Raw genomic sequence first — 455,387 nt, 5'->3', positions numbered from 1 at the left:
CTGGTTAAACGATCAACCTGGCAACACAGGCGCCAAAACATTCTCCCTGCTGGTTTGGCAGCCGGCCTGGGTCGAACAGCAGCTGGTTAGAACCGGCCAGATTGATGGCCCGATCATTGGATCGCAGAGCCAAGAGCTCATCCAAGCTGCCCGCCAAGCCGTTACCGAAGGTGATCTACCCCACAGCACACCTCCTCTGGATTCAAGTGTTGCAGCAGTCCTTGCCCAGCGCAAAGGCAATCAACATGGCGAGGATTTACGTGGGCAACATATTGATGCTGCCATCAGTGCCTTAGAACCACGACGCCTGATCACACTGGCACCAACCCTCGAGAAGGGGCATGACCTCGAGACACTCGTGGCTGCCTATTGCCCATTACCAGAAGAAGGAGGAGGAAACAGCGCCTGCGGAGATGTGGTGGTGCTTCGCGGTGACCATCACGCCCTAACAGATGGGCTGGGAATCCTTCAACCTCTACTACCTGCAGAACTGCCCTCCTGGGTCTGGTGGAACGGCAGCCTGGACGAAGCCCCCGAATTGCTCGAGCGGCTGGCTGTGACCCCACGGCGCCTGGTGATCGATACAGCACTAGGAGATCCCCATCGCTGCATTGAGCTGCTCAAGGCCCATGTGGAAGCAGGCCGAGCGGTGAATGATCTGAATTGGTTAAGGCTGCGCACTTGGCGAGAACACCTCGCAATGGTGTTTGACCCACCACACCGCCGCAATGCCCTTAGTCATGTTGATCAGCTCGAAATCGACGTTGAGGGTCATCACCCCGTCCAGGGTCTTTTGTTAGCCGCCTGGATCGCCGATCGACTGGGATGGCAATTACAAGCCACCCAGACAATAAAAGGGGAAGGCATTGCTGCCGAATTCCGCCGAACCGATGGCACCACTATTCAGTTTCGCCTTATGCCTGTACCCATGGGGCAACCGAGCATTCATCCTGGCCAGATCGTGGGGGTCAGGTTGATCTGCAAGCCAGATGCACAACTCGAACATGCCGTTTGCGTGATTCTCTGTGCCGAATCTGGCGGCTGCATGAGACTCGAAGCAGGTGGCATGGCCAGCATGGAGCTGATTGAAGAAGTCGTCCCCATGCAGGTCGCGTCTGTAGAGATGGATGTAGCCAGACTCCTCGCTGGTGGCCATAACACCACCACCCCCCTGCTGGCCGCTGCGGCCCCCCTTGCTGCCAAGCTGCTTAGCTAAGACCCCCCTTTGGCGAAGCCCTTTTTCAGCCGCCACCCGTCATGGCCTGTGTGATTGCTGCCCCAGCCAGTGGCACTGGAAAAACCTTACTAAGCCTCACCCTCACAGCCTGGGCACGCAGCCTTAATCTAAGCGTCCAACCATTCAAGGTGGGGCCCGACTATCTCGACCCGCAACAACTAACAGTTGCTTCCGGTAGACCCTGTCGAAACCTTGACCTACTGCTCTGTGGCCCCGACTGGGTGCAAAACAGCTTTCATGGCTTTGGTGCAGCTGCCGACCTCGCCCTGGTGGAAGGCGTCATGGGCCTATTCGATGGTGTCGGCACATCGCAGCAAGGCAGTACTGCTGCCGTAGCTCGTCATCTGCAACTACCAATCGTGCTTGTCGTGGATGCAAGCGGCCAAGCAGGCTCCCTAGCTGCCCTTGTCAAAGGCTTCCGAGACCACGATCCACAACTGACTCTGGCCGGGGTGGTGTTGAACCGGGTCAATAGCAATCGCCACAAAGAATTACTGAAAGAAGTCCTCAGCGGCATTGAGGTGAAAGTGCTCGGTTGCTTGCCCCGAGATCCTGAACTCAATCTTCCCAGCAGACATCTCGGCCTTGCCCCAGCCCATGAGCTTGAGCGATTGGAAGCTCGACTACAAGCCTGGAGCGCCCTCGCAGAAACTCATCTCGATCTAACGAGCTTCAAAACGTTGCTCCGCGCACCTACCCGGGCAATAGATCCAATTCATGCCCTGCTTGGAGAAAAGAGCATCCAATCACCACAACCACTACGGCCTGTAGCAGTCGCTCAAGATGATGCCTTTCATTTTCGCTATCCAGAAACCAAAGATTGCCTTGAAGCTCTTGGGATGCCAGTCCTGCCCTGGAAACCACTGGAGGATGAACCCCTACCTGCACAAGCGAAAGGTGTGATCCTTCCAGGCGGCTTCCCCGAACAATATGCGGCGAGTCTTAGTCAATGTGATCGCAGCATGGCAGACCTACGAGCCTGGTATGGACGGCGCCCGATTTATGCCGAATGTGGTGGGATGCTGCTGCTTGGACAGACCCTCACTGATCTGGAAGGACAAGCCCATCCGATGACAGGCCTACTTCCTTTTCATGCCAAAAAAGGCTCCCTTCAAGTGGGTTATCGCAGCCTTGATGGCACAAAAGACAGTCTTGTTGTACGTAAAGGTGATCGACTGATGGGCCATGAATTCCACCGCTGGGAACTCCACCCCACGGGCCCTAACGATGGCTTAAACAACCTTCTTGATCGACCACACAAGATCAACAAACCAAGCTCTCTATGGCAAGTTCAAGGGTGGCGGGTTCCGCAACACAAAGAAGGATGGAGCCATCAGACATTGCATGCCAGCTGGGTGCACCTCCACTGGGCGAGCTGCCCAATGATCTCCCGTCGATGGCGAGCCGCACTCGAACCGCAATCAATCCCAGCAACAAGTGATTTCTGAACAGCACAAACCCAGGGAGACATCATTTGACGATGCTCATCAAAATTCAGCCAGCAGCAACCGTCCTGCATGACATCTCGTCAACTTTGGATCATCCGCCATGGGGCTACCGAATGGGCACTCCAAGGCCGCCATACCGGTAGCACCGACCTCCCCTTGCTACCCCAGGGAGAAAAAGAGGCGAAGGCTCTCGCTCCTGTGCTCAAAGGCGTGAGATTTGCCGCTGTGTTGTCATCTCCCCTGCAACGAGCCATGCGCACTTGTGCGCTGGCTGGGCTTGACATGCACGCTGAAATCCTGCCGGAGCTGATCGAGTGGAACTACGGAAACTATGAAGGCATCACCACAGCAGAGATCCGTCAAACCGTTCCTGAGTGGTCTGTTTGGGATCAGGGTTGTCCTGGTGGCGAGAACGCTACTGCCGTGCAAGAGCGTTGTGAACGAATTATTGAACATGCCCTCGGCATCTCAAACAAAGGTGACATCGTTCTCTTCGCCCATGGCCATATCTTGCGTGCCCTGACTGGCACCTGGCTAGGTCTCGGTGCCGCAGCCGGCCGACTGTTCCGACTCGATACCGGCAGCATTTGCATTCTTGGTTTCGAAAGAGAACAGCGCGTAATCACACGCTGGAATGCCCTCTGCACTGGCAAGTTCTAAATCGAACAACGAAAGGTTCTTGCGCCAAGATTGACCATTGATCATGAGCGAATATTGACAAGCTCACCTGATCGCCTCAATGGCTGATACCACCCTATGGGCCGAACTATTGGCCTTTGGCACCGGCTTAGCTCTCTCGCCGATCCATTTAGGTGTCCTACTTCTACTACTGCTAGGTCCTAAACCGATTCAGCGGGGAAGTTGGTTTGTTACTGGCTGGATCGTAACCACTCTGGTCACCGTCATCCTGCTGCTGACTGTGGGCCACAGCTTGGTGTTGGACATGACCCAAGGCTCTCATCATCGAACAGCTCTCGACCTTCTTGGCGGAGGAGCTTTGATCTCGTTGGGATTAAAGGAGCTCTTGCGTTCGTTTGCTGCAGGAGAAGAACAACCAGCCTGGACCCATACGATCGAACGATTTATCAATTTGCCGCTGCCGCTTTTGATCGCCGTTGGTGCACTAACAGAACTCATCAGCCCAGATGACCTCTTCCTATTTGCCAAGACTTCAGCCGTGGTACTAGCCGCAAGCCTCCCCAGCTGGCAAGAAATCGTTGGCTTGGTGTTTTTCACATTTGGCTCGAGCCTGCTGCTACTGATCCCCCTGGTCGCCGTGATCATTGGCAGAGAACGCGTCATTCCCTTGCTGCAATCTGGCAAACAACTTTTATTTGCCAAAGGTGACTTAATCGTTGGTGGGGTGAGTTTTGCTCTAGGTGCCTACCTTGGTTGGCAAGGAATCAGCGGTCTGACAATTGTGATCTGAGTTGATCCAGCCAGCGACCTTGTGAGGCGGCGGCGGCTGTTTTCCCCACAAGCCACACACCTGTACGGGCACGACTAACAGCCACATAAACCAGTTGTCGTCTCAAGCTGAGATCTTGAGGCCAGAAAACATCACCAGCAACAAACACCTCCCCGAAGCTGCTCCCCTGGCTGCGATGGACGGTAAGAACCGCCGCAGGCCCCAATGATGCGAAGGCATCTCGAAGCAGAAAAAAACGCCGCCACAAAGAACGACCATCACTTTTGCCCGCCGCTTTTGCCTCAACCCTGAGCCTTTGCAACGTGGTATCGAGCAAACGTCTGCCCTCAGAACCAACTGGCGGCTGCAAACGCAACTCCAAATCAAGCTCACCTGCTCGAACTTTGGCCGTCAGGGTGTCAACCACAGGCACAGACCAATCGCTTTGTCCTTCTAAACCAAACTCTGCAAGGTCACAGCGTTCCGGAGTGACGTCACGGACAACCACCTCTCGGTTTGATCCAAGCACCATGTCGGGTTCCTCGCCAGTCTCGGCACCACTACGAGAAGCCGGTGCCATGACTGCTTTGCGTGCAATCAAGACCTCTCCGGGGAGTACCGGCAACTGATCGGCCATATCACCATGAATCGCCCGCCTTGCATGGGGAACCAATTGCTCCAAGCTGCGATTCGTGTAGCAAAGAATCCTTGCTGCATCAGGGTTATCCTGAGTCGCCGCGGATTGCAAGGCAACCTGAGCTCGCTTCAACCAGTTGTTTTGATCCAGGCATCCAACCCGGCCCAGCTCATCCTCAATCAAGGGAAAGCATGGCGGGGACTGACAGGGCAAGCTGCCATCGCGAAGACGACTCGCCAATCTCAACACAGGGCCCTGATGACGTACCACCTGCTGCAATGTTGCTGTACAGGCTCTATGCATTGAGAACACAGGACTTTGGGCCTCACCGATAGGAGGCAGTTGAGCAGGATCGCCTACAAAAACGAGACGTGTCCGAAAGGGGTGGGCACACTGCAGAGCAAGACCCAGCAGGGTGCTGTCGATCATCGAAGATTCATCGATCAGAACCAGGCCCAATTGCTCTAGAGACTGGGCCGTTTGCTCTGTCGACTCACACAGCTCAAGATCACCCTGCCGCTTCAATTTCAAGCGAAGCAGCCGATGAATCGTGGAGGGGTACCAGGTGGGCCTGAGGCCTTCAAGGTCCAAAGCCTGACGAAGCACACCAACAGCCTTGTGGGTTGGCGCAACAACTGTCCAACACAGTCCAGCGTCCTCAACCTGACGCAACAATCGCATCGAAAGAAACGTCTTACCACTGCCGGCGAAACCACTCAGAACAAAGGGATTGCCATGATTCGCATCATCCAACCAAGAACTGAACGCTTCGGCAGCCTGCTGCTGATCTGCGGTGAGCTCAACAGTCGCAGGATCTAAAGAAGACTGCGTCACCCCAATGTCATACCCAATAACTGGCTGAGATGGAGTGGAGAACCAACAAAAACCAATCCCGGCAAAGCCACTGCGGGGCCGATCAAACTGCCCACTAACACTTCCAAACGAGTGTGGCCAAGGCTTTCTTTAAGCTGTTTTTCTGGTGGAGTAGGCCAGGTCTCCACTGGCAGCAGATTCACCCGTGCTGCGGTGAATCCAGCAGCACGTCTAATCCCACTAGCGTCATACATCACCACAAAAGCCACAGTGGCTGCCAGAGCAAATCCTGGGTGATCAAAACCCATCTCCCATCCCACACCTGCTGCTGTACCAGTGACCAAGGCCGAATGGCTCGAAGGCATGCCACCTGTTTCCAGAAGCACTGCAGGTCGCCAGCGACGATAAAGAATTAACTCCACAATCAGCTTGGAAAGCTGAGCCAAGCCACAAGCGGCAAGCCCCCAAGCCAAGACAGCATTATCTAAAAGTCCAAGCCACGCTGATGGGGAAGAATCGCTGACAATCATCGATCGCGGCTGGTGATGTAATCGGCTAGTGCCAGCAAAGGCGCAGCAGAAGCTTGCCAAGGCTCTAGTGCTGCCTTGGCTTCGCTCACAAGGAGTTCTGCACGCCGGCGGGATTCCTCTAAACCCAACAATTTGGGATAGGTGGTCTTATCAGCAAGCAGATCCTTGCCAGCAGTTTTGCCAAGAACATCACTGCTCGCCGTTACATCAAGGATGTCATCAATGATCTGAAACGCCAAACCAATGCCTCTGGCATAGATGCGTAGCGCAGCGATCAAATCGTCTTCTGCTCCACCAATCAATGCTCCGCAGATCACACAAGCACTCAGCAAGGCCCCGGTCTTATGGAGATGAATGAACTCCAAAGTCTCCAGATCCACCTCTTTGCCCTCACACTCCAGATCTACAACCTGCCCGCCCACCAAACCAGGAGCACCAGCAACCAGCGAAAGCTCGCCAACAACCTTCAACAGCCGCTCAGGCGCTACACCCTGACTGCGCAAGGCAACCATCTCGAAGGAACGTGTAAGCAACGCATCACCCGCGAGGATGGCAACGGCGTCTCCATACACCTTGTGATTGGTGGGACGACCGCGGCGTAGATCGTCGTTATCCATGGCGGGGAGATCGTCATGAATCAGCGACATCGTGTGAATCATTTCCAAAGCCACTGCTGTCGGCAGAGCCTGTGCCGGTTCACCTCCAGCAAGTTCGCAAGCTGCCAGGCAAAGGATGGGGCGTAAACGCTTACCACCCGCCAAAAGGGAGTAGCGCATGGCCTCCCTGAGTTGCTCAGGGCGCTCAGGGCCAAGCGAATCATCCAAAGCCTCTTCAACGCTGGCTTTGGCCGCAGCCAAATAAGCAGGGAAGTCGAAGAAGGTGCTGACCGCCGCCGCCATGAACCTTGTCTCGTTCATGGGATTCTCTCAGGCCAACCAGTCTCAAACCAGCAAATCTCTCAGGCCGAAGGGCAAACCGCAATGCTGCTGCCATCTAGCCACGGTATTCACCAAGAGCATGGTCACGGTCATCGGGCCTACACCACCAGGAACAGGGGTCAATGCACTTGCTAAAGGTTCAACTTCTTGCGTTCGTACATCTCCACACAACCTGGCCTTGACTTGCGTCCCTTGTGCAGGATCTACGGGAAGGCGATGAATGCCAACATCGACAACCACTGCTCCTCGCCTGACATGCTCTGAGCCAATCATTTGTGGCCGCCCGGCCGCTACCACCAACACATCGGCCTGCTGAGTTAACGAGGCCAGATCACCGGTATGAGAATGGGCCACGCTCACGGTGGCATTTGCAGCCTGAAGCATCAATGCCATTGGTTGGCCTACCAGGATGCTGCGCCCAATCACAACAGCCCTTTTCCGCTGCAAAGAAATCTGATGGCGTGCCAACAAGGCCATCACACCGGCAGGGGTACAACTGCGCGGCCCAGGTTCACCTTTCAACAATCGGCCAAGGTTGAGGGTATGCAGACCATCGGCATCCTTCTCGGGATCAATCGCAGCAAGCAAAGGCCCTTCATCAAGGCCCTTTGGCAAAGGCAATTGCAAAAGAATTCCGTCCACTCGCTCATCGATGTTTAAGGCCTGGATCGTGGCCAAAACCTTTGCAGCTGAAACCGTTTCCGGCAGATGTGACAGATAACTAGCCATGCCGATACGCCCACAAGCTTTCTGCTTGTGGGCCACATACACCCCACTGGCGGGGTCGTCCCCAATACGCAACACAGCCAACCCTGGCGGCCTTCCGGCTTGCACCAAGCCAGCCGCAATTTCAGCTTGGAGATGCTGCTCCAATTCTGCGGCCAGTTGTTTGCCATCAAGCCTAAGGGCCATTCACCGATCCGATGCTTCCCCAAGCATGCACGCAGAAGAGAGCTAGCGTTTAGGACAAGTGCCAGCTTCTGTGGTCCGTCTTCCAACCTTAAACAGGCTCTGGCAGAGCTGGTTACGCAGCGAGTCGCCGCGGCGTCCGGTGCTCCGCTGGTCGATGCCCCACAAGGCTGCGCTCCTGATGAGTTGCTTTGCTGTAGCAATCATCTCTAGCTGGCCCTGGTTGTTTCAACCGAATTTGAGCCCAGGACTTCCAGCTCCATTTGAGGCGCGAGCTCCCAGGGATGCTCGCGTCGTTGACAGTGAAGCTCACGAACAAAGGCGATCTCAGCTCGTACAGAGCACCTTTGTGCAAGTGATCGATCAACAAGAAACAACCCGACTCAAACAACGGCTAGAGCGCAATCTCACTGAGCTGGAAAGTGTTGCACGCAACAGTGATGCAGGACGGATAGGGCCTGTCAATCTCAACGCCGAAGAACAAATCTGGCTCCAAGCGCGCTCGCAACAAGAACGAAAACGCTGGGATATGGCCATCCGCCGTGCCTCAGAACGCATGCTCAGTCAAGGACTGAACAATCTCGCCCTTGAGCAGCTACAAGAGGCGGCCGCAATTCAATTAGCCGACCTAGGGGAGCGGAACGGTCCTGCGAGAAGCCTTAGCAGCAAGCTGCTCGCCAGCACCTATCAAGGCAGTAGCAATCTGCGCACAGATCCAGCCCTCAGCCAACGCCTCATTGAAGAGCTGATCACCAAACAAGACATTCCCATCATTGAAGTCCGCCGCGGCGATCTGATCACGAGCAAAGGAGAACCCATCAGCCCAAGGGCCTATGCCGTTTTAAATCATTTCGGTCTTGTCAGTCGAGGCCCAGCATGGGGTCCTTTGCTCAGCCGATTCAGTACAGCCCTTGCCGGCTGTGGCGTGATGCTGCTGATCATGCGACGGGAACGTCCCTGCCTAGAAGCACGTCATGGCCTACTGGCAGTGGGATTGCTATTGGTCACTCAGGCCAGCAAGCTCTGGTTCGTTCCTACTGTGAGCCCCCTAGCCGTCATCGTTCCGCCGACACTCCTGCTCGCCCAAGGTCTTGGTACAACCTGTGGCTTGGCTTGGATGGCGGTAGAGAGCCTGCTATGGCCTATGCCAGTCAACGGCCTTGGCGAAGGCCGCATGATCATTGCCTGTGCAATCGCTGCAGTGGCAGCTATCTATAGCCGCCGCCTACGGAGCAGAGCACAGCTGCTGCAAATGGCATTTTTGTTGCCCTTAGGAGCCCTACTGGCTGAGTGGCTGCTCCTGAGTGCCGGCGGCAGCGGGGCCTGGGGTCGATTTGCACCCAATGGCGAAGAACTTCTCTCAGAAGCACTGCTAATGGGGATCTTGCTGATGCTAGCGATCCTACTGATCCCAATTTTGGAGACCTCTTTTGGCCTGCTCACCAGAGCCCGCTTGATGGAACTAGCCGATCAAGAGCGTCCCCTTCTGCGCCGCCTCTCCTCAGAAGCTCCAGGGACTTTCGAACACACATTAATGATCTGCGGACTTGCAGAGGAAGGGGCCAGAGCAATCGGTGCCGATGTAGACCTGATCCGAACCGGTGCCTTGTACCACGATGTTGGCAAGCTCCACGCTCCTCAGTGGTTTATCGAGAATCAGGTCGAAGGAGAAAAAAACCCTCACGATCAACTGAACAATCCCTTCGCCAGCGCAGAGGTCCTTCAAGCCCATGTGGATGAGGGATTAAAACTTGCCCGTCGCTACCGCCTACCGCGCCGAGTAGCGGACTTCATCCCTGAGCATCAAGGCACCTTGAAGATGGGGTATTTCCTTCATCGTGCAAGAGAACTGGACCCCTCCGTTGCGGAAAATAACTTCCGCTACCGCGGACCGATACCTCGTTCCCGCGAGACCGGAATTTTAATGCTGGCCGACGGCTGTGAAGCATGCCTTCGATCCTTACCACCGAACACCTCTGATAGCGAGGCACACTCCACCGTGAAGAGGATTGTTGAGGCGCGGCACCGCGATGGCCAACTGCATAAAAGTAGCCTCAGCCGGGCCGAAGTAGAACTCGTTGTGCGAGCTTTCGTACGCGTCTGGCGACGCATGCGCCATCGCCGTATCCCTTACCCGATACCTGCACAAAAGGCTTTCCCCGATTAAAGGCGCTGTCTAACTTGCTGGACATTCATCTATTTCAGCAACAACCAAGAAAGACCTATCTACATTTTTGAAGCTGTACTTTTCTCTTACTTAATTTTCCTGAGCAGGAAGGAATGGAGCCCTACTTCGTAGGCGAAGCCTCAGACCTGTAAAAGGATGTCGAAAGCTCAATGCTGTCGCATGTAGATACATCCTTTCAAAGAAAACTTCTTTGCCATAAATCGGATCACCCAAAATCGGATGTCCAACACTTGCTAAATGTGCGCGCAATTGATGGGATCGACCTGTCAAGGGCCAAAGCCATAACGTTGAGCCGTTTGCGTGGCAGCTTCTAACCCTCCATTGGGATCGGCTTTCTTTCCCTTGCGGGTTCTTGCCATATAGAGGCGGATTCTTCTGTAGCCGAGCTATCGGGAAGCTGATCGTTCCAGCATTGCGATTCATCCGGCCAACCACCACTGCCAAATAAAGCTTGCGCACTCGACGCGCTGAAAAAAGCATGCTGCAACGCCGCAAGCTCTCTGCCCCTCGCGCCAACAACAACAACCCTGAGGTATCTCGATCAAGGCGATGCACCAATCGCAGCTCAGGGTCAATAAACTGCATGCGACCAATCAGAGAATCCTGCTGATCAACACCAAGACCAGGCTGACTCAATAAGCCTGGTGGCTTCTCCACAGCTATTAGCCAGGAATCCTGAAATAAAATCCTCATTCATTAAGCCCACGCGAGCTCAATGAACAGGCAATGAAAACTGATCAGACAATCATCAACGACTGAGATCAAAGTCGACCTCCTTGACGATGAATCGGACGACACCAATAAAGCAGCGCCAACAGATTCAAAACGAACATCAGCAGGGACAAGCCACCAAGAGCCTGAGAGTCAGGCACCATCAATGCCTTATCCAAAACCAGGCGGACAATTCCGTAAGGCAACGACCCTGCTAAGGCCATCGATAAAGCAACAATGGCAACGATGACGCCCCATCGCCGCTCAGCCAAAAGGCCAGCAGATGCCACGATGCCAACGATGGCAGCCGGCCAGGCGAGGCTAAAGGCGAGGCTGATATTGGTTATTTGCAGAGCCTGATTAGTAAATGCAACCACTCCAATAATGGGGAGGGCCGCCACGTTGGCTAGCAAGCCGATCCAGGCCATCAACCAATAACCACGAACCACAGCACTCATCACAAAGACCCTGACTAGTGCCAACGTAAGCAGGTCTACAAGACGCTTCTAAAAGAAATCAGGTTGATTCAGGAATTGGACTGAGCTCGCGGATCGACAAGAATGCCACCTTGAGAAGACTTTTCGGCAGCGACGCCATTGTTTGCGGCCTCATTGCTAGAGACTTCTCCTGCACTCTCAAGCTCAGTCTCAAGAGTGGAAAACAGCATAGCTATTGCTTCTTTACAGCCTAGAGGAGAGGCCATGACCCACTCAATTGAGCCTAAGCAAAGGCTTTCAATCTCCTAGATCAGCGGGCTTAGTTAGCGAAGAGCTTTCGTTACTTGGGCAGAACGTTGCAGACCAAGATCACCGCCATCAAACGCCAACACCACATAACGGCACCAATCTTCGCCCGGGTAAATGAGCAGACTTTCGCTATCAATCATTGGCCCTGTTAGAGAGGTGGTCCAATCATCTGCCATGACCATCTATGGCGCGGTGGACCACTCTGAATGAGCTAAGGCTCTAGGCGATCGGCACAGTACTGCAAAAAAAGACTTTTCACTTCCTCAAAAGGAAGGGCCTACACAAGGCGTGCCTCAACCTCCTCACGTTGTTGACTCTGGTGATAGAGGCGAAGCTCCCTCACTACCTCTGGAGAGCTCCGTTGCACAGTTAAAAGTGCTTTGCCTAGCTGATGATCTGCCAACAAGGGACCGTCCTTGCAAGCTTGCATCACATGGGCCGACTCATGGGCAAGCACTGTCCAAACCTCTGTCGGATCATCCTCAAGGTTGTTGGCACAAAGCAGCACTGCATTCCTACCAACATGAAAAGCACCCATCAATCCTGATGGACAGTCACCCGCTACCAGAGTATTCGTACCAGCCTGCTGCAAAAGGTTTTGATAACGACCAAACTGCTCCCAACTACTGGCATTGCAAACATCAAGCCAAGCCAAACCAGACACGGAAACCAACAAACATCCCAACCATCGCAATAACACCACAGCCAATCGGGCAATCCTCTGTTCTTATTGGATACAGATCGACCGCGTTGGTTGCTTCAATGCACCGAACTTCTCCGGTTTTCATTCAAGCTCCTCAGAGCAAACGCCCCCAGGGATCCTCAAAGCAATGAGCGATTCAGCATGAGGTTGACCAAATGCGCTGAGCAGAGCCCTCATCAGCCCGAGGAAGGGGCGGGAGGGTCCCCACATTAAACCAAGACGAGTCACGAGTTAGTCGTTCAAGACCTGATCAGAAAGCCTTGCCAATCAGGATCACAAGAATCCCAACGATTAAATCATTTCTTAGGCCAATCCCTCCAGGAATCTCTTCAAGAAAAACCCTGCAAATCCCTAAATACTATCCGCCTAAAACTTCTGCAGAAATCAAAGAAAAAAGCCTTGCCGATACAAGTCAGATGAAATCAAAATCTCCGCAAACTAAATCTTGAAGCCAAAAGAGCCCATCACCAATTCAAACCCTTCATTTCATCCTATCCTTGCAGTACATGTCGACAAGCCCCTTGAGAAAAAGCTACAAAGAATCACCAAAAGGCCAAGGCAAGTATTCTTGACTATTTAAAGATAAAGCCAACTTTTGCTTGAATCAAGCTTCAAACCCTGCTTTCAAAAGCATCAATACAGAAAACTTATAACTAGACCATTGCCAAGCTTTTCATGCATTCTTCTTGCCTAAGATAGAAAATCTATTAAAATTATAATAGGGCCTCTTAGCACTCGCTCACTTTTACAAGTCAATGCACTGCCAACCCGAGCGTCCAATAGCCCCTATAGTTTTCCAATCAGAAAGGCTGGCCATTTGTTAAAAAGACATTTCAGCACTGTCGCCAAGGTGTCACAAAAGAACCAACCACAAAGCCATCGCGCGCAGCTGCGCAATCAGCTCAGCCTGATGATTAGGGCGTTCACCGCACTCACAGGAGCTCTTTTGATTCTGCTACCAATGCAACCAAGCTGGGCTGCCTTGGACTATGCCAAGCAGGATGACATCCTTAGCAACACCAACATGCCTGAGGAAACCTTCGATTCGGCAATGTTTGACGACCTTCCTTTCGCACAACGCCGCCAAGCGCTCAGGGAGGAATCTGGGATCAGGCGTCGTGACGCCTCTACACCTCTAATCCCTTAAGGATGAGCATTTCACTCATCCAAATGTTGTAAAACTGGCTCATCAAATAGCGTCTAGTCAACCAAGCCAATGCATAGCCGCTGGACTGACAACCGGACTCAAGATCAGGCAATCAACAGTTAATCAGGTCCACGACATCCTTAGCAGCAATAGGAATAACGCCTCTTCTATTTGAACGTATATTTGTACATCATCGCCAAGGCCCTAACTGTATATTTAGCCACTCGAGTCTCAAATTGGCACAATCGGTCAGCCTCAATTTCTGGGATAGCCCACAGTTCGGCAAAACCCTCTACGCGTCATCACTTCAACACCAATAGCCCTTTGACTGATTGAGCAGTTAAGCCCCTGTCCATCACGCCAATTCTTTGCAGCAGCAAGAGCTGCTTCATCTGAGTCATATAGAAAATCCAGCACAGGGAGTGGAGTTCCATCAAGAGCAACCAACCTGTAAAGCAGTCGTTGGGGCGCCATATTTCTTCCTTTGCTCAACACACCCATAATCTCACGATTGTGGAAAAACTTGCAAAACCAGAAAACGATCTCTCTAGAAGTGTTCTTCCCTGCCAAAAACCCATCTCTCTACTGAGCCTGCCATAACTTGATCAACCAGACTACAGCACAAACTCTTTTTCAATGAAAAATACACTTCTATACATCCAGAAGGCCAGTGAAGATAAAGCAACTACAAGCTGTTCATATTTCAACCTCCAGCCTTTGAGCGATTGTTTCTTGCAGCAACAATCGCAGGTCGAGTTTTAGGATTTACCACGAGAAATTTACGGGGCAAATCCTGTTATTGCCATAACATAACTACTGTATTTGTCTCTAAAAGTATGTATGCAATCATCAATGATTCAAAGTCATGTTGAATTAATAGCCAGTCAATCGAAAAGGCCAAAGTCGAATTTATGGCGTCACATTAACTTTAGGCAGCCAGCACACAAACTCCTATGGAGTCGTCTTGCTTAGACGCCATCCTCATCAATCTTGTCAGCCTTGGATGAAGTGACGCAAACGACGAGACTCTTCAGCCATGCGGCGTTGCAATTCCTCAGCAGGAAGAGAACCCTCATCGCGTTGTTGAGCAGCAAAAAGATCAGCTTCCGTCACATCAAGCCCACGGTCCTGCGCTAACTCCAGGAACTGCTCAACCTCGATAGCGTCCTCAAGTTGCTTATCGAGCAATGGATCCTCCTTCCTTAAAGCCAACAGACGGTCTAGGTCCTTAATCGACACGACCCCAATGCGAGAGTGATCGGTCTACATCAGCCAGCCGCAAATTGGCAGATGATGCGTTCAAGCATGCCTGAATTTGTAGCTGCATAGATGCAAAGTCAACACAGAACCGCTACACCCATAAAGTCTTCTTAACGACGGCATGAAGAACTGGAAAGGCTTGCGGCTGATTGGTGCCGGAGGGATGAGCATGCTGACAGTGCTTTTTATCGTGATTTGGCAAGCGGTTGCCAAGCAGACCAACACTCTTAACCAGGTTATGGAACGGCTGAGTGAGCTTGAACAAAAACCACAAACAAGCAGCAGCCGTTTGCTGGGCGAGCAACTACACAGCCTTCAGATCCGGCTCAATAATCAAGGGGAAAGGCTTAACGCACTCATCGAACAACAACGACAGATCACCAAGCCGCAACAAGAGTCCATCCACAGTCAATCTGACCCATGGCAAATGCAACCTGAACCTCCAGCCACACCATCAGCTCCAGGGCTGTCACCACAACCTTGAGCTTCATAGAACCCTGAAAGTCTTGACAAGAGCCTGGGATTGATTCTTGGCGATCAAAAACCTATCCCTTCACCGCATCACCACTTGCACTAGGGAGAATAAAACGCTGCAAAAGAATGAAGAGTGCCAGCACCGGCAAAATCGACACCACCGACCCAGCCGCCACAATTCTCCAGTCAAGAGAGAAGCTGCTGGCGAGCTGCTGTAGGCCGAGTGGAAGGGTGTAAAGGCTGGGGTCATCCAAGATCACCAAAGGCCAGAGGAAATCGCTCCAAGTGCCGATAAACACAAACATGGCCAGGGTGATTAGATCAGCACGAGCAGCCGGAATCATCACGTTCCACCATTCACCCAATCGACTACAACCATCGATTCGCGCAGCCTCTTCAAGTTCCACGGGCACCGTCAAAAAACTCTGTCGCAAGAGATAGAGCCCAAAGGCTGTTGCGGCCTGTGGAATCACCAAGGCCATCAGAGAGTTACGCAATCCCAACTGCACCATCAAAAGATACAAAGGGATCATCACCACCTGAAAAGGAATGAGGATGGTTGCCACCACAAGGGCCAAGACCAGACCTCTTCCGGCAAAGCGCATCCGAGCGAGTGGATAGGCCGCCAGGGAGCAGAAAAGCAGATTGGCTACCACCGCCAAACAGCTCACTACTGTGCTGTTGAGCAAATAAATCCCTAGCGGATTGTCGGCGAATAGTCGCCAATACGCCATCAGGCTCGGTTCGACAGGTAGTAAGGCTGGAGGACTAGTAAAAATCTCTTCAGCGGGCCCTTTCAAGGACGTGCTTACCAGCCAAAGCAATGGAAGGAGAATGACAAGCGCCAACACGATAAGGACCCCTAACTGAAAACCTTTCAGCAGTGGCGAAGCCAAGCTCTTACGCCTCATCTCCACATAGGGAAAACGCCCCATTGTTTAGATGCCTGACCGTAGATCAGCTAGCACAGCATCATGTTGGGGATGAAGAGACTGGCGACCGCAACCTGCCACCAGCCGATTAAGCGCATTCACAAATGCTTGAGCTGCAGCAACAACCACATCAGTGTCAGCGGAATGACCTGAGAAAAGCTGCCCATCTCGACGTAGCCGAATCGTGACTTCACCCATCGCATCAATCCCTTCCGTTACCGACTTCACCGAGAACTCGATCAGCTCATTAGGTTCGCCAGCTAGAGCATTCAATGCACGACAGACAGCATCTACTGGACCGGTGCCCACTGCAGCGGCAGTCTGCTCCTGTCCATCCTCTTGCGCAAGAATGACAGTAGCCGTAGGCCTAAGACTGCTACCGCAACTGACTTGCACCAGTCGTAACTGAAAACGAGCTTCAGACTGCTGAACCTGTTCGCTGACAATGGCCTCAAGATCTCGATCGGTTATATCGCGCTTGCGATCGGCCAGATCCTTAAATCGTGCAAAGGCCTCGTCAAGATCCTCCCGAGTCAAGTCGTAACCGAGCTCCTCAAGGCGAGCTCGGACGGCACTGCGGCCACTTAGCTTGCCCAGCGAGATCCGATTGTCGCTCAGCCCAACCGTACGGGCATCAACAATTTCATAAGTCAGACGATTTTTAAGCACACCATCTTGATGAATACCTGACTCATGGGCGAAAGCATTGCTGCCTACAATCGCCTTATTGGGCTGCACCACCATGCCGGTGAGATTTGAGACCAATCGAGAGGTCTTGGTGATTTCCTCCATGCGAACGGCTGTTAGAGGAGTAGGGCTATCAGGTTCACGCCCAAAGAAGGGATTGAAATAACGCCGCCTCACATACAAAGCCATCACCAACTCCTCAAGCGCAGCATTCCCTGCCCGCTCTCCAATGCCGTTGATTGTGCATTCAAACTGCCGGGCTCCACTCTTCACAGCTTCTAAAAAATTGGCTACAGCCAGTCCGAGGTCGTTGTGACCATGAACAGAAATAACCGCCTCATTCATGTTTGGAACATGGCAATCGATACCAGCAATCAACGCCCCGAACTCCGAGGGAGTTGTAAAACCAACTGTGTCGGGGATATTGATGGTGCCCGCCCCCGCAGCAATCGCAGCCTCGATCACCTCATAAAGAAACTCAGGATCGCTTCGAGCAGCGTCCTCACAAGAGAACTCAACATCATCAACAAGTGAGCGGGCGTAAGCAACCATCTCTGGAACAATCGCCAGAACCTCCGCCCGAGATTTACGCAGCTTGTGCTCCAAGTGAATATCACTCGTGGCAATGAATGTGTGAATTCGTCGTCGAGGTGCTGGGGCAACGGCATCAGCACAAGCCTTGATATCAGCACGCGAAGCCCTAGCCAAGCCACAAATGATTGGCCCTTCATCCCCACCAACCTGCTGGGCAATACGTTGCACGGCAGCAAAATCGCCCTGGCTGGCAAAAGGAAAGCCAGCTTCAATCACATCCACACCCAAACGAGCGAGTTGCTGGGCAATAGCCAGCTTTTCCTCAAGATTGAGACTTGCCCCAGGGGACTGCTCTCCATCCCTGAGGGTGGTGTCAAAAATCAAAACGCGGCCTGGATCCTTGGCCATGACAGCACCCTTCAGGGAGTTAGTCGAAATGACTATGAGTTAAGCGAGTCTAAGGGGGGACTGCCTACTGCGAAGCGACAACTCAGCAAACCAAGGTCGGCTTTATCAACAAAGTCGTTCTAAATTCAACTCCACTGAAATCAGAACGTGGGCAAAGGTGCTCTGGCCCTGGTTCTCCATGCCCATCTCCCATATGTGCGATCGGCAGAGCCCGGTTCATTGGAAGAAGACTGGTTTTTTCAAGCCCTGATTGAGTGCTATTTACCTCTTCTCCAGATTCTGGAAGAAGCTGCCGCAGCACCCAACCAACACCCCAGGCTCACGATCAGCCTTTCTCCGACCCTGCTCTCCCTACTCAGTGACGACGATCTAAAACACCGATTCCCCGCCTGGCTCGCTGTTCGTCTGGACCTCCTAGCCCAAACCTCCTCAGACCTACAACCTGCAGCGGACCACCTCGCTGAGATCATCCAACGACATCTGCATCAGTGGTTGGCATGCGAAGGCGATCTCATTGGTCGCTTTGCCCAACTTCAAAGGTTAAAGGTTGTCGACCTGCTCACCTGCGGAGCCACCCATGGCTACATGCCATTACTGAGGGAACATCCTGAGGCAGTGCGTGGTCAGTTGCGCACTGCCGTAAGCGAGCACCACCGCCTACTAGGAGAGCAGCCCCTGGGAATCTGGCTGCCGGAATGTGCCTACTACGAAGGGCTGGACCGTTGGATACTCGATGCTGGACTGCGCTACACCGTGCTCGACGGGCATGGCCTCCTGCATGCCACTCCTCGTCCGCGTTATGGCGTATATGCCCCAATCTGCAGCCGAAATGGCGTGGCCTTCTTCGGCAGAGACAGTGATGCCACGCTTCCTGTCTGGTCAGCAGAGCAAGGGTATCCAGGCGACCCTTTTTACCGTGAATTTCATAGGGATCTTGGTTGGGACCTACCAATCGAACAACTCCATGGGATCGGGCTAAAGGAACCCAGACCCTTAGGGCTGAAACTGCATCGAGTGACAGACCAAACGTCACCCCTTGATGCCAAAGCAGTTTATGAGCCCGCCATAGCTTGCGCACTTACCAAAGAACACGCTCAGCTCTACCTAAAGGGTCGCCGAATCCAACTCGATCAATTAGCTAACACCATGGCCATCGAGCCATTGTTAGTGGCTCCCTTCGACGCAGAGCTCTTTGGACACTGGTGGTTTGAGGGGCCAACTTTCCTTGCCGAAATCTTCCGCCAGGCCAACAAGGAGCAGGTGTATTTCACCAGGCTTCGAGACGTCCTCACATCAAACCCCCAACTCCAACTTTGTGAACCATGTCCCTCAAGCTGGGGGCAAGGTGGCTACCACGACTATTGGCTCAATGACAGCAATGCATGGGTGGTTCCTGAGTGGAGCCGAGCCGGAAAAGCAATGGTGGAGAGATGCAGCCTAGGAGTGGCTCGAGAATCGGACCTACGGCTGCTGCAACAGGCTGCTCGAGAACTTCTCCTGGCCCAGTCCTCCGACTGGAGTTTCATTCTGCGAGCAGGCACAACCACGGAGCTTGCGAAGGAACGTATCCATCGCCACCTCAACCGTTTCTGGCAATTAATGCAGGCCATCAATGACAAGCAACATCTGCCCGAAGACTGGCTGATCCGACTCGAATCGGAAGATGGCCTCTTCCCATTCATTCAAGCGACGGACTGGGCTCGCATTCGTGACTAGGTCGAAGAGGCCCCAAAAAGCATCCCTAACCGAATCTCCCAGGAGGAAAGCAAGAACAACCGCAGCATCACCATCAGAAGACGAGGTAGTGGCAGCGTGTTGGCCAGAAAACCTGCCCAATCCTCACGTGGCAACCGAAAGAAAGTGGCAAAGAAGCTGCGCAAGCGAGCTTCGTCAAAGCTCATCAGTCGCCGCAAACCAAACTGATAAAGGCGATGACGCTGCACAAGCTCCGGCGACCAAAGCACCTGCCACCCTTCCCGAGCAAGAGCGGAAGAATCCAGAGGAGGCTCCACAGCCAAAGCCATTGCCAAATGCTTTGCCAATGCCGGAGCTCGACGTAAAAGAGCTCCAACCATGTAGCCCGAAGCAGGATGGACCATGCTTGCTGCACCACCAAAGGCGAGCAAAGGTTGACGACGATCAGGCAAAGGCAAGTTCATCGGGAACAGGCAATATTCCTCATGGATCACTTCTTTAATCTCCACCCCGCGGTGAGACAAGCGTGCATGCAGCCTTTCCCTTAATTCACTCCAAGACAATGGAGGCGCGCAGGCAAGCGAAGTCTCCTCAACAAAAAAGATTCCCTCACCAAAATCCATGGCATAGAGAAAGCTGGGGGGTTTCTCTCGTTGTTCATCACTGAGATGGTCGGGACGAAAATCCATTAATACGAACTGACCAGACTCCACTGGTGATGAACTGAAGCGTCCCACGACGCCATAGGCCGCCTGCTCCGCTACGGGCCCATTATCAGGGCGACGGATAAATCGACTGCGATGACCACTGGCATCAATGACAACCCGTGCTCGATAAGCGTTGCCAGAGTGACAGAGAACTTCCGTATCTCTCCCCAACACCTTAATGCTCACAGCGGTTTCAACATTCCAACTCAATTCACCACAACGACTCAGCAATGAATCTTGTAATGCGGCTGGATCGAAAAGGCCGTAGTCGAAATGATGTTGAATTGGAGCAAGACCCTCCTCGTTATCACCATCACCGAAATAGCTAACTGTGTTGGTCCAACGCTGGCCCAATAAAGAAGCCATCCCAAGAGACTCAAGCTCCTCAGCCCAGATTCCATAAGTATTGGGCCATGGCTGCTCAGGTGTGTGCGAGGCGAGGGCAGTCACTGCCAAGCCTTGCTCGACTAACTCAGCAACGATACAGAGAGCCGCCGGACCAGCTCCCATCACTAAAACATCCGTACGACTGGTCAATGTCAGCTGGAAGGAGCGTCGTCAACCCCAGCCACTTCACTGGGATCAGATCGATCATCTGGCTGGTCCTGATCCTCAGAATCAGGCGGCACAAGCACCACCTCAGAGAGGCGATCACCTGCATCCAAGCGCTGAAGCCGAACACCAGTAGCAGCCCTTGACTGCTGAGGAATTTTATCGGCACTGGTACGCACAATCACTCCACGCTCGCTTACCAACAAAAGCTCTTCTCCGTAGCCAAGCACCCTTAAACCCACCAACTCGTCTCCTTCGCGCCTGAACTTGATGGCACGCAGACCCATGCCTGCACGTTTCTGCAAACGGAACTGATTGACCGGTACCCGCTTACCCAGTCCACTAGCGGAAGCAACAAGCACCCATGGTCCATCACTAACGACAACGGTCTCGCCGCTTTCATCCTGATCATCCTCAAGACTCTTAGCGACCTGATCGGCAAGCTCGACAGGCAATACATCCATGCTCACCAACGAATCGCCGCCTCGTAAATTCATGGCACGCACGCCACGAGCAGTTCGTCCTAAGGGTCGTAACTCCTCATCACAGAGTCGGAAATGAATGGTCATTCCAGCCCTAGAAGCAATCAAAACACTGTCACCAGGAACTGCCAACCTCACCCAAGTAAGAGCATCACCCTCCTCCAGACCAATGGCAATCAAACCATTGGAACGAATCTTGCTGAAAGCTGATAGAGAGGTGCGCTTGATAAAGCCACCCTTCGTCAACATCAACAAGTGGGTGTCGTCATCGAAGGATATAACTGACAGAAGGGAGGTAATTGCCTCTTCACGGGGAATGGGCAAGAGCTGTACGACAGGTGTTCCCTTCGCTGTGCGGCTGCACTGAGGCACACGATAAGCAGGAAGGGCATAGGAGACACCACGATCACTGAACAACAGCAACGTGTCATGGTCATTGCAGCTGATAAACAGCTTCACCGCCTCCTCACCTTGACTGCGAGTGCCTGCCTTGCCTCGTGTCCCACGACTCGTGGCCTCAAACTCGCTTACCGGCATGCGCTTGAGATAACCGGTCTCAGTGAGCAACACCACAGATCGCTCGTTGGCAATCAAGTCGATGTCTTCGAGCCCCCCTCCTAAATCGAGGATCTCGGTGCGCCGAGGCAAGCAATGCTTCTCGCGCAGCTTGGTCAATTCGTCCTCAATTAGACCGAAAACACGCTCACGTCGGCCAAGGATGTCCTTGTAATTGGCGATCTTGGTAACAAGATCCTCGTGTTCCAAACGAATCTTGTCAGCCTCTAAAGCGGTCAAACGCCGCAACTGCATCTGCAGGATGGCATCCGCCTGAATCTCCGTGAGACCATGATGCTCCTGCAACTGTTGACGAGCTGTAGCCGTATCAGAGGCAGCACGAATCAACGCGATGATTGGATCAAGCTGATCGAGAGCAAGCAAAAGACCCAACAGGATGTGGTCGCGTTCCTCAGCTTTACGAAGGAAATAGCGGGTCCGACGTTCAACAGTATCAACGCGAAAATCGAGGAATACCTGCAGCATCTTGCGCAGGGTGAGCAGCACCGGCTCGCCATTGACTAGCGCCAACATATGGGCACTAAAGTTGCTCTGAAGAGGAGTGAGCTTGAAAAGATTATTGAGCACTACCTGAGGGTAGGCATCACGTCGCAGCTCCACGACAATACGCATGCCATCGCGATCGCTTTCGTCGCGAATATCAGAAATACCCTCCAGCTTCTTATCATTAACCATCTCTGCAATCCGCTCAATCAGCGCTGCTTTATTGGTCTGATAGGGCAATTCAGTAATGATCACTGCATCCCGGTCTGCTCGACCGGGATGTTCAATCGTCTCAATATTTGCCACGCCGCGCATCGTTACCGAACCACGACCGGTGAGATAGGTTTCACGAATACCACTACGACCAAGAATCTGACCACCAGTTGGAAAGTCCGGCCCAGGGATAAGCGTCATCAACTCAGAATCACTTAGCTCGGGATTACTGATCAGAGCCTGCAGACCATCGATTAATTCACTGAGATTGTGCGGTGGAATATTGGTAGCCATGCCAACGGCGATCCCTGAGGAGCCATTCAGCAGCAACTGAGGAATACGTGCTGGCAATACCATTGGCTCCTGTTGGGAGCCATCAAAGTTGTCCGCGTAGTCAACTGTCTCTGCTTCGATATCCTCAAGCAGACTGTCTGTCGTAAGCGACTGAAGACGCGATTCGGTGTATCGCATGGCCGCAGGTGGATCGTTATCGACCGAACCAAAATTGCCGTGACCATCAATCAACGGCATTTGCATGGAAAAATCCTGAGCCATGCGAACCAGCGCGTCGTAGACGGCTGTATCCCCATGGGGATGGTATTTACCCAGAACCTCACCAACAACTCGGGCACACTTTCGATAAGGCCGATCGCTGGTCAGGCCCAACTCATACATCGCATAAAGGATGCGCCTATGCACAGGCTTGAGACCATCACGAGCGTCGGGCAACGCACGCCCAACGATCACACTCATCGCGTACTCCAGATAGGAGCGCGACATTTCAATGCGCAGGTCCGTCTGGATTATCCGATCGTCGGACTCGCCGGGACCGCCGTCACTGGGTCCCAATGGATCCGCCATAAAAGAGCTGGTTGCCAATAATCAGGTTATCTCGGAAGCTGATGAATTGAGCCACCAGCATCAACAAAAACCAGCCTCTGCACTGTTAGGGCTTAATACAGCTAAAGGCTCAGTATTAAAGAGGCCTCTTAAACTATTTAGAGTGTGATATTTGGACCATGAGCTCGGCTGAGGAATCCAAAGCAGAAGGAACCTCCGAAGCAACGGAAGGCACCGAGTCCTCATCTGAACCCGCTGAGTCCTCAGCTGCTGCAAAAGACCTCAAAGTGAGTGCAGCAGCTCAAGCTGCTCCCTCACAAGCCAACCCTGCTGTCCCTAAGACACCAGCTCAACAACAACCTGCTCCAGTTCAAGACAGCCCTGCTATCTCCAAGCCAAGCACCATCCCCTCAAGCCCAACACCAACTCCCAAACCCTCAGACGCTTCAGATGACCTCAAAGTGAGTGCAGCAGCTCAAGCTGCTCCCTCACAAGCCAACCCTGCTGTCCCTAAGACACCAGCTCAACAACAACCTGCTCCAGTTCAAGACAGCCCTGCTATCTCCAAGCCAAGCACCATCCCCTCAAGCCCAACACCAACTCCCAAACCCTCAGACGCTTCAGATGACCTCAAAGTGAGTGCAGCAGCTCAAGCTGCTCCCTCACAAGCCAACCCTGCTGTCCCTAAGACACCAGCTCAACAACAACCTGCTCCAGTTCAAGACAGCCCTGCTATCTCCAAGCCAAGCACCATCCCCTCAAGCCCAACACCAACTCCCAAACCCTCAGACGCTTCAGATGACCTCAAAGTGAGTGCAGCAGCTCAAGCTGCTCCCTCACAAGCCAACCCTGCTGTCCCTAAGACACCAGCTCAACAACAACCTGCTCCAGTTCAAGACAGCCCTGCTATCTCCAAGCCAAGCACCATCCCCTCAAGCCCAACACCAACTCCCACATCCTCAGACGGGCCCGAAGGTCTTGATCAAGGAGAGGAGTTGAAGCTGCTTTTGGAGAGACTGCGCAACTTCTTCAAGTTGAGCAACTGGATTAAGCAAGACGATCAGACAAGCCCATGGCAACAACTGAGACGACCCGTTCTTCTCATTGCTGCATTGATCATCCTTGTGATTTTTGTTCGTATCTACGGCGGTATTTTGTCCACGATTGAGAGCGTTCCTCTGGCTCCATCTCTCTTCGAACTGGCCGGCATCCTCTGGCTGACATGGTTTTCAATCACCCGCCTGATCCGCAGCGAAGATCGACAGGATGTGATCTCCAAAGTGCGCACCCGATGGGAAGCCTTCCGAGGAACAACTGACAACAAGCCATAGATAAGGATCCTTTCCCTCAAGGCAAAATTTGAATCACCCCAGTTGGTAACTTGGCGTGACTTTATTCGGTCTGTGGTGAACATTCAGCTCGGACGCACCAAGGTCGTTCGCCGGGCCTATGGCATCGACGAAACCGCCCTTGTCCCGGGTGGACGAACCGTAGACCCGGAGATCACTGACACCTGCTGGAACCTCGCAGGCATCGAACGTGAGATACCGATCATTGCGAGCGCTATGGATAGCGTTGTCAATGTTGATATGGCTGTTGCCCTATCTCGCCTTGGAGCCCTCGGCGTAATCAATCTGGAAGGAGTCCAAACCCGCTACAAAGACCCCAACCCAGTACTGGATCGGATCTCCTCAATCGGAAAGGACGCCTTCGTGCCACTGATGCAGGAGATCTACAGCAAACCTGTGCAAGAAGCCCTGATCTATCAACGCATTAAAGAGATCAAAAATCAGGGGGGCATTGCTGCTGTGAGTGGCACACCCGTGGCAGCAATGCGATTTAGCAAAACCATTGCAGAAGCGGGCGCTGACCTCTTTTTTGTGCAGGCGACAGTGGTCTCAACCGAACACATTGGTCCTGAAGGTCAACAAAGTCTCGACCTCGAAGCCCTTTGTCAAGGCATGGGGGTCCCTGTGGTGATGGGTAATTGCGTCACCTACGAGGTCGCTCTTCAACTCATGCGTGCAGGTGCCGCAGGGGTGATGGTTGGCATCGGCCCTGGTGCTGCTTGCACCTCTCGTGGGGTTCTTGGCGTGGGCATCCCCCAAGCCACCGCCGTAGCGGACTGCGCTGCCGCCCGTGAGGACTACGAGCGAGAGAGTGGTCGCTACGTTCCGATCGTCGCAGATGGCGGCATCATCACAGGAGGGGACGTCTGTAAATGCATTGCCTGCGGTGCCGATGCGGTCATGATCGGCTCTCCGATCGCCCGAGCAGTGGAGGCTCCTGGTCGTGGCTTCCACTGGGGCATGGCCACTCCCAGTCCAGTACTGCCAAGGGGCACAAGAATCAAGGTAGGCAGCACAGGCAGCCTGGAACGCATCCTTAGAGGGCCTGCTCTGCTAGACGATGGCACCCATAACCTTCTAGGAGCTCTCAAAACGTCCATGGGCACTCTTGGGGCCCGTACGATCAAAGAGATGCAACAGGTTGAGGTCGTCATCGCCCCATCTCTGCTGACCGAAGGGAAGGTTTATCAGAAAGCCCAGCAACTAGGCATGGGCAAGTAAACATTCCGATCGCAGACGAAAACCAATTGGATCCGAGAGAAGCCATGGCTAGTATGAATTCGTGAGGGCTACGGCCCACACACTCCTCACACACACCGGCCCGACGAGCTCGGGCTTTTCGTCTTCTGTGCAAGAGACCGTCACAGTTCCTACCTGTGGAGGCTCTTAAGCCTGAATAAAATACAAACGATTGCTAAATTTCCGCAAAATCAACGACCTAAGGAATGTCCAATGCCGCCGCAGTTACCGACGCCTCCTTCGAGCAGGACGTCCTTCAAAGCGACGTGCCTGTGCTAGTTGATTTTTGGGCGCCTTGGTGTGGCCCATGTCGCATGGTTGCTCCGATCGTCGATGAGATTGCCAAGGAATTCGAGAGCAAGATCAAAGTCTTCAAGCTCAACACTGACGAAAACCCCAACGTCGCCAGCCAATACGGTATTCGCAGTATCCCCACCCTGATGGTGTTCAAAGGAGGTCAAAAAGTCGACACAGTTGTAGGTGCAGTGCCCAAAGCCACGCTTTCTGGAACCATTTCAAAGTACCTCTGAAGCTTGATCCAACTTCGATTCCAGCCCTCCTAGATCACCATTGGCCTGATTCAATGCCTCACATGGCTAAAAGGCCAGATTGCGGAGGGTTTCTTTGATTACACGTCTAGGCTTAATTGATTACGGCATGGGCAATCTGCGCTCTGTGCAGATTGCCTTTGAAAGGCTCCACAAGGCTCTTCACATAGTGAGGCAGCCCGCCGACCTCAGCGGCTGTGATGCCTTGATCTTGCCTGGAGTCGGTGCCTTTGATCCCGCCATGGTGCACCTTGAGCAGACCAGATTGGTTCCAGACCTCAAGAGTTGGGTGAAAGGAGGACGACCTCTGCTAGGCATCTGTCTGGGCCTGCAGCTGTTGTTCGAATCGAGTGACGAAGGAAATGCCACCGGCCTAGGGTTGCTTAAGGGCCACGTTCAACGACTGCCCTCCAATCAAGGCGAACGCATTCCCCACATGGGCTGGGCTGCTCTAGAACATCGAAACGACTGCCCGCTGCTTGACAAGGAAGATCCAGACAGCTGGATGTATTTCGTGCATTCCTATGCTGCAGTCCCCAGCCAAAACAGTGATCTTGCGGCCATAGCGCCGTTTGGCCGAGACAACATCACAGCGATGGTCTGGAAAGGCCGACTAGGGGCCTGTCAGTTTCACCCAGAGAAATCCGCCGCAGCCGGCGAGCGCATGCTGCGGCGTTGGCTGAATTGGCTGGAAACCGGCGCAAAACCTGTGCCATGAGTAGCCAGCTAAGGCTTTCCGGAGGGCGCAAGCTTCAGAGTCCCGCTGGCCAAGGCACTAGACCCACGACGAGTCGTGTTCGTGAAGCAGTGATGAACGTGCTAGCCCCACGCTTGCATGACTGCCACTGGCTTGACCTATTTAGCGGTAGTGGAGTAATGGGCTGTGAGGCGTTGCAAAGCGGCGCACGACGTGTAGTAGCTGTTGAACGAAACGCGAAGACAGCCAAAGTCTGTCAGGCCAACCTAATTGCCACCGCATCTGGCCTCTCCCAGCAGAGCAACATTGAAGTGATCCGCCATGACGTTCTGACCTGGCTGAAGAGAGGTTGCCATGCCGCCAAGTTCAATCAACCTTGGGCAGGGGAGAACCCTGGTTTCAACCTGGTCTACCTCGATCCACCTTATTCTTCAAAACTCTATTCAGAAGTCTTCAAAGCCCTGCTTTCAGGCCATTGGCTGCAGAGAGATGCCCTAGTGATCTGTGAGCATGCCACGAACAACAGCGTGGAAACCCCAATGCAGTGGCTTGAACAAGATCGCCGTATCTATGGCAGCAGCGCCTTACTGTTCACCAATCCCCCAGAACAGTATCGCGACGATACTGATTCCAAGCATCCACAAACAATCCAAGCAAAGTGACCGGAATTAAACCCAGAACGATGCCGCAGAGAAGTGGTTCGATCATGGCCTCGCGCCCAGTTGAAAGATTAAGCACAATTGTTTCATGCTCCTGAACTCACCGTGACGGGCCCGTCATCAAACAATCAAAGCAAAAACGGGTTCATTGGAGCCCTAGTGGTACTGGCAGCAGCTGTCTGCATTGCAATTTTGTTATGGGTACTAGGGCACTCACAACGAGACCCCTACGTCAACGCCACCCTTGATTTGGAGGGATCTTTGGAGCAAGGAGGTCGGCTATTCCGCATCAACTGCGCTGGCTGCCACGGGATTACTGCCCAAGGAAACTTAGGCCCGAATCTCCTTGACGTGAGCGAACGCCGCAACGATGCCCAGCTGATCAGGCAAGTGGTAAGCGGCAATACGCCGCCCATGCCCAGATTCCAGCTTGAGCCTCAAGAAATGGCCGACCTACTGGCTTATTTAAATTCCCTGAATTGAACAAGGACATCCGCTCAATCCAAACAACTGTTGTTCTGGTTGAGCCAATTGGTCCACTGAATCTGGGCAGTGTGGCCAGACTCTGCGCCAACTTCGGAGTACAAGAACTACGCCTGGTCTCGCCCCGCTGCGACCCTGCTGATCCCGAGGCAAGACGCATGGCTGTCCATGGCGTAGCAATGCTAGAGCAGGCAAAACAATTCTCATGCTTGCTCGATGCCGTAGCTGACTGTCACAGAGTTGTAGCCAGCTGCGGCCGATTGGATCATGGCAACATCCCCCTGCAAACCCCCGAACAAGCAGTGCCATGGTTACTAGAGAGCATGAGTGCAGCACCTGTGGCACTGGTATTTGGCCGTGAAGACAGGGGCCTAACCAACAAGGAACTTCAACTCGCCCAACGTGTACTCACTCTGCACAGCTCCCACGGATATCCATCCCTCAACCTCTCGCATGCAGTAGCGATCGTGCTGCATGAGCTACAACGCTGCCAAGAGCAAGGGACGCTCAGGGAAGGGCAATCGGCATGGCCCGACCCAGCATCACCTCGTCAACTCGACGCATGCTTAACAGACGCACAGGATCTCCTGTTAGAGGTGGGATTTCTTTTGAGCCATACGGCCCAAGCCCGCATGGCCAAAGTCCGTGGTTTACTTCAACGCGCTGCCGTCCGTCCCGAGGAAGTAGCCCTGCTGAGAGGGATGGTGAGGCAACTGCGCTGGGCCATCCATTCTCGTCACTCTTAACCTCAGCCGAACTCACTGATCTTCACTTCCTTGTCAAGCAGTCGCCCTTACCGCAACCGCTCAAACGGGGCTGGACCCCTACGGCTTTTGTTGCGTCTGATCTTGATGGGCATCGGCCTCGGCGTGATTACAGGTTCAGCGCTTAAGATGCTCGGACCACAGGTGAAGCAGGGCAAACTGGACTTGCCGGAGTGGCTTCCTGGGCGAAATTGGATTTCCGTGAAGGGCCTCCCCAGTCGCTTCAACATCGTTGAGGAAGCCACAAACCCCATGCTCAGCAATGGGAATAGTTTGCAACTGGGCAATTTCCAGACCAAGCAAGAACTCACAACGTTGAGCAACCGCTGGAGAGAACTGGCCAAGCAACAAAAAGATTTACAAGCAAGCGCATTCTTGCTAGTGCTTGACGATGGACGCTATGCCGAGCTCTCGCCCGAGACAGCACTGCCTGCAGCTAGCTCAATCAAAACAGCAATCCTGCTGGTAGCTCTCGAACTCATCGATTCCGGTCAGCTCAGCTGGAATGAACCCCTGAAGCTCACCAAAGAGATTATTGGTGGTGGTGCTGGCTGGATGGCCAGCAAGCCGCTTGGCAGCCAATTCCCTGCCCACGAAGTTGCCACCGAGATGATTCGGGTGAGCGATAACACCGCCACCAATCTGCTGATTCAACGCATTGGTGGCAAGGACGTCCTCAATGCACGCTTCAATGCTCTCGGCCTGAGCTCCACGGTGGTGAATAACTGGTTGCCGGATCTACAAGGCACCAATACCACCAGCAGCCACGATCTAGCACGGGCCATCGCACTTGTCGATACTGGGAAAGCCCTTAGCCCACGCACACGGGATCTATTCAGGGAGGCAATGAGCACCTCCGTCAGCAACCGCCTGTTACCTGGTGGATTTCTTAAGGGACTGGGCGGCAAGCAAGGAGAGCCTGACAACAGCCTCCTGGCAAAGGGCTACCGCATCTACAACAAAACCGGCGACATCGGCATCGCTTATGCGGATGCTGGCCTGATCGAACTACCTGATGGCAGTCGTGCAGTGGCAGGGTTCATGGTGAAAGGCCCCTTCAACGACCCCCGCTCCACAGAACTGATCCGCGACATGGCAGCCGCTATGGCTCCAGTACTCAAGCCAAAGCCATCGACACCTCGAACGGAATCAACAAAAAGCAATCAGCCATGAAGATCCCCGCCCTTTTGTCAGTTGCACTTTTCAACTTATCCGGAGCAGTGCTTGACACCCCCGCTCTGATTGCTGCCCCAACCGTCAAACAAAGACAGCAACAGGTCAGACCCCTACCAGGCGGGCTTGACAAGGTGCTGATGGTTAATGACAACAATCCCGAACTCATTACAGGCGAAGGGATTCTGATCTCCACCTTCCCTACCAAAAACACACAAAGCTCAAGAGCAAAAGCTGACAAAAGCAACCTGGCCGTGCCACTCGATGGTCGTTTCGATCTATTCAGTCACCACGTGTATGCCGGCCTTCCTGATCATCTCGAATCCACCCTCTGGCTAGCAGTGCTGGCTCAGCCACGGGGTGACGAGCCTGTGCAACTGACCCTATTGAGAGGCAGCACCTCCCTATCGCAAGCCACCGAAGCAGGACAGACAGCTGCACCATTTCTGCCTCTGCCGAAAATGATTGCCGAAACCACGACCCCTATTGCCGCTGGCCCAGGCAGCAGGGTAGCTGGCGATCTACTGCGGGGGGAGCGAGCTCAAGAGCTGCCAGAGCGCTGGGAACTCCTGCCAGGCAGCCCCAGCCTCCTATTGGTGCTCCCCATCCCCGTAGCAGGTCTCGATCCACTGCTCAACGGTCGCAACCTTCAGATGCGGCTTCATAGCTCCGGCCCCATCTCACTAGCAACCTTGGCTGCATACGGCAATCCCAAAGCAGCCCCTCCACTCTCTCGCTGGATTGAGCTGCTTGAAAGCGGCGAACTCAGCCCCAAGGAACATCACCCCACGCCTCGGGGTAGCAGCGGCAAGATCGTGTATTCGCGCGTCAGCGGAATCCAATTGGGCAGCACATGGAAGACAACCCTGACTGATCCTGATAGCACCGTGCTAAGCGCAATCAACACTCCCATCTCCTGGCCTATCAGCAGCCTCGAGAGGGGCAGCCTCGGCACAGATCAGGTCCAAACTGCTGAATTACAAGCGCACTACGACAACACTGCATGGGCTGCCCATGGCAACTACGGAGTTGAATATGACCTCACCCTGCCGCTACACAACCGATCAAAGCAGGAAAAATCCTTCTTGCTGACCCTTGAGTCCCCCTTAAAGAAGGACAACAACAACACAAGCCTGGACTTTCGCGTTTCAGCCAGCGGACCTGTGATGTATCGAGGGCTAATCGAGGTCAGTGGACTCGATAGCGAGTCCAGTCGACCCATGGGCCGTCGCCGCTTCCACCTAGTCCTGCGGCAGGGGCAGATGGGGCCAGACCTTGGTCGCATCAGCTTGACGCCAGGAGAAACTAGAGATGTCCGAATTCGACTGATCTACCCCGCTGATGCCACCCCACCGCAAGTGCTCACACTCCTGCCTGTGAAACAATCCAAAACAACTCCAGACATCAACCCGTGAGTTCAACCCGCAAGCGCAGGGTCTTTCCCTTTACCGCCGTGATTGGCCAGGAAGAGATGAAACTGGCTCTGCTGCTCAACGTGATCGACCCGCGAATCGGCGGAGTCATGATCATGGGAGATCGAGGCACGGGCAAGTCCACCGCGATCCGAGCCCTAGCAGATCTCCTTCCAGGGATTGATGTAGTCGCTGGCGACCCTTACAACAGCTCACCCACTGATCCTGATCTTCAGAGTAGTGACGTGCGCCAACGCATTGAACATGGTGAAAGCCTTGCCACTGAGGAGCGGCAGGTCCCGATGGTGGATTTGCCTCTCGGTGCCACTGAAGATCGTCTTTGCGGCACCATCGACATCGAGAAGGCCCTCAGCGAAGGAGTTCGTGCATTCGAACCAGGCCTGCTGGCCAAGGCCAACCGCGGCTTGCTCTACGTCGATGAGGTCAATCTGCTTGACGACCATCTTGTCGATGTGCTGCTGGATTCAGCGGCATCAGGATGGAACACGGTGGAACGTGAAGGGGTATCAGTGCGACACCCTGCCCGATTCGTACTGATCGGCTCCGGCAACCCCGAGGAGGGCGAGCTACGACCCCAACTCCTTGATCGCTTTGGCATGAGTGTTGAGGTGCGCACTGTCCGCGATCCAGACCTACGGGTGCAGGTGGTTGATCAGCGCACCGCCTTTGATAGCGATCCCGACACCTTTGCCACATCGGTGCAAGCCAACCAAGATGCCTTACAAAAGCGCGTTATTGAGGCCCAGCAACGTCTTGAACAGGTGAGCCTCGACAACGATTTGCGCCTACGAATCTCGGCTGTCTGTGGCGAACTAGATGTAGATGGACTACGTGGCGATATCGTCACCAACCGTGCCGCCAGGGCTCTAGCAGCCTTTGCAGGACGAACAGAGGTTTCGGAAGAAGACGTGGCACGCGTGATCTCTTGCTCTCTTCGTCATCGATTGCGAAAAGACCCCCTCGAGCAGATTGATTCAGGGGATCGGGTCGTCAAAATTTTCTGCAAAGTGTTCGAACGCAGCGAGAACAGCGATCAGGCTGACTTCGAGCTAACAACTCAAGCAGGCTGAACGCTTGCGCATCCTTGGCATCGACCCTGGCATTGCCAGGGTGGGCTACGGGGTCATCGACACCAGCAACGGACACCAGCAGATGCTCGATTGCGGCATCATCCGCACCAATCCCGGCATTGACGATGGTGAACGGATGGTGGAAATCGCCGGCGATCTACGCCAGCTCATCCGTCGTTGGAAGCCCCAACTGGCCGCTGTGGAGAAATTCTTCTTCTACCGCTCCAGCACGACGATCAGCGTGGTCCAGGCACGTGGAGTCATCATCATGACCCTGGCACGCTTTCGAGTGCCAGTGATGGAATTCCCACCGATGCAGATCAAGCTTGCTCTGGCGGGCTCAGGCCATGCTGAAAAAGATGAAGTGCTCGATGCGGTGATGCGTGAATTGAATCTTGATCAGCCGCCCCGACCCGATGATGCCGCCGACGCCCTGGCCATAGCACTCACGGGTTGGTTCCAGCGCTAAAACCACTGATGGACTCCTCCTGCTCACCAAAACACGGCTGGTTTGACAGCGTGGCTGAGTCCTACGCCCAACAGCGCCCCTATTACCCGGAATCCCTGTTTGCCTGGATCAGCAGCAAAGCCGCCAGCCACCAACGTTGCTGGGACGTTGCCTGTGGTAGCGGCCAGGCCTCTCTAGGGCTTGCAAGGCACTTTGATCGCGTCGATGCAACCGATCTCAGCCCAGCTCAGGTTGCTGCCGCACCAGCTCACTCAAACATTCATTACCAAGTAGCAGCAGCTGAAGATTCCGGATTTCCCAACGCATGCATGGACGCAATTGTGGTGGCCGCCGCCATTCACTGGCTAGATGTACCCCGATTCAACGAGGAAGCATTCAAGGTTGCACGCCCAGGTGGACTGATGGTCTGGGTGGGCTATGACCCCCCGCAAGGGGCACCCCCTTCGCTGCAGTTGTGGCTAGACCAACTTTACGGCGAAAGGCTATCGAGCTGGTGGCCTCCCCAGCTTCAGCATGTTGACAACCACTATCAGAACCTGCCATTCCCCACCATCAGCAAATCGTTGCCCCAAGAGCTCTGCATCTCCCTCAAATGGAGCTGTGATCAGCTAATCGGTTACATAGGAACCTGGTCGGCTTTGAGGAAAGCAACGCAGGAAGGCCATAACTTGCTGCCAAAACTCAGCATGGAACTGCAGAGACTCTGGCCAGCAGATCAAACAACAATCCCCCTGAACTTTCCACTCATGGGCCGCTGGGGTTATCTAACGCGATGAATCAAGCCATCGCCAAAGCCAAGCTTCGTCGTCAATTCAAGGCCCTGCGCGCTCAACAATTACCTGCGGTTCACGACACAATCATTCAGCAGGTTGTCAACACTATTCAGGGTTACTTAAAAGCTGGGAACTTGCGAGGGCACATTGGTATTTATTGGCCGCTTAGCGGAGAAGTAGATCTCCGCGAACTGAAACTCAACTTGAAGTTGCCCTTGGCACTACCAGTCAGTGGGGAGGACGGAAGCCTCAATTACCACCCTTGGACTCTTACTCCACTGCGAAAAGATGCCTGCATGATTCCCGCACCGCTGGATGAGGCCGCCCTTGAACCTGATGCAATAGGCCTCTTGCTCATACCTGCTCTGGCGATGGATCAACGAGGGATCAGACTCGGCTATGGAGGTGGTTTCTTCGACCGTCTCCGAAGTGACCTGACATGGCGAAAGATTCCAGCCTTTGCGGTCGTTCCACAAGCCTGCATATCAACAGAGTTACTGCCTCGCGACAGTTGGGATGTGCCCCTTGATGGCTGGATTAGTGAAACAGGAGTTTCCAGAGTAAAATAGAAACTTAAAATCAGCTCCCAAATTACGAATAACGACTACATCAAGTCAGTCCTGTTATTACAAAGCGACAAGGTTTAAATTCAACACTTTCTTGACACTTGGCAATCATTCCATTAACTTATTTTAAAGCCTAAACTATCAAGCGCAATGACAGCACTAGCACTTTATTCTTACGCAAAAGTTCAGTCCATAGAGATAGACGGCAAAGAAGACGTCATCACCCTTAGACCAGTTATTGAATCTAATTTGTTCAATTCATTGGACGAGGGTCATGATTATACATTCCAGACTACTATTAACGGGAAATCCTTTACCTTTGAAGCAGCTCCTGACAATCAAGGAGCAAACATAACCCTGGGACTAGAAAATGATGATGCAGCTGCAATCATTGAAACTCTCGACCAAAACAATGACCATAAGATTAGCGATCAGGAATTCGAGGAAGGCATGGAGAATGCCGTGGTATCACATGAGGAAGATATTAGGCTTCACGAAAATCATTCCTTAGACTCAGAAGTGAAATTAATACTAGAAGCAGAGGATGTTGTTTTTCAATACGATCCTATAGGTGGCAATTCTGGAGAACTGTTATTTGGGCAATCAATTGTTTCCGTTGGTGCGGACAAGCAAGGCAATATCCTTTCGTTTATTTGCCCTCAAAGGTCATTTGAAACAGAATTTGCAGGCTACAAACTCACCCTTAAAGGAGAAGTCGAAGTCGGCCAAGTTGGAGGAGCGATCGACACTGTTACAGGAGAGGGAAATATCTATGGTGATGAACTCAAATGGCTATTTTGGGGAAACATCACCACTCCAAATGGTGGTTCATATGGATTCACCAAAGACGAAGCTGCATTCATCCCCATCAGGGATACAGATAATAACAGTGGTTTACTAACACTTTCAAGCATCGAAAGATCTGCCCATGGCAGCGGGAATATAGAAAATGTTTTCAGCTCTTATTTTGTCAGCGGACTGCAAGGCTCTGCGACTCAAGATAGTTTTTTAAAAGACCTCATGCTTCAAGGAATTAATCTACTTCATCCAGGTCTTGCAACTGAAGGCACTGCACTTCAATGGAATATCGATTTACAACATCCAACTCCTATTTCAGGCAGTGATTACGAAGACATTGCTCATTCATTGCACATGGGTCATTGAACAATTGAAAGCCAAATGAATTGAATCCGAATAAAATCTACTCCTAACAATTGGAATCAAAAAGTTTTCAACACGCCATTGCTGCCATTTTTCAGCAGCCAAATATTCGCCTCTGGCAAATATTTCGTACGACAATCATCTCAACCGTCTCAAAGGCTGCCACGCAGGCACTAGTCAATCCTGCAAGAATCTCTCAAAATGATTTTCAGAGTTTTCAGAAATCATTCAATGCGGACCCTGATCCAGCCTTTGTTTCTATTGATCGCAACAGCATCTCTTGGTCTCGTGCAAGGTCAGGCAGCGAAAGCCCATGCCATTGAAAGCACTCTCAACTACCTCGATGGAAGTCTGGAGCTTCAAAGCCATTTCTCAACGGGAACACCTGTTGAGGGAGCAGTGGTACGCGTCTTAGAGGCCAACGGAGCACCAGGCCGAGAGCTGGGTCGAATGGATCAACAAGGAAAACTGAGCTTGAGCCTGCCAGACATGCAAGAAGGAACCCTCGACCTGCAGGTGGATGCTGGCCCAGGTCACCGTGACTATCTGATGCTGCCAATCCGCTCAGGCAAGGTGAAGCTCGATGCGGTGGTCAGCCAACCCAAAACTCCACAAACACCATGGTTCCTCGCCAGCACTGGCTCGCCTCTCCTGCTTGGTCTTGCAGGTGTTTTGTTTAGCGTGCGTGAGCAGCGCCTCAAATTCTGATCCTTCGCCATGGCTGAGCCCACCGCCGCACCCTCAAGCTTTGGCAGTGAAGCCCTTGACAGCATGGTCGAGCGACTTAAAGGCACCTCTGATCCCCGCCGCCGCTACGAATATGTTCTATGGCTGGCCAAAAAGCTGCCACCAATGTCCCCGGAATTACAAACCGACGCCATCAAAGTGAAGGGATGCGTTTCCCAGGTCCATGTGCTTGGTGAACTCGTGGAAGGACAGCTTCACTGGCAGGGAGACTCCGACGCGCTGATTACACGAGGCTTGCTGGCAATGCTGATTCAAGGCCTCAACAATCTCACACCTGAGCAAGTCATGGCCGTGGATCCAAGCTTCATTGAAGCCACAGGCCTTCAAGGCAGCCTTACTCCATCAAGAGCTAACGGATTCCTCAATATCCTCCTCAACATGAAGGCCCAGGCCCAGCAACTTGCCAGGGTTTCGTCTTCAACAACTTCTTAGAGTCCGGCCAGCAATTACACGACTGGACACAGCTGCCATGGGCACGAAATTAGGAATCGGTCTCCTGGGGCTTGGAACAGTAGGCGCCGGTGTAGCAGGCATCCTCCAAGCCCCTGAAGGGCGGCATCCACTGGTGGCTGAGCTTGAACTGGTCCGTGTAGCGGTTCGAGATCTGCAACGACCTCGCCCGATTGAGCTCCGCCCATCCTTACTGACCAACAACCCACAGGCCGTTGTTGATGATCCCTCTGTTCACGTGGTTGTTGAAGTCATGGGAGGGATCGAACCAGCCCGAACCCTGATCATGCGAGCCATTGCCGCCGGCAAAGCGGTCGTTACAGCTAACAAAGCGGTGATTGCAAGACATGGCGAAGAGATTGCCTCTGCTGCAGCTGCTGCTGGGGTCTACGTCCTGATCGAAGCTGCCGTCGGCGGTGGCATCCCGATCATCGAGCCACTTAAGCAATCACTAGGTGGCAACCGGATCGAACGCGTGAGCGGCATCATCAACGGCACCACCAACTACATCCTCAGCCGCATGGCACAGGAAGGGGTGGCCTATGAAGACGTGCTCAAGACCGCCCAAGATCTTGGCTACGCAGAGGCAGATCCAGCGGCCGACGTTGAGGGGTTCGATGCGGCCGACAAGATTGCCATCCTCACTGGGCTCGCCTTCGGTGGACCTGTCGACCGTGACTCAATTCCCACCCAAGGCATCAACAACCTTCAAAGCCGCGATGTGGACTACGCCACACAGCTTGGCTACAGGGTGAAACTATTGGCTATCGCCGAACGTCTCAACTCAGACGCTCAGACCAGTCAGTCCTTGCCCTTAGCTGTAAGGGTGCAGCCAACCATGATTCCTCTCGACCACCCGCTTGCTGGCGTGAATGGCGTGAACAACGCCATCCTGGTTGAGGGCGATCCGATCGGCCGCGTGATGTTTTATGGCCCAGGAGCAGGCTCTGGACCCACCGCCTCAGCTGTGGTGGCGGACATCCTCAACATCGCTGGCATAAGCCAATTAGGGGAAATCAACGGCAGCCTCGACCCCCTTCTTGCCGCAAGCAGTTGGCGTTCCTGTCACCTAGTTGATCCAAGCGCCATCCGTCAGCGCAACTATGTTCGCTTCAATGCAGAAGACACCCCAGGAGTGATCGGTCGGATCGGTAGCTGCTTCGGCGATCGTGGCATCTCGATTCAATCAATCGTGCAATTCGATGCCTCAGAGACCGGCGCCGAAATCGTTGTGATTACCCATGAAATAAGCCAAGGCCAGATGCAAGATGCCCTGACTGCAATCACCTCTATGGCTGAGGTCAAAGGAGTTGCCGCCCATCTCAGCTGCCTTTAACTTCCAGCCCCCATGACGATGAGCCCCCTGCTTAAGTAAGAGTTATAAAACAAGTTGAGAGGCAAGTCTGCAGACGCTGACCTGTGCCCCCAAAGGTTCATGTCTACCGCTTCGATGATGTCAAGAGTCCAACTCTTTTCCAAGCCGGACTTCCGACCCATCATGGATCTCCATCAAGGCGACTGTGTTCAACTCCTCAATGGTAAAGAGCAATTCCAGGTAATCGGAATCGACGATGACCACAATCGCTGTTGGGTGAGACGTTGGCCACTACTGCCCAATGGATCCCCGGTGTTTGAAGTGTCGATGCAACACATCACCTGCTCTTCCCACAAAACACAACGACACTCACTAGCAAATCTTTGAATCAAGGCCATCCGATCCGCACGCGTTGTGCCCAGCTCCGGTCGTCGTAATTCTCTACGCTGGGCCGCTGCTCTCTTTGGTTTCTCCCTAGCGCTGAGCCAAATTGCCTGTCAGCCTGCTCGCCATAGTCAGCGACTCATCGTGGCTAGTGCTGGCAAGATCACATCCCTCGATCCTGCCCAGGCCAGTACTTTTGATGCTCTGCAATTGCTGAGTGCCCTGGGGGAGCCCCTCTACCGGCTTAATCACAAAGGGGACCTAGAGCCACGTCTGGCATCCGCTCCACCTCAGATCAGTGATGGCGGCCTCACCATCTCGATCCCTCTGCGGAAGGATGTGCTGTTTCACGATGGCACCCACTTCAATGCCGCCGCGATGGCGTTCAGTCTGCGGCGATTTCTGCGTATCGGCACCCTCAACTACGTGATAGGGGGACGTATTGCCACCGTGGAGACAGCCAGTCCCTACCTGCTACGCCTTCGATTAACGCGGCCCTCAAGTTCTCTAGAGGGACTACTCACCTCAATCAATCTGACGCCGATATCACCAACTGCGTACGCCAAGCACAAAGATCAGTTCCTCAATAAGCAATTCATTGGAACCGGCCCTTACCGACTCACTAGCTTTCAAACCCAGCAACAACGCCTTGAGCCTTTTCTGCAGTACTGGAGTACCCAGGCCAGTAATGCTGGAATCGATTTCATTAATCTGAGCAACTCCACTGCCCTATTTGGTGCTCTACGAAGCGGTGAAGTGGATGTACTCCTCTCCAATTCACTGGACGAAGACCAACGCCTTGAGCTCCATCACCTTGCCAAGCAAGGGAAGCTCCGCGAAGGAGAGGGGCCAGCACTTGAGATCGCCTACATCACTCTCCTCAGTAATGCCCCTCCACTCAATCAACCCCTCTTACGTCAGGCCCTCGCCTACAGCCTCGACCGTCAGCTGATGGTGAAGCGCGTGAGCTATGGACTAAGACGCCCGCTGCGGTCTTTAGTGCCGCCAAACTTGCAGGCTGAACCACTCACACCTTGGCCAAGCTACAACCCTCAACGAGCCAAGCAGCTGCTGAAAAAGGCAGGCTATTGCGGAACTCAAAAGCTGACACTCCCTTTTACTTTCCGTTCCAACGTGCCAGCAGACAAGTTATTGGCGCTTACATGGCAGGCACAGGTGGAACGTGATCTTTCGGATTGCCTGACACTGAAGCTCAATAGCGTCGAATCGACCACCGTTTACCGCCAACTGGGGGAAGGCGCATTCCAGGCCGTCATCCTTGAGTGGCGAGGCGCCTATCCCGACCCGGAAGCCTATTTAGCTCCATTATTAAGCTGCAGCCAAGCCAATGGATCTGTATGCGAAGAAGGGGAAGCGGCAATTAGCGGCAGCTTCTGGACCACAGATGGGCTGGAAACGAGCCTTCGCCACAGCGATGAACTTCGCGGACCCGATCGTCTCCACCAGCTCAGAGAGATCGAACGCTCCGCCGCCGGCGGAGCGGCCTATCTACCAATCTGGCTGGTAGCTCCACGAGCTTGGGCCCAGCGGCGCTTATCCAAGCCAGAGTTTGACGGGAGCGGCCATTTAATGCTCCAGCGTCTACGGGAGCTGCACTGATGGGCCGCGGGAGAGAACTACTGCGCTACAGCTCGACCCGCTTGGCCCTGGCACCGGTGATGCTCTGGCTCATTGCCAGCATGGTTTTTCTCCTCCTACGAGTGGCACCAGGAGACCCAGTCGATGCCGTATTAGGCAATCGTGCGCCGGCTGCAGCCCGCGCTGCTCTGCGCACCAAGCTTGGACTGGATCAACCGCTTTTGCATCAATACCTGCACTTCATCAAAGACTTAATTCATGGCGATCTAGGCCAAGCTCTTCTCAACCAGGAACCAGTGAGCAAGATCATTGCCAGAGCCCTACCAGCCAGCTTGGAACTAAGCCTGACGGCACTATTGATTGCAGCAGTGGTTGGTCTGGTCGTTGGTTTTAGTGGTATTGCCCGCCCGGAAGGCAAGCTAGATCTCGCAGGCCGCCTCTACGGCATTGGCACCTATGCCCTGCCACCGTTCTGGGCCGCGATGATCGTTCAACTGCTGTTTGCAGTCATTCTCGGTTGGCTACCAATTGGAGGACGTTTTCCCCCGAGCTTGCTACCACCAGAGGGGAGCGGCTTCCTGATCCTCGACAGTCTACGGAGCAGCGACTGGATATCTCTTCAAGGAGCAGTGCGACACCTGGTGTTACCGGCAGGGACCCTAGGCCTTCTCCTTAGTGGGATTTTCACCCGTACCCTCCGACTCAATCTAGGCCGCACACTGCAATCTGATTACGTTGAAGCTGCCCGTAGCCGGGGGCTGAATGAGCAACAGGTGGTGCTCAACCATGCCCTCCCTAATGCTCTTCTGCCAGTACTCACCATTGCTGGGATCACAGTGGCATCGCTGATTGGCGGCGCACTGTTAATTGAAGTCACCTTCTCCTGGCCAGGCATCGCCCTACGGCTCCAAGAAGCAATCAACCAACGCGACTACCCAGTTGTTCAAGGAATTGTGGTTGTCGTGGCTGCCCTGATGGTGCTGGTAAGCGTGAGCGTGGATCTGCTCGTTGCTCTGATTGATCCCCGCGTCCGCTACTGAGATTTGCGAAGTCTCTCTGCTGCGTGGCGATCCAAACGATGAAGCCGCAAATCCCCGACGTGCTGATGTGTGGAGCCCTGAAGGGCTTCGCCAGCCTCAACCTGCTCCAAAAAGATTTGAATCTCCACTGCCAACAATCGCTGCACAGCTAGCGGCTCACGCCCTACCAGCTCTTCGCCTAGTTGAAAGAGATCATCGCCACGACCCTCACCCATCTGACCTTCAACCCGCACCGGTGAAAAATGGCTAGCGCCCTCCACAAGCACGACTCGACTAGCGGGATGGGGTGAGATTGCCAAAAGCAAATCGAGCTGCTCACTCAGCGGAGGAGTAATCAAATCAAGGGTGCCGCCAGTCAGTAACACTGGAACCGACAAAGGCACAGCCCCATCACGAGGCCACAGCAAGCTACCAAAACTGTTGAGAGCCACGATTGCCTCTAGCTGGGGGATTGATTGCAGTTTTGGCATTTGCACATCAACCAACTGACATTGCAATAAGCGCGAGAGATTGGTGAGAGGAAGATCGTCTAGAGCCTTACGACAACGGGTATACAAACCAGGCTCCGGGGTCATACCAGCAGCCAATACAGCCGTCAGTGCCCCGAGGGAGTGACCCATCAGCACCAACTTCTGACCAGGCAATACCAACGTGCCTTGCTCTCGTGCCTGCAGGACAGCCTGAAGATCCGCCAAGCGGTCAGGTAACACCTCTGCTCCAGGTGCAAGTCGTTGCCCCTTCAGCAGGGCATGCACCGCTTTGTCATCACTACCTGGATGCTCAAGCACCACAACCGGCCAGCCCTTACGTTGAAGGCTGAGAGCCAACCAACGAAAATGATCCTGGCTTCCACCCAAGCCTGGCATGAGCACCACCCAGCTCGACCGCAACGGAGTGCCATCAGGTGGGCGCCACAGCTCTAGCTGGAGGGGCTTGGTGCGATGAGCCACTGGCAAAGATTTGAACTCAGGTCCTGCGGCAAAAACTTCCTTACCTGCCAGCTCTTGCAAAACTGGAACTTGTGTGGCGGGAAACCTCCCGAGCGCTAACACCAACTGCTGCTGCTGTTGCAACTGACGCCGCCAGCGACTTGCTACCTGAAGTAGAGCATCAAGATCGAGGCGTACATTTTCAGCAGGGAGCTCCTCAAGCAAGTCCAGAGCGGTCACCTCTGACTGACTGTTCAAGAGCAGTTCCAGAGTGTTGAACAAGACAATGCCACTACTGTCGGCATCTACCCTCACCAAATCACTAACGGCATCAAGCAGCTGACGTCCTGCCCAACTACGCAGCATCTGTCGAGCCATGCTCTGATCTGTAAGCAAAGATGCCTGAAGCAGCTCAAAGAGATCGAAGCGGCTATCGGCATCGAGCAAATTCAGCCAGGTGATGAGTTCAGAACTACTGCTGCCCCCAGGCCGCCCCAAATCGACCAACTCCCTAATCCAAACCGGTATCACCATCCCCTCAAGCTGCACCTCCAATCGCTCCGCAGCTCTCAACGGCGATACTTCAGCAAGTCCGAAAAGCAAAGCGCCGAATAGCCCAATCACAATTCGCTGTCCAATTGGGCGTGTTAATGCCAACGCCAAATACCGCTAACGAGTCAAACCATTTTCACTCAAGCCTTGAAGGGCTTAGATCGGTTCAGTGAATGGTGCTCCTGGGTGCCATCGACTGATCAGATGCCGCCATTGAACTTCCAACTTCTTCTCAAGCCAGGCGAGAAACGACTTATCAGCAGTGTCCGCCATTTGCAAAGCGAACCAATTAGCCGAGAAAGATCTACCAAAGAACAATCTCGTCAACACCTATACCTGAATAATCAACACAGCGAATAACAACAATCATTCCCCCAAAACACCTCGCATACGATCTTTAGCCGAAAGCCATCAGGCTATATCATTGTTCAAATTAAAGCGGCTCTCTTGCTAGAGCACCAGACAGGCCAGCAGAAGAGACGAATCAAACAATGAAGGGCGATCCAAGCAACAAGCAAGCATTAAAGGGTAAGAAGAGTGGCACAAGGAAATATTTGCGCACGCAAATGCATGGATCATTCATCAAGCCTATAATAGGCAATAAATTTATAAAATATATTATGATTGCCAGCAATTTCCACCCCTATAAAAGACAACGTCCAAGCAACATGAGAATGCTATTAGGCGCAACAACTGCTATGGCACTTCTGATTACATCCGCAGCCTCCGCCAATGAAACCAACCTTCAAATCAAAAACGCCAGCAAACAACTTGCGGTGAGCATTCGCGCCTTTGTAACTGGGACATCTGCCGCTAGCGAATGTCTCGTCAAAAGCGGGCAACTGAGCAAGAGGATTGCAAAAGAGACATTACCCTTATCACTTCTCGAAGTTGGCATTAGCCCTGAAGTCCTTGACAATCCTCAGGTCATCAAAGCAACCTCAATCTTGAGCCCTACACTTAATGCTGACTGCACATCGACAAAGATGAGCATCGAAGCAATCAATCGTCTGGTCAAGGATGAGCTATAGAAATACTTCCAACCGGAAAACAAATCAATAAAAGAAAAAATCTATGAATAAGTCTCTCCCAAAAAAGCATATGAACTAGACCGTTCAGCCTGGCCAAGGGATACAAAAAACGTAGACAATAGATAAAATACTTACTCGAAGCAAGAAATGCGATTCAGCTGACAAAGATAAGATAAGTAATTAAGACCTGTAAGCCGGCTCTAGAGCAGCCTATGATTAGTGATGTTTGCCTAAACACCAAAGATGGCTTACCCCGAGTCTCAAGTCGTAATGGGCGGTTTGGTGCATATCCCCATTATTATTGGTGTTTTTTGGGCGCTAAACAACCTAACCACAGGCGGCAGTAAAGCCAAGAAAGCCGCAGAAGCTCAGGCCAAACAGGCGGCTGAGGAAGCAGCTGCCAAAGCCGCTGCGGAAGCTGCAGCCAAACAGGCTGCTGAGCAAGCTGCTGCCAAAGCAGCAGCGGAAGCTGCAGCCGCCAAAAAGGCTGCTGAGGCCGCAGCCGCAGCTCCAGCGACAACAGTAGTGACTCCAGCCAGCGGCGAAGCTGAAGCGGCACAAGCTTCTAAGAACGACACTCAAGCCACTCCTGCCCCAGACCAAGAAGTGCTCTAGGTATATAGAGCAGATCCTAAAAAGCCATAAACATCAATCGATATAGATACACGTTCCAAAAAGTTGTTTGCAATCATAAAAGCCTTGAGAAAGGCCAAATTTGGAATGAATTCAACTTTAAATGAATAGCCTCAGGAAAAAATTAATAGCAAAATAGAATCAAGAGAGAGCCAGCTTGACCTAAAACTTATCAAAGACATAGTTCATCAATAAGTTGATATCAACCTAATCAATACACAGGCACCTAGAGCTAGGATGTTCAAAGCGAAAGCAAACCATCAAATATGCAAGAAGACGAATAATAATTAGCCACCAGCCAATAATCGTCATTTACATTCAATTCACCTATGCACAACATTCCCTAAGAAGATATGGGCAGATAAGGAAATAGCATCAGCAAATCATCTCATGCTCACGAATGAAGTGCTAAATTCGAAGAACCAAAACAAACCATAAGGAAGAATTCGGTTGCAATAAAAAATGACTACTAAACAATGTTCGCCAGAAAAGCCGATACTTATTCACGAGCAAGCAAAATGAGAGCTTTGACTAACCACACATATTTCTCTTGAACATCTAATAACTAAACTTGAAAATTAATTCTAGAAATAAATTCACGAAACTCTAAACACTGCAGGCCTAATTTCCACGCCAAGATGTGTTTAAGGAGAAGTTAATGACCAATATTCAATTGGCGCATTGCGCCTATCTGTGTGAGGAACCAAATGAAACTCTTCCAGCAATTGCTGGTGGCACCTGCTGCCTTGGGCCTGATGGCCCCTATGGCTGCTAATGCCGCAGACCTAGATATCAAAGGTGTGTCCGATTATTCGGCCTCCAGCGAGCAGGTCACCAGCATCTCCCAATTCCAAGATGTTTGCCCAACCGACTGGGCTTATCAGGCTCTGAGCAACCTGATTGAGCGTTACGGCTGTGTAGCTGGCTATCCAAGTGGTAGCTACCTGGGCAACAGAGCAATGACCCGCTTTGAAGCGGCTGCTCTATTGAATGCCTGCCTCGATCGCATTACTGAAGTCACCGACGAACTGCGTCGTCTTCTCAACGAATTCGAGCAGGAGCTCGCCATCCTCAAGGGCCGTGTTGATGGCCTAGAAGCCCGCGTTGGTGAACTCGAAGCCACTCAGTTCTCCACCACCACCAAGCTTGTGCTCAGACATTCATAATAAGTCGACGTCTCAACGAAGCCTGGATCAAATGCGTTGATCAATACAAATACTGCTTTAACTTTTAAAAAGATGATATCGGCTTACAACAATCATCAGTAAAAAGCTAGCTCAATCAGGCCAAGCAAAAGAGATCTTCTAAACGTCTATACATATAAGGTTAGTTCAATAACGAACCATCAGCATTACAATCGCGTAGATCATTCCACTTGGCCAAATTTTCTTCTAAGTTGTCAAACTCATTTTCTGAGTCATTGATTTGTTGGGCTTTAATTAATGCTTGAAATGCCTCGACGCCATACTTGCTTGCGATTCTTTGCTTGATACAGGCTTTATACTTAGAGCCAGCCTTTAATTCCTCCTCCGCTTCTCTTAAATTATCCTGAGCCAACTCACTCTTTTCTCTCCATTCCAGCATGTGGTTCGTGAATTCTTCTTGTGCCCCATCAGCGAAAGCAGATTCACTATGAACTACAAGCAAGAGCAATAACACTAATCCTGCTAAGAAATGACGCATTCCTCGTCCCTAGAGGCCTCATGATTATCCCATAAAAGTTTATAGAACCATTTCTCTTTCGGCGAATACCTAACTCTTTCGACACCTTTCTTTGTTAAAATAAAGATTGGCTCACCTGATTCTGAGACCTGCTTGATGTCTACATTACCTAGCATCCACATGCGCATAAATACTTGATTGTCCGTCATGGTCCCAAGATATTCCTTGCAACTTTTACCAACATCAATAAACCAGAGAGAAAGTAGATCTGCCTTCTCTCTATCTCCCTTACAAAGCTGAAGCGTAGTCCGAGAAATAGCCGTTGCATCGCCTTGCTTAAGAGCAAAACGAATCAGGGCATTTCCAAGGCTAATCCGTTCGCGATCTACACTCATGGCGCCATTTCTGCTGGGCATATATAAGTAGTCGAAAATCGTACGCAAAGTTATAAAATTGACTCTAGCCAAGAAAGCAGCTTGCACTCCGGCCTAAATGCTCGCAAGTTATGGAATGAAGATGCGCGGCAAGATGGCTTAGTTTTGAAGGATTTACAAGCTGAACCTATCAAGCTAACATTCTGTTAAATAGAATCTAAAAGGTCTAAAAAGGTTATTGAAAGCCTAACATTCAAAACCATTTTCTATCCAATTGGATTAGTAACCTCTCTGGTATAACGCAAGCCAAGCCTGAAAAAGGTTTATTTAAGAGCAATCAGAGCTGAGTTAGCACAATCAATCCCACCTCAGCAGCCATTGCAAGGGTAATACAAACTCATCAAAGCAACGAGCTTCTCTTGAAGAAACCTCCAAGAAGATTGGATACCGTTAATGAAAAAGGTAAGTAACAACCAAGCCTTGAATTGATCGTCTAAACAAAACTATCAATACATACTCAACAGACTATCCTTAATAGCTAGAGGCCCTAGTCCAAAGAAGAGGAGCGGCCTCTAGCTAAAAAGAATTTTTCAAAAGATGCCCGGAATAATCCAGCCAGTCAGTGCATAATCATAGCGATTAGACCTTTTAACAAGCCTTTTCGTGAATTTCTTGAGAGAGTTAAGGGGATTGAATTCCATAATAAGTAAGAAGAGATTATTAATGCCCTAAAGTTTTCACTTAAGGGCATTAATGTCTATAAATTGCTTAAAATAATCCAGGGATAATCTGCCCTGTAGCAGCATAACTGGCGAGTGCTCCAATAAAGCCAATCATTGCCCAGCGCCCGTTTTGTAGCTCTGCATTTTCATTCATGATGATTGAGAGGTAGAGGAATTGTGTAAGGAAAAGTCAGGAAAGGCAAAAAGTCTTCATGCCAATTGGCAATCAGACAAGAAGGACAGTCAATGGCATATTCTCCGCTAATCCACTGTTTAAAAAAGATGATTAGCCTGAATAATGATCATTAAAATCAAAAAATGCCGGGTAAGATTTGCCCTGTGAACAAATAAGCCACGACAGCAGATAAGAAGCCAATCATTGCCCAACGTCCGTTGGCCAGTTCTGCTTCTTTACTAAAAGCGGTGTATTCAGGATCAATTTGCATGCGAGGTTCGCTTGCATACATGTTCTGACGTCCACCGTCTTCAGTGATGACATTTGTAGAAGAAGTCATGATCTTTCTGCTTAAACCACACCAGGAATAATTTGGCCTGTCGTTAGATAGGCTCCGACCGCAGCCCAAAATCCCATCATTGCGGCCATTCCATTAACACGCTCAGCGGTTAACTTCTGATTTTCGACCCTATTGGTCTTGGGTGTTTTTTTCATAAGAAGGAATTTGAGTTCAGGTCCCTTTGATCACGAAGACCAGCGCTCCGGCCTTCGTTACAAAAGCTTAACACAAAAGGTTGCGAAGTGTGACGATCCTGTTTGCAGGGGCAGGTTCACCGGCTTAAAGCTCTCAAAACTCCCTTTAGATCAGGGTATTTACATGCCTATATCTTATCACCAAGCTCTCAAATTAATGCATTAAAAGAAGAAAATTTTAGAAATATGCGCGAATTTATATTACTAAGATGTTTTTTTTGGACGCCTTGGCTCATATGATCTCAATCATTCATGGCAGTCTCAATGACTCCTTATCAACATTTAGTGATGTAAACATCACCAAGCCTATTGGATTTGAATTCTTCTCACTATTCTTGTAAGAGAGTTTAGAAACTTAAGCCTCTATCATTTCTCTATCTAACTCAATATAGAGGCAGGCGACTAATGAATGCTCAAAAGAGCACTCCGTCCATGCTTGCTCAACCGCTCTCTCAATTTTAGAACTTGCATCAAAGCCTCAAAAGGCTTGGACTGCACAAGCCTGAATCAAGCAAAATCCCACGGCCTCCAAAGCTTTAGGTGTAAACACCTAGGCGCCGCTTGATATGGGCCGTAATTGGAAGAATTTATTTCAAAGCCCTCCCTAGTCTCTTGAAAGAGCTATTCCATAGATACTGGCATTTGGCTGATGGCGACAGGCTCATCACATTCAACAAACTGGCAAGAAGCGTTTATTGGTGCTCTTACCACCTGTTCAAGTCTTTTAAATTACCGTTTGCCAGGTAGATCATCTATGCGAGTTCAGCTTAGTGAATTCAGAACTCAAGGTGAACTGAATAGAAATTAGATTGACTTGATCAATCAACAAACCAAGAGTTTTGCTTACCTTCAGGGCTATGGTTTGGTTTGCTTTTTTTGGTCGAATAGAAAGTATGCCCCAGAAAAATAAAAACTAGACGTTAAAGAGAAACTCCATAACATCACCCTCCTCTACGACGTAGTCCTTACCCTCACTACGCAGCCAGCCCTTGTTGCGTGCTTCAGCAAAGGAACCGGCCTCAAGCAACTTCTGGTAAGCAATGGTTTGAGCACGTATGAAACCACGCTCGAAGTCAGTATGAATCACACCAGCTGTCTGCGGCGCCGTCATGCCGGCCTTAAACGTCCAAGCACGGGTTTCCTTCTCCCCTGTGGTGAAGTAAGTACGAAGACCTAGAAGCCGATAGGTCGCCTTGATCAAACTCTTCAACCCCCCCTCACTCACTCCGAGGCCTTCAAGGTAATCAATACGCTCTGCTTCGCCGAGTTCAATTAACTCAGCCTCCACCTGGGCTGAAATCCGCACGCATTCAGCATCCTCACGCGTCGCCAAGGTCGTCACCTCCTCACAGAAGGCATTGCCGTCGGAAAGATCATCTTCGCTCACATTGGTGGCGTAAATGATTGGCTTAGCCGTTAGCAGGCCAAGCGGTTTAATCATCTTTGCTTCTTCATCACTGAGCTCTACAGCACGAGCAGCACCACCTTGCTCAAGCACAGATTGAATCCGCTCAAGCGCAGCATCTTCGAGCTGGGCGTCATTGCTTGTGCGCGTCTGTTTTTTCAAGCGCAAGCGCCGTTTCTCGATCTGACTGAGATCGGCAAAGCCGAGTTCAAGGTTGATGACCTCAGCATCCCTAGAAGGGCCAACTGATCCAGAGACATGGATCACATCCTCGTCTTCAAAGCAACGCACCACATGCACGATGGCGTCAACCTCGCGAATATTGGCAAGAAATTTGTTGCCCAACCCCTCTCCCTCACTAGCCCCCTTGACCAAACCAGCGATATCAACAAACTCCATGCGCGTTGGAATCAGCTCCTTGCTCTTGCTTAGATCGCAAAGCAGCTGCAACCGCTCATCAGGTACCGCAACACTGCCCACATTCGGTTCAATGGTGCAGAAGGGAAAGTTGGCAGCTTGAGCCTGCGCGTTGGCCACAAGTGCATTGAAAAGCGTGGACTTACCCACATTTGGCAGTCCAACAATTCCGGCTTTAAGCATGGGGGCAAATCTAGCTGTGCCAATGCCAGAAACCATTACAAAAGCAAGATGGCACTGCACAACAACGATAAAGACGCTTGGCAGAGACGTAATCGTGCCTTGCTGCAGTCAGGCACGCTGACCAGCGAGACTGCTTGACATCGTTGGTGGGTTGATGGCCAGTACAAAGGCCTCGCCCATATCGGAACATCAGGAGCAGAGATTGGTCCATCTCACACAACTCAAAGGTGCTTTAGGGCAACGCAAACGCTTGATCAGCCTCAGTGCAGCTGTGGTGCTAATCACCGCAGGGGGTATGGCATGGAGGTTCAGCCCCCAGCAGCGCTTGGGTCGCGATCTCAGCAATTACACCGTAGAAACCGAGAGGGGCACCCTTCCTGGGATCGTGAGCGCCAACGGCGAATTGCAGGCAAAGCGGAGCGTGAATGTCAGTCCCAAAAAAGCAGGTTTGCTGAAAGAGCTCTATGTCGATCAAGGCGACGAGGTCAAAAAGGGAGAGGTGCTCGCTCGCATGGATAGTGGCGACTACAACGACCGCTTAGATGAAGCGAAGGCCCTTGAAAGAAAAGAGCAAGCTGAATACGAAACGAGAAAAGCAGACCATGAGCGGCGCGACAACCTCTACCAACAAGGAGCCATCTCAGCCGACGACGCGAGCAAATATCGCCGCCTCTACCTGACCAGCCGCGCCAACCTTGCCGCCGCACAAGAGCGTGTTCAACAACGCATTACTGAAGGGAGCGAACTGCTGATCAGAGCACCCTTCAGTGGTGTGATCACAGCCCGTTATGCGGAGCCAGGAGCCTTTGTGACCCCAACAACAGCAGCCTCTGCAACTGCCGGCGCCAGCAGCTCCTCCCTGGTTGAACTCTCAGAAGGAATGGAGGTGAACGCCAAAGTGCCCGAAAGCGACATCGGCCGCATCCGCATCGGCCAAAATGCCAGCGTGCGTGTTGACGCCTTCCCAGAACAACGTTTTATGGCCCGCGTCAGCGAGATCGCCCCGAGGGCAGCAAAAACTGAGAATGTCATCTCTTTCGCAGTCAAGCTCAACCTGATCAAGCCTTCGCCCCAACTGCTGATAGGCATGTCCGCAGACGTGGATTTTCAAACGGGCAAGACTGCACCCAGCACGTTGGTTCCCACCGTGGCGATTGTGACTGAAAAGGGCAAACCTGGAGTGCTTCTGGTGGGCCAAAAAAATCAACCACGCTTTCAAGCGGTGGAACTAGGCACCAGTAGTGGCAGCAAAACAGCCATCCTGAGCGGGCTCAAGCCCGGCACACGCATCTTTATCGATCTGCCCCCTTGGGCCAAACCAAAACGCGACTGATGCCAACCCCCATCAAACCGCCCCATGCCTGAGGCTGCTAACAAGCCACTGTTGCTGCTGGTGGATGGCCATTCGCTGGCCTTCCGCAGCTTTTATGCCTTCAGCAAAGGTGGCGAAGGGGGATTGGCCACAAAAGACGGTACCCCTACCAGCGTTACCTATGGCTTCCTAAAAGCCCTGCTGGACAACTGCAAGGGTCTTAGCCCGCAAGGGATTGTGATCGCCTTTGATACAGCTGAGCCAACCTTCCGCCATCAAGCAGACGTCAACTACAAAGCCAATCGTGATGTTGCGCCAGACATTTTTTTCCAGGACCTCAAACAACTGCAAGAGATCCTTGAAAACAACCTGCAACTTCCCCTTTGCCTTGCCCCTGGATATGAAGCCGATGATGTGCTCGGCACCCTCGCCAACCAAGCGAGCAGAGATGGTTGGGGTGTACGCATCCTCTCCGGCGACCGTGACCTCTTTCAGCTGGTTGATGATCAGCGCGACATTGCCGTGCTCTATATGGGTGGTGGACCGTACGCCAAAAGCAGTGGTCCCAGCCTGATCGATGAAGCTGGGGTGCTCAGCAAACTTGGAGTCGTCCCAAGCAAGGTGGTTGAGCTCAAGGCCCTCACTGGCGACAGCTCTGACAACATCCCCGGGGTCAAAGGTGTGGGTCCTAAAACAGCCATCACCCTTCTTAAGGAGAATGGCGATCTCGATGGCATCTACAACGCGCTGGCTGAAGTGGAAGCAGAAGGCGAGAAAGCCAGCCGCGGTGCCATTAAAGGAGCACTCAAAAGCAAGCTCAGCAACGATCGTGATAACGCCTATCTGTCGCTCCATCTCGCAGAGATCCTGGTCGATATCCCCCTACCAAAAGCGCCACGCCTAGAGCTAGGCAGCGTTGACAACGATGGACTCGCTGACCGCCTGAGCGCCCTGGAACTCAACAGCCTGGTGCGCCAAGTACCAAGTTTCGTGGCCACCTTCTCCAGCGGGGGATTCAAAGCCAATCGCCACGAACTTGAACCATCCAAATCGACAACAAGCGCAGCAGAACCTGAATCTTCAACAGAAACAAAGGCTTCAAACGACAACGAACAACCGGAGCTACAACCACAACTGATTACCAATCCAGAAGAGCTGCAAGAGCTTGTCAAACGGCTGATGGGCAGTCGAGATCGCCTCAAACCAGTGGCAATCGACACAGAAACAACCGCCCTCAACCCCTTTTGCGCCGAACTGGTGGGCTTAGGCGTCTGTTGGGGTGAGGGGCTGCAAGACCTGGCCTACATCCCGATCGGGCACCATCCGCCTGCCGCACTACTGGATGCAGACGCTGCATGCCAACTCCCCCTAGAGGCTGTGCTCAAAGCGATAGCTCCTTGGTTGGCGAGTAACGACCACCCCAAAGCACTGCAGAACGCCAAATACGACAGGCTCATCCTTTTGCGCCATGGACTCGCCCTCGAGGGGGTCGTGATGGACACGTTGCTGGCCGACTACCTCCGTGATGCCGCCGCCAAACACGGCCTGGAAGTGATGGCAGAACGTGAATTCAAGATCACGCCAACCGGCTTCAGCGAGCTGGTTGGCAAGGGCCAAACCTTTGCTGATGTCGCAATCCCAACGGCCAGCCTCTACTGCGGCATGGACGTGCATCTCACCCGACGACTTGCCATCCGACTGAGAGCGCAACTTGAGAACATGGGAACCAAGCTGCTTCCCCTACTGGAGCAAGTTGAGCAACCCCTAGAACCGGTTTTGGCGCTGATGGAAGCCACCGGTATCCGCATCGACCTCCCTTATTTAAAGGAACTCTCGGTTGAACTTGGCAACACCCTCGAGAAACTTGAGCAACAAGCCCAAGAGGCTGCAGGGGTGAACTTCAATCTGGCCTCCCCCAAGCAATTGGGAGAACTGCTATTCGAAACACTTCGGCTCAATCGCAAAAAATCCAGGCGCACCAAAACGGGCTGGAGCACCGATGCCAACGTGCTGGAAAAACTCGAAGCTGATCATCCCGTGGTGCCGTTGGTGCTGGAGCACAGGATCCTGAGCAAATTACGCAGCACCTACGTGGATGCCCTGCCGCAGCTAGTTGAATCAGAGACCGGCAGGGTTCACACCGACTTCAACCAAGCCGTTACCGCAACAGGCCGGCTGAGCAGTAGCAACCCCAACCTGCAAAACATCCCAATCCGCACAGAATTCAGCCGGCGTATCCGCAAAGCCTTCCTGCCTCAGCAGGGCTGGCAGCTGCTCAGTGCTGACTACTCACAGATTGAGTTGCGCATCCTCACCCACCTCTCTGGAGAGGAGGTTTTGCAAGAAGCCTTCCGCAATGGCGATGACGTGCACGCTCTCACCGCAAGGCTGCTGCTGGACAAAGCTGAAGTCAGCTCTGATGAACGTCGACTCGGCAAAACCATCAACTTCGGCGTGATCTATGGCATGGGCGCCCAACGCTTTTCACGTTCAACCGGCCTTAGCCAAGCGGAGGCCAAAGACTTCCTTAGCCGTTACAAACAGCGCTACGCGAAAGTGTTTACCTTCCTCGAACTGCAAGAGCGGCTTGCACTCAGCAAAGGCTATGTAGAAACCCTGTTAGGGCGGCGGCGGCCCTTCCATTTCGATCGCAACGGATTAGGCCGATTGCTGGGCAAAGATCCAATGGACATTGATCTCGACGTAGCCCGCCGCGGTGGCATGGAAGCCCAACAGCTCAGGGCGGCAGCCAATGCACCAATCCAGGGTTCCAGTGCCGACATCATCAAAGTGGCGATGGTGCAGTTGCAACAACAGCTAACGGCAGCAGATCTACCGGCACGCCTGCTGCTGCAGGTGCACGACGAACTGGTGTTAGAAGTAGACCCCACCGCACTTGAAGATGTTCAGCAGTTGGTGATGCAAACGATGGAAAAGGCTGTTGAGCTGAGCGTGCCACTCGTGGTGGAAACAGGCATTGGAGATAACTGGATGGACGCGAAATAAAAACCTCAACAGACAAAAAACTAGACGGCAGTTGACCTCCATCAACAAGGCCAAGCAAACACTTGTTTGTATCAATTCAGAGCATGCGTTTAAGCAATAAAAAGGCCCGCTAAGCGAGCCTTGCAATAGATCTAAATCTGTGGATCTACTAAATCTGTGGATCTAAATTGATGGTTCATCCAAACAATAAAATCGCAAGCCTGAGAGAGAAAGTCTTGGGTACTACAAGCCAAAAAGGCAGCCCAGCAATAGTTTTAGAGTTGACTAGATATTCTTAAATTGAACGAAGAATAGATTTGTTAGAATCAACTCTTCCATAATCCTCATCCAATATGCCTGAAAAGAACTAGCCATATTCCCTGATTCAATAAAACCCTCCACAAGGCAATCCTGCTGATGAATCTCAACCTGCGCAAACGACTGCAAAACCTAAAGCTTGTAGCCGGTCTGGCCAACTTTTTAAAAGATCCTGGCCTGGACAGCGTGTTTGCAGTTGCAGGCAGTCTTCAAGACAGCCCCCTGGCCGAGAAGATGGAACGCCACCTGATGGCGAATGTACGCTTTAAGGCCATCGTTGACGAGGGTTGGCGGCCAAAACCGATAGACCTCAACGATCTGCAGAAGCTTCCGAAAGGAAGCCTTGGCCGCAGCTACGCCGATCAACTCCTCAGCCAAGGCATCGATCCAAATGCGCTGATTGATCCAACACCTGTGACTTCCCCCAAGGAGTTCATCGTGCATCGCCTCAAGGAAACGCACGACATCGTTCACGTGCTAACAGGCTTCGGTATCGATGGGGTCAGTGAGCTTGGCCTGCAAGGGTTCAACCTTGCTCAGAACCATTCACCCCTGGCCGTGATGTTGATCTTTGGCGGCATGCTCAACGCACTGCAAGACGATGAGCCGCTTGGCCCGCTGCTTCAGGCTCTAAGCCAAGGCTTCCAGATGGGACTGGATGCTGATTTAGTTATTGCTCACAAACTTGAAGAAGGCTGGGAGCGGCCACTTGTGCAATGGCGCGAAGAACTAAGGCTGCCTTATGCCAACGCGAGCTAAGAATCAGACTGCGCCGAACACCACAAAGGCAACACATTCACGCAATCGACCGTACGTCAAGGTTGCTATTGCTATCGCTTTCTTTCCTGAGTTGGTGATGTAACCCTACTCATCTTCCAATCTCAATGAGCCAACATCCATTTTCAGCAAGGATCAAAGGCTAAATCTAAGCAATAAAAAAGGCCCGATTAGCGAGCCTTTCAAGAGATCTAATCAGTAGATTTAAATAATTAGGTGTTGTTACTGCATCAATTGCTGGATTAGCCACAACAGCAACAGTTGCAGTTGTGGCTGTACCTGTAGTTTTAGCTGTACTTGGAATTTAGATTACATTTGGGAAACATTAAAACTAGTAGTAAGATTAATACCTAAAGTTTTCAGAACAGGATCTGAAAGGCCTGCCTTAGCATCGTCACTAACGAATTCCGCTAGACCAGAATTAGCCAAAGTATTTAATTGATTATTAGTCATGTTACCTATGGTAACAGAATTTAACGCCCGAACCGTATCGGTTTCCAGACCTTTTATTACTCCATCTGAGAGTGATTCCAACTTATCTCCAATACCTTCCATGAATGCTGCAGTCACACCTTCTGCTTGATCCGCATCAATCGCTTCAATAAAACCGTCGTCTAGGTTTTCAAGATTGTCAGCTTCACCTAAGCCAGTCAATTGGTCAACATCAAGACGTCCTGCGAAATCAGCATCTAAAGCCTCAACAAGATTATCGTTCAGATCCTTGAATACATCACCAGAAAGATTCTCAACTTTATCTCCGATAGCATCGATGAAGTCCATCGTTAAACCTCTTGCTTGATCCTCACCAATCCCTGAGACCGCATCTTTAGATAATAAAGCAACAGTCTCTACATCCATCTTTCTAAGTTGCCCCTTCTTCAAGCCACTCATATTCTCAGCAGTGATGCCTTCAATAATTGAATCATCAAGTTTGTCAAGTACTTTCCCGATGCCTCTAAATGCATCCTCCCCTTCTCCAAGTGCATCCAATGCATCTTCACTTAAGTCGTTAATGAAATCAGCGCCAAACACCGACTTAATTTGATCACCCCTCAGGCCTTTGGCAGCTTCTTCACTATTTTTAATGAGCTCAATCTTATCATCATCTAAACCCTTAAGAGCATTTACCTTTAATCCACCGAGCTGGTCAGCGTCGATATTTTCAAACACCTCTTCTCCCAATAGATCAAGGGTTTTATATTTAAATCCCTCAACTCCCTCCCCTGTCATTTCTTCGAACTCTTCCACACCTATCTCAGCAATTAGCTCTGGATCTAACTGCTCAACTTGATCGCCAATAAAACCTGCGAAAGCATCAGCAGCTAGTTCCTTGAACTGATCTTCAGTGAAGGCAGCAATCACTTTTGGATCGATTGCAGCTAGCCCTTCCGGCTTAAATCCGGCAAATGCTTCCTTTGCCATCTCTTTCATCTGATCCTTATCAATTCCAGCAAAAGCCAGTGGAGCCATCTCTTTCATCTGATCTGCATCAAAAGCAGCAAATACTTCAGGAGCCATCTTCGCCATCTGAGCTGGCTTGAATCCAGCAAAGGCTGCTGGAAGCATCTCCTTCATCTGCTCTGGCTTGAATCCAGCGCACGCGTCAGGAGCCATCATCATCATCTGCTCTGGCTTGAATCCAGCAAAGGCTGCTGGAAGCATCTCCTTCATCTGCTCTGGCTTGAATCCAGCAAAGGCCCCTGGATCCATCTGAATCATCTGCTCTGGCTTGAATCCAGCAAATGCTCCTGGATCCATCTCCTTCATCTGCTCTGGCTTGAATCCAGCAAATGCTCCTGGATCCATCTCCTTCATCTGCTCTGGCTTGAATCCAGCAAATGCTCCTGGATCCATCTCCTTCATCTGCTCTGGCTTGAATCCAGCAAATGCTCCTGGATCCATCTGAGCCATCTGATCTGACTTGAATCCAGCAAATGCTCCTGGATCCATCTGAGCCATCTGATCTGGCTTGAATCCAGCAAATGCTCCTGGATCCATCTGAGCCATCTGATCAGCCTTGAATCCACCAACTGCATCAGGGGTAAACGCCGCAGCCTGGTTGGCATCGAATCCACCAAAGGCCGTCGGGGCCATGTCCTTCATCTGATCAGCCTTCAATCCACCAACTGCGTCAGGGGTAAACGCCGCAGCCTGGTTGGCATCGAATCCCTTAACCACATCAGCACCAAAATTCCCCATTTGGGCACCACCAACTTGCGCTGCAGCTACGCCGCCAACAGCCCCTGCTTTTGATGCATCTCCTGTTGTCCTCGAAATGGGGGCTCCAGGATTTGGAGTTGGATTAGGTGTCCCAGGATTTGGAGTTGGATTGGGTGTCCCAGGATTTGGAGTTGGATTGGGTGTCCCAGGATTTGGAGTTGGATTGGGTGTCCCAGGAGTTGGATTGGGTGTCCCAGGAGTTGGATTGGGTGTCCCAGGAGTTGGAGATGGACCTGGATCTGGAGATGGACCTGGATTTGGATTTGGAGATGGAGATGGATCTGGATTTGGAGATGGAGATGGGTCTGGATTTGGAGATGGAGCTGGACCTGGAGCTGGACCTGGTGATCCGTGGTCTCCTCCGTGGGCAGCAGTACGTCTCCAGTCTTCAGCTGCCTGCCTTATTTGCGCTAAATGCAGACGGAAAGCAGCTGTGTCTCTCATTCGAAAAAAAATTATCTATTTCCGTTTTTAGCCACCTACAGCAATCGTGTCAATAAAGAATTAACCAAAATCAGCAAGACTATTTTTAGACTTTCTTTAACTTTGTCGATTTACTTGCCGCCAAAGGGCTTTCAACTGTAATTAGCCATAGAGTTCATGCAAAATGAATGGCGGATTCACACTTATAATTAATAGCTTCAGCAAAAAATCCAAAGCAAGCTGATTTTGCTCTCTCAATCAAAACAATAGAAACACTTTGAACTCTTAGCCAGGAGTCAATTCAGCTGCGATTAAACCAAGAAAAGTATTTATTATCAGCAGCATGAGCATGCTCCTTGAGCCTCACAGCGAGCCACTCGAGCTAAAAAAAGCGTTAGCAGCAATTGAATCGAAGCGATATCAGGGCAAGTGGAGAACGTATGGCCCTAGCCTCAAAACAAACTCCAGCCCTACCAGTGTCACTGCGGCTCACAAACACCCTCACCCGCCGCACGGAACCCTTCACTCCGCTCAAGGACGGGCACGTCAGCATTTACTGCTGCGGCGTCACGGTCTACGACCTCTGCCATCTCGGTCATGCCCGCAGCTACATCGCCTGGGATGTGCTGCGGCGCTATTTGATCTGGCGTGGCTACGCAGTCACCTTCGTGCAGAACTTCACGGATATCGACGACAAAATCCTCAAGCGTGCCGCTGAAAAGAAATGCTCCATGGAGCAGATCAGCGCACAAAACATCAAAGCCTTCCATCAAGACATGGATGCCCTAGGCATCCTGCGGCCCGATCGCATGCCCCGTGCCACACAATGCCTAGACGGGATACGCACCTTGATCGGAGAATTAGAAGCCAGTGGGGCTGCCTACTCCGTCGATGGCGATGTCTACTTCGCCGTGATGAAACATCACGACTATGGCAAGCTCAGTGGTCGTGATCTCAATGAGCAGCAGCAAAACGCCGATGGTCGTGTGGCCGATGCCGAAGAGGCGCGCAAGCAACACTCCTTTGATTTCGCACTATGGAAGGGAGCTAAAAGCGGAGAGCCAAGCTTTCCCTCACCCTGGGGAGCAGGGCGCCCGGGCTGGCATATCGAGTGCTCCGCCATGGTGCGCGAGGAATTGGGCGAAACAATCGACATCCACCTGGGGGGAGCTGACCTGATCTTCCCTCATCACGAAAACGAGATTGCTCAATCTGAAGCAGCTACCGGCAAGCAGCTTGCTCGCTATTGGCTACACAACGGCATGGTGAATGTCGGCGGTCAGAAAATGAGCAAGTCACTCGGCAACTTCACCACGATCAGAGCCCTACTAGAAAGCGGCGTCTCCCCAATGACGCTACGCCTGTTCATCCTGCAGGCCCATTACCGCAAACCGCTCGACTTCACAGCCGATGCCATCAACGCTGCCGCCACCGGATGGAAAGGTCTCAACGCAGCCCTTGGCCTCGGGAACATCTATGGCGAAACCCTGAACTGGCCTGAATGCAAACCCCTGCCACAAGGAGTCATTCAACCCGCCCATTCCTCCAATCAGGAGCAATGCAACGAAATACGTCAACACTTCATCGATGCACTGGACGATGACCTCAATAGCTCAGGGGCCATCGCCGTGCTGTTCGATCTTGCCCGCCCCCTGCGTGCCCTAGCGAACCGCTTGGAGCGTGGTGACACAAAGGCAATTCAAGAAACAGCGCAGCTGAACTTGCTCCCACGTTGGCAACTGCTGGTGGAGCTGGCCAATGTGCTCGGGCTTGAGGCCGAAAAAGCCGCGCAACCAGCCCCCGAGAGAAACAACAGGGTTGATGAAAACCATATCCAACGCGCCATTGCAGCTCGCAAAGAGGCCAAAGCTGCCCGTGATTTCGCCAAAGCCGATCGCATCCGCGACGAGCTGCGCGCCCAAGGGATCGAACTGATCGATAAACCAGGAGGCCTCACAGACTGGATCAGCAGCTGATCATCATCCGCGGAACGTTCTAGTTTTCAACCATCAGCGCCTCGATGAGCGACTTCGACTTCGCCAGCTCTAGGGATACAAACGCTTCAGCCAAATCGACAATGCCACCTCTGCTTTAGAGAACTAAGTCCATGAGCCCCAACCGTGAACGCTTGATCAGGTCCCAGTCCATGTCTGCAGCAGATCCACGACGCTCACGATCAAACCAAAAGCCACAACAGGTGGTGACACCCAACGCAGCATGAACAGCAACAAGCGACTTAACCCAAATGGTGTCTCACAACCAGCGAGATCCTCCTTGAAGCGACGGGGCACCACCCAACCCAACAAAAGAGCCAGCAGTAATCCGCCAAGAATTAACAATAGATTCAGCAAAGAATCCATCCAGCCGAGAACATCCGTTGATGTAGCCGCCGGCAGACCGAGCACAAAAATCACTGCTACAGAAAGCCATACCGCCCGAATACGGCTGCAACCAAAGCGATCGATCAGGCAAGCCACTGGCACCTCAAGCAAAGACACCGCAGAGGTGATCGCAGCGATGTAAGCAAGCGCGAAAAAAAGCACAGCCACAACACGACCAGTGTCTCCGAGAGAAGCCAACCCCGTAGGGATAGAAATGAATAAGGCTCCAACGGTGGAATCGCTGATCACATCCTTGAGAGCAAACGTCATCACCACTGGGAAGGTGATCATCCCTGCCAACAAACCCACGGCTGTATCCATGCTCACCACTGCTACCGCTTCGCGAGGCAGGTGATTGCGGCGATCCAAATAGGCTGCATAGGCAAGGATGCAGCCAATACCAGTGCCAATTGAAAAGAAGGCTTGGTTAAAGGCGTTGCGCACCGTCGTGGTATTGAACAACTGATCAGCGTCCCAGCGGAACAGGAAGGTGTGATAGCCCTGCAAGGCTCCCTCGAGAGTGGACGCCCAACACGCCAGTGCAATCAGCAACAAAAAAAGCAAAGGCAGCCCCCAGCGAGAGAGGCGCTCAATACCACCACGAACACCGGCTGCCACAACCAAAGCAGTAAGCACCAAGCTGACCATCTGACCCCATAGGGCGTTGCTGCCCTTGCTCACGACGCCGAAGAAGCTCTCCGCCTCCGTCATGTCAGCGGGCAAACCCACCAACAGGGCATGAAACAGGGTGTGACCGGTCCAACCCATCAACACGGCATAAAAAGCCAAAATTCCGCAAGGGGCAATCACAAACAGCCAGCCCATCGGTTGCCAGCGGGCCCCAGCTGCTGCAACCGGTGCTAGCAGAGGACTTTTGCCCGTACTGCGGCCAAGCACCATCTCGGCAATCAACACCGGCAGGCAAACCACCAACACAATCACGACATAGAGGAGCAGAAAAGCCGCCCCACCCCCCTGAGAGGATCGATAGGCGAAGCCCCAGAGATTGCCAAGCCCCACTGCACTGCCTGCAGCGGCAAGCACAAAGCCCAAGCCCGATCGCCAATGTTCCCGAACTGCCATGACTGGAGCTCCTTGTTAAGACAAGCTTGCCAGTGTCTGGCCATCTAGTGGGAGACTGGCTTCAACTGCCAGAACAGTGTGAAAGCCATCAGCGTGCTGGGCTCCACAGGTTCGATCGGTACTCAAACCCTCGAGATTGCCGAAGAATTCCCTGAGCGCTTCCGGGTGGTTGCACTCACGGCCGGCACAAACGTCTCTCTTGTCGTGGAGCAGATCCAACGACATCATCCCGAGGTTGTAGCGCTGGCCGACGCGTCGCTACTGCCAGAGCTGAAGCAGCAACTCAACGCACTGCCTAGCGAGCAACAACCACCTCGCTTACCTCAGTTGTTAGCGGGCCCAGAAGGGCTCAATGTGGCCGCCTCATGGGATAGCGCTGATCTCGTGGTAAGCGGCATCGTCGGCTGTGCTGGGCTACTGCCAACACTGGCAGCAATCAAAGCCGGCAAGGATCTTGCCCTCGCCAACAAAGAAACCCTGATCGCTGCAGCACCTGTCGTGCTGCCGGAATTAAAACGCAGCGGCAGCAGGCTGCTTCCAGCAGATTCCGAACACTCGGCCATTTTCCAGTGTCTGCAAGGAACACCCTGGGCGGAAAACGCCCGTCTTTCCACAGGAGTTCCTACCCCTGGACTGCGCCACATCCAGCTCACAGCATCTGGAGGTGCCTTCCGCGACTGGTCAGCAAAAGACCTTGAGAAAGCCACCATTGCCGATGCAACCAGCCACCCCAACTGGAGCATGGGACGCAAAATCACCGTAGATTCAGCCACCTTGATGAATAAAGGGCTAGAGGTCATCGAAGCCCATTACCTCTTTGGCATCGATTACGACCAAATCGAGATCGTGATCCACCCTCAAAGCATCATCCACTCGATGATCGAGCTGGCTGATTCCTCCGTGCTGGCGCAGCTCGGCTGGCCAGACATGAAACTACCTATCCTCTACTGCCTGAGCTGGCCGGAGCGGCTCGAAACTCCTTGGCGGCGACTGAATCTCGCCGAAGTAGGCGAACTCACCTTCCGCGCCCCTGATACCAAAAAATACCCCTGCATGAAACTTGCCTACGCCGCAGGACTTGCCGGCGGAACCATGCCAGCCGTCCTTAATGCTGCCAATGAAGAAGCAGTGGCACAGTTCCTTGAGGAGCGCATCCATTTTCTTGACATCCCGGAAGTGATCGAGGCTGCCTGTGAACGCCACAAGCCCGACCTGCAGACACAACCCCAGCTTGATGACGTGCTTGCCGTCGATGCATGGGCACGCAAGGCAGTACAAGAGCAGGTGAAACGGGGCACCCGTCGCCTACCACTGCCAGCCTTGACAGCATGAATTTCAAGGTGAGTCATCACCTACTTCTTTGCGCCACAGCCACCAAGGCGGCCTGTTGCAGTGCAGATGTCGGCAACGCCAGCTGGGCCAACCTCAAAAAACAAATCAAACATCATGACCTCGAAAACATCGATCGTCCAGAAGGTGTGGTTCTGCGTAGCAAGGTTGACTGTCTTCGCATCTGCAACGACGGACCAATCCTGCTGATCTGGCCAGACGGGATCTGGTATGGCGGAGTGACACCAGAACGAATCGAATCAATCGTGAAAGAGCATGTGCTTGGCGGCCAACCAATTGAAGCCTGGATCATCCGCCGGACCCCTCAGCAGCAGAGACATCCCTGAGTTTTTACTGGGTTTTTAGTCAAGCTCCAAACTTTGACAGCCAACGGGCCACCACCTGATCCCCCCAGCAGCCTCCGATGGCATGGAAACCATTGTGGCCACCGTGAGCTGTCAACAACACTTCGATTCGCTGCTCACTGGATGGAGACATGTTCTCTGCCAACTGTTGAGCGGCTTCTGCTGGCACCCAGGGATCATCTAGCGCTTGGAGGAGCAGTGTTGGCGGCAGGCGGCTGGGGTTCTCAAGCAAGGCGATCAACGGTGAGGCGCCAGCGTAGTAAGCATCAACATCGCCATAACCCCAGCGCGGTGCTGTGATGGCAGCATCAAACTCTCGAATCGTTGCTGGCGGGCTCTTACCGTTCTCCCCATTGAGAACTTCCCTTTCCTGCACAGTCACGCCGAAGGGATCCGCCAAGGTTTGACGAATCAATCGCTGCAGCAACCAACGCTGATAAACCCTATTGCGAGGACGCTCGATTGAGGCACTGCAAGCCGCTAAATCAAGGGGACTACTGGTACAAACCAATCCATCCAAAACCGCTTGGCCAGGCGCGCGCGCGTGGCTTGGCTCAAGACAGGCATTGAGAAGCATCGTGCCCCCAAGGGAAATACCGGCCCCAAGCAGAGGGACTGCCCCTCTCGAAGCAACACCCTCGCGCCCCAGCTGATCACAGAGCTGCCTGGCCCGTAACAACACCGGGCCAAGATCGCTGTTGCAGTCAGCGGCATAGGTCCCTGCTGAGAGATGCCGGCCAGGGTCTGCACCACGCAAATTCAAACGCAGCACAGCGAAACCAGCCGTCTGAAGAGCGCAGGCCATGCGTCGTAGACCTTCACGTCGACTAGAGCCCCCCAATCCATGCAGCAGCAAAACCAAGCCACGCGCCTGGCGGGTGCTTTGAGGGCGATCAAACAAAGCCAATAAATGACCCGAACCCGCCATACCGCTCGGCAAGGCAGGTACTGCAATTTCAATCGCTTCGCCTCGATCACTCGGCAAGCGCATCGGTCTCAGGGTGTCCCTGAGGGTCTGCAAATCACCGCCAAGCCAAGGCAATCTCTGTCTAAAAGAAGGCATCCCGAGCTGCTTCAGCAGCTCGGGATGGGGTTCACCCCTTCTTGCCAACACCAAGCTCCTTTAGTTCAACCAAAAGATCACCCAAAACTTTCTTGGCATCACCAAACACCATGGAAGTGTTGGCAAGTTCAAACAGATCATTCTTAATCCCTGAGTAGCCCGCACTCATGCCCCGCTTCACCACGAACACCGTGCGAGCTTCCTGCACATCAAGCACAGGCATGCCATAAAGAGGTGAACTTGTATCGGTCTTGGCCTGAGGATTCACAACATCGTTCGCCCCTAGCACCAGCACCACGTCAGTGGCTGGGAACTCAGGATTAATCACATCCATCTCCTTGAGCTGCTCATAAGGAACATCAGCCTCAGCCAAGAGAACGTTCATATGACCAGGCATCCGACCAGCAACCGGATGGATGGCATAGGTGACCTCAATTCCAGCTGCCTCCAAAGCACGGGTGACTTCCCTAAGCGTGTGCTGGGCCTGTGCTACAGCCAGGCCGTAACCGGGAACGATGACAACCCGCTCTGCTGCCTCAAGGGTGAGCGCACACTCTTCAGCGCTGCAACTGGTGATGTTTTTATATTCGCCACCGCCGCCAGAAGCAGCGCTTGCTCCTAACGCTCCACCAAACAACACGGATACCAACGAGCGATTCATGCCGTTGCACATCACCTGAGTAAGGATCAGACCAGCAGCTCCAACCATGGCGCCAGCCACAATCAGCAACTGACTACCAACAACGAAACCTGCCGCCGCCGCCGCAACACCCGAATAACTGTTCAAAAGTGAGATCACCACTGGCATATCAGCGCCGCCAATCGGTAGCGTTACGCCGATTCCCAACAAACCAGACCCGATCACCAGCAACCAAAGCGCACTGACGTTGTCGCCACGGCGGCCAAGTTCGATGGCAGCCACTAAAGACATCACAGCAAGCGCAATGTTCACGGCATGCCGAACCCTGCTCTGCATCCAAGGGGGTGTTGACAGCCAGCCCTGCAGCTTTGCCATCGCCACGATGGATCCTGAAAAGGTGATCGAGCCAACAAAAACAGACACCACAATCGAGATGTCTTCAACCACTGCGCTGCCTGCTTCGCCAGCACCAGCGGCTGTCGGGAAGATTGCAACGCCGAGAGCCACCAACAACGACGACATGCCTCCGCAGCCGTTAAACAGAGCAACGGTCTCCGGCATGGAGGTCATCGGCACACGCTGGGCTGTGATCGCACCGAGACATCCACCGACCACCGTGCCGAAGATGATCCAAATCCAGGCTTCAGCAGCGATACCGCTGGTGCCGAGATAGTTCACGATCAAGCCCACCACGGCAAGCGCCATGGCAAAAGCTGCAAGGAGATTGGCCTCACGAGCAGAGCGCACCTTCGAAAGGCCCTTGATCCCAAGGGCAAGGAGTAAAACCGCGACCAGATCAATCGCGAACTTGAGGATCTCAGCAATATTCATCAGTGGTTGTCCTTACGGCGAGCGGACTTGCGGCTGAACATGGCCAGCATCCGATCAGTAACGAGAAATCCGCCAATCACGTTGAACAAGGCGAAACCAAGAGCAACAGCACCCATCGCCAGCAGAGGGATGTTGTTACCGGCCTTGATGATCAGGGTGAGAGCGGCCAACATCGTGATCCCCGAGATCGCATTGGCACCACTCATCAAAGGCGTATGCAAAGTGGGGGGCACCTTGCCGATCAGTTCAAGGCCAAGCAAGCTGCCAAGCAGCAGCACCCAAAGGGCCTCACTCAAGAACGACATCAGTTGGACCCTCCCATGTTGAACACATTGTTATTGCGAATCTCACCGTTGTGACTGATCAGGCATCCGGCAATTAACTCATCCTCAATGTTGAGACTGAGCTGGCCGTCCTTCAAAACGGGCTCCAACAGAGCCACCAAATTGCGGGAGTAAAGAGCACTAGCGTGATTGGGCACACTGCAAGGGAGATCGGAGGCACCGATCAACTTCACGCCGTTGCGATCGACTGTTTCACCAGGAAGCGTATTCGCACAATTTCCACCCTGTTCAACGGCAAGATCGACCACCACAGCTCCTGGGCGCATGCGATCGAGCATGAGATCACTGATCAATCTGGGAGCTTTTCTTCCAGGCACCTGAGCAGTACAGATCACCACATCGGCCTCCGCTAACTGATTGGAGAGCTGCTCACGCTGAGCCGCCAGGAAAGCCTCAGAAGCCTGCTTGGCATAGCCACCAGACTCATCTGGCCTCTGCTCAATCTCAGGGGGATCGATAAAGCGTGCTCCAAGTGACTCCACCTGCTCCTTCACGGCAGAGCGAACATCACTGACGTAGACCACCGCACCCAGCCGCTTTGCCGTAGCAACTGCCTGCAATCCAGCCACACCAGCACCCAATACCACGACCCGTGCTGGCTGCACTGTGCCAGCTGCCGTCATCAACATCGGGAAGTAACGATCAAGGGCAGCTGCAGCCAACAGCACCGCCTTGTAGCCAGCAATATTGGCCTGAGAGGAAAGAGCATCCGCAGACTGTGCCCGACTAATTCTCGGCAGCAGCTCTAGGGCCATCGCTGAGAGCTTTGCTGTCTTCAGAGACGCTGCTAAAGAACTGTTGGAATAGGGCGCCAACAAACCAACAACAAGGGCCCCAGATCGCATCCTTGCCAAAGCACTAGCAGAGGGAGATTGAACGCATAGGACGACATCGGCCTCGCTCCAGGCCTGTGAATCTCCCGGAGCAACCAGCTCCGCACCAATGGTGTTGAAATCACCATCAACAAAACCTGCGGCAAGGCCGGCACCCCGCTCAATGGCAACCTTGCTGCCCAGAGAAAGAAACTTTTTCACCGTGTCCGGCGAAGCCGCAACACGGGTTTCTCCCATCGCCGATTCCAGCTGAATTAAGAGTCTGGGCAAGAGAGAAGACTGGTTTAACCAGGCGAGATTACGGGGTCGACCTCCCGATACCGGGAGCTTTCCTGAAGAAAAGTTTTTTTAGCTGAACTTTTAGCTATGAAGGAGTGTTGACTCCAACTGCCTCAATGGGCCTAACCGCAATCGAATGTCCAGATGGTGTTTGCCATAGCCATCACGGAGGCCATGCCGTGGAGCGCTCCACAATGCAGAACAACCTCCAGGGACACGGGAGAGAATGGTGTGAGCGCCTGGCAGAACGGATCTACGAGATTTCGGTGGATACCTTCTCCCAAACAGTGATGCCGAGCCTCCATTCCGCAGGATGGCAGCGACGCCATTTGGATTGGGAATTCAAGCTCGACAAACAGGAGTCGGAGCCTGACAAGGCTTTGGTAGACGGGATTATCAACGCCACCGAGAGTTTCCTCCGCAGCAGTGAAGTCCACCGACTGTTCATTCAAGAACTGGTTCAGGGAACCTTTGCTGAAGCCGGTTCAGACACCCTGAGGGCATCAGCCGTTCAAAAGCTGATCGAAAACGAATTGCTAACGATGCTCAAGGAGAAAAAGGAGCAATTGCTCGATCGCTTAGCTGGTCAACTCATGGATGAGGCTCAGGGCAACTTCGAGATCGCACACACTGCCGCAAGCGAAGGCCTCAATGAAGTTGAGCACCTGCTCGTAAACCACACCGAAGCGCTCTGAACTCAGTCAGACAATTGGTAACAACTCCTGTTCCATAGCCAAGGCCTCAAGCTTCAACCCTTGGCTATGGAGCCAGCGTGCTCTCAGGATCAGCGGATCAATGTCAAATTCATGGAGCCAGCACTGCGCCAGGCTGCGGCGTTGCTGAAAAATAAACTGTGATGAATGGCGGCGCTTGGCCATGGTGCCAGGGGGCCGAAAACCCCAGAAGCTCTTGGCCAGAAGCTAAAGATGCCAGCAGCGAAATAAATGGTTAGAAAGACCTATCTTCTCGTGCAATGTCATCTCCAAGCCTTCCTTTGAACTGCTGGGAGAGTCCTGCCAGCCCAAAATCCGACCCCGGATTTGGCAGCAACAGCTGATTCAGCTGCTTCGTCGCAGACTGTCTCCACAGGCAATCCAAGGGCGAGATGTGCTTGTGCATGCGGGCCCAGGTGCAGGCAAAACCCTCGGCGCCCTCCTCAGCTTCGAGGCCATGCAGCGAGGGGGTGGCTTAACGCGATTCATAGTTTTTTGCCACCGCAACTCGATCCTGAATCAATGGCACCAAGCATCTAAACAACTAGGACTCAACTTGCAGGACTGGGAAGCCTGCCCAGCACAACCCGAGATCCTCCAACAAGCAGACGGCTGGGCAGTGACCTATCAAGGTGCCGGTCTTCAGTTAGAGACCCTGATAGCAGAACTAAAAGACTGGGCCGGTGACGGCTTACTCGCTATTGCCGATGAAGCCCACCACCTCGGGATGAATCCAGATGAACCTCAGGGGCCAGCCTGGGGACGCACCTTTGTTGCTCTCACTGGCAGCAGCAAAATACGGCTTGGTCTGACTGGCACGCCCTTCCGCGCCGACAATCTGGCCTTCTGTGCAGCCCGAAGAGTGCGCGTAGAAGCCGAGGGAGCTCTGGTGGAGCAGATCAGCCCAGATCTCTGCGTGGAACCCAGTGAGCTGATTCATGCTGGAGATGTGCGCCCCCTCGAATTCCGCTTCCAGGATGGCTGGGTGGAACACAGCCGTCCTGGACAGCCCGATCGAGATGTCTCACCCCTCTCTGCTGAAGTGCGTGAAAGCTGGCGAGCACGCAATCTACGTAGGGCTATTCGGATCTCAGACTCAAGCAGTATTGCCTTGCAACTGTTACTACGTGCACGACGTCAACTTGAGAAGGTACGTCGCCACCATCACGATGCAGCAGGCCTTGTGATCGCTAGAGATATCGAACACGCTGGTGGCATCGCCCAGCTCCTGCAAGAGGAAGGCGATCGTGTCGAGCTGGTGCACTCCCAAGACCGTGATGCCAGTGCTCGCCTGGCAGCCTTCCAAACAAGCAAAGCCGACTGGTTAGTCAGCATCGACATGTGTGCCGAGGGATTCGATGCCCCAAGACTTCGCGTGGTTGCTTATCTCACAACGGTGGTAACGCGCAGCAGATTCATCCAGGGAATCACTCGCGCGGTAAGGATCTCCACAGCAAGAGCATCGTTAGAGCCGGTACCTCGTCACCCTTCCTATGTCTTTGCACCTGCAGATCCCTTACTGATGGGCCATGCCCGAAGCTGGTCGAAGACAGAGCCATATCTCATCAGAGACAGCAAAGCGAAAGCAGAGGAAAACACAACGATGGGTCACTGGCGAGGCCCAAGCCTGCCACTCGAAGCAGTCAACGATGGAGCAGGTGCTGTCATCCGACTACGCACACCAAATCTGCCCAGTTTTTTGCAGCGTTGACGACAACTTTTCCAAAAGAAAAATGCGACGTTCTATAAAATCAAACCAAATACAGACCACTTACATGCAATTCTCTGGCCAATGGGGACCAATCATGAACACAGCTATTCGACGACGTATAAGCGTTTCAACGTGTTGGGCATCCGCCAGAATCGCTTTACTAGACAGCAAAGAGAGCTACGAAGACAGTTACGCCATCACCCAAGAATTCCGCGAGTGGATCACATGTCCAGGTGGACATCACGAACTACTTGAGGCCTCAGTTCTTGCGGTGCCGAACCTTTCCAGCAAAAACCATTCCTACGACAAAACAAGCGACGCAGACGAGGCCCTAGAGATCTAGGCAAATTTAACCAGGGATTTCTGCTGACTTGAAATATTTTACGCGCAGAAGTCAAGCTGTCAGAGAAGCAATGAAAGCCTCAACTCATGAGAGCAAAATTATCACTTCTCAGAGATTATTACCAGAGTTGTTGTCACCAATAATATCATCACCTAGGCTATTTAATTGATCAACGCAACAACAATTCTTTAGTACAAAATTGGAATCAAGCAACAAAGATTTGTCTACCAGTAAAAAACAGCTTTTATCATTATCACATGAAAGCTTAAGTGGCAAAACCTAACAAGCAGCACTGTCAATCCTTATAAGGATTCAAGTCCAGCCCATCTATTCTTATGAAGCTGATTAACGTCGTCGTGGGCCACCAGGGCGATTTCCACCCGGGCGCCCCCCTGGGGCTCCAGCATTTCGCTCTCGATAAGTGATTCTGCCTCGAGTGAGGTCATAGGGACTGATCTCCACCAGCACCTTGTCACCAGCGAGCAATTTGATGCGGAACTTGGTGAGCTTGCCGGCGGCACGACATAAACACTGATGACCGGCGGGCTGCTCAAGGGTGACCAGATAGAACCCGTTGCCTTGTTCCTTCTCAATCACACCCGAGGTTTCGATCATGCGGTTGTGCCGTGGCTCATTGGTTCAATCGGAGTTTAGGTTGCGGCCCCTGCAAACACGGCAGAGTCAAAAAGTCTCTAGGGCCGATTGTCATTTCGCCACGCTCCATGATGGTCAACCGTTAAGACTCAGGCTTAAACGATGACTCATTTCTATTGAAGCAATCAAGCGCTGACGATCCCTACAACGATTTATCTATGCTGATACTGCTCGCGTCTACTGACTGATCAGCTGACCACCCAAGCAGACGACTTCACGACCCTTCTGTTGAATAAGCCCTACGGCTTCCTAAGCCAGTTCACCCCAGAACAGGGCAGCCAGTGGAGGTGCTTAGCAGACTTGATCCCAATACCCAGGGTGTATGCGGCAGGCCGCCTAGATGCTGACAGCGAAGGCCTCTTGGTTCTCACTGCCCATGGGCGCCTGCAGCATCGACTCACCAATCCCCATTTGAGCCACTGGCGGGTTTATTGGGTACAAGTAGAAGGTTCTCCTAGTGAAAGTCAACTACAAAAACTTGCTTCAGGAGTGATCATCAAGGGAAAGAGAACCCGTCCTGCCCTAGTGAGCTGGCTGAAGGGAAAAGCTGCTCCGATCGTGAGAGAGCGTGAACCACCCATCCGTGTGAGGAAAAGCATCCCCACTAGCTGGCTTGAATTGAAGTTAAAAGAAGGGAGAAACAGACAGGTTCGACGGATGACAGCAGCCGTAGGGCTGCCAACCCTTCGCTTGATCCGTCATCGCATCGAGCTTATTGATGGTGAGCCACCCCTCAGCATTGAAGGGATGGATCCTGGCCAATGGAGGCAGGTCTCATCAGGAGAGGCCAACCTCCTGCTGTCCCTCCTCAATCGTCCGGCAGCTGACCCACAAGCGTGACGGCGCGAAATTCAATGTCTTCAACCACCTGCCAGGGTTGATCAGAACGATCGGCATAGCTCACCTTCTCAAAGCCCAAAGCACGAAAATCCTGCAGGAAGGCCTCTTCCTGCCAGGCACCACTAATGCAGCCACTCCAGAGTTCCGGATCCTGCTGAAGAGCAAGGGGTACTGGCTTATCACAGACGATATCGCTAACAGCAAGCCGTCCACCTGGCCGCAAAACCCTGCGAATGTTGGCCAGCAGATTCTGACGATCTGCAGGATTCACCAAATTGAGCACACAGTTGCTCAACACCACATCAATCGACCGATCGGCAATAAGCGGAGCTCCATCAACCTGAGGGGCTTCAAGCGCTTCGATAGCGCCCTCGACAAAGCGCACATTGGTAAAGCCAATCCGCTCCGCCACAACTGGTGCGGCCTGACGAGCCAGGTTGAGCATCTCAACATTGCGATCCACCCCAATCACGGCACCTGCCGAACCGATCAGCTGGGCACAAATGAAAGCGTTCTTGCCACTGCCACTGCCAAGATCAAGCACAGTGTCACCAGGCTTAACCCAGCGAGTTGGGTCACCGCAGCCGTAATCGCGCTCTACAACTTCACGAGGGATGGCCTTAAGCAGGCTGAGATCGAAAGCCACAGGGGTACACAAACAAGCTTCCTGGGCATGCGCTGCAGCTCCATAGCGCTCCTCTACAGCCTGCGTCTGATCTAACTCATCAGCTCCAGGGCCTGAAGCAGAGGGACTACAGCAGCTACTGCTCATGAAAAAGACCTTCAAGAAAGATCAATCCATTGTGGTCGGTAGGGAAAGAATCGATGGCTAAACCTGCATGACCCAAGGGCATTAGCCCAAGGCCTCCAACAACTCATTCACTGTCTGCAACTGGCCGTAGTAGTAATTGGCCCTAGCTCGGCGCTCAGCATCCTCGAGGCCGTCAAAGGCATCGAAGCCAAGGTTGCGCCAAAGCTCATGCCCACAAGCCCGATCGAGCTCCTGAATAGCCTCACAAGACAAATTGTCTAGTCGGCGCTGCAGGTTTTTAACTTGAACAACAGACATGTCAGCAGGAGCAAAACAGACATGCAAATAGTACAAATAAACCATCCTCGCGCCAGTGCTGGATGGAGGATTCCTTAAAAAGGCAGCTTTTTCCTGCTTTCCTCGTCGAGATCTGCCTCCATCTCACGCAGACGCTTGAGGATCGTGTCGTAGTACTCGGAGATATAACTCTCAAGAGGGGTGGTTTCCGACGGATCCAAGCCAAAGCAGGAATAGGTGTCATCCATCGGTGCATCCAAAGCAATTCCCCCTCCAGTGACCTCTGCAAAAGCAAGCCTTTCAGCCATATTCACTGACTGTTCAAAGAATGAGACCACTCTCTGGCTCAATCCGATCAGAAAAGGTGACACACGAATCACCTTGGCTGTTTTACTACTGGACTTTTCGCAAAATTGCACAATTTCTTCAGAGGTCCAAGCCTTCGGACCCACGACAGGAAAGCTGCGGCGGATCGTTTCAGGACGCTCCAAAGCAGCCACAGCAAAACGTGCGACGTCTTGGGTATTCATGTATGCAACTGCTGTAGGCGTTTCACTCACCCAAACCGTCTGGTTTTCAAGAACAGGTATGGCGATTTGACCGATCAACCCCTGCATAAAGGCCACACCCTGCAAAATCGTGTAATCGAATAACGAATCTGCCAACAGCCTCTCGGTGCAGAATTTGATGTCCATCAGTGGCACGTTGAGATGCTTCTCAGCTGCCAACAAAGAAAGAAAGACGTAGCGCTTCACTCCTGCTTTCTCGCAAGCCCTCAGCAGATTGAGCTTTCCATCCCAATCGGTTGTGTAGACACTCGCAGAATCATCGGGACGGCTCGTGGCCGCATCAATGACCGCATCCACGCCATCAAGAGCGTAATCAATAGTCTCCGGATCAAGCAGATCGCCGCAGGTGAGCTCGCAACCCCACTCCTGCAGGAAAGCCCCTTTACGAGGTTTACGGACCATGCAGCGGACCTGATGGCCAGCATCAATGGCACGGCGAGCTATCTGCCGCCCAAGGGTGCCAGTTCCACCAACCACCAGAACCTGCATAGGGCCCTTCAATACAAGCAAGGAGCCTATATCGAGCGACTCCAGTCTGCGAACTTCAGTCCCCCTGAAGCTTCAACAAGAGAGCACCACCTGCAAGACCAACTGGGATCAACACCCAGAAGACGGCAGCAATCCCGAAAATCTCCGAAGCCATGAATGGGCATGTGAATCACGCACACCATTTAACGCCTTTCCTGACACATCTCGTGGCAAATCCGCAAAAGCTCGGTCACTGTCGCATCGGTTCGTAGTTGTCCTGCCATCACGCCACTGCCGCAAGCCTCATGGCCAGCAAAACGCAAAGCCTTGACCAATGCCAAAACAGACGGCGGGCCAGACAAAGCCAGACGCTTGGCCAGTTCAGCTGTGGACCAGCAATAGACCGGCAAACCGATATCAGACTGCAAGCGATGCAACAGCCGAAGTGTGGCGGATGCGATCGGAACGATCGACTGTTCTGCTAACACCAACAAATCGGCCAACACAACTGGCGACTGAAGGGGACCCAGCCAAAGAGGACCGCTCACCGCCCAACGGCCACCTCCTTGAGAACACATACACCCTGACCATCCCTGCAGGGACAGCAGTGGTTGAGCAAGCTGAGCACCACAAGCCTCACAGCGAGCTAAAAGCCCAAGCTGACTCTCCTCACCAGCAGCAATTCGACGCTTGATCCTTGCCGCAACACGAAAAGTACGACCTTCACTAAAGCTGACCAGGGGCTCCAAACCACGCCCTAGCAGCCATGCATGTCGTGCAAGAACCCCAAGCTGCAGCCTCAAAGCGATCTCCCAGCTGGCTGGATGTACACGAGCCGCAGCAGCCAAACTGCGAATTGCCCCTGGCCGGTCATGACCTGTGGGAGAGCGACCATCACTGCTTGCAAGCAGCAACAACCCCTCAGAAGCGAGAACCTGCAACACAGGTTGCAGAAACGCATTCGGACAACCAAAACAATCGAGATCAATCAGATCAAAACGACACTGATCGAGGTAGGCACGGCTCAGCAGGACCTCAGCGGGCTGATGAAAAAGCTTTAGCGAGATTTGCTCTTGGCGCAGAGGGGCCAAATTCCTCTCCAAAAGAGAAGCGCGCTCAAGATCGGCATCATTCACCCACAGCTCTGGCAGCTGCTCTACTCCTGACGCCAACAATGAGGGTTTAACAGCCTCCAACCCCCAGCGCAAAGCTCGTATACCGCAACCAGCCATAAGGTCCAACCAGCGCAAAGCAGGCGAAAACTTCTCTCTCCTCTGCTGCTGAAAAGCAGCCAATAAAACCGAAAGATCACGGGAAGGACGAGACTCTGGGCGGAAGAAACCACCTCCTGGCTCCAAAACGACTGAGCCTTCGCGATAGTGGGTGGTGGGTTGGTTCAAGCCGCTTTGTTTGCAACTGACTTCCAGACTGCCGAGCGGGCCATTCAAGAGACAGGTGCTGACTGGGGCGAATCCCATGATTGGTATTGGCAAGGCCTACGTTGTCACTGGCGTGTACTGGGAGCAGAGGATGCACGGCCACTCGTGCTCATCCACGGATTCGGTGCCAGCAGCGCTCATTGGCGCCACAATGCTGAACCCCTAAAAGCGGCAGGATTCCGCGTCTACAGCCTTGATCTGATCGGTTTTGGAGCTTCAGCCCAGCCAGGACTTAAACAATTTCGACGCCTCGACAATCGAATGTGGGGCAAACAATTAGCAGCCTTTCTTGAGCAAATTGTCCAGGCCAGCCCCTCTCAACAAGCAGTACTAATAGGCAATTCTCTTGGAGCACTAACGGCTCTCACCACAGCCGCATTCCGCCCAGACCTTGTTGGAGCTGTGGTAGCAGCTCCATTACCAGATCCTGCATTGGTTGAACCATTGAGCTTCCACCCCACCCGCTGGTGGCGCCGGTTGAAGCACAAGTTGATCGCAATCATCTTCCGCCTCTTGCCTCTGGAACTGATTGTTCCTCTCATCGCACGAACGCCACTCCTTAAAGCAGCTCTTCAGATGGCCTACCACCACTCCATCCAGTTAGACCATGAGCTACAACACCTGATCGCCCAACCTGCAAGGCGACCCTCGGCAGCTCGGGCCCTACGAGCGATGTGCGTTGGCATGACACTGCGGCCAGTTGGCTGCACAGCTCCTCGATTACTAAAACGCCTGGCTAGCAGGCCCGATCGCCCCCCCATATTGCTTCTCTGGGGACGAGAGGACCGTTTTGTGCCATTAAAAATTGGCCATCGACTGCAGCATCAATACCCATGGATAACGCTTTCAGTGCTTGATGAAACTGGCCATTGCCCCCATGACGAATCCACTCAGGCTTTTGATCAAGCCGTATTCAGCTGGCTGAACCTTAATTTAGGGAATGATCAACAAAGGGCATGAAGCACACCCTTTCAGTGCTAGTCGAAGACGAATCCGGAGCTCTAAGCCGGATCGCAGGACTTTTTGCACGCCGTGGTTTCAACATCGACAGCCTTGCGGTGGGCCCAGCCGAAACGCCTGGACAATCCCGACTGACGATGGTTGTAGAGGGAGACGATCATGCCCTTCAACAGATGAGCAAACAGCTCGACAAACTCGTGAACGTCCTGCAGGTGCTTGATCTAACCAGGCAACCTGCAGTCGAACGAGAACTGATGCTGCTCAAAGTTTCCGCACCCGCTCACCAGCGCAGCTCCATTTTCGATCTCGTTCAGGTCTTCCGAGCGAAAGTGGTTGATGTGGCCGATGGCGCGCTTACCCTTGAGGTGGTGGGTGACCCAGGCAAGCTGGTGGCGCTCGAAAGCTTGCTGACGCCTTACGGGATCATCGAAATCGCCCGCACCGGCAAAGTCGCTCTGGTAAGGGCCTCAGGGGTAAACACCGAACTCTTAAAGGTCTCTCCGAGCGGGAGCCGAATACCGGCCTAAGTGATTGGCAATGTCTTAAGGGTTTTTATTTCGCCATTACCAGGCTGGCTTTAAAAATACGATCACCCTGCTGAATCGAATCCACCACCGCAAACCCCTTGATCACCCTGCCAAAAACGGCATAACGGCCATCAAGTTCGGGCAAAGGGCGCAAAGCAATGTAAAACTGAGCACTAGCTGAATCCGGCGCCGGAGAACGAGCCATAGCCAGAGCCCCTTTCTTATGAGTCAATTGCAATTGCAGCAACTCTCTGGGGTTGGTGATCAACTTTCCATAGCGAGGCTGGTCATCTGTTTTCAACTTCACTTCAAAGGGAATGAAGCGGGCCTGAGCACTGGCGGGATCGATGAAACTACCCTTCCCGTAATTGATCTTGAGCGTTTTAGGATCCTTTGAAGCAGGATCACCGCCCTGAATAACAAAGGGAACGGGCTCTTTCACGACCCGATGAAAAACAGTGCCGTTATAGACACCACGTTTAACAAGATCGACGAAATTACCTGCGGTAACAGGAGCAGCATCACCATCCACCTCAAGGGTGATTGCGCCTCGATTCGTACTCATCAGCACATTGGCTTTGCCTTGCAAGCAGGGGCTAGTCAGCGAGGAACAAACCGCCTTGATCGATGCCGTAGTGGACTTGCTGCAGCCAACCAATAAGGGCACACAAAGCAGAATTCCCCAGATGTTTTGACGCCGAATCAAACGCGCAAGGGATGCGAGCAACAAAATTCAGAGCCCTTCAAGATTCACGTCAAGAAAACGCGCTAGCTCAGCACCATCCTGTTCTAACTGTGCGAGGGGGAGAGGCTGACCGACGCGGGTAAGAGTGATGTCTCGCCGACCTTGAACCCGCAAGGACAAGCGGCGAAGGGGATTGAAACCATCACGTACCTCAACCTTGACGGCTTTGACATCCTTGAGGGGGAACTCCGCGCTGATCAGCTTGAAATATCCGCGACGGCAAATTTTCACCATCCCGGAAGCCTTGTCAAAGTTGTTGCTACCTGCACCCAAATTGATGTTGATCATCGCCCAGAGGTAACTCGCCAGCAGCAAACCTGCTATGCCATAGAGACCCATCACCAAGCCCTGAGGCACGAATAGAAGAGTCGAAGGACTGCCGATGGGAAGAAGATCTCGCCCCAAATAACTAGACAGACAAGTCAGTGTGAAGCCAAGGCCGCCGATTGTGACGATTACGGCCAAGAGCTGATTGGAGAGACGTCGAAAACCGAGAACCGATTGCTCAAGCCGCTCCAGAGAAGCATCTCCGGCCTTAGGGGTTTCCTGGAGATCAGCTGACATGACTACCCAATATGAATCTCCATTCTGGACTGCTACAGCCCACAACGGGCAGATTTGAAGCAAGCCAAAGGAGCAACACCACTACAAGGGGTTTCAGCTCATGGCAACTCTCTCCCAAAGGCCCCTTGGGGATTGTTAAAGTCTTCGGGTATCCCACAGCTTGCGGCAGAACCGCACCGTTTTTTTTTCCCATGACGATCGCTGTAGGACGCGCGCCTCAGCGGGGATGGTTTGACGTCCTCGATGATTGGCTCAAGCGCGACCGCTTCGTTTTTGTTGGCTGGTCTGGCCTCCTCTTGTTCCCTACGGCCTACTTGGCCCTAGGAGGCTGGTTTACCGGCACCACCTTCGTTACCTCCTGGTACACCCACGGCATTGCAAGTTCCTATCTGGAAGGCTGCAATTTCCTTAGCGCCGCTGTAAGCACCCCCGCAGATGCGATGGGTCATAGCTTGCTGCTGCTATGGGGCCCTGAAGCTCAGGGTGATTTCGTGCGCTGGTGTCAGCTTGGTGGCCTCTGGACCTTCGTAGCCCTTCACGGCTCCTTCTCTCTGATCGGCTTCATGCTGAGACAGTTCGAGATTGCCCGTTTGGTTGGCATCCGCCCCTACAACGCACTTGCCTTCTCAGGCCCAGTCGTTGTCTTCTTGGCGTGTTTCCTCATTTACCCCCTAGGACAACACAGCTGGTTCTTTGCTCCCTCGTTTGGGGTTGCAGCAATCTTCCGCTTCATTCTCTTCCTCCAGGGCTTCCATAACTGGACTCTGAATCCCTTCCACATGATGGGAGTAGCAGGAATCCTCGGTGGTGCCTTGCTCTGTGGCATCCATGGCGCAACGGTGCAGAACACCTTGTTCGAAGATGGCGCTATGTCAAACACCTTTAAAGGGTTTGATCCCACCCAGGAAGAAGAGACCTATTCAATGGTCACCGCCAACCGTTTCTGGAGCCAGATTTTCGGAATCGCCTTCTCAAACAAACGCTGGCTGCACTTCTTCATGCTGTTCGTGCCTGTCATGGGCATGTGGACGCCTTCTGTTGGCATCGTTGGCTTAGCAGTCAACCTGCGTGCCTACGACTTCGTCTCGCAGGAAGTCCGCGCCGCTGAAGACCCCGAATTCGAGACCTTCTACACCAAGAACGTTCTTCTTAACGAAGGTATCCGAGCCTGGATGTCCGTTGCGGACCAACCTCACGAAAACTTTGTATTCCCTGAAGAGGTAATGCCACGTGGAAACGCCCTTTAAATCTTCCATACTGCAGAATGCCGGGGGGTACAGCCTTGAATCCACCGGTTACGCATGGTGGGCAGGTAATGCCCGGTTCATCAACCTTTCTGGACGCCTACTTGGCGCCCACGTTGCCCATGCAGGTCTGATGACTTTCTGGGCAGGAGCCATGCTCCTGTTCGAAGTCAGTCACTTCACCTTCGACAAGCCAATTTTCGAGCAAGGCCTGATCTTGATGCCACATGTGGCAGCGCTTGGTTATGGCGTTGGTACAGGTGGCGAAATCGTAGACATCTACCCGTTCTTCCATTGCGGGGTGATGCACTTAATCATCTCTGCTGTGTTCGGCTTGGGTGGGGTCTATCACTCCTTGGCCGGCCCTGAAAAACTTCAGGATTACAGCTCTCCATTTTTCAGGCTTGATTGGAAAGACAAAAATCAGATGACCAACATTCTTGGTTACAACCTGATTTTTCTAGGCTGGGGAGCTCTTGCTCTGATCCTCAAGGCCTGCTTCTTTGGCGGCATCTATGACACCTGGGCTCCAGGTGGTGGCGACGTGAGATTAATCACCAGCCCCACACTTGATCCAGGCGTGATCTTTGGATACGTGTTCAGTTCTCCCTGGGGAGGTACCGGTTGGATCACTGGTGTCAACTCAATGGAAGACCTCATTGGCGGCCACATTTACGTTGCTGCTCTTCTATTCGTTGGCGGCCATTTCCACATTGCCACCAAGCCATGGGGATGGGTTCGTAGAGCCTTCATCTGGAACGGAGAGGCCTACCTCAGCTACGCCCTTGCTGGCCTGAGCTGTTGTGGTTTCATTGCCACGGCCTACATATGGTTCAACGTTACCGCCTATCCATCAGAGTTCTACGGTCCATCGAACGCCGAAGCCTCTCAAGCCCAGAGCTTCACCTTCCTAGTTCGTGACCAACGCCTTGGAGCAAATATTGGTACTGCCATGGGGCCAACAGGCCTTGGTAAATACCTGATGCGTTCTCCTACTGGTGAAATCATCTTTGGTGGAGAAACGATGCGCTTCTGGGACTTCCGTGGTCCTTGGTTAGAACCACTGCGTGGACCTAACGGCCTGAGCCTTGACAAGCTTCAGAACGATGTTCAGCCATGGCAAGTTCGCCGTGCTGCTGAATACATGACCCACGCCCCCAACGCCTCCATCAATTCAGTAGGTGGAATCATCACCGAGCCCAACTCGGTTAACTTCGTGAACCTTCGCCAGTGGTTAGCTGGTCATGCGTTCTTCCTAGCTTGGTTCACCATCGTGGGGCACTGGTTCCACGCTGGTCGCGCCAGGGCTGTTGCAGCAGGGTTTGAAAAAGGCATCGATCGTAAGACCGAACCAGCCTTGTCAATGCCTGATCTGGACTGATTCTCAACATCAAGCATCGATCTTGTTAATCGGGAAAACCTTCAACCCTCGCCATTGCGGCGAGGGTTTTTTTTTCATGAAGCCAAAGGACATCAAAAAAAAACACAGCGCAACAATCACATGCTCAATAGAACCTGAAGAACAACAACTTGCCTCAAAAAACCACAGCAATGATCAACCTTAACAATGGAAAAATCAATGCCAAGCTTTCAATAACTCACTATCAGTTAATCCAAATTATTCATTAATAACTAGCAACCAGCGCCGCAACAGGGGCAAACTCAAGCCAATCACATTGCTAAAACAACCCTCAAGGCGCTCCACCATCAAGCCACCCTGACCCTCAAGAGCAAAGCCACCCGCGCATAACAATGGTTCACCAGTTGCCACATAAGCCTCGATCTCAGAATCACTCAAGGCAGCAAACAGCACACGTGTCGTTACTGTTTCGCTGAGGCGCTCACCATTAACACTGAGCAAACAGTGACCGGTATGCAAAAGCCCCCACGCCCCAGCCATTCGCTGCCAACGGCTACTGGCTTCCACCGCCGTGGCAGGCTTGCCAAACACTGTGCCATCAAACTCCAACACTGAATCGCAGCCAAGCACCGGCAAAGCCGCCTTAATTTGTTGATGCACCACCCCAGCCTTCGCCTCCGCTAAATGCTGGACAAGTCGCACTGGATCAACATGGTGGATAGTCTCTTCATCAACCCCACTCACCATCACTTGATGGGGAATCGCGGCCTGTTGAAGCAGTCGACGGCGGGCTGGAGAAGCCGAGGCAAGCATCAACACAATTACAGCAGCGAGAACAAGTTCTTAGGCTGCCATTAATGGTCGACCTTGCCTCCGTTGCCATGACAAGCGAGATGGAATTGCTTGACATGCGCAGCAAAAAACGTGCTGCCCAAGCCATGCGTTGTCTTCGGTTTGACAGCAGGTTTTATACCGATGCCCAATCAACAGGGCTCAATGCTGAGAGCGTTTGGCAGCAAGCCCGGCAATACTGCTTGCCTGGATGCAGCTGGTTTCAGCGTGCTGATGCTGTTGAAGCCGATTTTCGCTGGTTGATTACCGTTGGTGTGTTGCGCCGTGAAGTCGATGGGCAGGGGTTGACAGCGAAAATACGTCTCACCCCCTTGGGCCGCCAGCTACTTGAACAGTCACCAGGGTTACCAACACAACGAGCTGGGATTTTCGAACGACTGCAACACAATCTGCGTCGACTTTGGCCCAGACAATGAGCACCGATGGGATGTCGACCCCCCTGATGGTGTTAGGCACATCCAGTGGAGCTGGTAAATCATTAATGTCTGCCGCTCTCTGCAGGCTGCTGCTTCGTCGAGGCGAAACTCCCATACCCTTCAAAGGGCAAAACATGAGCAACAACGCCTGGGTTGATGAGAGCGGCGGAGAGATGGCCTATTCACAAGCCCTGCAAGCTTGGGCGGCAGGACTCAAGCCCCAATGCGCCATGAACCCTGTGCTGCTCAAACCCCAGGGAGACAGCACCAGTGAAGTCATCCATCTTGGTCAAAGCGTTGGCACGGCGCGTGCCGAGACCTACTACGAGCAATGGTTCCGTCCTGGATGGAGCGTCATCCGTGAGGCGCTAAAAGACCTTCAATGCTCTTACATCCATGGCCGGCTTGTCTTGGAAGGTGCAGGCAGCCCAGTGGAAGTCAACCTGCAACGGCGAGACCTCACCAACCTGCGATTGGCTCAGTTCCTGCGTGCCCGCTGTTTGCTCGTTGCCGATATCGAACGCGGTGGTGTTTTTGCCCAGATCATGGGAACCCTGTCTTTACTGAAGCCGGTAGAAAAGCAGTTGATACGCGGGCTACTCATCAATCGTTTCCGTGGCCGACGCGAACTTTTTGATGAAGGGCGCGATTGGTTAGAAGCCGAAACCGGAATTCCCGTCATCGGTGTAATGCCATGGCTGGAAGAGCTCTTCCCGCCCGAAGACTCCCTTGATCTACTGGAGAGAAGAGGCAAAAAAAATGATGCCGAGATCGAAATCGCTGTCTTGAAATTGCCATCCCTAAGTAATTTTTCCGATCTCGATCCATTAGAAGCAGAACCCACAGTTGAGCTGCGATGGGTTGAACCCGGCACATTCCTCGGGATACCAGATGCTGTCATCATTCCCGGCAGCAAGCAGACACTGCGCGATCTAAATTCGCTAAACCGCAGTGGTTTAGGACGTCAGTTGCAAACCTACGCCCAAAGCGGCGGGCATGTGTTTGGCATCTGTGGCGGCATGCAAATGCTTGGGCGAACTCTGGCAGATCCCCTAGGTCTGGAAGGCGTCATAACAACAGAACCATCAAGCAGCATGGCAGGACTCAATCTGCTGCCTCTAGATACCGTTTTCAAACGCAGCAAGGCTCTAAGACAATGCCAAAGGATTACCCAGTGGCCAGACAATGCCAAGGTGAAGGGATTTGAATTACACCATGGCAATAGCCAACTCATTCAAGGGAGCCATGAGTCTGTCCTCCCTATGGCTGACGATCCCTCAATGGGTTGGGTCAGTAAAAATGAGAGCTGCGGCCAAGTCGCGGGAACTTACCTGCACGGGATTTTCGAGAATGGTCGCTGGCGAAGGCTGTGGCTCAATCTGATCCGGAAGCAAAAGGGCTTAGCAGACTTGCCGACCGATATATCCAACCATGAGCAACAAAGAGAACAACTACTCAATCGTCTCGCCGATGTTTTCGAAGAACATGTCAACATCAACCCACTGCTGGGAACATGACGATCTCTAAGATTGAGATTCAATGGCCCAATGGCACAAGCTCCCTTACAGAACCAGGGATTGATTGGCTCCAGGTTGCTCGAGACGCAGGAATCATCATTCCCACAGGTTGCTTACAAGGGAGCTGTGGTGCTTGTGAGATTGAAGTGAATGGAGAAGTGGTGAGAGCCTGCATCGCCATCGTTCCCAGAACGAAGTCATGCCAACTCAAGGTGGAGTTCGCCGATGATCCTTTCTGGTGATCTATCGCAGAGCTATCAATCCTTTTTAAACAGCATTTGCCTTACAGCTTTTGCAGGAAGCAACGGGGGGGGGGTAGCACTGATGACTTTCTACCGAGAGAAATAAATGCAGCGACTAATAGTCAGCAAGCAGCAATTAATGCCTGCTCTACTGATTATTTCTGATGCAAGCCCATTCCTACTCATGGGTTTTTTCATAGAGACAGCCTGGCTTGGTGGCCACTTTGAAAGCAATTCTCTCTAGTTGTGACATCGGCATTGCCTACATCGACTCCTGCCATGTCTAGGCCTCCAAGCTTGCTGGCATGGCGACGTTGTAGGAGGCAGCCCCTCAAGCCTGCTTAAGCCACCTCTTGTCGGATTGAATCCTTGGCAAACACCTTTACAAGGGCATCCAGCAGCCGCTCTACTTTTGAGCCTGCTAATCAGCAAGCTGCGCTGTCCATAGCTTCTCCTTCCTCAAGCATCTCTTGATGACTCTGATGCCATGAAAGATCAACAGCTCGCTAAAGTGATTACAACAAATAAAAGAACTTGCTTCCTGGAGTAGACGCCTCAGCGCATGTGGTTAATTGCTTTAGGGCAAAATATACCAACATTAGCCTCGACAACTTTGCACATTTATGGGTCACCAAACCAGCTGAGAAGCTTGCGAATCGATACCTTAAGGAGGTAGGTGAATCCGAAGATATTGCCCACTGCCTCAGACATCGATTTTTTCTAGAAAGGCTTCGAGAGTTCCACATTCAAACAACAAATGGAGTGTTTATCAATATTGGCGCCGGGTTCACCAATTACCCCTATCCAATCAACACTCCCATAGCATCCTGCGAAGTAGACAAGCCCAACCTGATCAAGTCAAAGCAGCAAAGAATACAGAAGCTTCAATCCTCTCAGCAGTTCCCAGAAAGAGACATTCTATTCCTCTGTACAACAGACCTCAATAACAGCAGCGAAAACAAAAAACTATTCGACTCATTAAGCCAATGGATAGGGTCACGCCAATCATTTATTCTCATGGAAGGGCTTTTATACTGTCTTTCGCAAGACTCAGTCAATTCACTTTTTAAACATCTACAGCAAACACAAATAGCCGGAAGCCTTCTCGCACTGAATGCATTCAAGCCAAGCGAAACTTCTAAGGCAATGTTTCAAAGGCTAAGGAAATTCAGCTAGAAAGGCTACGGGATAGGACACTTTTCTCCCAATACACTCAGCGAAACATTCCACGAGAATCTCTTAGGCTACAAATTGATCGATCAAGCAAATTACATCAGCCTCTCAAAGCAACTTGACGAAGTCAAAGAGCTTGTCGACAAAGACTCAGTCCTAGAAGAGGATTGCTATTTGTTACGTAAGCTATAGAGTGAAGCAGGAAAAGATAATCAGTTTTATATGTAATAAACAGGCAAGAGTGTGAGAAGTGAAGGGTTTAACCCTCAAACTCACGGCGCGGGGAACTAACACCAGCTGATTGCACACCCTTCATGTAAGCGAGCATCGTATCAGCATCCGAAACCTCAAACGGGTCACCATCAGCATTATCACTAAAGCCAGGCTCAACAAACATCTTTTCAATATTGCAATCATTCACTAGCATCGAATAGCGCCAGGAACGCAAACCAAAGCCTAGGTTGGATTTCTCAACAAGCATGCCCATTTTACGAGTGAACTCTCCATTCCCATCAGGGAGCATAAAGATATTCTTGGTACCCAAATGCTTGCTCCACTGGAACATTACAAAAGCATCATTCACTGAAAGACAGACAATCTGATCAACACCTTGGGCAACAAGTTCTGCATGCAACTCCTCATAACGTGGCAAATGATTGGATGAGCACGTAGGTGTAAAAGCTCCTGGCAGGGCTAACACCACCACCTTGCGCCCCTTAAAGATTTCAGCACTAGTCAGGTCTTGCCAGCGGAATGGATTAGACCCGGGCACAGATTCATCGCGCACGCGAGTCTTGAAGGTGACATCTGGAACGCTTTGAGGGAAAGGCATTGCAAGGCTGATGTTGATGCAAACAAAATCTCATACACCTCATCTAATCTTGTCAAATAATCAAATTGTTGAAACCTATCGCCGACGGCGTGAATCGATCTGCAGCAGATCTCTCACACGCCGAACCTGACTAGCCAACTGAGGATCACTGGACAACCTTTTCTCCACTTGCTCGATGGCATACATCACTGTGGTGTGGTCCTTTCCCCCAAAAGTCTCACCGATGCGAGGCAAGCTCAAATCAGTGCCCTGACGCATCAGGTACATGCCCACCTGCCGAGCATGGCTAACGGCCCGCCTTCGACTGCTGCTAAGCATGTCTTGAGGAGTCACGTCAAAAACCTCAGAGACCTTATCAATCACTTGTTGTGGGGTAACGTCCACACCTTGACCATTAGGGTCAAGCATTGGCGCTACCGATTCAACTGTCATTGGCAGCCCCGTGATCGAAGCAAAGGCAACTGCCCTGGTCAAAGCCCCCTCAAGTTCACGGATATTGGAGGTGAAGCGCCCAGCGATGTACTGAATTAAATCGCGAGGCAGCATCATGCGTTCCTGTTCCGCCTTCTTCTGCAAAATTGCCATGCGAGTCTCAAGGTCAGGCGACTGAATATCAGCGATCAAGCCCATAGAGAATCGAGAGATTAGGCGTTCTTGAAGCTTTGGAATCTGACTTGGAGGTCTATCACTAGCGATCACAATCTGCCTACCTGCTTCATGGAGAGCATTAAAGGTATGAAAGAACTCTTCCTGGGTGTATTCCTTGCCTTCAATAAACTGAATATCGTCAACCAAAATCAAATCAGTGGCCCGATATCGATCTCGGAAAGCTTGCATACCATCCTTGCGAATAGCTTGAATTAAGTCATTCGTGAAGGTCTCTGTAGAAACATAAGCCACCTTTGCTTCAGGATTGATCTCAAGCCTGTAGTGACCAATAGCCTGCATCAGATGAGTCTTGCCCAGGCCAACACCGCCGCAAATGAACAAAGGATTGAACTCTCGCCCAGGAGCTTCTGCAACGGCTAGCGCAGCAGCATGGGCCATGCGACTATTAGGCCCCACGACGAACCGATTGAAGACATAGCGCAGGTTCAGGCCTGGAAGAATCCGCCGAGGGCCACTAGAAGGGGCTACAGAGGCAGTGGTTGTTTCTGCAGTAGGCAAAGGTGAAGGGATGGGCGCCGATGTCATTGGTGGCAACACCCTCTCAGCAGAGTCTTCCTCCTGAGCCTGAACGGACACCCTCACTGACTGGCCGTAAATCTTGGCCGCAGCCGCCTCGATTGTCTGAACGTAATTCTTGCGAAGCCAGTTACTTGCAAAGCTATTTGGAGCAATCAGAGTCAACTCCCCGTCCCGAAAACCACTACAAATGGCAGGACGAATCCATGTCTCAAACGTAGGTTTGCTGAGATTGTGCTGAAGGGCCTGCTGCACCTTGGACCACAGCTCATTGCCCGTTAGCACCACATCCTTTCCTCTTCGATGGCTGAATCTACGCAACTTCTATCGAGCAAGCCGTCTTTAATAAGACCCTGATGTTCTCGTTCCCTGGCACCTGCGTTTGTCATGACCCTTGCCCTATCTGCCCACAGGCTGCATCCGCTCAGATGGCTTGGCTTGATCCTCATCAGCATCAACCTAAGTGGCTGCAACGAAGGGTTACGTCAACGTATCGGCATTGGTTCTAAGACAAGCCCAGACAACACCCCTGTCGTCAGTGATCCACCCAAGTCAGCGCCTCTGCAGCCTGGCACCAATGTGATCGTGATTGCGGTGGAACAAGTTGGTCCGGCAGTGGTGCGCATCGACACGGTGAAACGGATCGCAAACCCCCTTGGCAACTTTTTCGGCGGCGGACCTCCCATCCAACGGCAAGCCGGCCAAGGGTCAGGTTTCATCACACGCTCTGACGGGCTGATCTTCACCAATGCTCATGTGGTTGATGGGGCAGAACAGGTATCAGTAACCCTTCCAGATGGACGCAATTACAGCGGCAAAGTGCTTGGTGGTGATCCCCTTACAGATGTAGCCGTGGTCAAAGTCGTAGCGAAGAAACTTCCCGTAGCCCCCCTCGGCAATTCCAACAACATCAAGCCTGGGCAATGGGCAATCGCGATCGGCAATCCTCTTGGACTCAACAACACCGTTACTGCAGGCATCATCAGCTCCGTCGACCGCACCAACGCCTTAGGGGGGGGGCAACGAGTTCCTTACATCCAAACGGACGCCGCCGTAAACCCTGGCAATAGCGGAGGACCACTCATCAATGCCTCAGGACAGGTGATCGGAATCAATACTGCCATCAAAGTTGCGCCGGGAGGCGGGCTGAGTTTTGCAGTACCGATCAACCTGGCCAAACGAATTGCCCAACAAATCGTGGGGAGAGGGCAAGCTTCTCATCCCTATATCGGGGTAAGGCTGCAGAGCCTTACCCCCCAGCTAGCCAAAGAAATCAACGCAACAGGAGGGGCATGCCAAGTGCCTGAAGTTAATGCTGTTCTCGTTGTTGAAGTGATGTCTCGCAGCCCTGCAGACAAAGCCGGCGTGCGCCAATGCGACTTAATTCGTGAAGTCAATGGTGAGGTCGTCCGCGACCCTTCACAAGTACAACTTGCCGTTGATCGTGGAGAGGTTGGCAAGCCCATGCCGCTCACCCTTGAACGAAACAACAAGACGATCGAATTAATCGTGAAACCAGCAGAGCTACCCCGGCAGGGGTGAATTGAAATGGCAAAACCTGCACTGGTGGTGATGGCCCGCTGGCCGGCAGCAGGCAGATGCAAACGAAGACTGGCCGACACTCTTGGAATAGTGCGTGCAGCATCAATCCAGGCCAGGCTTACCAAACACACTCTGAGCGTGGCCAATCATCTGGCCAATAGAGGCCTGGTCGAGCTGCAATTCGGGATCACTGGCCTCGCTCCCAAGGCAGCCAAGCGCTGGGCACACGATCAAGGTGTGAACACAGTGGAGCTTCAAGGCAAGGGAAGCCTGGGTGAACGGATGCGTCGACAGGTTTTGCGAGTGCAGCAACGACACCATCCACAAATCACAATGGGCCGCACCACATTGCTGATCGGCACGGACCTGCCAAATCTCTGTGATCGTGATCTGCTTCAGGCCCTAGAAGCTTTGCAAGAGCATGAGTTCGTACTTGGACCCGCTACTGATGGGGGCTATTGGTTACTTGGACTCTCAGGGCGCTTGGTAAAGCCCGTGACACGCTGGCCCTTCTGCGGCATTCCTTGGGGTAGCAATCAAGTGAAGCAAGTCACACTGCAGAAAGCAGCGGATGCAGGAGTAAGCCCTTGCTTACTTGGTCAACAAAACGATCTCGATTGCCTTGAAGATCTTTCACCATGGCAAGCATGCGAGGAAGGATTGATATGACAAGGATATGAACCAGGGAACAACTCGTTTAAGGCAAGAAAAACGGGTCGAGAAAGAACAAGATGACCTCTTTCAAAAGGGAAGCAATGCCGCTCAAAACTTCTCATCAATGAGCAACATCTCAGCTCTAAGTGAGGTGGGACATCACCTCAGCGTGATTGTGCCGAGCCTCAATGAAGCCAGCCGTCTACCACTGCTGTTGGCCGATCTCCAACGCTGGCCGACACCCCTTGACCTTTGGATCGTTGATGCTGGCAGCTGTGATGACACAGAACTCGCTGCCCAACTCACAGGAGCTCAAGTACTGAGAGTAGCCAATCCCAATCGGGGTGCTCAGCTCAGCCATGGAGCATGCCATGCCAAAGGAACTTGGCTGATGTTCCTGCATGCCGACAGCCGACTCCCCCCCCAATGGCCCGCTGTCGTTGAAGCAGTGATTACTCAGTCAGCAGGAGAGCTGAATGCTTGGTTTTTCGACTACAAAATCCAAGGGCAGGGAACAAAACTGCGTCTATTGGAACTAGCTGTGGCCCTTCGCAGTCATTGGCTGCAAAGGCCCTATGGCGATCAAGGCTTGCTCATCAGCAAAAGGCTCTACCAACACATCGGGGGATACAAACCCATCCCTTTGATGGAAGATCTCGATTTGGTGCAGCGACTCTCTTGCCAAGTCAAGTTGCTAAGCCTGAGATTACCCCTTTACACCGATGGCCGCCGTTTGCAACGGCTAGGTCTACTGAATCAAGCCTGGCAAAACGCCCAATTGCGTAGACGCTGGCGCAGAGGAGAGGCCGCCAAGCAGCTGTCAAAAGACTATTACCGATAATCCTTAGGCATACCAGAAAGCACATTTGTGGCCATCAGGCTCCAGTGTCCAACCCTGTCGCTCATAGAAATCGACAACACCTGGATCAGCAAAGAGCGTGACTCGTTTAACACCCATCTCCTTAAGAGATTCAAGGGTGTAATCCATTAGATGCTTACCCAATCCCACCCCCTGATAAATGGGATGAATCGCTACATCCCACACTGTGGCTTCAAGAACTCCATCACCTGTACAGCGAGCAAAACCAACCAAACGAGGCAAAAGGGGATCATGGCGCCAAAGACCCACTTTCAAGAGCGTGTGATCAAGTGCAAGACGCACTCGACGCATCGGCCGGCGACTCCAACCCACAGCCTCCAGCAATTGTTCAAGCTCAACAAGATCGAATGAACGGTCTTGACTGAAAACAAGGTTGATCTGCTCATTCGAAGACGGGCACTCTCGTGCTCCATGCCCATAGGCTTGCTCAAGCACCTCCGGCGTTAGCGAACAGGAGCTGATCACACAGCAGTGCTCAACTGTCTTGATCCTGCCTCACCAGCGCCCATAGCCATTAAGCGTGAAGCTGAAATCAAGATCCAATCGCTGAAAGCAAATACTAAATTCAAAGTTTCGCCAGTCCCCTTTCCTGTAGTTCCGCTAACTGAGAATAAAGGCCTCCCTTGGCACGAAGCTCAAGGTGGGTTCCCTGCTCAATCAGCTTGCCCCGCCGAAGCACCATGATTCGATCGGCTGCTTCCACAGTGGCCAGGCGATGGGCGATAACAACCGCGGTGCGACGTTCAAGCAAGCGATCTAGATCCCTTTGCAATGTCGCTTCCGTAGAAGGGTCCATGAAAGCGGTCGCCTCATCCATCACCAGCACAGTGGGGTTGCGAATGGCCACCCTTGCAACCGCTAAGAGCTGTCTCTCTCCCGATGACAAATTGCCGCCACGCTCCCTGAGCTCAGTCTCCAAGCCGTTGGGTAGCCGATTGAGCAAAGGATCAAGGCCAAGATCTCTACAGATCGCCCGCAAACGGTCATCCTCAATCGAGGAATCCAATCGGAGGTTATCTGCCACATTGCCGCTAAATAGAAAGGTGTCCTGAAGCACAACCCCCAGTTGTTTGCGTAGCCGCCAAAGAGGGATTGTTTTGATGTCAACACCATCAAGCATGATCCGCCCAACTTGAGGCTCGTAAAGGCGACAAAGCAAGCGGATCAGGGTCGTCTTGCCTGAACCGGTTGGTCCTACCAGGGCAACATGTTCCCCAGCAGAAATGCGAAAACTAAGGTCCTGGAGAATCGGCTCGTCTGGCCGATAGCCAAAGCTCACCCCCTCAAAGACCACCTCACCGCAAGCAGCAGAAGCCGAGGGCCTAACAACGCTGGGTTCGTCGTTAACAGGCTTTGCATCAACAATGTCAAGTGGCTGCTCTAGCAACTCGCCAATCCGTTCAACAGCAGTCAATCCCCCCTGAATCTGAGTGAAGCGATCAGCAAGTTGACGCAAGGGATCAAACAAACGCTGGGAATAAAGGATGAACGTTGTCAAGGTGCCAAGGCCCATGGTCTCGGCAGTGACCATCCATCCCCCAAGCGCCAGCACCACAGCCACGGCTGCCAGGGCCACCCATTCGATAAAAGCTGAAATGCTGCTGTCATAAAAGATCGTTCCATTCACGGCTTGCCTGTAGGCCGAGCCAGTGCGATCAAATAGCTGCCCATTAACCGTTTCTCGACGAAACATCTGGACAACCTCAAGCCCCTGAAGGTTTTCCTGAAAATCGGCATTGAGCTGAGAGAGTTCCTCCCTCACTCGGTAATTGGCTTTCCGGTATCGGCGTTGCAACCAAAGGATCACCAAGGTGACTGGTACCTGCGTCACCAGCAGCACCCCCCCCAGGCGCCAATCAATCAAAATCATGGTGACTGCAATCACCACAAGGCTGACGAGATCCCCCAAAACTCCTACTGCCCCACTGCCAAAAACCTCCGATAGTGCATTCACATCACTGGTCAGCCGAGTCAACAACTTGCCCACAGGCATTCGATCGTGAAAGCGCAGCGAAAGGGCCATGGCGTGGCCAAACAGATCGTTACGAATACGGGCCGTTAGCCGTTGCCCTAAGGCCTCGATATTGAAAGACTGAAAGCCCTGCAGACCCAAGCGCAGAAGCACAGAAATCAGCAGAATCCCCACCAAAACTCTTATTGCTGAGCTCACTGGCAGATCACTGAGCCAAGGGAAGGTTGACTCTTGCTTCAAAACACTGATTGCCTGGCCAACCAAGAAGGGTTGAATCGCACCAGCAAGAGCTACCGGCACCAAGAGGACAAGCACCATCCATAGACGCCGGCGGTCCTCACGGAGATAACGCCCCAGACGCCGAACCCGCTGAAAATCAGTAACAGACATCAAGCTGGATTTTTAGGTAATGATTCCTGAATGCGCATAGCCTCCACAATCAACTGAAGATCTCCACGGTCCAACCTCAAGGCCAATGGATGGCCGATCAAGCGAGCCGAAGACTGAAATAGCTCCTCAATGGCCACTAAGCCATTGTCGCGAAGGGTACGGCCTGTCGCGACCAGATCGACAATCGCTTCAGCAATGCCTGTTAAAGGGCCAAGTTCCACCGAACCAGTCAGGTGAACAAGCTCTACAGGCAGATCGAGAGCATCGAAAAATTCTCGAGCACAATGGGTAAACTTGCTAGCAACTCGACAATGGGGAGGCAGATCAGCTGCGTGCTGATAGCCACTCCTGGCCTTCACTGCCACAGCCATACGGCAGCCCCCGAAGCCAAGATCAACCAACTGAGCAACGGGCATCTGATGCTCCCGCAGCACGTCGTAACCAACAACTCCCAACTGGGCCTGACCATAGGCAACATAAACGGGCACATCCCCGTTGCGCACCAACAGTGCCCGAGCCCGGCCACAATGGGAAGGCACCATTAACTGACGATTACCTGGATCAAGTACAGCTGAAAAATCCAACCCAGCAGATTGAAAACGAGCAACCGAATCATTCAGCAAAGCTCCTTTTGCAAGCGCGACAGTGATCATGGAGCGATGCGTCGACCTGGACTTTAACGATGGAGGCAACCTCAACAGCTGCGACTAGCGATAAACAACGTTCATCGATCCATGCCCTTCCTGTTCTTCAAGACAACATCATCTGGATCTGGATTAAAGGCAACCAGGCTGTCGTTGTGGATCCAGCAATCGCAGAACCAGTAAAGACATGGCTGCAAACTCGAAAGCTCTCACTCGCAGCAGTACTTCAGACCCATCACCATGCTGATCACATTGGTGGCACCCTTGAGCTGCTTAGGGACTGGCCTAACGCAGCCGTGGTAGCAGCCGCTGAAGACCGTGATCGCATTCCCTTCCAGACGATCTCCGTTCGCGATAGGGACAAGGTTTCTCTTCTCAACAACAGTGTTGAAGTGCTCGCTGTTGCGGGTCATACCAGAGCACACATTGCTTATTACCTGCCCACAAACAAGGAAGATCTTGAAGATCCAGCAGTGTTCTGTGGTGACACCCTTTTCGGAGCTGGCTGTGGCCGACTGTTTGAAGGAACTGCCGAAGACATGTTCAAGGCTCTTCAACGTCTCTGTTGCCTGCCAGCGAAGACCCGTGTGTATTGCGCTCACGAATACACCGAAGCAAATCTGCGCTGGGCCTCCACCCTGCATCCAGAAGATGTTGCTATCAGCGAACGACTGGCAGACGTTTCAAGTCGCCGCCAGAGGGGTGCCCTAAGCCTGCCTAGCAGCATTTCAGAAGAACAACGTACCAACCTCTTCGTGCGTGCTCAGAACAGCAAAGAGCTAGCAGAACTTCGCCAGCACAAGGATCAATGGCGAAACTAAGCACAAACACCTGACTCAGCAAGATCCAAATGGCCTGCCCTGGCAAAACTGCTCAGCAACAAGGCAGTCCTGTTGCAATGGAACAGGACCAACAGCCAGTGAGATTGCAATCCATTGAGATCAAGGCCGCTGGAACATGAACGAAGCGGCCTCACACCCAGAGGATTTTCAACAGAAACAAAAGCTGACAGCGATGATGCAACATTCATGCTCAGAGCAGACCATGAACGCCCCTTCTGTGCAAGCAATCACCACAGCATCAGCTCCAGCACCAGTCGGGCCCTATAACCAGGCTGTACTAGCAGGAGGATGGCTGTACTGCTCTGGTCAAATTGCCCTTGATCCAACCAACGGGGTGATGGTTGGGCAAGGTGATGTGGAAGCTGAAACCCGCCAAGTCCTTAGCAATCTGATGGCTGTGCTCACAGCAGCCGGTGCTGAGCCAAGGCAAGTGATTCGTACCACGGTTTACCTCACGGATCTGGCGGACTTTCAAAGGGTTAATGCTCTCTATGGCGAGATCTTCGGGGATGGCATCAGCCCAGCAAGAGCATGTGTTCAAGTAGCCGCCCTTCCAAAAGGTGGGCGAGTGGAAATCGATTGCGTTGCTTGGCTCGGCTGAAAACAACCAGTGGAAACGCGAAGCGCTTTGATCAAGCGTGAAGCGACTCAAGAAAAAAATCTTGTCCCTGAGCTAGCAGGAGTTCTGAGATCCGATCATCCCTAATCATTTTGATTTACGGCTGAAGAGGGGTTACTGCTAACTCCTGTGACTTTCCCTAACGTTGAAAGGATCAAAAACGATTGGCCGAACCAGAAAGCAAAAGCCGAATCCGCCAAGACGGACAGTCCGCTGAGTAGTCTAAAGATTGCATAGGTTTAGAGGCGTACTGCGAGAAACCATGGCCGAAGCCAAGTTGACCATTGGCGAACTCGAGGCGGGTTATCCCCTTTACTGCAAGGCCCTAAGGCGACTGCTGCAGGAAGGTCGTAGCACCCAAGAGATAGAGCGCACAGTTTGTTGGAGCCATCTTGAGACCCTCAATCGTTGCCTCCCCAGCCGTTACAAGGCACCGTCTTATTTGCTTGTGCTGATCAAACGGGATCTGGAACAACCAAAGTAGAGAAAGGTTTTCATCCAAAAATCCATCTTCAATCCTCATTCAGACGATTCCATCAGGGGTTGAGTCGGATGCCGACCTTCCACCTCCCCTTGGAATACACGACTCGCCAAGATATCAGCAGGTTCGATCGTCATCAGTTCATCACGACTGAGCGGTTCTCCCATGCGTGCAAACAATCGGTTCGCCTGCCTCAAACGGGTACGGTCCAGAGCATTGCGAATTGAGCGAGCATTAGCAAAGAAAGGAAGCTGACGGCGACGTTCGATGTAATCCTCGAAAATGCCCTCAGCTTGATCGCCAAAGTAATAGTTCTGCTGGACCAGGAATAACTGAGCGATAGCCAACAACTCCTGATTGCTGTAATCCGGGAAATCAATATGGTGTGCAACCCTCGAAGAAAGGCCCGGATTAGATTGATAGAAAGCATCCATCTTATCTTTATAACCAGCAAAAATAACAACAAAATCACCTCGCCGGCTCTCCATATCCTGTAGCAATATTTCGATTGCTTCTGCTCCATAATCTCTTTCATTACCTGGTTTATAAAGGTAATATGCCTCATCTATAAACAACACACCTCCCTGTGCACGTTTAATCATCTCCCTAGTTTTTGGTGCCGTGTGGCCAACGTACTGACCAACTAAGTCGTCACGGGTGACAGTTACAACATGTCCTTTGCGCAGGTATCCAAGGCGATGAAGAATCTGAGAAATTCTGATTGCAACAGTCGTCTTTCCAGTGCCAGGTCGCCCAGTAAAAGACATATGAAGGCTTGGCATCGTGCTAGCAAGATCGAGATCTTTCCTGGCCCGATCAACTAACAACAAAGCGGCAATTTCTCGAATCCTCGTCTTCACCGGCTTCAAGCCAATCAGCTCACAATCCAACTGGTCTAGTACCTCTCCAACTCCGGAATCGGCATAAGCCAAAGAGAGATCAATTGAGGAGTCCATCTATCTCAGCTGCAAATTTATAATCATCATCATTTAACTCAACCTCTTCTTCTTCATCCTCCGGCCGCAAAGTGATATTGACATAGGTACGTCCAAAACTTATATCAGGGAAGCGCTTTGCGGCTTCAGTGTGCTCGCCAAGACGGTCTAAAAAATCCCTGGTTTCTGCATAGGTTTCGAATTCAAATCGCCGTTCGAGTCGTATTGGACGAGAGCGCTTCTGCCATTGATTCATCACAACAGTGGGGAGATGGATTGTTCGAAGTTAAAGAATAACCTTAATGCTTGTCATCAAAGTTGATCAAACCAGATTTCCGAATAACTTCGCCACAGAAGAAACCCGCAAATTAGAAAGCTAAAAATTAGGGTGTACCCAACTTAGCTGCGACGCTTTGCATGAGTGGGTCTTAATGCTGGCTCAACTTCCTGATGAGGACGAGCAATAATATGGGCTGCAACAAGGCCATCACCAACCCGTTCACAGGCATCTGCACCAGCACGAACGGCTGCATTCACAGCTCCTGTTTCGCCACGCACCATCACAGTGACATAACCACCACCAACATATTCCCTAGAGATGAGATTAACCTCAGCAGCTTTTGTCATTGCATCAGCCGCTTCAATGGCAGGAACCATGCCACGTGTTTCAATCATTCCGAGTGCAATCCCCTGAACAAAAGAAGGCACGTAGGAAGAGGCGGGTGGCTTGATAGCACCACCAGACGCAGAACCACTGCCACTGGAACCCGCAGCACTCTTACCGCCCCTTGATGCAGGCGTCGCAGCCGTTGCTCGGCTGGCGGATGTACGCCCTGTGGCAGCGCTTCTGCTCGTAGTCGACTTTGAACTTGATGAGGACGATGTTGAAGCAGAAACATCAACAGTTTGTGTTGCCTTGGCAGGAAGAACTTTTTTGGCAACTTCAGAGCCAGCAGGTTTCGCTGTCGTCAACGAGGGGCTGTCTGAAGAACTAGAGGAAGAAGGTTTTGGCATGGATAAAAGGTTTAAGAAGAAGAGAATAAATGGATCGAATCCGAATCATTTATTAGCTATCCATCAGGCAGCCAGTAATCAATAATTCCTCCAATTGTCAGATCTGTTTGAGTGTTGGGATCTGGACATGCAAAACGTGCAGCTGATCCACTGGAGGTGAACACCCAATTGCCCTCTCGAGCACCAACAGGATCAACAGCCACCAACTGCTTACCAGCGTTATTACGCAGGATACGCAGATGCATATGACCAAGACCGTCAACCCTTTGCGTACAAACCAAACGGCCCATCACCTGCATGATTTCCATCAAGCTGAGCCCCCTGAAACTGGCTTCGGGGCGCCTGGATCCCAATGGTCAATAATGCCTACAATCGTAAGATCACTAGGATAGGATTTACTTCCTGCAGCCTCTCTCGCTGCTGAGCTGCCAACACAAATTACCCAGTCATCTGGCTTACAACCCACAGCATCGACTGCAACCTTCTTGGAACTTCCATCAAGAACAACTTGAAGGTGTTTGTGTTCGAATCCAGGGATTCGATTGGTGGAAACAAGCGGCTTAAGAACCTTGCAGATCAACATGTCAGTGTGCCTCCTGATGAACAGGCTCCAAGGAGGAACCGACTACCTCTGAAGTGTCTTTTTTATCACGATCACGAATGGTCAAGAATGTATGAAGAAGACCCTGATCGAAAAGATCTGAATAACGCTCAGCAATAGCTTGATTTACGCGATAGCAATCAGTGACAGCCCGATCCCTTGCCCCTGGGACTTGGCCAGAATAATCAAAACGAACAACAACAGGAATTGGTAGATCTCGAGAAACATTCAACCCTTTAAAAATTTTCACTCCTACATCTAAATCTGGGGCACCTACTTCGACAGTATCCAAATGGGCGAAATAAGTTAGGTTGCGAAGATGCACTTCCTTAAAACCTATTCCAACTCCAATAAAACGCTCTGCATGCCCAGCATCTGGGTAGGGTCCAGCATGTGATTGCTTCACGTAGTCAATCTGAGAAAAGTTGTTTGCAATCAATTTCACAATGAATGCCACCATCCCCTCGTCGGGTTTCTTAGGCGCACTGGCTTGAACACGTTCAGCAATATGTTGCATCGCCTCATCTGAAGTTAGAGAAAGCGTCTCCTTATAAAGATCTTCCGCTGAAAGCCACTCGTCTAAAACAATTGAACCATCTGCCGCAGGAACATGAACGCGAATGGCATCAGTATCGGTATCAAGCCCGATCAAAAGAAGGTCTACTGATGCTCCACAACAGAAACTATTTTCGACGGATTCACGAAAATCAAGCAGGCGCTGTTGACCAGCAGAAGCTGCCAAGGCATCATCACTCCCATGAGCCGCACATCCTTGATGAGATGGATCAAGGGAACTAAAATGATAGGTGACAACCTTGAGATAACGCGTTGGAGAGTCGGCTGAATTTGGAACACCTTCTCGATAACGTCTATGTTCTGTCTTAATCCAACGGTTGACAGTTTTCTCAACATCAAATAGAGCGCCTGCATGAGAGCGACGTCTTACTGAACTAAATGGAATCCGTAAGGCATAAGCAATCGTATGTGCCAAGCGTCCATCAGCGCAGGGGGATACATCAAGGAGATGAAAACCACAATCAACAAGGAATGATTGGAAATGCTTTGCTTGAATGCTGCCTTCTCCTCCTTGCAGAGGGTCTTCTTGAAAAAAGCGGTCACTCACCTGCTGATGAGACTGAAACACACACCAAGCAAATAAGGCCCTCATATCTAATGCTCGTACCCAAGCCTGTTCCAAAAGGTGGCTAGGCAAATCAAAACCAAGTTCAGAGCGAGAAAGACTTTGAGACTTTGAGACAAAATCCTGATCATGCTGAAGTGCTGAGATCCTTTTAAGCAAAGGAACAATCAGCTCAAAAGAGCCTTTGACATTGGCTTCATAAGTCTGCAGATGCTGATTTGCAGCTCTGTCTGTGAGAGGGTGGCAAGGTCCTGAACCAACATTGGCAAACCCTCTTAGCCTTGAGCGATCAGAGATCTGAGGTGTTACCACAGGCCTCCTCCTTGGAGCAGTCGGCGCCAAGGGTCTTTGCGTTTGAGAGGCCAAATTGCGATTGCGATAGGCCATCAATCAATCAACCCCTTGCGCCGCCAGAGACTGTGATCAAGGAGCCTTGATCAGTGTTACCACTTGACCCTGTTACTCGACTCATTGGTTGAGAAAGTTCCTCATTACGCTTTAAATCAGCGGCAGGCATCGCAGACATCGGGCCAGGCCGAGTTGGATTACGGCGACGGGCAGAAGCTCCTTCGGTACCAGTCACCCTTTCACTGCGATCCCAATCATCACCAGTGATATTGAGGCCGGCAGATTGGCCTTCTCCTGTAACTCGTGATTCTGGGCGTGTTTGACTTACATCATTGGGGGTTGCTTCAACAGGAACTGACTTGAAATGACGTTGTTTGCGGTCAAAACGGAACTGCTCAGTGCCAGTAATTTTATCAACCGCCATATTAAAAGGACCCGTAATCTGAGAGCCCTGCTCATAACTTGTTCCCGTCACACCAGAGCGAGGATCTCGCTGTAGCTGCATCGCTCTCGCAGGAGACTGAACACTAAAGTGAGTCCAAGGAGATGATTCTGATGAACCCTGGTGATCATTACTACCAGCGGGAGCATCACTTCCACATGCTTGAACAAGTTGATCTCCACCTACATATGGGGTGCCAGTTAAAGGTTCACAAGCACCTTTCTCTGCTCCTGTCATCACTCCACCTACTCCAGGCTGAAGACCTGTCATCACAGCGCCAGGTGTACCCAACAATTTTGGAGTTCGATCCTGAATTTCTCTTACAGAATTTGTATCACACCAACCTGAAGCCTGTTCAACACCGCTATAGGGAGTTCCAGTTACCGCTTTACAAGTTCCAGGCTCATCTCCTGTTACAAGTTCCGAGCGACCTGTAAGAGTTCCACTAACAGTTTGAGATTTATTTGTGAGGCTTAAACCGACCTTTGCGGCCTCAGGATTTGGCTTGCCACCGCAAAATGTTTTGTATTGCTGAGTACCAACATATTCATCACCGGTCACTCTTTTACAACTACCTGGTTCATTGCCTGTAACGTACTCAGAGCGAGCAACATTGGTACCAGTTACACCTGCTCCACGCAGAGTATGAAATGAACCAACTTTTTCAGCAGGTCTTCCTTCAGGGAGTGGGTCAGCTCCAAGATACTGATCACCAGTCAGTTGCCGATTGGAACCAGCTTCGTCTCCAGTAACCCTCTCGGAACGTCCCACCATCACACCGCTAACCTTGCGACCATCTTCTGTAATGCTCTGGCCAACTTTTCTTGGGGAAGGTTGGCTAACTCCACAATATTGATTGGCCTGATTAGCTGAAATATATTCAGTGCCGGTCAAATTCTTACAAGTCCCAGGTTCATCACCAGTCACTTTTTCGGAGCGACCAACTTCATTACCGGTCACCCGATTTCCATGGCTAGTGTTTGTAACTGCAACTTTTAAAGGCTGACCTGGTTGCGGAGATGACTGACAAAAAGCATCAAACACCTCTGAACCTAAATATTGAGTACCTGTAATTGAACGACAAGTACTCGCTTCGTTGCCAGTGGTTTTAGAAGAGCGATTTGCTTGAGTTCCAGTAACAAACTGGCCTGTATTTGTTTCACTTAAACCAACTTTCCAATGAGCATCTGCCGCAACAGCCTGCTTGGAACCATTACGATTAGGGCCACAGGGACGACAAGCACCTGAACGCTTTTTATCGGTAGATCCACTTTTACTACGCAATTCACGCACTCTCTGTGAAATCTCTCTACTTGACAAGTCAGGGTCTCCCTGACGCGCCACTGATGCGGCAGAGGTCGGTTGATTGGCTGCTGTTTTTCCGTGTTTCGATTGTGCTTCACGGCGTGCAAGAACCAATGCTCGACTTGGATTTTGTATTGAGCGGCGTTTCGAAGTAGGGCGGCTTGAAGATGAGTGTTTAGGACTTAATCTTGAGATGGCATCAGAAGTCCTCAAAGAATTAGCAGCAGATTCATCAAAACTTTTTTGATTAGAGGCTAAATCCTTAACCTCATTCTTTGCAGCAACTTGCTGGCTAAGCTTTGAAGATAGTTTCTCAACTTCTGCACGGGTTCTATCTTTACTTTTTGCCGCTGGCTGACCACGGCGAGAAAGCTGATCACGACGAGCCAAAACTAACTCTCGACTAGGATTAGCTATGGATTTGACTTGACGACGGGAAGCGCCAGAGGATTCTCTTGAAGCAACAAAAGACGTATCTAATAGCTCTTTCTTAGGAGCGGTTATCTGCGGAGATGTTTTTCCAGTCTTGAGGAAAGATTGATCAGTCCTAGTTACACGTGCATCAGAAGCATTGCGGGTGCGATTAGGGCTTGATCCATTTAATGAAGTGGATTTCTTGCCTGAGTTGCTCTGGGCCCTACGGCGTTCAAGCGCTAGCTCTCGACTGGATTGTTTTGCCATGTCCAACCAATAAAAACGTCGTAAGGAGGAATGAGGCTCGTCGCCTCTGATGAGAATTAATAGCCCCGAAAAAACTCGAGGCTATTAAGGAATAGATGCTGAAACTAAATCAACGGCCTTCAAATACTACGAATGCAGTTCCTTGGCTTTGGGTGTAAGCGTCGTAACCGACCATGCGCACATGGTGGTCTGGGTATGCACGATGACAAGCCTCAAGCTCACTAACGACCGCATTCAGATCCTTCTCGCCAAAGAAAGGTAACTTCCAATAGGACCAATAGGTCTGCATGGAACCGCTTGGATGAACGTGCTCAATAACAGGGCTCCATCCCTGAGCAATGATGTAGGCAATTTGATCGTAAATTTCGTCCTGGGTCATCGGCGGTAAAAAGCCGAAGGTTTCCAGGGTGGCGACTGTTTGATAGTCACCAACTGTGCTCTGGAAAGGCATGGTGAACCTTGGAATGTGGATATTGGGGGGCCAATACAATTAAGTGTTGGCCTAACTAAATCTGAGAACAAGTTTTGAGGAGACAGGTGTCTCCTCGATTAAGCCGATCTACTGAACGTCGAGCTTGTCGACAGTATCGAACTCGAACTTGATTTCTTTCCAAGTCTCAAGTGCGATGGCCAGCTCAGGGCTATGCTTCGCCGCTTCCATAAGGATGTCGCGACTTTCCTTCTCGATCTCACGACCGGCATTGCGTGCTTTCACACAGGCTTCAAGTGCGACTCGGTTAGCAGCAGCACCTGCAGCAGACCCCCATGGATGACCATGAGTACCACCACCAAACTGTAGACAGGAGTCGTCTCCAAAAATTGCCAACAATGCTGGCATGTGCCAAACGTGGATACCACCAGAGGCAACAGCAAAGACTCCAGGCATGGAACCCCAGTCTTGGTCAAAGAAGTTACCGCGATTGCGGTCTTCTGGAACAAAAGACTCACGCAGATTGTCGATGAAGCCGAGGGTGGTCTGACGATCACCTTCTAGCTTGCCAACCACAGTTCCTGTATGGAGTTGGTCACCACCGGAAAGGCGCAGGCACTTAGCAAGCACACGGAAGTGAATTCCGTGCTTGGGATGACGGTCAATCACCGCATGCATGGCGCGGTGGATATGCAACAGCATGCCGTTTTTACGGCACCAATTCGCCAAACCTGTGTTGGCGGTAAATCCACCAGTGATGTAGTCATGCATGATGATTGGCATGTCGAGTTCTTTGGCGAACTCAGCACGCTCATACATCTCTTCAGGAGTTGTCGCAGTGCAATTGAGATAATGACCTTTGACTTCTCCAGTTTCTTGTTGTGCAAGCTTGACAGCCTCAGCAACAAATTCAAAACGCTCGCGCCAACGCTGGAAAGGCTGAGAGTTGATGTTTTCGTCGTCTTTGGTTAAGTCAAGACCACCACGCAGACACTCATAAACAACCCGTCCATAGTTTTTACCAGAAAGGCCAAGCTTTGGCTTAATGGTGCAACCAAGCAAGGGGCGACCGTACTTATTCAAACGATCGCGTTCTACGACAATGCCATTAGGAGGACCACCGCATGTCTTGATGAAGGCCATCGGGAAGCGGATATCTTCTAAACGCAGATGGCGTAATGCTTTGAAGCCAAAAACATTACCGACCAAAGAGGTCAGAACGTTAGTGATTGAACCTTCTTCAAAAAGGTCTAGAGGGTAAGCAATAAAAGCGTAAAAGGATTCCTTGTCTCCAGGGACATCCTCGATGCGATAGCAACGGCCCTTGTAAAACTCAAGGTCAGTTAATAGCTCTGACCAAACTGTGGACCAAGTACCTGTTGAAGATTCAGCAGCTACAGCCGCAGCAACTTCCTCTCTGGGTACTCCTTCCTGGCCAGTGACCTTGAAGCAGGCCAGCAGGTCAGTGTCTAGGGGTACATAATCGGGAGTCCAGTAGGTGTCTCTGTACTCCTTAACCCCTGCGTCATACTTCTTGCTCATGGAATAGCTCCTTTTAAGTCGGTATAGAAGGTTGAGATAGCGCGGCTCTTAGAGCCATCGCAGAAGGCCTCAGTCCTTCTGACCTAAGAAATTGCCGTTGCCTAGCGCAGGCTCAACTTCACGATGAGGGCGAGCAATGATGTGCGCTGCCACAAGGCCGTCACCAACACGCTCACAAGCATCAGCGCCAGCACGAACGGCGGCGTTCACAGCACCTGTTTCGCCACGCACGAGCACGGTGACATATCCACCACCGACAAACTCACGACCAATCAGGCGCACTTCAGCTGCCTTTGTCATGGCGTCAGCAGCTTCAATTGCTGGCACGAGGCCGCGGGTTTCGATCATGCCTAGGGCGATGCCCATGGTTTCGCTAGCCATTGCTTACCTGTAGTAGGAGATTGAATGTTCGGGAAGGAGAATGCTCTGCGCAGGCAACTTCCGTCAAGCAAATTCAGCCGAAACGGAGATCACCATCCGTAGCCCCTTCCATAAGCTCGGCTAATCACCCTTGCTACGACTGTTTTAAACGACTGTTCGTTTTTCTGTCAGCGCTTGGCCACATTTGGTTGCCAAGCCGTGCGAAAGTCTCAATTGATCGGCTCCAGGAGTTTCTATCGCTTGCCCAAGGGGAGCAGAAACAATCAAAAATCATGCCTCAGGTCTTCCCAAGAGAGAACTTCCTCCCCCTAAAGCAGAATAAGAGCGATAGTTTTTTTGATTTTGGCTAAACCACTGCTAACCATTGCGAGTGGAAACCCTCGCAAGGTCGCCGAGATCGAAGCAATGCTTGGTCCACTCCCAATCAATGTGCAGAGGCAACCAAAAGATCTAGATGTCGAGGAAACGGGCTCCACTTATCTAGACAATGCCCTACTCAAAGCTCGAGCAGTCGCAAAACGAGTTGGAAACTGGACCATTGCTGACGACTCCGGATTAGAAGTTGATGCCCTGGATGGAGCCCCGGGGCTTTATTCGGCCCGCTTTGCTGCCAACAATCAAGAAAAAATCAAGAAAATCCTTGCGGCCCTTGAAAACAACCCATATCGGAGTGCTCGCTTCCGCAGTGTGATGGTTCTATGCAATTCCAAGGGGAAGCTTCTTAAAGCAGCAGAGGGGATTTGCTGGGGAGAACTACTTAGATCGCCTGCCTATGAAGGAGGCGAGTTCGAATCGCTCTTTTGGGTTCGCGAAGCGAACTGCACCTACGGAGAACTCAACAATCAACAGCTTTCAAGGCTTGGTAGTCGAGGAAAAGCAGCTAGAGCACTAGCCCCCTGCCTGCGAGAACAACTAGGACTTGATCAGATTGTTTAGCTAGCGATTGATTTGATCGATGGCTCGCATTGCAGCAGCAGCAGCCTCCTCTACATCACCTTCTTTCCCAGCCAAAGTGAGCCTGCCAAAGGCTCCCACGCCTTTCACGTCAACGATGGTGATATTGGATGCCTTCTCAGCTTCATTGGCAGCAATTAATACATAACCAGCCGGTTCGGTTTCAAGAATGAACATGCTCATTCCAGCTTCAATCATCGAACCACGACGATTTTGGCGATTAATCAAAACAGCGTGATCTGGGGTTATCGCACGGATCACCTCGGTCCAGCTCACATCACAAGAACTTCTCTGGCTAACAGTGCTGCCAATGGCATCCAAAACAACATCACCGGAATGGAGCACCGTGCTCTGATCACGGTGGTATAAGGCCAAAGAACCAAAAGCCCTTTCAACGACCATCTGGCCTAATCGCACATTGCTGGCCTTAAGGGCAATATCAGTCACTCGATGGACAGCCATGCCTGGTGAGACCTCCATCCACAGGCAAGCATCACCAGGAATCGGTAAAAAGCCTTGACTCACCGTGCCCATGTAGGCAGCTAGCTGAGGCTGAAGTGAATCGAGGAAAACATACGTGCGCAATTCAATTTGCTGCACATGACTATTTTGACGGCCAACCCTTGCTGTCTCCGAATCAGTCGTAATGACGCAGCTTGCCCCTGAGGCCTGAGGCAAAACCTCAGTTCCTGTCACCAGCGAGCTTCCACCTTGACGCCGCTCCCGAATTTCTAAACCCGCAAATCGCTGCATGGCGGGGATAATACCTTGTGATTGAACATATCTTTCAAATGCACTGCTCTTGCAAGTGGCCTTAGAGCCGATACCGTCCAAATCAATGATTGGGATGGACTATGGCCACCATGCAAGAAAAAAAATCTGAATCTACAAACCTTCCAACAGACCTAAAAGCAGAGCAAGCACTGGGTTTAATTGGTTTGGGCCTGATGCAAAAAATGCGGGAAGGTGCAAGTGAATGGACATGGTCTCAAGCTGAGACTGGCGGACAAGCCGATCTTTTAGCTCTGCGACAACGCCTCGAGCTCACATCTTTGGCCATTCAAACTGGTGCTCCACTGAGCACAGCCGAGGTGTCAAAACTTCTTGGCGCTAGACCCGGCTCAAAGGAAGTCAGACGAGGAGGGCTAATCGCAAGGCGAGTCAGCAGAAACGTTTGGAAGCTCAGCAGTTCCGACAAAACTCCAGAGCGCAATGTTGATGGCTTCAGCGGCGATGGATTCCGTCGCCGCCTGTGAATCCATCAAAAATTAATCATCAAACTGATCAATCTCCAGAAGAGATTGTCTTTAATCATTCATCTTCTGACTCGTCTTCATCGTCTGACTCTCCTTTAGCCGACTGTTCAAAATCTATGCAGACCGTGGTTGCCATCAATTGTTCTCTGGCCGCAATCACAGGAGCCACTTTGCCCTTGAGCTGATCAGCAGCTTCAGCAAGAGTCAGATCCTTCTACTCACGTATCTCCTCGACAGCGTCGCGGAAGATCTTCACCTGGTCACGATACTCACTGAATTCAGCCTGGGCAATCGTGGGTTAAGGAGTCAGCGCATTGACCACCGCTACAGCCTGATCAACTTGATTTCGAGCAGAGCAAGCCAGCTCAGAACCCTCAGCCACTTGGATTTCATCATTGGTTTCTTTCTGGCTAGATGACTCACAAGAAGCAAGCGTAAGAGATCAAGCCAGAACTGCCGGCAAAAAGCGAACTGCAGCCATCAATCCAAAAAATCGATTCTCGTAAATTTAGTCATGTTTAGTCTGCACTTAAAAAGATCTAAGTGCAGACACATTGCATTGTGATAGAAAAACCTAGGATTGAAGGTCAGCTCCTACCTAACCAGGACGGAGCTCCGCCAAACCATTCGCCAAGGTCTTCATCCTCCGAGCAGTAGTCATCATCTGGTTCGGACGACCCAAGCTGAAGAGCATCGAGCAACTGATCGATACCATCTCGAGGTTGCAATTTCTGTTGTTCTCTCCTCGCTCTATGCAACCAGGTTGCAACAGTCTGGTTTCGGTCAGCAAACTTATGAATATAAATCCGTTCACTTAAGCTAACGGGCTGATCGCTTGCGACTCGAGCAAGAATCTCTTGCAAACGCAGGCGAGTATCTCTTGACAACATCCAGATAACGCCGGTAACATTGTTCTACTGGCAGGAAGGGGAGAAGTCATTGAAAAACCCACTTTATTTTAAAAACTTATATTTAGATTCATATGAGATATTTTAATTATTTCTTTCCTTGCAAGTTGGAATCATTGCATTCAGGCATGACTTGGTTGCCAGAAAGAGAATAGGTGCTCTCAAATCAATCAAGCTAACTTCAAAGAAAAAGTTACCCCTCTAGCTTGAGGAAAAAACTTAAACCTTTAAGACGGCATAACTTGCGGCTACTAATAAGCAGCACAAAACCAATATCGTTATTATTTATCTTTTCAAAAGATTGTCAGAGTGGAGAAGCCTCCGCGACATAAGCTACACCACCATAATAATCAAGTATGGGGTTTATCGATACACGCAACTTCTCAAGAACTTCTATCTCGCAAAAGACAATCACATGAGCATTTGCCCCAAGGCCACTAAAATCCATGCCCTCTGTCACATAAGTATCAGGCCCCCTACCAGTTACAGGCCTAATAACTGAATAGCCAGGTGCCCCAGCTTCATCAAGAGCTTTAATCACTGACTCAAGCTCTCTCTCGCTTACGATCAAATCCAGGCGCTTCATGATTTTAAATTGATGCAGGGATTAACTTGTAAACCAAACCCATATATAGTGGAATCCCAATCGTATGATTAAAAGGGAAAGTTAATCCCAAGGCGCTAGAAATGTAATACCTTGGGTTAGCCTCTGGAACTGTCATTCTCATTGCCGTAGGTACGGCAATATATGAGGCACTAGAGCACAAAATAATAAACAAGAGTGCATTGCCATACCCTAAACCAAGTGCCCTAGCAACAAAGCCTCCGATTAACGCATTGAACATTGGCATCAGAATGGCAAAAAAGATAAGAAACGCTCCTGCTTTTTTGAGGTCTTTAAAACGCTGCGCCGCAACGATTCCCATGTCCAGCAAGAAGAAGCACAAGACTCCATAGAAAAACTTATAAACGAATGGTTCCATCTTCTCTACACCAGCAGGGCTATAGATAGAAGCAATTAAACCAATTACAAGGCTACCTGCAATCAAATAGACATAGCCATTCAGCATCGATTCATGCAGAACCTTGCGCCAATTCATTCCTTCAGAACCAGGACGTGCCTGACGGGAAGCAAGCCGAACTAGGACCAAGCCAACGATGATTGCCGGTGATTCCATTAACGCCAGTGGGGCCACCATAAATCCGTCATAAGAAATATTTTGAGCCTGAAGAAAACTCTCAGCAGCGATAAAGGTCACTGCGCTAATTGAGCCGTATGTCGCTGATATTGCTGCTGCATTAAAGACATCAAACCTCAATCTCAAAATACAGAAGCAAATTAGCGGGATGACCGCCGCCATTAAAATAGAAACAGTAATGGTTGGGATAACTTGGCCACCGAGACCATCTTTCGCCAAAGCCATGCCACCCCTAAAGCCAACGGCCATCAACAGATAAAGCGAAAATAATTTCGGCAGCGGCGCAGGAATCTCAAGGTCAGCATTCAAGAAAACCGCAATCGCACCCAAGAAAAAAAATAAAACCTTTGGTGATAAAACATTGGCCAGTACGAGCCCTGCGTCAAGTGCCGTTGCGGTTGCTGTGATCATATAAGGAAGTTACAGAGAAATCTGGTCTTTTTTAGATAATGTACGCCAACGGCGTACTTAAAAGAAACGTAGACAATTTTTCAAACCATTCAAAAGCTGTAGATTTTACAAGATAGATTATATCATTGTTTTTATCAAAGATCCCAACCCAATGAAGGTGGTCTCCTGAAGCTGAGATCTCTAATAAGTTGTCACTTGCTCTTATAAGTCAGCCAGGGCAGCTTCAAGAGCTTGAGTTCGATTAGCCATCAAACCTTGCACATCAAACTTCTCAAGTCTGTTGCGGACCCTCTCGTTTGCAGCCACAACATAAGCTTTCCTTGAATGGTTTTTTGCCTCTTGAACCATCTGTTCAATGGCCAAAGTTGCAGTAATGCCAAGCCGAGGAACTTCAGTAATGTCAAGGATCAAAACCTTGTAATTACGTACCAGAGCCATTCGTTCTGTGATCCCAGAAGCAGCTCCAAAGCTCAATGGCCCGCGCAGGCGAAATAACATCACCTGCCCGCCACAACGATCAAGCAATGCTTGCTCTGAAGGGGGCAGTGATGGCTCTTCAGTATTAGCAGCAGCACCAGTTGATTTGTTGTCAAAATCACCATCCATCAAACGATTATCGGCATCCATTCCTTCCAATTGAGCCTGTGTCAACGAATCAATTGTTAATAGGTTTGCAACAAACACACCAACCAAAACTGCTGAGATTAAATCCCAGAAAACTGTCATCAGCAAGACGCCATACATGACAACAGCTGTCTTAATCGAGAGGCGATGAGCTCTAAGCAAGAAGCCCCAATCAATGATATCGAGACCTACCTTGACCAATATTCCTGCAAGCAAAGCAGTTGGAATTAAAGCCGCGAACTGACCTGCTCCATACAAAACAATCAACAGCACAATGGAATGCACCATTCCAGAGAGTGGCGTGCTGCCTCCAGATTTGACATTGATCACCGTCCGCATCGTTGCACCGGCGCCAGGCAATCCGTTAAACAGCCCAGCAAGAGAGTTGCCAATTCCTTGGCCAATCAGCTCTCGGTCTGAGTTATGACGAGTCTGGGTAATGTTGTCTGCAACAAGGGATGTCAACAGCGAATCGATTGCTCCCAACACTGCAAGCACTAAGCCTGATTTGATAATCAAAGGAAGAAATGCTGGGTCCCAGCTGGGCAAAGAAAAGCTCAGGCCACCTTCAGGGATCGTGCCGATACGCGGCAGCTCATCGATGCCTCGGGCTGAAAGGTTCGCGTCATTGAACAGCACAACCGAGAGAGGCGTAACGATCAACAAAGCCAACAACGGTGAAGGCACCCACTCGGTGAGTCGCCGAGGTGCCAAAAAGACAATGGCCAAGGTCATCACAGCCACTGCTACCGCGCCCCAGTTGGGTTGAAAGTTTGCCGATAACTGCGTAAGGCAAGCAATCACACCGCCCTTGGTTGAGATGCCAAAGAGAGGTCCAATCTGAAGAATGAGGATGATCACCCCAATCCCAGACATGAAGCCAGACACCACTGAATAGGGCACAAGCGTGATGTAACGACCCAGTCGTAAGACCCCAAAAAGAATTTGGAAGAGACCTCCAACAACAACTGCGGCCATCACCAGGGGCAAAAGCTCTCCAGGCCCATCCACAGTTGGCAGCGCTGTGGAAATACCAACAGCAGCAAGGGCGGCTACAACTCCTGCCACAGTGACGCTCATCGGTCCTGTAGGACCGCTGACCTGAGATGGAGTGCCGCCAAACAGCGCTGCGAAGAAGCCAACAATCACCGCTCCGTAGAGACCGTAGATCGCGCCTCCATCGCCAAGGGCAGCATTGCCAAATGCGAGAGCTAAAGGCAGCGCCACCACCGCAGCGGTCAATCCGCCTAATAGATCTCCGCGAACATTGCGCAGATGAAATCCATGGATCAATGCCAAAACGTAGTGCTCCTTCCCACTTGAGTTGAACAAAACAATATCTGGCTGTGGGCCCCTCCTCTATGGCAAGAGAAGCAATTTGTCCGGCCTCTATAACAAAAAGCTTTTCTCGATCCCGAAGAGTTTATTAACTCCCGCAGATTTGTTCATTCATCAAGCAAATTGTTATAGCGATTTTGGAGCAGCCCATGGGCAGCACGACGCTGCTAAAGGAAAGCGGACCTCGGGAGGTTTTCTGTGGCTTGACGTCAATTGTTTGGCTGCATCGACGAATGCCCGACGCCTTCTTCCTCGTGGTGGGCTCACGCACCTGTGCACATCTGATCCAAAGCGCCGCAGGCGTGATGATCTTTGCCGAGCCGCGTTTTGGCACTGCCATCCTGGGAGAGCGAGACCTCGCTGGACTCGCAGACGCTCATGAAGAGCTCGATCGGGTGATAAACGACTTGTTGGCGAGACGTCCTGAAATTCGCACCCTCTTTCTGGTGGGTTCCTGCCCCAGCGAAGTGATCAAGTTAGATCTGGCAAGAGTTGCCGAGCGACTCAATGGACAGCTTCAAGGCGGCGTACGCGTGCTGAATTACTCAGGCAGCGGCATTGAAACCACCTTTACTCAGGGAGAGGACGGCGCGCTCAAAGCCATGGTGCCTTTGATGCCTAATAGCAACGAAGCGCAGCTACTGCTTGTTGGCACCATGGCCAACGCAGTTGAAGATCGTCTCAAACATCTCTTCGAGCGCCTCGGCATCCCCTCAGTGTCCAGCTTGCCGCCAAGGCAGTCGACTGATCTGCCATCCGTAGGGCCTGGCACCCGTGTTTTGCTAACCCAGCCCTACTTAACTGACACGGCTAGGGAACTCAAAGACAGAGGCGCCGAGATCCTTCAAGCGCCTTTCCCTCTGGGAGCTGAGGGAAGCCGACTCTGGATGGAAGCGGCAGCCCACGCTTTTGATATCAATGGCAGTCACGTTGCAACCATCCTTGAACCTTTGATGGTGCGCGCCCAAAAGGCTTTATCGCCCTACAAAGAGCAACTGGCTGGAAAGCGAATTTTCCTGATGCCTGAATCCCAGTTGGAAATTCCACTAGCACGTTTCCTTCACAGAGAATGTGGAATGGAACTTATAGAAGTTGGAGTTCCTTATCTCAATCGAGAGATGATGCAGTCTGAATTGGAACTGCTGCCGCACAACACGCAGGTCATGGAGGGCCAACATGTGGAGAAGCAGCTCGACAGGGTTAGGGAGCAGCGTCCTGATCTAGTTGTCTGCGGTATGGGTTTGGCAAATCCCCTTGAAGCGGAAGAGATTGCAACGAAATGGTCAATCGAATTGATCTTTAGCCCCATCCACGGCATTGATCAAGCCGCAGACCTCGCCGAACTGTTTGCAAGGCCACTGCATCGGCGCAACCTTCTCAACAACCAACTCCTCGTAAGCGTCTAAAAAGCCAATGGAACTCACTCTCTGGACCTATGAAGGGCCTCCTCACGTAGGAGCCATGCGCATCGCCTCCTCGATGGAAGGAGTTCATTATGTGTTGCATGCCCCGCAAGGAGACACATACGCGGATCTGCTGTTCACGATGATCGAGCGGCGCGGGCGCAGACCCCCCGTGACCTACACCACCTTTCAAGCCAGGGATCTAGGAGGAGATACGGCGGAATTGGTCAAAGGTCATCTGCGTGAAGCCGTGGAGCGCTTTAACCCCGAAGCGCTCTTGGTGGGTGAAAGTTGCACCGCTGAACTCATTCAAGACCAACCCGGCTCACTTGCTTCAGGCATGGGTTTTAACATGCCTGTTGTGGGTATAGAACTGCCGGCCTACAGCAAGAAAGAAAATTGGGGAGCCTCAGAAACGTTCTATCAACTCGTGCGAGGCATCCTCAGCAAGCAGCCTTCTGAGCAATCTGGCGTCAGTCATAGCCCTGCTGCATGGAAAAACGAAGGACGCCGGCCCAGAGTGAATCTCTTGGGGCCAACCCTGCTCGGCTTCCGCTGTAGAGACGACATTCTCGAATTGGAAAAACTGCTCAATCAACACGGCATTGATGTACATGTTGTGGCTCCACTTGAAGCAAGGCCAGCTGATCTAATGCGGCTGCCCAATGCTGATCTGAATGTCTGTCTTTACCCTGAAATCGCAGAAGCAACTTGTCTCTGGCTTGAGCGCAATTACGGCATGCCGTTCTCCAAAACAGTGCCGATCGGAGTGGGTGCTACCAAAGACTTTTTAGAGGAACTCCATCAATTGTTAGAGATGCCTGCACCTAATCCAGGCGAAGGTACAGAGCAATCGAGACTGCCTTGGTATTCACAGTCTGTGGATTCCAACTACCTCACCGGCAAGCGCGTGTTCATTTTCGGCGATGGCACCCATGCCCTTGCCGCAGCAAGGATTGCTGATCAAGAGCTGGGTTTCAAAGTGGTAGGGCTTGGCACCTACAGCCGCGAAATGGCCAGACCGGTGCGAGCCGCAGCGAAGGAACTAGGACTTGAAGCACTCATCAGCGATGACTACCTTGCCGTTGAAGCTGCCATGGCAGAGGCAGCTCCCGAACTTGTGCTTGGCACACAGATGGAGCGGCACAGTGCCAAACGACTGGGTATTCCCTGTGCAGTCATCAGCACACCGATGCACGTGCAAGACGTCCCTGCCAGATACAGCCCACAAATGGGATGGGAAGGTGCAAACGTCATTTTCGATAGCTGGGTGCATCCATTGATGATGGGCCTTGAGGAGCATCTAATCGGTATGTTCCGCCATGACTTTGAATTTGTGGATGGTCATCAAAGCCACCTAGGACACCTAGGCGGACATCAGAGCCAAACGGAACAACAACAAAGCCAAGCAGCAACCAATCCATCAACGCGATCAAATGCAGATTCCTCATCTGAGGAATCACCTCTCTGGACCCCAGAGGGAGAAGCAGAGCTCGCAAAGATCCCCTTCTTTGTACGCGGAAAGGTTCGTCGCAATACGGAAAAGTATGCGCGCCAGGCTGGTTGTAGACGTATCGACAGCGAAACCGTTTACGACGCAAAAGTCCACTTTCGGGCTTGACTATCAGAAAAAAATAGAGAAGCTTTTAGTCATTACAAGGAGAAAAGAGGATGAGTGTTTACACTCATCTTTCTCTAATGGTCAATCCCTTTGTCTCGAAAAGCAAGCAAACCTTGAAAAAAGTTGTATCGAATTTGTTAGGAACCAGCAGAGATAGATCCCTTGGCCTTGAATAACAATACGAACTTGAGCAAGATCACTCAATGACCACGACCCTGACACGACCAGCCGATGGTGAAGGCAGTGTGCAAGTTCAACAGGATGCTTCTGTTCGCATTCAGGAAGGGGCCCTGGTAATCGCGGTTTATGGGAAAGGCGGAATTGGTAAATCCACCACCTCCTCCAACCTTTCAGCCGCATTCTCCAAACTCGGCAAACGAGTGCTGCAAATTGGTTGTGATCCCAAGCACGACAGTACTTTCACGCTTACGCATCGCATGGTGCCTACGGTGATCGACATCCTTGAAGAGGTTGATTTCCATAGCGAAGAGTTACGACCAGATGACTTCATGTTTGAAGGCTTCAATGGAGTCAAGTGTGTCGAGAGTGGTGGGCCTCCAGCCGGCACCGGTTGCGGTGGTTACGTGACTGGACAGACCGTAAAGCTGCTTAAAGAGCATCACCTGCTGGAAGACACCGATGTGGTGATCTTCGATGTCCTTGGAGACGTGGTCTGTGGCGGCTTCGCTGCACCCTTGCAACATGCCAACTACTGCCTCATCGTCACCGCCAACGACTTTGATTCGATTTTTGCGATGAATCGCATTGTCGCTGCAATTAACGCTAAAGCTAAGAACTACAAAGTTCGCCTTGGCGGAGTTATTGCGAATCGTTCTGCCGAATTAGATCAAATAGAAAAATTCAATCAACAGACAGGGCTGAAAACTATGGCTCATTTTAAAAACGTTGATGCAATACGTAGATCAAGACTTAAAAAATGCACAATTTTCGAGATGGACTCATCAGACGAGGGGGTAATGGAATGTCAAAATGAATATCTTGCACTCGCACAAAAAATGATCGATAAGGTTGAGCCTCTTGAAGCGGAACCTCTCAAAGATCGTGAAATTTTTGACCTGCTTGGCTTTGACTAACCTCTAAAAGGAGCAAAGCCCTTGATCATTTAAGTCAAGCCAACCAATTTCATCGACAATTCCCAGACCCGTTTTGCGGTGATGGGATCTGTTGCCCTTTCCGATAGTTCCTGTCGGAAACTTTCGCGGTTCTTCTTCTGACGATTGCCCCAACTCCAATGCACGCCTGATACACCAAACTCTGGATTAGTCACAACCTGTGCAACCCGTTGGCCAGCCTTGGCCTGGGTGACATATCCACCAGTAATCAGCCTCTGGAATATAGGAAACAAAAACCGGAAGATTTTTGGTGTGTAGCGGAATAACGGTGTATCAGCCACACAACCAGGATAAAGAGAGGTAAATAAAATGCCTGATTGTTCATGTAGACGCCGATGAAGCTCCTGCGTTGTGATCATGTTGCAGAGCTTGCTGTCTTTATAGGCCTTGCCAGGCTTGAAGCTTTTGCCACTCGCCATACTGATAGGCGCATGAAATCCTTGCTCAAAACCTGAAAGATTACCCAGATCAGCCGGTGCAGGAATGGGGATCTTGCCGCCAAGCTCCTTATAATTTGCAGTGACTGTGCCAAGAATGACCACTCGGGCAGCAGACAAATAAGAGCCACGCGCTGATTGAAATACTTTTGCTTTGCCGAGGTTCTCAAGCAAAAGTTGAATCAGCAAGAAATGGCCGAAATGATTGGTTGCCATCGAGAGCTCATAGCCCTGAGCTGAGCGTTTCGGCTTGCTCAATCTGGGCTGATAGACCGCAGCATTACAAACAAGCGCATCCAACGGTTGTTCGAGCGAGCCGAGAAGGGTCTCGACTCCATCGCGAACGCTCTGGAGATCACTCAAATCCATCCTTAGATGCTGAAGTTGAGCGGCTGGGATACCCACCCTCTCAGCAGCGGCAACAGCTCGCAATGGATGTCGATTTGCAGTGATCACCTGCCAGCCTCGATAGACGAGTGCCTTGCAGGCATACAACCCGACGCCAGAGGTCGTGCCCGTGATTAAGACGGTGCCTGGAGAAGCTTGAGAAGAAGCCATCGACGCAGCCTTGAGAGCAGCAGGTTGGTATAGATATAAAACTAAGCGCTGAGCTTCTCTCTCGACGCAAGCAAAACAAAACTCAGCGCCAGATGACCCTCAAACGATTCGGGGCGATCCACTGATCATGCTCGTCCATCAGACGAATGCCGCCTCCAAGGGTGAACAAACGATCAAAACGTTGCTGAAGGGTATTCAGCTGAGCAGATTCAAGGTTCAAGACGGCGACAAGTTCACCATGACGATCAAGACGTTCCTGATAAGCGATTGAGAGCTTGACCAGAGTCACAACACAAAGGGAAACCAACCCCAGCTTCATGGTCAATGCCAAAAGGCTGAAATTAATCTCTCTGCGCTGCTCTTGCAGCTGCAAAGTAGACGCCATAGTGACTGCATCCATCACCTCAGGATGAATCTGCTTACGGCGTCGCCGAGCTGTGCTTTTCTGTTTTGACCTGGGTCTAGCCAGGGAGGAGCCCAAGTTTATTCAACGGTTGACCGCTTGTAGCGCAGCAAACCTCAACTGCCAAGGGGCTAGACCCAATTAGATCAAGGCCTCAATCAAGCCTCATGAAGGGTTACGCCAAGGCGAAGAGCTAGCACACCGCAATGAAAGACAACCACGAGGCACAAACCGGCCAAGTCGACATTTGCAATATCAGTGATGCCCATGATGGAAGGGGAACGCTAGAAGCATCCATATTCTCCTAGCAAAACGGTACCTAAGACCAGTCTTCGCAAAGGCCTGTCACACCTATCAATGGCAACTCCTCCGTCGAATGGCATTGATCGATCAATCTCCCCACCATCAACTGACTAGAAAGACGCCTCTCAAAGCCCATTGAGAGCAAGCTCTCACAGCGACTTTCTCGGAGGGAAAGGGTTCCTGAGATCAACTCATCAATAACGCCTTGCAGCAAAAAACATGGGCTCTTGAAACGCGGGGCTTAGCACTGAAACTTGCACGAGGAATAGTTAATGCCCCATCGCAAGGATCAGGGCCTGACGGCCAGTGCCAAAAGCAAGCAACAGCACAAGTGTTCTCAACATCCAAGCCAAACTCTTGCCAGAAACCCTTGCAAGCCGAGACGCTGACCAATAAGCGGCCAGAGCCGCCACGCCACCGAGCAACAGCCCAATCCCTACAGAGCCCCGACCCTCGCTAAGAAACTGTAAAGATGCCGCAGTCGCTGAACATGTCACAGCCAGGGTGCTTAAACGGATCGCCAAGTGAATAGGAACAGCCAAACCATTCACCATCAAAGGCACCATCAACAAACCACCCCCCAAACCAAGCAAGCCTGCGGAAAATCCTGCGACACCACCAACGACTGCAAGACCCGGCAAAAAAAGAGTGGATTTGAGCTGCTTACCTGCTTGCTGAGGCTCTGAACGAATCGTGGCAGCCACCACGAGATAGAGCCCCACCTGAAGCGTCAGCAAAAGCCAGCCAGAAACATCTAAACCAATCTTGCTGAACAGCAGTGAAGACAAAAATGCGGCCACTGCGATGCTCAATCCAGCCCGAAGCTGAAATCCTCCAGCGAAGAGGTGGGTCAGCGTGCCACTCAACGCAGTGGGAACAATGGCGAAAGTACTGGTGGCCAAAGCCTGATGAGGGCTAAGCCCCATCCACAGCAGGAGGGGCGCAAAGATAAGACCACCGCCAATGCCCAGCAGACCCGCCAGACCACCAGCCAACAGCCCCAAAGGCACAAACACCAGCCAATCCCACAACACCATCACTGCTCTATGCCGACAGCCGCATCCTGCCTACCCATCTCGCCAGGTCGCGGCCGCTTGATCTCTCCTTTGCAATTGTCTGGCCCAGAACAGATGGCCCTCGATGAAGTGCTGCTCGAGGCTTACGAAGCAGATGCGAAACCACTGCCAACACTGCGCTTCTATCAATGGAACGGTCCATGGCTTTCCCTTGGTCGCAACCAAAGCCACTGGCCCGAGCACTGGAACGCCCTAGCCAAACGAGGAGATCTACAGCTGGTTCGGCGACCCAGTGGCGGTAGTGCAGTCCTGCATGCAGGAGGGCTCACTTATGCATTGATCTGGCCCTCTCCTCCCCGCCAGAGACAACAAGCCTATAAACAAGCTTGTCAATGGCTCATAAGGGGCTTTAAAGAGCTCGAATTACCTTTGCAATATGGCGATCACCCAGCCAGGGGGGCCAGCGAGAGTAACTGCTTCGCCACAGCCACAGCCGCTGATCTTGTGGATTCTCAGGGTCACAAACGCATCGGCAGTGCCCAACTCTGGCGTCAGGGTCATCTCCTTCAACATGGCGAAATCATCCTGAATCCCCCTCAAAGACTCTGGCGAGAAGTCTTCGATTGCGAACCACCTAGCGACGCACCAGCATCAATCCCCAGGCAAGAGCTGAGCCATCTCCTGCAAACAACGTTTTGCTCCTGTTGGCCAGAGGTGAACTGGCAAGAGAGCCCTATCACTAACGCTGAATGGAGCTCAGTTGCCAATAAAGCACCGAACTATGAAGTACTGCTGGATGCCTCAGGCTGCTCAACCAATCCGCCCGAGACCATCGACTCAACAACTTTAGGCAGTGCCATACCCAGGGGATAGGTGTTCTGACGGCGAGCAGCTTCGAGAAACTGAGCAGGAAGCCTTACACCAAGACGCTTAAGCACAGCTTCGGAGAGATCAATTCGATCTAATGTTCCGCAAGGAAGACCAGCAACATTAAATACAAGAAGCCTGCCCTCCTCAGCCTGTTCTAGTGCCATCACCGCCTGCCATAACGGGGCTTTCTCGCCAATGGAAGGCAACTCAGATATCGGCTTCATGTGATCCGCCAGGCATTGCCTATCCCATTGCTGCACAGGCAATTCTTTTAAGGGTTGGTCCGTCATGTAACCAACCCATCGACCAGAGCGACAAACCAAAACCCACTCCTGAGGAGACTGCTCCTCGCTGCCAGACAAACGCAACTGACTAAGCCTGCGCAGCGACTGGTCATCTTCAAGCACACGGAAGTTGCGCCCAGCCGCCTGGCCTACGTTGAGCTCACGCAAGACCTTCTGCAAGGCAAGCAGCTGGGTTTGAGAGCGAGATGCACCCAGGCCAAACCAACCGAGCATCAACAGCCAAAGCCCACCAATCCCACCACCTTTAAAGAAGAGCAACCACCCCCCCAACACCATTGCCGAGAGAGAAAGGGCACGGCCAGTTGCTGTCGCGACCTGAACACCCTTCCTCTGACTGCCAGTCCACTGCCAGACCAAAGCCTTAAGGATCAAGCCTCCATCAAGAGGCAACCCAGGCAGCAAATTAAAAAGGGCGAGCAACAAATTGAGCCCACCCAACTGACCAACGAGATTGGCAAGCAGCGGATTGACGTGATCAGCTGCATACACCCCTCCCGTCAGCAAGGCAACAGCCAAGACCAAGCTCACCAATGGTCCGGCTGCAGCAACCCTTAAAGAGGCCATCGGTGTCGAGCACTCCCTCTCAACGCTGGCAACACCTCCCAGGAAAAAAAGCGTGATGCTGCGAACCTTGACCCCCTCACGCAGTGCAACCAAAGAGTGGCCTAGCTCATGCAGGAGAACAGACAAAAACAACAGCAGGGCCGTGATCAACCCCAGACCCCAGCTGATCCAAGCTGGAAGCGAAGATTCAGCTGCAGCGGACACCTGGTTTTGTGAAATCCAAGTAAAAAGCAACAGGATCACAAACCAGCTGGGATGAACCCTTAAAGGGATACCCCGAATCTTCATCAGCTCCCAGCCTTCGCCCACCCTTTCATCTCCATCGAGCCGGATCAGCGGCCAGTAGCAAATCAATCTTAGAAAAGTCTCGAGCCAATGGTCTTGCCTATGGGGTCTCCAACATCCACCGCAGTGAAGATCTGCGGTCTTACCAACATTGACCAAGCCAAATCGATTGCAGCGCTGGGTGTCGAAGCAATTGGCGTAATCGGCGTAGCAAGCTCACCCCGCTTTGTTGCAGAACAGCAACGACGAGACCTTTTCGCTCAACTCAACAGCTTCAAGCCAGAACTCCAACGGATCTGGGTGGTCGCTGATCCAGATGACACCGACCTATCCGAAGCCCTGCAAGGAGAAGGTGCACCTTCGGCAATCCAGCTTCACGGCCAAGAAACTCCAGAACACTGCGCAAACCTGCGCATCCAACACCCGAACACGCAGTGGTGGAAAGCCCTGCGCATCCGTAGCCATGAGGATCTCTCCCTTGCTCATACCTATACTGGCCAGGTCGACGCACTCCTTCTCGATGCATGGAGGCCTGGACAACTTGGTGGCACAGGCCATCGACTTCCCCTGAACTGGCTGCATCAAGCCTCTTTTGAACTGCCCTGGTGGTTAGCGGGTGGTGTCTCCGCAGAGTGGATTCCAGAACTTTTGAGCCAGGTGAATCCATGGGGCTTGGACGCCTCAAGCCGTCTCGAGATTTCGCCAGGGATTAAGGATCTAAAACTGGTTGAGGCCCTGGTTGAAGCGGTACGTCAGCAGCAAAAATAGATTCAATGATGCAATCAAAGCTCTTAAACAATTTGAGCTGCAACAGATTTCTTCACTTGAAATAAAATTATATTTTGGCGATAAATAGAAAGTAGGGTGATAAGAATTTCAATCAAATCAATAAAATATGCCTAGCTAAAACTTTGGTCAATGAGACGAGCAAGACCCCAACTGAAGGTTGCTGCTAATTATTTTTTAGCTTGATCGTTAAGCTGTTCCTGTCTTTGTTGAATTCCAAAAAAAACATTCGCGCCTAACACCAAGACAGTTGCAACTACAATCACTCCAATCGCTAATGGGCTCAGATTAAGAGCCATTGCAAACAAAGGTGAATACATTAACCTCTAAGTTGTAAATACAAGAATTAGCTTGGCAGAGCTTCATCGACTTGGCTAGCAACAAGCGAAGTTGATACACACATGTTAATCAGACCTGGCCATCATTAAGCCTTATACCTCTATAAGACCTAGAAAGAACTTTTAAGTTACTAGCTAGAAAGAACTTTTAAGTTACTAGCGTGGACTCCTGCTGGCGAACAAGCTCGAAAAATTCCTGCTTAAGGCTAGGATCATGACGAAAAACGCCTCTAACAACAGAATTGACCATGCTGGTACTTGGCTCTTTCACTCCTCGCCATTTCATACAATAATGTTGTGCTTTTACTATTATCCCTAAACCCTTAGGCTCACATAAACGCTCTATTTCATCAGCAAGAATCATCACAGCCTCTTCCTGAATATGAGGTCTTGAAAATACCCAATCGGCAACTCTTGCGAACTTTGAGAGCCCAATTACACGGCTGCCAGGCTTAATGCCAATCCAACAGTTACCAAGAATAGGAACCAAATGATGAGAGCACGCCGAGCGAACAGTTATGGGGCCAACAGTATAAATTTCATCTAAATCTTTTGTATTTGGAAAGCTAGTAACATCTGGCTGCTTATAGAATCGGCCTTTAAATACTTCATTTAAATACATGCGAGCAACCCGCTCGGCAGTCTCTTGTGTGTTGTGGTCATTATCAATATCAATCACTAAGCTTTGGAGCAGTTCTCGCACACGATCGGCAACTTCTACTTCAAGTTCCTTCAACTCTCCAGGTTGAATATGTTCTGCAATATTGTCGTTGGCGAGGAAGGAAACATCTTCTGCAACTAGGCGGGCACGTATACGTTCAGAGATCTTGTTTTCATTTTTTGGCTGACCATTCCCAGGCAAGCCATTGCGATGCTGACCTAGGTCTTTAGATGATGCTGGGATGATGGAAGTCATTAAAGGCTTGTTCAAAAGGCGCCAGTGGCTGGCATCAGAGTTAGATCTTCAATCACCTGTGATGGTGGCTGCTGAGCCAAGTGTAGAAGGGCGGCGGCTGCCTGCTCAACAGACAGCATGGCATCACGGTCGAAGCTGCTTTGGACGGTTTCAGTATCCCAAAGAGGGGTATTGACCGCTCCAAGAGTGAGGGTGCAAGCACGTATCCCATGATTGCGCTCCTCCGCCGCCAAGCAACTAGTAAAAGTAGCCAATGCTGCTTTGGTAGTGCAGTACGAACCCCACTGTGGGAAAGCATTGCGAGAGGCATGACTGCTCACATTGATCACCAATCCACCGCTGGTACGCATCGCAGGCACCACAACAGAACACAACTGGAAGACGCTAGTGAGATTCATCTGAAGCAACCATTGCCAACGCTTCAAAGGCATGGATAGAAGATCCCCTGTCCAAGCCGCCCCAGCATTGTTGATCAACACCGATGGGCAATGGCCCCGTCCAAGCAAATCCTCGATACCAGGAGCAATGGCTCCTGGATCAGCCAAATCGATTGATTTAAAAAGAACATTCTGGCCTGTACTTTTTAGCTCTTGGGAAAGTGCCTGAAGTGCATCTTGGCTGCGGGCTACCAACATCAAATCCCAACCGGAATTGACAAACAACCGCGCAGCTGCTTCCCCAATACCGCGAGATGCTCCAGTAATCAGGGCAGTAGGCAAGGAGCGAATGCAACCCCAATAACCCTAGGCAGGCAAGCCGGTTTCCGACGAGCTTGGATCGAGAACACGACCCATCGCCCGGAATTTTCGATACCGCGCTTCGCGAAGCTGATTAACCTTTAAACCAAGAAGCTCATCGAGGTGCCGCTCGATAGCCTCTCTGAGCACCTCTCCCGCCTGAAGAGGGGCCCAGTTGTTGCCTCCAGCTGGTTCTGGAAGCACTTCATCCACCACTCCTAAGTTAAGGAGGTCTGGACCAGTGATCTTCAAAGCAGCAGCTGCCTCAGGAGCTTTGGCGGCATCTCTCCAAAGAATCGAAGCACAGGCTTCCGGACTGGCCACGGTGTATACGCTGTGCTCAAACATGAGCAAACGATCAGCTACGCCAATTCCAAGAGCGCCACCCGAGCCTCCTTCACCAATCACCGTGGCAATCACTGGCACGCGCAAACGGAACATTTCACGCAAGTTGACTGCAATGGCTTCCCCTTGCCCCTGCTCCTCGGCAAGCAGGCCTGCATATGCACCTGGCGTATCGATGAAAGTGAGGATGGGTAAACGAAAACGATCGGCATGATCCATCAGACGAAGAGCCTTGCGGTAACCACCAGGCGTAGCCATCCCAAAGTTTCTAGCCACATTTTCTTTTGTATCCCTGCCCTTTTGATGTCCGATCAGCAGCACAGAGCGCTTACCAATACGGCCCACACCACCAACCAACGCCTGGTCGTCGCTACCACGACGGTCACCGTGCAACTCAACCCAGTCGTCGCAAAACATTTGGATAAAATCCAAGGTGCTCGGCCGGTGAGGATGTCGCGCGACTTGTATTTTTTCGGCCGGTGTAAGAGCTTGAAAAATTTCCTCCCGTCTACGAGCCGCCAAAGTTTCTAACTGGAGCAACTGCTGACTGACATCGACTTCGGAATCGCGTGCAAGCTCTCGGATCTGCTCAATCTGCTGCTCTAGTTCTACCAATGGCTTTTCGAACTCAAACAGATAACGACGAGCCATAACAAGAGAAGATCCGGAAACAAGGTTCAGGCTGCAGCAGCCTGAAGTTGGTGATTGAGATTGAGGCTTGAAAAACCATGACGCAAAGACGCCATGCCGATAAAATCCATTTTCTCAAGGGTGATCTGGTTACGCCCCCAACTGAAGTTTGTGTGGCAATTCTCAAACTCCAACAGCATTGCTTCTGCAAAACAGGCAAACATTTGCCTCGCAGGCTTATCCATTTCTGCAATCCAGCCAACATCCCAGCTGATGTCATTGCAGAACTCAACGATTCCTCCTTTGAGCACATGCACCCCACTACCAGCAAACTTTGCATCTAGGTTCTTCGGATAGCCCCCATCAATCATCAAGCAAGGCTTGCGCAAACTCTCCATATCGATTTCCAGGGTTCTAGGCATGCTGGCAACCCAAACCACAACATCAGCTTCAGGCAAGGCCTCTTCAAGACTCAGTATTCTGCCGCCAGCCAATTCAGTTTGAAGATCTATAAGAGGTTGTTGCTGTCTAGCCACCAAAAGAAGTTCAGCGACACCCGTTCGAGAGGAAAGCCAACGGCAAACAGCACTACCTATATCGCCAGTGGCACCAACTACCGCTACACGCGCCTTGCTTAAATCAATGCCCAAAAGTGGTGCATTGTTCTCAAGCTGACGACAAATAACCCAAGCAGTATGAGTGTTGCCGGTTGTGAATCGCTCCCATTCAAGAGTGGTGTTTCGTACATGTTGATGCTTAAGAAGATTGAAGTTCTCAAAAATAATTGAGGTAAATCCGCCTAGGGCACTGATCTGAATGCCTCTCTTCTGCGCCATTTCCATGGCATTGAGAACTTTGCGACGGGCAGTTTTGAACCGACTCAACATTTCTGGCACAAAACATGAATCGATATAAGCCCCTTCTATTTTCTTTCCTGTAAGGCTTTCTACCTCAATCTGTTCCAAAAACTGCGGAGGAGCACTGCACCAAACATCTAGGTCTCCATCTAGATGGTCATAGCCAATCTGAAGTGCCGTCTTCCTGGCATCTTCAAAACTGGTGGAATGACCGATCAGACCAAACATGTAGTGCTGACGTACGGCAAAGCTGAGCCCACCCTATAAGCCCTGGAGAGGTCCAAGTCAACCATGATCCCATGAATGCTGATCTTTACGGTCAATTGCTTGACCTTCAACCGGGCTGCTCACAACTGAACATAAGCAAAAAGGAAGCTCAAAGGCAGCAGTTCAGCTCACAAGAGCTGCCGCTGCCATACGGGTAATTTCACGAGTGTTAAAGCCAATCTCAGTGAGAGATTCCTGGTAGGCGATTAAGAAATCCTCAATCAGATCTTCCTTGTCCATCTGCAGCACAGCAGCATCACCGGCCACCTGATCAAGCATCCTGCGAATCAGAGGCAGGTTCTCGCGATTGGCCTCAAGCAACTCCTCACGGCAACTCTCCAAATTGGCCTTGAGCCAAGCCTCGCCATAATTGAGGTGTGTGTACTCGTCCTTCACGACACCTTCAGTAATCTTGCGAGCAAAGGGGTCAGAAACAGGGATATAGGTGTGATAAGCCGAAATAGCAAAGGCTTCAATCAAGAGCGCCTGGATCAGCAAGCATGTAGGTGTTTTCCCTTGTTCTAAGGCTGTCTGGAAGTTGTCACGCAAAGGAGCAAAAAACTCCCTTGCGAAGTCCATGTCAGCCTCAACGCCAAGGTTCTTGCCGCAAGCTGTAAAGCCCTTCTTGTGCCTCATCTCCATCTTGGCAAGCCGCTTGAGCTCTTCGACATGATCGGGAAGCAGCGTGCCAATCGCGATGTAATTGTCATGGGCTTCCTGTTCGCCCTCAATGACTATTGCGTTGATTCTGCTGTATGCATCCTTATACCTATCTGAAGTGAAGTCTGGCAGGGCTTCTGAAGATCCAACATTGCTGTCAAGAACAGCTGCCACAGGCATCTCTAGCGTAGGCATGGATCTTTTAAAAGTCGTAAGTCGAGAGACTTTAACCCTCTACTAGGGAAAATTGACTCAAGCCGCCCTTTAAATCACAAGCCTTCTGGTTCTCTCACCGGAGGCCATTGGCTTCCCATCAGGCTGATCAGCAAATTAACCCAGTGATCAACCAAAGCCTGCTCCAATGCTTTCCCTAGCGCAGCATTAGCCTCTCGACTATCACCGATCACCCCGGACTTACTGAAATCGTCCGTAAGCCAAGCACATGGAGCATGCCCCTCAAGGCTCCAACCCATCGGCGGAGTGGTGGATAGGCCAGGGGTGTAGTGGTCACCATCGACAGGGCGCTCAAGCCCTACCAACTCAGGGGCCATGGACAGCATCAGGCTGGTTTCAGCCAGACCAGCATGCAGCCCTACCTCACGCTCACTTTCAGGGAGCAAATCCTTTAATGCCCCCACACCACTCCAGAGAAAACAGGGCAATACAGCCATCGCAGGGCATTGAGCACGAAGCTGCCGAGCCGCCACATGCAATAAGCCAATCTGGCCTCCATGTGCATTGAAAAGCAGCAAACGACGAACTCCCATGGCCGCCAATTGCTGACCAACTTCGATGACCAGCTGAAACATCAGGTTCGCTGAAAGGGAAAGAGTTCCTGGGAATGCCTCATGTTCCGGAGAAAATCCCAATGACTGGGCTGGCAACATCCAGATCGGCAGGTCAGCAGGCAAGCGTTCAAGAACCTCTACCAACATCCGCTCTGCGAAAAAAGCGTCCGTTATCAGAGGCAAATGCGGACCATGCTGTTCACAGGCCCCGAATGGCCAAACCAAGGTGGATCCCTCCAGACCAACCGCCTCTGCAGCCTCTGGCCAGCTGAGATGGTCAAAACGCCTGCAAGAAATAGACATCAGCCCCAATCTGCGAACAGAACCCCACCCTGCCTGTCAGAATGCTTGATCGACGACCCCAAGGCCCCCATGGCCGGATCAGGCAGTCCGCAGCCCAATAAACCAAAGCCCCCTAAACCCGCAGCGGAAGCCCCTCGCAAGCCCCTGCAGGTCATGCACATCAGCAGACGTGGGGAACAAGAAAAGCTAGTGCGAGAAGCCGCCGAAACAACTTCACCTGGCAGCGAAGCAACTGCAGCATCAGGCCAGCTCAGCAACGCCCCCAATCGATCCGTCTCAGCTGATGCAGCCTCAGATGCGAGTCGTTTTGATCTCGGCGAGCTGCAAAACATGACGATGGCCGATCTACTTGGTCCGGCCGATCAGTCACGCCGAAGCGCTTCGGCCCCGAAGGGCATCGATCATCGCAACGAAGAAGGGCAATCCAATCCAGCACGCAGTGTCGACGATTTCGACTTCGATGAAGACGCCTTCTTGGCTGCTCTAGATGAAAACGAACCAATTGGAACCACAGGGGAAGTGGCTACAGGCAAGGTCATCGCTTTGGAAAGTGATGGTGTTTACGTCGACATCGGCGGCAAAGCACCAGGCTTTATGCCCAAAAATGAATGCGGCCTTGGCGTGATTACCAACCTCAAAGAGCGCTTCCCAAAGGGTTTAGAGGTCGAAGTACTCGTCACTCGAGAGCAAAATGCCGATGGGATGGTCACAATCAGCTGTCGAGCTCTAGAGCTGCGTAAGAGCTGGAGCAAGGTGCAGCAGATGGAGAAGGAAGGCAAGGTCGCCCAGGTCAAGGTCAATGGATTCAACCGTGGTGGAGTGACCTGCGACCTTGAAGGCCTGAGAGGATTTATCCCCCGCTCTCAGCTCCAAAATGGAGAGAATCACGAAGCGCTTGTCGGGAAAACCCTTGGTGTGGCATTCCTGGAAGTCAATCCAGAAACCCGCAAGCTGGTGCTTTCAGAGAAGCGGGCCGCTACCGCCGCCCGCTTCTCTGAACTTGAAGTAGGACAGCTCGTGGAAGGTCAAGTCGTAGCAGTGAAGCCCTACGGTTTCTTCATAGACCTAGGCGGTGTGAGTGGCCTCCTTCACCAATCCATGATCACCGGTGGCAGTCTTAGATCCCTGCGGGAGGTATTCAACCAAGGCGATCGAGTCAAAGCCTTGATCACCGAAATGGACCCTGGTCGCGGACGCATTGCCCTGAACACAGCCCTACTGGAAGGACAACCGGGCGAACTCCTAATCGAAAAAGATAAGGTTATGGCTGAAGCGACTGATCGAGCCAACAAAGCTCGTAACGTCCTTAGGCAGCAGGAACAGTCAGCAGGATGATTGCTGCCAATACGCCCAACATCACAGACCAACACCCTAAGACTGACTGGGAGCTCGACTTCTACTCGCGACCAATCCTTGAATCTGACGGCAAAAAACGTTGGGAGTTGTTAATTAGCAGCTCCCAGGACCCGTCAGGAACTGCACCATTCCGCTGGGTAAAACGCTGCCCTGCAGGAGAAGTCAATTCACTGTGGCTGACCGATGCCCTGAGAGAGGCCCTGAAAGACTCTCAGGAACAAGGCTGGGAGGCCCCTCTCAGGCTTCGCTGTTGGCGTATATCGATGCGAACCATGGTGCAACGGGCTGCCGCAGAGCTTGGCATCGAAGTCATTCCAAGCCGCAGAACCTATGCCCTACTCGACTGGCTCGCCGAGCGAGAACGGGATGTCTACCCCCTTGAGGAGGGCTACATGGCTGGTCCACTGGCTCCTCCCCCAACTCCGATACCAACACCCCCAGTGCCTCTACCTGAGGCTGTAAGGGGAGACGCCTGGAGCTGGGCCTCCCTACCCTTAGGTTTGCTACGCGAAGCCCAAGAGTGGCCAATCGGCTTCGGCGGCCTACTACCAGTTGGAGCAAACGACAACGACAACATCCCCGTACCAGGTGTACGGATGTTCAGTCAAACCCGTGCTTTGGCTCTAGCAGGCTGGCTTGGAGGCCTGGAACCAGTTTGCTTGGCCGTCGATGGCACGCAGCTGATGCTTGAAGCAGGTCAAGACGATCGCTGGCTGGTGACGGATTTGGATGACAAAACAGCCACGGCAGTTCAACAGAGCCTCCTAGAAGCAAGAGAGCAAGCCGGCGGACTGCAATTCATCTCTGTGCAGACCTCCCCAGAGGAAAAACGGTTTGCTGGTTTCTGGATGCTGCGTGACCTGCCGCAACCATGACATCGCTGGGGCCGGCAGCGGAAACTGACAACCAAGACCCGCTTGCTACTCCAGATACCCTTTTCAACCAACTCAAAGGATGGACCTGGGTCGGTTGCTATGGGGGCTACTACCTGCAGGCCGACCTTCTACAAAAGGCTGGTTTCGAACATGGATTCTTCACGCGACGCTGGCAAGATCGAGGCCCAGATCAACTAGCTGGTTACCTAAGCGCAGGCATTAGCGTTCATAGACCCCAACAAGTTCATGGCGGCAAGGTGCTCCAAGCCTCACAAGCCAACCGCCCACCCTGGCCGGAGGCTGATGGCCTCGTCAGCGACAGGGGTGGACAAAGTCTCTGGGTCTGCACTGCCGACTGCACTCCAATACTGATTGCCGACCAGTCCACGGGGCATGCAGCCGCATGTCATGTGGGCTGGCGAGGCGTAGCCGCCAAAATCCTGCAGGAAGTTCTAGCAAAGTTGGAATCTCGAGGAGCAAAAATCGAGACTCTGCTTGTTGCTCTAGGACCAGCTGTAAGCGGTTCCAACTATCAGATTCAAGTTGATGTTGCAGAAGCTGTGGCCAAAAGCCTCGAAGCAGATCCAAACAACCCAGCAATCCAGCTGGAGAAACGGCTCTCTGCACTCAAAGAACGAGGCATTCTCGATGCAGACAAACAGCCACAGCGATTGCGTCTCGACATTCGCTTGGCTGCTGCTGAACAACTAAAACGAGCTGGGTTAAGCAGCGAGCAGATCAGCAGTTGCCCGCTATGCACAGTGGCAGAGCCCAGCCTCTTTTACTCATGGCGCAGGGACCACATCAAAGCTGTGCAGTGGAGTGGAATCGTTGCTCAAGCTGAAGACTGAGCAACCACAAGCTGTTTCGCCAGGGCTTCTGCAGCCCTAATCCCATCAATGCCAGCCGAAAGGATGCCTCCGGCATAACCAGCCCCTTCTCCAGCAGGAATCAGCCCAGTGGTGTTAAGCGACTCAAAGGAGTTATCCCTGGGAATACGCACAGGCGATGAGGTTCGGGTCTCAACCCCAGTGAGTACAGCATCAGGATGCTCATAGCCTGGTAAACGCCTAGCGAAGGCCGGCAAGGCCTCTCTTAAAGCCTCAATCAACGGAGCCGGCAACATCTGATTCAGGTCAACCAACGTGATCCCTGGCAGATAAGAGGGAATCACCTCACCAAGGCAAGTTGTAGGCCTGCCCGCCTGGAAATCCTCCTGGCGCTGAGCAGGGGCGCAATATCCACCCCCTCCAAGCTGAAAAGCCCTTCGTTCCAAGTCCCACTGCAAGGCCACTCCTGCCAAAGGATCTCCTGGCCAACGCTCATAACTGCACAAATCCTGATGCTCCAAATTCACAACCAAGGCACTGTTGGCATTGCGTTCATTGCGCGTGTGTTGACTCATGCCATTGGTAACCACGCAATCTGCTTGCGATGTAGCACCCACCACAACTCCCCCCGGACACATGCAGAAGCTATAGACAGAGCGGCCATTACGAGCGTGATGAACCAACTTGTATTCCGCATGGCCGAGTTGTGGATGACCCACCATTGGACCCCAGCGCGCGCGATCGATCAGAGGCTGGGGGTGTTCGATGCGGAGTCCTACAGAAAAGGGCTTGGCCTCAAGCTTCACGCCAACCCTTTCCAACATGGCGAAGCTGTCCCGGGCTGAATGACCCAGGGCAAATAACACATGCCGACTGCAAATTGTGCTGCCATCGGCAAGCTTCAGCCCTACCACCTGCAAAGGCTTGCCAGTGCGTGAATGATCTAAATCTCGCCGCAGCAGCAATTCATCAACTCGAGTCTCAAATCGAATCTCACCACCAAGCTCCTCAATTCTGGCGCGCATTCCACGCACCACCGTGGCCAATTTGTAGGTGCCAATGTGAGGTCGGTGCACCGTAAGGATCTCTGGATTGGCTCCACTGGCCACCAATTCTTCAAGCACCTTGCGCCCATAGTGTTCAGGGTCACTCACCTGGCTATAAAGCTTTCCGTCTGAGAAAGTCCCCGCCCCACCTTCACCGAATTGGGCATTGGAATCAGGATTGAAAGGCCGCTGTCCCCTCCAGAAAGCAAAGGTTTCTAGCGTGCGCTTTTTGATCGACTGACCGCGCTCCAACAGCAAAGGCTTGAAACCCATCTGTGCCAGAAGCAGAGCTGCAAAGTAACCACAAGGGCCTGCACCCACCACAACCGGCCGCTGCGTTTCTACTTGAGGGAAATCTGTTGGCGCCTGCGCAACTGGGTAATAGCGGGTGTCTGGAGCCTTACGAATCTTTTGATTGCCTGCGTGGCGTTTCAACAGAGCAGCTTCCCCTCGAACCTTCACATCCGCGCTGTAGATGAACTGGATCCGCTCATGACGTCGAGCGTCAATACTTCGTTTCACCAGCCTGTGATTGATGAGCTGGGAAGGCGGAATACGCAACCGCTTAAGGATGACTGCTTCGATCGCCTCTGGCGAATGATCAAGGGGAAGCTTCAACTCACTCAACCGCAACACGTCATCACCTCACACGTAAAGCGCATCAGCTCCATCCAATCCTGATTCAATCCCAGCAGATTCGAGTTCTGCCTCAGTCAGGCCCCAAAGCAGAAACTCGTGTAAAAACTGTTGTCCCAGAAGGTGTATGTCCTGCTCGCAAAGCAAAACTGCTAGCGGCGCCCTCCAAACGCACTTGTTTGCCTTCGAGCCGCAAGCGCAAAGCTTTGCAAAGAGGCTGGGGTTCACTTTCTGCATCAACCCATCCAAGAGGATCAGCGCTTCCCTCTGCAGAAGCTTTAGAAGCAGACATCGTTGACAGCGCAATTATTCGAGCAGTATCAAAGCCAGCAGCGGCCAACAAATCGGGCGCCTGCCCCCAATGCTGCTCAAACGATTCAGAAAATTTCTGCCAACCAGGCCCCCGTGAGGATTGCTTCAACAAGAGCTGCTCCCAGGCTTCTGGACCGATATCACTCGCCAAATCCGATGATGCAAGCCATACCCAGGCTGGATGTTGTGGTCCCCGCCCAAGCGATCCATCCATCTGCGCATTTTTCAAAGCCTGCGCAAGAGGACCTGATGGGCGAGACGCCAAGACAAGAGCATCAGGTCCTAGCCAGACCAGGTCCTGCTGCAAACGCTTAAGTCGTTCGCCATCGTCAGGATTCACGCTCTGCACCAACTCGGGCTCGTAGCTCTCCACCCTCCCCCCAAGGATTTCAAAGGCTTCAATAAAAGATTTCGCTGCAGCAACACCAAGCTCAGATGGATCTCGCACCACCATGACGCGGCGCCAACCCTGCTCCATCACTCGCTGAGCCATGGCCTGATGATCATCGCGAACAGGTGCCACCAAGAACCACAGGCGTGAACGTGCATCCAGCTCACCAAGACTTCGTAACGAAGCGCCCCGCTGATAAGGCAACACCACACTGAAATTGCGCTTAGACGCCAGAGCAGAAAAAGCACGAAGATCCGCAGCAGGAGGCGCCACGACCAACTTCAACCGCGGGTTACCTGATAAAGCCACAGCAGGATCATCATCCAGATTGAGAAGACGCAACTTCACAGACGCCAGCGAAAGACCGCAACCTCTTACCTTCTCCTCTCCCAACTGGAAGCCCTTGAGGAAGATCTCATTGGCACCTTCTACAGCAGAGTCCTTTGGCAACAGAACCACCACAGATGGAGACAGCAGCCCACTTGCCGAAACCGCCTGACAGCCAAGGAGGCTGGCAAAAATCATCAACCAGCTCCGCCAGGGAGCCTTAAAGAACCTTTGCCTCCAAGACCCACTTGCAATGGAATCTGCAGCCAAAGACGAACCACTTGAAGGGGCCGCTTGGGAGGGGGCCATGATCCTGAAGACCCAACGTCATCAGAGTAGGGCTGATGGATCAGACACCTCTGGCTTTATCACAAGATCTTTCTAGAGAAACAATTTGATCCTGCAGAGCCACTCCTATCTCAAGTCTGAGGCGAATCGCAAGTTAAACGACCTAAACCAGAAGCCGCTAGCCCTGCACTGAGATCTACATCGCTGCCGATGGATGTCACCCGCGCCAAAAGCACCCCTTCGCTAGAACCTTCTGGGCGCAGATTGACCCGCCGGCGCCTGGGTAGCTCTGACTTCAACCAAGCCATCGCTTCCGCCTCATCAGATGGATCCACCTGCAAACAAGCAAGACGAACGGTATAGGTTCGGTTGTGGTCACCAACCAGTAGCAACGAGGAGCTACTCACACGCAGCACTTCCGCCGCCATGACAGGCAATGGTGCGATGAACAAAACAAGCAGAATGCTTAGAAGAACAAACTGCAGTCGTTGCATCACAGAGAAACCCCAGAAAGTTCAGGGTGGTTAGATAAACCCACCATTTGAGCGTTGCTCTTGCCAGGAGGAACCATCGGATAGCAATTTTCATCACGTCGCACATGCACGTCGATGAGCATCGGACCTGGAGTCGCAAGGGCCTGCTTCAAACTTGACCTGAGATCCTTTCGCTCAGTAATCAACACCCCACCAACCCTGAAGGCCTTCGCCAATGCCACGAAATCAGGCATGCCCGGAAGCATGTCAGTGGCTGAATAACGATCTTCGTAGAAGCTTTGCTGCCACTGACGAACCATCCCTTGCCATTGGTTGTTCACAATCACAATCTTGGCTGGGATGTTGTACTCAATCAGTGTTCCCAACTCCTGAATATTCATCAGGATGCTGGAATCACCAGCGATACAAACAACCTGTTCATCTGGCAAAGCAATTTGAACACCAATAGCAGCTGGCATCCCGAAACCCATCGTTCCCAATCCCGCGCTACTGATCCACTGACGAGGCCCATTCCGTAAATATTGAGCCGCCCACATCTGATGCTGGCCCACATCAGTTGTTATGTAGGCCTCAGGAGCCAAGTCCCTTATCGCCAAGAGCACCTCCTGAGGATAAATTGGACCCTCCTCAGGCGGAGTCATCAAGGGGTAAAGGTTCTTCCAACTCTCAATACGAGTTAGCCATGCTGAAGTCCTCAACTCAACAGACTTTTGCTTACTCAAGTCCAATAACTTCACCAAGCTGACACCAACATCACCCAATACCGCAACATCAGGACGTCGGTTCTTAGCTACTTCTGCTGGATCAATTTCAAAATGAATCACTCTTGCGCGGGGCGCAAAAGTATCAAGCTTGCCTGTAACACGGTCATCGAAACGTGCACCAACAGCGATCAACAAATCACATTCAGTAACTGCAAAGTTTGCATAGGCAGTGCCATGCATTCCCAACATCCCCAAAGCCAAAGGATGTCGCTCATCAAACGCCCCCTTACCCATCAATGTGGTGGTGACAGGTATCTGGTGACGTTCTGCAAAACCCTTAAGACTCTCGTGAGCTCCGGCAGAAATAACTCCTCCGCCAACGTAAAGGAGAGGCCTCTGAGCATCATCAATTAAATCGAGAGCCGCCTCAATTGAGGAAAGTTCTGGAGCCGGGAATCGGTGAAATCCTGCAGGCACGACCGATCCATGTTCAACTGGCTGATAGTCGAATTCCTCCTGGCCCACATCCTTAGGGATATCAATCAACACCGGACCAGGTCTCCCAGAAGCTGCAATAAAAAATGCTTGAGCAACAACCGAAGCCAAATCACCCGGATCGCGAACAACCCAGGAGTGTTTCACGATAGGCAGAGTGATCCCGAAAATATCAGTTTCCTGAAAAGCATCTGTACCAATGCATGGTCGAGGGACCTGTCCTGTAATCACCACCATTGGAACAGAATCCATCTGAGCCGTGGCGATACCAGTAACCAGATTGGTTGCGCCTGGCCCAGAGGTTCCAAAGCAAACTCCAACACGACCTGTAGCCCTTGCATAGCCATCAGCCGCATGGGCGCCCCCCTGCTCATGGCGAACAAGGATGTGCTTCAACCATCCCTGCTGCTCAGCCTTATAAACGGCGTCGTAAATCGGAAGGATTGCACCACCTGGATAACCAAAGATGATCTCCACACCGTTGCGGCGAAGAGCATCCATCAGGGCATCGGCGCCCGTCATACGCTTTTGCACTTGTTGTGATGAACCACCGAGAGCCGTGGTTGAAGAAGTCAAAGTCACGGCAGTGGCAAAGCATGGTCTGCTTCTAAAGATTAAGGGCCTGCCGTACAGATTGCCTATTGGTTCTTCACCATCACCAGCAAAATCAATCCGTCAGTGAGCCTGCTGCCTGAGGGCGAATGCCCCAATACAAATGGACTCCGTTGAGAACAGTCATCCCAAAGACGAACCAACAAGAAGAGTGAGACGACCCTTAACGAGCCAACACTCAGAGCAGACCGATCGCGTGCAAAGGGCCATGGCCACTGATCAGCTCCAACAAAAAAGCCGCAAACCCAAGCATGGCTATGCGTCCATTCCATGCTTCAGAACTGGTATTCAAGCCCCATTGCCATCTCTCCTGGGGATAGAACTTCACTCGACCGGCCAGCTTGGCAGCCTCATCGAGATTGATCTCTGGCCCCTCAAGACTGGATCCAACCAGATCGGCCAAACCCTCAATGAATGTGGGGTAAGTATCAAGAGCAGGCACCCGCCTGAAATGAACAATCCCTGCTTCGGTCGCCAGCTCGCGGTATTCGATATCAAGCTCGGCGAGAGTTTCGATGTGTTCGCTCACAAAGCTGATCGGCACAACCACTAAATCCCGTGTACCAGCCTCACCAAGCTGCTCAATAACTTGATCGGTATAGGGCTGAATCCATTCCTCTGGACCCACTCGGCTTTGATAGGCAAGGGAATGAGGATTGCCATAGCCAAGAAGGTTTTCCAGCTCAGCCATGATCAAAGTTGTACAAGCCTCGATCTCCTTCTGATATGGATCACCTGCTTGTTCGACATAGCTCTTGGGCACTCCATGAGCACTAAAAAACACTTGAGCTTCTTCAGGTACATCACTCAGCCGAACCTGCTCAGCGATCAACTCCGCCATGGCACAAACATATCCAGGGTGGTCGTACCAGCTGCGGATACAACGTATTGGCAGCTTGCGGAAAGATTCATCCGTCTGTCGCAAGCGCTGCAACTCTCGAAAACTCGAGCCACTGGTACTAATCGAAAAATGAGGGTAGAGGGGAAGCACCACCACCTGATCAATCCCATCAGCTTTGATATCTGCGACAGCGGATTCTGTGAATGGATGCCAATAACGCATCGCCACATAGCTCGTGGCATCGATACCGCGTTGCCGAAGCAAGCTCTGCAACTCCCGAGCCTGTTGTTCAGTGATCCGCCGCAGAGGTGAACCGCCCCCGATTGAGCGGTAAGCCTGCTCGGATTTACTGCTGCGCAGCGTGCTGATCAACCAGGCCAGAGGCCTCTGAAGAGCGGGGTTAGGCAGCCGAATGATCTCCGGATCGGCAAAAATATTAAAGAGAAAAGGCCCTACATCCTGGATACGTTCAGGCCCCCCTAGGTTCATCAAGAGGACACCGACCCGGGCCATATAGAAGAGAGTTCTTTAGAGGGACTTGAGGGTAGCTGCCATCAACGCCAAGGTGGCACCATCCCTACAAGGCCATGGAGCTGAGCAACGAGCTAATCAACATCAACCGTGCCCTGGCTGACAGCGGCATCAACCTGAGAATTGAACAGCGAGGCCAGTGGCTCAATTTACGCGGAGCACTGCCCTGCCGGAATGGAACTGGATTGATCAAAACTCAACGAATCAGTTTGCAGCTTTTGGCAGAACAAAAAGGATTGAAAGAGGCTGAGCGAATTGTGCAACTTGTGCACTACCAACTGCAACGCAAACAATTCGACTGGTCTCAGTGGACGACCAAATCAACACGGAAACAACCTGAACAGATAACGACAGGGCTTAGAGAAGCTTTGGTCAGCTTTGAAGAAGCATTCTTTACTGATCCATATCGCCGACGGTCACCGGCCGGTAGCCGCAGCACATGGACGTCCGCTTACCTTCCTTACTTACGACGACTCAAAGCCCTAGCTGTTAACAAGCAGAGCTGTTTTAATTCTGACCTTTTAAAAGACACTCTGGCCAGTTATGCAGATGGCAGCCGAAGCCGACAGCAATGCGCCACGGCCCTAGCTGCATTGGCACGCCACCTGGAAATGGCACTGCCGGAAGATTGGCGAGCAGAAGCGGATGGATATGGACTACATCAGGCGCGCTTTCGTCAACTACCCAGCGACAAGCAGATCATCGAGGCGGTGGAGCGCATCCCCAACCCAGGATGGCGACTTGCCTATGGACTGATGGCCACTTACGGCCTGCGCAATCACGAGGTGTTCTTCTGCGACCTTGCTGCTTTAGCGAAGGGGGAAGATCAGGTGCTGCGGGTCCTACCAAACACAAAAACCGGCGAGCATCAGGTTTGGCCGTTTCATCCAGACTGGGTCGAGCATTTTGAACTTGGACAACTAGCAAACAATGCCCAGGCCCTGCCGCCGGTGAATGTCGATCTGCGTCACACCACACTCCAACAGGTGGGGAGAAGAGTGTCGGAACAATTCCGGCGCTATCAACTGCCCCTCACCCCCTACAACCTGCGGCATGCCTGGGCGGTACGCACAATCCACATCGGCCTTCCAGACACAGTTGCAGCAAGAATGATGGGCCATTCAGTGGCTATTCATACCCGCACCTATCACCACTGGATCACCCGACGTGACCAACAACAAGCGGTAGATGCAGCCCTAGCTAGACAGCTCAGCCCATGACCTCACCACTAAGAACCTTTGCCTACGAGCATCGCTGGTTTTATGACCTAGTGACAACCATTTCGGGGCTCAGCGTAGGGGGTGTAAAGCGGTTGAGGTCCTTAGGGCTGACTGCTCTTCAAGACAAGATTTCTAAAGGAGCACCAGTTTTGGATCTTTGCTGTGGGTCTGGCGAGACAGCAGCACCATGGATCGAGGCTGGTTTCGCTGTAACAGGTTTAGATCTTTCACCAAAGGCACTGGCACTCGCAGCTGAACGAACCCCCCAACTACAATGCATCGAGGGCATGGCAGAAAAGCCACCGCTGAACACCAGCCAATTTGCGGCCATCCAAATCAGCCTGGCCTTGCACGAATTCAGCTCAGAAGAACGACAACAAGTGCTCAAAGCCTGCATGCGCCTATTGCAACCGGGGGGTTGGCTAGTGCTGATAGACCTCCATCCAGCAGGCCCCTGCCTCAAACTGCCCCAACAGTTGTTTTGTGCCCTGTTCGAAACTGAAACCGCTCTCAAAATGCTTCAAGCAGACTTGCCCAAGCAACTTCGGGAGATGGGTTACAGCACTATTGAGCAAGAACTATTAGCAGGCCGAGCACTACAACGAATCACAGCCCGCCTTCCATAAGCAGCCCAACTCAAAGCATGCTCAAGACCTTGCCAACACTTTGATGACCAACCCGCCAGCTCCGCATTCGCCCTCTTCAACCGAACTCGATCACAGCGCAGAAGTTCTCGGCATAGGCGGGCATTTAGCCCCCGAAACCGACCAACAGAGCTACCGCAAACGCATGCAGCGCCGACAAGACATTCAGCGTCAACGTGTAGGAGAACGAGACAAAGAGAAAGGCCTAATCCTTGTGTTCACAGGACATGGCAAAGGCAAAACCACAGCAGCGCTAGGGCTAGCCTTACGCACCCTTGGCCATGGTGAGCATGTTGCAGTCGTGCAATTCATTAAAGGGAGTTGGCAGCCAGGCGAAGCAAAAGCGTTAAAAGTTTTTGGTGACGCATTGAGCTGGCATGCGTTTGGAGAGGGCTTCACCTGGACAACCCAAGACCGGGAAAGAGATCAGCAATTGGTATCAAAAGCCTGGCAACAGGCTCTGATTTACCTCCACAGCAACACCCACAAACTTGTAGTGCTTGATGAGGTCAATGTGGCAATGAAACTGGGATATCTCAAGGTAGAAGAAGTACTAGGGGGGATCACGGAAAGGCCACCCCTAACCCACGTAGCACTCACTGGCCGGGGCGCACCAAAGGAGCTCATTGAACGGGCAGATCTGGTCACAGAAATGACCTTGGTGCACCACCCCTTCAAGGAACAAGGCGTCAAAGCACAAGCAGGCATTGAGTTTTGAAGCAATCAATCATCTCACCTCTAAATGCACATCCAATAGCTGATCTGTAGCAACAAAAACCGTCAGACCGTTCAACAGCAAAGCTCTATGCACAATGAGCTCGCTCCAACAAGAAGGATCCTGTCTGATGCCTTCAAGCGCTCAACAGCTCAGACGGGCCATCACATCGCTGCGACAAAGCACGTTCTCTCGCATCGATCAGGAATGATGACTTCATCCAAGCGAATCTGAGAATCGACAACCCTTCAGACCATCCAGCTCAAGGACGATTCGGAGAAGGCTTGCTACTCTCTTCGGGATCTGGACGATGAATGGCCTACGCGCGAGTCCTTCTAAAACTCAGCGGCGAAGCGCTGATGGGCGATCAGAGTTATGGCATCGATCCAGCAATTGTTCAATCCATCGCAGAGGATGTAGCCAAAGTGGTGGCCAAGGGCACCCAATTGGCGATCGTGGTGGGCGGTGGCAACATTTTTCGAGGTCTAAAGGGTTCTGCCGCGGGCATGGATCGGGCCACGGCCGACTACGTCGGCATGTTGGCCACAGTGATGAATGCCATCACATTGCAGGACGGCTTAGAGCGAGCGGGGGTACCAACCCGAGTACAAACTGCAATCGAAATGCAAGAGGTGGCGGAGCCTTACATCCGTCGGCGAGCCATTCGTCATCTAGAGAAAGGCCGAGTGGTTGTGTTTGGTGGAGGCTGCGGTAATCCATTCTTCACAACTGACACCACAGCCTCACTTCGGGCTGCGGAAATCAACGCTGATGTGGTGTTCAAAGCCACGAAGGTGGATGGGGTTTATGACCGTGATCCCAAACGCTTCCCTGATGCAAAACGCTACGAGTCACTCACCTTCCAGCAAGTGCTAAGCGGCGAGCTGGCGGTGATGGACAGCACTGCCATTGCCCTATGCAAAGACAACAATATCCCGATCGTTGTATTTGACCTCTTTGAACCTGGCAACATCGGCAAAGCAGTGGCTGGCGAAGCAATCGGCTCCCGTATCAGCAATGCAACCTAAACAGGCCATCCCAACTCATCCCTTCACCCAGCCTTCGCCTCTCTGAAGCCATGTCGAACCAGGAACTCAAAGACAACATGCACAAATCAGTGGAGGCCACACAGCGCAACTTCGCCACCATCCGTACTGGACGCGCCAACCCGTCACTACTTGATCGAATCAACGTTGAGTATTACGGCACAGAAACGCCCCTGAAATCTCTAGCAACAATATCCACCCCTGATTCACAGACGATTGCCATACAGCCCTTTGACAATGGATCAATGGGCCTGATTGAAAAAGCCATTGCCACTAGTGATTTGGGCTTGACACCCAACAATGACGGCAAGATCATTCGCATCAATGTGCCGCCGCTAACTGAAGAGCGCCGCAAAGAGTTCTGCAAGCTGGCAGCAAAATATGCAGAAGAAGGCAAAGTAGCCCTGCGCAACATCCGTCGCGATGCAATTGATAAAGTGAAAAAGCTAGAAAAAGATGCTGAGCTCTCTAAAGATCAGAGCCATGATGAACAGGATGGGATACAAAAACTCACCGACACATTCATCACTGAAATCGAAAAATACCTCGCCGAAAAAGAAGCCGACATTCTCAAGGTTTGAGCACTCGCGATGTGCTGGTCATCGGAGCAGGCGCCGCTGGATCTGCGGCAGCTTTCCATCTGGCTGCAGCTGGCCAAAGCGTCACAGTGCTCGAACAGAATGCACACCAAACGATCAAACCCTGTGGCGGAGGCATGGCAGCTGCAGTGCAGGAGTGGTTTCCATTTGATTTGCAATCGGTCGTTGATGAAGTCATTGAAAGGGTTGAGTTCAGCTGGCAGCTCAGTGATCCCGTCGTGGCCGACCTGCAAGATTCCGCCCCGTTTTGGATTGTGCGGCGAGAAAAGCTTGATGCCCTCCTAACAAGCCAGGCGATTGATGCAGGCGCCGAACTGCTCCGGCCCTTTACGGTCAAAAGCTTGCAAAGACAAAAAGAACGATGGCAAGTCACAGCCGATGACGGCAGACAACTTGAAGCAAGAGCGGTCGTACTAGCGAATGGCTCCCAGTCAGCTTGGCCTGCAGCCTTGGGATTGGGACCAAAAACCCTGCATCACGCGAGCACCATGTCTGTGCGCCTGGAGGGTCGAGGCAACCTCAAAACTGGTTCAGCCCGATTTGAATTTGGGCTGGTTCATCATGGTTTTGCCTGGGCTTTCCCCTTGGCAGGAGGCGTGAATGTAGGCGTAGGTACGTTCATCGGCCGCAATGCCGCCGATAGTGATGCCGTCTTGGAACAACTGCTACCGAACCTGGGATTTGACCCGCAAGCAGGCAAACGACAAGAAGCATCTTTACGGGTATGGAACGGCCATCAAGCACTGCATGGCGATGGTGTCGTCGCCGTGGGAGATGCGGCATCACTATGCGATCCGTTCCTGGCAGAAGGTCTGCGCCCAGCGTTGATGAGTGGATATGAAGCAGCCCGCTGCCTGAATCATTGGTTGAACGGTGATACCAACAACCTGGCTGATTACAGCCAAACCATGCGACAACGGTGGGGAGACTCCATGGCCTGGGGCAAGAGGATTGCTCAGGTGTTTTATCGATTCCCCAAGGTGGGATATCAGCTTGGGATCAAAAGGCCAACAGCTCCACAACGGATTGCTCAGATCCTTTCTGGAGAGATGGGATATGGCGACATTGCCCAGCGCGTGATGAAACGGTTGCTATTACAACGTTAATTACCTCAAAGGATAAAGATTAGCCGAACGAAGTTCGATAACTAGCATTCAAGCATTTCTAATTTAGAATAAATTTCAGCGTGAGCAGTGAAGCGCTCTCGAGTGATTACGAAGAACGCAAAATTACAGGCCAAAAGCAACGTCAATCACTACTTCACCAAACCAATTTTTACCAAGGAAGAATCTCCCCATTGGCATGCCAAAAAGTTCCTGAGTTTTCCAAATTGAGATTGTCAATACGGGCCAACAAGCCATCAACCGATTCTTCTGGAGTAATGCCTTGATCAGTGAATCCTGTCATGCGAGTACGCACAAGCCCTGGATGAAGAAGCGCCACAGCAATGCCTTGAGATTTAAGGTCGATAGCTAATGACTTTCCTGCCATACACAAAGCCACCTTCGACATCCTGTAGCCATAAGAACCGCCGGAACTGTTGTCATCGATCGAGCCCATGCGGCTAGTCATCAAAATGACTTTTGCGCCAGGAAGTAGATGATCCATAAGAGCATGTGTGACACGTAATGGCCCAATGGCGTTGACCTCGAACTGACGACGAAGGCTCTCGGGATCAAAATCTTTCAAAGTTGTGCTTTCCAAAATGCCGGCATTGTGGATCAGCACATCGATCGGCAAGCTGCGAAGCCGTTGCTTCAAGCGCGCAATCGATCCATCTGAAGTGATCTCGACTCCGGCCTCAATACGCACGCCTAAGCCTTCCAATTGCTGCGAAGGCTTACGGCATGCAGCCACAACCACGTCACCACGAGCATGAAGCTGACGACAATATTCATAGCCAATGCCGCGATTCGTTCCTGTGATCAGATAGGTCGCCAAGAGCAGAGAAAGCAGAAGCCTATTTAGAAAATAACTTTTTAGCGAGAGAGTATCTTTGCACGCATGCCAGTTGGATTGGCAAGATTGCCAATCCTGATCTCTCTCATGCTCTGATCAAACGCTACCGATCTTGGGATTCAGAGCATTAGTCCTTTATAGATGGCAGAAAAAAACTCTCCAGCTTCAACTCAGGCAAAGCAGAGTATTTTTCAACATTATAAGGAATGATGACAAATACTCATCACCTTATTAACTTATTAAGCAAGACTTCAAGCTGTTGTTAGTGCCAAAGCAGCACCCAGCCCGGAACGAACATCTTCTTGAAGAAGTCGGCCATCATGGTCATGATCTAAGGCATCAAATACCGCATCACTACCGAGCCATTCTTCTCTAGTAATACAACCATCACCATCGAGATCATTGAGCATGAAAATCTCCTGAACAACATGGCAGAAGGCCGCTCCTCCCTCCAAAACAGCTAATCGATGCGCCAACTGAGCCTCAAGAGTTTCAATCGCCTTGCTAAAGCCGCGAATCCCTTCATCCAACTTCTCAAAAGCCATGCGATCAGCCCTCATCATTGACTCAAAACTCTCCTTATCGACATGGACCTGAGACTCTGCAGAGACAGGATTGACCGCATCCAACTTACGCATCAGCGGAGCCTCTGTACCACCCAGCTGATCCAAAAGCTTTGGTGAGATGGTCAACAAATCACATCCAGCCAATTCAATAATTTCGTCAAGATTGCGGAAACTCGCACCCATGATCTCAGTCTTATAACCATAGGTTTTGAAGTAATTAAAGATCTTGGTCACCGAGATCACACCAGGATCTTCTGGACCTGCATAAGAATCCCGACCAGTAGTCGCTTTGTACCAATCAAGGATTCGCCCAACAAAAGGAGAGATCAAAGTGACTCCTGCTTCTGCACAAGCGACAGCCTGAGAAAAGCCAAATAGCAGAGTTAAGTTGCAATGAATTCCATCCTTCTCCAAAACCTCAGCCGCTTTTATACCCTCCCAAGTAGAAGCTATCTTGATCAAAACGCGATCATTAGTAATGCCAGCGTCGTTATATAGGCCAATGAGTTTGTGAGCCTTAGCGATTGTGGCTTCAGTATTGAAACTGAGGCGAGCATCCACTTCAGTGGAAACACGGCCAGGAACAATCTTGAGAATTTCCTTTCCAAAGATTACACAAATCTCATCGAGAGCCTCATGGACCACCTCCTCCACAGCTGCAGAGTTGCCCAATAACTGACGGGAGGAGTGAAGAGCCTCATCGATCAAACTCTGATAAGCAGGAATCTGAGCCGCCGCAAGGATCAATGAAGGGTTGGTCGTGGCATCCCTGGGGGTGAACTTTCTAATCGCGTCCAAATCACCGGTATCCGCCACGACCACGGTCATGGTGGAAAGCTGCTTAAGGAGTGTGGCCATGAAGCAGAACGTCTCGCAAGATCTTTAAGCTAGCGGCGTTTTTTTTGCTGACAGCCCAGGTTCAGAACTCACCATCGAAGATTTGCCAAGACTTAGCCTTTGGCCGGCTGAGAATGGTTCTGCTCAGTGCTAGGTGGGATTTTTTCAAGCACCAGCAACGCATCAATGATCTGCTTCGCCACAGGCACCGCCACCGTGGACCCATAAGCATTGCCTCCCTGGGGTTCATCCACCACAACGACCACCACATAGCGAGGATTGTCAACCGGCAGATGGGCAACAAAGCTGCAAATCTTTGCTCCTGGCAAATAAACCCCATTCAGTGCTTTCTGAGCAGTGCCGGTCTTGCCACCAATGCGATAACCAGGTGTTTTCGCCCCTTCCCCACTCCCTGTCTCTACAACCGATTCCATCCAGTCCCGGACAATCCTGGTGACATCTGGGCGCAGTAGTTGATGTCCAGTTGTTGCGGCGGCGCGTGGAGCCAACGCTTCTCCCGCCCGCAATCCCCTGGTGATGTGGGGACTCACCAGTCGGCCACCATTGGCAATCAAGGCATGCAACTGAGCCAGCTTCAGTGGCGTGAGCGACAGTCCCTGTCCAAATGCCGCCGTGGCCGGCTCAATTGGCTGAGCCACGAATTGCTCCTTCGTCTTTAACTGACCTGCAATAGCCCCCGGCAGATCGGTATCGGGCTTGACATCAAGTCCTAGCCGTCGCAACCAATCCCAGTACAGCGAGGGTTTGAGCTGACGCATGATCTTCACCATGCCGACGTTGCTAGAAACCTGCAGCACCTTGGCGTAGTCGATCACCCCATGGCTCTTACGATCATGGTTGGAGATTGGCCATCCACCGATCTTCAGTGATCCGTTGTCATTCACCATTCCCCCCGGCTCAATCACACCTTCCTGAAGAGCAAGGGCAAGGTTGATCGGCTTGAAGGTAGAACCAGGTTCATAAAGGTCCTGAACGGACCACTCGCGAAAGAGAGAGGGCGAATATTTCCAATACTTGTTTGGGTCATATGTGGGTGTGGACGCCAGCGCCAGCAACTCTCCATTGGTGACATCAATCACGATGGCCACTCCCTTCTTTGCCTTCCACTCTTTGACCTGAGCCACAAGTGCCTGCCCCGCCAGCTCCTGCAAACGAGCATCCAAAGTGAGCTGCAGGCTTAGATGATCGCCATAAAACACTCCCGGAGCCAGATCGTCAGGAAGGGGGGTGCCATCCGCTCCTCGGCGCATGCTGCGAACCTGTTCATGACGCAACAAATCCTCGTGGCGACTTTGCTCCAATCCCGCCTGTGGGACGCGATCCAAATTAAGAAAACCCACCACGTTGGCAAACAGAGAGCCCTGCGGATAGAGCCGCTGTGGATAAGCCTCAAGATCTAAACCACTGATACCAAGGTTGCGGATTTCATTGACGATGTCCTGATCCAATCCCTCAGCAAGCTTCACACCAGAAGGACGGTCGCCAAATCGCTGTACCAATTCGGCAACAGGAATCGCCAACACCCCGGAGAGCTTGCGAGCAACATCCAGTGGCTTACGAATCAAACCGGGATCATCCCCGGGGAAATTAAAATAACGAGGATGAGCCCAAAGCCGAAAGCGTTCCTCATCGAGAGCCACCAGCCGTCCATTGCGGTCCACAATTGAACGCCGTGTCCCAATCGGTTGGGTTCGCTGGGTCTGCAAAGCCCTTGCACGGGCTTCCAGTTCCGGTGCTTGCAGAACCTGCAGCCAAGCCATCCGGCCCACAAGTCCAATCAGCCCAACGCAGAGGATGGAAAACACCCATCGCATCCGATGAGCAGGAACTGATTCCAACGCAATCACGTCCTGGGCACGCCTCCTGGAGCTTCGTGAGCGACGAGCCTTTGAGGCAGGCATCAGTAGCCGTGATTAATGGGTTGGCCCATCAATTGGCTAAGCAGTTGCGACTCTCCAGAAACAACAACACCAGACGGATTCGCAGAGCGATCGAGGTAAAGAAGGTTGGCAACCTTTGTGGGAACCATCGACTGAGGCAACCTGGTTTCAACCAACAAGTGACGCTCAATCATCGCGGTTGACTCCGTAAGACGATGAGCCAATGAGCGAGTGGTCTCCAGCCTGTTGAAAGCCATCGTCCAACGATGCTGCCAATGCAGCGTGAGAGCGGACATCAATGCCGCAGCAACCAAAACACCGATCAATGCACCATCAGCAGCCCGATGCAGTCCTGCCAGGACTGGCGACTGGCGAGCCACCTTCCTTGAAGACAAGGATCCCTGGATCAGCTCAAGTGTGCGGACAGAACGTGCCCGAGAAACAGCACGGTTAGCCGTTACCGAACGCTGTTGAAGTGCGGCAACCACCTAATAATCCACTCTAATAAATCAGTGAACCACCCTCAATAAGCCTCCGCAAGGCTAAGTCGCTGACAATCACATGCTGATTGAAGAGTTCAGTTATCCGCCAAGCAGCAAAAGATTGATGAAAGTAACCCCATTCCAGAGGGCATGCATCAGCACGCAAGGCAAAAGACGACCTGAACTAAGCCTTAATAGACCGAGTCCCAAGCCCAACACAAACAGCGGTGGTAATTCACCAACACTCAGGTGAGCCACACCAAACACCAATGCGCTAGTTATCACACCCCATAGCGGACCAAAAGATTTCGCCAATACAGGCAGAAGCGCACCACGAAAAACCAACTCCTCAAAGAGAGGCGCCAGAATCACAGCGGTGGTGGCTAGCAACATCAAGGCCAATGGATCCTTGCTGCGCAGTACCAGTTCCAATAAGGGGTTACTTCCCCCTTGATCCCCCAACAGCAATCCCATCAGCCATCCAGTCAAGAGAACCAACGGCATCACCATCAACCAGCCTCGACCTGCCTTCAGTAACGCTGAACCCCAAGGCTGCAGACGCCACTGCAACCATCCATCAACGGGCCGATCAGTTGCCTGCAGACTGCGCAGCTGCTGACGCAGAATCAACAATGGCGGTAGTGCCAAAGCGCCGTAGCCAATCACCACTGTCAACGCTTTGCTCAAGGGGCTGTCCATCCCCCTCGTCATCAAGGCACTCAGCGGAGCCACGAAAGCGGGAGCAATCACCTCACCCAAGACCACAAATCCACAGGCAATCAGGAGCACCATGTCCGTTAAGGAAAGTGGTAAGGCCTGAAGCGGTGGCCAGGGAGCAACAGACTTGCGCAACAACATCCACAGATGACGCAACAAAAGCGCAGTACCGGCAAGTAGAGCCGCCGCCGGTAACACCACGCTCAAGACCAGCCGCAAAGCCATGCTCGATGCGACACGGGGATTCACGCAGTCATCGCGATCCCCGCCAAGAGCAAAGCAACCAACCTGCTGAAGCAAAGGGTCCCCGCTTAATGAGCCAAGCGCCTCACGATCAGCAAGTGACAAGCCCCCTTCTTGCGTACTAGCCAGTAGCGCCTGCTCTAGAGGGATCAGTAACGGTGACTGCACTGAAGCAGCCAGGAGCTCACGACGTTCTGCCCCTGAAGATTGGAGTCCGGCGAGCAACAGCCTCTGGCGGTCATTCATCTGACTGAGAGGGATCTCACCGAGAGCTTCTTGCAAAGCCAATGTTGGATCCTCACCCACCAGCAGAGGCCTAATGGCTGCAGGGACGGCCTGATCAGCAAGCAAAGCCATCTCCTGTTGCTGCATGGAGATGGTTGGGGTCACTGACGGCCTGCTGAAGCTGTCTTGCAACCCCACAAACCAAATCAAAACCGCAAACATCAGTGATACGAAAGCCAGTCCGACTTTCCAAAGCGGCTCACGGGTGTATCGCCTGATCAGGCTGAACAGGGGATCAAAGCTCAACGACCAGGCATCAATTGAAGCTGATTCTCGCTGGCCGCAGCACAGCGCGCTGACAGCTGTTCAACACTCCCTCAAGGGCATCGCCGACGACCATCCCATACTGCGCTGGCAGGGGGCCCCATACGATGGCCGCGTCAAAACATCTTTGCCGGTGCCCCTGCGTCTTCTCCTCGTCCGTCATGGGCTGAGCAGCTTCAACCGCGAGCGACGGATTCAGGGTCGCAGTGATCTTTCCACGCTCACCTCGCAAGGCCAAGAACAGGCCCGTCAAACTGGACAAGCCCTGAAAGAAATCCAAATCAATGCTGTTTACAGCTCCCCTCTGAAGCGTGCCGCATCCACAACAACAAACCTACTAGCAAGCAAAGGCAGTGATCTCAGGCCTTGCTTCGATGATGGGTTACTGGAAATCGACCTAGCTCCATGGAGTGGTCTCTGCAGCGATGAGGTAAAGCGCACGTTCCCAGATGCCTATCGCACCTGGAAGCAACAACCACAGGAATTGGTTCTCAAGCGAGAAGACGGCAATCCCTATAAACCCATTAGCGAGCTGATGGAACAGGCTCGTGAATTCCTAAGGAAACTCATTCAACGTCACCCACTGGAGGGTGACGAAACAGTTCTGGTTGTTTCGCACAATTGCATCCTGCGCTGCTTAATCCTTGTTCTCCTTGGTGAGCCAGACCAAGGCTTGCGACGACTGCGCCTCGATAACGCCTCACTCTCGGTGTTCAACCTGATACCCCTCTCAGAGCAATCCCATCAAGCACAAGTCGAATGCCTCAACAGCACCGTTCACTTGCATCAGCAACTACCCAGTAAAGGGAACGGTCCGAGACTGATCCTTGTGCGCCATGGTGAAACCGACTGGAACCAACAAGGCCGGTTCCAAGGCCAAATCGACATCCCGCTGAATAAAAATGGCTTCGCGCAAGCCGCCTCAGCCGGTGCATTCCTAAGCGATGTGTTGATCGATCAGGCCTACAGCAGTTCGATGACACGACCAAGACAAACGGCGGAAGCCATCCTCAAGCACCATCCAGATGTCCAACTCGAAGTCACCCAGGGGCTGGTGGAAATCGGCCATGGCCTTTGGGAAGGGAAGCTGGAATCAGACATTGAAGCCGGCTGGCCTGAACTGCTAGACGCCTGGAAACAAGCTCCGCAGACGGTGCAGATGCCCGAAGGCGAAACCATCCAGGATGTATGGAAGCGTTCAGTGGCCTGCTGGAACAAGATCGCCAACAGCCTGGCTCCAGAAGCAACAGCGCTCGTGGTGGCTCATGACGCTGTCAACAAAACGATTCTCTGCCATCTACTCGGAATGACCCCGTCTGATATCTGGGCAGTCAAACAAGGGAATGGAGGTGTCACGGTGGTCGACATCGCTACAGATCCCGGCCAACCTGCAGTGGTGACCTCTCTCAACCTCACCTCTCACCTCGGTGGTGTGCTCGACCGCACAGCTGCTGGGGCGCTCTAACGTGATGCCCGAGGCACAACTTCTAGACCCCATAAGGATCCTGCACGGGTCGGATCAACCTGTCGTTGAAGATGCTGTGCTGATCAGAGACAACCATCTGATCGCCTTTGGAGCGAAGGCACGTATACAGGCTCAACAGCTGGGGCTGCCCCCCCAATCAGCCAGCCAACAACTACTCGCCCCCTGTCTTGTAGACCCCCATTCCATCCTTGAAGATCCAATCAGTGGTCATTGCGAAACCCTTGCAAGCCTGAGACATGCAGCTGCTGCTGCCGGTTATGGCCAACTAGCTCTGCTACCCCGCAGTTCCTCCTGGCGTGATCGCCCCGAAAGATTGCAGGGATTTTTAAATCCAAATAGCGATGTCGGCATTCACTTGTGGGGCAGCTTTAGCAGAGATGGTGCCGCCAGCGAACTATCCCCCCACGCGGATTTAGTGCAACACGGAGCCGTAGGACTGGCAAACGATGATCTAATCCTGCCGATCGCTCTCCTACAGCGAGGACTGGTGCTAGGCGAAATGGGGTCGGCCCCTGTGTTAATCGCCCCCAGAGATGAAAAAATTCAAGGTGGCGGGATGGTGCGCGAAGGCGTTGAAACACTACGAGCGGGCTGGGCACCTGACCCCTTCGCCAGCGAAACCCTCCCCCTGGGACAACTTCTCGAACTTCATCGGCAGCACCCTGAACGTTCCCTAAGACTGATGAACCTGGCCACTGCCCCTGGAGTCGCCATCTTGGAGTCCTGTCCCTCCCGGCCTATGGCCAGCGTGTGCTGGTGGCATCTGGTGACTGACCAAAGCAAACTTGATCCCACAGAGCTTGGATGGAGGGTCAGCCCATCTCTTGGCAGTCCTAGAGATCGAGCCGCCTTGATCAAGGCCCTCGCCAATGGCACCCTCACGGCCGTAGCTGTCCATGCCATACCCCTGGATGAGGAAGATACCCAACTGCCTCCCAATCAGCTTGAGCCTGGCCTAGCAGGCCATCAACTCGTGCTGCCTGCGCTTTGGCAAGAGCTTGTGGTCAAAGCTGGTTGGTCTTTAGAGCAGCTTTGGCATGCTCTGAGTTTTGGACCGTCAAAAATGCTCAACCTGCCCGAAGAACGCTTGACCGTTGGCAGCCGGCGCTGGCTGATGTTCGACCCTGATCAGCTCTGGATCCAAGATCGGCACAGTGATGATGCCCCCAAAGCCGCTAATCAACCCTGGCAGGGCTGTCAACTGCAAGGCCGTGTCGTGGCATGTGGACTCAGGGAATAAGTGAGCCGAAACGATCAAGAGGCCAAAAACGCCATAAGGCACGCCCTAGGATCTCTTTCTCAGGCAGAAATCCCCAAATTCGTCCATCAGAGCTACTGCTTCGATTGTCACCTAACACCAAGACATGATCCCTAGGAACAGTCGCGATAAATGCTTTACATGAACCCCTTCCCTGCATTGCAATAGGGCAATAGTTAGTCACATAGGGCTCCTCAATCTTCTTTCCATTCACGCTCACTTCTCCTCTTAGATTAATGGAAAACTGATCTCCACCCACAGCCACAACACGCTTGATATAGGCATCACAGCTAGGATTATTTAGTCCAATCCAGTTCATAAAGGGAAGGTTGACTAGCAAGCAAGGAATTGCGATCTCACCATCACGCAAACGACGCCTCACGAGCTGCTTAATTAATTTTAAATTAAAAGAAGAAGGAGTATTGAAAACCACAATCTCGCCTCGACGTGGAGATCGACTGCGAAGGCTGACTTTCTCAACCAGCAAACGATCCTGGACTTGCAGCCCTGGAATCATCGATTCAGAGGGAATGTATCTCGCCTCAGCGACGTAATGACGAATGCCGAAATACAGGCCCAAAGTGAAGAAGACTGGTCCCCAGAAATCCCAAAATGGATGAGGTTTAGAGGTTGATGCTCCCCGGGGAGCAGACGCCTTATCGTTTGTGGGATGGTCCTGCTGCTGCGCGTCAGACAACTCAGCCCTGTTATGAATTCGATGCTTAACGATAAGGCCAGCCTGTCCGGCCCCTTAGCGTGATCAAAGCAACCTCAGCCCATGGTGCGTCCCCGCTGGCAAGGGTTGAAACCCTCCCCCTCGCGTAAGTTCTGGCGGCGCTGGGATCAGGTTTTGGCGCTAATCGCTGCCACCAACTTGAGTTGGATCCTCTTCGACGTTACCTATATTCCGCTACGCAATTTCTGGTTACACCGCAATCTCTATCTCCTGCCCTCGACATCGTTGATGGTGCCGTTGCCATGGGTGCCGAACGTGACGCCTTTCTATGACGTTGTTAAAGGCATCAAACCGCATAGAGATACCCAGATTTATATCAAACGTTTCAGCCAACTCGATCAAACCGCAGCAAAGCAAGGAATCAATAGTCCTGCTTCACAACAACTACGCCTTAATCAAGTCGAGCTCACGACTCAACTGATCGATGAGAATCCGTTCGTCAGCTCTGGCAACGTCGGGACCCTTGAAAAACTAAAAAGCCTATTGCGTGCAAGGGCTGGGATGGATTCCTCCAAGCAGGCAGCCGCCCATCTCTTGGGAAACAAATACCTCAACAACCTCGATTGGCAGCAAGAAAGACTGTTCTGGACCGAGAAGATTCTTCCCCTGATCGCCACCAACTATTGGCGATCGATCAACGAAAACGGGCAGCCTGTTGACAATGCCTGGCGCCTCGACACTCCCTTCCAACTTCTCTTTCTCCTCGACATCCTGCTAAGGGCTATGCGCCTGAAGCGTCGCTTCCCCGGCATTAGCTGGCGAGAGGCCCTGCTGCGACGCTGGATCGACCTGCCTCTACTGCTGCCATTCTGGAGACTCTTGCGGGTAGTGCCCGTTACCGAGCGCCTATCCAGCGCTGGGCTCATTCAGCTGGAACCTTTGCGCGCTGTCATCAGCAGGGGCGTCGTAGCCCTATTAGCCCTGGAGCTGTTTGAAGTTCTCACCTTACGCATCGTGGATGCGATGCAAGAAATCATTCGCTCACCACATCTGCCGCAACGAATCCGCAGTCTTTGTAGTCATCAATCAGTGGACAAGAACGAAGAACGTGAACTAGCCGAATTGCTTCGGCTCTGGCTACCGCTAATCCTCAGTGAGGTAGGGCCAAGCATGCGCCCCCAACTTTTGGCACTCTTTAGTCACGCCTTGCAGCGAAGTATGGATGGCGTGATCGTGCCCGCTCCACTCAAAGGGCTTGCCGTCATTGAAAAGGCCGAATCCGAACTAAGCCGGCAACTCGCAGCCGGAATGATCGATACATTTCTGCAGCTCTCTCGCAATGCCGGCGACCAACTTGGCCGCAAAGATATGGTGCTAGAGCAACTAGGAGTCGATACGATTGATCGCTTCTGGGAAGAGCTCGCTCGCACCCTCGAGCAGGGCCCCGTTCTCGAACGTAGTCAAGAACTAATGGTGGCCTTCCTTGAAGAGTTCAAGCGCTCCAGCTTCCGCCAGCTCAGAGAACAAGGTGGGGTTAATGAATTGATCAGTGAGCTCGATGGTCTTAACTTCAGCGAGGCGAAAGCGACAAGCTAAAAGCAAGAATCTAGCAATAAAATAACACTATAAGATATCATGCAAGCTACCATTAGAAGAAATCCAAAGACAGCGAGAGCCTGAAATACGTAAACAAAAGAAAACAAAATAGCGACAAGATAAACGGCGACAAAGATTAAAATTGCCTCCGCATTTAATATTGCATAGCGAGCCCTCAGCGACTTTAATCTCTTGACTTTTTGGGCCTGATCCGGATCCACTTAATTGAACTTCTTTGAAAAAACTTGCTGCTTTATCTAGAAAATATCCAATACAAACCTTCTCCTTCCACCAGTATGAATAGACAACAAGCCCTATCCTTTACAGGCTGCCATCAGCTTGCAGATAAAGTAGATAAATACTTAGGCAAGGCCATTATATTCGCGCACAGGGATGACTCATGGCTCGTCATACACCTGCTATCGCCATGGCAGTCAATCCCCCAGGAAAAAACAATATACGAATCATCCTTCAGGCTATTGATTACTGGCTTTTACAAATTACGAATAGCAATAATCGCACGCCCATCGTTCGCGATCTGTTTTTGTCATTTTCCCTTTAGCAGCCCTACAAAAAATTCATCGCATCAAAACAACATTTATTTTTGCCGAAATATACTCCTATTTCTAAGGGTTTACTCTTCAAGGCAGCAACGCCTCAGCCCAGGCATCCGGCTTAAAGCCCACCAATACACTGCCATTTTCAGTGATCAAGAAAGGACGTTTAATCAACTTGCCATCGGAGGCAAGTGCATCGAGCGCCTCGTCATCGCTCATGGCCTTGACTGCATCCGCGCCAAGCGCGCGATAACTTACACCACTTGTGTTGAAGAGAAGTTTGCGGCTTGCTAACTGCTTACTGGCGCCACTAAGCATCTCTCGACTAGGAGGTGTCTCAACGATGTCGAAAAGATCATGCACAATTTGATGCTCCTGCAGCCAAGCCAAGGCCTTCCGACAAGTAGCACAGCGCGAATAGCTATAAATCCTTATTGAGTTGAGCATGATTTAACTGGCCAGCAAAGAATGAACTCGTTCAATCAAGCGATTAGGGTTCATAGTTACTTTTTCAGCTTAACCTGCGCAGCTTTGGCGCAGGTCTCCAACAGAGGCTCAACAGCTTCTGAATCTCTCCAGCCACCGATATCAACAACTCGCCCCTCAAGATTTTTGTAAGTGCGGAAGAATTCAGCCACATCCTCCAGTTGACTGGCTGAAATCTGCCGAATGCTGCTGATCGACCGTTGACGGGGATCAGCAACGGGAACACACAACAACTTGCCGTCATAAGCCCCGGAATCGTGCATATCAAGCACCCCGATTGGTCGTGCCCTAATCAGACAGCCAGCAAATGTGGGTTCCTCCATGATCACCATTGCATCAAGAGGTGCACCATCTTCAGCAAGGGTGTTGGGGATGAAGCCGTAATCAAACGGGTAGCGAACCGAGGAATGAAGAACCCTATCGAGGGCCATCACACCAGCCTCATCGAAATATTCGTACTTGTTCCGGCTTCCCGCCGGAATCTCCACCAACAGGTTGACCAACCCGGGTGAAGGAGATGGGAGTAGAGAGCTTAGATCCATCTTTCTCCAAGGCTGTGGGAACCATGCTTTCCCTCCCCGCAGAGCGATCTGTCAAAACTGCCGCGAGGGGTACTCCAACGGTTGCGATGGCAATAGTCAAACCCAGCAACGCAATCGAAGGCGCACTCAAACTGAAAGGATCTTCAGGATCTGGTCCAATGAGACCAGAATCATGATGTGATCTGGACGGCTCCTCACCCTTAGACGAGGGGCTTGAAACTGAGGCTGGGTCAGGATCCATGCAGGGGTGGTTTAGAACGACCCGGTGTAGGGGATAGCATCAGCCACCTTCATCGGGGCGATTTCAGGGTCTGGGCAAGCCATTGCCGGAAACCGCTACAAAATATTCTGTCACCGAAAGAGACGTTATGCAGCAGGACGATCCTGCCGCTCTCGATGGGCGGCCAAATCTGACGGTGCATCATTCAATCCATCAAGCTGTGACCTAATCGCACGCAGCTCCTCAAGGATTGATCCAAGAACCTGTTGCGTTGCTGTTGAGGGGGAATTAAGAACCTCAACAGTGACTTCTTTGATCCTTAAAACATCCTTTGCGAAACGGGCGACTTCATTTGGATGAAAAAGAAGGGGATCTTTCTGATCGCTTCGATACTCAGGATTGAGCTTGCGAGGATTAAACGAAGGATTGAGGTTGCGTGGATCTGTATTTGTGTAGCGATACACCGAAGCCCTTGAACGATTCAAAGACTTCTGAACGTCATCGATCCCAACAAGCGCATCAGATTGAGCCATCACAGCATTAATATCTTTGCTCAAATCTGAAGAAGGGCTGGGCAGAGGAGAATCAGAATTGACCGAGCCATCAGACATGAGATCGACTAACCGCTTCTTGATGTTGCGAGACATTAGCAGGTGAGACTCATCTCGTACAGGTCGATTCGGCGCCTTGAGACAGTTTCGTGATCGGCTTTTTTGGACAGTGGATGGTAGCTTCCCCCATCCACTGAGGTCCGATTCATGCGCGTCTCCCGCCTGATGCTGGTGACGTTGCGCGACATACCGGCTGACGCGGAAATCGCCTCCCATCAATTGCTGCTCAGAGGGGGATATATCCGTCGTGTGACTTCAGGCATTTATGCCTACCTACCACTGATGTGGCGGGTCCTGCGCAAAATCACAGCGATTGTGCAGGAGGAAATGGATGCCACTGGTGCTCTGGAGACCTTGTTACCTCAATTGCAGCCTGCAGAGCTCTGGCGGCTTAGTGGCCGATGGCAGGGGTACACGGCCGGTGAAGGCCTGATGTTCCACCTTGAAGACCGCCAAGGACGAGAACTCGGACTCGGCCCCACCCATGAAGAGGTGATCACAAGTCTTGCCGGAGACCTGCTGCGCTCATATCGACAGCTTCCTGTAACGCTCTATCAGATCCAAAGCAAATTCCGCGATGAGATCCGCCCACGTTTTGGCCTGATGCGCGGCCGCGAATTCATCATGAAGGACGCCTATTCCTTCCATTCCTGCGAAGCAGACCTCGCCAGGACCTACAGAGCCATGGATGAGGCCTATCAACGAATCTTCTCCCGTTGCGGACTCGAAACCGTCGCCGTGGAAGCCGACAGCGGAGCCATCGGCGGAGCCTCGTCTCAAGAATTTATGGTCACAGCGGATGCTGGCGAAGACCTGATCCTGATCAGTGGTGATGGCCTCTACGCCGCCAACCAAGAAAAGGCCGTCTCTCATCCACCAAAAGCCATCCCCCTGCCTGCTTCAAAAGTTGCCTTGCTTGATACACCCGAACAGAGAACGATCGAGACACTGTGTACCGCCCAGGGCCTTGTTCCGTCTCAAGTGGTGAAGGTGCTGGTCATGCTGGCCCGCATCGAAGATGGTGAACTTCAACCAGTCCTTGTAAGCATCCGAGGAGACCAGCAACTCAATGAGGTAAAGCTGATCAACGCCCTAAGCAGGGAACTAAACAAGGGGGTGCTCGATGTGGCCCCCATCAGCGCCGATCAAATCACTGCGCAAAAGCTTGAAGCCTGGCCCTTTGGGGCGATAGGGCCTGACCTAGACGATGCCCTGTTAAGCGGAGCCACAAGCTGGACAAAACATTTCCTACGCCTAGCTGACCCGACAGCTACTGAGCTGAACTGTTTTGTCTGCGGTGCCAATCAAAACAATCAGCATCGAACTGGCATGACCTGGTCAAAACTCGGGGGAGTGCCCAAAAGCGTCGATCTACGCAAATCGCAGGCTGGCGATCGCTGTATCCATGACTCCAGCCAGATTCTAGAGGAGAGAAGAGGCATTGAGGTAGGACACATTTTCCAATTAGGTCGCAAGTACTCAGAAGCCCTAGAGGCCTGTTTCACCAATGACCAGGGCACTCAGGAGCCTTTCTGGATGGGGTGTTACGGCATCGGGATTTCCAGACTGGCCCAGGCCGCTGTGGAACAACACCATGACGAAGCTGGCATGAATTGGCCTCTGGCTATAGCCCCATTTGAGGTCATCATCGTGGTAGCCAACATCCAGGATGAGGTTCAGCAAAAGCTGGCCGAAAAGCTTTACAGCGAACTACAAGCAGCTGATATCGAAGCGCTACTTGATGACAGGACTGAACGCGCCGGCGTGAAATTCAAAGATGCTGACCTGATAGGTATCCCTTGGCGAGTCGTGGTTGGCAGAGATGCCGCCAAGGGGCAGGTGGAACTGATTCAAAGATCCAGCCGCAAGGTTCAAATACTTTCTGCAAAACAGGCCTTTACAGCACTGGTTAAAGAGATAGCAGCGAACCAAAACACAAGGGTCTGACCAGCCATTTAAAATTCTTGGGAATGGAATGAACCGGATGACTACTGCCTTGCATCACATGGCCAAGCAATTGATGCGGGCAGGATTGGCAATCTGCCTTATCCTTTGCCTGATGCTCACTGCCAACGGAAGCGCCAATGCAGCCGAGATCCAATTGTCCGGAAACTATGTAGACGACACAGTCAACGTGGCTCACAACCTGCAAGACGCAATCGCCCTGTCCTCGGACGACGAAGGCTTTTCAGCAGCGCAAGAGGAGGCTCGTGACCTCAGCTACAACTACATCGCCCGATATCGGCCTCGCTCCAAGGTGAATAACCTGCAGTCCTTCACCACCATGCAGACAGCCCTCAATTCCCTAGCTGGTCATTACAACAACTTCGCCAACCGCCCCCTACCGGAAGAACTTCAAAATCGGATCACTAAAGAACTTGCCAAGGCAGAACAAACTGTATTAAGAGGCAGATAAATCAACTGCTAGGTAATCACTGTTTGACTTAAGGCAGGGATATCTGGGAAGATCCCCGTTTGTGAATAACGGCGGCTTCGGGCCGCAGTGTCCTTGGCCAATGTTGTCGTCATCGGTGCGCAGTGGGGTGACGAAGGAAAAGGCAAGATCACCGATCTCCTAAGCCGTTCAGCTGATGTTGTCGTCCGCTATCAAGGTGGCGTCAATGCCGGCCACACAATCGTTGTGGATGACCAGGTGCTCAAACTGCACCTCATTCCCTCAGGAATCCTTTACCCAGAAACAATCTGCCTCATCGGCTCTGGCACAGTCATCGATCCCAAAGTGATGCTCAAGGAGCTAGACATGCTTCTTGAGAACAGAATTGATATCTCAGGTCTTCAACTGGCGTCGACTGCCCACGTAACGATGCCGTATCACCGCCTCTTGGATGAGGCGATGGAGCAACAACGTGGCGATCAACGTATCGGCACTACTGGACGGGGCATCGGTCCCACCTATGCCGATAAATCCCAACGCAACGGCATTCGCGTACTTGATCTTTTAGATAGCCAACGACTACGAGAACGACTGCGTGGCCCTCTGCAAGAAAAGAATCGTCTACTCGAACAAATTTATGGAGTAGCACCACTTGACTCAGAGCAGGTCATCGAGGAATACCTCGGCTATGGCAAAAGGCTTGCTCCACACGTTGTCGACTGTATTCAAACCATTCATCAAGCTGCCCGCAGCCGCAAAAACATTCTTTTTGAAGGAGCTCAAGGGACCCTTTTAGACCTTGATCACGGCACCTATCCCTATGTCACCTCCTCCAATCCAATCTCAGGCGGTGCATGCATCGGAGCTGGAGTCGGACCCACGCTGATCGATCGAGTGATCGGTGTTGCCAAGGCTTACACCACCCGTGTAGGTGAAGGTCCTTTTCCTACAGAACTGGAAGGAAGCATCAATGAACAGCTCTGTGACCGGGGAGGTGAATTCGGCACCACCACAGGTCGCCGCAGACGCTGCGGCTGGTTCGATGGAGTCATTGGTCGTTACGCAGTAGCAGTGAATGGCCTGGATTGCCTGGCGATTACCAAACTCGATGTGCTTGATGAGCTCGACGAAATCCGAGTGTGCGTGGCCTACGAACTCAATGGTGAACGAATTGAACACTTCCCTAGCAGCGCAGAAGACTTTGCCCGCTGTCATCCAATCTTCGAGACCCTGCCAGGCTGGCAATGCTCCACTGCAGACTGCCGCCGTCTTGAAGACCTACCAACCACAGCGATGGACTATCTGCGCTTCCTCGCCGACCTGATGGAAGTGCCGATTGCCATCGTCTCCCTAGGTGCCAACCGTGATCAAACAATCGTTGTAGAAGATCCGATCCACGGTCCCAAACGGGCTCTCCTAAGCGCCTAAGCCCTTTCTCAAAACAGATGGTGGACGGGGATCGATACTTCTGAGGTTTCCCATGCATCCCTCCATGGCTATCCCCAGGTTCAGTGATCGTCCTCTCGATGTGGTTGGAATAGGCAATGCCATCGTGGACGTGCTGGTGCAGGCGGACGATGCCTTCCTTGATGCGCACAGTCTGAGTAAAGGCAATATGGCCTTGGTGGATGAAGCCCAAGCAGAAGCGCTTTACTCCATCAGTGGACCAGGTCTAGAGACTTCAGGTGGATCCGCCGCCAACACCCTGGTAGGTCTGGCGCAGCTCGGCGGGAAGGCAGGCTTCATCGGTCGTGTCAAAAATGATCAACTAGGCAGCATTTTTAGCCACGACATCCGTTCAGTAGGCGCTCGATTCGAGACTCCACCAGCAAGTGATGGTCCTTCTACGGCTCGCTGTCTGATCCTGGTCACCCCTGATGCGCAACGCACCATGTGTACCTATCTAGGAGCTTCGGTACAGCTGGACCCTGAAGATTTAGACCTGTCAATGGTTCGCCAAGCCAAGGTGCTCTACCTCGAGGGGTATCTATGGGACAGTCCGGCAGCCAAAAAAGCCTTCATCGCTGCCGCACAAGTCTGTCGTGATTCAGGAGGCCAAGTAGCCCTATCTCTTTCCGATGGCTTCTGCGTTGATCGGCATCGCGACAGCTTCCTCGAGCTGGTTGATAGCCACGTAGATCTGCTGTTTGCTAACGACAGCGAAATCACCTCTCTTTACAAGAGTGTCAGCTTCGAGGCTGCATTGGAAGAAGTGAAAGGCCGCTGCAAGGTTGCAGCCCTCACCCGCAGCGAGCACGGATCTGTCGTGCTCGCTGGTGATCAACGCTGGGATATTCCTGCCTACAAACTTGGCAACGTGGTTGACACCACAGGTGCAGGTGATCTCTTCGCCGGTGGCTTCCTACACGGTTACACCCAGGGAACCCCTTTGGAAACCTGTGGACAAATTGGATCCATCTGCGCCGGCCAGGTGATCACTCAACTCGGTCCTCGCTCAAAGGTGTCTCTTCCGGAATTAGTAGCGAAGCATCTGAACTAATTAAAGGGCTGTTTCACCCTTCAACAGGTTCCACAGCGGCTGCCACCCAAGCAGCGTAAGGATCACTTGCAGTGGCTGACCAGTAAATCCACTCTGGGGTCTCATAGCTGTGTAACTCTTTAATCGTCTGATGCAGTGCATCCAGCTGATCCTGACTGGTCTTGATCAGCAATTGCACTTCCTGCGCTCGTTCCAGCTTCCCCTGCCAACGGTAGTGGGATTGAATCTGCTGCAAACTCACGCAGGCCGCCAACCTGCGAGCCAAGAGCTCATTGGCCAATCCCTCGGCCAGGTTTGCGTTTGCCTCTGTGGTCAACACCAAAACCAGTGTCGATGAGGATCCTCGATCAACCATGAAGACCTTTGCGAAGAATGTCAGCACAGTGGAGCTACTGGATTGGTTGAGAGCCGATTGAGCAGGCTCTCAACGCTACCGATGGCTTCTACTGCATCGCAGGGCTGTGGCCGGGAGATCAACCAAAGGCCAAGCCCCTGCTGCCGACAGATCTTGTGCCAGAGCTGCTCCGTCACCCCCCCCGACTGCCTGCAAACCACTGCTGTAATCGACCAGCGCCGACACAAGGCTGACTCCAGTTCGCCATGAGATTGCCCCTGCAGCGGACGCACCACAGCTAGATGGTGCTCGGGCAAGCCAGTCGCCAAAGCATGTCGAAGACTTTCCGGCGAAGGAAGCACACGGGCAAACACTTGAGCTCCAGCCTGACGAGCTGCCCTGACAGCCTGGCCAAGATGCCTTGCCCCAAGAGCCATCAACAATCGACTTCCTTGCAATGTTTGCCTTGCCAAATCAGCCGAGCTCGCGATCAGGGATGCTTCTCCACAACCCTCCATGGGACGCTCAAAGCGCAACAAAGGCTGAGCGAATTCCTGACAAGCACGCTGCAGATCCGTACTGATCTTGACTGCAAAGGGATGGGTCGCATCCACCACCCAATCAAAACCTTGATGGCGATGACGAGCCTGATCAAGCACCCCGAGTATCCCTTCCACTCCGTCGAGGGGGCCCGTCCAAAGATCTTCCAAGGAAAGACCTGCGTAGGCCCTTGCGGCGCTAGCACTGACGACACTGACACTGACTCGCCATCCCTGAGCCACCAAAGCGGCCACCAAAACAGGCCCTTCACCAGTCCCAGATAGCAACCAGACATGCGGCTGGTCATTCCTGCAAGCTTGCATCAAAATGACTTTCACTCCAAGGGAAGGACATGAACCACTGCGTACTTGAAGTGGAAGTGATCCAGGCACCAACCATTCGTTATACCCAAGACAACCAAACACCGATCGCCGAAATGGAGGTGCGCTTCGATGCACTTCGTGTCGACACTGCCCCTGGTCAACTCAAGGTGGTGGGATGGGGCAACCTTGCCCAGGATCTACAAAACCGCGTCCAAGTTGGGCAAAGGCTTGTGATTGAAGGTCGACTACGAATGAACACAGTTCCCCGCCAAGATGGCACCAAGGAAAAGCGCGCCGAATTCACGCTCGCGCGTCTTCATTCCCTCTCCGGCCAAGCTGGTCAAACTGCTAGTAGCCCAGAACGACCTACTAGCACTACAACCAACCAGACCTCACGACCTATACCGATAGCCGAGACGCCAACACCCAAACCGGTAACAACTGCAGAACCAGAAGCTGCCAGCTGGAATAGTGCCCCACTGGTTCCAGACACCGATGACATTCCCTTCTGAACGCATTCATTACCCGAAGCTGTTCTCGTCTTCAAGGCCCTCAGCAGCTCGAGTCAACAGCTGGCCCAATTCCCTCTCCAGAGCAGCCAAGTCAAGGCGCAACTCAACCCAACGACCACGATCAATCTGCTCCAGCAACCAAGCTCGATCAGCATCCAACTGAGTGATCAACTCAGATAAGTCGCTATCAGAGGGATGAGCTGAAGCCATTGCAACGGATCCTTACCCTCAGCCTGGAGGCTAAAGCGTCAGAATAAACGCCATGAATGATCTGTTCTCTCCAGGCAGCCTCGTCACCGTGGCAGGTGGTGTACTTGCAGTTGTTGGTGCGGTGGCCTACACAAATGGCGATGCCAACCTCAGCCTGCCAACCATCTTCTATGGAGTGCCCATCCTCATAGGAGGACTAGCACTAAAATCCTCTGAACTTCCCCCTGCTAAACGCGTCACTCCAGCCGCAGTTCTGCGTCAAGCCAGGGAGAAGGGAGCACCGGAACTGGGCAAACTCGTCTGGGATGTAACCCGCTGGCGTTATGGACAGAAAGCCCATCTTGAGACATCCTTAGAAGCGCTCAAACTCTGGGATAAAGACAACCCCCCTCAGCTCCAAGAGATTGAAGAACTAGAAACTGCAGCGGGGTACGGCGTACGGTTGAGATTCAATCTGGGTGCTGTGCCACTCGATCTCTGGCAGGAACGCCAGGAACGATTGGGCCGCTTCTTTGCCAAAGGCCTGCACGCCGAACTGAAATCTCCAAGCGCGGGGGTTCTGGATCTCATCCTGCTGCCAATCAACAAGGATGATGAACTAGCAGGTCAAGATGGAGTCAGCTAAAACTGCTGCAGCGCTGGTTGAGCCCTGCCAAACCAACTCCGCGAGAAGGCTTACAGAGGATGACTCCCTCAGGGTTTCTGTGCTTAGCGAAGCCCTCCCTTACATCCAACGTTTTAGCGGACGGCGCATTGTTATCAAATACGGCGGAGCCGCCATGGCCCACGCCAATTTGCAGGAAGCGGTTTTTCGCGACCTTGCCCTACTCGTCAGCGTGGGCGTAGAGCCCGTTGTGGTTCATGGCGGCGGACCAGAGATCAATCAATGGCTGGAAAGGCTTGAGATTCCAGCCCAATTCCGCGACGGCCTTCGCGTTACCGATGCAGACACCATGGACGTGGTGGAAATGGTCTTAGTTGGACGCGTTAACAAGCAAATCGTTAATGGCCTCAACCAACTGGGGGCCAAGGCTGTTGGCCTTAGTGGCAGTGACGGGAGTCTGGTTGAAGCCCGACCCTGGGGCGACGGCAGCCATGGCCTCGTCGGAGATGTAGCCCGAGTCAACATCGATGTACTTGAACCAATTCTCACAAAGGGTTATGTACCAGTGATCTCAAGCGTGGCCGCCACTGTTGAGGGCTGCTCACACAACATCAATGCAGACACGGTCGCCGGTGAGATCGCCGCCGCTCTTGAAGCAGAGAAACTAATCCTGCTAACCGACACCCCAGGCATCTTGCTAGATCGGGATGATCCAAGTTCCCTTGTTCATCAGTTGCGTCTCTCTGAAGCACGCCAACTCATCACTGAAGGGGTGGTGGCTGGCGGCATGACCCCAAAAACCGAATGCTGCATCAGAGCTTTAGCTCAAGGGGTCGGCGCTGCCCATATCATCGATGGACGTGTTCCACACGCCCTGCTTCTCGAGGTGTTCACCGACGCCGGCATCGGCACAATGTTAGTTGGTCGCAGCTGAGCGATGCACGCGAATCTGGCCGAGGCTGAAGCCGCCCTCGCCCGCGGAGACTATGGCCAAAGCCTTGCTCTATTAGAGCCTTTGGCAGCAAACCATCCACTGCCCCATGCGGAGGGGGCCAGGATCAGAATGCTGATGGTTACTGCTTGGATGGGGCAAGGTGACGAGCGCAAGGCCCTCGCAACCTGTCGTCTTCTCACCCGCTGCAAAGACCTCGAACTTCGCCAGAACGCGAAACAGCTACTGATCGTGTTGGAAGCACCAAGCTTGCAACGACCTGCCAACTGGTCGATACGCTTGCCGAACTTAAACATGACAGCCACAACGGCTGCACGCCCTGTTTCAGCCCGTCGACCTTCACTGCGGTCAGCGCCGCCGCCACCGCCAGCCACCGGACCAACAAAAGCCCCCAATCTGGGCTTCTTAATCTTGGTCTTGCTCGTTCTCATCGGGTTAACCATGCTGCTCAGTGGCTTGGCCATACCACCGAGATAAGCCTCTTAAGGCCAAACGAGTGAACCCAGTAACCAGCCAAAGACTCACCAACAACCCTGACGGGGATCTGAGTTGGCCTCTACAGCAAGGCGACCCTCAGCAGCTAGACCTTGATCGCAAACGCTCCAGCCGACTCGAGGTTGGCAACCCTTGGGTCATGGAGCTGTTGAAAACCAGCCTGATCCTGCAAAACGTTCAGCTCAGACTCGGCTTCGGCGTGCTCAAAATGCCCCTCGAACGGACCTCCAACAACATCAACCATTGAAGAAGATGGCCTAATCAAAGCTGAATTGGATCTGGGTCCACCGCTAAGGAAACCCCACGGGGCAATCCATTCCAAAGAGTCGATCCTGATGGCAGCGGCAAAGGACTCTCCTCCGGACCATGCAATAGCAGTTGCCAACGACTTCGACCAGCGACCCGTGCAATCGGAGCTGGCGCTGGTCCTACAAGACACCAACCCTGAGCCTCACAAAGGGGTTTGATCTGTTCAGCGAGAACCGCAGCAGCTGTGGCTGTCACGGCAGCTGAATCACCTGACAAACGCAACAAACAGGCCCGGCTATAAGGGACCAAACCAGCCTCATGACGAAGACAGGCCTCTTCTTTCAGAAACTCGCCATAGCGACCATCCACCAAATGGTGAATCACAGGATGATCAGGGCAATAGGTCTGAACAAGCACATGACCTGGCCGCTCGCCACGTCCTGCACGACCAGCCAATTGCATCAATAGCTGCAAGCTCTGCTCTCCAGCTTGTAAATCAGGGCGATGCAGCAAACCATCTGCAGCCAACACCGCCGCAAGAGTGACCCGAGGCAAATCCATACCCTTGGCCAACATCTGGGTGCCAACCAGCACATCTGCCTCCCCTGCTGCAAATTGTTCCAGTAAACGGCGATGCCCATCACGCCCAGCGGTGCTGTCACGATCGAAACGCAACAACCTCAGACCCTTGAGCTCCTCAACGAGATGCTCCATCACGCGCTGCGTGCCTGCACCGAAGGGTTTGAAAGCCTTCGATCCACATTTATGGCAACTGGACTCAACCTCAGCGCGATGGTCACACCAATGGCAACGCAACCACTGGTGCCCTTGACGACTGCGATGCACCGTAAGCGCCACATCGCAGTTAGGACACTGCACGACCTCTCCACAGCTACGACAACTCAAAAAGCTGCTGTAGCCGCGTCGTGGCACCAACACCACCGCCTGTTCACCGGCCTCAGGCAATGCCGAAAGACGTTCCATCAATGGACGGCTGATCAAGCGACGATGGCCATCAGCCAATTCCTGTCGCATATCAACCACATGCACAGGCGGTAAGGGCTGATCGGAAATGCGACGGGTCAGTCGAGCCAAGACAAGCTGGCCTTGAGGAGCGAGGTTCTTCCAGCTGACAAGCGAAGGCGTAGCGCTTCCCAGCACCACCCTGGCGCCAGTTCGCCTGGCCCTATCCATGGCCATATCACGGGCGTGGTAGCAAGGCATGGGTGACTCCTGCTTGTAAGAACTGTCGTGTTCCTCATCAAGCACGATCAAACCCAATGGTGCCAATGGCAAAAAGACTGCTGAACGAGTACCAACCACCACCAATGGAGTGGCAGCAGTAAGCCCCTGCCGCCAGGTGCTCACCCGTTCACGATCGGAACAGCCACTGTGATATTCCAGAACCTTGGTTCCGAAACGGCGACGGAAACGATCGACCAACTGAGGGATCAAACCAATCTCCGGCGTGAGAATCAAGCAATGACGACCGGCTTGCAGTTCTCTTGCCGCAAGCTGCAAGTAAACCTCTGTCTTGCCCGAGCCTGTCACCCCCCAAAGCAGCATCCCAGTACCAAGAGGCTGGGATTGGAAAGCCTCCACAACCTCCTGCTGTTCAACAGTCAGAGACTGAGGCACCTCCAAATCCTGATCACAAACATCTGAGCAGGAAAGCCCGTTGGAGGCATCAGTAGGTTGACGCTTTTCCCTACGAATGAGACCTCGCTTGATGAGGCCATTGACAAGACCAGACCCGAAGCCAGCAGCCTGAAGATCCCTCTGCCATGCACCACCACCACCTGCAGCCAAAGCCGCCAGCAAATCAGCCTGACGCTGAGGAAGATTCTGGGGATTGATCGCAGAAGATTCGAGTTGAATCCACCAGAGTCGACGGGGCTCCGCCTGATGAGACTGCCGCTGACCGAGCCAACCAGGCGGCAAAGCTGCTTTAAGCATGCGAAATGAACTGATATGGCAATGAACAGCCATCGCTTCAATCCAGCCAAACCAGAGAGGATCTACCGCCGCAGACTGCACAAGAGCCTCGATGGCCTCTAAGTGACGCGGCGGTGCTTCACTCCCAGAGTCCTGGCCACGATCAACAGGAGACGAGATCCGCCGATCCATCACGAGGCCGTGCATCCTTCGTCCCCGCAGGCGAACGACTACGAGATCCCCTAAATCCACCCCTAACCGTCTGCTGTCCACATAGGTGAAACACCGCCCTTCACGGCCTGCCTCCAACCAGACGTCCACCTCTGCGCAGCGTTCGGGAGGGCAGTGGGGCAGTTCAGCCGGATCAGGACTTGCAGGCGTCACAAGTTTTTTTTAGAATGTCAATGTTGGACAGTCCAAAGGCTGTCGTCGGAACCAAGCAGAGTTCCGTCCAGTGGGAAGACACGCAATTCGAGCCTCTATAGGGAACCCTCTATAAAAGTTCAGTCGGTCTGAGAAAGCCCCTGACAGCCCTGCTTTGGTCCATAAAAACATTCCCTGTTCCTTTCGCTCCAAATCAGAGCATCCCAAGTCTCAACCTGGACAACAGGATCGTCAGGCTACTTCTAGCTCAGATGATCACTTGTTTACGAGGTTCTGATCTGATGCTTTGAGCCGTCGGTGCTGCAGTGGCCACTTTTGCATGGTTTTGCATAAGCCTGGGTTCTGCTCCCTCATTCCCACTTTCCTCTTTCATTCCCTCCCCTGCCATGAGTCCTGCAGCCACCCAAGCAGCAGCTGCAAAGGCCCAGCCAAAAGCCTCTGCAAAGACTGCCAAACCCCAAGTGGCCAAAGGCACGGTTAAAGCCAAAGCCAAGAAAGTCAAGGCAACAGCAGCCAAGGCAAAGACTGCTGCCAAGCCGGTTAGCTCTGCTGCAAAAGCGTCCAGCCCCAAAGCAAAAAAAGCAAAAGCCACCCCTACCCCTACTGTCAGCAAAAACCTTGATTTAACGGCTGACCAACTTCTTGCTACAGCAGCGACAAGCGCCCCTAAGGCCAGCGCTGAAACTGAAAGCAGCCAAGCTGCTGCTAAAGCAACCAGCGAAGCAGACGCGAAGGCCAGAGCTCTAGCCAATATCAAGATCGGTCCTAAAGGCGTCTACACCGAAGATTCCATAAGGGTTTATCTCCAGGAGATCGGCCGTATCCGCCTGCTGCGTCCGGACGAGGAGATTGAACTAGCCCGCAAAATTGCTGACCTCCTGCATCTAGAGGAACTGGCAGAGCAGTTCAATAGTGATCACGGTCACTACCCCAACAACAAGGAATGGGCTTCCCTTGTTGAAATGCCCAACATCAAATTCCGCCGTCGCCTGATGCTGGGGCGCCGAGCCAAGGAAAAGATGGTGCAATCCAACCTGCGGCTGGTTGTTTCGATCGCCAAAAAATACATGAATCGAGGCCTGTCCTTCCAGGATCTAATCCAAGAAGGCAGCCTGGGATTAATTCGTGCTGCCGAAAAATTCGACCACGAGAAAGGGTACAAATTCTCCACCTATGCCACCTGGTGGATCCGTCAAGCCATCACCCGAGCAATTGCGGATCAGAGCCGCACAATCCGTCTTCCTGTTCACCTCTACGAAACAATCTCACGCATCAAAAAAACAACCAAAGTGCTGAGCCAGGAGTTTGGCCGTAAACCAACAGAAGAGGAAATTGCCGAAAGCATGGAAATGACAATCGAAAAACTTCGATTTATCGCAAAAAGTGCTCAACTACCCATCTCCCTCGAGACACCGATTGGCAAAGAGGAAGACTCCAGACTTGGTGATTTCATCGAATCTGATACTGAGAATCCAGAACAAGATGTTGCCAAAAATCTCTTGCGAGAAGATCTAGAAGGTGTTCTCGCAACCCTCAGCCCCCGCGAACGTGATGTTCTGCGTCTGCGCTATGGCCTTGACGATGGCCGCATGAAAACCCTCGAGGAAATTGGACAGATCTTTGAGGTCACACGAGAGCGCATCCGTCAGATTGAAGCCAAAGCCCTACGCAAACTTCGTCACCCGAATCGCAATGGTGTTTTAAAGGAATACATCAAGTAATCAATGTAAAAGTCAATCCAGAAAGGGGGCTTAAGCCCCCTTTCTCAGTGCAGGAGATCAAGAGCTGTCAGCCACTGATATCTTTAATTCCTAATATCAATAAAGCAGAAAAGCTATTTATGCCAAGGCCGCGAAAAAGCAACTCTCAATCTGATCAAAGGCACTCCAAATACTTTAACTACTATGACCATTCATATTAGATATAAAATACCTCCATCCTTCTGACAAAAGCCAAAACCTTTCCATCAAGCTAGCGCCTCCGCATTCAATACAATCAAGCCACTCATTAGGAAAAATTTTATTTTTTAGCATGCAATCTGGAGACAAGTTAAATATATTCCTGATCCCTTTTTCAATAGTTGGGAAGTGATATTTGCTTCCCAAAAGGGAGCTCTTGCATCTCTTGCTGGTCTTGGGATAGGAAATGAACAAGACCTATTGATTGAACAGACAACCGAAAAACCTCCCTTCCCTCAGAGCATTAACGGATTAGCAGCCCATCGCGAAGATCGTGGGGTCGACTGCTTAATCTGGAGGGCTGGAGTTCTGAACACATGGTCCTCACCCAACTGCGCATCGCCTCACGCCGAAGCCAGCTGGCCATGGTGCAAACCAATTGGGTGCAAGCGGAACTGGAGCAAGCACACCCTGGCCTTTCCATCTCGGTAGAAGCGATGGCAACCCAGGGAGACAAAATTCTCGATGTCGCCCTTGCCAAGATCGGCGACAAAGGCCTGTTCACGAAAGAGCTTGAAGCTCAGATGCTGGTAGGGCGTGCTGATATCGCTGTTCATTCCCTCAAAGATCTACCCACCAATCTTCCCGAAGGGCTCATGCTTGGGTGCGTGACTGAGCGAGAAGACCCAGCCGACGCTCTGGTAGTGAATCAAAAGAATGCCGAGCATCAACTCGACACCCTGCCTGAAGGGGCAATCGTTGGCACAAGCTCGCTACGGCGTCTCGCCCAATTACGGCATCACTACCCCCATCTGGTGTTTAAGGATGTGCGAGGCAATGTGATCACCCGCCTTGAAAAACTGGATGCCGGCAACTATGACTGCCTGATCCTTGCAGCAGCAGGTCTGACAAGGCTTGGCTTTGGAGATCGCATTCATCAGTTGATTCCCAGCGAGATCTCCCTGCATGCCGTTGGCCAGGGAGCCCTAGGCATTGAATGCGTGGAGGGTCACCCCGAAGTCCTCGAGGCCATCAAGGCACTGGAACACATACCAACAGCGCAGCGCTGCCTTGCTGAGCGGGCCTTACTAAGAGAACTAGAAGGGGGCTGCCAGGTCCCCATCGGTGTCAATAGCCGCATCGAAGCCAACGAATTACTGCTCACAGGCATGGTTGCCAGCTTAGATGGCAAACGCTTGATACGTGATCAGCAGCGCGGCCCAATTGATCGCTGTGAAGCCATCGGCAAGGAACTCGCTGAAACCCTGAAATCTCAAGGCGCCGGAGAGATCCTTGCGGAGATCTTCGCTGCTGTCAGACCAGAAGCCTGACTCCTCTCAATCTCTATTGAGCCAGCTAGCGAGATCACTCAAGCACTCGTCAGTCTGTTGGCTGCGCTAACAAGGATCAGCGCAGGATTTCCACAGTTGTTCCCACCTCGACGACGTCAAACAACTGACGTACATGCGCATGAAGCATGCGCACACAGCCATTGGTGACGGCAGCTTTTGCATTGACCCAGTAGGGCCATGGGGTGCCATGAATGCCGAATTGGTTCTGACCACTTTGCAGAAAGCCAATCCAGCGATCGCCAAGGGGACTAGCAACCCCAATCGCAGGATTCACTCGCCCAGATTTGGTGCTCTGATATTGCGGATTGATCACTTTGTTCTCCACCTTGAAGACACCTGTAGGAGTAGGCGTACGAGGATCACCAATAGCAACCGGCCAGGGGCCAAGCTTCTCGCCATCGCGGATCACACTGATTTCACGACGACCTAGCAGCAAGACAACTTTCGTACTGATCTCAGGCGATGCAGACACTTCAGAGTTATCCGCTGATTCCTCAGGCGATGCAGACGATTCAGATTTTTCCGCTGAGACTTCAGGCGATACAGATGCTTCAGTGTTTTCCGCTGGGATCTCAGCAGATACTTGAACGATGCCTGGCAAAGCAACAGCTCCCGCCAGGATCAATGAAACAGGCAACAGCGAAAACGGACGGCGCAACAGGCTTGACACGGGCCAGCAAAGACTGATCAGTCTCAAGATAAACAGCGAGCAACAAAACCGTTCAGGCAATGTTCATTCGCTGCCAACGACCATGGCCGCAAGGATCAATCAACCAGTTTTGGATCGATCTCAGCGAGATAACGGGCTTCGCAGGCCTTGATAATCTCGACAGCCTTTTGCACCCCTAAGAAGCCGTTCACCCTGCAGGTACCAGGCTTTTTAAGGTCCTTGTAGTGCTCCCAGTAGTACTGGGTCTCCTTCAGCCATTGCTCTCCGAGCTGTTCAAAGCTGGTGATGTGGTCCATGCGCTTGTCATCAGCCAGCACAGCGATCACTTTGTCGTCGACTTCACCACCATCATCAAAGGTCATGATGCCAATGATCCTTGCCTCAACAATCGAGCCAGGCACCAGCGGCTCTGTGACACTGACGATTTCGATGTCGAGTGGATCACCGTCTTCGTCCCATGTACGAGGAATGCAACCGTAGGCAAAGGGATAAGCCAGGGAGGAGTAGCCGACACGATCAAGCTTGAGGTGGCCTGTTTCCGTGATCAACTCATATTTGTTGATCGTGTTGGAGTTGAGCTCCACGATCGTGTTGAGCCGCAATTCCGATTCATCTGCAAAGGCAGGCAACACATGCAAGAGGTTGGGAGTGCTGCGGCTTGGAGCCTGATCGATGTTGGCCATAAGTAGCGAAGTCGCCAGCGGCGCATCCTACGGGGGCGCCGCGATCAAGCTCATCGCTGCAACGAATCCAAAGTGATTGATTCAATAAAAGATGCTTAACACTATCCAAAACCAAGAGTGAACCAAACCAACAGCTGGCAGAGCAGTTGGTTTGGTTAAAAGAACAAATAAAAAGATTAATGATTAACCATCTAAACATCAATCAATAACTCCTCGTTAAAAGGGAAGCCTTTGGCCAATCTTCTTCTCTGCTTACATGAGACAAGTCAGAAGATTTTAGGCTTAACAGAAGCACCCACATTCCCTTCCACATTAACCTTGCCATCAATATTAACTCTACCTTGCACTTTTAGCGGAGATGAATTTACCACATCCACCGGTGTTCGAATTTCATCCACACTCACACTTCCTTTAATCTCTTCTACCAACACTTGGCCGAGGATCGGCAGAGCCTTATTCGAGTTAATCGTCACGCCATTCTTCACAGCCACATCACCTTTAACAGAGAGTGGCTGTTCGGCGTTGATGTCAACGGTGGGCAGATCAATCTGATCCACTTGCAATCCACCAACGATGCGAATTGGAATCGGCCGGCTGAGCAACTGCAGCGCTGTTGCCGAAAGCATGCCGATCGAAATCAGCAGAGCGAAGGGCCATCTACCGACGATGAACACTTGAAGCCACAACGGCGTGTCTTCTTTTTGAGTGAATGGCTTGCTCTGCATTGGACAAGATCTACTGCCCTATTGATACAAGACCAGCACCTCATGCGCTCATTACCCACCAGCTAAAACTGCGCAACCGAGACACCGATCCTGCTGTTCGTTTTGGCGAAACAGATGTGGGCAGGTCGAAAAGCCACATCTTGCCGTCATGCTGTTGGCAGCATTGAACAGCTCAATCCCAGTGCAGCGTTCGCGTCGCCTCGCCTTATCGCTCACTGGTGCTAAGGCTCTTGCACTAGCCAACACTCCCATCCAGCCTGTTGCTACTCAAGAAGAAGAAGGCAGTGCAGAAGATCTAGGCGTGATGGAGATCAAGCTTAAAGACGCTGTGTGGTTCAACTGGGGTTTCCAAGGAACACTGCAAGGAGCAGGAGCCCCCAATCAAGCAGGCATAGGGGCATTTCTTCCCATTGCTGTTGGTGAGATCAGCGTCTTCTTTATCGATGCCTTCGATGCCTTCGATGCCTTTATTTACAGCACAGCCAGTTGTCGCCAGCTTTGATACAACTAGCTTCCCAAATCTCAAAACTATCTATTGCTATTTCTGTGCAGACGCTGTGAATTAATCAAGTCATAATAGATGCAACTATCTTATGCTACTAACCTAATCATTATAGTAGCGCAAAAGATTCTTTAATCACGGCAATTAAGCACCATCCCTCCAGCCCAACAATTCTTCTCGCCCGGACTGCCCGTATCAGCAACATCAAGCATCTTAAACAATCCAGGCACACATAAAATGCCATCGCCTGTCTCTACCCAGCCAGGCGCACATTTAGAGCCCGGCTGTTCAACAACGATCTCATCTGTTGATACTTGATCATTCGGCACTGGCTGACTGGTTACTGAATTAACTTGCACTCGCTGAATAACTAGAGGATTAGTGGCTGTTGGATTCATGACCACTTGATTATTCTTCAATTGATCACTAGCTACGCCCCTAGCATCAAGCTGACTTTCAGCAACTTGCTTAGTGAGAACATTACCTCCAGGGATTATCCCCATAGTGATAACAATAAACACCAAAAGCATTACTCCAATGGCAGCCAATATGCCGTTAACACCTTTCATTTGCGACGTTCTGCTGTATCAAGCATAACGGGCCCTGGAGAAATCCCAGAAGAAAGAAAATAATTAGTAAGAACATCTAACAGCAAAGAAAGATGCCATTCACCCAATGCCCTTCCCTTCAATGCAATTGATTTGATCTAGTAACGGCAGCAGACGTTTTCAACATAGCGCCAAATCTAGGCCAGGAGTATCTATTAAAGTTCTTGTAGATGCTCAAGCTTGTCTTCTAAGTAATCAAGGAAAGGCTTGCTCGATAAAGGTTTTCCGGTTACATGCTCCACCAATTGCTCAGCATTCATCATCCGGCCAATCGGGTGAACATGTTCTCGCAACCAAGCCAACAGCTGATGCTCATTACCATGAGAAACATGTTCCTCAAGTGGTCCAATCGCCTGCTGCATGGCTTCTGATAGCTGGGCACTAATCAGATGCCCCATCAGATAAGAAGGGAAATAGCCAAATAAACCTTCACTCCAATGCACATCTTGCAGACAGCCCTCGCCATCATTTTCGGGAATCACACCAAGCAAATTGCTATAGCGCTGGTTCCATTGATCAGGTAAACCCTCCACCGGCAAGCCTTCTTCTAGCAGCGCAATTTCAAGATCTGTTCGAATTAAAACATGCAAGCCATAACTGAGTTCATCGGCTTCCACGCGATTCAATCCTGGTGTTAATGGGTTCATCGCCAGCCAAAGCTCATCAGCAGAGCTGAGTGGCGCGCCTACAGAGGCAAAATGAGGCCACCAGCATTCGCAAAAAGCCCTACTGCGAGCAATTCTGTTCTCCCAAAACAGAGACTGACTCTCATGCACCGCCATCGACGTGGCCTGGCCCAACGGCCAGGCAAACCATTGATGACTTTGAGCAGGTAGACCCTGTTCATAGAGGGAGTGTCCCCATTCATGGGCGGTGGCCAAAAAACAAGACAAGGGCTGCCCAGGCACCACTCTTGTCGTAAGTCGAAAATCCTTAGGTCCAAGGGTGATTGAAAACGGATGGGGTGATCGCGCCACGCAAGTGATGCTCAGATCCCGACCCCATCCCTGCAGCAAGCGCTCACAAAGATCCTGCTGAGTGGTGTCAGGCAAATCCCATCCCAATGACACCGCACGAGAACGAGCCCAAGCGCGTGCCTTCTCAACTAAATCAGGCAATCGTTGACGTAATGGAGCAAACAGCTCCTTTAAACGCGCCAAGGTCAGATCCGGCTCAAAAGGTTGGGCCAAACTTTCCCAGCAGCTGCGTTGTTCTGCCAGCTGCTGCGCCTGCTCCTGCCGCAAGCTGATCAGATGCTGCAAAGCCGGCGCGAAGCAGGAAAAATCAGCCGTTGATTTGGCTTGCTGCCATCGGGCATATCCCTTTGCCTTCGCAGTCGCGAGCGCTCCCACCAAAGCAGGATCTAGGCGCTGCTGTCGCCTGAGGTCTTGCTCAAGCAGCTCCAGGTTGCGAGCTCGCTCAACAACTTGGATTGGCTCCAACTCCCCCGCCAAACGAGCTTGCTCAAATTCGGCTCGAACCTCCACCAACAGCCCCTCAAATTGCGAACTGCTTTGACGAGCATGCAATTGCTTGGCCAGAAGGCTGAGTTGCTCACCGCGCCAAGCTGCGCCGGCAACAGGCATGCGAGTGTTCTGATCCCAATAGAGGGTGCTTTGAATCGAGCCCAAAAGCTGGGTCTCGTGCAGATATTCACCAAGTCGTTGCCAAGCCAGCGCAGGCAAGGGCTGGATCCATGACTGCATCAACCTTAAACAGACGAGCGCCCTCAGGCCAAAAGTTCGTCGTTCTTGACTCCCCCTTACCCCTTAAAAGAGAGACAGAAGAGAGGTAAAAAACTAAAACCGCTTCATGCGGCAGCGACATAGCTGATCAAGGGATTCGCGGCCAGTGAGCCGCAGGCGCAATCGAGCCCAGATCTTGTAGACCCCATCCACAACACGAGCAACACCAGGCCAGGCCGTGGGTGCATAGAGCCATCCCCAATCCACCAATTGATAAGCCTCGCGAAAGACCGCGACATCTCGCACGACTTCACCATTGCGACGCAACGCATGCATGCGCCCCATCGCCTGCCGATAACTGATGCCAGCAAAGGCCTCAGGGTCATAGTTAGGGGAATCAATATCAACAAAATCCAAGCGGCCGTGACGATCATGAGCGCGTAAAAAGCTCACTTCACGGCAACAAAAAGGACAAGCCCCGTCAAACAAGAGGGTGAGCTCAGGTTCAACATTGACGGTGATCTCCTGTTCCAGGTGCATTCCTTGCGGCATCAGTCATCAGTCAATGTCATCCAACCACAAAGGAATTCCTCACCATTGCTGGCCATCAAGGCATAGGTCATCCATTGGCGAGTGTTGTCTTTGCCAGCGAAAGGTTTCGAGACAAGCCATCGGGTAGATATTTTTCAGCTGCTTCAGCCCCCGCTGCACATGGAGAGAGGCAGAGCCACTCGCAAGCGCAGCAAGCAAAGCAATGATCGCCAGCAGGCCCTTTCAGCGAAACAGCACGCCCCATTTCTGCCAGCTCAACTATGTAGACCAAACTTAGGCAGCCAGTCACTCCCCCCAACAGCGATGTCTCTTCAGCAAGCGTTACACCAGCTGGAGATCGTCACGACAGGAGAAGGCTTCACAGACCTCACTGCCCAACTCAATCATTGGATTGCCTCCTCGAGAATTAAGCGTGGCGTTCTCCACCTCACGGCATTACACACAAGCTGCAGCCTCACCATCAACGAAAACGCAGACCCACGAGTGCTCACAGATCTCTCGGCTTATCTCAAGGCTCTCGTGCCAGAAGAGGGCTTCCGGCCGATCAACGGCCTAGGCGAGCGGCGTTCCTATCTCCATGACGATGAAGGGCCAGACGATATGCCCGCGCATATCCGCACAGCTCTCACCTGCAGCACTCTTAGCCTCAGCATTGATCAAGGCAGACTGCTACTAGGCATCTGGCAGGCGATTTATCTCTGGGAACATCGCCGGCATGGAAGCCACAGGCGGGTGGCGATCCACGCGATTGGCGAAATGAACAGCCATGAATGATCTGCCTGATGAATTGTTAAAGCGACTTGATCGTTATGCCGCGATGCACGGCATGGATCAAAAACAAGCCATCGAGCATCTACTACGAGGTGCCCTCAATCTCGCCATTCCTGATCTCTCGAAATCCAAAACAGACAAGCCAACTGCTAGCCAAAAAGAAGCAGCACCAAGCAGCACAGCCAACTTATTCGCACGCCGCAATGGTTTCAAACTCAACCAGTTGGTGCAGCAACGCCACAACCCTGATGCCTGGGCTGAAGATGGTGGTACTGAGACCGACGTGGATCTGCTCGTTGATCGTCTCCACGATCTAGCTGAGTCACCAGATCAAGAGCAATCGATGCCAACAGATCCAACATGATCCACACAAATGCACTGCCCAATGTGCATCGTTGATCGATGCTCTGACAAGACAACCCCTCGACAACGCACCACAGCGCTCAATCACTACTGGTTCAAAGAAAAATTGTTTAGCAGTATCCGACCAGCTCGGACATGGGACAACAGCATTGGATTCAACTGCCGCAATCACTCATGGGGGACAACATCAAATCACCCTTCAGCCATTGCATCATTAGAGCAACACAACACAACCTCATGACGGCAACCCTGCTTACTGCTGAACAGCTCTCTTCCGTAGCTGAAAAGCTGCCGGGGTGGACCCTGGCGGATCAACGGCTGCGAAGGCAATGGCGCTTTCGCAACTTTGTGGAAGCCTTCGGTTTTATGACCCGTGTGGCACTGCTAGCTGAAGCCATGAACCATCACCCGGAATGGAGCAACGTCTATGCCACTGTGACGATCGAGTTGACGACCCATGACGTCAACGGACTGAGCGATCGTGATTTGAAGCTCGCCGAAGCAATCAATTTGCTGGAACCGGGCTAATCAAAACTCACTCAGACGAAACTGCTGCCAGCATGGAATCAACGAGCGGCTGTGGTTCCAGCACCCTCCCGCTCCCCTGACGGCAAGCCCATGAACGACGCAATCGCATCCGAAGCAACCACTCAACCTGATCATGGCGAAGCGCTCGAGCAAGACCGATGCGTACCGGTAACAATCCTCACTGGCTTCCTAGGCGCCGGCAAAACCACCCTGCTCAACCACATCCTCAGCAATCAGAAGAGCCTAAAAACCGCCGTATTGGTGAATGAATTCGGTGAGATTGGAATCGACAACGAGTTGATCGTCAGCACCAGCGAGGACATGGTTGAACTCAGCAATGGCTGCATCTGCTGCTCGATCAATGGGGAGCTGCTCGAAGCGGTTGATCGGATTCTCGAACGTCCAGACCCAATCGATTACCTCGTTGTGGAAACCACAGGCCTGGCAGATCCGTTACCCGTTGCCATGACCTTTCTTGGCAGTGAACTGCGAGATCAAACCCGCTTGGATTCGATCATTACCTTGATCGACGCGGAAAACTTTAACGACCAACTCCTGGAAAGCGAAGTCGGCAGAGCCCAGGTGATCTATGGCGACATCCTGCTGCTCAACAAAACAGATCTCGTCGCTGAAGAGCGATTAAAAGAGGTTGAATCCAAGTTGGCAGACCTCAAACAAAATCCCCGCATCCTTCGATCAATCAAAGGAGATGTGCCCTTACCGCTGCTACTAAGCGTGGGCCTGTTTGAAACCGATCGCGTACAACCAGCAGACGTTGCAGAGAGCCACGGTCACAGCGACTGTGATCATGAACACGGACACTCCAGCCATGTCCACGACGACGATCACAGTCATCACAGTCATCACAGTCATCACCACGACGATCACAGTCATCACCACGATGACCACCCTGATCACCTAGCAATCGAAGGCTTCACATCCCTATCCTTCAGCAGCGATGACCCTTTTGCGCTGCGGAAGTTCCAAAATTTCTTAGACAATCAACTTCCTGCAGAAGTCTTTCGTGCCAAAGGGATTCTCTGGTTCAACGAGAGCGAACGCCGCCACATCTTTCATTTAGCCGGCAAGCGCTTCTCCATTGATGACAGCGACTGGCCCGCTGAGCGCAAGAACCAACTGGTGTTGATTGGACGCCAACTCGATCACGACACCCTGCGACGCCAACTTCAGGCCTGCGTAGCCAAGGACGCCGGCAAAGGGTTCAGCTGAATCCAACCAACAGGCAAACAGATCGACAACTTCGCCCACTGCTTGCTACTCAACAGCTGCATCAATGGCAGTTGCTCAACCCGCGCCAGGAGGAGAACCTGAACAACAGCTTGATCAACAGCGCACTCAATTCTGAGGCAATCAAAACGACTGCACACTCGCTGGTTGTGTTTGCTGTGCTGAATTGATACTTCAGTATGAACAAAATCAAGCTTCTGATACCTCCTTATTGAGATCTACCTGGCTAAAGTGTTTCTTCAACGGAGAGGGCCATGCTTGAACTGCTGACCGCCATCACCGCCCTGGCCCTCGTGATGCTGGCCTTTTGGTTATTGGCCGATTCCGATGACGACAACAGCGGCGGCGGACTGATGGAACCCTCACTTGTGCCTATTCCGGTACGCGAGCGACGCCCCTAGAAAACCACCCCTCAATCAACAAGCTGGAAGGGAACTCGAGCACAACAAGAAGCTGCAGGCCAGCTTTCAAAGTCATCGCAGAGCAAAAAGAATGTCGTGACTCACAAAGCTGTTGAACGCAGTTGAGGTCATGCTGAGAAAAGTCTTCACCGCTGCAGAACTCTGCCAATTCCACCCAACTTCACTTGCTCAACATCAAAACCTTCTCCCTGATGGCCTCTAACGGTTGAGATTGATCGCCTGATGACCCAAGACGCCGTCCCCTCAAACTACGGCTCGAACCGCCTGCGCAAACGCCATTGGCAACCAGACCGCCTGCTTCTCAACAGCATGGCCATTCTGCTTGCTGTGCTTGCTCTCTGGCCTCTGATTGGTCTGATCCGTGAAGCACTGCAGGGATTCATCAATGGATCGGCCAGCCTTGGAGTCGATGGCCCACAACAGATTCAAGGGACCTTAACTCTGCTGATCGGGACATCTTTATTGGGTGGCCTACTGGGAACTGCAAACGGCTGGTTATTAGCAAACTGCCGCTTCCCAGGACGTCGAGCCCTACGAGTGGCTCAGCTATTGCCCCTCGCAACACCCGCCTACCTACTCTCGGCCATCCTGATCGACCTTGGCAGTCGCAATGCCATCCGAATTCATGGCATGGGCTGGGGGATTTTGATCATGGCGCTGACAACCTATCCCTACGTTTTTCTCCTCAGCACTGAAAGCTTTTCAATCTGCGGACGCCGCCAACTGGAAGCCTGTCGCAGTCTTGGGGTTGGACCGTGGAACAGTTTTCGACGCATTGCTCTGCCCATGGCTTTGCCAGCGATTGGTGCCGGGATTGCCCTGATGGGCATGGAAGTCGTCAATGAACTCGGGGCTGTAGCACTACTCGCCATCCCAAGCCTGTCAGCTGGCATCGTTGAGACCTGGCAAATGGAAGGCAATCCTGCCGGTGCAATTGGACTAGCAATGATCGCGCTGATCATCGTGATGTCACTGGTGGGGTATGAACGCAGACTGAGACGACGCAGCCGCCGCTGGACAGAGGGTGTCGCTGGTGGCGATTCTCCAGCCTGGCAGCTTCACGGTGTACGCGCTCTGTGCGCTCAGTGCCTAGGCCTCATTCCTCCCACGATCACTTTGGGCGTGCCCCTGCTGTGGGCCATCCTCAATCTCGATCAACTCGAACAAGGGATAGATCCTGATCTAATCCCACTGACAGAACGCAGTCTTGGACTTGGGCTGGCAGCAGCAAGCCTTGCCGTGGTAGCAGGTCTGACCCTTGCAATCGCCAAGCGTTGGTCATCAACTCGCTGGATGGGCAACCTCTCATTTATGGCAGGGATTGGTTATGCCATTCCAGGAGCTGTAATGGCCATTGCGCTGATGCCATTCAACGGTGCTCCATGGAACCTCGCATGGATTCTGCTGCTGCTGTGGGGCTATAGCGATCGCTTCTTGGCAGTTGCAAAAGGAGGACTCGACGCTGCCTTCGAGCGCCTCTCCCCAAACCTGGATGAGGCCGCTACTGGACTTGGCTGTCAATGGCAGGAGGTGCTTCGACGCGTTCATCTGCCTTTGCTGAAAGGTCCACTAGCGGTAGGAGCACTTTTGGTTTTTGTCGACACGGTTAAAGAACTACCTCTCACATTTGTTCTGAGACCCTTTGATTTCGACACCCTTTCTGTACGGCTGTACCAATACGCCGCAGATGAACGCATGGCGGAATCGATCTTGCCAGCACTGATTATCATCGCTCTGGGATTAATCGCTTCGCTGGCATTGGTCCCAGGGCTCGATCAAGGGGAACAAAAAAAGCCTCCTTTAAGCAAAGAACCACTCACTTAGTTTTCAATACTTCAAATGATCTTCAACAAGAGCTTTGGGTCGGATTCAGAAAGGCAGACTTCATTCAAAACCACAGACTCATAACAAGCGAAAATTGCGAAGAGAGACTCGACAGACAAAAAAGTCTCTCCTCCAAAACACTTGCTACAGACAAATCACTTATTTGATACGAGATTAGCAGCATGAGAAGACTAAGGTATTGGCATCTTTTGATTGACTACCAAATCATGGAAAAATACCATAATGTGCTTCTAATACGCCTATTTCTTGGCCTTGCCGCTTTCCTTGCTCTGCGATTAGTCGGGGTTACAGTTGAAATGGATTCGCCAATTTGGTATACAACTAATGCGCCACTTGGCTAAACACACAATCAAGCAAACTCTCTCTTAGGCCTATACATTGAACGTGGCTCAAGTTGCTTCGAGACTATTAATACATGGAGTCTCTGATGCTTACACTTGCTGCTATTGGCCCTGATATCAGGCAACGACTAAGCGTCTTTTCTTTTAGCAAAGTTGCAGGGGATGAGTTCATTCTGTCCAGACGATTGGAGCTGTTCATGACCAAGGTGAAGCATTGATTTTTCAACCACAAAATTAGCTAAAACCCTTTCGCCTCAGCTCTCTGGGATGAAAGGGACACGTTTCGATTGAACTGAGAGGTGGTGGGCTGATCTTGTGGATTGGGCTGATCCTTTGTCTTAGGCAAAGCCAAAACATTAAAAGCCAATGACCAGCGCTCTCCTTCACCTCGAAAAGGCATCACAGAATGAGGTTGCCATGCCGGGAAAACATAAAACTCACCTGGCACTGGCAAAACATAGTGCGCCATTCCCGTGCGAAAACTTTGGATGTGCCATTCCTCAGGGCCATGAAAACAAAGCTGACCATCAAAACTCTCTGACCTGATTTGAGATGGCACTTGCAGGAATGCAACACCCGAAAAACTTCCACCATGGGTATGGGTCGGGTTGTAATCACCAGCACGTTGGCTGTTCAACCAAACATCCACCATCTGCAGCCGATAGCGGCCTGGTGTCCATGGGCCACGTCCTTGCAGAGGTTGCCGATCAATCACATGACGAATCCAACGTTCACAACCAGGCAAGACAGCTTGATTGCAAAAATTCTGAACTTCTAGTTGCTTGAGAGCAAGCTCTCTTTGTTGGTTGAGTTGCCCAGCCAGCTTCGCCGATGCATCAGGGCTGTTTTCTGGATTCGCGAGCACCTGAGCCGCAAGACTCTGCAGGCTGCTGAGCACTGAGGGTTCAAGCTCCCCCTTGAGGATGGACCTTGGGAAAAGGTCAAGAACATCCATGGTCAGTTTCTTTGCTAGCAACAGTGTGATGCATGCGATACACATTTATGTTCACAATGAACCGGTGCTTAGCGAAATTTACGAGCATAAGAAGATTTCAGAGAACTTCTTGCGGTGCAAACTAATACAAGTAAATTAAAAATTTTCACCAGAAGCGATGATGAGCAAAGTGTAAAAGCCACTGCATGAAAGAGAATTAGCAAGTTGCTATTCTTTGAGCTCAAAGGGAAATTTTTAGCTCAGAAGCCTCTCTTCTCAGGCTTTAGCCTCCAGCCATGATTTCATAGATTGACAGTCATCAAGCGAAATTCTACCCCTAGAATGCCCCAAGAAACCAGAGCCTCTCCAACACTCTCTAAGGCAAGGCTCAAGCAACTTCGCAACAAGAAGTGCCATTGATTCCGATAATTGACTCAGCCTTTTCAGCCATGCAGAAAGGCTAAAGACCAAACCATGTCGAGCAACAAGGCAGCCCGATTGGTCTCGACTCAACAACACAGAGAATGTGCTACTTAGAGTCGCAAGATTTATTAATTCTGCACCCAATCTTAACTCGTTAATACGGGTTTCAGTCTTTTATAGACAATTTAATTTTTGAAAGCTGAGACATCTCATCACCTCATTTCATTCGCCGTCTGCCTCGCTAATGCACCTTCTGTCGCTTCAATAACGCACGATCCCCAGCAACCGCAGCAGCGGCAAGCCCATCGGCAATCGTTGCGATCACCCTGTAGCAGAGCACCACCGCTAACAAGTGAGCTTCCGGTACCTCAGAGCCCACTCGCAACAAAAGAGTGGCTTCAAAAACCCCTAGCCCTCCAGGCGCTGCAGGAACGACCAAGCCCACAGTCCAAGCCAAGGCAAACGCTGCCAACCATTCCCCCATCGACAAGCTGGTGCTCAGCGAAAACGCCATCACACAACACCAAAATCCAGCAAAGCGAAACGCCACGAAGAGCATCTCCATCACCAGCGAACCCCAGGGGTAGTCGTCTCGTCCACTGCCCAATGATTCTGCTGAGACACCACCAACCAGACCCGCATCAACCCGATCGAGCTGCTTGGCTTTGGCACGTTCTAAGCGTCTGAGCAGGGGCTCTCTCCAGCGAGGTATCAACAACATTGCTGGCAAGCAACAGGCCATCGCAAGGCCTGACTGCCAACCTCCGAAGGGAACCCAAAGCAGGGCCGCTACGGCCATGAGCAAGGGCTCGAGCAACACAGAAGCCAATGCAGGCCCGGCCCCCAAATGGGGCCTTAACACCCGCATTCGCTCAACCAAATGCCAGATCCCGCCAGGCAGATACTTGAGCAGATTGCTACTCAGGAAAAGGGGAATCAGTGATATTTGCCTGGGTCGATGGCCCAACCAACCCACCAACACTCGCCAAGCGAGTGCATTCACAACGAGGCTCGACCAGCTGATGCCCACGCCAAGCACCAGCCACCAGCAGGCCAGGCCACTCAGGGAAAGCTGACGCAACTGTGCCCCATGGCTGACCAATGCCACCGCCACAAAGGCAAGACTTGCGAGCGTGATCAAGAGTCGAAACCCACCCTGGAGAGCCACCTTGCCCAGCCAAAACCTCAACCCCCGTCCATGGCGAATCAAGCCTGAGATCACCATGTCCAATCCTCATCTGCAACAAAATCCTCCGAAGCCAACAACACTTCACGGCGTAACTGCTCCAGAGAATGGCCCGTCTCAACACTGAGGCGAAGGAGATCGTCATGCTCCGGCTTGACAGTGAGGATCCCTTGAGGTCGCCGTACCTGCTTGACACGCACTGAGCCCCATGGCGTGGGACAGGATCCCCCACGACGAGGCAGCAACCACCGCCCATGAGAGTGCTCCCGCAACCCCAGAGTCGTTCCCTGAGAGAACCAAACCACTCGCAACCCAGGAGCCTGTTCAGCAGTCACCAATGCCTTCACACTGACCCCCTGGCGACCTTTTTTCATCTGCACTTGCTCAGAAACAACATCCAACGCTCCGGCATCCCTCAACTGATCACTGAAAACGGCAACGTCCTCAGGTGTGGCGTCATCAATCCAGGCTTCCTGCACAACCACCGGCTGCCATCTCAAACCAGCCATCTCTTCTTCAGATCGCTCTCTTGCGAAACCATCGAGCTCACAGATGCGCAGGATGTTTGGGCGATCAAGGGTGCGGTGTCCCAAACCCACGCCAATCGCGTTGATTCTTAGCGAGGGAGGCTGACCAAAGCGCTCTGCCAGCACAGCCATCAAGGCAAGCCCCGTCGGTGTGGTGAGCTCACAAGCCGGGAGGTCATCACCAACCTCGAGGCAGATTTGATGTCTTCGGGCTAGTTCCAAAACGGCCGGGACCGGAACCGGCAAGAAGCCATGAGCTGTTGCCGTCTTGCCTCGCCCCGCCGGAGGTACGGCGCAGACAATCTGTTCGGGAGCCAAGTGCTCAACAGCCGCACAAACGCCCACCACATCAACCAAAGCATCGATCATGCCCACTTCATGAAAATGCACCTGCTCGATGGGGTGACCATGAACCGCAGCCTCTGCTTCCGCCAAAGCTTTGAACACCGTCAACACCCTGGCGCGCAAAGGTTCTGACCAATCAGCCTCCATGATCAGCGCTCTGATGTCATGCCAAAGCCGATGAGGAGGCTCCAAGTCGAGCCCTTCAACGGATAACCTCAGGCCCCTCAAGCCAGCGCTGCGGTCCTCTGCGACCGTAAGGGCATAACCCTGCTCAAGGCCAAGTCCTGCAAGGGGAGCCTCAATCACGGCCCGAGGCACACCCAGATCCAAAAATGCGGCCAGGAGCATGTCACCAGCCAGACCAGTTGGGCAGTCAACAAACAGGGCCGTCATTGCCCCTGGGGGAGTCCCTTGGGAAACTGACCAAACCAAACATGAACAGAGCGCCAATACAGCTTGTCGACAGCCAAACCAATAGCAATCACGACGCCTAGATAGACAGCCAATGCAGCGAAGGATCTAACACCAAAGCTTAAGCAGAAAGGTTGGATCAACGACATTCAGTTATTGGGCTGGCTACCGCGTCCATCCCTTCGAACCAGGGAACCTCTTCCACCTCGCCCCTTGCCACCGCGAGTAGGCATCGGCCCCATCACTTCATAGTCTTCAAGGTGAAGCTGCTGCCCACGACGTCGCACCTCCAAACTCACAAAATGACGCAGGTTACTGAGGGGCACATCCCCTTTTAATTGCAATTTGAACGGCAATGGTCTACTGCCATCAGCCCTAGGCTTCTGGCGAACCTTCAAAACCAGGTCACCGGTTTCAGGCCTGGTATAAATCAATTCACCACGAATAGAAAAGTAGTCGTCCCCTTGAGGAAGCTGATCTTCAAGTTCCAAGCTGGAATCACTCGAACACTCTGAATCACTTTCATCAAGCAAGGTTTGTTTCAGGGTGCTGGGCTCCCAGATTCCAGAGATCTGTAGATGGAGATGATCCGCTTCGCGGCAGCGTGGATAGACGACCCATAGATGAGGTTGATCCATTGCTAGATGACGACGCATCAAGGTGAGCACCCGGCCTAGGACAACAGCCTCAATCTCAACCCCTTCAGAATCCACCAGGAAACCTCGAGTGAACTGCTCAGAATCTTGAGGCCGATAAGTGCCTCTTACGACACCGATGGCCCTGTACTGCAACGGCTCAGTGGCCGCAGGAATCGGATGGTCGCGCATCGAAAAAAAGGGCATCCACTGGCCCAATTGGAAATCTAGCCAGCATTCGTGAACCGTCCCAGACTGACCAGGTAATTTTCTGCTCGCTGAAGTGCTTAAGCCCGAAAGGATTTTGCCCTCCCGCGGGATGATCCTTCTGATCACTGGGCTCATGACCGCCTCAGCACTGGCCTGGTTTGGAGCGCAATTGATCGCACCTGAGTCAAGAGCTCTAGGCAATCGGGAGATCCTCAATCGGCAGGTGAAAGATCTGCTAGATCAACAAAATAATGGTGATCTGAACACAGAAGAACAGCAGAAGCTGCTGGAGCGATTGCTGGTCCTAGGTCGCAACGAGGAAGCAATGACCCAAATTGAACTGCTAATGGCCAGGCAGCCAAAAACCTGGTTATGGAAGTTGATGCTCGCGGAACTCAAGCGCGAACAGGGAGATCGCGATGGAGCCCGGAAGGACATCAACCAGCTAATGACCATCCAGCCTCACAACCTCGAGGTCCTGCAACTAAAGATCTTGCTTGACCTAGAGGCCGGGAGAGAAAAAGCCGCCGTTGCTGAACTCAAAAAGAGATTTGAGTCCAAAACGAAAGGCAAGCGCATACCCATAGGGCTTCTCCTGGCAGATTTGCAGCGCCAGACAGGACAAACCAAGGCTGCCGCTGAGCTCTATCGCGTTCTATCGAATGAATCACCAACAGATGCACGTCCCTTGCTCGCTCTTGCTCTCATGCGGCAGGAGCAAGGCCAAGACCAGCAAGCACAAACTCTGCTTCAAGAAGCTAGAGAACGCCGCAAAAAACCAGGCGAAGCCGATCCCCTGATTGATGGCCTGGCGAGTCAGTGGAGGCTTAACTCAATCCGCACAAAAGGTTCAAACAGTGTCCTCAGGGCTGAGTCGCCGAAGCCTCAGAACTCTCCAATTCCAGGGCCTTGAGGGCTGCATCGATTGCATCAGAAGGAACTGTGGCATCGTCCATTGCTGTGGACCTTCGCAAACGATTCATAAGGTCCATCGGATTGGTGGCATCGAGAATTGTTCCTTTGTCGTTGTTCCCCGGAACGGTGTTGTAAAGATCACGCTCCTGAGGTGTCTGATAGTCACCTGAAAGCTGTGCTTCAGCACGATCGACAACTGTTGTCAGGCTGAGCAAGGCAATTGGCAGTGCAGCCAAGCCAAGCTTGCGCAAGGTATGAAGACCTAAGGGGGCTCTGTTGATCAATGACGCATCCCCAAGTTAAGTAAGGCTAATGCTAATTGTCATGGTCAGATTTCCATGACCTGTGCAGATCGCTACCTGGAACGTCAACTCAATTCGCACCCGCCTCGATCAGGTGCAAGCTTGGCTACAGGATGCCCAACCCGATCTGCTTTGCCTCCAGGAGACCAAAGTGGATGATCCGCTGTTCCCTCACGAGGTCTTTGAAGCTCAGGGCTATCAAGTGCACTTTCACGGACAGAAGGCCTATAACGGCGTTGCAATCGTTAGCCGCCAACCTCTCGAAGATGTGCGCCGGGGCTTCACTGGTGAGCTCCCAGAGGATGCCGAAGCCTTGCAACTGGGAGAGCAAAAGCGCGTCATCAGCGCGCTCGTTAACAACATTCGTATCGTCAATGTCTACGTTCCCAACGGTTCCGCTCTGAAATCAGAGAAATATCCCTACAAACTCGAATGGCTGAGCTGCCTAAACCGCTATCTGAGTGCACAAGCGAAACGGGATGAACCCCTCTGCCTCGTTGGGGATTTCAATATCGCATTGGAAGCAAGAGACATTCATCATCCCGAACGACTAACGGGAGGGATTATGGCTAGCGAGCTTGAAAGAGAGGCTCTTCTAAAGGTTTTAGGAGACCGGCTCCACGACGTGTTCCGCGTGTTCGAACCAGATGCCAACCATTGGAGCTGGTGGGACTATCGAAGTGGTGCCTGGGACCGTGATCAGGGTTGGCGTATTGATCACATCTACCTATGCGATGAGCTTCTCAGTCAGGCCAGAAGCTGTGTGATTCACAAGCATCTAAGGGGCCATGAAAAGCCTAGTGATCATGCCCCGGTAACCGTAGATCTCAACTGGCCTCCAACTGATGACGATGAGGAGATGTCGGAACTGTTCAGCAATTGAAGGACATGGCTATTTAAGGCAATAGTCGCAGTCAAGGATTCACCTCCGGAGCAGTCAAAATGCCTTGGCTTCTGAAGGCATCTCAAGACCTTCTGAAGTCAAGATGACCTGGCGCCGAGCAGACTCACCACAGCTTTTTGGAGTGGGGAAAATTTTGTCAGGATTGGCCCGTCCATCTGGATCGAAGGCTCTTCGTAGCAGTTTCATTGTGGACAGATCATCCGCTGCAAACATCCAATCGAGATAACAGCGCTTATCAGCCCCAACCCCATGTTCACCAGTGATGCTGCCGCCAACATCAAGACACTCACGCAGAATGGCTGACCCCAGATCCCGAACACGAGACTCCACATCAGGCGTGTCTGCGTTGTAGAGAATTAAAGGATGCAAATTGCCATCGCCAGCATGAAAAACATTGGCCACCGGCAACTCATACTCTCGACTAAGCCTCTCTATTGCCGTCAGCACCCTCGGCAAAGTGCTGCGTGGCACGACACCGTCCTGCACGTAATAGGTGGGTGAAATCTGCCCAACCGCAGCAAATGCTGACTTGCGTCCCTTCCAAAGCAAGGCACGGTCAGCAGCCTCTTCTGCACGACGAATGGTCCTCGCTCCTGCCTTGCTACAAAGTCCACTGGCCTGGTCTGCGGCCACAGTGACTTCCGCCGACTGACCATCGAGCTCAATCAGCAGCACAGCCGCGGCATCACGAGGGTATTCGTCGAAGCCAAACAGATCATTGACTGCATTAATCATGAAGTTGTCCATGATCTCCATACCCGCAGGTAAAACTCCGGCGGCTGTGACCTGGCAGACCGCCTCGCCAGCAGACTCCATGGTGGGGAAATCTGCGAGCAGCACAGTCACATGTTGCGGCGCCCGCAAGAGCCGCAGAGTGATCGCTGTGGCGATCCCCAGGGTGCCTTCGCTGCCAATAAATGCCCCACGCAGGTCGAGCTCCGCATGCTCCGACAATCCACCACCGAGGAGGGTCACCGTGCCATCAGCAAGCACTACTTCAAGCCCCAGAACATGATTACTGGTGACGCCATATTTGAGACAGTGCACACCACCTGAGTTCTCGGCCACATTGCCGCCGATGCTGCACACCACCTGACTGGAAGGATCAGGGGCGTAATAAAACCCTTCGCCAGCGACCGCCCGAGTCACCCAACTATTGATCACTCCTGGCTGCACCGTAATGGTGTGGTTATCAAGGTCCATCGAAAGGATCCTGCGCATGCGACTGGTCACCACCAACAGCGCCTCTTGCTCCACTAATGCACCTCCCGAGAGCCCCGTACCACTACCCCTAGCGACAAAAGGGATGCCATGGCGATGACAACAAGCCAAGATCTGAGATACCTCCTCAGTGGTCTCGGGCAACACTGCCAAAGGAGGACAATGACGATCGATGGTTAACCCGTCACAGTCGTAAACGAGCAACTCTTGCCGCTTGGAGACCACCGACTTCTTCGGCAAAAATCGCCTTAAGTCCCTGTCTAGAGCAGTCCAGTCGTGGGACACCATGCCCGCGCATCTATCCAATAACCTAGGCAGCAAAACCAGAAGTAAACGGATGGCCTGACACAGTTCATCCGCTTCTGACCGTTTTGGGTCAAGATGGCGAACGGTTCATATCAGCCACTTGGCTTCGGTCCCTGTGACAGCTTCAGCCTTGAACACCAGCCGCTCCCAGGCGATTTTCAGCGCCGCCCAGCGCTTAATGCCTGGTGGCGTTAGTTCTCCAGTGCGAGCATTCCGCTCCGTAGGCGGTCAACCGATCGTGTTTGACCGCGTAAAGGGTGCCTACGCCTGGGACGTCGATGGCAATCGCTTCATTGACTACATCGGCAGCTGGGGGCCCGCAATCTGCGGCCATGCCCACCCAGAAGTCATCGCTGCTCTACAAGATGCGCTTGAAAAGGGCACAAGCTTTGGTGCCCCATGTGAGCTAGAGAATCAACTGGCTGAAATGGTGATCGACGCCGTGCCCAGCGTCGAGATGGTCCGTTTTGTGAATAGCGGCACTGAGGCCTGCATGTCTGTACTGCGCCTCATGCGCGCATTCACTGGCCGCGACAAGCTCATCAAATTCGAAGGCTGCTATCACGGCCACGCCGACATGTTTTTGGTGAAAGCTGGATCCGGGGTGGCAACTCTCGGTCTACCCGACTCACCAGGGGTGCCCCGCAGCACCACCAGTAACACCCTCACTGCGCCCTACAACGATCTCGAGGCAGTCAAAGAGCTGTTTGCCGAGAATCCTGACGCAATCAGCGGGGTGATCCTTGAGCCGGTCGTAGGAAATGCCGGATTCATTACTCCAGAGCCTGGTTTCCTGGAAGGTTTACGAGAACTCACCCGTGAACACGGAGCCTTGCTTGTGTTTGATGAAGTCATGAGCGGGTTCCGCATCAGCTACGGAGGTGCTCAGGCCCGCTTTGGCGTCACGCCTGATCTAACCACCATGGGGAAAGTGATCGGTGGTGGGCTCCCCGTTGGTGCTTATGGCGGCAGAGCTGAGATCATGGAGATGGTGGCCCCCGCAGGCCCCATGTACCAAGCCGGCACGCTGAGTGGCAACCCGCTGGCCATGACTGCTGGCATCAAGACCCTTGAGCTACTCAAGCAAGAAGGCACCTATGAGCGCCTAGAAAGCACAACGGAGCGCTTAATTAACGGCATTCTCGAAGCAGCCAAAGCAGCAGAAGTCCCCATTAGGGGCAACAGCATCGGTGCGATGTTCGGCTTCTTCCTTTGCGAAGGCCCAGTACGGAATTTCGAAGATGCCAAAGCAACCGATGCCGAACTCTTCGGCAAGCTGCATCGGGCCATGCTCGAAAGGGGCATCTACCTAGCCCCAAGTGCCTTCGAAGCAGGCTTCACATCCCTTGCCCATTCCGAAGCAGACATCGAAACCACCCTGAAGGCATTCCGCGAGAGTTTTGCCGCAGTGGCTTGAACAGACAACGAGAATAGAGAGCTGTTCTTACAGCTCTCCTGCGTAAATACAAACGAGCCGAAGCCAAGGTGCTACATCTAGAACTAAAAGTTGAGAAGCGAGAGTTAATTCAATTCTCGTTTTATAGCAAGCCCTAATTCTGCCTGTGTTCGCGGAGCAGAAGCCTCTCAAGAAAAGGAAAAAGCTGGATAAGTAGAGCAGTTATTCACAAGCTTGGACAGACTGTTGATTTGCCTGAGCGAATTTTTGCGTTTGCTGATCAAAAAACCTTTGATAAGCAGCTGGCTCAATATTCTGACCATTAGCATCCTTTAGGAACTGCTTATAACTATGCCAACCAGCCTGAGTAATAAAGTAATTGATTCCTTGAACACAAATATCCTCGAAAGGAGAATCATTATTACCTGCGTTCACTTCAGGCAAAGGCCTGTCTGGAAGACCAGAAGAATAAGCCTGCGCAAGGCCGATCAAATCCCCCTCTCCATATTGAAAACCAATCAACTCAAAGCCGATCGGCATTACTGGAGTTGCCGATGTCCAACCAGCAATTAAAGCAATTGCCGGCAATCCGGAGTTTGATGCAACCGGCGATTCCGTTGTGGATGTGCGATACATATCATCGTAATAGCTTGGGGGTTGCCAAGAACTAAGTGGCATTAGCAAAGCATCAATACTATCTTCTCGCATCAATCCCTCTACATAGTTTCTATTCTTCTCAAAAGTCTTTAAGGCAGAATCATATCGATCGCTATACTTTGGCGCAATACTTTCCATATACCCTATGCAGGCTTTCTCGCCTAGCCGTGTGCGACCAGACAAGCATATGTCCTGAAGGCTCCTTCTGGTCGACGCAAAAGAACCTAGGTATTGATCAATATCTTCCGCCTCGCCCGCCATATTATTGTCTCTGTTCGTGTCGAATAAGGGCAGATTGATTGCAACAAGCGATGCACCCTTTCTCTCAAGCCTGGCTTTGACCTGATTGAATAGAGCCATTGAAGTCTTGTCGGTGGCGTCAAAGACCTCATTGCCTGCAACACTGCGAATCACGCCAATTCGCCTTCCATCAAGGGAAGCAGTTTTTAAATTATTTGCATAAGAATCTGTGCGCGGTACTTGTTTCGTAAAATGATCATCAGGATCAGATGTGCTTGCTATCGCAGCAAGGCCAACAGCAAGATCAGGAATCGACCTTGCCATCACTCCTGCTACTCCATCCAGGTTGCCTCTCGGGAGAATTCCTGAATGACTAATCAGCCCCGTGCTTGGGCGAATGGCATAAACCCCGTTGAAGACTGCAGGCACTCTGACCGAGCCACTGTTGTCCGTGCCGATCCCCAACACAGCAAAGTTCGCACTCACCGCAACCGCAGAGCCTCCACTTGAGCCACCGGAATTTTGATTAGGGTCATAAGCATTGCCAATTCTTCCGCTACGACCACTAATTCCTTCCCCACCAGAAGCAAATTCATCCATAGCGGCTTTACCAATAATGATGCCGCCAGCGGCTCTTAATTTATTAACCAAAAAAGCATTACTGATTGGCTGAGAGCCAAGCAAAGCCAACGACCCAGAAGTGGAAGGAGTGTCAACGGTATCAATATTATCTTTAACAGCAATCGGGATGCAATGCAAAGGGCCAATCAATTTATTGCTTTGTTTAAAATGCCTATCCAAAGCCTTTGCCTGCCTGACTGCATTCGGATTAAGTGCAACAAATGCATTAAGCGGAGCTCCTCTTTCGAGGCTGAAATTATACTTCTTGATTCGATATAAATACCTCTGAATTAATTGCTCACAATCAATCTCTCTCTCTTTAAAAGCATCATGGATGGATTCAATTGTAGACTCCTTAATCCCAAATTTCTGACTACCAAACTGGTTGGCCATAGACTTCTCAGCCATAAGACAAGTCATGCTCAGAGCAAGCGCAAGCCTTATGCCTTGATTAAATATTTTCGGCCCCTTCGAATGATTCATGTCTAATACTTAAGCAAAGAATTTTACTGCCCCTACTATACACACAGCAACATTCTCAAGAGCATTTCGTTATCGATAATTTTCAAATTGAAGCGGCACATCTAAATCATCTTCCTTGCTTTTGACTAACTGAATCGCGGCTTGCAGATCATCCTTGTTTTTACCGGTGATCCGCAAACTCTCTCCTTGAATCGCCACGGTCACCTTCTTGAGCTCATCGCGCACGGACTTACTCAACTTCTTGGCGATCTCCTGGCTTAAACCCTTGCGCAGCTTCACTGCCTGCTTCACCCGGCTGCCACCAACCGCCTCCGGCGTCTGAAAATCGAAGATTTTGAGCGAGAGGTTTCGTTTGGTGGCCTTAGCTCGCAGCACGTCCTCCACCGCCTTCAACGTCATATCGCTGGCAGTGGTGATCAACACTTCGCTCTCTGTTAACTCGATCTCAGTATTTGAATCCTTAAGGTCGTAGCGCTGTCCAACATCCCGACGGACCTGATCCAACGCATTCACCAACTCCTGACGATCAAAATCCGAGACAACATCAAAGGAATAGGTCGCCATATCTAGAAACGGTTCTGAGCTCAACCTACCCAACATCTCAGCAAGATCAGGCCAACTTGGGCCTGATCTTGCTGAGATGGGCGAAAGGCTCAGGATTCTTTGCGGTTTGCCCCGATAGCGAAGCCTGCAACCAAGCCAATTCCAGCGCCACCCATCCCAGTCATCAACGCAAAACGATGCTGATCGGTCACCTAGCCAACGAAATGAGCACCAGCTGCAATCACTCCAAGTCCGCAGGCAACCATGAGAACCACATCCAAATTCGCGGGCTTCTTGATCAAAGATGAGCCTCTTTCGCTGACCCTGCGGACCTTGGCCTGCGCTTCATCAATCTCCTGCTGGAATTTTTCCAAGTCTCTCTTTGGGTCGTCCATCTCAAATCAAGCGAAGGAGGCGTTGGCGGTGCGGAGTTCCGATCGACCCAGGCGTTGCAAGAAGTGGATCAATCCCTTCACCACTGCCTGATAAACGGTCCGCTTCTAAACAGAAAGTTCTCTACCATCAACCCATTAACGGTATTGACACAGCCTAGAGAACCTTTGTTTTGAGGAACTAAGCATTTTTAGGCCCTAATTAGCGAAACTCCCTTCTCATGGTTCACCCGGTCGTTGTCGGTTGCTTGGCCAACTTCCAGGCGAAGCGCATTACTGCTGAGAGCGATATTTAAAATATCTGCCAGAGACAAGAAAGCCTGCGAACTAAGCCCAACAAAACAGCTTTGCATCCTTCAGCCAACCAATTGAAGCGCTAGTGAATCCCCCAGTGATCAGCCTGAGGTTTCCATTCTCCTGGAACCGATTGATCCCCATCACCCGGCCACGCAGAGAGTAGTGAATATTTAGGGATCTGTCATGCGCAGAAACACTGCTCATGGCGCTTCTTTTGCCACTAAGGCAAGTAACAACTACTACATATGGAGATGGCGGGAACTCTCGAACAGGCAGGGTTGAATGGCCCCTCACGATCCAATGACGAGAAAAAGTCCCATCAGCAAGGCCCGGCGTCATCAGCAAGGGCTTTTTTGTTGCTTCTCATGATTTAGATCCTGCAGCAAAGTTCCCTAGCCAACCCTGCTGCAGGATCTAAATCCAGCGCAAGGGATGGCTTCTCTGCTTAAAACTCAAGGCAACCAGTACGAACACTCACAAAACAGAACCCTTTGAAACGAATGACCAACAACCCTGAGCTAGCCGAGTGCTTGAGAGCTAAACCAGCTAGCGAACAGCCATAACAAACTCAGCCATCTGATTTCTGAAAAGCCTTGAGTGCCGAAAGCAAAGCAGCTGGGCTTTGAGGATCAACCATCAAGACACTTCCTGCTGGTGCAGCAGCCATCTGCTCGCCCATAGCCATCCATTCTTTAGCCAACAAAAGCCTCAAAGCCTCCTCTGCTCTGGGGCTGGCCTCCAAAGCCCGAGCAATCTCCAGGGCGGCTTCCGCCTTGGCGCGAGCAAGGGTTGACTGCTGCTTTGCCTGGGCGTCAGCTTCTAGCAACAGGGCTTCCTGCTGAGCGCGAGCATCTAATACCAAGGCTTCAGCATGACCACGAGCCTCATTGAGCTGAGCCTCTTTCTCGCCCTCAGAACGAAGAATGGCAGCACGTTTTTCCCGCTCTGCTGTCATCTGCTGTTCCATCGCTTGCTGCACCCCTCGCGATGGAACAATGTCTCGCATTTCCACTCGCGTGACTTTGACCCCCCAGGGATCTGTGGCCTCATCCAACTCCCTAAGAAGGCATTCGTTCACTTCTGTACGGGTGGTAAATGTCTGGTCAAGATCAAGCTTGCCCATCTCGGCTCGGATCTGAGTGAGAACGAGATTCACCATCGCCGCCTGCAGATTATCCACCGAGTAATAAGCACGAGAGTGTTCAAGTAGCTGCCAATACACCACCGCATCCACCTCGATCGAAACGTTGTCACGAGTGATGCATTGCTGAGGAGGAATATCCAAAACTCTCTCCTTCAACGACTCGTAACTGACCACCTTCTCAACCATGGGGAGAACAAAAGAAAGGCCAGGCTGCAGTTCACGATCGAACTTGCCGAGCCGCTCCACCAAGCGCGAGCGTCCACCACTCGTAATTTTGACACTGCCACTTCCCAACAAGGCAACTAGCAAGAGAGCTGGCAAACCAAGAAACGCTTCCACAATGTTCTTCCTGTGTAGGCAAAACATAGGTCCGTAAACGAACCACGGCAAAGCCCTTCCAAACAGCTTTCTCTTCTCCAAAGTAGATAGAGAAAGCCCTGCACCCTATCCCTTGCCTTCGCCCACCTGGATTCCTCTGATCTGGCTCGCCGTAGCTGGCCTACTCCTAGCCATTGAGCTAGCTCAACCCAGCTTCGATGGCCTGATGTTCGCAGCGCTTGGGGCCTTAGTGGTATCGATTTTGACTGCAATCACTCCCATGCCACTGATTTTGCAGATGATCTTCTTCCTGCTGATCACGGTTTTAGGGACTCTCTGGCTGACTCGTTGGTCAGCCCGCCGCAACCCCAGTCCAGATGGGCTTCGCCAACGCGAGGATATCGCCGAAGTTCTGACGCCAATCAAAGCTGGAGGAAATGGGCGTGTGCGTTGGCATGGGCAAAGCTGGGCCGCCAGTTCGATCGACCTGGAGACTCCAATAAACGCCGGTGATCAGGTCGTGGTGATGGGCCGTGAAGGCACACAACTACAGGTTCTGCCACTGCCGCGTCGCTGAACTCAATCAAAGAACAAAAGACTCACAACCTTGCCCATATCCTCAGCAGTGCGACAACTAGTCAATAACGTCTCACTGTCATGGAAAGCAAAGCAGATCAATTGGTCACAGCGACTGATGATCTCCTGATTGCAAAGACTGCTAGCCATCGGTAACGACAGCTCATCGTGCTCAGGTTTTTCGATGAGATGAAGCACAGAGTCGAGCTGATCGCGAATCTCAGGGGCTTGACGATCAAGGCTCTGGGGAAGCAACACAGTGAGGCAAGAGGCATCCGCCTCCAATACCCCACGGATCACCGCCGCATTCACCCCCTGTGAACCTGAGGTAATCAGAGAATGACCCTCTTGCGCAAGGGAGCGTGCCATCAATTCAACAAGATGTATCGCGACCACCGGCACATGGCGACTGCCAAGCATGGCAATGCGGCGCTTGCCCTTGTCCTGCAAGAGGGCCAGCTCTTGGGCAAGGGTATCGACCCGATCAAGGTCAGGGAGATCCAGAGACTGACTCAAGGACATCCCCATGACGATGGATCGAAGCTAGCAGTGGTCATCGACCCTGCATAGGCAACCCCAGAACATCAAACAAACGGTCCAAGTCACAGTGTTCATCCACCAATCGGAAGGAATAGGTTGCTTTAACGGCCTCATGCAGTCGCACATGACCAAAGGCCTGCTCAATCACTTCCACGGTAGACAGTGTGTCGTGATCCACCTTGAGTAAAGGAACCTCAAGTTCTTCTGCCCTACTAATCAACTGCGGCAAAGGTTGCCCTGCACCAGTGAGGATCAAGCACTGAGTCGAAGCCTCAAGGGCCGCCAACTGAATATCAGTACGGTCAGCACCAGTCACCACAGCCATGTTGCGACGACAACGGAAAAAGTCCATGGCGGAATTCACATTCATGGCTCCGATACTGAGAGTCTCAACCAGAAGCTCAAGTCGCTCAGAGCAACAGATCACCCGGGCTCCTAGGCGCCTAACCAACTCACCCACAGTCACGCTGCGCAAGAGTGGCGAATGGGGCATCACTCCAAACACCGCCAATCCAAGGGCCTCCAGGGCAGGCACCACATTGGTTTCTAGATCATCAATTTCATCTGGTTTTACCGCATTCAAAACGATGCCCACCAGATGATCTCCAAGCTGCTCCTTCGCCGCTAACAAAGCATCTACGCTGCGGCTGTCCTGCCAGAGATGCACCAGCACGACGCGGGCATCCAAGCCATGGGCCAGCTGACCAAGACTAAGACCGTAAAGCAGGCCTTCATGCAAACTACCGGCTGCTTCAAGAATGGTGAGGCCCTGAGCATGAAGATCGAGCTGTTTGCATAGGTCCTCAAATCCTTTGCCAGCATCGATTTGAGACATGGCCAAACGGTGATCAGCCGTTGCCTTTGCCAGGAGATGCAAAGAGGGAATCAGCTGATGCTCAGACAAACCCAGGGTTGCACCAACAAAACGAACATCATCATCAATTAAAGGTTCTGGCAGAGGGGAAACTGCGGGATCCCATTCCACACTCGTGGCCAAAGGCTTCCCAAAGCGAATGGGCTGATTCGCCGCTATCAACTGGCGAGCGAGACCAAGAACCAATGCCGATTTACCACTGAATGGCTCACAAGAGCCAATCAGCAAGGTCTTGCCCATCAGTGGACTCCCTGTTCCTATAGCTGAGCAATTTAGGCGTCACCCACAGACTCTTCAGAACCCAACAGCAGCCACTTCCAGAATCGATTGGGCAGGTCTCCCTGCCCCCCAAACTCAGGCCAGTCCATCAACCAATCCACAAGTTGATGAGTAGACACATCAAAGGTGTATGTCAAAGCTTGGATGTCTGGGAAACACAACTGACAAGAACACAGCTCCAGTGGCGACCTAGCTCCCTGCCAACGAAGAGTGAAGCGATGAACACGACCACCTTGAAGAGGTCGCTCTCCTTTCAATGAGCTCTGAGCCAAGAGCCGCAGGGCTCGCTGCAAATCAGCCTGCCTGGAAAGGCCACCGCAATAGGGTGCAAACAAGGCCAATTGGGCCGCTTCGGAGGGAATTGGCAACGTCAACTTGAAGCTCACACCAAAGGATGCCCCAAGCTGAAGAAATGGGACAGATCACAACTCTCAACAACCATTGGTCAAACTGCCGCATCGGCATCACTGGAGCCAGTGGAAGTCTTGGCAGGGCCCTAACCCAAAAGTTGCGCTCTCGGGGAGCTGTTGTGATCGGATTGACCCATGGACCGATTCCCTCCGCAGAGCCATCAGACGATGCACCCCAGGAATGGGTGCAATGGAAATGCAGCCAAGAAGCATCCCTCAAAAGCACCCTTATGAGCCTTGACGTGCTCGTGCTCAATCACGGCATCAACCCGCAGGGACGTCAGACACAGAAAGACATCAAAGCGGCATTAGAAGTGAATGCTCTGAGCAGCTGGCGCTTAATGGAACTCTTTGAAAGCCTCGCCCTCAACGCAGAACCTTCCACACGCCCCCGCGAGCTATGGGTGAACACATCAGAAGCTGAAATCCAACCAGCCCTCAGCCCCACATATGAAATCAGCAAGCGGTTGATCGGTCAGCTGGTCAGCCTGCGCTGGAACAACCTCACCTCGAATCAACGCAAAGTCTTCAAAATCCGCAAGCTTGTACTTGGCCCCTTCCGCTCAGAGCTCAATCCAATCGGATTAATGTCTGCTGATCTAGTAGCCAGCCAAATTGTTCAACAAGCCGACCTTGGCCTCAATCTGATCATCGTCACCCCCAACCCTCTCACGTATCTACTGATGCCCCTGACCGAACTAGGGCGAATGATTTACTCCCGATTGTTAGGTAGTGGATCCACAGTCAATCAATAACAAGTCGACTCCAGCATTAGTCGCCCCGGTCAGTGAGAATGTCGCAGCCATCTGAGGTGACCACGATGGTGTGCTCCCACTGAGCCGAAAGACTGCCGTCTTGAGTCACAACAGTCCAGCGATCTTTAAGTGTGCGGCAAGCCTTACTGCCAGCATTGAGTATCGGCTCGACGGCCAAAGTCATCCCTGAACGCAAAGTGATATTGGGCAGGTCATCCGTGCGGAAGTTGAAAACGGAAGGCTCTTCATGCAAGTTGCGACCCACACCGTGGCCGGTGTAATCCTCCACCACGCTGTAGCCATGAGCCTTGACATGATCCTCAACAGCTCCTGCGATATCAAGAAGAGTGTTGCCGGCTCGAATTTTAGAGAGCCCTGCCATCAAGGATTCTTGGGCCACGCGACTAAGTTTCTGCCCAGATTCAGGCACCTCCCCAACGCAAATGGTGATGCAACTGTCACCGTGATATCCCTCGTAGTAAGCCCCGGTGTCGACTTTGAGAAGATCCCCGGACTTGATCACTCGCTTAGGGCCTGGAATGCCATGCACAACTTCATTGTTGATGCTCGCGCAGATCGAGGCAGGGAAGCCGTGATAGCCCTTGAAACTAGGGGTTGCGCCCATCTCACGAATCCTGCGCTCGGCATAAACGTCAAGATCAGCAGTCGTCTGGCCAGGCTCGGCCATCTCCATGATCTCGCGCAGAACCGTGGCCACGATGTGGCTTGCCTTGCGCATGATCGCCAACTCCCTTGAAGACTTGATTTCCACTCCTCGACGCTGTTGTATTCGAGGCCCTGTAGCCGTTGCGCGCGCCTCTGAAGTTGAGGCCAGCAGATCAGCGAAGAGGTTCATAGGGCTGAAGAAAAACTGATATGAAAAAATCAAATGAACGGTTATCGGCTCTGCCCGACTTCCATCTTTCCATTCGTCACGCTATCAATCTTTGTCCTAGGAACGGCGCGAATGAACCTCTTCAAGCAACCCTGCTAGACGCATCGCTGGCGTGCTGGGTCCATGAGTGGTGATTTCTTTGCTGATCTCAAGATGACTGCATGAGGCACATATCCCCTGTTGCGTCACTGACAAAAAATGTCCGATAAACAAAGTCATTGGCTAAGAATGACCACCGTGCATGAAGGTGAATGGCCTGCTCCCAAGCTGAGCTAAAGGAGGTTCTACGCCATGCCCTTTAACTACTATGGATACTGATCACAGGCGCAAGAATGCTGCCGAAGGCTCCCTGACTAAATGAAATTCCCAGAAAGCTTGTGAGCTGACCCCTCGCAATGGCCAAGGATCGACTAAGGAGCTTTCACCGCAAAGCAATGGCAAAACTACTCAAGGCAAGAATGATCAGCAGGTAGAGTTGTCGTTTGGCTAGTTAACCCGGAGCTGGGATGACGGCGGATTCGAAAGACACCTCCATGAGCGAAGACAACACTGAAACGGCAACAGCAATTGAGAACAGCTCAGCCATGGTGACTGATGTAACAAGCAAAAGTGCCCCAAACGTCAGGCTCAGCCCTGACGCCCTGATCAAAGAGTTCGAGGCCACACAGCAGAAAAGTGATTTAAATGACATCTACGTGGGAGACACCGTCCGAGTAGGAGTACGCATCAGTGAAGGCAATAAGGAACGGATCCAACCCTATGAGGGTGTTGTTATTGCAAAGCGCCACGGCGGAATTCATGAAACCATCACCGTGCGCAGGATCTTCCAAGGCATCGGTGTCGAGCGTGTTTTCATGCTGCATAGCCCTCAGGTGGCCTCCATCAAGGTGGAGCGGCGAGGTAAAGTGCGAAGAGCGAAGCTTTTCTATCTGCGGGAACGGGTGGGTAAGGCCACCCGCGTGAAGCAGCGCTTCGACCGCTGAGGTTTCGGCCTCGTTCAATCCAAATGCCATCACCTCTGTGATGGTCGACGGGTCCATCGCCTTGCGCCGTTAGTTCAGTTGGTAGAACGCAGGTCTCCAAAACCTGATGTCGGGGGTTCAAGTCCTCCACGGCGCGTCCGATGGCCCATCCTGCAGTTTCCTCGTTCCGAGAATGGAGTTAGATCTTCAACCTGGTGATGTCGTCAAAGTGCTCGAGTCAGCCGCTCTTGGTTGGGTTCGTGCACGCGTCATTCGAGTCAAATCTGGTGGTCGTGTGGTCGTGCAAAGCGATCAGGGACGCGAATTCACAGCCCGCGGGAACCAAGTACGCCTAATCGAACCCGCAGGATTCCGTCCCTAATCAGAGGGACAGTGATTCCAACTTTTCGACTTGCTCTCTATCTGAGTTCACTACCTAAAACACCACTAGGGATGTCTTTATTTCGTCATCTAGAACAAGCGTCCCAAAAAGCAGATCCGAAGTCTTCAATTTCATTCGAATCGATCCATCCTCAAAAGGATCACAAGACCACCGCCAACGAGTTGACGGCAGGCAGGGCAGAGGCTGATACTTTCTTGGTCGCATAAGCGACACAGGTCAGCTTCCATGCGGCGAGCTCCCGACTGGACCTGAACTCATCTGGGACCGTAGTTCAATTGGTTAGAGCACCGCCCTGTCACGGCGGAAGTTGCGGGTTCGAACCCCGTCGGTCCCGTTCTTATTCCTAATCCTGAGAGTCATTGTGAAGGTGCGCGTTCGGCTGGCCCCGAGTCCAACAGGCACACTTCACATCGGCACGGCAAGAACGGCAGTTTTCAACTGGCTCTTTGCACGCCATCAGGGAGGACAATTCCTCTTGCGCATCGAGGACACCGACAAAGAACGATCCAAGCCTGAATTCACCACCAACATCCTCGAAGGTCTGAAGTGGCTTGGCCTCAACTGGGATGAACAGCCCATCATTCAAAGCCAGCATGTGGATGACCATCGCTCAGCAATCCAAAAGCTGCTCGATCGTGACCTGGCCTACCGCTGCTACGCCAGCGAGACTGAACTGGAGGCCATGCGAGAAACACAAAAGGCCCAGGGCAAGGCCCCTCGCTACGACAACCGTCACCGAGATCTCAATCCCGAGCAAGAAGCCGCCTTCCAATCTGAAGGTAGAACTGCCGTGGTGCGCTTCCGTATCAATGATGATGCTGCCATCAGTTGGAATGACCTGGTGCGCGGTCCAATGCACTGGAAGGGGTCAGATTTGGGCGGCGACATGGTGATCTCACGTCGGGCTCCAGCCAAGGAAATTGGCGACCCGCTCTATAACCTTGTTGTGGTGGTTGATGACGCCGCCATGAGTATCTCGCATGTGATCCGCGGCGAAGATCACATCGCAAACACGGCCAAACAACTGCTGATCTATGAGGCCCTTGGATTACCAATACCTCAATTCGCCCATACCCCGCTCATTCTCAATTCCGAAGGACGCAAACTCTCCAAGCGGGATGGAGTGACCTCGATCAGTGACTTCCAAGCCATGGGATACACAGCCGAAGCTATGGCTAACTACATGACCCTGCTGGGTTGGTCAGTCCCCGAAGGGACTGACGAACGGTTCACTCTTCAGCAAGCTGCAACCGTCTTCAGTTTTGACCGAGTCAATAAAGCAGGAGCAAAGTTTGACTGGGACAAACTCAACTGGCTCAACTCTCAAGTGCTACATGACTTGCCTAAAGATCAACTGTTGCATGAACTCAAACCCTTGTGGTCTAAGGCTGGCTGGGCTCTGCCAGAAGAAAACTGGTGTTTGGATCTAGCCGAGCTGCTTGGACCATCGCTGACACTGCTCAAGGATGGTGTCGATCAAGCTCGCCCTTTTTTCGAAGAACCAACGCTGCATGCTGATGGCCTGGAACAACTTGCCGTGGACGGAGCCAAGGCAGGCCTTAGCAATCTTCTCGATCAGCTGGATCGCACGTCCTGGGACGGTTTTGATGTCAAGCAAGCACAACAACTGCTAACGAATGCTGCTCAGGCTGCCAACGTCAAAAAAGGTGTGATCATGAAAAGCCTCAGAGCTGCGCTTCTAGGCCGCCTACAAGGGCCAGACCTAATCACAACATGGGGATTACTGGCCAGGATCGGGCAAGACTTGAACAGACTGCGTCGTTGTCTCTGAGCAGTCGTCTTCGTTTGAATCTTCAGGAGCGATTAAGCCCAGAGCCTTGGCCAGCGGCTGGGCCGTGAGTCCTTGAATGCCAACCGTCATCAGGATGGTGAGAAAGACCAAACCTTGCAACCGACCGGCTCCTAAAATCCCAGCCTGCTCAAGGCGAATCGCAAACAAAGAGGCCACGGCGGCCGTAACAATCCCACGTGGTGCAAGCCAACCAAGAAACAATCGCTGCCTGAAATCAAGAGGCAAGCCAATCGTCGCCAGGCTTACAGAAACAGGACGCACAACCAACATCAGTACGAGCACACAACTGACCCCCCCCCAGCCAAGCGGACTTAGCTCACCCCAAGAGACATCAGCAGCCAAAAGTGGAAATAACATTGTGATAGCAAGACGGGCCAGCTCCCGGATCAACTCATCGAGCTGATCGGACTGGGTAACAGGCCTGCGACCGACCATCACCCCCGCTGCTACAGAAGCCGGCAATCCCGACTCCGGCAACAACCATTCACAAACTGCGTACAAGAGGAACAACACACCCAAGGTGAGCTGCAACCTCAGCCCTACCGAAGGGTCCGGTTTTAAACGCCGCAATCCCTCTGACAAAAGCCAACCAGCAGCAGCCCCCATCAACACGCCTCCACCCAGGCGGGCCAGCAACCCGAAGGCAACCTCCCGCCAACCATGCAAATCGCCCAGCAATAACTCCAGCAAAAGCAAGGCCAGCACAGCACCCACTGGCTCAAGCACCAATCCCTCTGCCTCAAGGACATCCCCTAGAGGAGAAGCTAAACGGATCTGCTGCACCAATGGGGTCACAACAGTCGGACCAGTAGCCAGCACGATGGCGCTGTAAACCGCTGCCACTGACCAACCCAAACCAGCCAGCCAATGCGCCGCCAACAGACCCGCGGCCAGTGAAATCACTAGTCGGATCAGCAAGATGCGCAGCACCGTTGACTTGATGGTGTCGCCAGGGAGGCGCAGATTGAGACCACCGTCAAAGAGCACAAGGCTCACCAGCAGACCAACGATCGTCTCAAGTCCTTGACCAAGATCTAGCGGTTCAACCAAACCAAGGCCCGATCGACCAATCAGCAGGCCAGATAGCAACAACAGCACCACACCAGGAAGGCCAGAGAGAGCAGACAAAATCCGAGCTCCGGCACCTGCAAAGACGGTGATCCCCCAAAGCAGGCCTAACCGCTCAGGTGTCATCGAGGGCTGCGAACTGAGGTTCCACTCTCACACCGATCACAGCCTCTGGACGCACCACCAGATACTCTCCATCGAGCTCGCTAAGCGGTACGTTCACGAACCCCCCACTGCCTGAGACGTTGACGATTCCCTGATACCACTGCTGAAACGTCTCAAGAGTAGGGAAATGAACCTCTTCGGTCTGCCCCCCGGAGAGATGGAGGTACACCGCATAGCGGCGTGGGGTGCGTGTCATCAGTGAACCGTAATGCCAAGGTCCATCAACTCAGGATGGCCGATAGTTGCCCCACTTGCCCAATTGAATGGTCGAAGGACCTCTTTGCCAGGCATGTAAAGGGGATGGCAGGGGTGTCCCTCACGCGTCAAACCAAGCGAGAGAGGGCCGCGAGCATCAGGAATATTCCTGATGCGGTTCTGGCGATGACGCTCCAACAAAGCCTGGACGGCAAGATCACGTCGAAGCAAAGTTCCACCGCACCCCCAACCAAACCAAAGGTCCCAATTAGGGCTCTCAGACCACTGGCGTGCCCGAGTCAAAAGCTGATCATCATTTGCATCACCAATCGGATCAGCACAGTGCCTAAGCAGCGCTGGGGATTGACTGATCCGCGCAAATAGATTCACAACAAGAAGGTGTCCATAACCCCAGGAGCGGCAAAACCCCAGCAACCTCCGCAAGGTTGGATCATCCTCTGACGCTGTAGCGGTGGAGGGATTCAAGCCAATGAAAAGCAACGTGCGTTCGCATTGCCCAAGGCTGCGCTTCAACCACCAGCGGTAGTGACCACAAGAACTAAAGGCAGCCTCATACGCCCAGGAATGCACAACTTGCCTCAAGAATGCGACGGCTGGCCTGACCGTCGCCGAAGGGATTGACAGCACGTGCCATCGCCTCGTAGGCGCTTGAGTCATCAAGCAAGGAAGCTGTCTCAGTCACGATCATCTCCGGATCGGTACCAACCAGCCTGGCCGTACCCGCTTCAACAGCCTCTGGTCGTTCGGTGGTCCGTCTCAAAACCAAAACTGGCTTACCCAGTGCAGGAGCTTCTTCTTGGAGCCCACCAGAATCAGTGAGCAGAAGAGTGCAGGCCCTCATCGCAGCAACCAAACGGTCGTAATCGAGAGGTTCGGTGAGTACCACCCTCGGATGGGTCCCCAAAAGGGCCTGCATTGGTTCTCGAACGGTTGGATTGCGATGCAAAGGCAGAAGTAAAGCCGTGTCGGGATGGAGGTCAAGAACCCTTCTGATGCCCTCGGCAATGTCTTGAAGCCGATCTCCCCAATTCTCCCGTCGATGCACGGTGGCCAAAATGACGCGCTGATGCGCCCAGTCGAGACCATCAAATTCGATAGGCGGCGCCTGCTCTGCCATCAACAAAAGAGCATCAATCACTGTGTTGCCCGTAACAAAGATCTGACCAACAACCCCTGAACTGGTCAGATTGGCCTGAGAGCGAGGCGTTGGAGCGAAATGAAGCTGGGAGATCTGAGAAATCAGGCGCCGGTTTGCCTCTTCAGGAAACGGATCTAACAGGTTGTCTGTGCGCAAACCAGCCTCAACATGACCAACCGGAATCTGCTCATAAAAAGCAGCAAGGGCAGCTGCAAATGCTGTCGTGGTATCTCCCTGGACAAGCACCAGCTGGGGAGGGTAGGCCTTGAATTCATCCTTGAGGCCTTGCAATGCTGCACAGGTGACGTGAGTGAGGGTCTGCAGAGGGGCCATCAGATCGAGATCATGATTGGCTGAAAGACCAAATAGATCCATGACCTGAGCAACCATCTCGCGGTGCTGGCCAGTAAGCACAACTCGAGTCGTCAAAGCGTCACAGGCCTGAAACGCCTGGATCACCGGTGCCAACTTGATCGCCTCTGGACGGGTGCCCAGCACGATCGTGACGCGGGGTAAACCAGCCATAACAGAAGCAATCTTGAAAGGATCCTAAGAGTGCTTGCTGATCACCAAAAGTACGCACGGACTTGCCAAGAGCTTCGCCATGACGAACCTGAAGAGAGCGGCCACAATCCCCTCGTGAGTCAACCGGTCTTTCCGCCCAACTTCCCCCCTCAAGCACCAAAGTCCCCCTCTGAGTCGGCGGAGCCGATATCAAGATCATCTACAGAGGGATTAACCCCATTCGCTGGAGCAACGCCTGGGGTCTCTCCCAACTTGGAGGAGATCGTACGAATCGCCTATCAAGAAGGACATTCCGATGTACACCTAGGCGTTGGCGAAGTGCCCCGTTTCCGAGACCGCGGCGAAATGCAAAGCACAGATTGGCCTGTAACCGATCCAGAAAGATTTCAAAGCTGGTTGCAAGAGATCCTCTCCGCGAATCAGATCGATGAATTCTTTAGAAGCAAAGAATTCGACGGCTCCCATGCCTTTCCCTTCGCAAGAGTCCGGATCAACCTGCTGGATTCCCTCACGGGACCAGCGATGGTGCTTCGCATCATTCCCCAAACAATTCTCACCCTTGAGCAACTGCAACTCCCTGATGTCCTGAAGGGCCTCTCATCCAAGCCGAAAGGACTTGTCTTGGTGACCGGCTCAACCGGGTCAGGGAAAAGCACCACCCTGGCGGCCATGATCGACTGGATCAATAGAAATCAACCCCGCCACATCCTCACCATCGAGGATCCTGTGGAGTTTGTACACAAGAGCAAGCAATCCCTTGTCAAACATCGAGAACTGGGGAAACACACCCTGAAGTTCCACAACGCCCTGAAAGCAGCCCTACGAGAAGACCCAGATGTGATCCTGATCGGTGAGATCCGTGATCAAGAAACCCTGGCCACAGCGATTGAGGCCTCCCAAACGGGGCACCTGGTGTTTGGCACTCTGCATACCAACTCGGCAGTCAAGACCATTGAGCGAGTCCTGGGCATGTATGCCCCAGAAGATCAAGAGAGCATGCGTCGCTCCCTTTCAGAATCACTGCTGGGGGTGATTGCCCAAGGATTGATCCGAACAACCGACAACAAGCGAGCTGCCTACCACGACATCCTGATTAATACCGATGCTTGCAAGGACTACATCCAAAGAGGAGCACTTAAGGAGGTTGAAGAGATCATGGAACGCAGCAGCTTTGATGGCATGATCACAGCCAATCAATCATTGCTGAATCTTGTCGATAGTGGCCGGGTAGAACCAGAGATGGCAGTCGCCGCAAGCTTTAAGCCCAACGAACTAGCCCAAAGCATTCGTGGGCGGAATTGAACCACACCTAATTCAGCCAGGCTCTGCAGTCAGCAGGTATCAGTAGACGCAACAACAACAACACGCTGATCCCAATAATCAATCCCGCCATTGCCATACGACCATTCCAGATCTCGGCCTGTGGAGTGAACCCTCGTCGCCAAGCGTTTAGCTCTTCACTACTGACAGGTTCCGCAGAGGTATTGGAATCAAGTGGAGATTCAGAAGCCATCGCTGCACAGCAGACAAGGTCAAGCTAATTCGCTTCTTCAAAATGGGGGAGTTGAATGGTACAAATCCTCGGTTTTGTCCAATGGCCATCGGGCTGCCACTCCCAACTCAAGAGAGCTGCCATCATCCCCAGACACCAATCGCTGCAAGGCCGCTGCTCCAATCATGGCGGCATTATCCGTGCAGTATCGAAGCGGTGCCGTATGCACTTCAATCCCCTGTTCTTGTCCACGTTTGCTCATCAGTTCTCTTAGGCGGCGGTTAGCAGCGACTCCTCCAACCATCACCACAGTTTTTAGGCCTTGGTCATTAGCGCAGAACAAGCTGCGCTCGACCAAAACATCTGCAACCACTTGCTCAAAACTGGCAGCAAGATCTGCGCGGGGCAGGTCTTCACCAGCCTCTGAAAGAGCCTGAACCAGGCGCAGCATGGCGGTCTTCAGTCCGCTGAAAGAGAAATCGTAGGGATGAAATCCACCACCAGGCTTAGAAACCCGTCCTTTGGGCAAAGAAAATCTGCCAGAGTCTCCAGTCGCGGCCAACGCCTGAATAGCGGGGCCACCTGGATAGGCCAAACCGAGCAAACGGCCAACTTTGTCAAAAGCCTCTCCAGCAGCATCATCATGGCTACGTCCAAGACGCACCATCTCACTCTCTGCCCCGACCCGAATCAACTCAGTGTGTCCCCCGCTCACAAGTAGCACCAGATATGGAGGGCGTGGAGGATGTTCCGCCAAGCGCACTGAAGCCAAATGCCCCTCCAGGTGATGAATGCCAAAAAAAGGCAGCGCATGGAGAGCAGCCAAACATCGGCCTGTCACCGATCCCACCATCAGTGCTCCGGCCAGCCCAGGGGTCACCGTTGCAGCTACAGCATCAAAGCGAGCCATCGACTGTCCCGCCTCCTGCAAAACCTCCTCTACAAGATGAGGCAGAGCCTCCACATGCAAGCGAGAGGCCACTTCCGGTACCACGCCCCCCCACTGGGCATGTTTCTCAACCTGAGAAGCAATTCGGCTAGCGATAACCTGCAAACACCCGTTATTTAGACGTAGAACTGCGGCAGCCGACTCGTCACAACTTGTTTCGAGGGCAAGCACCGTCGGCATGGTTGTGGGAAGCCTCATTTACATTTTACTTGTGACATCCTGCCGTTCCGGAGCAGGTCTTACAGGAATCGAAACCGATGCGTCGTCTCTTCGCCGTTGTGCTCTCGGCTCTGCTGGTTCTCGGCTTTGCACCCGTTGCTAAAGCTGACATAGCTGGCCTAACCCCTTGCGCTGAGAATGCCCGTTTTCAGCAGCGAGCCAGTGCTGCAGACACTCCACAGGCCATTGCCCGCTTTGACCGCTACAGCAAATCCTTGTGCGGTGATGACGGACTCCCACACGCTCTAATCCCAGCGCCAGTTGAGCCGTTTGCGATGTCCTTTATTCGCGGCCATGAAGGCGAAATCATGATCCCAGGCGTGATTTTCATCTACATCGCTGGAATCATTGGTTGGGCTGGTCGTTCTTATCTCCAGGCAATCAAAGCCAAAGGCCACAAAGCAGCCTTAGACAATGAGATCCATCTTGATATAACCCTGGCTTTCAATTGCATGCTGAGAGCTTCTGCCTGGCCGTGGCTCGCTCATATTGAAGGCCAAAATGGCAGCCTCCGTGAGAGCGACGACAAGATCACAGTTTCACCACGCTGAGCAATATTCTCCTCTTAACAACCACCCCATTTCCCCTTTATCAAGATGAGAAAATTCTTCGAAAGCTGGCCAATGGCTGCCGTTCTCTGGGTATGGCTCACAGCGGGAATCATTGTTGAATTCAACCGCTTCTACCCAGATCTTCTCTTCCACCCAATGGGTCTTTGAAGAGCTGAAGAGCATCAACAACTACAGCCAAGAAACAAATTAGCTTCTTGGCTAACCCCCTTCAGAAAGCCCTCTAAAGGGGCTTTTTTTATTGGCCTATGTTGTCAAATAACGCTTTAAGGTCAGGAAAAAGTCTTCGCATCAACAGCTCAGACCCATCAAAGACTCCAGCTCAATCACAGCAACCTGCAGGTTGTCATTAATCACCACTGCATCAAACTCCTGCTGAGCCATCAGTTCCTCCCTAGCCCTAGCTAAACGTCGCTGAATTGCTTCTTCAGGATCAGTGGCGCGTCCGCGAATGCGTCGTTCAAGCTCCTCAAAACTGGGCGGCGCTAAAAAAATCTGAAAAGCTTCAGGGAAACTGCGCCGCACCTGTCGAGCCCCTTCCAGTTCAATCTCAAGCAAAACCGGACGGCCTAATGAAAGCTGCTGCTCAACAGGTTGGCGTGGGGTGCCATAGCGATTGCCTGCAAATTCAGCCCATTCAAGACAACCGCCAGCTTGAACCAGTTCTGCAAAGCGATCACGGTTCAAGAAGAAGTAATGATCACCCTCAATCTCGCCTTGCCTGGCTTCACGCGTTGTCGCCGAAATAGACAGCCAGATCTCTGGATGGAGCTCTAGGAGTTGCTTCACCAAAGAACCCTTGCCAACGCCACTGGGCCCAGTAATCACAGTGAGCTTTCCTTCAGCGGCGGATGAAGCCATTGATTGCATTGCATTGAATCGGATCGCAGAGTAGGAAGGCTGCGTGCAATCCAGGTCCCGACTGAATCGATGGCCCCTGCTGCCCTCCAGGTCATGGACCTCTCAAGCTTGCGCGCTGTACTGAGCGAGCTCCGCAAGGAGGTGCTGCCAAGCCGCTTCGAAAAGGTCCAACAACCAGAACCTCATACCCTCCAACTGGGGCTGCGCACACTCAAAGGTCTTGTGTGGCTGGAACTCAGTTGGCGTGCTGATTGTCCCCGACTGGTCAAGATCACCCCTCCTCCCCGCCTAGGCAGCGGCAGCACTTTGGCCCAGCAGATTCAACATGGCCTTCGACAGATGGCCCTCATTGAACTGAAACAGAAAGGATTTGATCGCGTGGTGGAGTGCGGCCTCGCCCACCGCCCCGGCGAACCTATCGAGCGCACTCTTGTGCTGGAACTGATGGGACGCCACAGCAACCTGCTTCTGCTTGATCGTCAACGCCAGGTGATCACCCTTGGACGCCAGGTACGCAACCATCAATCAAGAGTGAGACCAATCGGAACTGCAGACATCTATGTAGCTCCACCACCGATGCAAGGCAGAGAACCAAGCTCAAAGGAATCCCTAAAACGCTGGAAAGACATTCTCTGCCTTGTGCCAACCAAGCTACGTAGCGCTCTGCAGCAGTGTTACCAAGGCATCAGTCCTGCACTCGCTTTGCAGCTGGTTGACGACGATGCAAAAAAAGCACATGCCCTGCTGGAGCTTTCAGTACTTGAGATCACCAACGAGCAATGGCAACACCTTTACCACCGCTGGAGTCGATGGCTGGACTGCCTTGAGAAAGAGCGCTTTACGATGAGGTTTGACGGTCCAAGCAGCTACCGCGTCTGGGACTGTGACACCTCAACCTCCTCCTCCTCCTTCACCGATGGGCTCAGCCTCACTCTCGGGAGTTATTACCGAAGGCATCTTGAAACCCAATCTCTCAATCAACTAGCCGAAGACCTCCAGAAAAGACTTTTTCAGTGGCGACAACGAGAGGAGCAGGCCCTTGGCGAACAACAGGGTCGACTCAACGAAACCAGTCAAAGCAATTCTCTTCAACAACAAGCCGACGCCATGCTTTGCCTGCCTTCGCCGAGCAAGGATCTGATCAACCAAACCCAAAAGCTCTACCGAAAAGCTCAAAAATTCCGCCGCTCAGTGCCCGTGCTGAAAACACGGATTGAACATCACCAGCAAAGGCTGCAGCTAATCCAAGGCAGTGAAATGTTTCTGGAAGATCTGCTTGGAACCAGCTGGGAAGGACGGCGAGAACGGTCGATAAGGCTGCAGGAGTTGCGGCAGGAGCTGGACGAGTTGCTGATCTCTCAATCCCGCAATCGCCAGAAGCGGGGCCGTCGCAATCAACAACCCCCAAGCCCCCTCGAACTGACCACTCCTGGTGGACTCATCGTTCAGGTTGGTCGCAACCACCGCCAAAACGATTGGATCAGCCTTCGCCAAGCTCGCCCTGGTGATCTTTGGTTTCATGCCCAGGAATGTCCAGGCAGCCATGTCGTTCTCAAGGCCTCCAATGGCCATGCTGAGGAGGCCGACCTGCAACTAGCAGCAGACCTGGCCGCTCACTTCAGTCGTGCTAGAGGCAATCAACGCGTACCCGTGGTGATGGTGCCCACAAGCAACCTGCAGCGAATCCCAGGAGCAGGCCCAGGGACCGTGCGATACCGGGACGGAAACCTTTGCTGGGCTGAACCAGACCGAGGGCTTCAACACCTCTCTGCCTCAGAACTCTTAGTCTGATGAAAACCAAGCGACGCCTGTTCTGACCAGTCCCGATCAGCCCACAGGTTCGGTTCTTCCACCCCCTACCCCGATTCACGTCGAGCAGGGAATCAAGCACACCGAACTACCCCACGACGTGGAAATGCCTCTGGTTGATCACCTGGAGGAATTACGGCAACGGGTGCTGCGCAGTCTGCTTGCTGTTGTTTTAGCGGCAGGTGCCTGCCTGCTCATGGTGAAGCCGCTCGTACGGCTGTTGGAAGCTCCGGCTGGATCCATTCACTTTCTTCAGCTGGCCCCAGGAGAGTTTCTATTCGTCTCAATCAAGGTGGCAGGCTACGCAGGCTTAACACTTGCACTGCCCTATGTGCTCTACCAAGGGCTTGGATTTGTATTGCCTGGCCTCACTCAACGGGAACGACGTCTGATAGCGCCAGCAGTAGCTGGATCAGCGATCTTGTTTCTAGCCGGCCTTGCCTTCGCCTGGTGGGCCCTAGCACCAGCAGCTCTGAAGTTTCTGGTGAGTTATGGCGCCGATGTAGTCGAGCCACTGTGGTCAATTGAACGGTATCTCGATTTTGTGCTTCTGCTGATGCTGGCTACCGGCCTGGCCTTTCAGCTACCTGTGCTCCAGTTGATATTAGGAATTCTGGGGTTATTGCACTGGCAACCCATGTTGAGTGCCTGGCGATGGGTCGTGCTTGGTGCCGCCTTGGCTGGAGCTGTATTGACCCCATCCACTGATCCAATCACCATGCTGCTGCTGGCTGGAGCCATTACAGCCCTTTTCCTGATTGGAGTAGGCCTAGTGGCGCTAACTGATCAATTCAGGCCAGACATGCCTGCAAGCGAAAGCGACCAGCCTCCTACAGCCACAAATTGAGAAGCTTGATCTTTCTGTTGTGCGCGCCAGCAATTCCGAGACGACATCTGCCAAGCCCAGTCGAATGACCGCCTAAAGCACCTCGCCGAGATGATTGCGATAAGCCTGTTGATCCAGAACATAAAGATTGCTGCTCAAATACGCCCAGATCTCCTGCAAGTACAGACTCTGGCGGCACACCAACAAGTGCATGGCTTAGAAAGTTTGCCGACAATTCTTTAAGCAAGGAATTCCCTCTACTAGCTCTAGAGGCAACAGAGCATCGTCAAGGATTAGCCAAAGCACAGAATGATGCGACGATTGCACTGAAAAGCCCAGTCTTTGCAAAGCGTGACGGGCCCTTCACAGTCCATAATGGTCTCCATTCTGCGCAGATCGAACATCCGTCATGACACAAATGACCTCGAGTGATGTGCCCGGGATGGGTCGTCGGCAGTTCATGAACCTGCTCACTTTCGGGTCAGTGACTGGCGTTGCGCTTGGATCCCTCTATCCAGTGGTGAAGTACTTCATTCCACCTCGTGCCTCCGGGAGCGGAGGTGGCACGAGCGCCAAGGATGAACTTGGCAATTCGGTCACAGCAAGCGGCTGGCTTGCGAACCATTCAGATGGTGACCGCAGCCTTGTCCAAGGGCTGAAAGGTGATCCCACCTACCTGATTGTTGAAGGTGATGATGCCATTGGCAGTTACGGAATCAATGCGATCTGCACCCACCTCGGCTGCGTGGTGCCTTGGAACAGCGGGGTTAATAAATTCGTCTGCCCGTGTCACGGCAGCCAATACAACTCCACTGGAAAGGTCGTAAGGGGGCCGGCACCCCTCTCTCTCGCATTGGCCAACATCGCTGTCGAGAACGACAACGTCTTTGTAAGCCAATGGACCGAGACAGACTTCCGCACGGGCGAGAAGCCCTGGTGGACCTGAATCTGACAACCAAACGCACCATCGTCGTTCCAGCTCTCCTATCCCCTCGCATCATGCGTCGCCTCATCCCCATCCTTCTCGGCTCACTGGTTCTTAGTTTGTCGATTCTTGTTGCTCCAGCTGCCAGCTGGGCCTATCCCTTCTGGGCTCAACAGAACTACGACAACCCCCGAGAAGCTACTGGCAAGATCGTCTGTGCGAACTGTCATCTGGCCCAAAAAACCACTCAGGCAGAAGTACCTCAATCAGTACTACCCGACAGCGTCTTCAAAGCAGTGGTGAAAATCCCCTACAAGAAAGACACAACAGAGATCAGCTCCGATGGCAGTGATGTGCCCCTCCAAGTGGGTGCCGTTGTCATGCTTCCTGATGGATTCAAGCTGGCCCCACAGGATCGCTGGAGCGAAGAGATAAAAGAAGAAACCAAAGGAGTCTTCTTCACTCAATACAGCGAAGAAAAGGAGAACATCCTCCTTGTTGGCCCGCTTCCTGGTGACAACAACAAAGAGATTGTTTTCCCAATACTTTCACCTGATCCTGCGACTGACAGCAGTATTCAATTCGGCAAATATTCCATCCACGTTGGAGGCAACCGTGGACGAGGCCAAATATTGCCTACTGGTGAAAAAACCAATAACAACGCGTTCACAGCAACTGAAGCTGGCACGATTACATCTATTAAGTCTGGTAAGAATGGGGAAAGCGACATCAAGCTCAAAACTGACAGTGGAAAAGTTATCAGTGAAACCATTCCAGCTGGTCCAAGCCTGTTGGTAAAAGTAGATGACAAAGTAGAGGCTGGCGCCCCCTTAACTAGCGACCCCAATAGTGGTGGCTTCGGACAACTCGATACCGAGGTTGTGCTCCAGAATCCAATTCGAATCTATGGACTCTTGGCATTCTTTGTAGCAGTTTCTCTCGCTCAGATCTTACTTGTATTGAAGAAGAAGCAAGTCGAAAAAGTTCAGGCAGCCGAGGGGATCTGATCCCCATTCATCTCAACTCAATGGACGCATTCATCGCGACCTTTACCTCTCCAGGGCCCGAGCTTTTTCAGCTCGGGCCCTTTGCCTTGCGATGGTATGGATTGCTGATTGCCATCGCCGTACTGATCGGCCTCAATCTGTCCAGTAGCCTGGCCCGTAAACGAGGCCTTGAGCATGGCTTGATCAGTGATCTGCTGCCCATTCTCGTATTAACTTCCGTTGTTGGAGCACGCATCTACTACGTCGCATTTGAGTGGAGGAACTACAGCGGAAATAATTTTTGGAGCTCGATCAATATCTTTGGACTCGCCATCCCAATCCCAAGTGCCGTGGAAATTTGGGGTGGAGGAATCGCTATTCATGGGGCCCTGCTTGCTGGCACCCTTGCAGTATTGATCTTCTGCCGTTGGCGTCGCCAAGCCTTATGGGATGTTCTTGATGTGCTTGTCCCATCCATTGCCCTTGGCCAGGCAATCGGACGCTGGGGAAATTTTTTCAATAACGAAGCCTTCGGTGTTCCAATCAAGGGCAACCTTGCTTGGAAATTGTTCATCCCATTCGTGAATCGTCCACTTAATTATGCCAATAACGAGTTTTTCCATCCGACATTCCTCTACGAATCAATTTGGAACCTTCTAGTCTTCACGCTGCTAATTGTTCTTTTTCAACGCAGCAGCAAAGGACTACTGAAGCTTCCCGCCGGAGCGTTGAGCTGCATCTACCTGATCACTTACAGCCTAGGCAGAGTCTGGATCGAAGCACTTCGAACTGATCCCCTCTGCCTAGGCGCCTTACCACCTTCCTGTGAAGGGGGCCTGCGTATTGCCCAGCTGATGAGTTTGGCGATGATGGCAGTAGGAGGTTTTGGGCTCTGGTGGCTCTATGGTCGCAAACGAAAGCTACCGGACCCTGGTAGGCCTAGGTCATTCGCTTGATGAGCAGAATCTCCATCGTTGGTGCAGGTCCAGGCGCGACTGATCTGCTAACCCTGCGTGCCGCAGAACATCTCAAGCAGGCTGAGGTCCTTGTATGGACCGATTCACTGGTTTCACCAGATATTGCAGCATTGGCACCTGAATCCTGTGAACGAATCCGCACCAGCTCAATGACCCTCGAGGAAGTTCTTCCGCTTCTGGTGAACAGGGCACAAGCAGGCAAGCGGGTGGTCCGTCTTCACGACGGAGACCCCTGCCTTTATGGGGCCCTGTCTGAACAGATCTGTGGCCTTGCTGACGCAGGCATTGAAGTAGAGGTTGTGCCAGGTCTGAGTGCTTACCAAGCGACAGCCGCAGCCCTAAAAGCTGAACTCACCATCCCTGGCCTTGTCCAAACCATAGTTCTCAGCAGAGCAGGAGGACGCACCGGTGTTCCCGAGCGCGAAAACCTCCAACATCTGGCATCACTTGGAGCCTCTCTATGCCTCTACCTCAGTGCACGCCATGTGGAAGAAGTACAAGCCACACTGCTGCAGCACTATTCAGCTGAAACACCAGTAGCTATCGGCTACAGGGTGAGCTGGCCCGATCAATGGTTAAGCGTGGTGCCTTTGAAGCAAATGGCTACGACCTCCCGTGAACACGAGCTGATTCGCACCACCCTTTATGTCGTTAGTCCGGCCCTAGCTGCAGGACGCCAACGTTCGAAGCTGTATTCTCCAAGCCACCAACATCTCTTTCGCCAAAAGGGCTAAAGAGAGTATTTTAAAAGCCAGTAGTGCGGGCGATTAGCACAGTGGTAGCGCACTTCCTTCACACGGAAGGGGTCGTGGGTTCGAATCCCGCATCGCCCATAAGTTTTTATGCCAAGCATTTGCTTGATCTGCTCATCATCAAAACCAGGTGATCCCATATACATGGGAACAAATGATGCCTGACAAGCTCAGTGCTTCCAACTAAGGTCAAATGCATGCAGGTCAACACTCCTCTTCCTTAATGCCGGAGCACCCTCAGGACTTCTTGAGTGACCAATCCCACTCAGAGCAACTCTCCACACCATTGATTCAAGTTGGCGCGTTGCTTAGAGAAGCCCGCGAAAAACGGGGGTTCTCAATAGCAGAAATTGCGGGAAGTCTTCGAATAGGCAAAGAGCAACTAATAGCCCTGGAGAATGGAAACAAAGACCTACTACCTGAGCCGGTTTTTATTAGAGCCATGGTGCGCCGGGTCGCCGAGCGACTCAACCTCGATGCGACTGCCCTTGTGCAGCAAATTCAGGTCATCATTCCATCAAACTCCGAAGCCCTACGCCAATCAAAGAGCAAAGAGTCTCGTCCAAACCTAAAAGTAATACCTGCATTGGCCTTTTTGGGAGGGTTGATTGGATTGACTGCAGCAGGACTAGGCATCACCTATTACAGCAACCCCAACACCTTTACCCACATCCAAACAAGCATCAACAACGCAATCATTTCAATCAACGACACCGCCGAAGACATGATCTTTGGGTCTTCAACTCGTTCAAATGGTATAAAAGATGAGCCTAAGGACACCGACCTAATCTCTCAGCCTGCAGATGCAGCACCTAGCCAAAATTTGCCATCAACATCTCCATCAGGGCTAAAAAAACCAAATAATAATAATCAACCAACTTCAACTGAACAGCCAAAAACACAGCCAGGTAGCAACCCCAACCCCCAACAGTGAAGCTGAGATTATTCTTGAAGGCGCCCTTAGCAAGCCGTTCAGCTATCCACTAGAGCAAGACCTAGAAATCTATGCAGGGCATCCTGATCTGATTCATATAACTCATAATCGAAAACCGCCTACTGCTCTGGGCACAATCAGAAAGATCCGCTGACATCAATTAACCAACAACAACCTAATACTGAACTAAGTTCACTCCTTAACGACAACTTTCATGGTTACGCCGCTTGCTTCTTTCACAACCGAAGCACAGCTCTTCAAGCTCCATTGTTCAAGGCTGAGATTCTGATTCAACCCTTCCGGCACTAGTTCAAAGACAATCTGATCATCATCAGCGGACTTCACTCTTATTGCAGCCACCACTGGCTCAGGACGGCGATCAATGGCTGCTGCTAATCGCAGCAACAAAGCCATCTCGGCAACGAGACGACGATGCTCCCGGGTGGCTAAAGCCTGCCATTCCAGATGACGCTTCTTGGGAAGACTGCGGCGGTGATAGCGCGCAATAGCCGCAACCATCAAATGCTCCGCTTCCGAATAGCCGAGCAACTCGCCATGACGAATGAGATACCAGGAATGCTTGTGATAAGCACTGAGATTGATGTGCTGACCACAGGCATGCAACATTGCCGATGCCCAAAGCAGATCCCGACCACCTCCATCATCTTGATGAAGAACACCATGTGTGTGGTCGTAAAGGCTGAGTGCATGGCTGGCTACACGCTCTGCACGGCGGTGATTCACTGCAAAACGCTGCACCTGATGAATCACGGTGCGCTGACGAATACTGCTCTGAAAACTAAAGCGATCCTCCAATAGGCCATGTCGCAGCATCCAGTCAACGATCAACCCCTCCCTCAGAGCCCTTTCACTAAGCACCAGCTCATCAGCAGAGAGCATCTGCATGGTGGTTTGAAGAATCAGCACACCCGGAACGATGATTTCGGCACGGCGATCATTAATCGACGTCTGGATGCGACGCTGCTCAGGCGTCATCGCTATCAGCTTCTCAACCAGGCCATCAAGCCGCTGCCGTGTGATTCGATAGCCATGCAATCTCAACGGAGGGCGATCGTCTTCGCTAGCCAACAAAGCACCGATGGCCATGGCGGTTCCACTTGTAGCAACCATCACAGGGCTCTCCCCAGGCTTGATGCGACGGCAGACCTTATCAACAGCTGGCTCTAAAGAACCCTGAATAAATGTCTGCAAAAAGGAACGCCGTTGAGGGGGGATTGGTTCATGCTTGACAAAATCCCTCTGTAGCCGAACTGCACCAACCCGCGTGCTTGTCAGAGCCCGAGCATCGCGACCATCCGCGAGGATGAGTTCTGTGGAACCGCCACCGATATCGAGCAAAAGATGGGGACACTCCCCAAAAGGCATGCCAGACAAAACACCCAAATAGATCAGTCGTGCTTCCTCAGCACCGCTCAACAGATCCACCTCAAGGCCAAGCTGATCCTGAATCCGTTGCAAAAAATCCCGCCCATTTGATGCTTCACGTACTGCGCTAGTCGCCGACGCAACCACCTGCTCCACCTGATGGCTGGCGGCTAGCTCCTTAAAACGTTTGAGTGTTTCAAATACCCGCTCCATAGCAGGACCCGTGAGCTCTCCAGAGTCAGGGTCTCGCTCACCAAGCCTGGTGGTTGATTTCTCTGCAAGATCAATGCTGAAGGTGTGCAGAGAAGGATCAACCGACGCCACCAAGAGATGGGTGGAATTGGTTCCAATATCAATCGCGGCAACGTTGCGGAGCTCTCGCTCAGAACGGAGCTGACCAGCACTGACGTACCTAGCCTCCTCCTGCTCGACATCAACCACACCGAAAGGCAATGGCTCGACACCTGGCATGAAGTACAGGAGCCTGGAACGAGACCACTTTGCCATCAGCCAACGATGTCTGGAGGTCCCTCCCTAGGGTTCTTCAAACCCAGAAACCCGTGACCAGCAGATCCGTCTCCAATGGCTTAAGGCAATGGCTAGAGCTGCTGCGATGGCACAAACCCAGTGGTCGGCTCATCCTTCTTGTGCCAGCAGGTTGGAGCCTTTGGCTCACTCCAGATGCACCTCCTTTAGCAGGGCTTGTGAGTCTGATCGTCGCTGGAGGTCTGATGGTGAGCGGCGCTGGTTGCATTGCCAATGATCTCTGGGATCGACGCATTGATCGCCAGGTGGAGCGCACCAGGGAACGGCCACTAGCGAAGGGCAGCATTCGAATTTCCACTGCTGTGGGCTTATTGATTGTGTTCTTGCTGCTCAGTCTTTTGGTCGTGGCCTCCCTGCCAACGCCAAGCCAGCGCCTATGCCTTGCTCTAGCCATCCTGGCCTTGCCACCGATCCTGCTCTACCCCTCGGCCAAGCGCTGGTTTGCCTATCCACAAGCGGTGCTTGCCCTCTGCTGGGGGTTTGCCGTACTAATCCCCTGGGCAGCAAGCCAGGCCAATCTCAACGGAGGCTGGCCACTGCTGGGCTGCTGGTTGGCCACTCTGATGTGGACATTCGGCTTTGACACGGTTTACGCCATGGCGGATCGTCGTGACGACGCCAACCTGGCCTTAAAAAGCAGTGCTTTGAGCTTGGGGAGCCATGCACTTAAAACTGTCGCGTTTAGTTATGCACTGGCCTGCACCTTTTTGGCTAGTGCAGCAGTGAGCGCAGGAGTGGGCTGGGCCTTTTGGCCCTTCTGGCTCATCGCCAGCATCGGCATGCAAAAAGAAACGTGGACCCTGCGAGGTTCCAATCAACCAATGACGACCTACGGGCAGCACTTTCAACATCAAGTTCTGCTAGGCGCAATGTTGATGCTCGGCTTGATCCTGGGGCGCATCAGCTGAATCATGGTGCAGCTCCGATCTGACCTGCTCACACCAGCGCTTCAAAGTGGCGACGAGGTGGTCACAGTGGCTGCGAGTTCAGCGCTGGAGGATGAACAATCACTGCTCGAAGGCCTCAAAGTCCTTGAAGGGTGGGGATTAGTCTGCCGGCCTCAGCAAGTGAGTGAACGCCGCTGGGGCTACCTAGCGGGCAAAGATGCCAGCCGCCAGCGCGATCTAAATCCTGAGTCCCCTGCTGCTCTGCTGGCTTGCGCTCGTGGCGGCTGGGGAGCTGCACGTTTACTGGAACACAAGCAAACCTGGCGACCAGGCTGGCTAATGGGATTTTCAGATGTCACCGCCCTGCTCTGGGCACGCTTGGCGGCCGGGTTCGACGGCTGCGTGCATGGCCCCTTGCTCACCACACTTGCCAAGGAACCAGCCTGGAGCCAAGCCCGGCTGCATGATCTTCTCTTCGGCAAACCCATCCCAGATCTTGAAGGGCAGCCCTGGATGGGTGGAGTAGCTAGCGGGCCCTTGGTGGTCGCCAATCTCACTGTGGCCTCCCATTTGCTAGGCAGTAGCCATGTGCCCGATCTCAAGGGTGCAATCTTGATCCTGGAAGATGTTGAGGAAGCGCCCTATCGCATCGACCGCATGCTGACCCACTGGCGCCTCACAGGCCTACTACAAAGACTGGCCGGCCTCGGATTCGGCAGCTTTGAAGGGTGTGAAGTACCTGAACAGATTCCTGGGGATCAAACCTTCCAACTGGAGGAAATATTAAAAGAACGCAGTACTGATCTCGGAATTCCTGTCGTCGGACAACTCCCGGTTGGGCATTGCTGCGGCAATGCTGCCTTACCGCTTGGACGACAAGCCCAGCTTGACGGCAACCATGGCCGACTCAGCTTGCTGCCATAAATGAGGCAATTGCAGTAAGGCGATCAATGTAAAAACCTCAAAACGCAAAGGGCCAAGGAACGGAAGTCGTCAAAAGATTTTCGTCATGGCGATCCGCTGTTTGTGAAGAGCTTGCTGATGATTTAGCGCTGATGCCGTCAGATCATGGCCAGGGCAACACGCTTATTGCCATCCGGGTGCTTCCTATCACACTTCGCTGCAACAGCCGGCAGTTCTTGAGTGCTAAAGGGTTAGGTGTGATGTGTTGTTGGCGGTACTTAAAAAGGCCCAGCAGACGTTTGCCATGAAGGTTTATTGGCTGTAATTGATGGCAAGCCACCTTCACTTTCTTGTTAAGCGAGAGGATGCCAAAGACTTGCCAAGATTGATGCACTGGTTCGATTGGTATTCAACCATGGCGCTGAACAGGCTGAGGGGGAGTTGCGGGCACTTCTAAGAAGCAAGGCATTTCTCAACACCGACCAGTCTCCAAGACCGAAAGAAGAGTTCTCAATACCTTGAGACATATCCATGCCAATCCCAAAGCAGCAGAATTCACAGAAGAATTTTATGTCCAATATTCCAACTATGGGCAATAGGGTAGGCTCGCATTTGATAAAATCAGCGAAAAACAATGAACTGTATACACGAAATCATGCAATGATTCAAAAGACTTCTGACAGCTTTCTATGCATTGCTCACTGAACTCATTAGCAAGAGGCAGCTTTGCTCTTTTAGCTTCGGCTCTATGTGTTGGATGTGGAGAGAATGAAATGCTCATCAGCTCTACCGAATCTCCTGTTCGAAGAATCTACTGCTCTGCAAATTCTATCGGATTTGACCTTCACTTTAACTCTGAAACTGGTGATATTTATAGTTACAATAAGAGAAAGAATGCACTTATTCCTTTTAACTTAAAAGAAGAACTTCCATTTTCCGACTTTTATCCACAGCAAGAGTTCTCACAAGCTCTTGCAGCTTTGGTCTTGATTGATGTGGACACAAGCATCAATCAAGGTGAGCTTCAGGTATCTCTCAAGCCAGTTATTGACTCTGGCCAGTCTGGTTTCATCAATATTGGGCTCGGCCTGAAAAGCTTAGAAATCAGCTTTGAAGCGGAAGTGCCAGATTCACCTTTCCCGCCAGCTCTTGCTGTTCCCTTAATCAATGATCAAGTATCCTGTGAATATATTAGCCCAGAGTCAATAGACATTCAATAACGCGAACAGCCCAGGCAAAAGGTAGAAGCTATTTTGGCGAAATCCTTGTTTTCCTGAAATCCGAGATATCCGTACCTAGAGCAATCTTTGACATTTATATCTACGGGCTAGAAGCATTCATTTGACAAAAGAAGTTGATTGATGCATTTGAAATGCTAAGCATTTAAACAAAGCCTAGAGGCAAACACTTGCATTCTTACCAGAGCATTTTAACCTCATTTATACAGCAATCCCTGAACGACGTAATTTCAGAATTTTAACCGACAAAGACTAACTGCATATAAGCAAGTCCCTGCCTTAGCAGTTGATTAAACCTGGCAATTTTCGACTTGATGGCTATTTATTTTTTATCGAAACCGAAAACTTCAATCCAGAATTCTGTCCAGCCATTAGTATGCCGTCCAGGATAACCATCCCCACCTTAACACTCTGCTAGTTCCTCAAAATTCAGCTCTTGATCGAGCAGTTCAGCGTTGATGTAGTTAGTGTTGACAGTAGCCATAATTTTGAAGTTATAAGTGTACACAATAACGAAGACTTGATTGCCTCCGATGCACATACCATCGCTTTTCTCAACTGCCAAAGTGTTGATCTAGAGCAATCAGATATGCGATCTTTCTCACAACGGCCTTACACCTAGAGACAACAACGTCACTGAACCATGGAATGCCTAAAAACCCAACTATCTACCAATAATTACCCTCCAAAATGTTTGTGTTTGTTTAGAAAATCAAGAAGCTTTTGTGTTTGCCCTAAGTGCAAGCACTGCCTCGGCCACAGTGAGGTCAAACGGTGTAGTCACCTTGATATTTGCAGGACCTGCCTCAAGTACCTGCACCGGCCATCCCAAGCGTTCATAAAGCGAGGCATCGTCAGTCACTTTCCAACCCTTGGCCTGAGCCTCAGCATGACCTTGCTTGAGCTGCTCCACAGCAAAGCCCTGTGGAGTCTGGGCCGCCCATAGTTCCGCACGATCTGGTGTGCCCGTAATGATGCCTTGACCATCAACGCGCTTGATCGTGTCGGTAACCGGAGTTGCCGCAATCACCGCTTCGCCAGCCACCACCGCCTCAGCGCAGCGATTGATCAAAGTCGCTTCAGCTAAACATCTAGCCCCGTCATGAATAAGAACATGCTGCGCAACTGAAGGCAACGCCTGTAATCCACGCTCTACGGATTCCTGCCTTGTGCTGCCCCCATCAATCCAAACAACGGGTTTGGCTGCCTCCGTTAACAACTCCATGATCATTGCTCGGTCCACATGTTGGCCAACAATGCCAACCCAAGTGATCGAATAGGCTTCCATCACCGCATCAATCGTCCAAGCAAGAACAGGACGTCCTGCCAGAGGCAAAAGCAATTTGTTGCGATCCGCTCCCATACGGCTTCCGCTTCCTGCCGCGACAATCAACAGATGCATATGCGCCTCCTGCCGCAAGCAGGCTGAAACCTCCTCCATACAATCAGCTCGCAACGCCTCTGCCTCTGGATCGATGCGTGTTCTCGCCCTTAGTCCGGGTCCTTTAATCCAACAGCTTCAGAGGCTTCCAGCCCTAGCAGCCGCAGCCAACCAGCTGCAAGGCAAACTGCAGCTGGCCTGCGATCCCACCCATCAAGCTTTTTGGAGTCTGTTGCCAGCGATAGAAAAGGTAATCCCAATCGCCTTTGACTCCAGCCCATCCCTCGCCGACTGGACCAATCTGCTCGGATCTGTAAGAGAAGGGGATTTTCAAGTTTGCTTCAATTTCGCCCAAGGGCAACAAGTGAATTTGATGCTCTCCATGAGCCACATCCCCATCAGGATTGCGGAACAGGGCTTTGCACGCACAGCCCTCGTTGAGCCCAGCAAAGGTTGGCCTGCCCAACAATTGGACTGCTACCTCCAAGCGATTGGCCTCACTCTTGACGCCGACAGCTTCCGGCTGTTCCTGCCAGACGAGAGCCTTCAGAAGGTTCGTGATCAACACCCCACTGGAGAAGGCCCCCTCCTACTGCTGGCTCCAAATGGCAACGATGGAGACTGGCCAACTCAGCAATGGTTAAGCCTGCCAAAGGCAATCAAAGGAAAATTACCCAATCTCAGAAGCATCACGCTGCCTTTAAAAGCACCCCTAATCCATCGCGCTGCCGAAGTGGCCTGCGCTGATGTCGTACTCAGCAGCTGTCCAATCACCCAACTGCTTGCCGTTTATACAGGCGTTCCTTTGGTTGCCCTAGGCACTCCGGCCGAAGACTTACCTAAACGAGATGAAATCCGTTGCCTGGGTGCCATTCATGCAGACATCAACTCAATCAACCAGCAGGAGGTTCTCAACGCACTGGGCTTCCAATGAAAAGTTGGTGGTACCCATTCAAACGAGGTCCGCTTGCAAACCTGCCGTTGCGAGTGCTCGCCAAACCCTGGCTAGGGCCAATCCTGGCCCTAGCCGTGGTGATCTTGGTAGGAGCCTTGGGCTATCGCCTCACCGAAGGATGGGACTGGGGAGATTGTCTCTGGATGGTGCTCATCACCATCAGCACCATCGGTTATGGGGAGGTGGAGCCGCTCTCGCAAGCTGGGCGACTCGTCACTGTGCTGATCATTGCCGGGGGGGTGGTCGTGGTTCAGCTCACGATTCAACGGGCACTACGGCTGACAGAATCCGGCTACTTCCGCCAGCTGCGGGAGCTGAGGTTTCGCAGGGTCTTGCGGCGTATGCGTGATCACGTCATCGTCTGCGGCTACGGCCGCATCGGCCAAGAAATCGCCTCAAAGCTGCAACTCGAGCAGGTCCCAGTGCTTGTCGTGGAAATAGATCCAGCCAACAAACAAGCAGCAGAAGAACAAGGCCTAAACGTTTTACAAGCTGATGCCACCTTGGATGAGACGTTGCTTGAAGCTGGCTTAGACCATTGCCGCAGCCTGGTAGCTGCTTTACCCAGCAATGCAGCAAACCTCTATGTGGTCTTAAGTGCCAAAAGCATGCAACCCCACTGTCGACTGATCTCACGGGCCGATAGTGAAGAAGCTGCCGTCAAGCTGAAGCTGGCAGGTGCCAGCGTGGTGGTGAGCCCCTATGTCGCCGCAGGCCGCACCATGGCTGCCACAGCACTGCGCCCCCTAGCTGTGGACTTCATGGATCTGTTGGCTGGATCGGATTATGAAATCGAAGAATTCCAACTCAGCCAAGACCCACTGAAGTTCAACAAACTGAGCCACCGCAGCCTGGCAAAACTTCAACTGGGCCGACGCAGTGGAGCAATGGTGCTGGCCATCCGAGACGGGTCTTCCCTGATGGCCAACCCCAGTAGCGAAGTCGAACTAGCCCCAGGTCAGTTACTTGTCGTCCTAGGCAGCAAAGCTCAACTCATCCGCTTACGTGAATTACTCGGCGAAGCATTGGACACCATCGAAAGGATGGCTAGTTGAGAAGAACTGCAATGGGTCCGTACGATCCTGCGAGAACGAATCACGCCATGACCTCTTCTTCTCCCCTAACTGGCCAAACCGCCCTAATCACAGGAGCCAGTCGCGGGATCGGTCGTGCTGTAGCCCTTGCCCTCGCAGAGGCAGGCGCAGAAGTAGTCGTGAACTACTCAAGCTCAGCTGATGCAGCAGAAGAAGTTGTTCAAGCGATCATCAGCAACGGTGGCTCTGCCTATGCCATCAAAGCCAATGTGGCAGAAGAAGACGCCGTAGACCAACTGATCAAAACCGTGCTTGAACGCAGCAGCAGCCTGGATATTTTGATCAACAATGCAGGCATAACTCGCGATGGCCTGTTGATGCGAATGAAAACAGAAGACTGGCAAGCCGTCGTCAATCTCAACCTCACAGGTGTGTTTCTATGCACTCGGGCTGTTGCTCGCACGATGCTTAAGCAAAAAAGCGGCAGAATTATCAATATCACCTCCGTGGTGGGCCTGATGGGCAATGCAGGCCAAGCCAATTACGCAGCAGCCAAAGCAGGAGTGGTGGGCCTCACGAAAAGTACAGCCAAGGAAGTTGCCAGCCGGGGAATCACTGTCAATGCAGTAGCCCCAGGCTTCATCACAACAGACATGACAAAAGAGTTGGATTCAGAACCGATTCTTGCCGCTATCCCCTTGGGATCCTTTGGCACCCCAGAGCAAGTCGCTGGAGCTGTGCGCTTCTTGGCAGCCGACCCTGCAGCGGCTTACATCACTGGACAAGTGCTACAAGTTGATGGCGGCATGCTGATGGGCTGAGAAGCTACTGCTGGATCAGACGTTCAGGATTCCAGCGGCTGTCCCAGTTCATCTCTCAAGCGCCGGATGCGCTGAAGAAGTCTTAACCGTCTGCTCCTGGCAGTGGCTGTCAGGAAGAGACGCAAGGGCACATACACCAAAGCCATGATTCCGGCCAGGCCGGCCATGATCACAAAAAACAGCGCCCCAGTGTCATTCATAGCTGGACCATACCCAGCCAATCCCCTGCAAGCACACTCATAACAGCAAGGATTCGGCTTTCCCCACTTATGCCCCCTCGCCCGCAGTGAACGTCCTATGGGACATTGACGAGCGGGTACCAGCAGACCATGGCCAAACTCCTCAGTTTTTCGGATGACTCCCGCAGTGCGCTTGAGCGCGGTGTTAATTCCCTAGCCGATGCCGTGCGCGTCACCATCGGCCCCCGTGGCCGCAACGTGGTGCTTGAGAAAAAATTTGGCGCCCCAGACATCGTTAATGACGGCGTCACCATCGCCAAAGAGATCGAACTTGACGATCCATTTGAAAACCTTGGTGCCAAGCTGATTCAACAGGTCGCATCCAAGACAAAAGACAAGGCAGGGGATGGCACCACAACTGCCACCGTGCTTGCCCAAGCGATGGTGCATGAAGGCTTACGCAATGTGGCCGCTGGCGCGAGTCCAATCGAACTGCGGCGTGGCATGGAAAAGGCCGTGGCCCAATTGGTAGAAGAGCTTGCCCAGCTCAGTCAAGCTGTTGGAGGTAATGCCATCCATCAGGTCGCCACAGTTAGCTCAGGGGGAGACCAGGAAGTGGGCCGGATGGTGTCTGAAGCCATGGACAAAGTAAGCGCCGATGGTGTGATCACCGTTGAGGAATCCAAATCTCTCGCCACCGAGCTAGAAGTCACTGAAGGCATGGCCTTCGACCGCGGTTACAGCTCCCCTTACTTTGTTACCGATGCAGACCGTCAGATCTGCGAATTTGAGAATGCCCTGCTGTTGCTCACAGACCGCAAGATCAGTTCAGTTTCCGATCTTGTGCCCATCTTGGAAAGCCTGCAGAAAAGTGGCTCCCCTCTCGTCATCATTGCGGAGGAAGTAGAGGGTGAGGCCCTTGCCACCCTGGTCGTCAACAAAAACCGAGGTGTCTTGCAGGTAGCAGCTGTTCGTGCACCATCCTTCGGAGATCGCCGCAAAGCTGCCCTGGCCGACATCGCAGTTCTAACTGGGGGAACTGTCATTAGTGAAGACCGCGCCATGACCCTTGAGAAAGTCAGCCAAGACGATCTAGGGCAGGTCCGACGAATCACAATCAGCAAAGACAACACAACCATTGTCGCCAAGGATGAGAACCGCGATGCCGTTAACGCCCGCGTGGCCTCTATCAAAAGAGAATTAGATGAAACTGACTCCGAATACGACCGCGAGAAACTCAATGAACGCATTGCCAAGCTGGCCGGTGGTGTAGCCGTCATCAAGGTTGGGGCCCCTACCGAAACGGAACTCAAAAACCGCAAGCTGCGCATTGAGGATGCGCTCAACGCCACCCGTGCTGCAGTGGAAGAGGGGATTGTGGCCGGTGGTGGCACCACGCTCCTGCACTTAAGCAAAGGGCTGAGCAAACTGGCCGAACAGCTCAACGGCGATCAACGCACCGGCGTACAAATTGTGCAGCGAGCACTCTCAGCACCTACACGCCAGATTGCCATCAATGCTGGCGAGAATGGTGATGTAGTGATCTCTGAGATCCAACGCCTTAACAAGGGCTTTAACGCCATCTCCAGCACCTACGAAGACCTTTTGGAAGCAGGCATTCTCGATGCCACCAAGGTGGTGCGCCTGGCACTTCAGGACGCAGTCTCAATCGCTTCGATGATGGTGACCACAGAGCTCGTGATTGCAGACAAACCCGAGCCTCCTGCTCCCGCCGGCGATGGCGGTGGAGACCCGATGGGTGGCATGGGTGGCATGGGTGGCATGGGTGGCATGGGTGGCATGGGTGGCATGGGTGGCATGGGTGGCATGGGTGGCATGGGTGGCATGGGTGGCATGGGAATGCCAGGCATGATGTAGTCCGGCCCAAAGCTTTCCCTTGGGCTACAAAAAGAACGCCGCCACAACGCATGGACAAGTCTCATGCGTTGTGGCTCTACCTGGACAAGTCACGACCCAAAGCACGTCCCACAGTTCGGTTGATGCCAAATAGCTTTGGAAGTTAAGCCGCCAATGTTCGGCAATAGTTTTCCACCTGCAGGTCGACACCGGTAATCGCTGTACCGACTACCACCATGTCTGCACCTGAAGAAAGTGCTTCTAGTGCTATCTGAGGAGAATCAAGCCCGCCTTCGCAGATGAGCTTGACATCTGAATCAAGTTGCTGCCGCAACGGCCCCAACAAACACAAACCTGGAGGCCGCTTAACAGCAGTTACTTCGGTATAGCCATAAAGAGTGGTGCCTACCAGGCTGCAACCAAGCTCTGCTGCACGTAAACCATTCTCGATCGTATCGACATCTGCCATCAGAGGAGCCCCCAAATCTTCCCGAACCCGACTCACCAGCTGCTCAAGAGTGCTCCCCCCTGGCCGATGACGCTGCGTAGCATCGAGAGCTACGACATCTGCTCCCGCCGACCAGACAGCCTGAACCTCCTCCCATCCTGGCGTGATGTAGACAGCACTATCAGGGAAGGAACGCTTCCAAAGCCCAATAATCAAGGCGTCCGGACAACGGCGTCGAACGGCACCAATGTGTTCCGGACTTTCCAACCGCACCCCAACCGCGCCATTGCAAAGACTGGCTTCAGCCATGGCCGCAATCACCTGAGGATGACGCATCGGTGAACCCTCAGGCGCCTGAACAGAGACAATCAACCCCCGTCTGAGAGTTTCAAAAGCAGGCAAAGACATACTCAGGATGCCTTTGACAGCTCTGCATTCGTGATTGGCGAGCAATGATGTGGCAAATGGTTTAGAGCAAAAGCAGGAGAAGGTAGGACTAACAACGAGTTCAGGACCGTCGGGACTTGCTCCGACAGAGGCTCCTGCCCTTGAACGAAAACCTCTAAACAGTCCTGAAAATCAAAGAACCCTTGCATCTGCAAAAGGCTCAGCAATGTCGTGACGCAATAGCGATACACCTGCTGGACGTCAAGCATGGCAAGCAGTGGAGTGGTGCACTAAATCAGGCGAGTTTACGGTTCAACAAAGGACGAATCATCAGGAACAAGCCAACGGTGACCACCATCAACACGGTCAAACATCCATAACCACTCACAGTCCCGTAAGGAGCATCAAGCAGAACGGCACCAAGATCAAGCGGACCGGCATAGGCAGCTCGTATGGGCTCAATCGCAAAAGTAAGAGGATTTAGGGCCGCAAGCCAGCCAAGCCAACCAGGCATAAAAGAAAGCGGCGCCAGAGCCGTGCTCGCAAACAACAAAGGCAAATTGGCCACAAAGATCACCGCAATCAATTCAATGTGACCTGGCAGAGCAAAAGCCAGGCCAAGGCTCAAGGCAGTGAACGCAAAAACCAGCAACAACAAGGTGAACAACACCAAGACCAGTCCCGAAACACCTGGCCAGCCGTAACCCAGCAAGGCAGCCGTTGCCATGATCGCCAGGCTCTGCAGAAGACTTAGAGATGTGATGTAGATCACAGAAGCAAGCACGATCGAGCTGCGACTGCGCAGCGGAGCCACCAGAAGACGGTTTAAAAAACCAAATTCACGATCAAACATCACTGGCAATCCAGCATTGAGTGCACCACTGAACGCGGTGAACACAATCACACCAGCCCCTAAGAACCGCCCGTAGCTCATGCCTCCTGGCAACAAACCATCCGGAGCATTAGAGAACAAAGCACCAAACAACACCAACCAGATCAAGGGCTGAAGGATGCCAGCAATCAAGGTCGAAGGGCGTCGCAACAGCTGCAAGAAAAGTCTGCGAGTGAGGGCCAAAGTTTCCTGCACAAGATCAACCAATGGCCCCTGCTCTGCAGCACGGGTAGTAACAGCGGCAACAGGGCTAGTCATGGAGTGACTGTCAGCAGAACGAATGAGAAAAGGGTGGATTAAGGCAGATCCAACTCAACAAAACGAACGAAAGGGATCAACGCATCGCTTTTTTACGCTCCAGCTTTGAGTCTCGTTGACCAGCTACAGCTAACTCAGCGTCCATCAGGGTTCGGCCAGTGGCCTGCAAATAAACATCATCCAAGCTCGGGCGACTGTGAGCGAGGGCAAAGACAGGCAGCTGAGCACCATCAAGTTGCTCACGCAAACGAGGCACAACCTGTTCATTCTCTACAACAAGGTTGAGGGAAAAACCCTGTACCCGATTGACCACCACCTGGCGCACACCATCCACACCTTGGAGAAGCTGCCTGACCTGCTCGGCCTCACGATCATCGCTGAATTCCTTCACACGCAGAGTCACCCGATCACCTCCAAGTTGCTGCTTGAGCTGATCAGGAGTTCCCTCTGCGATCACTCGCCCGTCATCAATGATCGCCATCCGATCAGCAAGGGCCTCAACCTCCTCAAGGTAATGACTACTAAGGAGCACGGTGGTGCCTTGGGCCCTCAACTCACGCAACAATTGCCAAATCGCTGAACGACTCTCGATGTCCAAACCAACGGTGGGCTCATCCAACACCAGCAACTGTGGTTGATGCAACAAACCTGAGGCCAGGTCTATCCGGCGACGCATGCCACCCGAATAGGTGCCGCAACGTCGATCAATCCAATCCTGCATGCCAAGGCAATCAATCAATTCAGCAATGCGTCCATCCCTATCGCTAGAGCGCAAGTGATACAAATCCCCCTGCAACTGCAACAACTCCCGACCTGTGAGGATCTTGTCGATAGCAACCTCTTGTGCCACATAGCCCAATTCGAGCCGCACAGCACGAGGATCACTTAAAGCATTGAGGCCAGCCACGCTGACCGTGCCTGAATCAGGAGCCAGAAGGGTGCAAAGAATCCTGAGAGTGGTTGTTTTGCCTGCACCATTTGGACCAAGCAAACCATAAAGACATCCCCGAGGCACCTTGAGGCTGAGACCTTTTAGGGCTTGAACCGTTCCATAGGACTTCTCAAGCTGCTTCAGTTCAATCATCGGCATCAAGAGGGAACGTAGTACAAGTCTTAAAAATCTAGGCAGCTGTATAGAGCTACCAGACCCTCCAGGGGGTCTCTAGTGACTTCTGTTTAGATGAACTTCCCGCTGCTCGCCATCTGCTGAAGCAAAGACCAGGCCTGAAGATCAAAATTAGCCGCCATGGGCAAACGACTAACCACCAGAAGAAGGCAGATACCAAACATATAGAAGATCGACCAACGGAAGAGCCCCTTGGCTCGATCAACATTCTCCGGAGCAGCACCTAACTGATGAACCATTTGCAGCAAACGAGCATTGAAAGGGATCAACAAAAGTCCGTAGAGCAAGCCCCCCTCCGGCAAGGCCAAGACACCAAAACCGCTGAGTAGAACCGTGGCCCAGCCATAACGAGAAATAGCTCTGACGGTGACCACAGGGCCCTGAACAACAGGAAGCATTGGTATCCCAACAGCCCTGTAGTCGTCTCGCAGCAACAGGGCCAGTGCCCAAAAATGCGCTGGGGTCCAAAGCATGACCAGCGAGAACAACCACCATCCACTAAGGCCCACATGCCCGCTGGCCGCAGCCGCACCCACGAGAGGGGGGATCGCTCCAGCAACCCCTCCGATGACAATGTTTTGGGGCGTGCGGGGCTTCAAGATCGCCGTGTAAAGCAGCACGTAACTGCACAGACCAAGCAAAGACAGGCCAGCCGCAAGACAGTTCACACCACTCACTAACAGAGCCGCTGCCGCCAAGGTGCAAGAGATGGCACCGATGAACGCCGCAGTTGGAGACAAGCGTCCTGAAGGCAAAGCCCTACCACTTGTGCGTTGCATGCGCCCATCAAGATCCTGTTCCCAAATGCAGTTGAGAACACCAGCAGCAGCAGCAGCCAGAGCCCCTCCTCCTAGGGTGCATGCCAACCTGAGAGAAGGTAGGGGCCAACCTTCGGATAGCGCCATCCCACCAAGGGTTGTGGCCAAAAGCAGTGGAATTAAGCGTGGTTTGGCAATCTCCAACCAAGCGGGTAGCTTGATCCGCTTGCGAGAAGGCACGATCTGCTCCCGGGTCACCCCCCCGTGGAGCATCTCTGGCGTTGAACTAACCATGAGAATGGTCTATCGAGAATGAATCACCAACGGCAGACACCGGCAAAGGTGATCCTTCCGGATTACGGAAGGTAAGGGCGGCAAGCAAGGCCACAAGCAGAGTTGCAACCAGCTGATGGCAAACCGTCACTGCAGGCTGGGATAGTCCAAGCTGCAAGGTAAGAAATCCAAGGCCTACCTGGGTCACAACAAGTCCTAAAGCAGATATCAAAAAAGGCCACTGGCGTCGAGGCCAGCCACCGACCAAGAGAGCAGTGCCAACAAAGATCCCTATGCATGCTGCAACGGGTGTGGCAGACATACGGTGCCAATCCAGCCATTGACAGGCCTGTCCGCCATTCAGACAACGCTGGGCCGCCCAGGCCGTTGCGATACGACCACCAAGAAGACATTGACCTATCACTGCCAACAAGGAGGCTCCACCCATCAAGCGCCACCACAAAGGCGGTGACTCAACAGAAGAGGACAACAAGCCCTGAGCTAGAGCACTCACCGCTGCCACAAGTGTGAGCGCAAATGCCAGATGCGCCGTCACCACACCAGAAGGCAAAAGCTGCAAGACAGTCAGGGCTCCAAGAGCTCCCTGGACTAAAACTAAAACCACCAGGCCACCGCAGACCCAGGGAAGCCAAGCGGGCAACTGAGAACGCCAAAAAATAGCAGCCCCTAATTGCACTAACAGGGCAAGGCCCACCACAAAGGCATCAAGGCGATGAAACCACTCAAGAAAAACCTGGACATTCATCTGACGCCCAGGCAGAAGAGAGCCATAACAGAGCGGCCAATCCGGACAAGCCAAACCTGCCTCCATCACACGCGTTGCGCCTCCGATCACAACCAGCGCAATCAGGGCAACGACAAGATGAACAGCCAACTGGGCAAGACGCCAGCGAACCCGAGGCAGAAATGGCATCATACTACTATGCTACAGTGAAATAATGTAAATCGATGGAGCGGCTTTAATTGCAAAGGTCAGGGTTTTTATCTCTGAGAATGGAGCGATTGAATCATCAGATTCACCTTGTCTAGACGACTGCAACATCACCACTGGTCGCCAAATCACCCATCCCTGACAGAAGCGCTCAAGCAAAAAAAACTAACCTCATCAGACACCTTGCAAAATAAGGATTTCTTGCAAAATTTGCGACGACTTAATAATCACTGCATGTTGCTTTGGAGCGATCTCCATAGCCTTAAAAGATCCAAATAGATTCCGTGCGGACTCCCTTTGCCATCCTGACGCTGGCGTTGGTCATTGCCCTTGTACTTGGAGGTCTATGGATTGGCCAGAACGTCAATCTGCTCCCTGTTGATGCAAGTGCGAATGCACCCGTATACGACGAACTCTTCCGAGTCCTTTTCAGCATCGGAGCAATCCTTTTTCTCGGCATTGTCGGGTTGGTTGTATTCAGCCTGATTAAGTTCCGCAGACGTCCTGGTCAATTGGAGGACGGCCTCGCCATTGAAGGCAATCTCCCGCTTGAAATCTTTTGGACAGCTGTACCTGCTGTGGTCGTGTTGTTTGTTGGGCTTTACAGCTTCGACATCTACGACCGCATGGGCGGAATGGTTCCATTAGCCCATGACGCCCATGACCATCAGATGATGGACATGAAGGAACAAATCTGGGGAGGGATCGGTTCTGTCGCCAATGCCTCCAGTGCTGACAACAGCCTTGCCTCATTAGCGGTGGAAGTCACCGCAATGCAGTATGCCTTCCTCTTCCACTATCCCCAAGGCGACATCATTTCTGGCGAGTTGCACGTGCCTCTAGGCCAACCTGTGACACTGCGCATGGAATCCAAGGATGTCATCCATGCCTTCTGGGTTCCCGAATTCCGCATCAAGCAAGACATCATTCCTGGTCAGCCAACTCTCTTGACCTTCACCGCAACGAAACCAGGACGCTATCCAATCATCTGCGCCGAACTCTGCGGTCCATACCACGGGAACATGCATACGAAAGTGATTGTCGAAGCGCCCGGTGACTACTACACCTGGTTCAGCAACAACGCCAAAACAACGGTTTCAGAAGCATGACGGTTGCCATCTCCCCTCCCAGCAAAAAGCAATCAGATGGTCTTCAACCAACTGGCTGGTTGCGTTACTTCAGCTTCAGCCTTGACCACAAGGTCATTGGTCTGCAGTACTTGGTTTGCGGATTCATCTTCTACCTAATCGGCGGAGTTCTTGGTGGCGCCATCCGCATCGAACTCGCCAGCCCCATCTCCGACTTCATGGCCAGGGATGTCTACAACCAGGTGCTAACGCTGCACGGCACAGTGATGATCTTCCTGTGGATCGTGCCGGTCGTGAACGGTGCCTTCGGCAACTATCTCATTCCGTTTTATGTGGGAGCCCGTGATATGGCCTTCCCTCGACTCAATGCCGTGGCGTTCTGGATGATCCCTCCAGCTGGCCTGTTGCTGATCAGTAGCTACTTCATTACCGGTGCGGCTCAATCCGGCTGGACGGCCTATCCACCGCTGAGTATCACCACCCCCGCCGCAGGACAGATCTTATGGATTCTCAGTGTGCTCTTGCTTGGCGGTAGCTCAATCTTTGGTGGCATCAACTTCATCGCCACCATCCTCAAGCTGCGGCAGCCCGGACTCAAGCTAATGCAACTACCCATGTACTGCTGGGCGATGCTCGGCACAAGCATCCTGGTGGTGCTCTCCACGCCAGTACTGGCTGGAACACTGGTTCTTTTAAGTTTCGACATCGTTGCCCATACAGGATTCTTCAACCCCAGCCTGGGTGGAAACGCAGTCGTCTACCAACATCTTTTCTGGTTTTATTCCCACCCAGCTGTATACATCATGGTGCTGCCAGCCTTCGGATTGGTCAGCGAAATCCTTCCTGTTCACTGCCGCAAACCACTTTTTGGCTACACCTCAATGGTGTATTCAATTATGACCATCGTGATCCTTGGCCTAGTGGTTTGGGCACATCACATGTTCACCAGTGGAACACCTCCTTGGATGCGCCTCTTTTTCACCATTGCCACATCCTTCATTGCCGTACCTACAGGAATTAAGTTCTTCAACTGGCTGGCAACACTCTGGGGAGGGCGCATCTCTCTAAACAGTGCTGTACTTTTCTCCTGTGGCTTCATTGTCAACTTTGTGCTTGGCGGTATTACTGGCGTAGCACTTGCACAAGTTCCATTCGACATTCACGTGCATGATACCTACTTTGTTGTTGCCCATTTTCACTACATCGTCTATGGAGGTTCGGTGTTTGTGATCTTTGCCTCTATTTATCACTGGTATCCAAAATTCACTGGGCGCATGCTCAATGAGTCTCTGGGGCGGTTTCATTTTTTAATCACTTTCATCGGCTTCAATCTCTGCTTTGCCCCACAGCATTGGCTAGGCCTCAACGGCATGCCCCGCCGTGTGGCTGAATACGACCCGCAATTCACCGTAATCAATCAAATCAGCAGTGTTGGGGCCTTGCTGATGGCCATCAGCACGCTGCCCTTTCTCTGGAACGTCGTGCAGAGTGCATTGAGCGGCGCCATTGCCGGAGACAACCCCTGGAGGGCGCTTACTCCAGAATGGCTCACAAGCTCCCCACCACCAGTGGAAAACTGGAGCGGCAAAGCCCCTCTGGTAACAGAGCCCTATGGCTATGGCGTACCTGAGGAGCCGCTCAACCTAGAAAAAACCAGCAACAGTGATAGTGATCTAGGGAGCAAAAGCCAATGACATCCCTTCCAGCGATCGACCATGACGATGAGGTGCAGGCTGACCTAGAAGATGAACATGCTGAGCTTGGAGAGGAACATGCTGATCACCGCATGTTCGGCCTAGCCACCTTCCTAGTGGCTGATGGCATGACCTTCGCGGGCTTTTTTGTCGCCTATCTCACATTTCGGGCTGTCAATCCCCTGCTGCCTGATGCGGTTTATGAATTAGAGCTGCCCCTCCCCACCTTGAATACGGTGTTACTCCTCGTGAGCAGCGCCACTTTCCATCGAGCTGGACAAGCTCTGAAGCGCAACCAATCAGGCCAGTGTCAACGTTGGCTGTTCATCACTGCTGGCCTTGGGCTGGCCTTTCTAGCCAGCCAAATGGTCGAGTACTTCACACTGCCATTTGGCCTCACAGACAACCTTTACGCCAGCACCTTCTATGCCGTTACAGGCTTTCACGGACTACACGTCACCCTAGGGACGATCATGATATTGATCGTCTGGTGGCAGGCGCGTTCACCAGGCGGTCGTGTCACCAGTGAAAACCATTTCCCCCTCGAAGCCGCTGAGCTCTATTGGCACTTCGTAGACGGCATCTGGGTGATCTTATTCATCATCTTCTACCTTCTCTAAAGCCAAGGCCCTACATCTCAATCAAGAGAAGTTCGATCAATAACTTGCCACGGTCGGAAGAATTCGTCAGAATCAACACGAATAAACCTGGCGAAATGCTCGTCGGAAAAGAACTTCTAGACAAGGCCAGGTCACTCAGCAACCGTCCTGAGGATGAGATTGCTCGTGGCTGCGGATACGTGGGGCCAAGTGGACGTGTCTTGCGCAAGAGTTTCTATCGAGCTCTCGTGGAAGCCAAGGGTTACAAGCTTCCCTCCAGCAGTGGAGGGCCAGCGGCTTCCCGCGGTCGTCAGGCCGAGTTTCGCACTCGGGTCCACGGAAATGGCAACCTGCTTATTGGGCACGCCTATACACGCAGACTCGGCCTAGAACCTGGCCAAGAGTTTCGCATCGAAATCCACCGAGAATCAGGTGCTATCTGGTTGCTACCACTAGAAAATGAGGGTGACAAGAAGTAATTTGCACCCTCCTTAATGCTTTGGTCTCTCCATTATCAACATCGGCTTAGAGACACCCGAAAATTAGCAATTGGCACAACTGAATAGATCTTTTTTAGCCATTTCAGGTTAGAGCAGGGGGCTGATTGTCGTCGTGCAGGGTTGAGCTAAAGGCAATCAAGTCAATGCCACTAAACAGAAAGCTGATTCCCACCAATACTCCGAGGACCCACGACAACTGCCAAAACTTCATTGTCACAATCACCAAGCCAAGAAGAAAAGTGATCACCCCATTGGCAATTGCCCAGCCAGACCCAGCGCGTTTTGCGTGCGCCAGTCCAGTAAAGAAAGCCACGACACCCTCTGCCAAAAACACGATGCCAATCGCCAAGGCAAATGTCGCCACCTGAACAGCTGCTTCAGCAGGGTTCTTCATATTGGAGATCATCGATGCGCCTGCTACCAAGAACAGTGTTGATACCACTAGACGACAAAAACAAACCCAACGAGCCATCCGGGAAGAGCGAGCAAGGTTGCTAATCCAGCCAACGATGCCGCCCACCAGAAACAACACAGCAATCAAACCGATCGTCCAACTTGCAGCGACCACCGGAAAGATCAAAGCCAACACACCAAGCACGATCAACACAATGCCTTCAGCAATCGCAAAGGCCTTGAAAGTGACCAAAGAATCCTGACGTTCATCAACGGTCATGAGATGTTCACAATGAACAGCATCTGAACGCTATTGAGGGTCTCCTGATCCGGCCATGCTTTGTAAGATCCCTGTGCAAATGCCGTAGCGACTCAGCTCCACCCATGGCTGGCAAGCCAGTCCGTTGAGATCTCTTGGGCATTCCTGTTGCTTGCCATTGGTAAATGAGGTGCCCCTGCCAAAAGACGCTCGGTGTATTTGGCCAACAGATCGGCCTCCAGATTCACCACAGCTCCAACCTGCAACTGTTGTAAAGACGTGCTCGTCCAGGTATGAGCTATCACCGCTATCCAGAAGCGGCTGCCGTCTTCAACGCATCCCGCAACAGTGAGACTGATGCCATCTAAAGCAATGCTGGCTTTTTCGCAGACATAGCGTCCGAAGGCAGGATCTTGCCAGCAGACCTCCAGATACCAGGACGTTGAGCGAGCATCCAGAGCCACCACCTCTCCAGATCCATCAACATGGCCACTGACCAGATGGCCTCCGAGACGGTCGCAGAGGCGAAGAGCTGGTTCAAGGTTCACAACCCCACCGCGATCCGCCTTGGCCCCAAGGCTGGTTCGACAAAGCGTCTCCTCACTGACATCAGCACGAAAACCATCCGCTATCAATTCAGCCACCGTCAGGCAGACCCCATCAACAGCCACACTGTCTCCCTCGGCCAGAGGTGCTAATGGGGAACAGCCTTGCACCAACAAGCCCGTCGCTCGACGCTGCACCCGTCCCACCGCCTGAACTAGCCCCGTAAACATGGCAGGCCGTATGTGGCAACATCACTGGCCATAATCGGACAAAAGGGGGATGGGGGGTCAGTGGTCGAGATGAGCGTTGCCGGTCTCGCACTCGACGCGTCAAGCCGCAGCCCAATCGTGCTGCTCAGGGATCCATCCGGACGAAGACAGGTGCCGATCTGGATCGATCAAGCCCAGGCGCACAACATCATGGCCGGGATTCAGGACTCACCTATACCAAGACCACTGAGCCACGACCTCATGGTGGCCCTGCTCAAAGCAGGAAATCTTCAACTTGAGAGGGTCATCATCCACGCGATTGAAGACAACACATTCCAGGCTGTACTCAAACTTCGTCTCAAGGCATCAGAGGAAGAGCCGGAGGAAGAGAAGACTCCTGAGGAATCAACACTGCTGCTTGAAATTGATGCTCGTCCTAGTGATGCCATCGCCCTTGCAGTCCGCACCAAAAGCAGCATCTGGATGCTCGAGGAGGTCGTAGCAGAAGCCTCAATTCCTGTAGATGCCGAGGCTGACGCAGAAGATCAGAACGAATTCCGCCGCTTCCTTGATGAAGTGAGTCCTGCAGCTCTGGTCCGTCACCTCCAAACCCGTGAAAGTGAAACAGAGGAACCCTTCAATTCTCCAGATCCCGATCCCGACCACCAGGAATGATGCCAATACGACGCCCCTTTGGTCGGGGACCGGCAGTGAGCCTGTTCACCCTTGGGACGATGAGGGCAATCGGCTCAGCCGAGCAAATGTATGGCGTTGTTAAAGCTGCCCAGGCCGCTGGCATTAACCACATCGAAACATCCCCGGCCTATGGCCCGGCAGAAAGTTTTCTTGGCACTGCTCTGCGACAGCTGCAACAAAACCAAGCTGAACCTTCTGGAGGCTGGGTCATCACCAGCAAACTTCTGCCAGGGCTAAGCCTGAAAGAAGGGCAGTGCGAATTGCACAACCTTTTGACGCGACTTGGACGACCCAAGCTTGAAAACCTTGCAGTGCATGGCCTCAATCGCCCTGAACACCTGGAGTGGGCCCTAAGGGGAGACGGCGCAGCGCTACTGCGTTGGGCTGAGGAAGAGGATCTTGTTGTTCAAGTGGGATTCACTAGCCATGGCTCCTTTCCCCTCATCAAGGAAGCCTTAGCAAGCGGTCGTTTTCAATTCTGCAGCCTGCATCTGCACCTACTAGACCCCGAACGTATTCCCCTGGCACGGGAGGCCCTTGCATCAGGCATGGGTGTCATGGCAATCTCCCCTGCTGACAAAGGAGGACGGCTTCAGGACCCAAGCCCAACCCTGGTTGAGGACTGTTGTCCGCTCTCGCCTCTCCAACTTGCCTATCGCTTCCTGCTAGCTGCAAAGATCAGCACCCTCAGCCTTGGTGCTGCTCAGCCAGAGGACCTGACACTTGCTGCGCAGTTGGCCAACGCCGATGGGCCACTCAATCAACGCGAGCAAAGAGCCCTCAACCAACTCCGCCAACAAGGTGAGCGCCGCCTAGGTGAAAACCGATGCGGCCAGTGCAAAGCCTGCCTACCCTGCCCAAAATCTGTACCCATACCAGATCTACTACGACTACGAAATCTGGCCGTAGGCCATAACCTTCAAGCCTTTGCAGAAGAGCGTTACAACCTGATCGGACGAGCAGGACACTGGTGGGAAGGTATTGATGGCAGCGCCTGCGAGCGCTGTGGCGAATGCTTACCCCGCTGCCCCCATCACCTGCCGATCCCGGATCTCCTCGCTGACACGCACCAACGCCTAGCGGCAGCTCCAAGGCGCAGGCTATGGGGTTGATTGGCTCCAACGCTGATCCAGCTCCATCTGCTGAACAGCTGTCAGCACTGGTAAGGACCAACAACGCGACCAGACCTCCTTGGATGGCAACACAATGGAGCGATAGGCCTTAGGAATTGCTCTTAAAGCAAGACGCAACTCTGCACGTGGCAACGGAGGGATCCAACCACCGGCAAGCAATTGTCCCAGCAGAGGCTCCTGCCAAGACTGCTCGACCCATTGCTGTGGCAATGGCTCCCGAGTCAAGGCAGACCGTACAAGAACAGTCCAGTTCAATGGTGCTCCACTGTTGGGGAGTACCACACTGAGCCTTGGGTCACGACGCAAGCTCGGCAAGCAGCGCTGTAGCGGCAATACCGCGACCCGAGCTTTCCCTTGAATTAACCAGTTGAGGCCCTGCCGATCATCAAAGGTGTAGGCCTGAGCACGCAGCTGCCGCAATCCATCAGCAACCTGCATCCTCTCAGCCAGAGACATCACAAGACGGGGGCTCTGGGGTAACACCACCCGCCCCTTAAGCGCCGGGTCTAACAAAACCTGCCAGCCAGACCTTGCCTGTAATGCCCAAGGATCACCCTGACGAAAGAGCAACACCCAAGGGCTGACCCCAACAGGCAGAACTCGAGACTGAAGGGCTGGTCCCAGGCTGGCTTCAAAGGCCCTCGCCTGACCATCGAGCCGGTCTTGAAGCCCAGGCGCTTCAATCCGCTGCAAGGTTTTTGCGGGCAAACTCGTCAGCCAACCATCACCAAGAGCCAACAGGTCATTGCCCTGCTCGAGTACGGCGATGAAAGGATTACTACCTGCATCAACTTCAATCGGTTGATAGCTCCAAGGCACGGGCAAACTGCGCCGCCATTTCTTTGGCAACGTTTCCGGAGTTGCTCTCAACAAAGGGGCTGCTGAGGCACGTCCACAGCTAGCCAAGCCCATCAGCCCAGCCATCAAGCCCAGTTTTAGCAGCTCTCTTCGTCCAAGCTGCCTTTGTTCAAGCATGGCGCCACTCATCGATCAGACCCTAAGGGGCGGAGAAAATCTCATGAGCAAGACGTCCCCAACAATTGGTTCATAGCTTGATCACACGCCTCCAACAGCTGCTCACAGGAAGCCCCTTGAAGCTGAGCCAATAGCGCCAGGGCTCCAGCACCAACACCTTCTTTGACATATCCAAGCTCATAATCCTGAAGAGCCCGATGCTGACTGTTATGGAAACGCAGCCCTGTGGCCAAACCCAAAAGGCGAACACCGAAAAACTCCCCTACGCAATCGATCAGACACTCAAGTGCACCTGTCCTGCCATCTGAACGCTTAGCCTCCTCTGCCAGCCAAGACGTGGTACCGAGCACTATCCCATCAACCATGTTCTGGCGATGGGATGGTTCCATAGCTGCCAAGGCCAGAGCCAGCACAGCCACCATCTGACTTCCACCGCCAAGCATGACAGGCTGACCCGCCTCTCTTGCGCCAAGTAGCAGCCCAACAGCTACAGGCTGAAAAGGATCACCTAAGGCCGCAATCACTCGCTGAGGTGGAGGGTTACACCCCAAGGCCGCTTGACTCAATCCACGATCAACCAACTCCTGTTTCAAGACCATCGGTGCCTGACGAGCACTACCACTGATCAGATCAGCAACCTGCAAGCCAAGTCCGGTGAGTACAGCCTGAGCCGTGGTCGTGCCTCCAGGGACACATTCGGCCAATACCAAAGGACGACGAAGACCTCGCCCAAGGCAAAAGCCACGCTGCCAGAGAGCATGCACACGCGACAGACCCATGGCCTCACCAGTACTCAAACAAGCAGCCGGACCCATTCCCGGCGCCTCCAGACGCAAATGGGGGAATGGTGGCGACAGGGTTAAGCCCACCGCCGCCACCAATGGGTCTACGCCAATCCAACGAGCGGCAACATAACTAATCAGGGCCGGTGAGATCCCTGCAGGAAGAGGTGGAAGCGAGCACAGCCTTGGCCTATCAGGGCCCTTAAGCAGCAGTTCCGCATCTGCCACAGCTGTGTAGCGACGGGCAGCTGAGGTAGCACCTGCCGCCGAAATGCCCTCCACCTCGGCAGTACGCGTGCCAGCCAACACCAACAGTAAAGAAAACCCCAGGCCCCCATCCCGCCAAGGCATTATCCATCTCTCCTGCGCGGCTGGAGATGCACCTGCACCAAAGGCTTTACAAGCTAAAGGTAGACCTCTAAGAGGCAAACCCGGCTTGAAATTAGAGGGGGTCCAGGGCAACGAGGCCATGCAGAAGTCTGGGGGGCTCGGGAATTGGTCCCTGCAGCCGAGGAAAAATCCAGAAGGCCAGCGCATGAAGAACAAGCACGTAGACCAACTCTTGAAAAACCACCAAAGCAAAAGCCATCAGCTGCACATGATTGAGATCTGGCGCCAGAGGGAGATTGAGCAGGTCCACCAATCGATCAAGCAGACCTGATCCTGCTCGGGTGATCACCACCCAAAGGTTCTCACCCACCAAAAGCGACAGCACCACAACCCTTACCAGAAAACCCGCTGTTCCAATCACAACTCCACACCCCCAACTCACCCACCAGCTCAGCCCACGATGCCAACTCCAGCCAAGCCAGAGCGCTAGAAAGCCATAAGGGAACAGCACCAAGGGACCACGAACAGGCCCCATCAAGGCAATCAACAAAAGCACCGCCAGGGCAACGCCCTCTAGCCCTGCCTTAGAACCGCGACGCACATGCAGCAGGGCTAAAGGCAACGGCAACGCCAGCCGAAATAGGGCTCCACCAACAGGGAGGTAATAGAGCGCCACCCAGATCAGAGCTGAAGCAGCCGCAAGGTAAGAAGTCTCCATCATTCTCAGGGCCTGGCGACGGCTTATGGGTTGAGCAGCTCTCGAACTCTTGCGCAAGCCACCAAACCAGATCAAGGCTGGGCTCCCATACCTGAAGGCGGCACTCTGATCAAAGACTGATCCTTGACCCGTTCAATCGTCTCAACCTCAAAAGTCACTCCAGCCATTCGTAAGGCCTGAGTGACGACTTCTGCCGGCGCCGATGGATCGGCACCGGACAACTTGATGGTGATGCGATAAGGCTGCGGGGTAACAGGGTTACTAGCCAACTCTGGCTTCTGCTCAACCTGTCTCGACGTCTGAGGATTAGCAGCTTCCGGATTGCTCACGTCCTGATCAGGAACTCTTGAGTCAGATGAAGAGTTCGTGGGTTCTGGATCACTGGAAACAGGTGCGACAGGCACAGGCTCCTGCGTGGGAGCATCAAAACTGTTCGCAAGTTCCTGACCAAACGGCGTATTGGCGCAGGACTGCAACATCAACATAAGCAGCGGAACACACAGGCTTAACCCATCAGCAAGTAAGCCCCTAGCACTCACCTTGAGCATCAAACCTCACCAGGCTTGATGACCCGAACAGCACTGGCTCGCAGCCGACCTGTCTTTGTAGTCGCAGGAGGTTTACGAGTTTTTGGTTTGCTTGCGGCGGTTTTTTTACTGGTTGTTGAAGTGCTCTTTTTGCGTCGACTTGTCTTCTTACTTAAAGCCTTGGCAGCCAATAGCTCCACTGCTACATCAAGAGAAATGTCGTCGACGCCCTTCCCTTCAGGTAACGAGGCATTGAGCTTGCCCTGCTTGACATACAAGCCATAGGGACCGTCAAAAACCTGCACCTTCTCCTCACTCCCATCCGGGATGCCAAGGTCTTTCAACGCAGTCCGGCCGCCCCTGCCCCGCTTGGGCATAGCCAAAAGCTCTAGTGCTCGGCTCAGCCCCACCGCCAACACGTCATCCTCCGCCTTAAGGGAGCGATAGTCCTTCTCTCCCTTGCTCTTATCCCAGACCACATAGGGTCCGAAGCGACCCAAACCCGCCTGAATTCGTCCACCATCGGGATGCTCTCCCAGTAAGCGCGGCAGACGCAATAAGCCCAGTGCCTCATCAAGGCTGAGCTCATCAGGCTTCTTGCCTTTGGGCAAGGATGCCCGCTTCGGCTTGGGGTTGTCCTCACCCACCTGGCCTCGCTGCACATAAGGCCCGTACTGACCAAAAAGGAGGTAAACCTGATCACCGGTTTCCGGGTCTTCCCCAATCGATTCCGGGCCATCAGCTTTCTGCTTGAGAATCAGCTCGGCTTTCTCTGCATCAAGATCAGCAGGGGTGATCTCTTGAGGGAGGGTGGCCTTAAGCGATTCCTCCTCGCCGTCATCACCCACTCGTTTGGCTTCCAGATAGGCCCCAAAACGACCGATGCGCACCACACAGGGCAATCCCTCCAGATCCACAGTGCGAGACACACTGGAGTCGATGTCACCTTCACGCTGCTGAACCTGACTCTCAAGGCCCTTTTCGCCCTTGTAGAACCCTTCGAGATAAGGCAACCACTGCACCTTGCCCGTGGAAATCTCATCAAGCGTGAATTCCATCCGAGCCGTAAAGCTGGTATCGACAAGATCGGGGAAATGCTCCTCTAGAAGAGCGGTTACAGCAAAAGCAGTGAAACTGGGAGTAAGAGAGTTGTTTTGCAATGCTGCATAACCCCGATCAACGATGGTGCCGATGATGCTGGCGTAGGTGGAAGGCCTGCCAATGCCCTCCTTCTCGAGCATCTTCACCAGTGAAGCCTCGCTATAGCGAGCCGGCGGCTGAGTCTGGTGACCGAGGGCCTCCACATCCTGCAGCGTGGGCGAATCGTCAACCGCTAAATTAGGCAGCAAAACTTCCTGGCCTTCCAAGGCAGCGTCTGGATCATCACTGCCCTCCACGTAAGCGCGAAAGAAACCTGGGAAATCAATGCGCTTACCCGTGGCCCGAAACTTGGCATCAGCCACACGAAGATCAACAGCCAGCATGGTGAGTCGAGCCTCGGCCATCTGGCTGGCCACTGTTCGCTTCCAAATCAACTCATATAGGGCCATGTCGCGCCCTTCAAGTCCAGATTCACTTGGGGAACGGAAGCTTTCACCCGCTGGTCGTATCGCTTCGTGAGCCTCCTGGGCATTGCGTGACTTAGTGCTGAACTGACGTGGAGTTTTGCTCAGATAATCATCGCCATAGCGTGACCCCACGCAGCTCCGAGCAGCCTGAATAGCCTGCTCGGATAGATGCACAGAGTCAGTTCGCATATAGGTGATGAAGCCACGCTCATAAAGCCCCTGGGCACACCGCATCGTTTCCCTGGCCGAAAACCGCAACTTGCGATTTGCCTCCTGCTGCAAAGTGCTTGTCGTGAAAGGAGGCACTGGTTTACGTACCGTTGGCTTCTCTTCCACCGCCTCAACCCGCCACTGACTGCTGCGCACGGACTCGGAAAGAGTGAGCGCATCTGATTCGCCAAGCAGTCGAACATTTCTGCCAGCCTTTAAATCGCCTGTCGTTTCATCGAAATCACTGCCTGTAGCAATCTTCTGGCCAGCCAGACTGGTGAGCTTTGCCTCAAATTGACCACCACCCTTTTCAAGTTTGGCCTTTAGGTCCCAGTAGCTGCCGCTACGGAAAGCCCTACGGGCACGTTCACGCTGCACAAGTAACCTCACTGCTACGGACTGCACCCGACCGGCGGAGAGTCCCCATGCAACCTTCTTCCACAACAGAGGCGAAAGCGTGTAGCCCACCAAACGGTCAAGAATCCGTCGCGTTTCCTGGGCATGGACCAGCTCCATGTCGAGATCTCTGGGCTGATCAAGAGCCTTAGCAATGGCTTCTTTGGTGATCTCGTGAAACACCATCCGCTTGACAGGCACTTTGGGAGCCAACAGCTGCAGCAAATGCCAGCTGATGCTTTCGCCCTCTCGATCTTCGTCAGTTGCCAACAACAGCTGATCAGCCTCCTTCAAAGCTGCCTTCAGCTCCTTGACCACCTTCTTTTTCTCCTTCGGAACCACATAAAGAGGTTCGAAATCCGCGGTGGTGTTCACGCCAAGGTTGGCCCATTTCTGCCCCTTCTGGGCCGCAGGGATCTCACTGGCGTTGTTGGGCAAGTCGCGCACATGGCCCATGGAGGCCTCCACACGGAAGTCCTTGGGCAGAAACCCTCGAATGGTTCTCGCCTTGGTAGGGCTTTCGACAATGACCAGAGTGTTCGCCACAGACGAGATGTAACCGTTCCAATCTTTATCGCACCGACAAGCGAGCTGCATGATGCGATGTTCTCAATAAGGTATAGCAAGGCAGCACAGCTACAGTCACGCAAATTGGTCTGATCGTGCACGCGTCATGCCCGAAATGGGTGTATTTCTTCTCGCCACCCAGGCCGTGGCCGCTCCAGGGGAGCTGCTCAACCTTGCACTGAATGCTGGTGCGATTGCCCCTGAAGGGGCTGTTCTCGTCGCAATGCTGGCGACCCTACTTGTGGACTTGGCCGGCGAGCAGGCTGCAGCCCGCTGGGTACCCCCCATTTGTTATGCCGGCCTTGGCACAGCACTCGTGCTCCTCGCCCAGCAATGGAATGCCCCTCTGGAACCCGCGTTCCTTGGAGCTTTTCTGGCTGACAACCTGGCCATTGCCTTTCGGGCCGTGGTGGCGCTCTCTACCTTGCTGTCACTACTGATCAGCTGGCGCTACGCGGAACAGAGCGGCACGCCAATTGGTGAATATGCCGCCATCCTTCTGGCCGCAACCCTCGGGGCAATGCTCCTTTGCGGCTCAACTGATCTTGTGAGCGTATTCGTCTCCCTCGAGACTCTCTCCGTGGCGAGCTACCTACTGGCTGGCTACATGAAACGAGATGCCCGCAGTTCCGAAGCAGCACTCAAATATCTGCTGGTGGGCTCCGCCGCGGCAGCAGTCTTTCTCTACGGCGCCTCCCTTCTCTACGGGCTCAGCGGCACCACCAGCTTGCAGGCTATTGGCCTTGCTTTACTCACCAGTCCTACTCCACTGGCCGCACTATCACTGGTCTTCGTACTTGCCACGGTGGCCTTCAAAATTGCTGCGGTGCCTTTCCACCAATGGACCCCGGATGTCTATGAAGGATCGCCAACTCCAGTGGTCGCATTCCTCTCAGTGGGGTCTAAAGCTGCTGGCTTTGCTCTTGCACTGAGGTTGCTGGTTGGTTGCTTCGGTGCCTTCGACAACCAATGGAAATTGCTTTTCACCGTGCTTGCTGTGTTGAGCATGACCCTTGGCAACGTCGTCGCGCTGGCGCAGACATCAATGAAGCGAATGCTGGCTTACAGCTCCATCGGCCAGGCAGGATTCGTGATGATTGGCCTGGTGTGCGGAACCGAAGACGGCTTCGCTGCAATGGTTCTCTATATGGCGGCCTATCTATTCATGAACCTGGGAGCCTTTGCCTGCATCATCCTCTTTTCCATCCGCACGGGAAGTGATCGAATTTCTGACTATGCAGGTCTCTATCAAAAGGATCCGTTGATAACGCTGGGACTCAGCCTCTGCCTTCTTTCCTTGGGTGGCATACCTCCGATGCTCGGATTTTTTGGCAAGATCTATCTTTTCTTTGCTGGCTGGGCCGACCATCAATACCTCCTCGTCGTTGTTGGCCTAGTGACCTCAGTAGTGTCGATTTATTACTACATCTCTGTCATCAAAATGATGGTGGTCAAAGAACCAAAAGAAGCTTCCGATGTCGTTAAGTCCTATCCATCGATTCAGTGGTCAACAATTGGCATGCCTCCACTTCGAATAGCACTAGTGGGTTGCGTTGTTGTAACAGCCGTTGGGGGGATTCTTTCAAATCCTTTCTTTCAATGGGCTAATAATGCCGTAGCCGGCACGCCGCTTCTCCAGGAAGCCATAGCTCTAGGCAGCCAACGATCCATTGGCTAATCCAACGGCAAGCAGCACACCCGTCGCCGTGCTGAGCGATGTCAGCAAGCTCTACGGACAAGGAGCTGGAACAGTAAAAGCTCTGGACCATCTCAATCTGATCGTGTATCAAGGAGATTATTTAGCCGTGATGGGTGCGAGCGGCTCTGGCAAGAGCACAGCCATGAACATTCTCGGTTGCCTGGATCGTCCCACCAGCGGCAGCTATCGGCTCAACGGGGTAGCGGTCGAAGATCTCGATGATGACGCTCTGGCGAATCTGCGCAATCAAGAACTGGGCTTTGTTTTTCAGCAGTTTCACCTACTCCCTCAGGCCACAGCCCTGGAGAATGTAATGCTGCCAATGATCTATGCCGGGGTGCCTGCTGCCCAGCGAAGAGAGCAAGCTAAACAAGCTCTTGAGCGAGTAGGTCTCAGCAAACAAATGGGAAACCGCCCCAATCAACTCTCGGGAGGTCAGCAGCAGCGTGTTGCAATTGCCCGAGCCATTATCAACCAACCAGCTTTGTTGCTAGCTGATGAACCTACGGGTGCTCTCGACTCAAGAACCACAGAAGATGTTCTCAACCTTTTCGATGAGTTGCATCATCAGGGGATCACTCTGGTCTTGGTCACCCACGAAAACGATGTTTCCGAAAGGGCCGACCGAATGGCGCGCTTCCACGATGGTCAAGTCGTTCGGGACTGGAGCGCTGAGCTGGCTGCTACTGATATCAGATCAATAAAAGAATGAACCAAACCGATTCCCCTAATCGCATCGAAAATTCTGGTAAGACCCAAGCTCTTACCGTGGCCATAGTGGATGACGATCCCAGAGTTCGTGAGTTGCTCAAGGAGGAAATTCAAGACGAAGGTCATCACGTCTTGAGCTTTGAATCGGCCGAAACCTTTCTTGACAACAGCTCTTTGGAGAGCATTGATTTAGTTCTGCTGGACCTGATGATGCCAGGCATGAATGGGCTTGAATGCCTGCACCAACTGCATCATCTACAAGCTTGTCATGACAAATTGCCGAGGATTGTTGTTGTATCCGCCCTCAGTGACCCAAGCAAACAGCGCCAGGTCCTCGAGGCCGGTGCTGAAAGCTATGTCATCAAACCAGACCTCTTCGAGAGACTTCCTACCCTCCTAAATGGATCCACACCCTGAAGGAGGGGCCCACGCATAACCATTGATTGCACAAGGTCTGGATTCAGACAAACTGCTTAAGTAGAAACCAGGTTGATTGCATGAATGACTAACGCATCATCACCGAGAACCAGAGTCCTATTGGTGGATGATGAACCGAGGCTGACAGAACTTCTACGCCTAGAGCTTGATGTTGAGGGTTATGAGGTCAGCGTGGCGGAGGACGGCGCCTCAGGGTTGATCAAAGCTCGCAGTGATCCATCACCAAACCTCATCATTCTTGATTGGAACCTTCCTGATTTCACAGGTGTCGATATCTGTCAACGTATTCGTTCTAGTGGCATTAAGACACCGATCTTGATGCTCACAGGTCATGACGATGTCACCGATCGCGTCAAGGCACTGGATGCTGGAGTTGATGACTATCTAACCAAACCCTTCTCCATTGAAGAGCTCATGGCCAGATTACGAGCCATGCAACGCAGAGCAGAGCAATTCTCAGGAGACTCTGGCATCGAGCATCAACCAGAGACCATACAAGTGGCGGACTTAAAGATGAACACCAGCACAAGGGATGTAACGCGCGCCAATCGCACGATTCAACTTTCCGTAAAAGAATATGAGTTACTATATTTTCTAATGGTTGGTGCAGGAAAAGTTCACGAACGTGACGCCATTATGAAAGCTGTATGGGGAGAGGACTTCTTTGGAGATGACAATCTTCTAGACGTTTACATCCGCTATCTGCGCCAAAAGATTGAACAAAAAGATGCTGCTACTTTGATTCACACAGTTCGCGGGGTTGGCTTCATCCTTCGAGAAGAATAATACATACAAATCACCTTCAGCTTTTATAATGAAAATGTCTTAAGCCATATTCTTACGAAGAAGGGCTTCATTCCCTCATTGCCTTTTCACAAAGGCCTTTTTCTTTATAGAAGACTTAGGCATTGTATCCGTAGAACAAATCTTCCTGCTTCCAGCCATTATTCTCTAAAACCGATTAGCATGGACAACTTTCAATCGTTCGCATTAGAAATGCACCTCTTAAGAGGAGCATAAAGATCAATCTTATCCTTTATTAAAGCGTGTTGAATATCAAATTATCGAGCTTCATTTAGAGACGGAATCGCAGACCAGCTTCAACTCCTAACGCTCCCGAAGCATCAGTATTAATATTATCAATTGTTTGAGGTGGAGCCCAACCATCAACAACTTGGCCAAAGACATCAATTCATTCAGAAGCTTCGTAAGCAACACCAATACCTCCACCGAAAGCCCACGCTGCATCGTGAGCCTTCCATGCCCAAGTTGGACCACCACCAGCGCGAAGGCAAGGCCTCCAATTCGAATTAGCGGGAATATCTAGAGCCAAACCTATACCGACTCTCTAAAAATAGTTATTCATACTAGAGTCATATTTATGGCACCTAAGCTGAAGCTGCCTATATCAGGCCACTATAGGCAGACATGTCAGCCCGGATAGACCCAAAATCTTATCCAATTCCTATGCCACCAACCAAGACATTACGTTCAGCAGCAGATACACTTTGACCATGAAGATCTCCATCCACTGTTTTACCTAAGCCTGCTCCAATCCCTATTTGGATGCAAGAACCTAATTGGGATTCGCTTGCCTGTTCTTCCTGTGTAATAACAGGTCGAACTGAGTCTGTAAGAAGAGAGATAGCGCAATTGCCGATAATGGCACTGAAGCTTTGATTATATTTTCAATTTAGAATAAATGAATTTTCAATCACAAGAGCTCATCTTGCACTTGTCTCATTTCTATAATTTATTATATAAAAGCATGACCTATGCGGCCTCTTGAATGGCATTTGACTGTTGGGTTTTGCGCAAATTGCATTCTCAATACTCAATATTCTTCCATTGGGAGAGATCAAAAGATTTCTTTGTCCTTCACGAAGCAAGGTGTTAATTGATTAAGGCCGTTCGAGGCTCTCGATCAACTGACCGACCAACAGCGAAACCGGGTCGACACCTGAAGCTGTGAGTGGATTGAGATCCAACTCACCGGGATCCATCGCAACCCAACCGCCACCCTGAGGGCGTCTCAATTCGAAATGGAGATGTGGACCAGTGCTTAAGCCAGTACTACCAACCCGACCAATCACCTCCCCTTGACGAACCCGCTGGCCCGGCCGCAGATAAATCTCTGAAAGGTGCCCATAAAGCGTGCGCCTGCGAGGAGCATCATGTTCCAGTTCAACAGCAATGCCATAGCCCCCAGCTAGGCCGCTACTGACAACAGTTCCCGTTAATGCAGCCACCACCGGAGCACCTTCTGGTGCGGCTAGGTCTTTACCCGCATGCATCAACCAACGGCCAATCACAGGATGCAAACGCATGCCGAATTCACTACTGGTAAAAGCCCCACCAATGATCGGGAAAAGAAGCTGACGATCTCCATTCCCTCGCAGGGGCTTGGGCCTCGGAGTCACCGCAAACACTGAAGCCAAGCTGAAGCCACTCCCAGAGCCTGCCAACAATGCCGAAACAGGCACCGTAAGCGGCGGCAATGGCCGACCGCCAGGACCACGGCGCAGCAAGCTGAACTGGGAACGACCTCGACGCCCCCTAGACCGCAGAGCAACGCCACTGGCACATTCCTTGGCTGACAGAGCACCACTACGACAGGCCTGCTGCATCCGAGGCACATCGATCGTCAAACCCACCCCATGCCCCTCCAACTGTCGGCGTTCCGCTGAAGTGATCACCTTGTTGCGCTCCAGCTCTTCAAGAGATTGATCAAACCTTTGCGGCCGCTCAAGCTGACTAGCCTCACGCGCAGGCAACAACGGTGCTTGCCGAACCGCTTGAGCAACAGGATCCATTGGCTTGGCAAGGATAGGCACTGAAAGCAGCCATGCAGCAGCGAACCAGCGAAACGGCACCCGATCGGATCCTCAGACGAGAAAAACTATAGAAAAAGTCCAACTCAGTTATCACCAACGTGTCCAGCGCATGGTCCGAGAACCCTGGCTCAGCAAAAGCGACCCATCCAGTCCCAGTCCGATCACGTCCCAGAGTTCACCACCCTTCGGATCACGAACCTGCTTTGTCCAGAGGCGTCGCTCAGCTTCGGCGCAAACCCAATCGGCTCGACCAGCCAAATCCATGGTTCGATCAAGAGCGCATAACACTTCTGCCATCCAGACCAGAGGCTGACACTGGCCGGATCGAAGCAACTCATCTAAGGCAATCCCTTCTCTGGGCACACGGTTGCAAACATTCAAGCCAAGACCAATACGTGCCAGCCTGACGCGACTGCCACGGTGCACCAATCGCGGCAAGAGACCAGCCAATTTACGGTCCCCCACCATCAAATCATTAGGCCACTTGATACTCACGGGCACTCCCCGCCGCTCGAGCCTTTCAGCCAGCGCCACAGCCACCGCTACTCCAAAAATACCGGCAGAGCACTGAGCATCAAACCAGGGCAAAGCGGCACTGATCCAAACCCCACCGATCGGTGACTGCCAGACCCGACCACGCTGTCCCCTCCCATGGGTCTGGCGATCAGCAAACAAGGCCCGAGGCTGCTGAGCTGAAAAAGGCTGCTGCTTCAGCCAACCAGACAACATCAACTCAGTACTCGCACAGACCGGCTGCCATCGCAACTGCCATGGCCTAGCGCCACAAGACTGCTTACGCCACAAACGGGCAACCGCAGCAGCACCAGTCCATGACTCAGATGTGCGCATGCCACCAAGGCCACATCCGGGCAACTGCCGCCTCCAAATCTTCCACCGGATGGACCAGGGCCAGGCGCAGCCAACCATCCCCGCCAGAACCAAAACCTGATCCAGGCGTCAAGGCAACTCCAGTCTGATCCAAAAGATCTGCTGCCAAAGTCTCATCGTTGTAGTTCTGCTGCTTTGCCCAGGCTGGAATCGGCAACCAAAGATAAAGCGCCATTGATGGACAAGGAGCATGCCAACCCAATACATGGAGAGCTGCCAGGGTTCTGTCTCTGCGCTCCCGGTACACCCCAAGAATCTCTTGAGGCCAATCTTGGGCATCGGTAAGGGCCGCTATGGCGCCTCTCTGTAAAGCCAAGGATTGGTTGAAATCCACGACACCCTTGAGCTCACGTAGGGCTGTAATCAAATGCTCAGCACCAATCGCAAAGGCCAATCGGAACCCACCCAAGCACCAGGCCTTAGAGAAGGAGAAAAACTCAATCCCGCATTCCCTCCAACCAGGACAACGCAACAGAGCTGGCGCCTCACCGTCCAGTGCCAAATCCACATAAGGATTGTCGTGAGCAACCACCACTTGATGACGGATGCCCCGATCCATGGCTTCCGCCAACCAGCTCTGTTCTCCTACCTGGGCTGTGGGGTTATGAGGAAACCCAAAAACCATCATCCGCAGCTGGTCCCACTGACTGTTGCTTAAAGCCTTGAAGTCAGGTCGCCATTCCTGCTCCGGTCGTAGCAGCAGTCGTTCAATACGGGCATCGGCCAAAATCAAGCCACCCCGATGTGAAGGATAAGCAGGGTCCAAAATCAAGGCAGAATCCCCAGGATCCAAAACTGCCAAAGGCAGGTGGGCCGTTCCCTCCTGTGAACCGACCAACAACAACACTTCCCGGTCTGGATCAACGCTGACACCAAAGCGCCTCTGACTCCACGCAGCGACCGCCTCCCGAAAGGGCCTCGTCGAAGCATGCAAGCAATAGGAAGAGCTCTCAGGTGCCCTTAGAGCTACTGCAATAGCCTCAAGTGCCACCGCTGGAGGTGATAAGTCTGTGGACCCCAGTGACAAATCCAGCAGAGGCAAACGTTGAGGGTCTGAGTTAGCGAGGCGATAAGCCTGCTTACGGCGGTCATTGCGGTCAAAAACGCCACGACCCAATCTGCCTAGACGCCTTGAAGTCGCCATCAACGGAAAGCTAAAACTGTGTTTTGGTGATCGGTTACTACATCAAATAAGCAGCCGTTAAGAACTCCGCAAATGAGGCAAGAAATCTTGCAGCGCAATGCTCTGCCGATCAAATCCATCCCCTTTCAGAGCTTGTCGATGGCGCGCTTCAGTTCCTCCAACTCAGCATCCACCTCAGCCACCTTGACAGCCTCCACCTCTGGGCCATTGGCATCCTTACTCTCCTCAAGTGAAGACGTCTCCGCGGCGGGCAAAGCCACTGCCTCAGCCCCCCCCTCAAGACGCTGGCGAAGAGCAGATAGTTCATCATCGACATCGTTCCCACCTTCCAGAGCAGCAAACTGACTCTCAAGATCAGCACCGGCGAGCTCCGCGGCAGCCTGGCTACTGGCTTCCAAGGCCTGGACCTTGTCTTCCATGCGATCAAAGGCCGCCATTGCAGAGTTAGTGCCGAGATTGCCCACAGCGCTCTGTAATTGCTGCTGGGCCTTTGCCGCCTGTGCTCGGGCCTTGAGCATGTCCTTCTTGGTTCTGGCCTCGGCGATCTTGCCCTCAAGAGCCACTAGGCTGCGCTTGAGAGTCTCCACCTGCCCTTCCTGCCCCTTGAGCTGGTTGGTTAGCGCCGTAGAAGATTCCTGGAAACCCTTACGACGAGTAAGGGCTTCCTTCGCGAGATCTTCCTCACCCTTCTTAAGAGCCAGTTCAGCACGTTCATACCAGGTTCTAACTTGACCCTCAGCCTGATCAGCCTGATTGCGAAGCCGCTTCTGACTGGCGATGGCCATAGCAACAGCCTGTCGCAACTTGACCAAATCAGCTTGCATGTCTGCAACCGATTGATCAAGGATCTTGACGGGATCCTCGGCCTTACTCACAAGATCGTTGAGATTGGCACGTAATAAGCGGCTTAACCGGTCAAAGAAGCCCATCGAGGCATTGAAAAGACCTCTCGGAGGCTAGCGAGCTGGAGCCAAGACTCCACTTAGGCTTTTGAGATGGCCATAGCTCCTGATCAGCAACGCAAACGGCTTGGTCGAGGAGAAGTGCTGCAAGAAGCGCCTCCTGCCCCAGTCACAGCCCTCTGCAACTGCCTTGAATCCATTAAGCGTGACTGGAAGCAACAAGGCTCCATGGCTAGTCTCTGGCAAGAATGGCCCCGACTGGCAGGCCCCCTGCTTGCTCCTCACTGCCGCCCACTCAACATTCGCCAAGGGGTTTTGATCATCGGCGCCAGCCATCCTCAGTGGAGGCAGGCCCTGCTCTATAACCGCCCCCAACTCTTGGCAGCCCTGCGTGCCGCGGGCCATGACATCAAAGATCTACGCATTCAACAACACCACCCCGGAAGCACCCCAAAGCTGGAAAGTGAAGCCAGCATCTGGGCACGACATCCAAGCAGAATTGATGTTCATGGCATGGCCGCATGTCAGGCCTGCGGTAGTCCTGCCCCAGCTGGAGAAATGGCCCTCTGGGGACGCTGTGGTTTCTGTAGAAGACTGCAACTTGCTGACCCGCCCCAATCGGAGAGCAACGCTTAAATCCTGCTCACGCACCATCCAAGACGTCTTGCTCGCATGGTGGTCCAAAAGCAAATGACAAGAGCAGGGCGAAGCAGCCACTTCATCCTGCAATTAAGACAACCAAAACATCAGAAACGCTCAGGTCGTGGTTGCCGCCAATCAGTTTGGAAACCTTCAGCTTTGAGCTGATTCGCTCGCTTCTCAAGAGTCCGGCGATCCAACCGCCAAACCCTATAGACCCCGAACTTGCCAAGCAGCTCAGGCTGAAGGTCCTGCCAATGCCTCCTCTGCGTTGTGCCCTGATCAATCACCACGAGAGCGGTTGAAGATCCCATGGGCCCCTCAATAGGCAGACCTGACCATCCCCTGCGCTCTTCGTCTCGTAATCGATCATCCAGGTTCACTAACGCCCCCGCAGAGCGCCCCTCATAAACCACCACCTGATCGGTATAGAAGTGAAGGGAAGGTTTGATTGCCCCAACCATCACCAAGGGTTCGCGAGACTTCTGAGAAGCGACCAACAGTTGAGCAACTTTCCTTACAGGCAACTGGCGCACCTTGTCACCCAACGCCCACATCGGTAAGAACGAAAACAATTGGAAAGCAACCAATGGCCCTTGAAGGGCCAGCAATCGCCCAGGCCGTGGCCGCCAAGCCAACCAGATCCCAAGTAGCACCGAAAGGCTGAAAAAAACTGCTGCCTTGAGTACAAGACGACTAGCCAGCAGTTCTGCCGCAAGGGTGGGCATCTCCGGGTCATCAATCCATTCAACCCAGAACGGTGAAGCCCAAAGCCCTGCCGCTAACAATCCCGCCAAAACAACTGATCCGCCCCATGCCCAAACAAGGCCTGGTCGCTGTTGAGGGGAAACACTTGCGGCCAATCCAATCAATAACGCGGCCGCCGGTGTCGCAGGCAACCAATAACTGGGCAATTTTGTGGCTGCGCAAGTGAATAGCAGCAACACAGCTAGCAGCCAACAGGCTGCAAAACTCTGCAGAGATCCCTCAGGCTCTGTCTGGCAAAGGGCACCACCCTTCCTGACTGGAACGAAGGCCTGCAACAGCCCAAGGATCAGCAAGGGGGTAAATGGCAGGGATGCAACCACCAAGACAGGCCCGAAAAACCACCAGGGCTGCAGGTGACTATTGACTACTGATGTGAAGCGTTGAAGGTTGTGATAGCCGAAGAAGCTATCCCAAAAAGGTTGTCCCTCCACAAGCAATTCCGCCACATACCAAGGCAGGCTGATCAGGGCAGTAATCAACAAACCAGGCAGAGGGCGCAACCGCTGCCAAAGGCTGGCCAGATTCCACTGCAGCAAAGCAAATAGAACAAGCACCATTCCAGTCAGCACGACAGCCGCTGGTCCTTTGGTCAGCACTGCTAAACCCAAAACAAGCCAGGCCAACCACCATGGCTGGGTACTCGGGGCAGCAAAGCGGCGCCACTGCAGAAGCAAACTCACCCCCAAGGTGCTGCAAAACAAGGCATCGCTAACAGCGACCCGACTCCAGACCATGACCAGTGGCGAAAGAGCAAAGGCCAAGGCCACCGCAACAGCTGTTCGGCGTGGACAAGCGTCATTCTTCTGGGGCCAACACATCACAGTGTCACCAAGGGCCAGCATCATCAAGACAGATGCAAGCGCAGAAGGAAGACGTGCCGCCCATGTCCCTAATGGGTCCCAAACCTCATGGCCGGGCAAGGCATAAATCAACCCCATTAGCCAATAAACCAGAGGAGGCTTGTCGAAGCGAGGCAGACCATTAACCCTCGGCGTCAGCCAATCTCCTGTCGTACTCATGGCACGACCTGCCGCGGCAAAGAGAGGCGGGGTTTCATCAACCAAACCAGAGTCTCCTAACTGCCAAAGGCAGAGAGCTAACCCAAAAGCCAGGATCAGCAGCAGACCTCGACGCCGTTGAAGAGGAGACAGCAACACCTTCGCAGCAAACGTCAGCACCATCTAGTGATGGTGGCATCCCTGGCGATGTTCCTGAGCAGACTCAATATCTTCTGAAGTGCCATAGGGGCAGGCAGGCCAGCAGAGCGGACCATCTCCATCCAAGCCCAAGGAACGAAATAACATCAGCCGATTTCCCTCGGCAACACATCCGAGTCAACTTCAACCGGTTCCCATAGTCGACGACGCTGACTCACAACAAGCACCGAAAGTAGGACCAAAGCCACCCCGAACCATTGCAGAGGCTGAAGCCGTTCTCCTAGCCAAACGCCACCAGCAGCAAGGGCAAACACCGGTGTAAGGAATGCCAGGGTGCTAAAGCTTGTGAGCTCCTCCCGATTGACGAGCCAAAAGAACAATCCATAGGCCAGGGCACTGCCAAACAAGCTGGCGTAGGCCATCAATCCCCAATCAAAGCCAGTCCAATCAGGCCACAAAGGCCATGTGCGATCAAAACTGTGCCAGAGCAGTAACGGCAAGCTGCCTAAGACCATGTGCCAACCAGTGACCGCAACGGGATCACTGCTCCGGCAGGCATACCTGCTCAGCACTGTGCCTAAGGCCATGGCAATGGCTGCTGCGAGCATCCAGCCTTCCCCTTGCTCCAACAAACTGGAACCAGACGCCTGTTCGCCTAGCAACCACCAATGGCGCAACAAATCCGGCGGGGCCCCAAGGAAGATAATCCCTACCAAACCGAACATCAAACCCATCCAGCCAACTGGGTTGATGGACTCTCCAAAGAGGCTGCGTGCCAGCAGAGCTACCAGCAATGGCTGGGAGTCAATCAGCACCGATCCCATCCCTGCTCCGGTGTAGGCCAAGCCCTTGACCAGGAACATTTGGAAAAGACATGCATCAACAACCGTAAAGACCAGGAACCAAATCCTGTCAGTTGAGGCGATTGCCCAGTGACGACCCAACGACGGCAAGGCCAGCAGGATGACAACTCCTGCTGGCAAAAGGCGCAGACAAGCGACGAGAAGCGGTCCGCCCGAAATCACCAGAGGTGTCATCGCAGCCATGGCCGTACCCCAAAGGGCAAAGGGCAGGACCATCAACAGCCAGTGCCGTATTGACAACATGAAGGCAACAAGCAGGTTCCTTTTTAAGATCCAATCCTCTACGAAGAAATTGAATGGGCTGGCTCTGGCGACGCAAATCTCGCCGAAGGATCGCACACATCACCATTGACGGAGCAATCAGCGGTGCAACGCGTGAGCGGGTGCTGAAAGCGATCAAGGAAGTTGAAGATAGAGAGTTTCCCGCTCTTCTGTTGCGCATCGACAGCCCAGGAGGAACTGTTGGTGACAGTCAGGAAATCCATGCGGCCCTGCTCAGGCTTAGAGAAAAGGGTTGTCATGTCGTAGCGAGCTTCGGCAATGTATCCGCCTCCGGCGGTGTTTATGTCGGGGTGGCTGCAGAAAAAATTGTTGCCAATCCCGGCACAATCACTGGCTCAATCGGGGTCATCTTGCGGGGCAACAACCTCTCCAAATTGCTGGAGCGAATCGGCATCCGCTTCGAGACAGTAAAAAGCGGCACCTACAAGGACATTCTCTCGCCTGATCGCGCACTCACAACAGAGGAGCGTCAGCTCCTGCAATCACTGATCGATAGCAGCTATGAGCAATTTGTGAACGCGGTAGCAGAAGGCCGCCATCTCAGTGCCGAAGAGGTTCGCAACTTCGCCGACGGCCGCGTGTTCAGCGGAGCTCAGGCCCATGAACTCGGACTCGTCGATGAGCTGGGAGATGAAGAACATGCTCGAAAACTTGCGGCCAAGCTGGCGGACCTTGATGAAGCCAACACCCAAACGCTCAAACTTGGGCGGCCCAAAAAACGGCTGGCGGGATTTCTACCAGGCAGCAAACTCCTATCCAAACTTGCGGAGCTTCTCAACCTTGAGCTTGGCAACAATGGTCAGGTGCTCTGGCTCTTTCTGCCATGACCACTGCCATCCCTTATGGAGGCCTCCACTTACACGGGCTCAGAGGTGCCACAACAAGCTCTGCCAACACGACCCAAGCCATCGAGGCAGCCGTCAGCGAGCTCGTGGAAGCGCTAATGCAACGCAATCAACTCAACCCTGCAGACATCGTGTCCATCACGTTCTCTGTCACGGCAGACCTAAACGCCTGTTTCCCTGCAGCGATCGCGCGCCGACAAGCAGGATGGGAGTCGATAGCACTGCTGGACTGCCAGCAAATGTATGTCGAGGGAGATCTCAAACGCTGCATCCGCATGCTTGCCCATGCCTGGCTGCCCTCAGATCAGCCCCCCCAACATCCCTACCTTGGCGAAACCTCGATACTACGTCCAGATCGATGCTGAATCACTTGCCGCACCAAAAGCTGCCAACTACTAGGCCGTCCTAGTCGTTGTGATTCATCGAGGAGAGCAAAGGAGAATCCATATACTTTTTAGTGCTGGTGGTTACCAACACACCCGCTTTGATCTCATGGTTAAGCAGCTCTTCAGGCTTTGTATTCCAGGCACCCTTGCGTTAGGAGGCCTCACTGCGGGTTTGATCGGTTCCAGTGTGATGCTTGAAAGCATCACACCACCAAAGGCTCGAGCCCAGGCAACACCAGCGCTACTTGAATTTCGCTGGGAGAACTCTAAAGACTATAAAAAGCTCTATTACTGGCAAAGCTCAACAATCAGGCGTGACAGAGCAACCTATTACCTGATGCTGAAACCCAAGGACCGCAAAACTGCGATCCTCAAGCTAAGCATCTCTGTACCTGATTATTTCGATGCAAAGATCAAACCAAACAAGCTGAACCTTTGCCTTGTCCATCTAGGGGGTGTGCTGTCACGCACCCGCTGCAAAGAAGAGGTTCCTGCAATTTTCGAAATCTCTGAAGACCAAACAAGCATTGAAGTCTTCCCGGACACCCCCATCCCTACAGAAGGCACCTATGCGGTGGTCATGAAAATCTTTAATCCCAATCAACGTGGAATGTTCCAGTTCAATGCCCTTGCCCAAGCTCCTGGAGATGTTCCAATGGGCGGGTACCTTGGCAGCTGGCTAATTGACATCAACTGAACTGATAAGTTGGTCGACTGACAAAAGGCTGTACGCCGTTCTCCTTCAATGACAAAAAGAACCTTTGGTGGAACCAGCCGCAAACGAAAACGCGTCTCAGGATTTCGTGTGCGCATGCGAACTCACACTGGTCGAAGAGTGATCCGCAGTCGCCGAAAACGTGGTCGCACGCGTCTCGCGGTCTAATCCATAACCCTGCGTGCGGGTCAATCACTCAAATCACGCCACTTGCTCAGGAAGCCAACCTCCAATGGTGCTGCCAGCATCAATGCGATTAAGGGGAAGTCGATGTTTTGAGCGCCTTCAGAAGTGGGGCTATCGCTTTTATGGAACTTCAATGGTGCTCCGTGTCATCGAAGCAGATCCCCAACTGCTCAAAGCACCCCATCGGCACCACAACTCCACGGCATGCCGTTGTGCCGTTGTGATCAGCAGCAAAGTGAGTAAACGGGCCGTCATTCGCAACCGTCTGCGTCGACTTCTGCACGATCACCTAAGAAGCAGGCTTGAGGTGGCACCCGAGCATTGCAATCTCTGGGTGCTGATCAGCCTCAAGCCAGTCGCCTCCGCAATAGAATCGTCACCATTGCTAGAAGAATGCGACAGATTGCTCCATCAAGCAGGTTTGTTGTCATGATCACAACCTCAGAAGAGGTCTTCTATGAAGGAGGCCCCGCTCAAAGCGATCTCATCATCAACCTATTGATGGGGCTAACACTGATTGGCCTTCCTTTCACCATTGGGGCAGTGATTCGAGCGTTGTGGCTGCGCTTTCGCATTACCAATCGACGCGTTTCGGTGACTGGGGGATGGCTGGGACGCGATAAGACCCAAGTCGTGTATAGCCAAATCAAGGAGGTGCGCTCAGTGCCCCGTGGCCTGGGCTCCTGGGGCGACATGGTACTGGTACTCAACGATGGTTCAAGACTTGAGATGCGCTCATTACCTAGCTTCAGAGAAACCGAGAAATACATCAATGCACGGATTAGCGCCCGCAGGGCCAAAGGTTCACCCCAGGATCTAAAGGGCTTTGCGGCTTAAATAACTCCCAGCGTGTAACCCAGCCATATAGGTGCTGATGCACACTGGCATCACAGTTCCATCCACCCTCAGCAATCGATCGTGATCGGGTACATCTCCGACAACATTCTGCTCCCGATCCTGGATTTCTTCTACGGATTAGTGCCGAGCTATGGCCTCGCCATCGTCGCCCTCACAGTGGTCATCCGATTAGCACTGTTCCCCTTAAGTGCTGGATCCATTCGTAGCGCTCGTCGCATGCGGATCGCCCAGCCGGCGATGAAGAAGCGCCAGGATGAAATCAAGAGCCGTTATGCCAAAGACCCTCAGAAGCAACAGGAGGAACTAGGGAAAGTCATGAAGGAGTTCGGCAACCCCCTCTCAGGGTGCCTACCCCTATTGGTACAGATGCCAATTCTCTTCGCCCTGTTTGCAACCCTTAGAGGATCACCGTTTGCTGATGTGCCTTACATGGTGAACCTCAAGGTGCTGCCTAGCGACCAAATTGCAGCCATTGAACCCAAGCCATTTACCAGTAGCAAGCATTCGATTTTCATCAGTGAAACCAAACATTTCCCAGTCATTGCGTCTCTGCCAAGCGGCACAAAATTAGGAGTTGGAGACAAGGCCCAAATCAAGCTGCAAACGCTCACTGGCGAAAGCTTCACAAGCAGGCTTTCTGGCGTAGAAGGTGGAACCAAGTTCACGCCAACCTGGAGCGTCACCAAGGGGGATGATCTTGTCAAGGTGTCGGCCGATGGCACTGTCCAGGCTTTGGCTGAAGGCGATGCCACCGTTCAAGGCAAAATTCCTGGCCTTGCTGCCCAAAGTGGCTTTCTATTCATTAAGGCCCTTGGTCAAGTTGGTTTCTACGTCGATGGGGAAATCAACTGGGATATTGCAATTCTGGTTGGTGGTTTCGGCTTGACGCTTTTGGTCTCGCAGATCCTCTCCGGCAGAGGGCTACCTGCGAACCCTCAACAATCAACAGCCAACAAGATCACGCCAGTGATGATCACTGGCATGTTTTTGTTCTTTCCACTACCAGCAGGTGTATTGCTGTATATGGTGATCGCAAACATCTTTCAAGCAGGTCAAACTTTTCTGCTTAGTCGTGAAGCCCTACCTGAGAACCTGCAGAAAATCCTCAATGACCAGCTAGCCAAACCTGCTTTAGCAACAGAAGCCATCGGTGGATCAGATCGTCTTCCCTTTGAACCTAAAAAACGTAGTAAATGATCCCAGGGCTCCAACCCATTTCATTGCAAGACCTAAAAGCCTTGGCTGCTCCTCGACACTGGTCTATCGAGGGACATCTGGACGAGATGGCCTCTCTCACCCCATTGAGAGGCAGCATCAGTGCCGAGCATCAAGGCAGCATTCTTGAAGTGAAAGGAAAATTCCAAACCATCGTCACCCTCTGCTGTGATCGATGCCTAAGCGAATTCAATCAAACTCTCGCCTGTAATACCGAAGAACTGATCTGGCTGAAGGGCAATGGTCCAAAACCAAACGAACTCAATGGCTCGAGCCATTCCGAGGATATGGATGCACTGATGGAGTGCCTTGACCCTCTTGGCAGCTTTGACCCAGAACGTTGGGTTTTCGAACAACTGAGTCTGCAGATGCCTTTAGTCAAGCGTTGTGGGGCCGATTGTCCCGGTCCAGCTCAACTGCAGCCCTCAGCCCAAACCACTGCCGTGAAACCTGAGGGAACTGATCTCGATCCACGCTGGGCAGCATTACACAAACTCACCTCGCCATGACGAGCTGGGATAACCACCTGGATCTGCTGATCAGAGCCAGAACACCTCTCCTTTGGATTCGCAGCAGCGAAGAGGAGCGTGTTGAAGTGCTGCTTGAGCAAGCCGCAAAACGACTACAGCCCCGTCGCCTTGCCAGCTGGGATTTTATTGGCGGCCTTAAAGGCGTGCTTAACGAAGAAGGGCTTGGGGCACGTCAACCGATGGCTGTCCTGCAATGGCTGCAACAACTTGATGCCAGTAGTCCAACCCTATTGCTAGTCAAAGATTTTTATCACTTCTGCGAAGACGCTGGTATCGCACGCATGTTGCGCAACTTATCGGTTCACTTGCGCCATCAACCCCACACTGTGGTGCTCTGCTCAGGGCCATGGACTCCGCCCAGCGATCTTGATGATTCCCTGACCATTCTCGATCTCCCGCTACCTCAGGAACCAGAACTACGAACACTGCTGGAGAACATTGCCCAGGCAAGCGGCTCCCCCCTTTCAGCAGACGTTTTAGAAGAGCTCACCCACGCTTGCAGCGGCCTCAGCGAAATGAGGGTGCGTCAGGTGGCAGCCCGTGCCCTAGCCCAGCGAGGCAAACTAGGTTGGGCAGATCTCGCCGAAGTCCTTGAGGAAAAGCGTCAGACCGTAGCCCGCAGTGAGGTTCTGGAGTACTGCGTTACAGAAGCCTCGCTTGCCGACATAGGCGGCCTCGATAGCCTTAAGGGTTGGCTAGAGCAACGCCATCAGGCATTCTCCGACGAAGCTCGTCACTTTGGCTTGCCACTGCCCCGCGGCGTTCTACTGATCGGCCCCCAAGGCACAGGCAAATCGCTCACCGCCAAGGCCATCGCCCACAACTGGTCGATGCCACTGCTGCGCCTCGATGTAGGCCGCCTATTTGCCGGGCTAGTGGGTGCTAGCGAGGCACGTACCAGAGAGACGATCCAGCGGGCAGAAGCAATGTCTCCTTGCGTTCTCTGGATTGATGAGATCGACAAAGGCTTTGGTGGTGATGCCCGAAGTGATGGCGGCACCAGTCAACGTGTCCTTGCCAACGTACTCACCTGGATGGCGGAGAAAACCTCCGCGGTCTTTGTCGTCGCTACCGCTAATGGCGTAGAACGCTTACCTGGAGAGCTTCTGCGCAAAGGTCGTTTCGACGAAATCTTTTTGCTTGACCTGCCATTCAGCGAGGAACGCCGCAACATCCTTGAGCTCCATATACAGCGACGAAGACCGAACTTAAACCTTCCCCTAGCTGCGGTCATCGATCGAAGCGAAGGCTTCTCAGGTGCCGAACTCGAACAGACTGTGATTGAGGCCATGCACTTGGCCTTCGCCGAACGCCGAGAACTTGGAGAGACCGACCTAATTCTTGCTGCCAGCCAACTGGTGCCGCTCTCCCGCACAGCCCGAGAACAGCTCAACGCCCTTAAGGAATGGGCCGCTAGCGGAAGAGCCCGAGCAGCATCTTCTGTTGCTTCCAATCTCCAGGCTGAATAGGAGTAACCAAACAGAATTCATTTGCTGGGCCAACAACACTTAGGCTGCCCGCGCTGACTTCAAAACCCTCGTGCTTGACCAGCGCCTGGTGCGGGACAACCCCGACCTGATTGCCAACGAACTGGGCCGAAGGGGCATGACGTTAGATCTAACGGGCCTACAACTGATCGCCCAGCAACAAAGAAATCTCGAGGAACAGCGCAGCAGCCTCCAGGCAGAAGGGAATCGGATCGGCAAGGAAGTCGGTCAACGGATCCAGCAGGGAAGCGACCCAAAAGCCAGCGACGTGGCAGAACTAAGACAGCAAGGCAACCTAATCAAGCAAAAGGTAGCCGTTTTAGAAGACGAGGAGAAACAACTATCAGCCCGATTGCGAGAGCAACTGCTGAGCTTGCCAAACCTGCCCTCCCCTGATTGTCCTGAAGGACGCGACGAGAACGACAACCAAGAAAGACACTGTTGGGGCAAGCCACGTGAAGAGAAAGGCCTTCTGGAGCACTGGTCAATTGCCGAGCGGCTCAAACTTTTCGAAACAGAACGCTCTGTACGGATTGCCCAAAGTCGCTTCGTCACCCTTATGGGTCAGGGTGCGCGACTGGAACGAGCACTCATCAACTTCATGCTCGACCTTCACACCTCAAAGGGATATCGAGAAGTGATGCCTCCGGTACTGGTGAATACCGCCAGCCTTACGGGCTCTGGTCAGCTGCCAAAATTCGCCGAAGAAAGCTTCCGCTGCGCTGAAGACGACCTCTGGCTAACACCAACTGCAGAGGTGCCGGTGACATCTCTGCACCGCGATGAAATCATCCCCGCTGAGCAACTTCCACTGCGATACGCCGCTTACAGTCCATGTTTTCGCCGCGAAGCTGGCAGCTATGGAAGAGACACCCGTGGCCTGATCCGGCTGCATCAATTCAACAAGGTGGAGCTCTATTGGTTCGTCCATCCAGACCATTCGCAGGCTGCCCACGCTCAGATCACAGCCGATGCCGAAGCCGTGCTGCAGGCCTTGGAATTGCCCTACCGCGTGATTGAACTTTGCACAGGTGATCTAGGGTTTTCTTCCTCACGCACCTACGACCTCGAAGTCTGGCTACCAGGAGCAGGCGCCTTCAGGGAAATTTCAAGTTGCAGTATCTGTGGAGACTTCCAAGCACGGCGATCTGCTATTCGCACCAAAGACGAAAAAGGTACCCGACTCATCCACACCCTCAATGGTAGTGGCCTAGCGGTAGGACGCACCATGGCTGCCCTTCTCGAAACAGGCCAGCAATCTGATGGGAGTGTCCTCCTCCCCAAGGCACTTGTGCCTTATTTCGGCAACGATCGCCTAGAGCCAGAATGAACCCATTACTAGAAGCTGAATGAACGTTTTTGCGGCGCTGACGGTTCTAGCCCTGCTGATCATCATTCATGAAGCTGGGCACTTTCTGGCTGCCACTGCTCAGGGAATCCGTGTGAATGGATTTTCGATCGGGTTTGGACCGGCGCTGATCAAACGACAACGAAGGGGTGTCACATATGCGCTGCGAGTTTTGCCTTTAGGGGGCTTCGTTTCATTTCCGGATGACGACGAAAACAGCGAAATCCCCCCTGATGATCCCGACCTACTACGCAACCGGCCGATCAGACAACGAGCCCTGGTGATCTGTGCAGGGGTCATGGCCAATCTTCTGCTGGCATGGCTGGTGCTAATGGGCCAAGCGGTCATGATCGGGCTGCCAAGCCAACCTGATCCAGGTGTCATCGTTGTAGCCGTTCAACCCGGAGAAGCCGCTGCTGCTGCAGGGCTAGCCGCTGGCGATCGAATCCTCAGCGTGGATGGCAACGAGCTAGGGCGAGGTCAAGAAGCGATCCAGACCCTGGTGAGTCAAATCAAAGAGTCACCAGGCAGCAAAATTCACCTGGACAGAGTCCGTTCGGGTCAACGCAGCAAGATTGTGCTCATCCCCGCTGAGCAACAGGGCAATGGCAGGGTGGGCGCCCAATTGCAGGCCAACGTCACAGGCAAAACCCGCCGGGCCCAGGGCCCCGGAGAGGTTCTGAACCATGTTGACAGCCAATTCATTTCCCTACTCAGTCGAACCGTTAAGGGCTATTCAGGACTCATCACCGATTTCGCAACCACAGCCCAACAAGTCAGTGGCCCTGTGAAGATTGTCGAAATGGGCGCCCAGCTAACCAGCCAGGGAAGTTCTGGCCTAGTGCTCTTCGCGGCATTGCTTTCGATCAATCTCGCCGTACTCAATGCCATTCCGCTACCCCTACTTGATGGCGGCCAACTGTTGCTACTGCTATTAGAAGGCGTGCGTGGGCGACCAATTCCGGAGCGCATCCAAATGGCTTTCATGCAATCAGGCTTTTTTTTATTAGTAGGTCTCAGTGTGGTGCTGATCGTTCGCGACACCACTCAACTATCTGTAGTGCAACAGCTGATCGGTCACTGATCTGCCCTATTTGCAAGAGCCTGAGCAGCTGAAAACTGGGCAAGCAAAACAATTGCAGCAGTTGGAAGGTAAAGTTCGTTATCGACCCTCGCGCTTCAAAACTGCCGCATGGCTAAAAAGTCAATGATCGCCCGTGATGTAAAGCGCAAGAAGATTGTTGAGCGCTACGCAGCCAAGAGAGCGGCTCTAATGGCAGCATTCAATGCAGCCAAGGATCCAATGCAACGTCTTGAGATCCACCGCAAGATTCAAGCTCTCCCGCGCAACAGTGCTCCAAACCGCATCCGCAATCGTTGCTGGGCCACAGGAAAGCCAAGAGGCGTCTATCGCGACTTCGGGCTATGCCGCAACCAGCTGAGAGAACGAGCTCACAAGGGCGAACTTCCTGGAGTCGTCAAGTCCAGCTGGTAACTCTCAAACCATTTCTGCATCTATTAGGAGTAGAGAGCTCTTACTCATTCGCAAGAGGGATTGAAGTCATCCATCCCTCTTTTTTGTTGCTTAGCAACTGAACCAACAGGAATCAATTCCAAAATTCCACGAAAGTTGACTCGGCAAAGTGCCAGTATGGTGCTTGACAAAAAAAACATAAGAGAACGTGCAAGGTCAGACACAGTCGATCTCCTTTGATGGTCGGGAGATTCGGCTGACCACAGGGCGATATGCCCCCCAGGCCGGTGGTTCCGTGATGATGGAATGCGGCGACACCGCCGTCCTGGTAACCGCCACCAGATCAACAGGCCGCGAAGGCATCGATTTTCTTCCCCTGATTTGCGACTACGAGGAGCGGCTCTATGCAGCTGGCCGCATTCCTGGCAGTTTCATGCGACGTGAAGGACGCCCGCCAGAAAGAGCCACACTGATCGCTCGTCTAATCGACCGCCCCATGAGGCCCTTATTCCCTTGCTGGATGAGGGACGACCTTCAGATCGTGGCAACATGCCTCTCTCTCGATGAACGGGTTCCAGCAGATGTGCTTGCCGTTACGGGAGCTTCCATGGCCACCTTGCTAGCAGGCATCCCCTTCCAGGGGCCAATGGCTGCAGTAAGGGTAGGGCTTCTCGGTGACGATTTCGTTCTGAATCCCAGCTATCGAGAAATCGAACGTGGCGATCTCGATCTCGTGGTAGCTGGCACTCCAGATGGGGTTGTCATGGTTGAAGCCGGTGCAAACCAGCTGCCAGAAGGGGACGTCATCGAAGCCATCGACTTTGGCTATGAAGCCGTCTGCGAATTAATCAAGGCACAGCAAACCATCCTCAAGGATGCAGGGATTAAGCAGGTACAGCCCGAACCCCCTACTCAAGACACCAAGCTGTCGACTTATCTAGAAAAAAATTGCAGCAAGAGCATCGGGGAAGTGCTTAAGCAATTTGAACAGACCAAAGCTGAACGCGATAGCAAGTTGGATGCCATCAAAGCGAAAACAGCTGAAGCCATTGACAGCCTCAAAGAAGACGATGCCGTTCGCAAGTCAGTGCATGCCAACAGCAAAGTCTTGAGCAACAACTTCAAGGCGCTCACCAAAAAATTGATGCGTGAGCAGATCATCAAACAAGGCAAACGCGTCGATGGTCGCAAGCTCGATGAGGTTCGCCCGATCAGTTCCGCCGCAGGCGTGCTGCCAAAACGCGTGCACGGATCCGGACTCTTCCAACGCGGCCTCACCCAGGTGCTGTCCACCGCCACCCTGGGCACACCCAGCGATGCCCAGGAGATGGATGACCTCAACCCTGGACCTGAGAAGACCTATCTACACCACTACAACTTCCCCCCCTATTCCGTTGGCGAGACACGTCCAATGCGATCGCCCGGGCGCCGTGAGGTAGGCCATGGTTCCCTCGCTGAACGCGCCATCATTCCAGTCCTGCCTCCTAAGGACACCTTCCCTTACGTGCTCAGGGTGGTGAGCGAAGTCCTCAGCTCCAATGGGTCCACCTCGATGGGCTCGGTCTGCGGCAGCACCCTGGCCCTCATGGATGCTGGTGTGCCACTAAAGGCTCCAGTTAGCGGAGCCGCCATGGGCTTGATCAAGGAAGATGCTGAGATTCGCATCCTCACTGACATCCAGGGAATCGAGGACTTCCTCGGTGATATGGACTTCAAGGTGGCTGGGACAAAAGATGGCATCACGGCCCTGCAGATGGACATGAAGATCACCGGCCTTCCGGTCAAAACCATTGCAGAAGCTGTCAATCAGGCCCGCCCTGCCAGGATCCACATCCTCGAGAAGATGCTGGAAGCCATCGACGCTCCCAGAACTACCCTCTCTCCCCATGCCCCGCGCCTGCTGAGCTTCAGAATCGATCCAGAACTGATCGGCACAGTGATTGGCCCTGGAGGTCGCACAATCAAGGGCATCACAGAACGCACGAACACCAAGATCGACATTGAAGACGGTGGCATCGTCACGATTGCTTCTCATGACGGGGCTGCTGCAGAGGCAGCCCAACGCATCATCGAAGGACTCACCCGCAAAGTAAACGAGGGGGAGGTGTTCACCGGAACCATCACAAGGATCATTCCGATCGGGGCTTTCGTAGAGATCCTGCCCGGCAAAGAGGGCATGATCCACATTTCCCAGCTGTCAGAGGCTCGCGTGGAGAAGGTCGACGACGTCGTAAAAGTAGGTGATGAGGTGACAGTACGGATCCGAGAGATTGACAATCGTGGCCGTATCAACCTCACACTCAGAGGCGTGCCTCAGAACGGCGAAGAGACTCACTCAGAGCCAGCTCCAACTCCTGTAGCACCTCTCAACTGAGGGGCTACAGGTCAATTCAAACCTGAAAGCCGGGATCAATCTCTTGCATCGCCCGCGCCGCTGCTTCACAAAGCTGGGCGTGGGCGAGGCCATGGCTGGCGATCAAACATCCGGCCTGACGCACATCACCGCTGTTGTAAGCAAGCTGGCGTCCATCAGCATGAGTGAAACATCCCCCTGCCGCCATCAGCACCGCCTCTGGAGCCGCCATATCCCAATCTTTTGGAGCACTACGACCTGAAAGAGAGATATACAAATCTGTTTCTCCGCGCAAAATCGTGGTCACCTTGCAACCCACACTGCCCACAGCCTTGCTACCACCAAGAGCAAGACTCTCTAGCAGCTGTTCAAGCCTGTTGTCGCGGTGGTTGCGACTCGCTACCAGCATCAACTCACCAACAGCCTGGCGCTGACTAAAACGCACCGGCGAACGTTGTCCCTGCCGGTCTTCGCACCAAGCCCCAGAACCAATCACACCGAACCAAAGCTCCTCGGCTTCTGGCAGGAGTACCACGCCAAGCACTGGGCGTTGACCACGCACCAAAGCGAGATGCACGGCGTATTCACCTGTGCCCTGCAAGAAGTCCTTTGTGCCATCCAAGGGATCCAGGATCCACAACCATTCCGCCGCTAAGGGTTCGCCCGCAGTGAGTTGCTCCTTGGCCGTCTCCTCACTCAATAGAGTCCAATCTGCCAAGGGGAAATTCGCTTCTAAGCCATCCAGAAGCCAACGGTTCACCGCAAGGTCAGCGGCAGAAACAGGCCCCTCTCCACCATCGTCAACACTCAGAGCCTTAGAAAATCCATGCGGTGGCTGTTCTCCCCTGGCATAGGCCAGCAGGATGTCTGCAGCACCCCAGCTCAATCGCCTCAAGTGCTGCAACAAAACCTCCAGATCCACACCAACAGGGAGAAGAGGTGCGTTCGGCATCATGAATAGACACGTGCAAGCCTCATTTTGAGCCAGCGAGAGGAACCAGCACCAGGGGTGCTCTATGTGGTTGGGACGCCCATTGGTCACCTCGGAGATCTCTCCCCCAGAGCACGCTCTGTGCTCACGAATGTCTCTGCCATCGCCTGTGAAGACACACGCCATAGCGGCCATCTACTCAACAGCTTGGGCGCGCAGAATCAACGTTTCAGCTTCCACCAACACAACACCAAAGCTCGCCTCCCCCAACTACTTCAACTGCTCAACGAAGGCCAAAGCCTGGCTTTAATCAGTGATGCCGGGCTGCCAGGCATCAGCGATCCCGGCGAACAACTCGTCGCAGCCGCTAGGGCAGCTGGGCACCAGGTGATCTGTATCCCCGGCCCCTGTGCAGCAACAACCGCCTTAGTGAGCAGCGGACTTCCATCTGGCCGCTTTTGTTTTGAAGGTTTTCTAGCCTCCAGAGGCAAGGAACGGCGGCAGCAGCTGGCAGCGGTCGCCAGCGAGACCCGAACAACCATTCTTTACGAAGCGCCACACCGTCTGGTGCAACTGCTGAAAGAATTGGCGCAACTTTGCGGGGATGAGCGGCCCTTGCAGGTAGCCAGGGAACTCACCAAACGCCATGAACAACAAGTAGGGCCAACGATCGCAGCAGCCCTACAGCATTTTCTTGAAAACAAGCCTCTAGGGGAATGCACTCTTGTTCTAGGAGGTGCTCCAATTTCAGGACCAGATCAGCAAAGTGACGCGCATTGGCGAGCGGAATTGGCAGCGTTGATGGCCAGTGGAGCAAGTGCAAGCGATGCCGCTCGACAACTCGCTCAACAATCAGGACAATCCAGAAGGGCTCTCTATGCCCTTGTACACCAAATGGTAGAAAACGAGATTGAGTGAACTCCTAGAAAGGGCAAACTAAGGGGAACCATCGAAAACACATCATGCGGCTGCGGCTGCTAACAACCAGTCTTGTCAGCGGCGGATTGCTCCTGGTCGTGCTCTGCTTGGGAGCCCAAAATCTCAATGATCGCCACAGTCTCAGGCTGGGTGATGCCAAAAGCGCAGAGCTCCCCACAGGTTTTCTGGTAGGGATTTCAATCGTCGCAGGTGTCATTAGTGGCGGCAGTACAGCCGCTCTGCTGCTGCCCAAGCCAAGAGCCTGAACGACTCTGACTCTGAAGCGACGAATCAAGAACCGTTCAGATCGATGGGGCTTGAGAATCAAGGGCAATCAGTGAACCCTCCAGCACCAAACGAGTGATTCCGCGAGCCAACAGATAGGAGGTGGTGAGCTCAAAAACGCTTGTATCAGGTACCTTGATCACCCTTTGACTACGTCCACACTGACGTTTGGCAGAACGGGGATTCGCAAACAAACAAAGAGCCCGTCTGTCTTGATCATCATCGGCTAGCAAGCCCAACTCTGAGAACTCCTTCAGCGGGCGTGCATCAAGTTCAACTGTCTTGTCGACAAGCATATAAACACTGCTAGGTAACAAGCCAGGCAAGAGAGGCTGACATTGAACTGTTGGACGATCATTGAAAGCAACAGAATCTGCGACTAAAGGAACCAGCTCACGAAACACCTCGGACTCAGGGAGATCCCCCATGTCCGCCTCGAGAGGATCATCTTCGCTCGAGTCTTCTTCCAGATCATCACCAAAGTCATCGGCATCATCGAGAGCAAGAACACCTGCAGCTTCGTCGTCCAACGCGAGCTCATCCAACTTCCCCTCTTCAAGCTTCACCTCATCAAGCGAATTCAGCGTCGATGAGCTCGACTCTGATGGATCCTTAACGGGTGCTTCTTCAACAACAGAGAGAGTTTTAGAGATGGCACCACGCTGGGCACGAGAAGCCTTCACCGCGGCATAGTCCGTCTCTGAAAGCAGCGTTTTAACGGTGCGCGTGACAGTATTAGGACTGCAGCCGTAAGCCTTGGCAAGGCTTGCTGTGGCATCACCTGCCCTGTAACGCTCCACAAGCTCAGATTTCTGACTATTGCTGAGCCGGCTGGCCGCCATCGGATGCAAGTTCGCAGCCTCTAACCATAGGAGGCCAACTCGATGTTGACTGCCAAAATGCTGTAGTGCTCCCTTAGCTCAGCTGGATAGAGCAACTGCCTTCTAAGCAGTCGGTCGATGGTTCGAATCCATCAGGGGGCGTTGAGATCTCAGCGATTGGGGTTCCTAGCTGGAAGCCTCTCTGCGTCTCAGCCTCATCCGCCACTCGACAACGGTCGATGTGCAGAGGGCGATCGATCTCATCACTGTTGCAGTCGCTGACGTGCGTCCTTGAAGCCTCTAACGTCCGATCGATCGTCTCGATGAGGTTCCATGACCGACGCCCCATCCAGTCCGCGTCTTTACGTTGGTCTCGCGATCCGGGAAGGCTGGCAGACCTTCCGTCGCGCTCCCTGGCCGTTTGTCTTCTTCGCTCTTGCGGCTTTCATCCTCTCCACTTTGGTGGATCTGATTCCAGGCCTAGCAGGCTTCATCGCCACAACCTTGGTGAGCCTCTGGGCCACCATCGGATTCATACGTGGAGCATGGATCGGCCTGAATGGCAATTCTCCGCAGTTCGGTGACTTCATCGCCATCAATCCGGCCGCGATCTGGAGACTGTTCAGCCGCCAGTTCATCCTGGTAATGCTGCTGCTGGCCATCGGCACTGCCGTTCTAAGGCTCGCTCTGATCGCCGCTGATGCAAACGAGATGTTCAGTGAGCTTTGCAGGCTCATTATGGCGACAGATCCGTCCGATCCCGACCAGATCACCGCCTTAATTCCTGTCATCCAGGATCTGGCCATGACCGTAATACCGAGCCCCAGCGCTATTGCCGTTCTGCTAGTCGGATCCCTGGTGGGTGCCTACCTCCAGGTGAATCAGGCCTTTCTCGGCTATCTCGCCGTTATCAAGGGCCTGGGGCCGATCGCCACGATCCAACGAGGGATCACCACCGTTCAAGGCCAGTGGTGGCAGGTTCTTGGGCTTCTGGTGATACAGGTTGTGATCCTGCTCCTTGGGGTCTGCGCCTGTGGTTTTGGTCTGCTGGCCGCGGTTCCAGTGGTCTTCGGAATCACAGCTTCGGCCTATCGGCAACTGTTTGGAGGAGACGATACGGCCGGATTACTCAACGGCCGCTGAGCGGCACAAAACCCCCGATTCCCAGAACCACCAGGAGCAGCTGCGCCACCTAACTGACCAGGAGACCGACCACCATCACCAGGCCCACCCGAGCCGATTGAATGCCTCGCTGAGTCCAGCTGAATTCAGGTGATCGCTGACGCAGGCTCCAGTCCTTCATCACAGCCACACTCAACCACGGCGTGAAACAGTCCGCGCTCTCTGGCGAAGACGCCGATCAGCACACCTGCTTCCGCCCCAAGCGCAGACATGGCAGAAGGCAATGGGGTCTGCTCAAGAAGTTGGATAGAGCAACTGCCTTCTAAACAGTCGGTCGATGGTTCGAATCCATCAGGGGGCGTACAGCCAGAAGAAACGAGTTGAAGAATTCTCCAACCGCACCTCAGCTTTTTTGCAATGAGCGCGCTTAATTTTTACTTTAGTGAAAAGCCATTCATCATTGAGCGGATAACATCTTCTATCTCAGCTCGACACTAGTGAGCCCCACAGTGGTGTAATTTGAAGACATTCTGTACTTCAGCGGATGATTGCCAGAGTAGTTGTTCTTTTGAGTTAGCAAAAGCCTTGAGCGCATGTTCCTTTATTGTGTTCGCAGCACTTAAAATTACCTAGCAAACAAGATCATTCATCTACTCACCCTCGCCAGGGATATTAACCATCAATCCAAGAGTAAAAATCAATAATAAGTCAAGCAAACATATTCCGGCAAGTGAATTCAAAGGCAGAAGGTGTCGCAAAAAAGACAAAGATCCACCAATGCAAGCTCAAGGCATTTCTGGAGATCAACATGGAATGGTTACGAGTTGATTAAAGAATGACGGCACGATAATGAGCAAGGATTGCAATCTATATACAAATAGAGATCTATTCTTAAACCGATTGACTTGCCTGTCCAGAACTAAAACGTATCATTATTGACTTTCTCTGCAAAAATGCATTCTTGAATGGCCGCTTCATCAGCTTCGCAGACTAATGCAACAGAAGTCAAATCTTCAGCTTTTGCGGCTTCATCAATTCCATCTAGTTCACGCTGAGTTAGCTCTATAACAAATGCCTCAAGAAGATTATATAATCTTACAAATCTAACGAAAAGGTCTTTAAGGTCAATCCACATGCCCTCAAGGAGGGTTTTTATCTCCTCAGCCTTTTCACCTTTCTTGAGCAGAAGGATTAGAGCCCCAACTCATAAAATAATGCCCCAAAAAAAAAGAAGAGTAAGCCCAAAAACAACTAGAGCAGCAATGGACCCCCTTTTGGCGCACTTAGACGATCACGCACATATCCATTTACGACAAGCATCCTTCAATAAAATCCAGAAATCAAAAGCGCTCATCTTTAATCGAGAAATGACTATTCCATTCGATTGACTCGGCTTGGGTGCTGAATGATGGGATGGCTAAAAGAACAGTCCTCCAAGCTGTGTCCATCTTTCAGAAGCTAGAGGTAGTTGCAAAGACTGACTTACATAGGAACCAATTTTCAGCGACAAAATAGCAATGCAGCTAATTTCATCACTGACAAGGTTTGCCCCCATGCCTACTGATGAGATCAACACTCTCGAGCGGAATAAGGGTCTGATCACGGTGATGACCGAAGGGCCATTGGCCTTTCATCGCATCAGTGAACCCCTACAGCAACTCATCGAGCAACACGGTTTCAGGGAGGGTGCTGTGGTGCTGGCCGGTCTGCACACCACCACAGCCCTGATCGTGAACGAATGGGAAGAACGCCTACTTGAAGACATCAAGCATTGGCTCAATCAATTGGCCCCAGCGGATTTGACCTGGAAACACAACGACCTTCATCTTCGCCCCAATATCCCTGAGGATGAACCGCGAAATGCCCATGCACACTTACAGGCGTTGCTGCTCGGGAATCACCTCACGGTTTCTGTCCAGGATGCCCAACTCGTGCTAGGTCAATATCAAGACGTCATCCTGGTGGAGTTAGACGGTCCACGACGACGACAGGTTGGCGTGAGCTTTCTGGGTGCTTAAAACGATCCCTCAAAATCAACCAGCCCCCAAAGTCTTTACAACCATCTTAATCAACACCAACGCGATGAGCTAAGAGCCAAGCGTTGCTCCTGACCAGTGCAAAACGAATGCAAGAAAAAGCATCTCAACAGGCCAATCACCTAGCCAAGACAAAAGATCAAATAGGTGCACCAATGAAAGCTCTGCTGGAATGCCACCACAATTTTTTTTATCGAGGTCATTAACACTCATCACTCAGAATAATTCTGAACGCCCTTGGTATCCAGAAGCTGAACAACTTGGCACACTTGATTGAGCAGATTTCCCCTATGCATGAATTGGTTAGCACTTAAAGCCAAATACGCCGGCATACAGACCTATCAACCAAAAGGTGTCCTAAAAACAAATCGCTGCTCTTGACGACTGCTCAGCCAATACTGCTAGAGGGTGATCATTCGATTTTTGAGCAATTCAATGAACATTGTAAAAATATATTCGCCATTGTGAGTCTCCTATCTACTATCACGAATCGACTTGGTCGGGTGATCATGACGCTCAACAACTTCCTAATGATTGGGGAAAGAAGCCCTCACCGGCAAGGCTAGGAGCCTGCATCCCTCTTGAGGGTCTTGCTAACGCGAGTATCCCATCACTGGCAATAGAGTTTGATATCCCTGCCAAAAATGGGTACTTAGGAAGTATCCCCCCCTGCGCGAGGTGTCACCTGTATTCCTATAGCAAATAGGTTTAAATTGTTTCACTACTACCATGAAAAGTTTCATATCTAAGGAATATTGGTTATCTAGGCCGCCATCTGATTGGGAGCAGCCTTGCTAACTCAACCCAGGAAAATAAACACAACTGAACTGTATCCCAGAGGATATTTGCTCTAATGTCTTTTTACTGTCAACACTAATGATGAACTTGCTCGCCACTGCAGGGCCTTTCGGCATCTCGCCTTCAGCTGATCAACTCATGGTGATCAACCTTTCCGCAATCCTTGTGGGCATCACATTCAATGCTCCTCAGAAGGTCATCAAATGGGGCGGACTGGTCATCGCTGTTGTGACTGCAACCTGTGCACTCTGGTGCGGACACTAAGAACTCGGCAGCTTTCAGCTTGGGGGCAATATTGACCTCTTTAAAAAGCTAGCCATCAGGCAATCCACCAAGCTCATGAAAGGTCTCAATGTGCTCGTCCATCACGCTTACCCATCGCAGCAGCAACGATGGCAAGAAGAACAACTGCTTTGTGTGACCACATCAATACCACCCTGCTTAATCAGAACGGCCAAGACTGTGAATGCGCTTGGTGATCCCTAAAGGTTCGTTTGATCTAATAATGCTGATAGCGCACCTGCTATTGAAGCCCCAGATGTCACTGACATCAGCCTGAAGACAGTGAAAGCACTAGAAGCATGCTTAAGCAATCAGCCATGTGATCAAACTCACCAGTGGTATACAGCCAGCCCACTGCCTCTCAAATGAAGATGAAGATGCAAGAACCTGCCAAAAGCGGTGGATCACGAAAACAAAAAGTCGAAAACGCTATAGGGGAAAAACAATAAAAAAAGTCCAGCTTTAAAAGCTGGGCTTTTTAGTGATATCAACGCTAATTAAATCCAGTGATGATACTTCTGAGAGATTGGTTGATCCAATCAGTATCAATGAAAAGTGCCTATCAATTTAGATCTAACTGCTCATGCGAGCACCAAGAAGAAAATTGGCGAGCAATCAACCACCAGACCTAGAGAGTTGCCGCCCCAACTGGTCGAGGACAAGCAATCCAAGGATCAGCATAAATAGGCCAACAGCCAAGGAGGGGCCAACCAGACCGCGAGCCACCTCTACCACCGTCACAACGCTAGCCAGCAGCACAATGCCGACCAGCCATGGAGTCCCTGTGCCCCAACCTCTCAGAGAGCCATACACGCCGGAAGAGGGCAAGATATAACCAGTGAGGATAAGGCCAACGATCACGAAGACACATACCAAATAGAACTGCCAACCGAGAGTCCCGGTAAGGACGATGACAGGGGAGCCGAAACTGCCAAGAACTGGAGGCATAATTTTTTAGCAGCCTTTACTTGAAGACGCCGAACCTTACCACATTTAGAAAAAATGAAGCTGGGCTCCGCTAAAAATTACAACAGGCGCCATTCCTGACGGAATTCACGATCGGACAATCTGATCAGTTTGATGTGATAGCAATAGATCTACCCAGATTTTTGTTCGCCATCTCTACATCAAAGCAAAAGCCTGCAAATGCTTGACTTCGAATTTAGCATGCATTTTATATCATCATTTCACAAGATTTACAGATCAAAAGATACCTCTAAACAACCAAGAGAATGAAGCTAGATCTGCGGTATTCTAGGGAGAATAGATGAATTGAGCAAGCGCAATAAATCAAACAATCATCACAATTCCAAGCCAATCTCTACTGGCTTATTAATACTTTTTTTATTTTCCAGCCACCTTAAAAGGCTCTTAATGAGTCGCCTAAATATTCGACTTCCGAAGCAGATGTCTCGCCAATCGATTAAGTTGGGATGGTCGTCTTTACTTGTGAGGGCAGGCGTTATCAATGGATGAAAGTTCATTGAGAAAGAGGCCTGCACCAAAATTTGATTGTTCTAAGGCAGAGCTCGCATGCCTAGCTCTATCAACGACAGATCACGACTCAACAGCATGCGACTTGGACATGATCGCCATGCAGAGCATGATCTCTTTAAAAGGAGATGGCAGCTGCCAGTTAAAAGAATTCCTACCTGCAAGACGGGTGCATCCAACAATCGATACCAGATCCCCGATAGGGTCAGATCTCAGAGCCTGAGCAGATCATGAACCTGGCAGCGACCTATTTTGGTGCCAACGGTTGGTTGCTGGAGTTTGGTGCCTGCAGGGTATTAGTGGATCCCTGGCTCACCGGCCAACTCTCCTTCCCACCAGGCCCCTGGTTGCTGAATGGCCGGCTGCCCCGCGACTGGGCTGTGCCTGACAACCTTGATCTGCTGCTTTTAAGCCAGGGTTTACCAGATCATGCCCACCCAGAAACACTGCAACTTCTTCCCAGAGATCTCAAGATCGTTGGCTCCCCCTCGGCCGCAAAACTAGTTGGGCGCTTGGGGTTTACACAAGTAACGCCATTGCATCCTGGAGAGAGCACCAACATCGCTGGACTCACCATCCGCGCGACCGCTGGAGCCATGGTGCCCTCGATCGAAAACGGTTATTTCATCAGCCATGCTGACGGCAAGATCTACCTTGAACCTCATGGTTTTCTCGACAGCAAAATCGAATCACAATCCGTTGATGCGGTGATCACCCCGGTGGTTGATCTTGGTCTGCCTCTTGCAGGTGCTTTTGTGAAAGGCCGTCAAGTCCTGCCTGAATTGCTCAAAAGATTTGAGCCAAGCACCGTCCTTGCTAGCACTGCTGGAGGGAATGTTCGCTTCGAGGGGCTGCTGAGCAGCTTTATGCAGATGGAGGGATCAGCAAAAGACGTTGCCGAAATGATGCCTGCTCAGGTCAATTTCATTGACCCAGAACCCGGCAAACGCTACGCCCTTACCTCCAAGCAATCTCTGGTTTAACCATCTAGCTGATGAGCCCCGTCAGCAAGCTCAAGAGAATCTCAAACTGACGAGATTGAGGCCATGACAAAGACAAAAGAAGGTGATGTTGGCAATCAATCGTTCTTTCAGGCCAGAGGCTTCTGAAAGCTGTCTCGACTCCAGCTAAGCAAAGCAGGAATCTCTGGAGCGTGTCTTGAAAACGAAGGGGTTATTTTGATCTGAGCTTTAACGCTGCGAAAACTGGCTGAAGCTGAGACTGTGCCTCTACACAGGGATAGACATGATTCATCTCATGCAAATTTCCTTGCTCTGAAGAGCACAATCCACATCAGGATTATGGTGTTAATAGCAAACTATTTTCTAAAAGGATCATCTGCTGTTCCTTGAACGTCAACGCAATTTTGATAGCCCATTTTGATTTTTTGCCCGCACAAAAAAAGACCCGGATCAAAAATCCGGGTCTTTGAATACAAATTGACTATTCAAACTAGAGACTCAGCCACCGTGGCAGGAGAAGGCACCCATCAAGAAGTTGTGAACGCCTGGTACTGTGCGATCCAAGCCATAAATGAAGAGAGTCGACGCAAACAGAGTGGCCAATGTCTTCTGAGCCCAGTTGAGGCCTGAACTTCTTGAGAGTGCAGAATTCATTGATCGCAAAAGCAAACGTCTATTAAGACTAGCGCCTTTTCATGCTTTCGCTGTTGCAAACATGAATTGAAGTACAAGCCTCATTGATGAGCCCAGCCCCGCAAAGCGCCAAGAAAGCACAAGGGAACAGAACAGCTCGACTCAAGCCATGCAAAGCATGGTTGGCGCGATTAGCAAGCAGCGAAGGATCACAAGGCTTAAACGGCGACAGACTCAGCACTTGCATGGAAATACAACACCTGTGGCTTGTTCAAGCGGATTGAAAAACAAGTGTTTTCTCCGCAAACCTCTATCCATAAGGGGGGGATTGAGCTGCTTGCTATTCCGAAAAATTCCAGCTAATCAGCCCAATCGCTGTTAAGAACCAAAGCGCTACTACAAATGCACCAAAAGCCCAACTACCTCCTCTGCCAACGGCCCACAGCCAAACAAATAGGCCGATAAACGCCAACACAATTTGAATCAAAATGTCTTGCTCAACAGGCAACGCAAGGAGCAGATCTCTGAACATGGATCAACAAGTAGATCACAGCTTCCATCATTAACAAGTGTCGACGGTGGAAGGAGGCAGGAAAAGAGCTTTAACCCTTAAAAACCATTATAGCATCAGCTCACCAGACTTGAAAGGGCAGAACATTAAGGAGGCCCATGATTATCAGCGACCCGAGTATGCAAATACCCTGGATTTTGCAGGCATGCTTTAAGTCATTAATCAACAAAGTTATAGTTTTTCATAGAGCTAATCGCGGGCAAGAAGCTCAATACTGAAAGTCAATAGACAAGCAGGAAAGGTTCTTTAGGGCCACTGGCAAACTAGATTAGACGCTGCGAGCCATTGCATTGTCTTGATACAGATCCATTACAATTCACAAACTTAGAGATTGGTCAAGCAGCAACAAAAGATGTGATTACTCCAAAAGCTGTGTATGAACTGCTTCCTATCTGCAACGAAATAAAAAACAAAGTCTTCTCAGCTGTAGCTCCAAGAATAGGAATCCTAATGTTTCTATGGCCAGCTTTGCCAAGCCCTGCTGCAAGGATCAGTGAGCAAGGCTTGTGCTGCATCCACCCTGGGCTATCAAGAAGCGCACGAGAGTCAAGACAATATTTACGCTGACGGTCAGGGTTAACTGGTTAACAATAAAGACGATTAAAAGCAATTCAAGAGATCACTAGTTCTGCTCTCTTAGATCACAAGCCTCGACAACTGTTCCTGACCTCCTCCAGCATGATCACAGCATCATCACCACGTCCAGCTCGAAGTTGACTCATGATCACATCGGCTTGCAAGCCAAGCAGCAAGGTCTGACAGGAATAGTTGCTCTGAGCTCCTGCTCGTCTCTGCAGGGCTTCGGCCCGCAGTAAAGCGGCTTGGCATGCGTTGAGCTGACCAGATTGAAAGCATGCGAGTGCTAGCGGCGTGAGGCCTGGAAGCTGAGCCGCTCTTACAGGAATCATCCCTAGTAGTGGAAGAAAGCAACAGAGCAGGAGCTGAGGGCGAGAAATTAACGCCTTACTCATTTCGTCATCGCTATAGCGCAGCAGGACATGCCAGAGGTTTACAACCAAAGCAAATGGCAGATGCGATGGGCCATAGCTGGGAAGTGCATATGGGCAGCTATGCCAGGTTTATGACTCGCGATCTGGCTGATGCTTTTGATGCGGTGAATGGCTCGAGTGCAAAGGTGCAGAAAGAGAAAAAAGAAACTCTTAGGGAGTGACTACCCTTTCCACGAATTTTCTCGCCACCACTAATTCAGTTTAATTTATTGGAAAGTGTCGAAAGGGGTAGACGAATGGTGAAGCACTATTCGTACAATTCCAGGCTTTGGCTGCCAAAAGGTCCATGTTTTTTCTGGCATTGCTACTTCACCATTGGAATCTGTTAGTTTTACAAAACCCATAGTATTAGCAGTATCGCCCATTAGCTGAATGGTATCATTCATAATTTCACACTTCTTCCAGTTCCTGTATGTTGCGAAGCCCTGCTTAGGCCCGAAGCGATCGATATCTGGATCAGGACCCACAAAATACGCTATTGCTCCATCCCGGGTGTGGCGGAATGTAGAATCGCCAACTGCATAAGTAGGCTTGAATGCGACAGGCCCGTACTGATAAGCATAGGCTCCATCAATAACAGCTACAGCTCTGTCTTTTGCAAGTTCATAGCCACCCTTCTGATAGGCTTTGCTGATTGCTAAAAGAGCACTACACCATCCTCTTTGTGCCGCCTTTACCTCTTCGAGAGTGATGTTGGTGTCGAACACTTGCAAAGTTTCATTTGCTTTGGCAGCAATATTTGCAAAGCCAAAAAACGAAAGAAGGAGAGATACCCCCGCGATATGCAAAGGCTTAAATTGAATTGTCATACCCTAGAAACGAATTGACTTAATCATATATATAGATGCCTGCTTGAATTGAAGCATTTGACACACAAGTTAATCCGTTCACATAAGAACATTCTGATTCCATTGGCTTTTCTAAATCTCACTGCAAGTTGATGCCAATCCTCAGGAATTTGATTGAGCCTTACATCCCAAGCCCAAGGCAGTCGTTGTTGGCCTGGTGAGAACTTTTTTTCTTGCTTCTAGATCTTCTTGCACTGCTCACCAGTCGCTTGAGCATGCGGCTACCCCAATGGCACTTTGGAGCAGCTTTACTGTGATGGCGATAGCGCTGGCAGAAACGCTCATAGCGCTTGGAACATCAATCCAATATTGACGAAAGATTTAAGAAGACTGAGCAACATTAACTGATTCTATCTGTTTTCAGCCTGACGCATCAGCTTTATTCAATTCAGTCGATTCTTAAACTCATCAGCTTTAGATTGAACTATAAAAGATTTTTTAATCAAAATATGATGACAAAGAACGAACACTCTTCACACACTCACTTTTTCGTTGATTAAGAGCCCAATAGAGGAGTAGCATCGAAACACGACACTCCTCACACAAGTTTGTCGGTATGGGCGCTGCTCGATGAGGGCGCCTTTTTCATGGTTTTGACGTGCCTAGCGATGAGCCTTAGACGATGGAGTGACGTCAGCTGTTTGTTTAGTCTTGCTCTTCCTCGACAGCATCAAGTACACGCGATGCCCATATCGCATCAATGATCGCTAGCAGGGAACCGGATGCATAGAACACACGCCAGAACTGTTCATCAGACATAACCGAGAGGGTGAGCATGAGCACGCACAGCACGACATCGATCACAACCGCACGCCAGATCATCCTTGGTTCCCAAAAGGGCTTTTTGTCCACTTAGTTCCTGTATTTGTTATCTGGGCTTACGGGGTTAACCACCTTGGTATCACAGGTGAAACCTCCATCTGCGTTGGCAGTGCAGTTCTCTGCATCAATACTGGTCTGTTCATTCACCAGCGGCTGGTTGCTCTTGCGCCGGAAGTACACGTCACTCTCTTGAGAATGTGAAACCAATTGCTCAGACTGATTGCTGCATGCCATCGCAGGGGTGCACATCAGAACTGCTGCCGCTGCAGCGGTTGTCAACGAGCGAACCATGTCTTGGTGATTGCGTCAGGCGCAGCCTAGTGACGATTCAACGGAGACGGAAAGGGGTCACAGTGTCAATTTTGGTCAGACAAAAGAACCAAAATCCTGTTAGAGGTCGTGATCCAACAGGCTGGCCCCTTGCTAACGGTGGAGTGCACCCCCCTAATCGCTCCGCATCTCAGGGAAACAGCTGGTAATTCGGATCAGTTCCCTTACTTGCTCTTGATCGTATGAAGACAAGGTTGTCCCAGGTACCCCACTGCCTTCTACTAGCCCTGCCGCTTTCATTTTTTTCCTGATCAGAGCTTTCCTCTCAGAGCTCGTCATCGCTTTGAAGCGTGCTCTTCTCTCTTGTTTACCCATAGGGTGTAGACCTCAGCAGTGATGGGAGACAGGTCTTCTCTCTGTATACGGTGGCATTCAAATCAAAAGGCTTCTCCTTCAGGCATCCCACACCAAACCAGTACCCCCGATAACGAATCGAGCGGGTAAGGGCTGGATTCAGCAGCCAGGATGGCATTGCATTGCTATATCTAGAAGTGCTGTTTAAGCATGGGTGAGCTGGATGATTCTCCACTACCTTCTTTTTGATATCCCTCCTTTCTTTTGGAACGTTCTTCTTGCAGGCTCAATAGTGTTATTTGGTGCAACGTGTTCCCGCATCCTTTATGTGAAGACAGCACACCTCTACCCACCAAAAAAACAAAGGGCTTAAAGCCATTAGAAGAGTAATCGTTGAATACTAAGGTGGGTTGATGCCTAGATCAGGCTTAGCAGCCCACTGCAGCAAAAAGAATTTCAAGAAAACACACTAGAGAAGTTCCTTAGACTCAACGTTTTTGCTTATACGCTAATGTTCAAAATACATAGAGGACCGTTGGCGAACCTTCTAAGTCACTTTTAACAAGAATGTCGTATCCATCTGAATCATCTGCTTCTCGCTGGGTAACGACAGTCGATGAGTTTGAGAAGCTGGCGGATTATTCTCTGATGGATAGCTTAAATACTGACCCTGATTCCACGGTAGATGGTGATGATCACCTTGCCCGACAAGTTTTTTCTGGTCATTTCGTACCTGTAACACCCACGCCGCTTAAAAACCCAGAATATGTAACTCATAGCAGCACATTTTTTAATGAACTTGGCTTGAGCAACGAGCTGGCATTTAATGAAAAATTTTGCAAGTTATTTTCAGGTGATCTCTCTGCTACGCGTGAGCCTATGCGACAGGTTGGCTGGGCAACTGGTTATGCACTATCGATTTATGGCAGAGAATACACCCAACAATGTCCATTTGGTACTGGTAATGGATATGGCGATGGCAGAGCGATATCTGTATTTGAAGGGATCATTAATGGCCAACGCTGGGAAATGCAATTAAAAGGTGGTGGTCCAACGCCTTACTGCCGTGGTGCCGACGGACGCGCAGTACTACGTTCAAGTGTGCGTGAATTTCTAGCGCAAGAATATATGCAGGCTTTAGGTGTTCCAACATCGCGTTCGTTAACACTCTATGTTTCTAAATCTGAGACAATCACCCGCCCTTGGTATTCTCAAAACTCTCAATCCACCGACCCTGATATTTTGGTGGAGAATCCTGTAGCAATTTCAACTCGCGTCGCACCATCCTTTTTGCGAGTTGGTCAACTAGAATTATTTGCGCGTCGCGCTCGCAGCAATACTCATCCAAGAGCATTAGAAGAGTTGCGCATGATTGTGTCGCATTTAATTGAACGAGAATACAAAAATGACATTAATCAAACCCTTTCTTTTACAGTTCAATTGGTGGAGTTGGCGCGGCTATTTCGTGATCGCCTTACTTTATTGGTAGCAAATTGGCTCCGCATTGGCTACTGCCAAGGCAATTTCAACAGTGACAATTGCGCCGCGGGTGGCTTCACCCTCGACTATGGACCATTTGGATTTTGTGAACTCTTTGATCCTAAATTTCAGCCTTGGACTGGCGGCGGCAAACACTTTTCATACTTCAATCAACCAATCGCGGCGGAAGCAAATTATCATATGTTTTGGAAAGCTTTAAGGCCGCTACTTGAAGAAGATGCTAAAGCCCTAAAAGAGTTTGTCCAGGTGCGTGATGGCTTTGAACAAGCCATGGATAAACAAATCCAAAAAATGTGGGCAGCTAAACTTGGCTTGAAAGAATACAACTCCAATCTATTTGAGGAATTGTTGCAATTAATGATCAATTCAAAAGTGGATTACACCATCTTCTTTCGCGAGCTATCTCATATACCAAATGATTTATCAACATTAAAAAAGAGCTTCTACATCCAAACTTCAAAACAAATCGATGAGCGATGGAAATCTTGGCTGCAAAGCTGGCGCGACCTCGTGCTTAACAAAGGCAATTCAACGGAAACATCAAAAACCATGAAACTGACTAATCCAAAATATACTTGGCGAGAGTGGTTAATTGCCCCTGTTTATCAGCAAGCCGAAGAGGGCAACTATTCCCTAGTGAAAGAGCTGCAAGAAGTGCTAAGCCATCCTTATGATGAGCAATCAAAAGAAATAGAAGATAAATATTATCGCCTAAAACCTAAGGTATTCTTTAATGCTGGTGGCATATCGCACTATAGCTGTTCATCTTGAGGCCAAATAAAAACTAAACCATTGGAATCATAAATTTCATGCGAGAAAAAGCTTTAGCCATTGACTCAAAAAAAAGCAGTGACTTCATTATCAGTGCGCTGATGGATCTCGGCCAGAATTGAAAGTCTATTCAAGTCATTGATAGGCAGCCGCCCAAGCAGAAAATGAAATCTCCTGATCAGCTGAATCATCTAGCAGTAATGGGGCCAATCACATTGCTATTAGTTCGATTCACATTCCCATCACTTGTAGAAACAGTCAGGACGGCCATCAGAGAACGTCCTAGATCGTCGCTTCCAAGCTGATAGGTGGTTTCAGAAGCGTTCGCTACAAGCTGCCAATGTCCGTTACCTTTGCGGCGATACCAGTGAATGTGAACCGATTCAATGGCGTCACCATCCAGTATCAGGTCCGCCTTCAGCAGTTCTCCTTCAAGAGCATCTCCTTCCAAAACAAAACGACTTAAACCCTCGATGTTTTGTTCGACCTGCTCTTCAGACTTTTGATCCTCTGAAATGCGGCCTTCTAAAACATGAATCTGTTCCTGCGGAGAAGCAGTTAGCCCAGGAATGCACTGAAGACTGCCATTCTCAAGTCGGCATCCGGGCAACATGCCCTGTGCCTGAGCTCCCTGCCATCCCAGGCTTAAAGCCACCAAAGACATAAGGGAAACGCACTTTATGCGAGAGGTGGGGCTCATTGATTCCAACTGAATGTCACTTCACGTTGGCAGCCCCAAGCCGATGGTCAATGCCTTCTCATCAACTGATGCCAGATGATTGCCCCGCAACCACATCACACCAACCAGCGCCCTCTGATTGAGCGAAGATCGAGAATCCAATGCCATCGCGACTCACCTGGCGAGGCACTCTTCTTCTTGCTTCTAGTTCTTTCTTGCAGTTGCTCACAAGCGTTTTGAAAATCCGGCCATCCTAGTGGCAATTAGAAACACCCTTGGCGTGCATAGAGATACCACTGGCGAAAGCGTTTAAAGCGCTTGATCGCGCCACTGAGCGTTGCCAATAACATCAAGAAACTAGAGCTCAATTGACTGAAGCTCTCAACTCATACTTGTCTTAATGCACAACATTGATGTATTGATCAACCTTCCCCTTTCTTAAGGGAGCTGCATAGTCTTAATCGCTTGCAAAAGCTTAAATAATCTCGATCAGCTCACCACAGGAGCAGCAATAGGAGTCTTGATCGTCTGTTCTGCTTGAAGATCTCCACCTGGAGACTGCAGCGCGTAACCAGTGTTCAGCTCTTCTATGACGCTCCCCTGGCCAAGACAGTCCAAGCAGGTACGAAACCTCAGGTGACTGATGCGTTGAATGCCACTACCTCCGCAGTTAGGGCAGATCGACATTGATTGTGTGCATTAAGTGGCTATTTATTTTCATACATTTTTGCGCTTGTGATCCCGAAGGCTTCGTTAAGAATTAGAGCCGTTGTGCCTTTAAGGTTTCAGCACGCTTTTCAGAACCCCCTCCTTCTTCTTCAACTCACTCAATAACTCCCCTGCCGTGAGTTCAGCACCAAAAGGGACAAGGCTCTGGCTAGCAGCAAGCAAGCCCACCACATGAGAAGGCCCCAGTCCCTCGGAACGCAGGCTGTCCAAACCAGCATGTCCCTCGCGCTTGGCCAACTTTCGGCCTTGGTCATCACACAACAAGGGCACGTGGCGATAGATCACAGGCCGCTCTGAAATCGCATTGATCAAAGCAAGCTGAGCATTCATGGCGTCAAGCAAATCTTCACCGCGCACCACCTCGCTAATCCCGAGCGTCAGTTCATCAACAACCGTCGCCAAGTGATAAGCGATAAAGCCATCAGCGCGCCGCAAAATCACGTCCCCACTGGTATGGGAGAACTCTTTGCTCACCCTTAAACGCCAACTGGGCAGCCTGCCCTCATGCCACCCCCAAAACAGCTCCAGATCTCGACACGTGCCTGGGTAAACCAAGTGCCGCCCAGCTGGTGCTGAGATATCAGCCAACATTCGCCGGCTACATCGACAGGCATACAACTTGCCCTGACGCCGCAGAGCCGAGAGGAAAGAGTTGTAAAGCCCACGGCGGCGGCTCTGAAACACCACGGGGCCATCCCAATCAAGGCCTAACCAGTGCAAATCCTGCTGCAGGCTCTCAACCGCTCCCACACGATTGCGAGGCTGATCCAGGTCATCCACCCGCAACAGCCAAGCCCCATTAGCCAAGCGCGCTTGCAACCAAGACACCAGAGCAGTGCACAGATTGCCCAGGTGTAATGGTCCCGTCGGAGACGGGGCAAACCTGCCCCGATAGCCCTGATTCCTAAGGCGCTGCCCCGCTTCCATCTGCTCATACAGATGATCAGGCAGTTCAGAGGACGTGGCCATTGAATCAATGGAAGGAGCCCTGACTCAGTAGGCCCACAAATAAAAGGCGGCCGTGACGACCGCCCGTCTGCAAACAAGGGCTAAACAATCAGCCCTGAACGCGATCTTTGAACATCTTTCCTGCGGTAAAAGCAGGCACACGCTTGGCAGGGATTTTGATCTTCTGCCCTGTCTTGGGGTTCAGACCCTGACGAGCGGAACGATCACGAGGCTCGAAGGATCCGAAGCCAAGGATCGAGACCTTCTTCCCCTCCACTACGGAATCGATGATGGTATCGATGGCAGCATCCACCACCAAGGAGACATCTGTTTTCGTTAGCTCAGTACGGGCTGCGACGAGGTTGACCAGGTCAGCTTTGTTCATAGGAAAGGGGTGATGGTACGGAAACTGTTCAGTGACAGAGCAGAAGACGAAATCCGTCCCTGCTATCCCGATTCGCGCTAATCGTATGGACTCAAGCCGCTGCCGGCAACCGAAAGGGACCGTGGCGCAACGCTTTATACGAAAATTGAACAATTTGATTCACTGATTTGCCTGCGATTTCCAGGCATCCCATGGGGCCAATTTCTCTCCTCGGAGGGGCCCAAGGGGAGCACCAGAAGCCAGTACAGGCCTTGAATCTGAAGGAATCCATTGGCGCAATTTTTGCAAGCTTCTGAGCTGGCGAGGCCAATGAAAAGTCCGCCGATGCGCCAATGGAGCCAATTGAACAAACGCGACAGGAATCAACAAACGTCCACAGAAAAGTACGTTCCAAGGATCAGGAGCAAAAACCACGCAGCTCCCTGGTGTTGGCCCAGGCGTCCAAAGCAGCCGCAGCCCCGCAGCGGTGGTGTGTTGATCAGCAAAGCTGTCCAGCGAAGTCAGCCCGGGCAGGAGATAAGCCTCCTGCTCCTGCACCAAGACAGGCCATCCGAGTGCATCCTGAAACGCACGCACCCTGCAATGCCCTTCTCGACTGGTCAGCAAGATCCGGGCCGTGCGCCCCGAGGCGAGCTGTTTTAGAGCCTCAAGAGTGGTTGTCGTTAAAGGCGGACAGTCGATTAAGACGGGTTCGGGGTCACATCCCAGCCACCATGCTGTCCCCCCGTCACAGTCTCGATTGGGTGGGAAAACCCATAGGGGCCCGCTCAGCTGCTCTGGAGGATTGCCCGACTCCAATGCTTGGGACAACGTCATGACATTGTGAAACGGGCTGAACTTCTTCGCTTGTGCCCAATGCTTTCTGCCTCGCCGCAGACACAGCTGTAAGCAAGATGCATCTCGGCACTCCTTGGCCCCTGGGCAGCACGATCACAACACGAGGCGTCAATTTCTCTGTGGCCGCCCCAACTGCAAAGCGCGTGGAGCTGCTGCTGTTTGCCGATGCAAATGACACGCAACCAGAACACATCCTCGAGCTCCAGCCTTGCCATCGATCCGGCGACTACTGGCATGTTGAGGTGGAAGGATTGCAAACTGGCTGCTGTTATGGCTATCGGATCTTCGGCCCCCACAACCCTGGCAGCGATAGCTTTCACCCCTCCAAGGTGCTGCTTGATCCCTGCACAAGAGCCATCAGTGGCTGGGACATCTATCAAAGAGAACAGGCCAAGGGATCGTCGCCCAATATCCAATCCTGCCTAAAGGGAGTGGTGTGCGAACGAGAACATTTTGACTTCGCATCCCATCCACGCCCCAGGACCCCATGGAACCGCAGCGTGATCTACGAACTGCATGTAGGAGGGTTCAGCAGCGGCCCGAAGTCAGAAGTAACACCTCAGCGTCAAGGCACCTTCCTGGGACTCATTGACAAACTTCCCTATCTGCGACAACTGGGTATCACGGCCATAGAGCTGCTACCTATTTTTGCTTTCGATCCCTCTGATGCGCCAACGGGGCGGGACAACTACTGGGGCTACAGCCCTCTGAACTGGTTCACTCCCCATCCCAAATATGTTCATGGTGACGATCCATTGCAGGCTCGCCAACAAGTTCGCGAGCTGGTTGCGGCCTGTCATGACGAGGGTATTGAAGTCATCCTTGACGTGGTCTACAACCACACCACAGAAGGCAGCCTTGATGGCCCCACACTCAGCTGGCGAGGCTTCAGCGATGCTCTCTATTACCACCAAAACGACAGTGGCGAATACCTGGATGTAAGTGGTTGCGGCAACAGCATCGCCGCAAATCGTCCAATCGTGAGGCAGCTGATTCTCGAATCGATGCGTTGCTGGGCCATCGAACTAGGAGTCGATGGCTTCCGCTTCGATCTAGGGATCGCCCTGAGCCGAGGCGAAGGCCTAAAGCCGCTCGAAGACCCTCCCCTATTTGAAGAGATTGAAGCTGATCCAGAGCTCAGCGATTTAAAACTGTTTAGCGAACCATGGGATTGCGGTGGCCTCTATCGACTTAGCGATTTCCCAGCACAACGAATCGGAACATGGAATGGCCATTACCGAGATGACCTACGTGCCTTCTGGAAAGGAGACGAAGACAGCGCCTGGAGGATGGGACAACGCCTAAGCGGAAGTGCTGATCTCTACAAAGGTGAACCAGCTCCGCTGGGACGTTCCCTGAACTTCATCACAGCACACGATGGCTTCACCCTCAATGACCTGGTGAGTTTCAACCGCAAACACAATCTCGCCAATGGAGAGAGCAACCGCGACGGTGAAAATCACAACAACAGCTGGAACAACGGCATTGAAGGCCCCTGCAGTGACCATGCCGTGCAGGCCCTCCGCCATCGCCAGATGCGCAATCTGATCGCCACCCTGCTGCTTTCAAGAGGAGTGCCAATGCTTTTGATGGGAGATGAAGTGGCCCGCAGCCAGGGGGGGAACAACAACAGCTGGTGTCAGGACAACCCGCTCGGCTGGATGCTCTGGAACCCTGAACAATGCGATATGGATTTGCACCTCTTCGTCAGCAGGCTGCTCATGATTCGCCACCAACTTTCGGAACTCTTCTCTCCCATCAATCACCCCCCTGAAGAAATGCCCGTACGTCTTCAGCAGAGTCCAGACGATCTCTGGCTGCAATGGCATGGTGTTGAGATCGACAAGCCCGATTGGGGCAGCTGGTCCCATACCATCTGCTACAGCCTGAATCGAGGCTTCAGCGGTGCGGTGATGTGGATGGGCTTCAACGCCTACAGCAAAGCCATGCACTTTGATCTGCCGGAACCGACTTCTGCCTGGCACCGCATCCTGGACACAGCACGTCCTAGCCCTGATGATCTACCCGCAAGACCTCATGCATGGACTTCAGAGGACATTGATCTGCAGAACCGCAGCATGTTGATCTTGCTGGCAGAGGAATACGCCTCAAAACTCAAGCTCTAAAAGGCAAAATCAAAAAAGCGGGCGGCGGGAATCGAACCCGCGTCATCAGCTTGGAAGGCTGAGGTCTTACCACTACACAACGCCCGCACTAGTACTGCAGAACCATCACGATAGACGAAGTGGATCTGCGGTTCAGTGCCCCTGCATTATGACCTTGCGCATCCCCCTTTTTGCAGCTTGACGATTTCCACAGCGCTTCAAGAGGGATCACGCCGCCGGCTGATGATCTCCTATGGCCTTGGCGATGCAGGCACCGGGCTGGCAGCAACTCTGCTCGGCTTCTACCTCTTCGTGTTTTTTACCGGGACCGCCGGGCTGCCTGCCATTGTTGCCGGCTCACTGCTGATGGTGATCAAGCTCTGGGATGGGATCAATGACCCAATGATCGGCTGGCTGAGCGATCACACCCAAACTCGTTGGGGCCCAAGGATTCCCTGGATGCTTGGCGCAGCACTCCCCCTAGGCATCAGCCTGGCTGCCATGTGGTGGGTTCCTCCCGGAGACGTTGCCCAGAAAACGATGTATTACATCGTGATGGCGATTCTGCTGATGACCGCCTACACCAGCGTCAATCTGCCTTACTCCGCCCTCTCCACAGAGCTCACAGAAGACACATCTGTGCGCAACCGTCTCAACGCAGCCAGATTCACCGGATCAATCATCGCTGGTGCAAGCGGCTTGATTGTGACGCCTTTACTGCTGGTCAACGGTGCCAACGGTTACTTGGCCATGGGCCGCATCACCGGCACAATCGCAGCTTTAGCCACCCTCGCCTGCTGCTGGGGGTTGGCCCCTTTCACAAAAACCGCCAGGCGCCCCCGATGCCATCACGAGCCCCTACGTCGACAGCTTGTGAGGATCATCAGCAACAGACGCTTCCTCAAAGTTCTGGGGCTTTACCTGTTGCTCTGGTGCGCTTTGCAGTTGATGCAGCCAGTTGCTCTGATTTACCTGGTTCAGTTGATGCGCGTACCCGCAGAACTGGCCACCTGGATGTTGCTGCCCTTCCAGCTCTGCGCCCTGATCGGCCTTCAGGTCTGGAGCATGTATGCCAATCGCCATGGGCGCATCAGGGCCCTGTGCTGGGGTGGGTGTCTATGGATCGCTGCTTGTGTTGTTTCGATGCTGCTCCCCCCTCTCTCCGCTGATGCATCCCTCGCCAACCTCTGGCCTACAGCCGGCACTGATGGTCTGAGATTGATGGCTTTGTTGGCCACCATTGGCATGGTGGGGTTTGGAGCCGCAAATGCTTATCTGATCCCTTGGTGTCTGCTACCAGATGCAATTGATGCTGACCCTGACAAACCAGCAGGCCTCTACACCGCCTGGATGGTGCTAGTTCAGAAAATCGGTATTGGTGTGAGCATCCAACTACTCGGCATTCTGCTTTCACTGTCTGGCTATCGCTCAGTGGTAGAAGCAGGCGGAGCACTGAGCTACTCGGATCAACCCGAATCCGCTCTGATCACCATTCGCATGTGCATGGGATTGATTCCCGCAGTACTTGTGGCGTTGGGTCTTGTGGTGATGCGAGGCTGGCCCGAAAGGAACTCTCACAACCAGGCAGCCATGTCATGACGACTCCTCGCTGGCTGAAGCGACTGGGCAGCAGCCTCATCATCGGAGGCCAGGCAGTGGCAGCCACCGCCCGAGGTCGTATCAACAAGATCGACCTGTTTGATCAGCTGATGGAGGCCGGTCCAGGCAGCTTCCTGATTGTGCTGATCACAGGCTTAGCCGCAGGAACGGTCTTCAACATCCAGGTCGCCGCAGAGCTGAGCAGACAAGGTGCTGGATCCACGGTAGGAGGGATTCTCGCCATTGGAATGGCAAGGGAAATCGCCCCTCTGCTCACCGCCACGCTGCTCACTGGCAAGGTAGCCACGGCCTATGCAGCTCAGCTGGGGACCATGAAGGTCACTGAACAGATCGATGCCATCACCATGTTGCGAACCGAACCGGTTGAGTACTTGGTGGTTCCAAGAGTGATCGCCATGGTGGTCATGGCACCAGTGCAATGCATTCTGTTCTTCGGCATAGCCCTCTGGAGCGGCCAGGTCAGCAGCACCAATCTTTATCAAATTCCACCAGAGGTCTTCTGGAATTCCGTGCGCACTTGGCTGACTCCGGACGACCTGCCATTCATGCTGATCAAATCATTGGTGTTCGGCCTTCAGATTGCTGTTCTGGCTTGCGGGTGGGGCCTCACAACGCGTGGTGGTCCAAAAGAAGTTGGCACCAGCACCACTGGCGCTGTTGTGATGACCCTGGTCACAGTGTCTTTGATGGATGTGTTGCTCACCCAGATTCTTTTCAGCTGATGTCATCAAGGCCCACAAGCAAACGCACAGCTATTGACAAATCCTGCTTGCCCCCATATCGCCCCCAAATCAGTGATGGGTTCAGATCGGCCCTCTCTCATTAACTCCCCAAACAGACCCAACATCTCTCCTGAGAGCAAGACCACCACTGCCTGCCTGGTTCATGCCTGAAGCCGACCTCCCCCTCCGCAAACAGCCTCCCCCTGGGCAGACTTCTCCTGAACAGCTATCGCCTCAACAGCCTTCTCCTCAACAGCTTGCGTCTGAACAGCCCTCGCAGAACTCAGCAGACTCTCAATCCAATCTCCTAGCTGCTCCTCAAGACAAACCAGATCTTGCTCCTCTCCTGCAAGTGGCCTTGACGGAGCTGCAGCAACATCGCGATCAACTCGAAGCAGAAATCAAAGACCTCTCCAACCGCAAATCCCAACTGGAAAAGGAGCTCAGCAGTTCCTTCGCTGGCCAGTCCGATGCTATTGCCAGGCGGGTCAAAGGCTTCCAGGACTACCTCACAGGCGCTCTGCAAGACCTGGCCCAATCAGTGGAGCAACTTGAACTGGTTGTGCAGCCTGTTGTGGTCCAACCTTCTCCCCTAGACCAACCCAAATCAACGCCCGAAGCAGTCGCTCAGGACAACGCCCTAGCTGTTGCTGACACCTTTAAACCAGACGAAAGCCTGATCCGTGAATGTCTGGAGCAATTTCTAAGTCAACCAGACTTCTACGCCGATCCTTGGAAATTGCGACGCAGCCTTGATCCCAGGGACAAAGAACTTCTAGAAGACTGGTTTTTCAATCAGGGTGGGCGAGGAGCACAGCCAAGCAGGAACAGCCGAACACGCAACATCCTTGTGGCTGCAGCCCTGATTGCCATCCTCGGTGAACTCTATGGCGACCGATTCCAAAGCCTGGTGCTTGCCGGCGAACCAGAGCGGCTTGGCGAATGGCGACGTGGCCTTCAAGATGCTCTAGGCCTCGCTCGAGAAGACTTCGGCCCTAGCAGCGGCATTGTTCTTTTTGAACGCAGCGAAGCTCTTGTAGAACGCGCCGACCGACTTGAGGAACGAGGGGAAGTTCCCCTCATCCTGATTGATGCAGCCCAACGAAGCGTAGAGATCCCCGTGCTTCAGTTCCCTCTCTGGCTAGCCTTTGCAGCTGGGCCGCAAGAACGGTTCGAAGACGAAGAACTGCTCTGATGATGTTCAACTCTCTATTTGGGAGTCTTCTCTCCCTAATCATGGGATATCTGCTCGGTTCAATACCCAGCGGATATCTTGCAGCCCAATGGCTGGCAGGAATTGACCTGCGTGAGAAGGGTTCTGGATCAACCGGGGCCACCAATGTGCTGCGCCAGGTAGGTAAAGGTCCTGCCCTGGCCGTTTTCCTTATCGATGTTGGTAAAGGCACAATCGCCGTACTTGTTGCTAGGGCACTTGAGCTGGATGATGGCTGGCAAGTTGCGGCAGGCCTAGCAGCCTTGGCAGGTCACATCTGGCCTGTGTGGCTGGGATGGAAAGGTGGCAAAGCTGTCGCAACAGGTCTGGGGATGCTGCTAGGCATCTCCTGGCCTGTAGGGCTGGCCTGTTTCGGCATCTTCCTCACTGTGCTGAGCTTCAGCAAGATCGTGTCGTTATCGAGCATAATCGCCGCCCTCAGCTTGCCGTTGCTGATGATCTTGCGCTTTCAAGGCAACTCACCGCCGGCGTACCTGGCGGTGGCCTTTGCCGCCATGGCATTGGTGGTGTGGCGACACCGCTCCAATCTGCAACGCTTACTGGCGGGCACCGAACCTCGCCTCGGTCAGTCCAGCTGACGCTGTTCAATCTCAAAGCAGCAGCGTGCAAACGCCTCTGCCGGATCAACAGCACGGGTAATCGGCCTGCCAATCACCAAACGTGAAGCTCCTGCATTCAGCGCCGCTGCAGGACTCATGACCCTGACCTGATCCGCCAATTCAGCCCCCGAGGGGCGAATACCAGGAGTCACCAACTCAAATGGCGAGGGATGAAGTCGGCGTAAGCCGCTGACTTCCCAGGGAGAACACACGCAGCCGCCCAACCCTGACTCCGCTGCCAACTCAGCCAACCACTCCACCCTGGCCTGAAGAGACTGAGGAATGCACAGCTCATTCGCTAGACGCTTCTGATCCCAACTGGTGAGCACAGTGACGGCCAACAGCCGGGGTGCTGACAAGCCAACCTCCGCAGCCCCCTCGCAAGCAGCCCTCTGAGCTTCAGCAAGGGCAGCACGGCCAGCACAGGCATGCACCGTGATTAACTCAGCGCCAAAGCTCGCCGCTCGGCGACAAGCTCCTGCCATGGTGGCAGGGATATCGTGAAACTTGAGATCAAGAAAAATCCGCAACCCTTGCTCACGTAGATCAGCCAAAACCTCTGGCCCCGCACTAACAAACAGTTCCAGGCCCACCTTGACCCAACTGACCTCTGGCAACTTTGAGCTGAATGCAAGGGCCTCAGCCCGCTCCATGCCATCAAGAGCAATGATCAGTTGATCGGCAGGAGTCAATGGCGAGGTCATCACAGCAGGGGTTGGTCCTTCACTCAACGCGTCAAACGACGAAAGGTTTTCTTGCCCACTTGCAGCACCTTGCCCATCAGCAGGCTGGAGTCAGTGAATTCCAAATTGGGATCGGTAATTTTTTCGCCATCCAGGCGTACCGCACCACCCTTGATTTGACGCCGAGCCTCGCTACTGCTCGCACAAAGGCCAATCGCACTTAGCAGATAAAAGGCCTTGGCCGGAAAATTCACATCCGAAAGCAACGCTTCTGGCACAGATGCAGCGTCATCTTGAGAGCCGGAAACCAATCTGGCTGCATCATTCTGGGCTGCTTCAGCCGCCGCGATGCCATGACGGCTGGCCGTGACCGCAAGAGCCATGGCCTTCTGCCGTTCACGCGGATTGACAGGTAAAGCTTCAGGGTCGAGATCGGTAAGCAAAACCACGTAACTGCTGACAAGGGCATCAGGAACCTTCTCCAACTTGGAATACATGGAAAGGGGGTCCTCATTCAGTCCCACAGTGTTAGAGAGACTCTTGCTCATCTTCTGCACCCCATCCAGGCCAGCCAAGATTGGGAGTAGGAGCCCAAACTGAGGGCGCTGATCGAAATGACGCTGAAGATCCCGCCCCATGGCGACATTGAATTTCTGATCAGTCCCCCCAAGTTCAACATCTGCCTGCACCGCTACCGAGTCGTAACCCTGCAAGAGGGGATACAGAAACTCATGCAGAGCTATCGGAACACCTGAGCCATACCGATTGCCAAAGTCTTCTTTAGCCAGCATTTGCCCAACCGTGGCAGTGCCCAACAAACCAATCACCTCGGGCAAATCCAAGTCAGCCAACCACTCAGTATTACGTCGCACTTCCAGGCGCCCAGGGGTTGTGAAATCGAGCAGCGCTCTTTCCGCTGACTGCCCCTGACCCAGCTGGGCAAGATAGGTTGTCGCATTGGCCTCAATCTGCTCAGAGGTGAGCTGCACTCTGGTGCTGCTCTTGCCGGTTGGGTCACCGATTCGTGCAGTGAAATCGCCAATAATCAAAACTGCTGTATGGCCCGCATCCTGAAAAGCTCTGAGTTTGCGAAACAGGATGCTGTGTCCCAGATGGATATCACGACCAGTGGGATCAATACCAAGCTTGACCCTTAGGGGCCGGTTTTGTTCTCGAGCCTCATCAAGACGAGTCGCAAGTTGCTGATCAGCATCCCCCCATTGGCCTGAAGGGAACAAGTCAACCATGCCCCGCTCCAACCAGGCCGGCATGGTGATCGGCGTCTCCGGCATCGTTAGAGGATCTCTAGCTGAGCGGATCGTACGGGTAGCGAGTCAGCCAGTCATCACTTTCAGCCAGAGTCCTGCTCAAGCTCTGTCTTCATCCGGGTCAAGGTTTGATTCATCTGCTCAAACATCTGTTCAGGCGTAATCCCGAACTGGCCCAACTGAGTGCGCAGCTGTTCAACAGTCATCTTTGCTTGAAAATCCTCGGAGAGCTCAAAACGCTTCATAAACACGCGATAGCGCTGCATCAACTCCTCCATGGTGTCGATGAACTTTTTTTTACCCTCCCGATCAAACTTTCCATATTCAGAACCGAGTTGCATCAGCTGTTGATAGTCGGTGAACAGCCGCTTGGCCTCCTCCTGAACAATCTCCGATTCAAAGAAGGCCATGAACGCCCTGGGCTTGTTGGTTGGAATTGTGCAAAATTCTCGCCGTCAGAAACAGTGCGGATCAACGTAATCTCCACAATGAGGCTCTAACTGCTCCTGTTACCTGGTTGCAACCAGTGGACATCACTCCCCGGATCTCTTCTCTCCAAAAAACAAGTCAACAAAGCCATCCCCTACTACGTCGCAGTCGCACTGTTGTCGCCACAGCCGATCGCGTCTTAATCACAAGTTGGGTGGGCTGGTTTGATTGTCTGGGTCCCGTAGTGGGCGCTGCAACCGGTGAGGACGAGACCCTCAGTTGCCTGAAAAGCTCTAATGCAGATCTCCTGATCTGCACCGATCTACTGGAGAGCGGGAATGGCCCAAGCCTGGTCCGTAAAGCAAAACAGCTCAAGCCTGATCTCAAGGCCCTGATGCTGATTCAACGACCTGTATTACGCACCCTGCTGGATGCAATCGAAGCCCATTGCGATGGCCTCTGTGCCCATGAGCTCGTCGGCAGTGGCACCCTGCTAGCAGCTCTAAGCGCAATCGAAAGCGATGGAACCTACTTAGACAGTGTGGTTGCAGGAGTTTTACGTCACGGTCGTCTCGGCAATGGCAAGAGCAGCAGCCAAATCGACAACCTCAGCTTGCGCGAGGGAGATGTGCTTCGAGGAATCTGTAAAGGGATGAGCAATCAGAACATTGCCGATGAGCTCTATCTCTCGATCGATACGGTCAAGAGCCATGTGCACAACCTGCTGCAAAAATTGCCTGCACGAGATCGCACCCATGCTGTGGTGGTGGCTTTTCGTGATGGGCTGGTGGAGTTACCTCAAAGACTGCCACGTTGGCAATAACGCTGCCTTCACTGACTCGGTAACGTCCGCCTGAATGAGCGATCCCAAAAGGTTGATTGGCATCTTGCACTTTGAGCCAACAAGCGCAGCTCCAAAGCTTCCGCAAAGGTGATCAATCGATGGAAACCGCGCGTGGTCAGGGACACCTATTCCCAAACCAAGTTCTATCCGCAGGGCTCGCCCCCCGCCAGGAGCTCATTCTTAGCCGCGACCTTTTACAAAACTGGCAGAGGCGCATTCAAGGCCATCAAGCCGATCTCTTCCAAGGAGAGCCAGACATCGCTCGGCAGAGCTCGCTGTTTGGTAGCGATCACGAAACAGTCATCGAACAATTAAAGCCCCTGCAGCTCACCCCTCTCCCCCTGAGCTTCTGGCGCTGGCCTAACAGCCCTCACCATGGCCCAGCCGTTTATCTGGTGATGGACCGCCCAGCAGACCTCAACACTCCTTTATTGCTTTATGTGGGCGAAACGATTGCTGCAGATCGCCGCTGGAAGGGTGAGCATGATTGCAAGGCCTACCTGGCGGCCTATGCCGAAGCCCTTGCCAAGGCAGGACTAACAAGCCAGCTCAGCATCCGTTTTTGGAGCGATGTTCCCGAGAGCACCAAAGCCCGTCGACAGCTCGAGCAACAACTGATCCAGCGCTGGCTGCCACCGTTCAACAAAGAAACAAGAGCTCGCTGGAGCACCCCGTTCACAGCTGAATGCAGCTAAACGGCACGGCTAACATCGCGCCACCTCATCAACATCCCATGGAGATTTGCCTTTTTCCAGCAACCTTGCAGAGCTGGACTGGCGATGTGCTCATGGTGGGCATGTTTGAGGGAAAGATGGAGGAACGTTTACAAGAGCTGGAAACAGTCTGCAAAGGCTCTCTGATGCAGAGCCTTGAGAAGCAGATGTTCAAAGGCAAATCCGGAGAAATCGCCACCGTTCAACTGCTCCAAAACAAGCCAAGCCTGCTGGTGCTCGTAGGGCTCGGAGAACCCCAGAAGATGAGGCTTGACGACCTTCGCAAGGCGGCTGCCCTGGGAGCGAAAGCAAGCCTCGGATGCAATGGAACCCTTGGGATGATGCTCCCCTGGGAGCCCTTGGATGGGGCATCTGCCGCAAGGGCCGTCGCAGAAGCCGTTCGCCTTTCCCTCTATAAAGACCTCCGCTTTCGCAGTGCTCCTGAGCCCCGCTCTACGCCCACAAAACTGGAGCTCATTGGTCTGCCCGACTCAGCCGGCAAAGATCTTCAAGCCGTTCACCCCACCTGTGCGGGAGTGGAGCTAGCAAGGCAACTGGTTGCGGCTCCTGCCAACAGTCTTACCCCTGCGGCCCTCGCCCAAACAGCGATTCAACTTGCCCACGAACACGGCCTCGAGTGCACTGTGCTGGAGCGGTCTGACTGCGCCGAACGGGAAATGGGTGCCTACCTAGCAGTCTCTCAAGGTTCTGATCTGGAGCCAAAATTCATTCACCTCATCTATCGCCCTCAAGGACCAGTTCAACGACGACTGGCCCTTGTAGGCAAGGGACTGACCTTCGATTCCGGTGGATACAACCTCAAGGTTGGAGCTGCCCAGATCGATCTGATGAAGTTCGACATGGGCGGCAGCGCAGCTGTACTTGGGGCCGCCCGAGCGATTGCAGAACTGCGACCCAAGGGAGTGGAAGTGCATGTGATCGTGGCAGCCTGCGAAAACATGGTGAATGGATCCGCTGTCCATCCAGGAGACATCGTGCGGGCCTCAAACGGCACGACCATCGAGATCAACAACACCGATGCCGAAGGCCGTCTGACCCTTGCCGATGCACTGGTATACACCTGCGGACTCGAACCAGACGCAATCGTGGATTTAGCAACCCTTACAGGGGCTTGCGTTATTGCACTTGGCGACGAGATCGCTGGCCTTTGGACAAGTCATGATCCCCTGGCTGAGGGCCTAACTGCTGCCGCCGAGGCGGCCGGCGAAGGCCTTTGGCGCATGCCATTGCCAAGCTCCTATCGAGAGGGTCTCAAATCCAACCTCGCTGACCTCAAGAACACGGGACCTCGTCCTGGCGGATCCATTACCGCGGCTCTTTTCCTCAAAGAGTTTGTTGAGGCCTCCATCCCATGGGCCCACATCGACATCGCCGGAACGGTCTGGTCTGAAAAAGGCCGTGGCCTCAATCCATCTGGTGCCACTGGCTACGGGGTTCGCACTTTGGTGAATTGGATTTGTAGTCAGTCTTGAGTCAAGAGGCTTTGCATTCAACTCAGCGAAAAAGGAGCTGAAGAAGGAATCACAACACGAGTACAACGTTGATCGCTCAAGGTCGCGAGGGTTGGCAATGCTCATGCCTGGAGCTAGCAACCTATGCAAAAAATTGATCAGCAAAGAGTTTTCGCTTGCTTGATCAGAATCGGGGCCCTGAATTTTGATGCGGGATATTGAACTGGCTTGAATGACGACAGACCTTGACCTGGTATTCAATAGCGATCTCATCAAAGAAGCTTTGAGCATCAAAGCCAGAGGGAGAGGGAAAGACCGCCTAACTCATGAGGCTGCAACATTCATCGCCCCATTCCTGGCATGAATCCGCTCTGAAAGCGAAAGGGTCTTGGGGCATTCCAAGGCATGAATCTGCCAACGTGCCCGTTCAGAAAAAGACTCCAAAACCCTTTCCAAGTCATCGGAAGCCTGCTGCGGAGAAGGATACGGGCCTACATGCCGAGTCACCAGTCCATCCTTAACGGTCAGCAGATACATACATCTCCTACTTAAATCTCCAGTAGATGGTAAGCAGGTTTTTCAGCAGGAGGGATGGGTGGAAACCCGCATCTTCACTGCAAACTGCACGATTCCAAAGGTCATCCTGATTTTATTTTTTCCTTAGATTTGCTTGATCTGGGCGCTGCCAGGGCAAGCCGGTTCGTGCTTTGTCACCCCATAGCTGATCTAGCCGACGGTCGCGGCCACAGCTGTAACGATAGAAATTGTATTTGATGCTATTGAGCTCCGCGTAATTCTGGTGGTAATCCTCAGCAAGCCAGAATTCGCTTAAAGGTTTGATCTCAACTCTCAAATTGCTCATGGGCTGGGCCAGTTCCAAAGCCGCAGAATCAGCACTCTCACGAGCCTCGCTGGCCTGCTGGTCATCTCGGGTGAAGATCACAGGTCGATAGGAGTCACCTTGATCACAAAATTGGCCATCACCATCAAGAGGGTCAACATTGCGCCAATAGCTGCGTAATAGCTCTGCATAGCTGATTTGAGCGGCATCAAATCGCACCTGTACGGCCTCTTGATGACCTGTGGTCTTAGAGCTCACCTGGCGATAGGTGGGGCGAGGCAAATCACCACCTGTATAACCACTCTCAGCAGAAATCACACCGGTTAATCCCTCCAGATCATGCTCAAGACACCAGAAGCAGCCCCCGGCAAAAACGGCTTCCTCGACTGACGCCAAAACTTGAAGCGGCAAGCCAAGTAAGGCAACACAGAGAAAGATGGCAATCCACCCTCTCCTCAAAGGTCGAAACGTTGTCTTCATGTCTTGGTTAAATCAAGGATTTCCTTGGCTGCCCTATCGGTAACACCTGGAACACCAAGCGTCTGCCGCAATCGCCGATAGCCCTCGAGCATCTCATGACGCTGGGCAGGATCCTCCAATAAAGGAATAGCTGCCTGCACAAGTGCTTCTGCAGTGAACTCATCCTGTAGTAATTCCGGCACAAGCCGTTCCTTCAGCAACAGATTCACCGGCGAGATATGGTCCACCCGAAAGCGCAAAAAGTGTCGAGCCACAAATGCTGTAATCCGACTCACCTTGTAGCCCACCACCTGGGGAACGCCACGCAAGGCCAGCTCCATATTGACGGTGCCTGATTTGCCGAGGGCAAGATCCGCCGCCGCATAAAGCATTGGCTTGAGTTCATCGGCCTGCTGAGCCGAAAGGACTCGCCCTCGAACTGCCGCTGCCTCAAGAGCCTCCTGCAAAGACGTCTCAAAACTTGCTAATCCTGCAGGAACAATCACCTCAAGGGATGGGTCACGCTGCTGAAGCAAAGCTGCTGCCTTGGCGAGAGTGGGCATCAAGTAACGAAGTTCCTGTTGCCGGGAAGCCGGTAAAAGCAACAACAATCTTTGGCCAGGCTGCAAGCCAAGCCGCTCACGCGCCTGCTGACGATCAGGCAGCACACTCACCGTATCGAGTAATGGATGACCGACCCAAGTCACCTTGGCCCCCCGCTGGGAATAGAACTCAGCTTCAACCGGAAAGATCGCCAAAATTCTGTCGGTGAAACTCAGCAACTGAGTGGTGCCTCCATCGCCAAAACGCCAAGCCCATTCCTGAGGAGCGATGTAGTAAATGATCGGCACCCTGGGAAACCAGCGCCGTAACTTGTGCCCCAAGCGCACGTTGGCCCCCATGTAATCGATCAGCACCACGGCATCGGGTGGTCGCTGCTTGAGAACGTGATCCACCCGAGACTGAAGTCGCAAAGTGGGGAGCACCAGAGGCAGGGCCTCCCAAAGTCCAATCGCACCCATCGGAGCCGTATTAGCAAGCAGTTCTGCACCAGAAGCCTGCATGCGGGGACCTCCAAGGGCCATCAACTCAAGCGGTAAGGATCGCCGTTCAACCTCCCTTTGGAGAGCTTGAATCAAGAGACTTCCCTGCAAATCACCAGAGACCTCGCCAGTGCTGATCAGCAGGCGCACCATCAGCGACTCAAAGACATCGCAGGCATAGGACCGCGACGTCCCTTCTCAATCGAGGCCTCCAGAAAGGCACAGAGGTGTGCAGCCGCTGGCATCAACTGCTCTTGTCGAGCAAGCCGCAACCCCTCAACAAAGACATGATCAGATCGAAACAGCAGATTCCAAATCTCCTGCAACTGGCCAAGCTCTCCTCCCTCTTGAGTCTGCAGACCACTGCGCCGCAGGCCAACGCGATTAAGCCCCCTCAATCGACCTGGATGCCCTTCGGCGAGGCAGTACGGGGGGACATCGCGATCAACCCTTGTCATGCCTCCAACCATGGCAAGACTGCCAATGTGAACGAATTGGTGAATTCCTAAGCAGCCGCCGATCACGGCCCGGTCTTCGACCACGACATGACCAGCCACTTGAATTCCATTCGACATCACAATCCCATTGCCCAGCTCACAGTTGTGACCAAGGTGGCAATAGGCCATCAACAAGTTGTGATCACCGATCTTGGTCTGTTCACCTTCCTCCGTGGCCCGGTTGATGGTGACGTATTCCCTAATTGTGTTGGCATCGCCAATCACCACCTCTGTGGGTGCGCCGCGATACTTGAGGTCCTGTGGCTCAAGACCAAGGCAGGCACCGGGGAAGACCCGGTTCTTGGCGCCAAGGGTCAAACGGCCATCGAGCACCACATGGGGACCAATCCAGGTATCAGGACCAATCTTCACGTCAGGTCCAATCACTGCTCCCGGCCCAACAATGACACCGGAAGCGAGCTCAGCACGAGGATCCACAACAGCCGAAGGGTGAACCTGAGCCTTTTTTTCGGCAGTGATCGCTGAGAGTTTGCTCACCTCGCTCATGATCCTCAGTCCACCAAGGAAAACATCAACTCACCAGAGCAAACCAGCTGGCCCTCCACCCTGGCTTCGCCCCTGACCTTGCCAAAGCGCTGCCGCTTCAAGCTAAGCAGCTCGCAGCTAATCGTGAGCTGATCTCCTGGCACCACCGGACGGCGAAAACGAACTGCATCAATACCTGCAAACACGAATAACCCCTTGGGCAGATCTGGCATCTGGGCCACGATCAAACCACCCACCTGGGCCATCGCCTCAACAATCAAGACCCCAGGCATCAAAGGACGACCAGGGAAATGACCCTGGAACTGAGGTTCATTAAGGGTCACATTTTTGATCGCAATAGCCCGCTGGCCAGGTTCATGGAGCACAACACGATCAACCAGTGCAAACGGATAACGATGAGGCAGCAGCCCCATGATCTGCTCACTAGTCAACACAGCAGTATTAGGAGAGGGATCGGTCAAGAGACAGTCACAGGACAGACGGCAAGGAGAGCATTCGCCAGATCGTTATGGAGTCCATGGGAGCCCCGATAGACGAGAACCTGAGCCTGAGGGAATCCCACAAGTGCAAGGTCTCCGATCAAGTCCAAGAGCTTATGGCGCACTGGTTCATCAGCAAATCGCAGTGGCGGGTTCAACCAGTGATCACCATCACAAACCAAGGCATTGTCGAGAGCACCTCCCTGGATAAGGCCCGCCGCCAAGAGCTGATCCACCTGTTCGCGAAACCCAAATGTTCTCGCCGGAGCAATCTGTTCCGTAAACCCCTCTGGAGTGAGCTCAAGCGCCATCATCTGATGACCAATAGCAGCTTGTGGGAAATCAATCACACCAACAACATTGAAGCGCTCGGCAGGTGTCGCTGTGATCACACTGCTACCGCGATGACACACCAAAGCACGCTCAAGCACGAGCGGATCGGCACGAGGGGTTGCAGCAGGAGTAAGGCCCACCTCTGCTATCGCCTCCACCCAGCCCAGAGCTGAACCATCAAGAAGCGGTATTTCCTCACCACCAACCTGGATCTCCACATGGGTCAAGCCACAGCCAGCCAAGGCCGCAAGTAGATGTTCCACCGTGCCTAAATGGCGGTCGCCCAGTTCCAAAGTGGTGCAAAGCTGACTATCGCGAACCTGATGTGGCCCCAAAGTGACTGGTGGGTCGCTGTTGTCCAGCCAGGAGACATGGAAGCCAACTTGCGCCGAAGGCTGTAAACGCACTTCGGCGACCTCCCCACCATGAAGCCCAATACCTCGTCTTGAGACAGCTCCGCCTAGGGTCCAAGCACGGTCATAACTCGTGGGCCAAAAAGCCACTAGAACTTCCAGCCAACCCCGAGATTAAAGCGCCACTCATCGGTGAAATCCTGCGTTGCCACCTCAAGGCGCAATGGCCCTACTGGAGTGGTAACAATCAGACCAGAACCGATCGAGAATCCAGAACCAGGCTTGTCGAGAAGTTTGCCTGGCTTACCAGGAACATTCTCTTGAGAACCTAAATCAGTACCGCCATCAACGAAAACCTCACCAGAGACGATATTCCAAATCGGGAATCGATATTCAATCGTCGCTTCAACAAAGCTTCGTCCCACAGACAAATCACAATCACTCCAACCTCTTACAGAATTAGATCCACCAAGACAGAAGGCTTCATAAGGAGGCAGATCGCCTAAAACTGTGCCTGCCTTAACCTGAAAAGCAAGGGCCTGAGGACAATTTTCCGGTTCCCCTGGCTTAGGACGGCAGCCCTTGGCAAGTTTCAACCAATTAACTGGAATGAAATGTGTATAGCTAGTCCGAAGACGATTAAAAGTCGGTGAATGCTCCCCAACAGATACAAATTGCTCAGTGCCAAAACTAAAGAAGTTGCCAGAAGTTGGATTACGAGGATCATTCAAATTGTTATAAGTAGCCGCAACTCTTACACCAAGAAGATTGTTTTCATCTGCACAATCAAAGGCGATACAAACTACATCCTCATCAGGCACTTGGCCATGCTTAATGTCATCACTTGCGACACCATAAGGGCGACTATCACCAGAGAAGTTAATCGGGCGAACCTTTTGAATGTTCAAACCAGCCAAGACATTCCATGGGGCCTTCTTGTAAGGGTCACCTCCATTTAGAGGCCTTGCAAAAATTATATTGCCGCCAATTCTTTGCAAGGCAACAGAGTTACCCTCATAGTCAAACCAGCTGTACTGTGGATATTCACTCTCAGCCTTTGAAACGGAATCAAATTTTCGACCAGCAGGGTTATCAGTCTTATTAATTTGATAAGCGTAATTTGAATTGCCATCATAGTAATCTTTAAGGGTGCGAATATTGCCATTATTTTGGCTCTGAAAAACTTGCGGCACCTCACGACTGAGGAATAAAGAGGTACGGAATGATGTGCGGTGGGCATCACCCTTAATCCATGGATCGGTAAATGTAATGCTTCCCAAGCCTCCATACTGACCATAAGTAATGTTCAATGCCATATTCCAGGCACGACCAAAAAGATTGCTGTCCTGAAGTTGTATCTGGCCAAAGACACCCTGACTCTGGCTATAACCCAGACCACCTGACAACGAACCGGTGGACTGCTCAACAATGCCAAGAATGATTGTCACATTGCCAGGTTCACCAGCAACCGGTTTCAAGGTGACTTTGACATCACTGAAAAGAGATGTGCCATAGAGACGCTTAATATCAGCCTCAAGCTGATTTCGATTAAACACTTCGCCAGGCTTGATTGATATTTCTCGTGTAATCACCCAGGGCTTGGTCTTGCCATTAATCGGCTCACCCTTCTCATCGATGGAATCACCTTCCTTATTGAGGAACTGCACTTCCACCCCTGCCACCGTGCCCTGGGTCACCTTGAGCTGCACCACTCCCTCTGGAGAAACGCGCGTAGGACCGGTGACCCGAGCCAGGGAATAGCCCTCGTTTGCGTACCACTGCTGCAACTCCTTCATACGAGCCTGCAGTTCATTGAGATTGAGAGTCCTGCCGTAGTCGGGGCTGAATGTTTCCTCAATCACAGATTCAGTAAGCTCAACATCAGGTGGATCAAGTTCCACTTTGGTGAGCAATGGATTGGGCTGCACCTGCACCACGAGCTGAACCCCTAAAGGGCCGTCACTCGGCTCAATACGCACATCAGAAAACCAGCCCGTGGCGTAAATCGCATCGAGATCACGTTTGAGCTCATCTCGAGTCACACGACTACCGGGACGCACAACCATGGCGTCATAAGCGGCGAGTTCTACACGCTCTTGCTCCGGATGGCCTGCAATCCCTTCGATGATCACCTCGGTGATCAAGACACGAGGCTCCTCAGGCAACTGTTCAGATGCGTTGAGAGGCAGCTCTTGCTGCTCAGCAGGGGTGACCTGAATCTGCTCGACCTCGAGGCTTTCCTCGACGACGCCTTCAGGAGTGGCCACCTCCTCCACCTGGACATCATCGTTAACCAAGATCTCCGTAGCTGGGGGCTGAGTGTCCTGCTCGGGTGTCTGAGCGCGCGCAGGAGCAGCAAGAAGCGGCAAGGTCAGAACCAGGCCAAATGCACCTCGCCGCAAGGCATCCGAGGGTCCGCTAGATAGGAAGCTGGCCATGGGTGATAAGAATCCGGCTACAAAGCCGCCAAATGTGCGCTGACATTACCTGCAGTTGAAGGGATTAGCTCATACCCCTTGGACCCGTTTGAGGATCTCCCCGTAGGCTTCAATCACTCCACCAAGGTCCTGACGGAAGCGATCCTTATCCAGGATGCGGGCCTGGGGGTCGCTATTTCGATGGTCCCAAAGCCTGCAGGTATCAGGACTTATTTCATCCGCCACCAGCAGAGTGCCTGCACTGTTGAGTCCAAGTTCGAGCTTGAAGTCCACCAACAACAGGTCCAAGCTCTCAAAAAATGACAGCAACAGCTGATTCACCCGACGGGCCAACTGTTCGATCTCTAAACGCTGCTGCGAACTGATTAATCCAAGCAGCTGCAGCCTTGATTCGCTCAGCAAGGGATCTCCCAAATTGTCGTCCTTGTAGTAGAGGTCCAACAAAGCGGGCGAAAGCTCAGTACCAGCCGCAATCGGCGTTTGTTGACAAAGCGATCCAGTCGCCACGTTGCGAATAACAACCTCTAGGGGAATCACATCAACATGCTGAACAAGCATCCAGGTTTCGGCGGCTAGGCCGAGGTAGTGGGTAGGCACCCTCTCGCGCTCAAGCATCTCGAACAGTCGTGCCGAGATCTGACAGTTCAGTCGCCCCTTGCCCTCGAGTTCAGCCCGTTTAAGTGCATTAAACGCCGTGGCGTCATTCTTGAACTCCACCAACACACGATCAGGCTGATCCGCAGCGAAGACCCTTTTGGCCTTGCCCTCATAGAGCAGAGGGCCGTGATCTGGCGTCATTTGAATTCTGATGGAACTGAAACAGGAGGCGCACTTTGATGCGCTTCAACAGCAGCATGGCCGCCAGGCTGACGCGGCGAGCGCAGCTCTTGCTCTAGCAGAGTTGCAGCATCCTGCTGATCTAGATCCCCCCGAACCAACTCCCACAGGGTGTAGCGGTCATCGAGGCGATTAGCGAGACGCTCTAGACGTTGTCGGGGCCTTAAGCCGTCACCACCCGCTGCTAAATCGAACTTCAATTGCAATCGCAGCAAGTCTTCTGCCAGCCCCCAAGCTTGATCTGCAGCCGCCTGGTCAAGGGCTGATTCCAACAGTGTTGAGTGCTGATCGTTGCCTAGAGCTTGAAGCAACTCAGCGGCCAGCGCAAGACGGCGGGCCCCCAATGCGCCACGCTCACGGCCAGCCAACAGCACCATGACCGCCTCAGCCGAACGATCCAGGGAAAGCTCATGTTCCACCAAGAGATCAAGAGCAGCGCGAGTCAGAGGCAGGCCATCGTCTCCATAGCCAACGATGAGCTGCTCAAAATTCAATGACGTGAGATCACCATTTGCCAGGCGTCGCAGAGCGAGGGCCGCCTGAGCATGATCCAAAGATGCGTTGGCCGCCTGCCAGGAGAGCAGCAACCAAGCGCGACGCTGACTGCCTGGCGCTGGGCTGATACGACTGAGCACCGTCTGCGTGCTAGCTGGAGCCTTGCAGACCATCAGTGCTTCAGCATTGGCAATCACAACCTCAAAGGGTTGAGGTGCAGGAGCAATGTCAATCAGGCGATTACGAAGTTCCTGCAGACGCAAGTTGAAGCCAAACAGGGCTGCGTCAGCACAAGCTGTTTTGAGCTCTGGTATCGCCCCATCAAGCAACACTTGCCGATAAACCAGTTCAGCCATGGGCTCCGTAGCGGGAGCACGGGGATCAGGCGCTGAATGAAGAGGCGCAGCCTGACTAACGGAAGCCAGCAACAGCACAGTCAGCGGCAGCGAATGAATCCCCATGGAGTTGAGTCGTTCAACAAAGATGGAAGAGGGCAACGGATTCCTCTGACGAGATCCGACCTGCTCAAACCTAGGGGGCTTCCCCGTCCCTGCTTGTTCCTATGGCCATGTCCAGCACCCGTCCCCATCCTCTCCCCCCTTTAGAGCGGCTGCTTGTTGTTGGCAGTGGTGGGCGTGAAAACGCCCTTGCATGGGCACTACGACGCTGTTCCGGTATAGAAGACGTCTGGGTCACACCAGGGAATGGGGGCACAAAAGAGCACAGGGGCTGTGGGTGCCTGACGATCGCAGAAACCGACGTCAATGGCCTGATTGATGCCTGCCAATCGCTTCAGATCGATCTAGTGGTAATAGGGCCGGAAGCTCCACTGGCCGCTGGCGTGGCTGACGGACTGCGCAAGGCCGGGCTAGCTGTATTTGGGCCAGGGGCCGAGGGTGCCCAGCTGGAAGCCAGCAAAGCCTGGTCCAAAACCCTGATGGCTCAAGCCGGCGTGCCAACAGCAAAACACTGGACAGTGAGCACAGCAGCAGACGCTCTGAGCGTGCTGAATCAAGTGCAACAACCCTTGGTTGTTAAGGCCGATGGTTTAGCAGCAGGCAAAGGGGTCTGCGTGGCCGACAGCATCGAAGCAACAGCTGAAGCGATCCAGGAGGTCTTCAGCGGCCGATTCGGAGCTGCCGGTTGCCAATTGGTGCTTGAAGAGCGACTAGAGGGGCCAGAAGTATCCGTCTTCGCACTCTGCGATGGCGAGCAATTGTTATTGCTGCCCCCTGCACAGGATCACAAACGTCTAGAGGACGGCGACAGGGGCCCTAACACCGGGGGCATGGGGGCTTATGCCCCGGCTCCCCTGCTCGATGCAGCAGGACTCGACCTTGTGCGCAGGGTTGTCCTTGAGCCAACCCTTGCGACCCTGAAGCAGCGAGGCATCGACTATCGAGGTGTCATCTATGCCGGATTGATGCTCACCCCCTCTGGGCCGCAGGTGATTGAATTCAACTGTCGCTTCGGCGATCCCGAATGCCAGACCCTCATGCCACTGATGGGTCCAGAGCTGGCAAAAGTTCTGCAGGCTTGTGCACTTGGTTGCCTCGATCAAGCACCAGAGCTATTGATCGAGGACTGCTGCAGTGCATGTGTCGTGGCAGCAGCAGCGGGCTACCCCAATGCACCCCGCAAGGGTGACCGCCTCAACATTCAGCTGCAGCCAGGCCCATCCCTACAGCTTTTCCATGCTGGCACCCGCTGCACTGAAGAGGGAGATCAACTGACCAATGGCGGCAGAGTGTTGGCGGTTGTAGCTCAAGCAAACGATTTTGATCAGGCCTTCTCAAACGCCTACCAAGGTCTTGATCAGGTGCATTTCGAAGGGATCACTTACCGCCGGGACATCGGTCACCAAGTGCGCCAGTCCTAGGGTGAAGAGACGCTGAATGGGTTGATGGCCAGCAGTACTTCGCAAGCCATCGCAGAGTGGGCTCCCCCAGGAGATGGCCAACCCCCACCAGAGCCACCCGGCTGGGGGGAACGCATCTATCTCTGGTGGGCAGAATTCAGCCTGCAAACCAAGTTGTTGGCAATCGCCACACTGGTGGTAAGCCTGCTGATGACAGGCGTCACCTTCTTCGTCCTCAACGGCATCCAAAGGGATGCAGGGATGAATGACACGCGTTACGCCAGGGATCTAGGACTCCTCCTTTCCGGAAACGTCACTGAACTTGTCGCCCAAGGACGTGACAGGGAACTGGCAACTGTTGCCGAACAATTCTGGCGCTCGCGCAGCCTTCGTTACATCTTCTTCGCCGACCCAGATGGCTTGATCTATCTGGGAATCCCCATTAGCGCTTCCCCTGTCAGCGGTGATAACGATCTGCAACTCAACCATCGCTTGGAACTGCCAGCAGAGCTGCCATCACGACCAGAAAACGCACTGATTCGCCAGCACCTCACCCCTCAAGGTCAACTCACCGATGTCTTCGTTCCACTGGTGTGGAAAGGTGATTATCTGGGAACACTGGCTCTGGGGGTCAACCCCAACGACACAGCTCTTGCCAGCGCGGCTCTCACGCGACAGGTGACGATTGCCGTCTTCATCTCCATCTGGGTGCTTGTAATTCTCGGCGCCGTTTTCAATGCTCTAACGATCACGCAGCCTGTGAAGGAGCTGCTGCGGGGTGTAAGGGCCATTGCTTCCGGCAATTTCGAAGCTCGAATCGCTCTACCGATGGGAGGAGAACTGGGAGAACTCCTGAATGGCTTCAACGCCATGGCCTCCCAACTGGAGGCCTATGACGCCGCCAATATTGAAGAGCTCACTGCCGCCCAAGTGAAGCAGCAATCGCTGATTGCCACGATGGCCGATGGCGCTTTACTGCTCGATGAAGTTGGACAAATCGTGCTGGCCAACCCAACAGCACGGCGGCTATTTCGCTGGGAAGGTCGAAATCTTGAGGGCCAGGAACTGCTCAATGAGTTACCAGAGATCATCGCAAACGAACTGCATGATCCACTTCAATCTCTGCTGCGCAATATCGGTGAAAGTAACGATCTGCGTTGCAGTCTTGAAGAACCATCACGCACACTTCGCATCGTGTTGCAGTCAGTACGTGATCAAAGCGGTGAAACCCTTAAAGGCATCGCAATCACAGTGCAGGACCTCACAAGAGAAGTGGAGCTCAATGCAGCCCAAAGCCGCTTCATTAGCAACGTTTCACATGAACTTAGAACACCACTGTTCAATATCAAAAGCTATGTAGAAACACTGCATGATCTCGGTGATCAACTCAGCGAAGAAGAAAAGAAAGAATTCTTAGGTGTTGCTAATTCCGAAACCGATAGGCTGGCTCGACTCGTTAATGATGTACTCGACCTTTCGCGATTGGAATCCGGACGGACCGTGCAGTTCGAGCCCATGGATCTTCGCCCTGCCATCGAGCAAACCCTACGCAACTATCGGCTTAATGCAGATGACAAGCAGATTCATATTGAGTTCAATACAGATGATGAGCTACCAACAATCCTGGGAAATTGGGATCTATTACTCCAAGTGCTCGACAATTTAGTCGGCAATGGGCTCAAGTTTAGTCGTGCTGGTGGAAGCCTGATGGTGCGAGCCTACACATGGCCTGATAGCTGCAAAATGTCTCCAATCGAGAGCAGCAAATCAGCACCACATTGCGAATTTTTCTCACCACTCCCCAAGCTCCGCGTAGAAGTTTCGGACACAGGCCATGGCATCAATCAGGATGACCAACAACATATTTTTGACCGCTTCTATCGTGTGGAAAATGCCGTGCATACAGAAGCCGGCACCGGTCTTGGACTATCAATCGTGCGCGGCATCATCGAAAAGCATGGCGGCCAAATCCGAATGGCCAGTGAGGTTGAGCTGGGCACAACCTTTTGGTTTGATCTACCTCTTGAGCAAACAGATGCCGACGAGCTTATCGTGCAATCAGTACGAACAACTCGGCAACAAGAACAGGGTTTAGAACTCTAATTCAGCAAATAAACTGAATCAACCATTGGCTTTAAGGCCATTACATCGAAGGAGCATTAAGCGCGTTCGTCGTCAGCAATACGATGAGGAGCACCACTGAAGATCCGTTCGAAGTTAGAGAATGAGTCTTTAATCTGTGGGCCATTATCAGTAATAACATACTCACGAATTCTCTTGTCGTGCCAGGAGCCACGCATCTTGAATACATTCACAGCTCTGGCCATCTCGCCGCGGATCTCCACATACTGAAGCAGCAGAATAGTATCTGTGATTGTGGAGATATGGGAGTCAGTAATCGAATGACTTCCCATAAACTCTTCAGCAGTATTGGTAAAGAATCCCGCTATTTCCTCCTGCTTTGCATAACCTGTTACTCCGATCACAAACTGCCTAAAGGCGTTGAGGCTCACGCCACGTGCAAGGGCCGAAAGTGAATCAATCGCCATCCTCGATGGTTTGAATTGTCCAATCTCCGTTTTAATAATCTCCAGATGATCTTCCAGACCAGTCGACTCTGGATAAGCACAAATAATCTTCAACAGGCCTTCACTTTCCATCTCTTCAAAATCAATCCCCCAACTGGTGGCATTACGCAGCAGTTGGGCTCGCGACTCCTCATAGGCAAACAAAACCGCGCGTTCCTTATTTCGGAAAGCATCCTCAATAAACTTCGACACCAAAAGGGTTTTACCAGTGCCCGTTGCACCAGTAACAAGAATGATCGAATCCTTGAAGAAACCTCCACCACACATCTCATCAAGATGAGGAACACCAGAACTAATCCGCACGTTGGAGGAACGCTGCGTAAGCCGCATTGCGCCTAAAGGAAAGACGCTGACGCCTTGGGTGCCCATGGTGAATGGAAACTCACCCTTCATGTGAGTTGTGCCACGTAACTTGAGAATCTCAACGGTACGTCGACGCTTCTCAGTCTCAAGAACATTGCGTAGGATGACGACGTTGTCGGAGACAAACTCCTCTACCCCATAGCGTGCAATTGGGCCATATTCATCAATCCGTTCTGTGGTCATTACGGTGGTAACGCCAATCACCTTAAGACGTGCAATCAAGCGAAAGATTTCCCTACGCACCACAGAAATTGCGTCGTACTGTTGGAAAACGGCTGTCATTGAATCGATTGCCACCCGTTTCGCTTTATATTTAACAATGGCATAATTAATCCTTTCAATTAACCCTGAAAGATCAAAGCTGCCTGCAACATCCTGACCATCAGGATCCGGTGAAGCATCGAGTATGAATAATTTATCCTGCTCCACCATCTCTTGAAGATTCCAACCAAAGCTGACGGAATTTCGCAAAATATCTGATGGAGACTCTTCAAAGGTCACGAAGATTCCAGGCTCATCGAACTGGGTAATGCCGTTGTGTAAAAAATGAAGTGAAAAAACTGTCTTGCCTGTACCCGACGTGCCACTGATCAGCGTGCTACGCCCCGTCGGCAAGCCGCCATGACAGATGTCATCAAAACCTTCGATCCCAGTAGGCAGCTTCTGCACCTGCATCTGGGAGGAGCCACCGGCACTAAAAGACTGCATAGCTAGGACGTTCTACTCAAACGCTAGAGAGAATCAGCCCTGGAACAAAGCGCTGCACCGCGAGCCTTAAGAATCTGGCGACGCAATGTCATCGTCTGCCAACGTATCGAGCTCCGCTGAGCCGAGCATCTCCTCAGGAATCTCGTCATAGATCTCGTCATAGAGGAGGTCAAGACCAATCAAAACCCGTTCGCGATCTGAGAGGTCACCAATGATCCTGCGCACCGGTGGCGGCAGGATCTTGGCCAAGGTTGGTGTCGCCAGAATTTTGTCTTCCTCTGCAAGCTGAGGATTCTTGAGCACATCGATCACCTTGAGCGCATACACGCCACGGAACTCGTTCTCGAGAATGTCGCGCAGAGTTTTAAGCGCCCGCATCGAATTAGGGGTATTCCCTGCGACGTACAACTTGAGGATGTAGGTTTTTCTTGGGCTCATAATTGCATCTCAGAAGCATCTTCTAAATCGGAACTGATTGATATCAACAAAAGGGGTACTTCTGCGGAAAGCGAGTGTTGAAGCATCACTCAAAGGTGTTTTGCTAGATCGAGCAATGCGAACAGAACGCCCGGCGATGACTCTCTCTCATGCAACTCAAGTCTGAACTCTTGCCAGAAAGCGTCAATGAGATCCATATGTATCTCCACAACCTAGGTGATCGATCAAACAGCAAACAATGCCGATCAACTCGCGATCTAGGGCCAGGGGAACAGCGCAAGAATCTCGAAAATCACTCATGCTTCGATCTCTGCATCAACGAAAACCTCTCCTCAAGACAACTGAGGCTGCAACAAGCTGATCAGAGACTCTCTAGGCCTGCGAGCACAACATCCTCAGGCAGAGCAGGGCTGGCAAAACACCAATCACAGCAAACATCAAAGAATGCTGGTGTGTTGCGCCGCAAGAGAAGCAATGATCAAAGTCGGCTTCGCTCCGAGGTTTTGACGCTCAGGGATCAGCGTTCAATCTTGACTAAAGGCGCCTAAACGCGGGAAAATATTTGTTTGACCCTCGATTGCGAGTCAGGCCAAATCGGTCAAAGTGGTGCGGCGCTTATCAGCCCAGCTCTGCAGATTCCGAGCCTGAACGCGTCTTAAACCACCCATGGCCGAGAAACCCGCTGCAAAGCAAAAAGCCGCTGCAGCCAAAGCTGAAGCTAAAGACCAAAGTGATTCATACGCCATCGTTGAGGCCTCTGGCCAGCAGTTTTGGTTGCAACCCAACCGTTACTACGACCTAGACCGTCTGCAAGCGGCTGTTGATGACACCGTCACCCTTGAGAAGGTACTGCTGATCAAGGATGGCAAGAATGACGCCACAGTTGGCCAGCCTTACGTGAAGGGCGCCAGCGTGGAACTGAAGGTGATGGACCACCGCCGTGGCCCCAAGATCATCGTCTACAAAATGCGCCCCAAGAAGAAGACAAGACGCAAAAATGGACACCGCCAAGAACTCACGCGAGTGATGGTTCAATCCATTTCAATAGACGGCAAAGCACTCAGCTAACCACCCCCTCCATACACTGCTCTCAATACCGCTTAAATCACCATGGCTCATAAGAAAGGCACAGGCTCCACACGCAACGGCCGCGATTCAAATTCCAAGCGTCTTGGCGTGAAGGCCTATGGCGGCGAAACCGTTACAGCAGGGTCGATCCTGATTCGCCAACGCGGCACCTCAGTGTTGCCAGGGGTGAACGTTGGCCAGGGCAAAGACGACACCCTCTTCGCTCTAACAGATGGTGTGGTGACCTTCGAAAGCATTCGCCGCAGCCTGCGCAACCGCAAGCGCATCAGTGTGGTTGCCTCCAGCTGAGCAATCTCAGCCTTTGCAGACAATGCGGGCAGCAGCAGTCACAAACTGAACGCTGCTGATCAGGTGACTGTTCCCTTCGGCTTTGTGGTGATCGACAAGCCTGCTGGGCTCACCTCCCACGACTGTGTGAGCCGAATGCGGCGCGTGTTTGGCCTCAAGCGCGTGGGCCACGGCGGCACGCTTGATCCTGCCGTAACAGGAGTTTTGCCCATCGCCCTAGGGCATGCCACCAGGCTGCTGCCCTATCTACCCGGCGCCAAGAGCTATCGCGGCAGCATCCAACTGGGCCAACGCACCAGTAGCGACGATCAACAAGGGGATCTGATCTCCAAGCAAGCCTGGCCTGAATTGAACACAGCAGAGATCGAGACCTATCTCGAGCCGTTTCGCGGCAGGATTCAGCAACGGCCACCGCAAGTTTCAGCCGTGCATGTGCAAGGGGAACGCGCCCATGCACGTGCCCGCAGGGGAGAAACGATGGAAATTCCAGCGCGAACGATCACGATTGATCGCTTGCAGCTACTCAGCTGGAACCAACAACTGGGCCAAATCGACTTCAACGTGCATTGCTCATCAGGCACATACATTCGCTCTCTCGCACGAGATCTAGGCGAATTAATTGGCTGCGGCGCTTGTCTGGGGTGGTTAAAGCGAACCAAGGCACTGGGGTTTCACGAGCAACAAGCCGTACCACTACCCGATCGAGACAATCCAGCCCTAACGACTCCGCCTGCTGTGTTGGCGCCACTCACGGCCCTTGCACACCTGCCAAGACTGCAACTCAACGAAGAAGAACAGGAGAGCTGGAGCTGCGGGCGACGCATTACCGCCCATCCAGATCAATGCCAACCAGCACCCAAACCTCTGGCCTCTGATCAGCAAGAATCTGATCCAAACCAAACTGAGCCAAGCGCAAACAAGCCCATGCTCGTGGTGCTCGACTGCAGAGGCGAAGTTTCCGGCATGGCCTACTGGGAAGACAACACAACACTTAAGCCCAAAGTTGTGTTCAACGCACGGGGATGATCGCAACACTGTCGTTCAACGCGAACGTCCCTAGCGTTGATGGTCAAGCAACGACCTCATCAGCCTCCGCCATGGCCGGCCATAGCAAATGGTCTCAAATCAAACGCAGCAAAGCGGTGGTGGATGCCAAGCGAGGTGCTGTGTTCACCCGCCTAGCACGCGAGATCACTGTGGCAGCGAGATCCAGCGGAGACCCAAACGGTAATTTTCAACTGCGTACCGCAATCAACAAAGCCAAAGCCGCAAGAATGCCTGCGGCCAATATTGAGCGCGCGATTGCAAAAGGCTCCGGCCACGACCAAAACGGCGCATGCCAACTGGAAGCCATCCGTTATGAAGGCTATGGCCCTGGAGGCGTCGCGGTGCTGGTCGAAGCGCTCACCGACAACCGCAATCGCACGGCCGCAGACCTACGCCTCACCTTCAGTAAACACGGCGGCAATCTGGGCGAAAGCGGCTGCGTGGCCTACTTGTTTGAGCAACGCAGCGAAGTGTATTTGAGTGCGCAGTCTGCACAAGATGGGGGCAAGGTTTCAGAAGATGCACTGCTGGAAAACCTGCTGGAGCTTGAAGCTGATGGCTATCAATTGATCGACGATGGCGCTGTGGTGTATGGCCCGTTTCATGCTCTAGAAGGCCTGCAGGCTGGGCTCAAGGATCAAGGCTGGATTGTTGAGGGATGGGAACACTGCTGGAGACCACTCACCACGATCAGCCAAGCAGATAAAAAAAGCGAAGACCAATGCCTGCAATTGCTGGATGCACTAGATGAGCTCGACGATGTGCATCAGATCAGCTCAAACCTAGAGAGCTGGCAAGACACAATGGCGAGATAACTAGGCAGCAGCACCACCACCACGACGACTGTAACGACATGAGAAGGGGATAAGACGGCCAAAAAAAACCGCTGATGCCGTGATCACGACACCCAGCGGTTTCAGTTGAATGCTGAACAGTGATTCTTAGAACTGGAAGGTGACACCACCGGAGGCACGCCAATCAGTGCCGCGGTTTGAATCCCAGAACTCAAGACCGCCACGGCCATACAACTTAAATATAGATACTCTCATTTATTAACTTTACGAGAAATATTATGTACCAGAGTCAACATTGACCCAATAAATTATCTATGGCCTAATGCCTCACTGGCATTAAATCAAATGCCAATCATCTGCTTTTACTGTTTTCTCTCTTTAGCTCTTCCCTAAACAAGGATTTACGCTCCTTCTTGGAAAACAAGATCATTATCTTCAATCCAGCTTTAGCTGAAATTCGCTTCAGGAGCTATCTCTCCAATAAGAGCTGCTTGATCTGCCCAAAGTGAAACCCGAGGATGATTGCGCAACCAACTTGCTGGCAACTGTTCAGTACATGGCGAATTAATTAACGCCTTGAGAATCTCTGCCTTGGCTTCACCCGTCACGATCAGATGAATCTCATCAGCCGCGAGTATTTCTTTTAATCCAAGCGTGAGTGCTTGAGATGGCACCTGGCTGGGATCACCACCAAAAGCAGCAGCATTCTGTTGCCGGGTGGACTGCGATAACGCCACCACACGGCAAGCCGCCGCTGGGCCACAAGGCGGCTCATTGAAGCCCACATGGCCATTCCTGCCTAAGCCCAGCAATTGCACACCAACACCACCAAAACTCTGCAATTGAGCGGCATAACTGCCAGCCTGCTGCTCTGGATTGATCGCCTCGCCATCGGGAAGATGCAACTGCTGCGGGCTCAATTGCAACGGCTTGCCTAAATGACGCGCCATATAGGCCGCAAAGCTGCGCCGATCAGCTGCCCCCAAACCCACATACTCATCGAGATTGAAGCTGCACCAGCTGCGCCGCAGATGCTCCAGCTCATCAGCTGGCCAACGCTGTAAACGGGCCACCAATTCGGCATAGATCGGCACCATCGTGCGGCCAGTGGCCAAGCCAAGCGGTTTCGGCCTCTGCTCCCCCAGCCGCTGCCTTAGATGCCCCTCAAGTGCATCAACAACCGCTTCCACAAGGCTTGGCAGGTTCTCTCGCACCGTGATCGTGCTCGCGAACCCTTGCTCAGAGGCGACAGAAGGCCGCAAGAGGTTCAATTAGGCGTCTCCCATTCTCTCAACTATTCCAGGCTGGCGAGAGCGCCACAGGAAGGCCAAAGAGGAATTCTGTAGCTGGCGATAGGGAACAATCTCTACGCCTCGGTAGTAGTGATTGAGGATTTGGCGGAAATCTGCACCCCGTTGCGCCAGGCCATGGGCACCCCACTGACTCATGCCCACGCCATGGCCAAAACCTTGCCCCATCGCCAGCAACATCAGCGGCTGATGGCGCGAACGGCGTGTTGAGCGAACCGGCAGCGATGGCAAAGGCGGCGGCGGAGTCAAGCCGATGAAACTGGCATTGGCATCAACGCTGGGTGCAAACAAGCTCTTGCCTGTTGCGCCATCACGCCAAGACCCCATCAACACCGTGCCAGCCCCAGCAGAGTTGCGTTTTCCAAGGCTGTGCACAAAGCGCTGACGGCCAACGCCTGCGCCAGGCTTTGCTGACTTCGAGGCAAGCATTTCAAAGCGCACCAAGGTGCTCTTCAACCCCAAACGCTGGCGCAGCTGCTTGCCGCTCAGCAGCAAATCACCACGAGGCCCCTGCACACGAGCCTGGCGAATTCTGCCCGTGCCCGTGGTGCCCAACACATCAATGCTGCTCACACCACCGGTTTCGCGGAACGCTCTTCGCAACTGATGCGGCTCAAACCACACGTCCCACTGATGCACAGGGCTGTGTTGATCGTGGTCCGGCACGCTGACCAGATAAGGCAGCTGCTTGCTCCATACCGCCCCGCTGGCTTCTGTTGCCCCGCCAGAGCTGCTGTGAAAAACAGCATCGATCAACTTGCCGCCATGCACTAAAACCAGCGAATGGGTGCTTTCCACCGCCTTCAGGGTGTTGGCGGTTTCAGATTCCACACCGCGATATACCTGACTGGCAACGGTGGCCTTGAGATCAAAACCACCTGCTTTGCCTTGTTGAGCGAGGGCATAGGTGCGAGCGGCCACCGCCTGGGCCTGCAGTGCAGCCAGAGGCCAGGATTCCGGCATCTCACTGCCCACCACACTGGCCAGATAGTCCTCCACGCGCAGGTGGTTCACCACCTGCAAGCCTGCATCAACAGATCGAACCCTCAACTCACCGCGATAGCGACGCTTGCCCAGCCATATCCCGCGTGGGTCTGCACTGCGAACCCTGAGCTCACGCTGCAAAGCAAGCGATAGCGATCGCCGCGACCGCCCCTCAAGGGTGAGCCGCAGCTGACCGCGCTGCTTGCGAACAGAAAGCGCCCTCAGCCTCTGCTCCCTCGAACCCAGGCCTGCCACAAGCAAAGGCTGCTCAGCATCAGCCCGCAGACGCAGAGCTGATGCTTCCAGCACCAGCACCCGCATCACTGGCTCCTGCACAGCAATCACCTCGGCAGCAGGGCTTACGGCCGTGAGTGTGACCCCGCCGACCAATCCCATAGCCCATAGCGGCGCTGGCAAAGCCAATCAACATGTTCAACAAGGACATTCAGTGTGCCCCGATCACAACAACCAGGCCAGGCCCCAAGCCATGGCAGCATGGTCTTTGGGGTGTGCAAGGCCTTGCAGGTCACCTTTCTCGGCACCAGCTCGGGCGTACCGACACGAGCCCGCAATGTTTCTTCCGTGGCTCTGCGGCTGCCCCAACGTGCTGAGTTGTGGCTGTTTGATTGCGGAGAAGGCACTCAGCATCAGTTCCTGCGCAGCGATCTGCGTCTGTCTCAACTCAGACGAGTGTTTGTTAGCCACATGCATGGCGACCATGTGTTTGGCCTGCCGGGTCTGTTGGCCAGCCTCGGCCTATCCGGCAACAGCAACGGAGTGGATCTCTACGGCCCCGATCCACTGGAAAGCTATCTGCAAGGCGTGCTGCGCAATAGCTCCACCAGGATCGGATACCCCCTCAAGGTTCATCGCGTGCGAGACGCAGCAGAGCAGAACCTGATTCTATTTGAAGACAAAGACATCCTGGTGCGCTGCACCCCGCTGACTCATCGCGTGCCGGCCTACGCCTATCGCGTGGAGCAAAAACCCAAGCCAGGCCATTTCAACCTTGAACGAGCCCAAAGCCTCGGCATCCCGCCAGGCCCCGTCTATGCCGCCTTAAAGCGTGGGGAACAGGTCAGCCTCAATGATGGTCGCGTGGTGGATGGCCGGGACTTCTGCGGACCAGATCGCCCAGGCGCCAGCATCGTGTTCTGCACCGATACGGTGTTTTCAGAAGCTGCTGTCTCGCTAGCCGCAGGCGCAGACCTGCTGATCCACGAAGCAACCTTCGCCCATAGCGAAGCAGAAATGGCTTATCAGAAGCAGCACTCCACCAGCACCATGGCGGCCCAAACAGCTGCCGAAGCCGGCGTCGGGAAACTCGTATTGACCCACCTCAGTCCCCGCTATGCGCCAGGCAATCCGGTCACCCCAAATGACCTGCTACGAGAAGCTCAAGCGATCTTTTCGAACACCATCCTCGCCAAGGATTTCCTCAGTTTTGAAGTCGCTCCGCGCTGCAACAGTTCTTGATTACGGCCCTTAGAGCTCCCGCCCCGTGATACAAGGTGTTGTCGCTTCTGTCAGTAACTGGCGTATTCCATGGCCTCTCTCTTTGCATCCCTGGGACGGTCCCTGATCAAACTATTGATCGTGTTGCCCGTAATAATTGGCTTGAGCATTAGCTCTCCGGCCATGGCTGCCCAATGGGATGCCGAGACCCTCACCGTTCCCGCAGGCACAGGCGGACAGCAGGTGACCTTCACCGAGTCAGAAATCAAGAGCGCTAGCAAGCTCTTCAAAAGCAACTGCGCCACCTGCCATAACCAAGGCGTCACCAAGACCAATCAAAACGTTGGTCTCGACCTTGAGGCTCTCTCACTGGCATCACCTGCTCGTGACAACGTGGACGGCCTGGTCGAATTCCTGAAAAATCCCATGTCATATGACGGGGAATACAGCATTGCTGACACCCACCCAGGCATCAGCAGCAGCGATGTCTACGTGCAGATGCGCACGCTCAACGATGAAGACCTGCGCCTAATCGCCGGTTACATCCTCACGGCTGAGAAAGTACAGGGCGACCAATGGGGTGGTGGCAAGATCTACTTCTGATCGCTTAAGAAGCAAAAACAATCATGGGATCTCAGCCAAAGCTGGGGTCCTTTTTTTTGCCTAAAAAATTGGCAGTGATCACGCTCGCCAGAGTCTTGTCTTCAATCGCAATTTAAAATCAATAGCGATCTAAAACTCCAGTGTTTGTTCCTGTCGTGATCGCTGATTGAACAAGCTGATTGAGAGATATCTCTTCTAGGAGACAAGGCTTGTCAGCTGTGCACTCTCAACCTCCCAGGGGAACTAGCAAATCGCCCTAGATCAAATGAGCAGGTTGCAGGCGAGGGTCTGCCTCAAGACTGATGCAGCCTGCCCTGTGGCTCTCGAGCGGGGTGGAATGATTGGCTTGAAGGCTTGGCCTGAATCAGGCGCCGATCTTCAGAACAATCGCCTCTGAGAGGCTTCGCCTGCGCTCTAAACAAAGATCTGCTGCTCATAGCTCAAGGATTGCCGCAAAAGACAAGCCTTAAAGCAATCAAGCCTTCTCAACAGCTTGCTCAAGAACCACACCTTGCTTAAGCATTTGGATTGCAGAACTGAAAGCAAAGGTGAGCCATTCAAGAGGGCTCTCTTTAACCTCTAATTGAAGCGACTAATCAGCTAGCCAGCATCACTTCTAGCAGAAACATGGCCTGCAGTTATCAACAAAATTCTTTGGTATCTATAACCAGGAAAAACAAAAATGAGCCATCCATCGAAAGGCGAAGCATGGCGCAATAATACCTCCAGCCGCCAACTGACTGCACATCAATAGATGAACGAACTTCCACATTTCTGACTGTACTTGCAACCGCTAGGGTTGAGAGATGGAGACAAATAAATATCATCCCACTCCCATTCAATCTAAGCATATGAAAGCTATAAGGCAAGTGATCTCATTCCTTCTTGTGTTTAACAGAAAAGCTTCTTGAGATCCAAGCTGTAACTTTTAGAAGAGAATCGAAGTTTGGCTTTGCTCATAACCTAATCATGTTTCAAAAAGGCTTTTACGCAGCCTGTTCAGCACAATCAATAGCAGTTTCCAGGCTCATAATTTTATCAATACGTCCCTTCCTAACAAATCATTTGCTGCTTCTATCCGCATAACTTCGTTCAAAGAAAACTGCTTTGGCTTCTTGTTGATGTGATCCGAAGCTGACAAATGCTCTATCAATAACTTCGATCAGCTTTCCAAGCGAATCGCACTCATGACAAGCTCTCCGTTGATCGAAATGCCAAGCCAGTAGCCAATCAGCCCTTAGCCGATCAACACGATGGGGCCTCTTCGCTTGCATTCAGCATCGAAGCTGGCAGCAGATTTGCGGGGTCCTTTGAGAGCTGCCCACGGCTATACCACCATTCCTGCAAACCCGGCGTCAAGCGCTGAGAAAACAACGTCAGCACTGTGACTGTGGGCTTTGAACCAGGCTGCAATAGCTCGACGACATAAGACGGACAACGACGAGCCGCTAGATCAGCAACAAAGCGCCGGCCCACACGCCGCCAACTGGGCTCCTTGCTCCGCCAGGCAAGGCGACAGCAAGGCCATGGCAGTTCCTCGCGATCAAACAGCCGGCAACAAGAACCGATCACACGAAAACTGTATTGCCCACCAGGACTGGTGTGAATGCTGCCGTGCGCCAACACAACATCGACATCCGCTCTAGCAGGGGCAACAGACGTCACATCTAAAACAGAGTCATCAGCACCACCTTGAAGCAAAAAGCCACCCGCTGAGGGTGGCTGATGGGATCCCGATTCGCAAGCACTGATCGGGAACAGAGACAACTGCCCTGAGCTCAATAGAGCTCTTCCTCAGCATGGGTCTTGATGGTGCAATCAGAGGTTGGATAAGCAACGCAGGTCAACACGAAACCAGCCTCAAGCTGATCGTCGTCGAGGAAACTCTGATCAGACTGATCAACAGAACCACCTGTGAGCTTGCCTGCACATGTGGAGCAGGCCCCGGCACGACAGGAGTAGGGCAGGTCGATGCCCTGCTCTTCAGCAGCATCAAGGATGTACTGATCATCGGGAACCTCAATGGTCTTGTTCAGGCCCTCGCTCTCGCTGATCAAGGTGACTTTGTAGGAAGCCATGGAATGGATGGAAACGCATAGAAATCCAGAAGTAAAACGCCCCTGGACCGCTCCTTCTAACACCCTCCCGGCAAAAATTCAGTCTGATCGTGCAATCTGCCCGGCCAAGGCCAATCAAAGAACGAGTACTGATAACTCTGGCTTATATATAAATTTGCGCAGAATTACCGCTTAGACACATCTAAAAGCCCCCAGCAGCCCTGCTCAGTCAGGCTATTCACCCGCCATCCCAGCGCCTCCAAAACCATCTGAAGCCTTGGCGCTTGCTTCACCAGCAAACCACTGAGCAAACCTCGACCATTGGCACTCAACAACTGATCAAAGCTTGGAGCCAAAACCTCAATCACAGGCGCCAGGATGTTGCAGAGCAGCAGATCGGCGGCCTCTCCCTCTAGCTGCGCTGACAAAGCCTCCACAGAACCATGAACAACCCTTAAACGATCTAAATCGAGCTGATTGAGCTCTGTATTAGCTCTAGAGGCGCAGACAGCCTGGCAATCCGTATCAGCGGCCAGCACCTGTCTAGCTCCAAAAGCAAGTGCGGCGAAACCCAACACCCCACTGCCACAGCCGAGATCTGCAACCCTCAAGCCCAGCGGTGGGTTCCTCTCCAGCGCCTCCAGGCAAAGGCGAGTGCTTGGGTGGCTGCCAGTACCAAAAGCACTGCCAGGGTCTAGTCGCACAACAAGCCGATCTGCATACTCCTGCGGCAGATCCAACCAAGCCGGCAAGATCAACAGACGCTGCCCCACCGGATCGGGTTGCCAATCTTCCTTCCAGTTCAAACTCCAGTCTTCATCGGCCACCTCGCACCAAGTGGGGTTGGCTAATTTCAGGCCAAACGGTTCTGCCAGAGGACGCAGGTTGTCCATCAGCTGATCTCTGTCCGACTCGGACCACTCAGACGATGGCAACCATGCCAAAAGAGTGCGCTCAGAGTTCTCAGGCGCATGTTGAACAGCAAGTCGGCAGAGACCCAGATCTGTCAGCTTCCAGATGAGCGACTCTTCCAGCTCAACTGCAATGGGCAGAGAAAGACGCCACCAGCGCAGAGCAGCAGCAGAATTCATCTCATCAGCCCTGATCAGAGGGTGACCGGATGGGCTTCCTTAATGCCATTGATCGCATGGATGGTGACCAGCAAGCTGGGCGGAATTGGATCATCAATGCTCAGCACCATCACCGCATCACCGCGCACAATGCGACGCCCCACCTGCATCGATGCAATGTTGACGTTGTGTTCACCAAGCACGGAGCCCAACTGACCGATGATCCCAGGCATATCGCGGTGCCTGGTCAACAGCATGTGTCGACTAGGCGACACGTTGACCGGGAATTCATCAATGGTGGTGATGCGCAGATCGCCATTGGCAAACACCGCACCCGTCACGCTGTGACCGCCCTGGTCACCACGAGTCGTCAGTTGCAAGGACCCCCCGGCAAAATCCTTACTTGTCTCGTCCTTGACCTCCAAGACACGAATGCCACGGCCCTTGGCTTCTAAGGACGCATTCACGTAATTGATCCGATCGCCAAGGGCACTGGTCAGCACGCCCTTGAGAGCAGCAATCACCAGAGGCTGAGAGGGATGCTGAGCGAACTCCCCCTGAAGACGAACTTCAAGCTCCTGCAACTGTCCTCCGGAGAGCTGGCTCACCAACAGCCCCAGGGTCTCGGCTAATTGCAAATGAGGCTTGAGCCGCTCCATGATCTCTGCACTGAGGCCAGGGATGTTCACGGCACTACGGGCAGGGAGGCCAAGCAGGACGTCTCGGATCTGTTCCGCAACATCCACAGCCACGTTCTCCTGCGCCTCCGTCGTCGAAGCTCCAAGGTGGGGCGTAAGGATCAAGCGATCCTGCACAGAGCGCAGCGGCGAATCGCTAGCCAATGGCTCCTGGGCATAAACATCCAAGGCAGCCCCGCCAATCACTCCAGCCGTCAAGGCATCAGCCAGAGCCGACTCATCGATGATGCCACCGCGAGCACAGTTCACGAGCCTTGCTGTGGACTTCATCTTGCCCAGCAATTCCGCATTGACCAAATTCTCGGTATCGGGAGTACGAGGGAGATGCAAGGTGATGTAGTCGGCCTGCTCAAAAAGATTCTCCAAGCTTGAGAGTCGCACCTGCATCTGTTGAGCACGGTCCGCAGAGATGAAGGGGTCGTAAGCGATGACCTCCATACCCATGGCATTGCAGACCCGGGCCACATGGGAGCCGATCTTGCCGAGCCCAACCACGCCAAGAACTTTCTTATAGAGCTCGTTCCCTACATATTTCTTGCGATCCCAACCCCCAGCCATCGTGCTGGCGTGAGCCTGAGGCACATGCCGAGAGAGCGAAAGCATTAAAGCCAACGCTTGTTCGGCAGCAGCAATAGTGTTGCCTTCCGGCGAATTCACCACCAGAACACCCTGTTGGGTGGCCGTCGGCACATCAACATTATCGACGCCAACACCTGCCCGACCAATGATGCGCAAACGTGCGCCGGCTTTGATCACATCCGCCGTGACCTGCGTGCCAGAACGAATCATCAGAGCGTCGTAGTCGCCGATCATCGCCTTGAGGTCATCCTCTGACAGGCCCACACGCTGATCCACCTGTGCAACCTGAGCGAGGATGTCAATTCCCGCTTGGTCGATAGGGTCTGAAACCAGAACTTTCGTCATCAACCGTCGCAAGACTGCAGCAGGGCACTGTAGAGATCTACATGCTCCAAGCCCTGCAGATCACAAAACAGGGTTCAGAATTCAAACGATTGAGGTGTGTTGTATGGCTATTTGCGTTCTTGTTCTCGCCGAAAGAGACCACGCAGATCAATTGAATGAACAACTCAAGGCAGCAGAGACCCCGCTAACCCGTTGTGAGCTGATTCAGCCGGCAACCAACTCAGAAACACAACCTGAGAGAACGGCCTCAGAGCCCAAGGGAAATGGCAACCCACTCCAATCGATGGACATTGATTCAATCGAGAGGCTGAGCCCCAAGCTGACCCGTAGCCGTCGTCAAAAACTGATGGCCGTCTGGTTGCTGCCGTTTGGCTTCATCTTCGGCATCTTCATCACGCTCAGTACAGACATGGATACCTTTGCCAGTTACGGCAACCTGGGTGCATCAATCATCGGAGGACTGCTGGGCCTCGTCTCAGGTTGGATGGGTAGTTATGCAGCCGCAATCAGCGTCAAAATTCCAAACGCTGAAGACGTTCGCATCCTGCGCAATCGCCATGACCAAGGCCAGTGGCTGCTGCTGCTAGAGACCCCAATGGGCATCGATTTGCCCTGGAAAGTGCTACGAGACGCAAATCCCCTCGCATTAACGAGCCTCAGCGAACTGTGATCTTGCCGCGGCAAGAGCTGCTCAAAGGTTGCCTGGATCCACAAGGCATGGAAGCCCTGCTGGTCCAGGCAGAAACTGTGTTACGGACCTGGCAGCCCAGCTGGAGTGCGTTTGTTTCTGCTCCCTTGCGGGAGCAAGCCCTGCATCGGTTTTCCACCCTCACTGATCTGCACTGGCACGCCGACGGTGGTCACCCTGGCGCTGAACGCCAGCGGCTGTGTTGCTGGCGCAGCGAGGATCACCATCACCCCACTCCCTCACAAGCAGCCCCGATTCATGGTCTGCTGCTGCATGGCAACTTTTTATTTGATTCCCCCAGCCCCACAGATCTCCGCCAAGCCCTAGAGGCGATCGACGCTCAACCAGAACAACTTGGAGATCTGTGGATTCGTGGTGATCGCGGTGCACAAGCCCTTTGCACTCCTGAGTTAGCCGTCAATCTCGACGGCCGCAGCAGCAGGGTGCGAGAGGTAGAGATCACCTGTGAAGCCGTGGCAGTAGCTCAACTGCAGCCACCAGCTCATCGCCTGACCCGCCGATTGAACAGTGTTGAGGCCTCTTGCAGGATCGATGCAATCGCCTCGGCCGGCTTTGGTCTATCGCGGGCCAAGGTGGTCAATCAAATCAAGCAAGGTCATCTGCGCCTGAACTGGGAACCAGTCCGACAAACAAGTCGAGAACTTGTAGTGGGCGATCGCCTGCAACTTCAGGGTCGAGGCACGCTCAAAGTGCTGGCGCTGGAAATGACCAAGCGTCAGCGCTGGCGGGTGGAAATGCTGCGGCACTGAAGATTCGTATCGCCAGGCTGCTAGCTTCGCTTCTTGAAAAGCCACCGGTCACCACTCACTCTGATCGAAGGGCCCCGCGGGCGATTAGCTCAGAGGTAGAGCACTACCTTGACACGGTAGGAGTCACTGGTTCGATTCCAGTATCGCCCACTCCCCTTACAAACACAGGACTCATCGATGGCACGCACTGTGGTCGTGGGGCTTGGACGCTCCGGCATCGGTGCGGCACGACTTCTGCAAGCAGAGGGACATCAAGTCACAGTGCTTGAGCGCAGCATCGAGCCCCATCTCCAAAGCTTGGCAGCTGATCTACGTCTGCAGGGAATTGCTGTCGAGCTAGGCAAACCTCTAGAGCTGAACAGCTTCATCCCTTTGCTTGATCAACTTGATGCCGTGGTCATCAGCCCTGGCATCGCCTGGGACCACCCAACACTGACTGCACTGCGTCAACGCGGCATCGACATCGATGGAGAGATGGCAGTGGCCTGGCGAAGCCTGAGCCATCTGCCATGGATCGCCATTACCGGCACGAATGGCAAAACAACAGTGACCCACCTGCTCAATCATGTGCTTGAAAGCAATGGCCTCAGAGCCCCAATGGGCGGCAATGTTGGCCATGCCGCGGCTGAAGTCGCACTCAAATGGCGGCAACCAAACGCACAACGCCCCGACTGGCTGGTCATGGAACTCAGCAGTTACCAGATCGAAGCCGCCCCTGAGATTGCCCCTCGCATTGGCATTTGGACCAACCTCACCCCCGACCACCTCGAACGCCACGGCACCCTTGATACTTACCGAACGATCAAGCGTGGCCTACTGGAGCGCTCAGAGATCCGCATCTTCAATGGCGATGATCCAGATCTGCGCAGCCAAAGATCCAGCTGGGATAAGGGGCTGTGGGTGAGCAGCGAAGGGCCTGGTACTGCAAACCATCGCGCCGACTTTTGGATTGATGCGGAGGGGCTGGTTAGAGAACCGCAAGGAGCGCTTTTTGCCGCTTCGGCTTTGGCCATGCCTGGACAACACAATCTTCAAAACCTGCTGCTAGTGACAGCCGCAGCCCGGCAAACGGGGTTGCCAGCAAAGGCCATCGAAGACAGCCTGCGCTCATTCCCAGGCGTGCCTCACAGACTCGAACAGCTTGGGCATATCCAGCAAATGAGCGTCTACAACGACAGCAAGGCCACGAACTATGACGCCTCCTGTGTGGGCCTCAAGGCCGTCCCTGCTCCTGCCGTTGTGCTGGCAGGTGGGCAAACCAAACAGGGCGAGGCTTCTGGATGGCTCAAGCAATTGGATCAGAAAGCCTGCGCTGTAATCCTGTTTGGTGCAGGCGCTTCAGAACTGCAAGAGCTGATCAAAACGTCTGGCTTCAGTGGTGAGTTGCATTGCTGCAGCAACCTCAACGCTGCTGTGACTTTGGCCATTCCACTGGGCGTAGAGCGACAAGCCGCTTGCCTGTTGCTTTCACCTGCCTGCGCAAGTTTTGATCAGTACCAAGATTTCGAAGCCCGCGGCGAACATTTCCGCAATCTAATTGCACCACATTTAACGGCCTAATCTGCGGCTAACTGATCACTAGCTTTAACTTCATAACTCATTCCTCTGTTCGACAATGATGGAGATTACGCTCTATTTGCAACGTCAATCCTACTGGTTTATCGATTACTAATAGCTAGTACAACATTAAACCTTCATGAGCTGATTGATTTAGCCCTTGAGCCAAAGCGCGAGGGCGCCCCACGGCCTCTAGCCACAAGCCACTCTCCGTTCAAGGCCATTGAGATCAGAGCAAAGAAAGGCCTTTCTTTCTCTTCAGCTCATCAATCTGGCGGCACCATAAAACCATTAAAGCAAAGCCAAGTGTGATTCAATTAAGGAAGAAAGACAGTAGAGAATTCCTTCCCTTGAGCTCACCTCGAAGTAATAAATAGAAACATACTGATCCATTACCGCATCCAACTAGACGATTTAAATTTGGTTTAATTGAGAGATCATTCTATTGACTTGATTGATCGGACTATCCCCACAGCATTCATTTAAAAAAGATGGCTGTTAATTCCTGGCAACAAATCCTCATTGAATTTCGGGCTCTTGGTGGAGTAGCAGAAAATATCGACCTCAGAAAAGGGGCCTATGGGAGAGGAATATTCCCTTTGGATCCAGAACTTCCATCAAAAATTCAAGTTCCAGAAGACTTGCTGATTAATGCTAAATACCTACACATTGACTCCAAAGAAATAAAAATCAATCGCGACTCTCCTTATACACCTGAAACAAAAATATTCATAGATAGTTACCTTAAATCTATTGCCTTTGAAACTTGTATATGGGACGAGATCAATGAGTTCGAGGATGGCCTTAGAGAATTACCATTAGAGGTTATTAAACTGCTTGAAAACTTAGGGGCTTTAGACTTAAAGGCTAGGCATAAAGGAAATTGGCAAGAAGTTATATTTAACAATTTTATCCAGTCTAGATTTATAGATTACAAAAACGAGAAATGCTTAGCTCCTATTTTTGAACTCGTCAATCACAATCATAATTTTCAGACATTCTCAACCAATGCCAATTCAGGAATTTCCACTGAAAAGGGAAAAGGGGATCATGAGTTCCTACATAGTTATTCTAAAGGCAATGATCCAATAAGGATATTTTTTGGCTATGGCTTTAGCAGCAAAGAGCCTTTTGCATTTTCTTTCCCTATCATAATCAATGTCTCCACAACTAAGAAACCAGTTCGAATTCAAGGAGGATCAGGAATAGAAGGTTTAATCCACTTGGAAAATCAAGACAATGAGTTGTTGCTTGATTATTTACCCATTGGCAATAAATTTGACCCTACTTTCCCAATCAGACAACTAACTGCAACTCTAAAGCCATTCCCAGAATACAAACCTCGGGAAATATTAAACAAAGCATTCACTTCCAACCAAGAAGAGATCTGCAACCTGCTATTAAAATTAGATCAATCAAATAGCAAAATAACTTCTTTACTTAAAGAAACTCTTTACTATCAATTATCAGCCATTGCCTATTACTGGTGAGAAGCCTGAAAGCTGCTCTAGAGGTTCAGCATTGTAGTGGAGGTCATCGAAGCAATCCTCCAGCTTTGGGGCAAGTGAAAGCCTTATAAAAGATACAATTGTGAATCAGCATTTATCTCTTACTAACCCTGATTAAATTGCTACTTACAACAAACATGAAAAGCCCTTGTGCAAATCATGCTCCCAAGAGCCATTGACAATGGCATCAGAGATATTGTCAAATTTTCCTAGGCAAAATTTTCTCTGCCAAATCTACATAACATCCTTCTAGTTCTCGTGGTGAGTTGCTTTGCTGCAGCAACCTCAACGCTGCTGTGACTTTGGCCATTCCACTGGGTCTAGAGCGACAAGTCGCTTGCCTGTTGCTTTCACCAGCCTGCGCAAGTTTTGATCAATACCAAGACTTCGAAGCCCGCGGCGAACATTTCAGTAGCCTGGTTTCATCACATTTAACGTCCTAATCAACGGCTAACTGATCACTAGCTTCAACTTCATGCTCATTCCTCTGTTTAACAATGATGCTACTGGTGCTCTATTTTTAACGGCAATCCTACTTCCTTTTCGATTACTAATAGCCAGGGCAGTATTAAACCTTAATGGGCTGCTTGATTGATTTAGCCCTTGAGCCAAAGCGCAAGGCCGCCACCACGGCCTCTAGCCGCCAGCCACTCTCCATTCGAGGCCATTGAGATCAGAGCAAAGAAAGGCCTTTCTTTCTCTTCGGGAACATCAAGCGAGCGGCTCCATAAAACCCTTGAAGCAAAACTAACAGTGATTCGATCAAAAAAGAAAGACAGTAGAGGCTGCGATCCCTTGAGCTCTCCTCGACCCGTGAATTCAAGCTTTAGCAAGCCAATGCAAACAGAGTTAGCAATCACCAAAGGCAAGCATTCATGACTCCCATTCTCTTGTCTGAGCTCTAGGCTCGCAGAAAAAAATCGAAGCATCAAAGAAGAGAAGAAGTCTTTTTTCTCTTTGCCTTGCTTCCAAACAGATACAAACTTCCAAAGTCCATTGAGTGAATTAATCTCAATCCCGCTGCCTTGCTTTCTCGCCGAGGCTTCAAGCTTTAAAAGCTCATGTGAAGCAGGAAGACTTGTCAATCTGCTTTCATGCTTGGCTTCGCGGCTAGACAAAGAACAATCACCCTCATACTAATCAATTTAATCACACCAACGTCTAGAGCAATAGTCAAATCAAAATCTATTGACGAATATAAGTGTCTATTTGATAACAACTCTCGGCCTAGAGGTAGCTAGCAAAAGGTTAACGAGCGACAAATGGCTTATCAAAGATATCGCACTTATGCAGTCTGAATCAGCTGAAGAAAAACTCAATCTCCTTTGACTTCAAGCCTTCCCATCCAGCGGCGATAAGACGTTGATTGAGGGTCTCTTGATCGAAATGCTTGGCTCCTGAACGGACAATTCGATTACGCATTGACTTCTTAACACCACTTCTCTTTCTCGCACCTTCTTGATCCATGACTTCCTTGTAGAGTTTGAGCATCTCCACAGGAATGGGGCTGCCATCAAGATCTATCCCTGCCTCAATCGCTTGATCAATTGCACCCGGACCAGAAAAATCCATCGGTAAGATTTGCAGACTGCTCGTGCTCATCATAGTGCGTTTAGAACTTGCAAGAGCGCAGAAGTTAGCAATTAAAAGCCCAGAGGGAGATACCTCATTGAGGCTCTACTCAAGCACTGCAATTGCTGAGACAACTTAACATCGTTGATATAAACTCATTTTTGATAATCTCTAGGCCTAGATCTTATCACTGCTACCACAATTAGCATTCTATAAAACTCATCGAGAAATGCTTTCAAAACACACCTTAGCAGCAGCACGAACATCAATTCCTCAAATCTGCCCCATGGCCAAAACAAGACAGACCGTCAACGAGTAACCAGTGAAAACTTCCTGTTGAAAGAGAGCCAAGATACTTCGGTAATCAAAAATCTTTAGCCAACTCAGGCAATTCATTAACAAGAAGTCGCCTCTATGATTTTTTGAGAATAAATTCAATTCTTGAATCAATTAATCGATTGAAGAACTAAATAGCAAATAGGGATTGTCGCCAATGAGATCAAAGTACTCCAAGCCACTAAAGAAGCCGCAACGTGTTGCTCCTGACCACTTGCTTCCGCTAACAACAAAACTGATATAGCTGTGGGTGTAGCCGCCTGCAAGACAAGGGCATTAGACATCAAAGTTGACAAACCAAAAACCTTGGCAAGAGTCAACATTAAGGCAGGAAGGAACATCAGCTTTATCAGCAAGCTAGGCCCAACTAATGAGAACAAGTTACCAATTCCTGGATTATTAACAGACCCAAAAGAGCCCAAACGGATCCCAACAATCATTAGAGCTAGAACAATCAAAATTCTGGATGGGGCCCAAAGAGCAGAGGTGATTTGATCATTCCATGGAGTCAACTGAACAAAAAATGCCCCAACCAATCCCTTCGTCGCAGGACTACTAGTCAGAACACCTAAAAGATTAGTCCAAGCAGCTCTGCCCTTCAATTCGGATGAGGAGTTTGCGAAAAGTATGGGTCCTAAACTCCATACAAGTAACGTGGAGGCAAGGTCATAACCAATACTAAAACTGAGTGCTTGACTTGGCAGAAGAGCCAATGAAACAGGAATCCCTAAATGGCCTGAATTCCCAAAGACACTACCCAAAAGCAAACTTCGATTACCAATAATAGTTCTGATTTTTGGGAAAGTTCTAATGACAACTATCAGCAATCCAATCGTAAGCAATGACATCGCAAGGGCCTCAAAAAGGCGCCAATCCATCCCACTCTTGAGCAGAAGACCCATCAGGCTTACTGGTATACCAAAGTTGATAAGAGGTGGCGCTATTTGAGATGCAAGTTCTGCTTTAAAGCGACCAATCAAATAGCCGATTGCCAGCAAAGGCAACAATTCACTAAAGAGTCGCAGAATCAACATTTAACGAACTCAGTGTAAAAAATTTATGAATCTTGGGCTGAGAATTTGCTTTTGAAAAAAAAGTTTCAAGAGGCTGCCAAACGTGAAAGATAAGAGTCTCTACTGCCTGCATTAATCCAGCCTGTAGCAATCGTTTTAGTGCTTTTATGATTCACTCGGCCACGATGAATATGAGATGGGCCTGCAGGGAAAATGACTAGCTTTCCTCGCTCTGCAGGTTCATGATGTTGCTGCCAATAAAACTCAGTACCAGCCGAATCAAGATTATTGCAATAAAGGATCCAAGCAAGCATTCTATGAACAGGCTCTGTTGCCTCATCGCTGATAGTCCAATCACAATGCCAGCGTTTGAAACCTTCCCCAGGACCATAACGTTGGATATTAAAAATCGGGATAACAAACAGAGACTGTTCTGGAGAGCAGTCTCTAAATAACGGACGATCCTTAAGATATTGATCGAGAGCAGCAGTAACACCTCGAACAATCACATCTGAAAGAGCAAATGCCTCTGGATCTGAGCTATCAATTGCAACAAGGCTGATATCGGTTGAAACTTTGGCTGGTTCTGCCTCGGATGAAGATGAGTTATTGCCGAATGCGACTCCACTATGTTGAAGATCAAGGCGCCGATCAAAGAATGACATCACCCCATCAGCAACAGCCTCGAAACCAGTGTTGCGATAGCAAGCAATCAGATCCAAAGACACAGATTTTCAATAGGGATTGGCATCAAGTTAATTACCTTTTCAAAGGAATGACTCTATAGCTAGATTAGCTAGAAAGGTTCATAACGAATAAGACCCCAAGGAAGGGGGCTAGCAAAACTTTATCCAAACCACCACTTTCTTTTGAGATCCCATGGCAAAACAAGACCCTAACTACTGGTTGATGAAAAGCGAGCCCGATGCCTACGGCATCGACCACCTCCAAAAAGAAGGCAACACCCTCTGGGATGGGATTCGCAACTACCAAGCACGCAATTTTATGCGTTCGATGCTCATAGGAGACAAGGCATTCTTTTATCACTCAAACTGCAAGCCTCCTGGAATCGTAGGGCTCATGGAGGTCATTGAAACCGGCCTGGTGGACCCCACACAATTTGATCCAAAAGCCAAGTACTACGACCCGAAGTCATCACCAGACAAGCCGCGCTGGGATTGCGTTCGACTGCATTATCTCGGACGCTTTAGCGAACTCCTAAGTCTAGAAAGTCTGCGGGACAAATACAGCGCTGAGCAACTACCAGTGCTTCGCAAGGGCAATCGCCTCTCAATCTTGCCGATTCCCAAAAGCACTGCCAATGATCTGCTGCAATGGCTTGGACCACTCCACTAAGCCTTCCTAAAAAACAAACACTAAAGAGCTGCTCTTGTCGTCAGACCAGATACCAAGAACATGTCTGGTGCTCGAACCACAAGCAAACTAACGACGCTTCAGCCAAGTAAGGCGCACCCTGCTGCCACTAACGAATAAGCCAGCAGCAGCATTCAAAATCCCTGCATCAGAGAATCGCTGCGAAACATGTTTGCCACGTAAAGACGGGTGATCTCTCTTGAATCCACCCCGTTCTGCACAAGGAAGCCAGCCAAAGCTGCTTTGATCAACCGATACTGATCCCAATTGGGACATGTCTCGATAAAGCCTGCCATGGCCTCTTGCAGAGGCAGAGGCAGTTCGGCCTGGAAGCTGACCACGCCATCCAGCCTGGCATCCTCTACAACCTCCTGGGATTGCACCTTCTGAGATTGCACCATCGGTTGTCTCACAGTTTCTTCTGCGATCTCTTGGACATCCCTCAAGTGCATCTTGACTCCAGAACACGACACCAGTTCTCCACACCTGAACCACTCCCGTCAAGACCTAACCAAAGGCCTCATCTCAATCAATCTCATGGCGAGAACAACGCCCTGACAGCCTTCCTCAGCAAGGCTGTCAGCATGCAGTCTCGATGGGAAGCAAGAACGATCCACGTCAAGGGGGCAAGCACCTAAGCAGACCTTTTTCCACATGCTTGAGCCGAGAGGGCGATTCAAGCCTGCAAGCTGTGGAGAAACTGTGAATTACCTTGTGCAGGCTCGGGGAAAGATCAATGATCCCGCTATCGATCAGCCTCTCTAATCATTGATCAAAGTCCCAGGTGGTTCTCATCGCAGTGGCCATCGCTTGCGCAGCAGGTACCGACCAACATCCTTCAGCGCCACGGGACTTCTCGCCATCGCCCTGCAAAATCACCTGCAAGCTCCAGCTGTGACGATCCCCATCCAGACACGCCCACCACGGCTGACGTTCCATCTCCAGGCAGACAGATTCCTCTGCCAGCAGCTGATCAACAAGCTGCTGATGTTGATCAGTGAGCTCAACAACCAGAGACTGCAAACAGTGCCACTCATCTTGAGTGAGCTCGATAGCCCAGCCGTCCCCTCCAATCAACACCGGAAAGGCTGTCCTAGCAGGGTCCCTGGCAAGTCGCCAGCCAGGGCCCTCCTGTTGAATCATCACCTCAGCCAGGCAGTAGATCCGGTTGGTCCTGCTCGTCGCTTAGTTCCACGATGGCTCGCTGAACCGGCTTCACACTCGATTCCTCCAAAAGGCCATCAAAATCATCGAAACGGCGCTGCTTCGCCCGAAACGCAATTCGAACCGTAGTGAGGTAGCGGTTGCTCGACTGACGGATGAGACTCTCCCCACGCTTGGCAAGGTCTTTGGGTTCCACTCCCGATGTGATCACAGAAACTTCTTATCTCTCAAGGTCACTGTAGGCGAGCGCTGCTCAGCATTAGGCCAATAGATCACTATGAAAGGGCACATGCATGGGATAGCTCCTTTGTAAAGAACCCGGCACCCGCAAAACAATCTGCCTGCCAAGTCCCAAGGCCGCCAAGGGAAGCCTCAGATGGCTCAGCAAGGCGCTGACTTCCTCCAAGTGCTCTGCATCCACACACTCAATCCGGATGCTCCCCCAACTGCGGGTCATGCGGCAATCGAGCAGCGGTTCGAGCTCTGCCTCAATGCAAGGGTCCTCTCGATAAAAAGAGAGCACCAGGCGCTGCAACCGATCCATCGCCATTGTCTCTTAGCCTAGTAATGACTACAACCTGGCCATGGCCATGGACATGCCCCCAGAGGGCGAAGAAAAGCTTCAGGTTTTCCAACAAGTTGGCACCCTTGCCATTGACCTTGGGAACACCACCACGGTTGTGGCCTTCCAGGCTGAACGTGCTGCCAGCCCTCAACTCCTCGATCTCCCACCAATCAGCCGTCGCCCAGGAGAAGTCCCAAGTTTGATCTGGGCCGGCCAAGGCAATGACCCCAACCCTCTAGTGGGGCAGCAAGTGGACGAAGCAGGCCTGGTGGGGCAGGGTCACACAAGCTTGAGCAGAGACTTCAAGCGCTGGATCGGTGCACCTCATCCAAGCAAAAGCGATGGCTCTTGCCTCTCGCCAGAACAGGCCGGAGAAATCTTGCTGCAGCAGATCTGGCGCCGACTCCCTCCCCATATCGAGGTGCGACGTCTTGTGCTCACTGCGCCAGTGGAGAGCTATCGCGCCTATAGAACCTGGCTGAATCAGGTCTGCACAACACTGCCGGTTGAAGAGATCGCCCTGGTTGATGAACCCACCGCTGCTGCAATGGGTGCCGGCCTACCCCCAGGCTCCAAGCTGTTGGTGATGGACATCGGTGGCAGCACCATTGATCTATCCCTCGTGGCCCTCGAAGGTGGTGAAGGACGGGCAGCTCCAATCGCCCAATTACTTCGATTTGCTGGCCAAGATCTTGAGGACAGCAGCAAACAAGCCCTGCGCTGCGCACGCGTGCTTGGCAAGGCTGGACTGAAGCTGGGTGGACGGGACCTCGATCATTGGATTGCCAATCATCTTTATCCCGACGTTCCGCTCTCAGAAACACTCCTCAATGCTGCAGAGAGGCTCAAATGCCGCCTTAGCCAGGTGGATCTTCGCGCTGAGGCCACCCAGCTGGAGATTGCCGCCGATTCAGAAGGCAATGAAGTCCTGCCTCTACGTCTCTGCCGCAGGGAGCTGGAAGAGCTGCTCATCGCCAGAGGCTTGCTTAACAGCCTGGCCAGCCTGCTCAATGAAACCCTGGCAAGGGGGCGTGGCAACGGTTGCGAACTCAAAGACCTACAGGGGGTCGTAGCCGTCGGCGGCGGCGCACAAATCCCCCTCGTTCGCAGTTGGTTGCAGCAGCAAACTCAACCAGCCCCACTCCTCACACCTCCCCCCATAGAGGCCGTTGCTGTTGGAGCCCTGCAACTCACACCGGGGGTCAAAGTTCAGGATGTACTGCACCGCGGAGTCTCTCTGCGCTGCTGGGATCAGCGAGGTGGACAACATCATTGGCATCCGCTGTTCCTCGCTGGTCAGCCCTGGCCAACAACCGCCCCCCTTGAGCTTGTGCTGGCCGCCAGCCGGATCGATCAACTGGAGCTAGAGGTGGTGCTTGCTGAGCCAGACATCAACGAGAGCCATGAGGTCATCTACATCGATGGAATGCCAACCCTGCAATCAAAGCCAGCAGAACGCAAACTGCATCCCTGGCCAGGAACCTGCCCTACAGCTTCGCTTGCACTACAACCACCCGGTCAGCCGGGGCAAGACTGCCTGAGGTTGCAATTCTCGATCGATGACGATGCCCAGCTGCAGATGGAGGGGCTAGATCTACGCAGTGGTGAGCGGCTAGGCAAGCAAAAGCTTGGCACCGTGCAGTAACTGATTCATCCACACCAACCTCAACGCAATCCAAAGGCAAGACGACCATGGGCTGAACTGACCTCTGTCATCAAGACGAACAACGCCGATGCATGAACACAAAGTTCACCAGCTCAGCGTGTTGTCCTCATCAAGGCAACTGGCGCAAGTAAACCCCCTCTTCTCCATCCACATCAGAGAGGCGCAATTCGATGCTTTCCGTGCGACGAGTCGGAACTTTGCGACCACAGAAATCTGGTTGAATCGGCACTTCCCGATGCCCGCGATCCACCATCACCAACAGCATCACCCGCTGAGGCCTGCCCCAGGCCTGAAGAGCTTCAAGGGCAGCGCGCACTGTGCGTCCGGTAAAAATCACATCATCCACCAACACAACCTCTCGCCCCTCAACGCTGTTGGGGAGATCGGTGGGTTGCACCATCCGAGTACCGACTCGACCCAGATCATCACGATGAAAGGTGGGGTCCAAACTTCCCTGATCAATGCGATGGCCAGCAATGGGTTCCAACTCTTTGGCCAACACACGAGAGAGATGCACCCCTCGCGTAGGAATTCCCAGGAACAAAAGCTCCCGGCTATCAGCAACAGACTCGAGTACTTGAGAAGCAAGGCGCGAAAGGGTGCGACCGAGCTCCTGGTCAGAGAGGATCTCCACCCGTTCATCACTACCTTTGTCGATCATGGTCGTGACGATTAAGACGTGAGTTTATGCCGATCTTCTCTTGCCTCCAACAACAATCAATGCGTAAAAGCTGACGGAAGTCAGCACAAATGCAGACCAAGACCAAAGGAAGAAGTAACTTCAATCTGAAGAAGTCCTTAATAAGCAATAGCCGCGTGTGAACATGCCCAGCAGCAGTTCCGGAAATTCAAGGCATTTCAGCCGAGTTGCACCTGTAGTGCTGGCGATCCTTGATGGCTGGGGACATCGTGAGGAAGTTGAGCACAACTCAATCCGTAGTGCTGAGACTCCAATCATGGATGCCCTATGGCATGCCTACCCCCACACCCTGATCGAAGCCAGTGGTGCCGCTGTCGGGCTGCCAGACAACCAGATGGGCAACTCTGAGGTCGGTCATCTCACCATCGGTGCTGGCCGGGTGATCCGTCAGGAACTCGTTCGCATCAGTGAAACCGTACAAGCCGGAAGGCTGGGGCAAACTCCTGCCCTGATTACCCTAGCCGAACGGTTGCGCAAGTCTGACGGCACGCTTCACCTGTTGGGACTCTGCTCCGATGGTGGTGTTCATAGCCATATCAATCATCTCTGCGGTCTTTTGCACTGGGCTGCCGCCGCTGGGCTCAACAAAGTGGCAGTGCATCTCATCACCGATGGACGAGACACCCCGATTCAAAGCGCGAGCAAATACCTACACCAAATCGAAGACACCATCAAAGCCAGTGGAGTCGGTGAGTTAGCCAGCCTCTGCGGCCGCTATTGGGCCATGGACCGTGACCACCGCTGGGAGCGCACGATCAGGGCCTATGAGGTACTCACCGACCCAAATCAATCGATCAGCAGAGTCACTGCCGAAGACGTTCTCAGAGCAAGTTATGCCAACGGAACCACCGACGAATTCCTAGAACCCACACGTCTTAGCAATAACTACTTCAAAGACGGGGATGGCCTCGTGATGTTCAACTTCCGTCCTGACCGCGCCAGGCAATTGGTGCAAGCCCTCACTCTTCCAGACTTCGATGGTTTCCCTCGAGCCAATCAGCCCAGCCTCGATGTCGTTACCTTCACCCAGTACGAACACGATCTCCCTGTAGGAGTAGCATTCCCCGCCGAATCACTCGACGATCTGCTCGGTCAGGTGGTCTCTGAACACGGCCTACGCCAATACCGCACCGCAGAAACAGAGAAGTATCCCCACGTCACATATTTCATGAATGGTGGCATCGAACAGCCACTAGCAGGCGAGGAGCGTCATCTTGTGCCATCCCCCCGCGTGGCTACCTACGACCTGGCTCCAGCGATGGCTGCTGACACGCTGACCGAGAGTTGTGTGAACGCGATTGAGAGTGGTGTGTATTCATTGGTCGTCATCAACTACGCCAATCCAGATATGGTCGGGCACACCGGTGTGATGGGAGCCGCTCAGGAAGCCATCAGCACCGTGGACCGCTGCATCGGCCGATTACTGGATTCGACCGGACGAATGGGAGGCACTCTGTTGATCACGGCAGACCATGGCAATGCCGAACTGATGCAAGGTTCAGATGGTCAGGCTTGGACGGCTCACACCACGAATCCCGTACCTGTGATCTTGGTAGAAGGAGAGAAACGCAAGCTGGCTGGCTACGGCAATTACATCCAGCTGCGTGAAGGTGGTGGCCTGGCTGACATCGCACCTACGCTGCTGCAACTGCTGGATTTACCTAAGCCCGATGCCATGTCAGGCTTATCGTTGATTCAAGCCATTGATTCACCAACGCCCTCTGCACGACTCCCTCAACCCGTTTGAGGCGAACGATCGCGAGCTGAAGTCAGAGCATGATCAACACATCCCTAGACTGAGGCCATGATTACCTCTGTTCTCTCCTGGGTCTGGGTCGCTTCTGGCGTTCTCTTGATGTTGTTGGTCCTGTTGCATAGCCCCAAGGGTGGTGGCATGGGAGGGATATCCGCTAGCGGCAGCTCCAGTTTCACAAGCACCAGCAGCGCCGAGGCAACCTTGGACAGGATCACCTGGACATGCCTAGCCATCTTCCTCACTCTTGCAGTGATCCTTAGCGCTGGCTGGCTCACTTGAGCTGAGCTTTGATTCCTCCGTAGGCAAGCAAGATCATTGCCAAAAGGATTGAACAAACATGTGATGAACCTCGCCAATCGAGATCGAACTCATCACCATGTTTTTGCATGCCAAACTGCAACTTAACCACTCCTGCACAACTCAGAAGCAAGGCAGCCAATGGAATACACCTCAAAGCAAAAAAGAAAGCTGAGCATGGCGACAGGAAGGGAAGCAGGCCTATCCAAACTCACCGCGATTTAGCATAGACATATGTTTATTCAAAAGATTGCCTGCCTTAAGTTATTATTTAAAATAGGCAATTGCCATCGATCAGCAACATACGTTGACCTAAAGCAGCAGCAGGAACGCAAGGGCCATCTTAAGCACAAGAGGGAACTCATCACTGAGCCAACAAAGAAATTTTAGTGATGATTAAGTAAGCACAGACCTCTCAAATCACACATCAAGTTATGGTTTATACAATAAGCAGCAAAGACAATGAAGAGAGAATCTGTGATGCATAGTCGGAGAATTAAAATCTGCTTCTGCGGCTTACAATGAATACAACAACAAAACGAAGGGAAGAGAAGTCAAGCATCAAAGCTTCTGGCGCCCAAAAGCAAGTCAAAGCTCCTTTGCTAAAATCAAGAGGCTAAACACTATGCTCCAAATGGAATTCAAGCTATAATCAAAGTGTCGGCGATGGCGACTTGCTCTACTGATTTCTTATCGAAAAGACATTTATCGGAAACCCAAAATGGCAAAGGCACCAGAGGAGAAAACATCAAAGGCGCCAGAAGAAAAGATCACAACCGATACAATCATCTTACTTCTTATCAGGATTACTTTTATTGTTTTTGACTCATTGAAAAGACTTGTCTCTCTGCTTAATGCTGGGGTAACGAAAGACACACAAACGGATGAAAAGCAAATAGTTCCCGCCAAGGAGTCAAATGATAAGCTAAAAGGATTGCTCAAGAAAGAATTGGTCGACCTAGTCATTGCCTATGAGAAAGAAACAGGTATTGACCATCAAAACGTCAAGTAATTAGCCAGTCTGCATCTCAGCGAGAAGTTGCCAGCCCATTCAGTGTCATTCTTGCCAACAAATTAGTGCTCCATAAAAAATCATTTACTCTGAAAAGCAAATGCCTCCCAAAGGAAAAGAACTTGCAACAATCATAGAGAAGGCTTCTCCTTTATATGATTACTGGAAATCACAACAAAATGAAGAAGCTGAAAAGGCGAGATTATCAAAGGCAAGCTCAAGCAGTCGGGCTGCATATCTATTTAAAGAAGAGCCATACAAATGGGAGAATCTCTATCAAAGTATTACCAGGGAGATTGCAAGAGGTGACCGAGACTCAATCAGAGGCCTAAGGATCATCCTCGATACGATCAACAGTTCAGAGAAAGAAAAGATGCTGAAAGCATTTGGCGACAACAAAATTATTGCCAGAGAGATGCTGTTACTGGTCAAACAGGAAGACACAAGCAAAACGTCAACAAAGAAGAATCTATTTAGATTTGCACGCATACTATTTGCGATCTTCACTAATCCATATGGCATCGAAATGAAGCGCCCAAAAGCGCACATTTACGAACGCACTGGTGCCGCTATCTATGCATTAAGGAAAGCGATATTATTAACATTTATAGAGTAAGTTTAGCTTCAAATCGATCTTGCTATGCAAGCATCAAGACAGCAATGATCATGCCTCTTGATCAGCACAACTCGCTCATCGTTGCTACCAGTGATCGTCTCCATGTCGAAAAAAAGCACCCAGAAGGGTGCTTTTGATCTGTTCTTGATGACATGTGACTTGTGGGACTCCGAAGAGTCCCGGCTTTGATCAGTAGTCGAAGTCACCACCCATGCCGCCACCGCCGGCAGGAGCTGCCTCCTTCTTCTCGGGCAAATCAGCAACGATGCACTCAGTGGTCAGCACCATGCCAGCAATCGAGGCCGCATTCTGCAAACCAGAACGAGTGACTTTGGCAGGGTCAACAATGCCTGCAGCAAGCATGTCGATGTAATCCCCAGTAGCAGCGTTATAGCCGTCACTGATAGGCCTGCTCTTGACGTTCTCGGCCACGACAGCACCATTGGCGCCTGCATTCTCAGCAATGCGCATCAAGGGAGCAGCCAGGGAAGCCTCCACGATGTTGGCACCGATCAGCTCCTCACCGCTGAGGTTGCTATTGGCCCACTTCTGCAGATCAGAAGCGAGATGAGTCAGTGTGGTGCCGCCACCTGGGACGATGCCTTCCTCAACTGCTGCCTTGGTGGCGTTGATGGCGTCTTCAAGACGAAGCTTCTTGTCCTTCATCTCGGTTTCGGTGGCAGCACCAACCTTCACAACAGCAACGCCACCGGCCAGCTTGGCAAGTCGTTCCTGCAGCTTCTCCTTGTCGTAGGTCGAGTCAGTCTCGTCCATCTGCTTTTTGATCTGCTCGCAACGCCCGTTCACCGCCGTCTCATTGCCTTCGGCAACGATCGTTGTGGTGTCCTTATTGATGGTCACACGGCGGGCTGTACCAAGCATTTCCAGCTTGGCATTGTCCAATTTAAGACCGGCGTCTTCGGTGATCAACTGACCATTGGTCAGCACTGCCATGTCTTCGAGCATGGCCTTACGGCGATCACCAAACCCAGGCGCCTTCACGGCAGCCACATTCAGCACACCACGAAGACGATTGACCACCAAGGTTGCGAGAGCTTCCTTCTCAATATCCTCAGCAATGATCAGCAGGGGCTTGCCAGTGCGGGCAATCTGTTCGAGCACAGGCACAAGATCCTGTACCAAGCCAATCTTCTTATCAGTGAGGAGAATGTAGGGCTCATCCAGCACAGCCTCCATCCGCTCAGTGTCAGTGGCGAAGTAAGGGGAGATGTAGCCCTTATCGAAACGCATCCCCTCGGTGACCTCCAGTTCAGTGGTCATCGACTTGCCCTCTTCAAGAGAGATCACTCCCTCCTTGCCAACTTTGTCCATGGCGTCAGCAATCATCTGACCCACTTCCTCGTCGTTGCCGGCAGCAATGGTTCCACACTGAGCAATGGCGTTGCTGTCACTGATCGGCTTGGCGAGCTCCTCAATCTTGCTCACGAGGAAGTCGGAAGCCTTGTCGATCCCCTTCTTCAAGGAGATTGCATTGGCACCAGCAGCCACATTGCGCAAGCCGGCCTTCACCATGGCATGAGCCAAAACAGTGGCTGTGGTCGTGCCATCACCTGCAGCGTCATTGGTCTTCGAAGCTGCCTGCCGGATCAGAGCAACACCGGTGTTCTCAATGTGATCTTCAAGCTCAATCTCTTTGGCGATGGTGACGCCATCGTTGATGATTTGGGGTGCACCAAACTTTTTCTCAAGCACCACATTGCGGCCTTTGGGCCCCAGTGTGACGGCCACGGATTCGGCCAGGATGTCAATGCCGCGCTCGAGGGCACGTCGAGCTTGCTCGTTGTAAATAATGCGCTTAGCCATGGGAGGCGTTGTCCTTTAAAAATGATGGATTTGGTCAGTTGAAAGCCGGTGTCAGCTGAAAGTTCAAAGTCAGCCGCAAAGCTCAGTTGACGACAGCAAGGATGTCCTTCTCGGACAACAGCACGTACTCATCTGTGCTGAGCTTGATGTCTGTACCTGCGTACTTGCTGTAAAGAACCTTGTCTCCAACTCCCACTTCGGGAGCCTGGCGGGAGCCATCGTCATTGCGCTTTCCAGGGCCAACTTGAACCACCTCGCCAACCTGGGGCTTTTCCTTAGCGGTGTCAGGCAAAAGGATGCCGCCCGCAGTTTTCTCCTCTGATTCAGAGACTTTCACAAAAACGCGATCTCCGAGAGGCTTAACGGTGGAGACGCTGAGAGAAACAGCTGCCATGGGTGTATTGAAAGAGCAAGAACAGGGCGACAAAGCACCACATAACGACCTGGAGTAGCACTCGTGGCCATTGAGTGCCAACCCTATGTGTGTTGATGCTTTGCCGACTAGTCGATACCTGTGCGGGTCACCGAACCCTGAGAAGTTCTCACCATGCAGTGGTAATGTTGCGCCGCTCTGTAAGGGCATGCGTTAGACACGCAACCCCTGCAAAACTCTATTTTCTTATGGCCGCTGCAGCTACCGCCACCGCCGGCACCAAGGGCGTCATCCGCCAGGTGATTGGCCCGGTTCTGGATGTGGAATTCCCTGCCGGCAAGCTGCCCAAGATCCTCAATGCCCTTCGCATTGAGGGCAAGAACCCATCAGGTCAGGATGTTGCCATTACTGCCGAAGTGCAGCAACTCCTCGGCGATCATCGAGTGCGTGCGGTCTCCATGAGCAGCACGGATGGTCTGGTTCGTGGCATGGAAGCCCTCGACACCGGCGCTGCAATTTCCGTGCCCGTTGGTGAAGCCACTCTGGGCAGGATCTTCAACGTGCTCGGCGAACCAGTTGATGAGCAGGGTCCTGTTACAACCGATGCAACTGCCCCGATTCACAGGCCATCACCAAAACTCACTGAGCTAGAGACCAAACCAACAGTTTTTGAAACTGGCATCAAGGTGATTGATCTCCTGGCTCCTTACCGTCAAGGCGGCAAGGTTGGCCTCTTCGGTGGCGCCGGTGTGGGCAAGACCGTGCTGATTCAGGAACTGATCAATAACATCGCCAAAGAACACGGTGGTGTGTCTGTCTTTGGTGGTGTGGGCGAGCGCACTCGTGAAGGAAACGACCTCTACGAGGAATTCAAAGAATCCGGAGTGATCAACTCCGACGACCTTTCGAAGTCGAAGGTAGCTCTTTGCTTCGGGCAGATGAATGAGCCCCCTGGCGCCCGGATGCGCGTGGGTCTTTCAGCTCTCACCATGGCTGAGCACTTCCGCGACGTGAACAAGCAAGACGTGCTGCTGTTCATCGACAACATCTTCCGTTTTGTGCAGGCCGGATCAGAAGTCTCTGCTTTATTGGGTCGCATGCCTTCCGCCGTGGGTTACCAGCCCACCCTTGGCACCGACGTTGGTGCACTTCAAGAGCGCATCACATCAACCCTAGAGGGATCGATTACCTCGATTCAGGCCGTCTACGTTCCCGCAGATGACCTCACCGACCCCGCACCAGCCACAACATTTGCCCACTTAGACGCCACAACTGTGCTGGCTCGTGCATTGGCCGCCAAGGGCATTTACCCGGCTGTGGATCCTTTGGATTCCACCAGCACCATGCTTCAGCCATCAGTAGTTGGCGATGAGCATTACCGCACAGCACGAAGCGTGCAGGCCACACTGCAGCGCTACAAGGAACTGCAAGACATCATTGCCATCCTTGGTCTCGACGAACTCTCAGAAGATGATCGCCGCACAGTAGATCGTGCCCGCAAGATTGAGAAGTTCCTTTCCCAGCCTTTCTTTGTCGCCGAGATTTTTACCGGCATGTCCGGCAAGTACGTCAAGCTGGAAGAAACCATCGCCGGCTTCAATATGATCATGTCCGGTGAACTAGACCATCTCCCTGAGCAAGCCTTCTACCTGGTTGGCAACATCGACGAGGTCAAAGCCAAGGCCGAGAAGATGGCTTCAGAAGCAAAGGGTTGAAGCCCAGCGGGGAGTGAGACATCTCCCCGCTAATCACTTTCATCCCCATTCAGTTTCTCCACGTCAAACCCAAGCCTCCGAACCATGTCTCTCACCCTCCGCGTTCTGGCACCTGACCAGAGTGTGTTCGACGGCACTGCTGAAGAGGTGATTCTTCCTAGCACCACAGGCCTGATTGGCATCCTGCCAGGCCACATATCGCTTGTCACGGCCCTGGATATCGGTGTGATGAGGGTTCGAACCAATGGGGCCTGGAACTCCATTGCCCTGATGGGTGGATTCGCCGAAGTTGAAGCAGACGATGTCACCGTGTTGGTGAATGGTGCCGAACTCGGCAAGAGCATTGATGCAACAACGGCTGAAGCAGAGCTGGAACAAGCCAAGGCCAAAGTGAGCCAAATGGAAGGCCAGGAACCCTCAACCGAAAAAATAAAGGCACAACAGAACTTCAATCGCGCCCGAGCACGAGTTCAAGCCACTAAATAAGCAAATCCATAGGCAGCTGCTGAGGACATTGAGTTGACGCTGCAGCTCTTACTCGACAGCGCAGACCCAAGCAAATGGGAAGCATGGCTTCCAACAGGTCTCTTTAGTGGCATCACAACCAACCCAACACTGCTGAGACGAGCCCAACAACCCTGCCAATTTGATCATCTCAAGAGCTTGGCTGCTGCAGCCGAACGACTGGGTTGTTTAGAACTGCATCTTCAAGCATGGGGAAAGCATGCCATCGAGCTAGCAGAATGCGGCGCTGCCTTGGCCCAATTAACGACTCCAGCTCTCACTGTTCACGTCAAACTGCCGATTACCCAAGCAGGAAGCCAAGCAGCAAGCACCCTTATCGCCGCAGAAATCCCCATCACATTCACGGCCTGTTTTGAAGCCTCCCAGGTCTTGATCGCTGCGGCCTTGGGCGCTCAACACATCGCCCCCTACCTCGGACGGATTAACGATCAAGGCCGTGATGGCTACACCGAATTGATAGCGATGCAACGAGCCCTAGAAGGAGTTGGCAGCAGCTGCAAACTCCTGGTGGCTAGTTTGCGCAGTCGTCGTGATCTCAGCCATTTGGCGGCAGCAGGAATCGACACCTTCACGATCAGTGCTGAGCTGGCTGAGGAGCTGTTTGAGGTCAAGGCCACCTTGGATTCTGCTGCTGCGTTTGAGCAAGACGCATGCTCTGGAGGCTGAACTGCACGCTCGCCCATGCAACCTCCGCTTCAGTCTTGCCATTAAAAAACTCCGCCTTAGAGGCGGAGCGGGTCTGCAGAATTCATTCGTTCGGCTGGCTTGATTAAGCCGTACCGCAAAAGGTGACGTCTGGAAACTTGAGCTTGGCTTCTTCGAGATTCTTACCCTTGCCCTCTTCCTGCCAGTAGTTGATCACTTCCGTGGCCTTATTGAGCACCTCAACGCGCTCGTTATCGGTGATCCAGCTCTTGCCTTCTAGCTCACCTTTAAGTGTTTCCCATGCATCTTCGCGAGGCCAGAAAAAGTAAGCCGTAAGAGGGCTGGGGCCACCGCCAACGATTTGATCAACAGCCAGAGCCACGTTGTCTGGCAGCCACAGAATCTTCAGCAAGAAGCGACCTTCATCGGCCTTTGGGGTATATCCAGAAGGCACACCATCAGCATCGATCGTTGCAGTCGCTAGAGCAGCACTGCCACCACGCATCACAGGACGGCCTTCCTGGGGCTCCTCCTTGGGTTGCGCATGATCCTCAACGACCTCCTTCGTGGCCTGAGGATGTGCCTCAGCCACCGCAGCGGCCGTGCTCGCGACCTCTTGATCAGCGGCAGCGCCTTCGGAAACCGTCATGCTCTCTGCGCTCAAGGAATCTGAACAAACAACTAACCTAGCAGTCGCTCAACACTCTCTATCCACTGAACCTGCAAGGCCTGCTGCTGTTTGACATCGACGGCGTGATCCGCGATGTAGCAGCCAGCTACCGCCGTGCCATCCAGGAAACAGTGCACCATTACAGCGGCTGGCGTCCCAGCGTCGCCGTGATCGACGCGCTCAAAACAGAAGGCATCTGGAATAACGACTGGGACGCCAGCCTGGAACTGCTCAGACGTGATCAGAAAAGCCGTAACCAAGCCTTAGAGCTACCGAGCCGCGAGCAGCTCATAGACGTGTTTAGTCGTTTTTATTTTGGCGGTGATCCCAATGGCGACCCCAGCAATTGGCAGGGCTTTATCCGCAATGAGCCACTGCTGGTTAATCAAAGATTCTTTGAGGAGCTGAGTTCGCTCGGCTTCGCCTGGGGGTTTGTTAGCGGTGCTGAGCCTCCTTCTGCCCGATTTGTATTGGAACAACGCTTGGGGCTCAAGCATCCGGCTTTGATCGCCATGGGCGAAGCACCTGATAAACCAGATCCCACGGGCCTGCTTCAACTAGCCAGCCAACTTGCTGGTAGGAGATTGGGTCAAGGCGTTCCAACAGTCGCCTACCTAGGCGACACGGTGGCCGATGTGCGCACAGTGATCCATGCCCGCCAGCAACAACCCGAGCAGCAATGGATGAGCCTGGCAGTCGCGCCACCCCATTTGCATGGGGTCGAGCAACAAGAAGCACGCAACGTCTATGAAGATCGACTGAAGCAGGCCGGGGCCGATCACATTCTGAGCTGTACAACCGATGCGATCGAAACCCTCAAAAACTAGTGAAGATGTCGTCTGGCCAGGTTCGGCCATCTCCTTGATCTCGCGTAGAGCTGCTAAGGAACTTGGTTGAAAGCATGGCTAATGCTTGAGCGCTGACGCCGTCATCAGCACATGGCTCGAGCAAAACGCTTACTACCGTCTGGCTGCAGTTTTCATATCACGCTGCGTTGCAATAGCAGGCAGTTCTTGATTACCAAAGCCCTTAGGCGGGATGTCCTACTGGCAGTACTTAAAAAGGCCAAGCAGAAATTTGCCGTGAAGGTTTAGAGGCTCTGCCTGATGGCTAACCACCTTCACTTGCTCATCAAGCCAACCAATGCCAAGGATTTGCCGAGGTTGATGCATTTGGTTCGCTTGGTATTCCGCCATGGCACTCAACCGCTTGAGCGAGCGTTGCTGGCACTTCTGGGAGGCAAGGGATTTCTCAACGCCAATCCACCCCAAAGATCACCGGCGAATGCTGAATAACTTGAGGTATATCCATGCCAATCCCAAAGCGACTGGGGTCAGGGAAGGCTTTTATGACCCCTATAGCAACTATGGCCACTACATCAGGCTGCAATCAGACGGCATCAGTGAATGGCATCCAGCCTTTTTAAATCTACCGGCAACGCTGGATGGATGTGCCAGGCGCTATGAGCGTTTCTGCCAGCGTTATCGCCATCACGCCAAAGCTGCTCCTAAATGCCACTGGGGTAGTCGCATGCTGAAACGACTAGTCAGTCATTCAAGAACTAGAAGTAAGAAGAAGAGGATTTCACCAGGCCAACAACGATTGCCATGGGATTGGGATGTTCTCCTCAATCAAATTCCAGACGAATGGCATCAGATTGTGGTGAGATTTAGAAAAACCAATGGAATCAGAGATGGAGATAAAACTCTCAAATTGTGGTGATTAAGCTAGGCAATATAAGTAGTTTTCTGGCAGATAAAGTTGAGGTTAGATTTGTCATGAATGCGAAAAACTATTGCTGATTGATGCCTGCTAAAGAAGACATCAATGCAACTTTCTGCAAGTCAATGGCGCCAGGTATCGGATGGCGTTTTAAGCGAATAGTGAGGTGGTTAATGAAACAAAAAGCCCCTATAATCACACGGAGTTTCAATCAAAAATCGCAATAGCAAAAATCGGCAACTAGACATGTGGCCATTTGTGGCCACTAAAAAAAGGGGCCGCCACAGTCTCCGTGCGTAGTCGTGGTGTGGCCACTCAAAAGAGTGTGACAGTCATCGTGAACCCTCAGATCTCGATTGGCTGGTGTTGCAGATAACGCTTCTATAGCAGGAGTCTTCCATTTTTTCTTGCTTGGTGCTCCATAGCCATTGCTGCCAAAGCGATATTTAATATCTGCCGTAAAGCGAGTATCAAAGGCTTCATCGTAAGAAAGATTGGTGCCAAGCGTTAAACCATTGCTGATGCTGTATGCGAGTCTTCCTTTAACACCAGAACCATCAGCATCATCGAGATCTCCTTGCTGATAGTAATAACCAACAGAGGCATTGAGATCAGGTGCGATGCTGTAGCCAATATCTAAGCAGTAGGTATCAAGAGCACCACCGTCGTAATGTCTGTTCAGCCTGTGTTAGTCATCACCAATGGGAACCAGTGCATAGGCATTGAAGTTCCAAGTGTCTGAGACTGCTTCTAAGCCTGCAGCAACCTGAGAGAAGAAGACCTCACGCTTATCAAAGATATTCACGTTGGTATCAGCATCACCTGTATTCATCGGCCGGCTCTCATAGCCAGCATTCACTCCATACATCCAGCTGCGGTCACCATTCAGCCAGCGATAACCCAAACGGGTTGATGTGCTGATCGAGGTACCAGCAACCTCTGTATTGATGATGCTGCTTTAGCCATCAAAATCAGAGAAGTTGGCATTGGCTAAAGCATCAATAAACCAAACGCTGTTCTCACCAACAGCAATCGGAAGAAAGGCTCCAATGCCGGCTTGATTGGGTGTGCCTGCTCCTTGAAGTGCTCCTTGAAAACCCCAGTTGAACTGCACAGCATCTTTGAGGTTGATCTCCATCACGCCAAGATCTGCTGCACTGCCTTCTTCTTGAGCAGCGATTGGTTGGATAGGAAAACTAGCTAAAGCGAATGCAGCGGCACCAGCAAGCGAGAAGGAGAGGCGAACAGAATGGTGCACTGGGATTGATACTTAAAAGGTCAATTATTATCTGGTTAATTTCTTGTTGCATCAACTAGACCAAATCAACTGCAGTAATGGATGTCGCCAGAGCAACAGTGATTCCCTGATCGCTTATCGCTGCATTGCTTCAACACTTTTCTCCGCTAACAATGTGAGCACCTCATTCCCCTGCTCACTTACCAACACATCATCTTCAATACGAATGCCGATCCCCTTCCAACGATCAGAAATCGCAGGTTGCCCGTCTGGCACTGGCAAACGGTCACTGACATACAAACCCGGTTCCACTGTTAACACCATGCCGGGCTCAAGATCCACCGGATGCTCACCAAGGCGATAGGCGCCTACATCATGAACATCAAGGCCAAGCCAATGGCCAGTTCGATGCATATAAAGGTGTCGGTAGGCCCCTTGCTCAATCAGTCCATCAACACTGCCAAGCAATAAACCCAATTCCACAAGCCCTTCGACAAGCACCCGCACCGCAAGATCATGCACGCGATCAGCAGTACCACCTGGTCTTACCTCAGCGATCGCTGCCTGCTGCGCTGCTAAAACCAGCTCATACAAAGCGCGTTGCTCTGCGCTAAAGCTTCCGTTAACAGGGAATGTACGAGTGATATCTCCGTTGTAGTAATCAACGAGCGAACAGCCTGCATCGATCAACACCAGCTCACCATCAACAAGCGGAGCATTGTTAGCGGTGTAGTGCAACACGCAGGCGTTATCGCCGCCGGCCACGATCGATCCATAGGCAGGGCCGCGCGCGCCTTGCTCAAGAAAATGCTGCTCGATTACAGCCTGCAGCTGTCGCTCATTCATGCCCGGACGCGCCGTATTCCTAGCCAGCTGATGAGCTTGCGCAGAAATCCGAGCTGTCTCACGCATACGCTCGATTTCCTCTGCCCCCTTGCGCAACCTCAACTGATGGATGAAAGGGCAAGGGGCGACAAGACCAAGCGCCGATACGCCGCTGCGTGGGGCCTGCTCGAGTTGCTTAGCCCACGCCTCAAGAACCAGCGGCTCCACCTTTGGGTGCTTCCCCACCCTGAAGCCAATCGCTTCGGCGCCTTTGAGGTAATCGCCCAACAGCTGAGGTAATTCAGCTATTGGATGAGCACGATCAGCCCCGAACTGCGCCACTGCTCCCTCGACACCCCAACGGAAGCCATTCCATACTTCAGTAGTGGGCTCTTTGGGTTGCACAAACAGCACAAAACGCTCACCTTCGGGCCGATAGGGCAAAAGCAAAGCCACCGCATCAGGCTCATCCAGACCCGTGAGATACCAGAAGTCACTGTTTTGACGAAACGGATACTCGCAATCGGCGTGATGCGTCACGAACGAAGCCGCTGGAATGACCGCTGCCACACCCCCCAATTGCGCCATCAAGCAAGTGCGACGCTGATGGAAGATACACAGATCGGTCACGGCAAGAGACACAACAGCATTTGGACGTCAGGATGGCAGCAGAACACCATGCAGGGGGAACCCTCCATGCCATCGTCCGCCATTAGCGGATCACCACTAATCCTGATGCCTAAGACGGTCACACTGCGTGGCCATGATCAGGACTGGCCAAAGCATTTACGACTTGTCGTGATCAACCACGACATCCTTACTCCCCCCCGCCAGGCATGAGCAACGACCTGCTGGTCTTAACGCTATTGGTCGTTGTCGTTATCACCGGTTCTGCCTTGTGCTCAGGTGTGGAGGCAGCACTGCTCACAGTAAATCCTGTGCAAGTGCATGAGCTGGCCGCACGGCCCCAACCAATCGCTGGCGCCAGACACTTAGCCCAACTACGTCAACGGCTGGGACGCACTCTGTCTGTACTGGTGATCGCCAACAACGGCTTCAACATTTTCGGCAGCCTGATGCTTGGCGCCTTTGCGGCTTATGTCTTTGAGAAGCACAACATCAGTGATGTGGCCTTGCCGTTGTTTTCGGTAGGTCTCACATTGCTCGTGATCGTGCTGGGCGAGATCCTGCCGAAATCCCTCGGCAGCCGCCTGGCCCTCTCGGTTTCCCTCTCCAGTGCCCCAGTGCTGCACCTGCTGGGCCTGCTGATGCGTCCTGTAGTGGTGTTGCTCGAGCGGTTATTGCCAGCAATTACCGCCGAGAACGAACTGAGCACGAATGAGAATGAAATCAGGCTGCTGGCAAGGCTGGGGTCGCAAAAAGGGCAGATCGAAGCCGATGAAGCTGCCATGATCGCCAAGGTGTTCCAACTCAACGACCTCACAGCCCGCGACCTGATGATCCCCCGGGTGGCAGCTCCCACCCTCGATGCTGCTGCCAACCTTGAAACACTTCGGCCTGAACTGCTCACCCACAACGCCGAGTGGTGGGTCGTGCTTGGCAAAGAAGTCGATAAAGTTCTGGGCGTGGCCAGCCGCGAAAGGCTGCTCACCGCCCTTCTGCAGGGTCAGGGTCACCTCACCCCTGCAGACCTCAGTGAAACGGTGGAATTTGTACCTGAAATGATTCGCGCCGATCGACTACTCACTGGCTTCCGTCGTGACAACAGCGGCGTGAGAGTGGTGGTTGATGAGTTCGGCGGTTTCGTGGGCGTGATCGGTGCCGAAGCTGTCTTGGCCGTACTGGCCGGCTGGTGGAGGAAGTCAAGCTGATGACGCAAGCCCCCCCCTCCACACCCGAGCGCTGTCACCTTTTACTCAGCCAGTGGGTCAAACAACTATCGCTGAGTAACCGCGAATACAACCAATTCGCTGGGGAGCTGATCGCACTCAATCGCCAACTCAAGCGATTGGAGCAGCGTCGCTTGCGCATCGCAGTGTTTGGTCGAGTAGGAGTCGGCAAATCAAGCCTGCTCAATGCACTGCTGGGCCAGAACATCTTTGCCACCGATGTAGCCCATGGCTGCACCCGTCACCAACAAGCGGTGGATTGGTGCCAACCGATTAATAATCTTGATTCTGTAGAGCTGGTCGACACTCCCGGCATCGATGAGATCGCTGCTGCCGGCAGGGCACGGCTAGCGGCGAGGGTAGCTCTGCAGGCCGATCTGGTGCTGCTGGTTCTTGACAGCGACCTCACCAGCGTCGAAGCAACTGCCCTCAAGACCCTGCTCAAAAGTGGCAGGCCGATCGTGCTTGTGCTCAACCGTTGCGATTGCTGGTCGCCTGAGCAGCGCAATGCACTTTTGGCAAGTATTCGCAGCCGCCTGCCCGCTGCAGCTCTCCAACTACAACTCCATGCTGTGGCCGCCGCGCCACGCGAGCCCCAGCTTCGTGCTGATGGCCTTGTGCGTAGCAAGATCTGCCCCCCTCAAGTGGAGCCGCTGCGCAAAGCCCTGATTCAGCTGCTGATGGAGCAGGGTGAGTTGCTGTTGGCTCTCAATGCCTTACGCCAGGCCGATCGTTTTTACCAGGTCCTCAAGCGAGGACGGTTGCAGCGCAGCAAGGCTGCAGCCCAAGGCTTAATCGGCCGTTTTGCCGCCATCAAAGCTTCCGGTGTGGCGGCCAATCCTCTAGTGCTGCTGGATCTAGCCGGAGGTATGGCTTGTGACACTGCTCTGGTCGTCAAGCTTTGCCAGCTCTATGGCCTGCAGATCGGCGGCCCTGCAGCCCGGCAACTACTCGGCCGACTCTCAAGCCACAATGCCCTTCTAGGAGGTGCTCAGTTGGGCATTCAACTGGCGCTCAGCGCAGTGCGTCAGTTGCTGCTGCTGGCAGTCCCCTTCACCGGCGGTTTAAGCCTGGCGCCAGCAGCCCCAGTTGCCCTCGCTCAAGCAGCCCTCGCCGTGCACACAACACGACGCACCGGCCGCCTCGCAGCACGAGAACTACTGCTTGGCAGCCAACGACGCGAGGCCCAACCAGCTGCACTGCTAAGGCGCCTGGCTGCCAACGACCCTCAAGTCCGGCGCTGGCTGATCGATTGGCCAGAGCTGGCGGCCAACGAAGCGTGCCAACTTCAGACCCTGCTTCCATGAGCAAGCATCAGGGCACCATCGCCCTGTTTGGCACCAGCGCCGACCCCCCAACCTGCGGCCACCAAGCACTGTTGGAAGGCTTGGTGGCGATGTTCCCAAAGGTCGCCACCTGGGCTAGCGACAACCCGATGAAACGCCACTGCGCCCCATTGGAGAAGCGAAAAGCTCTGTTGGCTACTTTGGTGAAGGCGATCGCTAATCCGCAGCTAGAGCTGATGCAAGAACTCAGCAGTCCATGGGCGATCACGACTCTGAAACGTGCAAACACTCGCTGGCCTAGCAGCGAATTGGTGTTTGTGGTTGGCAGTGATCTGGCCGGCCAAATCCCCCACTGGAAAGATGCTCGAGCTGTCTTGCAACTCGCCCGCCTCGCCATTGCTCCTCGTCAAGGTTGGCCACTACAGCTACAGCAACTCGAAGCCCTCGAATGCTTGGGTGGTCGTATCGAGCTGCTACCAATGCAAATCCCCGCCACCTCAAGTTCTGAGGTGCGCAGTCAACCCAAGCCGGCCCAGATCCCTGCAGCATTGTGGCCATTGGTTCTGGAACACAACCTCTACGGCCTCGCCACCAGTCCCTGATGCGCCTTGCTCTAGCCCAGCTCAATCCACTTGTAGGCGATCTGGCTGGCAACGGCGAAAAGATTCTGACTGCCTGCCGTGAGGCTGCTGATCTCGGCGCAGATCTGATACTCACGCCTGAGCTTTCCCTGTGGGGATATCCACCCCGAGATCTGTTACTTAGCCACAACCATCTCGTTCAACAAAGCGATGTGCTCAACCAGATGGCGAGCATCCTGGCCCGCGAAGCCCCTGATCTGGCAGTGGTCGTGGGCCTAGCTGAGCAAGCCCATGACCCTCAACTACCCCAGCTCTTCAATGCTCTAGCCCTGATCAAAAGCTCCCAATGGCAGGTGGTAGCTCGCAAGCAACTGCTACCCACCTATGACGTCTTCGATGAAAAACGCTATTTCCGCCCGGCAGGAACTCCGGCTGTGTTGGAGTTTGAACGCGATGGGCGTCGCTGGCGTCTTGGGCTCACAATCTGCGAAGACCTCTGGGTGGAAGAAGCACTGCAGGACAAGCGCATTGCCGGCCCTGACCCCATCGCATCGCTGCTACCACAAAACATCGACCTACTGCTTAATCTCTCAGCTTCGCCATTCAGCCAATCCAAAGAACTTCTGCGCCAGCGCTTGGCCGCTAGGGCTGCGCAGAGACTGAGCGCTCCGGTGATCTATGTGAATCAAGTGGGCGGCAACGACGAGCTGGTCTTTGATGGCGCCAGTTTCGTCGTCGATGAACATGCTGAGCTTGCCCTGCAATTGCCCACTTGTCGCGAAGCACTAGCCATCTGGGATGCAACCTCTACAGCCACCCATCTCGACATTCCTACGATCGAACCACTGGAGAAATTATTCCAGGCATTGGTTCTAGGTGTGCGTGACTACGCTGGCAAATGTGGCTTTAAACGTGCCCTGCTTGGCCTCAGCGGTGGTATCGATTCGGCCCTGGTGGCCGTGATCGCTGCAGCGGCCATAGGTGCCGATCAGGTGACATCCCTACTGATGCCTTCACCCTGGAGTTCAGCTGGTTCAATTGATGATGCCCTAGCCCTCGCCAAACGACTAGGGATGGCTACCCACACTGTGTCGATTGCGACCTTGATGACGAATTTTGAGGCCGCCCTCATCCCTCCTCTCGGCAAGCCACCCGAGGGCGTGACTGCAGAGAACCTCCAATCCCGCATCCGCGGCACCTTACTGATGGCATTGGCCAACCAACAAGACCAGCTGCTGCTATCCACTGGCAACAAATCCGAACTAGCAGTGGGCTACTGCACCCTCTATGGCGATATGAACGGCGGCCTAGCCGTGATTGGAGATGTCTACAAAACCAACGTCTTTAGACTCTGTGATTGGCTTGACAGCCCTGCTGCCGAAAAATGCCGCCAAGAGGTAGGACTACCAACTAAAGGCGAACTGATCGGTACGACAATCCGCCAAAAGCCTCCCAGCGCCGAATTGCGACCGAACCAACGCGATAGCGATTCACTACCCGACTACGCCCTCCTCGACCCTCTGCTTAAAGCTCTGATTGAAGAACGCCTCAGTACGGAGCAACTTGTCAGCAGAGGACATGACCCTGCCCTCATCGAGCGGGTGCAGCAATTACTGCGACGGGCCGAATTCAAACGGCGACAGGCCCCGCCCCTGCTGAAGGTGAGTTCACAGGCCTTTGGCAGCGGCTGGCGGCTACCGATCGCCGCCGAATAATCACCACAAAACCTGGTCAGGCTGTCCTGATGTCGCCAACCTAAAAGAAGTCATTGGCGTCCATGGACTCCTCTCTTCTTTCGGCCCCAATAGCCAGCATCGGGGTACCGACCGAAATTAAAGCCGATGAGCTGAGAGTGGCTCTTACTCCTGACGGGGTGAAAGAACTGGTCACCAAGGGGCTAGAAGTAAGGGTTCAGGCTGGCGCCGGGGCTGGAGCAGGCATTGGTGATGAGGCCTTCGCTGATGCTGGTGCCAAGCTTGTTAACCGCGAGGAGGCCTGGGCAGCCCATCTCGTCGTGAAAGTGAAGGAGCCTCAGGAAGAGGAATTCGGTCTGCTCAGGGAAGACATGGTGCTCTTCACTTACCTACACCTAGCCGCCTACCCGAAGGTGGGTGAAGCGCTACTCAATGCAGGCACCACCGGCGTGGGTTACGAAACGGTGCAACTAGAAAACGGCAGCCTGCCGCTACTGGCACCAATGAGCGAAATCGCTGGCCGTCTAGCCGCACAAGTGGGCGCCCATTTGCTCGAACGACCTCATGGCGGACGCGGCTTGCTAATCGGAGGCTGCACCGGCGTGCAACCAGCCCGGGTGGTCGTGTTGGGCGCTGGCACCGTGGGCTGGAATGCAGCCAGGCTGGCCGCCGCCATGGATGCCGAAGTGATGCTGCTAGACCGCTCACCTGAACGGTTGCGCAGCCTTGAGGCAAGGCGACGCGGCAGGCTGATTAGCGTTGTCAACAGCCGTGGCCTGCTGGAGCGACTCATCCCCACTGCAGACCTTTTGATCGGTGCCGTCCTGACGCCTGGAGGTCGCGCACCCACCCTCGTCGATGAAGAGATGGTGAAACAAATGAAGTCCAATTCAGTAATCGTGGATGTAGCGATCGATCAGGGAGGTTGTGTAGCCACCAGCCAAGAAACCACCCATACCCATCCCACCGTGACCATCCACGGCGTCCAGCACTACGCCGTCGGCAACATGCCAGGTGCGGTGCCTTTTACCTCCACTGAAGCTCTGGTGAGCGTGACTCTGCCCTACATCCTTGGCATTGCCGGGCGGGGCCTTGAGGAGGCCGTCACCGAACGTCCCGAACTTCTTTCCGGGCTCAACACAATTCAAGGCTCCGTTTGTCATCCGGGTGTCGCCAAGGCCCTAGGGCTACCACCAAGGCACCCAATGGCATGCTTACGCTAAACAGCCTGCCCCACAAGACCAGCTCTCAAAAACACCGTTTCGCGACGCTTTTAATCAGCATCACGACATTGGCATATCAGGGCTGGATGAGATCTCACTCAACCGATCCAAAGGCCTCTGCAGGGAGTCCTTCGCAATCCCCTCCCTGAGAGCCAATAGCAATCCTGCCGCTTCCGCATAACTACGAGCTCTCTGCACTCCGGATGTGATTCCCAGCGCCTCTGGCGTCACCTTCAACACGCTCGGGTTGGTCACGGTGATCAAAGGGACACCCCGCTCCAAGCAAGCCAACACCGCTTCACCGCCAAGAGCACCCTCCGGGGCCACCACTGCACCAAGCTGCTCAGCTCGCAACAGCTCTGCTCCTGCAGGCAATGCCTCTTCAGTTATGAGTGGCACAAGATCCGGTGCGCGGCTTAACCCCACCAACACACAGGCCAAAAATGTATAGCCCAACTCCTCACCAGCAGCACGTGGATCCAAAAATGGATCGCATGGCAGTGGAGACAAAGCCGGCGCATGAGCGCAAGGCAAGCCGAGCTCACGCACCAGCAAATGGCTAATCACCGCCTCGGCACCAGCAAGCTCATCAACACCACTGCCCTGGCGATAGGCCCTCAGAGCCTCGCTTTGAGGATCCTCCGGGAAACGGGCAACCACAGCGATTGCGCTGGCACCGGCATCACGAAGCTGCTCGCCAGCCCGCAGCAGCGCATCGGGCTGGCCTAATTCACCCCAGCTAGCCCCACTACTCCCCTCGCGTAAGCGCACCTCCAAGGGAACGGCTGTGGTAACCACTGGCCCGAGATTCAAGCCAAGACTGGCGCGACAACCCTCAGCGACCTGCCATTGCCTCTGCCGCAACTCCGGTTCGATGCCAGCATCCAACAACAGACCAATCCGTTGCTGACGCACAGGTCGCAAGCCAAGCTCACCAGCAGCAAAACGATCCAAGCTGTAGCCCTCGACGTATTGAATACGCGGGTCGCTCCAATAAAGCGCCGCTCCATTGATCACATTCGGATGGGTGATCAAGCAACCGCTAGCTGCTGCTAACAGCCGAGCACTAGGCAAAGCATCACCGGCATAGCCACCAATCTCACAGCCAATCCCGGTAGGCACCACCAGCAAGGTAGGCAATGGAGGCGGGATCGATACGCTTGCAGAGAGAAGAAAAGAAGGGATCAAAACGTCATCCCCTTACGTGTCAGAACTAACCACAACCGCCTCAATCTTCAACTTGCGAGAGTGGTCACCAGTGGATTCCACTGCTGTGATCGCCCATCGCAAGGGCTCGCCATATGCAGCGAGCTGTTCTCGTAACCAGGGCCGCAACTGATGCAAAGGCAACTGCGCAGACCAGACCAGCTCAAGCTGCATCACACACAAATTCAAGCTCACTTCAGATGCTCACCAAGCTGGGCTTCATTGAAGACATCCTGCCACCACAAAACTGGCAAAAAACGCTTTGCTCCGAGCCATCAATCTCATTGGTGTAAGCAAAGCTACGTCAAAAGCTGTGACAGTGATCCAGATCAAAATGCATCATGCTGCTCAAGCCTCTCAGGAGAAAGGCTCAACACTCAGGCCACCGTTGAAGTCACTCTCGAAAAACACCGCCAAGATCACCGCTCACTCGTTCTGCATCGCAAAAACTCAAACCATCAAAAAGCCGGTCTCAAAAGACCGGCTAACTAAAGTTAAATCAAGCGTAAGGCTAGGTACAAGACCCACCTACAACTTCCAGAATCTCCTGAGTAATTGCTGCCTGACGTGCCTTGTTGTAGTCAAGCGTGAGGGTCTTAGCTAAGGCCTTGGCGTTGTCGCTGGCATTGTTCATCGCCGTCATCCGACTGGCCAACTCGGAAGCCGCCGATTCCTGAAGGGCACGCAGCATCTGATTTTGCAGATAGAGAGGCAACAAAGCATTGAGCAGTTGCTCAGGACTCTGTTCAAAAATGATGTCCGAAGGCAGCGGAGGCTGCTCATTAGCAGGTCCAACACCTTTCTCAACTGTGAGACGACTATCTTTCGTCGTCAGCCGGAAGATCTCATCATCGGCTTCGGCGATGCCCTGGGGATCAAGCGGCAAGAGGGTTTGCACCACAGGATTGCAGCTCACAAGGTTAATGAACTTGGTGTAAATCACCTCGATTCGATCTGTGCTTTGAGAAAGGAATTCGGCTAAAACCTCAGTGGTGATCGACTCTGCATCGTCAGAGGTTGGAACTTGCTCAAGGCCAGTAAAGGTAGCCCGAATCGTGTACTGGCTTGATCGATTGCTGAAATAGGTGATTGCCTTGCGACCAATTAAGACAAGATCAACCTTGTATCCCTGGCCATTCAACTCGGCATAGCGCTGCTCAGTGCGCTTAATGATGTTGGAGTTGTAGCCTCCGCAAAGGCCACGATCACCTGTAACAGCAAGCAGGGTAATGGTTTTGAGATCGCTGGTCTTCAAGAGAGGCGCATCTGCCATCTCAAAACTCATTCGCGATTGAATGTTCTCCAACACGCGAGCCAAACGGTCGGCGAAAGGGCGACTTCGCAACACCTGTTCCTGTGCTCGACGCACTTTCGCAGCCGCTACGAGACGCATCGCCTCAGTAATCTTTCTGGTGTTCTTAACGGAAACGATCCGGTCGCGGATGTCCTTGAGGTTCGCCATGGATAGGGTTCTCCGGGTTTACCTTCAGGGTCAGGCCGAGGCCAGCATCGACGACTTCACCTCGTTGATGGCGGCCTTGAGAATGGTCTCAGCATCCTCGTTGAGCACCTTCTCAGTCTGAACTTTGGTGATGTACTCGGGCTTGTTGGTCTTGAGGTAATCACGCAATTCACGTGAAAACTGAGTGACCTGATCCTCAGGCACCTCATCAATCAAGCCTTTCACTCCTGCATAAACGATCGCAACCTGCTCAGCCAAATTCAGCGGTGCAAACTGAGGCTGCTTAAGCAGCTCGCGCAGTCGCTTACCACGCCCCAACTGCTTCTGAGTTGCTTCATCTAAATCAGAGGCGAACTGAGAGAAAGCAGCCAATTCATCAAACTGAGCCAACTCAAGCTTCAAAGTGCCGGCAATCTTTTTGATCGCTTTGGTTTGAGCAGCACCACCAACCCGGCTCACTGAAATGCCAACGTTGATGGCAGGACGCAATCCTGAGTTGAAAAGATCTGAACTCAAGAAAATCTGACCATCCGTGATCGAAATCACATTGGTAGGGATATAAGCCGACACGTCTCCTGCTTGGGTTTCAATGATCGGCAGTGCCGTCATCGAACCGCTACCCATCGCATCAGAAAGCTTTGCTGCCCTCTCAAGAAGGCGGCTGTGAAGATAGAAGACATCTCCTGGATAGGCTTCACGACCGGGAGGACGACGCAGCAGCAGTGACATCTGACGATAGGCCTGGGCCTGCTTGGTTAGATCGTCGTAGATGACCAAAGTCGCCTTGCCCTTGTACATGAACGACTCAGCAATAGCTGCGCCCGTGTAAGGAGCCAGGTACTGCAAAGCAGCAGGGTCGGAAGCGCTAGCTGCCACAATCACGGTGTAATCGAGAGCGCCCTTCTCGCGAAGCACCTCAACCACGTTGGCCACAGAGGCAGCCTTCTGGCCGACAGCTACATAAACACAGACAACATCCTCTCCCTTCTGGTTGATGATCGTGTCGATGGCGATCGCGGTCTTACCTGTCTGACGGTCACCAATGATCAACTCACGCTGACCCCTACCGATAGGAATCATCGAATCGATTGATGTAATTCCTGTCTGCAGCGGCTCATGCACCGACTTACGTTTGATGATGCCTGGAGCTATCGACTCAATCAAGCGACTCTCAGTGCTGGGGATGTCGCCTTTGCCATCCATCGGTTGACCCAAAGGAGTCACCACTCTGCCCAGCATCTCATCGCTGACGGGCACTGAGGCAATCTTGCCAGTGGCTTTGACGGTACTGCCTTCCTGAATACCAACACCCTCACCCATCAACACCGCACCAACGTTGTCGTCCTCCAAATTGAGGGCGATCCCTTCAGTGCCATCCTCAAATTCCACCAGTTCGCCAGCCATGACCTGCTCAAGGCCATAGACACGAGCGATACCGTCACCAATCTGCAGAACAGTGCCGACGTTGCTGACGGAAACCGACTTGTCATAGTCGGAGATCTGCTGCTTGAGAATCGCGCTGATCTCGTCGGGGCGGATGGAAACCATGGGAGGCGTTGGTGTTGAGGAAGAGGGTGAGAAAGAGAAAAAGGTAGGGAGCTAGCTCACCTTGGCCAGTGCCAGGCCAAGACGTCGAACCTGTCCAGCAACGCTGGCGTCGATCACCTTGGAGCCGACGTTGACAACGAAACCACCGATTAAATCTGGATCAATTTTGAGGTTGATCTCCAACTTGTCGGTATTGGCCACAGCCTGCACTTTCTTTTGCAGCGCAGCCTGTTGCTGCTCACTGAGTTCAGCAGCAGAGGTCACTGTGGCGAGAGCGATGTTGCGTTGCTCGCGATAGAGCTCAATCAAGCGCTCAAGCACCGCATCCAAAACGCCGATTCGCTGACGATCAGCGAGCAGCTTCAGCAGGTTGAGGAAAGAAGGTGTGACCTGATTAGCAAAAAGCTTTTGCAAGGCAGCCTTCTTGGCCTCCACTTCCAAAACGGGTGAGGCCATTGCCCCACTTAGCTCAGGACAGTCGTTCCACAAGGCCAGAACTGCCTTTGCCTGATCAACCACCTGATCGACTTCCTTGCGGCTTTCAGCCACTTGAAGAAAGGCCTCGGCATAGGGGGTGGTGATGGTGTTAAGCAGTGGCATCAGGTTTCCCCAAGGTTTTTGATGGACTGACTCACCAACTTGGATTGAGCCTCTGCATTGAGTTTCCCAGGCAAAGCAGATAGTGCATTCTCGATCGCCATACGGGCAGCTTCTCGACGCAATTGAGCGCTAGCACGACTGGCTTCAGCATTGAGATCTGCTGTAGCACCCTGCTTAACACGTGCCATCTCCTCAACCGTGCGTTTTTCACTGTCAAGACGAATGGCTTCCGCACGAAGCTTGCAATCCTCGCGGATCTGTTCTGCTTTCTGATGGGCAGCTGCCAAATCCTTTTTGGCAGCTGCCAAAGCCTCGGTGGCCTTAAGCAGACGATCTTCAGCATCCTGAAGATCAGCCATAATGGCGACACGGCGGCGCTCAAGGATCCCCCCTATAAAAGGAGGAAGGAATTTGTAGAGACCGAAAATAACAATCGCCAGATTGACAATGTTGGCGTCAAACAAGTCGAGGTTCAGGCCGAAACCACCCTCACTGGCAAAGAACAAAGGACTAATCATTTGGCTGCCAGCAGGCGGTTAACGATGAGATCACCAAGCTTTTCTGCATCACCCTTAAGTTGACTCAGGGCCGAATCCCTCTGAGCATCAATCTCACGGCGAGCCTTCTCCCGAGCTGCATTCGCATCAGCATTTGCAATAGCGAGGGCTTCTCGGTAGAGCTGTTCAGAATCCTTTTCAGCTTCTTGAATTAACTGCTGGGCAGCGATACGGGCTGACTTGAGCTGTTCCTTAAGCTCTAACTCCAGCTTCTCCGCCTCCGCAAGCTTTTGCTTCGCCTCAGCGCGACTGGTTGTGACATAGACCTCTCGTTCCTCAACGACCCGACCAACGGGCCTGAAGAAGAGAGCATTGAGGATGAAGGTGAGGAGCACCACCTGCAACGCCATGAGCGGCAGAGTGGCATCGAAGTCAAATAGACCTCCAGCACCGAACAGAAGCAAGCTGGTCATGAGGCGAGAGTGACAGCAGTTGAAGCAGGACTCAGAACGGAGTGAAGGCTGGAGGGCGATGAATGCCCCTGGGAAGAGTTCCGATCAACTCACAACCATGGCCGTGAGGTGATGAGAGCAGCCAGCGAGCGACTCCGGTCTGGATCAACCAGCGAAGGGATTGGCGAACAGCAACACCAAGGCGACCACAAGGCCATAGATGGTGAGAGATTCCATAAAGGCAAAAGAGAGCAGCAGGGTGCCGCGAATCTTGCCTTCAGCTTCAGGCTGGCGGGCAATGCCCTCAACAGCGCCGCCTGCAGCGGTGCCCTGACCGATACCTGGGCCTATGGCCCCGAGGCCTACAGCTAGACCAGCGGCAACAACAGACGCGGCGGTGGTAATGGAATCCATGGTTGAACTAAAGGTGTGGGGCGCTAAAACAGCGCGTATGGGGACCGAGAGGTTGATACCAGCGCCAGGGACATCTCGGAGATTGTGAGATGGGCCCGAACAAGCCGGACCTGCGCGCATGGAGTTTGCCAGACCGAGGGGTTAGGCCTGGCTAGATCAGAGTTTGATCAATGGTGCTCTTCTACCGCTTCACCGATGTAATAGGCGGCGAGGGTGGCGAAGATTAGAGCCTGAATGGCACTGGTGAACAGGCCAAGGAACATGACCGGGACTGGCAGGAAGAGGGGAACAAGGAAAACCAAAACCGCAACAACCAATTCATCAGCAAGGATGTTTCCAAACAGACGAAAGGAGAGTGATAAAGGCTTGGTGAAATCCTCAACGATCTTGAAGGGGATCATGATCGGAGTTGGATGGACGTAGTACTCGAAGTACCGCAATCCCTTCCGACTCAAACCGGCATAGAAGTAAGAGAGCGACACAAGTAGAGCAAGTGCCACGGTGGTATTGATGTCAGCCGTAGGAGCACCCAACTCCCCACTGGGGAGATGGATTAATTTCCATGGGACCAAAGACCCGCCCCAATTGCTTACAAAGATGAACAAGAACAAGGTGCCAATGAACGGCATCCAATCGCGATAAGCCTTCTCACCAATCTGGGTGCGAGCTAAATCACGGATGTAATCCCAGAGGAACTCGAGAAGATTTTGAACACCGTGTGGATCACGCTCCATCTTGCGTGTGCCCACAACAACAAGGGCAAGAATGGCGCCAATCACAATCCAGGATGTCATGAACACCTGGCCATGGAGCTGAAGATTGCCAATCTGCCAGTAAAGGTGTTGACCCACCTCCAGTTCGGCAAAGGGAAGAGCAATTGGCAAGAAACCCATCAGGCTGGAAATTCGGTGTCGAGAAAACGACGGTTTGAGGAGAAGCCGGCAAACCGGCAATTCAGTTGATCCAGGTTTGGTTCAAGTTCATGACTCAAGCAAAACCTGCAGGATCATGGCGGGCTTATAGAGCAGAAAACCGAGCAGGGCCGGCAGAAGCTCAAGCTGAGGCAAACGAGAGACCGCAAGTACAAGCAAAACGGGAACGAGAAGCTGAAACTTGCTCACACTCTTCGATCCGTTGCCCAGCTTGCCAACGCTGCGAGCTAAAAGCCGCAGGTAGAGAACTCCAGACAAAGCACCGATTAGCACACTGCTAGCGATGTGAAGATCGAAGAAAAGTGCGGTGACGGCCACCGCAAAAGCGGAGACGGTCAACGTTGCCAGGATGTAGCGCCGCTGTAGCTGCGCATAGTCGTCAGATGAAGCCGTAGAAACCACAGCTGACAACTCAGGATCCAGAGAGAGCTCAGTGTTAGGGCTAGCCTCCACAGCTGTTTCCAGTCCACCCTGTCCCTCCTTTGGAGGGTCAATTTCAGGCTGGAGCAGCGGGGATGCCAGCAAGGGCGCCGAGGCTCTTGGATAAAGGCCCGCGGAATCTATCATGTAGATGCAACATTTCCAGGCGAAAGCAAGAGCACCTGCCGCCGTTGCAAATCCCTGGCCAAAGAGCTGATCCGCTTCGAATCCCAGCCAAGCGGCAAACATCCGAGAGCTGTATCAGGCGCCGCCTCGATTGCCTTAAGCAACTCAACTTGCTCAACACTTAGCTCTAGAGGAGCCATCTCGAAATCCAGCAAAGACTGGCCAGGCCAGCCCCAGAGACAGATAGAAAGCTTTCCCGTAGCAGCAAGCAACTCATTATCATCTGTCCAACCCAGGGAGGCCTGTGGCCCCTTGGAGAGGAAGAACTCGAAATGACTGATGTCTGGATCTAGCTGTTCCATCAGTTGCCATTGCTGACGCTGCGGTAACGCCAAAGCCATCTCAAGCAATTCACCCTGCAACAGCCTTACTGGATCCCAAACCTTGGGATTAGAAAAACCCACAAACTCCAAATCAGCTGAAGCGACAAAAGCAAAAAGTCGTTCAAGGTTGTAACTCGTCTCCTGGGGATGGAGATACATATCTGCAAAGTTCACGTCTGCTACGCAGTCGATAGCCCAGCGCTGTTCATGATTAAGCCTGAGGCGGTTGTGCTCAGGCAAGATTTCAAACAGCTGCCGGGCCAATCTCAGGCCCTGCTCATCAGTGCCCACTCCCAGGGACGAAAGAAACCGCTGAATGCGATGAATTTCCCATCGACCAGCTTCGGCATAAAGGAAAAGGTGCAGCAAAGCCCCTGGCTTTAAACGGGATGCCAGAGCTTTGAGTCCAGCTTCCGGCTGTCGCAAGTGGTGAAGCGCACCAATGGAATTGATGTAGTCAAATTGCCCCTCATCTTCAAGCTCGAGCAAGCTTTGGTTCTCGATACGAACATGCGCCTGATCGTTGCCTCCGGAACGCTGCAAACGCTCTCGAGCCACCTCCAGCGCGCCGCGGGAAATGTCCACAGCCAGGATCTCCGCGCCGGGATTGAGATGGGCTAGGTAATCGGTACTAACACCCGTACCGCATCCGGCATCAAGGATTTTTAGAGGCTCACTACCAGCACATTTTCGGACAACAGAACCGGTACAGACCGCATAGGCCATATCCACACACCAACGCCAGTTGTATCCAGGCGGCGGCCCGTCCTGCAAAGGATCTCCTGGGTAAGGGAAGCGGTCATAAAAAGCACTGACAACAGGTGTGGCCTCATCGCACGGCTGAGCAGCAGAGGGCATCGAAAGGGAGCTGGCAACAACGCGAGCATTTCATGGCCTCCCCCGAGGGGAGTCAGGACATCCCCTACAGCACATATCCCAAAGCGAAGAAAGCTGAATCGACAAAATCAAACTCGTTTCTAGAAAGAAGATTGTGAAGAGCAAAAATCGAACCTATGACATCTCCTGAATACCCTTGAACTTCTCTTGTCCAATAATGTTTTAAGCAGTTTTTTGTTGTCAATTAAGACTTGGCAAAGTGCTATTAACACGTCTCAATAGGTCAACTTGACTAAGACCTCCCCTCTTGAGCAGCTCCTCCGTCCTATCCCGCCGGAGTCAAAAACAACGGCAAGGGGCATTACGGCTTAGCCGTAATGATGGAAGCGATCAGTTGTCTTTCTGGCAAAAACGTCTCCCCCTCCCCTGGGCACTCTGGCCCGCTGAAGGCCGTTTACTACTTACCCTTTTTGCCTTCTGGAGCCTGGCAGGGCTGATGTTGCTTGGCTCGGCTAGTTGGTGGGTAGCCACTCGAGAAATGGGAGAAGGTGCTTATTACCTCAAACGACAACTGATATGGATGGCTGCCAGCTGGAGCCTGCTTGGCCTGGCTGTCTCTACCAGTCTGCGCCGTTGGCTAAAACTTGCAGGACCAGCCCTCTGGCTCAGTTGCTTCCTCGTCGCAGCGACCCTAGTCATCGGTAGCACCGTCAATGGGGCCAGTCGCTGGTTAGTGATTGGCCCTCTCCAGATCCAGCCATCAGAACTAGTCAAACCCTTTGTGGTGCTGCAAGCCGCCAACCTGTTTGCCCACTGGCAGCGCATCAGATCAGATGAGAAATTGCTCTGGCTTGGCATCTTCGGGGCCCTACTTCTACTGATTCTCAAACAGCCCAACCTCAGCACTGCCGCACTGACGGGCATGTTGTTATGGCTGATGGCACTGGCCGCTGGTCTGAGGTTGCGCACTTTGCTGGCAACCGCCATGGCAGGCGGCCTGCTTGGCACAACCAGCATTCTGATCAATGAGTATCAGCGCATACGCGTGATCTCCTTCCTCGACCCATGGCAAGACCCACAAGGGAGTGGTTATCAGCTCGTACAAAGCCTGCTTGCCATCGGCTCCGGGGGGTGGTTTGGCGAGGGCTTCGGCCTCTCGACCCAAAAACTGCAATACCTGCCCATACAAAGCACTGATTTCATCTATGCCGTTTTTGCCGAGGAATTTGGTTTCGTGGGCTCGGTGATGATGTTGCTCTTCCTGATGTTGGTTGCTTTCCTCGGCCTACGGGTAGCTCTGAGTTGCAGAACCAACCAGTCGCGATTGGTTGCTATCGGCTGCACAACGATCCTGGTGGGTCAAGCCGTGATCAATGTGGCCGTGGCCTCCGGCGTGATGCCCACAACCGGCTTGCCCTTGCCAATGGTGAGTTATGGAGGCAATTCACTGCTCTCAAGCGTCATGATTGCCGGTCTGTTGATCCGTTGTTCCCTTGAATCAACAGGGCTCCTTGGTGGCAGATCCCCTCGACAGCGACGTCAGTCGATAGGGTAAATACCGTAATTTGATCCGGCTGAACCGGCTCTACCCATCCCTGCTCTGGACCTGGTTCTCTCAGATCTAGCCCGCAACGGTGAGCAAATGCTCAGCCACGGGCTAAGCAATCAAGGTCCGCTCACCCTGGCCCTCGTTTTTGCTGCCGGCTTTCTAACCAGCCTAGGCCCCTGCTCCCTTTCCCTACTACCCGTCACCCTGGCCTATCTGGCAGGTTTTGATAGCAATCAGGCCCCCTGGCGCCGCAGTATCGCATTCTGTGGCGGCATTGTGGGTTCCCTGGTACTGCTTGGCAGCCTTAGTGGTCTGATCGGACGGATTTACGGCCAAGTGCCTGGAGTGGTGCCCACCTTGGTAGCACTGCTGGCGGTAGTCATGGGACTGAATCTGCTAGGCCTCCTAAAACTGCCCCTGCCTGCAGGACCAGATCCAGATCTTTGGCGGCAACGCGTTCCAGCTCCACTTGCCCCAGTGGCCGCCGGGTTGGCCTTCGGCCTAGCCGCCTCCCCCTGTACGACACCTGTGCTGGCTGTACTACTGGGATGGATCGCCCAGAGTGGTCAACCTTTGGTAGGAATCGTGCTACTCACCTGCTTTGGCATTGGGCAGGTCCTACCACTGCTACTAGCAGGAAGCGCAGCTGCCATCCTGCCGAAATTACTGGCACTGCGACCATTAGGCCGCTGGATCCCCCCCATGAGCGGAGCCGTTCTACTCACGACGGGCGTTCTCACTCTCTTGGCCCGCTGGAGCTGAACCTATGGCCACCTTTAAACGCCTTCTTGCCTGGATCTCCGACCTACGAATAGCCATAGGCTTACTACTCGTTATCGCACTCGCAAGTGCCCTAGGTACTGCGATCCCCCAGGGAGAACTCCGAGAGAGCTACCTGGAAGGCTATAGGGACAAACCCTGGCTGGGCTTTGTCAACGGTTCGATGATTCTGCGCCTGCAGTTGGATCACGTTTACACCAGCAGCTGGTTTTTAGCGCTGTTGGCCTGGCTTGGGCTTGCACTGATCCTCTGCAGCTGGCGAAGACAATGGCCTGCTCTGCAAGCAGCTCTGCAATGGATCGACTACCAGGAGCCGCGTCAATTAAGCAAACTGGCCATCGCCGAAACAATCTCAAGCCCACCCAAAAACGAAAGTATCGACAAACTGGCAGCCCATCTCCATCAACAGGGATGGCAAGTCCAACAACAGCCTGGCAGGCTTGCCGCTCGGCGCGGGATTATCGGCCGAGCAGGGCCAATGCTTGTGCATCTGGGCCTAGTGCTGCTGATGCTAGGGGCCGTCTGGGGTTCCTTGGGTGGAAATCGTTTGGAGCAATTCCTCGCCCCGGGGCGTTCCCTCGACTTGTTAAACCGTGATGGGAACAGCCATCTCAAACTCACCCTGACAAACTTTGGAATTGAAAGAGACCCAGCGGGTCGACCTGAACAGTTTCGCTCACAACTAGAGCTGCTTGAGCCTGGTCAAGACACTGCCAAGCTGCACGAAGTCAGTGTCAACCATCCACTGCGCTTCAATGGCTTAACTGTCTATCAAGCAGACTGGTCTCTAGCTGCCATCACACTGCAACTTGGCCGCAGCCCTCAGCTGCAGCTGCCTCTGCGCACTTTCCCAGAACTGGGTGAACAGGTCTGGGGGCTCGTACTACCGACCAATCCTGATGGCAGCGACCCAGTCCTTCTGAGCCTCACCAGCGAAGCAGGGCCAGTACAAGTGTTCGATGCCACCGGTGAGCGATTGGCCAGCCTGCGACCAGCAGGTCCAACCGCAGAAGTGAAGGGAATACCAATCCGCGTCGTCGATGTTCTACCCGCCAGCGGCCTGCTTCTCAAGCGCGATCCGGGCGTGCCTCTGGTCTACATCGGTTTCTTGATCACCCTGGTGGGTGGGGGGCTGAGCATGATTGCCACACGCCAACTCTGGGCGGTAGGCGACCCTGAGAATGAATGCCTACACGTTGGCGGTCTCTGCAACCGCAATCTGACCGGCTTCGCTAATGAGCTGCCCAGCCTGCTTGCAGCAGCAATACCACAGCAATAAGAATCAATATTTACAATATTGCCAATATTTTTTCAATCCTCTGGCCTTAGATCAACCAGCACAAGGAAAGCCAAATAAACCTAGATTACTGTAAACAGTTTTCATTTAAATGGTTATTCCAAAACCATTTAAATCTTGGCCTTACCCTTTCTTTAAGCATGCCTTAAAGGAGCATTCTTCTTGGTTGATGATTTTCAAATCACACTCTTGCATTCAAAAGCGCCTCCGCACCAATCTTATTTTCTATCAATCCATTATCACCTTTCTTACCATCACCATAGTGATTCAAGGTGCAAATATTATGAAGTTCTGCATTGTAGTCTTTATTAGTTGCACCGTCATTGACCAACAAGGGATTGCTAATGCTTGAGAATAGTTATTCTGCTGCCTGAGTGTTCTATTGTTGCATGATTTACATAGCAATCATCAATGCAATAAGCATTTTTGACTGAGACACTTGGATCAGTATTAATTGTACTGCCAGCATGATTTGGATGAGGTGCAAGTGGCTTGCTCGCCATCATCAAGCCATAAGACTCTTTAGCAAAATTACGCTATCAATCTGACTGGGCATAAAACCAGCCATCTCTATTGCTTAAGCGACTAACAGGGCTGACGACTGCCATAGCTAACCCGCACCACCGTATGCACATTGCCGCGCGGATTGAAATCTGCTTCTAATTGCATCCAGACCGGATTACAGGCGACAACCAAATCATCAAGGATCTTGTTTGCGGCCTCCTCATGTGAAATCGTGCAATTCCGATAGCTATTCACATAGAGCTTGATCGCTTTGAGCTCAATCACTCTCGGGCCTGGCTGATAAAGCAGACGTAGCACAGCAAAGTCGGGATACCCAGAGAACGGACATTGACAGGTGAACTCAGGCAACTCAATTGAGATCTCATAGGGCCGCTCAGGCCTCGGATTGTCAAAGCAGATCAGCTCACCCTCAGCAATCACCCGTTCGCCATAGAGGGGTTTAGATGCCTGCGCTTGAGTACTGCTCACGGGGATGGAACGATGCCTAAAACGGACCCTAGATCTCGACTCCTAGCTTGGCCTTAGAGAAGAAAGAATCTGCTTTGGAGTCAACGGAAACCGCAGCAACGCTCATCAAAGCCCCAATTTAAGGAACTCTTCAGATAACAAAGTCGAAAATGTTCACCATGAACAGCGTGATCGCTGTAAAAAGGAATTGAAGGACAAAACGTTGAGCTAGGTCATCGCATCGTCGTTGATCCATAAGCCGGAAGTAGCCCTCCGCAAGGCGAAGCAACGCTCCTTTCCACGAAGCGGCACCTCTGCCATCAAGGCAAGAAACCCCATCCCTTCGAGGCTCATCCCATGACCACTCAAGAACGCACCTATCGCGGCGTCACCTACAAGACTGCTGACCACGAGCAGCTCAGTAACAGCGCCGTGAAGCATGTCTACCGCGGACAGCGCTATGAGGCTCCCCTCAAGCATGACGCACGACCTGCTGATACCGAGGTGGAGCTCAATTATCGCGGCCAGGTCTACCATCACCGCCAAAATGACGCCGCAACAAGCTGCAACAGCTAAATCGGTAACAACAGCCACAACCCAGGCCCGTTGAAAAAGCCCTAATGGGTTCACTCACGGGCCCAGTTCATGGACATCTGGTTAATCGGTACTGGTGACAGCATCCAGATCCGCCCTGCCAGCATCCACGGAATGCTCTGGCTACAGACCCATTTTGAAGATGCCCACTGGGATGCGCTTGCTTCAAGCCAAGTCAGACTTCCTCAATTGGACGCGGAGGCCCTTTCCCAGGATGCAAAGAACGCAGGAATGAGCCTCGGACATCTATCTGCCCTATCAGTTCCAGGCCGTTTCTGACACACTTCCTTTATCTCTGAACGAGCAACATCAAGCCGTCATGAAGAAAGTCGAGGCGATTGTCCGTCCCTTCAAGCTTGAGGACGTCAAGCTTGCATTAGTCAATGCCGAGATCATCGGCATGACTGTGAGTGAAGTGAGAGGCTTCGGACGCCAGAAAGGCCAAGTTGAGCGCTATCGGGGCTCGGAATTCACCGTTGAATTCCTGCAGAAGTTAAAGGTCGAAGTGGTCGTCGACGACGACAAGGTGGAAGCTGTCGTGAACGCCATTGCAGAAGCTGCCAAAACAGGCGAAATCGGTGACGGCAAGATTTTCATCTCTCCAGTGGATTCCGTAGTACGTATCCGTACCGGCGAGCGTGACAGCAAGGCCCTCTAGGCCAACGTCTGAGCCACAAGTCTCTCAAGAACTGGAAGATCTACGAGGGTCTCGTCACCCAGCCAGAGCAGGTATTCATGATTACCCGCCGGTCCAGTGATCGGAGAGGCGATAAGTCCCTTGGGCCACCAACCCAAGGACCTTGATGTATCGATCACGCTCTTCAAGGCATCCACATGGGCCAAGGCATCCCTGACCACTCCACCTTTACCCACCCGCTCACGCCCAACCTCAAACTGGGGCTTCACCAGCAGCACTGCCTCCGAGTGGTCTGGCTTAAGTAGTTTCTTGATGGCAGGCAGCACAAGCCGCAAGGAGATGAAGGCAAGATCAGCAACAGCAAGGCTCGGTAAAGGCTCCTCAGCCCCGTAGAGCTGATCAGGGCTGAGGGTGCGCAGGTTGGTGCGCTCTCTGAGCACCACACGAGGATCGTTGCGCAAATCCCAGGCCGTCTGGCCATAGCCCACATCGATTCCATAAACCCGAGCGGCACCATGCTGCAACAGGCAATCGGTGAAACCTCCTGTCGAGATGCCGCCATCCAGGCACACTCTTCCCTCAACATTGAGAGGAAACTCCCGCAGAGCGCCCAGCAACTTTTCCCCGCCACGAGACACGAATCTCGGTGGCTGCTCAACCTGAAGCTCAAGCTCCTGCGACACCTCATGACCAGGCTTATCAAGCAGCTGGCCATTACCATCTCGCACCTTGCCGGCGCGGATCAGCTGCTGAGCTTGATGGCGAGAACTCGCCAAGCCCTTCATCAGCAGCTGCAGATCAAGACGCTGTTTGTGGGACATTTCGTCATAAAAGCAGACTTGAAAACGAAACAAAAACCTCTTAACTACCGCAAAAAGCGAAAGCTTCCGAGAAGATCACCGCAACTCGCCCGCAAGGACGTGTCTCAAGGCCAACCTCCACAACCCATAGCTCTCCATCGGTACCAAAGCCGCAGCAATCACCATGTTGTTCCTCAAAAGCAACTCGCCACAGTGCTGGAGCTACTTCCGCCGGGCAGCTTTGTGACCCTTGAAAATCAACCCAACGATCTACCGCCATTCCAATTGATCCAATGCAAAGGTGGCCGTTGCTGGGTACGGCAACAGGCCTGGGGGCAACATGTTCATTGGGAAGTTGAACACCGCCGACTCAAGTCAGCCTGAATCCAAAGACTTAAGTTCAAGAATCAACCGCCCATCTGTGAGCCCTTGATCGAGCGCTACACACTGCCCGAAATGGGCGAGATTTGGACCGAAAGGGCCAAGTATCAAAGCTGGCTAGATGTAGAGATCGCCGCTTGTGAGGCCAACTGTCAACTGGGGAAGATCCCAGCGGCTGAAATGCAGCAGATTCGTGAACGCGCAACCTTCGACCCACAGCGCATCTTGGAGATTGAGGCAGAGGTTCGCCACGACGTCATCGCCTTCCTGACCAACGTTAATGAACACGTAGGAGATGCCGGCCGCTACATCCACGTCGGCATGACCAGCAGCGATGTGCTGGATACGGGTCTGGCCCTGCAGTTAAAAAACTCTGTGGCATTGCTACAACAAGAACTGGGCAGCCTTCAAGAGGCGATCCGCAGCTTGGCAGTGAAGCACAAGGGCACAGTCATGATCGGCCGCTCCCATGCCATCCATGGCGAACCCATCACCTTCGGTTTCAAACTGGCCGGTTGGCTAGCAGAAACAATGCGCAATGCCGAGCGACTGGAAAGGCTGGAGAGGGATGTGGCTGTAGGCCAGATCAGTGGCGCCATGGGCACCTACGCCAATACCGATCCAAAGGTTGAGCAGCTCACATGCGAGCGCCTTTGCCTCATCCCAGACACCGCTAGTACCCAGGTCATCTCTCGCGATCGTCATGCGGACTATGTACAGACCCTGGCATTAGTGGGGGCGTCTCTAGATCGATTCGCGACAGAGATCCGCAACTTGCAGCGAACCGATGTACTGGAAGTGGAGGAGAGCTTTGCTAAAGGACAAAAGGGAAGTTCGGCGATGCCACATAAACGCAACCCGATTCGGGCTGAGCGGATTAGTGGTCTTGCAAGGGTCCTACGCAGCTATGTCGTCGCAGCACTCGAAAACGTGGCCCTCTGGCATGAGCGTGATATCAGTCACAGCTCCACTGAGCGAATGATGCTGCCGGATTGCTCCGTCACACTCCACTTCATGTTGCGAGAGATGACCCAAGTCGTGCAGGGCCTTGGTATCTACCCAGCAAACATGCGTCGCAACATGAATATCTATGGCGGCGTGGTGTTCAGTCAGCGGGTGCTATTGGCGCTTGTTGAGAACGGCATGAGCAGAGAAGATGCCTACAGTGTTGTCCAGCGCAACGCCCATGCTGCGTGGAATACCGAAGGGGGTAACTTCCGCGCCAATCTTGAGGCCGATCCTGAAGTATCGACCCTTCTCAATGCCAAGGCGCTAGCCGAATGCTTCAGCACAGAGCTACACCAAGCCAACCTGGACGTGATCTGGCAACGACTCGGACTCTGAATCCGATGTTCTGGACGTCTAAACCGATTGGAATGGTTCGAGTCGTTTAAGTCTCGCCAGACTTTTTAGCATCATTGAATGGGTTCTACCGCGCTCTCAAACCCCACAAAACAAGTGAAGGTCAATGTGATCTGCTTCTACCCCTTGCCGACAACATGATGGCTGACCTGATGCGTATCGAACACGACAGCATGGGCACTGTTGAGGTGCCCGCTGGGGTTCTCTGGGGTGCACAAACCCAGCGATCGCTCATTAACTTCGCCATCAGCACAGACCGCATGCCAGTCGAACTGATCCATGCATTGGCATTAATCAAACAGGCTGCCGCCAGCGTGAACTGTCGCCTGGGTGTGCTCGATGAAATCCAGCGGGATCAAATTATCAAGGCCGCCTCTGCTGTTGCATCCGGTCTTCACGACGATCAGTTTCCACTGAGGGTGTGGCAGACCGGTAGCGGTACCCACACAAACATGAATGTCAACGAGGTAATTAGCAACCTGGCGTCTCAGGCAAACGACGAACCCCTAGGTAGCCATAGGCCGGTGCATCCAAACGATCATGTCAATCGATCCCAGTCCACCAATGACGCCTTCCCTACAGCTATACATATCGCCGCAGTCCAGGGGATCACCAAAAACTTGCTGCCTGAACTGGAGCGATTGATCGCAGCCTTTGCCCGAAAAAGCGATGCCTGGAGTGACATCATCAAAATCGGTCGCACTCATCTACAGGATGCCGTACCTCTCACCCTTGGTCAGGAGGCCTCTGCGTGGCGGGATCAAATTGCCTCAGCCCATAGTCGTATTCAGTCAAGCCTGATAGAGCTCTACCCCCTGCCGCTTGGAGGCACCGCCGTGGGGACTGGCCTCAACGCCCCAGCTCGCTTCGGTCAAGAAACAGCTGCGCAACTTGCCAGCATCACAGGCCTGCCATTCAGCTCAGCGAAAAACAAGTTCGCCGTGATGGCGAGCCATGACGGGTTAGTGAATGCAATGGCTCAGTTGCGCATGTTGGCGGTTGCCCTATTCAAGATCTCCAATGATCTGCGCCTACTGGCCTGTGGTCCAAGGGCCGGCCTGGCAGAGCTGCATCTACCTGAGAATGAGCCGGGAAGCTCGATCATGCCTGGGAAAGTCAACCCCTCTCAATGCGAGGCCATGGCCATGGTCTGTTTACAGGTCATCGGGCTTGATTCAGCCGTGACCATGGCAGGAGGGAGTGGTCATCTCCAAATGAACGTCTACAAACCCCTGATTGGCTTCAACCTGCTTCACAGCATTGAATTGCTACATGACGCCTGCCGCAATTACCGGCTGGCAATGGTGCAAGGGATTCAACCAAACCGAATCAAGATCCAGCATGATCTAGAGCAATCGCTGATGCTAGTGACAGCTTTAGCCCCAGAAATCGGTTACGACAAAGCCAGTGAGATTGCCCACCTCGCCCATGAGAAGGGATTCAGCCTGCGTGAAGCAGCACTAAAACTCGGCTATGTGAGCAAAGAAGACTTCGATCGCATTGTTAATCCGGCATTGATGACATCTGCTCGGCTGTGACCCCCCGATGACATCAAATTCTGGCGAATCAAGAAGCATCCAGAGCCAGAGTTCCGCACAGCAACGAATCAGCAATCTTCATGGTCAAGCCCAGCGCGCCCGCCGGGGTTGGCGACCCTGGATGCTCTTTCTAGTTTGCTCCCTTTTCTATTTCTACGAGTTCTTCGCACGAGTCGCACCAGGCGTCCTACAACCCGAATTGATGCGGGTCACCGGCTCGAGCCAAGGAGAGTTTGGTCTCGCCATGGGAATGTATTTTCTCGCATACGCTCCTTCACAGCTTCTTGTAGGCCGCCTTCTCGATCGCTTCGGAGTCCGTGCCGTCGTTGCCCCAGCGGCACTTGTCGTAGCCCTGGGTTGTCTGCTCTTTGCCAGCACCAACAATGTGGTGGTGCTGGGACTAGGGCGCTTGATGCAGGGATTGGGCAGTTCAGTTGCTTATCTCGGCGTCATCTATCTCGCCATGATCTGGTTCCCGCCAAAACGCCATGGGATGGTCCCGGGTTTAACCGTAGCGATGGGCACTCTGGGCGCATCTTTCGCTCAATACCCACTTCTGATTCTGACGAAGTCATGGGGTTGGCGCGTCCCTTTGCTGGTTTGTACAGGGGCGGGTCTGATCATCGCTCTCATGCTGTGGAAACTCCTACCCAAGCGCCCCAATTGGTTCGTGGAGTTGATGCGAGAAGACGGGTTTGATCCAAAGAGTCCGCAGCCACTCGCGAGTCTGATCAAGGAAATCATGCGCGACCGGAATATCTGGTGTCTTTCTCTCGCCGCAGCAGGTTTATATCTCCCGATTTCAGTGATTGGCGATCTTTGGGGAGTGACCTTCCTGAACATCCACTCAGGTTTGTCGTCAGGGCTATCGAGTTTGCTCACCACTCTCATCTTCATTGGTTTCGCCGCCGGAGGAATTGCAACTGGGCACTTATCCGATCGCTTGAAGCGCCGCAAGATTCTTTTTGTCACTGGAGCAATCTTGTCGTCCGTGATCGCCGTTGCGATTGCCTTGACGAACTCAGCCCCGCTTTGGTTGACCGCGATGTTGATGATCGCGCTCGGATTGACAACAGGTTCCCAGCTGCTGGCTTTCGTGATGACGGCCGACGTGGCAAAACGTCATAACCGTGCGGTCAAACTAGCTTTCGTGAACTTCGTTGTCATGGTGCTGCCAGTCTTCATTCAGCCCGCTGTTGGCTTCCTTGCTCAAGCAGGGGTTGCTAAGGGCTTGGTCCCATCCCCGGGCCAGGAGCTCCAAGGCTATGGTCTCGTTGTGGTGCTGATGTTCATATCAACAGGGCTCTCCCTCTGCGTGAAAGATACGAAACCGCGCAAGGAGAAATTTGTCATGGCCCACTAACTAACCAACCAGAACTCGCCTGATCAAGCCACCCGCTCTGTAGCAGGATTGAGTTCTTCGTCAACTGCAGCCGCATTTAACAGATCCTCTGCCTCACACACAGGGAAGCGATTGATCGCTTTCAGTGCCAAACGTGCATTACGACGCAACTGCTCACTGATCGCCTCGCAGTAAGGCACCTGTGCGAGCAGGTCCACCGTGCGGCGGAGGATCCGCACGACATCGCCCTCATCCAGTGACGTATTAGCAATCAGATCACACCAGGCTGTACCACGGGCCCAGGCATCGACCAAACCCATCAGCTCAGGCTCCCACCAAGCGGGAACAACCACTTGGCAGCGCTCCTGTGCCCGCAAGAGCTCTCGGCGAATACCTGCTAGATCATGGAGGGCCTCCTCCGCACTCGCCGGTGGTGGGTAGCCACTCCAAAGATCAGGACGATTGACCTCCGTGCTGATCGCCTCGAACACCGCCGCCAGATTGGCAGGGTGCAAGTCATCCAAATGGCCACTCATCAATGAAAGGCCCAGCCAAAGTTCGTTGTCGCCCCGCATCGCCGCCACAGTGCGTCCAATCTCCGTGGGTTCCAAATCATCAAGACAACCAAAGTGCTGCAAGATCTCGATCAAACTCAAAAAGGTCTCCCAATGACTGTTGGCCCTCTGGTGCAGCAACTGCTGACGTTCGCAGATCTCAAGCTCAAGCTCCTCCATACGACGGCGATGTTTCTTGAGCTGTTTGCGATCCCCCCAACGATGAGCCGGTTGCTGCTCTAACTCTTCCTCAAGACCACGAACCCGCTGCGCCTGGGCCAACACCTCACCGGCCAGGTCGTACTGGGGAGTCGTCATGTCGTGACGCTTGGCCATATGGGCGACAGCAAGAGCAAGACTTCCACTGTGCTGATCCCCATGGCGAAGTTCGCCAGAGCGCTGCAGATCCGGCTCATTCATTTCAGTCACTTGCAAGCAGCTCAATTCCGCATGCAGACTGACAACCGCCGGACAGGGCAGCAGTAGCCAAACGTTCTCATCGGTTAGGCAAAGCAGAAGCGGAAACTGACCTGGGCCCTCAAGCTTGTCGACGATCACAGCTGGAGTGACACGTCCCCGCAACTGGGGAGCCTTCAGGCTCACCAACGTGCCAACACTGGCAAACTGCAAAGCCAGGGTGAGCTCATTGGCCAAGGTCTCCTCAGCCTGTTGCTGCAAAATCCGCAACAAACGCCGCTCCTCACGCAATCGACTGCGTCGCTTTTCATAATCCTCAAAGTCTTGCCAGGGAACATCACCAGCAACTCCCTGCAGTTGCCCCAGCTGTAGCCGCAGTTGTTCCAGCGATTCCTCCTCGTAAACCAAATCCAGGCTGGCTAAATAGCGACCAAAACTGCGTTCTACAAGTTCCCTTGCCTTCTTGAGGTCATGGCGCTGCAACAAGTTCAGCACCATGCCGTAGCTAGGGGTGAACTGACTCACAAGAGGATCTGCTGGGCTGGTGGCCAGCTGGCCTGCCTCACGCACGCCCTCGAAACGACTTTGCACTGTGACCACATAACCCTGAGAATCCAACCCGCGCCGCCCGGCACGGCCCGCCATCTGTAAAAATTCACTTCCCATCAGTGGTCGGTGGCCACGCTCAGTGCGCTTCGACAACGCTGAAATCACAGTGCTACGTGCCGGCATGTTGATCCCTGCCGCAAGCGTTTCAGTAGCAAACACCACCTTCACAAGCCCCTGCTGAAACAACTCCTCGATCAGTTCCTTCCACGCAGGCAGCACACCAGCATGATGAGCAGCAATGCCCCGCAGCAGGGCATCAGCATGGATGCCATCACGAACAGCCTCTGGATTGGTCTCGCTATAGGTTCGAAGACGCTGGCGAATCTGCTCTTGCTGAGTCGGTGAGACCAGACACTGAGAGCCAAGATCCTTAACGGATTTATCACAACCACGACGGCTGAAGATGAAATAAATCGCCGGCAACATTTCGCGCTCCGCCATCTGCGCAATTACAAATTTGATGGGCGGTGGTTCTGGCTGAGGGGGCTTAGGGGAACGCCCCTTGCGCTTGTGCCCCTTAGGAGCACGCCACACCTTGCTGTTGGGATGAAGTCCTGTGCCCGCATCGTTGAGCAAAGGATGCAATCCCTTAGCACTGCAGAAGCTGAACTGCAGTGGTACCGGCCGATAATCGCTGAACACCAACTGTGTAGGGCCATGCACCCGCTCAATCCAGTCGGTGAGCTGTCCAGCATTGGCCACCGTTGCAGAAAGCGCCACCAATTGCACAGACGCTGGACAGTGAATGATCGACTCTTCCCACACCGTGCCCCGTTGAGAATCATTCATGTAGTGGCACTCATCGAGCACCACCGCTTCCACGTCAGCCAAAGGATCGTCAGCCTGGTCTGCTTCCGCATAAAGCATGTTGCGGAAGATCTCGGTGGTCATCACCACAATCGAAGCCTCACGATTGACGCTCAGATCACCGGTCATCAACCCCACATTCTGCGAACCAAACTGTTCACGGAAATCGCGCAACTTCTGATTTGAAAGAGCCTTCAGGGGCGTGGTGTAAAAAACCTTCTGCCCATGGGCAATCGCCCTATGGATGGCATATTCGCCCACCAATGTCTTACCGGATCCCGTAGGAGCACTAACAACCACAGAATGTCCATGGTTAAGTGCGGCAATGGCCTCAAGCTGGAATTCATCCAGCGGAAAAGAAAAGATCGCAAATGGATCCGGTTCAAGCTTGGCGACGTCGGGAGCAGTCGTGACGTGCGCCACTGAACTCATGGTTTCAATCCTAAAGAGCCCTGCAATCCACTTCTGGCCATCGTTGGCATTGGCCCCAGCCAGCATGCCAACAAGGCAAAATCAAGCCAAAGAAGCCATCCTGAACTGCGCAGGGCTTGCAGACTGGACCCATGCAAAGCCAGCCCACATCACGTCGCCGCCAGCTGCGCACCTGGCGGCCAGGGCCAGGGCCAGCTGAGTTCAAACCAGTGTCACCTCAGGGGAAATCAAAACCTCTACTAGATCTGGCAAGCAACGATTACCTAGGCCTATGTCGGCATCCTGATCTGATCGAAGCCGCCGAAGCGGCCTTGCATTCAGAAGGTGTTGGAGCAGGTGGATCCAGGCTAGTCACTGGTAGCCGGCCAGTGCATGTTGCACTGGAAGAAGCACTCGCCGACTGGCTAGGTCGCGAGCGGGTCTTACTTTTCCCAAGCGGGTTCCAAGCAAACCTGGCCGCAGTGATCGCACTGGCCAACCGCAATACCCCAGTACTGGCTGATCGCCTAGCTCACCATTCTCTATTGATGGGTGTCAAAGCAAGTGGCGCCAGGCTGCAGCGTTATGGCCACAATGACCTGGAAGACCTTGAGCGGCGCCTCAAGCTCTGCCGGCATCATCAACCGCATCAACGGCCGCTTGTAGTCACCGAAAGCCTATTCAGCATGGAGGGCACCAGTCCACCGCTCTCAACAATGGCCGAACTCTGCGAAGTGCATGGTGCCAAGCTGCTCGTGGATGAAGCCCATGCCCTGGGTGTCATCGGTCCTCAAGGGCGAGGTCTTTGCCATGGGCTCTCTGCACCAGTTTCAATCATCAGCGGCACCTTCGGGAAAGCATTCGGTAGCGGTGGTGCCTTCCTGGCTGGTGATTGCGCCATGGGCGATCACCTTCTGCAAACCAGTGGCGCCTTTCGTTACACCACAGCACTGGCACCGCCTTTAGCAGCGGCAGCTCTCACTGCCCTAAACCTGATCCAATCTCACCCTCAATGGGGCAAGCAACTGAAAGAGCGTGCCGAGCAATGGCGTGGTCAATTGACAGCTAGAGGATGGGCTCGCCCGCCTGGATATGGACCCATCCTCTCTCTGGTGATCGGTTCCGACCAACAAGCTCTGAATCGCCAAAGTCAACTCGAGGAAGCCGGCATCCTTAGCGTGGCCATCCGTCCTCCCACTGTTCCAGAAGGCACGGCGCGCCTTCGGCTTGTGCTGCGCAGGGGGCTTCCCGATGAGACATTGGAACGGCTAATGAGCGCCCTTGAAACTGGATGAAAGAGGTAATCGCCATGCACGGATGGTGTGGCGATAGCAACACCTGGCAGCTTTGGGCCCGCCATTTTCAAGCCGATGGCTGGTTGTGGCAAAGCCAAGAACAGGGCTACGCAACACTGCCGCCGCTTCAACCCCAATGGAATAACGCTCCTGAACCACAACCAGAACAAAGGCGGGTGGTGGTTGGCCATTCTTTAGGCCCACACCTGCTCGCCAGCGAAGTGCTTGCGCAGGCCACCGATCTGGTGCTGCTGGCAAGCTTCGGGGGTTTCTTGCCCAAAGGGCCAGCAAACCGTGCCCTACGCACTGGCCTAAAGGGCATGCAAGAACGCCTCGGCACAGCAACTGAAAGCGCCATGCTCCACACTTTCCTAGCGAGGGCCGCCCAGCCAATGCCCGTTAGCGCCTTGCCAGCGGGACCCATCCAGCAAGGCCTCTCAGTAAACGGCCGCAAGCAACTGCAGGCGGATCTCGAGTTACTCATCAAAACTGATGGTTTACCAGCAGGACTTCCTGCCAAGGCCAGGGTGCTGGTGGTGGAAGCGACGCAAGACGCAATCGTGGCCCCCGCTGCACGAATCGCCTTGAAAGAAGCCCTGCTCAACCATCTACAAACCCCCCCTTGCCATTGGATCTTGCCTGAAGCGGGGCATGCCTTGCTGATACCCGGACTCATTGAACGCGTGCACAAGTGGCTGGAGTCAGCCCCTTGAGCAATCGCTGGTCAAAACAAGTGTTGAGCAACTTTGAGCAAGCTGCAAGCACTTACAACAGCCAGGCGCAATTACAGCGTGCCGTTGCCTGGAGGCTCGCCAGACAGTGTGCTCTGCAGCCCATTCCAGCAGGGTTCTGGGTAGACCTCGGTTCAGGTACAGGGCTAATGGCAGATGCTCTGGAGGCCTGCAATCCCCACCAAGCTGTCCTCCGCGTGGATGGCTGTCCCGAGATGCTGAAACATCATCACCACTCCAGCCAAACATTGCTGTGGGATCTCAATCTGGGCGTTCCCTCATGGCCCCAACTACCTAGTTTGCTGGCCTCGAGTTTTGCCCTTCACTGGCTGATTAACCCTTTAGAACGACTACATGAATGGATGGCCGCTCTCACTCCTGAAGGCTGGCTGGCATTGGCTCTGCCAGTCGAGGGAAGCTTCCCCCAGTGGCACCAAGCAGCAGCAACAGCAGGCGTGAGCTGCACAGCTCTGCCATTCCCCTCCCAAGCGTCATTGCTTGATGTGCTGTCCAGCAATAACATCCGCCATCAAAAGCTACACCAGTTCACCCAACAGAGTCCTGAAGTCTTTCAGCTCTTGAAACCAATGCGCCAAATTGGTGCCCAGGCCAGCCCTTGCCCAACCATGGGGGTTGGCAACTGGCGCCATCTCAAACAAGCCTGGCCACGTTGCCAGAACAGTGGAGATGCACAACTCACATGGCTGATCCAACTGCTTTTAATCCAGCGATGACTGAGGCAACGACTCCTCTAATCGTCTGCGGCACAGACACCAACGTCGGCAAGACCGTGGTGAGTGCATTGCTAGTGCAAGGATTAGTTGCCACCTACTGGAAGCCAATACAGAGCGGCCTTGAGGAAGACGGTGGAGACCGCAATAGGGTTTGTCGGCTCCTTAATCTTCCCGCCGAACGTTGGCACCCAGAGGTCTATAACCTCCAGGCCGCAGTATCACCCCACTGGGCCGCAGAACAAGAGAACTGCTACATCAACCCCGATCAACTTGTATTGCCTGATGTATCTGGTCCTGTAGTGATCGAAACTGCTGGCGGCCTAATGGTGCCACTCAACCGTCAATGGCTACAACTCGATCAACTTGTGCGTTGGCAACTACCGCTAATCCTCGTTGCACGCAGTGGCCTAGGTACCCTCAACCACACCCTGCTCAGCCTTGAAGCACTGCGCTTACGCAATCTGAAGGTCTTAGGTTTAGTGCTCAATGGTCCACCCCACCCCGACAATCCAAAAACCCTGGAACAATTTGGTGGTGTTCCAGTCATCGCTCAGTTGCCTCACTTACCCAATCTCACGGCGGCAACACTCGCAGAGCAGTGGCATCTGCAAGACCTGAGCCTTACCTTCAAACGGCTACTGAAATCCTGGAGTCAAATTCAATGAACAAGCGTCAGTCATGGGCCACCGTTGGAGTTGTTCTTCTCTGTGGAGGAATCCTTGTGCTATTCACCGACATAGAAGTCGGCATTGTGCGCTGGGTCAACTGCGGCCCCCTCGCTACAGAAGGGGAACAACAAAGCGAGGTCTGCCGCTGAATCAACCCCATCTCATCAATGCAACAACCTGAAGCAAGCCAAAGGGATGGATGAATTGAATTCAAACGCAAAAATCTCCGCATCTACAACGACAAGCCTTAGCGAATTCAGATTCCTTCTTGCTGAGTCAGCACATGTCCAAACGTGTCCTAAAAGCGATAAAACCAAATCAGCAGAATAGATCAACTACAAAGCAAATCATAATTATCTACAGCAGAATGGCTCCAATACCTTTCACGATATCATAAAAAGAAGCTTGAGGAAAGCCTTGCAATAGCTTAAAGAGCAAGCAAAATAAAACATAGCTACCAAAGCTGCTCATTCTACAAAGGCAACTCACGCTGCGGTGCTTTTTAATGCTTGATTTAGATAAAAGCTAGGCTTGATCTGAAATTATTTTTTCTAGTAATTTTAATGATGATTTGCTAATCTTTAAAAGGTCGGATCTAAAGCCAATGAAAGTACTATTTACGCTTGTTACAACCGCAGCTGCGACGACGCTCCCCATTTCTGTCGAAGCCAGTCCAGGAATGCCCAAAGGCTTTGAAACTGTTGATTATCTCTGGAGGCAATACAATAATTCATGCAAACAGGGAGAGACGAACGACTGTGAATTAAGAGATCATTTTGAACAGTTTATAAAAAATAATTATCCCAATGCGGTGCCTGCATATTGCCCGACAGGCATTGAAAGAGACTGGTTTGAGACTGGTCGAGATGGCATGCGCCTAGGATGTCAAATGCTATAATTAGGCTAATACATTTACCTATATAGGTATTGCTAAACTTTTCATAGATGATAAACACTATGGCTAACCCAAGCGAAGCCAACAAAGATATCAACTTGTCAGAATGCTTGGACGAATCAAAGCAACCATTAAACGATATTAGCTTGGACGGTGTTGATGATCGTTTCAAGTTACAACAGCATAAATCCAAGCCAACTCAAGTTCCTGCAAACGATGATTAAATCTCTTAGTCTAATAATTACAGCGTCTGCAGTTCTTGTTAATCCTTTAGCTGCTGTAGCTGAAGTTAAGCCTATGACACCTACAAAATACCAAGTCGCAGCATGTAAAAGCATTCTGGAACACCTGCTTTTGAGGCCAGCATCTTTGCAAGTTTTAGTCTATGAACCAAGCGATGGATACATTCTAATTGATTATAAAGCCAAGAACATGGAAGGTAATTTCATCCAAGAACGTGCATTCTGTGAAATAACTAACAGGGCCACAGTGTCAATGATGACTGCTAATAGAAGATATTCATCGCACCTTAATTATTAGTCTCAATGCAACTACCTGCCTGCTTATTACTTCTAACATTGCTCACATGACTACCTTCAATCGCTGAAGAGGAACAAAAGAAACCAAAGAAGCAACCAGAACTAACACCAGTTTTACGGGCTATGTTCTCAAGTCCACGTAATCGAGATGTAAGGGTTCATGATGGCTGGTCATATTATGGGCATCCTGCTGCTGACAACGGGAACCCATGTCCTAACAGGCGAGCCTGTTAATACTGAGCTTAGATAAAAGCCAGGCATGTGATTTGGTAACCAACCAATCCTCACGTTATTTAACCAGTCCAGCATCTCCTTTCTTTGCTTTCTGAGTTCTGCTAACGAAGGCTTGCCAGGTGTAGTCGGAGTGGCTTTTCAATAGGGAGCCTCCAATCGGCTAGCTACTTTTTTATGTGTTGGTTTAGCAGTTGGTTTTAGAGCCTGCTTTGTTATCTGCTTGAAAGGATTGCAAAGAGCCATCGTGATCGGTTCAGTCCGCAACATCACGATCCAAGATGGCAACACAATCCCATCGGATCATGGATAGCTTCGATCCACTCGCCGCCCCAAACGCCAAAAACTGGCATCCCCATCTCTGGCCTCCCTTCACTCAGATCGCATCGGCATCACCACCGCAACGTGTCATCTCGGCGGATGGAGCGCTATTGATGCTGGATGGTGCACCTCCCCTGATTGATGCAATCAGCAGCTGGTGGGTCACCCTGCATGGCCATGCCAATCCCAGCATCGCCGCTGCCATCGCAACCCAGGCACAGCAACTGGAGCAGGTGATCTTTGCTGACTTCATTCATCCCCAAGCAGAACAACTGGCAGCGCGCCTCAGTGCCGTAACAGGCCTTCAACGCCTGTTCTTCTCCGACAACGGCTCTACCGCCGTGGAGGTTGCGCTCAAGATCGCTTGTCAGTGCTGGCACAACCGCGGCGAGCCTAGGCAACAACTCATCGCTTTCAACGGGGCCTACCACGGCGACACGTTCGGGGCGATGGCAGTAGGGGAGCGCAACCTATTCAGTGCCCCCTTTGAGGAGATGTTGTTTCCAGTAGCACGGGTGCCCTGGCCCGCTACTTGGTGGGGCGATGAAGAGGTTGAAACACGTGAACGGATTGCTCTAACTGAACTGGAACGATGCCTTCAAACCCCAACAGCAGCAGTCATCTTGGAGCCATTAGTCCAAGGAGCAGGCGGCATGGCCATGGTGCGAGCGGAATTCCTACAAGGAGTCGAGCAACGCGTACGTGCTGCGGGAGCCTTGCTGATTGCTGATGAGGTTCTGACTGGTTTCGGACGCTGTGGAGCCCTATTCGCCTTCAAGCGTGCAGGGCTTGTTCCCGATTTGATCGCTTTATCGAAAGGACTCACCGGGGGATTTTTGCCCATGGGCGTCACCATGGCCCGCGAAGAGGTGTTTGAGGCCTTCTTAGGAGATGATCCATCTCTCACCCTCTGGCACGGTCATAGCTTCACTGCTAATCCCCTAGGTTGCGCAGCCGCAAACGCAAGCCTCGATCTACTGGAGGCCAACCCAGAAAGCTACGAAAACTTTGAGGCTAGGCATCTACCTCATCTCGAAGCCCTAGCTGAACATCCAAAGGTGCAGCAACCAAGACTGACCGGCACCATCGCCGCCTTCGACCTCGCGATAGACGGAACCCATGGCTACCTCAATCCAGCAGGACGAATCGTCAAACAACAAGCCATCAACAATGGTGTCTTCCTGCGGCCTCTAGGTCAGGTCGTTTATCTGCTGCCTCCGCTCTGCCTCAATGACGCTCAACTTGAGCAATGCTATGCAGCCATCCATTTAGGCTTGGAAGCCCTCTGAGTTCAAGCGCTCAAGCGCTCAACAGAAGCAACACCATCGTTCTTAAGGGCCTTCTGAAAGAGCAGCCTCCACATCGGAGCGGGGTAGACCATAAGGGAAACAGCACTGACTGCGCTGACCACCTTGCTCCCAGGCAACCCTCAATTCTTCCTGCTCCAGAACGATCTCAGCTGACCATTCAGGCATGAGCCAAATCCATCGACAGGGATCCTCACAACTGCGCTCAGCACCTAGCCGCTGCAGCCAACTCTCAAGAGAAACGAGGGAATGCCGATCCAAAGGCGTCTGTTCGGGAGGCAACGACGACATTGATGGCACCTGTGATTGAAATCCTGCCAGTAGTCTGTTCACTATTGAGCCAACTAGGCAAAACTTGCAGCTCACGTCCATGAGCCCAAGCCACTCCAAAGCCAATCAACAGGCTGAACATTAAAGTCAGCCCCAGAAGAAGCAGAGAAAACAACTCCCCCCCGGAAAGAGGACGGCGCACGCCAACCCCCTTCGTAGCACTAGAAGACATTGAAGGCAGCGCATCAGTGCCAACACTGGAGCTCGCAGCCAACAACCCTTCTGCCATCAGGCTGGCGTCATACGCCTGGCGTCGCACAGGGTCGGTGAGAAGCTCATAGGCCTCACACAACAACTGAAACTGCTTGGCAGCCTGTTCAGCAGGAAGAGGAGCCGTATCCGGATGCAGAACCTTGCTGCGACGGCGGAAGGCTAGATGAATGGTTTCAACATCTGCAGAGCGCGCAACTCCCAGACGCTCGTAATGGCTCTTCGCAAGAGTCAAAACCAGAAGTTGATCGGCAACTCGCAGAACATCATCTCCTTTCCCCGTGAACAATTCCATCCTAGAGAGAACTATGTTCTGATTTCCCATGTCAAATCAGGCCTGCTTTAGCAACCCAGGCCCGGAGCTCTGGAATGCCCTGGGATGGCATCCCTCCAGTGAACAACTGGAGCAAATGATCGCCCTACAAGCCCTCCTACGCCAATGGAATGCCCGGGTCAACCTCACCCGCCTGGTCGAAGGTGGTGACTACTGGATTATGCAGGTGTTCGACAGCCTCTGGCCTCTGCAGAGCGAATTGCAGAACGCCCAACAACCACGTCGTTGCATCGATATCGGCAGCGGCGGTGGCTTTCCCGGTCTGGTACTAGCCATCGCACTACCAGGCGCAAGGATCACCTTGGTGGATTCGGTAGGCCGCAAGACAGCTGCCCTCAAGGCAATGGCGGCAAAGCTAGGCCTAACATCCCGAGTCACGGTACGTAGCGAACGTGCAGAACTCACCGGGCAGGATCACTGCTGCCGCGGCTTATTTGATCTCGCGATGGCTCGCGCAGTGAGCACAGCACCGGTTGTAGCCGAATACCTCGTCCCCCTTCTCAAGCCAAGCGGCGAAGCCCTGCTCTTTCGTGGCCATTGGAGCCCCAACGATGCAAAGGATCTCGCTAAGGCTCTCAGATTGCTACAAGCCGATCTAATCAAGATGGAACGTCGCGAACTTCCTGACAATCGCGGGGTGCGTCACCAATTACGCCTGCGCGCAACGCTCCCCTGCCCAGCGACCTTTCCACGTCCAATCGGTGTACCTGCCAAGAAGCCGCTCGGGTCTTAAACACTGGTCAGTCGCTGCTGAGGATGACCACCAAGACGGTTGCGCAACCTACGCAGCAAGCCTGGGATCTGATCACACCAGGGGCTGTTCACCAACACCTCCCTGAGGGCCGTCTCACTCACATCTGCATCCAGTGCTTCGGCATTCGCTCCAGGGAACCAGTGGCTGCCACTGCCAAGTAAGCCGTAGCGGGCTTTTGCATAACCCTCCATTCCCCAAGCCTCTACAAGATTATGAAGCCAAAGCAAGATCGGAAGATTGATCTCGCCTGGAGACTCCTGCCAGGGCGGCAAGCCCCTCTGCCAACTGGTCCACCAAGCCTCACCTAAAGCCAACTGTGCCGCATCAACGAGTCGCTGCTGAACTGGTGGCAGCAACTCAGCGGCACTCTGCAAGAGATCCACCGCCTCGAGATGCCGATCGAGATCACTGGGTCGCGCTGCGCCAACGCTGATCGTATGAACCCTTGGGTCTTGCAAGCAAAACAGATCGTTGAACACAATTGGATGAAGTGGAGCACAGAGTTCCAGAAGTTGAGACGAGGGACTATGCAGATGGCCACCCTTATCTGTCGGGCTAATGATGAAAACGCCTAGGTCATGACGAGCAGCTGCATCCAGTGCAGGATCATTGTCTTGATAAATGAAATACCAGTGCAGGTTCACATAATCAAAGGCATCCGTCTCGATCGCCTGCACGATTAGGTCTGTGGGGCCATGGGTGGAAAAACCCACATGACCGATGCGTCCATCACCCTGCCAACGACGCAACACATCCATGCAACCTCCTGGTCGCAAGGTCTGGTCCAGATGCTCCGAAAGGTTGAGGCCATGGATGGCAACTAGATCCAATCGTTCACATCCCAATCGTTCAAAACTGAGTGCCAACTCAGCCTCAAAGACTTTGGGATCCTCACGAGGAGGGACTTTGCTCTGCAACAGCCGCTGTGGATCCAAGACATCACGCAGCGCCCATCCCAACTGCCGCTCAGAGCTGCCGTAATGGCGTGCCGTCTCCACATGATGAAAGCCACAGGCCACCGCTCGCTCCAAAATGTCCTGCAGCAGTTGCTGCGACTCAGAGGTAATGACCTCCGCCTCCAAATCTGTCCAGCTCTGCTGAAAGCGCATCCCCCCTAAAGACAACACAGGCATTGATAAACCGGTGCGGCCAAAGCGGCGGCAAGGCAGAGAGCTCTGCTCCAAAGACGCCTTCATTAACTCTTAGGAGCCATGATTACGCCGCTTACGAGAAGTCCTTTGAAATCCAAGAGGAAGCAATTCCAGAGCTGCTAATTGAGCTCGCAATTCATCTAGCTGCTCAAACTGCACCCATTTGATGCAGTTCACAGGGCAGGTCGCAATGGCTTCCTGAATGCGTTCCGTACTATCCCCGTCCTGCCGGATGGCCCGGGAGCGCCCCATTGTTGGCTCGATAACAAAGGTGTTAGTCGCTACATGAGCGCAGTACCGACAACCAATGCAGACAGCCTCATCAACCCAGACAGCCTTCTCACGCAATTGTCCACCAAGCAGCGGCTCCGATCCATTCGCCCGCTCATCAAGCTGGGCGGAAACTTGAAAAGCTGCCGATGGATCAATCAATGGTCAAAGTTGGATATCAGGAATCCCAGCGAGTTACCACCAGTTCGATAGCGCCGTCATCAGTATTGCGCTGCTCTGCCACCTCAAAGCCTTCCTGCGCTGTTGATGCCAACACCGTATTAAGGGCGTAGCGCTGGGTGAGCTGAGCAAGAAAACGTTCCACCGGAACAGATTGCCGCCAGAGGTCGAGGTCGGTCACCAATTCATAGGCCCCGGTAGTCGAATTCAAACGAAAACCAATATCACCACCTTCAGGCATGATCACAGCCAATTCAGCTGTGACTGTTTGTCCGCGATAGCCGCGAACAGAACGCTCTCCTTCTTGGGGGACATAACCAAGATCCTTGAGCGCCTGTAACAGGGGCTCTCGTTTGCGCAGGTGTGTCTTAACGGTGCTGAAGTGCGACATCAAAGAAGCTCGGCTGGAATGGACTGGGATTGATCCTGTGGACGGAGAAACGCCTCGGCTGTAGGTGTGCTTTGTTCCACGACACCAATGGATTCTTCAATCCGCTCGGTGAGAAGACGGCAGGCTTCACCAACAACCCCCTCAACACTCTCTTCAACACGTCCGTCTTGACGGATCCGGAATCGCACAGTCTGTTGAGGCATCCACTTCATCAGAAGGGTTCCAAATAATATCCTCCATCTTCAAGAGCTGACGTGTTGATTGTCACAAGACCCAAGTAAATCAAGGATCCAATCTGAGCCTTCAGGTCAAGCGTCCTTCATCTACAAGAGTTTGAAGCCGCTGAATCACCTCAGAGTTCTCCAACTGTTCAAGTGCGATGCGAGCCTCATCACGTACCGAGAGCTCTGCATCATTGAGCAGGGAATCAACAAAAGCCTCCACCAACTCCTGCCGACGAGGTTCAACCAAAGTGTCGTAAAGACGTCCGAGGGCCCAGATGCAGTTACTTCGCACAACAGGTTCTCCATCGATCTGCAAACTCATCAGTAGTTGACTTGCAGCGATATCAGCATTGGCAGGAGAGGTGCCACCGGCTTCTGCCAATGAGCCGGTGGCCCATAGCCTTACCGCAGCAACATCATTTTGGAGAACATGAATGAGGGGTTTAAGGACGCGGGCATCGGCGTAATTCCCCAGGCTCCAGGCAGTTGCCTTACGCACATAGGCATTGCAGTCAGCCTGTAGCAACTGCAAAAGGGGCTCTAAAGCTGGCGGGGAAGGATTTCGACCTAATGCATAAACAGCACTCATCCGTTCCACTGGACAAGGCTCCTTCAACAAGGGCAACAGCAAAGCCACTGCCCTGGGATCCCGATGTTCACAAAACACCCTTAGCCCCTGCAGACGCTCCTCATGGCCCAGCTTCAGCCAGTTAAGACCTGCGTCACACACATCCGCCACGTCTGAATAATCAGGATTGATCTCGTCAAGCGGATCAACGAACTGTTCAGCCGCCAACTCCTTGGCCAAGACATCAGGATCAATGGCCAAGTTGGCCAGACCTTCCTCTAGCTGTCTAGTAGCTTCACTCATGACCTTGATCGTAGAGGCATTAGGCCGACTGATCTCACCCGATTGGAGCCGGCGCGAGCATGTCCCCAGGCAACCAGATACGAGCAGTCACTGCCACCAGAGCCACCCCAAATAAAGCCACAATCAGAGCAGGCAACACGGTGGAACGTATGAAATTCAATGCTTGCGAAGACTTTCGCTCATTCTGCCTCCCAAGCCAAGACCTTGTTGGAGATCATGCGACGCCTATCCGACTGCGCAGCCAACCACGGGTTAAAGGCAGCACACAGATCATGGTGACCACCAAACCGATCCAACCGCCTAGCTGCTGATGTAACAAAAACGCGCCAGTGCCGAGCAGGCCGCCAAACAGAACACCGACACTAAGAATGAAGCGCAAACACAAACTTACGAGGGAATCCACCGGTGTTATATCCAGGCGTTGACGCAAGCGACTCCAGCCTGGGCCTGGTGGCTGCACCTGGTTCACAAATCGCTCGAGCACTTGCGGCGATTCAGGCGGAGTCACCAGCATCACTACAACCCAGACCACAGCAGTAATCGCTGTAGTGATCATCAACCTGGTGCCGTAATCAGGAATTGTCACCAAGGGCATAACGGATGTACAAAGGCCCACCACAAAACCACAAACCATCGCCGCCAATTCGGCAGCAGCATTGATCCGCCACCAGAACCAACGCAGCACAAGCACCACTCCGGGCCCGGTACCAATAGCAATCACCAGACGAAACACTGTGCCGATGCTGTCGCTAATTAATGCGGTGATCACCCCGACAACTAGCAGCAAAACACTGGTGAATTGACCAACCAGCAACAGCTCTCTCTGATCAGCATCCGGCCTTATAAAACGCTGGTAAAGATCGTGGGTGAGATAGCTAGCACCCCAGTTCACTGCGGTACTGACCGTACTCATGAAAGCCGCCACCAGAGAGACCACTACAAGACCAAGCACCACTGGTGGTAGGTAGGTCACAGCCAAGGTTGGGTAACTGAGTTCCCAGTCGGCCTGAGCTGGCAAGAGCACTAAAGCGGCAAGAGCAACCAAAACCCACAACCAACTGCGCACCAGATAGTTGACCACCAGAAACACCCAGCCAGCCAGTTGAGCCTGACGCTCGTCCCGCGTGGCCAACATTCGCTGAATGAACTCACCACCACCGTCACTGCGACGGAAACTCCACCATTGGACAGTGAGATAAGACAGGAATGTGGCCACACTGATCTCGGCGCCACCAATCCAATCAAAGCCATCACCATTCCATTGCCAAGGCACAATCGCCAGCAGTTCAGGTCGCTCTAACCCCCTCAGTTGATCGAGCATGGCGTCCATCCCTCCGGCTGCATGAACGGCGGCCCACGCCACCGCCACCGCTCCCAAAAGAGCCAACAGCAACTGCACGAAATCGGTGATCACGACAGCCCAGAGGCCCCCAGCAACGGTGTAAACAAGCACCATCACAGCCACGACTGCCAACAGCACAACAGTGTCAGGGGTGCCTCCAAGCACTTCCACAGGGCTGCCAGACACGATGCCCAGGGCTTCTACGACCTTGCGCATGGCCAGGAAGGCATAGCCGATACCGATGCAATTCACCGGCAGTGCGAGCAAAAATGCTTTGATCCCACGCAGCCAGGCAGCAGGCGCTCCGCCATAACGCAGCTCGGTGAATGCAGCATCGGTCAGCACCCCGCTCCGTCGCCAGAGCGGAGCAAAGACAACTGCCATGGCGACATGCGCCAGGCCGAAGCTCCACCATTCCCAATTGCCGGCCAATCCTCGTGTGCCAACCAGACCGGCTACATAAAGAGGGGTATCAATCGAAAATGTCGTTGCGGCCATCGAAGCCCCAGCCAACCAACCACTGAGTCGACGTCCCGCAACAAAGTAATCATCCTCACTTCGATTGCGACGAGACAACCAAAGTCCAATCACGAGAGTGATGGCGAGATAACCAACGAGGATCATCCAATCAATGGCAGCCATATCCTTAGGCGGTTGATCGCAGTGTGACTCAGCTAGTCCATCTCAGCCGGTGGCTGCGTGCTGGCGGCGGAGCTGACCACAGGCGGCATTCTGATCCAGCCCTCGACTTGCACGCAAACTCACTGCCACCCCACACTGCTCCAATACACGCCGAAAGGCCTCAATCGTCTCTGGATTAGGACGTTGAAAACCCTCATCGTCGATGGGGTTGTAGGCAATCAGATTCACATGACTCTGGAAGCCCCTAACCCGATCCGCTAGTTCTTCTGCATGCTGAGGCTGATCATTAAGTGCTCCAAGCAGGATGTACTCAAAAGTCACCCGTCGACCAGTCACTGCCAAATAATGGCGACAGTCTTGAAGCAGAGTCTCGAAGGGGTAAGCGCAAGCGGTAGGTATCAAACGTTCACGCAACTCTTGATTGGGAGCATGCAGACTCACGGCCAGGGTGAACTGGGCGCGACCTAGACGTTTCATCGCCAGCTCTGCCAGCTGGGGCAGCGTATGGGGGACACCCACGGTGCTCACAGTGATACGACGCTGAGCAATACCTAGATCAATATTCAGGCAACGAATCGCCGCCAAGACCGCTTCAATGTTGAGCAAAGGCTCACCCATACCCATGAAGACAACGTGGGAAGGACGGCGATCCATCGCCTCGCGCAAGCTCAACACCTGATCAACAATCTCATGTGTGGCCAGCGATCGTTGCAGCCCTCCCTTCCCGCTAGCGCAGAAGCGACAAGCCATTGGACAGCCCACCTGACTGGATAGGCACACTGTGAGACGTTGCTGGGTTGGGATGCCTACACTCTCAATGGTTTCGCCATCAACCGTTGCCAGCAGCAACTTGGTCGTGTCATCCACCGCAACAGCCCGGTTCACCTCCAACAACCGCCCAATCGTGATGCCTCGCTGTTGCAACGAGAGGCGCCATGACTTTGGCAACACTGTGATCGCCTCAAAACTTCTGGCTCCCTTGGCATAGAGCCATTCATGCAACTGACGGCCCCGGAAGGCTGGCTGGCCTTCTGCCACAGCCCAGCCCTCTAGTTCAGTAGCACTACAACCCAGTAACGCCTGATTGCCGCCAGGCAGATGGGTAGAACTCACCAGATCAACAAACCATGCCCGAGTGTTGCCTCCACCACCATTAAGGCAATAAAGCCAAGCATCGCCATACGTCCATTGAGCTTCTCGTTATGGCTGTGAAAGCCATAACGAGGCTTTCGCCGTTGCGGAATGATGGTGGGCTCAAGCATGGATGAAGGCCTCAATCAAGCGTTTACAAAGCAGAAACGAACATTCAGGAGAGGTTTGCTCACTCCTCAGTGAGCAGCCCCTCCTGCTGAAGACCCTCGAGAGCGGATGGATCTGGCAGCTGTTCCTCCTCGAGTTCATTCTCACCAGTAGGACGAACAAAAGCAGCGAAGTTGCTAGCCGCTGGATCAATCCCATGACGACTGCGTGTGGCCTCCAAATCAGCGTCACTGGGATCAGCCAACACAGCAGTCGAACTGGCCGCAGGAGCTGCAGGCATGTCCACGGTGTAATCCGGACGCAAGTTCTGCATTCGGCGATAACCAGCAGGGTCCTCGGCCAGGATGTCCGGATGAGGCCCCGCCTCGGCTCGCAACTCTTCCTGGAAGCCACTGAAGCCAGTGCCGGCGGGAATCAACCGACCGATGATCACATTCTCTTTGAGACCACGTAGCCAATCGCTCTTACCCTCGATTGCGGCTTCAGTGAGCACTCGTGTGGTCTCTTGGAAAGAAGCCGCCGAGATGAAGCTGTCGGTGTTCAGAGACGCCTTCGTAATTCCCAGCAGAACAGGTGTGAACTCAGAAGGGGCTCCACCAGTGATCGCCATAGCCTGATTGGTGTCCTCCACCTGACGCAATTCGATCAACTCCCCTGGCAGCAAAGTGGTATCACCAGCATCCTCAATCCGCACCTTGCTAGTCATCTGGCGGACAATCACCTCAATATGTTTGTCGTCAATCGAGACACCCTGTGACTTGTAGACATTCTGAACCTCTGTGACCAAACGGTGCTGGAGTTTGGCGATCGCCTCTTGTGCAGCATCCATCAACGGCTTGCGCCCACGTAAATCCTCGAAAAAGCAATCGAGTAGCTCGTGAGGGTTAATCGGACCATCAGTGAGCAGTTCTCCAGCATGGACCTGCTGCCCATTGCTGACCATGACGTTACGACCTAGAAGAATCGGGTATTCGCCAATAGCATCATCTGCCTCAATCACAGTCACCGTGATTGATTCATCGTCTTCTCCTTGCTTGATCTCCACAGTGCCTGGCTTCTTACAGAGCACAGCAGATTCCCTTGGGCGACGAGCTTCGAGCAACTCCTCAATCCGCGGCAAACCCTGAACAATGTCTCCTGTCTTCTGACGTTCAAACACCAACAACGCCAAACCATCACCCCGCTGCACCAAATCGCCATCGCGAACATGCAATACAGAATCTGGAGACACCATGTAAGGGCGTCCGAGGCGCAAGGTGATTGCTTTTCCATCAACCTCCTCTACCTCTCCGCAACAACTAGACGGCTCATCTTTTGCTAGCGAGTCGCCATCGACCAATCGCTGGCCTACCTCCACGAGCGGACTGCCATTGGTCGTCACCGTAATGGTGTCTTCATCACGCTCAACAATCAAACGCCGCACAGGGTCACCCTCCTGGACAACAGGCAACTGGGCGATCCCCTCTTGTTTACAAAGGATCTGAGTTGTCGCAACCACATCACTCGCCTTAACCGACTGGCCGTCTTCAATCTGCAACTCGGTGTGAGTGGAGCCATGGCTTGAATCGGAGATTGTGTCGCGACGCACAAGGATGCTCTCGAGAATCACCAAACGCAATCTTTCGATGGTCTTAGCTCGCTTATCACGCACAGCCTCTACATCCACAGTCATCTGAGGAGTGGTGTCAAACGTCTCAAGAATGAGTTGAGTTTTGAGTAGCTCTACGCCCTCAACCGATTTGATCAGCTCTCCATCCTTAAAGGCGAGTCGCTGGGTGGCCTTAATCCCCAGATGAGGGCCCTTCGGCTGCTTGACATGAGTCAAGTCAGGGAGTTGTGCCTCATTTGGGATGGTGTATTCCTCCATAGGTCTTAGCAACAGACCAGTCCCCTCAGGTGTGTCCACGGTCTGCACAAAGACCATGGCTTCAGAATTGATGCCCTTGGCAATCGTCTCGCCTGGGTTCACGATCTGGCCATCACCTGTGAAACGCTCTAAGGCCTTGGTTTCAGTACAAAGGTGGAAGCTGCCACTGCGAACGATGATTTCGCGCAGGATGTCGTTCTTCTGAGTCACCGTTACGATCCCGGCAGTCTGGCTGAAGATGTCCTTGACAACCTCAGTCCCGGCCTCAATCCACTGGCCGTCCTCGATCATCAACAAGGAAATGTCCTTGTTGATCTCATGTGTCTCCTGAGGGATCCAAAGCAAGGTGCCACCCTTATTCACCTCAAAGCCATTCTTGGCTGAGCGAGCCTTCTTGATCGCCAGACCAGGGGCAAAGCGCACCAGACCACCGGTCTGAGTGCGGAAGCGGTCATCAGCCAACTCAGCCACCACTTCACCATTGCCAATCTTGCTTCCAGGAATGGTATTTAAGCGATAACGGGTACCGTCTTTTGCCTCCAGATGCCAAAGTTCCCCTGAATGCGTGGACTCTCCGAGCAGCTTGAAGTCCTTCATCGTCATCGAGGTGGTCACGATCTGCACCTCGCGAGAATCCCCGATCGAATCGCGCAGACGCACCTCACCTCCAAACTCGCTGGCCTGGCTGGCCTCCGCCAACACCTGACCACGTTCGACTTTGACATTGCCCTGGACTACAGGCTCGGCATTGGGGGGAAGGTTGTAGACATCCCCAGCAAGCACCCAAAGTCTCCCTAAACGCTGCGCCTTCAGAGTGATATTTCCCTGACGGTCTTTAACTTCCCTGGGCTGAATAACCTGCTCATAACGAACCTGACCAGCCAGGTCACAAATTACGTCTTTAGTGGCCTTCTCCACGCTCTTTTTCACCGCAACAGCCGCGATCTGAACAACAGTCACGTCTGCCTCGATCTCCTGACCATCACTAACGAACAGCAAAGATCCGGTGGTGATATCGATCCTCTGTGCACGACCCTTGCCTGAAGGCTTCACAGTGAGAGTGAAGTCCACTTCAGACTGCTGAGCCTCTAGACCATGGGGTGTGCGGTAACCACGCACACGAGCCTTGGGACCAAACTCAACTGTGCCAGCAATAGTGGAGCGAACCACGCCAGTCTCAGCGGTAGACACACCACCGGTATGGAAAGTTCGCATGGTGAGCTGCGTCCCCGGTTCACCGATGGACTGAGCAGCAATAATGCCGACGGCTTCGCCGAGATCGGCTAATTCGTTATGAGCCAATGCCCACCCATAACACTGCCTACATACGGAACGATTGGCCTCACAAGTAAGCGGTGAGCGCACCATCACCTCAGTGATGGCTGCCTTTTCGAAACGCTTAGAAAGCGGTGGATCGATTTCTGTATTGCGTTCAGCAAGAATTTCGCCGTCAACATTGACGACTTGCTCTGCAGTGAGGCGACCAACAAGACGGCTACCAAAACCACCGTCTTCCGCCTTCACAATGATGCCCCTAGTGGTGCCGCAATCATCCTCACGAACGATCACATCCTGAGCAACATCCACCAGACGCCGCGTGAGATAACCGGAATCGGCTGTTCGCAACGCTGTATCGACCAGACCCTTACGTGCGCCGTAAGAGGAGATCACGTACTCAGTAACCGTTAGACCCTCACGGAAATTGGTGCGAATCGGCAAATCAATAATCTCCCCCTGCGGATTGGCCATCAGGCCACGCATACCAACAAGCTGGCGAACCTGAGACATGTTTCCACGAGCCCCAGAGTTGGCCATCATCCAGACCGAGTTCAGCGGGTCGTTCTGATTGAAATTCTTCTTGACCGCATCAACCAAACGCTCATTGGTTTCTGTCCAGGTATCAATCACCTTGGTATGACGCTCAACCTCTGTGATTTCACCAAGGCGATAACACTCCTCGGTGGCCGTGATCTGAGCCTCTGCCTGGCCAAGCAAGTCTTGCTTGGCCTCAGGCACCTTGAGGTCTTCCACGGAAATCGACACGGCAGCCTGAGTGGCGTAGCGAAAGCCAAGGTCCTTGAGATTGTCCGCCATGGAAGCGGTTACAGCGGTGCCGTGTGTCTTGTAAGCCCATGCCACCAGTTGCTTTAGGGCCTTCTTATCGATAACCCGGTTACGAAACTGCGGTGGGGTCCTCGCTAGTGCTGGCGAAGTGCTTGCCGCTGCAGCCTTTGCGGCCTTGGACTTGGACTTCGACTTGGACTTGGACCTGGTGGTCTTGGTCGAAGGCTTGCGGGATTTCGGGGAGGTTGAGGTCATGGCTACACGTGAATCAGGTCAGGGAAGAAAGCTGGTATTGGAGTGACTCAGGCGACGGCCACCGCATCGATAATTGTGTAATTCATCACCACGCGGCCCACTGTTGTAAGGATGTAGCGACTGATCAATGCTCCTTCTTCGTCGAAACGATCTCGGCGATAAGTCCACTGCTCAATGCGAGTTCCATCGCTGAGCAGTTCAGCTTTGATGGGCTCTTCTATCTCATCTTCGTCCTCAACCTCACCGTTAAAACGAACCCAAACCCAGTCATGTAGCAAGATCCTTTTATCTTCAAACGCATGAATGACGTCCTCTAAACCTGAATAGGTTCTGGATTGATCGCCAAACTCAGGCACAGAAGCTCCAGGCTTGAGCGCCGTGAGGTAATAAGAACCAAGCACCATGTCCTGCGAGGGAGTGATGATCGGATCACCGGTGGCAGGCGAAAGGATGTTGTTACTGGCCAACATCAACATGCGTGCCTCTGTTTGAGACTCAATCGCGAGCGGCACATGAACCGCCATCTGGTCACCATCGAAGTCGGCATTAAAAGCAGGACAGACCAACGGGTGTAACTGAATCGCACGACCATCGACCAGCTTTGGCTCGAAAGCCTGAATACCAAGACGATGAAGAGTTGGAGCGCGGTTTAACAGAATCGGATGCCCCTCGATGACCTCTTGCAGCACCTGCATCACCTCATCATCAGCACGCTGAATCAACTTCTTTGCAGCCTTGATGTTGTTGACAATGTTCTGACGAATCAGACGGTGGATCACGAACGGTTGAAACAACTCGATCGCCATCTCTTTAGGCAAGCCGCACTGATGCATCTTCAGCTTTGGGCCCACCACGATCACGGAACGACCTGAGTAATCAACCCTCTTACCAAGCAAGTTCTGACGGAAGCGACCCTGCTTGCCCTCAATGATGTCGCTGAGGGACTTCAACGGACGATTGTTAGCACCAACAACTGTTCTGCCGCGACGACCGTTATCGATCAGAGCATCCACTGCCTCCTGAAGCATCCGCTTCTCATTTCTGACGATAATTTCAGGGGCCAGAATTTCCTGAAGTCGAGCAAGACGGTTGTTGCGATTAATCACCCGACGGTAAAGGTCGTTCAGGTCGGAGGTCGCGAAACGTCCGCCATCCAATTGGACCATTGGACGAAGATCCGGGGGAATGACTGGAATCGCATCCAGCACCATCCACTCAGGTCTTGCATTGGTAGCAATGAAATTATCAATCACACGCAAACGCTTAATTAACTTGGCCCGCTTTTGACCCTTGCTAGATGAGATTTCCTCTCGCAACTGTTCAGCTACATCAGGCAAATCTAAATCTTCTAGCAATTGCTTTAGAGCTTCAGCACCGATGCCAACCATCGGCTCATTCTCAATCGTGGAATCTTCTGCATAGATCTCATCTTCAATCTCTAACCACTCATCCTCAGTAAGTAACTGCTTATACTTGAGTTCCTTATGATCGCCAGGATCAAGCACGACATAACAGTTGAAGTAAACAATCTGCTCAACATCACGTAGTGGCATATCTAACAAGATCGCCACATAACTAGGTATCCCTTTCAAATACCAAACGTGGGAGACAGGAGCTGCCAACTTGATGAAGCCCATGCGATGACGCCGAACCCGACTTTCAGTGACCTCCACGCCACAACGCTCACAGACAATGCCACGGTGTCGAACCCGCTTATATTTCCCGCAATGACACTCCCAATCCTTTGAAGGGCCGAAGATCTTCTCGCAAAAGAGCCCATCCATCTCAGGCTTAAGGGTGCGGTAATTGATCGTCTCCGGCTTCGTCACTTCACCCACTACCTGCCCATTAGGAAGTGTCCGCTGACCCCACTCCATCACCCGATCTGGTGAAGCAAGTGTGATCTTGACGTAGTCGAAGTGGTTCTCTGTACGGAGGTTGCTGTTAGTCATGAACGAATCGCAAACAGTTTGGGAAACGAAAAGCAGTTAGGTAAGGCCGTTAATCTTCGTCGTAATCCGCTACTCCAAGGGATTCGTAAGTGGGTCGACTAGGAGTACTACGGCGGGGATTCACATCCTGCATCAGATCCACTTCTTTGCCTTCATCGGTATAAACAGCGATATCAAGCCCTAGAGACTGAAGCTCACGCATCAAGACCTTGAAAGACTCGGGTGTCCCCGGCCTGGGGATAGGCTTGCCCTTGACGATTGCATTGAGGGCTTCATTCCGACCCTGCATATCGTCTGATTTAACAGTAAGCAGCTCCTGCAGGGTGTAAGCGGCGCCATAGGCCTCCAGAGCCCACACCTCCATCTCCCCTAAACGTTGGCCACCTTGTTGAGCCTTACCGCCAAGAGGTTGCTGGGTTACCAGTGAATAGGGACCTGTTGAACGAGCATGGATCTTGTCATCAACCAAATGAACAAGCTTCAGAATCTGTGCATAACCAACGGTCACCGGCTGGTCGAAAGGTTCACCCGAACGCCCATCAATCAATTGAAGCTTGCCAGGATTGTCAGGGTTGTAGACCCACTCCTTACCTGGCTGTTTGGCAGCTTCCTTGAGATAAGCCTCCACTGTCTGCTGGGACTTTTCAGCTCCATACATTTCATCAAAAGGCACCACCTTGACCCGACAGTCGAGATTGGCTGCTGCCCATCCCATTAAGCACTCAAACACCTGACCCACATTCATCCGGCTGGGCACGCCCAAAGGATTCAAAACGATGTCAACTGGAGTGCCATCGGGCAGAAAAGGCATGTCTTCGCGGGGCAGAATGCGACTGATGATGCCTTTATTGCCGTGGCGACCGGCCATCTTGTCGCCAACCTGGATCTTGCGACGCTGAGCCACATACACTCGAGCGACCATATTGGCGCCAGGGGGAAGCTCATCACCCTGTTCACGAGTGTAAATACGAACGTCCACAACTCGTCCTCGCTCAGTACTGGGAACGCGTAGAGAGTTATCACGCACATCGCGCGCTTTTTCACCAAAAATGGCACGCAAAAGCTTCTCTTCCGGAGGCTGATCTGACTCACCTTTAGGTGTCACTTTGCCCACCAGAATGTCGCCACTCTCTACAAAAGCACCGATGCGAATGATGCCCATTTCATCAAGATTGCCAAGGCTTTCCTCGGCAACATTGGGTATCTCCCTGGTGATCTCCTCGGGGCCAAGCTTTGTCTGTCGTGCCTCGATCTCATACTTCTCGATATGCACCGAGGTGTAGAGGTCGTCCTTAACTAATCGTTCGCTGACAAGAATAGCGTCCTCATAGTTGTAACCCTCCCAAGGCATATAAGCGACCAAAACGTTCTGACCTAGAGCAATTTCACCGCCTTCACAAGCCGAACCATCCGCGAGAACCTGACCCACGATCACCGCATCACCCTGGCAGACAATCGGACGCTGATTAAGGCAGGTGTCCTGATTTGAACGCTGATACTTCTGCAGGTAGTGGGTGTGATCAACCCCATCCTCATCCCGGACGATGATCGCAGTGGCATCCACGAATGTGACCATGCCATTCACGCGGGAGATGGGCACCATCCCGGAATCACGAGCTACCTGAGTTTCGAGGCCCGTCCCCACCAAAGGCCGCTCAGGCCGCAACAGTGGTACGGCCTGCCGTTGCATATTTGATCCCATCAGAGCCCTATTGGCGTCATCGTGCTCGAGGAAAGGAATCAAGGAGGTGGCGACAGAGATCACCTGCACCGGCGAGAGCTGCACATAATCCACTTGCTCAGGTGGAACTTTTTCGAAGTCCTGGCGATAACGCACTGGAATTAATTCAGCGAGAATCTGTCCATCGGCATCCGTGGCCACATCACCAGGAGCTACACGACACTCATCCTCAAGATCGGCTGATAAATAGATGGGGTCTCCCTCCTTGATCAGGCGACCGTTCTCAACCTTCCAGAAGGGAGTCTCAATGAAACCATACTGATTGACCCGAGCGTGGGTAGCCAGTGAATTGATCAAACCTGCATTCGGGCCTTCCGGTGTCTCAATTGGGCAGAGACGGCCATAATGGGAGGGGTGAATATCACGCACCGCGAAGCCAGCACGCTCCCTAGTGAGGCCCCCTGGCCCCAGAGCTGAGATACGACGTTTGTGGGTGAGCTCAGCCAATGGATTCGTCTGATCCATGAACTGACTCAGCTGACTGGAACCGAAGAACTCCTTAACAGCTGCAACGAGAGGCTTGGGGTTCACCAACTGAGCTGGCGTGAGCGAATCGGTCTCCCCCACCGTCATCCGTTCTTTGATGATCCTCTCCAGGCGATTGAGACCAACCCGGACCTGGTTCTGCAAAAGTTCACCCACTGAACGCACTCGACGATTGCCCAGGTGATCAATGTCATCAAGGCTGGCACCACCCACATCGAGTTCTAAATTGATCAGATAATCAAGGGTTGAGAGCACATCCTCATGGGTGAGGGTCCGCACCGTATCCGGGATTGTTAGACGCAGCTTTTTATTAATCTTGTAACGGCCAACTCGGCCAAGGTCGTAACGCTTGGGATCAAAAAATCGGGTCTGCAGAAGCTGTTGTCCACCGCTTACTGAAGGAGGCTCACCAGGACGAAGCTTTTTATAAAGCTCAAGCAAAGCCTGATCCTCTGAACTAATTCCTTCCTCATTTGCAGCCTCAATAGACTTCTTGTAATACTCGGGGTGACGAAGCTTATCGATTACATCGTTATCTGATAGCCCCATGGCCCGCATTAAAACATGGGCATTAATTTTGCGTGTTTTATCAACACGCACATGCAGAAGGTCGTTTTTATCTGTTTCGAACTTTAGCCAGGCACCACGGTTAGGGATAACACTGGCATTATATGTTCGTCGTCCATTCTTATCCTGTTCATCCTTAAAATATACCCCTGGGCTGCGCACAATCTGATTAACAATAACCCTCTCTGCACCATTGATAATGAACGTACCTCGCTCAGTCATCAGAGGAAGCTCGCCAATAAACACCTCCTGCTCCTTAATCTCACCTGTTTCCTTATTCACTAAGCGACAGGTCACATACATCTGCGAGGCGAAAGTCGCATCACGGCGCTTGGCCTCTTCAACATCGTGGCGAGGCCGCTTCAATCGGTATTCATTGCCAACAAAATGGAGTTCAAGCTTGCCTGTGTAGTCAGTGATCGGAGAAAAGCTATCCAATTCCTCGATCAAGCCCTCATCAAGAAACCACTTGAAGCTCGCCCGCTGAACTTCAACGAGATCAGGCAGGTAGGTGGCGGTCTTGGCGACCTGAATCGCGCTGCTGCTCATGCGGAGACCTGCAGTTGAGAAGTGAAATTGGAAGACCTGAACAATCGACGGGCCTAGATCCGAGTCGGCAGCACAAAAGGCAGCGGCAGCAGCTCCCTGTACCAAGGAGCTGCTGCCGTACTCATGGGCTCAGAGATCTCGAGTCAAAAAGACTGACGTCAACAATGCACCAGAAGACAATGGGCGCTTCGGGCGGCAGGGACGCAGAAGAACTGCATCATGGCCAGACCAGTCAATAATTTTACACTTGTAGACCGCCAAACGCCTGTCCAATGTCTTGAGATCAGGGCAAAGAAAACAATCGTCTTGCATTAGCCGTGCTACTGCTTGCAACGAAGGCCAAAGACTCCCCTCGAAGCTCAGCCACCCGAGAAGCCACAGCTTCGACGTAGGCAGGCTCATTGCGCTTACCCCTACGAGGCACTGGAGCCAGAAACGGACAATCCGTCTCGACTAGAAAACGATTCTGCGGAACTTCGCGCGCGCAGGCGTGAATGGCCTCAGCCTTCGGGAAGGTGACTGTGCCACTGAAACTGATGTAAAGACCAAGATCCAAGCAGACCTCCATATCCTCTGGTGTGCCGCCCCAGCAATGCATCACCCCCCTAGGGCAACGACCCTCCTTCTGACGCTGACGCAACTCCAACGTCATGGGATCAAATGCATCACGACAATGAATGATCACGGGTAGATCTAACTCCGTGGCCAAGTCCAACTGCGGTCTCAGCACAGCCAACTGCTGTTCAAGGTTTGAATCCCGGTAAAGATCAAGCCCGAGTTCACCAATAGCCACCACCCTTGGATCTTCAAGAGCTGCATCTCGCAACAGCGACTGCGTCTGAGGATTCCAGTGCTGCGTGTCGAGGGGATGAACCCCCACTGAATAGCGCAGTTCAGGGAAACGATCCGCCAAAGCACGAATCGCAGGAATCTCTGCGGGTTCCACGCACGCATGCAGCAGACTCGCTACGCCCGCCTGTCGCCAGCGTGCAGCTACCTCATCGAGATCATCATCGAAATTGCGAAAGACGATGTGACAATGACTATCGATAAGAATCGGAGACGACACCAGAACCCAAAACGCATCTTTGGCCCCATTGTGCAGGCACTTTCCTCATCAAGGGAAAGAACAAGCCCTTTCACAAGGGCCCATGCCAAATCACCCCTAAGTGCTTGACGCCGGTTCAATCGCCTGCTTTACCGCTGCACTAAGAAGAGACTTCTGATGGGCAGCGGTGTTGCGATGCAGAACTCCACGTTTCACCGCCTTATCAATTTTGCTGAAAGCCGAATCAATGCTGGCCTTCACATTCGCTTTAGCTGTCTCACCAGGCTGCTGAGAATAATGACTGCAAGCGCTGAAGCAACGCTTCATTAATGTGCGCATGGCCGATTTATACGACTTGTTTTCAAGACGGTTGCGCTCGGCAATCTGAACACGCTTCTTTGAAGACTTGTTATTGGCCACAGATGCTTGCGCTGATTCAATAATCCATCACCTTAACCCAGCACCAATTTTTGAGATTCCATTACAAGCGCTTTTAGACAAGCCAGAAGAGCAAGCCCTAACTTGATTTCAGATATTCAGGTTGCAGACTTTGACACAAAGCGGCCAGGCCGAGTCAGAGACTCCCTCAACCCTGATTCATTGTGTTCGGGATCGGCAACAAGCCAAGCGTGAACTAGAGCGGCTGGCCAACCGCTCTACCGGCAATTCTCAAAAGCAAGCCATGGCGACGGTGGAGGACATCCTCGACACCGTTCGCAGCCAAGGGGACCAAGCCCTGATCACCTTGACCGAGCGCTTTGACGGTTTTCGTCCAGAGCCATTGACCGTAGCTCCAGAAGAGTTGGAAGACGCCTGGCGAAAAACTCCCCAAAAACTTCAATCTGCTCTGGAGCTGGCCTATCGCCGTATCCAGAATTTCCATCAGCATCAGCGACCGAATGACCTGATGGTGCAAGGCATCCACGGCGAACAATTGGGCCGCCGCTGGCGCCCTGTAGAAAAAGCCGGGATCTACATCCCAGGAGGCCGAGCTGCTTATCCGAGCACAGTGCTAATGAATGCAGTCCCAGCCCAAGTAGCCGGTGTGGAGCAGCTGGTGATGACTTCACCCGCGGGAAGGGATGGTCAGATCAACAGAACCGTTCTAGCCGCCGCACACCTAGCAGGCATTCGTGAGGTCTTGCGTCTCGGTGGTGCCCAGGCCATCGCAGCCCTGGCCTTTGGCACTGAAACCGTGCCAAAGGTCGATGTGATCAGCGGACCCGGCAATCTCTACGTCACCCTTGCGAAAAAGGCCGTCTACGGGCAAGTGGGCATTGATTCGCTCGCCGGCCCAAGTGAGGTTTTAGTCATCGCCGACCAGAGTGCTCGTGTTGAGCAGGTGGCCGCCGACCTACTGGCCCAATCAGAACACGATCCACTTGCTGCTGCAGTACTACTCACCACCGAAGCAAGCCTCGCCGAACAGCTCCCATCCCATTTGGAGGCTCAGCTTAAGGGGCACCCTCGCGAGCAGATCTGCCGAGCCTCTTTAAGCAACTGGGGGCTGGTCGTGATCTGTGAAAGCCTGGAAAGATGCGCTCAACTCAGCGATCACTTCGCACCTGAGCACTTGGAGTTGTTGGTCGAGCACCCGCACGCCATTGCCGACTGCATCAAAAATGCCGGCGCCATCTTCATCGGCCCCTGGACCCCTGAAGCGGTAGGCGACTATCTAGCCGGACCAAACCACACACTACCGACATGCGGAACGGCCCGCTTCAGCGGCGCCCTGAGCGTGGAAACATTTCTGCGGCACACCTCTCTAATCGAATTCAATCGATCTGCCCTTGAGGCCACTGCTAACGCCGTAAGGGAATTGGCCAGCAGCGAAGGCTTGCACAGCCATGCTGAATCCGTGCGTATCCGCTTCGAATAACCCCTCTACTCACGGCGCTGTAGACGACGCACTCCCGCAACACCATCACTAATCTGGCCAACCAAAACTTCATCGGTGAGATTGACGAACAAACCGTTCTCTAAGACACCCGGAAGATTGTTAATTCGACACTCCAGATCTTCAGGGTCACCAATACCTCCGGCGATGCTTACATCCAAAACGAGATTGCCCTGATCGGTAACCACAGGACCGGCCTTGCACTGAGCCATACGCAAATCAGCAATACCGCCCAACTCAGCCAAGCGACCCTGCACCTGTCGCCAAGCACCAGGCAAGACCTCAACCGGAAGTAAAAAACCAAGGTTGAGCCGATCAACAATCTTTGTGGAATCAACAACAACCACAAAGCGATCCGCTCTACTGGCGACAAGCTTCTCCTGCACATGGCAGGCCCCGCCACCTTTAATTAACTGAAAAGAGGGATCAACTTCATCAGCTCCATCGATCGCCAAGTCGATGCGATCCACGGCCGTGAGGTTGCGCAAGGGAATCCCCAACTCCGCAGCCATCACTTCGCCTTGGAAAGAGGTGGTAACGCCAACAATGTCCCGAAGCTCACCACTGGCCAGCTTGGCACCAAGAGCCTGGATCATCAGAGCTGCCGTCGAGCCTGAACCCAAACCAAGAACCATGCCATCTTTGATCTGCTCCACAGCGGCTGCCGCCACCGCTTGCTTCATCTGAGTTTGAAGGTCCGCCATCGTTTCTGAATCATCGGCGCGACGGTAGCAAGGGCAAGGGTTTCAACTAAGGCCAGGTAATGCGGCTGGATTAACCGAAAGGCTCATCTCTTGACCATTGCGCATGATCCTTAATGAGAAGGGGACACCGATCTCAGCCTGATCAACCTGTTTAAGCAGAGTTTGTGGATCAGAGACTGATGTTTCAGCTGCCGCAATCACAAGATCACCACGCCGCAAACCAGCGCGTTCCGCCGGGCTATCCGGCAAAACACTCTGCACAAGCGCCCCAAAGCGTTCGGGTAATTCCACCAGCGAATTCGGATCACGATTGTGCTCCCTGGCAATACGAGCTGTCAGCGGCACCAATTGGACACCCAAATAAGGATGCACCACCTCCCCACTGGTCAAAAGCTGCTCAGAAACATGCCGAGCCAAATTGATCGGGATAGCAAATCCCAAACCAGCGCCTGGACCAGAACGAACCAGTGTGTTGATACCGATCACCTCACCACGACCATTCACGAGTGGACCACCGGAATTGCCAGGGTTAATCGCGGCATCGGTCTGAATCAAATCCAAACGTTTATCAGAGAAGCCAAGGCTGCTGATATTGCGATGCAGGCTGCTAACAATGCCAAGGGTGACGGTGCGTTCAAGGCCATAGGGGGTACCAAGAGCGATCGCCCAATCGCCTACCTCAAGCGCATCAGAATCTCCGAGAGGGGCGGCCTCAGGACGTGTGCCCCCATCCAGTCTCACAAGAGCAAGATCAGTAACAGGATCCGTCCCGACAACCGAACCATCGTGTTGATCTCCATCGGCAAGGGTGACGCTGACCGCATCCACCCTTTCAACCACGTGGGCATTGGTCAGCACCAACCCCTGGTCATCGATCACGACACCCGAACCCTGACCGCGCTCACGCTCTGGCCCAATTCCTGGCTCGCCCAAGAGATCTCTGAGCAAGGGATCAATCAGGGTGGGATCAAAAGGCTGACGTTGCACAGTGCGTTCCGTATCAATGCGAACCACTGCAGGCGCCACCTGACTTACCGCATCAGCAACGAAGTTATGGCTAGTCGTCCCATCTAAACCAGACAAAGCCCAAACAGGCTGAACCCCTGCAGCAAGAGGGAACAGCACGGACATCAAAAACAATCCCCAAAAGCGCTTCAAAACAATGCAACCCTGTTGCAGCAACAATCTGAAAGAGATCATGACCGCGAGGCTAAGCCGAAACAGAGGAGCAAGGCAAAGCTGCGCAACCGATCTGCCAGAAGAATGCTGAAATCAATACTTTGCGTGCCTATGAGGTGGCTAATGATTTGAGGCCAAAAAACGATCAGACCGGCTCCAACAAGAAATGATCAGCAAAGACACTCCAGAAATTCAATGCTATATCAATAAAATCACAAATAATCGCCAGCACAAAACCACCTAAAGACAAACGCATTCGTTCTTCGATGGCAGAAGAAAATTGGCATCAAACCTTGCCGTACTATCCACAGTATAAACAGTAGAAGATCATACAAATCACTCCCACTAATCAAGGCAAGTTGACTTTGCTCAAAACGCAAGGATTAGAAGGCCTGGTAAAACTTAAGAAGGGATAACACATAGCAACCGTGATGCATAAAGGAGAAAAACTCGCATTAGTTTCCCACTAATATCAATCTCTATACATCAAGAGATATCGATACAAACAACTGATAGAGACAAGACATCGAAAGCCGAATAGGAGCAACTAAAGACCATTAAGGGAAAAACCATCTCAAGCCAAGGTTGACACCATTCTGATAATTGCTATAGCTATTATCAGTATTATAACCAGCGTACTCAAGGCCAAAGTACTTCCAAGAAAGAGTTAATTGCGCTGAATTACCCACTGTATAAGCAAGTCCTGCCTGAGCAGTTCCAGAAAGATCCTTCTTGCCAGAAAGACCAAATCCTCCCGCATCCAACCTCATAAAAGCCTGCCATTCTGGACTCATCGCATAAGTCACCTGCATGCCAAGTAATGGTTGAGCCCAGGTGTGATCAATCGATCCGCTCGCGCTCTTCTCCAACTCTGGCATTTCCTTCTTTGTTAACGTCCTGCCATTCACTTTGACATCCGCTGCTAAAGACATATCCATGTCCATGCCTGCATCAATGATTCGTGCACCAACAAAACCTATAAAAGTGGAGTCTCCTGTTTTCATGACTGGCTGTTCAAAGGCACCAGCGCGATAGCGCACGGCAAGATCAATGATAGACTGATTAAAATTTGTAGTCGATTGACTATTAAGCTTCAGGCCATCAATTGGAGGATTAAGCTCTTCCCCATTAAAGCTATTTGTACCACTCTGATCCTCAGATGACGTGCCATAAATAATCCCAGCCATGAAGCCCAGTCGCCCATATTCAACAGAAGCCCTTCCTGTAAAAAGTCCTGTAACCGTAGCCAAAACATCGGCAAGGCTCGAGTCTATAGGCACAGTATTTCCATTGATTGTGATGTCTCCAGTGGTCGATAATGGCAGGAATCCATAAAGGTCCAAATACACTCTCCAATCATCCTCTTCCAATACATCCTCATTCTCTTCGACCACCTCATCATCTTCAAGCTGATCTGGTTCAATCGAAACTAAAACCTGCCCCTGCCCAGGATTGCGCTCATACAAAGATTGCTCTGCAAAGGCCTCAGAAGACAACATTGAAAAAGTAGAAATTGCAATCAGTGCTATTAGAGGTCGTGAAGGTGTCATGTTTTTATATTAGTGGGGAGAGTAATAAAAAGAATACTTTTCAGCTACCTTTTGGGAAAAGGAACTGAATCTGAGTGCGGATCGTAAAGTCACCTTGAAGTTTTTCTCCAAAAATTTCCGGCCTTACAGCATTCCAATAGGCACTGAGCGAAGCATTAACAGGTTGATCACCAATTTTAAAGACTCTACCTATCCCAGCTCCAACAGGAACCATCCAACCCTTGCCATCATCTACATTCCAGTCATTCGTGATAATTGGTGAACTCGTAAAGTACCAACCATTCGGCATGTTGTAGTTAAGAAATGGCTGGATCAAAAGCTTATTCACATCTTTGCCTCCACGTCCTGAAAAGGACCAAACATTATTAGCAAGACCTCCTAGCACCCATGGGCCTTTGCTATAGACGAAGACTGCGGAAGGCCCAGCACTCCAACGCTGGGAACTAATGCGAATATCGGTCGCCGATGGCATAATCAAAGTTGGCCCAAGCCCAACCGTAAGATTCCCCTTAAGAGTTGGTACAAAGAAAACACTCGGATTGATATCTCCTATAGCTGTAAAGTCCACTCCGTCAGCCCATGGCTGATTGACAATTGGCACAATCGTCCGCGTGACCAAGGTGAGGTCATTGCTGACCTTGAATGGGACAACAGGCTGCACATTGACAACATTTTGCGTGCGATTATCACGTGCCGATGGGTCAATTAATGAAGGTGCCCATTGAGTTCCAGGCGTAGCATTCCACTGAATCGGGAAGCTGATCATGCTCGCAATTGGATTCTGGGCCTGCTTGGCCAAATCTTCCGTGTTGCCTTGATCTGCTCCAGCCTCTAGGTTCGCTTGTGAGCTCGATTCAGGGTCTGCAGAATCTGCTTGAGCGATCTCCTCTTGAATGGTTAACTCCGAGAAATCAAATGGCTGCTCAGTATCAATATCATGCTGCTCAGCAAAAGACGGTTGCATGACCATGGCACTGAGTGCAGCTCCTGCAGCCAGCACAGATAGTCTTAGTGGTAATGCTACTGGAGCAATTCTGACCATTGGTTAAAAAGATTTTGCGAATGTTATCCCCTCTTTCAAAAGAAAATTCCTATTAAGCGTTAAGAAAAAGTGATGGATCAAACCAGCAATTCAGAACCCATCATTGATCACCTCCCCAGGATGCTCCCGTCAATAAATAGAGAAGAGCAAATGGCTCTTAAACTTCGTTTTTGATAGCAAATAAGACGAAGCAAATCAGCGCGTCAAGGCATCATTGGAAAGTGATATTATCCTAGTACTGTTCAGGCATGAATAGGCAATGGGCCAGTCTCATCAACGATTGATGAGATCATCAAACAAGTTGCATACCCTTGTCTCTTCAATAACTTGAGAACGACTTCTTTCGATCAAATCCTTGCATTTTTTTGAAATTTAGCAACAAGTCGGCCTGGATCCACAAACAGCTATGGACTCATCACTGTTAAATGGTGATTACTAATAACAAATCCACCACTCCAAAGCAAACATGAAATTCAGAATACTTCTTTGGCTTGCATGTATCATAAGTTTCACAGCAACGTCTGCCGCCAACGCAGAAGAGATTAATCGTCGGCGACTTCCGATCGCAGATCCACATCCTCAGAAAGTTGACGAGCGCTTGCCAAGTCAAGTAAAAATGCCACGACAACATGTCGTCCAGGCACCCAAAGGAGCACCCAATGTTGTTGTCATCTTGTTGGATGATGTTGGCTTTGGTGCTCCTTCCCCCTTTGGCGGAGTGGTGCAAATGCCGGCTCTGCAGGAACTGGCAAACAATGGCCTGAGTTATAACCGATTTCACACTTCAGCCCTATGTGCACCTACACGAGCTGCTCTTAAAGCAGGCCGTAATCACCATGTGATGAACATGGGTTCAATCCCTGAAATTGCGACTGGATATGCGGGCAATACCACATTTGTGCCTAACTATGCCGAACCTGTAGCCGAGATACTAAGGCTCAATGGCTACAACACAGGCGCTTTTGGTAAATGGCATGAAACCCCTGGCCGTGAGACCACTGCTGCGGGCCCACAAACCCGCTGGCCAACCAGACAGGGATTTGAAAAATTTTATGGCTTCATCGGCGCAGAAGAAAATATGTATGAGCCATCACTTCACGATGGGGTCACAATCATTGATTACCCAGATCGAGAGGATTACCACTTCCTTGAAGACATGACAGATCAGGCTATTGCCTGGATGCGACAACAACAGGGACTGCGCCCAGACAAGCCTTTCTTTATCTATTATGCATCTGCTGGCTCACATGCACCACACCATGTAAGACCGGAATGGATTAAAAAGTACAAGGGAAAGTTTGATAAGGGATGGGATGTTATTCGAGAAGAAACGCTCGCAAATCAGATCGCAAAAGGTGTTGTACCCCCAAACACAAAACTGGCAAAAAAACCAGCAAGTGTGCCGAACTGGGATGATCTTAGTGATATACAAAAACGCATGTTTGCACGACAAGCAGAGGTGTTCGCAGCTTTCACAGAATACACAGACTATCAAGCTGGGCGACTCATCCAGGCCATTGATGAGCTTGGTGAACTTGACAACACGCTGGTTATTTATATCAGTGGTGATAACGGCACAAGTTCAGAAGGAAACCAAACCGGCAACTGGAACTGGGGGCACATGTTTAACGGCATCCCTGAAACACTTGAGGCTCAGTTAGAACATTATGACAATTGGGGTGATCAAAACACCTATCCACATATGGCAGTCGGCTGGGCGATTGCCTTTGATACTCCATTTGCATTTACCAAACAAATTGCCGGAGATTTTGGCGGTACACGCAATGGCACTGTGATTCATTGGCCTGAGGCCATCAAATCAAAAGGAGAGATACGCGATCAATTCTCCCATGTAATTGATGTTGCGCCAACGATCCTTGAAGCTGCTGGCTTACCCATGCCTGAACAGATCAATGGGATTGCACAAATCCCGATGCAAGGAACCAGCCTTATTTATTCTTTCGACAACGCTGATGCACCTGAGCGACACAAGGTTCAATATTTCGAAGTTGTTGGTAATCGTGGAATCTATCAAGATGGCTGGATGGCAAGAGCCACCGTTGGCCTGCCATGGGAAGCACCCAAGAAGATGCATAGCGTCGCCAAAGATGATGGATGGGAATTATACGATACGCGCAATGATTTCAGCCTAGCTAACAACCTGGCAACTCAGTATCCAGAACGGCTCGAGGCAATGAAACGACTCTTCTTGAAAGAAGCAATCGCCAATCAAGTGCTGCCCTTAGATGATCGTCTGTTGCAACGTTTAGTGCCTTCTGTTGCAGGCCGGCCAACGATAATGGGCTCGTCGAGGACACAACTTGATCTCTACCCAGGCTCCTGGGATCTTGTTGAGGATGCCATCCTCAATGTCAAGAATGTTTCCAACAGCATTACAGCCAAGGTAGACATTGACTCAAGCCAAGATGCCAACGGCGTGATTATGGCCCAAGGGAGCCGCTTTGGCGGATGGTCACTTTATATAGAAGATGGTTATCCGGCCTATGCCTATAATTACCTGGGCAATCTTCATACCTTCCGCAGCAACAAGAAAATCTCTTCTGGCAACAGAAAAATTCGCTTTGAGATGGATTACGACGGGGGAGGAGCTGGTAAGGGTGCAGATGTACGCTTACTAGTTGATGACAAAGTCATATCAACTGGCAGGGTTGATGCAACTGTTGGCACACGTTTTTCGATTGATGAAGGTGCTGATGTTGGCATGGATCGTGGATCACCTGTTACTCAACGAGTGATTGGGGATCAGCGCTTCAGTGCCTTCAATGGGACCATCAACAAAGTGACATTGGAGATCTATCCATAGTGACATTGGTTAGGCACTCTGACGGTGCTCACACTTAGCCATCTTGGCTTTTAGGCAACAATAAAGATGGACACATTTCCACCTGCAGACTTTCATTGTGACCACATCTTTGCCAGTAGAGATGGTAACCATCCCTTCAGGGCTCTATCGAGTTGGCTGTGATCGCTGCTATCCGGATGGTTCAGTCCGCTGCTATCCGGAGGAAACACCCGCGCGAGAAGTGCAGCTTGACTCATTCCAGATCGACATAGGGCCAGTCACCAATGCCCAGTTCCGAGCTTTCGTCAACGCCACGCAACATCTCACAGTCTCGGAGCTGCCACCTGATCCAACGCTCTATCCCGATCTAGCGCCCGAGGAACGCATCCCTGAATCAGTTGTCTTTCAACCGCCTCCAGCAACGGTGGATCGCAGCAAACCCTTGAGCTGGTGGTCGCTCGTGGCTGGGGCTGACTGGCGTCATCCCCAAGGACCCGAAAGCACGATCGATGGCCTTGATGATCACCCTGTCGTGCATGTCGCCTACGCCGACGCCATCGCCTATGCCCATTGGGCTGGCAAGCGTCTCCCTTCTGCTGAAGAGTGGGAAGTCGCCGCCCGCGGAGGTCTTGTCGATGCCCAATACGCCTGGGGGAATGAACTCACTCCCAATAACCGATGGATGGCGAACATCTGGCAAGGTTCTTTCCCTTGGCACAACGAAGAGCTAGACGGCTGGTTCTGGACCTCGCCCGTTGGCAGCTTTCCTGCTAACGGCTATGGACTGTTGGATGTTTGCGGCAATGTGTGGGAATGGACCAACTCTATTTATCCCGTGGCGACAGATCAACAGGAACGGAGAATTATCAAAGGCGGATCGTTTCTCTGCGCAGATAATTACTGCGTACGTTATCGACCCTCTGCACTACAAGGTCAAACAATAGACACTGCAACGTGTCATATGGGCTTTCGCTGTGCAAAAGGAGGGCCTTGATTGCTGACTCACAAAAAAAAATCAACCCCATCACTAGGAGAAATTTCAACTGCAATCGTACGCAGTTCGCAACAATAGATGAATCCAAGTCAGTCAGTTTTCATAACAATATTCCATAGGCTCACTCTTGTTTGTCCTTGCAAAGTAAAATTCAATGATCTACTAATCGGCATTTTAATGAAGACACGAGGTATCGCGTTTTTGGGCTCTTTATTCGCACTAGCTGCCTTAACAGCCCAGCCAGCCTCAGCAGAGACCTCCATGGAGTCGGTTGTACGCAGTGGCAAGCTAAACGCGGTAGTTATCGGTGACGAACTTCCGTTTGCTAGCAAAAGCGACACAGGCTTCAAGGGCCTAGCAATCGATGTTGTTGCAGCTGTCAAAAATGAACTTCAGGCCTTTGCAGGCAAGGCGATCAGGCTTAATCCCTTACAGGTGAAATCAGTACAAGACGCAAAAGATGCTCTGCTGAGCGGCAAAGCAGACATCGCCTGTGGTGTTGCCTACTCCTGGGAAAGGGCAATGCTTGTGGACTACACCATCCCGTTTGCCTTGGGCGGGGTGAGGGTACTAGCTCCTAGAGGCAATGATGGCACTCCCGCATCTCTTGCAGGCAAGACTGTTGGGGTCATTAAAGACACCGTTGCTGCTCAAACTCTCGAAACAGCAGCACCACAGGCGAATTACGTCTCCTACGCCTCTCCAGCAGCAGCTCTTGCCGCCGTGCGCTCTGGCTCTGTTGACATACTCGGTGGAGACAGTCTCTGGCTCAAAGCCAATCAAGCCAGGGTTGCAGCAAACGCCGATCTCGTGCCAATCGTTCCATACGGCCGTTCAGGTATCGCCTGCATCATTCCAGAAAACAACTCCACAATGCTGAATTACAGCAACATCGCCATCGGCAAGATCTTGCAAGGCTATGTGAATGATGTTGCCCCTGTTCAAGCCATGGTCAATCGCTGGATTGGTCCAGGAAGTGCCGTTAATCTCAAGCAAGAGTTGATCAAGGCCTACTACGCCACAGTCTTATCTACCGCTGCGCAACTATCTTTGCGTTGATCGTTAGAAAATTCAAATTCCAATCCTTCACATCCTCTTTTCTACAAACCCATGACACCTCGCTCTCTACTCGGCATATATGTACTTCTCGCTTCATCAGCCGTTGTCGTGCAGTCTGCTGAAGCTGCCGTTTACAATAAGCCTAACCTTGCAAATCCAATCGAAGCGAAAATTCAAACCGTTCGAACTGGCACCTGGAAAGTATTACTTAACGAGAGACACTCAAATTCAAATGAAAGAAGTGTTGCTCGCGCATGGGGGAATGGTGGTGGCCGCGCGTGGGGGAATGGTGGCGGCAGGGTTGTTCGCCGAGGTTGGGGCAATGGCGGAGGATGGGGCAACGGAGGAGGCGGCTGGTTGAATGGCGGCTACGGCGGCCGTGGCTTTGCTAATTGGTAACGAATAATTAGCAGCAATTAATACAACCCAGGCAAGCAATATCGGCCAAAACAATGACCCTCATCAATGCTTTGGCCGATGCATTGATCACCATTAGTACTGAATGAAACTGCACGACTAATGCAGTCATTACACCATGGCAACTCGCTCTCTAATCAGCCTATATGCGCTACTAGCAACGTCTGCTGTAATCACGCAATCTGCAGAGGCTACGGTTTACGGCCAACCAAATACTTCTAACCCAATTGAAGCGAGTAGTATCCAAGGCATTCGCAACAATAGATGGAGCTTATTTCTCAGATCTAATAAAATAATATTTGGAGAGAATGATCAGGCACGCTCCTGGAAAAATGGTAGTGGGGGGTTTCTTGAACTGGTGAACAGACAACATTCATCTCAATGACAACAACAAGTCCTGACATCAGTCGCTTCGGTCCAATCGGGCTGGTAGTTGTTCAGTCCACCTCTCTATGCAATCTGGACTGCTCATACTGCTATCTGCCAGATCGTAAGAGCCGCAAGATCTTTGATCTTGAGCTTTTGCCTTTACTAATGCAAAGGATATTCGAAAGCCCCTTCTTTGGTGAAGAGCTAAGCCTGGTGTGGCATGCAGGGGAGCCACTGACCTTACCCTGCAGCTACTACGATAGAGCCACGGAATTAATCAACGAAGCTATAGAAAAATGGACTAATGGAACAGTTCATATTGAACAGCATGTACAAACCAATGCCACACTGATTAACGATGCATGGTGTGAATGCTTTCGCAGGAATAAGATCATTGTTGGCATCAGCGTGGATGGCCCCAAAGACATACACGATGCCAACCGTTGCTTCCGCAATGGGGAAGGCTCTCATATCCACTCAATGAGAGGTATCGAAGCACTAAAGCGAAACAAAATCCCATTTCATGCCATTGCCGTTGTAACTGCAACAGCAATGGATGATCCAAACGGAATGTATCAATTCTTTCGTGACAATGAAATTCATTCTGTTGGCTTCAATGTTGAAGAACAAGAAGGTGAACATACAAGTTCATCGATGCAAGGCTTCGAACGCGAGGAACAATACCGTCAGTTCCTACAAAGCTTTTGGCAGTTAAGTGAGCAGGATGGCTTCCCTGTTGTACTGAGGGAGTTTGATCAAGTGATCAGTCTGATTCGTGAAAATCGGCGACTTAATCAAAATGAACTCAATCGACCTTATTCAATTCTGAGTGTCGATTGGCAGGGTAATTTTTCAACCTTTGACCCTGAACTTCTTTCAGTCTCATCAAATCTTTATGGCACATTTGATCTTGGTAACATCCGCAAGATTTCGCTAATGGAAGCAGCTAAGAGCGAGCGATTTCAAAAATTATGGAAGGATATGCTGTCTGGTGTGCAACGCTGTGAGAAAGAATGCAACTACTTCGGCTTCTGCGGAGGTGGCATGGGAAGCAATAAGTTCTGGGAACATGGAAGTCTCAACTGTAGCGAAACAAATGCTTGTCGCTTCAACAATAAGATACCTGTAGATGTGCTATTAGATCGCTTCAAATCTAGCCCTCCAATAGACCACGAAACTCCTTTTTAACTCAAGCAATATTCGAGCAGCAAGAGTTGCTTTTTATGCTGGTCAGAGAGACGCCCAAGCCATCGCGAAAGATTTATCAGTACAATAAATAGATATGAAGAGCGATTTAATCATGATTAATCCATTCTCGCAGGTGATCTGTAATCGCAGAGCCTCTTCGGTGATCGTGGGGATAGTAATGAGCACATTAGTGAATGGATTGTCAAGCCCAATGGGATTTGCAGAGACAACTGCATTAAAAAAAGCATCCCAGAATTTCACGGCTCCAATACCCTCAGGAATTCTCACTCCAGACACCGTAAAGACGAGTGCTGGAACATTCAGATTTTTTGACGGCATGCCTGATGGAGAGACGGTACGGAAAAGTTTTGAAAATCTCAAGTTCATTCGTGGCTATGAGACATTTCTAACCTTGATGCCAGCAGCAAGCATTGAAATGCTTCGCCATGGTCATGCAGAAGTAGGAGTCGATAACCACACCAAGGTGGCATTGATGGCCCCCTTGAACTCAAATCCTCTGTTCCTGACAGGTAATACCGACACGGTCTACGGATCGACGTTCTTCAACCTGAAAAAGACAGGGCCTCTGGTAATCGAGATCCCTGCTGGTCTTGGTCCAGGAACTATTAATGATGCCTTTTTCCGCTTTGTTGCTGATACTGGAGCTCCTGGGCCAGACAAGGGAAAAGGAGGAAAGTATCTCATCCTGGGGCCAGATGATTCTGAGCCAAGTCATGCTGGCGGCTATTTTGTTTTTCGTTCTCCTACGTATTCAAATTGGTTAATTCTTAGGGCTTTTCTTGATTCCAACGGTAAACCTGATCAAGCAATCGCTAATTATGAAAATGGTTTGCGTCTTTATCCCTATTCCCAAAGGGATAACCCGGCTCAGATGATCTTTATTCAAGCTGGTGAAAAGGTTTTCAATACAGTTCATGCCAATAATTTTAAGTTCTTTAATGAACTCAATACCGTCATTCAGCGTGAGCCCATTGCTTTCCTTGATCCTGAGCTAAGGGGATTGGCATCTGCTATCGGATTGGAAAAAGGAAAATCTTTTTCTCCATCTCCAGAAGATAAAAAGATCCTAGAAGAAGCAATCCAAGTTGGTGTTGCCTACGTACGCTCCGACATGGGTCAACCCCGCAATAAGGATGTTTACTTCTATCAAGACAAACAGTGGTTTACACCTTTTGGAGGTGGAAGTCATGAATGGCTTGTTGATGATGGTGCAGGTGGTCGAAATTTAGATGCACGCAATAATTTCTTTTGGGGCTACACAGTAAATACACCAGCGATGGTGTTGCAAATGATTGGAGCTGGATCGCAATATGGCGTTGTGGCCACTGATGCTAACGGTCGTTATCTCGATGGAAGCAAAACTTACAAGTTCACGATTGACAAAGGTGTGCCTGCGAAAGACTTTTGGTCGATGGTCGTTTACGACCCGCAGACACGGTCTGAGCTGCAGACTGGCCAGCTCTTGCCGAGCAAAAACAGTGTACGAAATCAGGATTTAGACGTTAACACTGATGGCAGTATTGACCTCTATTTTGGCCCCAAACCCCCAACAGGGAAAGAAGCCAATTGGATCGAAACTGTTCCTGGTAAGGGCTGGTTTGCTGTGTTTCGTCTCTACGGACCGCTGCAGCCTTGGTTCGATAAAATTTGGCAGCTCAATGATATTCAGCCGATGGGATGATACCAGGCAAATTTTACTAATTTATTCTAATTAAATCCATGAAACTTTTTAAAACTTCTCTCGCTTCGGCTCTTCTTTTGGCTAGTACTTGTCTGGCTATTCAAGCCCAAGATCTTAAAGCGAATGGATATAACACGCCAATCCCTGAGGATGTTCTGACTCCCAATCGTGTGAGAACAAGACTTGGCTTATTTAATTACTTTGATGGTTTTCCTGATGACGCAACCATGAGACTTGCTCGCCGGCAGGTTGATTTAGGCCGTGGTGTGCAGACATTCCTCAATTTCATACCAGCAGCGTCGCTCGAGATGCTCTACATGGGGCATCGTGATGGCTATGGCATGAAACCAAATCAGGACATCGGCATCTTTGATGAGCTGATGAGTTCCAAGTCTCTTTGGCTCACTGGAAATACCGATACGGTTTACGCCTCTACTTTTCTCGATCTCAGTGCTGGTCCGATCGTTGTGGAAGTCCCACCCGGAACCGGGCCAGGAACAGTGAATGATGCCTTCTTCCGCTTTGTGGTTGATATGGGAGGCCCCGGCCCCGACAAGGGCAAGGGCGGTAAATATCTGATTCTTGGGCCAGGTCAAGAGGCTCCTGCGACGACCGATGGTTTTTTTGTGGCAAAGACCCCGAGCTACATCAACTGGTTGATTCTTCGTGGTTTTCTCGATGAGGAAGGCAAGACTGATACAGCACGAGACAGCTTCAAAAATGGCTTAAAGGTGTACCCCTATGCCATGCGAACAAATCCTCAAGCCAACAATTTCAAGAACCTTACCGACTGGACGGTGAATACCATTCATGCCAATAATTTCAAATTTTACGAGGAACTCAATGAGGTGATCCAACGTGAACCTTCGGAGATGTTCTCCCCAGAGCTGCTGGGCATGGCGTCAGCCATTGGCATTCAGAAAGGCAAGCCTTTTGCCCCGGATGCTGAACAGAAAGCGCTGCTCACTGAAGCTGTAGCCATTGGCAATGCCACTGCCCGTTCGATCCTGTTTTCCCCTCAGGATCCAAAGGCTTATATCTACCCAAATAGGTCTGGTTACTGGCAAACCGGCTTTCCCGGAGGTAGTCACAAGTACCTCGTGAACAAGGGAAATGGTGGACGCGATATGGACGGACGTACCCTTTTCTTCTATCTCGCTACGGTGAATACTCCAGCGATGGCGCTTGAGCTTCCTAGCGTGGGGTCTCAGTACGCCTTCTCCTCGCGAGACAGCAACGGCGCATACCTCGATGGAGCTAACACATACAAACTCACAGTTCCGGCTAATGCTCCGGCCAATCGCTTCTGGTCCTTTGTGGTTTACGACCCCCAGACCCGTTCAATGCTGCAAAGCAAGGAGTCGCCTTATCCAAGCAAAAACAACAAACGCAACCAAGACATGCTGGTGAATGATGATGGTTCCGTAGATCTTTACTTCGGGCCCAAAGCACCCGAAGGGAAAAAGGCAAACTGGATCAAAACCATCCCCAGCAAAGGTTGGTTCGGGATCCTGCGGCTCTATGGTCCACTTGATCCCTGGTTCAATCAAACCTGGAAGCTGGGAGCCATTAAAAAGATGAACTGATTGCCAAGACGTTGATCGTTCAGGCAACCGACGTTGATTTGAATAGGGCATAGTAATGGTTAGCATTAATAGCAAGTTACTGATCAAGAGAACTGAACTTTGGCCCCAATATCTTCATGCAACGTGAGCAAAGCTCCTGAGATCGCATCAGAATGCCACTAGCGATAATCATTGGAGGTGTCTCGCGCAGCGGCTTAACCATCACCAGCGATCAAAACAGGTTGTGCACTGATTTATACGCTCAGTATTGCAAGCACACTACTGGACTTGACTAAACAACCCATTAACTCAAATCATGAGCCACTTGCAGCAATCCCTAGGCTTCAAAGATACCTGCTGGTGTTTAGCTACGTGCTTAGGGCTAACTAGAATTACAATTGCGCTGCAAAATTCCAAGCCCGCCATCATTATGGATGTGAATAGTCCTTTCCTATGTATCAATCACGCTTTGTGGCCGCAGGCCTGGTGATGGCCTCAGTTCTTACCCCTCAGTCAGCCATCGCCAAATGTGAATTCCTAATGCCTATTGGCGGGGATGGCAACAAGATCGTCAAAAAGAGAGTAGAGCGACCAAAGGGTTTGATGGGAAGTGCCTTTGGCCGCACAAACTGGAATACAGACTTTGCTGTTAATCAGCCCTATCGCAATTACAAACTATTCTTCACTGCAGATTCAACCGATTCTGCCAGCTACCCAATTCAGGCCTTCCTCAAGTTCAGCGATGGCAGCAACCTTCAAGTTGTCAACGAATCCATGCGGCCGCCAATGGGTACCGGTAAAATGTTTGGCCCTGTCCAAGCAATTCCTGGTAAAGCGGTGAGTCAAGTGAATTTCAAGGTAGGAACAGCAAAGGATCCAGGCGCTACTGGGTTCAGCTACCGAATTTCTGTTCAAGGCTGCCAGTAATCCAGTCGAAGCATTAGAAATTGACAAGAAAATTGGGGAGGGTCAAGTTGCATCTTCTCCCGATTCTTGATTAATTCCTATCAAAGGGTTCATCGTTTGCGGTTTTTGATTCGAGCCTGAATGAATCAAAGTGCGGGTGGGGAATGGCATGCTTGCACCATGCACTTCAACCACATCACCAATCTTGAGAAGCAACCTCTGCTGCAAGGCCCAAGCATCGCTTAGATTTCCACTAGAGGAATAACAAACCAAGCCTAGATTCAGACTCGAATCGCCATAGACTGTGAAATTCACGGCCATTTTCTTGCTCTGATCTACATCTGAATGATTAACTAAAACCTGCTGAAGATCACTCACGATCGACTCAATCTTTCTACGATCGCCATAATTAACACCAAATTCAATCCAAATCCTGCGGTTGTCTATATCAGCAATATTAACAACCGGCTTACTTGTAAAGATGTTGTTTGGTATGTACATTGGCTGGCGATCAGAGGAGCGCAATTTGGCATAAAACCAACCGATATGTTCTACATTTCCAGAAAGATTTTCGGAGGGAATATCGATGAAGTCACTTACAACAAAGGGACGGTTAACGTAAAGGCTAAGGCCGCTTAAGGAATTCGAGACAATCCCCTTGGCCCCGAAACCCAATGCAACGGCACCAACCCCACCGGCGGTAACCAGTACAGCCGGCGAAATGCCATCAAATGCATCAGCTCCAGGCATAAAATGAGCATGGCTGCAATACCTATGGTCTTTTGAACAACCTCGAATAGGAATAGCCTGTCTTTTTCACCAAAGCCCTGCAGCATCTGAGTGGCATAACTGTCTTGGTTTTGCTTGAGCTCCTTCTTCCAAGACAGCAGCGTCCATGAAAGACCTATGACCACAAGAATTCCAAACGCCTTAACACCATCACGCGGGAATTGAATCAATGACAGATCCAACAAATCCAATAGCCAACAAATCACTCCTACAAGTGCGCAACTCAGAGAAATGCTTTGCCTGCTACTGAGCAGCAATCCACGCCGCAACGAACCTGAGCGGAACCTCCTGCCAAAAGTGTCTAGCAACAACCAACTGACAATGGCTAAAACAAGGCCGGCAATCGGCACCTGAAGATTGAAGAGAAGGGGTGTCATCAGAGGCATAAGCAAGATGCATCCGCACAGATTTGAATTGTCTGCGAAGCGTTAGTTCTGCGAAGCCCATCGGTGCCAAACGGCCGGCCGGCGCTGATTAGCGAATTCTCCAGATTCTCGATGGCTTGATGGCCTTCTCTGCATCAGTTGAACACAGCATGAAGAGGCCATCACCTAGATTGTGTTGATGCCTGGCGGGTACCTTCTTCGGGAGGCAGGTCACTTCTGAAGCCGGTCGGGCCAGAAGTCCAACCTTACCCCCTGCTTTTGCCTCATCCTTTGCTCCCGGACCTGGAAACCCTCGCCTCGGCGACGGCTGCAGGAAAAGGCTACAAACTTTGCTGTGTTCAGGTATTCACCCATCTGATTCCTATGACCATCCAGGTGCAGATCCGTCGCAAGGATGGCAGTGATGTCTCCCTCGACGACTGTGCTCATTTCAGCGCTTCTATGGCTGAAACCCTGGAGACTTCCCAACTTTTTACTGAAGCGTATGTTCTGGAAATCAGCAGCCCAGGGATCGGAGATCAGCTCCACAGTGATCAGGACTTCCTGACTTTCAGAGGCTTCCCTGTGGAGATCAGCTTCCGCGACGACGATTCAGACCTTCATCAAACCGGTCTCTTGCACAAACGATCCGACGAACATGTGCACATCAACATCAAGGGACGCATTCAACGCATACCACGTAAGGCTGTGACCTGCGTGCGCCTTACCAACCCCACGGGATAAATCACCTTAACGATCAGCTCAGCTTCAGCACCGTTCCACTCTTTCCATCGTCGATGGCTCTCGTTCTACTCCCCGGCCTCAACAACCTGATCGAAGACATCAGCGAGGAGAAGAAACTCCCTACCCAAGTGGTGGAAGCAGCCCTGCGTGAGGCCCTCCTCAAAGGATATGAACGTTACCGACGCACTCTTTATCTAGGTATCAGTGAGGACCCTTTCGAAGAAGAATATTTCAGCAACTTCGATGTTGGACTAGAGCTGGATGATGAAGGTTATCGGGTCCTGGCCAGCAAAATCATCGTTGAAGAGGTGGAGAGCGAAGACCACCAGATTGCTCTTCAAGAAGTGATGCAAGTCGCTGAAGACGCCCAGATCGGTGACACCGTGGTGCTCGACGTTACCCCCGAGAAGGAAGACTTCGGCCGGATGGCTGCCGCCACAACCAAGCAGGTACTAGCACAAAAGCTACGCGACCAGCAGCGCCGCATGATTCAAGAGGAATTTGCCGATCTAGAAGATCCCGTACTCACAGCTCGTGTGATCCGTTTTGAACGTCATTCGGTGATCATGGCCGTGAGTTCTGGTCTTGGGCGCCCTGAAGTGGAGGCCGAGCTCCCACGCCGCGACCAGCTCCCCAATGACAATTATCGCGCCAACGCCACCTTTAAAGTCTTTCTGAAGGAAGTCAGCGAAGTGCCCCGACGAGGGCCTCAGCTGTTCGTTAGCCGCTCCAACGCCGGACTAGTGGTTTACCTATTTGAGAACGAGGTGCCCGAAATCCAAGAAGGCTCAGTGCGCATTGTGGCCGTAGCCCGTGAAGCCAATCCTCCGTCTCGTTCCGTGGGCCCACGCACCAAGGTCGCAGTTGACAGCATTGAACGTGAAGTGGACCCTGTCGGCGCCTGCATCGGTGCCCGCGGCTCACGCATTCAGCAAGTGGTTAATGAACTACGCGGCGAAAAAATCGATGTGATCCGCTGGTCACCTGACCCGAGTCAATACATTGCCAATTCCCTTAGCCCTGCTCGGGTTGAGATGGTGCGACTGGTGGATCCAGAAGGGCAGCATGCCCACGTCCTAGTCCCCCCAGATCAACTAAGCCTGGCCATCGGACGAGAAGGACAAAATGTACGCCTAGCAGCTCGTCTAACCGGATGGAAAATCGACATCAAAAACTCCCAGGAATATGACCAGGCCAGTGAGGACACCACCGTCGCCGAGCTGATTTCTCAGCGAGAGGAAGAAGAGGCTCTCCAACGCGATGCTGAAGCCCGTTTGGCTGCTGAACAAGCCACCCGAGCAGAAGAGGATGCACGCCTAAGAGAGCTTTACCCCCTACCGGAAGATGAAGAAGAGTACGACCAAGAAGAACCTGCTAAGACGATGGCTGAAGACGAAAATGCATCTGACGGCCAATCTGACGACTTGAACAGCCAACCTGACGCCTCAAGCGAACAACTCTCAAATGAAAAATCAGTAGAAGAAGAGGACAGAGCTCGGTGAACCAACGCCCCGTCCTGCGTCGCTGCGTGACCTGTCGTCAACTGCTGGATCGCCAGCAGCTTTGGCGGGTGATACGCGACCATCAGGAGGGTGTAGTCCTCGATGAAGGGATGGGTCGTTCGGCCTATATCTGTCCAAGCGAGGCCTGCCTAGAGGAGGCACTCCGCCGCAAACGTCTACAGAAAGCCCTGCGTTGCCAGGTGCCCAACAGCGTTGTGGAGGTGCTGCAAAAGCGGCTGAATCACTCCTTTGATTCCGCCGCTGAGGCAAAATAAACAATGGCCCCGACTTGCTTGGAGCCCCGAGGCACTTCGTGCCCGGACCGACAGGAGCTTTTAATGACCAGCAGCGGCAAAATCAGAATTTATGAGCTGTCCAAGGACCTAGGCCTTGAGAACAAGGACGTGCTCCATGCCGCTGAGAAACTCTCAATTGCGGCCAAGAGCCATAGCAGTTCCATCAGTGACGATGAAGCAAAGCGCATCCGTGGCCTGTTGCGCCAAGGCTCCGCTGCTAATTCAGCTCCACCAAGCAAGTCGGAACCTGGAAAGACAATTCTGTCGGTGAAAAAAGTAGCGCCCACTGCCATTAAGGACGTTGCGCCACCTATTCGAAAAGCTACAAGCAGCTCAGAGATCAGCCACGTCAAGCCATCCGCGCCTGCAAACCCCATACCAACAAGCCCTGCACGACCCTCAACGGAATCGGTGGCTCATCCTGCTCCACCGTCTCGCCCAGCAAACCCCACTCCAACCCCGACAAGCTCGCCACCTAAAACAGTAGCTCGACCGGTCAACGCCCCTATCAGTCGTCCAGCAACCCCCAGCCGACCTACCGCTCCTACACCAAGATCAGCAAACAAACCCTCCTCCCCCGTGCCTCCAAGCACTGGGGACAAAGACCCACGTGCCGGTCAGACCTCTACTGCGAGTAAAGCAACCACCGTTAGTGGAGGAGGCCCTCGTCCCAAAATCGTCTCTAGGCCACAATCGCCAACAGCGCCAGGACGCAGCGCACCCCCGGCCAAGCCATCAATCCCATCTGATCGCAAAGCTCCAAAGCCAGAACTGGTGGGACGCCCTAAGCCAAAGCGTCCTGTCGTAGCCCCTCCGAGCCGACCAGATCCAGAGGGACAACGCCCTGACAAAAAACGACCCGGAATTAGTCCACGACCGATCGGCGGACCAAATCAGCGCACTAACACGTCGCAGCGCCCCGGCGCCCCCATACGGCAAGGCAAAAACAGACCAGGACAGCCTCGTTCTGCCGGCAACACCCTCGAATTAGTGGGCAAGCCCATTCGGCGTGATCGATCCGACGCTGGCTCCGCAGGACGGGATAGCAACAACCGCCCAGGAGCCCCCACCCGCCCAGGCATGCCTGCCGGCATGCGCAAACCGGTGGCCCCTGGAGAGCTGATGCAGCTACAAAAGCCCACCGGTCGACCTGGCACACCACCGCCACGACGACCGGACGGAACCAGCGTCGGAACCCGCGGAGGATCCGAGGGGGCCACTCCACCAGTGGAACGCACTGCGACCGCACCCACAGCACCCAAAAGGCCTGGTCACCGCCCCGCTCAAGCCCCTGCCGGAGCCCCAAGGAGACCCGGTAGACCGGAGTGGGACGACAGCGCCAAGCTGGAAGCCCTACGCAACAAGTCTCCCCAGAAGCAGCGCCAGAAGGTGCACATCATTGGGGAAAATGATGATGCCCTAACCGCAGAAACCAGCGGCTACGCAGGAGAACAACAGGCCGTCGTTCTGACGGCAAGCCTGGCCCGGCCCGCCAAACCAAAATCGCAGAAAAAGCCCGCCTCCAAACCCGTGGCGGCATTACGCAAGCGCAAAAAAGAAACCACCCGACAAAGGCAACGCCGACGGGCAATGGAGCTGCGTGCAGCCCGCGAAGCGAAGCAAGTCAGGCCAGAAATGCTGATTGTTCCGGAGGCCAACCTCACAGTGCAGGAGCTGGCAGACATGCTCAGCATTGAAAGCTCTGAGATCATCAAATCCCTTTTCTTCAAAGGGATTACCGCCACAGTCACCCAGTCACTAGATCTTCCCACGATCGAAGCAGTGGCCGAGGAGTTCGGGGTGCCTGTCCTCCAGGACGACATCGAGGAGGCAGCCAAAAAGACAACCGAGATGATTGAGGAGACTGATCTAGCCCACCTGATCCGCCGTCCACCTGTGGTGACCGTGATGGGTCATGTCGATCACGGCAAAACCAGCCTGCTGGATGCAATCCGCAAAGCCAGGGTTGCCGCGGTTGAAGCCGGAGGCATCACCCAGCACATCGGCGCCTATCAGGTGGAGATCGATCATGGCGGTCAGCCCCGCAAGATCACATTCCTTGACACCCCAGGCCACCAGGCTTTCACTGCCATGCGCGCCCGCGGCACCAAGGTCACGGACATAGCAGTACTAGTGGTTGCTGCTGACGATGGTGTACGCCCTCAGACCCTGGAGGCCATCAGCCACGCACGCGCTGCCAAGGTTCCGATCATTGTGGCGATCAACAAAACGGACAAGGAGGGAGCCTCTCCAGAACGGGTCAAGCAGGAACTTTCTGATCAGAACCTGCTCTCCGAAGAGTGGGGAGGTGATGTGGTGATGGTTCCCGTAAGTGCCATCAAGGGCGAGAACATCGACAAACTTCTCGAGATGATTCTGCTGGTCACCGAAGTTGAGGATTTGCAGGCCAACCCTGACCGTCTGGCCAAAGGCACCGTTATCGAGGCTCACCTCGACAAGGCCAAAGGGCCTGTTGCCACATTGCTAATCCAGAACGGCACCCTCAAAACCGGAGATGTACTCGCCGCCGGCCCAGTGCTTGGCAAGGTGCGAGCCATGGTCGACGACAGCGGAGCCCGACTCAAACAAGCTGGTCCGTCTGGTGCCGTAGAGGCCCTCGGCTTCAGCGAAGTGCCAACAGCCGGAGATGAATTTGAGGTCTACCCAGATGAGAAGTCAGCAAGAGCCGTTGTGGGAGAACGCGCCTCCGATGCCCGTGCCACCAGGCTGGCCCAACAGATGGCCTCAAGGAGGGTGTCCCTCGCAGCCATGTCTGGCCAAGCAAGCGATGGCGAACTCAAGGAACTGAACCTGATTCTCAAAGCCGACGTTCAAGGAAGTGTGGAAGCCATCTTGGGATCCTTGGAACAATTGCCGAAGGATGAGGTACAGGTTCGCGTGTTGCTCTCCGCGCCGGGTGAAATCACCGAAACTGATGTGGATCTTGCTGCTGCATCCGGGGCTGTGATTGTGGGCTTTAACACATCCATGGCCTCTGGAGCCAAGCGGGCCGCGGATGCCACGGGTGTAGACGTTCGTGATTACGACGTGATCTACAAGCTTTTGGAAGACATCCAGATGGCTATGGAAGGTCTACTAGAGCCAGAACTGGTGGAAGAATCGCTTGGAGAAGCAGAAGTGCGTGCCGTCTTTACCATCGGCAAGAGCGCCGTGGCGGGCTGTTACATCACCGCAGGCAAGCTGCAGCGCAACTGCAGAGTGCGTGTACGGCGTGCCAAACAGGTGGTATTCGAAGGCGATCTCGACTCCCTACGCCGCAATAAAGACGACGTCAAGGAGGTGGCCACAGGCTTCGAGTGCGGCATCGGCTGTGATCGCTTTGCCAACTGGGAAGAACGCGACATCATTGAAGCTCACAAACTAGTGACCAAGCGACGCACGCTGAGTAGCTCATGAGGTTTCGCCCCACCTACAACTTGTTGTGATTGCCCAACGCGAACCACTGCTCTGGCTTCAGCTCATCGCTATTGGGGCGATCCCGATAGAATTGCTTTTACTGAGACTGGTTTTAGCCGGGGCAGATCTGGGGCCTGTTCCAGTCTTCGAACGACTACTCACCTGGGCTGTAGCGGTGTTAACGCCAACCCTCGTCCTCTGGAAACGCCCTGCCGACTGGGGATCACTACTGCTACTGCGGCGCCCACTGAGTCAACGCTCAGAGGCCCAGCGCCAGCTCAGTGGTCTTCAGCAGAGCTTGATCCCTCGCTTGAGCCTCTTGGTTGGATCAACAGCCCTACTCGCGATGTTCTGGTGGATCGATCAATCCTCCATTTTGGTGATGGACCTCTCGCCATTACAAGGCAGCTCTCGACTGGTCACACTGCTTACGGCCATCCCCCTACTTGCTCTCGTTCTTTGGCAGTGGCAACAGCTCACCCAGAGCCTCTGGCTTCTAACCCGCTCCGACCAGGAACTTGCCCAGGCCCCCTCTCTAAGCGAAGAACAACTTCAGCATGAACGACTTTGCCTGGGGTTGAGTCTGCTCACCATGCCGGCACTCCAAACCACTCCTTCAAGTTCCGCGACGGCGATCAATCCAAAGCAACCCACCAGTAAGGAGAAGCGCTCCGATCTGAATGGAGACATCAGAGAGGGGAACAATGCTCCCGGAGGAGGCACGCAAGCCCATCGTCAACAGACCGATACAGGCGGAAGCGAAGAAAGCGAACCAGAACACCCGCCGGAAACCCCGCCAAGGGCTGAGTGACTCTTGGATCAGTCGTTCTCTTAGCTGGGGATCCAACTTTGAGCCAGGACCAGAAGAATCGCCCAACAGTTCAAAAGCGCAATGCTTGAATGTTAAGTTCCGCTCACTGCCGGTGTAGCTCAGGGGTAGAGCAACTGATTCGTAATCAGTAGGTCGCAGGTTCAATTCCCGTCACCGGCATCACTCTTTGCAATCTTTCCCAGAGACCTTGGAGCAACATGCCTTTTAAAACCCAAAGGTATATACAATCCCTATAGCCAAAAGCCAACCATGAGCAAAATACTAAAAAAGGCATATTTAGACCTGATTGCTCCTCAAGCAGCAGCCAGCTTTTAACGTATCTGAGCCACAATTAGCCAAATCATCGCTTATTCACTAGACAGAATGCCTTCAAATCTTTCATCTGGCCCAGAAAAGGTTTAAGTAATTATAGCACTATTCCCAAAGGATTATCCAAGATTTTCATCGCCTAACCCTTAGCAAGTTGATCACTAAAAAAGAGCGCAAAAGGGCAAACTTCATATGTTATTCCACTTAATAATGGCCTAAAAGATGAAATACGAGAAGAAATCTAGAATCATCCAAAGAGGTTCAGTAAACACTTTTGCCAAACGAAACCAAAAACAGCCGTATACGACTTCTGCTCTGCCCAGGCTATCGATCTAGAATGCACCATAAATCAAAGCAGATCATCAAAGGTCGCTATAAAGAATCAACAGACCTTCCAAAAGATCATTGCTGATCAAAGAAAGGAAATTGAATTATAACCAGGTTTCTGAACTGATTGTCAGAGCTATTCAGCCTAGCTCTCGAGCAAAACTTTGCTGACATGATCCTGTCTCAAAACCATTAAAGCAGTTCCAGTTTGTGTAATCACTGAATCCAACAAGATCGCTGTTAAAGCACCAATGATTGTCGCTACAAAAATGGCAATCATTCCTTTGCCAAGCTCAGTAGATTGCTTCATCTTTTGCATGTTGTGACTCTAATCGCTGCAAACAATCTCTTCCATATCTGCCGTCTAAGCATTGTTCTGAGTCAAACCCGATTGTGAGATTGATCACATATCAGGAGATCAGCCCTGCCGGAGAAAGCAGGCATTGGCCCCACAGCCCTCTGGAAATCAATTGGTTTTGCTACCCATTAAGCAGACCTACCCTCCAGCAGTGGCCTTTATATGCCTAAATAAGCTCAGCGAGCAACAGCAAAGAGAGTTCAACTGCCCCAATAGCAATCTCTTGAATTAAGGCATAAATCTTGCGAAATTAGCCTAACAAGACTAATCGCCTGTACTCATCTTTAATACTATTAAAAAGCAGCCATTTACATCATCGTATTCTCGCATACCTAGACCTGCCATAGGCACAAGAAATTTCCAAGGATCACTAAAAAATGCACCATTCTTTATTGAACATCATACTACTCAATAATTTCGACAGGGTGAACACCCTCAAAGACGAGTGCTGAGCAAATTTTGCAATCTTGATTTGCTATAGCTGTCAATTCAAAGGCAATCATTAATCCTTGCCATAGAAGTTAATCCAATTCAGTATTCTGCATAAGTGTTAGAAGATCTCCTCCAATTACAACTATCAACATCTGGGACAATAGTCCAACAAACTAGAAGTTCACCTAGGCGAGGTCATTAGAGGCATGGAATCCACTCGCTTGAAGCGAATGCACGACAGTTACAAAAAGGACGCCCAGATCGATGAAGTGTTTGTCGTCCTGACGATCGGCGCCAGCATGATTGCCACCTTGGGCCTACAGGCCAACAGTGCTGCGGTGGTGATTGGAGCGATGGTTGTCGCCCCATGGATCGAGCCCCTACGAGCAAGTGCCTTCGCCGTGTTAATTGGCGACATAAGACTTTTGATGGATGCCCTCCTAAGCCTCTTCGTAGGAGTGTTCATTACCATCTTGCTCTCCGCCTTGCTGGGAGAAGTCGCGAACCTCCCCAAATTGGGTTCGGAAGTCTGGGACCGCACAAGTCCAAACCTGCTCGATCTAGGCATCGCCTTAGTCGCAGGTGCAATGGCCATATACGCAAAGTTGCGCAGAGACGCCGTGAGTTCCCTCGCAGGCACAGCCATTGCCGTGGCTCTCGTTCCACCGGTCTGTGTGATGGGTCTATTAATTTCTCATCAAAACTGGGCCGATGCCTTTGGGGCCGGATTGCTATTCGCTACCAACCTGCTCGGCATTCTTAGCGGTGGGCTTGTGATGATGGCCTGGAAAGAGCCCTCCTTTCTTCAGCGACTACGAGAAAACAATCTCAGCGCCGCCAAATTTTTAGTGACGTTTGGCCTAACAGCACTACTGCTGATCCCCCTAACCAAACAGTTTGTGAGCCTTGTTGGCGAAAAGGATAGGGAGGAGACGCGCGACGAGATTCAACGCACGATTAAGACCTTCCTGAAGCGAGAGACCCTGACCTTCGGTGGCAAGGAGGCGAAGGCAAAAGTGGCAAGCCTTGAGATCGCCTGGGAAAAGAACCCACCAGAGATTCTTCTTGTGGTATTAGTCACCAACCCTGCACAGCCCAGCCTCAAGCAGGTTTCAGCTGTACAGAAAGAAATCAACAAACGCCAAGAGCTGGATTACCAACTCATTGTTCAACGCGTTGTTGTTGTAGAAGGTCCTCCAGAGGAACCCAATCTGATCACAGGGAAAGAAGGGAAACTGATCAAAGATCCCACTCCACAACTCACCACAAATACCATTAAAGACACAGAAGAACAATTTCAAACACAAGAACTAGGCCAAGATCAGGAGCAAAAAAATATGCAACAAAGAACTCATGAAGCGACAACTCAACCAGCTGAGGCCAAGACTCCCTGAAGACCTAAGACTTTGACTTTAAACCTGATTGGAACATTGTTGTTTTGATTCGTTCAGCAGCTCCCTGAGTTCAATGATCTGAGCTAATACACAAGAACAATCATAAAAAAAAAACCCCCTCTTGAGAGGGGGTTTTGAGGTTCAGCTGTTGCCAAACCTTTATTGGGGATGATCGGATCAGCCAATCGCAGGAGCAATCAGAGCCACAGGTGTGGACTCAGCAGCTGCCAGGTCGAGAGGGAAGTTATGAGCATTACGCTCGTGCATCACTTCCATACCGAGGTTGCTGCGGTTGAGCACATCAGCCCAGGTTGGTACAACTCTGCCTTGGGCATCGAGAACCGACTGGTTGAAGTTAAAGCCGTTCAAGTTGAAGGCCATGGTGCTAATACCCAGTGAGGTGATCCAGATGCAGATCACCGGCCAGGCGGCCAGGAAGAAGTGCAGACTGCGGCTGTTATTGAAGCTGGCGTACTGGAAGATCAGACGACCGAAATAACCGTGGGCAGCCACGATGTTGTAGGTCTCTTCCTCTTGGCCGAACTTATAGCCGTAGTTCTGAGACTCGGTTTCGGTGGTTTCACGAATCAACGATGAGGTCACCAGTGAACCGTGCATGGCGGAGAACAAACTGCCGCCAAACATGCCCGCCACACCAATCATGTGGAAGGGATGCATGAGGATGTTGTGCTCTGCCTGGAATACCAACATGAAGTTGAAGGTTCCAGAGATGCCTAAAGGCATGCCATCAGAGAAGGAACCCTGACCAACGGGATAGATCAGGAAAACAGCAAAGGCTGCCGACAGCGGTGCGCTGTAGGCCACACAGATCCAAGGGCGCATGCCCAAGCGGTAGGAGAGTTCCCATTGGCGACCCAACCAGCAACAAATGCCGATCAGGAAGTGGAACACAACAAGCTGGTAAGGACCGCCGTTGTAAAGCCACTCATCAACAGAAGCAGCTTCCCAAATGGGATAAAAGTGCAGGCCGATGGCGTTGCTGGAAGGAACAACAGCACCAGAAATGATGTTATTGCCGTAGAGGAAAGAGCCAGCAACAGGCTCACGGATACCGTCGATATCAACCGGCGGTGCCGCAATAAAGGCAATGGTGAAGCAGATGGCAGCTGCCAACAGCGTGGGAACCATCAGGACACCGAACCAACCCACATAAATGCGGTTATTGGTGGAGGTGACCCAATTGCAGAAGGATTCCCAGCCACTGAGGCGACCACTGCGAATGGTGGTGGTCATTGAGTTAAGTAAGAAAAAGAGCCCCCGAAGGGACAGCTAAAAAAGCAGGCAAAACCTGCCAGAGCTAATTGTAAAGGAACATTGCGCAATCTGTAAATGGATTGCGCTGGAAAAGATGTAGTCCTTGGCATCCACAAGAAAACCCCAGGAAAACTTAAGTTTTTTGGCCATGGATCCCTGCAGCAGCTCTTGGCTCTGATCCGCTGGCAAACATGAAAGGCGTCGCCTTAAAGGGATTGCAACAACTCTCCATGGTGCATCCTCGACGCAACAGGCTTGAGGCTCAAGCTGAGCTCAACAACTGGAGCAAAGCCTGGCGCAGGCAAGCTGAACCCACTAGTAGTGGTTTACAACTCCTAATTGCATGCCGAGAATTGCGCCTGCTCTTTTTTCGACCCTCATGATGGTGGCTGGACTAATGGCCATCACAGGATGTCGAAAAAATCAGCCCTCATGGACGACAAGCCAAGCTGAAGCGATCAATCGTCTTGAACTCAGACTCGATCAGCTCGAGCATCGACTAGGGCAAACGACCCCCTCCGCTACCGACACCAACAGCAAGACCCCCGCCGGGCCGGTGAAGTCACTCACCTTTCGCATGGAATCAACTGATGGCCGCCTAAGGGTTTACTGGGCCGACGGCAGTGACAGCGACCTCCTTTGCACGAAAGAACAATCGACGCGGATTCAATGGGCATGTGGCTGATTTCAGGCACAACCGATCACACCTCTAAACCAACACTGATAAACCTTTGATGGGTTTAGGAAACAACATGCAGATGATGAGATGTTTTCCTCGCGCTTAAGGGCTGCTGCCCCTCTTGCAGCTGCCGTGATAGTCGTCGGGTCATCTGGTCTATCCCATGCACAGAACAGCCTGCCGCTAGCCCAACCAAGAGCAGCAAACCTGGCGCGAATGCGCGCCGAATTCCTCAATGGCGGCCTGGGTGCCTATCGAGCCGATCAGTGCATGTATGTCACCGGAGCCGAAGAATGTCTTGTCTCAACAACCAATGAAGGGTTCCGATTTCAATTCCGAGGGGGGACTCCAGGCTGGCAACAGCTCAGCCCAGCAGAGCCAACCCTTGAAACCGAGGTGATCATCTCTCGTGATGGTGATCGCATCCTCTCCGTGCCCTACAACGGCCCATTGCGTCACCCTCGCCAACCATAGAAACCTTCGGTTTTTGAGCAGACCAAGCGACGCGTTCTTGCTATTAGATGGGTTGAGCCTTCGAGCAAAGCGATGACTCTTCGCACAATCTCACTCGTCATAGCCCTTAGTGGAACTGCCTGCTTAGCCGATCTAGCGACACCGACCCACGCCCAAGACCAGCTTCCTTCCTCCCAGATCCGCGCCCTCAACCTGGCCCGTGGCACCGCGGTCAAAGAAAACGGCGGTCTTTCGGTTTACCAACCGGCGCCTTGCATGTTTGACACCAGCAATGGTGGTAACGATTGCCTGATCAGAGACACCATCAATGGCTACACCTATAGCTTCTTAGGTGGGGCCCCAGGCTGGTCGGAATATGGCAATGAACCGACCAAAGAAACCGTCATTCAAATTGCCCCCGACGGAAGGTCTGTCAATCAGATCATCTACAACGGTCCCCCTCGTTAACAGTCGACTAACTGCTGCAGGGCCCCTTGCCATTGCTCAGGCAGGGGGCAGACCTCTCGACAGGTCAGGCTCATGGCGATGTGCTTTTCAACGTAGGCCGCCTCGTTGATAAAAACGGGGATAGGAGAATCTCGACCTTCAAATCTGAGCACCTCTCCATCTGGCCAGAGAAACAAGGGGGCACCCATCTGCAAAGGCTGCCAATCACGGCCCTGAAGATATGGATGCACACATGCAGCAGGCTGGCCCAAGGCATCACGGGGCAGGTCCAGACTCCCCAGATGAGAGTGCACCACAAACTGATCTGGGTAGGTCGGCGATCCAGATGCAACGCTGCTCAGAGCCTCGAGACAGGCCTGAACAGCAAGTCGTGTCTGTTCAATAATGCAGGCCTTTAACAGACCCTGGGGAACAGGACCGATTTCAATCACTAAGCCACAGGGCCAGCGCTCCACCAAAAACCCCTGCTGGTCATCATCCCCATCATGCAGATAGATAGGCAAACCCAAGCGAGCCTGAATCAATGCTGCTAAAGCCAGGTCAACCGGCCGTCGGCCATAAACCACAAGAGTGCTTCCCATTGCTGAAGTGGTGCTATGCAAATCAATAACGATCTGGCAAGGGGTTGATCCCTCTGGACCAAAAAAACTAAGCAGCTGCTTGGCACGAACAACCTCTCGATCCAAGATGCTGGGAGATCTGAGCAAGTCGAGCCGAAAGCTGCGGTTGAGATCGCAATCCAAATAACGCCGGCCCAACGCAAGAGCCTCTGGATTACCGATCACCGGCACCACACCAACACCATGGGTGTTGATCAGCTCAGGGGTCTGAGACCATTGATCGAGAAGCCAGGGACCGTTGACTTCATTGCCATGAGTACCCGCCACCAGAAGCACCTGAAGGCCAGACATCAAGATTCGATCGCAATCCTCAGCCTGACCGAAAATGGCTGCAAAGGGAACAACCATGTCGATCCCCCCCGCAATCGTTGCCGCCGCCCGAATGGGCTGGCACTGGCAATGGATTCAATTAATGAACGGTCTTGCTCCAGCAGATGCCCAGGGAAACTATCGGCGCCCCCCCAGCCAGCATCAGCAAGCAACATTGCCCGCAGAGCAAGAGCTGAGCAAAAGATCAGCAGACCAATACCCACGCCTCATCATTGGTCGCAGTTGTCCTTGGGCACATCGCACCTGGCTGGTGCTTCAGCTGCGCAACCTTCATAGCAGCCTCACCCTGCACCTGGCACGCGCCGACCATAAGGCCGGCCGTTGGCAATTAGATCCAGCCTGGTTGGGCTGCAATTCTCTACTTGCCCTTTACCAACGCTGTGGCTCCCCACCCAGCCATCGCGCCACTGTTCCGGCCCTGGTCGATCCAGGCAGCATGAAATCCCAATCACCGCAGCTACTCGGTAACGAAAGTGCCCAACTCGTGGAAGTTTTGAACCTTTGGCCGGCGGCTAAAGATGCTCCCGACCTAGCCCCCTCCCATCTTCAAGGTGAGATAAATGGCTGGCAACAGCTTCTTCAGCCCGCTGTTAACGATGGTGTCTATCGATGTGGTTTTGCACGCAACCAAGCGGCTTACGACAAGGCCTGCAATGAACTATTCAACACCCTTGCGCAAGTGGACCACAGCCTCTCCCAGAAGGGTCCATGGCTTTGTGGAGACCAACTCACCCTGGCTGACGTGAGGCTGTTCCCGACCTTGATCCGCTGGGAGATGGTCTATGCACCACTGTTTGGCTGCAGTCAACAGCCCCTTTGGGCCTTCCCTCATCTCTGGCATTGGCGCCAAAGGCTTCTAGCCCTCCCAGGTGTAGCCAAAACCTGTGATTCGCAGGCCTGGCGTCAGGACTATTTCGGCGCACTCTTTCCCCTAAATCCGAGCAATATTGTTCCGGCCGGTCCTGATCTGGCCAAACTGGTAAATGCATCAGCCCCTGATCAGCGATGACCGGCAACACACAATCCTTGACTTCAGACATCGCCGCTATGGCAGAGAAAGAGTTTGAGGGTGTTTATGGCCGCTACAGGATCACCAGCACTGACGAATTGGAAGTGCAGCGCTACCGCCTTGCTTTACTGCTCTGTGGCCTGGCCTTCACAGCAGGACTGGGACAGTGGCTGATGATTGGGCCAACATGGGCATGGCTATGGCTACTACCGATGTCAATCGGCCTGGGCTTAGCTCTGAATTGGATTCACATCTACCTCCGCCCACTACACCAGGCACTTAAGTTGTTATGGGCCTTGGGCTGCCTAGGTGCCGTCGTGATGGCATGGAGTGTCGGTACTGACACGATGCTCTCAACGCTGACAGCAGAGCCTGCTTGGACCTGGGCGATTGGCCCTTTATTTGCAGCACTCACTGGGGTTGGATTCAAAGAATTCTTCTGCTTCGGCCGACCAGAGGCAATTGGTCTCACCCTGCTCATCCCAATAGCCCTCTTGGGTCATCTCAGCGGGTTAATGAGTGGCTCTATCGTGATGGGATTACTGGGTTCTGCCTCTCTGCTGCTGCTGGTATTAGCCCTACGAAAGTTCGGCATGGACGCCGCTGCTGACGTAGGTGATAAGAGTGTGTTTGCTTACCTCAGCAATCAGCAAGCTAACGAAGCTCTGTGAGCCTGATCAGCCTGATAGAGGCCTCAAAAGACTTTGGCATCAACACTCTGTTTGCCAACCTCACCCTGCACATCAACGAAAGAGAACGTCTAGGGCTGATCGGACCGAATGGAGCCGGGAAATCGACGCTACTGAAGGTGCTCGCCGGAGAGGAACCCCTAGGAGAGGGTGAAAGGAGATGCTCAGCGCGATTAAGGGTAGAGCTCGTGGGACAGGAGAGCTCTGTAAACCCTGGCCATACGGTGCTGCAAGAAGTCTTGGCCGGGTGCGGTGAAAAGAGAGAGCTGCTACTGCGTTTCAACGAACTCAGCAATTCGATGGCCCGCAACCCCAACGATGCAACGCTTTTGGCTGAGTTAGGACAAGTCAGCCAGCGGATGGATGACGCCCAGGCCTGGAGCTTGGAACAGCAATGTCAAGAGGTCCTTCAACGTCTTGGTATCACCGATCTAGAGCGGCCGGTTGAAGAACTCTCTGGTGGGTATCGCAAGCGCGTCGGCCTTGCCTCCGCCTTGGTTGCCAGACCCGACGTTTTGCTGCTCGATGAGCCCACCAACCATCTCGATGCGGCAGCAGTGGAGTGGCTACAAAGTTGGCTCGATCGTTTTCCAGGCGCTTTGGTGCTTGTCACCCACGATCGCTACGTGCTCGATCGGGTGACACACCGCATGGTGGAAGTAGACCGAGGTAAAGCCCATACCTATGCCGGCAACTACAGCACTTTTCTACAACAAAAGGCCGAACTTGAAGCTTCAGAAGCCTCCACTGCTCACAAGTTCAAAGGGGTTTTAAGACGAGAGCTGGCCTGGTTGCGACAGGGGCCCAAAGCACGCAGTACCAAGCAGAAAGCACGCCTGCAGCGAATTGAGGAGATGCGCGCAGAACCATTGCCACAACTGCGGGGTTCCTTGAAGATGGCGAACGCAAGCAGGCGCATCGGCAAGCTAGTGATTGAGGCGGAAGCCCTGCAAGTCACGGCCAATGGCAAGCCCGACAGTCCTCTCCTTCTAGACAACTTCACCTACAGCTTTAGTCCAGAAGACCGCGTTGGCATCATCGGCCCCAATGGCAGTGGCAAATCCACATTGCTTGATTTAATCGCCGGCAGACGTCAACCAAACGGCGGAACACTGCGATTAGGTGAAACAGTGCACCTGGGATATCTCGACCAGCACACCGAGGACATCACCAAAGGCAAGGGCCTAGATCGCAAAGTGATCGACTTTGTCGAAGAAGCTGCCTCTCAAATCTTTCTGGGAGAAGAACAAATTACGGCCTCCCAACTACTGGAACGCTTCCTATTTTCACCGGCTCAGCAGCACAGCCCGCTGGGGAAGCTCTCTGGGGGCGAAAGACGCCGACTCACACTCTGCCGGATGCTGATCCAAGCACCGAATGTGCTGCTGCTTGATGAACCCACCAACGACCTCGATGTCCAGACACTAAGCGTGCTGGAAGATTTCCTTGAGGATTTCCGCGGCTGCGTTGTCGTGGTCTCCCATGACCGCTATTTCCTCGATCGCACAGTTGATCGTCTTTTCAACTTTGAGAATGGACAATTGAAACGTTTTGAGGGCAATTACAGCGCCTTTCTTGAACAACAACAACGACGACAAGAGAGAGAGCTCAACGAAGCAAATGAGCCCAAATCGAGCAGACTTTTGAAGGATTCTGGACCATCTAGAATATCCAAAAGATCCTCTCAAGAGGCAGAAGGCTCTTCATCCCAAGCCACAGAAAACAGCAAGCCAAGACGTCGAAGCTTCAAGGAATCACGTGAACTAGAAGCTCTAAACATTGAAATCCCACTACTTGAAGCCAAGCGCTCTAACCTTGAGGCTAATCTGACAAATGGAGACGAAGACTTGACTCTGCTCAGTCAACAATTAGCCGAGCTAGTCGAAACATTGAACAGAGCTGAAGAACGCTGGCTCGAACTCAGCGAACTGACTGCATAAGACGGCGCCAACGTCGATGGGTCTGGCGCAATTCTGCATCAGATAATGTCCTGGCTAATAAAACTGTGTTAGTCGGAGAATCAGAACATTGACAACTGGTTGCCATCTCTGACTCAAGGGAAGTCGCTCTTAAGTGCACTGCTCCAAGAAACAAGTTTTATCCGTCATCCCTCAACCTCAGCCAAATTCATGGCCATTGGGCGGCAATCATCTACCGCACCATGCTGGACCATCTGACCCCCTTGGGCCTCAGATCTAGATCTTAAGAGCAAGCCACATGGGTTCTGCTCGAAAATATCGCAAGCTTCAACGATGGGCCGAAAGCGTTGACGGACCTAGCCAGAAAGAGCACATGACTTCCACTCCAATACATCCGCAAAGCTGAGGCCACTGCGTCATTGCCTCTTTGCAGAGAGATAGCAAAGCCTGTTCTGGCCCGTTCTTCCAGAACATCCTTCCCTGTTCATCGATGAAATGACGATCTTGCCGGTCTCCGATCCGTACCATGCCATCAGCCTCCATCTGCCTAATCAGCTGGGAGCCAATGGTGAAAAGCCTTGGCAATGGTGTTGTAACGGAAACCAAGTCAGGCCTCCCCCCATGGCGCAACTGATCAAAGTGCTTATGTTGTGGCAGTGATAGAGGCCGGCGCAGGCCAAGACCCTATGAAAACCATCGACGAGCACATTCAGAAGGATCAATCTGAGATCCAAGACGCCAAAGCCCAAGGTAACGACGCCAAGGTGCGCCATCTCACCGACGAAATCCATTCCCTTGAGGAATACAAGGATCACCACCCAGAAGATAAACACGACCCCAATGCCCTGGAATTGTTCTGTGACGCCAATCCAGATGAGCCCGAGTGTCGCGTCTACGACGACTGAGTTGATCGGCTAAGAGAACTTGACTCAGAATGATCTAAAGCGGGCATAAGCCCGCTTTTTTTTGCTAACGAACTGAGCGAGGGTCAAGATCTTGATCCAGTTCAAACATCCTCATTGAAGTCAGACGGACTACTGGTGAGAGAGCAGACGACCGCTTCCTCATTCCTCATTTCTCGAACTTCAGCAATGGGACGTCCCATCCGCCGCAGAGCCTCAATCTCCTGATGGGTCTGGCAACGGGCAATCTCCTTGCCCTGCTGATCAAAGCAGCTGTAAAAGGTCATGACATCAATGGTTTCACTCCAGTTATGACCAATGACCCGCGAACACACAAGTCTGGATGTGGTCTCGTAGATCTGACTCAGACGCCAAGTTCCTTCCATACCTGCGCCAAAAGCCTCTCAAGGCCTAGACCCATGGCAGCAGAAATCAAAATCAAGCGTCGACCACTCGCTGCCTGAAGGGCATCAACCAGCTGATCTTGATGCTGTTCATCCAATAACTCCTGTTTATTGAGCACCAACAGCCGTGGCCTTTCAACCAAGTCATGGCCATAAGCAACCAGCTCCTTTTCAACCACCAGCAAGTCTTCAACGGGATCTTCTGCGCCACCATCCAACACATGAATCAACAGCCTGGTGCGTTCGATGTGGCGAAGGAAATCATGTCCTAGGCCTGCTCCTTGTGCTGCACCGGCAATAAGACCAGGGATATCAGCGAAAACTGTGCCATCTCCGCTGGGTCGACGCACCACACCAAGATTGGGCACCAATGTGGTGAAGGGATAATCAGCAATCTTGGGCCGGGCTGCCGAAAGCACAGAAATCAAAGTGCTCTTGCCTGCATTCGGCAAACCAATGATCCCCACCTCTGCTAATAACTTGAGTTCCAATTGAAGGAACCATTCCTCCCCATCGCGCCCTTCCGTGAATTTTTCAGGAGCACGGTTGCGATTACTCAGGTAATGGGCATTACCAAGCCCTCCACGCCCTCCATAAGCCACCACAAGTAGATCTTCAGCTCGAGTGAGGTCCCCAAGAAGGATGCCCGTGGAGAGATGACGCACTTCAGTGCCACATGGCACCTTGATGATCAAGTCTTTGCCTGAAGCGCCGGTACAGCGATTCGGGCCACCCCGCCGACCATCAGGCGCTGGGAAAAGTCTCTTGTACTTAAAATCCAGCAGGGTCTGAAGGTTGCCATCCGCTTCCAGAACGACGTTGCCGCCATCACCGCCATCCCCACCAGAGGGACCGCCAGCCGGCACATACTTCTCCCGCCTAAAAGCCATGATCCCATCGCCACCGCGCCCGGCTCTAACGGTGATACGTGCCTGATCTATGAACTGCATCCTATTCCAGAAATACCAATGGATTTAAGCGGAGTGAATTAAGAAGGGAGGAATCGGGGTTGGAATAACGAGAAGCATTTGCAATAAAAATTAGGCAGTTATCCCATGTTAATTAGTGGCGATACAAGCATTAACTATTGGCGAAAAGAAATATGCATAAGTACTTACACCTAACATCCCGGCGAGCAGATGAGCGAGTGAGCGTGAATAGTGTTTATCAACAAAGCAGGCTGCCAAAGCCCTCTCACATTAATGAAAACTTTAGCTTCCATAACTGAAGAGGTAAAATAAAAGAAGCGATCGACGTAAGCAAAGTCATGGCAATTGATACCAGCCATATTCTCAAGGTCAAGGAATAGAGATGCAAGCGTTTACGATGGCCTGAATTATTTCAATCCCGCAGCTGACAACGGGAACCCATGCTCCAACGGACGATGCAAGCGTTTTTAAAAAATGATGGCTACACTAACTAAAAAAAACGTAAAAATACCTAATAACTGACCCCAAAGAAAGCAACGAAGAAATCAATGAGGAGCTATCAGACGATGAATTGAAGGATGTAGCTGGAGGCTTTGTGGATTGGTGCACGCTTCGCTTCAATCAAGGTTTTCAAGCTGTTGAAGGGAAAGATTCAGACTCTGGCTTAGGGATAACAAAAGAAGATCCCACAAAGAGTAAGAAGGGTATGGATTCTATAAGTGGTGAGACACCACTCCCTTAGATCCTATATCCCTAGACGAACCTTCCTTTTTCATCATCTATTTTGCAAAACATAATTACCAAGTCAACAATCTCGCTATCGCCGAGCAAAGAAGAAGGCCTGCTTTAGACTGGCTTAATCAAAGTGACGGCCCTGGGCAACCCTTGCTACCACAATATCTCTTATTTGATACTTTATAGCCTGCATGAAGAGACTAAAATCGCAATACACGTTCAACTGAGGTTACCATGGACAAACTCAACCTAATGGCAAAATATAAGGATAATATATCTACAACAAGAATCCTTTTAGGGATTAGTGCTTTGCTTTCGCTAAGATTTCTTGGGGTGATTGTTGAGCCAAGCTAATCATTCAAAAGCCTTGCAAAGGTTAGGAGAAAGGGAGCGTGTGTGCATCTACACAGATTACACTAACAAGTAGCCTGAAAAGCTATTATTAGCAGACTATTATAGTGATCGCTTTCTTTTGTTAGCGCTTGCAAAATGAATGCTTACTGGCCATTGGCTCCGCTTCTTGTCTGAGCCCTGCTAAACGCAACTAGAGCGAGAAGGTGCTGATGTTGTAGCCATTGCCAAAGCTGCAGGGTTCGCGATTACCACTGAAGATCTAAACACTCATCGCCAAAACCTGTCTGATGAGGAGCTGGAAGCTGCTAGTGGGGGAGGCGGCCCTTCTTTGAGTGCCTCCTCTTGCCGGGGAAGCTCTAGGGATTTTGATCCATGAATGAGTTGGTCAGGGCTCATTCATGGATGAATCAGGGATGTCATCACATCTTGGCTTAATTCTCAAGATTCACTGGTATGACTTGCGTTAAGGTGAAAAGATCCTCTTTCCCTTTATCCGTGGCTGATCAATGAACTGCTCTGTAGGCGCCCAGCTTGGTCAAGCTCCAACCCTAGGATCAGCCTGATCGGGGAACTGTGGGTGGCCGGCGTTCGCTTCAAGGCTCTCAACAAGACCTACCCAAGCAGGCGGAATGAACCCGCTGTTGAGGTCATTCGTCAACTGAATCTACAAATCAACGATGGTGAATTCCTTGTGCTGGTGGGCCCCTCCGGCTGCGGTAAAAGCACACTGCTGAGGCTGCTCGCGGGCCTCGAAGCCCCTACCAGCGGAGAGATCTACGTAGGCAAACAACCTGTCTCGCAGCTACGACCTGCCCAAAGGGACGTGGCGATGGTGTTCCAGAGCTACGCGCTTTATCCCCATTTAAGTGTGCGCGACAACCTGGTCTTCGGCCTACGGCGCAGCCAGCAGCGATCTCTAGGCCAACTCCTGCAAGACCAACTCCATCGCACGACCCGCAACTTTCCTCCACTTCTGCAGGTTTCATCTATACGAGAGCAGCGAATCAAGGCCCGCACAAGCGAAGTTGCTGAAGCCCTGGAGCTTCAACCACTACTCAATCGCCAACCCAAAGAACTCTCTGGCGGTCAAAAACAACGTGTTGCACTAGGCCGGGCAATGGCGAGAGAGCCGTCTGTATTCCTGATGGACGAACCACTCAGCAACTTGGACGCAAAACTGCGCAATAGCACGCGCACTCAAATCGTTGACCTCCAGCGTCAACTTGGCACCACCACCATCTACGTCACCCACGACCAAGTCGAGGCGATGACGATGGGTCATCGGATTGCGGTACTGAATCAAGGGCAGCTACAGCAATTGGGCACTCCAATCGAGCTTTATCAATGGCCATCAAACCTTTTTGTTGCGCAGTTCATCGGTAGTCCGCCCATGAACGTACTGCCAGTATTTGTTGGCCCAGCCAATACGCTCCTACTAGGTGATCGTCGCCTAGCGGTTGAAGGACCAATGGCCGAAGCGCTGCTGCATCTGGAAGAGGGGCAACCGCTCAGCGCTGGTCTTCGACCGGAGCATTTGCGCGTAGCTCCTTCCACCAATCGCAATCTCGCGGCAATCGTGAGTCATTTAGAAGTCTTAGGCAATGAACAACTGATCACCTGCAAACTTGTTGACGGGAACCATCTCGTTCAAGTGAGGGCCTCGCCCGAGCTCTCGCTCAGCGCTGGAAGCAACCTGCATCTAGAGCCAGATCCTCGAGGCTGGCGACTGTTTGGTGCCGACGGGGAAGCCATCGCAATGACAGCTCAAGACAACACTGAACAAGACCCAAACGACCGCAAACTCCACTTGCCCATTCTGGGCTAATGCAGCCAAATCACACTGCAACCGGCTCCACCATCACCCTGATCGGCATCGTTTACGCGTTGCACATAAGGAACGGTCTCAAGCCACTGGCGTAGCCCTCGCTTGAGTTTGCCGCTGCCGATGCCATGAATGACCCATATCGGACCAGTGCTACTGCGCAGGTGCTCCTCAACGGCAACCTCGGCTTCATGCACCCGCAATCCGCGAACATCCACGGTGTTGCGGGTCGTGCGTACCTCCGCGCCACGGCCCAGACCTGAACGGACCTTCACCTTCACCACCAACTCTGGAGGACTTGGCTTCAGGCCATCAAGGCTTTCCACCCCTGACAGCTCCACAGTGCTGCGCATGACTCCACAACGCACTGTGAGTTGATTGCCATCTTCAGAGATAGCAATCACTTCTGCCGCCTTGCCAAGGGCCAACAGCCGAATGCGCTCTCCCACCTCAGGACGCCAGCCCATGTGCTGTTTGCGTTGAGGCTGAATCCGATGGTCAGCCTGAATGCGACGCAAGCGCTGACCTGCACGTCGTGCGGACTCACCATCGGCACGACCCTCGCGCAACCGTCGAATCAACTGACGGACTTCCTTCTGCCCCTCTCGAATGGAGCTCTCCAGCTTCTGGCGGCCTTGTTCCTGCAAATCTGCAGACTGCTTGCGCTGCTTCTGCCAGCGACTGAGAAGTTCCTCATGCAGCAATTCCGTACGTGCCAGCAGAGCCGCGGCATCTTCAGCAGCTGCCTGTTGAAGACTGCGTTGCTCTTCAAGACCACGGATCACCTCATTCACCTCTCCATCACCACAAGGTCCCAGCAGCTCTTGGGCCTGAGCAATCACTGCGTCGTCTAGGCCAAGCCGCATCGCAATGCTGAGGGCATTACTGCGACCAGGGATTCCCCATTGCAGTCGATATGTAGGCAACATCGTCTCGCCATCAAAGGCCACAGAAGCGTTTTCAAAGCGAGAATCCCCATATTTGAGGGCCTTGAGTTTGCCGAAATGAGTTGTCGCGATGGTCAGGCGAGCCCGGTCGGCAAGCGTGCGCAGCAGGGCTGTAGCCAGGGCCGTCCCTTCACTGGGGTCAGTACCCGCACCGACCTCATCAAGAAGCACCAAAGCTGGACCAGGCCCCTCGTTCAAGGCTTCAAGAATGCAGCCAATGCGCTTCACATGGCCACTAAAGGTGGAGAGATTCTGTTGTAGTGACTGTTCATCACCGATATCAGCAAGCACCTGAGCACACCAAGGCATTGATGGACTCCCTGTGCAAGGCAACAAGAGACCCGCCCGAGCCATCAGCAAGGCCAGGCCAACACTCTTAAGCGTGACAGTCTTTCCACCGGTATTGGGTCCTGTAATCGCGACCACTTTCAGGGTGGAGGAGACCTCAACGCTGATCGGCACCACAGCTTCCCCATGGTCACGGCGATGCTGCCAAACCAGCAAGGGATGTCGCAGCTCCTGAAGGCTGAAAGGAGCTGCAGCCTCGGCATGCAACGTAGGGGGGACCCCACCAAGCCATTGACCATATCGGCCACGAGCCAGAGCCAAGTCGAGTTGAAGCAGAACCTCTGCCAGGCGCCCGATCGATACGCCGGCCTCAGCCACCGCCGCACTCAACTCCGCCAAGACGAGCTGCTGCTGCTCTCGGATACGACCATCCAATTCAGCAAGACGATTACTCAGGGTGATCACAACCTGAGGCTCAACAAAGACTGTGCTGCCAGATGCTGAGCTGTCGTGGACCAGGCCGGGGAGTTGAGACACTGCGGCGGCTTTCACCGCTAGCACTGGCCGGCCATGGCGATCTGCGATCACAGTGTCCTGCAGCATGGCCGCATGACGCCTGATCACCTCCTGTAGGCAATCGCGACGTTCCTGACGCAAACCTTGCCACTGTCGTCGCAAGCCAGCGAGCTTGGAGCTGACGCGATCAGCCACCCGACCACCCTCTTCCAATGCAAATTTGAGTCGCCGTTCCAGCTCGGGCATCGTTGCGACATCCAGCAACAACGCCGAGATCGTGGGACGAAGCTCTGGATCATTAATCTGGCGGCGCAAGCGGCGCGCTGCTGCAAGGGTGTCGGCAACAGCTAAAAGCTCTTCCCCAGAAGCCACACCACCTTTTGTACAGCGAGCCAGGATATGGCCAAGGTCATGGACACCCTGAAAGCTGAGGCCTCCATCAATCAGACCATCCAAAGCACCGATCTCAAGAGTTTCTGCCAAGCGCAAACGGCTAGCAGACAAATCGGCAGGCAGCGACAAAGTCTGGCAATGACGCCGGCCCTGCAAGGTGCTGGCAAATCCAGAGAGGTGTTCACATAAGCGTGGCCATTCAAGCTGCTTGAGTGTGTCCTGAAAGGCAAGCGAAGCAGTCGAGACCTCAGAGCTCATGACTACAGCGCTCATTTCAACGCTGTCGCGCCCCACTGAACTTGAAAGCAGCCAATCATCCCTGCCGTAACCAAGCGGCTGCATCACAAGCGTGGTAGGTGAGGATCAAATCGGCACCAGCTCGCTTGAAACTCAACAAGGTTTCTAGAACCACCGCCCGCTCATCAAGCCAACCCCTTTCCGCAGCAGCCTTCACCATCGAATACTCGCCACTCACGTTGTAAGCAGCGATGGGTAACTCCGATTCTTCGCTTAAACGATGAATGATGTCGAGATAGGCCAGGCCAGGCTTCACCATGAGAATGTCTGCACCCTCCTGCTCATCGAGTTGAGCCTCAGTAATGGCCTCACGAGCATTGGCTGGATCCATTTGATACGTGCTCTTGTCTTTAGGGATTGGCTTGCCACCAGCCACGCGCGGGGCTGAATCAAGCGCCTCGCGAAACGGGCCGTAATACGCCGAAGAGTATTTCGCTGTATAGCTAATGATCCCCACATGCTCAAAACCCTCGTCGTCAAGAGCTTCACGGATGGCACCGACGCGACCATCCATCATGTCGCTTGGTCCAATCAGGTCAGCACCAGCACGAGCCTGAACCACAGCCTGACGACAGAGTTGTTCAATCGTCTCGTCGTTAAGCACCACACCCTCGGCGCTCACGATGCCGTCATGACCATCACAGGAATATGGATCCAAAGCCACATCGGTCATCACTGTCATTTCCGGCAACTCATGCTTGAGCTGCGTGATGGCCCGCGGAATCAACCCATGCTCACTGAAACATTCCGCCCCATCTTCAGTTTTGAGGCCCTCAGCGACTTTCGGGAAAAGCACCACACAACGAATGCCCAGACCCCAGGCCCGTTGCACTTCTCCCATTAAGCGATCCAGGCTCCAGCGATTGGTTCCTGGCATGGCACCGATCGGCTCCACATCAGCTCCCTCATGGACAAACAAGGGATAGATAAAGTCAGCAGCAGTGAGGCTGTGCTCCCGCACCATGGAACGCAGGGCAGGGGTACGACGCAGCCGACGAGGGCGATAAGTGAGATCCATCAAAACCGCATAACAATCTCGTGAGCGTAAGTCTCGCCTCAGAGTGGAGCCATCTGAAGCCACGCCTGACGGGGGTCAGTACTGCGAGACTGCTGCAACCGTTTCAACAACTCCAGCTCATCGGCAGACCATTCAGACGGTAACTTCAGGTTGAGGGTCAAGAGCAAATCACCACGCCCCCCAGGCGAAGGCCAACCTTTGCCTTTAAGCCGCAGACTGCGGCCTGGCGAGGTTCCTGCAGGAATGGTCACCTGAGCTTCCCCATCAGGAGTCATCACAGTCGCAGTACCCCCTAGTGCAAACTCATCGAGCGCAACGGGCAAATCGGCCCTCAGCTGATCACCATCCAACCGCCATAAGGGATGGTTTTGTACATCAATATTGAGGAAAAGATCACCCCGCCGGCCAGTACCAGGTTGAAGATTGCCCTTTCCCTTGAGGCGTAAGCGCGAACCAGGTTTAATTCCCTGCGGAATGCGCACCTGCACTCGTTCTTCATTAACAGAAAGGGTGCGTTCGGTACCGCGAAACGCTTCAGCAAAACTTACCTTCAAGGTGGCTTCAGCATCAAGATTCACCGGAGCACGAGAACTCCCTCTAGGGAAGCCTGCGCCACCAGGGAAACCAGCGCCAAAACCAGCAGCAGCTTGAGGCCCACCAAAACGGCCCAAAAGGTCATTAATGAAGTCGTCAAAATTCCCATAACGACCAAAGTCAACTTCAAAACCAGCGCCGGCAGGACCTCCGCCACCCATGCCACTGGCCTGATTCCAATAGCGGCCAAACTGCTCATATTTACTGCGTTTATCCGGATCGGAAAGCACCTCATATGCCTCACTCACCTCCTTGAACTTCGCCTCAGCAGTAGAATCATCGGGATTCACATCAGGGTGGTACTGGCGCGCCAGCTTGCGGAATGCTCGCTTGATGTCCTCGCTATCGGCGTTGCGCTCAACTCCGAGAACCTTGAAATAATCCCGGTAGCCGCTGCCGGCCATGGCGTTGATTTGGCCCGAGGCCCTACATCTGTTCAGTGTCCCAGTTTCGCAGTAACCCTGCGCCTTGCTACATGGAGGGAAGCCCGAACGATTTGAGAGTGCTTAAGTTTGCCAAACCCCACTCTTCAGCTTCCATGGTTCGGCCACAAATACTCAAAGGCAACCATGGCCTGAAGTTATGGCTGTCCCTACTTACAACAATGGTGCTGAGTCTCTCACTGCAAGCTGCCAAAACCCGAGCAGGCGATGGCGCTGCCACCCTAGGGGAACCTCTCAAAACATCAACCAGAGAACAACTGACCTTGGTTCGTCATCTCAACACCATCGGAGCCGTGTTCTACGGCTCCTGGAGCTGTCCAGCTTGTTTCTTCCAAAAAAACCTGTTCGGCCAGCAGGCGAGCACGATGCTGAACTATGTGGAATGTGGCAAACCGAAACAGCTGCCTGAACAATTAGCAGCCTGCGTAAAAGCCGAGATTCAGGCCTATCCCACCTGGATCCTTGAAGACGGCCAGCGACGTGAAGGGGTGCAATCGATCGAGGAGTTAGCAATCTGGACCAAGATGCCTCCCAACCCTTAATAATGCACAGATCCTTGACACCAACGAACAAAGGAATAGCCTGAAAAATCTTAATTAAGCGAGCACCAATCAAACTTAAGCGTAATATTGAAAGTCAATCACAAATCATGAGACAACTTCACTTTAATTCCAGAGAATTATCTGCAAACAATCACCTGTATAAGCTTAGATAGCTGTGGCGATGCAACAACGAGAACTCCACAAAAGAGCAAGTCAACACCTCTAAAGCAATCGCCTTTTGCCGAAGAAGAGGCAACACCGTACATGAATTATTTTTCAGTCACATGCTTAAATCTACCAACCAAGAGATAAGTGATTCAATGGCCACACCATTAAGTCACACTTGACCAAACAATTCAGCCATTTATTGTTGCCAACAAAAGTTTAACGGGTAAAAGAGAAGCCCTTGAAGAGATCTTAACAGAGCCTAAGCTATAAATGCAAAACATCAACTCAAGACAAATACAGCAACACTTTTAAACCATTCATGAGAAGACTAATTAAGTTCATCACTTACTTCACTGTCGAACACTTGTCTACTGAGATCTCAACTGGCTTTGTCTCCGTTTCAAGGAATTTATTTTACAGCAAAGTTCTCTGCAACTGCTAACAAAATTCAAGTTGAAAGAATAAGGTAAACTCAGCAAGCTGTTAACACTTCCTCTATCAGGTCTCATCAACCCAATAAATTTGCTAAATCTTTATATGGCAGTACAGGTCAAGGCTCAGGGATTAATCCATTCAAGCCGCCTCAAGCATTCTCACGAATACAGAAGTCGTGCAAAGAATGATCGATCCTGCTGGATGCACAACCATTTCGCTCTCAGTCGAAAGATAAGGCTCAACAATAAACATCATCACAAAAAACAGCCAATCACAAACCCAAACCATTCAATCTCCCAATCATCAGATTCATGAACAGCGTATCCTTAATCTCCGTAACGCCCAAGGCAGAAGAAATCATTGCTTACTGTGCGAGAGTCTCAAATCCTCAAAATCAAGACAATCCTGATAGCGAACGGCTTATCCGCTATCTGATTAAACATCGTCACTGGAGTCCCTTCGAGATGGCCCATATAGTTATGGAAATAGGAACGACCCGAGCAATAGCAGCGCAAATCCTCAGACATCGAAGCTTCTCTTTTCAAGAATTTAGTCAGCGCTATGCTGATGTCTCAACAATGGCCTTTGCCAAGCCGCCTTCACTACGCAGGCAAGACATAAAAAATAGGCAAAG

Annotated in this window: 471 protein-coding genes, 8 tRNA genes, 10 pseudogenes and 1 riboswitch (2 of these 490 cut by a window edge); of the genes and pseudogenes, 248 read left to right on the top strand and 241 right to left on the bottom strand. The window is 52.6% G+C overall.

Features of this window, described 5'->3' with window-relative positions:
• The 4 genes from SIB79_RS02995 to SIB79_RS02980 form a co-directional block, all read left to right on the top strand.
• Positions 1-1,216: the 3' portion of a glucose-6-phosphate dehydrogenase assembly protein OpcA gene (locus SIB79_RS02995; RefSeq protein ID WP_063402940.1), read on the top strand. It extends 74 nt beyond the left edge of the window; only the last 1,216 of its 1,290 coding nucleotides appear in the window; the start codon falls outside the window, past its left edge; its stop codon occupies positions 1,214-1,216.
• A gap of 41 nt (positions 1,217-1,257) precedes the next feature.
• Entirely contained in the window at positions 1,258-2,685 is a 1,428-nt protein-coding gene (locus SIB79_RS02990; RefSeq protein ID WP_063402941.1) for a cobyrinate a,c-diamide synthase, read from the top strand.
• A 69-nt stretch (positions 2,686-2,754) separates the two neighbouring features.
• Entirely contained in the window at positions 2,755-3,345 is a 591-nt protein-coding gene (locus SIB79_RS02985) for a histidine phosphatase family protein (protein WP_063402942.1), read from the top strand.
• A gap of 79 nt (positions 3,346-3,424) precedes the next feature.
• Positions 3,425-4,114: a GAP family protein gene (locus tag SIB79_RS02980; protein ID WP_011130478.1), complete on the top strand. Its 690-nt coding sequence runs from the start codon at positions 3,425-3,427 to the stop codon at positions 4,112-4,114.
• Here the strand turns inward: SIB79_RS02980 and SIB79_RS02975 are convergent.
• The 4 genes from SIB79_RS02975 to folD are packed head-to-tail and all read right to left on the bottom strand — an operon-like array spanning position 4,089 to position 7,923.
• Positions 4,089-5,564 (bottom strand): ATP-dependent DNA helicase, encoded by a 1,476-nt coding sequence (locus tag SIB79_RS02975; protein ID WP_063402943.1) that lies wholly within the window; start codon positions 5,562-5,564, stop codon positions 4,089-4,091. The genes SIB79_RS02980 and SIB79_RS02975 overlap by 26 nt on opposite strands.
• Positions 5,561-6,073: a divergent PAP2 family protein gene (locus SIB79_RS02970; protein ID WP_063402944.1), complete on the bottom strand. Its 513-nt coding sequence runs from the start codon at positions 6,071-6,073 to the stop codon at positions 5,561-5,563. The genes SIB79_RS02975 and SIB79_RS02970 overlap by 4 nt, the downstream gene beginning before the upstream one ends.
• Complete coding sequence (gene crtE, locus SIB79_RS02965) at positions 6,070-6,972, bottom strand: geranylgeranyl diphosphate synthase CrtE (RefSeq protein WP_196757569.1); 903 nt, start codon at positions 6,970-6,972, stop codon at positions 6,070-6,072. The genes SIB79_RS02970 and crtE overlap by 4 nt, the downstream gene beginning before the upstream one ends.
• Positions 6,973-7,014: 42 nt before the next feature.
• A complete protein-coding gene (gene folD / locus SIB79_RS02960) occupies positions 7,015-7,923 on the bottom strand; it encodes a bifunctional methylenetetrahydrofolate dehydrogenase/methenyltetrahydrofolate cyclohydrolase FolD (RefSeq protein ID WP_063402946.1) in 909 nt (302 codons plus the stop codon).
• 70 nt (positions 7,924-7,993) lie between these two features.
• Here folD and SIB79_RS02955 point away from each other — a divergent pair, with 70 nt between their 5' ends.
• Positions 7,994-10,087: an HDIG domain-containing metalloprotein gene (locus SIB79_RS02955; RefSeq protein ID WP_063402976.1), complete on the top strand. Its 2,094-nt coding sequence runs from the start codon at positions 7,994-7,996 to the stop codon at positions 10,085-10,087.
• Between the two features lie 90 nt (positions 10,088-10,177).
• Here the strand turns inward: SIB79_RS02955 and SIB79_RS02950 are convergent, their stop codons facing one another.
• The 5 genes and pseudogenes from SIB79_RS02950 to SIB79_RS02930 all read right to left on the bottom strand — a co-directional run bounded on the left by SIB79_RS02950 (position 10,178) and on the right by SIB79_RS02930 (position 12,274).
• Positions 10,178-10,801 carry an RluA family pseudouridine synthase gene (locus tag SIB79_RS02950; protein ID WP_011130484.1) on the bottom strand — a complete coding sequence of 208 codons (624 nt, stop codon included), beginning with the start codon at positions 10,799-10,801 and terminating at the stop codon, positions 10,178-10,180.
• Positions 10,802-10,869: 68 nt separating this feature from the next.
• Positions 10,870-11,277, bottom strand: a complete 408-nt coding sequence (locus SIB79_RS02945; protein ID WP_063402947.1) for a hypothetical protein — start codon at positions 11,275-11,277, stop codon at positions 10,870-10,872.
• A 68-nt stretch (positions 11,278-11,345) separates the two neighbouring features.
• A complete protein-coding gene (locus SIB79_RS02940) occupies positions 11,346-11,522 on the bottom strand; it encodes a hypothetical protein (protein WP_155724557.1) in 177 nt (58 codons plus the stop codon).
• Between the two features lie 57 nt (positions 11,523-11,579).
• Positions 11,580-11,741, bottom strand: a complete 162-nt coding sequence (locus SIB79_RS02935) for a hypothetical protein (RefSeq protein WP_155724558.1) — start codon at positions 11,739-11,741, stop codon at positions 11,580-11,582.
• Between the two features lie 35 nt (positions 11,742-11,776).
• Positions 11,777-12,274: pseudogene (locus SIB79_RS02930) on the bottom strand (hypothetical protein).
• Positions 12,275-13,118: 844 nt separating this feature from the next.
• On the opposite strand from SIB79_RS02930, the gene SIB79_RS02925 reads away from it, so the two are divergent.
• Entirely contained in the window at positions 13,119-13,415 is a 297-nt protein-coding gene (locus SIB79_RS02925) for a hypothetical protein (protein WP_236072494.1), read from the top strand.
• A 255-nt stretch (positions 13,416-13,670) separates the two neighbouring features.
• Here the strand turns inward: SIB79_RS02925 and SIB79_RS02920 are convergent, their stop codons facing one another.
• Positions 13,671-13,916: a hypothetical protein gene (locus SIB79_RS02920; protein WP_413681134.1), complete on the bottom strand. Its 246-nt coding sequence runs from the start codon at positions 13,914-13,916 to the stop codon at positions 13,671-13,673.
• A gap of 492 nt (positions 13,917-14,408) precedes the next feature.
• On the bottom strand, positions 14,409-14,654 hold the full coding sequence (locus SIB79_RS02915; protein ID WP_063402950.1) for a Nif11-like leader peptide family natural product precursor: 246 nt from the start codon (positions 14,652-14,654) through the stop codon (positions 14,409-14,411).
• A gap of 142 nt (positions 14,655-14,796) precedes the next feature.
• Here SIB79_RS02915 and SIB79_RS02910 point away from each other — a divergent pair, with 142 nt between their 5' ends.
• A complete protein-coding gene (locus SIB79_RS02910; RefSeq protein WP_063402951.1) occupies positions 14,797-15,159 on the top strand; it encodes a hypothetical protein in 363 nt (120 codons plus the stop codon).
• 61 nt (positions 15,160-15,220) lie between these two features.
• Here SIB79_RS02910 and SIB79_RS02905 read toward each other — a convergent pair whose 3' ends face one another.
• Complete coding sequence (locus tag SIB79_RS02905) at positions 15,221-16,084, bottom strand: carbohydrate ABC transporter permease (RefSeq protein WP_063402952.1); 864 nt, start codon at positions 16,082-16,084, stop codon at positions 15,221-15,223.
• A 3-nt stretch (positions 16,085-16,087) separates the two neighbouring features.
• Complete coding sequence (locus SIB79_RS02900) at positions 16,088-17,710, bottom strand: 2-isopropylmalate synthase (RefSeq protein ID WP_063402953.1); 1,623 nt, start codon at positions 17,708-17,710, stop codon at positions 16,088-16,090.
• A 147-nt stretch (positions 17,711-17,857) separates the two neighbouring features.
• Here SIB79_RS02900 and SIB79_RS02895 point away from each other — a divergent pair, with 147 nt between their 5' ends.
• Positions 17,858-19,426, top strand: coding sequence for a glycoside hydrolase family 57 protein (locus SIB79_RS02895; protein WP_063402954.1), 1,569 nt, complete (start codon positions 17,858-17,860; stop codon positions 19,424-19,426).
• On the opposite strand, the gene crtL is transcribed toward SIB79_RS02895, so the two are convergent.
• Both crtL and gyrA read right to left on the bottom strand, forming a co-directional pair.
• On the bottom strand, positions 19,423-20,649 hold the full coding sequence (crtL, locus tag SIB79_RS02890) for a lycopene beta cyclase (RefSeq protein WP_413681133.1): 1,227 nt from the start codon (positions 20,647-20,649) through the stop codon (positions 19,423-19,425). The two genes, SIB79_RS02895 and crtL, sit on opposite strands and share 4 nt — an antisense overlap.
• 2 nt (positions 20,650-20,651) lie before the next feature.
• Positions 20,652-23,279 (bottom strand): DNA gyrase subunit A, encoded by a 2,628-nt coding sequence (gene gyrA, locus SIB79_RS02885; RefSeq protein ID WP_011130496.1) that lies wholly within the window; start codon positions 23,277-23,279, stop codon positions 20,652-20,654.
• Positions 23,280-23,437: 158 nt separating this feature from the next.
• Between gyrA and SIB79_RS02880 the strand changes: the two genes are divergently transcribed.
• The 5 genes and pseudogenes from SIB79_RS02880 to rsmD form a co-directional block, all read left to right on the top strand.
• Entirely contained in the window at positions 23,438-24,589 is a 1,152-nt protein-coding gene (locus SIB79_RS02880; RefSeq protein WP_413681132.1) for a CAAD domain-containing protein, read from the top strand.
• Between the two features lie 75 nt (positions 24,590-24,664).
• Complete coding sequence (locus SIB79_RS02875) at positions 24,665-25,828, top strand: GuaB3 family IMP dehydrogenase-related protein (RefSeq protein ID WP_063402978.1); 1,164 nt, start codon at positions 24,665-24,667, stop codon at positions 25,826-25,828.
• 224 nt (positions 25,829-26,052) lie between these two features.
• The gene (trxA, locus tag SIB79_RS02870) at positions 26,053-26,376 is read left to right on the top strand and encodes a thioredoxin (RefSeq protein WP_011130499.1); all 324 of its coding nucleotides are present in this window, start codon (positions 26,053-26,055) and stop codon (positions 26,374-26,376) included.
• A 94-nt stretch (positions 26,377-26,470) separates the two neighbouring features.
• Positions 26,471-27,112 carry an imidazole glycerol phosphate synthase subunit HisH gene (gene hisH / locus SIB79_RS02865; RefSeq protein WP_074161302.1) on the top strand — a complete coding sequence of 214 codons (642 nt, stop codon included), beginning with the start codon at positions 26,471-26,473 and terminating at the stop codon, positions 27,110-27,112.
• Positions 27,109-27,672 (top strand): annotated as a pseudogene (gene rsmD / locus SIB79_RS02860) (16S rRNA (guanine(966)-N(2))-methyltransferase RsmD); the annotation flags it as partial. The gene hisH and the pseudogene rsmD, both read left to right, overlap by 4 nt.
• Before the next feature lie 10 nt (positions 27,673-27,682).
• Here the strand turns inward: rsmD and petG are convergent.
• Entirely contained in the window at positions 27,683-27,799 is a 117-nt protein-coding gene (gene petG, locus SIB79_RS02855) for a cytochrome b6-f complex subunit V (protein ID WP_011130502.1), read from the bottom strand.
• 56 nt (positions 27,800-27,855) lie between these two features.
• Between petG and SIB79_RS02850 the strand changes: the two genes are divergently transcribed.
• From SIB79_RS02850 to SIB79_RS02780, 15 genes are all read left to right on the top strand, one after another.
• Positions 27,856-28,233 carry a c-type cytochrome gene (locus SIB79_RS02850; RefSeq protein WP_063402979.1) on the top strand — a complete coding sequence of 126 codons (378 nt, stop codon included), beginning with the start codon at positions 27,856-27,858 and terminating at the stop codon, positions 28,231-28,233.
• The gene (locus SIB79_RS02845; RefSeq protein ID WP_063402958.1) at positions 28,230-28,979 is read left to right on the top strand and encodes an RNA methyltransferase; all 750 of its coding nucleotides are present in this window, start codon (positions 28,230-28,232) and stop codon (positions 28,977-28,979) included. The genes SIB79_RS02850 and SIB79_RS02845 overlap by 4 nt, the downstream gene beginning before the upstream one ends.
• Before the next feature lie 30 nt (positions 28,980-29,009).
• Positions 29,010-30,170 carry a serine hydrolase gene (locus tag SIB79_RS02840; protein ID WP_063402959.1) on the top strand — a complete coding sequence of 387 codons (1,161 nt, stop codon included), beginning with the start codon at positions 29,010-29,012 and terminating at the stop codon, positions 30,168-30,170.
• Positions 30,167-31,585 carry a DUF3370 domain-containing protein gene (locus SIB79_RS02835; RefSeq protein WP_063402960.1) on the top strand — a complete coding sequence of 473 codons (1,419 nt, stop codon included), beginning with the start codon at positions 30,167-30,169 and terminating at the stop codon, positions 31,583-31,585. The genes SIB79_RS02840 and SIB79_RS02835 overlap by 4 nt, the downstream gene beginning before the upstream one ends.
• On the top strand, positions 31,582-32,673 hold the full coding sequence (bchI, locus tag SIB79_RS02830) for a magnesium chelatase ATPase subunit I (RefSeq protein ID WP_063402961.1): 1,092 nt from the start codon (positions 31,582-31,584) through the stop codon (positions 32,671-32,673). Before SIB79_RS02835 ends, bchI begins: the two co-directional genes overlap by 4 nt.
• A 4-nt stretch (positions 32,674-32,677) precedes the next feature.
• Positions 32,678-33,142, top strand: a complete 465-nt coding sequence (gene ruvC / locus SIB79_RS02825) for a crossover junction endodeoxyribonuclease RuvC (protein ID WP_063402962.1) — start codon at positions 32,678-32,680, stop codon at positions 33,140-33,142.
• Positions 33,143-33,150: 8 nt separating this feature from the next.
• On the top strand, positions 33,151-33,918 hold the full coding sequence (locus SIB79_RS02820) for a methyltransferase domain-containing protein (RefSeq protein WP_063402963.1): 768 nt from the start codon (positions 33,151-33,153) through the stop codon (positions 33,916-33,918).
• Positions 33,915-34,484 (top strand): 5-formyltetrahydrofolate cyclo-ligase, encoded by a 570-nt coding sequence (locus tag SIB79_RS02815; protein WP_063402964.1) that lies wholly within the window; start codon positions 33,915-33,917, stop codon positions 34,482-34,484. Before SIB79_RS02820 ends, SIB79_RS02815 begins: the two co-directional genes overlap by 4 nt.
• Positions 34,485-34,631: 147 nt before the next feature.
• Positions 34,632-35,645, top strand: a complete 1,014-nt coding sequence (locus tag SIB79_RS02810; protein ID WP_155724559.1) for a hypothetical protein — start codon at positions 34,632-34,634, stop codon at positions 35,643-35,645.
• A 228-nt stretch (positions 35,646-35,873) separates the two neighbouring features.
• Positions 35,874-36,350 carry a hypothetical protein gene (locus SIB79_RS02805; protein ID WP_063402966.1) on the top strand — a complete coding sequence of 159 codons (477 nt, stop codon included), beginning with the start codon at positions 35,874-35,876 and terminating at the stop codon, positions 36,348-36,350.
• 9 nt (positions 36,351-36,359) lie between these two features.
• On the top strand, positions 36,360-36,821 hold the full coding sequence (locus SIB79_RS02800) for a SufE family protein (protein ID WP_063402967.1): 462 nt from the start codon (positions 36,360-36,362) through the stop codon (positions 36,819-36,821).
• A gap of 37 nt (positions 36,822-36,858) precedes the next feature.
• Positions 36,859-38,175: a homoserine dehydrogenase gene (locus SIB79_RS02795; RefSeq protein ID WP_063402968.1), complete on the top strand. Its 1,317-nt coding sequence runs from the start codon at positions 36,859-36,861 to the stop codon at positions 38,173-38,175.
• Positions 38,176-38,289: 114 nt separating this feature from the next.
• Complete coding sequence (locus tag SIB79_RS02790; RefSeq protein WP_063402969.1) at positions 38,290-38,541, top strand: hypothetical protein; 252 nt, start codon at positions 38,290-38,292, stop codon at positions 38,539-38,541.
• A gap of 27 nt (positions 38,542-38,568) precedes the next feature.
• Positions 38,569-40,158, top strand: a complete 1,590-nt coding sequence (locus SIB79_RS02785; protein WP_063402970.1) for an ABC transporter substrate-binding protein — start codon at positions 38,569-38,571, stop codon at positions 40,156-40,158.
• Positions 40,158-41,177, top strand: a complete 1,020-nt coding sequence (locus SIB79_RS02780; protein WP_063402971.1) for an ABC transporter permease — start codon at positions 40,158-40,160, stop codon at positions 41,175-41,177. Before SIB79_RS02785 ends, SIB79_RS02780 begins: the two co-directional genes overlap by 1 nt.
• Here the strand turns inward: SIB79_RS02780 and SIB79_RS02775 are convergent.
• Positions 41,171-42,763: an alpha/beta hydrolase gene (locus SIB79_RS02775; RefSeq protein ID WP_063402980.1), complete on the bottom strand. Its 1,593-nt coding sequence runs from the start codon at positions 42,761-42,763 to the stop codon at positions 41,171-41,173. The genes SIB79_RS02780 and SIB79_RS02775 overlap by 7 nt on opposite strands.
• A 386-nt stretch (positions 42,764-43,149) precedes the next feature.
• Here SIB79_RS02775 and SIB79_RS02770 point away from each other — a divergent pair, with 386 nt between their 5' ends.
• From SIB79_RS02770 to SIB79_RS02760, 3 genes and pseudogenes are all read left to right on the top strand, one after another.
• Positions 43,150-43,689, top strand: a complete 540-nt coding sequence (locus SIB79_RS02770; protein ID WP_236072496.1) for a glutamyl-tRNA amidotransferase — start codon at positions 43,150-43,152, stop codon at positions 43,687-43,689.
• Positions 43,690-43,932: 243 nt separating this feature from the next.
• Positions 43,933-44,304, top strand: a complete 372-nt coding sequence (locus SIB79_RS02765) for a hypothetical protein (protein ID WP_063402972.1) — start codon at positions 43,933-43,935, stop codon at positions 44,302-44,304.
• 725 nt (positions 44,305-45,029) lie between these two features.
• A pseudogene (locus tag SIB79_RS02760) lies at positions 45,030-45,473 on the top strand (iron uptake porin); the annotation flags it as partial.
• A 175-nt stretch (positions 45,474-45,648) separates the two neighbouring features.
• On the opposite strand, the gene SIB79_RS02755 reads toward SIB79_RS02760, so the two are convergent.
• The 6 genes and pseudogenes from SIB79_RS02755 to ychF form a co-directional block, all read right to left on the bottom strand.
• The gene (locus SIB79_RS02755; RefSeq protein WP_063403782.1) at positions 45,649-46,005 is read right to left on the bottom strand and encodes a hypothetical protein; all 357 of its coding nucleotides are present in this window, start codon (positions 46,003-46,005) and stop codon (positions 45,649-45,651) included.
• Entirely contained in the window at positions 45,990-46,379 is a 390-nt protein-coding gene (locus SIB79_RS02750; RefSeq protein ID WP_155724648.1) for a hypothetical protein, read from the bottom strand. The genes SIB79_RS02755 and SIB79_RS02750 overlap by 16 nt, the downstream gene beginning before the upstream one ends.
• Before the next feature lie 747 nt (positions 46,380-47,126).
• Positions 47,127-47,228, bottom strand: a pseudogene (locus SIB79_RS02745) (chlorophyll a/b-binding protein); the annotation flags it as partial.
• A gap of 163 nt (positions 47,229-47,391) precedes the next feature.
• Entirely contained in the window at positions 47,392-47,595 is a 204-nt protein-coding gene (locus SIB79_RS02740; protein WP_063397986.1) for a chlorophyll a/b-binding protein, read from the bottom strand.
• Positions 47,596-47,606: 11 nt separating this feature from the next.
• Entirely contained in the window at positions 47,607-47,750 is a 144-nt protein-coding gene (locus SIB79_RS02735; RefSeq protein WP_011130525.1) for a high light inducible protein, read from the bottom strand.
• A 952-nt stretch (positions 47,751-48,702) separates the two neighbouring features.
• Complete coding sequence (gene ychF / locus SIB79_RS02730; protein WP_063403834.1) at positions 48,703-49,794, bottom strand: redox-regulated ATPase YchF; 1,092 nt, start codon at positions 49,792-49,794, stop codon at positions 48,703-48,705.
• A 154-nt stretch (positions 49,795-49,948) separates the two neighbouring features.
• Between ychF and SIB79_RS02725 the strand changes: the two genes are divergently transcribed.
• From SIB79_RS02725 to SIB79_RS02715, 3 genes are all read left to right on the top strand, one after another.
• Positions 49,949-51,127, top strand: coding sequence for an efflux RND transporter periplasmic adaptor subunit (locus tag SIB79_RS02725; RefSeq protein ID WP_155724647.1), 1,179 nt, complete (start codon positions 49,949-49,951; stop codon positions 51,125-51,127).
• Between the two features lie 24 nt (positions 51,128-51,151).
• Positions 51,152-54,112: a DNA polymerase I gene (gene polA / locus SIB79_RS02720; RefSeq protein ID WP_063403779.1), complete on the top strand. Its 2,961-nt coding sequence runs from the start codon at positions 51,152-51,154 to the stop codon at positions 54,110-54,112.
• Positions 54,113-54,508: 396 nt separating this feature from the next.
• Positions 54,509-55,168, top strand: a complete 660-nt coding sequence (locus SIB79_RS02715) for a Coq4 family protein (protein WP_063403778.1) — start codon at positions 54,509-54,511, stop codon at positions 55,166-55,168.
• Positions 55,169-55,495: 327 nt separating this feature from the next.
• Here SIB79_RS02715 and SIB79_RS02710 read toward each other — a convergent pair whose 3' ends face one another.
• Positions 55,496-57,193, bottom strand: coding sequence for a hypothetical protein (locus tag SIB79_RS02710; protein WP_413681131.1), 1,698 nt, complete (start codon positions 57,191-57,193; stop codon positions 55,496-55,498).
• Positions 57,194-57,492: 299 nt separating this feature from the next.
• On the opposite strand from SIB79_RS02710, the gene SIB79_RS02705 reads away from it, so the two are divergent.
• Positions 57,493-57,906 (top strand): hypothetical protein, encoded by a 414-nt coding sequence (locus tag SIB79_RS02705; protein ID WP_063403776.1) that lies wholly within the window; start codon positions 57,493-57,495, stop codon positions 57,904-57,906.
• Between the two features lie 363 nt (positions 57,907-58,269).
• Complete coding sequence (gene cysS / locus SIB79_RS02700) at positions 58,270-59,805, top strand: cysteine--tRNA ligase (protein WP_063403775.1); 1,536 nt, start codon at positions 58,270-58,272, stop codon at positions 59,803-59,805.
• Positions 59,806-59,961: 156 nt separating this feature from the next.
• Here the strand turns inward: cysS and SIB79_RS02695 are convergent, their stop codons facing one another.
• On the bottom strand, positions 59,962-61,293 hold the full coding sequence (locus SIB79_RS02695) for a sodium-dependent transporter (RefSeq protein ID WP_063403774.1): 1,332 nt from the start codon (positions 61,291-61,293) through the stop codon (positions 59,962-59,964).
• A 78-nt stretch (positions 61,294-61,371) separates the two neighbouring features.
• Here SIB79_RS02695 and SIB79_RS02690 point away from each other — a divergent pair, with 78 nt between their 5' ends.
• Both SIB79_RS02690 and SIB79_RS02685 read left to right on the top strand, forming a co-directional pair.
• The gene (locus tag SIB79_RS02690) at positions 61,372-62,625 is read left to right on the top strand and encodes a 1-deoxy-D-xylulose-5-phosphate reductoisomerase (protein ID WP_063403773.1); all 1,254 of its coding nucleotides are present in this window, start codon (positions 61,372-61,374) and stop codon (positions 62,623-62,625) included.
• Positions 62,622-62,969, top strand: coding sequence for a (2Fe-2S) ferredoxin domain-containing protein (locus SIB79_RS02685; RefSeq protein WP_063403772.1), 348 nt, complete (start codon positions 62,622-62,624; stop codon positions 62,967-62,969). Before SIB79_RS02690 ends, SIB79_RS02685 begins: the two co-directional genes overlap by 4 nt.
• 19 nt (positions 62,970-62,988) lie before the next feature.
• Here SIB79_RS02685 and SIB79_RS02680 read toward each other — a convergent pair whose 3' ends face one another.
• From SIB79_RS02680 to SIB79_RS02665, 4 genes are read right to left on the bottom strand one after another with little or no spacing between them, the layout of a single operon-like run.
• Positions 62,989-64,101 carry an alpha/beta fold hydrolase gene (locus SIB79_RS02680; RefSeq protein ID WP_081215663.1) on the bottom strand — a complete coding sequence of 371 codons (1,113 nt, stop codon included), beginning with the start codon at positions 64,099-64,101 and terminating at the stop codon, positions 62,989-62,991.
• Positions 64,082-65,521, bottom strand: a complete 1,440-nt coding sequence (locus tag SIB79_RS02675; protein WP_063403771.1) for an NAD(P)(+) transhydrogenase (Re/Si-specific) subunit beta — start codon at positions 65,519-65,521, stop codon at positions 64,082-64,084. Before SIB79_RS02675 ends, SIB79_RS02680 begins: the two co-directional genes overlap by 20 nt.
• Complete coding sequence (locus SIB79_RS02670; RefSeq protein WP_011130536.1) at positions 65,521-65,826, bottom strand: NAD(P) transhydrogenase subunit alpha; 306 nt, start codon at positions 65,824-65,826, stop codon at positions 65,521-65,523. The genes SIB79_RS02675 and SIB79_RS02670 overlap by 1 nt, the downstream gene beginning before the upstream one ends.
• Entirely contained in the window at positions 65,826-66,968 is a 1,143-nt protein-coding gene (locus SIB79_RS02665; RefSeq protein ID WP_196757620.1) for a Re/Si-specific NAD(P)(+) transhydrogenase subunit alpha, read from the bottom strand. The genes SIB79_RS02670 and SIB79_RS02665 overlap by 1 nt, the downstream gene beginning before the upstream one ends.
• 125 nt (positions 66,969-67,093) lie before the next feature.
• Between SIB79_RS02665 and SIB79_RS02660 the strand changes: the two genes are divergently transcribed.
• Positions 67,094-67,672, top strand: coding sequence for a hypothetical protein (locus tag SIB79_RS02660; RefSeq protein WP_041384487.1), 579 nt, complete (start codon positions 67,094-67,096; stop codon positions 67,670-67,672).
• Between the two features lie 6 nt (positions 67,673-67,678).
• On the opposite strand, the gene SIB79_RS02655 is transcribed toward SIB79_RS02660, so the two are convergent.
• Positions 67,679-67,855, bottom strand: coding sequence for a hypothetical protein (locus tag SIB79_RS02655; RefSeq protein WP_196757619.1), 177 nt, complete (start codon positions 67,853-67,855; stop codon positions 67,679-67,681).
• A 124-nt stretch (positions 67,856-67,979) separates the two neighbouring features.
• Here SIB79_RS02655 and SIB79_RS02650 point away from each other — a divergent pair, with 124 nt between their 5' ends.
• Together SIB79_RS02650 and SIB79_RS02645 are read left to right on the top strand one after the other, a co-directional pair.
• On the top strand, positions 67,980-69,401 hold the full coding sequence (locus tag SIB79_RS02650; protein ID WP_413681171.1) for a DEAD/DEAH box helicase: 1,422 nt from the start codon (positions 67,980-67,982) through the stop codon (positions 69,399-69,401).
• 94 nt (positions 69,402-69,495) lie between these two features.
• Entirely contained in the window at positions 69,496-69,744 is a 249-nt protein-coding gene (locus SIB79_RS02645; protein ID WP_063403831.1) for a hypothetical protein, read from the top strand.
• 345 nt (positions 69,745-70,089) lie between these two features.
• On the opposite strand, the gene infA is transcribed toward SIB79_RS02645, so the two are convergent.
• Positions 70,090-70,359, bottom strand: a complete 270-nt coding sequence (gene infA / locus SIB79_RS02640; RefSeq protein ID WP_006041809.1) for a translation initiation factor IF-1 — start codon at positions 70,357-70,359, stop codon at positions 70,090-70,092.
• Between the two features lie 267 nt (positions 70,360-70,626).
• Here infA and SIB79_RS02635 point away from each other — a divergent pair, with 267 nt between their 5' ends.
• On the top strand, positions 70,627-71,238 hold the full coding sequence (locus SIB79_RS02635; protein WP_236072643.1) for a pseudouridine synthase: 612 nt from the start codon (positions 70,627-70,629) through the stop codon (positions 71,236-71,238).
• Here SIB79_RS02635 and SIB79_RS02630 read toward each other — a convergent pair.
• From SIB79_RS02630 to SIB79_RS02610, 5 genes are all read right to left on the bottom strand, one after another.
• Complete coding sequence (locus SIB79_RS02630) at positions 71,207-72,010, bottom strand: methyltransferase domain-containing protein (protein ID WP_063403768.1); 804 nt, start codon at positions 72,008-72,010, stop codon at positions 71,207-71,209. The two genes, SIB79_RS02635 and SIB79_RS02630, sit on opposite strands and share 32 nt — an antisense overlap.
• 81 nt (positions 72,011-72,091) lie before the next feature.
• Complete coding sequence (locus SIB79_RS02625; RefSeq protein ID WP_011130542.1) at positions 72,092-72,307, bottom strand: hypothetical protein; 216 nt, start codon at positions 72,305-72,307, stop codon at positions 72,092-72,094.
• Between the two features lie 74 nt (positions 72,308-72,381).
• Positions 72,382-73,344 (bottom strand): NmrA family NAD(P)-binding protein, encoded by a 963-nt coding sequence (locus SIB79_RS02620; protein WP_063403767.1) that lies wholly within the window; start codon positions 73,342-73,344, stop codon positions 72,382-72,384.
• Between the two features lie 55 nt (positions 73,345-73,399).
• Positions 73,400-73,498, bottom strand: coding sequence for a cytochrome b6-f complex subunit PetM (petM, locus tag SIB79_RS02615; protein WP_011130544.1), 99 nt, complete (start codon positions 73,496-73,498; stop codon positions 73,400-73,402).
• A gap of 28 nt (positions 73,499-73,526) precedes the next feature.
• Complete coding sequence (locus SIB79_RS02610) at positions 73,527-74,801, bottom strand: N2,N2-dimethylguanosine tRNA methyltransferase (RefSeq protein ID WP_063403766.1); 1,275 nt, start codon at positions 74,799-74,801, stop codon at positions 73,527-73,529.
• On the opposite strand from SIB79_RS02610, the gene SIB79_RS02605 reads away from it, so the two are divergent.
• Together SIB79_RS02605 and ilvN are read left to right on the top strand one after the other, a co-directional pair.
• Positions 74,715-75,722, top strand: coding sequence for an alpha/beta fold hydrolase (locus SIB79_RS02605; RefSeq protein WP_081215667.1), 1,008 nt, complete (start codon positions 74,715-74,717; stop codon positions 75,720-75,722). The genes SIB79_RS02610 and SIB79_RS02605 overlap by 87 nt on opposite strands.
• The gene (ilvN, locus tag SIB79_RS02600) at positions 75,719-76,249 is read left to right on the top strand and encodes an acetolactate synthase small subunit (protein WP_011130547.1); all 531 of its coding nucleotides are present in this window, start codon (positions 75,719-75,721) and stop codon (positions 76,247-76,249) included. Before SIB79_RS02605 ends, ilvN begins: the two co-directional genes overlap by 4 nt.
• Before the next feature lie 25 nt (positions 76,250-76,274).
• Here ilvN and SIB79_RS02595 read toward each other — a convergent pair whose 3' ends face one another.
• From SIB79_RS02595 to SIB79_RS02585, 3 genes are read right to left on the bottom strand one after another with little or no spacing between them, the layout of a single operon-like run.
• Positions 76,275-76,979, bottom strand: a complete 705-nt coding sequence (locus SIB79_RS02595) for a peptidylprolyl isomerase (protein WP_063403765.1) — start codon at positions 76,977-76,979, stop codon at positions 76,275-76,277.
• A gap of 3 nt (positions 76,980-76,982) precedes the next feature.
• The gene (locus SIB79_RS02590; protein ID WP_011130549.1) at positions 76,983-77,558 is read right to left on the bottom strand and encodes a photosystem I assembly protein Ycf4; all 576 of its coding nucleotides are present in this window, start codon (positions 77,556-77,558) and stop codon (positions 76,983-76,985) included.
• Entirely contained in the window at positions 77,548-77,751 is a 204-nt protein-coding gene (locus tag SIB79_RS02585) for a hypothetical protein (RefSeq protein WP_063403764.1), read from the bottom strand. The genes SIB79_RS02590 and SIB79_RS02585 overlap by 11 nt, the downstream gene beginning before the upstream one ends.
• On the opposite strand from SIB79_RS02585, the gene psbD reads away from it, so the two are divergent.
• Both psbD and psbC read left to right on the top strand, forming a co-directional pair.
• Positions 77,750-78,805: a photosystem II D2 protein (photosystem q(a) protein) gene (gene psbD, locus SIB79_RS02580; protein ID WP_011130550.1), complete on the top strand. Its 1,056-nt coding sequence runs from the start codon at positions 77,750-77,752 to the stop codon at positions 78,803-78,805. The two genes, SIB79_RS02585 and psbD, sit on opposite strands and share 2 nt — an antisense overlap.
• On the top strand, positions 78,789-80,183 hold the full coding sequence (psbC, locus tag SIB79_RS02575) for a photosystem II reaction center protein CP43 (protein ID WP_063396110.1): 1,395 nt from the start codon (positions 78,789-78,791) through the stop codon (positions 80,181-80,183). The genes psbD and psbC overlap by 17 nt, the downstream gene beginning before the upstream one ends.
• A gap of 237 nt (positions 80,184-80,420) precedes the next feature.
• Here psbC and SIB79_RS02570 read toward each other — a convergent pair whose 3' ends face one another.
• Positions 80,421-80,981, bottom strand: coding sequence for a nucleoside triphosphate pyrophosphatase (locus tag SIB79_RS02570; RefSeq protein ID WP_063403763.1), 561 nt, complete (start codon positions 80,979-80,981; stop codon positions 80,421-80,423).
• A gap of 62 nt (positions 80,982-81,043) precedes the next feature.
• Between SIB79_RS02570 and SIB79_RS02565 the strand changes: the two genes are divergently transcribed.
• From SIB79_RS02565 to SIB79_RS02550, 4 genes are all read left to right on the top strand, one after another.
• Positions 81,044-81,430: an Npun_F0494 family protein gene (locus SIB79_RS02565; protein ID WP_236072642.1), complete on the top strand. Its 387-nt coding sequence runs from the start codon at positions 81,044-81,046 to the stop codon at positions 81,428-81,430.
• Entirely contained in the window at positions 81,427-82,947 is a 1,521-nt protein-coding gene (locus tag SIB79_RS02560) for a cobyric acid synthase (RefSeq protein WP_413681130.1), read from the top strand. Before SIB79_RS02565 ends, SIB79_RS02560 begins: the two co-directional genes overlap by 4 nt.
• A complete protein-coding gene (locus tag SIB79_RS02555; protein WP_063403762.1) occupies positions 82,944-83,189 on the top strand; it encodes a 2Fe-2S iron-sulfur cluster-binding protein in 246 nt (81 codons plus the stop codon). The genes SIB79_RS02560 and SIB79_RS02555 overlap by 4 nt, the downstream gene beginning before the upstream one ends.
• A 564-nt stretch (positions 83,190-83,753) precedes the next feature.
• Entirely contained in the window at positions 83,754-84,365 is a 612-nt protein-coding gene (locus tag SIB79_RS02550) for a class I SAM-dependent methyltransferase (protein ID WP_413681170.1), read from the top strand.
• Positions 84,366-84,621: 256 nt separating this feature from the next.
• On the opposite strand, the gene SIB79_RS02545 is transcribed toward SIB79_RS02550, so the two are convergent.
• Positions 84,622-85,194 (bottom strand): peroxiredoxin, encoded by a 573-nt coding sequence (locus tag SIB79_RS02545; protein WP_063403761.1) that lies wholly within the window; start codon positions 85,192-85,194, stop codon positions 84,622-84,624.
• Between the two features lie 75 nt (positions 85,195-85,269).
• Positions 85,270-86,667, bottom strand: a complete 1,398-nt coding sequence (gene dnaA, locus SIB79_RS02540) for a chromosomal replication initiator protein DnaA (RefSeq protein ID WP_063403760.1) — start codon at positions 86,665-86,667, stop codon at positions 85,270-85,272.
• 99 nt (positions 86,668-86,766) lie between these two features.
• Between dnaA and SIB79_RS02535 the strand changes: the two genes are divergently transcribed.
• The 3 genes from SIB79_RS02535 (at position 86,767) to SIB79_RS02525 (ending at position 89,416) form a co-directional block, all read left to right on the top strand.
• Positions 86,767-87,921, top strand: coding sequence for a trypsin-like peptidase domain-containing protein (locus SIB79_RS02535; RefSeq protein WP_063403759.1), 1,155 nt, complete (start codon positions 86,767-86,769; stop codon positions 87,919-87,921).
• A gap of 6 nt (positions 87,922-87,927) precedes the next feature.
• The gene (locus tag SIB79_RS02530) at positions 87,928-88,590 is read left to right on the top strand and encodes a TIGR04282 family arsenosugar biosynthesis glycosyltransferase (RefSeq protein WP_063403758.1); all 663 of its coding nucleotides are present in this window, start codon (positions 87,928-87,930) and stop codon (positions 88,588-88,590) included.
• Positions 88,591-88,699: 109 nt separating this feature from the next.
• On the top strand, positions 88,700-89,416 hold the full coding sequence (locus SIB79_RS02525) for a TIGR04283 family arsenosugar biosynthesis glycosyltransferase (protein ID WP_063403827.1): 717 nt from the start codon (positions 88,700-88,702) through the stop codon (positions 89,414-89,416).
• A 3-nt stretch (positions 89,417-89,419) separates the two neighbouring features.
• Here the strand turns inward: SIB79_RS02525 and SIB79_RS02520 are convergent, their stop codons facing one another.
• The 3 genes from SIB79_RS02520 to hisG all read right to left on the bottom strand — a co-directional run bounded on the left by SIB79_RS02520 (position 89,420) and on the right by hisG (position 92,470).
• Positions 89,420-89,920 (bottom strand): GNAT family N-acetyltransferase, encoded by a 501-nt coding sequence (locus SIB79_RS02520; protein WP_011825487.1) that lies wholly within the window; start codon positions 89,918-89,920, stop codon positions 89,420-89,422.
• A 100-nt stretch (positions 89,921-90,020) separates the two neighbouring features.
• Positions 90,021-91,817, bottom strand: coding sequence for an ABC transporter ATP-binding protein (locus tag SIB79_RS02515; protein WP_063403757.1), 1,797 nt, complete (start codon positions 91,815-91,817; stop codon positions 90,021-90,023).
• Positions 91,817-92,470, bottom strand: coding sequence for an ATP phosphoribosyltransferase (gene hisG / locus SIB79_RS02510; RefSeq protein ID WP_063403756.1), 654 nt, complete (start codon positions 92,468-92,470; stop codon positions 91,817-91,819). Before hisG ends, SIB79_RS02515 begins: the two co-directional genes overlap by 1 nt.
• A gap of 29 nt (positions 92,471-92,499) precedes the next feature.
• On the opposite strand from hisG, the gene gloB reads away from it, so the two are divergent.
• The 3 genes from gloB to SIB79_RS02495 all read left to right on the top strand — a co-directional run bounded on the left by gloB (position 92,500) and on the right by SIB79_RS02495 (position 94,406).
• Complete coding sequence (gloB, locus tag SIB79_RS02505) at positions 92,500-93,282, top strand: hydroxyacylglutathione hydrolase (protein ID WP_063403755.1); 783 nt, start codon at positions 92,500-92,502, stop codon at positions 93,280-93,282.
• 223 nt (positions 93,283-93,505) lie between these two features.
• Positions 93,506-93,904 (top strand): Rid family detoxifying hydrolase, encoded by a 399-nt coding sequence (locus SIB79_RS02500; protein ID WP_011825483.1) that lies wholly within the window; start codon positions 93,506-93,508, stop codon positions 93,902-93,904.
• A gap of 280 nt (positions 93,905-94,184) precedes the next feature.
• Positions 94,185-94,406 (top strand): DUF3136 domain-containing protein, encoded by a 222-nt coding sequence (locus SIB79_RS02495; RefSeq protein ID WP_063403754.1) that lies wholly within the window; start codon positions 94,185-94,187, stop codon positions 94,404-94,406.
• Between the two features lie 35 nt (positions 94,407-94,441).
• Here SIB79_RS02495 and cbbX read toward each other — a convergent pair whose 3' ends face one another.
• The 10 genes from cbbX to SIB79_RS02445 all read right to left on the bottom strand — a co-directional run bounded on the left by cbbX (position 94,442) and on the right by SIB79_RS02445 (position 103,223).
• On the bottom strand, positions 94,442-95,359 hold the full coding sequence (gene cbbX / locus SIB79_RS02490) for a CbbX protein (protein WP_063403753.1): 918 nt from the start codon (positions 95,357-95,359) through the stop codon (positions 94,442-94,444).
• Complete coding sequence (locus SIB79_RS02485; RefSeq protein WP_063397380.1) at positions 95,343-95,594, bottom strand: 4a-hydroxytetrahydrobiopterin dehydratase; 252 nt, start codon at positions 95,592-95,594, stop codon at positions 95,343-95,345. Before SIB79_RS02485 ends, cbbX begins: the two co-directional genes overlap by 17 nt.
• Before the next feature lie 143 nt (positions 95,595-95,737).
• Complete coding sequence (locus SIB79_RS02480) at positions 95,738-96,352, bottom strand: BMC domain-containing protein (protein ID WP_063403752.1); 615 nt, start codon at positions 96,350-96,352, stop codon at positions 95,738-95,740.
• 56 nt (positions 96,353-96,408) lie between these two features.
• The gene (locus SIB79_RS02475) at positions 96,409-96,660 is read right to left on the bottom strand and encodes a carboxysome peptide B (RefSeq protein ID WP_011825478.1); all 252 of its coding nucleotides are present in this window, start codon (positions 96,658-96,660) and stop codon (positions 96,409-96,411) included.
• Positions 96,660-96,935, bottom strand: a complete 276-nt coding sequence (locus SIB79_RS02470) for a carboxysome peptide A (RefSeq protein WP_011130572.1) — start codon at positions 96,933-96,935, stop codon at positions 96,660-96,662. The genes SIB79_RS02475 and SIB79_RS02470 overlap by 1 nt, the downstream gene beginning before the upstream one ends.
• Position 96,936: 1 nt before the next feature.
• Entirely contained in the window at positions 96,937-98,481 is a 1,545-nt protein-coding gene (locus SIB79_RS02465) for a carboxysome shell carbonic anhydrase (RefSeq protein ID WP_063403751.1), read from the bottom strand.
• Positions 98,482-98,488: 7 nt separating this feature from the next.
• On the bottom strand, positions 98,489-100,870 hold the full coding sequence (locus SIB79_RS02460) for a CsoS2 family carboxysome shell protein (protein ID WP_063403750.1): 2,382 nt from the start codon (positions 100,868-100,870) through the stop codon (positions 98,489-98,491).
• 109 nt (positions 100,871-100,979) lie between these two features.
• Entirely contained in the window at positions 100,980-101,321 is a 342-nt protein-coding gene (locus tag SIB79_RS02455; protein WP_011825473.1) for a ribulose bisphosphate carboxylase small subunit, read from the bottom strand.
• Positions 101,322-101,429: 108 nt separating this feature from the next.
• Positions 101,430-102,842 (bottom strand): form I ribulose bisphosphate carboxylase large subunit, encoded by a 1,413-nt coding sequence (locus SIB79_RS02450; RefSeq protein ID WP_011825472.1) that lies wholly within the window; start codon positions 102,840-102,842, stop codon positions 101,430-101,432.
• A gap of 69 nt (positions 102,843-102,911) precedes the next feature.
• Complete coding sequence (locus SIB79_RS02445; RefSeq protein ID WP_011130577.1) at positions 102,912-103,223, bottom strand: BMC domain-containing protein; 312 nt, start codon at positions 103,221-103,223, stop codon at positions 102,912-102,914.
• 342 nt (positions 103,224-103,565) lie between these two features.
• Here SIB79_RS02445 and rdgB point away from each other — a divergent pair, with 342 nt between their 5' ends.
• Complete coding sequence (rdgB, locus tag SIB79_RS02440) at positions 103,566-104,159, top strand: RdgB/HAM1 family non-canonical purine NTP pyrophosphatase (protein ID WP_063403748.1); 594 nt, start codon at positions 103,566-103,568, stop codon at positions 104,157-104,159.
• On the opposite strand, the gene SIB79_RS02435 is transcribed toward rdgB, so the two are convergent.
• The gene (locus SIB79_RS02435) at positions 104,160-104,930 is read right to left on the bottom strand and encodes a hypothetical protein (protein WP_011130579.1); all 771 of its coding nucleotides are present in this window, start codon (positions 104,928-104,930) and stop codon (positions 104,160-104,162) included.
• Between the two features lie 101 nt (positions 104,931-105,031).
• On the opposite strand from SIB79_RS02435, the gene SIB79_RS02430 reads away from it, so the two are divergent.
• Positions 105,032-105,433 carry a hypothetical protein gene (locus SIB79_RS02430; RefSeq protein ID WP_011130580.1) on the top strand — a complete coding sequence of 134 codons (402 nt, stop codon included), beginning with the start codon at positions 105,032-105,034 and terminating at the stop codon, positions 105,431-105,433.
• A gap of 139 nt (positions 105,434-105,572) precedes the next feature.
• The gene (locus SIB79_RS02425; RefSeq protein ID WP_063403747.1) at positions 105,573-105,851 is read left to right on the top strand and encodes a hypothetical protein; all 279 of its coding nucleotides are present in this window, start codon (positions 105,573-105,575) and stop codon (positions 105,849-105,851) included.
• 169 nt (positions 105,852-106,020) lie between these two features.
• On the opposite strand, the gene SIB79_RS02420 is transcribed toward SIB79_RS02425, so the two are convergent.
• From SIB79_RS02420 to SIB79_RS02405, 4 genes are all read right to left on the bottom strand, one after another.
• Positions 106,021-106,323 (bottom strand): hypothetical protein, encoded by a 303-nt coding sequence (locus SIB79_RS02420; protein WP_063397375.1) that lies wholly within the window; start codon positions 106,321-106,323, stop codon positions 106,021-106,023.
• A 322-nt stretch (positions 106,324-106,645) separates the two neighbouring features.
• Positions 106,646-106,927, bottom strand: a complete 282-nt coding sequence (locus SIB79_RS02415) for a P-II family nitrogen regulator (protein WP_063403746.1) — start codon at positions 106,925-106,927, stop codon at positions 106,646-106,648.
• Positions 106,928-106,931: 4 nt separating this feature from the next.
• On the bottom strand, positions 106,932-107,951 hold the full coding sequence (locus tag SIB79_RS02410) for a sodium-dependent bicarbonate transport family permease (RefSeq protein WP_063403745.1): 1,020 nt from the start codon (positions 107,949-107,951) through the stop codon (positions 106,932-106,934).
• A 201-nt stretch (positions 107,952-108,152) separates the two neighbouring features.
• Positions 108,153-109,874, bottom strand: a complete 1,722-nt coding sequence (locus SIB79_RS02405; RefSeq protein ID WP_063400203.1) for a SulP family inorganic anion transporter — start codon at positions 109,872-109,874, stop codon at positions 108,153-108,155.
• Positions 109,875-110,062: 188 nt separating this feature from the next.
• Between SIB79_RS02405 and SIB79_RS02400 the strand changes: the two genes are divergently transcribed.
• The 3 genes from SIB79_RS02400 (at position 110,063) to bchL (ending at position 114,031) form a co-directional block, all read left to right on the top strand.
• Positions 110,063-111,319 carry a ferredoxin:protochlorophyllide reductase (ATP-dependent) subunit N gene (locus tag SIB79_RS02400; RefSeq protein ID WP_063403826.1) on the top strand — a complete coding sequence of 419 codons (1,257 nt, stop codon included), beginning with the start codon at positions 110,063-110,065 and terminating at the stop codon, positions 111,317-111,319.
• Positions 111,320-111,326: 7 nt separating this feature from the next.
• Entirely contained in the window at positions 111,327-112,937 is a 1,611-nt protein-coding gene (locus SIB79_RS02395) for a ferredoxin:protochlorophyllide reductase (ATP-dependent) subunit B (RefSeq protein ID WP_063400201.1), read from the top strand.
• A gap of 203 nt (positions 112,938-113,140) precedes the next feature.
• On the top strand, positions 113,141-114,031 hold the full coding sequence (bchL, locus tag SIB79_RS02390; RefSeq protein WP_063397370.1) for a ferredoxin:protochlorophyllide reductase (ATP-dependent) iron-sulfur ATP-binding protein: 891 nt from the start codon (positions 113,141-113,143) through the stop codon (positions 114,029-114,031).
• A 29-nt stretch (positions 114,032-114,060) separates the two neighbouring features.
• Here bchL and SIB79_RS02385 read toward each other — a convergent pair whose 3' ends face one another.
• The 5 genes from SIB79_RS02385 to SIB79_RS02365 form a co-directional block, all read right to left on the bottom strand.
• A complete protein-coding gene (locus SIB79_RS02385; RefSeq protein WP_063397369.1) occupies positions 114,061-115,065 on the bottom strand; it encodes a protochlorophyllide reductase in 1,005 nt (334 codons plus the stop codon).
• Positions 115,066-115,147: 82 nt separating this feature from the next.
• Entirely contained in the window at positions 115,148-115,546 is a 399-nt protein-coding gene (locus tag SIB79_RS02380; RefSeq protein WP_155724643.1) for a hypothetical protein, read from the bottom strand.
• Positions 115,547-115,626: 80 nt separating this feature from the next.
• The gene (psaM, locus tag SIB79_RS02375) at positions 115,627-115,737 is read right to left on the bottom strand and encodes a photosystem I reaction center subunit XII (RefSeq protein WP_011130590.1); all 111 of its coding nucleotides are present in this window, start codon (positions 115,735-115,737) and stop codon (positions 115,627-115,629) included.
• 50 nt (positions 115,738-115,787) lie between these two features.
• Positions 115,788-115,985 carry a hypothetical protein gene (locus SIB79_RS02370; RefSeq protein WP_063403744.1) on the bottom strand — a complete coding sequence of 66 codons (198 nt, stop codon included), beginning with the start codon at positions 115,983-115,985 and terminating at the stop codon, positions 115,788-115,790.
• Between the two features lie 55 nt (positions 115,986-116,040).
• Positions 116,041-116,808, bottom strand: coding sequence for a sulfite exporter TauE/SafE family protein (locus tag SIB79_RS02365; RefSeq protein ID WP_063403743.1), 768 nt, complete (start codon positions 116,806-116,808; stop codon positions 116,041-116,043).
• 9 nt (positions 116,809-116,817) lie between these two features.
• On the opposite strand from SIB79_RS02365, the gene SIB79_RS02360 reads away from it, so the two are divergent.
• Positions 116,818-117,660 (top strand): lipoate--protein ligase family protein, encoded by an 843-nt coding sequence (locus SIB79_RS02360; protein WP_063403742.1) that lies wholly within the window; start codon positions 116,818-116,820, stop codon positions 117,658-117,660.
• On the opposite strand, the gene SIB79_RS02355 is transcribed toward SIB79_RS02360, so the two are convergent.
• Positions 117,567-118,835, bottom strand: a complete 1,269-nt coding sequence (locus SIB79_RS02355; RefSeq protein WP_063403825.1) for a site-2 protease family protein — start codon at positions 118,833-118,835, stop codon at positions 117,567-117,569. The two genes, SIB79_RS02360 and SIB79_RS02355, sit on opposite strands and share 94 nt — an antisense overlap.
• Positions 118,836-118,901: 66 nt before the next feature.
• Here SIB79_RS02355 and SIB79_RS02350 point away from each other — a divergent pair, with 66 nt between their 5' ends.
• Positions 118,902-119,579, top strand: coding sequence for a phosphoribosylanthranilate isomerase (locus SIB79_RS02350; RefSeq protein WP_063403741.1), 678 nt, complete (start codon positions 118,902-118,904; stop codon positions 119,577-119,579).
• A gap of 504 nt (positions 119,580-120,083) precedes the next feature.
• Here the strand turns inward: SIB79_RS02350 and folE are convergent.
• The 6 genes from folE to SIB79_RS02320 all read right to left on the bottom strand — a co-directional run bounded on the left by folE (position 120,084) and on the right by SIB79_RS02320 (position 125,438).
• Positions 120,084-120,851, bottom strand: coding sequence for a GTP cyclohydrolase I (folE, locus tag SIB79_RS02345; RefSeq protein WP_063403740.1), 768 nt, complete (start codon positions 120,849-120,851; stop codon positions 120,084-120,086).
• Positions 120,852-120,862: 11 nt separating this feature from the next.
• A complete protein-coding gene (locus tag SIB79_RS02340; RefSeq protein WP_063403739.1) occupies positions 120,863-121,570 on the bottom strand; it encodes an SDR family oxidoreductase in 708 nt (235 codons plus the stop codon).
• Between the two features lie 24 nt (positions 121,571-121,594).
• Positions 121,595-122,584 carry an acetyl-CoA carboxylase carboxyltransferase subunit alpha gene (locus tag SIB79_RS02335; RefSeq protein ID WP_011130598.1) on the bottom strand — a complete coding sequence of 330 codons (990 nt, stop codon included), beginning with the start codon at positions 122,582-122,584 and terminating at the stop codon, positions 121,595-121,597.
• A gap of 26 nt (positions 122,585-122,610) precedes the next feature.
• On the bottom strand, positions 122,611-123,648 hold the full coding sequence (locus tag SIB79_RS02330; protein WP_063403738.1) for a long-chain acyl-[acyl-carrier-protein] reductase: 1,038 nt from the start codon (positions 123,646-123,648) through the stop codon (positions 122,611-122,613).
• 162 nt (positions 123,649-123,810) lie between these two features.
• The gene (locus tag SIB79_RS02325; protein ID WP_063403737.1) at positions 123,811-124,542 is read right to left on the bottom strand and encodes an aldehyde oxygenase (deformylating); all 732 of its coding nucleotides are present in this window, start codon (positions 124,540-124,542) and stop codon (positions 123,811-123,813) included.
• Between the two features lie 74 nt (positions 124,543-124,616).
• The gene (locus tag SIB79_RS02320) at positions 124,617-125,438 is read right to left on the bottom strand and encodes a creatininase family protein (RefSeq protein WP_063403824.1); all 822 of its coding nucleotides are present in this window, start codon (positions 125,436-125,438) and stop codon (positions 124,617-124,619) included.
• A gap of 69 nt (positions 125,439-125,507) precedes the next feature.
• On the opposite strand from SIB79_RS02320, the gene SIB79_RS02315 reads away from it, so the two are divergent.
• From SIB79_RS02315 to pgeF, 3 genes are read left to right on the top strand one after another with little or no spacing between them, the layout of a single operon-like run.
• The gene (locus tag SIB79_RS02315; RefSeq protein ID WP_063403736.1) at positions 125,508-126,773 is read left to right on the top strand and encodes a S1 RNA-binding domain-containing protein; all 1,266 of its coding nucleotides are present in this window, start codon (positions 125,508-125,510) and stop codon (positions 126,771-126,773) included.
• Entirely contained in the window at positions 126,770-127,669 is a 900-nt protein-coding gene (locus tag SIB79_RS02310; protein ID WP_011130603.1) for a Tab2/Atab2 family RNA-binding protein, read from the top strand. Before SIB79_RS02315 ends, SIB79_RS02310 begins: the two co-directional genes overlap by 4 nt.
• Positions 127,666-128,520, top strand: a complete 855-nt coding sequence (gene pgeF / locus SIB79_RS02305) for a peptidoglycan editing factor PgeF (RefSeq protein WP_063403735.1) — start codon at positions 127,666-127,668, stop codon at positions 128,518-128,520. The genes SIB79_RS02310 and pgeF overlap by 4 nt, the downstream gene beginning before the upstream one ends.
• Here pgeF and SIB79_RS02300 read toward each other — a convergent pair.
• The 5 genes from SIB79_RS02300 to hemH form a co-directional block, all read right to left on the bottom strand.
• Complete coding sequence (locus SIB79_RS02300; protein ID WP_063403734.1) at positions 128,505-130,181, bottom strand: NAD(P)/FAD-dependent oxidoreductase; 1,677 nt, start codon at positions 130,179-130,181, stop codon at positions 128,505-128,507. The two genes, pgeF and SIB79_RS02300, sit on opposite strands and share 16 nt — an antisense overlap.
• A 73-nt stretch (positions 130,182-130,254) precedes the next feature.
• A complete protein-coding gene (locus SIB79_RS02295) occupies positions 130,255-131,520 on the bottom strand; it encodes an ABC transporter substrate-binding protein (protein WP_074161337.1) in 1,266 nt (421 codons plus the stop codon).
• A 110-nt stretch (positions 131,521-131,630) separates the two neighbouring features.
• Positions 131,631-131,993, bottom strand: a complete 363-nt coding sequence (locus SIB79_RS02290) for a hypothetical protein (protein WP_063403733.1) — start codon at positions 131,991-131,993, stop codon at positions 131,631-131,633.
• Entirely contained in the window at positions 131,993-133,774 is a 1,782-nt protein-coding gene (ilvB, locus tag SIB79_RS02285; protein WP_074161336.1) for a biosynthetic-type acetolactate synthase large subunit, read from the bottom strand. Before ilvB ends, SIB79_RS02290 begins: the two co-directional genes overlap by 1 nt.
• A 208-nt stretch (positions 133,775-133,982) precedes the next feature.
• Entirely contained in the window at positions 133,983-135,158 is a 1,176-nt protein-coding gene (gene hemH / locus SIB79_RS02280) for a ferrochelatase (protein WP_063403731.1), read from the bottom strand.
• A gap of 74 nt (positions 135,159-135,232) precedes the next feature.
• Between hemH and SIB79_RS02275 the strand changes: the two genes are divergently transcribed.
• The 6 genes from SIB79_RS02275 to SIB79_RS02250 all read left to right on the top strand — a co-directional run bounded on the left by SIB79_RS02275 (position 135,233) and on the right by SIB79_RS02250 (position 140,506).
• Positions 135,233-136,396, top strand: a complete 1,164-nt coding sequence (locus SIB79_RS02275; RefSeq protein ID WP_063403730.1) for a site-specific integrase — start codon at positions 135,233-135,235, stop codon at positions 136,394-136,396.
• A complete protein-coding gene (locus SIB79_RS02270) occupies positions 136,393-137,022 on the top strand; it encodes a class I SAM-dependent methyltransferase (RefSeq protein WP_063403729.1) in 630 nt (209 codons plus the stop codon). The genes SIB79_RS02275 and SIB79_RS02270 overlap by 4 nt, the downstream gene beginning before the upstream one ends.
• A gap of 43 nt (positions 137,023-137,065) precedes the next feature.
• Positions 137,066-137,758 (top strand): cob(I)yrinic acid a,c-diamide adenosyltransferase, encoded by a 693-nt coding sequence (gene cobO, locus SIB79_RS02265; RefSeq protein WP_011130612.1) that lies wholly within the window; start codon positions 137,066-137,068, stop codon positions 137,756-137,758.
• Positions 137,759-138,069: 311 nt separating this feature from the next.
• On the top strand, positions 138,070-138,783 hold the full coding sequence (gene pyrH / locus SIB79_RS02260) for a UMP kinase (protein WP_063400172.1): 714 nt from the start codon (positions 138,070-138,072) through the stop codon (positions 138,781-138,783).
• Positions 138,784-138,833: 50 nt separating this feature from the next.
• Positions 138,834-139,382, top strand: a complete 549-nt coding sequence (gene frr / locus SIB79_RS02255; RefSeq protein WP_063400171.1) for a ribosome recycling factor — start codon at positions 138,834-138,836, stop codon at positions 139,380-139,382.
• The gene (locus tag SIB79_RS02250) at positions 139,379-140,506 is read left to right on the top strand and encodes an NAD(P)/FAD-dependent oxidoreductase (protein WP_063403728.1); all 1,128 of its coding nucleotides are present in this window, start codon (positions 139,379-139,381) and stop codon (positions 140,504-140,506) included. Before frr ends, SIB79_RS02250 begins: the two co-directional genes overlap by 4 nt.
• 169 nt (positions 140,507-140,675) lie before the next feature.
• Here the strand turns inward: SIB79_RS02250 and SIB79_RS02245 are convergent, their stop codons facing one another.
• From SIB79_RS02245 to SIB79_RS02225, 5 genes are all read right to left on the bottom strand, one after another.
• A complete protein-coding gene (locus SIB79_RS02245) occupies positions 140,676-141,341 on the bottom strand; it encodes an SDR family oxidoreductase (protein WP_011130616.1) in 666 nt (221 codons plus the stop codon).
• Between the two features lie 269 nt (positions 141,342-141,610).
• On the bottom strand, positions 141,611-142,783 hold the full coding sequence (locus tag SIB79_RS02240; protein WP_063403727.1) for a transaldolase: 1,173 nt from the start codon (positions 142,781-142,783) through the stop codon (positions 141,611-141,613).
• Positions 142,784-142,875: 92 nt separating this feature from the next.
• A complete protein-coding gene (locus SIB79_RS02235; protein ID WP_063403726.1) occupies positions 142,876-144,684 on the bottom strand; it encodes a peptidoglycan D,D-transpeptidase FtsI family protein in 1,809 nt (602 codons plus the stop codon).
• Positions 144,684-145,151 carry a hypothetical protein gene (locus tag SIB79_RS02230; RefSeq protein WP_063403725.1) on the bottom strand — a complete coding sequence of 156 codons (468 nt, stop codon included), beginning with the start codon at positions 145,149-145,151 and terminating at the stop codon, positions 144,684-144,686. The genes SIB79_RS02235 and SIB79_RS02230 overlap by 1 nt, the downstream gene beginning before the upstream one ends.
• Before the next feature lie 93 nt (positions 145,152-145,244).
• Positions 145,245-146,636, bottom strand: a complete 1,392-nt coding sequence (locus tag SIB79_RS02225; protein WP_328585522.1) for a CPBP family intramembrane glutamic endopeptidase — start codon at positions 146,634-146,636, stop codon at positions 145,245-145,247.
• A gap of 151 nt (positions 146,637-146,787) precedes the next feature.
• On the opposite strand from SIB79_RS02225, the gene SIB79_RS02220 reads away from it, so the two are divergent.
• The gene (locus tag SIB79_RS02220; protein ID WP_063403821.1) at positions 146,788-148,119 is read left to right on the top strand and encodes a histidine phosphatase family protein; all 1,332 of its coding nucleotides are present in this window, start codon (positions 146,788-146,790) and stop codon (positions 148,117-148,119) included.
• Between the two features lie 4 nt (positions 148,120-148,123).
• On the top strand, positions 148,124-149,380 hold the full coding sequence (locus SIB79_RS02215) for a dihydroorotase (protein ID WP_063403820.1): 1,257 nt from the start codon (positions 148,124-148,126) through the stop codon (positions 149,378-149,380).
• Here the strand turns inward: SIB79_RS02215 and lepB are convergent.
• The gene (gene lepB, locus SIB79_RS02210; protein ID WP_063403724.1) at positions 149,370-150,095 is read right to left on the bottom strand and encodes a signal peptidase I; all 726 of its coding nucleotides are present in this window, start codon (positions 150,093-150,095) and stop codon (positions 149,370-149,372) included. The two genes, SIB79_RS02215 and lepB, sit on opposite strands and share 11 nt — an antisense overlap.
• 81 nt (positions 150,096-150,176) lie before the next feature.
• Between lepB and SIB79_RS02205 the strand changes: the two genes are divergently transcribed.
• Complete coding sequence (locus tag SIB79_RS02205; protein WP_063403723.1) at positions 150,177-151,670, top strand: hypothetical protein; 1,494 nt, start codon at positions 150,177-150,179, stop codon at positions 151,668-151,670.
• A gap of 400 nt (positions 151,671-152,070) precedes the next feature.
• Positions 152,071-152,232 (top strand): hypothetical protein, encoded by a 162-nt coding sequence (locus SIB79_RS02200; protein WP_413681129.1) that lies wholly within the window; start codon positions 152,071-152,073, stop codon positions 152,230-152,232.
• A gap of 79 nt (positions 152,233-152,311) precedes the next feature.
• On the opposite strand, the gene SIB79_RS02195 is transcribed toward SIB79_RS02200, so the two are convergent.
• Positions 152,312-152,674, bottom strand: a complete 363-nt coding sequence (locus tag SIB79_RS02195) for an arsenate reductase family protein (protein WP_063403721.1) — start codon at positions 152,672-152,674, stop codon at positions 152,312-152,314.
• Between the two features lie 56 nt (positions 152,675-152,730).
• Complete coding sequence (locus SIB79_RS02190; protein ID WP_011130626.1) at positions 152,731-153,255, bottom strand: inorganic diphosphatase; 525 nt, start codon at positions 153,253-153,255, stop codon at positions 152,731-152,733.
• Positions 153,256-153,278: 23 nt separating this feature from the next.
• Between SIB79_RS02190 and SIB79_RS02185 the strand changes: the two genes are divergently transcribed.
• A complete protein-coding gene (locus SIB79_RS02185; protein ID WP_196757618.1) occupies positions 153,279-153,431 on the top strand; it encodes a hypothetical protein in 153 nt (50 codons plus the stop codon).
• 190 nt (positions 153,432-153,621) lie between these two features.
• Here SIB79_RS02185 and SIB79_RS02180 read toward each other — a convergent pair whose 3' ends face one another.
• Positions 153,622-154,086 (bottom strand): hypothetical protein, encoded by a 465-nt coding sequence (locus SIB79_RS02180; protein ID WP_011825410.1) that lies wholly within the window; start codon positions 154,084-154,086, stop codon positions 153,622-153,624.
• A 147-nt stretch (positions 154,087-154,233) separates the two neighbouring features.
• Here SIB79_RS02180 and SIB79_RS02175 point away from each other — a divergent pair, with 147 nt between their 5' ends.
• From SIB79_RS02175 to SIB79_RS02160, 4 genes are all read left to right on the top strand, one after another.
• Entirely contained in the window at positions 154,234-156,033 is a 1,800-nt protein-coding gene (locus SIB79_RS02175; protein ID WP_063403720.1) for a proline--tRNA ligase, read from the top strand.
• A 37-nt stretch (positions 156,034-156,070) separates the two neighbouring features.
• Positions 156,071-156,502, top strand: a complete 432-nt coding sequence (gene psb27, locus SIB79_RS02170; RefSeq protein ID WP_063403819.1) for a photosystem II protein Psb27 — start codon at positions 156,071-156,073, stop codon at positions 156,500-156,502.
• A gap of 87 nt (positions 156,503-156,589) precedes the next feature.
• Positions 156,590-157,909 (top strand): adenylosuccinate synthase, encoded by a 1,320-nt coding sequence (locus SIB79_RS02165; RefSeq protein ID WP_196757616.1) that lies wholly within the window; start codon positions 156,590-156,592, stop codon positions 157,907-157,909.
• 52 nt (positions 157,910-157,961) lie between these two features.
• Entirely contained in the window at positions 157,962-158,981 is a 1,020-nt protein-coding gene (locus SIB79_RS02160) for an adenosine kinase (protein WP_063403719.1), read from the top strand.
• A gap of 13 nt (positions 158,982-158,994) precedes the next feature.
• Here SIB79_RS02160 and cutA read toward each other — a convergent pair whose 3' ends face one another.
• On the bottom strand, positions 158,995-159,336 hold the full coding sequence (gene cutA, locus SIB79_RS02155; protein ID WP_063403817.1) for a divalent-cation tolerance protein CutA: 342 nt from the start codon (positions 159,334-159,336) through the stop codon (positions 158,995-158,997).
• A 20-nt stretch (positions 159,337-159,356) separates the two neighbouring features.
• Positions 159,357-160,178: a precorrin-6A/cobalt-precorrin-6A reductase gene (locus tag SIB79_RS02150; RefSeq protein ID WP_063403718.1), complete on the bottom strand. Its 822-nt coding sequence runs from the start codon at positions 160,176-160,178 to the stop codon at positions 159,357-159,359.
• Between the two features lie 29 nt (positions 160,179-160,207).
• On the opposite strand from SIB79_RS02150, the gene SIB79_RS02145 reads away from it, so the two are divergent.
• Positions 160,208-160,690 carry a single-stranded DNA-binding protein gene (locus tag SIB79_RS02145; RefSeq protein ID WP_063403717.1) on the top strand — a complete coding sequence of 161 codons (483 nt, stop codon included), beginning with the start codon at positions 160,208-160,210 and terminating at the stop codon, positions 160,688-160,690.
• Positions 160,691-160,699: 9 nt separating this feature from the next.
• On the opposite strand, the gene SIB79_RS02140 is transcribed toward SIB79_RS02145, so the two are convergent.
• Entirely contained in the window at positions 160,700-160,900 is a 201-nt protein-coding gene (locus SIB79_RS02140) for a hypothetical protein (protein ID WP_011130635.1), read from the bottom strand.
• A gap of 52 nt (positions 160,901-160,952) precedes the next feature.
• Between SIB79_RS02140 and SIB79_RS02135 the strand changes: the two genes are divergently transcribed.
• The 4 genes from SIB79_RS02135 to SIB79_RS02120 are packed head-to-tail and all read left to right on the top strand — an operon-like array spanning position 160,953 to position 163,198.
• On the top strand, positions 160,953-161,525 hold the full coding sequence (locus SIB79_RS02135; RefSeq protein ID WP_011130636.1) for a DUF2854 domain-containing protein: 573 nt from the start codon (positions 160,953-160,955) through the stop codon (positions 161,523-161,525).
• Positions 161,512-162,438 (top strand): acetylglutamate kinase, encoded by a 927-nt coding sequence (gene argB, locus SIB79_RS02130; protein ID WP_063403716.1) that lies wholly within the window; start codon positions 161,512-161,514, stop codon positions 162,436-162,438. The genes SIB79_RS02135 and argB overlap by 14 nt, the downstream gene beginning before the upstream one ends.
• 3 nt (positions 162,439-162,441) lie before the next feature.
• Positions 162,442-162,933 (top strand): hypothetical protein, encoded by a 492-nt coding sequence (locus SIB79_RS02125; protein ID WP_063403715.1) that lies wholly within the window; start codon positions 162,442-162,444, stop codon positions 162,931-162,933.
• A 19-nt stretch (positions 162,934-162,952) separates the two neighbouring features.
• Entirely contained in the window at positions 162,953-163,198 is a 246-nt protein-coding gene (locus tag SIB79_RS02120) for a hypothetical protein (protein WP_236072640.1), read from the top strand.
• Between the two features lie 14 nt (positions 163,199-163,212).
• On the opposite strand, the gene priA is transcribed toward SIB79_RS02120, so the two are convergent.
• Positions 163,213-165,519, bottom strand: coding sequence for a primosomal protein N' (priA, locus tag SIB79_RS02115; protein WP_236072639.1), 2,307 nt, complete (start codon positions 165,517-165,519; stop codon positions 163,213-163,215).
• A gap of 247 nt (positions 165,520-165,766) precedes the next feature.
• Entirely contained in the window at positions 165,767-165,994 is a 228-nt protein-coding gene (locus SIB79_RS02110; protein ID WP_196757494.1) for a hypothetical protein, read from the bottom strand.
• On the opposite strand from SIB79_RS02110, the gene rpoD reads away from it, so the two are divergent.
• Positions 165,906-167,240 carry an RNA polymerase sigma factor RpoD gene (rpoD, locus tag SIB79_RS02105; RefSeq protein WP_063403713.1) on the top strand — a complete coding sequence of 445 codons (1,335 nt, stop codon included), beginning with the start codon at positions 165,906-165,908 and terminating at the stop codon, positions 167,238-167,240. The two genes, SIB79_RS02110 and rpoD, sit on opposite strands and share 89 nt — an antisense overlap.
• Before the next feature lie 554 nt (positions 167,241-167,794).
• A complete protein-coding gene (gene hemC / locus SIB79_RS02100; protein ID WP_063403712.1) occupies positions 167,795-168,748 on the top strand; it encodes a hydroxymethylbilane synthase in 954 nt (317 codons plus the stop codon).
• A gap of 76 nt (positions 168,749-168,824) precedes the next feature.
• Here hemC and SIB79_RS02095 read toward each other — a convergent pair whose 3' ends face one another.
• The 3 genes from SIB79_RS02095 to SIB79_RS02085 form a co-directional block, all read right to left on the bottom strand.
• Positions 168,825-169,427 (bottom strand): L,D-transpeptidase, encoded by a 603-nt coding sequence (locus SIB79_RS02095; protein WP_413681128.1) that lies wholly within the window; start codon positions 169,425-169,427, stop codon positions 168,825-168,827.
• A 107-nt stretch (positions 169,428-169,534) separates the two neighbouring features.
• Positions 169,535-170,122 (bottom strand): inorganic diphosphatase, encoded by a 588-nt coding sequence (locus SIB79_RS02090; RefSeq protein ID WP_011130644.1) that lies wholly within the window; start codon positions 170,120-170,122, stop codon positions 169,535-169,537.
• 266 nt (positions 170,123-170,388) lie between these two features.
• The gene (locus SIB79_RS02085; protein WP_063403711.1) at positions 170,389-170,847 is read right to left on the bottom strand and encodes a hypothetical protein; all 459 of its coding nucleotides are present in this window, start codon (positions 170,845-170,847) and stop codon (positions 170,389-170,391) included.
• 181 nt (positions 170,848-171,028) lie between these two features.
• Between SIB79_RS02085 and SIB79_RS02080 the strand changes: the two are divergent.
• A pseudogene (locus SIB79_RS02080) lies at positions 171,029-171,295 on the top strand (carbamoyl-phosphate synthase); the annotation flags it as partial.
• 185 nt (positions 171,296-171,480) lie between these two features.
• On the opposite strand, the gene SIB79_RS02075 reads toward SIB79_RS02080, so the two are convergent.
• The 3 genes from SIB79_RS02075 to SIB79_RS02065 all read right to left on the bottom strand — a co-directional run bounded on the left by SIB79_RS02075 (position 171,481) and on the right by SIB79_RS02065 (position 174,194).
• Positions 171,481-171,918, bottom strand: coding sequence for a hypothetical protein (locus tag SIB79_RS02075; RefSeq protein WP_063403709.1), 438 nt, complete (start codon positions 171,916-171,918; stop codon positions 171,481-171,483).
• A gap of 194 nt (positions 171,919-172,112) precedes the next feature.
• Positions 172,113-173,663 (bottom strand): carboxypeptidase M32, encoded by a 1,551-nt coding sequence (locus tag SIB79_RS02070; protein WP_063403708.1) that lies wholly within the window; start codon positions 173,661-173,663, stop codon positions 172,113-172,115.
• 93 nt (positions 173,664-173,756) lie between these two features.
• Complete coding sequence (locus tag SIB79_RS02065; protein ID WP_063403707.1) at positions 173,757-174,194, bottom strand: thiol-disulfide oxidoreductase DCC family protein; 438 nt, start codon at positions 174,192-174,194, stop codon at positions 173,757-173,759.
• 159 nt (positions 174,195-174,353) lie between these two features.
• On the opposite strand from SIB79_RS02065, the gene SIB79_RS02060 reads away from it, so the two are divergent.
• The 5 genes from SIB79_RS02060 (at position 174,354) to SIB79_RS02040 (ending at position 179,350) form a co-directional block, all read left to right on the top strand.
• A complete protein-coding gene (locus tag SIB79_RS02060) occupies positions 174,354-174,968 on the top strand; it encodes a secondary thiamine-phosphate synthase enzyme YjbQ (RefSeq protein WP_236072638.1) in 615 nt (204 codons plus the stop codon).
• Entirely contained in the window at positions 174,961-175,329 is a 369-nt protein-coding gene (locus SIB79_RS02055; RefSeq protein ID WP_063403706.1) for a hypothetical protein, read from the top strand. Before SIB79_RS02060 ends, SIB79_RS02055 begins: the two co-directional genes overlap by 8 nt.
• Positions 175,330-175,565: 236 nt before the next feature.
• Positions 175,566-175,856: a 4a-hydroxytetrahydrobiopterin dehydratase gene (locus tag SIB79_RS02050; RefSeq protein ID WP_011825379.1), complete on the top strand. Its 291-nt coding sequence runs from the start codon at positions 175,566-175,568 to the stop codon at positions 175,854-175,856.
• A gap of 90 nt (positions 175,857-175,946) precedes the next feature.
• The gene (locus SIB79_RS02045; RefSeq protein ID WP_081215659.1) at positions 175,947-177,086 is read left to right on the top strand and encodes a CobW family GTP-binding protein; all 1,140 of its coding nucleotides are present in this window, start codon (positions 175,947-175,949) and stop codon (positions 177,084-177,086) included.
• A gap of 662 nt (positions 177,087-177,748) precedes the next feature.
• A complete protein-coding gene (locus tag SIB79_RS02040; RefSeq protein WP_063403705.1) occupies positions 177,749-179,350 on the top strand; it encodes an ABC transporter permease in 1,602 nt (533 codons plus the stop codon).
• Positions 179,351-179,950: 600 nt separating this feature from the next.
• Here the strand turns inward: SIB79_RS02040 and SIB79_RS02035 are convergent.
• The 4 genes from SIB79_RS02035 to SIB79_RS02020 form a co-directional block, all read right to left on the bottom strand.
• On the bottom strand, positions 179,951-180,667 hold the full coding sequence (locus SIB79_RS02035; RefSeq protein WP_063403704.1) for a putative 2OG-Fe(II) oxygenase: 717 nt from the start codon (positions 180,665-180,667) through the stop codon (positions 179,951-179,953).
• 643 nt (positions 180,668-181,310) lie between these two features.
• Positions 181,311-182,294 (bottom strand): lysylphosphatidylglycerol synthase domain-containing protein, encoded by a 984-nt coding sequence (locus SIB79_RS02030; RefSeq protein ID WP_063403703.1) that lies wholly within the window; start codon positions 182,292-182,294, stop codon positions 181,311-181,313.
• Positions 182,288-183,520, bottom strand: coding sequence for a LarC family nickel insertion protein (locus tag SIB79_RS02025; protein WP_063403702.1), 1,233 nt, complete (start codon positions 183,518-183,520; stop codon positions 182,288-182,290). The genes SIB79_RS02030 and SIB79_RS02025 overlap by 7 nt, the downstream gene beginning before the upstream one ends.
• Positions 183,521-183,687: 167 nt before the next feature.
• Positions 183,688-184,365: a hypothetical protein gene (locus SIB79_RS02020; protein WP_196757615.1), complete on the bottom strand. Its 678-nt coding sequence runs from the start codon at positions 184,363-184,365 to the stop codon at positions 183,688-183,690.
• Positions 184,366-184,516: 151 nt separating this feature from the next.
• On the opposite strand from SIB79_RS02020, the gene SIB79_RS02015 reads away from it, so the two are divergent.
• On the top strand, positions 184,517-185,296 hold the full coding sequence (locus SIB79_RS02015) for a tetratricopeptide repeat protein (RefSeq protein ID WP_413681127.1): 780 nt from the start codon (positions 184,517-184,519) through the stop codon (positions 185,294-185,296).
• Here the strand turns inward: SIB79_RS02015 and SIB79_RS02010 are convergent.
• Positions 185,247-185,582 carry a hypothetical protein gene (locus tag SIB79_RS02010; protein ID WP_236072636.1) on the bottom strand — a complete coding sequence of 112 codons (336 nt, stop codon included), beginning with the start codon at positions 185,580-185,582 and terminating at the stop codon, positions 185,247-185,249. The genes SIB79_RS02015 and SIB79_RS02010 overlap by 50 nt on opposite strands.
• A gap of 61 nt (positions 185,583-185,643) precedes the next feature.
• On the opposite strand from SIB79_RS02010, the gene xth reads away from it, so the two are divergent.
• Positions 185,644-186,483, top strand: a complete 840-nt coding sequence (gene xth / locus SIB79_RS02005) for an exodeoxyribonuclease III (RefSeq protein ID WP_063403699.1) — start codon at positions 185,644-185,646, stop codon at positions 186,481-186,483.
• A 54-nt stretch (positions 186,484-186,537) separates the two neighbouring features.
• Here xth and SIB79_RS02000 read toward each other — a convergent pair whose 3' ends face one another.
• Positions 186,538-188,013, bottom strand: coding sequence for an FAD-linked oxidase C-terminal domain-containing protein (locus tag SIB79_RS02000; protein WP_011825363.1), 1,476 nt, complete (start codon positions 188,011-188,013; stop codon positions 186,538-186,540).
• 133 nt (positions 188,014-188,146) lie between these two features.
• On the opposite strand from SIB79_RS02000, the gene hemL reads away from it, so the two are divergent.
• A complete protein-coding gene (gene hemL / locus SIB79_RS01995; RefSeq protein ID WP_236072647.1) occupies positions 188,147-189,448 on the top strand; it encodes a glutamate-1-semialdehyde 2,1-aminomutase in 1,302 nt (433 codons plus the stop codon).
• Positions 189,449-189,649: 201 nt separating this feature from the next.
• Here the strand turns inward: hemL and SIB79_RS01990 are convergent, their stop codons facing one another.
• The 4 genes from SIB79_RS01990 to SIB79_RS01975 all read right to left on the bottom strand — a co-directional run bounded on the left by SIB79_RS01990 (position 189,650) and on the right by SIB79_RS01975 (position 194,143).
• Positions 189,650-191,353, bottom strand: coding sequence for an amidase (locus SIB79_RS01990; protein ID WP_236072635.1), 1,704 nt, complete (start codon positions 191,351-191,353; stop codon positions 189,650-189,652).
• A gap of 144 nt (positions 191,354-191,497) precedes the next feature.
• Positions 191,498-191,992, bottom strand: a complete 495-nt coding sequence (locus SIB79_RS01985; protein ID WP_063396407.1) for a YajQ family cyclic di-GMP-binding protein — start codon at positions 191,990-191,992, stop codon at positions 191,498-191,500.
• 191 nt (positions 191,993-192,183) lie between these two features.
• Positions 192,184-192,366, bottom strand: coding sequence for a hypothetical protein (locus tag SIB79_RS01980; RefSeq protein WP_063403697.1), 183 nt, complete (start codon positions 192,364-192,366; stop codon positions 192,184-192,186).
• 862 nt (positions 192,367-193,228) lie between these two features.
• Positions 193,229-194,143: an SPFH domain-containing protein gene (locus SIB79_RS01975; RefSeq protein WP_063403696.1), complete on the bottom strand. Its 915-nt coding sequence runs from the start codon at positions 194,141-194,143 to the stop codon at positions 193,229-193,231.
• A gap of 112 nt (positions 194,144-194,255) precedes the next feature.
• Here SIB79_RS01975 and SIB79_RS01970 point away from each other — a divergent pair, with 112 nt between their 5' ends.
• Positions 194,256-194,699 carry an NfeD family protein gene (locus tag SIB79_RS01970; protein ID WP_063403695.1) on the top strand — a complete coding sequence of 148 codons (444 nt, stop codon included), beginning with the start codon at positions 194,256-194,258 and terminating at the stop codon, positions 194,697-194,699.
• Positions 194,700-194,701: 2 nt separating this feature from the next.
• Here SIB79_RS01970 and SIB79_RS01965 read toward each other — a convergent pair whose 3' ends face one another.
• From SIB79_RS01965 to ebsA, 3 genes are read right to left on the bottom strand one after another with little or no spacing between them, the layout of a single operon-like run.
• On the bottom strand, positions 194,702-195,220 hold the full coding sequence (locus SIB79_RS01965; RefSeq protein ID WP_041385128.1) for a DNA recombination-mediator protein A: 519 nt from the start codon (positions 195,218-195,220) through the stop codon (positions 194,702-194,704).
• Positions 195,221-195,251: 31 nt separating this feature from the next.
• Entirely contained in the window at positions 195,252-196,352 is a 1,101-nt protein-coding gene (locus SIB79_RS01960; protein ID WP_063403694.1) for a phosphotransacetylase family protein, read from the bottom strand.
• Between the two features lie 32 nt (positions 196,353-196,384).
• Positions 196,385-196,777, bottom strand: coding sequence for a type IV pilus biogenesis protein EbsA (gene ebsA / locus SIB79_RS01955; protein ID WP_063400125.1), 393 nt, complete (start codon positions 196,775-196,777; stop codon positions 196,385-196,387).
• Between the two features lie 8 nt (positions 196,778-196,785).
• Here ebsA and SIB79_RS01950 point away from each other — a divergent pair, with 8 nt between their 5' ends.
• On the top strand, positions 196,786-197,556 hold the full coding sequence (locus tag SIB79_RS01950) for an SDR family oxidoreductase (protein WP_063403693.1): 771 nt from the start codon (positions 196,786-196,788) through the stop codon (positions 197,554-197,556).
• Positions 197,557-197,572: 16 nt separating this feature from the next.
• On the opposite strand, the gene map is transcribed toward SIB79_RS01950, so the two are convergent.
• Both map and SIB79_RS01940 read right to left on the bottom strand, forming a co-directional pair.
• The gene (map, locus tag SIB79_RS01945; protein WP_011130674.1) at positions 197,573-198,412 is read right to left on the bottom strand and encodes a type I methionyl aminopeptidase; all 840 of its coding nucleotides are present in this window, start codon (positions 198,410-198,412) and stop codon (positions 197,573-197,575) included.
• 96 nt (positions 198,413-198,508) lie between these two features.
• Positions 198,509-198,670 (bottom strand): hypothetical protein, encoded by a 162-nt coding sequence (locus SIB79_RS01940; RefSeq protein ID WP_155724641.1) that lies wholly within the window; start codon positions 198,668-198,670, stop codon positions 198,509-198,511.
• Positions 198,671-199,035: 365 nt separating this feature from the next.
• Here SIB79_RS01940 and rplS point away from each other — a divergent pair, with 365 nt between their 5' ends.
• The 5 genes from rplS to gltX all read left to right on the top strand — a co-directional run bounded on the left by rplS (position 199,036) and on the right by gltX (position 201,608).
• Complete coding sequence (gene rplS / locus SIB79_RS01935) at positions 199,036-199,434, top strand: 50S ribosomal protein L19 (protein ID WP_413681169.1); 399 nt, start codon at positions 199,036-199,038, stop codon at positions 199,432-199,434.
• Between the two features lie 63 nt (positions 199,435-199,497).
• Positions 199,498-199,570 (top strand) — tRNA-Trp (locus tag SIB79_RS01930).
• A gap of 36 nt (positions 199,571-199,606) precedes the next feature.
• Positions 199,607-199,795, top strand: coding sequence for a hyperconserved protein Hcp (locus SIB79_RS01925; protein ID WP_006043540.1), 189 nt, complete (start codon positions 199,607-199,609; stop codon positions 199,793-199,795).
• A 281-nt stretch (positions 199,796-200,076) separates the two neighbouring features.
• Positions 200,077-200,150 (top strand) — tRNA-Asp (locus tag SIB79_RS01920).
• Between the two features lie 27 nt (positions 200,151-200,177).
• Positions 200,178-201,608 (top strand): glutamate--tRNA ligase, encoded by a 1,431-nt coding sequence (gene gltX / locus SIB79_RS01915; RefSeq protein ID WP_063403691.1) that lies wholly within the window; start codon positions 200,178-200,180, stop codon positions 201,606-201,608.
• Here the strand turns inward: gltX and SIB79_RS01910 are convergent.
• From SIB79_RS01910 to wecB, 4 genes are read right to left on the bottom strand one after another with little or no spacing between them, the layout of a single operon-like run.
• Complete coding sequence (locus tag SIB79_RS01910; protein WP_063403690.1) at positions 201,558-202,823, bottom strand: cation:proton antiporter; 1,266 nt, start codon at positions 202,821-202,823, stop codon at positions 201,558-201,560. The genes gltX and SIB79_RS01910 overlap by 51 nt on opposite strands.
• A complete protein-coding gene (locus SIB79_RS01905; protein WP_063403689.1) occupies positions 202,813-203,058 on the bottom strand; it encodes a hypothetical protein in 246 nt (81 codons plus the stop codon). Before SIB79_RS01905 ends, SIB79_RS01910 begins: the two co-directional genes overlap by 11 nt.
• Positions 203,058-203,705, bottom strand: coding sequence for a DUF1643 domain-containing protein (locus SIB79_RS01900; protein ID WP_063403688.1), 648 nt, complete (start codon positions 203,703-203,705; stop codon positions 203,058-203,060). The genes SIB79_RS01905 and SIB79_RS01900 overlap by 1 nt, the downstream gene beginning before the upstream one ends.
• A complete protein-coding gene (gene wecB / locus SIB79_RS01895; protein ID WP_063403687.1) occupies positions 203,629-204,741 on the bottom strand; it encodes a non-hydrolyzing UDP-N-acetylglucosamine 2-epimerase in 1,113 nt (370 codons plus the stop codon). Before wecB ends, SIB79_RS01900 begins: the two co-directional genes overlap by 77 nt.
• A 252-nt stretch (positions 204,742-204,993) precedes the next feature.
• Between wecB and SIB79_RS01890 the strand changes: the two genes are divergently transcribed.
• The gene (locus SIB79_RS01890; protein ID WP_413681168.1) at positions 204,994-206,043 is read left to right on the top strand and encodes a type IV pilus twitching motility protein PilT; all 1,050 of its coding nucleotides are present in this window, start codon (positions 204,994-204,996) and stop codon (positions 206,041-206,043) included.
• A gap of 7 nt (positions 206,044-206,050) precedes the next feature.
• On the opposite strand, the gene SIB79_RS01885 is transcribed toward SIB79_RS01890, so the two are convergent.
• Complete coding sequence (locus SIB79_RS01885) at positions 206,051-206,254, bottom strand: hypothetical protein (protein WP_063403685.1); 204 nt, start codon at positions 206,252-206,254, stop codon at positions 206,051-206,053.
• A 37-nt stretch (positions 206,255-206,291) separates the two neighbouring features.
• Entirely contained in the window at positions 206,292-207,362 is a 1,071-nt protein-coding gene (gene tsaD / locus SIB79_RS01880) for a tRNA (adenosine(37)-N6)-threonylcarbamoyltransferase complex transferase subunit TsaD (protein ID WP_063403811.1), read from the bottom strand.
• 77 nt (positions 207,363-207,439) lie between these two features.
• Here tsaD and SIB79_RS01875 point away from each other — a divergent pair, with 77 nt between their 5' ends.
• Both SIB79_RS01875 and psaJ read left to right on the top strand, forming a co-directional pair.
• Positions 207,440-207,952, top strand: a complete 513-nt coding sequence (locus SIB79_RS01875; RefSeq protein WP_011130684.1) for a photosystem I PsaF protein (subunit III) — start codon at positions 207,440-207,442, stop codon at positions 207,950-207,952.
• Positions 207,953-207,997: 45 nt separating this feature from the next.
• Positions 207,998-208,120: a photosystem I reaction center subunit IX gene (gene psaJ / locus SIB79_RS01870; protein WP_011130685.1), complete on the top strand. Its 123-nt coding sequence runs from the start codon at positions 207,998-208,000 to the stop codon at positions 208,118-208,120.
• Between the two features lie 141 nt (positions 208,121-208,261).
• On the opposite strand, the gene gmk is transcribed toward psaJ, so the two are convergent.
• Entirely contained in the window at positions 208,262-208,831 is a 570-nt protein-coding gene (gmk, locus tag SIB79_RS01865) for a guanylate kinase (protein ID WP_011130686.1), read from the bottom strand.
• Positions 208,832-208,900: 69 nt separating this feature from the next.
• Between gmk and SIB79_RS01860 the strand changes: the two genes are divergently transcribed.
• The 8 genes from SIB79_RS01860 to SIB79_RS01825 all read left to right on the top strand — a co-directional run bounded on the left by SIB79_RS01860 (position 208,901) and on the right by SIB79_RS01825 (position 216,040).
• Positions 208,901-210,622 carry an NFACT RNA binding domain-containing protein gene (locus SIB79_RS01860; protein WP_063403684.1) on the top strand — a complete coding sequence of 574 codons (1,722 nt, stop codon included), beginning with the start codon at positions 208,901-208,903 and terminating at the stop codon, positions 210,620-210,622.
• A gap of 124 nt (positions 210,623-210,746) precedes the next feature.
• Complete coding sequence (gene tatC / locus SIB79_RS01855) at positions 210,747-211,487, top strand: twin-arginine translocase subunit TatC (protein ID WP_071818080.1); 741 nt, start codon at positions 210,747-210,749, stop codon at positions 211,485-211,487.
• A gap of 388 nt (positions 211,488-211,875) precedes the next feature.
• Positions 211,876-212,412 (top strand): cytochrome b6-f complex iron-sulfur subunit, encoded by a 537-nt coding sequence (petC, locus tag SIB79_RS01850; RefSeq protein WP_011825335.1) that lies wholly within the window; start codon positions 211,876-211,878, stop codon positions 212,410-212,412.
• 53 nt (positions 212,413-212,465) lie between these two features.
• A complete protein-coding gene (petA, locus tag SIB79_RS01845; RefSeq protein WP_063403810.1) occupies positions 212,466-213,398 on the top strand; it encodes a cytochrome f in 933 nt (310 codons plus the stop codon).
• Positions 213,399-213,418: 20 nt separating this feature from the next.
• Entirely contained in the window at positions 213,419-214,333 is a 915-nt protein-coding gene (gene lgt / locus SIB79_RS01840) for a prolipoprotein diacylglyceryl transferase (protein WP_063403683.1), read from the top strand.
• Positions 214,333-215,088 (top strand): precorrin-4 C(11)-methyltransferase, encoded by a 756-nt coding sequence (gene cobM / locus SIB79_RS01835; RefSeq protein WP_063403682.1) that lies wholly within the window; start codon positions 214,333-214,335, stop codon positions 215,086-215,088. Before lgt ends, cobM begins: the two co-directional genes overlap by 1 nt.
• A gap of 27 nt (positions 215,089-215,115) precedes the next feature.
• A tRNA-Val gene (locus SIB79_RS01830) sits at positions 215,116-215,187 on the top strand.
• Positions 215,188-215,329: 142 nt separating this feature from the next.
• Positions 215,330-216,040 (top strand): helix-turn-helix domain-containing protein, encoded by a 711-nt coding sequence (locus tag SIB79_RS01825; protein WP_063403681.1) that lies wholly within the window; start codon positions 215,330-215,332, stop codon positions 216,038-216,040.
• 192 nt (positions 216,041-216,232) lie between these two features.
• Here SIB79_RS01825 and SIB79_RS01820 read toward each other — a convergent pair whose 3' ends face one another.
• Positions 216,233-217,933, bottom strand: coding sequence for a Ppx/GppA phosphatase family protein (locus SIB79_RS01820; RefSeq protein WP_081215657.1), 1,701 nt, complete (start codon positions 217,931-217,933; stop codon positions 216,233-216,235).
• A gap of 53 nt (positions 217,934-217,986) precedes the next feature.
• On the opposite strand from SIB79_RS01820, the gene SIB79_RS01815 reads away from it, so the two are divergent.
• From SIB79_RS01815 to SIB79_RS01800, 4 genes and pseudogenes are all read left to right on the top strand, one after another.
• On the top strand, positions 217,987-218,880 hold the full coding sequence (locus SIB79_RS01815; protein WP_063403680.1) for a 4-hydroxybenzoate polyprenyltransferase: 894 nt from the start codon (positions 217,987-217,989) through the stop codon (positions 218,878-218,880).
• Between the two features lie 3 nt (positions 218,881-218,883).
• Positions 218,884-219,783 carry a S66 peptidase family protein gene (locus SIB79_RS01810; protein ID WP_063403679.1) on the top strand — a complete coding sequence of 300 codons (900 nt, stop codon included), beginning with the start codon at positions 218,884-218,886 and terminating at the stop codon, positions 219,781-219,783.
• Positions 219,784-219,927: 144 nt separating this feature from the next.
• Positions 219,928-220,358, top strand: a pseudogene (locus SIB79_RS01805) (transposase); the annotation flags it as partial.
• 93 nt (positions 220,359-220,451) lie between these two features.
• The gene (locus SIB79_RS01800; protein WP_063403677.1) at positions 220,452-220,982 is read left to right on the top strand and encodes a hypothetical protein; all 531 of its coding nucleotides are present in this window, start codon (positions 220,452-220,454) and stop codon (positions 220,980-220,982) included.
• Positions 220,983-221,712: 730 nt separating this feature from the next.
• Here SIB79_RS01800 and ispD read toward each other — a convergent pair.
• Positions 221,713-222,402 carry a 2-C-methyl-D-erythritol 4-phosphate cytidylyltransferase gene (ispD, locus tag SIB79_RS01795; protein WP_063403808.1) on the bottom strand — a complete coding sequence of 230 codons (690 nt, stop codon included), beginning with the start codon at positions 222,400-222,402 and terminating at the stop codon, positions 221,713-221,715.
• A 73-nt stretch (positions 222,403-222,475) separates the two neighbouring features.
• On the opposite strand from ispD, the gene SIB79_RS01790 reads away from it, so the two are divergent.
• The 3 genes from SIB79_RS01790 to fabG are packed head-to-tail and all read left to right on the top strand — an operon-like array spanning position 222,476 to position 225,191.
• Positions 222,476-223,315 carry a glycosyltransferase family 9 protein gene (locus tag SIB79_RS01790; RefSeq protein WP_063403676.1) on the top strand — a complete coding sequence of 280 codons (840 nt, stop codon included), beginning with the start codon at positions 222,476-222,478 and terminating at the stop codon, positions 223,313-223,315.
• Positions 223,312-224,391, top strand: a complete 1,080-nt coding sequence (locus SIB79_RS01785) for a potassium channel family protein (RefSeq protein ID WP_063403675.1) — start codon at positions 223,312-223,314, stop codon at positions 224,389-224,391. The genes SIB79_RS01790 and SIB79_RS01785 overlap by 4 nt, the downstream gene beginning before the upstream one ends.
• Positions 224,392-224,438: 47 nt before the next feature.
• Positions 224,439-225,191 carry a 3-oxoacyl-[acyl-carrier-protein] reductase gene (gene fabG / locus SIB79_RS01780; protein ID WP_063403674.1) on the top strand — a complete coding sequence of 251 codons (753 nt, stop codon included), beginning with the start codon at positions 224,439-224,441 and terminating at the stop codon, positions 225,189-225,191.
• Positions 225,192-225,214: 23 nt separating this feature from the next.
• On the opposite strand, the gene SIB79_RS01775 is transcribed toward fabG, so the two are convergent.
• Positions 225,215-225,391, bottom strand: a complete 177-nt coding sequence (locus SIB79_RS01775) for a hypothetical protein (RefSeq protein ID WP_011825322.1) — start codon at positions 225,389-225,391, stop codon at positions 225,215-225,217.
• A 129-nt stretch (positions 225,392-225,520) separates the two neighbouring features.
• On the opposite strand from SIB79_RS01775, the gene groL (SIB79_RS01770) reads away from it, so the two are divergent.
• Positions 225,521-227,248: a chaperonin GroEL gene (gene groL / locus SIB79_RS01770; protein ID WP_063403673.1), complete on the top strand. Its 1,728-nt coding sequence runs from the start codon at positions 225,521-225,523 to the stop codon at positions 227,246-227,248.
• A gap of 142 nt (positions 227,249-227,390) precedes the next feature.
• Here groL (SIB79_RS01770) and SIB79_RS01765 read toward each other — a convergent pair whose 3' ends face one another.
• The 5 genes from SIB79_RS01765 to SIB79_RS01745 form a co-directional block, all read right to left on the bottom strand.
• Positions 227,391-228,083, bottom strand: coding sequence for an N-acetylmannosamine-6-phosphate 2-epimerase (locus SIB79_RS01765; protein WP_063403672.1), 693 nt, complete (start codon positions 228,081-228,083; stop codon positions 227,391-227,393).
• Positions 228,084-228,357: 274 nt separating this feature from the next.
• Positions 228,358-229,212 carry an ABC transporter permease gene (locus SIB79_RS01760; RefSeq protein WP_063403670.1) on the bottom strand — a complete coding sequence of 285 codons (855 nt, stop codon included), beginning with the start codon at positions 229,210-229,212 and terminating at the stop codon, positions 228,358-228,360.
• 76 nt (positions 229,213-229,288) lie between these two features.
• Positions 229,289-230,302, bottom strand: coding sequence for an ABC transporter ATP-binding protein (locus SIB79_RS01755; RefSeq protein WP_063403669.1), 1,014 nt, complete (start codon positions 230,300-230,302; stop codon positions 229,289-229,291).
• Positions 230,303-230,388: 86 nt separating this feature from the next.
• Positions 230,389-231,390, bottom strand: a complete 1,002-nt coding sequence (locus SIB79_RS01750; protein ID WP_063403668.1) for a heme o synthase — start codon at positions 231,388-231,390, stop codon at positions 230,389-230,391.
• Positions 231,383-232,306, bottom strand: coding sequence for a COX15/CtaA family protein (locus tag SIB79_RS01745; protein WP_063403667.1), 924 nt, complete (start codon positions 232,304-232,306; stop codon positions 231,383-231,385). The genes SIB79_RS01750 and SIB79_RS01745 overlap by 8 nt, the downstream gene beginning before the upstream one ends.
• Before the next feature lie 299 nt (positions 232,307-232,605).
• Between SIB79_RS01745 and SIB79_RS01740 the strand changes: the two genes are divergently transcribed.
• From SIB79_RS01740 to SIB79_RS01725, 4 genes are all read left to right on the top strand, one after another.
• Entirely contained in the window at positions 232,606-233,430 is an 825-nt protein-coding gene (locus SIB79_RS01740; protein WP_063403666.1) for a cytochrome c oxidase subunit II, read from the top strand.
• Positions 233,427-235,103, top strand: a complete 1,677-nt coding sequence (gene ctaD, locus SIB79_RS01735; protein WP_063403665.1) for a cytochrome c oxidase subunit I — start codon at positions 233,427-233,429, stop codon at positions 235,101-235,103. Before SIB79_RS01740 ends, ctaD begins: the two co-directional genes overlap by 4 nt.
• Complete coding sequence (locus SIB79_RS01730; protein ID WP_063403664.1) at positions 235,100-235,723, top strand: heme-copper oxidase subunit III; 624 nt, start codon at positions 235,100-235,102, stop codon at positions 235,721-235,723. The genes ctaD and SIB79_RS01730 overlap by 4 nt, the downstream gene beginning before the upstream one ends.
• 95 nt (positions 235,724-235,818) lie before the next feature.
• Positions 235,819-236,181, top strand: a complete 363-nt coding sequence (locus tag SIB79_RS01725) for an AbrB family transcriptional regulator (protein WP_011825310.1) — start codon at positions 235,819-235,821, stop codon at positions 236,179-236,181.
• A 103-nt stretch (positions 236,182-236,284) separates the two neighbouring features.
• On the opposite strand, the gene SIB79_RS01720 is transcribed toward SIB79_RS01725, so the two are convergent.
• The gene (locus SIB79_RS01720) at positions 236,285-236,875 is read right to left on the bottom strand and encodes an HdeD family acid-resistance protein (RefSeq protein WP_063403663.1); all 591 of its coding nucleotides are present in this window, start codon (positions 236,873-236,875) and stop codon (positions 236,285-236,287) included.
• A 92-nt stretch (positions 236,876-236,967) separates the two neighbouring features.
• Entirely contained in the window at positions 236,968-237,630 is a 663-nt protein-coding gene (locus SIB79_RS01715) for a riboflavin synthase (protein WP_063403662.1), read from the bottom strand.
• 69 nt (positions 237,631-237,699) lie between these two features.
• On the opposite strand from SIB79_RS01715, the gene SIB79_RS01710 reads away from it, so the two are divergent.
• The gene (locus SIB79_RS01710; RefSeq protein ID WP_196757614.1) at positions 237,700-238,284 is read left to right on the top strand and encodes a bifunctional nuclease family protein; all 585 of its coding nucleotides are present in this window, start codon (positions 237,700-237,702) and stop codon (positions 238,282-238,284) included.
• Positions 238,281-239,417, top strand: coding sequence for an aldo/keto reductase (locus SIB79_RS01705; RefSeq protein WP_063403661.1), 1,137 nt, complete (start codon positions 238,281-238,283; stop codon positions 239,415-239,417). The genes SIB79_RS01710 and SIB79_RS01705 overlap by 4 nt, the downstream gene beginning before the upstream one ends.
• On the opposite strand, the gene SIB79_RS01700 is transcribed toward SIB79_RS01705, so the two are convergent.
• From SIB79_RS01700 to topA, 5 genes are all read right to left on the bottom strand, one after another.
• Positions 239,406-240,425, bottom strand: a complete 1,020-nt coding sequence (locus SIB79_RS01700; protein WP_063403660.1) for an ABC transporter substrate-binding protein — start codon at positions 240,423-240,425, stop codon at positions 239,406-239,408. The genes SIB79_RS01705 and SIB79_RS01700 overlap by 12 nt on opposite strands.
• A 29-nt stretch (positions 240,426-240,454) precedes the next feature.
• The gene (locus tag SIB79_RS01695; protein ID WP_063403659.1) at positions 240,455-241,666 is read right to left on the bottom strand and encodes a nicotinate-nucleotide--dimethylbenzimidazole phosphoribosyltransferase; all 1,212 of its coding nucleotides are present in this window, start codon (positions 241,664-241,666) and stop codon (positions 240,455-240,457) included.
• Positions 241,638-242,243, bottom strand: coding sequence for a DUF2232 domain-containing protein (locus SIB79_RS01690; RefSeq protein WP_236072633.1), 606 nt, complete (start codon positions 242,241-242,243; stop codon positions 241,638-241,640). The genes SIB79_RS01695 and SIB79_RS01690 overlap by 29 nt, the downstream gene beginning before the upstream one ends.
• A 71-nt stretch (positions 242,244-242,314) precedes the next feature.
• Positions 242,315-242,791: a hypothetical protein gene (locus SIB79_RS01685; protein WP_063403658.1), complete on the bottom strand. Its 477-nt coding sequence runs from the start codon at positions 242,789-242,791 to the stop codon at positions 242,315-242,317.
• On the bottom strand, positions 242,791-245,490 hold the full coding sequence (topA, locus tag SIB79_RS01680; protein ID WP_196757613.1) for a type I DNA topoisomerase: 2,700 nt from the start codon (positions 245,488-245,490) through the stop codon (positions 242,791-242,793). Before topA ends, SIB79_RS01685 begins: the two co-directional genes overlap by 1 nt.
• Positions 245,491-245,617: 127 nt before the next feature.
• Between topA and SIB79_RS01675 the strand changes: the two genes are divergently transcribed.
• The 4 genes from SIB79_RS01675 (at position 245,618) to SIB79_RS01660 (ending at position 249,145) form a co-directional block, all read left to right on the top strand.
• Positions 245,618-247,189, top strand: a complete 1,572-nt coding sequence (locus tag SIB79_RS01675) for an NAD(P)H-quinone oxidoreductase subunit N (RefSeq protein ID WP_063403656.1) — start codon at positions 245,618-245,620, stop codon at positions 247,187-247,189.
• Positions 247,182-247,922 carry an ABC transporter ATP-binding protein gene (locus tag SIB79_RS01670; protein ID WP_063403655.1) on the top strand — a complete coding sequence of 247 codons (741 nt, stop codon included), beginning with the start codon at positions 247,182-247,184 and terminating at the stop codon, positions 247,920-247,922. Before SIB79_RS01675 ends, SIB79_RS01670 begins: the two co-directional genes overlap by 8 nt.
• Positions 247,919-248,338 (top strand): response regulator, encoded by a 420-nt coding sequence (locus SIB79_RS01665; RefSeq protein WP_063403654.1) that lies wholly within the window; start codon positions 247,919-247,921, stop codon positions 248,336-248,338. The genes SIB79_RS01670 and SIB79_RS01665 overlap by 4 nt, the downstream gene beginning before the upstream one ends.
• 84 nt (positions 248,339-248,422) lie before the next feature.
• The gene (locus SIB79_RS01660; RefSeq protein ID WP_063403653.1) at positions 248,423-249,145 is read left to right on the top strand and encodes a response regulator transcription factor; all 723 of its coding nucleotides are present in this window, start codon (positions 248,423-248,425) and stop codon (positions 249,143-249,145) included.
• Between the two features lie 321 nt (positions 249,146-249,466).
• Here the strand turns inward: SIB79_RS01660 and SIB79_RS01655 are convergent, their stop codons facing one another.
• From SIB79_RS01655 to SIB79_RS01635, 5 genes are all read right to left on the bottom strand, one after another.
• On the bottom strand, positions 249,467-249,640 hold the full coding sequence (locus SIB79_RS01655) for a hypothetical protein (RefSeq protein WP_196757612.1): 174 nt from the start codon (positions 249,638-249,640) through the stop codon (positions 249,467-249,469).
• Positions 249,641-250,260: 620 nt separating this feature from the next.
• Complete coding sequence (locus tag SIB79_RS01650) at positions 250,261-251,232, bottom strand: M23 family metallopeptidase (protein WP_063403652.1); 972 nt, start codon at positions 251,230-251,232, stop codon at positions 250,261-250,263.
• Between the two features lie 51 nt (positions 251,233-251,283).
• On the bottom strand, positions 251,284-252,042 hold the full coding sequence (locus SIB79_RS01645) for a biotin--[acetyl-CoA-carboxylase] ligase (RefSeq protein ID WP_063403651.1): 759 nt from the start codon (positions 252,040-252,042) through the stop codon (positions 251,284-251,286).
• Complete coding sequence (locus SIB79_RS01640) at positions 252,029-253,225, bottom strand: aminotransferase class I/II-fold pyridoxal phosphate-dependent enzyme (protein ID WP_063403650.1); 1,197 nt, start codon at positions 253,223-253,225, stop codon at positions 252,029-252,031. Before SIB79_RS01640 ends, SIB79_RS01645 begins: the two co-directional genes overlap by 14 nt.
• Before the next feature lie 125 nt (positions 253,226-253,350).
• On the bottom strand, positions 253,351-254,154 hold the full coding sequence (locus SIB79_RS01635) for a PspA/IM30 family protein (protein WP_011825292.1): 804 nt from the start codon (positions 254,152-254,154) through the stop codon (positions 253,351-253,353).
• A 66-nt stretch (positions 254,155-254,220) separates the two neighbouring features.
• On the opposite strand from SIB79_RS01635, the gene SIB79_RS01630 reads away from it, so the two are divergent.
• A complete protein-coding gene (locus tag SIB79_RS01630; RefSeq protein WP_063403649.1) occupies positions 254,221-254,763 on the top strand; it encodes a DUF721 domain-containing protein in 543 nt (180 codons plus the stop codon).
• A 110-nt stretch (positions 254,764-254,873) separates the two neighbouring features.
• On the opposite strand, the gene SIB79_RS01625 is transcribed toward SIB79_RS01630, so the two are convergent.
• Genes SIB79_RS01625 through SIB79_RS01615 form a run of 3 tightly spaced genes read right to left on the bottom strand, consistent with a single transcriptional unit; the run spans position 254,874 to position 257,797 of the window.
• On the bottom strand, positions 254,874-256,715 hold the full coding sequence (locus SIB79_RS01625) for an ArnT family glycosyltransferase (RefSeq protein WP_063403648.1): 1,842 nt from the start codon (positions 256,713-256,715) through the stop codon (positions 254,874-254,876).
• Positions 256,716-256,838, bottom strand: a complete 123-nt coding sequence (locus SIB79_RS01620; protein ID WP_268873546.1) for a hypothetical protein — start codon at positions 256,836-256,838, stop codon at positions 256,716-256,718. It abuts the gene before it with no gap.
• Positions 256,838-257,797 carry a DMT family transporter gene (locus SIB79_RS01615; RefSeq protein ID WP_063403647.1) on the bottom strand — a complete coding sequence of 320 codons (960 nt, stop codon included), beginning with the start codon at positions 257,795-257,797 and terminating at the stop codon, positions 256,838-256,840. Before SIB79_RS01615 ends, SIB79_RS01620 begins: the two co-directional genes overlap by 1 nt.
• 53 nt (positions 257,798-257,850) lie before the next feature.
• On the opposite strand from SIB79_RS01615, the gene sppA reads away from it, so the two are divergent.
• From sppA to SIB79_RS01550, 13 genes are all read left to right on the top strand, one after another.
• Positions 257,851-258,663, top strand: coding sequence for a signal peptide peptidase SppA (gene sppA, locus SIB79_RS01610; RefSeq protein ID WP_063403646.1), 813 nt, complete (start codon positions 257,851-257,853; stop codon positions 258,661-258,663).
• Positions 258,660-259,046 carry a chorismate mutase gene (aroH, locus tag SIB79_RS01605; RefSeq protein WP_063403645.1) on the top strand — a complete coding sequence of 129 codons (387 nt, stop codon included), beginning with the start codon at positions 258,660-258,662 and terminating at the stop codon, positions 259,044-259,046. Before sppA ends, aroH begins: the two co-directional genes overlap by 4 nt.
• Before the next feature lie 127 nt (positions 259,047-259,173).
• Positions 259,174-259,764: a DUF2808 domain-containing protein gene (locus tag SIB79_RS01600; protein ID WP_063403644.1), complete on the top strand. Its 591-nt coding sequence runs from the start codon at positions 259,174-259,176 to the stop codon at positions 259,762-259,764.
• A gap of 48 nt (positions 259,765-259,812) precedes the next feature.
• Entirely contained in the window at positions 259,813-259,950 is a 138-nt protein-coding gene (gene rpmH, locus SIB79_RS01595) for a 50S ribosomal protein L34 (RefSeq protein WP_011825283.1), read from the top strand.
• A gap of 64 nt (positions 259,951-260,014) precedes the next feature.
• Positions 260,015-260,401: a ribonuclease P protein component gene (locus SIB79_RS01590; protein WP_063403643.1), complete on the top strand. Its 387-nt coding sequence runs from the start codon at positions 260,015-260,017 to the stop codon at positions 260,399-260,401.
• Positions 260,398-260,805 carry a PH domain-containing protein gene (locus SIB79_RS01585; protein ID WP_011130738.1) on the top strand — a complete coding sequence of 136 codons (408 nt, stop codon included), beginning with the start codon at positions 260,398-260,400 and terminating at the stop codon, positions 260,803-260,805. Before SIB79_RS01590 ends, SIB79_RS01585 begins: the two co-directional genes overlap by 4 nt.
• Before the next feature lie 81 nt (positions 260,806-260,886).
• Positions 260,887-262,023 (top strand): membrane protein insertase YidC, encoded by a 1,137-nt coding sequence (gene yidC, locus SIB79_RS01580; RefSeq protein WP_063403642.1) that lies wholly within the window; start codon positions 260,887-260,889, stop codon positions 262,021-262,023.
• Positions 262,020-262,550 carry a YceD family protein gene (locus tag SIB79_RS01575; protein ID WP_063403641.1) on the top strand — a complete coding sequence of 177 codons (531 nt, stop codon included), beginning with the start codon at positions 262,020-262,022 and terminating at the stop codon, positions 262,548-262,550. Before yidC ends, SIB79_RS01575 begins: the two co-directional genes overlap by 4 nt.
• On the top strand, positions 262,547-264,040 hold the full coding sequence (locus SIB79_RS01570; RefSeq protein ID WP_063403640.1) for an AAA family ATPase: 1,494 nt from the start codon (positions 262,547-262,549) through the stop codon (positions 264,038-264,040). The genes SIB79_RS01575 and SIB79_RS01570 overlap by 4 nt, the downstream gene beginning before the upstream one ends.
• Positions 264,041-264,110: 70 nt before the next feature.
• The gene (gene serS, locus SIB79_RS01565; protein ID WP_063403639.1) at positions 264,111-265,388 is read left to right on the top strand and encodes a serine--tRNA ligase; all 1,278 of its coding nucleotides are present in this window, start codon (positions 264,111-264,113) and stop codon (positions 265,386-265,388) included.
• A gap of 19 nt (positions 265,389-265,407) precedes the next feature.
• A complete protein-coding gene (rseP, locus tag SIB79_RS01560; protein ID WP_063403638.1) occupies positions 265,408-266,490 on the top strand; it encodes an RIP metalloprotease RseP in 1,083 nt (360 codons plus the stop codon).
• Between the two features lie 108 nt (positions 266,491-266,598).
• A complete protein-coding gene (gene rpsN / locus SIB79_RS01555; protein WP_063400067.1) occupies positions 266,599-266,901 on the top strand; it encodes a 30S ribosomal protein S14 in 303 nt (100 codons plus the stop codon).
• A 187-nt stretch (positions 266,902-267,088) separates the two neighbouring features.
• Entirely contained in the window at positions 267,089-269,254 is a 2,166-nt protein-coding gene (locus SIB79_RS01550) for a polyribonucleotide nucleotidyltransferase (protein WP_063403637.1), read from the top strand.
• A 16-nt stretch (positions 269,255-269,270) separates the two neighbouring features.
• On the opposite strand, the gene SIB79_RS01545 is transcribed toward SIB79_RS01550, so the two are convergent.
• Positions 269,271-270,188, bottom strand: a complete 918-nt coding sequence (locus tag SIB79_RS01545; RefSeq protein ID WP_063403636.1) for a 3'(2'),5'-bisphosphate nucleotidase CysQ — start codon at positions 270,186-270,188, stop codon at positions 269,271-269,273.
• A 24-nt stretch (positions 270,189-270,212) separates the two neighbouring features.
• Here SIB79_RS01545 and rsmI point away from each other — a divergent pair, with 24 nt between their 5' ends.
• Positions 270,213-271,082, top strand: a complete 870-nt coding sequence (gene rsmI, locus SIB79_RS01540) for a 16S rRNA (cytidine(1402)-2'-O)-methyltransferase (RefSeq protein ID WP_063403635.1) — start codon at positions 270,213-270,215, stop codon at positions 271,080-271,082.
• A 44-nt stretch (positions 271,083-271,126) separates the two neighbouring features.
• Positions 271,127-271,348: a hypothetical protein gene (locus tag SIB79_RS01535; protein WP_063403634.1), complete on the top strand. Its 222-nt coding sequence runs from the start codon at positions 271,127-271,129 to the stop codon at positions 271,346-271,348.
• Between the two features lie 36 nt (positions 271,349-271,384).
• Here the strand turns inward: SIB79_RS01535 and SIB79_RS01530 are convergent, their stop codons facing one another.
• Positions 271,385-272,209: a hypothetical protein gene (locus SIB79_RS01530; protein ID WP_063403633.1), complete on the bottom strand. Its 825-nt coding sequence runs from the start codon at positions 272,207-272,209 to the stop codon at positions 271,385-271,387.
• Between the two features lie 67 nt (positions 272,210-272,276).
• Here SIB79_RS01530 and SIB79_RS01525 point away from each other — a divergent pair.
• Together SIB79_RS01525 and SIB79_RS01520 are read left to right on the top strand one after the other, a co-directional pair.
• Positions 272,277-272,350 (top strand) — tRNA-Arg (locus tag SIB79_RS01525).
• Between the two features lie 171 nt (positions 272,351-272,521).
• Positions 272,522-273,331 carry a hypothetical protein gene (locus SIB79_RS01520; protein ID WP_063403632.1) on the top strand — a complete coding sequence of 270 codons (810 nt, stop codon included), beginning with the start codon at positions 272,522-272,524 and terminating at the stop codon, positions 273,329-273,331.
• Between the two features lie 125 nt (positions 273,332-273,456).
• Here the strand turns inward: SIB79_RS01520 and SIB79_RS01515 are convergent, their stop codons facing one another.
• Positions 273,457-273,594 (bottom strand): hypothetical protein, encoded by a 138-nt coding sequence (locus SIB79_RS01515; protein WP_155724639.1) that lies wholly within the window; start codon positions 273,592-273,594, stop codon positions 273,457-273,459.
• 7 nt (positions 273,595-273,601) lie between these two features.
• Between SIB79_RS01515 and SIB79_RS01510 the strand changes: the two genes are divergently transcribed.
• A tRNA-Arg gene (locus SIB79_RS01510) sits at positions 273,602-273,668 on the top strand.
• Positions 273,669-274,229: 561 nt separating this feature from the next.
• On the opposite strand, the gene SIB79_RS01505 is transcribed toward SIB79_RS01510, so the two are convergent.
• Complete coding sequence (locus SIB79_RS01505) at positions 274,230-274,445, bottom strand: hypothetical protein (RefSeq protein ID WP_063403631.1); 216 nt, start codon at positions 274,443-274,445, stop codon at positions 274,230-274,232.
• Between the two features lie 418 nt (positions 274,446-274,863).
• Here SIB79_RS01505 and SIB79_RS01500 point away from each other — a divergent pair, with 418 nt between their 5' ends.
• From SIB79_RS01500 to SIB79_RS01490, 3 genes are all read left to right on the top strand, one after another.
• Positions 274,864-275,328: a secondary thiamine-phosphate synthase enzyme YjbQ gene (locus SIB79_RS01500; protein WP_063403630.1), complete on the top strand. Its 465-nt coding sequence runs from the start codon at positions 274,864-274,866 to the stop codon at positions 275,326-275,328.
• A gap of 897 nt (positions 275,329-276,225) precedes the next feature.
• Positions 276,226-276,408, top strand: coding sequence for a hypothetical protein (locus SIB79_RS01495; RefSeq protein ID WP_063403629.1), 183 nt, complete (start codon positions 276,226-276,228; stop codon positions 276,406-276,408).
• A 75-nt stretch (positions 276,409-276,483) separates the two neighbouring features.
• Entirely contained in the window at positions 276,484-276,630 is a 147-nt protein-coding gene (locus tag SIB79_RS01490) for a hypothetical protein (protein WP_196757611.1), read from the top strand.
• 411 nt (positions 276,631-277,041) lie between these two features.
• Here the strand turns inward: SIB79_RS01490 and SIB79_RS01485 are convergent, their stop codons facing one another.
• Positions 277,042-277,374 carry a hypothetical protein gene (locus SIB79_RS01485; RefSeq protein ID WP_011825262.1) on the bottom strand — a complete coding sequence of 111 codons (333 nt, stop codon included), beginning with the start codon at positions 277,372-277,374 and terminating at the stop codon, positions 277,042-277,044.
• Positions 277,375-278,150: 776 nt separating this feature from the next.
• Between SIB79_RS01485 and SIB79_RS01480 the strand changes: the two genes are divergently transcribed.
• Entirely contained in the window at positions 278,151-278,903 is a 753-nt protein-coding gene (locus tag SIB79_RS01480) for an MBL fold metallo-hydrolase (RefSeq protein ID WP_063403628.1), read from the top strand.
• Between the two features lie 477 nt (positions 278,904-279,380).
• Here SIB79_RS01480 and SIB79_RS01475 read toward each other — a convergent pair whose 3' ends face one another.
• From SIB79_RS01475 to SIB79_RS01465, 3 genes are all read right to left on the bottom strand, one after another.
• A complete protein-coding gene (locus SIB79_RS01475) occupies positions 279,381-279,536 on the bottom strand; it encodes a hypothetical protein (protein ID WP_196757079.1) in 156 nt (51 codons plus the stop codon).
• 319 nt (positions 279,537-279,855) lie between these two features.
• Entirely contained in the window at positions 279,856-280,047 is a 192-nt protein-coding gene (locus SIB79_RS01470) for a hypothetical protein (protein WP_011825258.1), read from the bottom strand.
• Positions 280,048-280,727: 680 nt separating this feature from the next.
• Positions 280,728-281,105, bottom strand: coding sequence for a hypothetical protein (locus tag SIB79_RS01465; RefSeq protein WP_236072631.1), 378 nt, complete (start codon positions 281,103-281,105; stop codon positions 280,728-280,730).
• Between the two features lie 5 nt (positions 281,106-281,110).
• Between SIB79_RS01465 and SIB79_RS01460 the strand changes: the two genes are divergently transcribed.
• Complete coding sequence (locus SIB79_RS01460; RefSeq protein WP_236072630.1) at positions 281,111-281,257, top strand: hypothetical protein; 147 nt, start codon at positions 281,111-281,113, stop codon at positions 281,255-281,257.
• Between the two features lie 45 nt (positions 281,258-281,302).
• Here SIB79_RS01460 and SIB79_RS01455 read toward each other — a convergent pair whose 3' ends face one another.
• The 3 genes from SIB79_RS01455 to SIB79_RS01445 form a co-directional block, all read right to left on the bottom strand.
• The gene (locus tag SIB79_RS01455) at positions 281,303-281,905 is read right to left on the bottom strand and encodes a hypothetical protein (protein WP_063403626.1); all 603 of its coding nucleotides are present in this window, start codon (positions 281,903-281,905) and stop codon (positions 281,303-281,305) included.
• 684 nt (positions 281,906-282,589) lie between these two features.
• Positions 282,590-282,796 carry a hypothetical protein gene (locus SIB79_RS01450; RefSeq protein WP_041384534.1) on the bottom strand — a complete coding sequence of 69 codons (207 nt, stop codon included), beginning with the start codon at positions 282,794-282,796 and terminating at the stop codon, positions 282,590-282,592.
• The gene (locus tag SIB79_RS01445; RefSeq protein WP_063403625.1) at positions 282,797-283,057 is read right to left on the bottom strand and encodes a hypothetical protein; all 261 of its coding nucleotides are present in this window, start codon (positions 283,055-283,057) and stop codon (positions 282,797-282,799) included.
• A 900-nt stretch (positions 283,058-283,957) separates the two neighbouring features.
• Here SIB79_RS01445 and SIB79_RS01440 point away from each other — a divergent pair.
• A complete protein-coding gene (locus tag SIB79_RS01440; RefSeq protein ID WP_063403624.1) occupies positions 283,958-285,661 on the top strand; it encodes a protein adenylyltransferase SelO in 1,704 nt (567 codons plus the stop codon).
• Between the two features lie 187 nt (positions 285,662-285,848).
• Here the strand turns inward: SIB79_RS01440 and SIB79_RS01435 are convergent, their stop codons facing one another.
• From SIB79_RS01435 to SIB79_RS01410, 6 genes are all read right to left on the bottom strand, one after another.
• A complete protein-coding gene (locus SIB79_RS01435; protein WP_063403623.1) occupies positions 285,849-286,361 on the bottom strand; it encodes a hypothetical protein in 513 nt (170 codons plus the stop codon).
• Positions 286,362-286,382: 21 nt separating this feature from the next.
• Positions 286,383-286,508, bottom strand: a complete 126-nt coding sequence (locus SIB79_RS01430; protein WP_268873545.1) for a hypothetical protein — start codon at positions 286,506-286,508, stop codon at positions 286,383-286,385.
• Positions 286,509-286,829: 321 nt separating this feature from the next.
• Complete coding sequence (locus SIB79_RS01425) at positions 286,830-287,027, bottom strand: hypothetical protein (protein ID WP_063399427.1); 198 nt, start codon at positions 287,025-287,027, stop codon at positions 286,830-286,832.
• 90 nt (positions 287,028-287,117) lie between these two features.
• On the bottom strand, positions 287,118-288,038 hold the full coding sequence (gluQRS, locus tag SIB79_RS01420; protein ID WP_063403622.1) for a tRNA glutamyl-Q(34) synthetase GluQRS: 921 nt from the start codon (positions 288,036-288,038) through the stop codon (positions 287,118-287,120).
• A gap of 88 nt (positions 288,039-288,126) precedes the next feature.
• Complete coding sequence (locus SIB79_RS01415; RefSeq protein ID WP_011130763.1) at positions 288,127-288,402, bottom strand: HU family DNA-binding protein; 276 nt, start codon at positions 288,400-288,402, stop codon at positions 288,127-288,129.
• A 159-nt stretch (positions 288,403-288,561) separates the two neighbouring features.
• The gene (locus SIB79_RS01410; RefSeq protein WP_063403621.1) at positions 288,562-289,218 is read right to left on the bottom strand and encodes an MBL fold metallo-hydrolase; all 657 of its coding nucleotides are present in this window, start codon (positions 289,216-289,218) and stop codon (positions 288,562-288,564) included.
• A gap of 77 nt (positions 289,219-289,295) precedes the next feature.
• On the opposite strand from SIB79_RS01410, the gene SIB79_RS01405 reads away from it, so the two are divergent.
• Positions 289,296-291,365 carry a glycogen debranching protein gene (locus SIB79_RS01405; protein WP_063403804.1) on the top strand — a complete coding sequence of 690 codons (2,070 nt, stop codon included), beginning with the start codon at positions 289,296-289,298 and terminating at the stop codon, positions 291,363-291,365.
• 16 nt (positions 291,366-291,381) lie between these two features.
• Here SIB79_RS01405 and SIB79_RS01400 read toward each other — a convergent pair.
• Positions 291,382-291,452: transfer RNA gene (locus tag SIB79_RS01400), tRNA-Gly, on the bottom strand.
• 135 nt (positions 291,453-291,587) lie between these two features.
• Here SIB79_RS01400 and SIB79_RS01395 point away from each other — a divergent pair.
• The 4 genes from SIB79_RS01395 (at position 291,588) to plsY (ending at position 295,498) form a co-directional block, all read left to right on the top strand.
• On the top strand, positions 291,588-292,943 hold the full coding sequence (locus tag SIB79_RS01395; RefSeq protein WP_155724651.1) for an MFS transporter: 1,356 nt from the start codon (positions 291,588-291,590) through the stop codon (positions 292,941-292,943).
• Complete coding sequence (locus tag SIB79_RS01390; RefSeq protein WP_063403619.1) at positions 292,940-293,686, top strand: MlaE family ABC transporter permease; 747 nt, start codon at positions 292,940-292,942, stop codon at positions 293,684-293,686. Before SIB79_RS01395 ends, SIB79_RS01390 begins: the two co-directional genes overlap by 4 nt.
• Before the next feature lie 163 nt (positions 293,687-293,849).
• A complete protein-coding gene (locus tag SIB79_RS01385; protein ID WP_063403618.1) occupies positions 293,850-294,881 on the top strand; it encodes a DUF3086 domain-containing protein in 1,032 nt (343 codons plus the stop codon).
• Positions 294,882-294,883: 2 nt separating this feature from the next.
• On the top strand, positions 294,884-295,498 hold the full coding sequence (gene plsY / locus SIB79_RS01380; RefSeq protein WP_063403617.1) for a glycerol-3-phosphate 1-O-acyltransferase PlsY: 615 nt from the start codon (positions 294,884-294,886) through the stop codon (positions 295,496-295,498).
• Here plsY and pyrF read toward each other — a convergent pair.
• From pyrF to SIB79_RS01365, 3 genes are read right to left on the bottom strand one after another with little or no spacing between them, the layout of a single operon-like run.
• On the bottom strand, positions 295,486-296,223 hold the full coding sequence (gene pyrF / locus SIB79_RS01375) for an orotidine-5'-phosphate decarboxylase (protein WP_063403803.1): 738 nt from the start codon (positions 296,221-296,223) through the stop codon (positions 295,486-295,488). The genes plsY and pyrF overlap by 13 nt on opposite strands.
• A gap of 23 nt (positions 296,224-296,246) precedes the next feature.
• Positions 296,247-297,494: a tyrosine--tRNA ligase gene (tyrS, locus tag SIB79_RS01370; RefSeq protein WP_063403616.1), complete on the bottom strand. Its 1,248-nt coding sequence runs from the start codon at positions 297,492-297,494 to the stop codon at positions 296,247-296,249.
• Between the two features lie 59 nt (positions 297,495-297,553).
• The gene (locus tag SIB79_RS01365) at positions 297,554-297,880 is read right to left on the bottom strand and encodes a DUF1825 family protein (protein ID WP_063396279.1); all 327 of its coding nucleotides are present in this window, start codon (positions 297,878-297,880) and stop codon (positions 297,554-297,556) included.
• A gap of 116 nt (positions 297,881-297,996) precedes the next feature.
• Here SIB79_RS01365 and SIB79_RS01360 point away from each other — a divergent pair, with 116 nt between their 5' ends.
• From SIB79_RS01360 to SIB79_RS01350, 3 genes are all read left to right on the top strand, one after another.
• Positions 297,997-298,722: a response regulator transcription factor gene (locus SIB79_RS01360; protein WP_063403802.1), complete on the top strand. Its 726-nt coding sequence runs from the start codon at positions 297,997-297,999 to the stop codon at positions 298,720-298,722.
• Positions 298,723-298,841: 119 nt separating this feature from the next.
• A complete protein-coding gene (locus SIB79_RS01355) occupies positions 298,842-299,438 on the top strand; it encodes a GIY-YIG nuclease family protein (RefSeq protein ID WP_155724650.1) in 597 nt (198 codons plus the stop codon).
• 38 nt (positions 299,439-299,476) lie between these two features.
• Entirely contained in the window at positions 299,477-300,949 is a 1,473-nt protein-coding gene (locus tag SIB79_RS01350) for a leucyl aminopeptidase (RefSeq protein WP_063403800.1), read from the top strand.
• 303 nt (positions 300,950-301,252) lie between these two features.
• Here SIB79_RS01350 and SIB79_RS01345 read toward each other — a convergent pair whose 3' ends face one another.
• From SIB79_RS01345 to SIB79_RS01305, 9 genes are all read right to left on the bottom strand, one after another.
• The gene (locus tag SIB79_RS01345; RefSeq protein WP_074161335.1) at positions 301,253-301,465 is read right to left on the bottom strand and encodes a hypothetical protein; all 213 of its coding nucleotides are present in this window, start codon (positions 301,463-301,465) and stop codon (positions 301,253-301,255) included.
• Between the two features lie 112 nt (positions 301,466-301,577).
• Positions 301,578-302,249, bottom strand: coding sequence for a peptide-methionine (S)-S-oxide reductase MsrA (gene msrA / locus SIB79_RS01340; protein ID WP_063403615.1), 672 nt, complete (start codon positions 302,247-302,249; stop codon positions 301,578-301,580).
• Positions 302,246-303,424 carry a lipid-A-disaccharide synthase gene (gene lpxB / locus SIB79_RS01335; RefSeq protein WP_063403614.1) on the bottom strand — a complete coding sequence of 393 codons (1,179 nt, stop codon included), beginning with the start codon at positions 303,422-303,424 and terminating at the stop codon, positions 302,246-302,248. Before lpxB ends, msrA begins: the two co-directional genes overlap by 4 nt.
• Complete coding sequence (gene lpxA, locus SIB79_RS01330; protein WP_063403613.1) at positions 303,424-304,275, bottom strand: acyl-ACP--UDP-N-acetylglucosamine O-acyltransferase; 852 nt, start codon at positions 304,273-304,275, stop codon at positions 303,424-303,426. The genes lpxB and lpxA overlap by 1 nt, the downstream gene beginning before the upstream one ends.
• A gap of 5 nt (positions 304,276-304,280) precedes the next feature.
• Positions 304,281-304,736 (bottom strand): 3-hydroxyacyl-ACP dehydratase FabZ, encoded by a 456-nt coding sequence (gene fabZ, locus SIB79_RS01325; RefSeq protein WP_196757610.1) that lies wholly within the window; start codon positions 304,734-304,736, stop codon positions 304,281-304,283.
• Positions 304,733-305,590, bottom strand: coding sequence for a UDP-3-O-acyl-N-acetylglucosamine deacetylase (gene lpxC, locus SIB79_RS01320; protein WP_063403612.1), 858 nt, complete (start codon positions 305,588-305,590; stop codon positions 304,733-304,735). The genes fabZ and lpxC overlap by 4 nt, the downstream gene beginning before the upstream one ends.
• Positions 305,590-307,878 (bottom strand): BamA/TamA family outer membrane protein, encoded by a 2,289-nt coding sequence (locus tag SIB79_RS01315; protein ID WP_063403611.1) that lies wholly within the window; start codon positions 307,876-307,878, stop codon positions 305,590-305,592. The genes lpxC and SIB79_RS01315 overlap by 1 nt, the downstream gene beginning before the upstream one ends.
• Before the next feature lie 69 nt (positions 307,879-307,947).
• Positions 307,948-308,676, bottom strand: a complete 729-nt coding sequence (gene purC, locus SIB79_RS01310; RefSeq protein ID WP_063403610.1) for a phosphoribosylaminoimidazolesuccinocarboxamide synthase — start codon at positions 308,674-308,676, stop codon at positions 307,948-307,950.
• Complete coding sequence (locus SIB79_RS01305; protein WP_063403609.1) at positions 308,673-309,671, bottom strand: hypothetical protein; 999 nt, start codon at positions 309,669-309,671, stop codon at positions 308,673-308,675. Before SIB79_RS01305 ends, purC begins: the two co-directional genes overlap by 4 nt.
• Before the next feature lie 101 nt (positions 309,672-309,772).
• On the opposite strand from SIB79_RS01305, the gene purD reads away from it, so the two are divergent.
• Positions 309,773-311,089: a phosphoribosylamine--glycine ligase gene (purD, locus tag SIB79_RS01300; RefSeq protein WP_063403608.1), complete on the top strand. Its 1,317-nt coding sequence runs from the start codon at positions 309,773-309,775 to the stop codon at positions 311,087-311,089.
• A gap of 24 nt (positions 311,090-311,113) precedes the next feature.
• The gene (locus SIB79_RS01295) at positions 311,114-313,171 is read left to right on the top strand and encodes an ATP-binding protein (RefSeq protein ID WP_063396289.1); all 2,058 of its coding nucleotides are present in this window, start codon (positions 311,114-311,116) and stop codon (positions 313,169-313,171) included.
• Between the two features lie 56 nt (positions 313,172-313,227).
• Here the strand turns inward: SIB79_RS01295 and kaiC are convergent, their stop codons facing one another.
• Together kaiC and kaiB are read right to left on the bottom strand one after the other, a co-directional pair.
• Positions 313,228-314,727 carry a circadian clock protein KaiC gene (kaiC, locus tag SIB79_RS01290; RefSeq protein WP_063403607.1) on the bottom strand — a complete coding sequence of 500 codons (1,500 nt, stop codon included), beginning with the start codon at positions 314,725-314,727 and terminating at the stop codon, positions 313,228-313,230.
• 66 nt (positions 314,728-314,793) lie between these two features.
• The gene (gene kaiB, locus SIB79_RS01285; protein WP_063396291.1) at positions 314,794-315,165 is read right to left on the bottom strand and encodes a circadian clock protein KaiB; all 372 of its coding nucleotides are present in this window, start codon (positions 315,163-315,165) and stop codon (positions 314,794-314,796) included.
• 149 nt (positions 315,166-315,314) lie between these two features.
• Here kaiB and SIB79_RS01280 point away from each other — a divergent pair, with 149 nt between their 5' ends.
• The 5 genes from SIB79_RS01280 to SIB79_RS01260 all read left to right on the top strand — a co-directional run bounded on the left by SIB79_RS01280 (position 315,315) and on the right by SIB79_RS01260 (position 318,404).
• A complete protein-coding gene (locus SIB79_RS01280) occupies positions 315,315-315,713 on the top strand; it encodes a hypothetical protein (RefSeq protein WP_063403606.1) in 399 nt (132 codons plus the stop codon).
• A gap of 118 nt (positions 315,714-315,831) precedes the next feature.
• Entirely contained in the window at positions 315,832-316,233 is a 402-nt protein-coding gene (gene rplU / locus SIB79_RS01275) for a 50S ribosomal protein L21 (protein WP_063403605.1), read from the top strand.
• 42 nt (positions 316,234-316,275) lie between these two features.
• A complete protein-coding gene (rpmA, locus tag SIB79_RS01270) occupies positions 316,276-316,542 on the top strand; it encodes a 50S ribosomal protein L27 (protein ID WP_011825214.1) in 267 nt (88 codons plus the stop codon).
• A gap of 63 nt (positions 316,543-316,605) precedes the next feature.
• The gene (truB, locus tag SIB79_RS01265; protein WP_063403604.1) at positions 316,606-317,568 is read left to right on the top strand and encodes a tRNA pseudouridine(55) synthase TruB; all 963 of its coding nucleotides are present in this window, start codon (positions 316,606-316,608) and stop codon (positions 317,566-317,568) included.
• 71 nt (positions 317,569-317,639) lie between these two features.
• The gene (locus SIB79_RS01260; protein WP_063403798.1) at positions 317,640-318,404 is read left to right on the top strand and encodes a YebC/PmpR family DNA-binding transcriptional regulator; all 765 of its coding nucleotides are present in this window, start codon (positions 317,640-317,642) and stop codon (positions 318,402-318,404) included.
• A gap of 425 nt (positions 318,405-318,829) precedes the next feature.
• Here the strand turns inward: SIB79_RS01260 and SIB79_RS01255 are convergent, their stop codons facing one another.
• On the bottom strand, positions 318,830-319,654 hold the full coding sequence (locus SIB79_RS01255) for a glucosamine-6-phosphate deaminase (protein ID WP_063403603.1): 825 nt from the start codon (positions 319,652-319,654) through the stop codon (positions 318,830-318,832).
• A complete protein-coding gene (locus tag SIB79_RS01250; RefSeq protein ID WP_063403602.1) occupies positions 319,655-321,073 on the bottom strand; it encodes a SpoIID/LytB domain-containing protein in 1,419 nt (472 codons plus the stop codon).
• Positions 321,074-321,196: 123 nt separating this feature from the next.
• Between SIB79_RS01250 and rnz the strand changes: the two genes are divergently transcribed.
• From rnz to SIB79_RS01235, 3 genes are all read left to right on the top strand, one after another.
• Positions 321,197-322,153 (top strand): ribonuclease Z, encoded by a 957-nt coding sequence (gene rnz, locus SIB79_RS01245; protein WP_063403797.1) that lies wholly within the window; start codon positions 321,197-321,199, stop codon positions 322,151-322,153.
• Positions 322,154-322,222: 69 nt separating this feature from the next.
• Positions 322,223-322,735: a photosystem II cytochrome c-550 gene (psbV, locus tag SIB79_RS01240; RefSeq protein ID WP_063403601.1), complete on the top strand. Its 513-nt coding sequence runs from the start codon at positions 322,223-322,225 to the stop codon at positions 322,733-322,735.
• Between the two features lie 265 nt (positions 322,736-323,000).
• Positions 323,001-323,132, top strand: coding sequence for a hypothetical protein (locus SIB79_RS01235; protein ID WP_268873544.1), 132 nt, complete (start codon positions 323,001-323,003; stop codon positions 323,130-323,132).
• 848 nt (positions 323,133-323,980) lie between these two features.
• Here the strand turns inward: SIB79_RS01235 and SIB79_RS01230 are convergent.
• From SIB79_RS01230 to serA, 4 genes are all read right to left on the bottom strand, one after another.
• Positions 323,981-324,400 (bottom strand): hypothetical protein, encoded by a 420-nt coding sequence (locus tag SIB79_RS01230; protein WP_041385151.1) that lies wholly within the window; start codon positions 324,398-324,400, stop codon positions 323,981-323,983.
• A gap of 113 nt (positions 324,401-324,513) precedes the next feature.
• Positions 324,514-324,813: a ferredoxin gene (locus tag SIB79_RS01225; RefSeq protein WP_011130797.1), complete on the bottom strand. Its 300-nt coding sequence runs from the start codon at positions 324,811-324,813 to the stop codon at positions 324,514-324,516.
• A gap of 164 nt (positions 324,814-324,977) precedes the next feature.
• Positions 324,978-325,883, bottom strand: a complete 906-nt coding sequence (gene prmA / locus SIB79_RS01220) for a 50S ribosomal protein L11 methyltransferase (protein WP_063403599.1) — start codon at positions 325,881-325,883, stop codon at positions 324,978-324,980.
• A 14-nt stretch (positions 325,884-325,897) separates the two neighbouring features.
• Complete coding sequence (gene serA / locus SIB79_RS01215) at positions 325,898-327,484, bottom strand: phosphoglycerate dehydrogenase (RefSeq protein WP_063403598.1); 1,587 nt, start codon at positions 327,482-327,484, stop codon at positions 325,898-325,900.
• Between the two features lie 103 nt (positions 327,485-327,587).
• Here serA and SIB79_RS01210 point away from each other — a divergent pair, with 103 nt between their 5' ends.
• The 6 genes from SIB79_RS01210 to SIB79_RS01185 all read left to right on the top strand — a co-directional run bounded on the left by SIB79_RS01210 (position 327,588) and on the right by SIB79_RS01185 (position 332,450).
• Positions 327,588-328,154: a hypothetical protein gene (locus tag SIB79_RS01210; RefSeq protein ID WP_063403597.1), complete on the top strand. Its 567-nt coding sequence runs from the start codon at positions 327,588-327,590 to the stop codon at positions 328,152-328,154.
• A complete protein-coding gene (locus SIB79_RS01205; protein ID WP_063403596.1) occupies positions 328,151-328,942 on the top strand; it encodes a photosystem II S4 domain protein in 792 nt (263 codons plus the stop codon). Before SIB79_RS01210 ends, SIB79_RS01205 begins: the two co-directional genes overlap by 4 nt.
• A gap of 78 nt (positions 328,943-329,020) precedes the next feature.
• A tRNA-Val gene (locus SIB79_RS01200) sits at positions 329,021-329,092 on the top strand.
• Positions 329,093-329,119: 27 nt separating this feature from the next.
• Positions 329,120-330,502, top strand: a complete 1,383-nt coding sequence (gene murD, locus SIB79_RS01195) for a UDP-N-acetylmuramoyl-L-alanine--D-glutamate ligase (RefSeq protein ID WP_063403595.1) — start codon at positions 329,120-329,122, stop codon at positions 330,500-330,502.
• A 488-nt stretch (positions 330,503-330,990) separates the two neighbouring features.
• Positions 330,991-331,989 carry a hypothetical protein gene (locus tag SIB79_RS01190; RefSeq protein ID WP_063403594.1) on the top strand — a complete coding sequence of 333 codons (999 nt, stop codon included), beginning with the start codon at positions 330,991-330,993 and terminating at the stop codon, positions 331,987-331,989.
• 314 nt (positions 331,990-332,303) lie between these two features.
• Positions 332,304-332,450 carry a hypothetical protein gene (locus SIB79_RS01185; RefSeq protein WP_413681126.1) on the top strand — a complete coding sequence of 49 codons (147 nt, stop codon included), beginning with the start codon at positions 332,304-332,306 and terminating at the stop codon, positions 332,448-332,450.
• Between the two features lie 153 nt (positions 332,451-332,603).
• On the opposite strand, the gene SIB79_RS01180 is transcribed toward SIB79_RS01185, so the two are convergent.
• From SIB79_RS01180 to SIB79_RS01165, 4 genes are all read right to left on the bottom strand, one after another.
• Complete coding sequence (locus tag SIB79_RS01180; RefSeq protein WP_236072628.1) at positions 332,604-332,867, bottom strand: hypothetical protein; 264 nt, start codon at positions 332,865-332,867, stop codon at positions 332,604-332,606.
• Between the two features lie 439 nt (positions 332,868-333,306).
• Positions 333,307-333,579 (bottom strand): DUF4090 family protein, encoded by a 273-nt coding sequence (locus SIB79_RS01175; RefSeq protein WP_063403795.1) that lies wholly within the window; start codon positions 333,577-333,579, stop codon positions 333,307-333,309.
• 446 nt (positions 333,580-334,025) lie between these two features.
• Positions 334,026-334,949, bottom strand: coding sequence for an AEC family transporter (locus tag SIB79_RS01170; RefSeq protein ID WP_063403593.1), 924 nt, complete (start codon positions 334,947-334,949; stop codon positions 334,026-334,028).
• 65 nt (positions 334,950-335,014) lie between these two features.
• On the bottom strand, positions 335,015-335,650 hold the full coding sequence (locus SIB79_RS01165) for a 2OG-Fe(II) oxygenase (protein ID WP_063403794.1): 636 nt from the start codon (positions 335,648-335,650) through the stop codon (positions 335,015-335,017).
• Positions 335,651-335,807: 157 nt separating this feature from the next.
• Between SIB79_RS01165 and SIB79_RS01160 the strand changes: the two genes are divergently transcribed.
• Entirely contained in the window at positions 335,808-336,284 is a 477-nt protein-coding gene (locus SIB79_RS01160) for an EVE domain-containing protein (protein ID WP_063403592.1), read from the top strand.
• A gap of 152 nt (positions 336,285-336,436) precedes the next feature.
• On the opposite strand, the gene SIB79_RS01155 is transcribed toward SIB79_RS01160, so the two are convergent.
• The 4 genes from SIB79_RS01155 to SIB79_RS01140 all read right to left on the bottom strand — a co-directional run bounded on the left by SIB79_RS01155 (position 336,437) and on the right by SIB79_RS01140 (position 338,010).
• Positions 336,437-336,703, bottom strand: a complete 267-nt coding sequence (locus tag SIB79_RS01155; RefSeq protein ID WP_063403793.1) for a DUF2811 domain-containing protein — start codon at positions 336,701-336,703, stop codon at positions 336,437-336,439.
• A gap of 364 nt (positions 336,704-337,067) precedes the next feature.
• Complete coding sequence (locus SIB79_RS01150; protein ID WP_063403792.1) at positions 337,068-337,445, bottom strand: DUF1818 family protein; 378 nt, start codon at positions 337,443-337,445, stop codon at positions 337,068-337,070.
• Between the two features lie 4 nt (positions 337,446-337,449).
• On the bottom strand, positions 337,450-337,677 hold the full coding sequence (locus tag SIB79_RS01145) for a DNA-directed RNA polymerase subunit omega (protein WP_011130810.1): 228 nt from the start codon (positions 337,675-337,677) through the stop codon (positions 337,450-337,452).
• A gap of 48 nt (positions 337,678-337,725) precedes the next feature.
• The gene (locus tag SIB79_RS01140; RefSeq protein ID WP_063403791.1) at positions 337,726-338,010 is read right to left on the bottom strand and encodes a hypothetical protein; all 285 of its coding nucleotides are present in this window, start codon (positions 338,008-338,010) and stop codon (positions 337,726-337,728) included.
• A 40-nt stretch (positions 338,011-338,050) separates the two neighbouring features.
• On the opposite strand from SIB79_RS01140, the gene SIB79_RS01135 reads away from it, so the two are divergent.
• Positions 338,051-339,676: an Hsp70 family protein gene (locus tag SIB79_RS01135; RefSeq protein ID WP_063403591.1), complete on the top strand. Its 1,626-nt coding sequence runs from the start codon at positions 338,051-338,053 to the stop codon at positions 339,674-339,676.
• A gap of 130 nt (positions 339,677-339,806) precedes the next feature.
• Here SIB79_RS01135 and pyrR read toward each other — a convergent pair whose 3' ends face one another.
• Positions 339,807-340,358 (bottom strand): bifunctional pyr operon transcriptional regulator/uracil phosphoribosyltransferase PyrR, encoded by a 552-nt coding sequence (gene pyrR, locus SIB79_RS01130; protein WP_063403590.1) that lies wholly within the window; start codon positions 340,356-340,358, stop codon positions 339,807-339,809.
• A gap of 163 nt (positions 340,359-340,521) precedes the next feature.
• On the opposite strand from pyrR, the gene gpmI reads away from it, so the two are divergent.
• Together gpmI and secG are read left to right on the top strand one after the other, a co-directional pair.
• On the top strand, positions 340,522-342,144 hold the full coding sequence (gpmI, locus tag SIB79_RS01125; RefSeq protein WP_063403589.1) for a 2,3-bisphosphoglycerate-independent phosphoglycerate mutase: 1,623 nt from the start codon (positions 340,522-340,524) through the stop codon (positions 342,142-342,144).
• A 57-nt stretch (positions 342,145-342,201) separates the two neighbouring features.
• Entirely contained in the window at positions 342,202-342,432 is a 231-nt protein-coding gene (secG, locus tag SIB79_RS01120) for a preprotein translocase subunit SecG (protein ID WP_011825182.1), read from the top strand.
• Here secG and SIB79_RS01115 read toward each other — a convergent pair.
• Positions 342,425-342,592, bottom strand: a complete 168-nt coding sequence (locus tag SIB79_RS01115) for a hypothetical protein (RefSeq protein WP_155724637.1) — start codon at positions 342,590-342,592, stop codon at positions 342,425-342,427. The two genes, secG and SIB79_RS01115, sit on opposite strands and share 8 nt — an antisense overlap.
• Before the next feature lie 579 nt (positions 342,593-343,171).
• Between SIB79_RS01115 and SIB79_RS01110 the strand changes: the two genes are divergently transcribed.
• Both SIB79_RS01110 and SIB79_RS01105 read left to right on the top strand, forming a co-directional pair.
• Positions 343,172-343,462: a hypothetical protein gene (locus SIB79_RS01110; RefSeq protein WP_063403588.1), complete on the top strand. Its 291-nt coding sequence runs from the start codon at positions 343,172-343,174 to the stop codon at positions 343,460-343,462.
• Between the two features lie 100 nt (positions 343,463-343,562).
• The gene (locus tag SIB79_RS01105) at positions 343,563-344,078 is read left to right on the top strand and encodes a hypothetical protein (protein ID WP_063403587.1); all 516 of its coding nucleotides are present in this window, start codon (positions 343,563-343,565) and stop codon (positions 344,076-344,078) included.
• A 189-nt stretch (positions 344,079-344,267) separates the two neighbouring features.
• Here the strand turns inward: SIB79_RS01105 and groL (SIB79_RS01100) are convergent, their stop codons facing one another.
• Both groL (SIB79_RS01100) and groES read right to left on the bottom strand, forming a co-directional pair.
• Entirely contained in the window at positions 344,268-345,902 is a 1,635-nt protein-coding gene (gene groL, locus SIB79_RS01100; protein ID WP_063403586.1) for a chaperonin GroEL, read from the bottom strand.
• An 82-nt stretch (positions 345,903-345,984) separates the two neighbouring features.
• Positions 345,985-346,296 carry a co-chaperone GroES gene (groES, locus tag SIB79_RS01095; RefSeq protein ID WP_011130818.1) on the bottom strand — a complete coding sequence of 104 codons (312 nt, stop codon included), beginning with the start codon at positions 346,294-346,296 and terminating at the stop codon, positions 345,985-345,987.
• Between the two features lie 227 nt (positions 346,297-346,523).
• Here groES and atpD point away from each other — a divergent pair, with 227 nt between their 5' ends.
• From atpD to SIB79_RS01080, 3 genes are all read left to right on the top strand, one after another.
• Complete coding sequence (gene atpD / locus SIB79_RS01090) at positions 346,524-347,990, top strand: F0F1 ATP synthase subunit beta (protein ID WP_011130819.1); 1,467 nt, start codon at positions 346,524-346,526, stop codon at positions 347,988-347,990.
• Between the two features lie 84 nt (positions 347,991-348,074).
• Positions 348,075-348,476, top strand: a complete 402-nt coding sequence (gene atpC / locus SIB79_RS01085) for an ATP synthase F1 subunit epsilon (RefSeq protein ID WP_063399472.1) — start codon at positions 348,075-348,077, stop codon at positions 348,474-348,476.
• Between the two features lie 33 nt (positions 348,477-348,509).
• On the top strand, positions 348,510-349,181 hold the full coding sequence (locus tag SIB79_RS01080) for a transaldolase family protein (protein WP_063403585.1): 672 nt from the start codon (positions 348,510-348,512) through the stop codon (positions 349,179-349,181).
• Between the two features lie 103 nt (positions 349,182-349,284).
• Here the strand turns inward: SIB79_RS01080 and SIB79_RS01075 are convergent, their stop codons facing one another.
• Positions 349,285-349,809: a 30S ribosomal protein PSRP-3 gene (locus SIB79_RS01075; RefSeq protein ID WP_063403584.1), complete on the bottom strand. Its 525-nt coding sequence runs from the start codon at positions 349,807-349,809 to the stop codon at positions 349,285-349,287.
• Between the two features lie 65 nt (positions 349,810-349,874).
• Between SIB79_RS01075 and SIB79_RS01070 the strand changes: the two genes are divergently transcribed.
• Together SIB79_RS01070 and SIB79_RS01065 are read left to right on the top strand one after the other, a co-directional pair.
• Positions 349,875-350,657, top strand: coding sequence for a TIGR01548 family HAD-type hydrolase (locus SIB79_RS01070; RefSeq protein ID WP_074161334.1), 783 nt, complete (start codon positions 349,875-349,877; stop codon positions 350,655-350,657).
• A 111-nt stretch (positions 350,658-350,768) separates the two neighbouring features.
• Positions 350,769-351,552: pseudogene (locus tag SIB79_RS01065) on the top strand (transposase).
• A gap of 265 nt (positions 351,553-351,817) precedes the next feature.
• On the opposite strand, the pseudogene SIB79_RS01060 reads toward SIB79_RS01065, so the two are convergent.
• Both SIB79_RS01060 and SIB79_RS01055 read right to left on the bottom strand, forming a co-directional pair.
• A pseudogene (locus SIB79_RS01060) lies at positions 351,818-352,810 on the bottom strand (carbamoyl-phosphate synthase).
• A gap of 114 nt (positions 352,811-352,924) precedes the next feature.
• Positions 352,925-354,202, bottom strand: coding sequence for an aminopeptidase P N-terminal domain-containing protein (locus SIB79_RS01055; RefSeq protein WP_063403790.1), 1,278 nt, complete (start codon positions 354,200-354,202; stop codon positions 352,925-352,927).
• Between the two features lie 18 nt (positions 354,203-354,220).
• Between SIB79_RS01055 and SIB79_RS01050 the strand changes: the two genes are divergently transcribed.
• The 6 genes from SIB79_RS01050 (at position 354,221) to ald (ending at position 360,248) form a co-directional block, all read left to right on the top strand.
• Positions 354,221-354,454 carry a hypothetical protein gene (locus SIB79_RS01050; RefSeq protein WP_236072627.1) on the top strand — a complete coding sequence of 78 codons (234 nt, stop codon included), beginning with the start codon at positions 354,221-354,223 and terminating at the stop codon, positions 354,452-354,454.
• Positions 354,451-355,446: a CNNM domain-containing protein gene (locus SIB79_RS01045; RefSeq protein ID WP_063403581.1), complete on the top strand. Its 996-nt coding sequence runs from the start codon at positions 354,451-354,453 to the stop codon at positions 355,444-355,446. Before SIB79_RS01050 ends, SIB79_RS01045 begins: the two co-directional genes overlap by 4 nt.
• On the top strand, positions 355,446-356,771 hold the full coding sequence (locus tag SIB79_RS01040; RefSeq protein WP_063403580.1) for a DUF697 domain-containing protein: 1,326 nt from the start codon (positions 355,446-355,448) through the stop codon (positions 356,769-356,771). Before SIB79_RS01045 ends, SIB79_RS01040 begins: the two co-directional genes overlap by 1 nt.
• Positions 356,768-357,352 carry a nicotinate-nucleotide adenylyltransferase gene (locus tag SIB79_RS01035; RefSeq protein ID WP_063403579.1) on the top strand — a complete coding sequence of 195 codons (585 nt, stop codon included), beginning with the start codon at positions 356,768-356,770 and terminating at the stop codon, positions 357,350-357,352. The genes SIB79_RS01040 and SIB79_RS01035 overlap by 4 nt, the downstream gene beginning before the upstream one ends.
• Positions 357,352-359,046, top strand: a complete 1,695-nt coding sequence (locus tag SIB79_RS01030) for an NAD+ synthase (RefSeq protein WP_063403578.1) — start codon at positions 357,352-357,354, stop codon at positions 359,044-359,046. The genes SIB79_RS01035 and SIB79_RS01030 overlap by 1 nt, the downstream gene beginning before the upstream one ends.
• Before the next feature lie 62 nt (positions 359,047-359,108).
• Positions 359,109-360,248, top strand: a complete 1,140-nt coding sequence (gene ald, locus SIB79_RS01025; protein WP_063403577.1) for an alanine dehydrogenase — start codon at positions 359,109-359,111, stop codon at positions 360,246-360,248.
• 60 nt (positions 360,249-360,308) lie between these two features.
• On the opposite strand, the gene SIB79_RS01020 is transcribed toward ald, so the two are convergent.
• The 11 genes from SIB79_RS01020 to SIB79_RS00970 all read right to left on the bottom strand — a co-directional run bounded on the left by SIB79_RS01020 (position 360,309) and on the right by SIB79_RS00970 (position 369,146).
• Positions 360,309-361,436 (bottom strand): DUF3326 domain-containing protein, encoded by a 1,128-nt coding sequence (locus tag SIB79_RS01020; RefSeq protein WP_063403576.1) that lies wholly within the window; start codon positions 361,434-361,436, stop codon positions 360,309-360,311.
• 12 nt (positions 361,437-361,448) lie between these two features.
• Positions 361,449-361,649 (bottom strand): hypothetical protein, encoded by a 201-nt coding sequence (locus SIB79_RS01015; protein WP_236072626.1) that lies wholly within the window; start codon positions 361,647-361,649, stop codon positions 361,449-361,451.
• A gap of 316 nt (positions 361,650-361,965) precedes the next feature.
• A complete protein-coding gene (locus SIB79_RS01010; protein ID WP_011130834.1) occupies positions 361,966-362,916 on the bottom strand; it encodes a F0F1 ATP synthase subunit gamma in 951 nt (316 codons plus the stop codon).
• A gap of 30 nt (positions 362,917-362,946) precedes the next feature.
• Positions 362,947-364,464 carry a F0F1 ATP synthase subunit alpha gene (gene atpA, locus SIB79_RS01005; RefSeq protein WP_011130835.1) on the bottom strand — a complete coding sequence of 506 codons (1,518 nt, stop codon included), beginning with the start codon at positions 364,462-364,464 and terminating at the stop codon, positions 362,947-362,949.
• 51 nt (positions 364,465-364,515) lie between these two features.
• Complete coding sequence (atpH, locus tag SIB79_RS01000; protein ID WP_011130836.1) at positions 364,516-365,064, bottom strand: ATP synthase F1 subunit delta; 549 nt, start codon at positions 365,062-365,064, stop codon at positions 364,516-364,518.
• Positions 365,064-365,582 carry a F0F1 ATP synthase subunit B gene (locus SIB79_RS00995; RefSeq protein WP_063403573.1) on the bottom strand — a complete coding sequence of 173 codons (519 nt, stop codon included), beginning with the start codon at positions 365,580-365,582 and terminating at the stop codon, positions 365,064-365,066. Before SIB79_RS00995 ends, atpH begins: the two co-directional genes overlap by 1 nt.
• A complete protein-coding gene (locus SIB79_RS00990; RefSeq protein ID WP_011130838.1) occupies positions 365,579-366,034 on the bottom strand; it encodes a F0F1 ATP synthase subunit B' in 456 nt (151 codons plus the stop codon). Before SIB79_RS00990 ends, SIB79_RS00995 begins: the two co-directional genes overlap by 4 nt.
• A gap of 144 nt (positions 366,035-366,178) precedes the next feature.
• Positions 366,179-366,427, bottom strand: coding sequence for an ATP synthase F0 subunit C (gene atpE, locus SIB79_RS00985; protein WP_011130839.1), 249 nt, complete (start codon positions 366,425-366,427; stop codon positions 366,179-366,181).
• Between the two features lie 167 nt (positions 366,428-366,594).
• Positions 366,595-367,320, bottom strand: coding sequence for a F0F1 ATP synthase subunit A (gene atpB / locus SIB79_RS00980; RefSeq protein ID WP_011130840.1), 726 nt, complete (start codon positions 367,318-367,320; stop codon positions 366,595-366,597).
• Positions 367,321-367,407: 87 nt separating this feature from the next.
• A complete protein-coding gene (locus SIB79_RS00975; protein WP_196757608.1) occupies positions 367,408-367,926 on the bottom strand; it encodes an ATP synthase in 519 nt (172 codons plus the stop codon).
• On the bottom strand, positions 367,923-369,146 hold the full coding sequence (locus SIB79_RS00970) for a class I SAM-dependent methyltransferase (protein WP_063403572.1): 1,224 nt from the start codon (positions 369,144-369,146) through the stop codon (positions 367,923-367,925). Before SIB79_RS00970 ends, SIB79_RS00975 begins: the two co-directional genes overlap by 4 nt.
• 286 nt (positions 369,147-369,432) lie before the next feature.
• Between SIB79_RS00970 and SIB79_RS00965 the strand changes: the two genes are divergently transcribed.
• The 3 genes from SIB79_RS00965 to SIB79_RS00955 all read left to right on the top strand — a co-directional run bounded on the left by SIB79_RS00965 (position 369,433) and on the right by SIB79_RS00955 (position 372,733).
• Positions 369,433-370,680, top strand: coding sequence for an FtsW/RodA/SpoVE family cell cycle protein (locus tag SIB79_RS00965; RefSeq protein WP_063403571.1), 1,248 nt, complete (start codon positions 369,433-369,435; stop codon positions 370,678-370,680).
• An 87-nt stretch (positions 370,681-370,767) separates the two neighbouring features.
• Positions 370,768-371,436: a cytochrome c biogenesis CcdA family protein gene (locus tag SIB79_RS00960; protein WP_196757488.1), complete on the top strand. Its 669-nt coding sequence runs from the start codon at positions 370,768-370,770 to the stop codon at positions 371,434-371,436.
• A 4-nt stretch (positions 371,437-371,440) separates the two neighbouring features.
• Entirely contained in the window at positions 371,441-372,733 is a 1,293-nt protein-coding gene (locus tag SIB79_RS00955) for a cytochrome c biogenesis protein ResB (RefSeq protein ID WP_063403570.1), read from the top strand.
• Positions 372,734-372,932: 199 nt separating this feature from the next.
• On the opposite strand, the gene SIB79_RS00950 is transcribed toward SIB79_RS00955, so the two are convergent.
• Both SIB79_RS00950 and queF read right to left on the bottom strand, forming a co-directional pair.
• Positions 372,933-373,085 (bottom strand): hypothetical protein, encoded by a 153-nt coding sequence (locus tag SIB79_RS00950; RefSeq protein ID WP_155724636.1) that lies wholly within the window; start codon positions 373,083-373,085, stop codon positions 372,933-372,935.
• 251 nt (positions 373,086-373,336) lie between these two features.
• Positions 373,337-373,744 (bottom strand): preQ(1) synthase, encoded by a 408-nt coding sequence (gene queF / locus SIB79_RS00945; RefSeq protein WP_063403568.1) that lies wholly within the window; start codon positions 373,742-373,744, stop codon positions 373,337-373,339.
• Positions 373,745-373,942: 198 nt separating this feature from the next.
• Positions 373,943-374,018: riboswitch (Glutamine riboswitch) on the top strand.
• A gap of 62 nt (positions 374,019-374,080) precedes the next feature.
• On the opposite strand from queF, the gene SIB79_RS00940 reads away from it, so the two are divergent.
• The 3 genes from SIB79_RS00940 (at position 374,081) to SIB79_RS00930 (ending at position 374,975) form a co-directional block, all read left to right on the top strand.
• The gene (locus SIB79_RS00940; protein WP_074161332.1) at positions 374,081-374,299 is read left to right on the top strand and encodes a DUF4278 domain-containing protein; all 219 of its coding nucleotides are present in this window, start codon (positions 374,081-374,083) and stop codon (positions 374,297-374,299) included.
• A gap of 69 nt (positions 374,300-374,368) precedes the next feature.
• Positions 374,369-374,596, top strand: coding sequence for a hypothetical protein (locus tag SIB79_RS00935; protein WP_041384564.1), 228 nt, complete (start codon positions 374,369-374,371; stop codon positions 374,594-374,596).
• Positions 374,597-374,636: 40 nt separating this feature from the next.
• A complete protein-coding gene (locus SIB79_RS00930) occupies positions 374,637-374,975 on the top strand; it encodes a P-II family nitrogen regulator (protein WP_011130849.1) in 339 nt (112 codons plus the stop codon).
• Here SIB79_RS00930 and SIB79_RS00925 read toward each other — a convergent pair.
• A complete protein-coding gene (locus SIB79_RS00925) occupies positions 374,972-375,775 on the bottom strand; it encodes a TlyA family RNA methyltransferase (RefSeq protein WP_063403566.1) in 804 nt (267 codons plus the stop codon). The two genes, SIB79_RS00930 and SIB79_RS00925, sit on opposite strands and share 4 nt — an antisense overlap.
• 18 nt (positions 375,776-375,793) lie before the next feature.
• Between SIB79_RS00925 and SIB79_RS00920 the strand changes: the two genes are divergently transcribed.
• From SIB79_RS00920 to SIB79_RS00905, 4 genes are all read left to right on the top strand, one after another.
• A complete protein-coding gene (locus tag SIB79_RS00920) occupies positions 375,794-376,138 on the top strand; it encodes a hypothetical protein (protein WP_413681125.1) in 345 nt (114 codons plus the stop codon).
• 45 nt (positions 376,139-376,183) lie between these two features.
• Positions 376,184-377,479 (top strand): adenylosuccinate lyase, encoded by a 1,296-nt coding sequence (gene purB, locus SIB79_RS00915; RefSeq protein WP_063403565.1) that lies wholly within the window; start codon positions 376,184-376,186, stop codon positions 377,477-377,479.
• 158 nt (positions 377,480-377,637) lie between these two features.
• Positions 377,638-379,035, top strand: a complete 1,398-nt coding sequence (fumC, locus tag SIB79_RS00910) for a class II fumarate hydratase (protein WP_063403788.1) — start codon at positions 377,638-377,640, stop codon at positions 379,033-379,035.
• Between the two features lie 7 nt (positions 379,036-379,042).
• Positions 379,043-380,398 carry an MFS transporter gene (locus tag SIB79_RS00905; protein WP_236072624.1) on the top strand — a complete coding sequence of 452 codons (1,356 nt, stop codon included), beginning with the start codon at positions 379,043-379,045 and terminating at the stop codon, positions 380,396-380,398.
• A gap of 23 nt (positions 380,399-380,421) precedes the next feature.
• Here SIB79_RS00905 and SIB79_RS00900 read toward each other — a convergent pair whose 3' ends face one another.
• Entirely contained in the window at positions 380,422-383,196 is a 2,775-nt protein-coding gene (locus tag SIB79_RS00900) for a DEAD/DEAH box helicase (RefSeq protein WP_063403786.1), read from the bottom strand.
• A gap of 131 nt (positions 383,197-383,327) precedes the next feature.
• On the opposite strand from SIB79_RS00900, the gene SIB79_RS00895 reads away from it, so the two are divergent.
• From SIB79_RS00895 to bioA, 8 genes are all read left to right on the top strand, one after another.
• The gene (locus SIB79_RS00895; protein WP_063403564.1) at positions 383,328-384,470 is read left to right on the top strand and encodes an aminotransferase class I/II-fold pyridoxal phosphate-dependent enzyme; all 1,143 of its coding nucleotides are present in this window, start codon (positions 383,328-383,330) and stop codon (positions 384,468-384,470) included.
• Positions 384,467-385,183, top strand: coding sequence for an alpha/beta hydrolase (locus tag SIB79_RS00890; protein ID WP_063403563.1), 717 nt, complete (start codon positions 384,467-384,469; stop codon positions 385,181-385,183). The genes SIB79_RS00895 and SIB79_RS00890 overlap by 4 nt, the downstream gene beginning before the upstream one ends.
• On the top strand, positions 385,180-385,935 hold the full coding sequence (locus SIB79_RS00885) for a methyltransferase domain-containing protein (RefSeq protein ID WP_063403785.1): 756 nt from the start codon (positions 385,180-385,182) through the stop codon (positions 385,933-385,935). Before SIB79_RS00890 ends, SIB79_RS00885 begins: the two co-directional genes overlap by 4 nt.
• Positions 385,902-386,600 carry a dethiobiotin synthase gene (gene bioD, locus SIB79_RS00880; RefSeq protein ID WP_236072622.1) on the top strand — a complete coding sequence of 233 codons (699 nt, stop codon included), beginning with the start codon at positions 385,902-385,904 and terminating at the stop codon, positions 386,598-386,600. Before SIB79_RS00885 ends, bioD begins: the two co-directional genes overlap by 34 nt.
• Positions 386,597-386,752 (top strand): hypothetical protein, encoded by a 156-nt coding sequence (locus SIB79_RS00875; RefSeq protein ID WP_196757606.1) that lies wholly within the window; start codon positions 386,597-386,599, stop codon positions 386,750-386,752. Before bioD ends, SIB79_RS00875 begins: the two co-directional genes overlap by 4 nt.
• Positions 386,753-387,207: 455 nt before the next feature.
• A complete protein-coding gene (locus SIB79_RS00870) occupies positions 387,208-387,501 on the top strand; it encodes a hypothetical protein (protein ID WP_155724635.1) in 294 nt (97 codons plus the stop codon).
• Between the two features lie 156 nt (positions 387,502-387,657).
• Positions 387,658-388,038 carry a hypothetical protein gene (locus tag SIB79_RS00865; protein WP_155724634.1) on the top strand — a complete coding sequence of 127 codons (381 nt, stop codon included), beginning with the start codon at positions 387,658-387,660 and terminating at the stop codon, positions 388,036-388,038.
• 535 nt (positions 388,039-388,573) lie between these two features.
• Positions 388,574-389,878, top strand: coding sequence for an adenosylmethionine--8-amino-7-oxononanoate transaminase (gene bioA / locus SIB79_RS00860; RefSeq protein WP_413681124.1), 1,305 nt, complete (start codon positions 388,574-388,576; stop codon positions 389,876-389,878).
• A 42-nt stretch (positions 389,879-389,920) separates the two neighbouring features.
• On the opposite strand, the gene SIB79_RS00855 is transcribed toward bioA, so the two are convergent.
• Together SIB79_RS00855 and SIB79_RS00850 are read right to left on the bottom strand one after the other, a co-directional pair.
• Complete coding sequence (locus tag SIB79_RS00855) at positions 389,921-390,187, bottom strand: DUF3143 domain-containing protein (protein WP_063394933.1); 267 nt, start codon at positions 390,185-390,187, stop codon at positions 389,921-389,923.
• Positions 390,129-390,761, bottom strand: a complete 633-nt coding sequence (locus SIB79_RS00850) for a J domain-containing protein (RefSeq protein ID WP_063403558.1) — start codon at positions 390,759-390,761, stop codon at positions 390,129-390,131. The genes SIB79_RS00855 and SIB79_RS00850 overlap by 59 nt, the downstream gene beginning before the upstream one ends.
• On the opposite strand from SIB79_RS00850, the gene rsmG reads away from it, so the two are divergent.
• Positions 390,760-391,503, top strand: a complete 744-nt coding sequence (gene rsmG, locus SIB79_RS00845; protein WP_063403557.1) for a 16S rRNA (guanine(527)-N(7))-methyltransferase RsmG — start codon at positions 390,760-390,762, stop codon at positions 391,501-391,503. The two genes, SIB79_RS00850 and rsmG, sit on opposite strands and share 2 nt — an antisense overlap.
• Here the strand turns inward: rsmG and SIB79_RS00840 are convergent.
• From SIB79_RS00840 to rpsT, 13 genes are all read right to left on the bottom strand, one after another.
• The gene (locus tag SIB79_RS00840) at positions 391,500-392,720 is read right to left on the bottom strand and encodes an aldo/keto reductase (RefSeq protein ID WP_063403556.1); all 1,221 of its coding nucleotides are present in this window, start codon (positions 392,718-392,720) and stop codon (positions 391,500-391,502) included. The two genes, rsmG and SIB79_RS00840, sit on opposite strands and share 4 nt — an antisense overlap.
• A 6-nt stretch (positions 392,721-392,726) precedes the next feature.
• Positions 392,727-393,107 carry a ferredoxin gene (locus SIB79_RS00835; RefSeq protein ID WP_011130866.1) on the bottom strand — a complete coding sequence of 127 codons (381 nt, stop codon included), beginning with the start codon at positions 393,105-393,107 and terminating at the stop codon, positions 392,727-392,729.
• A 16-nt stretch (positions 393,108-393,123) separates the two neighbouring features.
• Positions 393,124-393,516, bottom strand: coding sequence for a DUF1257 domain-containing protein (locus tag SIB79_RS00830; protein WP_011130867.1), 393 nt, complete (start codon positions 393,514-393,516; stop codon positions 393,124-393,126).
• Positions 393,516-393,719, bottom strand: coding sequence for a DUF2997 domain-containing protein (locus tag SIB79_RS00825; RefSeq protein WP_041375041.1), 204 nt, complete (start codon positions 393,717-393,719; stop codon positions 393,516-393,518). The genes SIB79_RS00830 and SIB79_RS00825 overlap by 1 nt, the downstream gene beginning before the upstream one ends.
• A gap of 100 nt (positions 393,720-393,819) precedes the next feature.
• A complete protein-coding gene (locus SIB79_RS00820) occupies positions 393,820-394,611 on the bottom strand; it encodes a HEAT repeat domain-containing protein (protein WP_063403555.1) in 792 nt (263 codons plus the stop codon).
• 214 nt (positions 394,612-394,825) lie between these two features.
• Positions 394,826-396,595: a sodium:solute symporter family protein gene (locus SIB79_RS00815; RefSeq protein ID WP_063403554.1), complete on the bottom strand. Its 1,770-nt coding sequence runs from the start codon at positions 396,593-396,595 to the stop codon at positions 394,826-394,828.
• A 42-nt stretch (positions 396,596-396,637) separates the two neighbouring features.
• Entirely contained in the window at positions 396,638-397,708 is a 1,071-nt protein-coding gene (gene rlmN / locus SIB79_RS00810; RefSeq protein WP_063403553.1) for a 23S rRNA (adenine(2503)-C(2))-methyltransferase RlmN, read from the bottom strand.
• Positions 397,705-397,857: a high light inducible protein gene (locus SIB79_RS00805; RefSeq protein ID WP_011130872.1), complete on the bottom strand. Its 153-nt coding sequence runs from the start codon at positions 397,855-397,857 to the stop codon at positions 397,705-397,707. Before SIB79_RS00805 ends, rlmN begins: the two co-directional genes overlap by 4 nt.
• Positions 397,858-397,916: 59 nt before the next feature.
• Entirely contained in the window at positions 397,917-402,041 is a 4,125-nt protein-coding gene (locus SIB79_RS00800) for a DNA-directed RNA polymerase subunit beta' (RefSeq protein WP_063403552.1), read from the bottom strand.
• A gap of 47 nt (positions 402,042-402,088) precedes the next feature.
• A complete protein-coding gene (locus SIB79_RS00795) occupies positions 402,089-403,993 on the bottom strand; it encodes a DNA-directed RNA polymerase subunit gamma (RefSeq protein ID WP_063403551.1) in 1,905 nt (634 codons plus the stop codon).
• Between the two features lie 49 nt (positions 403,994-404,042).
• Positions 404,043-407,336: a DNA-directed RNA polymerase subunit beta gene (gene rpoB, locus SIB79_RS00790; RefSeq protein ID WP_011130875.1), complete on the bottom strand. Its 3,294-nt coding sequence runs from the start codon at positions 407,334-407,336 to the stop codon at positions 404,043-404,045.
• A gap of 283 nt (positions 407,337-407,619) precedes the next feature.
• Positions 407,620-408,405 (bottom strand): TatD family hydrolase, encoded by a 786-nt coding sequence (locus SIB79_RS00785; RefSeq protein ID WP_063403550.1) that lies wholly within the window; start codon positions 408,403-408,405, stop codon positions 407,620-407,622.
• Positions 408,406-408,501: 96 nt separating this feature from the next.
• Entirely contained in the window at positions 408,502-408,804 is a 303-nt protein-coding gene (gene rpsT, locus SIB79_RS00780) for a 30S ribosomal protein S20 (RefSeq protein WP_063403549.1), read from the bottom strand.
• Between the two features lie 130 nt (positions 408,805-408,934).
• On the opposite strand from rpsT, the gene hisD reads away from it, so the two are divergent.
• A complete protein-coding gene (hisD, locus tag SIB79_RS00775; protein ID WP_063403784.1) occupies positions 408,935-410,263 on the top strand; it encodes a histidinol dehydrogenase in 1,329 nt (442 codons plus the stop codon).
• 5 nt (positions 410,264-410,268) lie between these two features.
• Here hisD and rpiA read toward each other — a convergent pair whose 3' ends face one another.
• From rpiA to SIB79_RS00755, 4 genes are all read right to left on the bottom strand, one after another.
• On the bottom strand, positions 410,269-410,985 hold the full coding sequence (gene rpiA / locus SIB79_RS00770; RefSeq protein ID WP_063403548.1) for a ribose-5-phosphate isomerase RpiA: 717 nt from the start codon (positions 410,983-410,985) through the stop codon (positions 410,269-410,271).
• Between the two features lie 42 nt (positions 410,986-411,027).
• The gene (locus SIB79_RS00765; protein WP_155724633.1) at positions 411,028-412,185 is read right to left on the bottom strand and encodes a trypsin-like peptidase domain-containing protein; all 1,158 of its coding nucleotides are present in this window, start codon (positions 412,183-412,185) and stop codon (positions 411,028-411,030) included.
• Between the two features lie 536 nt (positions 412,186-412,721).
• A complete protein-coding gene (locus tag SIB79_RS00760; protein ID WP_236072618.1) occupies positions 412,722-413,663 on the bottom strand; it encodes a hypothetical protein in 942 nt (313 codons plus the stop codon).
• A gap of 91 nt (positions 413,664-413,754) precedes the next feature.
• The gene (locus SIB79_RS00755; RefSeq protein ID WP_063403546.1) at positions 413,755-414,756 is read right to left on the bottom strand and encodes a hypothetical protein; all 1,002 of its coding nucleotides are present in this window, start codon (positions 414,754-414,756) and stop codon (positions 413,755-413,757) included.
• A gap of 466 nt (positions 414,757-415,222) precedes the next feature.
• Between SIB79_RS00755 and SIB79_RS00750 the strand changes: the two genes are divergently transcribed.
• The 6 genes from SIB79_RS00750 to grrM all read left to right on the top strand — a co-directional run bounded on the left by SIB79_RS00750 (position 415,223) and on the right by grrM (position 421,586).
• Positions 415,223-417,580, top strand: coding sequence for an arylsulfatase (locus SIB79_RS00750; RefSeq protein ID WP_063403545.1), 2,358 nt, complete (start codon positions 415,223-415,225; stop codon positions 417,578-417,580).
• 97 nt (positions 417,581-417,677) lie between these two features.
• Complete coding sequence (locus SIB79_RS00745) at positions 417,678-418,553, top strand: formylglycine-generating enzyme family protein (protein ID WP_236072617.1); 876 nt, start codon at positions 417,678-417,680, stop codon at positions 418,551-418,553.
• A 201-nt stretch (positions 418,554-418,754) separates the two neighbouring features.
• Complete coding sequence (grrP, locus tag SIB79_RS00740) at positions 418,755-419,612, top strand: extracellular substrate binding-like orphan protein GrrP (RefSeq protein ID WP_081215665.1); 858 nt, start codon at positions 418,755-418,757, stop codon at positions 419,610-419,612.
• Between the two features lie 51 nt (positions 419,613-419,663).
• Positions 419,664-420,011 (top strand): GrrA/OscA1 family cyclophane-containing rSAM-modified RiPP, encoded by a 348-nt coding sequence (gene grrA / locus SIB79_RS00735; RefSeq protein WP_074161330.1) that lies wholly within the window; start codon positions 419,664-419,666, stop codon positions 420,009-420,011.
• Between the two features lie 136 nt (positions 420,012-420,147).
• A complete protein-coding gene (gene grrA / locus SIB79_RS00730; protein ID WP_074161329.1) occupies positions 420,148-420,414 on the top strand; it encodes a GrrA/OscA1 family cyclophane-containing rSAM-modified RiPP in 267 nt (88 codons plus the stop codon).
• Positions 420,411-421,586, top strand: a complete 1,176-nt coding sequence (grrM, locus tag SIB79_RS00725) for a cyclophane-forming radical SAM/SPASM peptide maturase GrrM/OscB (RefSeq protein ID WP_063403541.1) — start codon at positions 420,411-420,413, stop codon at positions 421,584-421,586. Before grrA (SIB79_RS00730) ends, grrM begins: the two co-directional genes overlap by 4 nt.
• Positions 421,587-421,628: 42 nt before the next feature.
• Here grrM and SIB79_RS00720 read toward each other — a convergent pair whose 3' ends face one another.
• On the bottom strand, positions 421,629-421,925 hold the full coding sequence (locus tag SIB79_RS00720; protein WP_413681175.1) for a hypothetical protein: 297 nt from the start codon (positions 421,923-421,925) through the stop codon (positions 421,629-421,631).
• On the opposite strand from SIB79_RS00720, the gene SIB79_RS00715 reads away from it, so the two are divergent.
• From SIB79_RS00715 to SIB79_RS00705, 3 genes are all read left to right on the top strand, one after another.
• Positions 421,855-423,288 carry a DUF1254 domain-containing protein gene (locus SIB79_RS00715; protein ID WP_413681167.1) on the top strand — a complete coding sequence of 478 codons (1,434 nt, stop codon included), beginning with the start codon at positions 421,855-421,857 and terminating at the stop codon, positions 423,286-423,288. The genes SIB79_RS00720 and SIB79_RS00715 overlap by 71 nt on opposite strands.
• Positions 423,289-423,326: 38 nt before the next feature.
• A complete protein-coding gene (locus SIB79_RS00710; protein WP_063403540.1) occupies positions 423,327-424,874 on the top strand; it encodes a DUF1254 domain-containing protein in 1,548 nt (515 codons plus the stop codon).
• 468 nt (positions 424,875-425,342) lie between these two features.
• Positions 425,343-425,780 carry a hypothetical protein gene (locus SIB79_RS00705; protein WP_328585521.1) on the top strand — a complete coding sequence of 146 codons (438 nt, stop codon included), beginning with the start codon at positions 425,343-425,345 and terminating at the stop codon, positions 425,778-425,780.
• A gap of 42 nt (positions 425,781-425,822) precedes the next feature.
• Here the strand turns inward: SIB79_RS00705 and SIB79_RS00700 are convergent, their stop codons facing one another.
• Complete coding sequence (locus tag SIB79_RS00700) at positions 425,823-426,509, bottom strand: mechanosensitive ion channel family protein (protein WP_236072613.1); 687 nt, start codon at positions 426,507-426,509, stop codon at positions 425,823-425,825.
• On the bottom strand, positions 426,395-426,925 hold the full coding sequence (locus tag SIB79_RS00695) for a hypothetical protein (RefSeq protein WP_236072611.1): 531 nt from the start codon (positions 426,923-426,925) through the stop codon (positions 426,395-426,397). Before SIB79_RS00695 ends, SIB79_RS00700 begins: the two co-directional genes overlap by 115 nt.
• A gap of 267 nt (positions 426,926-427,192) precedes the next feature.
• On the opposite strand from SIB79_RS00695, the gene rimP reads away from it, so the two are divergent.
• The 5 genes and pseudogenes from rimP to SIB79_RS00670 form a co-directional block, all read left to right on the top strand.
• Positions 427,193-427,657, top strand: a complete 465-nt coding sequence (gene rimP / locus SIB79_RS00690; protein ID WP_063403538.1) for a ribosome maturation factor RimP — start codon at positions 427,193-427,195, stop codon at positions 427,655-427,657.
• 53 nt (positions 427,658-427,710) lie between these two features.
• On the top strand, positions 427,711-429,159 hold the full coding sequence (gene nusA, locus SIB79_RS00685; protein WP_063403537.1) for a transcription termination factor NusA: 1,449 nt from the start codon (positions 427,711-427,713) through the stop codon (positions 429,157-429,159).
• Entirely contained in the window at positions 429,156-429,434 is a 279-nt protein-coding gene (locus SIB79_RS00680; protein WP_063403536.1) for a YlxR family protein, read from the top strand. Before nusA ends, SIB79_RS00680 begins: the two co-directional genes overlap by 4 nt.
• A 63-nt stretch (positions 429,435-429,497) precedes the next feature.
• Positions 429,498-432,872, top strand: coding sequence for a translation initiation factor IF-2 (infB, locus tag SIB79_RS00675; RefSeq protein WP_063403535.1), 3,375 nt, complete (start codon positions 429,498-429,500; stop codon positions 432,870-432,872).
• Between the two features lie 25 nt (positions 432,873-432,897).
• A pseudogene (locus SIB79_RS00670) lies at positions 432,898-433,455 on the top strand (low-complexity tail membrane protein); the annotation flags it as partial.
• Positions 433,456-433,488: 33 nt separating this feature from the next.
• On the opposite strand, the gene SIB79_RS00665 reads toward SIB79_RS00670, so the two are convergent.
• Complete coding sequence (locus tag SIB79_RS00665; RefSeq protein ID WP_369818040.1) at positions 433,489-433,653, bottom strand: photosystem II assembly family protein; 165 nt, start codon at positions 433,651-433,653, stop codon at positions 433,489-433,491.
• 138 nt (positions 433,654-433,791) lie between these two features.
• On the opposite strand from SIB79_RS00665, the gene SIB79_RS00660 reads away from it, so the two are divergent.
• Positions 433,792-433,863, top strand: a tRNA-Thr gene (locus tag SIB79_RS00660).
• Between the two features lie 1,473 nt (positions 433,864-435,336).
• Positions 435,337-436,524: a DUF389 domain-containing protein gene (locus SIB79_RS00655; protein WP_063403533.1), complete on the top strand. Its 1,188-nt coding sequence runs from the start codon at positions 435,337-435,339 to the stop codon at positions 436,522-436,524.
• Between the two features lie 177 nt (positions 436,525-436,701).
• On the opposite strand, the gene psbA is transcribed toward SIB79_RS00655, so the two are convergent.
• On the bottom strand, positions 436,702-437,778 hold the full coding sequence (gene psbA, locus SIB79_RS00650; protein WP_011129798.1) for a photosystem II q(b) protein: 1,077 nt from the start codon (positions 437,776-437,778) through the stop codon (positions 436,702-436,704).
• Between the two features lie 212 nt (positions 437,779-437,990).
• Here psbA and SIB79_RS00645 point away from each other — a divergent pair, with 212 nt between their 5' ends.
• The 4 genes from SIB79_RS00645 (at position 437,991) to SIB79_RS00630 (ending at position 439,399) form a co-directional block, all read left to right on the top strand.
• Positions 437,991-438,182, top strand: a complete 192-nt coding sequence (locus SIB79_RS00645) for a hypothetical protein (protein WP_063402895.1) — start codon at positions 437,991-437,993, stop codon at positions 438,180-438,182.
• Entirely contained in the window at positions 438,179-438,484 is a 306-nt protein-coding gene (locus SIB79_RS00640) for a hypothetical protein (protein WP_413681123.1), read from the top strand. The genes SIB79_RS00645 and SIB79_RS00640 overlap by 4 nt, the downstream gene beginning before the upstream one ends.
• Positions 438,485-438,565: 81 nt before the next feature.
• The gene (locus tag SIB79_RS00635) at positions 438,566-438,952 is read left to right on the top strand and encodes a hypothetical protein (protein WP_063402897.1); all 387 of its coding nucleotides are present in this window, start codon (positions 438,566-438,568) and stop codon (positions 438,950-438,952) included.
• Positions 438,953-439,024: 72 nt separating this feature from the next.
• A complete protein-coding gene (locus SIB79_RS00630) occupies positions 439,025-439,399 on the top strand; it encodes a hypothetical protein (protein ID WP_063402898.1) in 375 nt (124 codons plus the stop codon).
• Here the strand turns inward: SIB79_RS00630 and SIB79_RS00625 are convergent.
• Positions 439,396-440,310: an aspartoacylase gene (locus SIB79_RS00625; protein ID WP_063402927.1), complete on the bottom strand. Its 915-nt coding sequence runs from the start codon at positions 440,308-440,310 to the stop codon at positions 439,396-439,398. The genes SIB79_RS00630 and SIB79_RS00625 overlap by 4 nt on opposite strands.
• A gap of 55 nt (positions 440,311-440,365) precedes the next feature.
• Between SIB79_RS00625 and SIB79_RS00620 the strand changes: the two genes are divergently transcribed.
• From SIB79_RS00620 to SIB79_RS00610, 3 genes are read left to right on the top strand one after another with little or no spacing between them, the layout of a single operon-like run.
• Positions 440,366-441,358, top strand: coding sequence for a glutathione S-transferase C-terminal domain-containing protein (locus SIB79_RS00620; RefSeq protein ID WP_063402899.1), 993 nt, complete (start codon positions 440,366-440,368; stop codon positions 441,356-441,358).
• Positions 441,355-442,029, top strand: a complete 675-nt coding sequence (locus SIB79_RS00615) for a DUF2301 domain-containing membrane protein (RefSeq protein ID WP_063402900.1) — start codon at positions 441,355-441,357, stop codon at positions 442,027-442,029. Before SIB79_RS00620 ends, SIB79_RS00615 begins: the two co-directional genes overlap by 4 nt.
• Positions 442,026-443,987: an ABC-F family ATP-binding cassette domain-containing protein gene (locus SIB79_RS00610; RefSeq protein WP_063402901.1), complete on the top strand. Its 1,962-nt coding sequence runs from the start codon at positions 442,026-442,028 to the stop codon at positions 443,985-443,987. Before SIB79_RS00615 ends, SIB79_RS00610 begins: the two co-directional genes overlap by 4 nt.
• A gap of 306 nt (positions 443,988-444,293) precedes the next feature.
• Here the strand turns inward: SIB79_RS00610 and SIB79_RS00605 are convergent, their stop codons facing one another.
• Complete coding sequence (locus tag SIB79_RS00605; protein WP_063402902.1) at positions 444,294-444,572, bottom strand: hypothetical protein; 279 nt, start codon at positions 444,570-444,572, stop codon at positions 444,294-444,296.
• 80 nt (positions 444,573-444,652) lie between these two features.
• On the opposite strand from SIB79_RS00605, the gene SIB79_RS00600 reads away from it, so the two are divergent.
• Complete coding sequence (locus SIB79_RS00600) at positions 444,653-444,871, top strand: CP12 domain-containing protein (RefSeq protein ID WP_011130909.1); 219 nt, start codon at positions 444,653-444,655, stop codon at positions 444,869-444,871.
• Between the two features lie 101 nt (positions 444,872-444,972).
• Here the strand turns inward: SIB79_RS00600 and SIB79_RS00595 are convergent, their stop codons facing one another.
• Together SIB79_RS00595 and cgtA are read right to left on the bottom strand one after the other, a co-directional pair.
• Positions 444,973-445,155 (bottom strand): hypothetical protein, encoded by a 183-nt coding sequence (locus tag SIB79_RS00595; protein ID WP_011130910.1) that lies wholly within the window; start codon positions 445,153-445,155, stop codon positions 444,973-444,975.
• A gap of 77 nt (positions 445,156-445,232) precedes the next feature.
• Positions 445,233-446,222 carry an Obg family GTPase CgtA gene (gene cgtA / locus SIB79_RS00590; RefSeq protein ID WP_063402903.1) on the bottom strand — a complete coding sequence of 330 codons (990 nt, stop codon included), beginning with the start codon at positions 446,220-446,222 and terminating at the stop codon, positions 445,233-445,235.
• Between the two features lie 1,255 nt (positions 446,223-447,477).
• Between cgtA and SIB79_RS00585 the strand changes: the two are divergent.
• Both SIB79_RS00585 and SIB79_RS00580 read left to right on the top strand, forming a co-directional pair.
• Positions 447,478-447,666: pseudogene (locus SIB79_RS00585) on the top strand (Nif11-like leader peptide family RiPP precursor); the annotation flags it as partial.
• Positions 447,667-447,867: 201 nt separating this feature from the next.
• A complete protein-coding gene (locus SIB79_RS00580) occupies positions 447,868-449,115 on the top strand; it encodes an ABC transporter ATP-binding protein (RefSeq protein WP_063402904.1) in 1,248 nt (415 codons plus the stop codon).
• Here SIB79_RS00580 and SIB79_RS00575 read toward each other — a convergent pair.
• From SIB79_RS00575 to SIB79_RS00565, 3 genes are read right to left on the bottom strand one after another with little or no spacing between them, the layout of a single operon-like run.
• A complete protein-coding gene (locus SIB79_RS00575) occupies positions 449,112-451,529 on the bottom strand; it encodes an endonuclease MutS2 (RefSeq protein ID WP_413681166.1) in 2,418 nt (805 codons plus the stop codon). The two genes, SIB79_RS00580 and SIB79_RS00575, sit on opposite strands and share 4 nt — an antisense overlap.
• Positions 451,530-451,569: 40 nt before the next feature.
• Positions 451,570-452,571: a porphobilinogen synthase gene (gene hemB, locus SIB79_RS00570; RefSeq protein WP_011825065.1), complete on the bottom strand. Its 1,002-nt coding sequence runs from the start codon at positions 452,569-452,571 to the stop codon at positions 451,570-451,572.
• 38 nt (positions 452,572-452,609) lie between these two features.
• The gene (locus SIB79_RS00565; protein WP_063402905.1) at positions 452,610-453,569 is read right to left on the bottom strand and encodes a DnaJ C-terminal domain-containing protein; all 960 of its coding nucleotides are present in this window, start codon (positions 453,567-453,569) and stop codon (positions 452,610-452,612) included.
• Positions 453,570-453,703: 134 nt separating this feature from the next.
• Between SIB79_RS00565 and SIB79_RS00560 the strand changes: the two genes are divergently transcribed.
• A complete protein-coding gene (locus SIB79_RS00560) occupies positions 453,704-454,150 on the top strand; it encodes a hypothetical protein (protein WP_236072485.1) in 447 nt (148 codons plus the stop codon).
• Positions 454,151-455,064: 914 nt separating this feature from the next.
• A protein-coding gene (gene thyX / locus SIB79_RS00555; RefSeq protein WP_011130917.1) for an FAD-dependent thymidylate synthase crosses the window boundary here: on the top strand, positions 455,065-455,387 show its 5' portion. The gene runs 310 nt beyond the window's last position; the window shows 323 of its 633 coding nt (coding positions 1-323); the start codon lies at positions 455,065-455,067; its stop codon lies off the right edge, out of view.

Source organism: Prochlorococcus sp. MIT 1342, from assembly GCF_047304495.1.
Classification (GTDB): Bacteria; Cyanobacteriota; Cyanobacteriia; order PCC-6307; family Cyanobiaceae; genus Prochlorococcus; species Prochlorococcus marinus_D.
Note: the sequence above shows the minus strand (reverse complement) of the source record. Positions and strands in the feature narration are given on the sequence as shown.

Excerpts from the sequence above, each read along its gene's own strand:
- SIB79_RS02990 (WP_063402941.1), top strand. The coding sequence starts at position 1,258 with ATGGCCTGTGTGATTGCTGCCCCAGCCAGTGGCACTGGAAAAACCTTA.
- SIB79_RS02985 (WP_063402942.1), top strand. The coding sequence starts at position 2,755 with ATGACATCTCGTCAACTTTGGATCATCCGCCATGGGGCTACCGAATGG.
- SIB79_RS02980 (WP_011130478.1), top strand. The coding sequence starts at position 3,425 with ATGGCTGATACCACCCTATGGGCCGAACTATTGGCCTTTGGCACCGGC.
- SIB79_RS02970 (WP_063402944.1), bottom strand. The coding sequence starts at position 6,073 with ATGATTGTCAGCGATTCTTCCCCATCAGCGTGGCTTGGACTTTTAGAT.
- crtE (WP_196757569.1), bottom strand. The coding sequence starts at position 6,972 with ATGGCGGCGGCGGTCAGCACCTTCTTCGACTTCCCTGCTTATTTGGCT.
- folD (WP_063402946.1), bottom strand. The coding sequence starts at position 7,923 with ATGGCCCTTAGGCTTGATGGCAAACAACTGGCCGCAGAATTGGAGCAG.
- SIB79_RS02950 (WP_011130484.1), bottom strand. The coding sequence starts at position 10,801 with ATGAGGATTTTATTTCAGGATTCCTGGCTAATAGCTGTGGAGAAGCCA.
- SIB79_RS02945 (WP_063402947.1), bottom strand. The coding sequence starts at position 11,277 with ATGAGTGCTGTGGTTCGTGGTTATTGGTTGATGGCCTGGATCGGCTTG.
- SIB79_RS02940 (WP_155724557.1), bottom strand. The coding sequence starts at position 11,522 with ATGGCCTCTCCTCTAGGCTGTAAAGAAGCAATAGCTATGCTGTTTTCC.
- SIB79_RS02935 (WP_155724558.1), bottom strand. The coding sequence starts at position 11,741 with ATGGCAGATGATTGGACCACCTCTCTAACAGGGCCAATGATTGATAGC.
- SIB79_RS02920 (WP_413681134.1), bottom strand. The coding sequence starts at position 13,916 with ATGGGTGTGTTGAGCAAAGGAAGAAATATGGCGCCCCAACGACTGCTT.
- SIB79_RS02910 (WP_063402951.1), top strand. The coding sequence starts at position 14,797 with ATGAAGAACTGGAAAGGCTTGCGGCTGATTGGTGCCGGAGGGATGAGC.
- SIB79_RS02905 (WP_063402952.1), bottom strand. The coding sequence starts at position 16,084 with ATGGGGCGTTTTCCCTATGTGGAGATGAGGCGTAAGAGCTTGGCTTCG.
- SIB79_RS02900 (WP_063402953.1), bottom strand. The coding sequence starts at position 17,710 with ATGGCCAAGGATCCAGGCCGCGTTTTGATTTTTGACACCACCCTCAGG.
- gyrA (WP_011130496.1), bottom strand. The coding sequence starts at position 23,279 with ATGGCGGATCCATTGGGACCCAGTGACGGCGGTCCCGGCGAGTCCGAC.
- SIB79_RS02880 (WP_413681132.1), top strand. The coding sequence starts at position 23,438 with ATGAGCTCGGCTGAGGAATCCAAAGCAGAAGGAACCTCCGAAGCAACG.
- trxA (WP_011130499.1), top strand. The coding sequence starts at position 26,053 with ATGTCCAATGCCGCCGCAGTTACCGACGCCTCCTTCGAGCAGGACGTC.
- petG (WP_011130502.1), bottom strand. The coding sequence starts at position 27,799 with ATGATCGAACCACTTCTCTGCGGCATCGTTCTGGGTTTAATTCCGGTC.
- SIB79_RS02835 (WP_063402960.1), top strand. The coding sequence starts at position 30,167 with ATGAAGATCCCCGCCCTTTTGTCAGTTGCACTTTTCAACTTATCCGGA.
- SIB79_RS02820 (WP_063402963.1), top strand. The coding sequence starts at position 33,151 with ATGGACTCCTCCTGCTCACCAAAACACGGCTGGTTTGACAGCGTGGCT.
- SIB79_RS02815 (WP_063402964.1), top strand. The coding sequence starts at position 33,915 with ATGAATCAAGCCATCGCCAAAGCCAAGCTTCGTCGTCAATTCAAGGCC.
- SIB79_RS02810 (WP_155724559.1), top strand. The coding sequence starts at position 34,632 with ATGACAGCACTAGCACTTTATTCTTACGCAAAAGTTCAGTCCATAGAG.
- SIB79_RS02805 (WP_063402966.1), top strand. The coding sequence starts at position 35,874 with ATGCGGACCCTGATCCAGCCTTTGTTTCTATTGATCGCAACAGCATCT.
- SIB79_RS02800 (WP_063402967.1), top strand. The coding sequence starts at position 36,360 with ATGGCTGAGCCCACCGCCGCACCCTCAAGCTTTGGCAGTGAAGCCCTT.
- SIB79_RS02795 (WP_063402968.1), top strand. The coding sequence starts at position 36,859 with ATGGGCACGAAATTAGGAATCGGTCTCCTGGGGCTTGGAACAGTAGGC.
- SIB79_RS02790 (WP_063402969.1), top strand. The coding sequence starts at position 38,290 with ATGATGTCAAGAGTCCAACTCTTTTCCAAGCCGGACTTCCGACCCATC.
- SIB79_RS02780 (WP_063402971.1), top strand. The coding sequence starts at position 40,158 with ATGGGCCGCGGGAGAGAACTACTGCGCTACAGCTCGACCCGCTTGGCC.
- SIB79_RS02770 (WP_236072496.1), top strand. The coding sequence starts at position 43,150 with ATGAAGGGCGATCCAAGCAACAAGCAAGCATTAAAGGGTAAGAAGAGT.
- SIB79_RS02765 (WP_063402972.1), top strand. The coding sequence starts at position 43,933 with ATGGCTTACCCCGAGTCTCAAGTCGTAATGGGCGGTTTGGTGCATATC.
- SIB79_RS02755 (WP_063403782.1), bottom strand. The coding sequence starts at position 46,005 with ATGCGTCATTTCTTAGCAGGATTAGTGTTATTGCTCTTGCTTGTAGTT.
- SIB79_RS02750 (WP_155724648.1), bottom strand. The coding sequence starts at position 46,379 with ATGAGTGTAGATCGCGAACGGATTAGCCTTGGAAATGCCCTGATTCGT.
- SIB79_RS02740 (WP_063397986.1), bottom strand. The coding sequence starts at position 47,595 with ATGACTTCTTCTACAAATGTCATCACTGAAGACGGTGGACGTCAGAAC.
- SIB79_RS02735 (WP_011130525.1), bottom strand. The coding sequence starts at position 47,750 with ATGAAAAAAACACCCAAGACCAATAGGGTCGAAAATCAGAAGTTAACC.
- ychF (WP_063403834.1), bottom strand. The coding sequence starts at position 49,794 with ATGCTTAAAGCCGGAATTGTTGGACTGCCAAATGTGGGTAAGTCCACG.
- SIB79_RS02725 (WP_155724647.1), top strand. The coding sequence starts at position 49,949 with ATGGCCAGTACAAAGGCCTCGCCCATATCGGAACATCAGGAGCAGAGA.
- polA (WP_063403779.1), top strand. The coding sequence starts at position 51,152 with ATGCCTGAGGCTGCTAACAAGCCACTGTTGCTGCTGGTGGATGGCCAT.
- SIB79_RS02715 (WP_063403778.1), top strand. The coding sequence starts at position 54,509 with ATGAATCTCAACCTGCGCAAACGACTGCAAAACCTAAAGCTTGTAGCC.
- SIB79_RS02710 (WP_413681131.1), bottom strand. The coding sequence starts at position 57,193 with ATGGCTCAGATGGATCCAGGAGCATTTGCTGGATTCAAGCCAGATCAG.
- cysS (WP_063403775.1), top strand. The coding sequence starts at position 58,270 with ATGGCCCTAGCCTCAAAACAAACTCCAGCCCTACCAGTGTCACTGCGG.
- SIB79_RS02695 (WP_063403774.1), bottom strand. The coding sequence starts at position 61,293 with ATGGCAGTTCGGGAACATTGGCGATCGGGCTTGGGCTTTGTGCTTGCC.
- SIB79_RS02685 (WP_063403772.1), top strand. The coding sequence starts at position 62,622 with ATGAATTTCAAGGTGAGTCATCACCTACTTCTTTGCGCCACAGCCACC.
- SIB79_RS02675 (WP_063403771.1), bottom strand. The coding sequence starts at position 65,521 with ATGAATATTGCTGAGATCCTCAAGTTCGCGATTGATCTGGTCGCGGTT.
- SIB79_RS02670 (WP_011130536.1), bottom strand. The coding sequence starts at position 65,826 with ATGTCGTTCTTGAGTGAGGCCCTTTGGGTGCTGCTGCTTGGCAGCTTG.
- SIB79_RS02660 (WP_041384487.1), top strand. The coding sequence starts at position 67,094 with ATGGGCCTAACCGCAATCGAATGTCCAGATGGTGTTTGCCATAGCCAT.
- SIB79_RS02655 (WP_196757619.1), bottom strand. The coding sequence starts at position 67,855 with ATGGCCAAGCGCCGCCATTCATCACAGTTTATTTTTCAGCAACGCCGC.
- SIB79_RS02645 (WP_063403831.1), top strand. The coding sequence starts at position 69,496 with ATGAACACAGCTATTCGACGACGTATAAGCGTTTCAACGTGTTGGGCA.
- infA (WP_006041809.1), bottom strand. The coding sequence starts at position 70,359 with ATGATCGAAACCTCGGGTGTGATTGAGAAGGAACAAGGCAACGGGTTC.
- SIB79_RS02630 (WP_063403768.1), bottom strand. The coding sequence starts at position 72,010 with ATGAGCAGTAGCTGCTGTAGTCCCTCTGCTTCAGGCCCTGGAGCTGAT.
- SIB79_RS02625 (WP_011130542.1), bottom strand. The coding sequence starts at position 72,307 with ATGTCTGTTGTTCAAGTTAAAAACCTGCAGCGCCGACTAGACAATTTG.
- SIB79_RS02620 (WP_063403767.1), bottom strand. The coding sequence starts at position 73,344 with ATGCAGGTTCTGGTGGTTGGTGGAACTGGCACCCTTGGGCGGCAGATA.
- petM (WP_011130544.1), bottom strand. The coding sequence starts at position 73,498 with ATGGCTTCGGAGATTTTCGGGATTGCTGCCGTCTTCTGGGTGTTGATC.
- SIB79_RS02610 (WP_063403766.1), bottom strand. The coding sequence starts at position 74,801 with ATGGGATTCGCCCCAGTCAGCACCTGTCTCTTGAATGGCCCGCTCGGC.
- ilvN (WP_011130547.1), top strand. The coding sequence starts at position 75,719 with ATGAAGCACACCCTTTCAGTGCTAGTCGAAGACGAATCCGGAGCTCTA.
- SIB79_RS02590 (WP_011130549.1), bottom strand. The coding sequence starts at position 77,558 with ATGTCAGCTGATCTCCAGGAAACCCCTAAGGCCGGAGATGCTTCTCTG.
- psbD (WP_011130550.1), top strand. The coding sequence starts at position 77,750 with ATGACGATCGCTGTAGGACGCGCGCCTCAGCGGGGATGGTTTGACGTC.
- SIB79_RS02585 (WP_063403764.1), bottom strand. The coding sequence starts at position 77,751 with ATGGGAAAAAAAAACGGTGCGGTTCTGCCGCAAGCTGTGGGATACCCG.
- SIB79_RS02565 (WP_236072642.1), top strand. The coding sequence starts at position 81,044 with ATGACAAGCGAGATGGAATTGCTTGACATGCGCAGCAAAAAACGTGCT.
- SIB79_RS02560 (WP_413681130.1), top strand. The coding sequence starts at position 81,427 with ATGAGCACCGATGGGATGTCGACCCCCCTGATGGTGTTAGGCACATCC.
- SIB79_RS02555 (WP_063403762.1), top strand. The coding sequence starts at position 82,944 with ATGACGATCTCTAAGATTGAGATTCAATGGCCCAATGGCACAAGCTCC.
- SIB79_RS02545 (WP_063403761.1), bottom strand. The coding sequence starts at position 85,194 with ATGCCTTTCCCTCAAAGCGTTCCAGATGTCACCTTCAAGACTCGCGTG.
- SIB79_RS02535 (WP_063403759.1), top strand. The coding sequence starts at position 86,767 with ATGACCCTTGCCCTATCTGCCCACAGGCTGCATCCGCTCAGATGGCTT.
- SIB79_RS02530 (WP_063403758.1), top strand. The coding sequence starts at position 87,928 with ATGGCAAAACCTGCACTGGTGGTGATGGCCCGCTGGCCGGCAGCAGGC.
- SIB79_RS02525 (WP_063403827.1), top strand. The coding sequence starts at position 88,700 with ATGAGCAACATCTCAGCTCTAAGTGAGGTGGGACATCACCTCAGCGTG.
- SIB79_RS02515 (WP_063403757.1), bottom strand. The coding sequence starts at position 91,817 with ATGTCTGTTACTGATTTTCAGCGGGTTCGGCGTCTGGGGCGTTATCTC.
- hisG (WP_063403756.1), bottom strand. The coding sequence starts at position 92,470 with ATGATCACTGTCGCGCTTGCAAAAGGAGCTTTGCTGAATGATTCGGTT.
- gloB (WP_063403755.1), top strand. The coding sequence starts at position 92,500 with ATGGAGGCAACCTCAACAGCTGCGACTAGCGATAAACAACGTTCATCG.
- SIB79_RS02500 (WP_011825483.1), top strand. The coding sequence starts at position 93,506 with ATGAACGCCCCTTCTGTGCAAGCAATCACCACAGCATCAGCTCCAGCA.
- SIB79_RS02495 (WP_063403754.1), top strand. The coding sequence starts at position 94,185 with ATGGCCGAAGCCAAGTTGACCATTGGCGAACTCGAGGCGGGTTATCCC.
- cbbX (WP_063403753.1), bottom strand. The coding sequence starts at position 95,359 with ATGGACTCCTCAATTGATCTCTCTTTGGCTTATGCCGATTCCGGAGTT.
- SIB79_RS02485 (WP_063397380.1), bottom strand. The coding sequence starts at position 95,594 with ATGAATCAATGGCAGAAGCGCTCTCGTCCAATACGACTCGAACGGCGA.
- SIB79_RS02480 (WP_063403752.1), bottom strand. The coding sequence starts at position 96,352 with ATGCCAAAACCTTCTTCCTCTAGTTCTTCAGACAGCCCCTCGTTGACG.
- SIB79_RS02475 (WP_011825478.1), bottom strand. The coding sequence starts at position 96,660 with ATGGAAATCATGCAGGTGATGGGCCGTTTGGTTTGTACGCAAAGGGTT.
- SIB79_RS02470 (WP_011130572.1), bottom strand. The coding sequence starts at position 96,935 with ATGTTGATCTGCAAGGTTCTTAAGCCGCTTGTTTCCACCAATCGAATC.
- SIB79_RS02465 (WP_063403751.1), bottom strand. The coding sequence starts at position 98,481 with ATGGCCTATCGCAATCGCAATTTGGCCTCTCAAACGCAAAGACCCTTG.
- SIB79_RS02460 (WP_063403750.1), bottom strand. The coding sequence starts at position 100,870 with ATGGCAAAACAATCCAGTCGAGAGCTAGCGCTTGAACGCCGTAGGGCC.
- SIB79_RS02455 (WP_011825473.1), bottom strand. The coding sequence starts at position 101,321 with ATGCCTTTCCAGAGCACAGTTGGTGACTATCAAACAGTCGCCACCCTG.
- SIB79_RS02450 (WP_011825472.1), bottom strand. The coding sequence starts at position 102,842 with ATGAGCAAGAAGTATGACGCAGGGGTTAAGGAGTACAGAGACACCTAC.
- SIB79_RS02445 (WP_011130577.1), bottom strand. The coding sequence starts at position 103,223 with ATGGCTAGCGAAACCATGGGCATCGCCCTAGGCATGATCGAAACCCGC.
- SIB79_RS02435 (WP_011130579.1), bottom strand. The coding sequence starts at position 104,930 with ATGCAGCGATTTGCGGGTTTAGAAATTCGGGAGCGGCGTCAAGGTGGA.
- SIB79_RS02430 (WP_011130580.1), top strand. The coding sequence starts at position 105,032 with ATGGCCACCATGCAAGAAAAAAAATCTGAATCTACAAACCTTCCAACA.
- SIB79_RS02420 (WP_063397375.1), bottom strand. The coding sequence starts at position 106,323 with ATGTTGTCAAGAGATACTCGCCTGCGTTTGCAAGAGATTCTTGCTCGA.
- SIB79_RS02415 (WP_063403746.1), bottom strand. The coding sequence starts at position 106,927 with ATGAAGCGCCTGGATTTGATCGTAAGCGAGAGAGAGCTTGAGTCAGTG.
- SIB79_RS02410 (WP_063403745.1), bottom strand. The coding sequence starts at position 107,951 with ATGATCACAGCAACCGCAACGGCACTTGACGCAGGGCTCGTACTGGCC.
- SIB79_RS02400 (WP_063403826.1), top strand. The coding sequence starts at position 110,063 with ATGGGCAGCACGACGCTGCTAAAGGAAAGCGGACCTCGGGAGGTTTTC.
- SIB79_RS02395 (WP_063400201.1), top strand. The coding sequence starts at position 111,327 with ATGGAACTCACTCTCTGGACCTATGAAGGGCCTCCTCACGTAGGAGCC.
- bchL (WP_063397370.1), top strand. The coding sequence starts at position 113,141 with ATGACCACGACCCTGACACGACCAGCCGATGGTGAAGGCAGTGTGCAA.
- SIB79_RS02385 (WP_063397369.1), bottom strand. The coding sequence starts at position 115,065 with ATGGCTTCTTCTCAAGCTTCTCCAGGCACCGTCTTAATCACGGGCACG.
- psaM (WP_011130590.1), bottom strand. The coding sequence starts at position 115,737 with ATGGGCATCACTGATATTGCAAATGTCGACTTGGCCGGTTTGTGCCTC.
- SIB79_RS02365 (WP_063403743.1), bottom strand. The coding sequence starts at position 116,808 with ATGGTGTTGTGGGATTGGCTGGTGTTTGTGCCTTTGGGGCTGTTGGCT.
- SIB79_RS02360 (WP_063403742.1), top strand. The coding sequence starts at position 116,818 with ATGCCGACAGCCGCATCCTGCCTACCCATCTCGCCAGGTCGCGGCCGC.
- SIB79_RS02350 (WP_063403741.1), top strand. The coding sequence starts at position 118,902 with ATGGTCTTGCCTATGGGGTCTCCAACATCCACCGCAGTGAAGATCTGC.
- folE (WP_063403740.1), bottom strand. The coding sequence starts at position 120,851 with ATGACTTCCATCATCCCAGCATCATCTAAAGACCTAGGTCAGCATCGC.
- SIB79_RS02335 (WP_011130598.1), bottom strand. The coding sequence starts at position 122,584 with ATGGCTCGTCGTTATCTGTTTGAGTTCGAAAAGCCATTGGTAGAACTA.
- SIB79_RS02330 (WP_063403738.1), bottom strand. The coding sequence starts at position 123,648 with ATGTTTGGTCTGATCGGTCATTCCACCAGTTTTGAAGATGCCAGGAAG.
- SIB79_RS02325 (WP_063403737.1), bottom strand. The coding sequence starts at position 124,542 with ATGCCTACGCTAGAGATGCCTGTGGCAGCTGTTCTTGACAGCAATGTT.
- SIB79_RS02320 (WP_063403824.1), bottom strand. The coding sequence starts at position 125,438 with ATGTCTATTTCTTGCAGGCGTTTTGACCATCTCAGCTGGCCAGAGGCT.
- SIB79_RS02315 (WP_063403736.1), top strand. The coding sequence starts at position 125,508 with ATGGCCGGATCAGGCAGTCCGCAGCCCAATAAACCAAAGCCCCCTAAA.
- SIB79_RS02310 (WP_011130603.1), top strand. The coding sequence starts at position 126,770 with ATGATTGCTGCCAATACGCCCAACATCACAGACCAACACCCTAAGACT.
- pgeF (WP_063403735.1), top strand. The coding sequence starts at position 127,666 with ATGACATCGCTGGGGCCGGCAGCGGAAACTGACAACCAAGACCCGCTT.
- SIB79_RS02295 (WP_074161337.1), bottom strand. The coding sequence starts at position 131,520 with ATGGCCCCCTCCCAAGCGGCCCCTTCAAGTGGTTCGTCTTTGGCTGCA.
- SIB79_RS02290 (WP_063403733.1), bottom strand. The coding sequence starts at position 131,993 with ATGCAACGACTGCAGTTTGTTCTTCTAAGCATTCTGCTTGTTTTGTTC.
- hemH (WP_063403731.1), bottom strand. The coding sequence starts at position 135,158 with ATGGCCCGGGTCGGTGTCCTCTTGATGAACCTAGGGGGGCCTGAACGT.
- SIB79_RS02275 (WP_063403730.1), top strand. The coding sequence starts at position 135,233 with ATGGAGCTGAGCAACGAGCTAATCAACATCAACCGTGCCCTGGCTGAC.
- SIB79_RS02270 (WP_063403729.1), top strand. The coding sequence starts at position 136,393 with ATGACCTCACCACTAAGAACCTTTGCCTACGAGCATCGCTGGTTTTAT.
- cobO (WP_011130612.1), top strand. The coding sequence starts at position 137,066 with ATGACCAACCCGCCAGCTCCGCATTCGCCCTCTTCAACCGAACTCGAT.
- pyrH (WP_063400172.1), top strand. The coding sequence starts at position 138,070 with ATGGCCTACGCGCGAGTCCTTCTAAAACTCAGCGGCGAAGCGCTGATG.
- frr (WP_063400171.1), top strand. The coding sequence starts at position 138,834 with ATGTCGAACCAGGAACTCAAAGACAACATGCACAAATCAGTGGAGGCC.
- SIB79_RS02240 (WP_063403727.1), bottom strand. The coding sequence starts at position 142,783 with ATGGCCACACTCCTTAAGCAGCTTTCCACCATGACCGTGGTCGTGGCG.
- SIB79_RS02235 (WP_063403726.1), bottom strand. The coding sequence starts at position 144,684 with ATGCCTGCCTCAAAGGCTCGTCGCTCACGAAGCTCCAGGAGGCGTGCC.
- SIB79_RS02215 (WP_063403820.1), top strand. The coding sequence starts at position 148,124 with ATGCCCGAGGCACAACTTCTAGACCCCATAAGGATCCTGCACGGGTCG.
- SIB79_RS02205 (WP_063403723.1), top strand. The coding sequence starts at position 150,177 with ATGGTGCGTCCCCGCTGGCAAGGGTTGAAACCCTCCCCCTCGCGTAAG.
- SIB79_RS02200 (WP_413681129.1), top strand. The coding sequence starts at position 152,071 with ATGGCTCGTCATACACCTGCTATCGCCATGGCAGTCAATCCCCCAGGA.
- SIB79_RS02195 (WP_063403721.1), bottom strand. The coding sequence starts at position 152,674 with ATGCTCAACTCAATAAGGATTTATAGCTATTCGCGCTGTGCTACTTGT.
- SIB79_RS02190 (WP_011130626.1), bottom strand. The coding sequence starts at position 153,255 with ATGGATCTAAGCTCTCTACTCCCATCTCCTTCACCCGGGTTGGTCAAC.
- SIB79_RS02185 (WP_196757618.1), top strand. The coding sequence starts at position 153,279 with ATGCTTTCCCTCCCCGCAGAGCGATCTGTCAAAACTGCCGCGAGGGGT.
- SIB79_RS02180 (WP_011825410.1), bottom strand. The coding sequence starts at position 154,086 with ATGTCTGATGGCTCGGTCAATTCTGATTCTCCTCTGCCCAGCCCTTCT.
- SIB79_RS02175 (WP_063403720.1), top strand. The coding sequence starts at position 154,234 with ATGCGCGTCTCCCGCCTGATGCTGGTGACGTTGCGCGACATACCGGCT.
- psb27 (WP_063403819.1), top strand. The coding sequence starts at position 156,071 with ATGACTACTGCCTTGCATCACATGGCCAAGCAATTGATGCGGGCAGGA.
- SIB79_RS02160 (WP_063403719.1), top strand. The coding sequence starts at position 157,962 with ATGCATCCCTCCATGGCTATCCCCAGGTTCAGTGATCGTCCTCTCGAT.
- cutA (WP_063403817.1), bottom strand. The coding sequence starts at position 159,336 with ATGGTTGATCGAGGATCCTCATCGACACTGGTTTTGGTGTTGACCACA.
- SIB79_RS02150 (WP_063403718.1), bottom strand. The coding sequence starts at position 160,178 with ATGCAAGCTTGCAGGAATGACCAGCCGCATGTCTGGTTGCTATCTGGG.
- SIB79_RS02145 (WP_063403717.1), top strand. The coding sequence starts at position 160,208 with ATGAACCACTGCGTACTTGAAGTGGAAGTGATCCAGGCACCAACCATT.
- SIB79_RS02140 (WP_011130635.1), bottom strand. The coding sequence starts at position 160,900 with ATGGCTTCAGCTCATCCCTCTGATAGCGACTTATCTGAGTTGATCACT.
- SIB79_RS02135 (WP_011130636.1), top strand. The coding sequence starts at position 160,953 with ATGAATGATCTGTTCTCTCCAGGCAGCCTCGTCACCGTGGCAGGTGGT.
- argB (WP_063403716.1), top strand. The coding sequence starts at position 161,512 with ATGGAGTCAGCTAAAACTGCTGCAGCGCTGGTTGAGCCCTGCCAAACC.
- SIB79_RS02125 (WP_063403715.1), top strand. The coding sequence starts at position 162,442 with ATGCACGCGAATCTGGCCGAGGCTGAAGCCGCCCTCGCCCGCGGAGAC.
- rpoD (WP_063403713.1), top strand. The coding sequence starts at position 165,906 with ATGAGTCCTGCAGCCACCCAAGCAGCAGCTGCAAAGGCCCAGCCAAAA.
- hemC (WP_063403712.1), top strand. The coding sequence starts at position 167,795 with ATGGTCCTCACCCAACTGCGCATCGCCTCACGCCGAAGCCAGCTGGCC.
- SIB79_RS02090 (WP_011130644.1), bottom strand. The coding sequence starts at position 170,122 with ATGGCCAACATCGATCAGGCTCCAAGCCGCAGCACTCCCAACCTCTTG.
- SIB79_RS02085 (WP_063403711.1), bottom strand. The coding sequence starts at position 170,847 with ATGCAGAGCAAGCCATTCACTCAAAAAGAAGACACGCCGTTGTGGCTT.
- SIB79_RS02075 (WP_063403709.1), bottom strand. The coding sequence starts at position 171,918 with ATGAAAGGTGTTAACGGCATATTGGCTGCCATTGGAGTAATGCTTTTG.
- SIB79_RS02070 (WP_063403708.1), bottom strand. The coding sequence starts at position 173,663 with ATGCAGTCATGGATCCAGCCCTTGCCTGCGCTGGCTTGGCAACGACTT.
- SIB79_RS02065 (WP_063403707.1), bottom strand. The coding sequence starts at position 174,194 with ATGCCGCAAGGAATGCACCTGGAACAGGAGATCACCGTCAATGTTGAA.
- SIB79_RS02060 (WP_236072638.1), top strand. The coding sequence starts at position 174,354 with ATGGAGAGAGGCAGAGCCACTCGCAAGCGCAGCAAGCAAAGCAATGAT.
- SIB79_RS02055 (WP_063403706.1), top strand. The coding sequence starts at position 174,961 with ATGAATGATCTGCCTGATGAATTGTTAAAGCGACTTGATCGTTATGCC.
- SIB79_RS02050 (WP_011825379.1), top strand. The coding sequence starts at position 175,566 with ATGACGGCAACCCTGCTTACTGCTGAACAGCTCTCTTCCGTAGCTGAA.
- SIB79_RS02045 (WP_081215659.1), top strand. The coding sequence starts at position 175,947 with ATGAACGACGCAATCGCATCCGAAGCAACCACTCAACCTGATCATGGC.
- SIB79_RS02040 (WP_063403705.1), top strand. The coding sequence starts at position 177,749 with ATGACCCAAGACGCCGTCCCCTCAAACTACGGCTCGAACCGCCTGCGC.
- SIB79_RS02035 (WP_063403704.1), bottom strand. The coding sequence starts at position 180,667 with ATGGATGTTCTTGACCTTTTCCCAAGGTCCATCCTCAAGGGGGAGCTT.
- SIB79_RS02030 (WP_063403703.1), bottom strand. The coding sequence starts at position 182,294 with ATGGTGATCTCAGGCTTGATTCGCCATGGACGGGGGTTGAGGTTTTGG.
- SIB79_RS02025 (WP_063403702.1), bottom strand. The coding sequence starts at position 183,520 with ATGACGGCCCTGTTTGTTGACTGCCCAACTGGTCTGGCTGGTGACATG.
- SIB79_RS02020 (WP_196757615.1), bottom strand. The coding sequence starts at position 184,365 with ATGCGCGACCATCCGATTCCTGCGGCCACTGAGCCGTTGCAGTACAGG.
- SIB79_RS02015 (WP_413681127.1), top strand. The coding sequence starts at position 184,517 with ATGACCGCCTCAGCACTGGCCTGGTTTGGAGCGCAATTGATCGCACCT.
- SIB79_RS02000 (WP_011825363.1), bottom strand. The coding sequence starts at position 188,013 with ATGGTGTCCCACGACTGGACTGCTCTAGACAGGGACTTAAGGCGATTT.
- SIB79_RS01990 (WP_236072635.1), bottom strand. The coding sequence starts at position 191,353 with ATGGCTGAGAAGTCTATGGCCAACCAGTTTGGTAGTCAGAAATTTGGG.
- SIB79_RS01985 (WP_063396407.1), bottom strand. The coding sequence starts at position 191,992 with ATGGCGACCTATTCCTTTGATGTTGTCTCGGATTTTGATCGTCAGGAG.
- SIB79_RS01980 (WP_063403697.1), bottom strand. The coding sequence starts at position 192,366 with ATGGACGACCCAAAGAGAGACTTGGAAAAATTCCAGCAGGAGATTGAT.
- SIB79_RS01965 (WP_041385128.1), bottom strand. The coding sequence starts at position 195,220 with ATGTCCTTGAGTCAGTCTCTGGATCTCCCTGACCTTGATCGGGTCGAT.
- SIB79_RS01960 (WP_063403694.1), bottom strand. The coding sequence starts at position 196,352 with ATGGGCAAGACCTTGCTGATTGGCTCTTGTGAGCCATTCAGTGGTAAA.
- SIB79_RS01950 (WP_063403693.1), top strand. The coding sequence starts at position 196,786 with ATGCCCCAAGCTGAAGAAATGGGACAGATCACAACTCTCAACAACCAT.
- map (WP_011130674.1), bottom strand. The coding sequence starts at position 198,412 with ATGAACCTCTTCGCTGATCTGCTGGCCTCAACTTCAGAGGCGCGCGCA.
- SIB79_RS01940 (WP_155724641.1), bottom strand. The coding sequence starts at position 198,670 with ATGACTTTGTTTATCGGACATTTTTTGTCAGTGACGCAACAGGGGATA.
- rplS (WP_413681169.1), top strand. The coding sequence starts at position 199,036 with ATGGTGACTGATGTAACAAGCAAAAGTGCCCCAAACGTCAGGCTCAGC.
- SIB79_RS01925 (WP_006043540.1), top strand. The coding sequence starts at position 199,607 with ATGGAGTTAGATCTTCAACCTGGTGATGTCGTCAAAGTGCTCGAGTCA.
- SIB79_RS01910 (WP_063403690.1), bottom strand. The coding sequence starts at position 202,823 with ATGACACCTGAGCGGTTAGGCCTGCTTTGGGGGATCACCGTCTTTGCA.
- SIB79_RS01905 (WP_063403689.1), bottom strand. The coding sequence starts at position 203,058 with ATGACACGCACCCCACGCCGCTATGCGGTGTACCTCCATCTCTCCGGG.
- wecB (WP_063403687.1), bottom strand. The coding sequence starts at position 204,741 with ATGGCTGGTTTACCCCGCGTCACGATCGTGCTGGGCACCCGTCCAGAG.
- SIB79_RS01885 (WP_063403685.1), bottom strand. The coding sequence starts at position 206,254 with ATGGCTTCTGAATCTCCACTTGATTCCAATACCTCTGCGGAACCTGTC.
- tsaD (WP_063403811.1), bottom strand. The coding sequence starts at position 207,362 with ATGCCGACGGTGCTTGCCCTCGAAACAAGTTGTGACGAGTCGGCTGCC.
- SIB79_RS01875 (WP_011130684.1), top strand. The coding sequence starts at position 207,440 with ATGCGTCGTCTCTTCGCCGTTGTGCTCTCGGCTCTGCTGGTTCTCGGC.
- psaJ (WP_011130685.1), top strand. The coding sequence starts at position 207,998 with ATGAGAAAATTCTTCGAAAGCTGGCCAATGGCTGCCGTTCTCTGGGTA.
- gmk (WP_011130686.1), bottom strand. The coding sequence starts at position 208,831 with ATGGCTTCATCCGCCGCTGAAGGAAAGCTCACTGTGATTACTGGGCCC.
- SIB79_RS01860 (WP_063403684.1), top strand. The coding sequence starts at position 208,901 with ATGGCCCCTGCTGCCCTCCAGGTCATGGACCTCTCAAGCTTGCGCGCT.
- tatC (WP_071818080.1), top strand. The coding sequence starts at position 210,747 with ATGCCTCTGGTTGATCACCTGGAGGAATTACGGCAACGGGTGCTGCGC.
- petC (WP_011825335.1), top strand. The coding sequence starts at position 211,876 with ATGACACAAATGACCTCGAGTGATGTGCCCGGGATGGGTCGTCGGCAG.
- petA (WP_063403810.1), top strand. The coding sequence starts at position 212,466 with ATGCGTCGCCTCATCCCCATCCTTCTCGGCTCACTGGTTCTTAGTTTG.
- lgt (WP_063403683.1), top strand. The coding sequence starts at position 213,419 with ATGGACGCATTCATCGCGACCTTTACCTCTCCAGGGCCCGAGCTTTTT.
- cobM (WP_063403682.1), top strand. The coding sequence starts at position 214,333 with ATGAGCAGAATCTCCATCGTTGGTGCAGGTCCAGGCGCGACTGATCTG.
- SIB79_RS01825 (WP_063403681.1), top strand. The coding sequence starts at position 215,330 with ATGCCGGAGCACCCTCAGGACTTCTTGAGTGACCAATCCCACTCAGAG.
- SIB79_RS01820 (WP_081215657.1), bottom strand. The coding sequence starts at position 217,933 with ATGGCAAAGTGGTCTCGTTCCAGGCTCCTGTACTTCATGCCAGGTGTC.
- SIB79_RS01810 (WP_063403679.1), top strand. The coding sequence starts at position 218,884 with ATGGTGCAGCTCCGATCTGACCTGCTCACACCAGCGCTTCAAAGTGGC.
- SIB79_RS01800 (WP_063403677.1), top strand. The coding sequence starts at position 220,452 with ATGCATTGCTCACTGAACTCATTAGCAAGAGGCAGCTTTGCTCTTTTA.
- ispD (WP_063403808.1), bottom strand. The coding sequence starts at position 222,402 with ATGCATCTGTTGATTGTCGCGGCAGGAAGCGGAAGCCGTATGGGAGCG.
- SIB79_RS01790 (WP_063403676.1), top strand. The coding sequence starts at position 222,476 with ATGCGTGTTCTCGCCCTTAGTCCGGGTCCTTTAATCCAACAGCTTCAG.
- SIB79_RS01785 (WP_063403675.1), top strand. The coding sequence starts at position 223,312 with ATGAAAAGTTGGTGGTACCCATTCAAACGAGGTCCGCTTGCAAACCTG.
- fabG (WP_063403674.1), top strand. The coding sequence starts at position 224,439 with ATGACCTCTTCTTCTCCCCTAACTGGCCAAACCGCCCTAATCACAGGA.
- SIB79_RS01775 (WP_011825322.1), bottom strand. The coding sequence starts at position 225,391 with ATGAATGACACTGGGGCGCTGTTTTTTGTGATCATGGCCGGCCTGGCC.
- groL (WP_063403673.1), top strand. The coding sequence starts at position 225,521 with ATGGCCAAACTCCTCAGTTTTTCGGATGACTCCCGCAGTGCGCTTGAG.
- SIB79_RS01765 (WP_063403672.1), bottom strand. The coding sequence starts at position 228,083 with ATGTCTTTGCCTGCTTTTGAAACTCTCAGACGGGGGTTGATTGTCTCT.
- SIB79_RS01760 (WP_063403670.1), bottom strand. The coding sequence starts at position 229,212 with ATGACTAGCCCTGTTGCCGCTGTTACTACCCGTGCTGCAGAGCAGGGG.
- SIB79_RS01755 (WP_063403669.1), bottom strand. The coding sequence starts at position 230,302 with ATGCCGATGATTGAACTGAAGCAGCTTGAGAAGTCCTATGGAACGGTT.
- SIB79_RS01750 (WP_063403668.1), bottom strand. The coding sequence starts at position 231,390 with ATGGTTAGTTCAACGCCAGAGATGCTCCACGGGGGGGTGACCCGGGAG.
- SIB79_RS01745 (WP_063403667.1), bottom strand. The coding sequence starts at position 232,306 with ATGATGCCATTTCTGCCTCGGGTTCGCTGGCGTCTTGCCCAGTTGGCT.
- ctaD (WP_063403665.1), top strand. The coding sequence starts at position 233,427 with ATGACGGTTGCCATCTCCCCTCCCAGCAAAAAGCAATCAGATGGTCTT.
- SIB79_RS01730 (WP_063403664.1), top strand. The coding sequence starts at position 235,100 with ATGACATCCCTTCCAGCGATCGACCATGACGATGAGGTGCAGGCTGAC.
- SIB79_RS01725 (WP_011825310.1), top strand. The coding sequence starts at position 235,819 with ATGCTCGTCGGAAAAGAACTTCTAGACAAGGCCAGGTCACTCAGCAAC.
- SIB79_RS01720 (WP_063403663.1), bottom strand. The coding sequence starts at position 236,875 with ATGACCGTTGATGAACGTCAGGATTCTTTGGTCACTTTCAAGGCCTTT.
- SIB79_RS01715 (WP_063403662.1), bottom strand. The coding sequence starts at position 237,630 with ATGTTTACGGGGCTAGTTCAGGCGGTGGGACGGGTGCAGCGTCGAGCG.
- SIB79_RS01710 (WP_196757614.1), top strand. The coding sequence starts at position 237,700 with ATGAGCGTTGCCGGTCTCGCACTCGACGCGTCAAGCCGCAGCCCAATC.
- SIB79_RS01705 (WP_063403661.1), top strand. The coding sequence starts at position 238,281 with ATGATGCCAATACGACGCCCCTTTGGTCGGGGACCGGCAGTGAGCCTG.
- SIB79_RS01700 (WP_063403660.1), bottom strand. The coding sequence starts at position 240,425 with ATGAGTGGCGCCATGCTTGAACAAAGGCAGCTTGGACGAAGAGAGCTG.
- SIB79_RS01695 (WP_063403659.1), bottom strand. The coding sequence starts at position 241,666 with ATGGCCTCGTTGCCCTGGACCCCCTCTAATTTCAAGCCGGGTTTGCCT.
- SIB79_RS01690 (WP_236072633.1), bottom strand. The coding sequence starts at position 242,243 with ATGGAGACTTCTTACCTTGCGGCTGCTTCAGCTCTGATCTGGGTGGCG.
- SIB79_RS01685 (WP_063403658.1), bottom strand. The coding sequence starts at position 242,791 with ATGCTCAAGGTGAGTGCTAGGGGCTTACTTGCTGATGGGTTAAGCCTG.
- SIB79_RS01675 (WP_063403656.1), top strand. The coding sequence starts at position 245,618 with ATGCCCGAAATGGGTGTATTTCTTCTCGCCACCCAGGCCGTGGCCGCT.
- SIB79_RS01665 (WP_063403654.1), top strand. The coding sequence starts at position 247,919 with ATGAACCAAACCGATTCCCCTAATCGCATCGAAAATTCTGGTAAGACC.
- SIB79_RS01660 (WP_063403653.1), top strand. The coding sequence starts at position 248,423 with ATGACTAACGCATCATCACCGAGAACCAGAGTCCTATTGGTGGATGAT.
- SIB79_RS01645 (WP_063403651.1), bottom strand. The coding sequence starts at position 252,042 with ATGCGCACATCTGAGTCATGGACTGGTGCTGCTGCGGTTGCCCGTTTG.
- SIB79_RS01640 (WP_063403650.1), bottom strand. The coding sequence starts at position 253,225 with ATGGCGACTTCAAGGCGTCTAGGCAGATTGGGTCGTGGCGTTTTTGAC.
- SIB79_RS01635 (WP_011825292.1), bottom strand. The coding sequence starts at position 254,154 with ATGGGCTTCTTTGACCGGTTAAGCCGCTTATTACGTGCCAATCTCAAC.
- SIB79_RS01630 (WP_063403649.1), top strand. The coding sequence starts at position 254,221 with ATGGCCATAGCTCCTGATCAGCAACGCAAACGGCTTGGTCGAGGAGAA.
- SIB79_RS01625 (WP_063403648.1), bottom strand. The coding sequence starts at position 256,715 with ATGGTGCTGACGTTTGCTGCGAAGGTGTTGCTGTCTCCTCTTCAACGG.
- SIB79_RS01620 (WP_268873546.1), bottom strand. The coding sequence starts at position 256,838 with ATGTTATTTCGTTCCTTGGGCTTGGATGGAGATGGTCCGCTCTGCTGG.
- SIB79_RS01615 (WP_063403647.1), bottom strand. The coding sequence starts at position 257,797 with ATGTTGTCAATACGGCACTGGCTGTTGATGGTCCTGCCCTTTGCCCTT.
- sppA (WP_063403646.1), top strand. The coding sequence starts at position 257,851 with ATGGGCTGGCTCTGGCGACGCAAATCTCGCCGAAGGATCGCACACATC.
- aroH (WP_063403645.1), top strand. The coding sequence starts at position 258,660 with ATGACCACTGCCATCCCTTATGGAGGCCTCCACTTACACGGGCTCAGA.
- SIB79_RS01600 (WP_063403644.1), top strand. The coding sequence starts at position 259,174 with ATGGTTAAGCAGCTCTTCAGGCTTTGTATTCCAGGCACCCTTGCGTTA.
- rpmH (WP_011825283.1), top strand. The coding sequence starts at position 259,813 with ATGACAAAAAGAACCTTTGGTGGAACCAGCCGCAAACGAAAACGCGTC.
- SIB79_RS01590 (WP_063403643.1), top strand. The coding sequence starts at position 260,015 with ATGGTGCTGCCAGCATCAATGCGATTAAGGGGAAGTCGATGTTTTGAG.
- SIB79_RS01585 (WP_011130738.1), top strand. The coding sequence starts at position 260,398 with ATGATCACAACCTCAGAAGAGGTCTTCTATGAAGGAGGCCCCGCTCAA.
- SIB79_RS01575 (WP_063403641.1), top strand. The coding sequence starts at position 262,020 with ATGATCCCAGGGCTCCAACCCATTTCATTGCAAGACCTAAAAGCCTTG.
- SIB79_RS01570 (WP_063403640.1), top strand. The coding sequence starts at position 262,547 with ATGACGAGCTGGGATAACCACCTGGATCTGCTGATCAGAGCCAGAACA.
- rseP (WP_063403638.1), top strand. The coding sequence starts at position 265,408 with ATGAACGTTTTTGCGGCGCTGACGGTTCTAGCCCTGCTGATCATCATT.
- rpsN (WP_063400067.1), top strand. The coding sequence starts at position 266,599 with ATGGCTAAAAAGTCAATGATCGCCCGTGATGTAAAGCGCAAGAAGATT.
- SIB79_RS01545 (WP_063403636.1), bottom strand. The coding sequence starts at position 270,188 with ATGATGCCGAACGCACCTCTTCTCCCTGTTGGTGTGGATCTGGAGGTT.
- SIB79_RS01535 (WP_063403634.1), top strand. The coding sequence starts at position 271,127 with ATGCGGCTGCGGCTGCTAACAACCAGTCTTGTCAGCGGCGGATTGCTC.
- SIB79_RS01530 (WP_063403633.1), bottom strand. The coding sequence starts at position 272,209 with ATGGCGGCCAGCCGGCTCAGCAATAGTCAGAAATCTGAGCTTGTGGAG.
- SIB79_RS01520 (WP_063403632.1), top strand. The coding sequence starts at position 272,522 with ATGACCGACGCCCCATCCAGTCCGCGTCTTTACGTTGGTCTCGCGATC.
- SIB79_RS01505 (WP_063403631.1), bottom strand. The coding sequence starts at position 274,445 with ATGTGGATTGACCTTAAAGACCTTTTCGTTAGATTTGTAAGATTATAT.
- SIB79_RS01500 (WP_063403630.1), top strand. The coding sequence starts at position 274,864 with ATGCCTACTGATGAGATCAACACTCTCGAGCGGAATAAGGGTCTGATC.
- SIB79_RS01495 (WP_063403629.1), top strand. The coding sequence starts at position 276,226 with ATGAACTTGCTCGCCACTGCAGGGCCTTTCGGCATCTCGCCTTCAGCT.
- SIB79_RS01490 (WP_196757611.1), top strand. The coding sequence starts at position 276,484 with ATGAAAGGTCTCAATGTGCTCGTCCATCACGCTTACCCATCGCAGCAG.
- SIB79_RS01485 (WP_011825262.1), bottom strand. The coding sequence starts at position 277,374 with ATGCCTCCAGTTCTTGGCAGTTTCGGCTCCCCTGTCATCGTCCTTACC.
- SIB79_RS01480 (WP_063403628.1), top strand. The coding sequence starts at position 278,151 with ATGAACCTGGCAGCGACCTATTTTGGTGCCAACGGTTGGTTGCTGGAG.
- SIB79_RS01475 (WP_196757079.1), bottom strand. The coding sequence starts at position 279,536 with ATGAATTCTGCACTCTCAAGAAGTTCAGGCCTCAACTGGGCTCAGAAG.
- SIB79_RS01470 (WP_011825258.1), bottom strand. The coding sequence starts at position 280,047 with ATGTTCAGAGATCTGCTCCTTGCGTTGCCTGTTGAGCAAGACATTTTG.
- SIB79_RS01460 (WP_236072630.1), top strand. The coding sequence starts at position 281,111 with ATGGCAGATGCGATGGGCCATAGCTGGGAAGTGCATATGGGCAGCTAT.
- SIB79_RS01455 (WP_063403626.1), bottom strand. The coding sequence starts at position 281,905 with ATGACAATTCAATTTAAGCCTTTGCATATCGCGGGGGTATCTCTCCTT.
- SIB79_RS01445 (WP_063403625.1), bottom strand. The coding sequence starts at position 283,057 with ATGGTTCGCTCGTTGACAACCGCTGCAGCGGCAGCAGTTCTGATGTGC.
- SIB79_RS01440 (WP_063403624.1), top strand. The coding sequence starts at position 283,958 with ATGTCGTATCCATCTGAATCATCTGCTTCTCGCTGGGTAACGACAGTC.
- SIB79_RS01435 (WP_063403623.1), bottom strand. The coding sequence starts at position 286,361 with ATGAGCCCCACCTCTCGCATAAAGTGCGTTTCCCTTATGTCTTTGGTG.
- SIB79_RS01430 (WP_268873545.1), bottom strand. The coding sequence starts at position 286,508 with ATGGCATTGGATTCTCGATCTTCGCTCAATCAGAGGGCGCTGGTTGGT.
- SIB79_RS01425 (WP_063399427.1), bottom strand. The coding sequence starts at position 287,027 with ATGTCGATCTGCCCTAACTGCGGAGGTAGTGGCATTCAACGCATCAGT.
- gluQRS (WP_063403622.1), bottom strand. The coding sequence starts at position 288,038 with ATGGCCACGTCCTCTGAACTGCCTGATCATCTGTATGAGCAGATGGAA.
- SIB79_RS01415 (WP_011130763.1), bottom strand. The coding sequence starts at position 288,402 with ATGAACAAAGCTGACCTGGTCAACCTCGTCGCAGCCCGTACTGAGCTA.
- SIB79_RS01410 (WP_063403621.1), bottom strand. The coding sequence starts at position 289,218 with ATGACGTTGTCCCAAGCATTGGAGTCGGGCAATCCTCCAGAGCAGCTG.
- SIB79_RS01405 (WP_063403804.1), top strand. The coding sequence starts at position 289,296 with ATGCATCTCGGCACTCCTTGGCCCCTGGGCAGCACGATCACAACACGA.
- SIB79_RS01395 (WP_155724651.1), top strand. The coding sequence starts at position 291,588 with ATGATCTCCTATGGCCTTGGCGATGCAGGCACCGGGCTGGCAGCAACT.
- SIB79_RS01390 (WP_063403619.1), top strand. The coding sequence starts at position 292,940 with ATGACGACTCCTCGCTGGCTGAAGCGACTGGGCAGCAGCCTCATCATC.
- SIB79_RS01385 (WP_063403618.1), top strand. The coding sequence starts at position 293,850 with ATGCCTGAAGCCGACCTCCCCCTCCGCAAACAGCCTCCCCCTGGGCAG.
- plsY (WP_063403617.1), top strand. The coding sequence starts at position 294,884 with ATGTTCAACTCTCTATTTGGGAGTCTTCTCTCCCTAATCATGGGATAT.
- pyrF (WP_063403803.1), bottom strand. The coding sequence starts at position 296,223 with ATGACCTCGCCATTGACTCCTGCCGATCAACTGATCATTGCTCTTGAT.
- tyrS (WP_063403616.1), bottom strand. The coding sequence starts at position 297,494 with ATGCCGGAGACGCCGATCACCATGCCGGCCTGGTTGGAGCGGGGCATG.
- SIB79_RS01365 (WP_063396279.1), bottom strand. The coding sequence starts at position 297,880 with ATGGCCTTCTTTGAATCGGAGATTGTTCAGGAGGAGGCCAAGCGGCTG.
- SIB79_RS01355 (WP_155724650.1), top strand. The coding sequence starts at position 298,842 with ATGGAAACCGCGCGTGGTCAGGGACACCTATTCCCAAACCAAGTTCTA.
- SIB79_RS01350 (WP_063403800.1), top strand. The coding sequence starts at position 299,477 with ATGGAGATTTGCCTTTTTCCAGCAACCTTGCAGAGCTGGACTGGCGAT.
- SIB79_RS01345 (WP_074161335.1), bottom strand. The coding sequence starts at position 301,465 with ATGTATCTGCTGACCGTTAAGGATGGACTGGTGACTCGGCATGTAGGC.
- msrA (WP_063403615.1), bottom strand. The coding sequence starts at position 302,249 with ATGAAGACAACGTTTCGACCTTTGAGGAGAGGGTGGATTGCCATCTTT.
- lpxB (WP_063403614.1), bottom strand. The coding sequence starts at position 303,424 with ATGGTGCGCCTGCTGATCAGCACTGGCGAGGTCTCTGGTGATTTGCAG.
- lpxA (WP_063403613.1), bottom strand. The coding sequence starts at position 304,275 with ATGAGCGAGGTGAGCAAACTCTCAGCGATCACTGCCGAAAAAAAGGCT.
- SIB79_RS01315 (WP_063403611.1), bottom strand. The coding sequence starts at position 307,878 with ATGGCCAGCTTCCTATCTAGCGGACCCTCGGATGCCTTGCGGCGAGGT.
- purC (WP_063403610.1), bottom strand. The coding sequence starts at position 308,676 with ATGACGCCAGATCACGGCCCTCTGCTCTATGAGGGCAAGGCCAAAAGG.
- SIB79_RS01305 (WP_063403609.1), bottom strand. The coding sequence starts at position 309,671 with ATGGGGATTCATTCGCTGCCGCTGACTGTGCTGTTGCTGGCTTCCGTT.
- purD (WP_063403608.1), top strand. The coding sequence starts at position 309,773 with ATGGCCATGTCCAGCACCCGTCCCCATCCTCTCCCCCCTTTAGAGCGG.
- SIB79_RS01295 (WP_063396289.1), top strand. The coding sequence starts at position 311,114 with ATGGCCAGCAGTACTTCGCAAGCCATCGCAGAGTGGGCTCCCCCAGGA.
- kaiC (WP_063403607.1), bottom strand. The coding sequence starts at position 314,727 with ATGCAGTCTTTTAGTGCCGGTGGCTCCTCCCAGATGCAGGTGCAGAAG.
- kaiB (WP_063396291.1), bottom strand. The coding sequence starts at position 315,165 with ATGAGCCCAAGAAAAACCTACATCCTCAAGTTGTACGTCGCAGGGAAT.
- SIB79_RS01280 (WP_063403606.1), top strand. The coding sequence starts at position 315,315 with ATGCAACTCAAGTCTGAACTCTTGCCAGAAAGCGTCAATGAGATCCAT.
- rplU (WP_063403605.1), top strand. The coding sequence starts at position 315,832 with ATGGCCGAGAAACCCGCTGCAAAGCAAAAAGCCGCTGCAGCCAAAGCT.
- rpmA (WP_011825214.1), top strand. The coding sequence starts at position 316,276 with ATGGCTCATAAGAAAGGCACAGGCTCCACACGCAACGGCCGCGATTCA.
- SIB79_RS01260 (WP_063403798.1), top strand. The coding sequence starts at position 317,640 with ATGGCCGGCCATAGCAAATGGTCTCAAATCAAACGCAGCAAAGCGGTG.
- SIB79_RS01250 (WP_063403602.1), bottom strand. The coding sequence starts at position 321,073 with ATGGGATTGGTCGGCGGGGTCACACTCACGGCCGTAAGCCCTGCTGCC.
- psbV (WP_063403601.1), top strand. The coding sequence starts at position 322,223 with ATGGCCTCTCTCTTTGCATCCCTGGGACGGTCCCTGATCAAACTATTG.
- SIB79_RS01235 (WP_268873544.1), top strand. The coding sequence starts at position 323,001 with ATGAGCAGGTTGCAGGCGAGGGTCTGCCTCAAGACTGATGCAGCCTGC.
- SIB79_RS01225 (WP_011130797.1), bottom strand. The coding sequence starts at position 324,813 with ATGGCTTCCTACAAAGTCACCTTGATCAGCGAGAGCGAGGGCCTGAAC.
- prmA (WP_063403599.1), bottom strand. The coding sequence starts at position 325,883 with ATGAATTCTGCTGCTGCTCTGCGCTGGTGGCGTCTTTCTCTGCCCATT.
- serA (WP_063403598.1), bottom strand. The coding sequence starts at position 327,484 with ATGACGAAAGTTCTGGTTTCAGACCCTATCGACCAAGCGGGAATTGAC.
- SIB79_RS01210 (WP_063403597.1), top strand. The coding sequence starts at position 327,588 with ATGGCTATTTGCGTTCTTGTTCTCGCCGAAAGAGACCACGCAGATCAA.
- murD (WP_063403595.1), top strand. The coding sequence starts at position 329,120 with ATGGCACGCACTGTGGTCGTGGGGCTTGGACGCTCCGGCATCGGTGCG.
- SIB79_RS01190 (WP_063403594.1), top strand. The coding sequence starts at position 330,991 with ATGGCTGTTAATTCCTGGCAACAAATCCTCATTGAATTTCGGGCTCTT.
- SIB79_RS01175 (WP_063403795.1), bottom strand. The coding sequence starts at position 333,579 with ATGGATTTTTCTGGTCCGGGTGCAATTGATCAAGCGATTGAGGCAGGG.
- SIB79_RS01170 (WP_063403593.1), bottom strand. The coding sequence starts at position 334,949 with ATGTTGATTCTGCGACTCTTTAGTGAATTGTTGCCTTTGCTGGCAATC.
- SIB79_RS01160 (WP_063403592.1), top strand. The coding sequence starts at position 335,808 with ATGGCAAAACAAGACCCTAACTACTGGTTGATGAAAAGCGAGCCCGAT.
- SIB79_RS01155 (WP_063403793.1), bottom strand. The coding sequence starts at position 336,703 with ATGGTGCAATCTCAGAAGGTGCAATCCCAGGAGGTTGTAGAGGATGCC.
- SIB79_RS01150 (WP_063403792.1), bottom strand. The coding sequence starts at position 337,445 with ATGATTCAACAGGAGGGCCCTGGCTGGCGACTTGCCAGGGACCCTGCT.
- SIB79_RS01140 (WP_063403791.1), bottom strand. The coding sequence starts at position 338,010 with ATGGATCGGTTGCAGCGCCTGGTGCTCTCTTTTTATCGAGAGGACCCT.
- SIB79_RS01135 (WP_063403591.1), top strand. The coding sequence starts at position 338,051 with ATGGCCATGGACATGCCCCCAGAGGGCGAAGAAAAGCTTCAGGTTTTC.
- pyrR (WP_063403590.1), bottom strand. The coding sequence starts at position 340,358 with ATGATCGACAAAGGTAGTGATGAACGGGTGGAGATCCTCTCTGACCAG.
- gpmI (WP_063403589.1), top strand. The coding sequence starts at position 340,522 with ATGCCCAGCAGCAGTTCCGGAAATTCAAGGCATTTCAGCCGAGTTGCA.
- secG (WP_011825182.1), top strand. The coding sequence starts at position 342,202 with ATGATTACCTCTGTTCTCTCCTGGGTCTGGGTCGCTTCTGGCGTTCTC.
- SIB79_RS01110 (WP_063403588.1), top strand. The coding sequence starts at position 343,172 with ATGGCAAAGGCACCAGAGGAGAAAACATCAAAGGCGCCAGAAGAAAAG.
- SIB79_RS01105 (WP_063403587.1), top strand. The coding sequence starts at position 343,563 with ATGCCTCCCAAAGGAAAAGAACTTGCAACAATCATAGAGAAGGCTTCT.
- groL (WP_063403586.1), bottom strand. The coding sequence starts at position 345,902 with ATGGCTAAGCGCATTATTTACAACGAGCAAGCTCGACGTGCCCTCGAG.
- groES (WP_011130818.1), bottom strand. The coding sequence starts at position 346,296 with ATGGCAGCTGTTTCTCTCAGCGTCTCCACCGTTAAGCCTCTCGGAGAT.
- atpD (WP_011130819.1), top strand. The coding sequence starts at position 346,524 with ATGGCCGCTGCAGCTACCGCCACCGCCGGCACCAAGGGCGTCATCCGC.
- atpC (WP_063399472.1), top strand. The coding sequence starts at position 348,075 with ATGTCTCTCACCCTCCGCGTTCTGGCACCTGACCAGAGTGTGTTCGAC.
- SIB79_RS01075 (WP_063403584.1), bottom strand. The coding sequence starts at position 349,809 with ATGACGGTTTCCGAAGGCGCTGCCGCTGATCAAGAGGTCGCGAGCACG.
- SIB79_RS01055 (WP_063403790.1), bottom strand. The coding sequence starts at position 354,202 with ATGGCGCAATTGGGGGGTGTGGCAGCGGTCATTCCAGCGGCTTCGTTC.
- SIB79_RS01050 (WP_236072627.1), top strand. The coding sequence starts at position 354,221 with ATGGAAGATACACAGATCGGTCACGGCAAGAGACACAACAGCATTTGG.
- SIB79_RS01045 (WP_063403581.1), top strand. The coding sequence starts at position 354,451 with ATGAGCAACGACCTGCTGGTCTTAACGCTATTGGTCGTTGTCGTTATC.
- SIB79_RS01040 (WP_063403580.1), top strand. The coding sequence starts at position 355,446 with ATGACGCAAGCCCCCCCCTCCACACCCGAGCGCTGTCACCTTTTACTC.
- SIB79_RS01035 (WP_063403579.1), top strand. The coding sequence starts at position 356,768 with ATGAGCAAGCATCAGGGCACCATCGCCCTGTTTGGCACCAGCGCCGAC.
- SIB79_RS01030 (WP_063403578.1), top strand. The coding sequence starts at position 357,352 with ATGCGCCTTGCTCTAGCCCAGCTCAATCCACTTGTAGGCGATCTGGCT.
- ald (WP_063403577.1), top strand. The coding sequence starts at position 359,109 with ATGGACTCCTCTCTTCTTTCGGCCCCAATAGCCAGCATCGGGGTACCG.
- SIB79_RS01010 (WP_011130834.1), bottom strand. The coding sequence starts at position 362,916 with ATGGCGAACCTCAAGGACATCCGCGACCGGATCGTTTCCGTTAAGAAC.
- atpA (WP_011130835.1), bottom strand. The coding sequence starts at position 364,464 with ATGGTTTCCATCCGCCCCGACGAGATCAGCGCGATTCTCAAGCAGCAG.
- atpH (WP_011130836.1), bottom strand. The coding sequence starts at position 365,064 with ATGCCACTGCTTAACACCATCACCACCCCCTATGCCGAGGCCTTTCTT.
- SIB79_RS00995 (WP_063403573.1), bottom strand. The coding sequence starts at position 365,582 with ATGATTAGTCCTTTGTTCTTTGCCAGTGAGGGTGGTTTCGGCCTGAAC.
- SIB79_RS00990 (WP_011130838.1), bottom strand. The coding sequence starts at position 366,034 with ATGACCAGCTTGCTTCTGTTCGGTGCTGGAGGTCTATTTGACTTCGAT.
- atpE (WP_011130839.1), bottom strand. The coding sequence starts at position 366,427 with ATGGATTCCATTACCACCGCCGCGTCTGTTGTTGCCGCTGGTCTAGCT.
- atpB (WP_011130840.1), bottom strand. The coding sequence starts at position 367,320 with ATGGGTTTCTTGCCAATTGCTCTTCCCTTTGCCGAACTGGAGGTGGGT.
- SIB79_RS00975 (WP_196757608.1), bottom strand. The coding sequence starts at position 367,926 with ATGATAGATTCCGCGGGCCTTTATCCAAGAGCCTCGGCGCCCTTGCTG.
- SIB79_RS00970 (WP_063403572.1), bottom strand. The coding sequence starts at position 369,146 with ATGCCCTCTGCTGCTCAGCCGTGCGATGAGGCCACACCTGTTGTCAGT.
- SIB79_RS00960 (WP_196757488.1), top strand. The coding sequence starts at position 370,768 with ATGCTCAGCCACGGGCTAAGCAATCAAGGTCCGCTCACCCTGGCCCTC.
- SIB79_RS00955 (WP_063403570.1), top strand. The coding sequence starts at position 371,441 with ATGGCCACCTTTAAACGCCTTCTTGCCTGGATCTCCGACCTACGAATA.
- SIB79_RS00940 (WP_074161332.1), top strand. The coding sequence starts at position 374,081 with ATGACCACTCAAGAACGCACCTATCGCGGCGTCACCTACAAGACTGCT.
- SIB79_RS00935 (WP_041384564.1), top strand. The coding sequence starts at position 374,369 with ATGGACATCTGGTTAATCGGTACTGGTGACAGCATCCAGATCCGCCCT.
- SIB79_RS00930 (WP_011130849.1), top strand. The coding sequence starts at position 374,637 with ATGAAGAAAGTCGAGGCGATTGTCCGTCCCTTCAAGCTTGAGGACGTC.
- SIB79_RS00925 (WP_063403566.1), bottom strand. The coding sequence starts at position 375,775 with ATGTCCCACAAACAGCGTCTTGATCTGCAGCTGCTGATGAAGGGCTTG.
- fumC (WP_063403788.1), top strand. The coding sequence starts at position 377,638 with ATGGCTGACCTGATGCGTATCGAACACGACAGCATGGGCACTGTTGAG.
- SIB79_RS00905 (WP_236072624.1), top strand. The coding sequence starts at position 379,043 with ATGACATCAAATTCTGGCGAATCAAGAAGCATCCAGAGCCAGAGTTCC.
- SIB79_RS00900 (WP_063403786.1), bottom strand. The coding sequence starts at position 383,196 with ATGAGTTCAGTGGCGCACGTCACGACTGCTCCCGACGTCGCCAAGCTT.
- SIB79_RS00895 (WP_063403564.1), top strand. The coding sequence starts at position 383,328 with ATGCAAAGCCAGCCCACATCACGTCGCCGCCAGCTGCGCACCTGGCGG.
- SIB79_RS00890 (WP_063403563.1), top strand. The coding sequence starts at position 384,467 with ATGAAAGAGGTAATCGCCATGCACGGATGGTGTGGCGATAGCAACACC.
- bioD (WP_236072622.1), top strand. The coding sequence starts at position 385,902 with ATGGCTGATCCAACTGCTTTTAATCCAGCGATGACTGAGGCAACGACT.
- SIB79_RS00875 (WP_196757606.1), top strand. The coding sequence starts at position 386,597 with ATGAACAAGCGTCAGTCATGGGCCACCGTTGGAGTTGTTCTTCTCTGT.
- SIB79_RS00870 (WP_155724635.1), top strand. The coding sequence starts at position 387,208 with ATGAAAGTACTATTTACGCTTGTTACAACCGCAGCTGCGACGACGCTC.
- SIB79_RS00865 (WP_155724634.1), top strand. The coding sequence starts at position 387,658 with ATGATCGTTTCAAGTTACAACAGCATAAATCCAAGCCAACTCAAGTTC.
- bioA (WP_413681124.1), top strand. The coding sequence starts at position 388,574 with ATGGATAGCTTCGATCCACTCGCCGCCCCAAACGCCAAAAACTGGCAT.
- SIB79_RS00855 (WP_063394933.1), bottom strand. The coding sequence starts at position 390,187 with ATGTCGTCGTTGCCTCCCGAACAGACGCCTTTGGATCGGCATTCCCTC.
- rsmG (WP_063403557.1), top strand. The coding sequence starts at position 390,760 with ATGTCAAATCAGGCCTGCTTTAGCAACCCAGGCCCGGAGCTCTGGAAT.
- SIB79_RS00850 (WP_063403558.1), bottom strand. The coding sequence starts at position 390,761 with ATGGGAAATCAGAACATAGTTCTCTCTAGGATGGAATTGTTCACGGGG.
- SIB79_RS00840 (WP_063403556.1), bottom strand. The coding sequence starts at position 392,720 with ATGAAGGCGTCTTTGGAGCAGAGCTCTCTGCCTTGCCGCCGCTTTGGC.
- SIB79_RS00830 (WP_011130867.1), bottom strand. The coding sequence starts at position 393,516 with ATGTCGCACTTCAGCACCGTTAAGACACACCTGCGCAAACGAGAGCCC.
- SIB79_RS00825 (WP_041375041.1), bottom strand. The coding sequence starts at position 393,719 with ATGCCTCAACAGACTGTGCGATTCCGGATCCGTCAAGACGGACGTGTT.
- SIB79_RS00820 (WP_063403555.1), bottom strand. The coding sequence starts at position 394,611 with ATGAGTGAAGCTACTAGACAGCTAGAGGAAGGTCTGGCCAACTTGGCC.
- SIB79_RS00815 (WP_063403554.1), bottom strand. The coding sequence starts at position 396,595 with ATGGCTGCCATTGATTGGATGATCCTCGTTGGTTATCTCGCCATCACT.
- SIB79_RS00805 (WP_011130872.1), bottom strand. The coding sequence starts at position 397,857 with ATGCTTGAGCCCACCATCATTCCGCAACGGCGAAAGCCTCGTTATGGC.
- SIB79_RS00800 (WP_063403552.1), bottom strand. The coding sequence starts at position 402,041 with ATGACCTCAACCTCCCCGAAATCCCGCAAGCCTTCGACCAAGACCACC.
- SIB79_RS00795 (WP_063403551.1), bottom strand. The coding sequence starts at position 403,993 with ATGACTAACAGCAACCTCCGTACAGAGAACCACTTCGACTACGTCAAG.
- rpoB (WP_011130875.1), bottom strand. The coding sequence starts at position 407,336 with ATGAGCAGCAGCGCGATTCAGGTCGCCAAGACCGCCACCTACCTGCCT.
- rpiA (WP_063403548.1), bottom strand. The coding sequence starts at position 410,985 with ATGGCGGACCTTCAAACTCAGATGAAGCAAGCGGTGGCGGCAGCCGCT.
- SIB79_RS00765 (WP_155724633.1), bottom strand. The coding sequence starts at position 412,185 with ATGATCTCTTTCAGATTGTTGCTGCAACAGGGTTGCATTGTTTTGAAG.
- SIB79_RS00760 (WP_236072618.1), bottom strand. The coding sequence starts at position 413,663 with ATGTTGTCTTCTGAGGCCTTTGCAGAGCAATCTTTGTATGAGCGCAAT.
- SIB79_RS00755 (WP_063403546.1), bottom strand. The coding sequence starts at position 414,756 with ATGGTCAGAATTGCTCCAGTAGCATTACCACTAAGACTATCTGTGCTG.
- SIB79_RS00750 (WP_063403545.1), top strand. The coding sequence starts at position 415,223 with ATGAAATTCAGAATACTTCTTTGGCTTGCATGTATCATAAGTTTCACA.
- grrA (WP_074161330.1), top strand. The coding sequence starts at position 419,664 with ATGACACCTCGCTCTCTACTCGGCATATATGTACTTCTCGCTTCATCA.
- grrA (WP_074161329.1), top strand. The coding sequence starts at position 420,148 with ATGGCAACTCGCTCTCTAATCAGCCTATATGCGCTACTAGCAACGTCT.
- grrM (WP_063403541.1), top strand. The coding sequence starts at position 420,411 with ATGACAACAACAAGTCCTGACATCAGTCGCTTCGGTCCAATCGGGCTG.
- SIB79_RS00720 (WP_413681175.1), bottom strand. The coding sequence starts at position 421,925 with ATGCCGTCAAAAAATCTGAATGTTCCAGCACTCGTCTTTACGGTGTCT.
- SIB79_RS00710 (WP_063403540.1), top strand. The coding sequence starts at position 423,327 with ATGAAACTTTTTAAAACTTCTCTCGCTTCGGCTCTTCTTTTGGCTAGT.
- SIB79_RS00705 (WP_328585521.1), top strand. The coding sequence starts at position 425,343 with ATGGCCTCAGTTCTTACCCCTCAGTCAGCCATCGCCAAATGTGAATTC.
- SIB79_RS00700 (WP_236072613.1), bottom strand. The coding sequence starts at position 426,509 with ATGCCTGGAGCTGATGCATTTGATGGCATTTCGCCGGCTGTACTGGTT.
- SIB79_RS00695 (WP_236072611.1), bottom strand. The coding sequence starts at position 426,925 with ATGACACCCCTTCTCTTCAATCTTCAGGTGCCGATTGCCGGCCTTGTT.
- nusA (WP_063403537.1), top strand. The coding sequence starts at position 427,711 with ATGGCTCTCGTTCTACTCCCCGGCCTCAACAACCTGATCGAAGACATC.
- infB (WP_063403535.1), top strand. The coding sequence starts at position 429,498 with ATGACCAGCAGCGGCAAAATCAGAATTTATGAGCTGTCCAAGGACCTA.
- SIB79_RS00655 (WP_063403533.1), top strand. The coding sequence starts at position 435,337 with ATGGAATCCACTCGCTTGAAGCGAATGCACGACAGTTACAAAAAGGAC.
- psbA (WP_011129798.1), bottom strand. The coding sequence starts at position 437,778 with ATGACCACCACCATTCGCAGTGGTCGCCTCAGTGGCTGGGAATCCTTC.
- SIB79_RS00645 (WP_063402895.1), top strand. The coding sequence starts at position 437,991 with ATGAAAGGCGTCGCCTTAAAGGGATTGCAACAACTCTCCATGGTGCAT.
- SIB79_RS00640 (WP_413681123.1), top strand. The coding sequence starts at position 438,179 with ATGATGGTGGCTGGACTAATGGCCATCACAGGATGTCGAAAAAATCAG.
- SIB79_RS00635 (WP_063402897.1), top strand. The coding sequence starts at position 438,566 with ATGTTTTCCTCGCGCTTAAGGGCTGCTGCCCCTCTTGCAGCTGCCGTG.
- SIB79_RS00630 (WP_063402898.1), top strand. The coding sequence starts at position 439,025 with ATGACTCTTCGCACAATCTCACTCGTCATAGCCCTTAGTGGAACTGCC.
- SIB79_RS00625 (WP_063402927.1), bottom strand. The coding sequence starts at position 440,310 with ATGTCTGGCCTTCAGGTGCTTCTGGTGGCGGGTACTCATGGCAATGAA.
- SIB79_RS00620 (WP_063402899.1), top strand. The coding sequence starts at position 440,366 with ATGTCGATCCCCCCCGCAATCGTTGCCGCCGCCCGAATGGGCTGGCAC.
- SIB79_RS00615 (WP_063402900.1), top strand. The coding sequence starts at position 441,355 with ATGACCGGCAACACACAATCCTTGACTTCAGACATCGCCGCTATGGCA.
- SIB79_RS00600 (WP_011130909.1), top strand. The coding sequence starts at position 444,653 with ATGAAAACCATCGACGAGCACATTCAGAAGGATCAATCTGAGATCCAA.
- SIB79_RS00595 (WP_011130910.1), bottom strand. The coding sequence starts at position 445,155 with ATGACCTTTTACAGCTGCTTTGATCAGCAGGGCAAGGAGATTGCCCGT.
- cgtA (WP_063402903.1), bottom strand. The coding sequence starts at position 446,222 with ATGCAGTTCATAGATCAGGCACGTATCACCGTTAGAGCCGGGCGCGGT.
- SIB79_RS00575 (WP_413681166.1), bottom strand. The coding sequence starts at position 451,529 with ATGAGCGCTGTAGTCATGAGCTCTGAGGTCTCGACTGCTTCGCTTGCC.
- hemB (WP_011825065.1), bottom strand. The coding sequence starts at position 452,571 with ATGGATCTCACTTATCGCCCTCGTCGGCTGCGTCGTACCCCTGCCCTG.
- SIB79_RS00565 (WP_063402905.1), bottom strand. The coding sequence starts at position 453,569 with ATGGCCGGCAGCGGCTACCGGGATTATTTCAAGGTTCTCGGAGTTGAG.
- SIB79_RS00560 (WP_236072485.1), top strand. The coding sequence starts at position 453,704 with ATGGTTCGGCCACAAATACTCAAAGGCAACCATGGCCTGAAGTTATGG.